Source organism: Allorhizobium pseudoryzae (genome assembly GCF_011046245.1).
Lineage (GTDB): Bacteria > Pseudomonadota > Alphaproteobacteria > Rhizobiales > Rhizobiaceae > Neorhizobium > Neorhizobium pseudoryzae.
On record NZ_CP049244.1, the window covers coordinates 460,779 to 922,151 of the forward strand.

Annotated in this window: 404 protein-coding genes, 3 tRNA genes, 3 rRNA genes, 7 pseudogenes and 2 riboswitches (2 of these 419 running past the window's edge); of the genes and pseudogenes, 209 read left to right on the plus strand and 208 right to left on the minus strand. The window is 62.1% G+C overall.

Going from position 1 to position 461,373, the window contains the following annotated elements; all coding sequences use genetic code 11:
- Positions 1 to 827, plus strand: partial view of an NAD-dependent succinate-semialdehyde dehydrogenase gene (locus tag G6N78_RS21060; RefSeq protein WP_165223488.1) — the 3' portion only. The gene continues 631 nt to the left of window position 1, outside the view; the window shows 827 of its 1,458 coding nt (coding positions 632-1,458); its start codon lies off the left edge, out of view; the stop codon is at positions 825 to 827.
- Between the two features lie 112 nt (positions 828 to 939).
- Here G6N78_RS21060 and G6N78_RS21065 read toward each other — a convergent pair whose 3' ends face one another.
- Positions 940 to 2,214 (minus strand): NAD(P)/FAD-dependent oxidoreductase, encoded by a 1,275-nt coding sequence (locus G6N78_RS21065; RefSeq protein ID WP_165225336.1) that lies wholly within the window; start codon positions 2,212 to 2,214, stop codon positions 940 to 942.
- 15 nt (positions 2,215 to 2,229) lie between these two features.
- Positions 2,230 to 2,898, minus strand: a complete 669-nt coding sequence (locus tag G6N78_RS21070; protein ID WP_165223491.1) for a haloacid dehalogenase type II — start codon at positions 2,896 to 2,898, stop codon at positions 2,230 to 2,232.
- 306 nt (positions 2,899 to 3,204) lie between these two features.
- Here G6N78_RS21070 and G6N78_RS21075 point away from each other — a divergent pair, with 306 nt between their 5' ends.
- From G6N78_RS21075 to G6N78_RS21100, 6 genes are all read left to right on the plus strand, one after another.
- Entirely contained in the window at positions 3,205 to 4,041 is an 837-nt protein-coding gene (locus tag G6N78_RS21075) for a GNAT family N-acetyltransferase (RefSeq protein ID WP_165223495.1), read from the plus strand.
- 20 nt (positions 4,042 to 4,061) lie between these two features.
- On the plus strand, positions 4,062 to 5,435 hold the full coding sequence (locus G6N78_RS21080) for an aspartate aminotransferase family protein (protein WP_165223498.1): 1,374 nt from the start codon (positions 4,062 to 4,064) through the stop codon (positions 5,433 to 5,435).
- Positions 5,436 to 5,753: 318 nt separating this feature from the next.
- Entirely contained in the window at positions 5,754 to 7,355 is a 1,602-nt protein-coding gene (locus G6N78_RS21085; protein WP_165223501.1) for an ABC transporter substrate-binding protein, read from the plus strand.
- A 231-nt stretch (positions 7,356 to 7,586) separates the two neighbouring features.
- Positions 7,587 to 8,537, plus strand: a complete 951-nt coding sequence (locus G6N78_RS21090; RefSeq protein ID WP_165223504.1) for an ABC transporter permease — start codon at positions 7,587 to 7,589, stop codon at positions 8,535 to 8,537.
- Positions 8,537 to 9,388 (plus strand): ABC transporter permease, encoded by an 852-nt coding sequence (locus G6N78_RS21095; RefSeq protein ID WP_165223507.1) that lies wholly within the window; start codon positions 8,537 to 8,539, stop codon positions 9,386 to 9,388. The genes G6N78_RS21090 and G6N78_RS21095 overlap by 1 nt, the downstream gene beginning before the upstream one ends.
- A 1-nt stretch (position 9,389) precedes the next feature.
- Entirely contained in the window at positions 9,390 to 11,045 is a 1,656-nt protein-coding gene (locus G6N78_RS21100) for an ABC transporter ATP-binding protein (protein WP_165223510.1), read from the plus strand.
- An 8-nt stretch (positions 11,046 to 11,053) separates the two neighbouring features.
- Here G6N78_RS21100 and G6N78_RS21105 read toward each other — a convergent pair.
- Positions 11,054 to 11,531, minus strand: a pseudogene (locus tag G6N78_RS21105) (Lrp/AsnC family transcriptional regulator).
- 328 nt (positions 11,532 to 11,859) lie between these two features.
- Between G6N78_RS21105 and G6N78_RS21110 the strand changes: the two are divergent.
- Positions 11,860 to 13,182, plus strand: coding sequence for an NAD(P)/FAD-dependent oxidoreductase (locus G6N78_RS21110; RefSeq protein WP_165223513.1), 1,323 nt, complete (start codon positions 11,860 to 11,862; stop codon positions 13,180 to 13,182).
- 25 nt (positions 13,183 to 13,207) lie between these two features.
- Here the strand turns inward: G6N78_RS21110 and G6N78_RS21115 are convergent, their stop codons facing one another.
- The 5 genes from G6N78_RS21115 to G6N78_RS21135 all read right to left on the minus strand — a co-directional run bounded on the left by G6N78_RS21115 (position 13,208) and on the right by G6N78_RS21135 (position 20,929).
- Complete coding sequence (locus tag G6N78_RS21115; protein WP_165223516.1) at positions 13,208 to 14,542, minus strand: sigma-54-dependent transcriptional regulator; 1,335 nt, start codon at positions 14,540 to 14,542, stop codon at positions 13,208 to 13,210.
- On the minus strand, positions 14,539 to 16,347 hold the full coding sequence (locus G6N78_RS21120; RefSeq protein ID WP_234906087.1) for a sensor histidine kinase: 1,809 nt from the start codon (positions 16,345 to 16,347) through the stop codon (positions 14,539 to 14,541). Before G6N78_RS21120 ends, G6N78_RS21115 begins: the two co-directional genes overlap by 4 nt.
- 209 nt (positions 16,348 to 16,556) lie before the next feature.
- Positions 16,557 to 18,710, minus strand: coding sequence for a TRAP transporter permease (locus tag G6N78_RS21125; protein ID WP_165223524.1), 2,154 nt, complete (start codon positions 18,708 to 18,710; stop codon positions 16,557 to 16,559).
- Between the two features lie 63 nt (positions 18,711 to 18,773).
- Complete coding sequence (locus G6N78_RS21130) at positions 18,774 to 19,700, minus strand: TAXI family TRAP transporter solute-binding subunit (protein ID WP_234906088.1); 927 nt, start codon at positions 19,698 to 19,700, stop codon at positions 18,774 to 18,776.
- 293 nt (positions 19,701 to 19,993) lie between these two features.
- On the minus strand, positions 19,994 to 20,929 hold the full coding sequence (locus G6N78_RS21135; RefSeq protein ID WP_165225339.1) for a LysR family transcriptional regulator: 936 nt from the start codon (positions 20,927 to 20,929) through the stop codon (positions 19,994 to 19,996).
- 159 nt (positions 20,930 to 21,088) lie between these two features.
- Here G6N78_RS21135 and gbd point away from each other — a divergent pair, with 159 nt between their 5' ends.
- The 6 genes from gbd (at position 21,089) to dld (ending at position 28,349) form a co-directional block, all read left to right on the plus strand.
- The gene (gbd, locus tag G6N78_RS21140) at positions 21,089 to 22,225 is read left to right on the plus strand and encodes a 4-hydroxybutyrate dehydrogenase (protein WP_165223532.1); all 1,137 of its coding nucleotides are present in this window, start codon (positions 21,089 to 21,091) and stop codon (positions 22,223 to 22,225) included.
- 26 nt (positions 22,226 to 22,251) lie between these two features.
- A complete protein-coding gene (locus G6N78_RS21145) occupies positions 22,252 to 23,766 on the plus strand; it encodes an aldehyde dehydrogenase (NADP(+)) (protein WP_165223535.1) in 1,515 nt (504 codons plus the stop codon).
- A gap of 55 nt (positions 23,767 to 23,821) precedes the next feature.
- A complete protein-coding gene (gene dctP, locus G6N78_RS21150; protein ID WP_165223538.1) occupies positions 23,822 to 24,802 on the plus strand; it encodes a TRAP transporter substrate-binding protein DctP in 981 nt (326 codons plus the stop codon).
- A complete protein-coding gene (locus G6N78_RS21155; protein WP_165223541.1) occupies positions 24,799 to 25,290 on the plus strand; it encodes a TRAP transporter small permease in 492 nt (163 codons plus the stop codon). The genes dctP and G6N78_RS21155 overlap by 4 nt, the downstream gene beginning before the upstream one ends.
- Positions 25,287 to 26,564 carry a TRAP transporter large permease gene (locus tag G6N78_RS21160; protein WP_165223544.1) on the plus strand — a complete coding sequence of 426 codons (1,278 nt, stop codon included), beginning with the start codon at positions 25,287 to 25,289 and terminating at the stop codon, positions 26,562 to 26,564. Before G6N78_RS21155 ends, G6N78_RS21160 begins: the two co-directional genes overlap by 4 nt.
- Positions 26,565 to 26,636: 72 nt before the next feature.
- Positions 26,637 to 28,349, plus strand: coding sequence for a D-lactate dehydrogenase (gene dld, locus G6N78_RS21165; RefSeq protein WP_165223547.1), 1,713 nt, complete (start codon positions 26,637 to 26,639; stop codon positions 28,347 to 28,349).
- A gap of 225 nt (positions 28,350 to 28,574) precedes the next feature.
- Here the strand turns inward: dld and G6N78_RS21170 are convergent, their stop codons facing one another.
- The gene (locus G6N78_RS21170) at positions 28,575 to 29,543 is read right to left on the minus strand and encodes a sensor domain-containing diguanylate cyclase (RefSeq protein WP_165223550.1); all 969 of its coding nucleotides are present in this window, start codon (positions 29,541 to 29,543) and stop codon (positions 28,575 to 28,577) included.
- 213 nt (positions 29,544 to 29,756) lie between these two features.
- Here G6N78_RS21170 and G6N78_RS21175 point away from each other — a divergent pair.
- A pseudogene (locus G6N78_RS21175) lies at positions 29,757 to 29,949 on the plus strand (IS481 family transposase); the annotation flags it as partial.
- Between the two features lie 281 nt (positions 29,950 to 30,230).
- Here G6N78_RS21175 and G6N78_RS21180 read toward each other — a convergent pair.
- Both G6N78_RS21180 and G6N78_RS21185 read right to left on the minus strand, forming a co-directional pair.
- Complete coding sequence (locus tag G6N78_RS21180; RefSeq protein WP_165223553.1) at positions 30,231 to 31,115, minus strand: SphA family protein; 885 nt, start codon at positions 31,113 to 31,115, stop codon at positions 30,231 to 30,233.
- A gap of 272 nt (positions 31,116 to 31,387) precedes the next feature.
- Positions 31,388 to 32,332 carry a LysR substrate-binding domain-containing protein gene (locus tag G6N78_RS21185; protein ID WP_165223556.1) on the minus strand — a complete coding sequence of 315 codons (945 nt, stop codon included), beginning with the start codon at positions 32,330 to 32,332 and terminating at the stop codon, positions 31,388 to 31,390.
- Between the two features lie 180 nt (positions 32,333 to 32,512).
- Here G6N78_RS21185 and G6N78_RS21190 point away from each other — a divergent pair, with 180 nt between their 5' ends.
- The 10 genes from G6N78_RS21190 (at position 32,513) to G6N78_RS21235 (ending at position 41,297) form a co-directional block, all read left to right on the plus strand.
- Positions 32,513 to 33,685 (plus strand): alpha/beta hydrolase family protein, encoded by a 1,173-nt coding sequence (locus G6N78_RS21190; RefSeq protein ID WP_165223560.1) that lies wholly within the window; start codon positions 32,513 to 32,515, stop codon positions 33,683 to 33,685.
- Entirely contained in the window at positions 33,682 to 34,347 is a 666-nt protein-coding gene (locus tag G6N78_RS21195) for an EthD domain-containing protein (protein WP_165223563.1), read from the plus strand. The genes G6N78_RS21190 and G6N78_RS21195 overlap by 4 nt, the downstream gene beginning before the upstream one ends.
- 25 nt (positions 34,348 to 34,372) lie before the next feature.
- Positions 34,373 to 35,317 carry a VOC family protein gene (locus tag G6N78_RS21200; RefSeq protein ID WP_165223566.1) on the plus strand — a complete coding sequence of 315 codons (945 nt, stop codon included), beginning with the start codon at positions 34,373 to 34,375 and terminating at the stop codon, positions 35,315 to 35,317.
- A gap of 4 nt (positions 35,318 to 35,321) precedes the next feature.
- Positions 35,322 to 35,699: a Rieske (2Fe-2S) protein gene (locus G6N78_RS21205; protein ID WP_165223570.1), complete on the plus strand. Its 378-nt coding sequence runs from the start codon at positions 35,322 to 35,324 to the stop codon at positions 35,697 to 35,699.
- Positions 35,696 to 36,826, plus strand: a complete 1,131-nt coding sequence (locus tag G6N78_RS21210) for an FAD-dependent oxidoreductase (RefSeq protein WP_165223573.1) — start codon at positions 35,696 to 35,698, stop codon at positions 36,824 to 36,826. The genes G6N78_RS21205 and G6N78_RS21210 overlap by 4 nt, the downstream gene beginning before the upstream one ends.
- 72 nt (positions 36,827 to 36,898) lie before the next feature.
- Entirely contained in the window at positions 36,899 to 38,017 is a 1,119-nt protein-coding gene (locus G6N78_RS21215; RefSeq protein WP_165223576.1) for an MFS transporter, read from the plus strand.
- A complete protein-coding gene (locus G6N78_RS21220; protein WP_165223580.1) occupies positions 38,014 to 38,595 on the plus strand; it encodes a cupin domain-containing protein in 582 nt (193 codons plus the stop codon). The genes G6N78_RS21215 and G6N78_RS21220 overlap by 4 nt, the downstream gene beginning before the upstream one ends.
- 25 nt (positions 38,596 to 38,620) lie before the next feature.
- The gene (locus G6N78_RS21225) at positions 38,621 to 39,598 is read left to right on the plus strand and encodes a fumarylacetoacetate hydrolase family protein (protein WP_165223582.1); all 978 of its coding nucleotides are present in this window, start codon (positions 38,621 to 38,623) and stop codon (positions 39,596 to 39,598) included.
- Complete coding sequence (locus G6N78_RS21230) at positions 39,598 to 40,521, plus strand: NAD-dependent epimerase/dehydratase family protein (protein WP_165223584.1); 924 nt, start codon at positions 39,598 to 39,600, stop codon at positions 40,519 to 40,521. The genes G6N78_RS21225 and G6N78_RS21230 overlap by 1 nt, the downstream gene beginning before the upstream one ends.
- A complete protein-coding gene (locus G6N78_RS21235; protein ID WP_165223586.1) occupies positions 40,518 to 41,297 on the plus strand; it encodes a cyclase family protein in 780 nt (259 codons plus the stop codon). Before G6N78_RS21230 ends, G6N78_RS21235 begins: the two co-directional genes overlap by 4 nt.
- Positions 41,298 to 41,518: 221 nt before the next feature.
- Here G6N78_RS21235 and G6N78_RS21240 read toward each other — a convergent pair whose 3' ends face one another.
- A complete protein-coding gene (locus tag G6N78_RS21240; RefSeq protein WP_234906074.1) occupies positions 41,519 to 42,286 on the minus strand; it encodes a substrate-binding domain-containing protein in 768 nt (255 codons plus the stop codon).
- Positions 42,287 to 42,445: 159 nt separating this feature from the next.
- Positions 42,446 to 42,547, minus strand: a pseudogene (locus G6N78_RS26080) (LacI family DNA-binding transcriptional regulator); the annotation flags it as partial.
- A 170-nt stretch (positions 42,548 to 42,717) separates the two neighbouring features.
- Between G6N78_RS26080 and G6N78_RS21245 the strand changes: the two are divergent.
- Entirely contained in the window at positions 42,718 to 43,848 is a 1,131-nt protein-coding gene (locus G6N78_RS21245; protein WP_165223588.1) for an aryl-sulfate sulfotransferase, read from the plus strand.
- Here G6N78_RS21245 and G6N78_RS25855 read toward each other — a convergent pair.
- Positions 43,845 to 44,024, minus strand: coding sequence for a hypothetical protein (locus tag G6N78_RS25855; protein ID WP_234906075.1), 180 nt, complete (start codon positions 44,022 to 44,024; stop codon positions 43,845 to 43,847). The genes G6N78_RS21245 and G6N78_RS25855 overlap by 4 nt on opposite strands.
- On the opposite strand from G6N78_RS25855, the gene G6N78_RS21250 reads away from it, so the two are divergent.
- From G6N78_RS21250 to G6N78_RS21270, 5 genes are all read left to right on the plus strand, one after another.
- Complete coding sequence (locus tag G6N78_RS21250; protein WP_234906076.1) at positions 44,023 to 44,733, plus strand: ABC transporter permease; 711 nt, start codon at positions 44,023 to 44,025, stop codon at positions 44,731 to 44,733. The two genes, G6N78_RS25855 and G6N78_RS21250, sit on opposite strands and share 2 nt — an antisense overlap.
- An 18-nt stretch (positions 44,734 to 44,751) precedes the next feature.
- Entirely contained in the window at positions 44,752 to 45,558 is an 807-nt protein-coding gene (locus G6N78_RS21255; RefSeq protein WP_234906077.1) for an ABC transporter ATP-binding protein, read from the plus strand.
- 48 nt (positions 45,559 to 45,606) lie between these two features.
- Complete coding sequence (locus tag G6N78_RS21260; RefSeq protein WP_234906078.1) at positions 45,607 to 46,587, plus strand: ABC transporter substrate-binding protein; 981 nt, start codon at positions 45,607 to 45,609, stop codon at positions 46,585 to 46,587.
- Between the two features lie 350 nt (positions 46,588 to 46,937).
- Positions 46,938 to 47,855: a LysR family transcriptional regulator gene (locus G6N78_RS21265; RefSeq protein ID WP_165223591.1), complete on the plus strand. Its 918-nt coding sequence runs from the start codon at positions 46,938 to 46,940 to the stop codon at positions 47,853 to 47,855.
- A gap of 68 nt (positions 47,856 to 47,923) precedes the next feature.
- The gene (locus tag G6N78_RS21270; protein WP_165223592.1) at positions 47,924 to 49,384 is read left to right on the plus strand and encodes an amidohydrolase family protein; all 1,461 of its coding nucleotides are present in this window, start codon (positions 47,924 to 47,926) and stop codon (positions 49,382 to 49,384) included.
- Positions 49,385 to 49,604: 220 nt separating this feature from the next.
- Here G6N78_RS21270 and G6N78_RS21275 read toward each other — a convergent pair whose 3' ends face one another.
- Together G6N78_RS21275 and G6N78_RS21280 are read right to left on the minus strand one after the other, a co-directional pair.
- Positions 49,605 to 50,213 (minus strand): NAD(P)H-dependent oxidoreductase, encoded by a 609-nt coding sequence (locus G6N78_RS21275; protein ID WP_165223594.1) that lies wholly within the window; start codon positions 50,211 to 50,213, stop codon positions 49,605 to 49,607.
- Between the two features lie 42 nt (positions 50,214 to 50,255).
- Positions 50,256 to 50,654, minus strand: coding sequence for a RidA family protein (locus G6N78_RS21280; protein WP_165223596.1), 399 nt, complete (start codon positions 50,652 to 50,654; stop codon positions 50,256 to 50,258).
- A gap of 134 nt (positions 50,655 to 50,788) precedes the next feature.
- On the opposite strand from G6N78_RS21280, the gene G6N78_RS21285 reads away from it, so the two are divergent.
- Positions 50,789 to 51,382: a TetR/AcrR family transcriptional regulator gene (locus tag G6N78_RS21285; RefSeq protein ID WP_165223598.1), complete on the plus strand. Its 594-nt coding sequence runs from the start codon at positions 50,789 to 50,791 to the stop codon at positions 51,380 to 51,382.
- Between the two features lie 282 nt (positions 51,383 to 51,664).
- On the opposite strand, the gene G6N78_RS21290 is transcribed toward G6N78_RS21285, so the two are convergent.
- Positions 51,665 to 52,609 (minus strand): alpha/beta hydrolase family protein, encoded by a 945-nt coding sequence (locus G6N78_RS21290; protein WP_165223600.1) that lies wholly within the window; start codon positions 52,607 to 52,609, stop codon positions 51,665 to 51,667.
- A 90-nt stretch (positions 52,610 to 52,699) separates the two neighbouring features.
- Here G6N78_RS21290 and G6N78_RS21295 point away from each other — a divergent pair, with 90 nt between their 5' ends.
- A complete protein-coding gene (locus G6N78_RS21295; RefSeq protein ID WP_165223602.1) occupies positions 52,700 to 53,602 on the plus strand; it encodes a helix-turn-helix transcriptional regulator in 903 nt (300 codons plus the stop codon).
- 142 nt (positions 53,603 to 53,744) lie between these two features.
- On the opposite strand, the gene G6N78_RS21300 is transcribed toward G6N78_RS21295, so the two are convergent.
- The 13 genes and pseudogenes from G6N78_RS21300 to G6N78_RS21360 form a co-directional block, all read right to left on the minus strand.
- Positions 53,745 to 55,004: an MFS transporter gene (locus G6N78_RS21300; protein ID WP_165223604.1), complete on the minus strand. Its 1,260-nt coding sequence runs from the start codon at positions 55,002 to 55,004 to the stop codon at positions 53,745 to 53,747.
- Positions 55,005 to 55,073: 69 nt separating this feature from the next.
- The gene (locus tag G6N78_RS21305) at positions 55,074 to 55,874 is read right to left on the minus strand and encodes an FAD binding domain-containing protein (RefSeq protein ID WP_165223606.1); all 801 of its coding nucleotides are present in this window, start codon (positions 55,872 to 55,874) and stop codon (positions 55,074 to 55,076) included.
- Positions 55,875 to 55,890: 16 nt separating this feature from the next.
- A complete protein-coding gene (locus tag G6N78_RS21310) occupies positions 55,891 to 56,379 on the minus strand; it encodes a (2Fe-2S)-binding protein (RefSeq protein WP_165223609.1) in 489 nt (162 codons plus the stop codon).
- Positions 56,380 to 56,403: 24 nt separating this feature from the next.
- Positions 56,404 to 56,844 (minus strand): SRPBCC family protein, encoded by a 441-nt coding sequence (locus G6N78_RS21315; protein WP_165223611.1) that lies wholly within the window; start codon positions 56,842 to 56,844, stop codon positions 56,404 to 56,406.
- Positions 56,841 to 59,192, minus strand: coding sequence for a xanthine dehydrogenase family protein molybdopterin-binding subunit (locus G6N78_RS21320; protein WP_165223614.1), 2,352 nt, complete (start codon positions 59,190 to 59,192; stop codon positions 56,841 to 56,843). The genes G6N78_RS21315 and G6N78_RS21320 overlap by 4 nt, the downstream gene beginning before the upstream one ends.
- Positions 59,193 to 59,236: 44 nt before the next feature.
- Positions 59,237 to 60,013 (minus strand): alpha/beta fold hydrolase, encoded by a 777-nt coding sequence (locus G6N78_RS21325; RefSeq protein ID WP_165223617.1) that lies wholly within the window; start codon positions 60,011 to 60,013, stop codon positions 59,237 to 59,239.
- Between the two features lie 2 nt (positions 60,014 to 60,015).
- Positions 60,016 to 61,140, minus strand: coding sequence for an FAD-dependent monooxygenase (locus tag G6N78_RS21330; protein WP_165223619.1), 1,125 nt, complete (start codon positions 61,138 to 61,140; stop codon positions 60,016 to 60,018).
- Positions 61,133 to 61,987, minus strand: coding sequence for a DODA-type extradiol aromatic ring-opening family dioxygenase (locus G6N78_RS21335; protein ID WP_165223621.1), 855 nt, complete (start codon positions 61,985 to 61,987; stop codon positions 61,133 to 61,135). The genes G6N78_RS21330 and G6N78_RS21335 overlap by 8 nt, the downstream gene beginning before the upstream one ends.
- Positions 61,975 to 62,286, minus strand: a complete 312-nt coding sequence (locus tag G6N78_RS21340) for a subunit of meta cleavage enzyme (protein WP_146936022.1) — start codon at positions 62,284 to 62,286, stop codon at positions 61,975 to 61,977. Before G6N78_RS21340 ends, G6N78_RS21335 begins: the two co-directional genes overlap by 13 nt.
- Positions 62,287 to 62,300: 14 nt before the next feature.
- On the minus strand, positions 62,301 to 63,434 hold the full coding sequence (locus tag G6N78_RS21345; protein ID WP_165223623.1) for an alpha/beta hydrolase family protein: 1,134 nt from the start codon (positions 63,432 to 63,434) through the stop codon (positions 62,301 to 62,303).
- Positions 63,435 to 63,468: 34 nt separating this feature from the next.
- Positions 63,469 to 64,317 carry a beta-keto acid cleavage family enzyme gene (locus G6N78_RS21350; protein WP_165223625.1) on the minus strand — a complete coding sequence of 283 codons (849 nt, stop codon included), beginning with the start codon at positions 64,315 to 64,317 and terminating at the stop codon, positions 63,469 to 63,471.
- 174 nt (positions 64,318 to 64,491) lie between these two features.
- Positions 64,492 to 65,307 carry a TetR/AcrR family transcriptional regulator gene (locus tag G6N78_RS21355; protein WP_234906079.1) on the minus strand — a complete coding sequence of 272 codons (816 nt, stop codon included), beginning with the start codon at positions 65,305 to 65,307 and terminating at the stop codon, positions 64,492 to 64,494.
- Positions 65,308 to 65,526: 219 nt separating this feature from the next.
- Positions 65,527 to 65,727, minus strand: a pseudogene (locus tag G6N78_RS21360) (ATP-binding protein); the annotation flags it as partial.
- 59 nt (positions 65,728 to 65,786) lie between these two features.
- Between G6N78_RS21360 and G6N78_RS21365 the strand changes: the two are divergent.
- Positions 65,787 to 66,050: pseudogene (locus tag G6N78_RS21365) on the plus strand (transposase); the annotation flags it as partial.
- A 238-nt stretch (positions 66,051 to 66,288) separates the two neighbouring features.
- Here the strand turns inward: G6N78_RS21365 and G6N78_RS21370 are convergent.
- A pseudogene (locus tag G6N78_RS21370) lies at positions 66,289 to 67,059 on the minus strand (IS110 family RNA-guided transposase); the annotation flags it as partial.
- Here G6N78_RS21370 and G6N78_RS21375 point away from each other — a divergent pair.
- Positions 67,058 to 67,987, plus strand: a pseudogene (locus G6N78_RS21375) (IS3 family transposase); the annotation flags it as partial. The pseudogenes G6N78_RS21370 and G6N78_RS21375 overlap by 2 nt on opposite strands.
- Positions 67,988 to 68,019: 32 nt before the next feature.
- On the opposite strand, the gene G6N78_RS21380 reads toward G6N78_RS21375, so the two are convergent.
- The 9 genes from G6N78_RS21380 to G6N78_RS21420 form a co-directional block, all read right to left on the minus strand.
- Positions 68,020 to 68,096, minus strand: a tRNA-Met gene (locus G6N78_RS21380).
- 96 nt (positions 68,097 to 68,192) lie between these two features.
- A 5S ribosomal RNA gene (rrf, locus tag G6N78_RS21385) occupies positions 68,193 to 68,307 on the minus strand.
- Positions 68,308 to 68,534: 227 nt separating this feature from the next.
- Positions 68,535 to 71,420: ribosomal RNA gene (locus G6N78_RS21390) — 23S ribosomal RNA — on the minus strand.
- Between the two features lie 552 nt (positions 71,421 to 71,972).
- A tRNA-Ala gene (locus G6N78_RS21395) sits at positions 71,973 to 72,048 on the minus strand.
- Positions 72,049 to 72,156: 108 nt separating this feature from the next.
- Positions 72,157 to 72,233, minus strand: a tRNA-Ile gene (locus tag G6N78_RS21400).
- A gap of 214 nt (positions 72,234 to 72,447) precedes the next feature.
- Positions 72,448 to 73,930 (minus strand): 16S ribosomal RNA (locus G6N78_RS21405).
- Together the 16S, 23S and 5S rRNA genes with 3 tRNA genes alongside form the textbook arrangement of a ribosomal RNA operon.
- A 266-nt stretch (positions 73,931 to 74,196) precedes the next feature.
- A complete protein-coding gene (locus tag G6N78_RS21410; protein ID WP_165223627.1) occupies positions 74,197 to 74,427 on the minus strand; it encodes a hypothetical protein in 231 nt (76 codons plus the stop codon).
- A 118-nt stretch (positions 74,428 to 74,545) separates the two neighbouring features.
- A complete protein-coding gene (locus tag G6N78_RS21415) occupies positions 74,546 to 75,364 on the minus strand; it encodes a DUF6030 family protein (RefSeq protein WP_165223629.1) in 819 nt (272 codons plus the stop codon).
- 54 nt (positions 75,365 to 75,418) lie between these two features.
- Positions 75,419 to 77,011 carry an AMP-binding protein gene (locus G6N78_RS21420; protein ID WP_234906080.1) on the minus strand — a complete coding sequence of 531 codons (1,593 nt, stop codon included), beginning with the start codon at positions 77,009 to 77,011 and terminating at the stop codon, positions 75,419 to 75,421.
- A 208-nt stretch (positions 77,012 to 77,219) separates the two neighbouring features.
- On the opposite strand from G6N78_RS21420, the gene G6N78_RS21425 reads away from it, so the two are divergent.
- From G6N78_RS21425 to G6N78_RS21445, 5 genes are all read left to right on the plus strand, one after another.
- Entirely contained in the window at positions 77,220 to 77,705 is a 486-nt protein-coding gene (locus G6N78_RS21425) for a MarR family winged helix-turn-helix transcriptional regulator (protein ID WP_165223631.1), read from the plus strand.
- Between the two features lie 83 nt (positions 77,706 to 77,788).
- Positions 77,789 to 78,733, plus strand: coding sequence for a 2-hydroxyacid dehydrogenase (locus G6N78_RS21430; protein ID WP_165223633.1), 945 nt, complete (start codon positions 77,789 to 77,791; stop codon positions 78,731 to 78,733).
- Positions 78,734 to 78,841: 108 nt separating this feature from the next.
- The gene (locus G6N78_RS21435; protein ID WP_165223635.1) at positions 78,842 to 81,076 is read left to right on the plus strand and encodes a mechanosensitive ion channel family protein; all 2,235 of its coding nucleotides are present in this window, start codon (positions 78,842 to 78,844) and stop codon (positions 81,074 to 81,076) included.
- 100 nt (positions 81,077 to 81,176) lie between these two features.
- Entirely contained in the window at positions 81,177 to 82,358 is a 1,182-nt protein-coding gene (locus tag G6N78_RS21440; RefSeq protein WP_165223638.1) for a M20 aminoacylase family protein, read from the plus strand.
- Between the two features lie 92 nt (positions 82,359 to 82,450).
- The gene (locus G6N78_RS21445) at positions 82,451 to 84,730 is read left to right on the plus strand and encodes an FdhF/YdeP family oxidoreductase (RefSeq protein ID WP_165223641.1); all 2,280 of its coding nucleotides are present in this window, start codon (positions 82,451 to 82,453) and stop codon (positions 84,728 to 84,730) included.
- Here G6N78_RS21445 and G6N78_RS21450 read toward each other — a convergent pair.
- Positions 84,723 to 85,202 carry a DUF421 domain-containing protein gene (locus tag G6N78_RS21450; protein ID WP_165223644.1) on the minus strand — a complete coding sequence of 160 codons (480 nt, stop codon included), beginning with the start codon at positions 85,200 to 85,202 and terminating at the stop codon, positions 84,723 to 84,725. The genes G6N78_RS21445 and G6N78_RS21450 overlap by 8 nt on opposite strands.
- 84 nt (positions 85,203 to 85,286) lie before the next feature.
- Between G6N78_RS21450 and G6N78_RS21455 the strand changes: the two genes are divergently transcribed.
- Positions 85,287 to 86,534 (plus strand): cation:proton antiporter, encoded by a 1,248-nt coding sequence (locus G6N78_RS21455; protein WP_165223647.1) that lies wholly within the window; start codon positions 85,287 to 85,289, stop codon positions 86,532 to 86,534.
- Between the two features lies 1 nt (position 86,535).
- Here G6N78_RS21455 and G6N78_RS21460 read toward each other — a convergent pair whose 3' ends face one another.
- The 5 genes from G6N78_RS21460 to G6N78_RS21480 form a co-directional block, all read right to left on the minus strand.
- The gene (locus tag G6N78_RS21460) at positions 86,536 to 87,579 is read right to left on the minus strand and encodes an AI-2E family transporter (RefSeq protein WP_165223650.1); all 1,044 of its coding nucleotides are present in this window, start codon (positions 87,577 to 87,579) and stop codon (positions 86,536 to 86,538) included.
- Positions 87,580 to 87,646: 67 nt separating this feature from the next.
- Positions 87,647 to 88,282, minus strand: a complete 636-nt coding sequence (locus G6N78_RS21465) for an NrsF family protein (RefSeq protein WP_165223653.1) — start codon at positions 88,280 to 88,282, stop codon at positions 87,647 to 87,649.
- Complete coding sequence (locus G6N78_RS21470) at positions 88,269 to 88,835, minus strand: sigma-70 family RNA polymerase sigma factor (RefSeq protein WP_165223656.1); 567 nt, start codon at positions 88,833 to 88,835, stop codon at positions 88,269 to 88,271. The genes G6N78_RS21465 and G6N78_RS21470 overlap by 14 nt, the downstream gene beginning before the upstream one ends.
- 140 nt (positions 88,836 to 88,975) lie before the next feature.
- Positions 88,976 to 89,695 (minus strand): histidine utilization transcriptional repressor HutC, encoded by a 720-nt coding sequence (hutC, locus tag G6N78_RS21475; protein ID WP_165223659.1) that lies wholly within the window; start codon positions 89,693 to 89,695, stop codon positions 88,976 to 88,978.
- Entirely contained in the window at positions 89,692 to 91,041 is a 1,350-nt protein-coding gene (locus G6N78_RS21480) for a formimidoylglutamate deiminase (RefSeq protein WP_165223662.1), read from the minus strand. Before G6N78_RS21480 ends, hutC begins: the two co-directional genes overlap by 4 nt.
- Before the next feature lie 93 nt (positions 91,042 to 91,134).
- Here G6N78_RS21480 and hutI point away from each other — a divergent pair, with 93 nt between their 5' ends.
- The 5 genes from hutI to G6N78_RS21505 all read left to right on the plus strand — a co-directional run bounded on the left by hutI (position 91,135) and on the right by G6N78_RS21505 (position 97,101).
- Complete coding sequence (hutI, locus tag G6N78_RS21485; protein ID WP_234906081.1) at positions 91,135 to 92,394, plus strand: imidazolonepropionase; 1,260 nt, start codon at positions 91,135 to 91,137, stop codon at positions 92,392 to 92,394.
- On the plus strand, positions 92,391 to 93,926 hold the full coding sequence (gene hutH / locus G6N78_RS21490) for a histidine ammonia-lyase (protein ID WP_165223667.1): 1,536 nt from the start codon (positions 92,391 to 92,393) through the stop codon (positions 93,924 to 93,926). The genes hutI and hutH overlap by 4 nt, the downstream gene beginning before the upstream one ends.
- Before the next feature lie 2 nt (positions 93,927 to 93,928).
- Complete coding sequence (gene hutG / locus G6N78_RS21495; protein ID WP_165223670.1) at positions 93,929 to 94,732, plus strand: N-formylglutamate deformylase; 804 nt, start codon at positions 93,929 to 93,931, stop codon at positions 94,730 to 94,732.
- 113 nt (positions 94,733 to 94,845) lie between these two features.
- Positions 94,846 to 96,519, plus strand: a complete 1,674-nt coding sequence (gene hutU / locus G6N78_RS21500; RefSeq protein ID WP_165223673.1) for a urocanate hydratase — start codon at positions 94,846 to 94,848, stop codon at positions 96,517 to 96,519.
- Positions 96,520 to 96,522: 3 nt separating this feature from the next.
- A complete protein-coding gene (locus tag G6N78_RS21505) occupies positions 96,523 to 97,101 on the plus strand; it encodes a HutD/Ves family protein (protein WP_165223676.1) in 579 nt (192 codons plus the stop codon).
- Between the two features lie 17 nt (positions 97,102 to 97,118).
- Here the strand turns inward: G6N78_RS21505 and G6N78_RS21510 are convergent, their stop codons facing one another.
- A complete protein-coding gene (locus tag G6N78_RS21510) occupies positions 97,119 to 98,171 on the minus strand; it encodes a LacI family DNA-binding transcriptional regulator (protein ID WP_234906082.1) in 1,053 nt (350 codons plus the stop codon).
- A gap of 245 nt (positions 98,172 to 98,416) precedes the next feature.
- Here G6N78_RS21510 and G6N78_RS21515 point away from each other — a divergent pair, with 245 nt between their 5' ends.
- The 12 genes from G6N78_RS21515 (at position 98,417) to G6N78_RS21570 (ending at position 112,367) form a co-directional block, all read left to right on the plus strand.
- Entirely contained in the window at positions 98,417 to 99,493 is a 1,077-nt protein-coding gene (locus tag G6N78_RS21515; RefSeq protein WP_165223679.1) for an ABC transporter ATP-binding protein, read from the plus strand.
- 62 nt (positions 99,494 to 99,555) lie between these two features.
- Complete coding sequence (locus G6N78_RS21520) at positions 99,556 to 100,791, plus strand: ABC transporter substrate-binding protein (RefSeq protein WP_165223682.1); 1,236 nt, start codon at positions 99,556 to 99,558, stop codon at positions 100,789 to 100,791.
- A 152-nt stretch (positions 100,792 to 100,943) separates the two neighbouring features.
- A complete protein-coding gene (locus G6N78_RS21525; protein WP_165225354.1) occupies positions 100,944 to 101,843 on the plus strand; it encodes a carbohydrate ABC transporter permease in 900 nt (299 codons plus the stop codon).
- A 4-nt stretch (positions 101,844 to 101,847) separates the two neighbouring features.
- Complete coding sequence (locus G6N78_RS21530) at positions 101,848 to 102,702, plus strand: carbohydrate ABC transporter permease (protein WP_165223685.1); 855 nt, start codon at positions 101,848 to 101,850, stop codon at positions 102,700 to 102,702.
- A gap of 5 nt (positions 102,703 to 102,707) precedes the next feature.
- Positions 102,708 to 104,444: an L-arabinonate dehydratase gene (araD, locus tag G6N78_RS21535; protein ID WP_370691542.1), complete on the plus strand. Its 1,737-nt coding sequence runs from the start codon at positions 102,708 to 102,710 to the stop codon at positions 104,442 to 104,444.
- A gap of 13 nt (positions 104,445 to 104,457) precedes the next feature.
- Complete coding sequence (locus G6N78_RS21540; protein ID WP_165223688.1) at positions 104,458 to 105,261, plus strand: HpcH/HpaI aldolase family protein; 804 nt, start codon at positions 104,458 to 104,460, stop codon at positions 105,259 to 105,261.
- 10 nt (positions 105,262 to 105,271) lie between these two features.
- Positions 105,272 to 106,153: an SMP-30/gluconolactonase/LRE family protein gene (locus tag G6N78_RS21545; protein WP_370691543.1), complete on the plus strand. Its 882-nt coding sequence runs from the start codon at positions 105,272 to 105,274 to the stop codon at positions 106,151 to 106,153.
- Positions 106,154 to 106,163: 10 nt separating this feature from the next.
- Entirely contained in the window at positions 106,164 to 106,928 is a 765-nt protein-coding gene (locus G6N78_RS21550; protein ID WP_165223694.1) for an SDR family NAD(P)-dependent oxidoreductase, read from the plus strand.
- An 11-nt stretch (positions 106,929 to 106,939) separates the two neighbouring features.
- A complete protein-coding gene (locus tag G6N78_RS21555) occupies positions 106,940 to 108,931 on the plus strand; it encodes an alpha-glucosidase (protein WP_165223697.1) in 1,992 nt (663 codons plus the stop codon).
- A 2-nt stretch (positions 108,932 to 108,933) separates the two neighbouring features.
- Positions 108,934 to 109,704 carry a TSUP family transporter gene (locus tag G6N78_RS21560; RefSeq protein WP_165223700.1) on the plus strand — a complete coding sequence of 257 codons (771 nt, stop codon included), beginning with the start codon at positions 108,934 to 108,936 and terminating at the stop codon, positions 109,702 to 109,704.
- A gap of 257 nt (positions 109,705 to 109,961) precedes the next feature.
- Positions 109,962 to 111,455: a glycerol kinase GlpK gene (glpK, locus tag G6N78_RS21565; RefSeq protein WP_165223703.1), complete on the plus strand. Its 1,494-nt coding sequence runs from the start codon at positions 109,962 to 109,964 to the stop codon at positions 111,453 to 111,455.
- A gap of 90 nt (positions 111,456 to 111,545) precedes the next feature.
- The gene (locus G6N78_RS21570) at positions 111,546 to 112,367 is read left to right on the plus strand and encodes an HpcH/HpaI aldolase family protein (RefSeq protein WP_165223706.1); all 822 of its coding nucleotides are present in this window, start codon (positions 111,546 to 111,548) and stop codon (positions 112,365 to 112,367) included.
- 27 nt (positions 112,368 to 112,394) lie between these two features.
- On the opposite strand, the gene rocF is transcribed toward G6N78_RS21570, so the two are convergent.
- The 5 genes from rocF to G6N78_RS21595 form a co-directional block, all read right to left on the minus strand.
- Positions 112,395 to 113,315, minus strand: coding sequence for an arginase (gene rocF, locus G6N78_RS21575; protein ID WP_165223709.1), 921 nt, complete (start codon positions 113,313 to 113,315; stop codon positions 112,395 to 112,397).
- Between the two features lie 255 nt (positions 113,316 to 113,570).
- The gene (locus G6N78_RS21580; RefSeq protein ID WP_165223712.1) at positions 113,571 to 115,286 is read right to left on the minus strand and encodes a methyl-accepting chemotaxis protein; all 1,716 of its coding nucleotides are present in this window, start codon (positions 115,284 to 115,286) and stop codon (positions 113,571 to 113,573) included.
- A gap of 375 nt (positions 115,287 to 115,661) precedes the next feature.
- The gene (locus G6N78_RS21585; protein WP_165223715.1) at positions 115,662 to 116,588 is read right to left on the minus strand and encodes a MerR family transcriptional regulator; all 927 of its coding nucleotides are present in this window, start codon (positions 116,586 to 116,588) and stop codon (positions 115,662 to 115,664) included.
- A 122-nt stretch (positions 116,589 to 116,710) separates the two neighbouring features.
- Positions 116,711 to 117,103 (minus strand): diacylglycerol kinase, encoded by a 393-nt coding sequence (locus G6N78_RS21590; RefSeq protein ID WP_165223718.1) that lies wholly within the window; start codon positions 117,101 to 117,103, stop codon positions 116,711 to 116,713.
- 162 nt (positions 117,104 to 117,265) lie between these two features.
- On the minus strand, positions 117,266 to 118,093 hold the full coding sequence (locus tag G6N78_RS21595; RefSeq protein WP_165223721.1) for a p-hydroxycinnamoyl CoA hydratase/lyase: 828 nt from the start codon (positions 118,091 to 118,093) through the stop codon (positions 117,266 to 117,268).
- A 286-nt stretch (positions 118,094 to 118,379) separates the two neighbouring features.
- On the opposite strand from G6N78_RS21595, the gene G6N78_RS21600 reads away from it, so the two are divergent.
- A complete protein-coding gene (locus G6N78_RS21600; RefSeq protein ID WP_165223724.1) occupies positions 118,380 to 118,865 on the plus strand; it encodes a MarR family winged helix-turn-helix transcriptional regulator in 486 nt (161 codons plus the stop codon).
- Positions 118,866 to 118,880: 15 nt separating this feature from the next.
- On the opposite strand, the gene G6N78_RS21605 is transcribed toward G6N78_RS21600, so the two are convergent.
- The 7 genes from G6N78_RS21605 to G6N78_RS21635 all read right to left on the minus strand — a co-directional run bounded on the left by G6N78_RS21605 (position 118,881) and on the right by G6N78_RS21635 (position 128,419).
- Positions 118,881 to 119,807, minus strand: coding sequence for a lysylphosphatidylglycerol synthase transmembrane domain-containing protein (locus tag G6N78_RS21605; RefSeq protein WP_165225360.1), 927 nt, complete (start codon positions 119,805 to 119,807; stop codon positions 118,881 to 118,883).
- Between the two features lie 408 nt (positions 119,808 to 120,215).
- On the minus strand, positions 120,216 to 122,150 hold the full coding sequence (locus G6N78_RS21610) for a beta-galactosidase (RefSeq protein WP_165223727.1): 1,935 nt from the start codon (positions 122,148 to 122,150) through the stop codon (positions 120,216 to 120,218).
- A complete protein-coding gene (locus G6N78_RS21615) occupies positions 122,150 to 123,244 on the minus strand; it encodes an ABC transporter ATP-binding protein (RefSeq protein ID WP_165223730.1) in 1,095 nt (364 codons plus the stop codon). Before G6N78_RS21615 ends, G6N78_RS21610 begins: the two co-directional genes overlap by 1 nt.
- Entirely contained in the window at positions 123,237 to 125,342 is a 2,106-nt protein-coding gene (locus G6N78_RS21620; RefSeq protein WP_165223733.1) for an alpha-galactosidase, read from the minus strand. Before G6N78_RS21620 ends, G6N78_RS21615 begins: the two co-directional genes overlap by 8 nt.
- On the minus strand, positions 125,339 to 126,190 hold the full coding sequence (locus G6N78_RS21625) for a carbohydrate ABC transporter permease (RefSeq protein WP_165223736.1): 852 nt from the start codon (positions 126,188 to 126,190) through the stop codon (positions 125,339 to 125,341). The genes G6N78_RS21620 and G6N78_RS21625 overlap by 4 nt, the downstream gene beginning before the upstream one ends.
- A complete protein-coding gene (locus G6N78_RS21630) occupies positions 126,190 to 127,143 on the minus strand; it encodes a carbohydrate ABC transporter permease (RefSeq protein WP_370691544.1) in 954 nt (317 codons plus the stop codon). The genes G6N78_RS21625 and G6N78_RS21630 overlap by 1 nt, the downstream gene beginning before the upstream one ends.
- A gap of 43 nt (positions 127,144 to 127,186) precedes the next feature.
- Positions 127,187 to 128,419, minus strand: coding sequence for an ABC transporter substrate-binding protein (locus G6N78_RS21635; protein ID WP_165223742.1), 1,233 nt, complete (start codon positions 128,417 to 128,419; stop codon positions 127,187 to 127,189).
- A 288-nt stretch (positions 128,420 to 128,707) separates the two neighbouring features.
- Between G6N78_RS21635 and G6N78_RS21640 the strand changes: the two genes are divergently transcribed.
- From G6N78_RS21640 to minE, 4 genes are all read left to right on the plus strand, one after another.
- Positions 128,708 to 129,499 carry a helix-turn-helix domain-containing protein gene (locus G6N78_RS21640; protein WP_234906083.1) on the plus strand — a complete coding sequence of 264 codons (792 nt, stop codon included), beginning with the start codon at positions 128,708 to 128,710 and terminating at the stop codon, positions 129,497 to 129,499.
- Between the two features lie 147 nt (positions 129,500 to 129,646).
- A complete protein-coding gene (gene minC / locus G6N78_RS21645; RefSeq protein WP_165223746.1) occupies positions 129,647 to 130,408 on the plus strand; it encodes a septum site-determining protein MinC in 762 nt (253 codons plus the stop codon).
- A 31-nt stretch (positions 130,409 to 130,439) separates the two neighbouring features.
- The gene (gene minD / locus G6N78_RS21650) at positions 130,440 to 131,252 is read left to right on the plus strand and encodes a septum site-determining protein MinD (RefSeq protein WP_165223749.1); all 813 of its coding nucleotides are present in this window, start codon (positions 130,440 to 130,442) and stop codon (positions 131,250 to 131,252) included.
- Positions 131,249 to 131,509, plus strand: coding sequence for a cell division topological specificity factor MinE (gene minE, locus G6N78_RS21655; RefSeq protein WP_165223752.1), 261 nt, complete (start codon positions 131,249 to 131,251; stop codon positions 131,507 to 131,509). The genes minD and minE overlap by 4 nt, the downstream gene beginning before the upstream one ends.
- Before the next feature lie 82 nt (positions 131,510 to 131,591).
- Here the strand turns inward: minE and G6N78_RS21660 are convergent, their stop codons facing one another.
- The 21 genes from G6N78_RS21660 to G6N78_RS21760 form a co-directional block, all read right to left on the minus strand.
- Positions 131,592 to 132,182 carry an SCO family protein gene (locus G6N78_RS21660; protein ID WP_234906084.1) on the minus strand — a complete coding sequence of 197 codons (591 nt, stop codon included), beginning with the start codon at positions 132,180 to 132,182 and terminating at the stop codon, positions 131,592 to 131,594.
- Positions 132,179 to 132,673: a copper chaperone PCu(A)C gene (locus G6N78_RS21665; protein WP_165223755.1), complete on the minus strand. Its 495-nt coding sequence runs from the start codon at positions 132,671 to 132,673 to the stop codon at positions 132,179 to 132,181. The genes G6N78_RS21660 and G6N78_RS21665 overlap by 4 nt, the downstream gene beginning before the upstream one ends.
- A gap of 747 nt (positions 132,674 to 133,420) precedes the next feature.
- Entirely contained in the window at positions 133,421 to 135,145 is a 1,725-nt protein-coding gene (locus G6N78_RS21670; RefSeq protein WP_165223758.1) for an ABC transporter substrate-binding protein, read from the minus strand.
- Between the two features lie 84 nt (positions 135,146 to 135,229).
- Positions 135,230 to 135,511: a DUF2160 domain-containing protein gene (locus G6N78_RS21675; RefSeq protein ID WP_165223760.1), complete on the minus strand. Its 282-nt coding sequence runs from the start codon at positions 135,509 to 135,511 to the stop codon at positions 135,230 to 135,232.
- 12 nt (positions 135,512 to 135,523) lie between these two features.
- Positions 135,524 to 136,336 (minus strand): carbohydrate ABC transporter permease, encoded by an 813-nt coding sequence (locus G6N78_RS21680; protein WP_165223763.1) that lies wholly within the window; start codon positions 136,334 to 136,336, stop codon positions 135,524 to 135,526.
- 11 nt (positions 136,337 to 136,347) lie between these two features.
- Positions 136,348 to 137,220 (minus strand): carbohydrate ABC transporter permease, encoded by an 873-nt coding sequence (locus G6N78_RS21685; RefSeq protein WP_165223766.1) that lies wholly within the window; start codon positions 137,218 to 137,220, stop codon positions 136,348 to 136,350.
- Positions 137,221 to 137,223: 3 nt separating this feature from the next.
- Positions 137,224 to 138,294, minus strand: a complete 1,071-nt coding sequence (locus G6N78_RS21690; protein WP_165223769.1) for an ABC transporter ATP-binding protein — start codon at positions 138,292 to 138,294, stop codon at positions 137,224 to 137,226.
- Between the two features lie 11 nt (positions 138,295 to 138,305).
- Complete coding sequence (locus G6N78_RS21695; RefSeq protein WP_165223771.1) at positions 138,306 to 139,388, minus strand: ABC transporter ATP-binding protein; 1,083 nt, start codon at positions 139,386 to 139,388, stop codon at positions 138,306 to 138,308.
- Between the two features lie 55 nt (positions 139,389 to 139,443).
- Positions 139,444 to 140,958, minus strand: coding sequence for a glycerol-3-phosphate dehydrogenase (gene glpD / locus G6N78_RS21700; protein WP_165223773.1), 1,515 nt, complete (start codon positions 140,956 to 140,958; stop codon positions 139,444 to 139,446).
- An 87-nt stretch (positions 140,959 to 141,045) separates the two neighbouring features.
- On the minus strand, positions 141,046 to 141,837 hold the full coding sequence (locus G6N78_RS21705) for a DeoR/GlpR family DNA-binding transcription regulator (RefSeq protein ID WP_165223775.1): 792 nt from the start codon (positions 141,835 to 141,837) through the stop codon (positions 141,046 to 141,048).
- A gap of 140 nt (positions 141,838 to 141,977) precedes the next feature.
- Entirely contained in the window at positions 141,978 to 142,604 is a 627-nt protein-coding gene (locus G6N78_RS21710; RefSeq protein ID WP_165223777.1) for a 3-oxoacid CoA-transferase subunit B, read from the minus strand.
- Positions 142,605 to 142,607: 3 nt separating this feature from the next.
- A complete protein-coding gene (locus G6N78_RS21715; protein WP_165223779.1) occupies positions 142,608 to 143,309 on the minus strand; it encodes a CoA transferase subunit A in 702 nt (233 codons plus the stop codon).
- A 159-nt stretch (positions 143,310 to 143,468) separates the two neighbouring features.
- Entirely contained in the window at positions 143,469 to 148,127 is a 4,659-nt protein-coding gene (locus G6N78_RS21720) for a beta strand repeat-containing protein (protein ID WP_165223781.1), read from the minus strand.
- A gap of 177 nt (positions 148,128 to 148,304) precedes the next feature.
- The gene (recX, locus tag G6N78_RS21725) at positions 148,305 to 148,856 is read right to left on the minus strand and encodes a recombination regulator RecX (protein WP_165223783.1); all 552 of its coding nucleotides are present in this window, start codon (positions 148,854 to 148,856) and stop codon (positions 148,305 to 148,307) included.
- A gap of 68 nt (positions 148,857 to 148,924) precedes the next feature.
- Complete coding sequence (locus tag G6N78_RS21730) at positions 148,925 to 149,914, minus strand: TRAP transporter substrate-binding protein (RefSeq protein WP_165223786.1); 990 nt, start codon at positions 149,912 to 149,914, stop codon at positions 148,925 to 148,927.
- A 9-nt stretch (positions 149,915 to 149,923) separates the two neighbouring features.
- Positions 149,924 to 151,702, minus strand: coding sequence for a TRAP transporter large permease (locus G6N78_RS21735; RefSeq protein WP_165223789.1), 1,779 nt, complete (start codon positions 151,700 to 151,702; stop codon positions 149,924 to 149,926).
- 13 nt (positions 151,703 to 151,715) lie between these two features.
- The gene (gene thiD, locus G6N78_RS21740; protein WP_165223792.1) at positions 151,716 to 152,516 is read right to left on the minus strand and encodes a bifunctional hydroxymethylpyrimidine kinase/phosphomethylpyrimidine kinase; all 801 of its coding nucleotides are present in this window, start codon (positions 152,514 to 152,516) and stop codon (positions 151,716 to 151,718) included.
- A complete protein-coding gene (gene thiE, locus G6N78_RS21745) occupies positions 152,513 to 153,175 on the minus strand; it encodes a thiamine phosphate synthase (protein ID WP_165223795.1) in 663 nt (220 codons plus the stop codon). Before thiE ends, thiD begins: the two co-directional genes overlap by 4 nt.
- The gene (locus tag G6N78_RS21750; protein WP_234906085.1) at positions 153,162 to 153,908 is read right to left on the minus strand and encodes a hydroxyethylthiazole kinase; all 747 of its coding nucleotides are present in this window, start codon (positions 153,906 to 153,908) and stop codon (positions 153,162 to 153,164) included. The genes thiE and G6N78_RS21750 overlap by 14 nt, the downstream gene beginning before the upstream one ends.
- Positions 153,905 to 154,849: an ABC transporter substrate-binding protein gene (locus tag G6N78_RS21755; RefSeq protein WP_165223798.1), complete on the minus strand. Its 945-nt coding sequence runs from the start codon at positions 154,847 to 154,849 to the stop codon at positions 153,905 to 153,907. The genes G6N78_RS21750 and G6N78_RS21755 overlap by 4 nt, the downstream gene beginning before the upstream one ends.
- Positions 154,846 to 155,634, minus strand: a complete 789-nt coding sequence (locus tag G6N78_RS21760; RefSeq protein ID WP_165223801.1) for an ABC transporter permease — start codon at positions 155,632 to 155,634, stop codon at positions 154,846 to 154,848. The genes G6N78_RS21755 and G6N78_RS21760 overlap by 4 nt, the downstream gene beginning before the upstream one ends.
- A gap of 152 nt (positions 155,635 to 155,786) precedes the next feature.
- Positions 155,787 to 155,890: riboswitch (TPP riboswitch) on the minus strand.
- Between the two features lie 102 nt (positions 155,891 to 155,992).
- On the opposite strand from G6N78_RS21760, the gene G6N78_RS21765 reads away from it, so the two are divergent.
- Together G6N78_RS21765 and G6N78_RS21770 are read left to right on the plus strand one after the other, a co-directional pair.
- Entirely contained in the window at positions 155,993 to 157,264 is a 1,272-nt protein-coding gene (locus G6N78_RS21765; protein WP_165223804.1) for a metallophosphoesterase family protein, read from the plus strand.
- Complete coding sequence (locus G6N78_RS21770; RefSeq protein ID WP_165223807.1) at positions 157,264 to 160,728, plus strand: ATP-binding protein; 3,465 nt, start codon at positions 157,264 to 157,266, stop codon at positions 160,726 to 160,728. Before G6N78_RS21765 ends, G6N78_RS21770 begins: the two co-directional genes overlap by 1 nt.
- Positions 160,729 to 160,795: 67 nt before the next feature.
- Here G6N78_RS21770 and G6N78_RS21775 read toward each other — a convergent pair whose 3' ends face one another.
- The 6 genes from G6N78_RS21775 to G6N78_RS21800 all read right to left on the minus strand — a co-directional run bounded on the left by G6N78_RS21775 (position 160,796) and on the right by G6N78_RS21800 (position 167,692).
- On the minus strand, positions 160,796 to 161,920 hold the full coding sequence (locus G6N78_RS21775; protein ID WP_165223810.1) for a glycoside hydrolase family 88/105 protein: 1,125 nt from the start codon (positions 161,918 to 161,920) through the stop codon (positions 160,796 to 160,798).
- The gene (pglA, locus tag G6N78_RS21780) at positions 161,917 to 163,428 is read right to left on the minus strand and encodes a polygalacturonase PglA (protein WP_234906086.1); all 1,512 of its coding nucleotides are present in this window, start codon (positions 163,426 to 163,428) and stop codon (positions 161,917 to 161,919) included. Before pglA ends, G6N78_RS21775 begins: the two co-directional genes overlap by 4 nt.
- Before the next feature lie 67 nt (positions 163,429 to 163,495).
- The gene (locus G6N78_RS21785; protein WP_165223815.1) at positions 163,496 to 164,755 is read right to left on the minus strand and encodes an ABC transporter substrate-binding protein; all 1,260 of its coding nucleotides are present in this window, start codon (positions 164,753 to 164,755) and stop codon (positions 163,496 to 163,498) included.
- Between the two features lie 20 nt (positions 164,756 to 164,775).
- Positions 164,776 to 165,891 (minus strand): ABC transporter ATP-binding protein, encoded by a 1,116-nt coding sequence (locus G6N78_RS21790; RefSeq protein WP_165223818.1) that lies wholly within the window; start codon positions 165,889 to 165,891, stop codon positions 164,776 to 164,778.
- A gap of 3 nt (positions 165,892 to 165,894) precedes the next feature.
- Positions 165,895 to 166,803: a carbohydrate ABC transporter permease gene (locus G6N78_RS21795; RefSeq protein WP_165223821.1), complete on the minus strand. Its 909-nt coding sequence runs from the start codon at positions 166,801 to 166,803 to the stop codon at positions 165,895 to 165,897.
- Between the two features lie 4 nt (positions 166,804 to 166,807).
- Entirely contained in the window at positions 166,808 to 167,692 is an 885-nt protein-coding gene (locus G6N78_RS21800; protein WP_165223824.1) for a carbohydrate ABC transporter permease, read from the minus strand.
- Positions 167,693 to 168,050: 358 nt separating this feature from the next.
- Between G6N78_RS21800 and G6N78_RS21805 the strand changes: the two genes are divergently transcribed.
- Positions 168,051 to 168,989, plus strand: coding sequence for a helix-turn-helix domain-containing protein (locus G6N78_RS21805; RefSeq protein ID WP_165223827.1), 939 nt, complete (start codon positions 168,051 to 168,053; stop codon positions 168,987 to 168,989).
- Positions 168,990 to 169,004: 15 nt separating this feature from the next.
- Here G6N78_RS21805 and G6N78_RS21810 read toward each other — a convergent pair whose 3' ends face one another.
- The 6 genes from G6N78_RS21810 to G6N78_RS21835 all read right to left on the minus strand — a co-directional run bounded on the left by G6N78_RS21810 (position 169,005) and on the right by G6N78_RS21835 (position 176,820).
- Positions 169,005 to 169,805, minus strand: coding sequence for a phosphodiesterase (locus tag G6N78_RS21810; protein ID WP_165223830.1), 801 nt, complete (start codon positions 169,803 to 169,805; stop codon positions 169,005 to 169,007).
- Between the two features lie 74 nt (positions 169,806 to 169,879).
- Positions 169,880 to 171,172, minus strand: coding sequence for an ABC transporter substrate-binding protein (locus tag G6N78_RS21815; protein WP_165223833.1), 1,293 nt, complete (start codon positions 171,170 to 171,172; stop codon positions 169,880 to 169,882).
- 38 nt (positions 171,173 to 171,210) lie between these two features.
- A complete protein-coding gene (locus G6N78_RS21820) occupies positions 171,211 to 172,032 on the minus strand; it encodes a carbohydrate ABC transporter permease (protein ID WP_165223836.1) in 822 nt (273 codons plus the stop codon).
- Positions 172,032 to 172,958, minus strand: coding sequence for a carbohydrate ABC transporter permease (locus tag G6N78_RS21825; protein WP_165223839.1), 927 nt, complete (start codon positions 172,956 to 172,958; stop codon positions 172,032 to 172,034). Before G6N78_RS21825 ends, G6N78_RS21820 begins: the two co-directional genes overlap by 1 nt.
- Complete coding sequence (locus G6N78_RS21830; RefSeq protein WP_165223842.1) at positions 172,955 to 174,100, minus strand: ABC transporter ATP-binding protein; 1,146 nt, start codon at positions 174,098 to 174,100, stop codon at positions 172,955 to 172,957. The genes G6N78_RS21825 and G6N78_RS21830 overlap by 4 nt, the downstream gene beginning before the upstream one ends.
- A gap of 89 nt (positions 174,101 to 174,189) precedes the next feature.
- A complete protein-coding gene (locus tag G6N78_RS21835) occupies positions 174,190 to 176,820 on the minus strand; it encodes an HAD-IC family P-type ATPase (RefSeq protein ID WP_165223846.1) in 2,631 nt (876 codons plus the stop codon).
- A 376-nt stretch (positions 176,821 to 177,196) separates the two neighbouring features.
- Between G6N78_RS21835 and G6N78_RS21840 the strand changes: the two genes are divergently transcribed.
- The gene (locus G6N78_RS21840) at positions 177,197 to 179,161 is read left to right on the plus strand and encodes a S8 family peptidase (RefSeq protein ID WP_165223849.1); all 1,965 of its coding nucleotides are present in this window, start codon (positions 177,197 to 177,199) and stop codon (positions 179,159 to 179,161) included.
- 31 nt (positions 179,162 to 179,192) lie between these two features.
- On the opposite strand, the gene phnF is transcribed toward G6N78_RS21840, so the two are convergent.
- Positions 179,193 to 179,930 carry a phosphonate metabolism transcriptional regulator PhnF gene (gene phnF / locus G6N78_RS21845; protein ID WP_165223852.1) on the minus strand — a complete coding sequence of 246 codons (738 nt, stop codon included), beginning with the start codon at positions 179,928 to 179,930 and terminating at the stop codon, positions 179,193 to 179,195.
- Positions 179,931 to 180,011: 81 nt separating this feature from the next.
- Between phnF and phnG the strand changes: the two genes are divergently transcribed.
- The 3 genes from phnG to G6N78_RS21860 are packed head-to-tail and all read left to right on the plus strand — an operon-like array spanning position 180,012 to position 182,188.
- The gene (gene phnG / locus G6N78_RS21850; RefSeq protein WP_165223855.1) at positions 180,012 to 180,476 is read left to right on the plus strand and encodes a phosphonate C-P lyase system protein PhnG; all 465 of its coding nucleotides are present in this window, start codon (positions 180,012 to 180,014) and stop codon (positions 180,474 to 180,476) included.
- On the plus strand, positions 180,476 to 181,084 hold the full coding sequence (gene phnH, locus G6N78_RS21855) for a phosphonate C-P lyase system protein PhnH (protein WP_165223858.1): 609 nt from the start codon (positions 180,476 to 180,478) through the stop codon (positions 181,082 to 181,084). Before phnG ends, phnH begins: the two co-directional genes overlap by 1 nt.
- Before the next feature lie 3 nt (positions 181,085 to 181,087).
- Positions 181,088 to 182,188 carry a carbon-phosphorus lyase complex subunit gene (locus G6N78_RS21860; protein ID WP_165223861.1) on the plus strand — a complete coding sequence of 367 codons (1,101 nt, stop codon included), beginning with the start codon at positions 181,088 to 181,090 and terminating at the stop codon, positions 182,186 to 182,188.
- A 4-nt stretch (positions 182,189 to 182,192) separates the two neighbouring features.
- Here the strand turns inward: G6N78_RS21860 and G6N78_RS21865 are convergent, their stop codons facing one another.
- On the minus strand, positions 182,193 to 182,360 hold the full coding sequence (locus G6N78_RS21865; protein WP_165223864.1) for a hypothetical protein: 168 nt from the start codon (positions 182,358 to 182,360) through the stop codon (positions 182,193 to 182,195).
- 43 nt (positions 182,361 to 182,403) lie between these two features.
- On the opposite strand from G6N78_RS21865, the gene G6N78_RS21870 reads away from it, so the two are divergent.
- The 4 genes from G6N78_RS21870 to G6N78_RS21885 are packed head-to-tail and all read left to right on the plus strand — an operon-like array spanning position 182,404 to position 185,390.
- The gene (locus tag G6N78_RS21870; protein WP_165223867.1) at positions 182,404 to 183,285 is read left to right on the plus strand and encodes an alpha-D-ribose 1-methylphosphonate 5-phosphate C-P-lyase PhnJ; all 882 of its coding nucleotides are present in this window, start codon (positions 182,404 to 182,406) and stop codon (positions 183,283 to 183,285) included.
- A complete protein-coding gene (gene phnK / locus G6N78_RS21875; RefSeq protein WP_165223870.1) occupies positions 183,282 to 184,058 on the plus strand; it encodes a phosphonate C-P lyase system protein PhnK in 777 nt (258 codons plus the stop codon). Before G6N78_RS21870 ends, phnK begins: the two co-directional genes overlap by 4 nt.
- Before the next feature lie 10 nt (positions 184,059 to 184,068).
- Entirely contained in the window at positions 184,069 to 184,776 is a 708-nt protein-coding gene (gene phnL / locus G6N78_RS21880; protein WP_165223873.1) for a phosphonate C-P lyase system protein PhnL, read from the plus strand.
- On the plus strand, positions 184,773 to 185,390 hold the full coding sequence (locus G6N78_RS21885) for a DapH/DapD/GlmU-related protein (RefSeq protein ID WP_165223876.1): 618 nt from the start codon (positions 184,773 to 184,775) through the stop codon (positions 185,388 to 185,390). The genes phnL and G6N78_RS21885 overlap by 4 nt, the downstream gene beginning before the upstream one ends.
- An 11-nt stretch (positions 185,391 to 185,401) precedes the next feature.
- Here G6N78_RS21885 and G6N78_RS21890 read toward each other — a convergent pair whose 3' ends face one another.
- Positions 185,402 to 186,103, minus strand: a complete 702-nt coding sequence (locus G6N78_RS21890; RefSeq protein ID WP_234906008.1) for a pirin family protein — start codon at positions 186,101 to 186,103, stop codon at positions 185,402 to 185,404.
- Positions 186,104 to 186,384: 281 nt separating this feature from the next.
- Here G6N78_RS21890 and G6N78_RS21895 point away from each other — a divergent pair, with 281 nt between their 5' ends.
- The 5 genes from G6N78_RS21895 to G6N78_RS21915 all read left to right on the plus strand — a co-directional run bounded on the left by G6N78_RS21895 (position 186,385) and on the right by G6N78_RS21915 (position 193,156).
- On the plus strand, positions 186,385 to 188,583 hold the full coding sequence (locus tag G6N78_RS21895) for a putative bifunctional diguanylate cyclase/phosphodiesterase (RefSeq protein WP_165223882.1): 2,199 nt from the start codon (positions 186,385 to 186,387) through the stop codon (positions 188,581 to 188,583).
- 12 nt (positions 188,584 to 188,595) lie between these two features.
- Positions 188,596 to 189,549, plus strand: coding sequence for an amino acid ABC transporter substrate-binding protein (locus tag G6N78_RS21900; RefSeq protein ID WP_234906009.1), 954 nt, complete (start codon positions 188,596 to 188,598; stop codon positions 189,547 to 189,549).
- A 6-nt stretch (positions 189,550 to 189,555) separates the two neighbouring features.
- Entirely contained in the window at positions 189,556 to 190,455 is a 900-nt protein-coding gene (locus tag G6N78_RS21905) for an amino acid ABC transporter substrate-binding protein (RefSeq protein WP_234906010.1), read from the plus strand.
- A 107-nt stretch (positions 190,456 to 190,562) separates the two neighbouring features.
- Entirely contained in the window at positions 190,563 to 191,240 is a 678-nt protein-coding gene (locus tag G6N78_RS21910; RefSeq protein ID WP_206531668.1) for a response regulator, read from the plus strand.
- Between the two features lie 41 nt (positions 191,241 to 191,281).
- The gene (locus G6N78_RS21915; RefSeq protein WP_165223885.1) at positions 191,282 to 193,156 is read left to right on the plus strand and encodes a sensor histidine kinase; all 1,875 of its coding nucleotides are present in this window, start codon (positions 191,282 to 191,284) and stop codon (positions 193,154 to 193,156) included.
- A 37-nt stretch (positions 193,157 to 193,193) separates the two neighbouring features.
- Here G6N78_RS21915 and G6N78_RS21920 read toward each other — a convergent pair whose 3' ends face one another.
- Complete coding sequence (locus tag G6N78_RS21920) at positions 193,194 to 193,601, minus strand: hypothetical protein (RefSeq protein ID WP_370691536.1); 408 nt, start codon at positions 193,599 to 193,601, stop codon at positions 193,194 to 193,196.
- Between the two features lie 179 nt (positions 193,602 to 193,780).
- Between G6N78_RS21920 and G6N78_RS21925 the strand changes: the two genes are divergently transcribed.
- The 16 genes from G6N78_RS21925 (at position 193,781) to G6N78_RS22000 (ending at position 213,510) form a co-directional block, all read left to right on the plus strand.
- Positions 193,781 to 195,673 (plus strand): mechanosensitive ion channel family protein, encoded by a 1,893-nt coding sequence (locus tag G6N78_RS21925; protein ID WP_165223889.1) that lies wholly within the window; start codon positions 193,781 to 193,783, stop codon positions 195,671 to 195,673.
- Between the two features lie 92 nt (positions 195,674 to 195,765).
- Complete coding sequence (locus tag G6N78_RS21930) at positions 195,766 to 196,905, plus strand: alpha/beta hydrolase (RefSeq protein WP_165223892.1); 1,140 nt, start codon at positions 195,766 to 195,768, stop codon at positions 196,903 to 196,905.
- A 36-nt stretch (positions 196,906 to 196,941) separates the two neighbouring features.
- On the plus strand, positions 196,942 to 197,220 hold the full coding sequence (locus G6N78_RS21935) for an EF-hand domain-containing protein (RefSeq protein ID WP_165225383.1): 279 nt from the start codon (positions 196,942 to 196,944) through the stop codon (positions 197,218 to 197,220).
- A gap of 27 nt (positions 197,221 to 197,247) precedes the next feature.
- Positions 197,248 to 198,357: an efflux RND transporter periplasmic adaptor subunit gene (locus G6N78_RS21940; protein ID WP_165223895.1), complete on the plus strand. Its 1,110-nt coding sequence runs from the start codon at positions 197,248 to 197,250 to the stop codon at positions 198,355 to 198,357.
- Between the two features lie 34 nt (positions 198,358 to 198,391).
- Positions 198,392 to 201,523 (plus strand): efflux RND transporter permease subunit, encoded by a 3,132-nt coding sequence (locus G6N78_RS21945; protein WP_165223898.1) that lies wholly within the window; start codon positions 198,392 to 198,394, stop codon positions 201,521 to 201,523.
- 201 nt (positions 201,524 to 201,724) lie between these two features.
- Entirely contained in the window at positions 201,725 to 201,811 is an 87-nt protein-coding gene (gene kdpF / locus G6N78_RS26085) for a K(+)-transporting ATPase subunit F (RefSeq protein ID WP_165225385.1), read from the plus strand.
- Between the two features lie 18 nt (positions 201,812 to 201,829).
- Entirely contained in the window at positions 201,830 to 203,539 is a 1,710-nt protein-coding gene (gene kdpA / locus G6N78_RS21955; protein WP_165223901.1) for a potassium-transporting ATPase subunit KdpA, read from the plus strand.
- Positions 203,540 to 203,550: 11 nt separating this feature from the next.
- On the plus strand, positions 203,551 to 205,587 hold the full coding sequence (gene kdpB / locus G6N78_RS21960) for a potassium-transporting ATPase subunit KdpB (protein ID WP_165223904.1): 2,037 nt from the start codon (positions 203,551 to 203,553) through the stop codon (positions 205,585 to 205,587).
- A 2-nt stretch (positions 205,588 to 205,589) separates the two neighbouring features.
- Entirely contained in the window at positions 205,590 to 206,159 is a 570-nt protein-coding gene (gene kdpC / locus G6N78_RS21965; protein ID WP_165223907.1) for a potassium-transporting ATPase subunit KdpC, read from the plus strand.
- A 7-nt stretch (positions 206,160 to 206,166) separates the two neighbouring features.
- Positions 206,167 to 208,884 (plus strand): ATP-binding protein, encoded by a 2,718-nt coding sequence (locus G6N78_RS21970; protein WP_165223910.1) that lies wholly within the window; start codon positions 206,167 to 206,169, stop codon positions 208,882 to 208,884.
- A complete protein-coding gene (locus G6N78_RS21975; protein WP_165223913.1) occupies positions 208,856 to 209,542 on the plus strand; it encodes a response regulator in 687 nt (228 codons plus the stop codon). Before G6N78_RS21970 ends, G6N78_RS21975 begins: the two co-directional genes overlap by 29 nt.
- On the plus strand, positions 209,539 to 209,811 hold the full coding sequence (locus G6N78_RS21980) for an acylphosphatase (protein ID WP_234906011.1): 273 nt from the start codon (positions 209,539 to 209,541) through the stop codon (positions 209,809 to 209,811). Before G6N78_RS21975 ends, G6N78_RS21980 begins: the two co-directional genes overlap by 4 nt.
- A gap of 94 nt (positions 209,812 to 209,905) precedes the next feature.
- Positions 209,906 to 210,562 (plus strand): Rieske (2Fe-2S) protein, encoded by a 657-nt coding sequence (locus G6N78_RS21985; protein ID WP_165223915.1) that lies wholly within the window; start codon positions 209,906 to 209,908, stop codon positions 210,560 to 210,562.
- The gene (locus tag G6N78_RS21990; protein WP_165223917.1) at positions 210,559 to 211,401 is read left to right on the plus strand and encodes an aromatic ring-hydroxylating oxygenase subunit alpha; all 843 of its coding nucleotides are present in this window, start codon (positions 210,559 to 210,561) and stop codon (positions 211,399 to 211,401) included. Before G6N78_RS21985 ends, G6N78_RS21990 begins: the two co-directional genes overlap by 4 nt.
- The gene (locus tag G6N78_RS21995; RefSeq protein ID WP_165223919.1) at positions 211,398 to 212,072 is read left to right on the plus strand and encodes a glutathione S-transferase family protein; all 675 of its coding nucleotides are present in this window, start codon (positions 211,398 to 211,400) and stop codon (positions 212,070 to 212,072) included. The genes G6N78_RS21990 and G6N78_RS21995 overlap by 4 nt, the downstream gene beginning before the upstream one ends.
- Positions 212,073 to 212,193: 121 nt before the next feature.
- Complete coding sequence (locus G6N78_RS22000; RefSeq protein WP_234906012.1) at positions 212,194 to 213,510, plus strand: GGDEF domain-containing response regulator; 1,317 nt, start codon at positions 212,194 to 212,196, stop codon at positions 213,508 to 213,510.
- 21 nt (positions 213,511 to 213,531) lie between these two features.
- On the opposite strand, the gene G6N78_RS22005 is transcribed toward G6N78_RS22000, so the two are convergent.
- Both G6N78_RS22005 and G6N78_RS22010 read right to left on the minus strand, forming a co-directional pair.
- The gene (locus G6N78_RS22005; protein ID WP_165223921.1) at positions 213,532 to 214,896 is read right to left on the minus strand and encodes an amidase; all 1,365 of its coding nucleotides are present in this window, start codon (positions 214,894 to 214,896) and stop codon (positions 213,532 to 213,534) included.
- A 116-nt stretch (positions 214,897 to 215,012) separates the two neighbouring features.
- Positions 215,013 to 215,768: an IclR family transcriptional regulator gene (locus G6N78_RS22010; RefSeq protein ID WP_165223923.1), complete on the minus strand. Its 756-nt coding sequence runs from the start codon at positions 215,766 to 215,768 to the stop codon at positions 215,013 to 215,015.
- Between the two features lie 126 nt (positions 215,769 to 215,894).
- On the opposite strand from G6N78_RS22010, the gene G6N78_RS22015 reads away from it, so the two are divergent.
- The 3 genes from G6N78_RS22015 to pcaF are packed head-to-tail and all read left to right on the plus strand — an operon-like array spanning position 215,895 to position 218,504.
- Positions 215,895 to 216,602, plus strand: a complete 708-nt coding sequence (locus G6N78_RS22015) for a 3-oxoacid CoA-transferase subunit A (RefSeq protein WP_165223925.1) — start codon at positions 215,895 to 215,897, stop codon at positions 216,600 to 216,602.
- Entirely contained in the window at positions 216,599 to 217,288 is a 690-nt protein-coding gene (locus G6N78_RS22020; RefSeq protein WP_165223927.1) for a 3-oxoacid CoA-transferase subunit B, read from the plus strand. The genes G6N78_RS22015 and G6N78_RS22020 overlap by 4 nt, the downstream gene beginning before the upstream one ends.
- Positions 217,289 to 217,298: 10 nt before the next feature.
- On the plus strand, positions 217,299 to 218,504 hold the full coding sequence (gene pcaF / locus G6N78_RS22025) for a 3-oxoadipyl-CoA thiolase (RefSeq protein WP_165223930.1): 1,206 nt from the start codon (positions 217,299 to 217,301) through the stop codon (positions 218,502 to 218,504).
- A gap of 60 nt (positions 218,505 to 218,564) precedes the next feature.
- Here pcaF and G6N78_RS22030 read toward each other — a convergent pair whose 3' ends face one another.
- The 13 genes from G6N78_RS22030 to G6N78_RS22090 form a co-directional block, all read right to left on the minus strand.
- Positions 218,565 to 219,440, minus strand: a complete 876-nt coding sequence (locus G6N78_RS22030; RefSeq protein WP_165223933.1) for a PCC domain-containing protein — start codon at positions 219,438 to 219,440, stop codon at positions 218,565 to 218,567.
- Complete coding sequence (locus G6N78_RS22035; protein ID WP_165223936.1) at positions 219,440 to 220,192, minus strand: SDR family NAD(P)-dependent oxidoreductase; 753 nt, start codon at positions 220,190 to 220,192, stop codon at positions 219,440 to 219,442. Before G6N78_RS22035 ends, G6N78_RS22030 begins: the two co-directional genes overlap by 1 nt.
- 30 nt (positions 220,193 to 220,222) lie before the next feature.
- Positions 220,223 to 221,860 carry an acyl-CoA synthetase gene (locus G6N78_RS22040; RefSeq protein WP_165223939.1) on the minus strand — a complete coding sequence of 546 codons (1,638 nt, stop codon included), beginning with the start codon at positions 221,858 to 221,860 and terminating at the stop codon, positions 220,223 to 220,225.
- Positions 221,857 to 223,026 (minus strand): acetyl-CoA acetyltransferase, encoded by a 1,170-nt coding sequence (locus tag G6N78_RS22045; RefSeq protein ID WP_165223942.1) that lies wholly within the window; start codon positions 223,024 to 223,026, stop codon positions 221,857 to 221,859. The genes G6N78_RS22040 and G6N78_RS22045 overlap by 4 nt, the downstream gene beginning before the upstream one ends.
- On the minus strand, positions 223,023 to 223,880 hold the full coding sequence (locus G6N78_RS22050; protein WP_165223945.1) for an IclR family transcriptional regulator: 858 nt from the start codon (positions 223,878 to 223,880) through the stop codon (positions 223,023 to 223,025). Before G6N78_RS22050 ends, G6N78_RS22045 begins: the two co-directional genes overlap by 4 nt.
- Position 223,881: 1 nt before the next feature.
- Positions 223,882 to 224,685 carry an SDR family NAD(P)-dependent oxidoreductase gene (locus G6N78_RS22055; RefSeq protein WP_165223948.1) on the minus strand — a complete coding sequence of 268 codons (804 nt, stop codon included), beginning with the start codon at positions 224,683 to 224,685 and terminating at the stop codon, positions 223,882 to 223,884.
- A 74-nt stretch (positions 224,686 to 224,759) separates the two neighbouring features.
- Positions 224,760 to 225,770 (minus strand): TRAP transporter substrate-binding protein, encoded by a 1,011-nt coding sequence (locus G6N78_RS22060; protein ID WP_165223951.1) that lies wholly within the window; start codon positions 225,768 to 225,770, stop codon positions 224,760 to 224,762.
- Between the two features lie 59 nt (positions 225,771 to 225,829).
- Positions 225,830 to 227,695, minus strand: coding sequence for a TRAP transporter large permease (locus tag G6N78_RS22065; RefSeq protein WP_165223954.1), 1,866 nt, complete (start codon positions 227,693 to 227,695; stop codon positions 225,830 to 225,832).
- Between the two features lie 316 nt (positions 227,696 to 228,011).
- Positions 228,012 to 228,932 (minus strand): SMP-30/gluconolactonase/LRE family protein, encoded by a 921-nt coding sequence (locus G6N78_RS22070; RefSeq protein ID WP_165223957.1) that lies wholly within the window; start codon positions 228,930 to 228,932, stop codon positions 228,012 to 228,014.
- 38 nt (positions 228,933 to 228,970) lie between these two features.
- Positions 228,971 to 229,921: an ABC transporter permease gene (locus G6N78_RS22075; RefSeq protein ID WP_165223959.1), complete on the minus strand. Its 951-nt coding sequence runs from the start codon at positions 229,919 to 229,921 to the stop codon at positions 228,971 to 228,973.
- Positions 229,918 to 230,862 (minus strand): ABC transporter permease, encoded by a 945-nt coding sequence (locus tag G6N78_RS22080; protein WP_165223962.1) that lies wholly within the window; start codon positions 230,860 to 230,862, stop codon positions 229,918 to 229,920. Before G6N78_RS22080 ends, G6N78_RS22075 begins: the two co-directional genes overlap by 4 nt.
- Positions 230,859 to 232,316 (minus strand): sugar ABC transporter ATP-binding protein, encoded by a 1,458-nt coding sequence (locus G6N78_RS22085; protein ID WP_165223965.1) that lies wholly within the window; start codon positions 232,314 to 232,316, stop codon positions 230,859 to 230,861. The genes G6N78_RS22080 and G6N78_RS22085 overlap by 4 nt, the downstream gene beginning before the upstream one ends.
- Before the next feature lie 133 nt (positions 232,317 to 232,449).
- A complete protein-coding gene (locus G6N78_RS22090; RefSeq protein ID WP_370691548.1) occupies positions 232,450 to 233,460 on the minus strand; it encodes an ABC transporter substrate-binding protein in 1,011 nt (336 codons plus the stop codon).
- A gap of 275 nt (positions 233,461 to 233,735) precedes the next feature.
- On the opposite strand from G6N78_RS22090, the gene G6N78_RS22095 reads away from it, so the two are divergent.
- Entirely contained in the window at positions 233,736 to 234,959 is a 1,224-nt protein-coding gene (locus tag G6N78_RS22095; protein ID WP_165223971.1) for a GAF domain-containing sensor histidine kinase, read from the plus strand.
- Complete coding sequence (locus G6N78_RS22100) at positions 234,956 to 235,714, plus strand: response regulator transcription factor (protein ID WP_165223974.1); 759 nt, start codon at positions 234,956 to 234,958, stop codon at positions 235,712 to 235,714. The genes G6N78_RS22095 and G6N78_RS22100 overlap by 4 nt, the downstream gene beginning before the upstream one ends.
- A 23-nt stretch (positions 235,715 to 235,737) precedes the next feature.
- On the opposite strand, the gene G6N78_RS22105 is transcribed toward G6N78_RS22100, so the two are convergent.
- The 6 genes from G6N78_RS22105 to G6N78_RS22130 form a co-directional block, all read right to left on the minus strand.
- Positions 235,738 to 237,624 carry a bifunctional sugar phosphate isomerase/epimerase/4-hydroxyphenylpyruvate dioxygenase family protein gene (locus tag G6N78_RS22105; protein ID WP_165223977.1) on the minus strand — a complete coding sequence of 629 codons (1,887 nt, stop codon included), beginning with the start codon at positions 237,622 to 237,624 and terminating at the stop codon, positions 235,738 to 235,740.
- Complete coding sequence (locus tag G6N78_RS22110) at positions 237,624 to 238,478, minus strand: shikimate dehydrogenase family protein (protein ID WP_165223980.1); 855 nt, start codon at positions 238,476 to 238,478, stop codon at positions 237,624 to 237,626. Before G6N78_RS22110 ends, G6N78_RS22105 begins: the two co-directional genes overlap by 1 nt.
- A 16-nt stretch (positions 238,479 to 238,494) precedes the next feature.
- Positions 238,495 to 240,015: a tripartite tricarboxylate transporter permease gene (locus G6N78_RS22115; protein ID WP_165223983.1), complete on the minus strand. Its 1,521-nt coding sequence runs from the start codon at positions 240,013 to 240,015 to the stop codon at positions 238,495 to 238,497.
- 4 nt (positions 240,016 to 240,019) lie between these two features.
- A complete protein-coding gene (locus tag G6N78_RS22120; RefSeq protein ID WP_165223986.1) occupies positions 240,020 to 240,541 on the minus strand; it encodes a tripartite tricarboxylate transporter TctB family protein in 522 nt (173 codons plus the stop codon).
- Between the two features lie 124 nt (positions 240,542 to 240,665).
- A complete protein-coding gene (locus G6N78_RS22125) occupies positions 240,666 to 241,658 on the minus strand; it encodes a Bug family tripartite tricarboxylate transporter substrate binding protein (protein ID WP_165223989.1) in 993 nt (330 codons plus the stop codon).
- Between the two features lie 141 nt (positions 241,659 to 241,799).
- Entirely contained in the window at positions 241,800 to 242,723 is a 924-nt protein-coding gene (locus tag G6N78_RS22130) for a LysR family transcriptional regulator (RefSeq protein ID WP_206531669.1), read from the minus strand.
- 302 nt (positions 242,724 to 243,025) lie between these two features.
- On the opposite strand from G6N78_RS22130, the gene G6N78_RS22135 reads away from it, so the two are divergent.
- On the plus strand, positions 243,026 to 243,916 hold the full coding sequence (locus G6N78_RS22135; RefSeq protein WP_206531670.1) for a helix-turn-helix domain-containing protein: 891 nt from the start codon (positions 243,026 to 243,028) through the stop codon (positions 243,914 to 243,916).
- Between the two features lie 19 nt (positions 243,917 to 243,935).
- Here the strand turns inward: G6N78_RS22135 and G6N78_RS22140 are convergent, their stop codons facing one another.
- Positions 243,936 to 246,056 carry a TonB-dependent siderophore receptor gene (locus G6N78_RS22140; RefSeq protein ID WP_370691549.1) on the minus strand — a complete coding sequence of 707 codons (2,121 nt, stop codon included), beginning with the start codon at positions 246,054 to 246,056 and terminating at the stop codon, positions 243,936 to 243,938.
- Between the two features lie 315 nt (positions 246,057 to 246,371).
- Here G6N78_RS22140 and G6N78_RS22145 point away from each other — a divergent pair, with 315 nt between their 5' ends.
- The 5 genes from G6N78_RS22145 to G6N78_RS22165 are packed head-to-tail and all read left to right on the plus strand — an operon-like array spanning position 246,372 to position 251,356.
- Complete coding sequence (locus G6N78_RS22145) at positions 246,372 to 247,370, plus strand: iron-siderophore ABC transporter substrate-binding protein (RefSeq protein ID WP_165223998.1); 999 nt, start codon at positions 246,372 to 246,374, stop codon at positions 247,368 to 247,370.
- Positions 247,367 to 248,410 (plus strand): FecCD family ABC transporter permease, encoded by a 1,044-nt coding sequence (locus tag G6N78_RS22150; protein WP_165224001.1) that lies wholly within the window; start codon positions 247,367 to 247,369, stop codon positions 248,408 to 248,410. Before G6N78_RS22145 ends, G6N78_RS22150 begins: the two co-directional genes overlap by 4 nt.
- Positions 248,407 to 249,447 (plus strand): FecCD family ABC transporter permease, encoded by a 1,041-nt coding sequence (locus tag G6N78_RS22155; RefSeq protein WP_165224004.1) that lies wholly within the window; start codon positions 248,407 to 248,409, stop codon positions 249,445 to 249,447. Before G6N78_RS22150 ends, G6N78_RS22155 begins: the two co-directional genes overlap by 4 nt.
- Positions 249,444 to 250,307, plus strand: coding sequence for an ABC transporter ATP-binding protein (locus G6N78_RS22160; protein ID WP_165224007.1), 864 nt, complete (start codon positions 249,444 to 249,446; stop codon positions 250,305 to 250,307). The genes G6N78_RS22155 and G6N78_RS22160 overlap by 4 nt, the downstream gene beginning before the upstream one ends.
- A complete protein-coding gene (locus G6N78_RS22165; protein ID WP_165224010.1) occupies positions 250,304 to 251,356 on the plus strand; it encodes a siderophore-interacting protein in 1,053 nt (350 codons plus the stop codon). Before G6N78_RS22160 ends, G6N78_RS22165 begins: the two co-directional genes overlap by 4 nt.
- Before the next feature lie 54 nt (positions 251,357 to 251,410).
- Here G6N78_RS22165 and kdgR read toward each other — a convergent pair whose 3' ends face one another.
- Positions 251,411 to 252,199 carry a DNA-binding transcriptional regulator KdgR gene (gene kdgR, locus G6N78_RS22170; protein WP_165224013.1) on the minus strand — a complete coding sequence of 263 codons (789 nt, stop codon included), beginning with the start codon at positions 252,197 to 252,199 and terminating at the stop codon, positions 251,411 to 251,413.
- Positions 252,200 to 252,407: 208 nt separating this feature from the next.
- Between kdgR and bglB the strand changes: the two genes are divergently transcribed.
- The 8 genes from bglB (at position 252,408) to G6N78_RS22210 (ending at position 261,350) form a co-directional block, all read left to right on the plus strand.
- Positions 252,408 to 253,526, plus strand: a complete 1,119-nt coding sequence (gene bglB / locus G6N78_RS22175; RefSeq protein ID WP_165224016.1) for a beta-galactosidase BglB — start codon at positions 252,408 to 252,410, stop codon at positions 253,524 to 253,526.
- Between the two features lie 120 nt (positions 253,527 to 253,646).
- The gene (locus G6N78_RS22180; RefSeq protein ID WP_165224019.1) at positions 253,647 to 254,930 is read left to right on the plus strand and encodes an ABC transporter substrate-binding protein; all 1,284 of its coding nucleotides are present in this window, start codon (positions 253,647 to 253,649) and stop codon (positions 254,928 to 254,930) included.
- Positions 254,931 to 255,008: 78 nt separating this feature from the next.
- On the plus strand, positions 255,009 to 255,902 hold the full coding sequence (locus tag G6N78_RS22185; protein WP_165225393.1) for a carbohydrate ABC transporter permease: 894 nt from the start codon (positions 255,009 to 255,011) through the stop codon (positions 255,900 to 255,902).
- Positions 255,903 to 256,077: 175 nt separating this feature from the next.
- The gene (locus tag G6N78_RS22190; protein WP_234906093.1) at positions 256,078 to 256,848 is read left to right on the plus strand and encodes a carbohydrate ABC transporter permease; all 771 of its coding nucleotides are present in this window, start codon (positions 256,078 to 256,080) and stop codon (positions 256,846 to 256,848) included.
- A 13-nt stretch (positions 256,849 to 256,861) separates the two neighbouring features.
- Positions 256,862 to 257,956: an ABC transporter ATP-binding protein gene (locus G6N78_RS22195; RefSeq protein WP_165224022.1), complete on the plus strand. Its 1,095-nt coding sequence runs from the start codon at positions 256,862 to 256,864 to the stop codon at positions 257,954 to 257,956.
- Positions 257,957 to 257,991: 35 nt separating this feature from the next.
- Positions 257,992 to 259,242: a Gfo/Idh/MocA family protein gene (locus tag G6N78_RS22200; protein ID WP_234906013.1), complete on the plus strand. Its 1,251-nt coding sequence runs from the start codon at positions 257,992 to 257,994 to the stop codon at positions 259,240 to 259,242.
- A 10-nt stretch (positions 259,243 to 259,252) separates the two neighbouring features.
- On the plus strand, positions 259,253 to 260,278 hold the full coding sequence (locus G6N78_RS22205; RefSeq protein WP_165224028.1) for a Gfo/Idh/MocA family protein: 1,026 nt from the start codon (positions 259,253 to 259,255) through the stop codon (positions 260,276 to 260,278).
- On the plus strand, positions 260,271 to 261,350 hold the full coding sequence (locus G6N78_RS22210) for a Gfo/Idh/MocA family protein (RefSeq protein ID WP_165224031.1): 1,080 nt from the start codon (positions 260,271 to 260,273) through the stop codon (positions 261,348 to 261,350). Before G6N78_RS22205 ends, G6N78_RS22210 begins: the two co-directional genes overlap by 8 nt.
- Before the next feature lie 5 nt (positions 261,351 to 261,355).
- On the opposite strand, the gene G6N78_RS22215 is transcribed toward G6N78_RS22210, so the two are convergent.
- The 7 genes from G6N78_RS22215 to G6N78_RS22245 form a co-directional block, all read right to left on the minus strand.
- Positions 261,356 to 262,735 (minus strand): FGGY-family carbohydrate kinase, encoded by a 1,380-nt coding sequence (locus G6N78_RS22215; RefSeq protein ID WP_165224034.1) that lies wholly within the window; start codon positions 262,733 to 262,735, stop codon positions 261,356 to 261,358.
- Complete coding sequence (rhaM, locus tag G6N78_RS22220; RefSeq protein ID WP_165224037.1) at positions 262,732 to 263,052, minus strand: L-rhamnose mutarotase; 321 nt, start codon at positions 263,050 to 263,052, stop codon at positions 262,732 to 262,734. The genes G6N78_RS22215 and rhaM overlap by 4 nt, the downstream gene beginning before the upstream one ends.
- On the minus strand, positions 263,049 to 264,059 hold the full coding sequence (locus G6N78_RS22225) for an ABC transporter permease (RefSeq protein ID WP_165224040.1): 1,011 nt from the start codon (positions 264,057 to 264,059) through the stop codon (positions 263,049 to 263,051). Before G6N78_RS22225 ends, rhaM begins: the two co-directional genes overlap by 4 nt.
- The gene (locus tag G6N78_RS22230; protein WP_165224043.1) at positions 264,056 to 265,045 is read right to left on the minus strand and encodes an ABC transporter permease; all 990 of its coding nucleotides are present in this window, start codon (positions 265,043 to 265,045) and stop codon (positions 264,056 to 264,058) included. The genes G6N78_RS22225 and G6N78_RS22230 overlap by 4 nt, the downstream gene beginning before the upstream one ends.
- Before the next feature lie 9 nt (positions 265,046 to 265,054).
- Positions 265,055 to 266,587, minus strand: a complete 1,533-nt coding sequence (locus G6N78_RS22235) for a sugar ABC transporter ATP-binding protein (RefSeq protein ID WP_165224046.1) — start codon at positions 266,585 to 266,587, stop codon at positions 265,055 to 265,057.
- 162 nt (positions 266,588 to 266,749) lie between these two features.
- Positions 266,750 to 267,754 carry a rhamnose ABC transporter substrate-binding protein gene (gene rhaS, locus G6N78_RS22240; protein ID WP_165224049.1) on the minus strand — a complete coding sequence of 335 codons (1,005 nt, stop codon included), beginning with the start codon at positions 267,752 to 267,754 and terminating at the stop codon, positions 266,750 to 266,752.
- A 55-nt stretch (positions 267,755 to 267,809) separates the two neighbouring features.
- On the minus strand, positions 267,810 to 268,622 hold the full coding sequence (locus G6N78_RS22245; RefSeq protein WP_165224052.1) for a DeoR/GlpR family DNA-binding transcription regulator: 813 nt from the start codon (positions 268,620 to 268,622) through the stop codon (positions 267,810 to 267,812).
- A gap of 202 nt (positions 268,623 to 268,824) precedes the next feature.
- Here G6N78_RS22245 and G6N78_RS22250 point away from each other — a divergent pair, with 202 nt between their 5' ends.
- A complete protein-coding gene (locus tag G6N78_RS22250) occupies positions 268,825 to 270,921 on the plus strand; it encodes a bifunctional rhamnulose-1-phosphate aldolase/short-chain dehydrogenase (protein WP_165224055.1) in 2,097 nt (698 codons plus the stop codon).
- Positions 270,922 to 271,096: 175 nt separating this feature from the next.
- Entirely contained in the window at positions 271,097 to 272,389 is a 1,293-nt protein-coding gene (gene rhaI / locus G6N78_RS22255; protein WP_165224058.1) for an L-rhamnose catabolism isomerase, read from the plus strand.
- 48 nt (positions 272,390 to 272,437) lie between these two features.
- On the opposite strand, the gene G6N78_RS22260 is transcribed toward rhaI, so the two are convergent.
- The 4 genes from G6N78_RS22260 to G6N78_RS22275 all read right to left on the minus strand — a co-directional run bounded on the left by G6N78_RS22260 (position 272,438) and on the right by G6N78_RS22275 (position 275,386).
- Positions 272,438 to 272,596, minus strand: a complete 159-nt coding sequence (locus G6N78_RS22260; protein ID WP_165224061.1) for a YqaE/Pmp3 family membrane protein — start codon at positions 272,594 to 272,596, stop codon at positions 272,438 to 272,440.
- A gap of 124 nt (positions 272,597 to 272,720) precedes the next feature.
- Positions 272,721 to 273,233, minus strand: coding sequence for a DUF1003 domain-containing protein (locus G6N78_RS22265; RefSeq protein WP_206531671.1), 513 nt, complete (start codon positions 273,231 to 273,233; stop codon positions 272,721 to 272,723).
- Positions 273,234 to 273,368: 135 nt separating this feature from the next.
- A complete protein-coding gene (locus G6N78_RS22270) occupies positions 273,369 to 274,403 on the minus strand; it encodes a Gfo/Idh/MocA family protein (protein WP_165224067.1) in 1,035 nt (344 codons plus the stop codon).
- Positions 274,400 to 275,386, minus strand: coding sequence for an MDR/zinc-dependent alcohol dehydrogenase-like family protein (locus tag G6N78_RS22275; protein ID WP_165224070.1), 987 nt, complete (start codon positions 275,384 to 275,386; stop codon positions 274,400 to 274,402). Before G6N78_RS22275 ends, G6N78_RS22270 begins: the two co-directional genes overlap by 4 nt.
- 263 nt (positions 275,387 to 275,649) lie before the next feature.
- Between G6N78_RS22275 and G6N78_RS22280 the strand changes: the two genes are divergently transcribed.
- Genes G6N78_RS22280 through G6N78_RS22325 form a run of 10 tightly spaced genes read left to right on the plus strand, consistent with a single transcriptional unit; the run spans position 275,650 to position 286,337 of the window.
- Complete coding sequence (locus tag G6N78_RS22280) at positions 275,650 to 276,759, plus strand: NAD-dependent epimerase/dehydratase family protein (RefSeq protein WP_165224073.1); 1,110 nt, start codon at positions 275,650 to 275,652, stop codon at positions 276,757 to 276,759.
- On the plus strand, positions 276,756 to 278,786 hold the full coding sequence (locus tag G6N78_RS22285; RefSeq protein ID WP_165224075.1) for an NAD-dependent epimerase/dehydratase family protein: 2,031 nt from the start codon (positions 276,756 to 276,758) through the stop codon (positions 278,784 to 278,786). Before G6N78_RS22280 ends, G6N78_RS22285 begins: the two co-directional genes overlap by 4 nt.
- The gene (locus tag G6N78_RS22290; protein ID WP_234906014.1) at positions 278,783 to 279,895 is read left to right on the plus strand and encodes a glycosyltransferase family 4 protein; all 1,113 of its coding nucleotides are present in this window, start codon (positions 278,783 to 278,785) and stop codon (positions 279,893 to 279,895) included. Before G6N78_RS22285 ends, G6N78_RS22290 begins: the two co-directional genes overlap by 4 nt.
- Positions 279,892 to 281,016 (plus strand): CgeB family protein, encoded by a 1,125-nt coding sequence (locus G6N78_RS22295; protein ID WP_165224078.1) that lies wholly within the window; start codon positions 279,892 to 279,894, stop codon positions 281,014 to 281,016. Before G6N78_RS22290 ends, G6N78_RS22295 begins: the two co-directional genes overlap by 4 nt.
- Positions 281,013 to 282,101, plus strand: coding sequence for a CgeB family protein (locus tag G6N78_RS22300; RefSeq protein ID WP_165224081.1), 1,089 nt, complete (start codon positions 281,013 to 281,015; stop codon positions 282,099 to 282,101). The genes G6N78_RS22295 and G6N78_RS22300 overlap by 4 nt, the downstream gene beginning before the upstream one ends.
- Positions 282,098 to 283,219 carry a CgeB family protein gene (locus tag G6N78_RS22305; RefSeq protein ID WP_165224084.1) on the plus strand — a complete coding sequence of 374 codons (1,122 nt, stop codon included), beginning with the start codon at positions 282,098 to 282,100 and terminating at the stop codon, positions 283,217 to 283,219. Before G6N78_RS22300 ends, G6N78_RS22305 begins: the two co-directional genes overlap by 4 nt.
- Before the next feature lie 17 nt (positions 283,220 to 283,236).
- Positions 283,237 to 284,280, plus strand: a complete 1,044-nt coding sequence (locus tag G6N78_RS22310; protein WP_165224087.1) for a UDP-glucuronic acid decarboxylase family protein — start codon at positions 283,237 to 283,239, stop codon at positions 284,278 to 284,280.
- A gap of 4 nt (positions 284,281 to 284,284) precedes the next feature.
- Positions 284,285 to 285,037, plus strand: a complete 753-nt coding sequence (locus G6N78_RS22315) for a TIGR04290 family methyltransferase (RefSeq protein ID WP_165224090.1) — start codon at positions 284,285 to 284,287, stop codon at positions 285,035 to 285,037.
- 14 nt (positions 285,038 to 285,051) lie between these two features.
- Positions 285,052 to 285,894 carry a TIGR02587 family membrane protein gene (locus G6N78_RS22320; RefSeq protein WP_234906015.1) on the plus strand — a complete coding sequence of 281 codons (843 nt, stop codon included), beginning with the start codon at positions 285,052 to 285,054 and terminating at the stop codon, positions 285,892 to 285,894.
- A 26-nt stretch (positions 285,895 to 285,920) separates the two neighbouring features.
- Positions 285,921 to 286,337, plus strand: a complete 417-nt coding sequence (locus tag G6N78_RS22325; protein WP_165224096.1) for a TIGR02588 family protein — start codon at positions 285,921 to 285,923, stop codon at positions 286,335 to 286,337.
- Here G6N78_RS22325 and G6N78_RS22330 read toward each other — a convergent pair whose 3' ends face one another.
- On the minus strand, positions 286,338 to 286,676 hold the full coding sequence (locus G6N78_RS22330) for a hypothetical protein (RefSeq protein WP_165224099.1): 339 nt from the start codon (positions 286,674 to 286,676) through the stop codon (positions 286,338 to 286,340).
- Positions 286,677 to 286,700: 24 nt separating this feature from the next.
- Positions 286,701 to 287,600, minus strand: coding sequence for a helix-turn-helix domain-containing protein (locus tag G6N78_RS22335; RefSeq protein ID WP_165224102.1), 900 nt, complete (start codon positions 287,598 to 287,600; stop codon positions 286,701 to 286,703).
- Between the two features lie 120 nt (positions 287,601 to 287,720).
- On the opposite strand from G6N78_RS22335, the gene pobA reads away from it, so the two are divergent.
- The 3 genes from pobA (at position 287,721) to G6N78_RS22350 (ending at position 291,295) form a co-directional block, all read left to right on the plus strand.
- Complete coding sequence (pobA, locus tag G6N78_RS22340; protein ID WP_165224105.1) at positions 287,721 to 288,890, plus strand: 4-hydroxybenzoate 3-monooxygenase; 1,170 nt, start codon at positions 287,721 to 287,723, stop codon at positions 288,888 to 288,890.
- Between the two features lie 150 nt (positions 288,891 to 289,040).
- Positions 289,041 to 290,090: an NAD(P)-dependent alcohol dehydrogenase gene (locus tag G6N78_RS22345; protein WP_165224108.1), complete on the plus strand. Its 1,050-nt coding sequence runs from the start codon at positions 289,041 to 289,043 to the stop codon at positions 290,088 to 290,090.
- A gap of 5 nt (positions 290,091 to 290,095) precedes the next feature.
- Positions 290,096 to 291,295 carry an MFS transporter gene (locus tag G6N78_RS22350; protein ID WP_165224111.1) on the plus strand — a complete coding sequence of 400 codons (1,200 nt, stop codon included), beginning with the start codon at positions 290,096 to 290,098 and terminating at the stop codon, positions 291,293 to 291,295.
- 10 nt (positions 291,296 to 291,305) lie between these two features.
- Here G6N78_RS22350 and pcaQ read toward each other — a convergent pair whose 3' ends face one another.
- The gene (pcaQ, locus tag G6N78_RS22355; protein WP_165224113.1) at positions 291,306 to 292,229 is read right to left on the minus strand and encodes a pca operon transcription factor PcaQ; all 924 of its coding nucleotides are present in this window, start codon (positions 292,227 to 292,229) and stop codon (positions 291,306 to 291,308) included.
- Between the two features lie 92 nt (positions 292,230 to 292,321).
- On the opposite strand from pcaQ, the gene pcaD reads away from it, so the two are divergent.
- The 6 genes from pcaD (at position 292,322) to G6N78_RS22385 (ending at position 297,210) form a co-directional block, all read left to right on the plus strand.
- Positions 292,322 to 293,119, plus strand: coding sequence for a 3-oxoadipate enol-lactonase (pcaD, locus tag G6N78_RS22360; protein ID WP_165224115.1), 798 nt, complete (start codon positions 292,322 to 292,324; stop codon positions 293,117 to 293,119).
- Between the two features lie 2 nt (positions 293,120 to 293,121).
- Positions 293,122 to 293,541: a 4-carboxymuconolactone decarboxylase gene (pcaC, locus tag G6N78_RS22365; RefSeq protein WP_165224117.1), complete on the plus strand. Its 420-nt coding sequence runs from the start codon at positions 293,122 to 293,124 to the stop codon at positions 293,539 to 293,541.
- The gene (pcaH, locus tag G6N78_RS22370) at positions 293,538 to 294,278 is read left to right on the plus strand and encodes a protocatechuate 3,4-dioxygenase subunit beta (RefSeq protein ID WP_165224119.1); all 741 of its coding nucleotides are present in this window, start codon (positions 293,538 to 293,540) and stop codon (positions 294,276 to 294,278) included. Before pcaC ends, pcaH begins: the two co-directional genes overlap by 4 nt.
- A 2-nt stretch (positions 294,279 to 294,280) precedes the next feature.
- A complete protein-coding gene (pcaG, locus tag G6N78_RS22375) occupies positions 294,281 to 294,895 on the plus strand; it encodes a protocatechuate 3,4-dioxygenase subunit alpha (RefSeq protein ID WP_165224121.1) in 615 nt (204 codons plus the stop codon).
- A 6-nt stretch (positions 294,896 to 294,901) separates the two neighbouring features.
- On the plus strand, positions 294,902 to 295,963 hold the full coding sequence (locus G6N78_RS22380; protein ID WP_165224123.1) for a 3-carboxy-cis,cis-muconate cycloisomerase: 1,062 nt from the start codon (positions 294,902 to 294,904) through the stop codon (positions 295,961 to 295,963).
- Between the two features lie 176 nt (positions 295,964 to 296,139).
- Entirely contained in the window at positions 296,140 to 297,210 is a 1,071-nt protein-coding gene (locus G6N78_RS22385; RefSeq protein WP_165224125.1) for a glycoside hydrolase family 25 protein, read from the plus strand.
- A gap of 27 nt (positions 297,211 to 297,237) precedes the next feature.
- Here G6N78_RS22385 and ocd read toward each other — a convergent pair whose 3' ends face one another.
- Positions 297,238 to 298,233: an ornithine cyclodeaminase gene (gene ocd, locus G6N78_RS22390; protein ID WP_234906095.1), complete on the minus strand. Its 996-nt coding sequence runs from the start codon at positions 298,231 to 298,233 to the stop codon at positions 297,238 to 297,240.
- A 180-nt stretch (positions 298,234 to 298,413) separates the two neighbouring features.
- On the opposite strand from ocd, the gene G6N78_RS22395 reads away from it, so the two are divergent.
- Positions 298,414 to 298,860: an Lrp/AsnC family transcriptional regulator gene (locus tag G6N78_RS22395; protein ID WP_165224129.1), complete on the plus strand. Its 447-nt coding sequence runs from the start codon at positions 298,414 to 298,416 to the stop codon at positions 298,858 to 298,860.
- On the opposite strand, the gene G6N78_RS22400 is transcribed toward G6N78_RS22395, so the two are convergent.
- The 16 genes from G6N78_RS22400 to G6N78_RS22475 form a co-directional block, all read right to left on the minus strand.
- Positions 298,857 to 299,978, minus strand: a complete 1,122-nt coding sequence (locus G6N78_RS22400; RefSeq protein ID WP_165224131.1) for an RHE_PE00001 family protein — start codon at positions 299,976 to 299,978, stop codon at positions 298,857 to 298,859. The two genes, G6N78_RS22395 and G6N78_RS22400, sit on opposite strands and share 4 nt — an antisense overlap.
- Positions 299,979 to 300,385: 407 nt before the next feature.
- The gene (repC, locus tag G6N78_RS22405; protein ID WP_165224133.1) at positions 300,386 to 301,654 is read right to left on the minus strand and encodes a plasmid replication protein RepC; all 1,269 of its coding nucleotides are present in this window, start codon (positions 301,652 to 301,654) and stop codon (positions 300,386 to 300,388) included.
- A gap of 225 nt (positions 301,655 to 301,879) precedes the next feature.
- Entirely contained in the window at positions 301,880 to 302,890 is a 1,011-nt protein-coding gene (repB, locus tag G6N78_RS22410) for a plasmid partitioning protein RepB (RefSeq protein ID WP_234906016.1), read from the minus strand.
- Positions 302,891 to 302,916: 26 nt separating this feature from the next.
- A complete protein-coding gene (gene repA / locus G6N78_RS22415; RefSeq protein ID WP_234906017.1) occupies positions 302,917 to 304,104 on the minus strand; it encodes a plasmid partitioning protein RepA in 1,188 nt (395 codons plus the stop codon).
- Positions 304,105 to 304,473: 369 nt separating this feature from the next.
- Positions 304,474 to 305,079 (minus strand): phosphonate metabolism protein/1,5-bisphosphokinase (PRPP-forming) PhnN, encoded by a 606-nt coding sequence (phnN, locus tag G6N78_RS22420; protein ID WP_234906018.1) that lies wholly within the window; start codon positions 305,077 to 305,079, stop codon positions 304,474 to 304,476.
- On the minus strand, positions 305,079 to 306,215 hold the full coding sequence (locus tag G6N78_RS22425) for an alpha-D-ribose 1-methylphosphonate 5-triphosphate diphosphatase (RefSeq protein WP_165224137.1): 1,137 nt from the start codon (positions 306,213 to 306,215) through the stop codon (positions 305,079 to 305,081). The genes phnN and G6N78_RS22425 overlap by 1 nt, the downstream gene beginning before the upstream one ends.
- An 85-nt stretch (positions 306,216 to 306,300) precedes the next feature.
- Positions 306,301 to 307,812 (minus strand): phosphonate ABC transporter, permease protein PhnE, encoded by a 1,512-nt coding sequence (gene phnE / locus G6N78_RS22430; protein ID WP_165224139.1) that lies wholly within the window; start codon positions 307,810 to 307,812, stop codon positions 306,301 to 306,303.
- 12 nt (positions 307,813 to 307,824) lie between these two features.
- Positions 307,825 to 308,745 (minus strand): phosphonate ABC transporter, permease protein PhnE, encoded by a 921-nt coding sequence (gene phnE, locus G6N78_RS22435; RefSeq protein WP_234906096.1) that lies wholly within the window; start codon positions 308,743 to 308,745, stop codon positions 307,825 to 307,827.
- Between the two features lie 170 nt (positions 308,746 to 308,915).
- Entirely contained in the window at positions 308,916 to 309,824 is a 909-nt protein-coding gene (phnD, locus tag G6N78_RS22440) for a phosphonate ABC transporter substrate-binding protein (RefSeq protein ID WP_165224143.1), read from the minus strand.
- A gap of 71 nt (positions 309,825 to 309,895) precedes the next feature.
- Positions 309,896 to 310,762 carry a phosphonate ABC transporter ATP-binding protein gene (phnC, locus tag G6N78_RS22445; protein WP_165224146.1) on the minus strand — a complete coding sequence of 289 codons (867 nt, stop codon included), beginning with the start codon at positions 310,760 to 310,762 and terminating at the stop codon, positions 309,896 to 309,898.
- A gap of 338 nt (positions 310,763 to 311,100) precedes the next feature.
- Positions 311,101 to 312,006, minus strand: coding sequence for a DMT family transporter (locus G6N78_RS22450; protein WP_165224149.1), 906 nt, complete (start codon positions 312,004 to 312,006; stop codon positions 311,101 to 311,103).
- Positions 312,007 to 312,198: 192 nt separating this feature from the next.
- Complete coding sequence (locus G6N78_RS22455) at positions 312,199 to 313,665, minus strand: aldo/keto reductase (protein WP_165224152.1); 1,467 nt, start codon at positions 313,663 to 313,665, stop codon at positions 312,199 to 312,201.
- A gap of 5 nt (positions 313,666 to 313,670) precedes the next feature.
- A complete protein-coding gene (locus G6N78_RS22460; RefSeq protein ID WP_165224155.1) occupies positions 313,671 to 314,642 on the minus strand; it encodes a branched-chain amino acid ABC transporter permease in 972 nt (323 codons plus the stop codon).
- A complete protein-coding gene (locus tag G6N78_RS22465) occupies positions 314,639 to 315,550 on the minus strand; it encodes a branched-chain amino acid ABC transporter permease (RefSeq protein WP_165224158.1) in 912 nt (303 codons plus the stop codon). Before G6N78_RS22465 ends, G6N78_RS22460 begins: the two co-directional genes overlap by 4 nt.
- Positions 315,547 to 316,290, minus strand: coding sequence for an ABC transporter ATP-binding protein (locus G6N78_RS22470; RefSeq protein WP_165224161.1), 744 nt, complete (start codon positions 316,288 to 316,290; stop codon positions 315,547 to 315,549). Before G6N78_RS22470 ends, G6N78_RS22465 begins: the two co-directional genes overlap by 4 nt.
- A complete protein-coding gene (locus tag G6N78_RS22475; RefSeq protein ID WP_165225407.1) occupies positions 316,287 to 317,087 on the minus strand; it encodes an ABC transporter ATP-binding protein in 801 nt (266 codons plus the stop codon). The genes G6N78_RS22470 and G6N78_RS22475 overlap by 4 nt, the downstream gene beginning before the upstream one ends.
- 99 nt (positions 317,088 to 317,186) lie before the next feature.
- Here G6N78_RS22475 and G6N78_RS22480 point away from each other — a divergent pair, with 99 nt between their 5' ends.
- The 18 genes from G6N78_RS22480 to G6N78_RS22565 all read left to right on the plus strand — a co-directional run bounded on the left by G6N78_RS22480 (position 317,187) and on the right by G6N78_RS22565 (position 336,365).
- Positions 317,187 to 317,900 carry a GntR family transcriptional regulator gene (locus G6N78_RS22480; RefSeq protein WP_165224164.1) on the plus strand — a complete coding sequence of 238 codons (714 nt, stop codon included), beginning with the start codon at positions 317,187 to 317,189 and terminating at the stop codon, positions 317,898 to 317,900.
- A complete protein-coding gene (locus tag G6N78_RS22485; protein ID WP_165224168.1) occupies positions 317,897 to 318,241 on the plus strand; it encodes a TIGR04076 family protein in 345 nt (114 codons plus the stop codon). Before G6N78_RS22480 ends, G6N78_RS22485 begins: the two co-directional genes overlap by 4 nt.
- Positions 318,242 to 318,245: 4 nt before the next feature.
- Positions 318,246 to 319,292 (plus strand): aldo/keto reductase, encoded by a 1,047-nt coding sequence (locus G6N78_RS22490; RefSeq protein ID WP_165224171.1) that lies wholly within the window; start codon positions 318,246 to 318,248, stop codon positions 319,290 to 319,292.
- Position 319,293: 1 nt separating this feature from the next.
- Complete coding sequence (locus G6N78_RS22495; protein WP_165224174.1) at positions 319,294 to 320,559, plus strand: ABC transporter substrate-binding protein; 1,266 nt, start codon at positions 319,294 to 319,296, stop codon at positions 320,557 to 320,559.
- A gap of 608 nt (positions 320,560 to 321,167) precedes the next feature.
- Positions 321,168 to 322,166, plus strand: coding sequence for an ABC transporter ATP-binding protein (locus G6N78_RS22500; protein WP_165224177.1), 999 nt, complete (start codon positions 321,168 to 321,170; stop codon positions 322,164 to 322,166).
- On the plus strand, positions 322,163 to 323,200 hold the full coding sequence (locus tag G6N78_RS22505; RefSeq protein ID WP_165224180.1) for an ABC transporter ATP-binding protein: 1,038 nt from the start codon (positions 322,163 to 322,165) through the stop codon (positions 323,198 to 323,200). Before G6N78_RS22500 ends, G6N78_RS22505 begins: the two co-directional genes overlap by 4 nt.
- Positions 323,197 to 324,147 carry an ABC transporter permease gene (locus G6N78_RS22510; RefSeq protein WP_165224183.1) on the plus strand — a complete coding sequence of 317 codons (951 nt, stop codon included), beginning with the start codon at positions 323,197 to 323,199 and terminating at the stop codon, positions 324,145 to 324,147. Before G6N78_RS22505 ends, G6N78_RS22510 begins: the two co-directional genes overlap by 4 nt.
- Positions 324,144 to 325,019 (plus strand): ABC transporter permease, encoded by an 876-nt coding sequence (locus G6N78_RS22515; protein ID WP_165224186.1) that lies wholly within the window; start codon positions 324,144 to 324,146, stop codon positions 325,017 to 325,019. The genes G6N78_RS22510 and G6N78_RS22515 overlap by 4 nt, the downstream gene beginning before the upstream one ends.
- 4 nt (positions 325,020 to 325,023) lie before the next feature.
- Positions 325,024 to 325,803 carry a glycerophosphodiester phosphodiesterase gene (locus G6N78_RS22520; RefSeq protein ID WP_165224189.1) on the plus strand — a complete coding sequence of 260 codons (780 nt, stop codon included), beginning with the start codon at positions 325,024 to 325,026 and terminating at the stop codon, positions 325,801 to 325,803.
- 81 nt (positions 325,804 to 325,884) lie between these two features.
- Positions 325,885 to 327,459, plus strand: a complete 1,575-nt coding sequence (locus G6N78_RS22525; RefSeq protein WP_165224192.1) for an ABC transporter substrate-binding protein — start codon at positions 325,885 to 325,887, stop codon at positions 327,457 to 327,459.
- A gap of 10 nt (positions 327,460 to 327,469) precedes the next feature.
- Entirely contained in the window at positions 327,470 to 328,351 is an 882-nt protein-coding gene (locus tag G6N78_RS22530) for a metallophosphoesterase family protein (RefSeq protein ID WP_165224195.1), read from the plus strand.
- Positions 328,352 to 328,388: 37 nt separating this feature from the next.
- Positions 328,389 to 329,687 (plus strand): alkaline phosphatase family protein, encoded by a 1,299-nt coding sequence (locus G6N78_RS22535; RefSeq protein WP_165224198.1) that lies wholly within the window; start codon positions 328,389 to 328,391, stop codon positions 329,685 to 329,687.
- A gap of 249 nt (positions 329,688 to 329,936) precedes the next feature.
- Entirely contained in the window at positions 329,937 to 330,965 is a 1,029-nt protein-coding gene (locus tag G6N78_RS22540; RefSeq protein WP_165224201.1) for a LacI family DNA-binding transcriptional regulator, read from the plus strand.
- A gap of 29 nt (positions 330,966 to 330,994) precedes the next feature.
- Positions 330,995 to 332,260 (plus strand): ABC transporter substrate-binding protein, encoded by a 1,266-nt coding sequence (locus G6N78_RS22545; protein WP_165224203.1) that lies wholly within the window; start codon positions 330,995 to 330,997, stop codon positions 332,258 to 332,260.
- Positions 332,261 to 332,377: 117 nt separating this feature from the next.
- The gene (locus G6N78_RS22550; RefSeq protein ID WP_165224205.1) at positions 332,378 to 333,220 is read left to right on the plus strand and encodes a carbohydrate ABC transporter permease; all 843 of its coding nucleotides are present in this window, start codon (positions 332,378 to 332,380) and stop codon (positions 333,218 to 333,220) included.
- The gene (locus G6N78_RS22555) at positions 333,217 to 334,047 is read left to right on the plus strand and encodes a carbohydrate ABC transporter permease (protein ID WP_165224208.1); all 831 of its coding nucleotides are present in this window, start codon (positions 333,217 to 333,219) and stop codon (positions 334,045 to 334,047) included. The genes G6N78_RS22550 and G6N78_RS22555 overlap by 4 nt, the downstream gene beginning before the upstream one ends.
- A gap of 9 nt (positions 334,048 to 334,056) precedes the next feature.
- Positions 334,057 to 335,094: an ABC transporter ATP-binding protein gene (locus G6N78_RS22560; protein ID WP_165224210.1), complete on the plus strand. Its 1,038-nt coding sequence runs from the start codon at positions 334,057 to 334,059 to the stop codon at positions 335,092 to 335,094.
- Between the two features lie 11 nt (positions 335,095 to 335,105).
- Entirely contained in the window at positions 335,106 to 336,365 is a 1,260-nt protein-coding gene (locus G6N78_RS22565) for an amylo-alpha-1,6-glucosidase (protein ID WP_165224212.1), read from the plus strand.
- 157 nt (positions 336,366 to 336,522) lie between these two features.
- Here the strand turns inward: G6N78_RS22565 and G6N78_RS22570 are convergent, their stop codons facing one another.
- The 10 genes from G6N78_RS22570 to G6N78_RS22615 all read right to left on the minus strand — a co-directional run bounded on the left by G6N78_RS22570 (position 336,523) and on the right by G6N78_RS22615 (position 347,314).
- On the minus strand, positions 336,523 to 337,311 hold the full coding sequence (locus tag G6N78_RS22570; RefSeq protein WP_165224214.1) for a putative hydro-lyase: 789 nt from the start codon (positions 337,309 to 337,311) through the stop codon (positions 336,523 to 336,525).
- Positions 337,308 to 338,675: an amidase gene (locus G6N78_RS22575; protein WP_165224216.1), complete on the minus strand. Its 1,368-nt coding sequence runs from the start codon at positions 338,673 to 338,675 to the stop codon at positions 337,308 to 337,310. The genes G6N78_RS22570 and G6N78_RS22575 overlap by 4 nt, the downstream gene beginning before the upstream one ends.
- 1 nt (position 338,676) lies before the next feature.
- Positions 338,677 to 339,363 carry a DUF2848 domain-containing protein gene (locus G6N78_RS22580; RefSeq protein ID WP_165224218.1) on the minus strand — a complete coding sequence of 229 codons (687 nt, stop codon included), beginning with the start codon at positions 339,361 to 339,363 and terminating at the stop codon, positions 338,677 to 338,679.
- Positions 339,364 to 339,395: 32 nt separating this feature from the next.
- Positions 339,396 to 340,679 (minus strand): TRAP transporter large permease, encoded by a 1,284-nt coding sequence (locus G6N78_RS22585; protein ID WP_165224221.1) that lies wholly within the window; start codon positions 340,677 to 340,679, stop codon positions 339,396 to 339,398.
- Entirely contained in the window at positions 340,676 to 341,290 is a 615-nt protein-coding gene (locus tag G6N78_RS22590; protein WP_165224224.1) for a TRAP transporter small permease subunit, read from the minus strand. Before G6N78_RS22590 ends, G6N78_RS22585 begins: the two co-directional genes overlap by 4 nt.
- A gap of 65 nt (positions 341,291 to 341,355) precedes the next feature.
- Complete coding sequence (locus G6N78_RS22595; RefSeq protein WP_165224227.1) at positions 341,356 to 342,393, minus strand: TRAP transporter substrate-binding protein; 1,038 nt, start codon at positions 342,391 to 342,393, stop codon at positions 341,356 to 341,358.
- Between the two features lie 221 nt (positions 342,394 to 342,614).
- On the minus strand, positions 342,615 to 343,544 hold the full coding sequence (locus G6N78_RS22600) for a LysR family transcriptional regulator (protein ID WP_165224229.1): 930 nt from the start codon (positions 343,542 to 343,544) through the stop codon (positions 342,615 to 342,617).
- Positions 343,545 to 343,707: 163 nt separating this feature from the next.
- Positions 343,708 to 344,961 carry an amidohydrolase family protein gene (locus tag G6N78_RS22605; RefSeq protein WP_165224231.1) on the minus strand — a complete coding sequence of 418 codons (1,254 nt, stop codon included), beginning with the start codon at positions 344,959 to 344,961 and terminating at the stop codon, positions 343,708 to 343,710.
- Positions 344,958 to 346,535, minus strand: a complete 1,578-nt coding sequence (locus G6N78_RS22610) for a gamma-glutamyltransferase family protein (protein WP_234906019.1) — start codon at positions 346,533 to 346,535, stop codon at positions 344,958 to 344,960. Before G6N78_RS22610 ends, G6N78_RS22605 begins: the two co-directional genes overlap by 4 nt.
- Positions 346,535 to 347,314, minus strand: a complete 780-nt coding sequence (locus G6N78_RS22615) for a FadR/GntR family transcriptional regulator (protein ID WP_165224233.1) — start codon at positions 347,312 to 347,314, stop codon at positions 346,535 to 346,537. Before G6N78_RS22615 ends, G6N78_RS22610 begins: the two co-directional genes overlap by 1 nt.
- A gap of 232 nt (positions 347,315 to 347,546) precedes the next feature.
- Between G6N78_RS22615 and G6N78_RS22620 the strand changes: the two genes are divergently transcribed.
- From G6N78_RS22620 to G6N78_RS22645, 6 genes are all read left to right on the plus strand, one after another.
- The gene (locus G6N78_RS22620) at positions 347,547 to 349,160 is read left to right on the plus strand and encodes an ABC transporter substrate-binding protein (RefSeq protein ID WP_165224235.1); all 1,614 of its coding nucleotides are present in this window, start codon (positions 347,547 to 347,549) and stop codon (positions 349,158 to 349,160) included.
- 132 nt (positions 349,161 to 349,292) lie between these two features.
- On the plus strand, positions 349,293 to 350,237 hold the full coding sequence (locus G6N78_RS22625; RefSeq protein WP_165224237.1) for an ABC transporter permease: 945 nt from the start codon (positions 349,293 to 349,295) through the stop codon (positions 350,235 to 350,237).
- 3 nt (positions 350,238 to 350,240) lie between these two features.
- On the plus strand, positions 350,241 to 351,128 hold the full coding sequence (locus G6N78_RS22630) for an ABC transporter permease (RefSeq protein WP_165224239.1): 888 nt from the start codon (positions 350,241 to 350,243) through the stop codon (positions 351,126 to 351,128).
- Positions 351,115 to 352,164, plus strand: coding sequence for an ABC transporter ATP-binding protein (locus tag G6N78_RS22635; protein WP_165224241.1), 1,050 nt, complete (start codon positions 351,115 to 351,117; stop codon positions 352,162 to 352,164). The genes G6N78_RS22630 and G6N78_RS22635 overlap by 14 nt, the downstream gene beginning before the upstream one ends.
- Positions 352,161 to 353,141 carry an ABC transporter ATP-binding protein gene (locus tag G6N78_RS22640; RefSeq protein WP_165224243.1) on the plus strand — a complete coding sequence of 327 codons (981 nt, stop codon included), beginning with the start codon at positions 352,161 to 352,163 and terminating at the stop codon, positions 353,139 to 353,141. The genes G6N78_RS22635 and G6N78_RS22640 overlap by 4 nt, the downstream gene beginning before the upstream one ends.
- A 9-nt stretch (positions 353,142 to 353,150) precedes the next feature.
- Positions 353,151 to 354,329 carry an amidase gene (locus G6N78_RS22645; protein ID WP_165224245.1) on the plus strand — a complete coding sequence of 393 codons (1,179 nt, stop codon included), beginning with the start codon at positions 353,151 to 353,153 and terminating at the stop codon, positions 354,327 to 354,329.
- Between the two features lie 7 nt (positions 354,330 to 354,336).
- Here the strand turns inward: G6N78_RS22645 and G6N78_RS22650 are convergent, their stop codons facing one another.
- Positions 354,337 to 355,002, minus strand: a complete 666-nt coding sequence (locus tag G6N78_RS22650; RefSeq protein WP_165224247.1) for an aspartate/glutamate racemase family protein — start codon at positions 355,000 to 355,002, stop codon at positions 354,337 to 354,339.
- Positions 355,003 to 355,052: 50 nt separating this feature from the next.
- Between G6N78_RS22650 and G6N78_RS22655 the strand changes: the two genes are divergently transcribed.
- Entirely contained in the window at positions 355,053 to 355,526 is a 474-nt protein-coding gene (locus G6N78_RS22655; RefSeq protein ID WP_165224249.1) for a RidA family protein, read from the plus strand.
- Between the two features lie 27 nt (positions 355,527 to 355,553).
- On the opposite strand, the gene G6N78_RS22660 is transcribed toward G6N78_RS22655, so the two are convergent.
- The 3 genes from G6N78_RS22660 to G6N78_RS22670 form a co-directional block, all read right to left on the minus strand.
- Positions 355,554 to 356,519 carry an SDR family oxidoreductase gene (locus tag G6N78_RS22660; protein WP_165224252.1) on the minus strand — a complete coding sequence of 322 codons (966 nt, stop codon included), beginning with the start codon at positions 356,517 to 356,519 and terminating at the stop codon, positions 355,554 to 355,556.
- A 25-nt stretch (positions 356,520 to 356,544) separates the two neighbouring features.
- Positions 356,545 to 356,685 carry a hypothetical protein gene (locus tag G6N78_RS22665; protein WP_165224255.1) on the minus strand — a complete coding sequence of 47 codons (141 nt, stop codon included), beginning with the start codon at positions 356,683 to 356,685 and terminating at the stop codon, positions 356,545 to 356,547.
- 87 nt (positions 356,686 to 356,772) lie between these two features.
- Positions 356,773 to 357,528 (minus strand): FadR/GntR family transcriptional regulator, encoded by a 756-nt coding sequence (locus G6N78_RS22670; RefSeq protein WP_165225413.1) that lies wholly within the window; start codon positions 357,526 to 357,528, stop codon positions 356,773 to 356,775.
- Positions 357,529 to 357,903: 375 nt separating this feature from the next.
- On the opposite strand from G6N78_RS22670, the gene araD1 reads away from it, so the two are divergent.
- The 6 genes from araD1 to mmsB all read left to right on the plus strand — a co-directional run bounded on the left by araD1 (position 357,904) and on the right by mmsB (position 365,728).
- A complete protein-coding gene (gene araD1 / locus G6N78_RS22675; protein ID WP_165224258.1) occupies positions 357,904 to 358,893 on the plus strand; it encodes an AraD1 family protein in 990 nt (329 codons plus the stop codon).
- A 10-nt stretch (positions 358,894 to 358,903) separates the two neighbouring features.
- Positions 358,904 to 359,830, plus strand: coding sequence for a Gfo/Idh/MocA family protein (locus G6N78_RS22680; RefSeq protein ID WP_165224261.1), 927 nt, complete (start codon positions 358,904 to 358,906; stop codon positions 359,828 to 359,830).
- A 49-nt stretch (positions 359,831 to 359,879) separates the two neighbouring features.
- Positions 359,880 to 361,700: an IlvD/Edd family dehydratase gene (locus G6N78_RS22685; protein WP_165224264.1), complete on the plus strand. Its 1,821-nt coding sequence runs from the start codon at positions 359,880 to 359,882 to the stop codon at positions 361,698 to 361,700.
- Between the two features lie 142 nt (positions 361,701 to 361,842).
- Positions 361,843 to 362,907: a multiple monosaccharide ABC transporter substrate-binding protein gene (gene chvE, locus G6N78_RS22690; protein ID WP_165224266.1), complete on the plus strand. Its 1,065-nt coding sequence runs from the start codon at positions 361,843 to 361,845 to the stop codon at positions 362,905 to 362,907.
- 71 nt (positions 362,908 to 362,978) lie between these two features.
- Entirely contained in the window at positions 362,979 to 364,541 is a 1,563-nt protein-coding gene (gene mmsA / locus G6N78_RS22695; protein WP_165224268.1) for a multiple monosaccharide ABC transporter ATP-binding protein, read from the plus strand.
- Positions 364,538 to 365,728, plus strand: coding sequence for a multiple monosaccharide ABC transporter permease (mmsB, locus tag G6N78_RS22700; protein WP_165224269.1), 1,191 nt, complete (start codon positions 364,538 to 364,540; stop codon positions 365,726 to 365,728). The genes mmsA and mmsB overlap by 4 nt, the downstream gene beginning before the upstream one ends.
- 125 nt (positions 365,729 to 365,853) lie before the next feature.
- Here the strand turns inward: mmsB and purU are convergent, their stop codons facing one another.
- Positions 365,854 to 366,738: a formyltetrahydrofolate deformylase gene (purU, locus tag G6N78_RS22705; protein ID WP_165225416.1), complete on the minus strand. Its 885-nt coding sequence runs from the start codon at positions 366,736 to 366,738 to the stop codon at positions 365,854 to 365,856.
- A 314-nt stretch (positions 366,739 to 367,052) separates the two neighbouring features.
- Between purU and scpC the strand changes: the two genes are divergently transcribed.
- From scpC to G6N78_RS22730, 5 genes are all read left to right on the plus strand, one after another.
- Positions 367,053 to 368,570 carry a succinyl-CoA:acetate CoA-transferase ScpC gene (scpC, locus tag G6N78_RS22710; RefSeq protein ID WP_165224271.1) on the plus strand — a complete coding sequence of 506 codons (1,518 nt, stop codon included), beginning with the start codon at positions 367,053 to 367,055 and terminating at the stop codon, positions 368,568 to 368,570.
- A gap of 260 nt (positions 368,571 to 368,830) precedes the next feature.
- The gene (locus G6N78_RS22715; protein WP_165224273.1) at positions 368,831 to 370,579 is read left to right on the plus strand and encodes a GGDEF domain-containing protein; all 1,749 of its coding nucleotides are present in this window, start codon (positions 368,831 to 368,833) and stop codon (positions 370,577 to 370,579) included.
- Positions 370,580 to 370,701: 122 nt separating this feature from the next.
- Positions 370,702 to 370,935: riboswitch (cobalamin riboswitch) on the plus strand.
- A gap of 181 nt (positions 370,936 to 371,116) precedes the next feature.
- Complete coding sequence (locus G6N78_RS22720) at positions 371,117 to 372,148, plus strand: ABC transporter substrate-binding protein (RefSeq protein WP_165224275.1); 1,032 nt, start codon at positions 371,117 to 371,119, stop codon at positions 372,146 to 372,148.
- A complete protein-coding gene (locus tag G6N78_RS22725; RefSeq protein ID WP_165224277.1) occupies positions 372,145 to 373,170 on the plus strand; it encodes a FecCD family ABC transporter permease in 1,026 nt (341 codons plus the stop codon). The genes G6N78_RS22720 and G6N78_RS22725 overlap by 4 nt, the downstream gene beginning before the upstream one ends.
- A complete protein-coding gene (locus G6N78_RS22730; protein ID WP_165224279.1) occupies positions 373,167 to 373,970 on the plus strand; it encodes an ABC transporter ATP-binding protein in 804 nt (267 codons plus the stop codon). The genes G6N78_RS22725 and G6N78_RS22730 overlap by 4 nt, the downstream gene beginning before the upstream one ends.
- Here G6N78_RS22730 and G6N78_RS22735 read toward each other — a convergent pair.
- From G6N78_RS22735 to leuC (G6N78_RS22795), 13 genes are all read right to left on the minus strand, one after another.
- Positions 373,965 to 374,624, minus strand: coding sequence for a peroxiredoxin (locus tag G6N78_RS22735; RefSeq protein WP_165224282.1), 660 nt, complete (start codon positions 374,622 to 374,624; stop codon positions 373,965 to 373,967). The two genes, G6N78_RS22730 and G6N78_RS22735, sit on opposite strands and share 6 nt — an antisense overlap.
- A gap of 218 nt (positions 374,625 to 374,842) precedes the next feature.
- Positions 374,843 to 375,448: a cysteine hydrolase family protein gene (locus G6N78_RS22740; protein ID WP_165224284.1), complete on the minus strand. Its 606-nt coding sequence runs from the start codon at positions 375,446 to 375,448 to the stop codon at positions 374,843 to 374,845.
- Positions 375,448 to 377,520: a hydantoinase/oxoprolinase family protein gene (locus G6N78_RS22745; protein ID WP_165224286.1), complete on the minus strand. Its 2,073-nt coding sequence runs from the start codon at positions 377,518 to 377,520 to the stop codon at positions 375,448 to 375,450. Before G6N78_RS22745 ends, G6N78_RS22740 begins: the two co-directional genes overlap by 1 nt.
- Complete coding sequence (locus G6N78_RS22750; protein WP_165224288.1) at positions 377,517 to 379,253, minus strand: hydantoinase B/oxoprolinase family protein; 1,737 nt, start codon at positions 379,251 to 379,253, stop codon at positions 377,517 to 377,519. Before G6N78_RS22750 ends, G6N78_RS22745 begins: the two co-directional genes overlap by 4 nt.
- Complete coding sequence (locus G6N78_RS22755; protein WP_165224290.1) at positions 379,250 to 380,167, minus strand: isocitrate lyase/PEP mutase family protein; 918 nt, start codon at positions 380,165 to 380,167, stop codon at positions 379,250 to 379,252. The genes G6N78_RS22750 and G6N78_RS22755 overlap by 4 nt, the downstream gene beginning before the upstream one ends.
- A 181-nt stretch (positions 380,168 to 380,348) precedes the next feature.
- Positions 380,349 to 381,047, minus strand: coding sequence for an ABC transporter ATP-binding protein (locus tag G6N78_RS22760; protein ID WP_165224292.1), 699 nt, complete (start codon positions 381,045 to 381,047; stop codon positions 380,349 to 380,351).
- Positions 381,040 to 381,786, minus strand: a complete 747-nt coding sequence (locus G6N78_RS22765) for an ABC transporter ATP-binding protein (RefSeq protein WP_165225419.1) — start codon at positions 381,784 to 381,786, stop codon at positions 381,040 to 381,042. Before G6N78_RS22765 ends, G6N78_RS22760 begins: the two co-directional genes overlap by 8 nt.
- Positions 381,786 to 382,754 carry a branched-chain amino acid ABC transporter permease gene (locus tag G6N78_RS22770; protein WP_165224294.1) on the minus strand — a complete coding sequence of 323 codons (969 nt, stop codon included), beginning with the start codon at positions 382,752 to 382,754 and terminating at the stop codon, positions 381,786 to 381,788. Before G6N78_RS22770 ends, G6N78_RS22765 begins: the two co-directional genes overlap by 1 nt.
- Positions 382,751 to 383,623, minus strand: a complete 873-nt coding sequence (locus G6N78_RS22775) for a branched-chain amino acid ABC transporter permease (protein ID WP_165224296.1) — start codon at positions 383,621 to 383,623, stop codon at positions 382,751 to 382,753. The genes G6N78_RS22770 and G6N78_RS22775 overlap by 4 nt, the downstream gene beginning before the upstream one ends.
- Positions 383,624 to 383,694: 71 nt before the next feature.
- Positions 383,695 to 384,918 carry an ABC transporter substrate-binding protein gene (locus G6N78_RS22780; protein WP_165224298.1) on the minus strand — a complete coding sequence of 408 codons (1,224 nt, stop codon included), beginning with the start codon at positions 384,916 to 384,918 and terminating at the stop codon, positions 383,695 to 383,697.
- Positions 384,887 to 385,771 (minus strand): GntR family transcriptional regulator, encoded by an 885-nt coding sequence (locus G6N78_RS22785; RefSeq protein WP_165224299.1) that lies wholly within the window; start codon positions 385,769 to 385,771, stop codon positions 384,887 to 384,889. The genes G6N78_RS22780 and G6N78_RS22785 overlap by 32 nt, the downstream gene beginning before the upstream one ends.
- An 85-nt stretch (positions 385,772 to 385,856) precedes the next feature.
- Entirely contained in the window at positions 385,857 to 386,477 is a 621-nt protein-coding gene (gene leuD / locus G6N78_RS22790) for a 3-isopropylmalate dehydratase small subunit (RefSeq protein ID WP_165224301.1), read from the minus strand.
- Positions 386,478 to 387,923, minus strand: a complete 1,446-nt coding sequence (gene leuC, locus G6N78_RS22795) for a 3-isopropylmalate dehydratase large subunit (RefSeq protein WP_165224303.1) — start codon at positions 387,921 to 387,923, stop codon at positions 386,478 to 386,480.
- 121 nt (positions 387,924 to 388,044) lie between these two features.
- On the opposite strand from leuC (G6N78_RS22795), the gene G6N78_RS22800 reads away from it, so the two are divergent.
- From G6N78_RS22800 to G6N78_RS22830, 7 genes are all read left to right on the plus strand, one after another.
- Positions 388,045 to 389,454 carry an FAD-dependent oxidoreductase gene (locus G6N78_RS22800; RefSeq protein ID WP_165224305.1) on the plus strand — a complete coding sequence of 470 codons (1,410 nt, stop codon included), beginning with the start codon at positions 388,045 to 388,047 and terminating at the stop codon, positions 389,452 to 389,454.
- A 346-nt stretch (positions 389,455 to 389,800) separates the two neighbouring features.
- Positions 389,801 to 390,826: a LacI family DNA-binding transcriptional regulator gene (locus G6N78_RS22805; RefSeq protein ID WP_165224307.1), complete on the plus strand. Its 1,026-nt coding sequence runs from the start codon at positions 389,801 to 389,803 to the stop codon at positions 390,824 to 390,826.
- 35 nt (positions 390,827 to 390,861) lie between these two features.
- Positions 390,862 to 391,815 carry an ABC transporter substrate-binding protein gene (locus G6N78_RS22810; RefSeq protein ID WP_165224309.1) on the plus strand — a complete coding sequence of 318 codons (954 nt, stop codon included), beginning with the start codon at positions 390,862 to 390,864 and terminating at the stop codon, positions 391,813 to 391,815.
- Positions 391,812 to 392,621: an ATP-binding cassette domain-containing protein gene (locus tag G6N78_RS22815; RefSeq protein ID WP_165224311.1), complete on the plus strand. Its 810-nt coding sequence runs from the start codon at positions 391,812 to 391,814 to the stop codon at positions 392,619 to 392,621. The genes G6N78_RS22810 and G6N78_RS22815 overlap by 4 nt, the downstream gene beginning before the upstream one ends.
- Positions 392,618 to 393,622: an ABC transporter permease gene (locus tag G6N78_RS22820; RefSeq protein WP_165224313.1), complete on the plus strand. Its 1,005-nt coding sequence runs from the start codon at positions 392,618 to 392,620 to the stop codon at positions 393,620 to 393,622. The genes G6N78_RS22815 and G6N78_RS22820 overlap by 4 nt, the downstream gene beginning before the upstream one ends.
- A 4-nt stretch (positions 393,623 to 393,626) precedes the next feature.
- Positions 393,627 to 394,694, plus strand: a complete 1,068-nt coding sequence (locus G6N78_RS22825) for a phosphotriesterase family protein (RefSeq protein WP_165224315.1) — start codon at positions 393,627 to 393,629, stop codon at positions 394,692 to 394,694.
- 21 nt (positions 394,695 to 394,715) lie between these two features.
- A complete protein-coding gene (locus G6N78_RS22830) occupies positions 394,716 to 395,486 on the plus strand; it encodes a glutamine amidotransferase (RefSeq protein ID WP_165224317.1) in 771 nt (256 codons plus the stop codon).
- A gap of 7 nt (positions 395,487 to 395,493) precedes the next feature.
- Here G6N78_RS22830 and G6N78_RS22835 read toward each other — a convergent pair whose 3' ends face one another.
- Positions 395,494 to 396,390, minus strand: a complete 897-nt coding sequence (locus tag G6N78_RS22835) for a ribokinase (protein WP_165224319.1) — start codon at positions 396,388 to 396,390, stop codon at positions 395,494 to 395,496.
- A gap of 26 nt (positions 396,391 to 396,416) precedes the next feature.
- Between G6N78_RS22835 and G6N78_RS22840 the strand changes: the two genes are divergently transcribed.
- Together G6N78_RS22840 and G6N78_RS22845 are read left to right on the plus strand one after the other, a co-directional pair.
- Positions 396,417 to 397,259, plus strand: coding sequence for a BtpA/SgcQ family protein (locus G6N78_RS22840; protein WP_165224322.1), 843 nt, complete (start codon positions 396,417 to 396,419; stop codon positions 397,257 to 397,259).
- Positions 397,260 to 397,265: 6 nt separating this feature from the next.
- Positions 397,266 to 398,531, plus strand: a complete 1,266-nt coding sequence (locus G6N78_RS22845; protein ID WP_165224325.1) for a Zn-dependent hydrolase — start codon at positions 397,266 to 397,268, stop codon at positions 398,529 to 398,531.
- Positions 398,532 to 398,716: 185 nt separating this feature from the next.
- Here the strand turns inward: G6N78_RS22845 and G6N78_RS22850 are convergent, their stop codons facing one another.
- The 4 genes from G6N78_RS22850 to G6N78_RS22865 are packed head-to-tail and all read right to left on the minus strand — an operon-like array spanning position 398,717 to position 401,761.
- Positions 398,717 to 399,463, minus strand: coding sequence for an SDR family NAD(P)-dependent oxidoreductase (locus tag G6N78_RS22850; RefSeq protein WP_165224328.1), 747 nt, complete (start codon positions 399,461 to 399,463; stop codon positions 398,717 to 398,719).
- Positions 399,463 to 400,104 carry an isochorismatase family protein gene (locus G6N78_RS22855; RefSeq protein ID WP_165224331.1) on the minus strand — a complete coding sequence of 214 codons (642 nt, stop codon included), beginning with the start codon at positions 400,102 to 400,104 and terminating at the stop codon, positions 399,463 to 399,465. The genes G6N78_RS22850 and G6N78_RS22855 overlap by 1 nt, the downstream gene beginning before the upstream one ends.
- A gap of 11 nt (positions 400,105 to 400,115) precedes the next feature.
- Positions 400,116 to 400,976, minus strand: a complete 861-nt coding sequence (locus G6N78_RS22860) for an isocitrate lyase/PEP mutase family protein (protein WP_165224333.1) — start codon at positions 400,974 to 400,976, stop codon at positions 400,116 to 400,118.
- Positions 400,977 to 401,014: 38 nt separating this feature from the next.
- Positions 401,015 to 401,761 carry a maleate cis-trans isomerase family protein gene (locus tag G6N78_RS22865; RefSeq protein WP_165224335.1) on the minus strand — a complete coding sequence of 249 codons (747 nt, stop codon included), beginning with the start codon at positions 401,759 to 401,761 and terminating at the stop codon, positions 401,015 to 401,017.
- Positions 401,762 to 401,940: 179 nt separating this feature from the next.
- Between G6N78_RS22865 and G6N78_RS22870 the strand changes: the two genes are divergently transcribed.
- Positions 401,941 to 402,717: a GntR family transcriptional regulator gene (locus tag G6N78_RS22870; protein ID WP_165224337.1), complete on the plus strand. Its 777-nt coding sequence runs from the start codon at positions 401,941 to 401,943 to the stop codon at positions 402,715 to 402,717.
- A 98-nt stretch (positions 402,718 to 402,815) separates the two neighbouring features.
- On the opposite strand, the gene G6N78_RS22875 is transcribed toward G6N78_RS22870, so the two are convergent.
- From G6N78_RS22875 to G6N78_RS22905, 7 genes are read right to left on the minus strand one after another with little or no spacing between them, the layout of a single operon-like run.
- On the minus strand, positions 402,816 to 403,670 hold the full coding sequence (locus G6N78_RS22875) for an MBL fold metallo-hydrolase (RefSeq protein WP_234906020.1): 855 nt from the start codon (positions 403,668 to 403,670) through the stop codon (positions 402,816 to 402,818).
- Between the two features lie 35 nt (positions 403,671 to 403,705).
- The gene (locus G6N78_RS22880; protein WP_165224341.1) at positions 403,706 to 404,542 is read right to left on the minus strand and encodes an SDR family NAD(P)-dependent oxidoreductase; all 837 of its coding nucleotides are present in this window, start codon (positions 404,540 to 404,542) and stop codon (positions 403,706 to 403,708) included.
- Between the two features lie 2 nt (positions 404,543 to 404,544).
- Positions 404,545 to 406,050 carry an aldehyde dehydrogenase gene (locus G6N78_RS22885; protein WP_234906021.1) on the minus strand — a complete coding sequence of 502 codons (1,506 nt, stop codon included), beginning with the start codon at positions 406,048 to 406,050 and terminating at the stop codon, positions 404,545 to 404,547.
- A 31-nt stretch (positions 406,051 to 406,081) separates the two neighbouring features.
- On the minus strand, positions 406,082 to 406,804 hold the full coding sequence (locus tag G6N78_RS22890) for a GntR family transcriptional regulator (protein WP_165224345.1): 723 nt from the start codon (positions 406,802 to 406,804) through the stop codon (positions 406,082 to 406,084).
- Complete coding sequence (locus tag G6N78_RS22895; protein WP_165224347.1) at positions 406,801 to 407,715, minus strand: polysaccharide deacetylase family protein; 915 nt, start codon at positions 407,713 to 407,715, stop codon at positions 406,801 to 406,803. Before G6N78_RS22895 ends, G6N78_RS22890 begins: the two co-directional genes overlap by 4 nt.
- 17 nt (positions 407,716 to 407,732) lie before the next feature.
- A complete protein-coding gene (locus G6N78_RS22900; protein WP_165224349.1) occupies positions 407,733 to 408,479 on the minus strand; it encodes a maleate cis-trans isomerase family protein in 747 nt (248 codons plus the stop codon).
- Between the two features lie 33 nt (positions 408,480 to 408,512).
- Entirely contained in the window at positions 408,513 to 409,721 is a 1,209-nt protein-coding gene (locus G6N78_RS22905) for an FAD-dependent oxidoreductase (RefSeq protein WP_165224351.1), read from the minus strand.
- Between the two features lie 385 nt (positions 409,722 to 410,106).
- Here G6N78_RS22905 and G6N78_RS22910 point away from each other — a divergent pair, with 385 nt between their 5' ends.
- From G6N78_RS22910 to G6N78_RS22940, 7 genes are all read left to right on the plus strand, one after another.
- Positions 410,107 to 411,024, plus strand: a complete 918-nt coding sequence (locus tag G6N78_RS22910) for a branched-chain amino acid ABC transporter permease (protein ID WP_165224354.1) — start codon at positions 410,107 to 410,109, stop codon at positions 411,022 to 411,024.
- A 2-nt stretch (positions 411,025 to 411,026) separates the two neighbouring features.
- Positions 411,027 to 411,956 carry a branched-chain amino acid ABC transporter permease gene (locus tag G6N78_RS22915; protein ID WP_165224357.1) on the plus strand — a complete coding sequence of 310 codons (930 nt, stop codon included), beginning with the start codon at positions 411,027 to 411,029 and terminating at the stop codon, positions 411,954 to 411,956.
- Positions 411,953 to 412,756, plus strand: coding sequence for an ABC transporter ATP-binding protein (locus tag G6N78_RS22920; protein WP_165224360.1), 804 nt, complete (start codon positions 411,953 to 411,955; stop codon positions 412,754 to 412,756). The genes G6N78_RS22915 and G6N78_RS22920 overlap by 4 nt, the downstream gene beginning before the upstream one ends.
- On the plus strand, positions 412,746 to 413,468 hold the full coding sequence (locus G6N78_RS22925) for an ABC transporter ATP-binding protein (protein WP_165224363.1): 723 nt from the start codon (positions 412,746 to 412,748) through the stop codon (positions 413,466 to 413,468). Before G6N78_RS22920 ends, G6N78_RS22925 begins: the two co-directional genes overlap by 11 nt.
- A gap of 55 nt (positions 413,469 to 413,523) precedes the next feature.
- Positions 413,524 to 414,705: an ABC transporter substrate-binding protein gene (locus G6N78_RS22930; RefSeq protein WP_165224366.1), complete on the plus strand. Its 1,182-nt coding sequence runs from the start codon at positions 413,524 to 413,526 to the stop codon at positions 414,703 to 414,705.
- Between the two features lie 109 nt (positions 414,706 to 414,814).
- Positions 414,815 to 415,771, plus strand: a complete 957-nt coding sequence (locus G6N78_RS22935; protein WP_165224369.1) for a TAXI family TRAP transporter solute-binding subunit — start codon at positions 414,815 to 414,817, stop codon at positions 415,769 to 415,771.
- Between the two features lie 10 nt (positions 415,772 to 415,781).
- Positions 415,782 to 417,719, plus strand: coding sequence for a TRAP transporter permease (locus tag G6N78_RS22940; protein ID WP_165224372.1), 1,938 nt, complete (start codon positions 415,782 to 415,784; stop codon positions 417,717 to 417,719).
- Between the two features lie 57 nt (positions 417,720 to 417,776).
- On the opposite strand, the gene G6N78_RS22945 is transcribed toward G6N78_RS22940, so the two are convergent.
- From G6N78_RS22945 to G6N78_RS22965, 5 genes are read right to left on the minus strand one after another with little or no spacing between them, the layout of a single operon-like run.
- Positions 417,777 to 418,922 (minus strand): MalY/PatB family protein, encoded by a 1,146-nt coding sequence (locus G6N78_RS22945; RefSeq protein WP_165224375.1) that lies wholly within the window; start codon positions 418,920 to 418,922, stop codon positions 417,777 to 417,779.
- A gap of 3 nt (positions 418,923 to 418,925) precedes the next feature.
- The gene (locus G6N78_RS22950) at positions 418,926 to 419,684 is read right to left on the minus strand and encodes an SDR family oxidoreductase (protein ID WP_165224378.1); all 759 of its coding nucleotides are present in this window, start codon (positions 419,682 to 419,684) and stop codon (positions 418,926 to 418,928) included.
- A complete protein-coding gene (locus G6N78_RS22955; RefSeq protein ID WP_165224381.1) occupies positions 419,684 to 420,610 on the minus strand; it encodes a dihydrodipicolinate synthase family protein in 927 nt (308 codons plus the stop codon). The genes G6N78_RS22950 and G6N78_RS22955 overlap by 1 nt, the downstream gene beginning before the upstream one ends.
- A gap of 11 nt (positions 420,611 to 420,621) precedes the next feature.
- A complete protein-coding gene (locus G6N78_RS22960; protein ID WP_165224384.1) occupies positions 420,622 to 421,986 on the minus strand; it encodes a dihydroorotase in 1,365 nt (454 codons plus the stop codon).
- 5 nt (positions 421,987 to 421,991) lie between these two features.
- Complete coding sequence (locus G6N78_RS22965; RefSeq protein WP_165224387.1) at positions 421,992 to 422,645, minus strand: aspartate/glutamate racemase family protein; 654 nt, start codon at positions 422,643 to 422,645, stop codon at positions 421,992 to 421,994.
- A 198-nt stretch (positions 422,646 to 422,843) separates the two neighbouring features.
- On the opposite strand from G6N78_RS22965, the gene G6N78_RS22970 reads away from it, so the two are divergent.
- Positions 422,844 to 423,536 carry a GntR family transcriptional regulator gene (locus G6N78_RS22970; RefSeq protein WP_165225423.1) on the plus strand — a complete coding sequence of 231 codons (693 nt, stop codon included), beginning with the start codon at positions 422,844 to 422,846 and terminating at the stop codon, positions 423,534 to 423,536.
- A gap of 30 nt (positions 423,537 to 423,566) precedes the next feature.
- Here G6N78_RS22970 and G6N78_RS22975 read toward each other — a convergent pair whose 3' ends face one another.
- The gene (locus tag G6N78_RS22975) at positions 423,567 to 425,360 is read right to left on the minus strand and encodes an ABC transporter ATP-binding protein (RefSeq protein WP_165224390.1); all 1,794 of its coding nucleotides are present in this window, start codon (positions 425,358 to 425,360) and stop codon (positions 423,567 to 423,569) included.
- Between the two features lie 138 nt (positions 425,361 to 425,498).
- On the opposite strand from G6N78_RS22975, the gene G6N78_RS22980 reads away from it, so the two are divergent.
- The 7 genes from G6N78_RS22980 to G6N78_RS23010 all read left to right on the plus strand — a co-directional run bounded on the left by G6N78_RS22980 (position 425,499) and on the right by G6N78_RS23010 (position 433,906).
- On the plus strand, positions 425,499 to 426,371 hold the full coding sequence (locus tag G6N78_RS22980) for a sulfurtransferase (RefSeq protein WP_165224393.1): 873 nt from the start codon (positions 425,499 to 425,501) through the stop codon (positions 426,369 to 426,371).
- 151 nt (positions 426,372 to 426,522) lie between these two features.
- Positions 426,523 to 428,085: an ABC transporter substrate-binding protein gene (locus tag G6N78_RS22985; protein WP_165224395.1), complete on the plus strand. Its 1,563-nt coding sequence runs from the start codon at positions 426,523 to 426,525 to the stop codon at positions 428,083 to 428,085.
- Positions 428,086 to 428,198: 113 nt separating this feature from the next.
- Positions 428,199 to 429,209: an ABC transporter permease gene (locus tag G6N78_RS22990; protein ID WP_165224398.1), complete on the plus strand. Its 1,011-nt coding sequence runs from the start codon at positions 428,199 to 428,201 to the stop codon at positions 429,207 to 429,209.
- 4 nt (positions 429,210 to 429,213) lie between these two features.
- Positions 429,214 to 430,053, plus strand: coding sequence for an ABC transporter permease (locus G6N78_RS22995; protein ID WP_165224401.1), 840 nt, complete (start codon positions 429,214 to 429,216; stop codon positions 430,051 to 430,053).
- Between the two features lie 12 nt (positions 430,054 to 430,065).
- Complete coding sequence (locus G6N78_RS23000; RefSeq protein WP_165224404.1) at positions 430,066 to 431,451, plus strand: ABC transporter substrate-binding protein; 1,386 nt, start codon at positions 430,066 to 430,068, stop codon at positions 431,449 to 431,451.
- Between the two features lie 12 nt (positions 431,452 to 431,463).
- Entirely contained in the window at positions 431,464 to 431,844 is a 381-nt protein-coding gene (locus tag G6N78_RS23005; protein WP_165224407.1) for a VOC family protein, read from the plus strand.
- Between the two features lie 13 nt (positions 431,845 to 431,857).
- On the plus strand, positions 431,858 to 433,906 hold the full coding sequence (locus G6N78_RS23010; protein ID WP_165224422.1) for an SUMF1/EgtB/PvdO family nonheme iron enzyme: 2,049 nt from the start codon (positions 431,858 to 431,860) through the stop codon (positions 433,904 to 433,906).
- 186 nt (positions 433,907 to 434,092) lie between these two features.
- On the opposite strand, the gene G6N78_RS23015 is transcribed toward G6N78_RS23010, so the two are convergent.
- The gene (locus tag G6N78_RS23015) at positions 434,093 to 435,121 is read right to left on the minus strand and encodes a LacI family DNA-binding transcriptional regulator (RefSeq protein ID WP_165224424.1); all 1,029 of its coding nucleotides are present in this window, start codon (positions 435,119 to 435,121) and stop codon (positions 434,093 to 434,095) included.
- A gap of 499 nt (positions 435,122 to 435,620) precedes the next feature.
- On the opposite strand from G6N78_RS23015, the gene leuC (G6N78_RS23020) reads away from it, so the two are divergent.
- The 4 genes from leuC (G6N78_RS23020) (at position 435,621) to G6N78_RS23035 (ending at position 440,126) form a co-directional block, all read left to right on the plus strand.
- On the plus strand, positions 435,621 to 437,036 hold the full coding sequence (gene leuC / locus G6N78_RS23020; protein ID WP_165224427.1) for a 3-isopropylmalate dehydratase large subunit: 1,416 nt from the start codon (positions 435,621 to 435,623) through the stop codon (positions 437,034 to 437,036).
- Positions 437,033 to 437,689, plus strand: a complete 657-nt coding sequence (gene leuD / locus G6N78_RS23025) for a 3-isopropylmalate dehydratase small subunit (protein WP_165224430.1) — start codon at positions 437,033 to 437,035, stop codon at positions 437,687 to 437,689. Before leuC (G6N78_RS23020) ends, leuD (G6N78_RS23025) begins: the two co-directional genes overlap by 4 nt.
- Before the next feature lie 69 nt (positions 437,690 to 437,758).
- Entirely contained in the window at positions 437,759 to 438,646 is an 888-nt protein-coding gene (locus G6N78_RS23030) for an isocitrate lyase/PEP mutase family protein (RefSeq protein WP_165224433.1), read from the plus strand.
- Positions 438,647 to 438,971: 325 nt separating this feature from the next.
- The gene (locus tag G6N78_RS23035) at positions 438,972 to 440,126 is read left to right on the plus strand and encodes an iron-containing alcohol dehydrogenase (protein ID WP_165224436.1); all 1,155 of its coding nucleotides are present in this window, start codon (positions 438,972 to 438,974) and stop codon (positions 440,124 to 440,126) included.
- Positions 440,127 to 440,262: 136 nt separating this feature from the next.
- Here the strand turns inward: G6N78_RS23035 and G6N78_RS23040 are convergent, their stop codons facing one another.
- Together G6N78_RS23040 and G6N78_RS23045 are read right to left on the minus strand one after the other, a co-directional pair.
- Complete coding sequence (locus G6N78_RS23040; protein WP_165224439.1) at positions 440,263 to 441,822, minus strand: S10 family peptidase; 1,560 nt, start codon at positions 441,820 to 441,822, stop codon at positions 440,263 to 440,265.
- 150 nt (positions 441,823 to 441,972) lie between these two features.
- Positions 441,973 to 442,191, minus strand: a complete 219-nt coding sequence (locus tag G6N78_RS23045) for a hypothetical protein (protein ID WP_165224442.1) — start codon at positions 442,189 to 442,191, stop codon at positions 441,973 to 441,975.
- 276 nt (positions 442,192 to 442,467) lie between these two features.
- Here G6N78_RS23045 and G6N78_RS23050 point away from each other — a divergent pair, with 276 nt between their 5' ends.
- Positions 442,468 to 443,496 (plus strand): four-carbon acid sugar kinase family protein, encoded by a 1,029-nt coding sequence (locus G6N78_RS23050; RefSeq protein WP_165224445.1) that lies wholly within the window; start codon positions 442,468 to 442,470, stop codon positions 443,494 to 443,496.
- A 1-nt stretch (position 443,497) separates the two neighbouring features.
- Positions 443,498 to 444,205 (plus strand): FadR/GntR family transcriptional regulator, encoded by a 708-nt coding sequence (locus tag G6N78_RS23055; protein ID WP_165224448.1) that lies wholly within the window; start codon positions 443,498 to 443,500, stop codon positions 444,203 to 444,205.
- Positions 444,206 to 444,239: 34 nt separating this feature from the next.
- Here the strand turns inward: G6N78_RS23055 and G6N78_RS23060 are convergent, their stop codons facing one another.
- From G6N78_RS23060 to G6N78_RS23070, 3 genes are read right to left on the minus strand one after another with little or no spacing between them, the layout of a single operon-like run.
- Entirely contained in the window at positions 444,240 to 445,358 is a 1,119-nt protein-coding gene (locus G6N78_RS23060) for an iron-containing alcohol dehydrogenase (protein WP_165224451.1), read from the minus strand.
- 3 nt (positions 445,359 to 445,361) lie between these two features.
- Positions 445,362 to 446,318 (minus strand): 4-hydroxythreonine-4-phosphate dehydrogenase PdxA, encoded by a 957-nt coding sequence (gene pdxA, locus G6N78_RS23065; RefSeq protein ID WP_165224453.1) that lies wholly within the window; start codon positions 446,316 to 446,318, stop codon positions 445,362 to 445,364.
- Positions 446,315 to 447,511: a sialidase family protein gene (locus tag G6N78_RS23070; RefSeq protein WP_165224456.1), complete on the minus strand. Its 1,197-nt coding sequence runs from the start codon at positions 447,509 to 447,511 to the stop codon at positions 446,315 to 446,317. The genes pdxA and G6N78_RS23070 overlap by 4 nt, the downstream gene beginning before the upstream one ends.
- A gap of 365 nt (positions 447,512 to 447,876) precedes the next feature.
- On the opposite strand from G6N78_RS23070, the gene G6N78_RS23075 reads away from it, so the two are divergent.
- The 5 genes from G6N78_RS23075 to G6N78_RS23095 all read left to right on the plus strand — a co-directional run bounded on the left by G6N78_RS23075 (position 447,877) and on the right by G6N78_RS23095 (position 453,825).
- Entirely contained in the window at positions 447,877 to 449,358 is a 1,482-nt protein-coding gene (locus tag G6N78_RS23075; protein ID WP_370691550.1) for an ABC transporter substrate-binding protein, read from the plus strand.
- A gap of 88 nt (positions 449,359 to 449,446) precedes the next feature.
- Positions 449,447 to 450,361, plus strand: coding sequence for an ABC transporter permease (locus G6N78_RS23080; protein WP_165224463.1), 915 nt, complete (start codon positions 449,447 to 449,449; stop codon positions 450,359 to 450,361).
- A 42-nt stretch (positions 450,362 to 450,403) separates the two neighbouring features.
- Entirely contained in the window at positions 450,404 to 451,303 is a 900-nt protein-coding gene (locus G6N78_RS23085) for an ABC transporter permease (protein ID WP_165225426.1), read from the plus strand.
- Positions 451,296 to 452,930 carry an ABC transporter ATP-binding protein gene (locus G6N78_RS23090; protein WP_165224466.1) on the plus strand — a complete coding sequence of 545 codons (1,635 nt, stop codon included), beginning with the start codon at positions 451,296 to 451,298 and terminating at the stop codon, positions 452,928 to 452,930. Before G6N78_RS23085 ends, G6N78_RS23090 begins: the two co-directional genes overlap by 8 nt.
- A gap of 4 nt (positions 452,931 to 452,934) precedes the next feature.
- The gene (locus G6N78_RS23095) at positions 452,935 to 453,825 is read left to right on the plus strand and encodes a dihydrodipicolinate synthase family protein (RefSeq protein WP_165224469.1); all 891 of its coding nucleotides are present in this window, start codon (positions 452,935 to 452,937) and stop codon (positions 453,823 to 453,825) included.
- A 243-nt stretch (positions 453,826 to 454,068) separates the two neighbouring features.
- Here G6N78_RS23095 and G6N78_RS23100 read toward each other — a convergent pair whose 3' ends face one another.
- From G6N78_RS23100 to G6N78_RS23120, 5 genes are all read right to left on the minus strand, one after another.
- Positions 454,069 to 455,793 carry a thiamine pyrophosphate-requiring protein gene (locus tag G6N78_RS23100; RefSeq protein WP_165224472.1) on the minus strand — a complete coding sequence of 575 codons (1,725 nt, stop codon included), beginning with the start codon at positions 455,791 to 455,793 and terminating at the stop codon, positions 454,069 to 454,071.
- Positions 455,794 to 455,817: 24 nt separating this feature from the next.
- Complete coding sequence (locus tag G6N78_RS23105) at positions 455,818 to 457,116, minus strand: TRAP transporter large permease (RefSeq protein ID WP_165224474.1); 1,299 nt, start codon at positions 457,114 to 457,116, stop codon at positions 455,818 to 455,820.
- A gap of 4 nt (positions 457,117 to 457,120) precedes the next feature.
- Positions 457,121 to 457,618 carry a TRAP transporter small permease gene (locus tag G6N78_RS23110; RefSeq protein ID WP_165225429.1) on the minus strand — a complete coding sequence of 166 codons (498 nt, stop codon included), beginning with the start codon at positions 457,616 to 457,618 and terminating at the stop codon, positions 457,121 to 457,123.
- A 134-nt stretch (positions 457,619 to 457,752) separates the two neighbouring features.
- Positions 457,753 to 458,799, minus strand: a complete 1,047-nt coding sequence (locus G6N78_RS23115; protein WP_370691537.1) for a TRAP transporter substrate-binding protein — start codon at positions 458,797 to 458,799, stop codon at positions 457,753 to 457,755.
- A 153-nt stretch (positions 458,800 to 458,952) separates the two neighbouring features.
- Entirely contained in the window at positions 458,953 to 459,444 is a 492-nt protein-coding gene (locus G6N78_RS23120; RefSeq protein ID WP_165224476.1) for a MarR family winged helix-turn-helix transcriptional regulator, read from the minus strand.
- 460 nt (positions 459,445 to 459,904) lie between these two features.
- Here G6N78_RS23120 and G6N78_RS23125 point away from each other — a divergent pair, with 460 nt between their 5' ends.
- Positions 459,905 to 460,789: a ketopantoate reductase family protein gene (locus G6N78_RS23125; RefSeq protein ID WP_234906023.1), complete on the plus strand. Its 885-nt coding sequence runs from the start codon at positions 459,905 to 459,907 to the stop codon at positions 460,787 to 460,789.
- 24 nt (positions 460,790 to 460,813) lie between these two features.
- Here the strand turns inward: G6N78_RS23125 and G6N78_RS23130 are convergent, their stop codons facing one another.
- Positions 460,814 to 461,373, minus strand: the 3' portion of a protein-coding gene (locus G6N78_RS23130) for a LysR substrate-binding domain-containing protein (RefSeq protein WP_165224480.1). Its footprint extends 325 nt past the window's final position; 560 of the gene's 885 nt are visible here — the last part of the coding sequence; its start codon lies off the right edge, out of view; the stop codon is at positions 460,814 to 460,816.

Sequence of the window (461,373 nt, forward strand, 5' to 3'; positions counted from 1 at the left end):
CCGGCATGCCGACCGAGATCGGCAACGAGCTGATGGCCAATGAGACCGTGCGCAAGATCTCCTTCACCGGCTCGACCCGCGTCGGCTCGTTGCTGATGCGCGGGGCTGCCGAGAGCGTCAAGCGGCTGAGCCTGGAGCTTGGCGGCAATGCGCCGTTCATCGTGTTCGACGACGCCGATCTCGATCTCGCCGTCGAAGGCGCGCTTGCCTCCAAGTTTCGCAATGGCGGCCAGACCTGCGTCTGCGCCAACCGCATCCTCGTGCAATCGGGCATCTACGACGCCTTCGCTGCCAAGCTCAAGGCCCGCGTCGATACCATGAAGGTCGGTCCGGGCACGCAAGCCGGCGTTTCCATCGGCCCGATGATCAACGCCACCGCCATCGACAAGATCGAACGCCATGTGGCCGATGCCCTTTCCAAGGGAGCGAAGATCATCACCGACACGCCCGTCATGCCGAAAGGCGCGCAGTATACTGCGCCGCTGGTGCTGACGGGCGCGACCATCGACATGCAGCTCGCCACGGAAGAAACCTTCGGCCCCGTCGCCCCGCTCTTCCGCTTCGAGACGGAGGAAGAGGCCATCGCGATTGCCAATGGCACGCCCTTCGGGCTCGCGTCCTATTTCTACACCGAAAACATGAAACGCGCCTGGCGCGTCGGCGAGGCGCTGGAATTCGGCATGGTGGCGCTCAACACAGGTTTAATCTCCATGGAAGTCTCCCCCTTCGGCGGCGTCAAGCAATCCGGCCTCGGCCGCGAGGGCGCGCAGATGGGGATTGAGGAATATCTGGAAACAAAGAGCTTCCACATGGGTGGGCTGGCCTGACGACCGGGAAAGGCGGCCGAAAGATCGCCCGTTTTCCTCATTGACAATCAGGAATAAAACGAAGGCGCGGATTGCTTGCAATCGGCGCCTCAAGTTTGAGCCGGGAGGAGGCTCACTGAAACCTGTCGAGCATCTTGTAATATTGCCCCACCAGCGGCAAGAACCAGGGCTTGCCAAAATGGCCAGGAACGGCGGGCCAAGGGTAGTCGCGCATGGGGTTGCGGTCGGCGCGGCCGAGGATGGCATCGGCGACCGTCATGCCCAGATAGGTGGAGAGCTGCGCGCCGTGGCCGGAATAACCCATGGCGTACCACAGACCGTCATGGAAGCCGGCGCGCGGATAGCGGTCGGCGGTCATATCAACGAGACCACCCCAGCAATAGTCGATGTCGATGCCCTTCAATTGCGGGAAGATACGCTCCATGCTGTCGCGCAGGATTTCGCCGCTCTTGGAATCGGAGCGTTGATCCGAGGTCGCCGAAAAACGGGCGCGGCCGCCGAAGATCAGGCGGTTGTCGGGCGCAAGCCGCCAGTAATTGCCGATATTCATCGTGTTGACGCAGGTTCGGTTGCCCGGCATCACGGCTTGCACTTCGCTATCCGTCAGCGGGCGCGTGGCGATGAGGAAGCTGCCCACAGCGATGATGCGGCGGCGGAACCAGCTGAAATTCTTCGTCGTGTAAGCTCCGGTCGCCATGATGACATTGGCGACCGTGACCGTCCCGCGCGAGGTTTGTAGCGTGTGCACGCCATTCGCCTCCTTATGGTCCGTGACTGTCGTACCTTCAAAAAATGTCGCGCCATGCCGCACGGCAGCTTCAGCCAGACCGACGACATAGCGACCCATATGCATCATAGCGCTCTTCTTCGACAGCATCGCCCCGTGGAAGGGCGAGCCGATCTCACGTTTCAGCTCTTCCGCCAAGAGCAGCGCCGTGTCGGGATCGCATTCCTTGTTCAGTGCTTCGAAATTGCGGGCAAGCGCTTCGAAATGCTGCGGCTTGGAGGCGAGCTTCAGCTTGCCTGAGCGGCGGAAGTTGCAGTCGATCCCCTCTTCGGCGATGAGCGCCTCGATGATGTCGATGGAAGCGTCCAGTGCATGGTAGAGCGCGATGGCGCGTTCCTTTCCAAGCTCTGACTTGGCGCCGAGATAGCTATGCGCCAACCCGTTGTTCAGATGCCCACCATTGCGGCCCGAGGCGCCGAAGCCGACGCGCTCGGCCTCCAGTACGACAACCTTCGCCCCCACCCTGGCCAGCTGCCGCGCGGCGGCGAGCCCGGTAAAGCCTGCCCCGACGACGGCCACATCGTAATGACCGTCGACCGGGCCCTGTGCAGCTCCCGCAAAGGCCGGCGCCGTGTCATGCCAATAGGAGACGAATTTCATCGTGCTCACGCTTTCTCAAAGACCCACAACGCCCGGCAGGCCAGAAATGTCGGCGATTTCCGTATAGCCGTAATAGGGGTTGGCCGGCTCATGGCCGCGATTGACCCAGACCTTGTTCGTGATGCCGAGATCATGCGCCGACATCAGGTCGTAGCGGAAGGAGGAGGAGACATGCAGGATGTCTTCGGGGGCGCAGCCAAGCATGTCAAACATGTATTCAAAAGCCTGGAAGCGCGGCTTGTAGGCCTGTGCCTGTTCGGCTGTATAGACGGCATGGAAGGGCGCGCCGAGCTTTTCGATATTCGACATGATCTGCGAGTTCATGGCATTGGACAGGATCACCAGCGGAATTTCTTTGGCCACCTTGGCAAGCCCCGCTGGCACATCGGCATGCGGACCCCAAGTCGGCACGCGTTCGTAAACCATCTGCGCGTCCTCGTCCTTGAAGGTCACGCCATTGGCCTTGCAGGTGCGCGATAGCGAATTGTGAACGACCTCTGCATAAGGCTTCCAAGCACCCATGATCTCGTCCAGGCGATAGGCGGAGAAGTTGCGGATGAACTTCTGCATGGCCTGCTCGTCGAGCCGGTCGCCGTAAAGATCGCGGGCCGCACCCGCCATATCGAAATTGATCAGCGTGCCGTAGCAGTCGAAGGACACGTATTTCGGACGAATGGCCATCAAGTTCTTCCTCTGGCGTTCTGTTTCATTGACCTGATCATAGGAGGTGTCGTGCCAAGTCGGCGGGCCGAAATCGCCCGTCCTCAAAGCACAAAGTTCTTAATCTGCGGTCCCCTTTGGCACACAATTGCAGGCCAACGCCCGTCCGGAGCCCTCGCTGCCCCTCTCAAGGACCTGCCGCATCGAGATCACAGCATAAGATGCCGCACCGGCGTTACGCTTCGGCGGAAGATAGCGCGCCAGTCGCGCCATTCAGACGATTAGCTTCTCCGTCCTGACCGAGACTTCCGGTCACGAAAGGAAATGTCCATGCAGAACCAGATCGACCTCGTCGCCTTCGGGCCTGAGCATCTTGACGACGCCGTTGTGTTGTCGCGCGCCGAAAGCTGGCCCCATCGCCGTGAAGACTGGGCGATGGTCCAGCAATTGAGCGCTGGCATTGTCGCGATCGACGGAACCGGTCGCGTTATGGGCACGACCTTTATGACCCCGCTCGGCGACGCCTATGCAACGATTAACATGGTGATGGTGGACAAATCCATGCGCGGCCTCGGTCTCGGCCGCAAGTTGATGGAACGCGCCTTCGAACTCGCGGGCGCTCGACCACTGCGCCTGATCGCCACGAAGGAAGGCCTGCCACTTTATGAAAAGCTGGGCTTCGTTGCCACGGGCACGATCCGTCAGCATCAGGGCGAGGTTCACGCAGTCCAACGTCCCGGAGGGGTCGAGGACATGCAGAATAACGATGTGGAGACCGTCAGGGCACTCGACCGCAATGCATATAGTACCGACCGCTCGGCGCTTGTCGATGTACTGCTGGAGCGCGGACAGATCGCTGTCGTGCGCAAGGGCGACGCCGTGGTGGCCTGGGCAGCGATCCGCCCGTTCGGGCGCGGCGAGGTCATCGGCCCTGTCATTGCACCGGATTCGAAGACCGCTTGCGCGCTGATCGCCTATTTCGCCTCATCGCGTGAGGGCGCCTTCCTGCGCGTCGATACGGACAGCGAAACCGGTCTTGCGTCCTGGCTTTCCGAACTGGGCCTGGCGCATGTCGGCGGCGGTGTGACAATGCGACGTCCGCTGATCGAGGACGCCGGTGAGCCCGAAACCAAAGTCTTTGCCCTTGTCAGCCAGGCTTTCGGCTGAAACAAATTCGGAGTTTGAGAATGCTCGCCAATTCCCTGATCGAACTCGATCGCGCCCACCTCATCCACCCTGTCTCCTCCTACCGCGGCCATGAACGGCAGGGCGTGCGCGTGCTGAAATCTGCCTCCGGTGCGACTGTCACCGAGGCCAACGGCCACCAGCTCGTCGATGGTTTTGCAGGTCTGTGGTGCGTCAACGCCGGCTATGGCCACGAGAGCATCATCGAAGCCGCGACGAAGCAGCTGCGCGAACTTCCCTATGCGACCGGCTATTTCGATCTCGGCTCCGAACCGGCGATCCGGCTTGCCGCAGAGCTTGCCGAACGCGCGCCGGGCGATCTCAACCGCGTCTATTTCACGCTGGGCGGTTCGGATGCGGTGGACTCCACCATCCGCTTCGTACGCTATTACTGGACTGCGAAAGGCGAACCGCAGCGCGATCAATTCATTTCGATCCAGCAGGGCTATCATGGCTCGACCTCGGTCGGTGCGGGGCTCACCGCCCTTCCCGCCTTCCATGCCGGTTTCGGCCTGCCCTTCGACTGGCAGCACAAGATCCCCTCGCCCTACCCCTACCGCAACCCGGTCGGCTCCGACGATGCGGCGATCATCACGTCCTCGCTCGCAGCGTTGAAGGCCAAGATCGAGGAGATCGGCGCAGACCGCGTGGCAGCATTTTATGCCGAACCGATTCAAGGCTCGGGCGGCGTTATCGTGCCGCCCAGAGGCTGGATCAAGGCGATGCGCGATCTCTGTAAGAGCTACGGCATCCTTTTCATTGCCGACGAAGTCATCACCGGCTTCGGCCGCACCGGGCCTCTGTTCGCCTCGACCGACGAAGGCATCGTTCCGGACATGATGACGGTCGCCAAGGGCCTGACCTCCGGCTACGTGCCGATGGGGGCAGTCTTCATGGCCGATCATGTATATGACACGATTGCCGATGGCGCGGGCGAAGCGGCGGTTGGCCACGGCTTTACCTATTCCGCACACCCGGTGAGTGCTGCCGTCGCGCTGGAAGTCCTGAAGCTCTACGAAGGCGGGCTGCTCGAAAACGGCGTCACGGCCGGTCAGCGTCTGCTGGACGGGTTGAACAGCCTTCAAGATCATCCGCTCGTCGGCGATATTCGCGGTCGCGGAATGCTCTATGGCGTCGAATTGGTGACTGACAAGGCGAAGAAGAAGCCTCTTCCGGCAGCCAGCCAGCCAGCGCGCCGCATTTTCGACCGCGCCTGGGACAACGGTCTCGTCATCCGCGCCTTCCCGCAAGGCGTGCTGGGCTATGCCCCGCCGCTCTGCTGCACGGACGCCGACATCGACGCCATTATCGAGCGCACCCGCCAGACGCTGAACCAGACTCTGGAAGATCCGGATATTCGCAGCGCACTGGCCTGAGCCGCCCAAACCGCCTGCGGCGGCACTTCGCGATATACCGCCGCAGGAAGCAAGTTCGCAATTTTATGCTGCTGTCCCAGAGTAATTCGAACGATACACCAAGGTGGACATGACAGACTGTTCGACATCAAGCCGAGGAGCGAAAGCGACCTTGGGCAACCGGCATACCCAGCGAGAGTGCAGGCGCCTGTGCCGGTAAGCCGGCGGATCATAGGGAGAGGGCGCGAAAAGAGGAATACCGCGAGCAAGAGAATTCACCGGGTCTGAAAAGTCCGCACAAGACGGACATCGCCCAATCACACGAAGAAGGGGAATGCTATGACCGATAAGATTACCAATTGGACGAAATCGGACGACGCCCGCGTCGAAGACGCCATCCGTCGCGGTGCGACCCGCCGCGATCTGCTGATGATGATGCTGGCAAGCGGCGTTGCCGTCTCCGCAGGCGGAGCCGTCTTCAGCCGCGCAGAGCAGGCTATTGCCGCGACTCCGGTCTCCGGCGGCCACATCAAGGCAGCCGGCATTTCCTCCTCCAATGCCGACACGCTTGACCCGGCCAAAGCCTCGCTCGGCACCGACTACGCGCGGTGCTGCATGGTCTACAATCGCCTGACCTTCATTGACGTCACCGGCATCCCGCAAATGGAGCTTGCAGAGAAGCTCGAGACCAAGGACGCCAAGACCTGGACTGTCACGCTTCGCAAGGGCGTCACGTACCACAATGGCAAGACCCTCACCTCCGCCGACGTCGTGTTCGCGCTGAAGCGTCACCTCGATCCGGCCGTCGGCTCGAAGGTTGCCAAGATTGCCGCCCAGATGACCGAGATCAAGGCGATCGACCCGTTGACCGTCGAAATCGTGCTGAAGGCGCCCAATGCCGACCTTCCGTACATTCTGGCGCTGCATCACTTCATGATCGTGCAGGACGGAACGACCGATTTTTCGAGGGGCATCGGCACCGGCGCCTTCGTCCTGGAGACGTTTGAGCCGGGCGTCCGCTCGATCGTCAAGAAGAACACGAATTACTGGAAGCCGAACCTGCCGCATCTCGACTCCTTCGAGTACTTCGCCATCAGCGATGCCAGCGCCCGCGTTAATGCGCTGCTGGCGGGCGATGTGCAGTTCTGCTCGGCTGTCGATCCGCGTTCCGCCAAGCTGCTGGAAGGGCAAAGCGGCTTTGCACTTTCCAGGACGAACACCGGAACCTATACGAACCTGAACATCCGCCTCGACTTGAACAAGCCCGACTTCGTGACGGGTATGAAGTATCTGGTCGATCGCGAGCAGATCGTGAGCACGGCGCTTCGCGGCTTCGGTGAAGTCGGTAACGACCAGCCGATCTCAAAGGCGAATGCCTTCCACAATCCGAACCTGAAACCAAAGGCATTCGATCCGGACAAAGCCAAGCACTATTTCCAGAAGGCCGGCGTTCTCGGCCAATCGATCCCGGTCGTGGCTTCCCAGGCAGCGGACTCCTCGGTCGACATGGCGATGATCATCCAGGCTGCGGGCGCCGATATCGGCCTGAAGCTCGATATCCAGCGTGTGCCCTCGGATGGCTATTGGGACAAATACTGGCTCAAGGCACCAATCCACTTCGGCAACATCAACCCGCGACCGACTCCGGACATCTATTTCTCGCTGCTTTACTCATCCGATGCGCCGTGGAACGAGAGCCAGTACAAGTCGCCGAAGTTCGACTCGATGATGCTGGAAGCCCGGGGCTTGCTCGACGAGGCCAAGCGCCACGAGATCTACAACGAGATGCAAACCATGATCTCGGAAGAAGCGGGCACTATCATCCCGGCCTCCACCACCAATGCCGACGGCATTTCCAGTAAGGTCAAGGGTCTTCTGCCCAACCCGCTCGGCGGCATGATGGGCTATGCCATGGCCGAATATGTCTGGCTCGAGGCCTGATCGAACAGGCCGTGTCCGGGAGGCTACCGCTCTCCCGGACGCTACCGCCGTTCGTTGCTGTTTGAGGGTGCGATATATCCTCCTGCAGGCGCTGACTTGCAGCTGATGGCTCCCTTGCCGGAGCGCGGATCAGTCATGCCAGGCAAAAAACCGCAATGTCGTTCTGCGCGGCATGTTTTAATCCGGAATGCGGTGCTGCCTTCGTCAATAGTATGCGGCTGGAGATCTCTCATGAACGCTGAAATCCCAACCATGATCGGAAGACGGCTGATCCTCAGCTTGATTACGCTGCTCATCGTTTCCTTTGCGGTTTTCTTCGCCACCAACATGCTGCCGGGGGATACTGCCGCCATTCTGCTCGGTCAGGCCGCGACACCGGAAGCGGTCGCGGGGCTTCGCCATGCCATGCATCTCGACGAGCCGGCCGTACTGCGCTTCCTGCGCTGGCTTGGCGGCGTTTTCACTGGCGATCTCGGCACGTCCTATGCCAACAATATGCCCATCGCGGCGCTGATCAGCGGCCGTTTCGTCAATACGATGGAACTTGCAGGCATCACCGCCCTCGTTGCCGTGCCGCTCGCCCTGACGCTCGGCATCACGGCCGCCGTGATGCGCGGTTCGATCTATGACCGCATCGTGACGGTGTTGACGATCGGCATCATATCGGTTCCCGAATTTGTAGTCGCCTCGACTGCGGTGCTGATCTTCGCTGTTTACCTCAAATGGCTGCCGGCGATTTCCTTTGTCAACGAGGTGCATTCGCTTTCGGACATGTTGCGCATGTATGCGATGCCCGTCGTAACACTGACCTTCGTCGTCTCCGCCCAGATCATCCGCATGACGCGTGCCGCCGTCATCGAAACACTATCGACGCCCTATGTGGAAATGGCGCTGCTGAAGGGCGCATCGCGCAGCCGCATGGTGCTGAGACACGCGCTGCCCAATTCGCTCGGCCCCATCGTCAACGCCCTGGCGCTGTCGCTTTCCTACCTGATCGGAGGCGTGATCATCATCGAGACGATCTTCAACTATCCAGGCATCGCCAAGCTTATGGTCGATGCGGTGGCCACCCGCGACCTGCCGCTGATCCAGACCTGTGCGCTGATCTTCTGTCTTGGCTACCTGATCCTCATCACAATTGCCGACATCATTGCCATCCTGTCCAATCCGAGGCTCCGCTGATGACGCAAAGCGCCCCATCGACCTCAAACTCCGGCATTTTCGGATACTCGTTCAGCCCCGTCGGTATGGTCGCCCTCCTGGTGATCCTCTTCTGGGCGACCGTGGCTATCCTCGGACCGAACATGGCACCCTATCCGATCGGCAAAATCGTCGACATGGACTATTTCGGTCCGATGAGCTCCAAGTTCTGGCTCGGTACGGACTATCTCGGTCGCGACATGCTCTCGCGCATCATTCTCGGGGCGCGCTACACGCTGGGCATCGCGCTGGCCGGTGTGCTCATCGCCTCGAGCAGCGGCGTCATCCTCGGCATGACGGCGGCGGTGATCGGCGGCTGGTTCGACACCCTGCTCAGCCGCTTCATGGATGCGATGATCTCCATCCCCAGCAAGCTTTTCGGCCTGGTGGTCGTGGCCGCAGTCGGCTCGTCGCTGCCGGCTCTCATCGTCACGCTCGCGGTCATCTACATTCCCGGGTCCTATCGCTTTGCGCGTGCGCTGGCGGTGAATGTTAACACGATGGATTTCATCACGGTTGCCCGCACGCGCGGTGAAAACACGTTCTATCTCGCGGTCTCTGAAATCCTGCCGAACATCGTCCGGCCCGTGCTGGCCGATTTCGGGCTGCGTTTCGTCTTCATCGTGCTCTTGCTGTCAGGGCTTTCCTTCCTCGGTCTTGGCGTACAGCCGCCGCTGGCCGACTGGGGCGCGCTGGTGCATGAGAATATCCAAGGGCTCTCCTTCGGTTCGGCCGCCGTCATCGCACCCTCGATTGCCATTGCGAGCCTCACGATCAGCGTCAACCTGCTGATCGACAACCTTCCCCGCAAGATCCGCGACCGGAGCGTTTGATATGAGCAAGCTTGTCGAAATCCGGAACCTCCATGTCGAGGCCACCACCGATTCAGGCCGTCGCATCGAGATCATCAAGGGCGTCGATCTCGAGATTGCCAAGGGCGAGATCGTTGCCCTGATCGGCGAAAGCGGCTCGGGTAAGACGACGATTGCGCTGACGTTGATGGGCCACGCCCGCCCCGGCTGCCGAATTTCGGACGGCTCGATACTGGTCGATGGCAAGGACATGGCGAAGCTTTCGGAGCGCGAGCGTTCGGCCATGCGAGGTACGGACGTCGCCTATGTGCCGCAAAGTGCTGCCGCCGCCTTCAACCCGTCGCAGACGATCATGGATCAGGTCATCGAAGTGACCCGCATCCATGGCCTGATGACACGCGACAAGGCACGCGAGCGGGCGATCGAACTCTTCAGAGCACTGTCGCTCCCATCGCCTGAAACCATTGGGGCGCGCTATCCGCACCAGGTCTCGGGCGGGCAGCTGCAGCGCCTTGCAGCCGCCATGGCGCTGATCGGCGACCCCAAGCTCGTCATCTTCGATGAACCGACAACGGCGCTGGATGTCACAACGCAGATTGATGTGCTCAAGGCTTTCAAGTCGGTGATGAAGGCCGGAGGCATTTCTGGCGTCTATGTCTCGCACGACCTCGCCGTCGTTGCGCAGATTGCCGATCGGATCGTCGTGCTCAAAGGCGGCGAAGTGCAGGAAGAAGGAACGACGCAAGCGATCCTTTCAACGCCAAAGCACGCCTACACACAGGAACTTCTGGCCGCCTTCGAGCCGAAAGAGACGCAATTTGCCGACAAGCCCTTCGAGAAGCCGCGACCGCTTCTTGAAATCGAGAATGTCATTGCCGGCTATGGACCAATCCAGCCGGACGGCCTGCCCTTCATCCAGGCCGTGCGCTCGGTCAGCCTGTCGGTTGAGAAAGGGCGCAACCTGGGCATTATCGGCGAATCCGGCTGCGGAAAATCGACGCTGGCGCGCTGCATTGCCGGCATCCTGCCAGCGAATGCCGGTAACATCGTCTTCGACGGCAAGGAACTCGACCATGCAGCCCGCCGGCGCTCGCGCGCGGCCTTGCGTGAAATGCAGATCGTTTTCCAATATGCTGATACGGCGCTCAACCCAGCCAAGCCTATCGACGACATTCTCGGCCGACCCTTGCGCTTCTATCACGGCCTGAGTGGCAAGGCGCGCGCAGCGCGCGTCGAGGAACTTCTCGACATGGTCCGATTGCCGAAGGCGCTACGGCACCGCTATCCGTCCGAGCTCTCCGGCGGGCAGAAGCAGCGCATCAACTTTGCCAGGGCCCTCGCCGCCAATCCGAAGCTGATCATCTGCGACGAGATCACCTCCGCGCTCGACACCGTGGTCGCCGCCGCCATTATCGAACTGCTAAAGGAATTGCAGCGCGAACTCGACCTTTCCTACATCTTCATCAGCCATGATCTCTCCGTGGTCGAGGCGATCTGCGACGAGATCGTCGTCATGTATCGCGGTGAAAAGCTCGAGCACCTGACGCGCGATGACGTGAAGACGCCGGCGCATCCCTACTCGAAACTGCTCTTCTCGTCCGTGCCGAAACTCAATCCGACCTGGCTCGACACGCTGGTGCTGGAGCCGGAACTGGTCAGGCAATATGGCGGGACGTGAGCTTCGCCTCACACCGGAAACAGGCTCGTCAGCGGCAAATGCGATTTCACGATCGGCGATTTCAGCACGACGAAGCTGAAATACTTGTCGATGCCGATCTCCATGTCGGTCAGGCGTTCCATGATCGTCTGATATTCGCCGATGCCGGCGGTCACGAATTTCACTAGGTAATCGTAGCCACCGGAGACGAGATGGCATTCGATGACCTGATCGATCTTGTCGACCACAGCGAGGAAGCGGGCGAAGTCGACCTGGCGGTGGTTCTTCAGCGTGATTTCCGTGAAGACGGTCAGCGTCTGGCCAAGCTTGCCGAGATTGATCTGTGCCGAATAGCCCTCGATATAACCTTCCGCCTGCAACCGCTTGACGCGCATCAGGCAAGGGCTTGGTGATAAATGCACGAGTTCGGCCAGCTCCACATTGGTGATGCGGCCGTTTTTTTTGCAGCTCGTAGAGGATCTTGATATCCGTCCGGTCGAGTTTCATCATGGGCCTGCCGCCTTCCGTCATTTCTTGCAGCATAAAATTCTGCTGCTTGTGCAAAAGCAAGGTTAGCATATACGGATCGCTTGTCCATCAAGCCGGAAAAGATGAAACGACGCATAAGATTTCGATGCATGACGCGGCACCGGAATTTTCTGCCGCCATGGCGTGAACTGCGGTTCCGCATGCGTTTAGCGAGCGCCTAAGGTGGGCTGAGAGCATAAGCCGACCGGAGTGACACGAGGGTCGACAAGATTATGCTTTAACAAAAACTTGGAGCGCCGATCCGATGCAATCGGAACGAACTGCGCTCTGAGACATGGAGAAGCCGATGCCCGCACCGTTGACCCTCATCGAAACCCCTTCGACCGTGCCGCAAGAGGCAGATGTCGTCGTCATCGGCGGCGGCATTGTCGGGGCCTTCACGGCCTATTTCCTGACGCAGCGCGGGTTGAGGACGGTGCTGCTTGAGAAAGGCCGCATCGGGGCAGAGCAGTCGAGCCGAAACTGGGGCTGGTGCCGTCAGCAGAACCGCGACGCGCGCGAACTCCCCATTGCCACCAAGAGCCTCGATCTGTGGGAGCGCTTCGTGGCCGAGACCGGCGAGGATATTGGTTTCCGCCGCTGCGGCCTGCTTTATCTTAGCAACAACGAAGCCGAAATCGCCGGCTGGGCGCGCTGGCGCCACTTTGCGAAAACCGTCGGCGTGACGACGCATATGTTGTCGGCTGCCGAGACTGCCGAAAAGGGCCAGGCGACCGGTCGCTCCTGGAAAGGCGGCGTCTTCTCGCCGACCGACGGCATTGCCGATCCGTCCAAGGCGGCACCGGCCGTCGCCCGCGCCATGACGAAGCTCGGCGGCACGGTCATCCAGAACTGTGCTGCGCGCGGCGTCGAGACCGAGGGCGGCCGGCTGAGCGCCGTCGTCACCGAACGCGGCACGATCCGCACGAAGATCGCAGTTCTCTCCGGCGGTGCCTGGGCGTCCTCCTTTTGCCGGCAGCTCGGCATCCGCTTTCCGCAGGCATCGATCAGGTCCTCCATCGTCGCTGTCTCAGGCGCTGCAGGCATTCCGCCGGCGCTGCACACGAAGGAAATTTCGGTCACCAGCCGCAGCAATGGCGACTTCACACTCGCCATCAGCGGCAATGCCCGGGTCGACCTCACGCCTCAGCAATTGCGCTTCCTGCCGCAATTCCTGCCCATGTTCGTCAAGCGCTGGCGGCTGCTATCGCCAGGCGGATTCGAAGGAATTCAAAGCGGGCATGAGACGTTGTCGCGCTGGCGGCTCGACCGGCCGACGCCGATGGAGCACATGCGCATCCTCGATCCAAAGCCTGACCAAGCGACGCTGCGCCTCATTCATCGGCGTGCGCTCGACCTTCTGCCGGGGCTGAAGACCACGCAGATCACCGGCACCTGGGCCGGCTATATCGATTCGACGCCCGACGGCGTGCCGGGCATCGGCGAAATCGAGAGCCTGCCGGGCTTTATCCTCGCTGCCGGCTTTTCCGGTCACGGCTTCGGTATAGGACCGGGTGCCGGCCATCTCATCGCCGACCTCGCCTCGGGAGCAGAACCCATAGTCGATCCGAAACCCTACCACCCCTCGCGCTTCGCAAAATCTGCTTGGGGCAAGGTGTCGGAGTTCTGACGACAAGAAAGAAATCTGCCATTCTTCACGTCTCGCCAGAATACCGCAGACCATATCGCTTGATCTTCTCGTTCAACGTTCGTACCGGGATGCCAAGGTCTGCCGCCGTCTGGGCCGTATTGCCGTGATTGATTCCTAAGGCCGCGAGTATGAGGCGCGCTTCGTAATGAGAAACCCGCTCCGGTAGAGGCGCTTCAATGCTGAAGGCGCTTTGCTGTGGTTGCTCCTCATCCAATCCTAACGCGAAGCGCTCGGCTCGGGCTTTCACCTCGCGCACATTGCCGCGCCACTCTTGCTGGAGAAGCCGAACGACAAGGCTTGGCGGCACTTGCGGTTCCGGCCGCCCATAACGCCGCGCCGCAAGAGAAGCGAAATGCCGGAACAACTGCTCGATATCCTCCGCTCGCTCTCGCACCGGTGGAATCCGGACATCCACAGACGCCAGTCGGTAGAACAGGTCCTCACGAAATCGCCCGGCAGCAATCTCGGCAGACAGATCGGTCTTCGCGGCTGCGACAATGCGGACATCCACCGGTCGAAGACGGTTTTCCCCCAATCGTTCGACAACTCGTTCCTGCAAAACGCGAAGGATCTTTGCCTGGAACGGCAAAGGCATGGCCTCGATTTCGTCTAGGAAAATAGTGCCGCCGGTCGCATGCTCAAACTTGCCTTGCCTCTCTGAAAGCGCGCCCGTGAATGCCCCTTTGACATGTCCGAAGACTTCGCTCTCGAAGATGCTTTCCGGCAGGGCGCTGCAGTTGATTGCCACAAAGGGCGCTGGTGCTCGGTGGCTCTGGTAGTGAAGTGCCTGAGCCACCAACTCCTTGCCGGTCCCCGTCTCACCGATAATCAGAACATCGATGTCGACCTGCGCAAGAGCAGCAATTCTTTGTCTGAGGGAGCGAATAGCGGTGCTGTCGCCGATGATTGAGCCTACTTCCTTGTCCTGCTGCACAACCAGCCTTTGCAGGCGACCAATCTCCTGGCTCATCCGCGACTTCTCGATTGCCTTGGAAAGGACGCCGACCAGTCGCTCGGCATCATAGGGTTTTTCGATGAAGTCCTCGCCGCCCCGCTTCAGCGCCTCGACAGCAAGAGAGACATCGCCATGAGCTGTCAGGAGAATGACGGGAAGTCCGGGACACTTGCGCACAACTGAACTCAGCAGCGTCATGCCGTCAACGCCCGGCATTCTCAGATCCGTCAAGACGAGGTCCGGAGGCTGATCAATGATGGCCTTGAAGGCATCGTCGGCACGATCAAAGCTGAGGACCTCGAAACCGTTCACCGTCAGCCAGTCGCTGGCCGCCCGCAGATGATCGCGATCATCATCGATCAGAATGATCCGCCCCTTCTTCACTGAGCCGCCTCCAGCGACGTTTCAGGCCGGTCAGCAACGGGTAGCGAAATGGTCGCGCGCGTGCCACCGGCATTTGCCTCGGCGAAGCGGATGGCGCCCCCGCATTCCTTGATGATGGTGGCGGCGATAGAAAGACCCAATCCAAGTCCCTCGCCGGTCAGCTTCGTGGTGAAGAAGGGTTCCAGGACCCGCTCACGAAGATCGGGGGCGATGCCGCTGCCATTGTCAACAATCGCAATTTCGACCCATTGCAGACCGTGGCGGTGCTCGATCCTAATCTCGGGATCCGGACGGTCCGCAACCGCATCGACCGCATTGAGGAGCAGGTTCAGCATGGCCTGCTCGAGCTTGACCGGCACAGCCATTACGGTGGGGGATGGCGTCTCCCCAGTAACGTCAACGCTCAACCCCAAGGAATTAACGCGTGGTGCAGCGAGCTCAACCACATTGTCGATAACAGTTTCCACACAGACCCGCTCCATGTCCGAGACGTCCTTGCGGGAGAATGTCTTCAGGTGTTTGACTGTTCTTTGCATGCGACGCACAAGTCCACGCGCTTTTTCCAATCGAAGACCGACCTCCTCTTGCGCATGCCTTGAAGCGAGTAATCCGGCTGTGGCGAGTGTCGCATCCAGCGCCGCCAGCGGTTGGCTTACTTCGTGGACGATCGCAGCCGACATTCGACCAAGGGCCGCCATCTTTTCCGAGTGCACAAGTCCTTCCTGGGTGCGGCGAAGCTCTTCTTCAGTGCGTTTGCGGATGGCAACCTCGCATGCAAGGTCACTTGTCCGCTCTGCGACCATCTGTTCAAGAAGCTCACCCTGCCTCAGTCGCATCGCAATCAACTGGCGGCGCTGGTCCATGACATAGAAGCCAGCACTGATCATCAGCCCACTGGCCAGTGTCGCAAGAGCCCAAAGTGATGCGCTGGCAGAGGCTTGGCTCGCATCCGTCGCAGCGATAACCTTCCAACCATCGGGCTGTATCGTCGAGGATAGCGTCACCAGCCTTTGCTCACCATCCAGTTGAATGGCTGCCTGCCGATCGTCATCTGGGAAAGAGCCATCCGTGGCCTTGAAGATCGGCTGGGCGTTTTCGAGGTCAATCCCATCATAGGTCCTCTCCTGAAGAAGCTGGTCGAGGGTCCCGGCATCCAGCCGATGAAGCGGGCGGTATCGCCATTGCGGATCGCCTGCCAGAAACACAAGCCCCGCTTCGTCCGCAATAGCTGTCTTGACACCTGCGGCTTTCCAAGCGGCCTCCAGCGGGGTCAGATCTGCCTTCACCACCACGACGATCGGCGGCCGGCCCTCCAAATCGATACGCGAGGACAGGAAATAGCCTGGTTTTCGGGTGGTGACGCCAATAGCGTAAAAACGGCCCTCGCCCTGCGACAGGGCGTCCAGGAAATAGGGCCTGAAGCTGTAATCATGGCCGACAAAGCTCTGGGGCGTCGCGTAATTGCTGGCGGCAAGCGTTTTTCCATCATGATCAAGAACATAGAGATCAGAGGGCCCTACCTGCTTTACGATCGTTTCAAGATAGTGGTTGGCAAGAGCGATGTTCTGGGGGCTTGTGTCATGCGAGAGCGCGCGGATACGCGCATCCTGGCCCAATATGCGCGGCAATGCACGAAAACGATCGATCTCGGTCACGATCGCCCGGTCGGTCAGGGACAGGTTCTGCTGCAACTGATCCTGCTCCGCACGAAGCAGCATATGATGCGCAATGTGATAGACGGCAACCGGTGCAACAAACGCGCAGAGCAGGATAGACAGCGTCAGGCGGTTGAAAACGGCATTCATCGTCAATCCGCGTCCTTCAAGCTTTCGGGCGGTCAAAGGGCTTGCTGTTCGAAGTGAGCCCTGCCATTACATTATCTGATTTCCGATAAGATGCATCCGCTGCATGAATGGCTTCCGGCAGCGTTCGACCCTGTGTGGGGCACTCAAGCCGCGTTCATCCTCCTCTATCATGCCACACGCCGTAATGCGCGTGGCATGATCCGAGATCATTAGATTCCGGAAGCCGGAGGGACGGAAGGGGCACCATCTGTCGATGACGGGGCATCCTTCTTTTGCCCATCCCGTCGCGAGCTGCGCCAAACAAGAACGGCGAAGATTGCGGCAAAGCCGAAGCCGATCTCATCTGTTAGAGGCAGTGCCGCAAACAAGGTAAACGCTGCTGCGGCAGCAGTCAGCCTCAGGAGTGGCGAGAGTGGAACGGCAACAAATCCTATCACGGCTGCTCCCCACAGGCCGATTGCCAGCGTCGTCTTCAAAACGATGTAGACGACGGCAGTCACATAGCCATAGTCGAGAGCAAACTGTCCGCCGTCCTGGAGCATCAGGGCCGGCGAATAGACTGCCATGAACGGGATCACAAATCCCGCGGCTGCAACCTTCACGGCCTGAAGCGAGATCTTCAGACCGCTTTCGCGTGCGATGGGTGCTGCGGCAAAACAGGCAAGCGCGACAGGCGGAGTAAGATCGGCCAGAATGCCGAAGTAGAAGACGAACATATGGCTAACAATCAGGGGCACCCCGAGTTCAAGAAGGGCCGGGCCAGCGATCGACGAAGTGATGATATAGTTTGGAATGGTTGGTATGCCCATTCCGAGCACGAGACAGGTTACCATGGTGAGCACGAGGGACAGAAACAGGCTGGTTCCGCCGACCGACACGATGAACTGGCCGAATGTATTGGCAGCGCCGGTCAGTGTCATCGTGCCGATGATGACACCCACAAGCGCACAGGCGATGGCAACCGGTAAAGCTGTCTTTGCGCCTTCGGCCAAGGCATCGCGGCAATCGGCGAGTGTCTGTCGGCCACTGGTTCTCAGCGCATTGACGATGATGAGAACCATAAGTGCGGATAGGACAACGGTCATGCCGAATTTGAAGAAGGCTGCGGCCACCCCACCAAGCCCGATCCAGAAGATCATCCGCACGACCATTGAAGGCAGTCGGATGGCAATAGAAGCGCCAAGGATGAGAAGTAGAATGAAGGAAAGCCCAACCGTTCCGGCAAAGAGCGGCGTGTAACCCGAAAAAAGCAACCACACGAGGGCCGCCAGCGGCAGGATGAGATGCCAGCCCTTCTTCAGGGCAGCCGAGGCGGACGGCAGTTCTGCGCGCGGCAGCCCCAGCAGCCCCCGCTTCCCTGCCTCCAAATGCACCATCCAGAACGCCGAGGCAAAGTACAAAATGGCAGGTATCAATGCCGCCTTGACGACCTCGTGATATTCCACACCCAAGGTTTCAGCCATGATGAAGGCAACGGCACCCATGACCGGCGGCATGATCTGCCCACCCATTGAAGCCGTGGCTTCGACGCCGCCAGCAAATGCGGGGCGATAACCGAACCGCTTCATCAGCGGAATGGTAAATTGGCCGGTGGTGACAACATTGGCCACGCCTGAGCCTGAGATTGTCCCCATCAAACCGGATGAGATGATTGCAACCTTGGCTGCACCACCGCGGCGCCCGCCGACGAGGCTCAAAGAGACATCGTTGAACAGTTGGATCATACCCGCCTTCTCCAGGAAGGCGCCGAAGAGGATGAACAGGAAGATATACGACGAGGAGACAAGCGTCGGGATGCCATAAATCCCTTCAGTCCCGTAGGCCATATGGTCGATGACCTGGCCAAAGGAATAGCCACGGTGGTTCAGCGGCGAAGGAAGGTATTCCCCGAAAAGGCAATAGAGAAGAAACACGCCTGCGATGATCGGCAGTGCTGGCCCCATCAGCACCCAGGAGGCTGCGAAGACAATTGAGAGGGCGATGACGCCGAAGACGATGTCTCGATCGAGAGGGTCTCCCGCGCGCAAAATCAAGTCTGTGTACTCGTAGCACTGATAGAACGCAACCGATGCGGCAATGGCAGAACAGGTCCAGGCGGCTACTTTAGTGTTGCGCCCCTTGTTGAGAAGGGCGGCCAGCAACGGGAAGATCAATGCCGTGACGAAGCCGACATGGATGGCGCGCACCAACTGGCTCGGCGGATCAATTAGATGGGCGGCCGTCGCAAGTTGGAAAGCGGAAAAGGCGAGCGCGATAGAGAAGATAAGCCGTCCTTCCGGTGTGCTGGGGAAGGCGGCGGAAAGAGCGTCATGCGCGCTAAGCTCGGCAGCATGACCGTCTTTGGGTGGCAGAGCGGATGTCATCAGGTCCTCCAGACAAAAGCTAGGGGCGGTGACCCTCCATCACCGCCTCGTGGTCGACATGGCTTATAGGAGGCCTTTTTCCTTGTAGTAGCGCTCAGCCCCCGGGTGCAGCGGCACGGGCATGCCGGTGAGTGCATTTTGCACCTTCAGCCCATCGGCCGCTTTGTGGGCCGCAGATAACGCTGGCAGGTTCTCGAAGAGTTGCTTGGTCATCTGGTAGGCAACGTCATCGGAGACATCCGCGTGCGTGATGAGAAAATTGCCTACAGCAACCGTCGCGACGTCAGCCTTCTGCCCTTCATAGGTTCCCGCGGGCACAGTCGCCGCGACGTAGGGGGCACCGAGTTTGCTTGCGATTTCCCCCGGTATGGCGACCAACTGTACATCGAGCGACGCCGCAAGGTCACGGAACGAAGAAACTCCGAGCCCTGCCGATTGCAACGTCGCATCCAGCTGACGGTTCTTCATGAGTTCGACGGATTCGGCAAACGGGAGGTATTCGGTTTTCCCCAATTGCTTGTAAGTCAAACCCGCAGCACCGAGAATGGCGCGTGCATTGAGCTCAGTGCCCGATTTCGGCGCGCCGACCGATAGGCTCTTGCCCTCCAGGTTTGCAAGCGTCGTAACGCCAGATTCGCGGGAGGCCATGATCTGAATGTAATTCGGATAGATTGCGGCGATGCCTCTCAGCTTTTTCAGCGGAGCCTTGAAACCTGCTTCGGCATCCCCCTCCCAAGCCAGCTTGACGGCGTCACCAAGCGCAAACGCGATTTCTCCCCTGCCTTGTTGCAGCAGGTTGAGGTTCTCGACCGAAGCCTTGGTCGCCTGAACCTGGGTTCGGGCACCCTCGATTTTCTCACCGTAAATCTTGGAGAGGGCGACACCGAGCGGATAATATACGCCGGATGTTCCGCCTGTCAGGATATTGATAAACTGATCTGCCTTTGCCGCCGTCGAAGTTGCGATGGCGCCCATCAGACCAAAGGCCATGATTGCTGATTTGCCGATGCTCAGTCTCATAAAAACTCCTCCCAGGATCACTGCGGCTATCTGTCCGCGCATCTTTGGGAGCAAAGTCTGGGCCAATTCTGAGGTTATTGTTTTCATTTAATAATCAGGAATTGAGTGATCGTAGCTGGCAGGATAATGCCAGCAGTTACGAAGAGACAGGCAGGTTTTTGCCAAGCACGCCGAAGCCGAAATCGGGACATTGAGGCGCATAGCAGAGGGTCGAAGGCCATCCTGCAGAACATGTCGTGGGTATCTCCAATAATTGCTGCTGCTCAATGGCGACCCATCGCTCCGGCCAGCAGATCGTTTATGAAAGCCTGTACATGTGTTGACTGCTCCACGGAGCGGCGAGTTATGACTTCGTAGGGCTCACTCTTGGAACGAAGATGCATGGGCAGGATGCTGGCCATGCCGAAGTTTACGAAAAATTCGGCAACGTCGCTGGAGAGCAGCGCGACTGTATTCGGTTCGGCCTGGATCAGTGAAATTGTGGTCAGCGCGGAGCGCGTCTCCATTAGTCCGGAGGGCATGTGGAGCCCGGCCTGTCGAAACTCCTGCTCCAGCAACAGCCGCATGGGCATCGCCGCAGTGTAGACAATCCAGCGGGAATCCTCGAGGTCCGTCAAGCGCACGCGTTTGCGGTCAACCAGAGGGTGAGCGCGATTGGCGACCACTGCCAACCGTTCATCGTGAAAGGCCGTGACATGGTAAAGCTGCGGAGTGGCGATCATGGAGCTGCGCCCAATGATAAGATCGAGCAGACCTCGATCTAACTGCCTGAACAGTTCGACGCTGGTATCTTCCAGAATCTCGAACGAGGTGCGGGGGAAGCGCCTGAGGAAGCTGCTGATGGTTTCCGTCAAATAGGGAACGGCACCCATGATTGTGCCGACGCGCAACCTAGCCCATCCGCTGTCAGATGCCGTGTTGATCTCCTCTTCCATCGCCTTCAATTGTGACAGCATGGTTTTTGCGTGCCGGATCATGCATTCGCCCGCAGGTGTCGGGTTGAGCCCGCGATTCGTCCGGTTAAACAGTTGCGTGCCGGTCAGCTCCTCAGCCTCCTGCAACGCCTTTGTCGCGCGCGGCTGGCTCATGCCAATCAACTCCGATGCCCGCTTGAGCGAACCGTTATCGTCAATGGCTGATATCAAAAGCAATTGCCGCATGGAGAGGCGGATCATCGGATTGGAATAGATGCGCGGCATCGGCTTCAATTTCCATTTTGTTATATCGATATTCAGCAATAGCGGATTTACAGGTGTTTTTCTGCCGTTATTTTCCACAGCCGGATGATTTTACAGTCGCTCTCGCGAGAAACTGTCCCAAGACGTTATCAAATAGGAATACCAGGTAGGGGGAGGCGCATGAGCCTGATCAATTATGTGACGCGGGTCCAATTCGGGTACGGCGAAATCGCAACGCTGAAGGGTGAACTGGAACTTGCCGGGATCACCCGCCCGGTCATCGTCACCGACAAGGGCGTGCGTGCGCTTGGTATTCTGGAACGCATCGAGACCGCCACGGGCATCACTCCAGCTGCCGTTTTTGACGAAACCCCGGGCAACCCGAACGAAGCAGCAGCCGTGAAAGCGACCGCGCTCTTCCGAGAAGCCAAAGGTGACGGTATCGTTGCCATCGGCGGTGGCTCTGCGCTGGATCTTGCCAAGGCGGTCGCCGTGATGGGCGCCCATGAGGGACCGCTGAAGACCTATGCCGTGATCGAGGGGGGCCTCGAAAAGATAACCGCGCGTACATTCCCCACCATTGCCATTCCGACCACCGCCGGTACGGGCAGTGAGGTGGGTCGCGCCGCCATCATTATTCTGGAAGATGGACGCAAGGTTGGACTGCTGTCTCCCTACCTGGTGCCGAAAGCCGCCATCGTCGATCCGGAACTGACGATGAGCCTGCCACCCATGCTGACCGCTGCCACGGGTATGGACGCCATTTCCCACTGCATCGAGACCTATCTCGCCCCCTCCTTCAACCCGCCGGCCGATGGCATCGCGCTGGAAGGCCTGCGCCGCGGCTGGGCCAACATCCGCCTTGCCGTGGAAGAGCCGGGCAACCGCGATGCACGCGCCAACATGGCGATCGTAGCAACCATGGGCGCCATGGCCTTCCAGAAGGGCCTCGGCTGCGTGCACAGCCTCAGCCACTCGCTGGGTGGCCTCAATCCGAAGCTGCATCACGGCACATTGAATGCCATCTTCATGACGCCGGTGCTCGCCTTCAACCGCAGTGCAAAGACCTCGGTTGACGAGAACAAGTATGCCCGCCTTGCCGATACCATGGGCCTTGCTGCTGATGTAGACATTGGCGCCGCCATCGAGGATATGACCCGTGCCATTGGCCTGCCCACCCGCCTCTCGCAGCTGGGTGTTACCGCTGACCTGTTTGACAAGGTGGTAAAGGGAGCGCTTGCCGACCATAGCCACCGAACCAACCCGCGTGACGCTACGGCTGACGATTACCACGCCATGCTTCAGGCAGCACTGTAAGCGAAAGCCCCCCTGGGAGTGACAAGATGACCTATACGCTGCACGGCAAACACCTGATTGCCGGCGAATGGGTGGCAACGCCTGATCGCTTTTACAATGAGCCGGTTTCCGGTGAGCCCGCCGCCTTTTCGCTGGGCACAGTCGAGATGGTCAATCGCGCCGCAGAAGCCGCCGAAGCCGCCTTCTGGTCCTATGGCTATTCGTCAGCCACTGACCGCGCTGCCCTGCTGCGGGCCATTGCGGATGAGATTGAGGCACGGGGTGCCTCCATTACCGAAATCGGCTGCCAGGAAACCGGACTGCCGACCGCCCGTCTTGAGGGCGAGCGGGGCCGCACAACGGGCCAGCTCCGGCTTTTCGCCAGCCACATCGAAAAGGGAGAGTATCTCGACCGCCGTCTTGACTCCGCCCTGCCGGACCGCCAGCCGGCGCCGCGTCCGGAGATCCGGCTGATGCAGCGCCCGATCGGACCTGTTGCGGTGTTCGGCGCCTCCAACTTCCCCCTCGCTTTCTCAACGGCCGGCGGTGATACAGCAGCAGCTCTTGCAGCCGGTTGCCCGGTTGTGGTGAAGGGTCATTCCGCCCACCCCGGCACAAGCGAGATCGTCGCGGAAGCCATCCATGCCGCCATCAGCAAGCTCGGAATCGATCCGGGCGTTTTCAGCCTGGTGCAGGGCGGCAATCGGGATGTGGGCAGCGCCCTTGTCACCCATCCCCTCATCAAGGCCGTCGGCTTCACCGGCTCGCTGGCAGGCGGCCGGGCGTTGTTCAACCTGTGTGCCAGCCGCCCAGAGCCCATCCCCTTTTTCGGGGAGCTGGGAAGCGTCAATCCGATGTTCCTTCTGCCGCAAGCCATAAAGGCACGTGCCGGCGCCCTTGGGGCAGGCTGGGCCGCCTCGCTGACGATGGGCGCCGGCCAGTTCTGTACCAATCCGGGCATTGCCGTTGTTGTGGCCGGCGCGGACGCGGACAGCTTTGTGGCCGCCGCAAAGGAAGCACTCGCGAAGACCGGCCCGCAGGTCATGCTGACAGAAGGCATTGCCCGCGCCTATCAGTCCGGCCAAGCCCGCTTGCAGAACCGCGAGACGGTGCAGCCGGTACATGAGACCGTCTCGGAAGGGCGCAGCAGCAATCCGAACCTCTATGAGACGACGGCGAACCAGTTCCTCGCCGACCATATGCTGTCGGAAGAAGTGTTTGGTCCGCTCGGTCTTATCGTTCGGGTGGAAACAGCCGAGGAGATGCGCCGCATCGCGCTGAGCTTCCAGGGTCAACTGACGGTCACCCTGCACATGGACGATGGCGACCTGCCTCTGGCCAGGACGCTGCTGCCCGTACTTGAGCGAAAGGCCGGACGTGTGCTCGTCAACGGGTTCCCGACCGGCGTGGAGGTTGTCGATTCCATGGTGCATGGCGGCCCCTACCCGGCCTCAACGAATTTCGGCGCCACAAGTGTCGGCACACTGTCAATCCGGCGTTTCCTGCGCCCCGTCAGCTACCAGAATTTCCCGGCGGCCCTGCTGCCGGAAGGCTTGCTTTAACATCACCAACGGCATGTCCCGTCGGGACATGCCTTCTATCTGGAGGAGGAAAACCATGAACCCGTCACAGTCCACGAAGACAGCCGCGCTGACCAGCTTGATACTGGCCGCAGGCATCCTCACGGCGTCGGCCCAGACAACCCTGACACTGACCCATTCCTCACCCGCGGACAGCCACTTTGGCCTTGCGGCGACAGCCTTCAAAAAGGTGGTAGAAGAGAAGTCTGGCGGCACGATCAATGTGGTGATCCAGCGCATGGACAACGAGCGCGAAGCACTGGAAAGCGTGCAGTTCGGCTCTCAGGAATGCGCCATGGGCTCAGCCGGCCCGCTCGGCAATTTCGTAGCCGAGACCCGCGTCCTCGATGTGCCGTTCCTGTTCGACAGTTACAAGCACGCGCGCGGGGTACTGGATTCGGACGTGGGCCAAGAGCTCCTGGCCCTTTTCCCGGCGCATGGTCTTTACGGCGTCGCCTGGCTGGAAAACGGCTTCCGCAATCTGACGACCGGTTCCAAGGCCGTGCATTCGCCGGATGATCTGCGCGGCATGAAAATCCGCACCATGGAAAACCAGGTGCATATGCAGGCTTGGCAGGCCGCCGGCGTCTTGCCGACGCCAATGGCCTTTTCCGAACTGCCTTCGGCCCTGCAGCAGGGCACTGTCGACGGTCAGGAGAACCCGATCCCGGTGATCCTGTCGAACAATCTCGACATGATGCAGAAACACCTCTACCTCACCCGCCACGTCTATTCGCCAGGCATCTTCGTCTGCAACCCGGACTTCATCGCCGGCCTGACGGACGAGCAAAAAGCCGCAGTGGAAGAAGGCGGCAAGGCCGCATCCGCCGCCAATCGGGCACGGGTGGAGCAGGACGAGACAGCGGGTATCGAAACACTGCGCAAGCGCGGCATCGAAGTGGTCGAGGTGACTGACCGCGACGCCTACCGCAAGGCCATGGCATCGGCCAATGCCGGATTCGAAAGCCAGTTCGGCGCCGACCTCCTGAAACGCATCCGCGACTGGAAAGCTCAATGAGTTCAGCGGCCACTCTGATCCGTCGCACGGACAGGATTATTGCACGGGGGGTGGCATTTACCGCCTCCCTTGCGCTGGCCGTCGCGGTAACGTCCAGCTTCTGGCAGGTGATGGGGCGCTTCCTGTTCCATACGCCTTCCAGCTGGTCGGAAGCACTGACCCGTCTCGCCTTGGTCTGGATGGTGCTGCTCGGGATTTCCGTTGCTCTGCGCAAAGGCGCGCTCGTTGCCATCGATCTCGCGCGAGAGGCGACCACGGGCAGGTTGCGCCGTAGCATCGAAGCCACCACGCTCGTCTCCTGCCTGATCATGTTTGTCACCCTCTTCTGGTTCGGCATCGCAACGGCCCAACGTGTCCGGATGCAGGAAATGGCAGGTCTGGAGATTTCCATGGCCTGGGGCTATGCCGCCATTCCGGTGGGATCGTTCTTCGCGGCCCTTGGGGCGATCGTGCACTTCATCCAGTCAGGAAAGGAGACAGCACAATGACCGGTGCACTCGTCTCCGCAATGCTGGTGCTCTTCGCTATTTCGGTTCCCATCGCCATCGCGATTGGGCTTGCGTCGATGATCGGGCTGTTCGGCTTCACCACCCTGCCCGCCATCGTGGTGCCCCAGCAGATCTTTATCGCCCTCGACAAGTTTCCGCTGGCCGCAATTCCCTTCTTCATTCTTGCCGGAAACCTAATGGAGGTTGGCGGCCTGTCCCGCCGTCTCGTCGAGTTTGCACGTGCTTTCGTCGGACAGATCCAGGGCGGCCTTGCGGCCACCTGCGTGCTGACGTGCATGCTGTTCTCGGCAATTTCCGGTTCAAGCGTCGCCACAACATTCGCCGTCGGCGTCGTGCTCATTCCAGCCATGCGCCAGTATGGCTATCCGGTCGGTTTCGTCGCCGCCCTTATGGCCACCTCGGCAGAGCTCGGCGTCATCATCCCGCCGTCGATCCCGATGATTCTTTACGGCGTCGCGACCCAGACCTCGATCCCGCAGCTCTTCCTCGCCGGGATTCTGCCGGGCCTGATGATCGCTGGGGCCTTGTTGATGACGGCTGTCATCTGGTGCCGGGTCAAAGGCTGGGGCAAACGCGATGGCGAAGGCAGTCTGCCACGCCTCACGGCCATAAGGCGCGCTGTCTGGGCCCTGCTGATGCCTTTGTTGATCATGGGCGGCATCTATGGTGGCGTCACGACGCCGACGGAGGCCAGCGTCATCGCAGTTGTCTATGCCATGGTGGTGGGTTTGTTCCTCCACAAGGAGATGACATGGGCGGATCTGGTCAACGCCTTCCGCAAGTCAGTTGTCACCTCCGCCGTCATCATGTTCATCATCGGGACTGCCAGCCTGATGGGTTACCTGCTCAATCGGCAGGGCGTGCCCGATGCTGCGGCGCTTTGGCTGACAAGCACCTTCGACGGTCCGGCGTCGCTGATGCTGGCAATCAATGCAATGCTATTCATCATCGGCATGTTCATCGAAACAGGGGCGAGCATCATCGTTCTTGCGCCGATCCTCCAGGATGCCGCCGCGCGTGTCGGCATCGAGCCAGTCCACTTCGGCACCGTCATGGTGGTGAATCTGGCACTTGGCATGATCACGCCGCCGCTCGGCGTCAATCTCTTCGCCGCGGCACAGATTGCTGGTTGTTCCGTAACGCAGATGCTGAAGCCGTTGATGGTCTTCGTCGGGGTCATCGTGTTGTGCCTTCTGGTGATCACCTTCGTGCCCGCGGTCAGCATGACGCTGCCCTCCTTGATGGGACGCTAATGGCCCCCTAAACATGCCTGCCCCGGCTGCGGGGCAGGTCCATTTGTCCATCTCTGGAAGAGTTGCTACCTCATGACCGGCTCCCTGATCCAACAACTGCAGGATATCGTTGGCCGCCGCTATGTTCACACCGGTCTCCGGGGCACCCGGCGCTTCCGCAGGGGCTATCGCTATGGCGATGGCGAGGTGCTGGCCGCTGTCGAGCCTGGGACGCTGGTCGAGCAGTGGAAAGTGCTCGAAACCTGCGTTGCGGCCGATGTTGCCATCATATTCCAGGCGGCAAATACAGGACTGACCGGCGGATCAACCCCGTTCGGCGATGGCTATGATCGCCCGATCGTCATCATCTCGACCCTCCGCAACACGCGCATCGATTTGCTCGACAATGGACGACAGGTGCTGTGCTTGCCGGGAGCAACGCTGGATCAGCTGGAGCGGCGATTAAAGCCGTTGGGACGAGAGCCGCATTCCGTGATTGGTTCCAGCTGCATCGGTGCATCGGTGACGGGGGGCATTTGTAACAATTCCGGCGGCTCGCTCGTACAACGCGGCCCGGCCTATACCCAGCTGTCCCTGTTTGCGCAGGTGGATGCGCAGGGCTGCCTGCATCTCGTCAATCACCTCGGCATCCGACTTGGCGGCGAACCGCTGGACATCCTGACCCGGCTTGATGCGGGCGATTACACGGATGCGGATGTGGACTTCCCGCAAGGCGTGCAGGCCTCCGACATCGAATACAAGGAGTACGTGCGCGACATTGCAGCCAGAACTCCTGCCCGTTTCAACGCCGATCCGCGCCGCCACTACGAGGCGTCAGGCTCGGCGGGCAAGATCGGCGTCTTTGCCATCCGGCTAGACACGTTCGCCGTGGCCGAGCAGGAAAAGGTCTTCTACATCGGCACGCGTGACCCGGCCGAATTGCAAACCATCCGCCGGCACATTCTGGCCAACTTCAAGACACTCCCGATCGCTGGGGAATACATGCATGCGGACGCCTTCCGCGCAGCTCAGATCTGGGGGAAGGATCTCTATTTTTTCATACGAAAGTTCGGCACCGTTAACGTGCCCCGCGCCTTTGCGGCCAAGAGTTGGTTTGACGGCCTGACGGAGCGGTTCGGCTTCGGCAAGACCATTTCCGACCACCTGCTGCAATGGGCGAGCCGTTTCCTGCCAGAACAGATTCCCGATCGGCTGATCACCTACCGCGACACCTATCCGCACCATCTGATGATCCGCGCGGGGGATACCTGCATCGCAGAAATGCGGGACTACCTGACGTCGATATTCCCCAGCGCGGCCGGCGATTTCATCGAATGCACGGAGGCCGAAGGCAAGGCGGCCTTCCTCAACCGCTTCACCGTCGGTAGCGCGGTGGTGCGCTATCGGGCGGTGCACGGGCGTACGGTGGAGGATATAGTCGCGCTTGATGTCGCACTGCCGCGTGACACGATCGAGTGGTTCGAGACACTGCCCGACGAGATTTCGCACAAGATGGCGCTGAAGATATATGTCGGCCATTTCCTGTGCCAGGTCATGCACCAGGAATATCTGGTGAAAAAGGGTGTGGACTGCGCCGCACTGGAACATCAGATCTGCGCGCTTTTGGACGCACGCGGTGCGGAATACCCGGCTGAGCACAATGTGGGCCATCTTTATGAAGCAAAGCCTGCACTGCGTGATTTCTACCGCGGTCTTGACCCCACAAACACCTTCAACCCCGGCATTGGCAAAACCTCAAAGTGCCGTCACTGGCATGAAACGCCGCATAGCAGACCGAGCCGTTGATCCCGTTGCAATTGCGACGGTTCAGCTGCAAATCAGGGGCTTCAGGGGCGAGGGAAAGATGCATGATAGATGGTTGCCCCTCGTGATCCCGACCAGTTCTGGCAGCACCCTCGGCGTTTGGGCGATCTGCACCGCCGCAAAGCCGACCATGGTGCCACCGTTTAGGGAAGGCGACTGTTCGCCATCCTCTTTTGGTGCGTTCGTCTATTGTTCTGAAAATGAAACTCAGCCCGCCGAAGGTGATGCAGGCGTGTACTGATCTTGGTCGTTGCTTCGTACGACACGGTCTCGTCCTTGGGCTTTTGCCTGATACAAAGCTTTGTCCGCTCTAAGTAAGGCGCCACTGATGTCTGCTTCTCCGGGAAGCACCGAGGCGACCCCGAAACTGGAGGTGATGCGCAGTGTGGTAGCATCGAAGGTGAAGGCGAGCCTGGCCACGGCGCGCCGCAGACGTTCCGATACCGCGACGGCCTTCTCAGCGGATCCTTGAAGCGCCACAGCAAACTCTTCACCACCTAAGCGGCCGACCAGCTCAAAGTTCCGCAGATCTGCCTTGCAGGCGACGACAAGGGCGCGCAGGACCTCATCTCCGGCGGCATGGCCAAATCGATCGTTGACAGACTTGAAGTGATCGACATCCAGCATCACAACGGAAACGTCTCGTGCATTTTGCATAGCCAAGTGACAGAGACGGCCGCATTCCGATAGAAAATGCCGTCGCGACAGGGCGCCTGTCAGCGCATCAACGTACGCAAACTCGCGCAGTTCGAACTCGCTCGACGCCATCTGCGCTAAATTTTCCATAACGCGCATCTCCTTCGCCGAGAACTCGCGTGGTTTGGTATGAATCGCACAGATCGTGCCGATGGGGCGTCCATTCGATGTTCGTAGAACCGCGCCGGCATAGAAACGGAGAGGCGTTTCTTGCGTGAGGAGACAGTGGTTGTGAAACTCGGCACTTTTGCCCGTATCGCAGATGACGACCGGCCTGCCTTCTCGCCATGTCGCCCTGCAAAAGCTATCTTCCAGCGAGATATCTGTGAGATCAAGGCCTTGGATCGAGCGAAATCGCTGCCGACCTCCCTCGATCAAGGAAATCGCGGCGACGTCTACGTCGAAGATGTCTCTCACGAGGCTCGCAATACGGTCGAAGGCTTCTTTGCCCATGCCGTCTTTACTTAGCGCTTCTAGCATAAGCGAGTCCTGTCGGAAATTCCGCGTGAAGTTCGCATCTTCCTGTCAGTATTCACGGGCTGAATCCGGTAGTCGGATATTTATGTTACCCCGACGGTAAAGCTACGCAGGAATTTGCGGAGAATTAGTTAACGCTCAATCGTCGATCATTCGCTTGCTAGATGTTGATCCCATACTTGGTGCAATTTTCTCGCGCGAGTGGAGGGACGCACTATGGGCCAGGTTCTGCACGGGAGCGCCATGACGACAGAGGCTCTCCGTCGGGCCATACAAAAATAGTCAAAAAGAGCCACACTCGACGGTGCTTCCCTAGAGCGGAAGGCAATCATTGTTGCGTTCCGCCGGCACGTTGCTATCTCTCAACATCTGCCTTTATGCGCTCCAGCCGACAATGTCGCATCTATCTCCATGCTGTCGGCTCGGACACGGGACGCTGTTCTGTGGCCCCTTTTGACCGCCGCTTCGGCTCGTCGGTAAGAGGCGTTTCGAATGCGACGTCATCAGGCTGAATCCCGTGCCTTGACCACCTAGACGAGCCTCAACGTTTATCCGCAGATCTCACAGCGAGCGCCAGCCTGTCTCGCATTGTTTCGAGACAGGCTGGCTAAGTTAGCTCTCTGATGGCCGGATCAGCCGCCTTCGCCTTGCTGCCGCGGTCGTTCAGCTGGCAAGGGAGATCAGTCAGCATTAGAATTTTGTTGCGAAATTTACCCATACGGAGTCGCCCTGAGAGCGATTTTTCGCGTAGACGTCATGTTGCCAGGAGGCGCTGACCTGTAACCCCGGGTTGAAGCTGTAGGTCAGCGAGGGGCCGATGGCAAAACCTTCGCCGCGATGGCCATCCGCCCTCGCGGTCGGACCTGCGTCATCGGTCAGTTGCTTGATGAAATAGCCGACGGCGCCGGCGCGGATCTTGCCGAAGTTCCAGCCGACCGCATAGTCAAGCACGAATTCATTGCCGGTCTTGTAGTCGGTCGTGGTGTTCTCGGTGTTGAAGATCATGCGCGCCGCGGCGGCGAACTCCAGTCCCTCCGGATCAGAATAGTGATAGCCGAGCGTCGGCTGAAACGACCAATGGTTTAGACCCGTATTGGCCAACGCGTGTTCATCATAGGAGCCCGTTGGTATGCCGACGTCGAGGCCCAGTATGAAAGTCTGGTTTCTGTCGGGATGCCAGGCCAGACCGATGGTGGTGGTGGCATCGCCGATGTTGAAGGCGTTGTCAGAGCCGAACGCGGTATCGAGATCCAGATGGATCACCGGCAGAACGAGCTGACCCCAAAGCTGCGCCTCGGCGATTTGGATATCCGACACATACATGAAGCGCATTGTCTCGACGGCGGCCTTGACGCTGAAATCGATCGGAACCTCATTACCGTTGCTGTCATTCGTGCGGTTGGCGCTGAAATAGCTTGTTTGAGACAGAAAATAGAACCCTTCATAGGGCGGAATGGCACCGCCGTAGAATTGCGACGCGCCGGGCGCGTATTGGCTGTTGCCGTTCTCGGCAGCGAAAGCGGGTGCCGCCGAACAGGCCAAAGCTGCAACCAAAATGCTCGAATGGATTTTCAATTCGTCCTCCTCATGATCCCGGGGCCAACCCAAGAGCTGGCGGTTCGTATTCACTGGGGAGATCGCAATGCCCGCCGACCGGGCTGCGTCCTGAACGAAGCAAGCTGCCAACCTGAACCAGGATGGCAGAGATGCGACAACACAGGCGTCAGAGCGCTTACAACTCGCTCACGACGCTTCAGGCCTTGATATTTTCTGATGCTCTCCCCGGCTTTTGGGTACGGCAGGCAATTGGCATTTGTAAAATTTTGATTGAGAATATTATGTATTCATCACAATAATGCCTGCCCCCGCGAGTTCTGGTCCCGAGCGGTGAGAATAGTCGCGGCGGACTTCAATCTTTCGCGCACCCAGGTCAAGGCCGGATCGCGCGAACGATAGCTGTGCCATTGTGCGGACTGCTCGAGGAGCGGCAGGTCGAGCGGCGGCGCGACCATTGTCAGCCCCCCAGTCTTGAGCATTTCGGTTGCCAAAGTTTTTTGGACTAGCGCCAGCCGATTGCTCCGGCGCACCAGCACGGACAGCGTGGAGAAGGCGTAAGTCGAAACCTCCACCCGAATAGCAAGGCCGACCTCGCGGCACGCCCGCTCGGCGAAGCTTTCCCCGCCATTCGGCGGCCGCATCACCACATGCCCTGACGTCTCGAACTGCTCCCTCGTGATTCTCTCCCCCTCTGCAAAGCGGCTTGAGGAATCCGTGACGCAACAGATCTCGTCGGCAAAGAGCACATCCGAGGGATGCTGAGTGGAGCAAAACACCGATGGCGCGATCAGCAGATCCGCCTCGCCCTTCTCTAGAAGCAGATGCGGGAAATTTTGTTGCGGTTTGAAATCGAATTGAAGCCCCGGAGCTTCGGCCGCAGCGATTGCGAGGAAAATCGGGATTAACGTGTGAAGCGAATAATCAGAAACTACCATGCCTATCACGCGCCGTGAATCCGCGGGATTGAATGACGGCGTGGAAACGACGGCGCTGTCGATCCGTACGATGATGTCGCGCAAAGGTTGCTCGAGAGAGACGGCGAGCGGAGACAGTTCCATTGTGCGTCCGACCTGGATCAGCAGCGGATCGTCGAAATATTCGCGCAGGCGGCCCAGCGCATTGCTCATCGCCGATTGCGTGATGAACATTTCCTCCGCAGCGCGGCTGACATTGCGCAGACGGATCAGCGCGTCGAGCGCAACCAGCAGATTGAGGTCGAGGTTCTTGAAACGCATGGGCTCCTCCACCTATTCATCATATCAATAGCAAGGATTGAAACAACCAATTTCATAAACGTTTTGCTTTTCGTTAAGTCTTGGTCAGGGAGGAGCCGTCGGTCGGCCGCGCAAGCGGGCCACTGTCGGTTGCCGCCTGTCGCGCCGAAGCGATCGGCGCCAGAGAGTTGAGGAGGCGTTGTGTTCAAATATTTCCCTACGAATTATGTCTGGAACCTGTCGGTCGATCTGTCGATCGAGATGGGCGCGCGTATCGGGGAGATCGAGGATATGTGCGCCCCCCTTCAGGAAGCGGCCAAGGCTCCGGACGCGGCGGGCGTCATTGCTTTTCGCCAGACCTGGGTGACCATGGGGGACAAGCTCATTGCGCTTGCCGAAGAGGACGAGGCCAGAGCCCGCACACTTTCCGCAGGCGACAAGCTCATCCGCGCCGCAAATTATCTGCTCACTGCCGAACGGCTGCAGGCGCATGGCTCCGAAGGACGCGTCGCGCTTTACCGTCGCTTTCTCGATACGTTCGAAAAGGGCCTGCGCCTGTCGGGCTCTCCATGCCGTCGCGTCGAGATCCCCTATGAGGGAACACGTCTGTCGGCGCTCTATGTGCCCGCCGAAGGCGTAAGCGGACCCCAACCGTTGCTGGTCCAGGTCAACGGCCTCGACAGCACCAAGGAAATGAAGTTTCTCGTCGGCCTGCCCCGATGGCTTGCCAAACGCGGCGTGGCCTCGCTGGTGGTCGATCAGCCGGGCACTGGTGAAGCGCTTCGGCTGCAGGGGCTTACGGCGCGCTATGACAGCGAACATTGGGCAAGCCGCGTGGTGGATTGGCTGGAGACGCGCGCAGAGGTCGATCCCAAGCGGATCGGCATGGAAGGCGTGTCGCTCGGGGGCTACTACTGCCCCCGCGCCGTGGCCCTCGAGCCGCGCTTCGCCTGCGGCGTCGTGTGGGGCGCCAATCATGATTGGCGCGATGTCCAGAAGAAGCGCCTCGCCCGCGAAGGCAATTTTCCGGTGCCGCATTATTGGGCGCATGTTCAGTGGGTCTGGGGCGCGAAGGACATGGATGACTTCATGCGGATCGCTGAAGACGTCCACCTCGACGGCGTCCTCGACCGGATCCGCGTCCCCTTCCTGGTCACCCATGGCGAAAAGGACAGCCAGATCCCGCTGCACTGGGCGCAGGCCACCTATGACCAGCTGGTCAACAGCCCCAAACGCGAACTGAAGATCTTCGACGCCCGCACCGGCGGCGTCCAGCACTCCAGCTTTGACAACTCTGCCAATGCTGGTGCTTACATTGCCGACTGGGTGGCGGAGGTCCTTGGCGGCCGCACCGCACAGGGAGACGCAGCATGACGGTCAAGCTGATGATGTTTGGGCGGCGCGCTCCGGGCCAGACCATCGCCGAAAACCGCCTTCACATGAAGGATGTGCACGGACGGCTGGTCCTCGACTATATTGCCGCCGATCCGCAGAGCGGCCCGCGCAGATACACGCAAAATCACGGCCTGGACGGCGTCTTCGCAGACGATGAGGCTGCTCCACTTGCCCTGCGCCTCGGTCTCGATTTCGTCACCCAGATCTGGTTCGAGGATCTGACGTCGCTGAAGGCCTCCCGGGAGACACCGTTCTACCACGAGCAGCTGCATCCCGACGAGTCACGCTTCGTGGATGTCGCCAATGTTATAGGACAGCCGTTTTCGGAAGAATTCACGCGGGGACCGGCTCCTGGTCCAGCCGATATCAAGCTGTTCGTCGTCAGGCCGCGCGGCGCGGACGCCATCGACCTGTTCGACAGCCTCGCTTCGGACGAGGTCGCCTTTTCCGGCTATTGCCGCAACTTGGCTGTCACGCCAGGGCCGATCGGAGTCGTCGACGAAGTCTGGGCGCGCGACGAAGATGAAGCGCGCCGTCTGCTCGATCATTGCCGCCAGGCGTTAGACGCTGAGGCGACGTACGGCAAGCATTCCGCCGCCTATCTCATAGCCCGCGAATACAGACTGTTTGCCGGCCGCTAAGGCGCCGGTTGAAGAGAGGATCATCATGAACATCATCGGACCGGACTGTCTGGTTTTCGGCGTGGACAACGTCGCCGCTGCCGCCGCCTATCTCCTCGACTTCGGCTTGCAACCCATCGATGTCGATCACGCCGGCGGCCTGTTCGCCGCGCTTGACGGCACCGGCATCATCATCAAGCATAAGTCCGACCCGTCGCTGCCCGCGCCGCTTCCCACCGCCAATCTTCTGCGCCAGCAGGTCTATGGTGTGCGTTCGACGGAAGATCTCGATGCGATCGAGGCCGAACTGTCGAAGGACCGCCGCGTCACTCGCCTCGCCGACGGCTCGATCGAAACCCGTGACGCGCACGGCTTCGAGCTCAAGTTCCAGGTCACAATCCGGCGGGTGCTCGACATGCCGGCCGAGAAGATCAATGCGCCCGGCGCCCCGGCCCAGCGCAAGCCCAACGAGATCGGTGTCTGGGAGGAAATGCCTGCCGCGCCCCGGTCGCTCAGCCATGTCGTGCTATTTGTGCCCGATATCGAGATCGCAACCGATTTTTACTGCAACCGGCTTGGTTTCGTGATCACCGACGTGCTCAAGGGCGCTGGTCCGTTCCTGAGGCCCAAAGCCAATGACGACCATCATACGCTCTTCTTCATCCGCACGCCCGAGTATATGAAGGGCTGCGAGCATCTCGCCTTCCATATGGGCGGACCGACCGAACTGATGGTCGCGGGCACCCGCTTCGTCAAAAAGGGCTATCAGAGCTTCTGGGGTCCGGGCCGCCACAAGTTCGGCTCGAACTGGTTCTGGTATTTCAACAGTCCACTCGGCTGTCACTTCGAATATGATGCCGACATGGACAAGCATGACGACAACTGGGTGGCGCGCGAGGCACCCATGAACGCCGAAAACTCGCAGATCGTGTTGTTCGAAATGCGCGAGAAATGGGCGCCGGGTGGCCCGCCTCCGGGCGCGAAGGGCTAGGTCGATGCCGGCTGCGGCCTCGCATCTGGTGGGTCTCTGCCTGGCCGGCGATATCGGCGAAGGCGAAGCCAAGGGCTTCGGTCCAGTCCGAGGATATCACCGCAAGATCATCGTTCTGCGTAAGGCAGGAAAGCTGCATGCCTGGCTGGACGCTTGCCCGCACTATCCGCAGGGCACGCCGATGGCCTGGAAGTCCAACGCCTATCTGAATGGCGACGGCACGCATGTCGCCTGCCATTCACATGGAGCGCTGTTTGACATGGAAACGGGAGAATGCGTCTTGGGTCCCTGCCTTGGGCAAGGGCTGACGCGTGTGGAGTTGACGGTCAACGAGCAGGGCGAGGTTTTCGCCGCTCTGGCCGCGGAGGAGGAAGCACTATGAATGCAGGCATCACGAAGGCCTTGATCATCGGCGGCGGCTTTGCCGGGATGACGGCGGCGGCGCGACTGGCGCGGCAGGGCGTCGAAGTCGATCTTCTGGAAATCGATCCGGGCTGGCGATCTTATGGAGCTGGCATCAGCCTGCATGGTTCGACCCTGCGGGTGCTCAAGGAGCTCGGCCTCATCGACCGCTTCATGGAGGAAGGTTTTGCATCCGATGGCGTGGAGATGCGCGGTGCCGACGACCGCATCCTCGTGACGCTGCCGACGCCGCGCGTGGCGGGACCCGATATCGCCGGCGGCGGCGGCATCATGCGGCCTGCGCTCGCCAAGATCCTGCAGGAGGCGGTCCGCGCCGCCGGCGTCAATGTCCATCTGGGGACAACCTTTTCGACCATTGAAAACCAGGAGGACGGCGTTTGGGTCGCGTTTGGCGATGGCAAGCCTCAGCGATACGATCTTGCCGTGGGCGCGGATGGTCTCTATTCCAGCGTTCGCGCCAAACTGTTTCCTGAAGCGCCCAAGCCCCGCTTCATCGGTCAGTCCGTCTGGCGCGCAGTGCTGCCGAGGCCAGCCGAGATTACCACGGTCACTATGTGGATGGGCCCCAACCTGAAGGTTGGCCTCAACGGCGTATCGCGTGATCTCGCTTACCTGTTTTTGACGGAGGACAAGGAAGTCAATGACTTCGTGGCTCCCGAGAGCTTTGTGGAGACGCTGCGGGCGCTTCTAAGGAAGTTTCCGTCTCCAATCATCCAGGCTATCGCCGATCAGTTGTCCGAGGAACATCACGTCATCTACCGGCCGCTTGAGCAGATGCTGCTGCCGCGCCCCTGGCGTGCGGGGCGCGTGGCGCTCATCGGCGACGCTGTGCATGCAACAACGCCGCATCTGGCCGCAGGCGCCTGCATCGGCATCGAGGACGCCATGGTGCTGGCCGAGGAAGTTGCGCGCGCTTCGACAGTGGACGATGCGCTTGCCGGCTTTGAGGCACGGCGCTGGGAGCGTTGCCGCATGGTGGTCGAGAATTCCGCACGCCTGGCCGACATCGAAATCCACGGCGGCAGCCGCGACGAGCACGCCGCCATCATGCGGCAATCCATGAAGACACTCGCGGAGGCGATCTGACCGCGTGGACGCATAACGAGGGAGAGCGACCGCGTCCGCTATGAGCGGCGACGGATCGGGAGGAACGAAAAAATGACAGGACAGAAATATGGCGCGGGCGGAACGGCCGCGCTGGTGGCGGCGCATTGCGCCGGCATGCTCGATCTCATCGCATTGCCGGTCTGGGTCGGCGCGCTGGTGGAGAGGTTTGGCTTCAGCCCTCAACAGGCAGGCGGCATTGTGACTCTGTTTCTTCTCGGCGCCGTGGCGGCCAGTGTCTTCGTGGCGCCGCGGGTTAACCGGATCAACCAGAAGCTGGCTGCAACAGCGGGCTATGGGGTTGCAGCCCTTGCCTTTTTTGCCGCCTCGACGCAGTCAGGGTTTGTAGAACTGGCGGGGCTTCATCTCGTCGCAGGCATGTCGGTTGGCGCAGCGCTATCGATGGTGCACGGCGCGATCGGGAAATCGGCAAATCCCCATCGCCTCTTCGCCCTGGCGGGAATCGCGATCGGGCTTCTTGGGATTGTCCTGCTCGGCGCGTTGCCGCAATTGATGATCGCCTTCGGGGGAGCAGCGCTGTTCTGCGCGTTCGGTCTCGTCATGGCTGTCGCCTGTCTGTTCTGCGCCACCCTCTTCGTCAATCCTGATCGTGGCGAAGCGCATGGATCCGCGCCGCTCGGCCGCGCCGTCTGGTTCACGGTCTTTGGTATCAGCGTCATGACCTTCAATCAGTCCATGGTCTTTTCCTTCGTGGAAGTGATCGGCAAGCTGCGCGGCTTTCCCGCCGAAGGAGTGCTGGGCGTACTGATCGCCCTCGGCGTGGTCAATTTTGTGGTTCCCTCGCCGCTCGCAGCAATCCTGCAGAAAAGGCTTGCTGCAGAACGGGTGGTCCAGATCGGCCCCGCCGTGCAGGCGGTCTTTGCCCTCATCGTGACGAGCGTAACTGTTTTCGCTCTCTGGGCGCCGGTCGCAGCCTTCTTCGTCGCCATCCAGATCTTCACCCATACCTTCGCCTTCGGCCTGCTCGCACGTCTTGACCCGACCGGGCGGGCTGTCGCAGCCACGCCAGCGATGCTGATGATCGGCGCTGCGCTTGGCCCGATCGCAGGCGGCGCTCTTGGGCAGAACCTCGGTTTCGGCGCGCTTGGGGTGGCGGCAGTGGTTGTGGCGGCTGTTTCGATTGTCTTCTTCACCAAAGCGAGGTCCGCATGAGTGAGCTTCCCGCGATCACCCGAGTGGTGACCGGCCACGATGATGATGGCTGGTCAATGGTCGCCCAGGTGGGTCCTTTGCCGACTGTCGTTGAACTCGAAGCCATACCGGGCACCGTGTTCCATGAAGTATGGGCGACCACTGGCGCGCCGGTCGTCGTCGGCAATGGCGACGATCCGACCCTCGGCCCGCTCGTGCTGCCGCCGCCAACGCGCGGAACCCGTTTTCGCTTCGTCGACATTCCACCGGACACGGAAGAGTTTCTTGCGCATGGCGCAGCAAAAATGGGCGCGGCGTTCTCGGAAATCGGCGACGAAGCCGCCTCGACCGTGACCGAAGAATCCCCCCATCCGCTGATGCATCGAACCCAATCCATCGACTACGGCGTGGTGATCGCAGGCGAAATGACGCTGGTGCTCGACAAGGGCGCGGTACTGCTGAAACCGGGTTCCGTCGTCATCCAGCGTGGCACGAACCATGCCTGGGCCAATCGCTCGGGTCAGATGTGCCGAATGTTGTTCGTGCTGATCGACGGGGTCTATGAGCCAGAGATCGCTGTGGCGCTATCTGACCGCTGATCGGAATAATCGTCGGGAGAGAATGATGAAACTTGCAACCTATAAAGATGGCAGCCGCGATGGCCAACTGTGGGTGGTCTCCAAGGATCTTGCACTGGCTGCCCCTGCAGTCGGTATCGCTTCAACCATGCTTGAAGCGGTCGAGACCTGGGACGCGGCATCCACCCGGCTGCAGGCCCTCTACCAGCGCCTCAACGCCCGCGACGAAGCCTTCGCCACGCGTTTCGAGCCGGAACGTTGCATGGCTCCCCTTCCCCGGGCGCCGCAATGGCTGGACGCATCGGCCTTTCTCAACCATGGCCGCCTGATGGACAAGGCGTTCAACAACCCGCCCAATCCCGACTTCGAAACGATCCCGCTTGTCTATCAGGGGGCAAGCGATGATCTGCGTGGCCCCGTGGATGATGTTGAGTTCACTGACGACAGCCTGTCGATCGACATGGAGGGCGAATTCGGGGTGATCGTCTCGGACGTGTCCATGGGCATCAGCGCCGAACAGGCGATCTCGCATATCCGGCTTTTGGTGCAGATAAACGACTGGTCGCTGCGCAAACTCGGGCCTCGGGAAATGCGAGCAGGCTTTGGCTGGCTCCAGGCCAAACCTTCTACGGCCTTTGCCCCGCTCGCCATCACGCCGGATGAAATTGCGCCCTTCTGGGACGAGGCGCGCGTGAAGCTGCCGCTGCATGTCGCGATCAATGGTCGCGAGGTCGGACGCGCAAACGGCGCGGAGATGCATTTTTCCTTTGGCGACATCATCGCCCACTGCGCCCGCACAAGAAGACTGTCAGCCGGCTCCATCATCGGTTCAGGAACGGTGTCGAACGCCGATCGCGCCGCGGGTTCCTCCTGCATTTCGGAAATCCGCGTGATCGAGCTTCTTGATCAGGGCGCCTCCGCCACGCCTTTCCTCACCTGGGGCGACCGGGTGCGAATGGAGGCGCGACTCCCCAACGGTTCTGCCCCCTTCGGCGTCACGGATCAGCGCGTGGTGAAGGCGTGATGCGCGTTCTCGTCACCGGCGCAAGCGGCTTTCTGGGCGCAGGCCTGGCAGGGCGACTGGCGCGAGCCATGCCGCATCTGAACAGCCTGACGCTCACCGATCGACAGTTCACCCTCTCGAACAAAGACATCGCCGGCGCTGAGATGAAAGCCGGCGACCTGACCGACGCGGATTTCTTGGACGCCCTGTTCGAACCCGGCTTCGATTTTGTGTTCCATCTCGCCAGCCTGGCCGGCGGCCAGGCCGAAGCAGAACCTGAACGTGGTCTGAGAATTAATCTGACGACGCCTCTGGATCTGGCATGGCGGACTGCGAAACGCTGCCCCGGCGCGCGCTTCGTCTTCGCCTCATCGATCGCCGTCTATGGCGAGGTTGCCGCGGACGTGATTTCAGAGGCGACGCCGGCATCGCCGGGACTGTCCTATGGCGCCCATAAACTGATGACCGAGATCTTCCTGAACGACCTTGCCCGGCGGCAGGAGTTGTCGGCAGTCAGCCTGCGCTTCCCGGGTCTAGTGGCACGTCCGCCAACCGAAAGCGGACACGGCTCCGCCTTCATGAGCCAGATGTTTCATAAAATCGTCTCCGGCGAGGATTTCGCAAGCCCGGTTCCGGCTTCGGCGCGGTGCTGGTGGATGTCGAGATCAGCGGCGGTGGATACGCTTGTGCACGCCGCCTTTCTGCCGTCGGATGCGCCACGTTTGCTATTGCCTCCAGCGCTCCGCGCCACGATGGCGGAGATGGCTGAGGCAATCGAGACCGTGACTGGCCGGAGGGGTTCTATCCATTGGGGCGAGGACGCGCGGCTAACCCGGCTGTTTGGCGCAATGCCGAAGATCGACGCGTCGCTGGCACGCAGCCTTGGCTTTGCCGGCGACAGCGATCTTGAAACCCTGGCCCGAGCGGCCCTTTCCGGAGAGTGACCATGAAAATCGTCGATCTGTCCGTCGCCATCGACAACGACACGCCAGCAGATCCGCCGGGTCTCGGTCCAAAAATCATCTATTCCGATCATCAGGTTGGCGCCGAAGAGGTGATGCGCTTCTTCCCCGGCCTCAACCAAACGGATCTTCCGGGCGCGGAAGGTTGGGCGGTGGAGCAATTGACGCTGACGGCGCATGCCGGAACCCATCTCGACGCGCCCTGGCACTTCGCCTCGACCATGAACGGTGGCGAACGGGCTTGGACGATCGACGAGGTTCCTCTGGACTGGTGTATCCGGCCTGGCGTGAAACTGGATCTCCGCCACCTGCCGGATGGGCATGTCGCCACCGCTGACGAGATCCGCGCCGCTGTGGAAGCGACAGGCGGCCAGCTTGAACCCTTTGACATCGTCCTCGTCAACACGTCGGCAGGTGCAGCCTATGGCCGGCCCGACTATATCGGCCGCGGCTGCGGCATTGGTCGGGAGGCGACCCTCTGGCTTCTTGCGCAGGGGGTGCACATCACCGGCACCGACGCCTGGTCCTGGGACGCGCCGTTCAGGATCACCGCCGAACGCTTCGCCGCCACCGGCAATGCGGGGCTGATCTGGGAAGGCCACAAGGCGGGGCGAGACGGCGTCTTCCTCCACATGGAAAAGCTGACGCGCCTCGACGATTTGCCGGCGCGAGGGTTCACGGTGTCGTGCCTGCCGGTCAAGATTCGCGGCGGCTCCGCCGGCTGGTGCCGCGCGGTTGCGATGATTGAGGACAACTGAAGTTCACGGCTGGATTTCAGGTTGCGAGTGTCTCGGCATTGCGTTGATCCCACCATCGGCGCCAAAGCCTGACCCAGTCAAGCAGAAGGAACGCCCATTGGTCTTGCTGAGATTCGAACCGTCACCCTGTCATCACCAGTCTATGACCGGCGAATTGATGGTGTGGCTTCCATGCTTACATACGACAAAGTCTCCACCATAACAGGGAAGCAAGAAGCCTTTTAGTTCTCTAAGTACGACGACTCTCTCACGATCAAGGCGGGCGCCGGAGCGGAAATTTCGGGCGGGGCGTCTGCGCCATCGATTTCCTGAAACAGACGTGTCAGTGCCAGGCGCGCGATATCGTCGAGAAACAGGTTGAAGGCGGTAAGCTTCGGCGTGCTCTCTCTGGCGCGCAATCCGTCATAGCGCGTGACAACCCGGACATCCTGCGGAATGCGCCGGCCTTTTCCCTTCAAAGCCTGAACCACGCCAGTCGCAAAAGTATCGATCGGGACAAGGATCGCATCTATCTGCGGGGTCTGTTCCAAAAGCTCGCACGCGGCCCTGTATCCAGCCGCCTCCCCTTCGATTTCACTCAAGCGACGGATAACGGGGGCCATACTGTTGCGCATGGCAAAGTCGAGATAGGCGACTTCCGCGTCGCGGTAGGATGCTCTTGCGGTCTTGCCAACGAAAAGCGCCACTTGCCGTGCCCCGGTGGAGGCAAGATGAGCAAGCGCTTGCTCCGTGATCATGGTGGCATTGAGAGCCACATGGGGAATTCTGGCTTCCTTGTGGAGCCCAACCCGGCCAATCGTCACAAGCGGCATTCCGCGCCGGACGAGATCGGCGACATGCGGGTCGTCCGACGACGGTTCTATGAACAAGACCCCGTCCGCCTCCAGATTGAGAAATCCCGGATGGTCCACGGCAACCGGCGGCACCAGAACCAGCGACATCTGCCGCTCCAGTGCTGCAATGGCTGCGGAGGCGGCAATCTCCATCATGAATCCTAACCTGGAAGGTCCGGCGGATACCGCAAACGGCATGGAGGAGAGGACCGCGACGGTGTTTGCCTTGCCTGTCCTCAGGCGCCGGGCGCCGAGGTTCGGCACATAGCCCAGTTCAGCAATCGCCTTGTCGATCCGTATTTTCGTCTCGGCATCAACATAGCGGGCGGCATTGATACAATTGGAGACTGTTGCCGGTGACACGCCGGCACGCTTTGCCACGTCGATCAAGGTCACACGCGGCTGGATTTTTTTCATTTTGCCGTCTCCTTAATCGTATTTCGCCCACCAAATAGGCATACTGCCTAAACGGGCACCAAATAGGCATTTTTCCGCGAATGGTCTTGACTCATAGGATAGTAAAACGTTTTAATGGTCACATCAAAGCTGAAATTCAATAGTAAAACGTTTTAATACGGGAGAGTGAAATGCTCGACAAACTGCAGGGTACACCAGCAAACGATCAGGTCACCATCCGCCGCCGAGCAACGGGATTAACGCTTCATGACCGCTCACGTTCTGCCGGTGGCTATACGCTGTTTGCGCCCCAGACGGCTGCCGGTGCCGTTTATCTCGTCGACATCCACGGCGACGTTGCCCATCAATGGACCATGCCTGTGAGAGCCGGGCGTGATGCCGTCATCCTTCCAAACGGCAACCTGGGCTATAACGGCAGCCATGCAACGTCGCTCGAGCTTTATCCCGCGTGGAACCTCTGGCACGGCGGCGATTTCTACGAGGCGACGCCAGACGGAGAAATCGTGTGGCGTCACGAGGACCCGCGCCATCACCATGATGCGCAATGGCTTCCAAACGGCAACCTGCTCTATACCGCAGCAGAAGCCATGCCAGCACACCTCGCCGCCCGCGTCATTGGCGGCGACGAGCGAAAGGACGGTGCGGATGGCGTGATTCAGAGCGACGTGGTGACGGAGGTCAATCGCAAGGGTGAAGTCGTCTGGGAATGGAAGGCCTGGGAACATCTCGATCCCGCGGACTTTCCGGTCCACACCATTTTCGACCGCAGGCACTGGCCGATGATCAACGGATTGTCCGTCACACGGGATGGTCTGATTCTGATGAGCCTGCGCGTGACGTCGGGTGTTATCGCAGTCGATAAGGCCACCGGCAAAGTTGTCTGGCACGTCGGCCCCGACGTCGTGGCACAGCAGCATACGCCAGTGGAGACGAGCACCGGCAACATTCTTGTTTTTGACAATGGCAACCTGCGCAAGGGAGTGACCTCCCCTCATTCCCGCGCGCTTGAATTTGAACCGGCGTCGGGCAAGCTTGTCTGGCAGTATGCAGACCCGTGCGCACCCTGCTTTTTCTCTCCTTATATGGGCGGCGCAGAGCGGCTGGAAAACGGCAATACCTTCATCTGCGAATCCGCCTTTGGTCGCCTGTTCGAAGTTACGCCGCAGGGAGAAACGGTTTGGGAGTATGTCATTCCCTTCTTCGCGCCGTATCCGAAGGACGTGGGTCCCTACATTACCGGCGAGCACAACAGCGTCTTTCGCGCACACCGCTATCCGGCCAGGGCCATTTCCTGGCTTTAGCTGAGCAGCAAGACACTGAAGGCATCACGGCTCATCTCCCCCACGACAGCGAAAGGCAAAAACATGACCGACAGGTCTTCTGGTTCAAGCTTGGCGGCGAGCAGGCTGGCGGCATGGGCGGGCTTTGGGCGTGCAGTCGCGGCGGGGAGCGTAGCGCCGTTTGCATCCTTTGCCATGGCACTTCTCGCCTGGACACTGGTGGCAGGCTCGGGGGCTTTTCCCGAAACCATCTTTCCGGATCCGGTTGCCGTCTATCAAGCCGCATTGGAGATGATCGAGAGCGGCGTGCTTTGGTCCGATATCGGCGTCTCCATGAGCCGGGCCGCAATCGGCTTCCTGATCGGCGCCTCTCTGGGGGTGGCCGTCGGCCTTCTGACCGGCCGCGTCCGCATCGTTCGAATGCTTCTCAACCCGTTCATGACGCTTCTCAGGCCCATCCCGGCCATTGCGCTGGTACCCGTTGCCATTGTCTGGTTCGGCATTGGAGAGGGGTCAAAATACTTCGTCATCTCCTACACGGTGTTTCTTGCCGTATGGTTCAACACGCATCACGGCATGGAATATGTCCCTGAGATCTACGTGAGGGCATCGCGCTCGCTCGGTGCTTCGCGGGTGCGCGAGTTCTTCCTCGTCATCATTCCCGCCGCCGCGCCGCACATCCTTGCGGGGATCCGCCTCGGTGTCGCCCTGGCCTTTCTCAGCCTCGTTGCAGCCGAACTATCCGGCGCCTCGTCCGGTCTGGGATACCGCCTGCAGGAAGCGCGCCAGTACATCCGCACGGACCGGATGTTCGCATTGCTGATCATTCTGGGCGCCATTGGAGCCCTCATTGACTCCGTTGCCCACTGGATTGGCCGAAGGCTTGTCCACTGGGAACAAAGCTAAACGGAAGGAAAGCTGTTGATGTCCATGCCAAACCACGCACCGTCAGGCGAAGGGCGGGTCGAAATCGATCACGTCAGCATTACTTTTTCATCACGCAAGGCGACATCGCTTGCGCTGGCTGAGACCAGACTGACACTTGCGCCCGGCACGTTCACCGCGTTGATCGGCCCTTCCGGTTGCGGAAAATCCACGCTTTTGAATGCCGTTGCCGGTTTCGTGGAGCCGAGCGGAGGCCAGATCCGCATCGATGGCCAGCCTATCGACGGTCCGAGCCGTCAGGTCGGCGTCGTCTTCCAGCAGTATGCGCTCTTTCCTTGGTTTACGGCTTTGGGGAACGTCAAGTTCGGGCTGGCCCGGTTCAACCTTCCAAAGGCAGACCTTCACCACCGTGCCATGGCAGCGCTGGCGGAAGTCGGTCTTGAGGGACAGGCTGACAAATATCCGGGACAACTCTCCGGCGGCATGAAGCAACGGGTAGGAATTGCGCGCACACTGGCGTTCGAGCCGCGCGTGCTGCTGATGGATGAGCCGTTTGGAGCACTGGATGCTCAGACACGGCGCGTCATGCACGAACTTCTGCTGCGCATCTGGGAAAAGCATCGCATGACGGTGCTTTTTGTGACCCACGACGTGGATGAAGCGCTGCTGTTGGCCGATGAGGTGCATGTGATGTCGCCATCACCCGGTCGCATCATTCGTTCCTACACGCTCGACATGCAGCGCCCGCGAGCGCTCTCGCGTGACAACATCGACCTTCTCGATATGCGCGAAGACATCATCGCGCTTCTGAAGCCGCAGGCCGAAGACAGCTACGCCCTCGCATGACCAGCCTCCATCCCCATACATAAAACCGAAAAGAGGAGAACGAACCAGATGATGAAACGCCTTTCCCTCAAAACCGCGCTTGCCGCCTTCACTCTTTCGATGATGGGCTTTGCTCTTCCGGCTGCTGCCGAAACCGTGACCTTTGCGTGGAGCCCCAATCCCCAGACCCCTCAGGTCGATGTTGCCCTGGCCAAGGGCTACTTCAAGCAGGCCGGGCTCGACGTGAACATCGTATCGTTTCCCAGCGGGCGCGAAGGGTTCGAAGCGCTGATCGGAAACCAGGTGGATTTCAGCTTCATGGCGGAGTTTCCTGCCGTAACCGGCGCCTTGCGCGGGCAGAAATTCGGTGTTGTCGGGGATCTGGCACGCTATGAGGGGTCGCGCATCATCGGTTCGGCAAAGTTCAAGGAACTGAAGTCCCCCGCCGATCTCGCCGGTCTGAAGATCGGCACCACGCTTGGCACCAATGTTGACTATTATCTGAGCCAGGTGCTGACGACGGCCGGCGTCAAGGCAGAAATCATCAATGCCGCCCCCTCCGACCTCATCCCGTCCCTCGTGCGCGGTGATGTCGAGGCGGCAGTGACCTTCCCGACCTTCTATGAGATGGGCAAGAAAACCCTCGGGGACAACTACCGGGAATTGCGCGTTGGCGCCTATCAGCCGCATTTCATCATCGCGGCCTCCCAATCGACCTTGGACAAGAAGCCGGCGACGACCCAGGCGTTTCTCGGCGCGCTTGCCAAGGCGGAAGCCGATGTGAAGGCTGATCCCGATGCGGCCATGGACGCGGTTCTGGCAAACCTCAAGGGGGCGACGAACAAGGACGCCCTGAAGGCAATGTGGGCCGATACCCAGTTCCGCATGACCCTGGACAAGAACCTGCTCGACCTCATGGTATCGCAAGGCAACTGGATCATCACCAAGGGCGTCGTGAAGGCCGAGGCGCCGACGTCTGCCAGCATGCGCCCGTATCTGGTCGATGGCCCGCTGAAAGCAATCGATCCTGCGCGCGTAGATCTGCCTTGAACCGGTGGTCAAGCCTTGATCAAGAAATGAAGAGGGCGCCCGTAGTGGCGGCCTTTTCCATTGAAAAGCCAGTACGGAGTTTTACGTATTCCGCGCCTGGATGGGCGTATTGACGTGTGTGGGACCGGGCCGTCATGATCAGGCGGCTTTCGGTGCAATCAGCGAGACTGATTTCCGAACCAGAGCCAGAGCTGCTCCAATCGTGACGGAAGAGACCCTAACACGTCCCGATACAGGATTGACTTTCGGGCCGATTGACAAGTCTTGCCTTCACGCCGAAACGTTGGCCTCTTCTTCCATCTCCCGAGGCCTAAACGATGCGATATAGGGGGCTTGACCTCAATCTTCTGGTGGCTCTCGACGCATTGTTGCGCACGCAGAACGTTTCGCGGGCGGCTGATGCTGTCAATATTACCCAGCCAGCGATGAGTGCGGCGCTGGCGCGGCTCAGGCAATATTTCAGCGATCCGCTGCTGATTACCCGCGGTGGTAAGTCCGTGCTTTCACCCTTGGCCCAGACACTGGCGACGCCGGTTTTCGAGATGCTGCGGACCATTGATCGCACGATCATCACCCAGCCGTCCTTCGATCCGAGCGTGGACGAAAGAGATTTCAGCCTGCTGGCCGCGGACACGCTTGTCGCGGGCCTCCTGGCAAAGCCGCTGCAACATGTGTTCCGGCAGGCCCCGAAGCTGCGTCTGGAGATCGCGACGCCCCATGGAGATCTCGGGGAGCGGCTGGAGGCAGGCCGTGTCGATCTGATCATTGCTCCGGAAATCTATTGTTCGCCGGACCATCCCAAGGAACTGCTTCTGGAGGAAGATCATCGTGTCATTGCCTGCCGCCAGACCTTCGAGGCGGACCACCTCACCCTAAGGGACTATGCTGCAGCGGATCATGTGGAGGTTTTTGTCGGGTCGCCGCAAAAGCCCTATTTGCCCGAGCCTCTGTTTTCGTCCATGGGATTCCAGCGAAGAGTCGCCGTGAAGCTGGATAACTTCTCCCTTGTCCCGTTTTTCCTTTCAGGTACGAAGCGGCTGGCAACGTTGCCGGCGAAGACGGCCGAGCTTTACATGTCCTTTGCGGACCTGAAGCTGCTGGATCCACCCTTTCCTATTCCACCCGTCCGGCTCGTCATGCAATGGCATTCGCGCGCCAATGGCGATCAGGGGCTGAACTGGCTGCGCAGCAATCTCAGGCATCATCTGGAGGCGGAGGAGCAACAGTATAAATCCCATTTATACCGCCTCGCGTTGCAAACGATTTGAACACCCGCACCGCCTGCTGCTAACTCCCGCTCCACACGTCAACATATGCATGCCGGGAGAGAGAAGCCATGTGCGAGAACTGCAAGACACCTCAATTCAATATGACGCGCCGAAATACTTTGGCGACGCTGGGTGCCGGTCTGCTGAGCCCATTTCTGGCCTCCGCACTGCCGAAACCGGCTGCAGCGGAAGACGTCAAAGGCGCTGCCAAGTCGCCCCGTGAGATCCTGATCCGCGGCGGCTATGTGCTGCCCGTCGATCCTGCCATGAAGGACCTGGTCAAGGGCGATGTGCATATCCGGGATGGTCAGATCGTTGCGGTCGCAGAGCGTATTGAGGCCTCGGGCGCGGAGGTTATTGATGCGTCCGAGATGATTGTTCTGCCGGGCTTTGTGGATACCCATTGGCACATGTGGGATGGTCTCTGGCGGGGCCTGGTCAACGATGCCACCGACTATTTCAACCGTCACGACCTGCTCCCGTATTACAGTGTCGAGGATCATCACACCGCTGTTCAGTATGCGGCGCTGGAAGCGATCAATGCCGGATATACCACCTGCCATAACTGGGCGCACGGCCTGCGAGACTATGACGACGTGGAGGCCGAGCTGTCAGCTTTGGAGGAAGCTGGCATTCGCGCGAAGCTGAGCTATAATGGCGTCATTCAAAACGTGCCGACCCCCGCCGCCGATCTTCAACGGGCGCTGGACTGGATTGCGGCCCATGGAAAGGGCCGGTTGGGTCTCGGAATGACCTTGGACAATGCCGGGGAGTATTTTAAGCCGCAGGTTGAGCTTGCCCGTAAACTGAAGCTGCGCCCCATCACCGACCATGGTGGCTTCATGGCGTATCCGGATGTCATCGGGCCTGAGTTTATCTTTACCCATGGTGCGGGCATCGCGCCCGAGGCCGTCGCCATGATCGCCGGCAAGAAGCTCGGCGTTGCCCTGTGCCCCAGCACGGACCCGATGATCGGTGCGGGGCTTCCGCCGGTCTACGCGTTGATTGAAGGCGGCGTTCCGCTCGACAATATCAGCATGAGCATCGACGTCACCTGCCAGTCGCCAGCCGATCCCTTTACCGGGATGAGAACCCTGGTCAATTCCAGCCGCATCCAGCAGGTCGAGGCCAACAAGCTGACCGGCGATCTGCTGGGAATTGCCCACAAGGGCCTGAAATGGGTTTTCAGCTATCGTGATGCCATTCGCGTCGGAACCCTCAGCGGCGCTCATGTTTTGGGCCTTTCCGATCAGATCGGTTCGCTGACGCCGGGCAAGCGCGCAGACGTGATTCTGGTGCGCACCGACCAGCCCAACATGCTGCCTGCTGCAAACACCAACCCCGCCTTCCAGGTCGTCCAGCACGCAACGCCGACGGATGTCGATACCGTGATCATTGACGGCATCATCCGCAAGCGCCAGGGCAAGTTGGTCGGCGTCGATGTCCATGCCGTTGTTGAAAAAGCGGCACGGGCTCAGGAGGCCATTCGCAAGCGCGCCAACATGCCGGTGCTCGATACGACGCTTTGATCTCCGTCTGTGGCGATGCCACCATCGCATGAGGCGCAGGACCCGGATGGCATTCATGGTCATTCGGGCAGGCGTGCTCGCAACGGACGTTATGGATGACGGATCCGACGCGCGGGACCTTGGGGTTCAGCGCCATGGCCGAATTCATCTCGAAGAGGAGCGCCCGCCCTGCTCACCATAATCCCAAGACTCGCGGATGGTGCAGGTCTTTCCCAGTGCGCTACACGCCCGCCGCTTCCTGGGTTGCGCAAGTGAGGTTTGCGCCAATCGCACGCGCCCGCTGAAGACCGGCCTGGGAAGATGCGTCGTCGAGCGGAAGCAGGAGGTCCAACCCCATTCTGCGAGCACCGGCATAGCCGAAAATGCCCTCATCGATCTGTGTGCGGAGTGCCTTAGCATACCCTCGTTTATCATAGGTGTGCTGCGTTGCCCCGCCAATCGCCACCGTCTGCACCGAAAGCCGACCGAGAAGACGGGTCGTTTCCTGCCCCTCGGCATCGATATAGGCCCAACCATTGGTGAAGACGCGGTCGATCCAGCCTTTGAGAATGGCGGGCATGGACCACCAATAAACGGGAAAGATCAGAATCAGCAGATCAGCGCGGTCGATCCTTGCCTGCTCGGCAACAACGTCGGCTGGCAAAGCTGTTCCGTCGCGAAAGGCCCGGTAATCCGCATCCGTATAGCTTGGGTCAAAACCCTCCGCTGTCAGATCGGCAATTTCGACCGTGTTCTGCGGGTCTTCCTGAAGGCCCGCGATCACCTGCTTGGCCACGGCATGGGTGTACGATCCGGCGTCGGGGTGAGCGATCACGATAAGAGAATGCATGAGAGATTTCCTTCTGAAGGCGTTTCAATCACAGGCGGTTTGCTAAACCGCCTTCGGGATGCGGGCGATAACCTTGATTTCGAAATCGAACCCGGCAAGCCAAGTGACGCCAATGGCAGTCCAGTTCGGAAAAGGCGGTGCCGGGAAGAACTCGTCCTTGATCGGCATCAGGATCTCGATTTGGTTCTGCGGGTCCGTGTGGAACGTCGTGACATCGACGATGTCGTCAAAGGTGCAGCCCGCAGCTTCCAGCGTTTCCCGCAAATTCTGGAATGCCAGCCGAACCTGCGCGCCGAAATCAGGCTCCGCCGTTCCGTCCTCACGGCTGCCGACCTGCCCCGAGACGAACAGCAGGTCGCCGGATTGAATGGCCGCAGAGTAGCCGTGCTGCTGGTAAAGCGCGTGCCGGTGGGCTGGGAAAATGGCTGTACGGGTGGTCATGGGTCTTCCTTTCAGATGGTGCCAGCAAAGTTGCTTCCAATGGCGATGCATTTCAGATACTGTCCGTATGTCAAATAATGGCATACGCTACGTATGTCAAATTAAATACGTTTCGTATGTGAAATGAGGACGGAATGGCGAAGACGCGTGCACAAACGATGGAGGAAAACCGGGCAAAACTCATTGCGGCTGCACGCAAGGCCTTTGCCGAAAAAGGATATGCCGCCGCCTCGATGGATGAGCTGACGGCAGAGGCGGGTCTTACGCGCGGCGCGCTCTATCACAATTTCGGGGACAAACGCGGGCTTTTTGCCGCTGTGGTCAATCAGATCGATTCCGAAATGGCAGCTCGCGCCAAGGCGGTTGCAGCCACCGAGCCTGACGAGTGGAAGGCGCTGCTCGCAGAGGGAATAGCCTATATTGAAATGGCGCTTGATCCGGAAGTGCAGCGCATTGTGCTGCTCGATGGGCCTGCTGTGCTGGGTGATCCGTCCAAATGGCCGAGCCAGGACAATTGCCTGCAAGTGACACGGCAAGCCGTCGAGCGGCTGATCGCGCATGGCACCATGAAACCGCTGGATGCCGAAGCCGCCGCCCGGCTGATCAGCGGCGCGTCCCTCAACGCCGCCCTCTGGGTGGCTGCGAGCGAAGATGCTGCCGCGGTGCTGGCAAAGGCTGTCGAGGCTTTTTGCGCAATCGCCAGCGGGGTTCTCGTGCAACAAAACTGATGTGCTGCGTTTTTTGGCGCAGGATGATCGCAGTTAAACCAATGCATCGTTGTGACTGCGCCGCCTCAGATTTTGCCACGTTGGCATCATAACGGCGACCGGCTCACGGCGTCGCCCGACGAAAGCCCCTCACCTTCAAAAACGCCATACCATGGAGTGAGGTTGTTGCTCCGAAGCGGAGATCAGCACGTCAGGGAGGCGGGGTACTATCTTGCCCCCCGCCTCGTTAACACGCCTCGACCTGCCGAAACCGTATTTCATGACCCGGTCTCTGGCATCCGGTTATTTTGCAACAACACTTCCAAGGCTGCTCGCCGGACCTGTCAAGGCCGCACATGCCGAAGACCAAGCGTTGGTGTCATAGCCCAGGGCAGTTCTCAACCATGCCAGCGTCATGCGCTTCGTCGCCTCAAGCGCATCCGGTGCTTCGATCTCAGTCTCTTTGGCGTCGAGCCCGGCAATACCGCCAAGGCCGTGGCCCACGCCATCAAGCGTCAGCAGCGCATGCGCACCCATCCCGTCGTGGTAGGCATCGGCGTGCCACTCCGGACCACGGGGCGTAAAATGCGGATTGTCATCTGCCCCGCAGATGACCAGGCTCGGCGTCGTCAAGTTTGAGAAGTCAAGGTCGAAGAACGGAAAGCGTGCAGCGTTTTCTTCCGTCAGGTCCTTCCCTCCTCGGCCCGGAGCCGTGAGAAGAATCCCGGCCTTGATACGTGGATCGCGAAACTTTTCTCCGTGAAGTTCCGCCCCCAGAAGCAGGCTCATGGTATGGCCACCGAAAGAATGTCCTGCCGCCGCGATGGAGTTATGGTCAAAACGGCCAGAGACGGCCGGTGCACACTCTTCAATCTCGGTTAGCCGGTCGATGATTGTCCTGATCTCCGTAACACGCTCGCGCCAGAAGAAGGGGGCTCCTTCGGCATCCGCAGGAAGACCGCCGACGCGGGAACTCGCGTGGGTGGGCTGAATAACCGCAAAGCCGCGCTCCGCCCAGAAATGTGCCATATGCGCATAGCCGTCCTTCGACGGAACATAGAAGGACGGCCCGAACCCATGCGACAGAATGACGATGGGGAGGTTATCGCCGGTTGCCGGTGCCGTCAGACGCAGTTCCAGAGGCTGCCGCCCAGCCATGTCGAGGCGGATCGGCGAGTAAGCTATGGTGAGAGCGGCATCCGGCGTCGGAATGGTGCGGGCAATGTCGATAAGATTGTTCGTGGTCATGCGTGATCTCCTTGTGCACCACCAAGATGGACGAACAAGATTGGATCATCTATATCTGAACGTCCGCATTTATTTCGTGAAAGTCCAGATATGTCCGATCCACTCGCCGAGATCGTCTCATTGCTCAAGCCTATGCCGTCGATTGCCAAGCTGGTGACCGCTGGCGGGGCCTGGTTGGTCGAGCGTCGTGAGCTTGGAAGTCCGTTCTATTGTACGATTGTGGAAGGACGTTGCCTGCTGACGATCGCTGGCCGATCGCCGATCATGCTCGAGACCGGGGATTTCATTCTCGTCCCGCAAATTCACGCATTCACCATGAGCAGCCTTCAACCGCCGCCGCCGGGCACGTTGCCGCGACGGCTGGAGACCAACCCCGGCGTCTTCCGCCTCGGCGATCCAGACGCGCCAGCCGATGTCACGGCCATGGTGGGTCACTGTTCTTTCTTGGCGAACGACAAGCAATTGCTAAGTTCGCTGCTGCCGGACATCATACATGCCCGAGGCGAGCGTCGGCTTATGGATCTCGTCGCGATGATTCACGCCGAGATGGTCGGCGGACGTGCGGCGCGGGATATGATCCTTGCCCGGTTGTTGGAGGTTCTCTTCATCGATGCGATGCGCAGTTCAGGAGCGGCAGAGACATCTCCCGGCCTGTTGCGTGGCCTTTCTGACATCCGGCTCGCGCCAGCGCTGCGGCGCATTCATCAGGACCCGAGCAAAGACGTGTCCGTCAAGACATTGGCAGAGACCGCCGCCATGTCTCGATCGGCATTTTTTGAGCGTTTTCGAAGAGAGGTGGGCGTGTCTCCGATGGAATACGTGGCGGGTTGGCGCATGGCGCTTGCAAAGGACCTGTTGATCCGGCGAGAGACGCCGCTGGTCGAGATCGCAACAAAAATTGGCTATGCCTCGGCCAGCGCGTTTAGCGTCGCTTTCACGCGCTATGTCGGCGTCACGCCGGGGGTTTTCGCCAAAACAGACGGCCCCCTGTAGTCCTTTCTCTCCGCCCCCTGCCGTTTCGTCAACGGTGTTCACGATAAGCCTTTTCGGCATGTCCGGAACATTCGCATTTCCGGGCACGCCAATATCCTTTGTTCTGTTATCGTCGATACACAATTGTCGAAGATGTCTGGCCTCAAAGGCGTTTGGTCGACCTGTCCTTCAGCAACACGAAAAGCAACCCGCTCGCCAGCAAGGTCACGGCATAGACCGCGAGGCCGGGCGCGTAGCTCTGGAAGTGCGTGCGGCTCAGCGGAAGGAGCGTTGCGCCCAAGGCTGCGCCCAACTGAAACACGGCGAAGATCGTGCCATAGATGCGCCCAAAGGCAGCAAGGCCGAAGCTGCGCTTGATGATATAGCTCAGCACGTCGAACTCGGCACCGTAAACCATGCCAATCAAGAGGGCGGACAGGAACACCAGACCCCCCACCGGAGCGGAGGCATAGATGAGACAAGCCAGGGCTCCGCCAAGGCAGACGGCACTCATCAGACGTTTTGCTGGCACATAGTCCAGAAGAACACCTGTCAGGAAGCGGCCGAGCAGCACAGCGATGCCAAAGACCGACTGTACGAAGGCAGCCTTCTGCGGCGTTAGCCCCCCATCGATCAACAGGGAAATCTGGTTCGTGACAAGGCCTGTGTTGACAAAGCCGAGCAGGAAGAAGGCGAGCGACAGCACGATAAAAGCCCGCGTTCTGACGAGCGTTTTGAAATCGCCTGTCTCCTGTGCGATTGCAGCACCTGTGCCTTGGGCGGCAGGCACCTTCTTTGCCTCGTGCAGAAAGAGGGCATTGACCGGCAGGACAATCAGGATGACGATGATGCCAAGGCTGACATAGGCCCATTGCACTGACCCGTTGAGGATTGCAAAGGTAATGACCGGCGGAAGGAGGGCCGCGCCCAGACCGATGCCGCCATTGGCAACGCCGATTGCAAGGCCAAGCCGCCGCTCGAACCAGGTGCTGACGACCCTGAGATAAGACACGGGCCACAATCCGATGCCAAGCAGCGGCAAGACCGCATACATCACGTAGAAGCCGATGATATTGCCGGAGAGGAAATACATGCTGCCCAGGCCAAGCGCAAAGGTGACGCTGGATGCCAGCACGATCGGTCGGGTGCCGAAGCGATCAATCAGATAGCCCTGGATCGGTGAAATCACCATGATCATCAGCGACACAATCGTCGCTGCAAACAGGATGGAAGGTTTCGACCAACCGAAGGTGCGCGATAAGGGCTCAACGAAAACCCCGAACAAAAAGAGCAGGAAGGTGCTTGGCCCGAAAACCAGCCCCACCGTTGCCGCTGCAGTCGCCCCTACGGCCTGGCGGCTGGTATCTTTTACTAGAGGAGCCCCTCCTCTCCCCGGCACAACTGCTATCGTATCGTTGGTCATATTGTCTCCCTCCCGATGACAATTGATGGACTGACTAATGGGCCGGCCAGTCCCGCGGCCTGTGTGGCATCAAGCCTTCAAATGGACGGCTGCTCGTCTTGCCAGCACGCGGATCAGGTTTTCCCGATAGGCGCGCGATCCATGGCGATCGTCAAAGATATCGAGATCATCGAAACGAAGTTCGGCGATGTCGGCCAGTGGCGCGCCGGTGGTCAGCAACCGTTCCAGATCGCCGCAGCGAAAGGCTCCCTCTCCAGAGGCACCGGTGATTCCTGCTCGATAGTGACTGTTCGATCTGGCGAGAAAGACGCCCGCCATCGCGTAGCCGGAGGCCGGATGCGGAAACTTCTCGTATCGCGCAATGTCCGGCGCATCGAAGGTGATTGCGGTCACGAGTTCGTGCTGGTGAAGCGCGGTCTCGAACATGCCGACCAGAAAATCCTCGACGGCAATCGTGCGAATGTCCGTCTCTATTCGAGCATCAAGCACAATCAAGGCGGCTGGATAATCGGCGCCCGGATCATTGTTGGCGACGGCGCCGCCAATGGTACCGCGGTTGCGCACATGGCGGTCACCAATCTGGCTGGCGAGATCGCACAATGCGGGGCATACGGCATTCAGGGCGGCGTTGTCCGCAATCGCGGCATGGGTAACGGCGGCACCGACACGCACGGAACGTCCCTCCACGGTGATATCCCTCATGCCAGGGAGGCCCGTCACGTCCAGAAGGTCGGAGGGCGCCACAAGGCCCAGCTTCATGGATGGCAGCAGGGTCATTCCGCCGGAGATGTACCTGGCATCATCGCATGCCTCGAGCGCTGCGAGCCGGGCTTGCTGCGAGCCGAGGCGATGAAAGGAAAACGGTTCCATCTTCATGCTCCCCTTTTCATTCCGCCGCCTGCGCAGCGACGTCGAGACGCTTCGCCGCATCGAGAATGGCGTTGATGATGTTCTGATAGCCCGTGCAGCGACAGAGATTGCCCTTCAGCGCATGCGCCACCTGATCTCGCGTCAACTGGCTGCCTTCTCGCTCGATCAGATCGATGGCCGTGATCACCAGACCGGCGGTGCAGTAACCGCACTGCAAAGCATGGTGCCGTTGAAAAGCCTCCTGAACCGCGTGAAGAGATGTGGTTTGCGAAACGCCTTCGATCGTTGCCACCGAACACCCGTGGGCCTGCACGGCCAGCATGGTGCAGGATTTGACCGTCGCGCCATCCACGGACACCACGCAGGCGCCGCACTGCGACGTGTCGCAGCCCACATGGGTTCCGGTAAGGCCCAGGTCTTCCCTGAGAAAGGACACGAGCAGCTGGTGGTCCTCGACGGAGCGTCGAACGTCTTTGCCGTTGATACGTAGTTCAATGCTGGACATTGATTTTCTCCTCCAATTCCGTTCTCACGCCGCCGTAGCAATGTGCGAAATGCGATCGAAGAATTGCTGGGAAAGCTTGCGGGACGTGGATTCGATAAGTCGTCCACCCAGTTGTGCCAGTTTGCCGCCGACACTGGCATCGACGGTGTAGTGCACCACGGTACCGTCATCCTGCTCTTCCAGCCGAACATTGGCGCCGCCTTTGGCAAAGCCCGCTATTCCGCCATTTCCTTCGCCCGTAATGCGGTAGCTTTCCGGTTCCTGCACGTCGAGAAGCTGCACGCGGCCACTGAACTTGGCCTTCACCGGACCAATCGCCACCGTCACCGTTGCAGTATACCCCTCATCGACTGCCTCGAGCGTCTGGCAGCCGGGAATGGCCTCGCGCAGAACGTCGGGATCGTTGATCAGAGCCCACACCTCGGCGCGCGAGCGCGGCACAAAGAAACGTCCCTCAATGTTCATGATTGCATTCCTTTTACTTCGCCGTGCTGGCCGGCTGCTGCATGCAGGGCGTCCCAAAGACGGCCAGCGGTCACAGGCATTTGCAGATCGGTGACACCGAGTGGGCGTACGGCATCGAGAATGGCGTTGACGATGGCTGCGGGCGTACCGATGGTGCCGGATTCGCCGATGCCCTTGACGCCCAGCACGTTCGATGTGCTGGGGATTTCGATGAGTTTCGACTGGATGAACGGCATGTGGTCGGCGCGCGGCAGGCAATAATCCATCAGCGAACCGGTGGTGAGCTGGCCCGTTTCGTCATAGACCATCTCCTCAAGGAGTGCCTGACCGATGCCCTGCGCGCAGCCACCATGGATCTGCCCTTCGCAGATCATCGGATTGAGCGCCTTTCCCACATCATCCATACACACGAAGCGGTCGATACGGATCTCACCTGTTTCTGGCGTCACTTCGACTTCGCACACCTGACAGCCGTTGGGGAAATTCGGCTGCGCACCGGGCTTGCCTGCGGATGTGCCCTCCCCGTAAAGCCCCAGCGAAAAGCGCATGACGGGACCGGCGGGCAGGTAGAAGAACCGCGCCACATCCTTCAAAGACATCGTCTGGTTGGAGGTTCGGGTGCGGAACAGACCATCGGCAAACTCGACATCGTTTTCCTCGACCTTCAGCAGGACGGCTGCCATTTTGGACGCCTTGAGGACAAGATCATCGACTGCCTTGCGCAGCGCTGTGCCGCCCAGCATGGAGCTGCGGGCCGCGAAGGTCCCACGGCCGATCAGCACCTTGTCTGTATCGCCCTGGACATATCGAATGTCCTTCATGTCGAGCGACAGCCATTCGGACACCATCTGACTGAATACGGTGGCATGTCCCTGTCCGTGCGAATGGGTGCCGGCAATGATCGTCAGCGTGCCGGAGGGATCGAAACGGATTTCCATACGCTCGTTCATCACACCCGCCACTTCGATGTAGGAAGTAATCGAGCGCCCCCGCAGACGTCCCGCCTGTTCGCTTGCCGCGCGGCGCTCGGCAAAACCATCCCAATCAGCAAGCTCAGCGCATTCACTGGCAAGACGAGGGAAATCACCGCTGTCGTAGGTCAGGCCAGCGCCGTTGGTATATGGCATCTGCTGCGGCAAAACATAGTTGCGCGCCCGGATTTCGCGGGGATCGAGCCGTAGCTTTGAGGCCGCCTCATCCATCAGCCTTTCGATCACAAAGGCCGCTTCAGGCCGGCCCGCCCCACGATAAACCGAGAGCGGCGCAATATTCGTGAAAACAGCATTGGTCTCCAGATCGACTGCTGGAATAACGTAGGTGCCCGGAAGCAGCTGCATCGAGAAGAAGAGTGGCGGTGTGGCCGTGCCCCAGAAATAAGCACCCAGATTATGATAGGCGCGCACGCGAAGCCCGAGAATGCGTCCAGAGACATCGAGCGCCATTTCGGCATGCGCCGTCTGGCCGCGCCCTTGCGTATCCGTCTGCATGGCTTCGCTGCGCGTCGCGATCCACTTGACCGGCCGCCCCACGCGCCGCGAGGCCCAGAGGACAAGCCCGTCTTCGGGGTGCATATGCGCCTTGAGGCCAAAGCCGCCACCGACATCGGGAGAAATGACGCGCAAAGCAGATTCTGGAATGTTCAGTACGACGGAGGCGAGAATACGGCGAAACCCGTGCGGATCTTGCGAGCTGGTATGGAGCGTATAGTGATCTTCGCCGGCATTGAAATCACCGATGCAGCCGCGTGGCTCCAGCGAAAACGGTGCGATACGCGGACTTGCAAAGCTTCGGCTGACAACGAGATGCGCAGCCTCGAAGGCTTCGGCCGTCTGCTGGGCATCACCGAATTTAAGCGTCACGGAGCGGTTGCCGGTGGGGCAGTCCTCCCACAGGACTGGAGCGTCGGGATCGAGCGCGGCTTTTGCATCCACCACGGCGGGTCGCGCGGCATAATCCACGATGACAGCATCGGCGGCAGCGCGTGCCTGGTCCGCCGTTTCGGCAATCACCATGGCGACGCGCTCTCCTACGAAACGAACCCGGTCCTTGATCAGCAAGGGTCGCAAGGTCGCGTAGCCCGGTGGGCCGCCCCATAGTTCCGGCATGAAAAAAGGCGGCACCTTGCCCAGCCCATCCGCTTCGACATCATGACCCGTCAACACGGCCAGAACGCCAGGCATTGTCTCAGCTTCGCTTTTATCAATCGACAGGATGTCGGCGTGGGCGTGCGGGGACAGCACCATCGCTGCATGACACTGCCGGGGCAAAGTGATGTCATCGACATAGCGTCCCTGACCGGTCAGAAAGCGCCGGTCCTCGATCCGTAAAACGGGTTTTCCGATGGTCATGGTTTCCTCCTCCCCTCTCCCTGCTGTATCGAGTTGCCGATGCGTTAGGGTTCCCGGATCGACGCTTTGAGAGTGTTGTTCACTGCTGCTGCCTGCTCAAAGAGCGGAATGTGGGCGGCTCCCGGAATGATGGAGAACCGTGCACCGGCAATGGCATCGGCCAACGCCTTGCCTGCGGCGGGCGGCGTGGCCTCGTCCAATTCTCCTACCGCAACCGACACCGGCATGGTGAGACGGGCGGCGTGCGGACGGCAATCGGCAATCGCCAGCGCATCGCAACCGGCGGCGTATCCTTCCGAAGACATGCGGGCGAGCATGGTGGCAAGCCCGCGGCCAAAGGGCGTTTCCGCGGCCTGCGGCGTGATCCACCGCGACAGAACACCGCCGGCGATGGAAGCCAGCCCATCCGCTCGGATCTTTGCGGCGCGATCCTTCCACATCTGCGGGGCGAGGCTGACGATATTGCTATCGAAGAGCGTCAATGTGCGCACGCGGTCCGGCAACGTTCCGGCAACACACTGCGCCACCAGACCGCCGATGGAGATGCCCGCAAGGTGGAAGCGTTCAACGCCAAGCTCCCACAGCAGAGCGACAATATCCTCTGCGAGTGCTTCGACCGTGACGGGCGTGCAGGAAAGATCACTGAGGCCGTGGCCGCGGAAATCAGGGCAGATCACATAATGCGTTCGGCTAAAGGCACGAACCTGCTCCTGCCAGACATCGTGCGACGTACCAAGCGAATGGAGCAAAACCAGTGCCGGATCATGCGCGCTGCCGTGAAGCGCCACATGGATATTGTGGTCGTTGACGCTGATAAACATGGTCAAAACTCCTCATTCAGCGCGGCAAGCGCCTTTTCCACAACGGCGGTTTGCGCTTGTGGGGCGGCGCGTTCACGCTCCAACCGGCTAATCTCGAGAGACGAGTCGACAACCAGCTTGCAGCGCGCATACCGTCGTTGCATGAAGCATTGCAGCGCGGTGGGAACATGTGGCTGTCGGGCGATCTCCTCGCCCAGCACAAGACCGTCCTCAATGCCCATTCCGGCACCGGATGCCAGTTGCGGCGTGGTGGCATGGGCGGCATCACCGATCAGCACTGTGTTTCCACGCAGCCAGGTCTCACCGGCCAGTACCGTTTCCAATGGGCGGCAGATGATGTTGGAACGCTCATGCAGACCGTCCGCCACCTCGCGCAGGATGCCGCCATAGCTGTGCAAGAGGTCTCGTAGCACAACATGCTGCTCTGCTTCATTGCGCCAGACCGGCTCCGGCTGAGCCTCAAGATAGAACATGTACATCTGGTCCGGTGCGACCGGATTGAGACCAACCTTGGCCGGACCGCCCAAAAAGAAGGTGCGCCGCACGATGGAAGGATGACGCTCCATCATTAATCGCCAGCACATCTGCCCCGCATAACGAGGCACAGGTGCCGTCTCGAACATCTGTTGACGCGTTCGCGAATAGATGCCATCGGCACCGACCACCAGATCGTAGGTCGTAGAAGTGCCGTTGCTGAAGCGGACAGTGGCAAGATCGCCATGCCAATCGATGGCTTCCACCGTGACGCCCAGCATGACCGTGGGGTTCAAAGCCAGGAAGCGCTCGGACATGATGCGATGAAGCGTCGGTCGCAGGATGCCGCCGGCTGTCGGAATATCGCCAAGCGCATCGTTGCGTGTATCGATGCTGAACAGCGGCTTACCGTCGGCGGAACAGATGTCGATCCCATCGGCGGTGTAGCCATGTTCAAGCACGGCATCAAGAATGCCGAGCCGGCCCATGGCCCGAAGCGTCGGGCCGGTAATCGTAATGCCTGCCCCATAGACCCGCCAATGCGGGTCCTGGTCACAGAGGTCCACGGTCAGGCCTGCCTCACGAAGGGCAATGCCCGCTGTCATGCCGGCAATGCCGCCGCCGATGATGAGCGCTTTGCGTGTTTCAGCCATGGTTGGCCGTCGCCGCTGCGAGTTCGGCCTGGCCAAAATGGCCGATGCCGATACCCGTGTACCAATCATTGACAGCACGATAATAAGCGCGGCGGAAAGGCAAGCCGCCCGCAGCCCCCATGGCCGCCATCCACATGCGGATTTCTTCGGCCCCATTCCCGGCGGTGTGCACCTGCTCCGTCGCATAGGTCACCACCGCATCCGGATCGCCCGCCTCCAGAAGCTGGAGCAGCGTTTCATCGAATTCGCGGTTGACCATGCCCATGCGCGGCGTGGCGATATCGTGGCTGATGCCGCCGGTCGCCAGAATGGCCACGCGCTCCACGCCGTCATAGCGGCGGATCGCATCACCGAGGAACTTTCCGAACTGGTAGCAGCGGCGCATCGTCGGCATGGGCGGCTGCACGCAGTTGAACAAGATCGGCACGATGGGCAGGTCGGGATCGAGACCCGCGAGCTCAAGCGGCGTCAAGGATCCATGATCGAGGACCATGTCCATGGAAAAGCTTGGGTCGAAATCGGCATTGAGGGCCTCCTGCAGGAGGTAGGCACCAAAGGCCTGATTGCCGGCAAACACCCGCCGCTTGGCCTTCAGCCAGTGTTCGATTGGGCTTTCATAGCTTTCTCCAACGCCAATGCACAGGGCCGGAAAGTTGTCGAGGAAGAAGTTGTGCAGATGGTCGTTGGAAAGCACCACCAGCGCATCGGGCTTGCCGGATTCGAACTCCCGTCCCATCGCTTCATAGGCACCAAAGATCTCGGTGCGCAGGTCCGCCGGGATCCGGTCAGGGAAGTTCAGCATGACCGGTGTATGGCTTGCGGTATAGATTCCGGTCAGTTCAGCCATTTGTCGTCTCCTTCTTTCATCAGGCTGCGCAGAGCGGCAAGCGATACGTCTTCGGGGATCCGAACGCCGATGCAGTGGGCGCGCAGAAGGTAGGGGTTCACACCCGCCTCATAGAGACCGGCGACATCGTTGCCGCTGATCTTCTCTGCCATCTCTGGGCTCAGCTTGAAACGAGCCAGATAAGCCGCCTTGTCCTGATTGTAGGCGGCCAGATCATCGGGCTTGTGGTGGAGTTCGTAGAGTACCTTATCCAGAAGATAGGCCTCCGTGGTTGGCATCATCAGCCGCCAATTGCTCATGGCAGTCTCTCCCATTACTTCAGGTGATTAGCGACCCACGACACAATCGTGGGAACTGTGTGTGGGCCAAATCCCATATGACCGCCTGGGAACAGGCGGACGGACTTCGGGCTGCCGTGCTCCAGAAGCAGATGGATATCGGCAATCGGGCACTGCTTGTCGTCCTTGCCGTTCACCAGCAGCAGCGGTGCACAGGGTTGCGAAAGAAGCCCCTGGTCCAGCAGGGAAAGAACCCGGAAACCTTCGATATATTCGGCATCGCTTTGTGCCCCGAGCATGCGGCTGCGGGTTTCAACGAGTTCCATCAGGTAACTGTCAGGGTAGCGGGATGCTTCGACCCATTCTGGTTGGAACATGTAATGCACGCCACCACCCCAATTGACCGCGCAACGCAGCTTTTCGGGCATCAGGTGGGCAAGCTTGGTGGCCCAGTGGCCGCCGAAGGAACGGCCGATCAAAGCAATGCGGCTGCCGTCGAGATCCGCCGCCTGCCTCGCCCAGTCGATCACGGGGGCGAACTGGATCTCACCATTGCGGCGCGCCTTGATCGGCGACTGACCAGTGCCAACATTGTCTAGGGCAATCGTGGCAATGCCTGCCGAGACCAGCTGGCTGGAAAGCTCGGTCATCTCTTCCTTCCAGGCATCGACACCGCCCCACATGATCACGACGGGCGGCTTTTCCACACCGACAGGCTTGCGCAGATAGAAGCGGATCTCGTGGGACAGCGCATCCGGTGCGTCGAAGGGAAGGCTTACCGGCAAGATCGGCGGATCGGCCAGTGCGCCGAACTTGGCATAGGCCTCGAGTTCAAGTCGGTAGCTCTCTTCCTTGTCCGGATGGTTCGGGCAAGGAAAGCGGCCGAGAAAATAGAAGCCATAAGCTTGATAATAGGCGTCCCGCGCCGCGCCCGCATCACTGGCGGCAATAGCCGACTCGGCCTTTTCCATGTAGCTATTGCCGGTTGCGATCCAGGCCTTTGCCCAGTGTGCGCCATCCAGCCCTTCCAGCCTGTCGATGGTGTCAGACGTTGCCTGAGGGTCGGTCAACCCGAGCGGATGGATGCGTTTGGCAAGACGATCCCGCATCCAGGCCTTGGCATCGTCAAGAGATCGTGGTCCGGTTAGTTCGCCCGTCGGTGCCGACATCAGCAGTCTCCCTGATTTGATTTTACAGTCGCGATCACCAGATCGCCTCCAGCGCAGCGCGCTGGGTCTCCGCAGTTTCGATCCGGCGTCCCAACAGACGCAGGCTTTCCCGCACAGGCGCAATCAGCGCGGCATTGTTCGCCGCCACCTTGCCATCCGGCAGGAGTAGGTTGTTTTCGAAGCCGAGCCGCACATTGCCGCCCAAAAGAGCCGCCGCGACCGCGCAAGCCGCCTCGTCCCGCCCGAAGGCGCACATGCTCCAATGAGCAAAGGAGGGCGAGGCCTGAAGAAAATGCTGAAGATCCGCCGGGCTAGATTGCTGATGTGTCGTGTAGCGTCCCAGCACGAAGAGAACGGGAATATCCTGCGCCGGGATAAGCCCGCGCTGAAGCATCTCTTGCAAACGCTCAAGATCCGCCAGGTCATAGAGAATGATCTGCGGCATGACCCGCTCACGCCGCATCCATTCAAGCAGCACTGCAAAGGCACTTTCGTAGGAGGCGTCAGGCACGATCTCACGCAGCGCCATCGAACATGCCTCCGGATGCAGCACCCGCACCAGATCCATCTGTTCAGCGGGTTTAAAAATTCCCAGCGCCTCAGTGGTGATCTGAATGATCAGGCGATCCGACACACGGCCGCGGATGGCATCGATAGCTGCACGGTAGCGCGCCACATCCAGGCAATGACGCCCGGCGTCATCCCGCACATGAATATGGACCATGCTTGCGCCTGCATCCAGGCATTCCGCCGCGCATTCCGCCAGTTCTGCAGGCGAGAGCGGCAAGGCCGGATGATCGGCCTTCAACCGACGACCACCGTTGGGCGCAACCGCAATCGCTATGCCGCGACCGTGCTCGGCCGCAGTATGCAAGCTGTTCATTCTGATCCTCCCGAAGGGACACGCTCCTCATGTCCCATGACCGAAGCGTGCCGCCTCGGCGCTGCATCAATCACCGGCGTTGAACGGAAAATTGAGCGTGATCAAAATTTGCATAACGCAAATCCAATGTCAATTTGATCATGCTCATTTTTTTATGCAGTCGGGTCGGAAGTTTTAACCAGGCAGTGCCAGCGCGGAGGCCTGAGGAGAAAGGCCGGTCAGGACGATTTCGATCTGGCGGCGCAGCCGGTCGGTGCCAGCGTCCAGATCGAGGTCATCCTCGGAAAGCCAGATTCGCAGATCGACCTGATAGATCGCGAAGACGGTCTGGGCGATCAGATCGGCACCCGCGGTCGATGTGATGATACCTTTTTCCAGTGCCTCGCTGATCAGATCGATCAGCAGGTGGCGTAGCGCGTGCCGCGTTCGGTTGAACCGCTCGGCCTGCTTACCGGATTGATAAAAGTACATCTCACGCAAGGCCGCCCGCGACAGCACCGGACTTTCTGCAAAATACTGGTAGTGCCGTCGCAGGATGATCAACAGATTCCGCAGCAGCGAATATTCCGGTTGAATCGTCGCCCGGGCTTCGCTCACACAGGCCTCCAGCCCGTCGTTGACGATCAGGAACAGAAGATCGCGTTTCGTTTCGGCATAAACAAAAACCGTTCCCATGCCGACACCGGCCTGCGCGGCGATCTCACGGGTTGTCGTATCATCGAACCCCTTGGACAAAAACAGGTCGATAGCAGCCTTCTTGATACGGAGAAGCTTATCTTCCTTGTTTTTCTCACGCAGGCTCTCGCGTTTCATGAACACCCCAAACACGTCATCGCAGGCAGAACACCTCGCCACCAGTATGCGACCGGTGATGCAATGATCAAGAGGTCGATCAAAGTGGTGGGAAATGACGACTGGCGTTGGCGGCGTTCTGGTTGGGTGCCGGTCGAGCGGTTCGGCAGCGTGCACCCATTCACCGCTTCCCGGCATGGAACATCGCAGATCCCCCGCAAGACAGGTGTATCAACTAACCAGCAGTTCAGCGAAGCAATGCTGACGGCCGACTGTCAATCGGCGTCGTAACGGGACCCCTTATCGGCTCCCACAAGGGACCCCTGCCTCTGGTTGCATCGGGTCAGCGCGCGTAGGGCCCGGAGCTCTCCATTTAGCGCAGGGACCTGCGGGCGCGGGTTGTTTGTCTTTTCGGCTTTAGCTTTGAGAGCGGTTTTTAAAGCGCCAGGATTCGTTCCCGGTTTCCACGATCTCGCAATGGTGGGTGAGCCTGTCGAGCAGAGCGGCGGTCATCTTGGCGTCGCCGAATATGGCCGGCCACTCACCGAAGGCCAGGTTTGTCGTGACGATGATCGATATCCGCTCGTAGAGCCTGCTGATGAGATGGAAGAGGTGACCTTGCCCCGCTGAACTAATCCATTTTGAAGTAAGCTCTGGCCCATTGAGAGGACCAGAGAATGAAGCGTAATCGTTTTACAGACGAACAGATCATCGGCATTCTGAAGGAGCACGAGGCTGGCACGCCGGTCTTGGAGCTTTGCCGCAAGCACGGCGTCAACGATGCGAGCATCTATAAATGGAAGGCCAAATTCGGCGGCATGGAGGTATCCGAAGCCAAGCGGCTGAAGACGCTGGAGGACGAGAACACGAAGCTGAAGCGGCTTCTGGCGGATGCCATGCTCGACAATGCCGCTTTGAAGGACCTTTTGGGAAAGAATGTATGGTCCGCCTCGTCCGTGCAAGGGTTCGCGACATCGTGAATGACGATTCCAGTTGCATAAATGTATCCGGCCTCTCGCGAGTGGGCTGCGGTTGCAGCCAGGCCATGATGAGATCCGCACACGCCGTTCCCAATAAATGATTCGGGCACGAAGCCCGCTTTTTTGCACAGGGCTTACGGCATGTTGATCCACTGTTTCGTCATCACTATTCCCGAGCCTTGCAATCGAACCAGGAGCATCAGGCGAATGCAGGATCTCTGCGTTCGTAGAGCGCTCCCGGCTTGGTCAGGACGACCCAGACGATCCGGGCCATTTTGGCGGCAAGTGCGACAACTGCTTTGTTTGGATGCATTCTGGCTTGGAGACCATCCAGCCAGCTTCCCAGTCGATCCTTTGTTCGGTCGAGGTGTCGGAAGCAGGATCGGGCACCGTGGACCAGCAGTTTACGGACATACCGGTTGCCTCGCTTGCTGATCCCGAGGAGCTTCTGCTTCCCTCCGGTCGAGTATTCTCGCGGTACAAGGCCCAACCATGCGGCCAGATCACGCGCTTTCTGGAACTGTCTGCAGTTTCCAATAGCAGCAAGCAGTGCTGTCGCACCGAGAGCTCCGATCCCGGGGATTGTCATGAGCCGACGTGCAGCATCCTCTCGATCAGCGATTGCTTCGATCTCGCGCGTGACATCAGCAATCCGCTATTCCAACTGACGCAGATCGTCAAACAGATCGCCGAGCAGTTTGCGCATTGCCAGCGAAAGATCGTTTGCTGGATCTTTGAGAGCTTTGGGCAGGTCGAGCTTGAACAGACCTGCACCCTGCCGTAGCGCCACACCATATTCGAGGCAGAACGCCCGCATCTGGTTTATCAAGCGGGTTCGTGTGCCGATCATCTGGTCACGCACCCGGTGCAAGGCTTGGAGGTCGGCCTGCTCCTCAGTCTTGAGTGCGGCAAATCGCATCGTTGGTCGCGTGGCGGCCTCAGCGATCGCCTCCGCGTCGATGATGTCACTGGTGACGCCCGCGTCCAAGCGGAAAGCTGTCGCGCATCTGATGAGCCATCATGAGATGAGCGAACGGCGGGCGTGTAAAGCCATTGGTTTTTGCCGAATGACGATCCGTTACGAGTGCAGGCGCGACGACGATCATGAGCTTCGCGAGCGAATGAAGGCGTTGGCGCATGAACGCCGCCGCTTTGGATATCGACGCATTCATGTGCTGCTGAGGCGGGAGGGTCACCTCGTGAACCACAAGAGGCTCTTCCGGCTCTATCGGGAGGAGAAACTGACGGTACGCAAGCGCGGCGGTCGCAAGCGAGCGATAGGCACGCGAGCGCCGATGCTGGTGCCGATGGTGGCCAATGACCGTTGGTCGCTAGACTTCGTGTCGGATCAGTTCACCGATGGGCGCAGGTTGCGGATTCTCACCGTCGTCGATGATTGCACGAGGGAGTGCCTGGCGCTCGTCGCCGATACATCGCTTTCCGGTCTTCGCGTCGCACGGGAGCTTGATCGGATTATCGAGGAGCGCGGCAAGCCGAGGATGATCGTCAGCGACAACGGCAGCGAGTTCACCAGCAACGCGATCCTGCAATGGGCGGACCGGACCAAGGTTGACTGGCATTACATTGCGCCTGGCAAGCCTATTCAAAACGCCTTTATCGAAAGCTTCAACGGGCGGCTGCGAGACGAGCTCTTGAATGAAACTCTGTTCTCCTCGCTTGCTCACGCCCGGTCTGCGCTTTCAAACTGGCGTAGCGATTACAACGATCAACGCCCGCATTCAGGCCTTGGCTGGCTGACACCGGCCGAATTCGCTCAGACACTCAACCCGCGACGTGATGCGGTGCTGCGCAGCCGAAATGGCTCCACACCGCAACCCGCCGCTACCGAACCAACAACAGCAACCAAAAACCGCTGGAGCGAACTCAAAACTGGATAAAACTTGGGGGCAAGGTCACTTTATTGGATGTTTGGTTGCGGGGGCAGGATTTGAACCTGCGGCCTTCAGGTTATGAGCCTGACGAGCTACCGGGCTGCTCCACCCCGCGTTATTTCGGAACGGCGTTGCCGCGTTGCGACCCATTGTGATGTTGTGTTGGGTCGGTTTGATTGTTTGTGAGAAGATTTTGTATTGCCTTTAGCAGACCTGGCAGCGACCTACTCTCCCGCGTCTTGAGACGAAGTACCATTGGCGCAGGGGCGTTTCACGGCCGTGTTCGGAATGGGAACGGGTGCAGCCGCCCCGCCATGACCACCAGGTCAGCTAAGGGCAATGTATCCGGCGCGGTTTGGCGCCGGATTGTTTGAGAAGCTGGATTTTGAGCGAATAGGGATTAGCGAATAGCGAATAGTTTTTCGCGTTTGCTTTTCTTTTATCGCTGGATTTGAACACGTCTTTGGCTTGAAGAGCGTCAGGATGTTGCGATGTCTATTCGCCACATCCTATTCGCTATTCGCTCATTTTGTGATGAGCATTGTCAATGGGAACGATGAAGTCGATCGGGCTATTAGTAAGGCTAAGCTTCATGCATTGCTGCACGTCCACACGCCTCCTATCAACGTGGTCGTCTTCCACGGCCCTGATAGGGAATACTCGTTTTCAGGTGGGTTTCCCGCTTAGATGCCTTCAGCGGTTATCCCTTCCATATATAGCTACCCTGCTATGCCGTTGGCACGACAACAGGTCCACCAGAGATATGTCCATCCCGGTCCTCTCGTACTAGGGACAGATCCTGTCAATATTCCTACACCCACGGCAGATAGGGACCGAACTGTCTCACGACGTTCTGAACCCAGCTCACGTACCGCTTTAATTGGCGAACAGCCAAACCCTTGGGACCTGCTCCAGCCCCAGGATGCGATGAGCCGACATCGAGGTGCCAAACAACCCCGTCGATATGGACTCTTGGGGGTCATCAGCCTGTTATCCCCGGCGTACCTTTTATCCGTTGAGCGATGGCCCTTCCACGCGGGACCACCGGATCACTATGACCGACTTTCGTCTCTGCTCGACTTGTCAGTCTCGCAGTCAGGCGGGCTTATGCCATTGCACTCGACGAGCGATTTCCGACCGCTCTGAGCCCACCATCGCGCGCCTCCGTTACTCTTTCGGAGGCGACCGCCCCAGTCAAACTACCCACCATACACTGTCCCGGGCCCGGATAACGGGTCGCGGTTAGACATCCATGACGATAAGGGTGGTATTTCAAGGATGGCTCCACAGAGACTGGCGTCCCTGCTTCAAAGCCTACCACCTATCCTACACATGCCGACACGAATGCCAGTGTAAAGCTATAGTAAAGGTGCACGGGGTCTTTCCGTCTGACCGCAGGAACCCCGCATCTTCACGGGGAATTCAATTTCACTGAGTCTCTGCTGGAGACAGCGGGGAAGTCGTTACGCCATTCGTGCAGGTCGGAACTTACCCGACAAGGAATTTCGCTACCTTAGGACCGTTATAGTTACGGCCGCCGTTTACTGGGGCTTCGATTCAAAGCTTGCACCTCTCCTCTTAACCTTCCAGCACCGGGCAGGCGTCAGACCCTATACGTCGTCTTACAGACTTCGCAGAGCCCTGTGTTTTTGATAAACAGTCGCTACCCCCTGGTCTGTGCCACCCCACAAAAGTTGCCTCAAGTGGGGTCACGCTTCTTCCGAAGTTACGCGTGCAATTTGCCGAGTTCCTTCAGCAGAGTTCTCTCAAGCGCCTTGGTATACTCTACCTGACCACCTGTGTCGGTTTCGGGTACGGTCTATAATGGTGGTGCTATTTCCTGGAACCATTTCCTCGCCCGTTCAATCCAATAAGAACGAACAAGTTACATGATCCGTCACATCCACCAGGCCCACGAATATTAACGTGGTTCCCATCGACTACGCGTGTCCGCCTCGTCTTAGGGGCCGGCTAACCCTGCTCAGATTAACTTTAAGCAGGAACCCTTGGTCTTTCGGCGAGGGGGTCTCTCACCCCCTTTATCGTTACTCATGTCAACATTCGCACTTCCGATACCTCCAGAGGCCCTCACGGGTCCTCCTTCACAGGCTTACGGAACGCTCCGCTACCACATGCCTTGCGGCATATCCTCAGCTTCGGTGCATGGCTTTAGCCCCGTTACATTTTCGGCGCAAAGACCCTTATTTAGACCAGTGAGCTGTTACGCTTTCTTTAAATGATGGCTGCTTCTAAGCCAACATCCTGGTTGTTTTGGGATCCTCACATCCTTTCCCACTTAGCCATGACTTGGGGACCTTAGCTGGAGGTCAGGGTTGTTGCCCTCTTCACGACGGACGTTAGCACCCGCCGTGTGTCTGCCGAGTAGTACTCCCAGGTATTCGGAGTTTGGTTAGGATCAGTAAGACGGTGAGTCCCCATAGCCCATCCAGTGCTCTACCCCCTGGGGTATTCGCTCGACGCTCTACCTAAATAGATTTCGCGGAGAACCAGCTATCTCCGAGTTTGATTGGCCTTTCACCCCTAGCCACAAGTCATCCCAATCTATTGCAACAGATGCGGGTTCGGTCCTCCAGTTGGTGTTACCCAACCTTCAACCTGCTCATGGCTAGATCACTCGGTTTCGGGTCTAATGCGTCGAACTGAACGCCCTGTTCAGACTCGCTTTCGCTGCGCCTACACCTACCGGCTTAAGCTTGCTCGACACACTAAGTCGTTGACCCATTATACAAAAGGTACGCCGTCAGGCTCACGCCCTCCGACTGCTTGTAGGCATCCGGTTTCAGGTTCTATTTCACTCCCCTCGTCGGGGTGCTTTTCACCTTTCCCTCACGGTACTTGTTCGCTATCGGTCATGCACGAGTACTTAGGCTTGGAGAGTGGTCTCCCCATGTTCAGACAGGATTTCACGTGTCCCGCCCTACTCAAGGACATTCAAGACATCTACGTCTACGGGGCTGTCACCCACTGCGGCCGACTTTTCCAAATCGTTCGACTTCTATCTTGAATGCCACTGGCCTGGTCCGCGTTCGCTCGCCACTACTTACGGAGTCTCGGTTGATGTCCTTTCCTGCAGGTACTTAGATGTTTCAGTTCCCTGCGTTCGCTTCTAACCCCTATGTATTCAAGGTTAGATACCTTATTTGCGATACTTGGAACTTCATGCGTCTTCGACGCGGCGAATAGCGAGTAGCGAGTAGCGAATAGTTGGTCAAAAACCCTATTCGCTATTCGCTAAGAACTATTCGCTCATGCGCCAACGGCGCATCAGATTCCCAAGTATCTTAAGGTGGGTTGCCCCATTCGGAGATCCATGGATCAAAGCTCATTCGCAGCTCCCCACGGCTTATCGCAGCGTATCACGTCCTTCTTCGCCTGTGCATGCCAAGGCATCCACCAAATGCCCTTACGACACTTCATCGTTCTCATTGCCAATGCTCATCCGTATTGGGAGCGAATAGGTCCTAGCGAGTAGCGAATAGAATTTTCAAAACTATTCGCTATTCGCTATTCGCTCATAACTCCCAAAACCTGGCTACCTTTTACAACCAGGCCTCTCAGATGCCATCGACGTGTTCGATCAGATCGCTTTATCTGGGGTCACGCCGAGCGACCCACTTCGCGTCTGATCATAAGACCAGCTTCTCGAGATCAAATCCGAGGATGCGCGGTCAGGCAACATCCACCAGACCGTCCGTCAGACAAAGGCCAAAGCCCTCGAACAACAAACGATCCTTGACTGGCATCGAGGTCGCCCTCGATCCGGATCAATCTTCTCTTCACAATACGGACAAAACAGGCACAAACGCGAACCGCGTCGTGCAAAACACTGACTTTCTAGGAAGACAACATCACGCTAGCTGTATCACACCCATACAGGGCGATAGCCCGCCGCCGATCGTTCGGCGCACATCCATGCCAATATGGCTGGAGCGCAGCAAACGACGTTTGCGACAGCGTGAGGACAAAATCATGGTGGAGCTGAGCGGGATCGAACCGCTGACCCCCTGCTTGCAAAGCAGGTGCTCTCCCAGCTGAGCTACAGCCCCATCCAGCGCTTCAACCGAACAGGACTACCCCAACCGGCTCCAGCAACATTCAATCCCAAAACAACCAACCGGAACACGTCGCCCCAAACCCAACCAGCAAACAAGCAATGGTGGGCCCGGGAAGACTTGAACTTCCGACCCCACGCTTATCAAGCGTGTGCTCTAACCAACTGAGCTACGGGCCCATTCCGGAGGGCCATCAAGGCCTATCCTGTCAAATTGTCTTCCAAAGAAAGAGAAACGTGGTCGGCGGATTTCGCCATACCGTGAACCTGCAAGCAGTGTTCCGGCGTATTTCATTTCGATCGTGACCTGACTGGTCCGATCTATGTTCTAAAAAGCACGGGAAGGTTCATCCTAATCAAGTTAGGCGTCTTACCAATTCCACAGCTTCCTTAGAAAGGAGGTGATCCAGCCGCAGGTTCCCCTACGGCTACCTTGTTACGACTTCACCCCAGTCGCTGACCCTACCGTGGTTAGCTGCCTCCTTGCGGTTAGCGCACTACCTTCGGGTAAAACCAACTCCCATGGTGTGACGGGCGGTGTGTACAAGGCCCGGGAACGTATTCACCGCGGCGTGCTGATCCGCGATTACTAGCGATTCCAACTTCATGCACTCGAGTTGCAGAGTGCAATCCGAACTGAGATGGCTTTTGGAGATTAGCTCACACTCGCGTGCTCGCTGCCCACTGTCACCACCATTGTAGCACGTGTGTAGCCCAGCCCGTAAGGGCCATGAGGACTTGACGTCATCCCCACCTTCCTCTCGGCTTATCACCGGCAGTCCCCTTAGAGTGCCCAACCTAATGCTGGCAACTAAGGGCGAGGGTTGCGCTCGTTGCGGGACTTAACCCAACATCTCACGACACGAGCTGACGACAGCCATGCAGCACCTGTGTCCAGGCCACCGAAGTGGAAACCACATCTCTGTGGCGGTCCTGGCATGTCAAGGGCTGGTAAGGTTCTGCGCGTTGCTTCGAATTAAACCACATGCTCCACCGCTTGTGCGGGCCCCCGTCAATTCCTTTGAGTTTTAATCTTGCGACCGTACTCCCCAGGCGGAATGTTTAATGCGTTAGCGGCGCCACCGAACAGTAAACTGCCCGACGGCTAACATTCATCGTTTACGGCGTGGACTACCAGGGTATCTAATCCTGTTTGCTCCCCACGCTTTCGCACCTCAGCGTCAGTTGTGGACCAGTCAGCCGCCTTCGCCACTGGTGTTCCTGCGAATATCTACGAATTTCACCTCTACACTCGCAATTCCACTGACCTCTTCCACACTCAAGACACCCAGTATCAAAGGCAGTTCCGAGGTTGAGCCCCGGGATTTCACCCCTGACTTAAATGTCCGCCTACGTGCGCTTTACGCCCAGTAATTCCGAACAACGCTAGCCCCCTTCGTATTACCGCGGCTGCTGGCACGAAGTTAGCCGGGGCTTCTTCTGTAGGTACCGTCATTATCTTCCCTACTGAAAGAGCTTTACAACCCTAAGGCCTTCATCACTCACGCGGCATGGCTGGATCAGGCTTGCGCCCATTGTCCAATATTCCCCACTGCTGCCTCCCGTAGGAGTTTGGGCCGTGTCTCAGTCCCAATGTGGCTGATCATCCTCTCAGACCAGCTATGGATCGTCGCCTTGGTAGGCCTTTACCCCACCAACTAGCTAATCCAACGCGGGCCGATCCTTTGCCGATAAATCTTTCCCCCGAAGGGCTCATACGGTATTAATTCCAGTTTCCCGGAGCTATTCCGTAGCAAAGGGTACGTTCCCACGCGTTACTCACCCGTCTGCCGCTCACCCCGAAGGATGCGCTCGACTTGCATGTGTTAAGCCTGCCGCCAGCGTTCGTTCTGAGCCAGGATCAAACTCTCAAGTTGAGAATTCAATCTAGACTAATCACTTGTTCTGAATCGACGAGAACTCACTTGGTCCTTTACATCAAAACCATCCACGCTTCACAGCGCCGTATGGCCCGGTTCGGGTCCCGTCATCGCAAAGCAATGGCGAAAGGCATCCGAACCCAGCAAAGAACCGGTGTTCTCATATCAAAACGTGACCGTCTCTAATCGTTTTCAATAGAGAGCTAAAAGCTCTCCGCGAAACCGCGCCGACCACGTTTCTCTTTCTTATCCATATTCAATTGTCAAAAAACAGACCACACAAAGCAGTCAAATCCAAAGTCAATCAACCACCCGAGCCAAAACCGAAATCTCGGCTCACATTCGCCATTCGCCAATGTCGTGATCAAAAACCCAGCAAAATCAACAAACCAACCAACCCGAAAGCCAACCAATCCATCAATTTCACCAGAACGAGAACCGCCGTCGCCAGCAGCGCCGCCGCCCTCGTTGGTGAAGCGGGTTATACGGATCACACCACAAACCGTCAACACCAACCGTCGTAAAAAATTCAAAAAAACGACAAGCTATTGAAAGATATCATGTATTGCGCGTTCTGGACAAAACAGTGCCCGCAGGGCGGTTGTGACCGTCTCATTCGGACGCCCGGCCGAGGGTTTGCGGCAGCCTGAATCCGGAAGGCGGTGTCGGCGGTGCCTTCGGTGGCGTGTCGGATCGGACGAAGATGTTGTACCGTCGCCCCTCGCCGCTTTCGCGTTCGATCTCAATCCGCCCGTAGCCGAGAATGAAAGGCTGATCCCGATCCTGTTCGACCGTCCGGCGCACCAGACCTTCCACATAGCGAGAATTGATCGGCGCAAAGACGTGAAGCGCTTTGGCCATGCTCTCCGCCATGGGCTTTAAGGCATTCCCATCATAGAGGTTCAGCTTGGCGCGGAAGATGCGCAATGTGTGCCCGCGTCCGGAAACCTGCAGGAAAAGAATATCGTCGCTGTTCGGGTATCGCCGTTCCGCAAGGCAGGTCCAATCGCCGGCGGCCGTCAGAAATTCCGGCTTGGCCTCGCCGGTCGTGCTGATCGCGTGGCAACGTCTTTCGGGATCGGCCTGCAAGAACCCGGCATGGCGCTCACCTGGAGGCGCCGGGTTTGCCATCAATCGTTCGACCAGAGAGATGTGAGACCGAGGCGGTGACGGGGCATTACTCAGGTGCTGGGAGGCTGGAGATCGCTGGACCGGCCGGATTTCAACAGGCGGGCGTTCGGTCTCTTCGATCGGCACACCCAGCCAGCGGCTCAGTTGCTTCAGGTTCTGTCCGTCACGCGCGAGGAGAAAAACGGCAAAGACCGGCACGACGAACAGAAGCAGAAAGCCCAGAAACGGGAGCCGCGATATCCTTCTTTGCATGATCCGCCTTCGCCGCCGACCCACCGCTTCTACGGTTTCGGCAGACAAGGCCGTTACCACGCTTTGCCGTGTTTGCGAAGCAGCCGGGCCGCCGGTCGCTCCTCACGCCTCGGCGGTCGCCGGGTTCTTCGACCAATGGTCCCGCAACACATGCTTTTGCGGCTTGCCGGCCGCATTGCGCGGAATGGCATCCGAATAGACGATGTGGGCAGGTCGTTTGTAGGCGGCGAGCGTCTGCGCGCACAGCGCCTTCAACGTCTCCTCGCTGACGCTTTCGCCGGGTCGCAGGACCACGAAGGCCACGCCCACCTCGCCCCAACGGGAATCCGGAACGCCGATCACCGCGACTTCGGCAACGGCCGGATGGCCGGCGATAACGCCTTCGATTTCGGCGGGGTACACATTCTCACCGCCACTGATGAACATGTCCTTCAGACGGTCGGCGAGGATATGGAAGCCGTCCTCGTCCCGCTTGGCCATGTCACCGGAGCGGAACCAGCCATTGGTGAAGGCGGCCTGCGTCTGGTCCGGCTTGTTCCAGTAACCGGGAGTGACGGACGGGCCCTTCAACCAGATCTCGCCGATTTCGCCGGCATCCACCTCGCGACCGTCCTGGTCGCAGATCTTCAACTCGATCAGAGGCGCGGGGAACCCGATACTGCCATGCCGTGTCGCAATGGCGTCTGCATCGAGCGGCATGTGCATCACGGTTCCGGCTTCGCTCATGCCGTAGCCGTTCACGAGCGCGACGCCGTCGGCGAGATAGGCCGCAACGAGCGGTGGGGGAAGCGGCGCGCCGCCGATGAAGATCGCCTTCAGACGCCGCATGCGATCCGGTGCATAGCCCGGCTGATCGCGCAGGATCGATGCCATCTGCGGCACGGCGAAATAATGGGTGACTCCGAGGGTCTCGTCATTGAGGCAGGCGATGGTCCGGTCCGGCATGAAGCGATCCGAGATGACGAGCGTGCCGCCCATCATCAATGTCGTGCGCGCAATCGCCACCAGCCCGATCGTATGGAAAAACGGCAGATCACAGAAGGTGACGGAACCCGGCGTAACCTCGCCGACGAAGGAAAAATTGACCGCGGAATAAAAAAGGTTCCGGCGGGTCAGAATGACGCCCTTGGGCGTGCCCGTCGTTCCGGATGTATAAAGCAGGATCGCCGGCAGATCGGCATCGCCCTTCAAGCGGACAGTCGGGCCTGCGGCTGCCAGACGCGCATCCAGCCCATCGGGCCCGCCGCCGAACGGAAACAGCATCACCCGGGGTACGTGTTCCGCAAGACCTTTAGCCACCGGCTCGAACTCCGGTTCGTAAACCACGAGCTCGGGGTCGCAATCGGCGATGATGGCCGACAGTTCGGCGGCATTCAGACGCCAGTTCAGCGGCACGAAGATGGCCCGGATACGCTGGCAGGCGAAGGCCAGCACCAGAAGATCGACGCAGTTGCGCGCCAGGCCCGCGACCCGGAACTGGTCTCCCCGCGATCCGAACAGGCCGTGAAGAAGCGATGCGCAGCGGGCGATCCGATCATCCAGCGCAGCATAGGTCAGGCTCGATCCGTCGTTCAACGTTCTGACAGCAACGATGTTCGGCGACACCTTCGCCCGGTAACCGACAGGATCCTCCGCCACCAGCGTAAAGGAATTGCCCTTGGCGAAGCTGGCCATATCCACTTCGGTCGTCTGCATCTTTTCTCCTCCGGATCGCCTCCACGATCAATTGTATGCAACACATACAATCATGCGATTTGCTTGGCAAGCATCTCGTTGCCGCATCTTACGTCTCAAACTCCGTCCGCTGCTTGCATGGCTGGCCAGAGCGGCCCTTGAAGGGCTTGCCTTCACGCCCGATTTACCGGCACCCTAGACGGTGTGGGTAGATTGGAGAAACGAGTCAATGGGTAACGGGGCCACCGGACACGACGCCAGCGGCAGTGACGAGAACGAGGGGCTCGAACGTCGCTGGCTGACGGGGCTCGTGGGTTATCACCTGCGCATGGCGCATCTGGCCCTCTACCGCGACTTTGCCGCGAACATGACGGAATTCGATCTGACGCAGAAGCAGCTTGCGGCTCTTGAATTGATTGCCACCAATCCCGGCGCATCGCAGGTGGATATCGCCAACGCCTTATCGATGGACCGAGCGACGATGATGGGCATGGTCAAACGGCTGATGGCGCGCGGTTTCATCGAGCGCCGGTCCTCGGCCGTCGACCGGCGCCGGCACGAAATGCGGCTGAGCACGTCCGGCCAGGAGGTTCTTGGCCGTGTTCACGGAATCATCGACCGGCACGAGAAGGATTTCTGTTCCGTGCTTTCGGAGGATGAGCGCCGCGACCTTATTCGCATGCTGCGCCGGCTGTACGAGCGCCCGCCCACTTGAGCCGCAGCCGCGAAGCACAAGTGGGCTTGACGGTTCGCTCGTCTGCGCGGACAAGACAGCCACATTGCAGGAGATGAACGCCGATGATCCCACCACTCGCCTTTGTCACGCGTCTTGATGTCGAGGAAGAGACGATCTGGCTGGAGATTCTTCGGCGTGCCATGCCGGATGAGCGTATCCTGCCCTTCCGGGACATGACGGAAGAAGAGCGGCGCCTGGCGGAAATCGCCATTGTCGCCAATCCGGACCCGGCCGATGTCGCAGCCCTCAGCGGCCTGTCTTGGATCCACAGCCTGTGGGCAGGCGTCGAACGGCTGGTGCTGGAACTCGGCAGCACCGCGCCGCCGATTGTGCGCCTGGTCGATCCGGAACTGTCGCGCGTGATGGGCGAGGCGGTGCTGGCCTGGACCTATTACCTGCAGCGTGACATGCCCGCCTATCGTGCAAGCCAGGCGGAAGGCCGGTGGGCGCCGCGCGAGTACCGTCATCCGTCCGAGATGTCCGTCGGCCTCCTGGGCCTTGGAGCCCTTGGCATGGAAGCCGGTCGTCGGCTGACAGAGGCGGGTTTCCGCGTCCAGGGCTGGAGCCGCAGCCCGAAGGCGCTTCCGGACATCGTCACCCTCTCGGGTGAGGAGGGCCTCGACAGCCTGCTGTCCACCAGCGATATCATTGTCTGTCTTCTGCCGCTGACGACCGACACGCGCGGCCTGCTGACTGTCGACCGCCTGATGCGGATGCCGCAAGGTGCTTCGCTGATCAACTTTGCCCGTGGCGCCATTATCGTTGCCGATGATCTGATCCGGGTACTGGACAGAGGTCATCTCGACCATGCCGTGCTGGATGTCTTCGAGAAGGAACCCCTCGATCAGGCCTCGCCGTTCTGGTCACATCCCAGGGTCACGGTGCTTCCGCACGTCTCTGCCCCGACGACGCCTTCCAGTGCCGCCCGGATCGTGGCGGGCAACATCGCGACCTGGCGCCGAACCGGGGCCTTGCCGCAGACGGTGGACCGCAGCCGCGGGTATTGACGAAGGTTCGAGGCAACCCGCCCGGGCCACCGTTGCCTTTCGCCTGGCTCCTGATGCATCATGCCAGCGGGGCAGCAATGGCTGGCGCAGGCGGGGGCATCCAACCGAATGAGTTACTTCGACAGAGCGGCGGTTGTCGCCCACTCTCTTCATACAATCCGCAGCATCGGCATGGCGGTGGCGGCGCTCCTGCTTACCCTTGCGCCCGCCTCTGCGGTGCTGGCCCAGAATGCCTCGCCGGCCCCCATCACGATCATGGTCAAACCTGGCCAGGATGTCTCGGATCTTGACGCTGCCATTCGTGCCGCCGAACAGGCTGGCCGGTCGGTCATCCTGCAGGTGGAGGCGCAACAGCCCACCAGCAGCCCGACCACCACCGCACCGGCGCCGACACAGACAGCGTCGGACCCCACGGTGGCGATGGACAGCATGTGGATGTTCAGCGACCTTGTTTTATCCTTTCAACTGGGGATGCAGAGGGCGATCGCCGGCTTCAGGGGACTGCCGGCCGCGTTCCAATCGAGCTGGCAGATCCTGTCTGCCGAGGCGGAGGGGCCGTCGCGCGCCGGTTTGGCGGCACTGGTCTCGGCACTGGCCGGGCTTGCCGCGGCCTATGTCGTCCGCATGGCCCTGACCCGCCTGTCCTTGCGGATCAAACCGAAGCACGCCTTCTCGGTCGCCGTCCTGCGGCTTGCCTTCGATGCGATCGCCATCTTGTCCTTCATTACCACCGCCTATCTGGTGCTGCACCAGATGGCCATTCCCCGCACCTTCACCCGACAAGTGGCAGGCTCGTTCCTCGCCATCCTGACCGGGGGCCTCGTTTATGCGGCTGCCGGGCGGTTCCTGTTCAAATCGAATGGCGATGACAAACCGCCGCTGCTCGATATCGCCAGGCCGTACTGGCATTTCCGCATGCTGTTGGCCTACGGCGTGCTCAACGCCTTCATTGCCAATTCGGTGCGGCTTGCCGATGTGCGCATGGTCGAGGCGACAGCGGCGGACAGCTGGCTTTTCCTGACGGTCTCGGTTCTGACCATTCTGAAACTCTGGTGGTTCATTGCCGGTCGCCAGGATATCGCCACTGCCTTTGCCGGCAGGGAGTCTGGCCATATCCGGCGCTTCGTCGGCAATGTGCTGGCCGACTTCTACATCGTCTCGGCTGTCCTGATCTGGCTGGCCGGACTTCTGGTCGCCGGCACCTCGCAAAACACGGTCTGGGCGAAGGCCGCCGGCACGACGCAGTTCCTGATGATCATGATCCCGGTGCTCGACCGGGGAATCGTGACGCTTCTCGCCACCCTGGCAAAAAAGCGGGAGGAACAGCAGGGCCGCGATTTTATCGGCATCGTGCTTAGAAGTCTCGGCACGCCCCTGGCCGGCGCTGTCTGGCTGATCGGCCTGCATATCGTCGTCCAGCTCTGGCAGCCGCTGATGATGGGCGCCTCCACCCTCGTCACCACCTGGTTGATCTGGCTGGAGCGGCTGAGTTTCGCGCTCATCGTCAGCTGGACGATCTGCAGCTTCCTGCTGCGGTATTTTGATGCCGTGGCGCCCACCAACGCTCCCATCATTCCCGGTCAGGAGGACGAGGCGAAGGTGGAGACGAGCCGCATCAGCACCATCCTGCCGGTGGTGCGCAATCTGATCCTCGGTGCGGTGGTCGCGATTGCCGGACTTGTGATCATCTCGACCGCCGGCGTCGATGTCGCACCGCTGCTCGCCGGGTTCGGCGTGCTCGGCCTTGCTCTCTCCTTCGGTTCCCAGACGCTGGTGAAGGATGTCGTCTCCGGCATCTTTTTCCTGGCTGAGGACGCCTTCCGCATCGGCGAGTACATCAACACCGGCAAGCTCGTCGGGACGGTCGAGCAGATTTCGCTGCGCTCCATCCGGCTTCGCCATCATAACGGCCCGATCCATACCATCCCGTTCGGGCAGATCAGTTCGGTGACGAACTACAGCCGCGACTGGGGGACCATCAAGTTCGAGCTGCGCTTCGACCGCGATGCGGATCTCGAAATGATCCGCAAGACCGCGAAGAAGGTCGGCATCGGCCTGCTCGATCATCCGGAATTCGGCGACTATTTCCTGGTTCCGGTCAAGATGCAGGGCATTCACGACGTGAACGAGACCTCGATGGTGATCCGCTTCAAGTTCACGGCCCGGCCAGGCAAGCCGACACTCATCAAGCGGGAGGCGATGAAACGGCTGCTGGCAGCCTTCAAGGAGGCGGGCCTGCCGCTCGCCTCGAATGCGGTCGTGGTTCGCTCGGGCAGCGGGCAGATGCTGGAATCGGGCGGCGCGGCCGCCACGGTCATTCCACTGCCGGCAAACCAGATGTAGCGCCGCTTTTCGGTTTACCTTCGTTTGCTCCGGCGTCTAAAGTCGGGCCCGCGTTTCGCTTCGCTGTGAAACAAACGATTTACGATGGATTGGATACCTCATGCTGCACGATAATGCCTTTGCCCGCCTGTCCGATTTCGAAGAAACACATGCCGAATTCACGGCCATTCGCCAACATCTGCATGCCCATCCGGAGCTCTCGCACGAGGAAGCCGAAACTGCCCGTTTCGTGGCGGAAAAGCTCGAAGCCTGGGGATATGAGGTCACGCGCGGCATTGGCGGCCATGGCGTCGTCGGACGCCTGAAAGTGGGCGAAGGTACAAAAAGCATCGGCATTCGCGCCGACATGGATGCCCTGCCAATCCAGGAAGAGACGGGGCTCGCCTATGCCAGCACCGTTGCCGGCAAGATGCACGCCTGCGGCCATGATGGACACACGACGGTGCTCCTGGCCGCCGCCGAATATCTGGCGCGCACCCGCCGCTTTTCGGGCACCCTCAATCTCATCTTCCAGCCGGCTGAGGAAGCGAGCGGCAGAAGCGGCGCACAGCGCATGATCGCCGACGGCCTGTTCCAGCGTTTCCCCTGCGATGCCGTCTTCGGTCTGCACAATCACCCCGGCGTCGCGGAAGGCCACGTCATGGTGCGGCCCGGCGCCATCATGGCGGCCTCGGATACGGCAATGATCACCATCGTGGGAAAGGGCGGCCACGCGTCGCGCCCGCATCTGGCGATCGACCCGATCTATATTGCCAGCCTGCTGGTCGTGGCCCTGCAGTCCGTCGTGTCCCGCAGCATCGACCCCACCCAGACATCGGTCGTGACCGTCGGGGCGATTCATGCCGGCGATGCGGCGAATGTGATCCCCGAAACGGCGACGATGGCGCTCAGCATCCGCTCCTTCGATGCCGCCATTCGCGACAGGCTGCAGGCGCGAATCCAGGCTCTCACGACCTCGATTGCCGAGGGACATGGCGCAACGGCCGAGGTGGATTACGTGCGTGGTACGCCTGTCGTCGTCAATTCGGAGGGCGAAACGAGCTTCGTGCGGCAGGTGGCAGAAGAGCTTCTGGGCGAAGACAAGGTCAGCCTCTGCCCGCTGATCCCCGGCAGCGAGGATTTTGCCTATATGCTGGAGGAATGCCCCGGCAGCTTCGTGCGGCTCGGCAATGGCCTTTCCTCGGCCTTCCTCCATAATCCGCGCTATAATTTTGCCGATGACAACATTCCGGTCGGCGCAGCCCTCTGGGCGCGACTGACGGAACGCTTCCTCGCGGACTGAATGCCGCAGCGCGCAGTTGCCGCAGACAGGGAACCTTCCCCGCGCTCTTCAGTTGCCGAATGGACGATCCATCCGGCAACAGGAGAAGAGCCATGTCCGATACGCCCGACCACGACACCGTGAAATACGATGGCCCCGCCGGTGGATGGGGTTCGCTGCGCGGCATCACGCGCATCTTCGGCGCCGAATGGCCGACACCCGGCGCGCTCGAAACGCTGTCACGCCAGAACAAGCCGGGTGGCTTCATGTGCGTGTCTTGCGCCTGGACGAAGCCCGCCAAGTATCACACCTTCGAATTCTGCGAAAACGGCGCCAAGGCCACGCTGTGGGAATTGACCACCCGCCGTTGTACGCCGGATTTCTTCGCGAAACACACCATCACCGAACTTCGCGAGTGGAACGATTACGACCTCGAGCAACAGGGCCGTCTGACGCATCCGATGCGGCTTGACCGCGCTGAGGACAAATATGTTCCCTGTTCCTGGGAAGAGGCGTTTTCCGCCATCGGCAGCGAGTTGAAGGCGCTCGATCCGAAGTCCGTGGTGTTCTATGCATCGGGGCGTGCGAGCCTCGAAACCTCCTATCTTTATGCCCTGTTTGCCCGGCTCTATGGCAACAACAATCTGCCGGACAGCTCGAACATGTGCCACGAGACAACGTCGGTCGGGCTCAAGAAGGTCATCGGTGCATCCGTCGGCACCTCCGTCTTCGAAGACTTCTCCACCTGCGACGCGATCTTTTTCTTCGGACAGAACACCGGTTCCAATAGCCCGCGCTTCCTGCATCCATTGCAGGAGGCTGTGAAACGCGGCTGTCGCATCGTCACCTTCAACCCGGTCAGGGAAAAGGGGCTGGTGGCCATGATCAACCCGCAAAGCCCGACGGAAATGCTCACCGGAGATGAGACGCCGATTTCCTGCCAGTATCTGCAGGTGAAAGCCGGCGGCGATATCGCGGCTATTCTCGGTCTCTGCAAACACGTGCTCGACAAGGAGGATGAGGCAAAGGCGCGCGGCGACAGCGTTCTCGACCATGATTTCATCAAGAGCCACACCCACAACTTCGACGCCTTCGTGGCCATGGTGCGGGCGACGACCTGGGACGAAATCGAAGCAAATTCCGGTCTCGCGCGGGAAGCGCTTCAGGCTGCTGGTCAGGTTTATGTGGAGGCCGACAAGGTGATCGGCATCTACGGCATGGGGCTCACCCAGCAGGTCCACGGGTTCGAGAATATCGCAATGCTGGTCAACCTTCTGCTGATGAAGGGCAATATCGGCCGTGACGGCACCGGCATTTCTCCGGTGCGCGGCCACTCCAACGTGCAGGGCCAGCGCACGGTCGGCATATCCGAGAAGCCGGAACTGGTGCCGATGGACAAACTCGCCCGGCTTTATGGGTTCGAACCGCCGATGGAGAAGGGCGTCAACACGGTCGAGGCCTGCGAAGGCATACTGGCCGGCGACGTGAAAGGGTTTGTCAGCCTTGGCGGCAACTTCATCCGCGCCATTCCGGAACGCGGGGCGATGGAAGAGGCCTGGCAGCATATGCGCCTGACGGTGCAGATCGCCACGAAGCTCAACCGCAGCCATCTCGTCAACGGCGAAGTGGCCTATCTGCTGCCGTGTCTTGGCCGTTCCGAAGAAGACATGCAGGAAACGGGTCCGCAGACGGTGACGATGGAAGACAGTTTCAGCTGCATCCATGGTTCGATCGGAAGGCGCCGGCCGGCAAGCGAACATCTTCTCTCCGAAATGGCAATCGTGGCGGGCATCGCCAAGGCGACGGTTCCCCAGAACCCGCGCGTCAAGTGGGATGAATGGGTGGGTGATTACGGCAAGGTGCGCGACCTGATCGAGGCGACCTATCCCGAGGATTTCCGCGACTTCAACAAGCGGATGTTTACGCCCGGCGGCTTCTACCGCGGCAACAGTGCGCGCGAGCGCATCTGGAAGACCGAAAGCGGAAGAGCCGAATTCACCGTGCCCAAGGAGCTTTCCGCCGCCGGTTTCGAGGACAAGCCGGGCCGTTTCCGCCTGATCACGCTGCGCAGCAACGACCAGTTCAACACGACGATCTACGGCTACAGCGACCGGCTGCGGGGTATCGAAGGCACCCGTGACGTGCTGCTGATCAATCCGCAGGAGATGGCGCGAGCCGGCCTCAAGGAAGGCCAGATCGTCGGGCTCGCGACGGATGTCGATGATGGCCGTCCGCGCGGCGTCACGGGTCTGAAGGTCCTGCCCTTCGATCTGCCGGATGGCTGCGTTGGCGGCTATTACCCGGAACTCAACTGGCTGATCCCGCTGTCACACCACGACGTGCAGTCGAAAACGCCGGCGGCGAAATCCGTGCCGGTGCGCATCCTTACCTGAGGATCACGCTGAGGGAGCCGTCACTTTCCAAGATGACGGCTTCCGCATCCTGAATGGATTGCCCGCCATTGGAGCGGACTGCGCTCAGCACCTCGTCTTCCGTCAGGCGCTGGCTTTGCAAGGCACCCCGGCAGAAAGTGCCCTGATGCGCCACGAGGCTCGGCTCCGAGCGCACGAGTTTTGCGAATCCATTCGACTGCACGGAGAGAAAGGCCACGAGATACTGCAGCCCGATCAACACGGCGAGGGCCGTCGCACCTTCGGCCAAAGCAATGCTTTCCTGCAACAGAACCGCTGAAAGCGTGGAGCCGAGAGCGACCGTGACCACCAGATCGAAGGCGTTAAGTTTTGCCAGCGTCCGTTTGCCCGAAATTCTCAGAAACAGCACGAGGCTGGCATAGGCCAGCGCGCCCACGATCACCGTGCGCACGATGCCTTGCCAGTTTTGAAAGAACATTTCGGACCAGTTCATATGTTGACCTCGTTTTTCATCTCGAGGGAACAAGGCGCCGCACCCCAATGTTCCTGAAGCCCCGATGTAAATGAGTGAGACCCCATGCTCTCCCCTCTCGAACTGATCTCCGTTCTTTTGACCCTCACCGCCATCTTCGGCTGGGTGAACGAGCGTTTCTTCAAACTGCCGGAGACGATCGGCGTTCTGATCATGGGCCTGATCGCCTCGATCCTGCTGTTGATCGTCGAACTCGTCTTTCATGACATTGCGCTCTACGAAGATCTGGCGCGGGTGGTGCGGCAGGTTGATTTTCAGCGGACCGTACTGGATGGCATGCTGGCTTTCCTTCTGTTTGCCGGGGCTCTGCATGTGGATTTCAGCGCCCTGCGCGACCGGGCCTGGGTTGTTGCTGCCATGGCAAGCCTTGGCGTTGTGTTATCGACGCTGCTGGTTGGCTCGGGGATCTGGCTGGCCAGCCAGGCGATCGGCACGCCCCTGCCCTTCATCTGGGCCCTCGTTTTTGGCGCCCTGATCAGTCCCACCGATCCGGTCGCCGTGCTGGCGACGCTGAAATCGGTGAAGGTGCCGCAATCGCTGGAAGCCGACATGAGCGGCGAGTCGCTGTTCAATGATGGCATCGGCGTCGTGGTCTTCACCATCATGCTGACGATTGCGACAGGGGAAGGCCATAGTGCCGCCGGCTTCAGCGGTGCGGCAAACCTGCTGGCGCTGGAGGCTGTCGGCGGTGCAGCGGTGGGACTTGCCGGCGGATATATTGCCTTTCTCGCCATGCAGCGGATCGACAATTATTCGATCGAAGTGCTGATCTCGCTCGCTCTGGTGGCCGGTCTTTACGCGCTCGCCTCCCGGCTCGGCATGAGCGGCCCGATTGCTGTTGTTGTGGCCGGTCTTTTTGTCGGCAATCGCGGCCCCAAACGCGCCATGAGCGACCTCACCCAGCGGTACCTCTTCGGGTTCTGGACACTGATCGACGAAATCCTGAACGCGATCCTGTTCCTGCTGATCGGGCTGGAGGTCCTGGTGCTGCGGCTTGATCCCTCGCTCAGTCTGCTGCCTCTGGCCGCAATCCCGATCGCGCTTCTGGCACGCTGGATCTCGGTCAGCCTGCCCGTGTTGGTCCTGTCGCGCGTGAAGCCCTTCGTGTCCGGCACCATCGCAACTCTCACCTGGGGCGGCCTCAAAGGCGGCATTTCCGTCGCCCTCGCCCTGTCTATCCCCGAAGGGGACTACAAATCCGTGATCCTAGCTGCCACCTATACGGTCGTCATCTTTACCATCATCGTGCAGGGGCTGACCTTGCGCCGGCTGGTGCAGAAGGTGGTGACCTAGCTCATTCGGCTGCGGATCTGCTGGCATCCGGCGGGTGCGACGCGGCACTGCGGGCGCCACGCTGCAGGTAATCCCGCACATAGATCTCCCGCACCAGAACGATGGCGAGTGCCGTCAGCGGCGTTGCGAGCGCCAGTCCCAGAATGCCGAACAGGGCGGCAAGCAGGATCTGCACCGACAGAATCAGCGCCGGCGGCAGGTGGACTTCGTGACGCTGGATGAGTGGCGTCAGCAAATAGCTTTCCAGCGTCTGGACGCTCACATAGACCACCAGAACCCACACCACCATGGCCATGCCGCTGGGCAGAGCCAGCGACAGGGCGGGCAAACAGGCGAGGATCGGGCCGATATTCGGGATGAAGGCCAGAAGGGCGGCGATGAGGCCAAGAAGAAAGGGCAAGGGCAGCCCGATGGCCCACAATCCCAGTGCCGTCAGCACGCCGACCGCCGTCATGGACAGGAACTGTGCCTTCAGCCAGTGGCGCAGTTGAGAGACGGACCGCCTCAGGACCTCTTCGCCGCGGGCGGATGTTTCCGGCGGCAGTAACGCAATCAGCCCGCGCCGATAGATGCCCGGCTCCAATGCGCCGTACAGCCCGATGAACAGAATGATGACGATGTTGCCGAGACCGCCGAAGGTCGTCGTGACAGCAGAAGTCGCCGTTGAGCGGAAACTGCCGGTCATCAGGTCTTCCACCGAAAGCCGGGCCATGATGTCCTGACCCCACTGGTAATGGTTGAGCCAGCCTTCGAGCCGCTCCAGCGCCTTTGGAATGGCGTCCGATAGCTGGTCGATCTGCTCCGCGACCGATGGCGTGAACCAGATGCCCATCACGATCAGCGCCACGGCGATAAGCAGGGTGAAGACGACCACCCCGGCCCTGTCGCTCATTTTGGTCCAGGCCGAAATCCGGCTACCGCCGGCGCTGAGAAGGATGGCAAACAGCAAACCGGCAAAGGTGAGAAGCAGCATGGACGGTGCCGCGATCATCAGCAGGACCAGCACCAGCAGCAGAACATAAACAGAGATTTTCGAGCGGGACATACGGTTCTCCGGAGAAGCCCGTCAAACGTCTGTCAGTCGGCAGGGTTCCCGTTGCCCTTCCCTTAGCTTACCAGCGAAGCAGAAAACGTCCGAGAGACGCCCCCGTCACGGTCACGACCATCACCGCCAGACCGTACCAGGTCGCGACGAACAACGGGCTGTCATCCGTGCAATGGAACGCGTAAGCCGATACGGCAATCCCGCCCGCCGCAAGTCCGGCCAGTGCACCCGCCAAAGTCGGGCTTTCCGGGGCCCCGTGCTTCAAGGCCAGCAACAGGGCGATAAGCGGCGGCAGAGCCAGAAGAGGAACGGAAATCAGGCAAAACACCGAGTTCCGGCCGATCAGGTTGGCAAGCCAGACGGAGCGAGGCAGCACCATCAGTTCCGCGGCCACGGCGAGAAGCAGCAAACCGGCAGGCAGGAACAAGAGAAGCGCCACAGAGCGGATGCCGATCCCCGGCTGGCCGATGCGTCGAACGAGCAGGATGGCAGCCAGTGCAAACAGCACCGAGATCGTGATCTTGGCAATCACGCGCATCGTTTCCATCTGGATCAAAAGATCTGCCCGCAGGCCGAACTCCGCCAGCAGCAGTGTCGTGGTGCAAAGCCCACCTGCAACGAGAGCGAGATTCATTAGCGGCAGGAGCCTTCGCCTCACCGCAGTGTCCTGCGCCAGCAGGTTGATCAGATCATCCGTCTTCACCAGTCTTACTCCGATAAATCTGCGCCAGCGACTTCAGCGCCCGATGCAGCGACACGCGCACGGCAACCTCGGTCATCTTCAAACGCGTCGCCGTTTCGCGAACACTTGCACCTTCGATAGAGATCGAGCGGACAATATCTCGCTGCGGCTCCTTCAATCGTGTCAGCACCTGTTCCGCGTCCAGCCGATCCGCCGTGCTGAACTCCGGATCGATCGCCAGGCTTTCCAGGACATCGTCCAGCGGGACGTTGATGTGGCGGCCGCGCCGACGCAGCGCGTCGATCAGCTTGTTGCGCACGATCGCCGATAGCCATGGACCGATCGGGCGCGCCGGATCCCAAGTCCCGCGCTTCAGATGCACGGCCAACAACACATCCTGGACGATATCCTCGGCCTCGCTGGGGGGCGCCCCCAAGAGGTCGCACTTTCGCCGTGCCACCATTCTCAAATGCGGGGTCACGCCCGTTAGAAAACGATGATACGACTGCGCATCGCCTGCCATGGCGGCGCGCATCCAAGTCGCCCATTGCTCTTCACGCATCGAATGTGTCACTCGACATCCTTACGTTCCCTCAAGGACGATTGTTACATTGCCTGATGCAAATTTCACCCGTTTGAGAGCGCGCATCGACACAAATCTGCGTGGGCATGGCAATCGTGCGGCAACAGCCGCCTAGATGGCGCCGCGTCGGGTCAACCGCCCGGTTGAAAGCGCGCGACCAGCGCATGGCGCTCGCCCGGATAGCTGAACCGGACGAAGGTCACCGGTCCTTCAGGCCCCCAGGTACGGCGTTCGATGACGAGACAGGCCGCGCCGCGGGCCATCTCCAGTTTCGCGGAAATATCTGGCGTCGCGGACATCGCCTGGATCCGGTGCTCGGCGGCATTCCACGGCACCCGGCTGATCAGCCATGCACCCGGCGACAGCATCTCGAACGTTTCCGTCTCTGCTTCCGGCACCGTCACCAGATTGATGAGGCGATGCTCCAGACAGAATGGGCGATTGCCGGCAAAGTGGATCGCGGAGACATCGAGAACGGGCCCGCCTTCGAGAAGTTCAAGCTGGGCACGATCCTCCCGCGTCGCCTTGCGCCGCGTCCTTGCCTCGATCTGGTACCGGTAGGGAAGATTAAGCGAGCGGACTTCCGTCTCGATGTCGTGGATTTCGAGGACCGCTGATTGCGCGACCGGCTGGGCAACGAAGCTGCCGGATTTCTTGCGCCGCTCGATGAGACCTGCCCGTGCCAATTGCGTCAGCACCTTGTTGGCGGTCATGCGCGAGCAGCCGTATTGCGCCGCGAGGTCGATTTCGAACGGCAGGCGAAAACCCGGCTGCCACTCGCCGGTGAGAATACGCTGCTCAATATCGCCGAGAATGCGGCTGTGCAGCGTTTTCTCCTTGTCCGTGCTCATGCCGTCAACAGTTCCCGCATCACCTGATCGAAGCGGCGCTTTATAACGTCGCGGTGCCGGTGGCGACCTTTTTCGACCAGCTTGTGTCCGGAAACCCAGGTGCAATCGACCGAAACGCCACCCGAAAAGATCCAGTGGTCGAGGATCTGGTCGTCGCGCAGATAGGGCGCGCCGTCGAGAGACAGCGACACCAGATCCGCGCTGTTGCCCTCGGCCAGGCCAGCCGGTGCGGCCAGAGCCTGCCCACCCCCGGCCAGCGCCTCGTCAAAAAGCCGGCGACCCGTCGAGCCATTGGCCTTCGCGACGACATTGCGCGCTCTCAAGCCAAGCCGTTGCGAATATTCGAGCTGCCGCAGTTCCTCGGAGACGGAGATCCGGACGTTGGAATCCGACCCGACGCCAAGTGCCCCGCCGGCGAGAAGGAACCGCTCACCATCGAAGATGCCATCGCCCAGATTGGCCTCCGTGATCGGGCAGAGACCAGCCACGGCACCGCTTTTGGCCATGCCGAGTGTCTCCTCGGCTGTCATATGGGTGGCGTGGATCAGACACCAGCGCGCATCGACGGGCATTTCATCGAGAAGCCACTGCACCGGACGATGGCCCGTCGCGGCCAGACAATCCTCCACCTCCTTCACCTGCTCGGCGATATGGATGTGGATCGGCCCGTCCCCCGCCAACGGCAGCAGGGTGCGGATCTCGTCCGCGGTCGCGGCCCTGAGGCTGTGCGGCGCGAGACCCAGACGGGCACCGGGAATTTTTGCCGTCATCCCCCGGCAGGCTTCCATCTGCCGCGCGAATGCATCGAGGGTATGGATGAAGCGGCGCTGCCCTTCGCTCGGTTCGGCGCCACCGAAACCGGAATGGGCATAGAAGACCGGCAGCAGGGTGAGAGAAATTCCCGTTTCCACGCTCGCCGCGGCGATCCGCTCGGCCATCTCCGCAATGTTATCGTAATGACTGCCATCCTTGTCGTGGTGCAGGTAATGGAATTCGCCGACGCGACCAAAACCGGCTTCCAGCATTTCCAGGTAAAGCTGCGCGGCAACCGCCTGCACCTGATCGGGCGTCATGGAGAGGGCAAAGCGATACATCAGCGTGCGCCAACTCCAGAAACTGTCGGCGCTTGGCCCGCGTGTTTCGGCCAAGCCGGCCATGGCGCGCTGGAATGCGTGGCTGTGCAGGTTCGGCATGACCGGAATGATCACATCATGCTGCTCGTCACCCGGATCAGGTTTCGCTTCGGATGAAATAGTGGCCAGTGTGCCGTCCACGATCTGCAGGCGCACGTTCCTGGCCCATCCCTGCGGCAGAAGTGCCGATCGTGCAAAGATTACCGTGGTCATGGCCTTCTCCCGTCGCTGAACATTCCCGAAATTCCGTCTTGCGTCCTGATTATCATGTATATACATTATCCGCAAATGGGAAGGTGGATCGAGATGCAGAAACAGCCGCCAACAGAGGCCAAAGAGGCCCCGAGGCTCTGGACCAATGCCCGCATTTTGTCGCTTGCGGATGGCGCTGCGGCGATCGAAGACGGCGCACTGCTGGTCGTGGATGGGCGGATTGCCTATGTCGGACCGAGAGCGGACCTGCCGGCGGACATGTCCGCCGCCGCCGACACCGTCGATTGCGGCGGCCGCTTCATCCTGCCTTCCTTCATCGATTGCCATACGCACCTCATTTATGGTGGCAACCGCGCCATGGAATTCGAGATGCGACTTGCCGGGGCGACCTATGAAGAGATTGCCCGCGCCGGCGGCGGCATCGTGTCTTCGGTGAAGGCCACCAATGCGCTCTCCGTCGATGAGCTGGTGATGCAGGCCCTGCCGCGAGTGGATACGCTGCTGGCCGAGGGCGTCTCGACGGTCGAGATCAAATCCGGCTATGCGCTCAGCATCCAAGGCGAACTCAACATGCTTCGCGCGGCGCGACGGCTGGAAAAGATCCGTCCCGTGCGCATCGTCACCTCCTGGCTCGCCGCCCATGCGACACCACCGGAGTACAAGGGCCGCAACGGCGATTACATCACCGACATCGTCATTCCCGGGCTGCAAGCGGCCCATGCGGAGGGGCTCGTCGATGCCGTGGATGGCTTCTGTGAAGGCATTGCCTTTTCACCGGCGGAGATGGCCCGTGTCTTCGAGGCCGCACAGGCGCTTGGGCTGCCGGTCAAGCTGCACGCCGAACAGCTGTCCGACCTGAAGGGCGCCAAGCTCGCAGCCTCCTACGGCGCGCTGTCCGCCGATCACCTCGAATATCTGGCAGACGAGGATGCCGCCGTTCTCGCCAAGGCTGGAACCGTCGCGGTGCTGCTGCCCGGCGCTTTTTACACGCTGCGGGAAAAGCAACTGCCGCCGGTCAAGGCCCTGCGTAAGGCCGGGACCCGCATCGCGCTCGCGACCGACAGCAATCCCGGCACCTCACCGCTCACCTCTCTGCTGATGACCATGAACATGGGCGCGACCCTCTTCGGGCTTACCGTCGAGGAATGCCTGGCGGGCGTGACCCGCGAAGCCGCGCGCGCGCTCGGCCTGCTGTCCAACACCGGCACGCTGGAGACCGGCAAGGCGGCCGATTTCACCGTCTGGTCGATCGAACGTCCGGCCGAACTCGTTTACCGCATCGGTTTCAACCCGCTGTTTCAGCGGGTCTGGAGCGGCCACATCACCTCTCCCGCTGCTGGAGCTTCCGCATGACCATTACCCTTCATCCCGGACACGTCGCGCTGTCCGACCTGTCACGCATCTACTGGAACAACGAAAGCGCGGTTCTGGACAGAAGCTTCGATGCGGGGATCGAGAAGGCCGCCGCCCGGATTGCGCAGATCGCCGCCGGCAACGAGCCGGTCTACGGGATCAATACGGGCTTCGGAAAGCTGGCCTCGATCAAGATCGACGCCGCCGACACGGCGACCCTGCAGCGGAACCTCATTCTCTCCCATTGCTGCGGCGTTGGCCAACCGCTGCCGGACAACATCGTGCGCCTGATCATGGCGCTGAAGCTCATTTCGCTCGGTCGTGGGGCCTCCGGCGTGCGGCTGGACCTGGTGCGGCTGATCGAAGGCATGCTGGAGAAGGGTGTCACGCCGCTGATCCCGGAAAAAGGTTCGGTTGGCGCCTCCGGCGATCTGGCGCCGCTCGCCCATATGGCCGCCGTGATGATGGGCGAAGCGGAAGCGTTCTATCAGGGCGAACGCCTGCCCGGCGGAGACGCATTGGCACGGGCCGGCCTTGCTCCCGTCGTGCTCGCCGCCAAGGAGGGCCTCGCGCTCATCAACGGCACGCAGGCATCGACCGCGCTGGCACTCGCCGGCCTCTTCCGCGCCCATCGGGCCGCACAGGCAGCCCTGATTACCGGAGCGCTCTCCACCGATGCCGCGATGGGATCGTCGGCCCCTTTTACCGCAGACATCCATACACTGCGTGGCCATAAGGGGCAGATCGATACGGCAGCGGCGCTGCGCGGCCTGCTCGACGGTTCCGTGATCCGCCAGAGCCATTTGGAAGGCGACGAGCGCGTGCAGGACCCCTATTGCATCCGCTGCCAGCCGCAGGTCGATGGCGCTTGCCTCGATCTGTTGCGCATGGCCGGCCGGACGCTGGAAATCGAAGCCAATGCGGTCACCGACAACCCGCTGGTGCTGTCCGACATGAGCGTCGTCTCGGGCGGCAATTTCCATGCGGAACCGGTGGCCTTTGCAGCCGACCAAATCGCGATCGCGGTCTGCGAAATCGGCGCGATTGCGCAGCGCCGCATCGCGCTTCTGGTCGATCCCGCCCTCTCCTATGGCCTGCCGGCCTTCCTGGCGAAGAAACCCGGTTTGAACTCCGGCCTGATGATCGCTGAGGTCACCTCCGCCGCCCTGATGAGCGAAAACAAGCAGATGGCGCATCCGGCCTCGGTGGATTCGACGCCGACCTCGGCCAACCAGGAGGATCATGTGTCGATGGCCTGCCACGGCGCCCGGCGCCTGCTGCAGATGACCGACAATCTGTTTTCGATCATCGGCATCGAGGCGTTGACGGCGGCGCAGGGCGTGGAGTTCCGCAGCCCCCTCACCACCAGTCCGGAACTGCAGAAGGCAATCGCCGCCTTGCGCGACGTCGTTCCGACCTTGGAAGAAGACCGTTACATGGCTCCCGATCTTGAGGCCGCCGGGCGGCTGGTCGCGAGCGGCGCGCTTACGCAAAGCGTATCGGCTGGTCTGCTGCCGGAATTGGGAGAGTGACGATGTCTGTTTTCGAAATCAGCCAAGGCACCTCGCCCGTCATCCTCGCCTTCCCGCATACCGGCACAGACGTTCCGCCGGCGATCTGGGAGCGTCTGAACGCAAACGGCCGGCTACTGGCTGATACCGACTGGCATATTCACGACCTCTATGCCGGTCTTCTTCCGAATGCGACCACCGTGCGCGCCACCTTCCATCGGTATGTGATCGACGCCAACCGCGATCCGGCGGGCGTCAGCCTTTATCCAGGGCAGAACACGACCGGCCTCATTCCGGAGACGGATTTTGATGGCGAGCCGATCTGGAAGGCGGGCGAGGTGCCGAACGAGGCGGATATTGCTGAACGTCTGGCGGGTTTCCACGCCCCTTATCACGCGGCGCTGGCCGCTGAGATCGAGCGGGTCAAGGCGCTGCATGGGGTCGCGGTTCTCTATGACTGCCACTCAATCCGCTCAATGATCCCCTTCCTCTTCGACGGTCGCCTTCCGGATTTCAACATCGGCACCAATTCCAGCACCACCTGCGCCCCGGCGATCGAGGCGGCGACCGCAGCCGTGGCGGCCCGTGCGGATGGCTTTGTGAGCGTCGTCAACGGTCGGTTCAAGGGCGGCTGGACCACGCGGCATTATGGCCGGCCAAGCACGGGCGTACACGCGATCCAGATGGAGCTGGCGCAGATCTCACACCTGGCGAGCGAAGCGCCGCCCTTTGCCTATGACACGGAAAAAGCCGAACGGCTGAGGGAGCATCTCAGAGCCATTCTGGAGCGGATCGAGGCGATTGCCTTGGAACTGGCTGCAGCATAGCCCCTCACCCTGGCCCTCTCCCCGCCTGCGGGGAGAAGGTGCCGGCAGGCGGATGAGGGGCAATCGCCGCACCTGCAACCCAATGAGCAAGACACAATAAAGGGAACACGACCATGACTAATCCACGCCACAATATCCGCGACGTCCGCGCGGCGACCGGCACCGAACTCTCCGCCAAGAGCTGGATGACGGAAGCGCCGCTGCGCATGCTGATGAACAATCTCGATCCGGATGTCGCCGAGCGCCCGCACGAGCTGGTCGTCTACGGTGGCATCGGCCGCGCCGCCCGCACCTGGGACGATTTCGACAGAATCGTCGAAACGCTGAAGACGCTGACGGAGGAGGAAACCCTCATCGTGCAGTCGGGCAAGCCGGTTGGGGTATTCCGCACCCACAAGGATGCGCCGCGCGTGTTGATCGCCAATTCCAACCTCGTGCCGCACTGGGCGACCTGGGACCATTTCAACGAATTGGACAGACGAGGTCTGGCCATGTACGGCCAGATGACCGCTGGCTCCTGGATCTATATCGGCACGCAGGGCATCGTGCAGGGCACCTACGAGACTTTCGTCGAAGCCGGTCGCCAGCATTATGGCGGCAACCTGAAGGGTAAGTGGATCCTGACCGGCGGCCTTGGCGGCATGGGCGGCGCACAGCCGCTCGCCGCCGTCATGGCCGGCGCCTGCTGCCTTGCCGTCGAATGCGACGAGACCCGTATCGATTTCCGCCTGCGCACGCGCTACGTCGATGCCAAGGCGCACACGCTCGACGAAGCCCTTGCCCTGATCGACCAGTGGACGAAGGCCGGAGAGGCGAAATCCGTCGGTCTGCTCGGCAATGCCGCCGATATTTTCCCGGAACTCGTTCGCCGCGGCGTGCGGCCGGACATCGTCACCGATCAGACCTCGGCGCATGACCCGATCCACGGTTACCTGCCCTCCGGTTGGACCGTTGCCGAATGGCGCGCGAAGCAGGAAAGCGATCCGAAGGCGGTGGAAGCAGCAGCCCGGGCTTCGATGAAGACCCACGTGCAGGCGATGGTCGACTTCTGGAACAAGGGCGTACCGACGCTCGATTACGGCAACAACATCCGCCAGGTCGCCAAGGAGGAAGGTTTCGAGAATGCCTTCGCCTTCCCCGGCTTCGTCCCGGCCTATATCCGCCCGCTGTTCTGCCGCGGCATCGGCCCGTTTCGCTGGGCGGCGCTATCCGGTGATCCGGAAGACATCTACAAGACCGACGCCAAGGTGAAGGAACTGCTGCCGGACAACAAGCACCTGCACAACTGGCTGGACATGGCGCGCGAGCGCATCTCCTTCCAGGGCCTGCCGGCGCGTATCTGCTGGGTGGGGTTGGGCGACCGCCACAAGCTGGGCCTGGCCTTCAATGAAATGGTGCGCAATGGCGAACTGAAGGCGCCGGTGGTGATCGGTCGCGACCATCTCGATTCCGGCTCTGTCGCCTCGCCGAACCGCGAAACCGAAGCGATGAAGGATGGTTCGGATGCTGTCTCCGACTGGCCGCTTCTGAATGCGCTCTTGAACTGCGCCTCAGGTGCCACCTGGGTCTCGCTGCATCATGGCGGCGGCGTCGGCATGGGCTTCTCCCAGCATTCGGGCATGGTGATCTGCGCGGATGGCACGGATGATGCGGCCCGCCGGCTGGAACGCGTGCTGTGGAACGATCCGGCGACCGGTGTCATGCGCCATGCGGATGCGGGCTACGACATCGCCATCGACTGCGCGAAGGACAAAGGCCTGCGCCTGCCCGGCATTCTGGGCAATTGAGCGATGAAGATCCTCAAGGCAAAGGACCACACGCGGATGCCCTGGAAAAACGGCGGTGGAGAGACGGCGGAAATCGCCGTCTATCCACCCGGCGCCGGGCTCGATAGCTTCGGGTGGCGGATCAGCATGGCGACCGTTTCCAGCGACGGACCGTTTTCCACCTTTGCCGGCGTCGATCGCACCCTGACGATCCTCTCGGGCGACGGAATGGAACTTGCGTTTGACGGACAGGCCCCGGTCAAACTCGATCCACACTCCGCTCCGCTGGCATTTCCGGCGGACGTGGCCACGGTTGCCCGGCTGACGGACGGCACGGTCATCGATCTCAACGTCATGACGCGGCGGGGGGCCTTCACCCATCGCGTCGAGCGGCTGTCGCTGCCGCATATCGGGCGCCGCAACGAGGCGACCGAATTCCTGTTCTGCGGCGCGGGCAACCTCAGTCTGGAAACGGAGGCGGGGCGCTTCGACCTGAAGACTTTCGACTGTGCCGCTATTCCCGCCGAGAGCACGGTTTTGTCGGTCAGCGGGCATGGCGTGTCACTGATGATCGAGATCCACCAGGCTGATGCAACGCCCTGACGACGTGATGAACCGGTTTAACTGCTGCGCCGATGCAGCAGCGTGAAGCGGGTATCGATCGTCGTTTGGCTGTCCGGCTCCTTGCCGGCCATGTGCTCGACGATCAGTCGTGCGGCTTCCTTGCCGATCAGGTCTCCCGAGGGCCGGATGGTGCTGAGCGGCGGGTTGCAGGCGGCGCTGAAGCTCAGATCGCCGAAGCCGATGGTGGCGAGACGCTCCGGCACCGCAATCTTCAACCGTTCGCATTCGAACAGGACGCCGAGCGCCACATGATCATTCGAGCAGGCAATGCCATCTGTCTGCGGAAAATCCTGCATCGTTTCCGATAGCAGCATGGCCCCCACTTCCGCCGAGGAGGGAGCGGGGTGCTGAACGACGTTGACCTCCAGCCCCGCTTCTTTCGCCGCTTGGACAAAGCCATCGCAGCGCAACCGCGCACGCCGGTCTTCGTGCATGCGAGCACCCAGATAGGCAAGATGCCGCCTGCCCTGCTGGATCAGATGCCGCGCGGCCGCCGCGCCCACCTGGTCATGATGAAACCCGATGGCTGCGTCGATCTGCGGTCCGCCAAGTTCCCAGATCTCGATGACCGGCACCTTGACCTTGCTCAGCATACGGCTTGTGGTCTCGCTGTGCGACAGACCGGTGAGCACGATCGCCGCCGGAGCCCAGGATAGTGCCGTGCGCACGAGGTCCTCTTCCTCCCGCTCGTCATATTCCGTATGTCCCAGGATGACCTGCAGGCGCTCCTTGCGCAACGCCGCCTGCATGGCGGCCACCGTTTCGGCAAAGAAGGCGTTGCGCACCGAAGGAACGATGATGCTGACCGCGCGCGACGAGGCGGCTGCAAGCCCGCCCGCCACCAGATTGGGCACGTAGTTGAGCTTGTCGATGGCATGCGCTATGGCGCTTCCGGCACTGGCCGACACCGCCTCCGGCCGGCGCAGATAGAGCGACACGGTGGACGGCGAGACCTTCGCATAGTCCGCCACGTCCATCATGGTGATGCTCTGCATCTTGCGGCGCTGCCGCGCCGGGCGCGCAGATCCTGGCTTGATGACTTCCGACATGTCTCCCCCCATGCAGCGCTATGACGATGAAATTAGACTTTTCTGTTGCGAGGAGCAATGCATAGTCACGCCTATTTTGTCACAAAGTTTCTATAAATCAGCAGCCTGTTAGCCAAGCATTCATCGTACAGATCCATCCTGTCAAAATCGCAAAAACAGCTCTTGCATTCAAAAATCGTAGCGCTATGATCCGGCTCCATTGGAATGCGGCTGGGACGACCGGTTCCGGCGGTCGGGAGGATGGAATGGCTTCAGTAAGCCTTCGCAAGCTCGAAAAGAGCTATGGTGCGCTGCGCATCGTCAAAGGAATTGATCTCGAAATTCAGGATGGCGAATTCGTCGTCTTCGTCGGCCCCTCGGGCTGCGGCAAATCGACGACGCTCAGAATGATCGCCGGTCTGGAAACGATCAGCGATGGCGAGATCCGCATTGGTGAGCGCGCGGTCAACAAGCTGGCACCGCGTGAGCGCGACATCGCCATGGTCTTCCAGGATTACGCGCTTTATCCGCACAAGACGGTGCGGGAAAACATGGGCTTCAGCCTGAAGGTTCGCGGCGTCGCGATGAAGGACGCCGAAACGCGCATCGCTGACGCGGCCGAAATGCTCGGCATCGGCCACCTTCTGGATCGCCGCCCGGGGCAATTGTCCGGCGGCCAGCGCCAGCGCGTCGCCATGGGCCGCGCCATCGTGCGCCGTCCTCAGGTGTTCCTTTTTGACGAGCCGTTGTCCAATCTCGACGCGAAACTGCGCGGTCAGGTCCGCACGGAAATCAAGCGGCTGCACCAGCAGATCGGCACCACCATCATCTATGTCACGCATGACCAGGTCGAGGCGATGACGCTCGCCGATCGGATCGTCATCCTGCGCGGCGGCGATATCGAACAGGTCGGCACGCCGGACGAAGTCTACAACCAGCCGCAAAGCGTGTTTGTCGGCGGCTTCGTCGGTTCGCCTGCAATGAACTTCGCCAAGGCGAAGGTTCAGGATGGTGCGCTCACCTTCGCCAATGGCGACCGTATTCCGCTGTCCGCGCTGGCTGCCGGCAAACAGGGCGTGGCGGATGGCCGCGAGGTGATCGTCGGCATCCGTCCGGAACACTTCGTAACGCTGGCAGACCCAGCCATGACGCTGACGGCGAAGGTTCAGGTCGTCGAGCCGCTGGGCTCCGATACGCTCGTGCATTTTTCGATCGGCGGTGAAACACTGACCGCGCGCATGCCGCCCGAGATGCGGCCGCAGGTCGGCGCAGATCTGCGCCTCGGCCTCGACCCGACAAAGGTCCACCTTTTCGATGCCGCAACGGAACGCGTCATCGCTTGATGCTCCGCGCGCGGGGGAGTTTCAAAGGGCCCGCGTACAGGTAGTGATATTGGGAGAATTCCATGAATAAGTCGGTTGTGGCGGGCGCTCTGCTGTCTGCCAGCATCTTCGGTCTGTCGGCTCCGGCTTTCGCCGATACCGAGCTCAAGGTCTATATTTCGAGCCAGCATCAGCCGCAGGTTTGGCGCCAGGTTCTCGACAAGTTCGAGGCTGCCAATCCGGGCACGAAGGTCACGATCGAGACCGGCGGCAACACCTCGGAAGCGCAGGCGCAGTATCTGAACACCATCATGTCGGCAAAGGATAGCTCGCTCGACGTGCTGATCCTCGACGTCATCCGCCCGGCGCAGTTTGCCGCTGCCGGCTGGACGAGCCCGTTCGAGGGCAAGGACATGTCGGTCTACCTGCCGGCCTATGCCGAAGCGAACACGGTGGACGGCAAGGTCGTGGCGCTGCCGGCCTTCGCGGACTCGATGTTCCTCTACTACCGCAAGGATCTTCTGGAGAAATACGGCATTGAGCCGCCCAAGACCTGGGACGAGCTGAAGGCTGCCGTGAAGAAGATCAATGGCGGCGAAAACAATGCCGACCTGCAGGGTCTGTCCTTCCAGGGCAAGGCAATCGAAGGCGCTGTCTGCACCTTCCTTCTGCCCTACTGGAGCCAGGGCAAGACCCTGGTCGACAACGGCAAACTGACCTTCGACAAGACGGCAGCCGTCAATTCGCTGAAGCTCTGGAAGAGCATGGTCGATGACGGCATTTCCAAGAAGAACATTGCCGAAGTCGCGACCGACGATACCCGCAAGGAATTCCAGGCCGGCAATGTCGTCTTTGCCGTCAACTGGTCCTATGCCTGGGCACAGTCGCAGGGCAAGGATTCTGCCGTTGCCGGCAAAGTCGGCGTGACGCGTCTTCCGGCTGTCGCCGGCGGCGAGCAGGCGACCTGCCTTGGCGGCTGGGAATGGGGCGTTTCCGCCTATTCGAAGAACCAGGATGCGGCAAAGAAGCTCGTCTCCTTCCTCTCCAGCCAGGAGGCTTCCAAGCACATGGCGGCCAACGGTTCGCTGCTGCCGACCTATCCGGCGCTCTACCAGGATGCCGATGTGCTAAAGGCAGCCCCCTGGTTTGCCGATGCCAAGCAGGTGGTCGAGACCGCCAAGCCGCGTCCGGTGACCCCGCGCTATAACGAAGTGAGCGAAGTCATCCGCACGACGGTCAACGCAGTCCTGGCTGGCGTCACCACGCCGGAAGATGGCGCGGCGCAGATCGAAGCCCGCCTGAAGCGCATCCTGCGCTAAACCATGATCGACCACAGGGCGGTGGACCACGCCGCCCTGACCCCGATGCTGTCCAGCAGGCGCCAAGGCCGCCACGACACATCATCGCCCTTTCTATCTTGCATGCGGGAGCTGCAAAGGTGACCACCTCCACCCTCAACATCACCGACCGGATGGAAAAGCAGCCACCTGCGTGGTCACGCCTCCTCGACCTCAGCGACAAGGCGCTTGCCGTGCTGCTGCTGGCCCCTGCCGGCCTGCTTCTGTCGCTCATCATCGTTTATCCGGTGCTGCGGCTGATCTACACCAGCTTCTTTTCGCTCTCGCTCACCTCGGGGCTTCCGGCCGAGTTCGTCGGACTGGAAAACTACCAGCTGATGATCGAGGATCCGGTTTTCTGGGAAACCACCTGGAACACCGTGCTGATCACGTTGATCACCGTTCCTGGCGCGCTCGTCGTCGGCATGGGACTGGCGCTTCTCGCCAACCTGCCGTTTCGCCGCCAGTGGCCGGTTCGCCTGTCGCTTCTGATCCCCTGGGCGCTGCCGCTCTCCTTTGCCGGCCTGATCTTCGCCTGGTTCTTCCACTCGGAATATGGCGTCGTGAATGATGTGCTCTCCCGCTTCGGCATCGAGGGCGTCATCTGGTTCAACTCGCCGAACCTCGCCTTCGCCGCGATCTGTCTCACCATCATCTGGAAGACCTCGTCCTTCATGGCGCTGATCATCCTCGCCGGGCTGCAAACCATTCCGCGCTCGCTCTACGAAGCTGCTGACGTGGACGGTGCAGGCCGCATCCGCCAGTTCTTCGAAATCACGTTGCCGCTTCTGAAGCCGGCTATCGTGGTGGCGCTGATCTTCCGCACCATCACCGCGTTGCAGACCTTCGACATTCCCTTCATGATGACCGGTGGCGGTCCCGGCACGTCGACTGCGACGCTTGCCATGTACATCCACCAGAACACCGTCTCCTTCCTCGATCTCGGTTACGGCTCCGCACTGGCTGTGGTGATGTTCGCGCTCTCGATGTGCGTCACCGTCATCTATCTGCGCATCATCCGGACCAAGGAGTAAGCCCATGAGCCAGGTTACCGCCTCCGGCCCGCAGTCCGTCCTCTCCGGCAAGCCGCTCAGGCTGATCGCCGCCGCCATCCTCCTGGTCAACGGCATGTTCCCAGCCCTCTGGATCCTCTTCACCTCGTTGAAGACCGAAGCCGAGTTGACGGTAAAACCGATCACCTGGCTGCCGCATGCGCCGACGATCGCCAATTACCTGCAGGCCTTTTCCGACCAGCCGCTGCACATCTTCCTGTTCAACAGCTTCATGGTGGCCTTGCTGTCGACCTGCATGACGCTGCTGGTCTCCGTGCTGGCGGCCTATGCGCTCGCCCGCCTCAACCTGAAATACCGGGGCCTTATCCTGTCGGCCATCATCGCGGTCTCGACCTTTCCGCTGGTCACGCTGCTGGTGCCGCTTTTCGAGATCATGCGGGCATTGAACCTGCTCAACACCTGGATTGCACTCATCCTGCCTTATACGGTGCTCTCTCTGCCGGTTTGCACGTTGATGCTCGTCTCCTTTTTCGAAGGTATTCCGCGCGATCTTGAAAACGCAGCGATGATCGATGGCTGCACGCGGCTGGGTGCCCTCTTCAAGGTCGTCGTGCCGCTTTGCGCACCCGGCGTGTTCACGGCCGGCATTCTTGCCTTCGTCAACGCCTGGGACGAGTTCCTGCTGGCGCTCTCCTTCAACTCCAATCCGGCGCTCCGCACCCTGCCGGTCGGCATCCAGCTCTATCAGGGTGAGTTCGCCTTCCCCTGGCCGGTGATTTCCGCCGCCCTCGTCGTCGGCATCGTGCCGGTCGCGATCCTTATCGTGATCTTCCAGGAGCGCGTCGTCTCCGGCCTCACCGCAGGCGGCATCAAGGGATAATGCGCATGACACGCAGAAAAGATCTCTCCGAACTGCGCAGCCAGCGCTGGTTTGCCTCGGATGACATGCGCGGCTTCGCGCACCGCCAGCGCACGCAGCAGATGGGCATGCGCCGCGAGGAGTTCATGGGCCGGCCGGTCATCGGCATCATCAACACCTGGAGCGAGATGAGCCCCTGCCACGCGCATCTGCGCGACCGCGCCGAAGCGGTCAAACGCGGCGTCTGGCAGGCGGGCGGCTATCCGGTGGAAATGCCGGCACTGTCCGTCGGCGAGGTGATGGTGAAGCCCACCACCATGCTCTACCGCAACTTCCTTGCCATGGAATGCGAGGAACTGCTGCGCTCGCACCCGATCGATGGTGCCGTGCTGCTTGGCGGTTGCGACAAGTCCACGCCCGGCCTGCTGATGGGTGCCTTCTCGATGGATATTCCGGTCATCTATTGCCCGGCGGGCCCGATGGCGAACGGCCAGTGGCGCGGCATCAAGACCGGTGCGGGAACGCACACGAAGAAATACTGGGACGAACTTCGCGCCGGCAACATCACCAAGGATGACTGGGTAGATCTCGAAAGCCGGATGACCCGATCCGCCGGCACCTGTAACACCATCGGCACCGCCTCGACCATGACCTCGATTGCCGATGCGATGGGCATGACGCTGCCCGGCGCCTCCTCCATTCCCGCCGTCGATTCCGGCCATCCGCGCATGGCCTCTGCCTGTGGCGTGCGGATTGTCGAGATGGTCTGGGAGGATCTCAAACCCTCCGATATCCTCAACAAGGCAAGCTTCGAGAACGGGCTTGTGGCCTATATGGCGATGGGCGGATCGACCAATGCCGCCGTGCATCTGATCGCCATGGCGAACCGCGCCGGCGTCACGCTGACGCTCGACGACATGTCGGCCATGGCCGCGAAGGTGCCGGTCGCCGCCAACGTCTTTCCCTCGGGCGAGTACCTGATGGAAGACTTCTATTTCGCTGGCGGCCTCAATGCGCTGCTCAAGAAATTCTCGCATCATCTCGATCTCACCCGCCCCACTGTGAACGGCAAGACGATCGGCGAAAATATTGCCGATGCGGAATGCTGGAACGACGAGATCATCCGCGACGAAAGCAATCCGGTCGTGCCGCTGTCAAAGGGCAAGACGCTGGAAGTGCTGCGCGGCAATCTGGCGCCGAACGGCGCGGTGATGAAATCCTCTGCGGCTAACCCCAAATTCCTAAAGCATGTCGGTCCGGCGATCGTCTTTGATGACCCCGCCACCATGAACAAGACGCTCGACAATCAGGATCTCGATGTGACGGAAGACACCGTCATCATCCTGCGCAATGCCGGTCCGGTCGGCGCGCCCGGCATGCCGGAATGGGGCAACCTGCCGATCCCGAAGAAGCTTCTGAAACAGGGGGTGCGCGACATGGTGCGGATTTCCGATGCGCGCATGAGCGGCACGCATTACGGCACCTGCATTCTCCACGTCGCGCCGGAAGCGGCTGTCGGTGGGCCTCTGGCGCTCGTGAAAACCGGTGACCTGATCGAACTCGATGTCGCCGCCGGTACCATCAACATGAAGGTCAGCGACGAGGAACTGGCGGCGCGCTGGGCCGAATGGAAGCCGACCGCGCGCATCTATGAACGGTCCTTCGCAGCTCTCTACCAGCAGCATGTCAGCCAGGCGGATAAAGGCTGCGATTTCGATTTCCTGAGCGGCCCGGCCAAGGTGCCGGACCCGGTCATTTTCTAAAGGATTTTTGTCTATGAGCACGCTGAACCCCTTCAAATCCTGGCTCTTTGACAAGACCCGCGCGACGCCGCTCGGCACATGGCTGATGGCGGCGGCGCCCGCCAGCGCCGAAGCGCTCGGTTACGCCGGCTTCGACTTCCTCGTGGTGGACATGGAGCATGTGCCGATCGAGGTCCCCGACCTTGCCCATATTCTCCGCGCCATCGGCTGCACGCCGGCGGATGCGGTTGTGCGACTGGCCTGGAACGACCAGGTTCTCGTCAAGCGCTGCATGGATGCCGGTGCGCGCACCGTGATGCTGCCCTTCGTGCAGACGGCGGAAGAGGCGGAAGCCGCCGCCTCTTACACGCGTTACCCCCCTCATGGTATTCGGGGCGTCGCCGCGGTTCATCGCGGCTCGAAGTTCGGCACGATCCCGAACTACCTGAAAAATGCGAATGACGATGTCTGCACCATCGTGCAGCTGGAAACGCCGGAAGCGATCGAGCGTCTGCCGGAGATCGCCGCCGTGGATGGGATCGACGCGCTGTTCGTCGGTCCGGGCGACCTGTCGGCGGCCATGGGCCATATCGGCAACATCGCCCACCCAGAGGTTCAAGCGCTGATCGAAAAGGCGGCCAAGGACGCTCATGCGGCCGGCAAGCCGATCGGCATCGTCGGCCCCAACCCGGACATGGTGAAGCGCTTCATCGGCTACGGTTACGACTACGCGGCAATCGCCTCCGATATCGCCATGATGACGGGCCGCGCCAATGAGTGGCTGGGCCAGATGAAGGGCGAGGCAAAGCCGGCCGCCACCCCCACCGCGGCCTACTGAGGTGACAGAGGTGAGCGGCTTCGAGCTTGTTCTGGATGCAAAGACCGCCCTTGGCGAATGCCCGCTGTGGTCCGTCGATGAGCAGGTCCTTTACTTCGTCGATATCAAGCAGAAGCGCATCCATCGTTTCGATCCGGCAGACGGGTCGCTGGGTACGCTGGACCTGCCGGAAGACGTCGGCTGTATCGGTCTGGCAGAAGGTGGCGGCTTCGTGGCCGGCTTGCGCTCCGGCCTCTGGCTTGTTTCTGTCGAGGGGACATTGACCCGTAAACTGGCGGACAATCCAGAAGACCAGACGATCAGCCGCTTCAATGACGGCATGGTCGATCCCGCCGGTCGTTTCATTGCCGGCACCGTGGATGAGACGCGCGAGCGCGGCATCGCCAGCCTCTATCGCTATGATGTCCGCGGCATATATAAGATCGTCGGAGAGCTCTTCACGTCGAATGGCGTGGCGTTCTCGCCCGATGGCACGCGGCTCTACCACTCCGATACGTTGCGCTACTCGCTCTATACCTACGACTATGATGTCGCGACGGGCGCTGCCACCAACCGACAGCTCTTTGCCAAGTTCGGCTCCGAGACAGACAAGGGCCGCCCCGATGGCGGCGCTGTCGATGCAGACGGCTGTTACTGGACCGCGCTTTTCGAAGGTGGCCGTGTGCAGCGTTATGCGCCGGATGGTCGGCTTCTGGCAGAATATCCGGTTCCCGCGAAGTGCCCGACGATGGTGACCTTTGGTGGGCCTGACATGAAGACACTCTACTGCACCAGCGCCAGCATTGGCCGCCCCGCGGAAGAGCTTGCCGAATACCCGCTCTCCGGCGCGCTGTTTGCCATGCGCACGGAAATCCCCGGCCTTCCGAAACCCCTCTTCAATCCCGAAATCTGAGACGAAAAGAATGTCCGCCGCTTACGATACTGTCCGTTACCAGTCCCTGACCAATCGCCACGTCCTCATCACCGGCGGCGCATCAGGCATTGGCGAGGAAATGGTGAAGGCCTACCGGGCGCAGGGGGCACGGGTCTCCTTCGTCGATATCAACGAGGACGCAGGACGCAAGACGGCAGAGGCGACGGGTGCGGTCTTCAAACCCTGTGACGTCACGGACATCGCAGCGCTGCGGGACACCGTTGCCGCGTTCGAAACGGAGAACGGCCCGATTGAGGTGCTGGTCAACAATGCCGGCAAGGACGACCGCCACGCCATGGACGAGGTCGAGCCGGACTACTGGCGCCGCGCGCTGGCGCTGAACCTCGACCACCAGTTCTTTGCCACGCAGGCGGTCGCCAAGGCGATGGCGGCGAATGGCGGCGGTTCGATCATCATGTTCAGCTCGATCTCCTGGATGCGCGGTCGCCCCGGCATGGTCGGCTACACCACCTCGAAGGCCGCCATCAACGGCTTGACGAAGACGCTCGCCCGCGAGCTTGGACCCTCGGGCATCCGCGTCAACTGCATCGTGCCGGGCGCCATCGTCACCGAACGACAGCTGAAGCTCTGGACCACACCGGAGCAGAACCAGCAGTTCATTGACCTTCAGGCGCTGAAATTCCGCCTCGATGCCAGCCACGTGGCACGCCTTGCCCTCTTCCTCGGCTCCGACGAAAGCTCCGGCTGTACCGGTGCGAATTTCGTCGTCGATGCCGGCCTCACCCAGAACTGAAAGCCTTGTCCATGCAGCTGAACCTCATCCCCGGCGGCTTTACCCTCACCCTCGCTGGCCGCGAGATCCTGCGCCACACCGAGGCCGCTCCCGCCCTCTTCGTCGGTCAGGGCGAAGAACGCATGGACATGTACCGCGGCAACTTCGACATCGAAGACTATGTTGTCGAGCGAACCGCGCTTCCCCATGTCGAGATCAATGGCAATCGTCTCGAGTTTTCGGCAGCGCGCGGGCTCCCGGCGCGTTTCGCCGTAACCCTCGAAGGTAAACACCTGCTGACTCAGTCGCTGGATGCCTCCATCAACCGCGTCTGGATCCGCGTGACCGCAGAGGCGGGCGAGCATGTCTGGGGTGGCGGCGAGCAGATGTCGTACTTCGACATGCGCGGCCGCAAGTTCCCGCTCTGGACCTCGGAACCGGGCGTGGGTCGCGACAAATCGACCGAGATCACCTTCAAGGCGGATGTGACCGGCAAGTCGGGCGGTGATTACTACAACACCAACTATCCGCAGCCGACCTATATCTCATCCCGTCGTTATGCACTGCATGTGGAAACGATGGCCTATTCGGTGTTCGATTTCCGCCGCGAGGGTTTCCACGAGATTGAAATCTGGGCGGTACCGGAACGCCTTGAACTCTTTGCCGCCCCAACCTTTGTCGAGCTCGTCGGCGCGCTCTCAACCCGCTTTGGTCGTCAGCCGGAACTTCCCGAATGGGTGTATGGCGGCGCGATCCTTGGCCTGAAGGATGGCGAGAATTCTTTTGCGCGGATGGAAAAAATGCGCGCCGCCGGCGTCAAGGTGTCCGGCCTCTGGTGTGAGGACTGGGTCGGCCTTCGCCACACCTCCTTCGGCGCGCGGCTGTTCTGGGACTGGCAGGCCAACGAGACCCGCTACCCGAACCTTCGCCAGAAGATCGCCGAACTCCAGAACGACGGCATCCGTTTCCTCGGTTATGTGAACCCGTATCTCTGCGTCGATGGGCCGCTTTACCCAGTCGCCGACGCAAAGGGCTATTTCGCCAAGGATGAAGCCGGGAAGACCGCATTGGTGGATTTCGGCGAGTTTGATTGCGGCGTCGTCGATTTTACCAATCCCGACGCTTCTGCCTGGTTTGCCGAAGAGGTGATCGGCAAGAACATGCTGGATTACGGCCTGTCCGGCTGGATGGCAGATTTCGGCGAATACCTGCCGATCGACGTGAAGCTTCAGAACGGCATCGATGCCAAGCTCATGCACAATGCCTGGCCAACGCTGTGGGCCGAGGTGAATGCGCGAGCCGTCGAAAGCCGCGGCAAGACCGGCGAGACCCTGTTCTTCATGCGCGCTGGCTTCACCGGCGTGCAAGCCCATTGCCCGCTCCTGTGGGGCGGTGACCAGTCGGTGGATTTCTCCCGCCACGATGGTCTCGTGACCGTTATCTGCGGCGCACTCTCCTCCGGCCTGCTTGGCAATGCCTACCATCATTCGGATATCGGCGGGTACACGAGCCTGTTCGGCAATGTCCGCACCGCAGAACTCATCATGCGCTGGGCGGAGATGGCAGCGTTTACGCCGGTCATGCGCAGCCACGAAGGCAACCGCCCGCGCGACAACCTGCAGATCGACCAGGACGCCGAAGTTCTCGCGCATTTCGCCCGGATGACGGCGATCTACGTGCATCTCGCACCCTATCTGAAGACGTTGTCTTCCGAAGCGGCCGCCACTGGCTTGCCGGTGCAGCGCCCGCTCTTCCTGCATCACGAAGACGATGCCCAGACCTACATCATACAGGATAGCTACCTCTATGGCCGCGACCTGCTGGTGGCCCCGGTGTGGAAGGCCGCGGAAACCACACGCGAGGTCTACCTGCCGCAAGGCGAACGCTGGGTGCATATCTGGTCAGGCACCGCGTTCGAAGGCGGTCAGACGGTTTCGGTCGATGCTCCGCTCGGAAAACCCGCCGTCTTCCGCCGCGACGGTGCTGCGATGAGCGAATTGTTCGACGGGCTGCGGACACTCTGATCATGGATGTCTCCGGATTGGCGGGCCTTCTCGCCATCGCCTTCATCGCATCCTATACCCAGACGCTGACCGGTTTTGCCCTCGGCCTCATCATGATGGGCGGCATCGGCCTGACGGGGGGTCTGCCGCTCACGGATGCCGCCGTTCTCGTCAGCATTCTCGTGGTCGTGAACGCCGCACAGGTGCTGGCCAAGGGGTGGCGGGACATCGCGTTCCGGCAACTGGCGCCCGCCCTCCTCTCAAGCTTGCTCTTCCTGGGTGTCGGGTATTGGCTACTCAACCTCTTGGCCGCAGCCTCGCTCGAATGGGTCAAGATCGTGCTGGGGCTGGTCATCATCATTTCCAGCGTGCAGTTGTCGCTGAAGCCGCAGGGGCTGGAGAGAATGTCCTCCCAGGCCTCCTTTGCCGGGTTCGGCGCCGCCGCCGGTCTGATGGGCGGCCTGTTCTCGACCGCCGGACCGCCGCTCATCTACCACTTCTACCGCCAGCCCCTGAACGCATCCACCGTTCGCGAGACGCTTGTTGCGATCTTTGCCACCAACGCGCTGATTCGGCTTGGCATCGTTGCGGGCGCCGGGCAGATGCCGACTGCCTCCTTCTGGTGGGGCCTTGTGGCCATCCCGGTCGTCATTCTGGCAACGTGGCTGGCAAAACGCTATCCGCCGCCGCTCTCGCCGTTGAGCATGCGGCGCAGCGCCTTTCTCCTGCTCTTTCTCTCGGGTGTTTCGCTGGCGCTGCCGCCTTTGTGGAAGCTGGCGCAGGCGGCCGCCTAAGCGCTTCGTTCGGACGGCGCTCGGGGACCGCGTGTGGTGCAAGACGCAAGGCACGTGAAAAATGACTTGGGCGAAGCGTCAACTATGCTACCAATTCGAAGAACCGCGGGGGAGCGGTGGGAGGCAACGCAAGCAGGGAAGCTCGGCAGCAGGTGCCGGTGCGTTCCGTTTCTTTTGCCAGCAAACCGGCTGTTTCTTTCTGGAAAGGCAGCGCTCCCGCGCCTGTCTGACGTCATGATGAACCATGGAAGCTGTACATGAAGGACTTCATTCTCGCCATCGACCAGGGTACCACATCCACCCGATCGATCGTCTTCGACCGGAGTTACAAGGCCCGCGGCGTCGGACAGCAGGAGTTCACCCAGCACTTCCCGCACTCGGGCTGGGTGGAGCATGAGGCCGAGGACCTCTGGACGACCACGGTGGAGACGGTCCGCAAGGCCATGCAGGCTGCCTCTGTCACCGCGGCAGAGATCGCCGCGATCGGTATCACCAATCAGCGTGAGACAGCCCTCGTCTGGGACCGCCGCACCGGCAAGGCGATCCACAGAGCCATCGTCTGGCAGGATCGCCGCACGGCCGAGCATTGTGCCAAGCTGCGCGAAGACGGTCATTCCGATCTGGTGGCCGAGCGCACCGGGCTTCTGATCGATCCCTATTTCTCCGCCACGAAGATCGCCTGGCTGCTGGACAATGTGTCGGGCGCTCGTGAAGCCGCCGAAGCGGGGCATCTGGCCTTCGGCACGGTCGATAGCTGGCTGATCTACAAGCTGACGGCTGGCCGCCGCCATGTCATCGACGTTACCAATGCCTCGCGCACCATGCTGTGCAACATCGGCACCGCCGAATGGGACGACGATCTGCTGAAGCTCTTCAACATTCCCCGGTCCATGCTGCCGGAGATCCTGTCGAACATCGACGATTTCGGCACCACGGAACCGGATCTGTTCGGCGGCCCCATTGCCATCAAGGGCGTTGCCGGCGACCAGCAGGCGGCCGTCATCGGCCAGGCCTGTTTTACGCCGGGCATGATGAAATCCACCTATGGCACCGGCTGCTTTGCGCTGCTGAACACCGGCACCGACCGGGTCACCTCCAAGAATCGGCTGCTGACGACGATCGCCTACCGGCTGAACGGCGAAATTCATTATGCGCTGGAGGGGTCGATCTTCATCGCCGGCGCGGCGGTGCAATGGCTGCGCGATGGCTTGAAGATGATCGGCAAGGCATCGGAGACCGCCGAACTCGCGGCAAAGGCCGATCCCGGCCAGCGCGTCTATCTCGTGCCGGCCTTCACCGGGCTTGGCGCGCCCTGGTGGGATGCCGAAGCACGCGGCGCCATGTTCGGCATGACCCGCAATACGGGGCCCGCCGAATTTGCCCGTGCGGCACTGGAATCAGTCTGCTTCCAGACGCGCGACCTGCTCGGCGCCATGCGCAAGGACTGGCCGCGGCAGGCCGATACGCTGCTGCGCGTCGATGGTGGCATGGCCGCCAATGACTGGACCATGCAGCGGCTCTCCGACATCCTCGGCGTTGCCGTCGATCGATCCGACTCGTCCGAAGTGACGGCCCTCGGGGCCGCCTGGCTCGCCGGCCATGGCGCGGGGATCTGGCCGGACCAGGCCGGATTTGCCGCAGAGTGGCATCTGGAGAGACAGTTCACGCCATCCATGGATGCAAACGAGCGAGACCTTCTGCTGAAAGGCTGGGATTGCGCCGTGCAATGCACGCTTGCCTTCGGCAAGTGATCGGTCAAAGTCCATAAGCAACAGGAAGAGTGCGGGCTTGCAACATAAGCTTCGCCTTACATCCGCCCGTATGAGCAAGGGATCGCACAGATGTTCAAGACCAATACTCTCAAGGCCCGCCTGCACGCCGGTGATGCCGTTTATGGCTGCTGGGTGGCCGGTGGCTCCCCCACCAACGCCGAAATCCTGGGTCACGCAGGCTTCGACTTCGTTCTCGCCGATCATGAGCACGGCATCGGTGATACGCGGGATGTCGTGGATGTGCTGCGTGCTCTCGAGACCACGCCAACACCGGCCGTGGTGCGGGTTGCCTGGAATGATCACGTGCTACTGAAGCGCGTCATCGATGCCGGCGTGCAATCGGTGATGATCCCTTCGGTCGATACGCCGGATCTGGCAGAGGCAGCCGTGCAGGCCTGCCTTTATCCACCGGCGGGTTTTCGTGGTTACGCGGCGTCCGTGGTCAGAGCCTCGACCTTCGGTCTGGAGCCGGACTATGTCCGCAAGGCCAATGACAACATGCTGACGATCATCCAGCTGGAATCGGCCCTGGCGGCAGAAAACGCCGCTGCGATCGCGGCTATCGACGGCGCGGACGTCATCTTCATCGGCATCAATGATCTGGCCGCATCCATGGGCCTGATCGGCCAGACCGGCCATCCGGACGTGCAGGCGCTGGCCCGCAAGGTAGAGCGCGAGGTCTTGGCCGCCGGCAAGGTTCTGGGAACGGTGCCCAATGCCGGTGCGGGTGTAAACGACCTGCTGGACCGCGGCTACCGCTTCATCCCCGGCCCTTACGATGTTGCGCTGCTGCGAGATGCCGGGATGGCCGCCATGGCACAATATCGGGAACTGCAGGCAGCCAAAGCCCGTGGCGAAACCCCTGCCGATGGCAAGGGGACATCCTACTGAACACGCCGAAAGCCGACCCAGCCGGCCTCAGTACCGGCGCGTCGGGCGGTCCATCACCTTGCGCCCCATCAGGCTGGCGGTGAGATCCACCAGCAGGGTGGCGGTGCGCCCGCGCTCGTCCAGAAACGGATTGAGTTCGACCAGATCCAGGCTCGTCACCAGTCCGCTTTCATGCAGCATCTCCATCACCAGATGCGCCTCGCGGAATGTGGCGCCGCCCGGCACCGTTGTGCCCACTGCCGGTCCGATGGAAGGATCAAGGAAATCCACATCCAGGCTCACATGCAGGCAACCCTTGGCGGCGGCAACCCGGTCCAGGAAGACGCGAAGTGGTGCTGCAATGCCCTGCTCATCGATCACGCGCATGTCGTGTACCGTCAAGGCGGTGCCGGAGATTGCAGACCGTTCCGCGGGATCGACGCTGCGGATGCCGACCATGCAGACATCGGCCGGATCGACGGGATGGGTGAGCGTCGGGAAATATCCGTCGAACCCCGGCTGGCCGGTAAAGTAGGCAACCGGCACGCCATGCAGATTGCCACTCGTCGTTGACTGAAGGCTATGAAAATCCGTATGGGCATCGAGCCACAGGACGAAGAGCGGCCTCTCTTGTTCAGCCGCACGTCGAGCGACACCGGCGACACTACCGGCCGACAAAGCATGATCGCCGCCGAGAAAAATCGGCAGCCCGTCACGGCTTTCGCGGTAGGCGGTCTCGGCGATTTCGGAGACCCAGCCGCTGATCACCGGCAGGTTCTTGAGGGCCGGATTGGGATGAACAGGTACATCGGCTGTTTGGGGTGAAAGATTGCCGAAATCCACGACCTCATGGCCAAGCTCCCGAAGCGCCCCTGCAAGGCCCGCGGTTCGAAGCGCGCTCGGCCCCATCTCGCAGCCCAACTGTGCCGCGCCATCCTGCAGAGGAACACCAATCAACTTGCACAACATTCTTCCGTCTCCATTTCAAGGCTATCAGACCACAGGCCGGTGCAGAACGGTACCTGCCGCACGGGCAGATTGGCACGATGCGCCTGTCAGATTGTCTTGAACGGATGAACAGATTGATCAGTTGCCCCACCGCATCTTCCGCACGATATCCGCTGCGGTCGCAAGACGCTCGTTGAGGTCGGTGCGCGTGTCGTTCGCTCTCTCCCATGCAGCGATCGGCAAGGTACGCGAAAGCCGAGCACCTTGCCTGCCAAGTCAAGCCGCCCGATGGAAGGACGCACCTGCGCTGCCTGTCCAGACATGGGTGGAATGGTTGCCGGATGCGCTTAACGTGAACTGACCAATCATCTCGCGCAGCTTGGCTGTTTCGGAGGCGAGCGTGCTGGCAGCGGCGCTGCTTTCCTCCACCATGGCCGCGTTCTGCTGCGTGGATTGATCCATGCTGTTGACTGCGCCATTCACCTCGCTCAGCCCGGTGGACTGTTCCTTGGCCGCCGTGGAGATGGCGACGATGTGATCGTTGATCTCGACAATCAACTGGCTGATATTGCGCAGCGCATTTCCGGTATCGCGCACCAGCTTGACCCCGCCTGCCACTTCCGAGACCGAGTGATGGATGAGGTCCTTGATCTCCTTCGCGGCCTTGGCGGACCGTTGCGCCAGTTCGCGCACCTCCTGCGCCACGACGGCGAAACCGCGCCCCGCCTCTCCGGCACGAGCGGCCTCGACACCGGCATTGAGGGCAAGAAGGTTGGTCTGGAAGGCGATCTCGTCGATCACGCCGATGATGTTGGAAATCTTGCCGGACGAATCCTCGATGCGGCTCATGGCGTCCACCGCATGCGAAACCACCTCGCCGGATTGTTCCGCGCTCGTCTTGGCGCGGGAGGCCACATCGCGGGCATCCTGAGCCCGTTGCGCGGACGAACCGACATTGGCCGTGATCTCTTCCAGCGCTGCTGCGGTTTCTTCCAGGTTCGCCGCCTGCCCTTCCGTTCTGCGCGACAGATCGGTGACGCCCTGGCTGATTTCCCGCGTGCCAGTCCCGATCAGATCGACGCTCTGGGCGATCTGGCGAAAGGTGTCGCAAAGCTGGGTGACGGATGTGTTGAGATCGAGCCGGAGGAATTCGAATTCCGGAGCAAACGGTTCGTTGAGCTGGAAGGCAAAGTCGCCGGAACAGAGGCGCTTCAAGCTGTCGCCCAGTGCATTGACGGTGTGGACGCGCTTCGTGACATCCGACGCGAACTTCACCACCTTCGTGACTTCACCGTTAATGCCCAAGATCGGGTTGTAGGATGCGGCGATGACGACTTCACGCCCGTCTTTGCGGGTCCGCTTGAATTCGGCAGCCTGGTAGCGCCCTTCGGACAGCTCCTTCCAGAACGCCTTGTAGTCTGCACTCGCTGCATATTCGGGTGACACGAACATGCTGTGGTGTTTACCCTTGATCTCGTCCACAGAGGCGTAGCCCATCGTGTCGAGAAAGTTCTTGTTCGCGCTGATGATCTGACCGGTAACGGTGAACTCGATGATGGCCTGCGAGCGGCTGATGGCGGCGATCTGGGCGGCATAATCGAGATTGAGAAGACGCTCCTTGGCATCCGCCCATTCCACCACGAATCCCGTCGTCTTGTTGCCGCTCTTCAGCGGCGTGACCAGAAGGTCGAAAATGCGCGTGCCAACGCGAATGGTTGCGCTATGCCGGTTCTTGAGCGCCGACAACATGCCGCGTTGATGTGCCGGGTTCTTGTGGAAGACGTCGATATTGCTGCCAATCAACGTGGCGACGGAAAATCGCGGCAGCTCCTTCTTCAGGTCATCTTCCGCTTCCTTGAGGAGCTCCACGACGGCCGGGTTCATATACATGATGTTTAACTTGGCGTCGGCGACCATGACATTGGCCTTCAGCGCATCCAGCGCCAGAAGCTTGTTGGTCTCCTTCGAATTCAGCAATGATGCGATTCCCATACCTCTACCTCTTGGCGCACCGATGACGGCAGTCGTCACGACGATCTGACATGATGTATTCCTGGAGACAAAATATATACAAACTTCAAACTAACCGTTAATTTCGCAATGCTTGTATATTTAAAAACACCACGTCAAAAGCGCCTGATATTTGAATTCAGGGAACGAAACCGCCAGAAAGAACAATGACAAACGGTGACTTGCTTAAATTTGTAATGAATAGTCGGATTTTTTAAGGGGCATCGATCGCGCGAATTTGTATAGGAACTATGCCCGGGACGAATGTCGTCTTCAACAAGCGTCTATCTTGCTACAGGGAGGCGACGGTGGGCGGCGGAAGACCGCTGCCTGCATCGACTGCACATCCGAGACAGACTATCTTGTCTCGTTCGATAGGCCCCGGGCCGGCAATGCTGCCGTTCCGATGTCTCGCAAGGCGGCATTGATGCTTTCGATGTTGGGGAAGATGCTCACCCCGTCGAGCGGTGCCATGTCGCTGGCTCCAGGCCCTCCGACAAACAAGGCGATGTGCGGCGGCAAGGCGCCCCGCAGCGCCACAATGGGGCCGGACGCGTTACGGCGGGAGGACACAAGGCAACTGAGGAAGACGACCCTTGCGCCGCTTCGAAGAGCAGCGTTGACAATCTGGTCGTTTGGCAGGTTGGGGCCAAGATAAAGCGTATCGATCCCGTGGCTCCGGGAGAGGAGCGTAATCACCAGGGCACCCAGTTCGTGCAACTCACCTTCCGGTGTCGTCGCGACCGCCCTGGTCGCGTCCGGCGCTACGGGAAACCGATGAAGGCAATCAGAGAGAATTCGTCGAACTTCGGCCGAAACCAGATGTTCGGCAGCGATCGACATGGTGCCGTCCTGCCATCGCTTGCCAATCTCGTCCATCAGGGGAGAAACGACCCGGCGGACAAAGTCGAGGGGGCCGAGTTCGCTTACGCGCCGCTCGAGGTCCGCGGAAAGTGCTGCCGAATCCAGTCGTTGAGCCGCGTCGAGGGTCGAGCAGAGGTCGAGACGAAGCGCGTGCTGCTCTGCGATGCGCAAGAGTTCCAGATCGGGAAGACTGATGATGTTCGCGATACGATAACCCGCATCGGTGCACAGCTTGAGGAGGCGCAGCCGTTCCACCTGCGTCTCGGTCATGAAGCGGCGTCCCGTCGCGGTACGTTCGCTCAGTTGCACGTCGTAGCGTCTTTCCCAGGCATGCAGGACGAGCTTGGAAATCCCGGCACGCTGAAGCGCATCGGCAAACTTCACGATACAGGCAGCCTCCCGCGGTTCGTCGTCCCTCATTCTTCTGCTCCCGATGGACCCGCAAACCGAATGAAAGCTTATCACATGCACGGACCGCAGCAAGCGAAGACGTTTTTAAACCTCACCTTTCCGCCAGCAGATGAAGGCGCCGCAACCGCCGATCAACTGGGCGGCAAAAGATGCCGGTAACCCACATAGGCCGTCAGGGCAGCCCAGGCGACGAGCAGGCAAAAGACGGCGAAGGAACCCAGATCCTTGGCATGGCGGCCGGTCGCCGACAGTTCCGGAGAGATCCGGTCGATGATTTCCTCAATGGCGGTGTTGATCGCCTCAACCGCACAAACGATGCAAAACAGGATGATGAGCGCCACATAGTCCTGGAGTTCGGCACCGATCAGGGCGAACAGGAGAAGCGAACCGAGGAAGGCCAGCACTTCGTGGCGGAACGCCGTCTCCCGCAGAAGACGCCGAAAACCGCTGATGGAATAGCTCTGGGCAGCCAGGAGATGCCGCCATCCCCGCACCTTGGGCGGGTTGTTCCGATGATCCATCATGCTCCTTGCGGCTTCCGCCTGACGACTGGTTGATGCGGCTTATTTCAACCATGTGGACGTCAATCGCAATTCACATTTGCCAGGTTTCTGTCAGCCAGATCGTTGGCAGGCGTCCTTCCGTTCCATCGACCGGCGCACAAGGGCGCCGGTCGATTCAATGCGTCAGCCCTTGCGGGACTTGTCGTAGGCACCAAGCCCCGGCTTGTAGCTCTTCTCGTCGATGAACTGGCGGATGCCCTCCTTGCGTCCATCGTTGTCGTAGGAGTTGGCTGCTTCCTGTGCGCGGACCAGGTAATCCTCCGCCTCGTCATAGGTCATGACGCCGACGCGGCGCACCGCATCCTTTGTGGCCTTCAGCGCGACGGGATTCTTCTCCAGGAGCACCTTTGCCACGGCGGTCACGCGTGCCTCGAGTTCGGCCAGCGGAAGGCTTTCGTTGACCAGTCCCCAGTCGGCTGCGGTTTTCCCGTCAACCGGTTCACCGAGCATGGCGTGATACATGGCCTTGCGGAAGGGCAGAAGTTCGACGGCGACCTTGGTCGCGCCGCCGCCCGGCAGGATGCCCCAGTTGATTTCGGAGAGACCGAACTTTGCCTCGTTCGCGCAGAAGGCGAGGTCACAGGCGAACAGCGGGCCATAGCCGCCGCCAAAGCACCAGCCATTGACCATGGCGATCGTCGGCTTCTGGTACCAGCGCAGACGACGCCACCAGCCGTAGCTCTCGCGTTGCGCCTTGCGAGTGCCCTTCAGGCCCTGCGACTCGGTCTCGCGGAAGTATTCCTTGAGGTCCATTCCCGCAGTCCAGGCGCTGCCTTCCCCGGTCAGTACCAGAACACCGACATCGTCGCGAAATTCCAGTTCGTCCAGCACGTCCATCATCGCCCGGTTCAGCGTCGGGCTCATCGCGTTGCGCTTATCCGGACGGTTGAAGCGAACCCAGGCGATGCGGTCCTTGACCTCGAAGACCACCGTATCAACATCATTTGCCATATCGATATCCTTGCGTGTTTGGTTGAAGCCGCCAGCGAAAGATCGATGGCGGCCCGAATGAGGGCTCAGGAAAACCTGCCGCGGCTAAAGCTTGGGGAGCAGCGTGACTGGATTCTGTTGGGAGAGAATTGATACCCGTGACTCGATGCGGCGTAGGCCATATCGTCTTGACCGATCCTCCCCCGGCAGGATCACCAACCAGACAGTGCTGCGCGCCTCCTCGCGTTGACTGCTATGATGTATAACATTATTGTCGCCCGAACGAAGCGCGTCAAGAGGGGAACTGATGAAGAAGACAAACCTCTCCGAAACACTCACCACCGTCTCTTCCGCCCACATCCGCCACGCGCTCGATCAACTTGTGGGCTATCACCTGCGTCGGGCCTCGGTGCATGATCTGAATGGCGCCGTGGCCGCGCTGGACGAGGCCGGCGCACGGCCGATCACCATGAGCGTGCTCCTGTCCATCGTTGAACAGCCGGGCAGCACCTCGGCCGATATCTGCCGGATGCTGGGCATCAAGCGCGCCAACATCGTCGCTTTGCTCCAGCAACTGGAAGCGCGGGATCTATTCTTTCGCAAGGATGATCCGTCCGATCAGCGCATCCAGCGGCTCTACCCGACAGAAACGGGCCTCACAACCGCACTGGATTGGCTGAGCCGGATCCAGCAGCATGAGGAAAAGACGCTGCGCCGTCTGTCGAAGGCCGAGCGCGAGGAACTGCGCCGTCTGCTTTCCCTGATCTGGAGCGAGGATACAGCCGCCGATTGAGATCGTCGCCGGACCTCAGCTTGCCTGCCGCAGCGATCGCTTTTCGAACACCAGGACCAAGATCAGCGAGAGCGCAAAGGGGATGAGAAGATAGAGGACGCGGAAGACGATCAGCGCCGCCAGCACGTCAGACTTGTCCATCTCCGGCAATCCATTAACGAAAACCAGTTCGAGAACACCGAGACCACCCGGAGCGGTGGAGAGCAATGCGGCTGAAAATGACATCAAAAAGATGCCGAGAACGGTGAAGAAGCCGGGATTGCCGGCACTTGGCAAGGCGAAATAGATGATGCCGGCAGCAGCAACCAATTCGATCGGACCAATGATCAACTGGAGCGCCACGGTTCTGAGATCGGGATAGGCGATCTTCACTGGCCCGATCGACCAGGGACGGAAGTTCTTCCAGCTGCCATAGACATAGGCTGCCACAAGCAGAAGAATGAGAAGACCGATCGCGCGGGCGGCGTTCTGGGACAATCCGTGGATGAACCTCTCGCCCAAAGAGGGCTCGATCAGGAGCGTGACGCCGGACAACAGGACCGTGCCGAATGCGAAGGTGAAGGAGCAGAAGGCGACCAGTTGCCCGATCTCGATGGCACTCAGCCCCTTGGACGAATAAGCACGGTAGCGAATGACCGAGCCGGAGACGACGGATGCGCCGAGATTGTGGGAAAGCGCATAGGTGGTGAAGGAGGTCAGCGTGATGAAACACCAGCTGACCCAACGGCGCAGGTATAACAAGGCGAGCGCATCATAACCTGCCAAAGCGCCATAGGCTGCGATGGAACACGCGATGGCGAGACACCAATGCGATATCGGGATGGCTGCGAGGCTGTCACCCAGTTCGTCCAGCGAAAGACCGCGCAGTTCCTTGTAGAGAAGCCAGGCCGACACAGCGACAACCAGCAGGCCCAGCACCGACCATCCATATTTCCTGAGAATGAACCCTTCTCCCGCTCATGCACATGTCATGGCCGCCATTGTGGGCGCCATTCTTTAATCGATGGATAAGCAGACCTGCCATCTTTTGACCAATGCGTAAAGACGGGCGAAAGTTCTACGCCTCGTCAAATTCCCGTGGCAAACGGGACAGAGCGCCGACGGCAATGCCAAGCCTCAAGCCGGGCGCACACCGTTGATGAGAAGCATGGGCTGGAAGAAACAGACCCTGGGCGGGCTCATCATCTGAGCATGGGCTCATTGGCACGAGTCTCTGGCACCATCCGCGCAGCCCTGCAGGCTGCCCCCCTGCAGGTTTTGAAGAACACTTGTCCCGGCGGCCATAATCATTCAATGGGCCGCCCGACAGGACGCCGCGGGCAAATGCGGCGTCCCCTAACGTCAATCCGGTCAGATCCTCTGCCAGGCGGCAACCGCCTGCGGCTTCAACACCGGCTCGCCCAGCGCTGGAACGGCTCCGTCGGGCAAAGCCCAGTCCTGCGTGCCGTAGTTGAAGGCGAAGACGAGATTGCCGCGTCGGCGAATGCGGATGAAATCCGGAACGGAGAGCGTGGAAAGGCCGGCTTTTTCGGCCGCAAGCGTCATGATGCCGGAGAGGAGCGCCTCATCCGCCCAGCAGGCCAGGTAGAGCACCCGATCCTTCTCAGTCAGCGCCGGATGGCCATCGTCGAAGCGGGCGAGAACGTTCCCCGTCGCCTCGATGTGTTCGCGCCAGCGGACGCCCGCACCCGACACCTGCCCATTCACCGGATGCGACAGCCCCGGACGCAAGGTTGCGACCTGCACCACGCGGTTACCGGTGAGAGAGGCGAGCGGCCCCGGCGGCAGGTTCTCCGGGAAACGAAAGTTGCGATCACGGGAGCCGCTGCGGGCGCCGATCAACACGGTGCCGCCTGCCTTTTCGAGTGCTGCCCGCGCGGCCTCGTCCACTTCCGTCATGCACGGAACAACCACCAGCGGATAACCTTCAAGGCGGGCGCCGGGACGGACAAAATCGACGTTCAGCCCCAGACGACGCAGCGCCTCGTACCAGCGGAAGCAAAGCTCCTCATAGCGGAAATCCCTGCCCTGCGGCTGGATCACCGTTGACCAGTAGCTCTGATAGTCGAAGACAAGAGCGACGGGAGCACGGTCGGTCTGCGGCAGATTGCCGAGCGCAGCCAGCTCCTGCGCCACCTGACGCGCCTCAAGCCCGCCCGGCGACCATTCGTCCAGACCGGCGAGGTTTAATCCGGCATGCATCATTTCCTGCGCGAACGTGGCCTGCCGCCAGCGGAAATAGCTGACAACCTCCGCACCATGCGCCAGCGCCTCCCAGGTCCACAGCCGCACCATGCCCGGCTTCGGTACCGGGTTCCAGGGCGCCCAGTTCACTGGTCCCGGCTGCTGCTCCATAACCCAGAATTTGCCTTTGCCCACCGCGCGGTAGAGGTCGTGATGGAAGGGAGCGATGTCCGGATGCGAGGTCTCCGCCCATCGATTGCGTTCGGCCTCCGAGAAGGGGAATTTTTCGACGAAACCGATCGGGTAACTGTCCCAGGAGGCGAGATCCAGATTGTCGCCGACCTTGAAGTGGTCGAAATCCAGCGTGAAGCCCATGAAATTGTGGGTGATCCAGCGGTCGGGCGAATGTTTGCGGATGATATCGCATTGCATCCTGTCATAGGCGGCGACCTGTTCGGAGTGGAAACGCCAAAAATCCAGTCGCGTCGCCGGGTTCGGCTCTGTCACGGTGAGATTCGGCAGCACGACATCCTCAAAGCCGTTCAACTCCATCGACCAGAAAACCGAGCCCCAGGCTTCGTTCAACTGATCGACGGATTGATAGCGTAGCCGCAGCCAGCGCTTGAAGCTTTTGAGATCCTCCGGCCCCCAGGAGATCGTCGTATCGTGGCAACCATATTCATTATCCGTCTGCCAGCCGGCAAGACCCGGATGGTTGCCATACCGCTTGGCAACGATGTCAACGATGCGCGCGCTCTCCTTCCACCAGGTCTCGGAGGAGAAGGTATAGTGGCGGCGCGACCCGAACCCGCGGGGCTTGCCGTCCTTGTCGTAGGGAAGGATGTCCGGGCACTCGTCGACCAGCCATTTCGGCGGCGTTGCGGTCGGGGTGCCGAGCACGATCTTCAGGCCCGCCTTGGCAAGAATGTCCATTGCCCGGTCCAGCCAGGCAAACTCGAACCGGTCCCGTAACGGCTCGATGCGCGACCAGGCGAATTCGCCGATCCGAACGAAAGAGATCCCGAGTTCGACCATGCGCCGCGCATCGGTTTCCCAGCGGCTCTCATCCCAGTGTTCCGGGTAATAACAAACGCCCAGCATTATCGTGTCAGATCCCCATTGATGACGGCGAGCCCGTTCGCGTCGAACAGATGGCAGGCCTTTGCATTGATTCCGAGCCGGATCGTGTCGCCCGGTCTTTCCCGCGCCAACCCATCGGCCTTGACGGCGAGTTCCGAGCCGTCCGATAGCGTGACAAAGAAGAGCGTTTCCGAACCGAGATATTCGGCGAGCTTCACGGTTGCCTCGATCACCACATCGCCCTTGCCGGTGGCATCGATGTGCTCCGGGCGCAGGCCAAAACTCATCTCGCCGCCACTGACGCTAGCACCGTGGGTCGGCAGGTGAAGATCTGCGCCGGGCAGGGCGATGGTCACAGAACCGCCCTCGCCAGCGGCAACCGCCACCTTGAGGACATTCATCTTCGGCGAGCCGATGAACCCGGCCACAAAGAGGTTGTTCGGTCGGTGATAGAGTTCCAACGGCGTGCCAACCTGTTCGATCCGGCCGGCCGACAGCACGACGATCTTGTCGGCCATGGTCATCGCCTCGACCTGGTCATGCGTCACGTAGATCATCGTCGCCTTCAGGTCCTGGTGCAGTGTCGACAGCTCAGTGCGCATCTGAACGCGCAAGGCCGCATCCAGGTTCGACAGCGGCTCGTCGAACAGGAAGACTTCCGGATTACGCACGATTGCGCGACCGATAGCAACGCGCTGGCGCTGGCCACCGGAAAGCTGGCCGGGCTTGCGCTTCAGAAGCGCATCGAGCTGCAGCATCTTCGCCGCACGTGCCGTGCGTTCGGCGATCAGCTCCTTCGGGTGGCCGGTCATCTTGAGGCCGAAGCCGATGTTTTCGGCCACCGTCATGTGCGGATAGAGCGCATAGGACTGGAAAACCATGGCCACGCCGCGTTCCGACGGCCCGACCTTCGTCATCTCGCGCCCGCCGATCGACAGCGCCCCCGAAGTGATCTCCTCAAGGCCGGCAATCATGCGCAGCAAGGTCGATTTTCCGCAGCCGGACGGGCCGACGAACACGCAGAACTCGCCGTCCCTCACATCGAGATCGACGCCCTTGATGACCTCGAGCGCACCGAACTGTTTTCTGACCTGGCGAAGGCTGACATCAGCCATGGATCTTGCCCCCCTTTGATGGAATGAGTTCAAGCAGCATCGCGCTTTCCGGCCTGAGCATCGGCAGCGGCAACCCGCCCATGCCGGCACTTTCGAGATTGAACGCAATGGCGCCGGAGAGAAGCCGAGTCTGCCCCTCGGACATGCGGATGACGTTGGGCTGCGCCGGCAGAACGGTCCGGATCGTCCACGCCCCGCCCAAACGGGTCACATGCTCCGGCAGCACCAGCGGTGCCGGCTGCTCGTTGACCATCTGCGGCCCCTGCGCGACGATCAGCACGATCCTTTCGGCACCGGCGGCGCCCCAGACGTAACGACCATCCACGGGCTCCATGTGGAAATTGGCGCCCGACGCGTGGAAGAGGTCACGCAGGCGCTTGTAGGTCTCGATATACACCTTGAGCTCATCACGTTCGTCCGCGCTCAACTCCAACGGGTTGAGTTCGACGCCGAGATGATAGGCAATCGCCACCAGGGCACGGAAAGACAGCGTGTGCCGGCGGCCCGTCTGGTGGTTCGGCGACGCGGAGATATGGCTGCCGAGGATTTCCGGCGGCACGAAACGGGAAGCACCCCGCTGGATCTCCAGCCGCTCCAGAGCGTCGGTGCAATCCGAGGCCCAGACCCGATGGGTCCTTGCCAGCACGCCGTAATCGATGCGACCACCGCCGGACGCGCAGCTTTCAATCTCGACACCCGGATGCGCCGCGCGGATACGGTCCATCAGAGCGTAGACCGCGCGGGTCTGCGCCGCGATCCTGGCGCGACCATCGCCACCGCCGGCATGGGTCAGGTCACGGTTCATGTCCCATTTGATGTAGGAGACCGCGTGGTTGGACAGCACCGCGTCGATCTTCGAAAACAGGTAATCGGAGACTTCGGGCCGCGTCAGGTCCAGCACCAGCTGCGTGCGCGATTGGAGGATCGGCCTGCCCTCGATCGTCAGTGCCCAGTCCGGATGCGCCTTGTAGAGCTCGGAGACGGGATTGACCATTTCCGGTTCGAACCAGATGCCGAACTGCATGCCGAGCCCGGTTACGTGATCGACCAGCGGCTTCAACCCGTCGGGATATTTGCGCGGATCGATATCCCAGTCGCCGAGGCTCGTCGTGTCGTCGTCGCGCCGGCCGAACCAGCCGTCGTCCAGCACGAAACGTTCAATGCCGAGTTCCGCCGCAGCCGTTGCCTGCGCCTTCAGCGAATCCATCCGGTGATCGAAGTAGTTGCCTTCCCAGGTGTTCAGCATCACCGGGCGCGGGCTCATCGCTCCGTGGGGCCAGGTCATCAACCCGCCGCGCACGAATGAGTGGAAGGCTGCCGTATCCGGACCGGCATAGGCAGTCGGGCTCTCGTAGCGCGCGCCCGGCACCAGGATCATCTCGCCCGGCTCGAACAGCTCTCCCAGATGGACCAGACGCCGGCCATCATCCGTGCGGTCGATGACCATCTGATGATTGCCGCTGAAACCGAGCGTCACACCGAAGCGCTGGCCGGCACCTTCAACGAAGAGCATGGGGAAACGGTCATGCGAGGTGCGGCCGCGGCGGTTTTCCTGCGCCCAGATGCCGTTGCCCAGCACCTCGCGCCGGGTCTGGAATTCTCGTCCCCACATGCCGGTAAAGCTCATGACCTCCACCGCACCGGCAGGCGCCAGGAAGGTTCCGGCCATGCATCGGTCGAGGTGGTAATCGCTGTCGCCGTCATTGATGAGCGTGGTAGCGATCGAGATGACGCCCCCGGCATGTTCCTTGAGCGTAACGGACAGCGAGAGCCTGGCCACGGTATCTGTGGCCGACAGCATGATCTGGTTTGCCGCCCGTTGGACGGTCCATCCCGCAAGCTGCACAACAAAATCACGGCCGGACCGATGACCGGCAATCGCCGGCCAGCCGAAAAAACCCATGCCGCCGGTGGGCAGCAGGACGGCAGACGGCACGGCAATGTCCATGCCGTTGATGCGGCTCGCGCGTTCGACCTCAACGAGCGGGTCGGCAATCGCGGCGGCCGATCCCAAATTCAGGATTTCCGGCATGCCGCGATCGGGCAGTCGCAGGCTCATGACAAAATTGCCGGAGCCGATATGCACAATCTCACTCATCCCTTGGTGGCTCCAAGCGTCAGGCCGGCGATGAAATGCCGCTGCATCAGGAAAAACATGGCGACCGGCGGCAGCGCCGCGACGATCGAACCGGCGGAAACCAGGTGCCAGGCGGCAACCCACTGGCCGTTCAGCGAGTAAAGCCCGGCGGTCACGGGCATGGCATGCTGGCCCTGAACCAGCACCGTCGCCCAGAAATAGTCGTTCCAGACGAAGGTGAAGACGAGCACGGAGAGCGCTGCGATGGCAGGCCGCATCAGGGGCAGCACGATGTAGCGAAAGATCCGCCATTCGGAGACGCCTTCGACGCGGGCGGATTCGATCAGCGCAAAGGGCAGGCCCTTGATGAAGTTGCGCATGAACAGCGTGCAGAAACCGGTCTGGAAGGCAACATGGAAGAGCACCAACCCAAGCGTCGTATCATAGAGCCCGGCGCGCAAGGTCATGTCGCGCACCGGCACCATCAGGATTTGGAACGGGATGAAATTGCCGGCCACGAACAGGAAGAAGAGCAGCAGATTGCCCTTGAACCGGTAGACGGCCAAAGCAAAACCCGTGAGGCAGGAGAGCGCCACGGCGCCGATGACGGTCGGGATCGTCACCTTGAAGGAATTCAGGATGTAAAGACCAATCGGCGAATCGCGGAAGACGGTCGTATAGTTCTCGACGCCTGCAAAGCCGGAGGGAATGCCGAAATAGTTGCCGGCCGCCAGGTCGCCCACCGGACGCACCGAGGTGATGGCGACACCGATGAGCGGCAGAAGCCACAGGATCAGCGCCAGCGGCAGCACAATCTTGTACGCTATCTGCGCAAAGGGGCTCGCCTTGTGGATGGGTGTCGGAAACATCAGGCGTTCCTTTCCTGCGACAGCATGCGCACGATGAAAAGCGTGATGAAGACCATCATGATGAGGAACAGCACCACGGCGATGGCCGCGCCATAGCCCATGCGGAAGCCGTATTCGGATAGCGCCTGTTCATACATGAAATACGACAGCACCTGACTGGAGCCATAGGGGCCGCCGGCCGTCATGATCGACACGAGATCGAACGAACGCAGCGAGCCGATGACGGTGACGACCATGGCGATGAAGGTGGCCGGCGCCAGTTGCGGCAGGATGACGAACCATAGAAGCTTCGCTCCCTTCGCGCCGTCCATGCGGGCGGCTTCCACCTGCTCCGGATTGATGTTGTTGAGACCGGTCAGGTAGAGGATCATGCAATAGGCCGTCTGCGGCCAGAGGCCGGCGGCGATAATGCCGTAGGTAACAAACCGTTCGTCGGCCAGGACAGCGACCTGTTCCCCCGTCAGCCATGCGATCAGCTGAGAAAAGAGCCCGAAATTCGGCGCATAGAACCAGGTGAACATGAGGCCCACGACCACCTGGCTGATCACGAACGGGAAAAAGAACAGCGACTTGTAGAGCCGAATGCCCGTGACCGTCTGATTGAGAAAGAGAGCAACCGCAAGCCCTGCCGGAATCGACAGCAGATAGAGGACCAGCCAGATGACGTTGTTCTTCAGCGACGTGTAGAAATCGTCGTCATCCAGAAGCTCGATGTAGTTGCCGAGCCCGATCCATACCTTTTCGCCCAGCCCGTCCCATTCGTGAAAGCTGATCCAGATGGATTGGACGATCGGCACCAGCACGTAGATGATGAACATCAGGAAGCCGGGCGCGAGAAACAGCCAGGGAGCAAGCTTCTGCTGGTTCTGCTTCCAGAAGCCCGGCGGGGAAGAAACGACCTCGGTCACGGCGACACCTCGCAATGTTTCACGAGAAGAAGCACCGGATGCCATCCTTCTTATGGGAGGCTTCGGCATCCGGCGCCGGGAGGATCACTTATTTGTAGACGCGCTGGCGGATCTTATCGAGGCGAGCCAGAATGGCGTCCGCCTTGTCCGGCTTGACCATGAACTCCTGGAACCCTTCCATGCCGGCCTTGGCCATTTCGGCCGGCGCATCGCGGTCGTAGAACTGTGCCAGCGCATAGGCGTTGGACAGCATTTCGAAACCCGCCCGCAGGAAAGGATCGTCAGACTTGGTCGCCTGGTTGTTGATCGGCAACTGCCCCAGGATCGCATTCATCTTCGTCTGGGTTTCGGGCAGCGCCAGATAGGCCAGGAACGTGCGGGCATCCGCCTTGTTCTTGGCGCCCGACGGGATGTGGAAGGATTCGGTCGGCGCATCCTCGGCCATCGGAATGCCGGGCGTGATGACCGGGAACTGCAGGAAGCCGATCTGGTCTTCCTTCAGCCCGCCATCCTTCATGGTGGCAACCGCAAAATTGCCCATCAGATACATGGCCGCCTTGCCCTGCACCATCAGCGGTACCGCGTCCTGCCAGTCAATGGCCGCATGGTTTTCGTTGAAATAGCCCGGCTTCACGAGTTCGGCCCATTTGTCGAACACGGCTTTGACGCGCGGGTCGGTGTAGGGGACCTTCCCGGCCGTCAGATCCATATGGAACTCGTACCCGTTGACGCGAAGGTTCAGGTAATCGAACCAGCCGCCCGTTGGCCAGAGCGCCTTGGTGCCGATGGTGAATGGCGTGATACCGGCGGCCTTCAGTTTTTCACACGCAGCCAGCAGTTCCGCCCAGGTCTTCGGCGGGGCAATGCCCTTCTCCGCAAAGATGTCCTTGCGATAGTAGATGCCCCATTGATACGTGGAATAAGGGATCCCCCACTTCTTGCCGTCGATTTCCATCGACTTGGTCGCCGACTTCAGCTGGTTGTTCAGGTCACCCTGCGCCCAGAGATCGCTCACATCCTCGAATAGTCCCGCCTTGACGAAGGGAGCCATCCGGTTGCCGGAGTACCAGGACACGACATCCGGCGGGTCCGCCGTCAGGAAGTTGCGAATGGCGGACTTGTAGCCTTCGTGGTCAAAGTTGTTCCACTTGACCTTGATATCTGGATGCGCCTTCTGGAAATCCGCGATCAGCTGCTCCATCGCCTTTTTCGGGGCCGGATCGGACTGGTCCGAATTGATCACCAGGTCGCCGGCGAAAGCGGTCGCCGCGGTCAGGGCATAGGCAAGGCTGAAGCCTGCCAAAGACTTACGTGTTATCATGTCATCCTCCCAAAGATCCCTTGCATGCCTGCCCGGAAGCGCAATGCATCGCGTCCGCCTCCCCGCAGTCGCAGGCTTGACAGTGACCGAGAAAGCCGCAACTTTCCTCCATGGTTTGGCGATAAATTTCCGGAATCCTAACATCTGGAGGACGCACCGACGATTCGTTCTGCAACAGTGAACCATCTGGGAGCCGTCCCGGCGCATCCGGAACTTGACCCGTCTCATCCGCTCGTGGTGTTTGGCGACCATCAGTTCTGCGCTGGAAACCTGATGGAGGTCCAGCGGATGGCTGGTCCCCACATGCACAGCCAGATCGAACTCAACTTCGTTCTGGATGGCCATATGACCTATTTGTTTGACGGGCGCGAACTGACCGTCGACAAGAACAGGCTTTGTCTCTTCTGGGGCATGATCCCGCATCAGGTGATAGACTGCGCGGAGAGCACGCGTTTCGTCTGCCTTTACGTTCCGATGTCGGTGCTTCTCGGCTTTCCCAATCTCAGCCGGTTTCGCGATGCGGTGTTCCGGGGCGCGGTGATCGAGGCGCTCGATATGCGTCCCTGGGACCGGGATGTCTTTCTTCGCTGGCGCGACGAGATTCTGTCGGGTGATGCGGAAGTGATGGAGATCGTCCGTTCGGAACTGATGGCGCGGGTGATGCGCATTGAGCGCGAGGGCTGGCGAGACCTGCGCGAGCAGGGCGCGGCCATTTTCTCCTCCGGTCAACGCGATGCCGATTGGGTGGTGCATGTGGAAAACATGCTGCGTTTCATCGGCGAAGGGGCGCTTGGCAATATCTCCGCCGAAGATGTGGGACGTGCGGCCGGCCTGCATCCGAACTATGCGATGACGCTGTTTCGCAAGGCGGTCGGCATGACCATCAACCAGGCGATCATCCGTCACCGGCTGGATACGGCGCAGTCGCTGTTGATCGCGACGGACCTGCCGATCACTGAGGTGGCGTATGAGTCCGGCTTCGGCTCGCTATCGACCTTCTACGATGCCTTCCAGAAACGGTTTCGCGAGAAGCCTGTCCAGTTCCGCCGCCGCATGCGACCCGCCGCGGGCGCGGCATAAATCGGCGCGACCGACGCGGCGAAGCGTCTCCGCAGCGGTGATCGGACCCTGTCCGAATTTGAGCAATTCCTTACGTCGCGAGCGGTGGCGTTAACCATTCGTTAACCAAATCAGCGCTACCCATACGTCAACGATTTGTTTACGTAGATGACCGAAGTGCTAACAGACTCTCGCTCCATCAGGATCAAAGGCCGCTCCTTTCTGGCGGTCGTTTTGTCTCCGGACCTGCCGCTGGATGACTGGCTGGTGCGGCTGGACGATCTGGCTGCCCGTTCTGCTGGTTTTTTCCTGAACCGCCCCGTGGTTCTGGATGTTGAAGGTCTCGGCATCAACCGGGCCGAGCTGACGGAATTCCTGGACAAGCTTGCCGACCGCAATGTCCGCATCATGGGCATCGAAGGGGCAAAGCCGTCGATGATCTCGCCCGGCATGCCGCCGGTGCTGAAAGGTGGCCGCCCGGCTGGCGATGTCGAGGTGCCGGAAACCGAGGTCCCGGACGACAAAACCGCCGAGGACCGCCCGGAAACCGCTGCCTCCCATGCGCCGGCACCCACCGTCGCGCAGGACAGCCGTTCTTCCCACCCGTCGCTGGTGATCAACGAACCCGTAAGGTCCGGGCAATCGATCATCTTTACGGAAGGGGATGTGACCGTTGTCGGGTCCGTCGCCTCCGGCGCGGAAGTCATCGCCGGCGGCTCCGTCCATATCTATGGCGCCCTGCGGGGGCGAGCCATGGCGGGCTCCGTCGGAAATGCGTCCGCGCGCATCTTCTGCCGGAAACTGGAGGCGGAGCTGATCGCAATCGACGGCATCTACAAAATGGCTGAGGACTTGCCGCCGGAGCTGCTGGGGAAACCCGTCCAGCTATGGCTCGAAGGCGATGCAGTCATGGCCGAGAAACTTAACTGAGCCCAATCACGCTCATTCACAGGAGATAAAGATGGGGAAGGTAATCGTCGTCACGTCAGGCAAGGGCGGAGTTGGCAAGACCACATCGACCGCTGCACTGGGTGCAGCACTCGCCCAACGCAATGAAAAGGTCGTCGTCGTGGACTTCGACGTGGGCCTGCGCAACCTCGACCTCGTGATGGGCGCCGAGCGCCGCGTGGTCTACGACCTGATCAACGTGATCCAGGGCGATGCGAAGCTCACCCAGGCGCTGATCCGCGACAAGCGGCTGGAAAACCTGTTCCTGCTGCCGGCCTCCCAGACCCGCGACAAGGACAACCTCACGCCGGAAGGTGTCGAGTGGGTGATCAACGAGCTGAAGCGCTATTTCGACTGGGTGATCTGCGACAGCCCCGCCGGTATCGAACGCGGCGCGACGCTGGCCATGCGCCATGCCGACATCGCCGTCGTGGTCACGAACCCGGAAGTCTCCTCGGTGCGCGATTCCGACCGCATCATCGGCCTGCTCGATTCGAAGACCATGAAGGCCGAGCGCGGCGAGCGGATGGAGAAGCACCTGCTTCTGACCCGTTACGACGGGGCCCGCGCCCAGCGTGGCGACATGCTGAAGGTCGATGACGTTCTGGAAATCCTGTCGATCCCGCTGCTCGGCATCATTCCGGAAAGCTCCGACGTGCTGCGCGCATCGAACCTCGGCGCACCGGTGACGCTCGCCGACGCCCGCTGCGCTCCGTCGCTTGCCTATTTCGAGGCAGCCCGTCGCCTTGCCGGCGAAGACATTCCGGTTTCCATTCCGGAAGAAAAGCGCGGCATCTTCGGCAAGATCTTCGGGAGGGCTGCATGAATATTTTCCGCCTCTTCAACAAGCAGCGTTCCGCGCCTCTTGCTCGGGAGCGGCTGCAGGTTCTCCTCGCCCATGAACGCGCGTCCTCCGGAACCGATCTCGTCGCGGTGCTGCGCGAAGAAATCCTGGCCGTCATCGCCAAGCATGTCGAACTCGATAACGACCGGGTTCACGTGAAGATGGATCGCGATGAAAACATGTCGATCCTCGAGATCGACGTGGAAATCCCGCTCAACGCGAGCCGTCAGGCCGCCTGATCCGGCACAGACCGCAAATGCCAGACATCAAAAAGGGCCGCTCATGACGGCCCTTTTTCCATGGCACCTCTGGCTTGCCCCATCAGAGCAAGGTGTCGCGGATCTTCTTCAGCGCAAGCTCGTCATCCTCGCCGTAGGGGATCATGCCTTTCAGCCGCCCGTCGGGGCCAATGAGCAACAGCGAGGTGGTGTGGCTCATGTGATAGTCGCTGTCGTCACCATAGGTGCGCGCGGCGTGGATCATCCAGCCATCGGTGACTTTCTGCATTTCCTCAGGCGTGCCGGTGATGCCGGTGATCCGATCCGTGATCGAGGTCACGTAGGCATGCATGACATCCGGCATATCGCGTGCAGGGTCAATCGTGAAGAAATAGGCCTTCAGCTTTTCACCCTCCGGCCCGAGCTTGTTCAGCCAGCCAGAAACCTCGAACAGGGTGGTCGGGCAGACCTCCGGGCAATGAGTATAGCCGAAATAGACAATTGAGGGACGTCCCTTGAACAGGGTCTGATCGACCGATGCACCCCGATCGTCCACCAGCGAGAATTTTGCGTCGAACGGGCCGGTGCGGGCCCGCGCGCTATCGGCCGAGACCCAGAACATGATGCCGACCAGTCCGGCAAAGAAGATGCCGGCGATCCCGATCGCCAGCAACGCCATGGGGTTCCGGTTCACTTCTTGTGCTCCTTGTGTGCATCGCCCGCATGCGCATCACCGCCTGCCGGGCCAACCGCAAACTCGACCTCCACCGGCCCCGCCTTTTCGAAGGTCAGAACCGCCTTGACCATCTCACCCTCCTTGAACGGTTGAGAGACGTTCATGAACATCAGATGGTATCCACCCGGTTTCAGCTCAACCGTATCGCCGGCCGGAACAACGATGCCTTGTGGCAATTCTCGCATCTTCATGATGGTTCCGTCCATGCTCATCTCGTGAATTTGAACGGAAGTTGCGCGATCCGACGAGACGGAGACCAGGCGATCGTCGGTGTTGCCGGGATTGACGATCTTGAAATATCCGCCGCCAACCTTGGCGCCCGGCAGCATGGCCCGGCTGTAGGGATGGCCGATTTCGAGTTCTCCCACCTTGAAGCCGTGCGCGCCGGCAAGGCCGGTGCCGAGAAGGAAGGCCGCAAGGAAGGCTGCGCTGTTCAAAAATTTTCTCATGATCGTGCTCGTCTGTTCAGGAATTACGTGACGGGCTGGTTCGGAAGAGACCGTTCAGACAGGTCCGTGCGCCGCACCCTTTGCCCCTATCGGGGCCGTTCCCGCAGGCAATGGCAGCCCCAGGCTCCATCCGCAGGAATCGACACCATCAGGCCGCAGCGACCGGCGGTGCGCGTGGTGCGGCATTCGGTTGGAAAGGCGGGCGTCCTGGAACATCCAACCGCGGCGGCAACGGCAGGTGAGCCGACAGGGTTGTCCGCACCGTCTCGACGTAAGAAGCAGCGGGCAGCAGAAGCGCCGCACTCAAGCGACACGCCTCGCAACCATTGGGGCCGAGGCCAGAATGACGCTGATGATCATCGTGACCGCTTGTCGCCAGGCAAAGCACCGGCACCGTTCCGTCGGGAAGCGTGTAGGCGGCCACCTCGGAGAGTGGAATACCGAAGGCTCTGGCATCAATCGGCGTATGGGCAAACGCCAGAGCGCAGAGTGCAAACGCACAGATCAGGCGAAGAGCCGCCTGCCAATTCCGTCGTCTGCCATGTCTGCGCGCCAAAGTCATAACGGGAGTGTTAGCAGAAGATTTGCACCGCACAATGCGGCAGTTTGTCGGGCGTCAGTTTGTCAGGCAACCGTCTCCGGTCCGCGCATTGTCAAGCGCTGCCCCAGTGCGGGCATGAATCATCTCCCAAAAAAACCGGCGCGTGATACGTCACGCGCCGGCCACAGGTCACTGGTCCGCCCGTCTTATTTCTTCTGCCAGCTCTTCACGAGGTCGTCGTAATTGACCGTGATCGGCTTTTCCTTCTCGTTTTCGATCTTCAGCTGCGGCGCGAGATTGCCCTTGGAAACGGCATCCTTGTTCCAGTAGGCCAGATCGTGTTCTTCCGCGAGCTTCGGGCCGATATCACCCTGCACGCCGGCACGTTCCAGGCGCTGCATCACCTTTTCCTGCTCGGCGCAGAGCGAATCCATCGCCGCCTGCGCGGTCTTGGCGCCGGAGGATGCGTCACCGATCGCCTGCCACCACAACTGGGCAAGCTTCGGATAATCCGGAACGTTGGTGCCGGTCGGCGACCACTGCAGACGCGCCGGCGAGCGATAGAACTCGACCAGACCGCCAAGCTTTGGCGCCCGTTCGGTGAACGACTTGTGATCGAGCGTGGACTGGCGGATGAAGGTCAGACCCACATGGCTCTTCTTCACATCCACCGTCTTCGACGTGACGAACTGGGCGTAGAGCCAGGCCGCCTTGGCGCGGTCTTCCGGGGTGGACTTCATCAGCGTCCAGGAGCCGGCATCCTGATAGCCGAGCTTCATGCCGTCCTTCCAGTAGACACCATGCGGGCTCGGCGCAAAGCGCCACTTCGGAGTGCCGTCCTCATTCACCACCGGCAGGCCCGGCTTCACGAAGTCCGCGGTAAAGGCGGTATAGGTGAACATCTGCTGGGCGACTTCACCCTGCGACGGCACCGGTCCGGATTCCGAGAAGGTCATGCCCTGGGCAGCCGGAGGCGCGTATTTCTTCATCCAGTCGAGATACTTCTGGATGGCGTAGACGGAGGCGGGACCGTTCGTATCACCGCCGCGCGCGACGCATGATCCGACCGGCTGGGACTTCTCGTTGACCTTGATGCCCCATTCATCGACCGGCAGGCCGTTCGGGATGCCCTTGTCGCCGTTGCCGGCCATCGACAGCCAGGCATCGGTAAAGCGCCAGCCGAGCGAGGGGTCCTTCTTGCCGTAGTCCATGTGACCATAGACCTTCTTCCCGCCAATCTCGCGGCCGGTGAAGAACTCGGCAATATCCTCATAGGCCGACCAGTTGACCGGCACGCCGAGATCATAGCCGTACTTTGCCTTGAAGTCGGCCTTGTTCTTCTCGTCGTTGAACCAGTCGTAGCGGAAGAAATAGAGGTTGGCGAATTGCTGTGTCGGAAGCTGGTAGAGCTTGCCGTCCGGTGCGGTGGTAAACGACTTGCCGATGAAGTCGTCGATGTCGAGGTTGGGGTTGGTGACCGCCTTGCCTTCGTTCGCCATCCAGTCCGTCAGGTTGCGGACCTGCTTGTAGCGCCAGTGGGTCCCGATGAGATCGCTGTCGTTGATGTAGGCGTCGTAGATGTTCTCGCCCGACTGCATCTGGGTCTGCAGCTTTTCGACGACATCACCTTCACCGATCAGGTCATGGGTGATCTTGATGCCGGTAATGGCGGTGAAGGCGGGTGCCAGCACTTTGGATTCATACTCATGCGTGGTGATGGTTTCCGAGACCACCTTGATGTCCATACCGGCAAAGGGCTTTGCCGCATCGATAAACCACTGCATTTCCTGTTCCTGGGCAGCGCGATCGAGGACGGACATGTCCTTGATCTCCTTGTCCAGGAAGGATTTTGCGGCGTTCATGTCGGCAAAGGCCGCACCGCTGGTGGCCAGCAGCATCGCTGCCGTCGTGGTCAAAAGTCGCTTTCGCATTGTCATCCTCCCGAAGTTTGCGAATGCAGTTTCCCGTCTAATCCGGACAGACGACCTCCCGCCGCCTGCACCGGCAATCCGGCCCTAGACGAAGCGGAATACGCCGACGGCGTAGACCACGGACAGGGCAAGAGCCCACCACAGGTTCGGCCCTCCCAGGCCGAGCCAGGCAAGATGAATAAAGGCCGATCCGAGGAGCGAGATGAACAGGCGGTCGCCGCGCGTCGTCTCGAAGCGCAGGATGCCCACTCTCGGGCCACCGCCCGGCCGAACATATTCCCAAACGCCCATCGCGGCGATCAGGCAGAAGATCACGATGAAGAAGAGCGCCGTTGGCAGCGTCCAGGCCATCCAGGAAAAGTCCATCGGAACCTCCTCTCACACGCGGCCGAGGGCAAAGCCCTTGGCAATGTAGTTGCGGACGAAATAGATAACGAGCGCGCCTGGAATGATGGTCAGCACGCCGGCCGCCGCCAGCACGCCCCAATCCATGCCCGAGGCGGACACCGTGCGCGTCATCGTCGCGGCAATCGGCTTGGCATCCGTCGTCGTCAGCGTGCGGGCAATCAGCAGTTCCACCCACGAGAACATGAAGCAGAAGAAGGCGGCCACCCCGATGCCGGACGCGATCAACGGCATGAAGATCTTCACGAAGAATTTCGGGAAGGAATAGCCGTCGATATAAGCCGTCTCGTCGATCTCCTTCGGCACGCCCGACATGAAACCTTCGAGGATCCAGACCGCCAGCGGCACGTTGAACAGGCAGTGGGCGATCGCCACGGCGATATGCGTATCGATCAGGCCGAAGGCGGAATAGAGCTGGAAGAAGGGCAGCGCGAAGACGGCGGGCGGTGCCATGCGGTTGGTCAAAAGCCAGAAGAACAGGTGCTTGTCGCCCAGGAACCGGTAGCGGGAAAACGCATAGGCTGCCGGCAGCGCCGCGGAGACCGAGATCACCGTGTTCAGCACCACATAGATGATCGAGTTGATGTAACCGCCATACCAGGCGGGATCGGTGAAGATCACCCGGTAGTTCTGCAATGTTGGGCTTTGTGGCCAGAGCGAGAAGTCGCCGAGGATTTCCGTGTTCGTCTTGAAGCTCATATTCGCCAGCCAGTAGATCGGCAGGATGAGGAAGACGATATAGAGCGTCGGGATCAGGAAGCCGTAGCTGCGTTTGGTGTGTGACATACCCGGCCTCCTCAATTCTGCTGCTGTTCGTCGCTCTGCGTCATGACGGTGTAGAAGACCCATGACAGGAGCAGGATGATCAGAAAGTAGATGATCGACATGGCCGCAGCCGGACCGAGGTCGAACTGGCCGACCGCCATCTTGACGAGATCGATCGACAGGAAGGTGGTGGAATTGCCGGGCCCGCCGCCGGTGACGACGAAGGGCTCGGTATAGATCATGAAACTGTCCATGAAGCGCAGCAGCACGGCGATCAAAAGCACCCGCTTCATCTTCGGCAGCTGGATGTAGCGGAACACCGACCAGCGCGAGGCGCCGTCAATCTTGGCCGCCTGGTAATACGCATCCGGAATGGAGACGAGGCCGGCATAGCAGAGCAGCACGACAAGGCTCGTCCAGTGCCAGACATCCATGACGATGACCGTCACCCAGGCATCCACCGGGTCCTGCGTATAGTTGTAATCGACGCCGATGCTGTTCAGCGTATAGCCGAGCAGGCCGATATCGACGCGTCCAAACACCTGCCAGATCGTACCGACAACGTTCCACGGGATGAGCAACGGCAGGGCCATCAGCACCAGGCAGACCGGCACGCCGAGCCCCTTCTTCGGCATGTTGAGCGCGATCAGGATACCGAGCGGCACTTCAATTGCCAGAATGATGGCCGAGAAGCTGAGATTGCGCATCAGCGCATTCCAGAAGCGGTCGGAATTGAGCATCTGGGTGAACCAGTCTGTGCCCGCCCAGAAGAACTGATTGTTGCCGAACGTATCCTGAACCGAATAGTTGACGACCGTCATCAGCGGGATGACGGCGGAAAAGGCGACCAGCACCAGCACCGGCAGCACCATGAACCAGGCCTTGTTGTTCCAGGTCTTGTTCATCGCTCAGGCCTCCATCTCTGTGCGCCAGGAATTGGCGTAGATGCCGATCGCCGTCGGATCGAAAGTGACCCGCGGATCGGCCGGGATTACCTCGTCCTCCGGCACGACGATCGCCAGCGGATGGCCTTCAAACACCGCACGCACGATCTTCTGGCGGCCGATATCCTCCACCTTCGACACATGGATCGGCATTCCCGCCCGATCCAGGCGGACGAACTCCGGCCGGATGCCCAGTTCCAAAGATGCTCCGTTTCCACTGCGCGGACGCGCCGACAAGGGGATCGCCTGGGCACCCACATGGGCAACGGCTCCCTCCAGTTTCGCCGGCATGACATTCATGCCGGGCGAACCGATGAAGTAACCGACGAAGGTGTGCATCGGTCGCTCGAAGAGATCGGCCGGCGTGCCGATCTGGACGATCTGCCCGTCATGCATCACGACGACCTTGTCGGCAAAGGTCAGCGCCTCCGTCTGGTCATGGGTGACATAGACCATGGTGAAACCCGACTGGCGGTGCAGGCGCTTCAGCTGCGAGCGCAGCACCCATTTCATGTGCGGGTCGATGACGGTCAGTGGTTCATCGAACAGGATGGCGCTCACATCGTTGCGAACCAAGCCGCGGCCGAGCGAGATCTTCTGCTTCTGGTCTGCCGTCAGGCCCTGCGCCCGACGCTTAGCCATCGGCGCGAGATCGATCATCTCAAGGATATGATCGACGCGGGTCTTCACCTCGGTCTCGGCCACACCGCGATTGCGCAAGGGGAAGGCCAGATTGTCGTAGACGGTCATCGTGTCGTAGATGACCGGGAACTGGAAGACCTGCGCGATATTGCGCTGTTCCGTCGGCAGATCCGTCACGTCGCGACCGTCGAATTCGATCCGGCCCTCATAGGGATGCAAGAGCCCTGAGATGATGTTGAGCAGGGTCGTCTTGCCGCAACCGGAAGGCCCGAGCAGGGCATAGGCCCCGCCATCCTCCCAGGCATGGTTGACCTCTTTCAAGGCGTAATCCCCGGCGGCGGCGGCCTTGGCGCTGTAGGCGTGGCGGATATGATTGAGGTTGATGCGTGCCATCGTCTTTCCCTCTAAGCCGCTTCGTGCCCGGCGCCGGCGAGCGACTGGCCGGTGCGGGGGTGGAAAGCCATCAGGTGGCGGGTGTCGAGATGCACGTCGATGGTCTGATCGGCATCGACATCGTGGATGCCGTGCGTCAGCAGAACCCATTTCTGCCCGGCAAACTCGAGATGGATGAAACTTTCGGACCCGGCAATTTCGGAGATCTGCGTGCGGGCAGACAGGCGCTCGCTCGTGGGCTTGGCATGCAGGTGCAGATGATGCGGCTGGAAGGCGATCCGAACGGGCCCTGCCGGGATGCCCGTCAGATGCATCGGCACCGGCAGGATCGGCTTTTCTCCCAGCAGGAACTGATCGCCCTGACGCGTCACGTCGAGGCTGTTGAGCGGCGGATCGGCGAAGGTTTTCGCGGTCGTGAAATCCGCAGGGTCGCGGTAGACCTGGATCGTTTCGCCGAACTGGGTCACCCGCCCTTCGCTGAGCGTCGCGGTATTGCCGCCAAGCAGCAGCGCTTCGGAAGGTTCCGTCGTGGCGTAGACGAAGATGGCACCGGAGGCGGAAAAGATCTTCGGCAGTTCCTCGCGCAGTTCCTCGCGCAGCTTGTAATCCAGGTTGGCCAGCGGCTCGTCGAGCAGAACGAGATTGGCATTCTTGACGATCGCACGCGCCAGCGCCGTGCGCTGCTGCTGGCCACCGGAAAGATTGAGCGGCGTGCGATCAAGATACGGCGTCAGCCGCAGAAGCTCGGCGGCCTTGCGCACCTCGCGGTCGATGGTGGCCGAATCCTTGCCCGCCGTGCGCATCGGCGAGGCGATGTTCTCATAGACCGTGAGCGCCGGATAATTGATGAACTGCTGGTAGACCATCGCGACATTGCGCTTCTGCACCGGCATGCCGGTGACATCCTGCCCGTCGAACAGGATCTGCCCTTCCGTCGGCCGATCGAGACCGGCCATCAGGCGCATCAGTGACGTCTTGCCGGAGAGCGTTGGCCCCAGCAGGACATTCAGCGTACCACGGTGAAGTGTCAGGCTCGTCGGGTGAATATGAATGTCACGACCGACGTGTTTCGACACGTTGCGCAATTCAAGCATTGACGCCTCGGGCCTCCCAACCCTCGGTTCAATGGCAACCCGCTTTTGCCCCTCCTCAGGCGGCGCGGCGGGTTCCTGCCATGTAGTCCTCCAACCCTGCGGCTTCAGAAGCCGTCAGGAACAATCCCTGCTTGGTGCGGCGCCAGAGAACATCCTCCGCCGTCACCGCCCATTCCTTGTCAATCAGCCAACGAACCTCGACCTCATAGAGCGAGCCGCCGAAATGGCGCCCGAGGTCGCCGTCGGACTTTGCGTGTCCCATCAGCGCAATCGCATCCGTCCCGTAACAGCGGACCAGCCGCTCGGCATGGATCTTCGAGAGGAACGGAAACAGCGAACGCAGGCGCTTCACCTGCATCTCATAGGCATCGACGCCGAAATCCGCCCCCGGCAGCTTGCTGCCCGCCGTCCAGGGCGACCCCTTCGCGCCGATGGTTTCGCCGATCTTTTCCAGCGCATGCTCGGCGAGGCGACGGTAGGTCGTCAGCTTGCCGCCGAAGACGTTGAGAAGCGGCGCATCGCTGCCCTCGCCTTCCACCTTCAGCACGTAATCGCGCGTTGCTTCCTGCGCCTTCGAGGCGCCATCGTCGAACAGCGGGCGCACGGCCGAATAGCTCCAGACGATATCGCTCGGGCGAACCGGTTCGGCAAAATATTCGCTGGCGGCGTTACAGAGGTAGTTCACCTCCTCGTCGCTGATCTTCACGTCCTTCGGATCATCCTTGTAATCGCGATCCGTGGTGCCGATGAGCGTGAATTCGCCCTCGTAGGGAATGGCGAAGAAGATGCGATTGTCCGGGTTCTGGAAGAAGTAGGCGCGCGAGTGATCGAACTTCTTGCGCACGATGATATGCGAGCCCTGCACCAGGCGCACGTTGTGGGCGTTGTTGCGGCCCATCACGCCGTTCAGCACCTGATCGACCCAGGGGCCGGCAGCGTTCACCAGCATCCGCGCCTTCAGAACCGTCGTGTCACCGGTTTCCGTGTGGCGGATCGTCACCGTCCAGACGCCGTTCTCGCGGCGGGCCGAGATAACCTTCGCGCGGCTGTAGATCGTCGCGCCACGGATCGCCGCGTCGCGGGCGTTCAGCACCACCATGCGCGCATCATCGACCCAGCCATCCGAATATTCGAAAGCGCGACCGAAGATCGGCTTCAGCGACTTGCCCGCCTCGTCGCGCCGCAGGTCGAGCGTGCGGGTCGGCGGCAAAAGCTTGCGACCGCCCAGGTGATCGTAGAAAAACAGGCCGAGGCGGATGAGCCAGGCTGGACGGATACCGCCCTTCTGATAGGGCAGCACGAAACGCAGCGGCCAGATGACATGCGGCGCCATGGCCCACAGCACCTCGCGCTCCATCAGAGCCTCGCGCACCAGACGAAATTCGTAATGTTCCAGATACCGCAACCCGCCATGGATGAGCTTGGTGGCACCCGAGGACGTGCCGGAGGCGAAATCGTTCATCTCCGCCAGCGCTACGGAATAACCGCGGCCCGCCGCATCACGGGCGATGCCGCAACCGTTGATGCCGCCACCAATCACAAACAGGTCGTAAATGCGTTCGTCTGTCATCCATCTCACCTTTCGCAGCGCAACATATTGTGCATTTGCGAAACTATATTCATGAGAAACGAAAATGAAACGAATGTCAAATGAATGTTAATCGGTGTTTGTCGATTGGCTCGAAACGCCGTTCGTTTCAAAGAGCCTCACATCCTGCTCGCGGCAGATGGATCGGATACTGCTCGATGGACACTGGTCCGTGATGAAGGTGTGGATCTGCGACAAATGCCCGATGCGGACCGGTGCCGTCCGCTCGAATTTCGAGGAATCCGAAACCAGGATAACGTGACGAGCGTTGGCGATGATCGCCTGCGCCACCTTTACCTCGCGAAAGTCGAAATCCAGAAGGGCGCCGTCCGCATCGATCGCCGAGACACCGATGACAGCAAAATCCACCTTGAATTGGCGGATGAAATCGACCGCGGCCTCGCCGACGACACCACCGTCCGAGCCGCGCACCACGCCACCGGCGATGACCACCTCGATCGAGGGGAATACGCGCAAGCGATTGGCAACATTGATATTGTTGGTGATGACCATCAGGCCCTGGTGATCCGCCAAAGCTTCGCCGACAGCTTCCGTCGTCGTCCCGATATTGATGAAGAGAGACGCATTGTCCGGAATGAGGTCGGCCGCGGCGCGACCGATCGCCTGCTTTTCCGCCGCCGCCATGGAGCGGCGGGCTTCGTATTGCATGTTCTCATTGCCGGTTGGAAACAGGGCGCCGCCATGGATGCGCGTCAGGGCGCGCGAATCACACAGATCGTTCAGGTCCTTGCGGATGGTCTGCGGAGTGACGGCAAAGCGCACCGCAAGTTCATCGACCATCACGCGGCCATGCTCCTTGGCAATCGCCATGATCTCGGTCTGGCGCGTCGACAGCAGCATGGTTTCCCCCGATTTCGTTTTTCTTCACTTTATGACAAAACGAAAAAGGGGCAACTGATGATTTGCCAAAGCCCTGGCCCACGTGCGCCGGAAAGCAAACGAAGACCGGGACGCGGGCTTCCGCGCCCCGGTCAGTGTGATCACACGATCGTTGCCTGGGTGGCGGCGCGCAGTTCGTCCTCGCTCACGCCATCGGCGAGTTCGACGATCTTCAACCCGCCTTCGACGACATCCAGCACGCCGAGATTGGTGATGATCCTGTGAACCACGGCCTTGCCGGTCAGCGGCAGGGTGCATTCGTGCAGCACCTTGGATTCACCCGTCTTGCTGGCATGGTCCATGACGACGACGACACGACCGACGCCGGCGACCAGATCCATTGCGCCGCCCATGCCCTTGACGAGCTTGCCGGGGATCATCCAGTTGGCGAGATCGCCCTTTTCGGAGACCTCCATGGCGCCGAGGATCGCCATGTTGATCTTGCCGCCGCGGATCATGCCAAACGACATGGCGCTGTCGAAATAGGCGGTGTGCGGCAATTCGGTGATCGTCTGCTTGCCGGCATTGATCAGATCCGGATCCTCCTCCCCCTCAAAGGGGAAAGGCCCCATGCCCAGCATGCCGTTTTCCGATTGCAGCGTTACATCGACGCCATCGGGAATATAGTTGGCAACGAGCGTCGGTATGCCGATGCCGAGATTGACGTACCAGCCGTCCTGCAATTCCTTGGCCGCCCGAGCGGCCATCTGGTTACGATCCCATCCCATGGCTCAAGCCTCCTTCTTGCGCACGGTGCGCTGCTCGATACGCTTTTCGTGTTCGCCCTGCACCAGACGATGCACGTAGATCCCCGGCAGGTGGATATGATCCGGGTCGAGCGAGCCGACGGGCACGATTTCCTCCACTTCGGCCACGCAGACCTTGCCGCAGGTGGCGGCCGGCAGGTTGAAGTTGCGGGCGGTCTTGCGGAAGACGAGATTGCCGGAGGTGTCGGCCTTCCAGGCTTTCACGATGGCGAGGTCGGCAAACAGGCCCTGTTCCAGAATATAGGTCTGGCCGTTGAAGTCCTTGTGCTCCTTGCCCTCGGCAATCACCGTGCCAACACCGGTGCGGGTATAAAAGCCCGGAATGCCGGCACCACCGGCGCGCATGCGCTCCGCAAGGGTGCCCTGCGGGTTGAACTCCAGTTCAAGCTCGCCGGAAAGGTACTGCCGCATGAATTCGGCATTTTCACCCACATAGGACGAGATCATCTTCTTGATCTGCCTTGTCTTCAGAAGAATACCGAGGCCGAAATCGTCGACACCGGCATTGTTCGAGGCAATCACCAGGTTCTTCGTTCCAGCATCACGGATTGCTGCAATCAGAAGTTCCGGAATACCACAAAGACCAAACCCGCCCGCGGCAATCAACATGCCGTCGGAAAGAAGGCCGTCCAGCGCCTCCTTTGCGGTAGGATAGATTTTCTGCATGCAATGACTCCCATCCAAAGGCGGGGAGTATCAGCCCCCGCTCGCAGGCTTTTTACCGTCCTGCAAATCGCACGGGGGCTATACTGATAGGCTGCCGGATCAAAGGTCAACTGCACTTGCTCATGCAGTGTGCTTTGCAACAAAATTCAATCGATCCAATCAGCCGGCGGCCTGATAGGCGGCGGCGATGGCGGCAATCTGGTCAGCATTCATCATCAGAAGCTGCTGCGAGGTGATCGCACGCAGCTGCGTTGTGTTGAGGCTGGACAGGTTTGCCGTGGTCAGGCCGGCAATGCCGGCGCTCGACAGGGCAGAAATGTCGGCCGTGGAGAAGGTCGCCAGATCATTGGCATCCAGGGCCGCCACCTGGGCAGAAGAGAGAGCCGCCACCTGGCTCGGCGTGAAGGCTTCCACCTGAGCCAGAGACAACTGGCCGATTGCCGATGTGGTGAGCCCTGTGATCGCGCCGGCGGAGATTGCGCTGATCTGCGCGGTAGAGAGCACCGACACCTTGTCGGCCCCGACGGCCGCGAGTTGCAGACCGTTGAGCGCGCTCACCTGTTCCGTCGTCAACGCGGCAATCTGGCCGGACGTCAGCGAGCGCGTCTGATAGAAGGTGAGGCTCGCCACCTGCGCCGGCTTCAGGGCAGCAAGCTGCTCGTGATCCAGCCCCGAGACCTGCTGCGTCGTCAGTCCGGCGATGGCGCCGGGGCTGATGGCTGCGAGGTCTGCGGTCGAAAGGGTACCGATCGCCGCCGTGCTGAGCGATCCGATTTGCGCCTCGGTGAGGCTCGCAATCTGATCTGTCGAAAAGGCATCCACCTGCGCGGGAGACAGGTTGGCAACCTGCGAGGTCGTCATGGCCGAAAGCGTGGCTGGTTTCACGGCCGCAATCTGCGTCGATGACAAGGCAGCGACGGCGGTGGGGTGAAGCGCGGAGATCTGCAGGCTCGACAGAGCAGCAATCTGCCCGGTCGTGAACGACGAGACCTGCGCCGCCGTCAGTCCTTCCAGCTGCGCCGTGCCAAGACCGGAGACCTGCGCCGAGGAAAGCGCGGCCAGTTGCTCGCCGGTCATCGCCGCGATCTGCAGCGCCGGGATGCCGGCAATCGCACCGGCAGAAAGGGCCGCGATGTCTCCCGTTGTGAGCGCGCCCCAGGCATCGGCGCTCAGGGCGCCCAGCTGCGTCGAGGTCAGGGCGGACAGTTGCGCGGTGGTCAGCGCATCGACCTGTGTCCTGTTGAGGGCGCCGATCTGCGCGGTGGTGAGGCCCACGAGGGCTGCCGTCTTGATCGCGCTCACCTGCTCCAGAGAGAAGCCTGCAACGCCGCTCACCGAAAGAGCCGCCACCTGTGCACTGGTCAGCGCGCCAATCTGGCCGGAGGAGAGAGCCGAGACCTGTGCCGCCGGCAATGCGCCCAGCTGTTCGGTGGTCAAGGAGGCGGTCTGTGCCGTGGTGAGAGCAGCCAGTTGCGACTGGGTGATGGAACCAAAGACGGAGGCCGACATCCCGGCCAGGGCGGATGGGCTGATCGCCGACAGCGCTTCCGCCGAAAACTGCTGCAGATTGCTGGTCGTCAGCGCCGCGACCTGGGTGGAGGTCAAAGCACCCAGTTGCGCAGTCGACAAGGTACCGACCTGATCCGCAGTCAAGGCTTTGATCTGCGTCGATGTCAGACCGGCCATCGCCCGGGTGGACAGCGCGCCGATCTGTTCGTCGGAAAGGGCGGAGAACCCGGACGCAGACAAGGCGCCCGCCTGCGCGGCGGTCAGCGCGGCCACCTGCGCAGTGGACAACTGGCCGATCTGCGATGTGGTCAGTGCCGCGATCTGCCCGGTGCTCATTCCGGCAATCTGGGAGGTCGTGAAGCTGTTGATCTTGTCGGGTGACAGTTTTGCGATGGTCTCGTCAGAGATGCCGGCAATTGCAGCGGGGCTCAGCGATGCCAGCTCGCTGGCCGACAGGCCGTCGAGCGTCGTAAACGACATCGCGCCAAGCTGGCTGGAGGTGAGTGCGCCGAACTGTGCAGCGGTGAGACTGTTCAACTGATCGACACTCAGCGATGCGATCTGCTGGGTTGTCAGCGCCGCGATTGACCCAGTGCTCAAGGCGCGGAGCTGCTCGACCGACAGAGCAGCGATACTCTCCTGAGACAGCGCAGCAACCTGGGCCGTCCCCAGACTTTTCACCTGCTCGGCGGTCATGGCCTCGACCTGGCTCGAGGACAGTGAAGCGACTTGTGAAGATTGCAGAGACGAGACCTGCGCGGTGGTGAGCGCCTCCATCTGTTCGGCAGTCAGTCCCGCAAGCTCGCCTGTCGGCATACCGGCAAGCGCCGATGGTGTGATGGCGGCCAGTTCCTCCAGCGTAAAGAGACCGAGGCTTCCCGCCGTCAGGGAGCCGAGTTGCGCACTGGTGAACGCGGCAATCTGCGCCTTTCCAAGCGATTCCACCTGTTCGCTGTTCAGACCGCTCAACTGACCGGTCGTCAATCCTGCGGCACCCTTGGCACTCAGCGCGGCGATCTGACTGTTGGACAGGGCCGTTACCTGGTCGACGCTCAACACACCCACTTGGGCCGCCGTCAGAGCTGCCACCTGCGCCGTCGACAGTGCGGTGATCTGCGACATGGTCATCGCCGCAACCTGAGCCGTTTTCAGCGCCGCGATCTGTGCGGCCGTGAGCGCACCCAACTGACTGGGGTCGAGCGACGCGAGAGTGCCGGTCGAGAGAGCCGCAAGAGCCGTGGTGCTCAGAGCTGCAATGCTGCTGCTCGACAGCTGTGTCAGCACGTCGGACCCAAGCTGTGCGGCTTGCCTCGACGTCAGCCCCCCAAGCTGGGCCGTGGTGAACGAGGCAACCGTCGCCGGCGTCAGGGTCGCAAGCTGTGCGGTCGTCAGCCCGGAGATGGCGGCAGCCGTGACGCCTGCCAACTGATCGGTGGTGAGAAGAGCCACCGCATTGGTGGAAAGGGCCGCGACTTGGGTCGCGGTCAGGGCCCTCAGCTGCTGGCTCGATAGGACCTCTACCTGAGAGGGCGACAAGGCGGACACCTGGTTTGCCCTCAAAGAGGCGATTTGCGCCGTCGTCAGCGCTGCAACCTGTTGCGTGCTCAGCGACGCCAGACGTTCGGCCGACAGCGAAGACAGGGTGCCCGTTGAAAGGGCGGCAATCTCATCCGTCGTGAAGGTCGCAAGGCCTGCCGTTCCGATGGCTTCGACCTGTCGTGCACTCATCACCTTGATCTGCGCGCTGCCAAGCGCTTCCACCTGACTTTGGTCGAGAGCCGTCACCTGCGCCGCCGTAAGCGCCACGACAGCCTTGGTGTTCAGCGTGGCAATCTGATCCGCCGACAGCGCGCCGATCTTGCCTGCCCCCCAAGCGGCGACCTGACTGCCGCTCAAGACATTGACCTGCGCCGTGGTGAGGGCCTGGATCTGCGCGCTCGTCAGCGCTCCGACCTGATCCGCCTTCAGGCCAGGGATCTGCGCCGTCTTCAAACTTGCAATCTGGCTGGAGGTCAGCGCGCCGATCTGCAGCGTCGTAAGACCGGACAGCGCCGCGGAATTCAGAGACGAAACTTCGCTGGTCGAAAATGTCGCAAGCCCTTCGGGGCTGAGTGCCGCCAACTGGGTGGCACTGAAGGCACCGACCTGGGTTGCCGTGAAGGCTTCCACCTGATCGGTCGAAAGCGCCGAGAGCTGTACGGCCTTGAACCCGGCAACAGCCGTGCGCTCCAGGGCCGCAACCTGCGCTGTTCCGAGCGCCGCAACATTGGCTGCCGGAATGGCGCCGATCTGACCCGCGCTGAAGGCCCGCATCTGCGTTGTGGTGAAGGAACTCAGCTGCGAAGTCGTCAGCGCTCCGATCTGGCGCGTCGAAAGCGCCGCCACCTGCTTGGTCGTCAGGGAAGCAACCTGCTCGGTGCCCAGGGCGGCGACAGTACTGTTGGTCAGGCCGGTCAGAGCCGCCGTGCTCAGTGACATCACCGTCGATGCAGAAAGCGCCGTGACCTTGTCTGCGGTAATCGCAGAGGCCTGACTCGCCGTCATGGCTGCGGCCTGCGAGGCGGAAAGCGCACCCAATTGATCGGAGGTGAGCGCAGCAACCTGCGCGGTCGTCATGCCGGGAACGGACTTCACATTGATCGCCCGGATCTGATCCGTGGACAACGCGGCGATGCTGGAGGTCGGCAAACCCGCGATTTGAGCGGATGTCATCGACGTGACCTGACTGGCCGACAAGCCGGCGAGCTGCTCCGGCGAGAGCGCGGCGAGCTGTGTGGGTTTGAGGGCCGCGATCTGCGCCGGCTTCAGAGCGGCGAGTTGCGAGGAAGACAGCGCGGCAAAGGTGTCGGTCGACAGGCCGGATATGGAGCCGGTGCTGATGGCGGCGATATCCGAGGGGGAGAACGTGGCCACGCCTGCAGACGTAATCGCTGCCACCTGTCGCGCGTTCAGGCCAGCGATCTGCCCGGACGTCAGCGCCTCAGCCTGACTGGTGCTGAGCGAGGCGAGCTGCGCCGTAGTGAGCGCTGCCACCTGGATGGTCGTCAGGCTGGAGATCTTGTCGGCCGAGATCGCGGCAATCTGGTCAAGGGTGAGACCCACGGTCGCTTGGGCGCTAATGGCCGTCAGCTGCGACGTCGACATGATGCCGACATTGTCGGCCTGGATCGCGGCCACCTGGGTCGCCGACATCTCCTTCAACTGCGTCGGCTTGAGCGCGGCGATGTCTTCGCTGTTCCACGCCGCAATCACCGTCGGTGAGAGCTGCTTGATCTGCGCGGCGGAAAGCGACCCAATAATCGACGTCATGAAGATGTTCTCTTGCCTAGCCTGTTCAGCCGCACGGCGCCGCCGACTGAACACCATGAAAAAACGACGAGCACAGAATCTGCCCGATCACAGACTAGAAGTTGCTGCTGGTGTGAAGCTGACCTTGGAACAAGCATCGGCGCCAAACGCCTTGCAATGCGGAGCGCACTGCGATGCTCAGGGCATTGCGAGCAGTTCTTCTGCCTCGTCACGATCCATGCGGACAATGCGGGCGCCGATCTCGAAGGAAAAACCCTGTCGGGCGAAGGCGGAAAGCTCTTTCGCCTTCTGTCTTTCGTCCATGTCTACCCGACGAAACGGGCCGAAGGCACGCCGGCGCGCATAGATGATCGCGGACTTCAGGTCATCGGTCTCCTGAACCGCCGCCTGCACGATCTCACGATCCACACCCTTCTGGACCAGCGTCTGGGCAATCGCTTTGCGGGATTTGCCGGCGCGGACGGACGACCGGGTGCGGATTTCCGCATAGGCGGCGTCATCCAACGCGCTGACGGAATGGCCGAAGGCGACAGCGGCCTCCGCCAACGCCTTCACCTGCTCATCGGTAATCCCTTCGAATTTCTGCCGCGCCTTGCGGCCGACGGCCTCTGCCAACTGGCGCTCGGTCATCATGCGCCGGGACAGCCGGTAGGCGGCAGAGTTCTTGGCCCAGGCGAGCATGCGCGGGGTCGGCGCCTCGGGGGCGGAGGGAGTGTCGTCATCAACCATCACCGCTTCGCTTTAAGCCGAAACGGGCCGGCGTACCAGAGACCGGATCGGAGGGCGCCCCGGCCCCGTCACGCGCTAATCACGCTTTCGATGCGGTCCATGCCGCCGACGACCGGCGCGAAATTCTGCCAGACCGTCTTGGCTCCGGCCTGCCAGCTTTCGATCGATTCCGGCTGCAGCACCTTGCCGCCCTCGGATGAGGCCACCTCCATGGATCGTGCCTCGTCAGTGAGGATCAGATCATTGAAATACAGCGCTCCATCCGCCGCCGCCGCCGCGAGAACGGCCTGTTCTTCGGGGTTAAGCCCCTTCCAGAAGGAGGCGGCGAAATAGACGACACCGGCGGCCCGGATATGTGCCGTTTCCGTGAGGTACGGCACGACCTCGTAGAGCTTAAAGCCGGCATAGGCGGATTTTGTCAGGTCCATGGCATCGGCGACGCCGGTGGACAGCGCATTGTAGGTTTCGGTGATCGGAATGCCGATGGGCGCTGCGCCGTAAGCGCTCCAGAGTTTCGTGTGCAGCGGGCTCTGGATCACGCGGATGCGCTTGCCCTGCAGCTGCTCCGGCCGGGTAACCGGTTTCTTCGTCAGGAGATGCCGCGCGCCGTAATCGATGAAGCCGCAGGCGACGAAATTCTGGTCGGCGAGCTGCTGCTTCAGGTCCGCCCCCACCGGGCCGGACACGACCCGGCCGAGATGGGCAGCATCCCTGAACAGGAAGGGCAGATCCAGCAGTTGGAGCTCAGGCACCCAGCCGGAGAGTGCCGAGACCGTCGAGAGGCTGGCCTGCACCGACCCGAGGCGGCTTGCTTCCGCCACCTCTTTTTCGCCGCCCAAGGCACCGTTCGTCACGACGTTGAAACGAAAGCGACCGGGCAGTTTCGCCTCCACCGTCTCGGCAATCCGCCGCCAGATGCGGGTTTCCGGCTTGTCCTCGGCCAGCAGCGAGGCAACGGTGATGACCGTTGTTCTTGCAAACGCCGGGCGGACAAGAGCAGGCGCCGACAGGGCAGCGGTGGCGGTGGCGGTGGCGAGGAAGGTGCGGCGGGACAGCATGGATGCCTCCTAGACGATCAGGATCAGAACACAGAGAATGAAGAGGGCGGCAAGAAGTGCCGCGAGATAGGGCAAGACGGCCCGAAACAGATCCGCCGCCGGCACGCGCGTGACGCCCGAGACCACATAGATCAGCATGCCGAGCGGCGGCGTCAGGCCGTGGATCATCAGGTTGACGACGAGGATCACGCCGAAATGCACCGGATCGATGCCGGCGGCCACCGCGACCGGTACCAGGATGGGCCCGATCAGCAGGATCGCCGCGCCGATATCGAGAAACAAACCGGCCACCAGGAGCACCAGATTGCAGCTCAGCAGAACAAGCCAGGGGCTGCTGCCGAGCGTGTGGACGAGACTGGCAATCAGCCCGCCGACATCATCCACCGCCAGCAGGAACGCGAAGGGACCGGCGGACCCGATCAAGAGCCCGATGGCCCCCGCCTCCACCGCCGACTGGCGAAAGGCAGCCACAACGGATCCTCCGCTGCAGCGGGCGAAGACGGCAAGCCCGAGCGCATAAAGGGCGGCAAGCGCGGCGGCTTCCGTGGGTGTCGCAACGCCGAACCGAATGCCGACGACGACGATGGCTCCAAGCCCGAAAGCGGGCAAAGCCGCCGCCGCGGCGCGCAATCTCTGGCCGCCCGTCGCCGGCCGCCCCTCGCCCGTTGTCCGGATGCTGAGGTGGATGGCAATGGCAAGGCACGCGGCCATCAGGGCCCCGGCGAAAAAGCCGCCCGTCAGGAGGGCGCCGACGGAGAGATTGGTGGCCGCCGCCAGCAGCAGGAAGGCAATCGACGGCGGAATGACATTATCGAGCACCGAGGTGGCGGCGATGATGGCACCCGCCTGCGCCGGGGGATAACCATTCTTCACCAGTTGCGGCTGGAAGGTCGCGGCCCCGAAGGCCGCATTGGCAACCGATGAGCCGGAAGCGCCGGAAAAGATGACACTGGTCAGCAGCACCGTCTGACCGAGACCTGCCCGCCGGTGCCCGACCATGGCGGCGGCAAAGCCGACCAGTCGCGTTGCCGCACCGGACGCGGTCAGAAGCGACCCGACCAGCAGGAAGAAGGGAATGGCCAGCAGCAGGAATTTCGACATGCCGTTGACCGCCGTCGAGACGAGTGCGGGTTCCGGCAGGCTGCTGCCGAAGGCGCCGACAAGCGCGGCCGAGGCAAGGAAGGCATGCGCCAGCGGTGCCGAGACGAGAAGGCCCAACCCGGCGAGCAGACCGAGGATAGCGCTCGGCGGCCAGGACGCGGAAAAATCCGCAAGCAGAATGGCAATATAGGCCCCGGTCCCGGCCAGCAGGGACAGAAGCAGCCCCACCGCCCGATTCTCTTTCAGTCGCGATAGAGCAAGGATTGCCAGCAGAAGCCCGCCACCGACCGCGACAACCGAAAACCGCAGCCATTCCGGCAGGCCAAGCGCAGGAGAGGTACCGCCGACGAGGCCGGTCACCTTCCAGGCTCCCAACAGCAGGGTCAGGCCGGCGATGACACTGAATGCATCCGCCAGCATCAAGGCCACGCCCCGAAGGGACCGCGGCAGGAATTTCAGGCCGATATCGAAGCGCATCGACAGCGGACCATTGAGGGCCAGCGGCGCGGCGAGCGAGATCAACGCCAGATGCAGCCAGATGCCGGCCTCTTCCGCACCAATGAAGCCGGTGTGAAAAACGTAGCGCAGGCCGACATTTGTGAGAACGAGGACCAGCAGGGCGCAGAGGATCAGGGCGACGACAGCGCCCAGCCCCCTCTCCAGCCCTGCCAGGAGCCGCGCCGTCATGCGGGCCGCTCCCTCACGCCGGCCACCAGGCGTGGAAATGATGCACCGGCCCCCGGCCTTGGCCGACGACGAGATTGCGCCCAGCCTCCAGTGCCGCATGGACATAGACCTTCGCCGCACGGCAGGCTTCGTCGAGCGAGAGACCACGCGCCAGCCCGGCGGTGACGGCCGCCGCCAGCGTGCATCCGGTGCCATGATCGTTGCGGGTCTCGATGCGGGGTGCCGCGAGCGGGGTGATCACCTCGTCCGTTACCAGGTAGTCGATGCTCTCCGCCGTCCGGCCATGCCCACCCTTGATCAAAACCGCCTTCGCGCCGAAACCAAGGATTGCCTGCGCCTGCGCGATCATCTGTTCGCGGCTTTCGGCCACCGGGCGCCGGGTCAGCAGTGCTGCTTCCGGCAGATTGGGCGTGACGATGGTCGCGAGCGGCAGAAGACGCGCGATCAAGGTCTCGATCGCCTCCTCCTGCAGTAGCCGATCCCCGGACGTCGCCACCATCACGGGATCGACCACGACCGGCCCCTGAAAGCCGGCAAGACCATCGGCAATCACATGGATCGTCTCGCTGCGCGACACCATGCCGACCTTGACGGCATTGACCGCAAGATCGGAAAACACCGCCTGCATCTGCGCCGCGATCATGCCGGGGGAAATATCCTCGACGGCGGTGACGCCAAGCGTATTCTGCGCGGTAACGGCGGTCAGCACGCTCGCCCCGAAGGCACCGAGCGCGGAAAAGCTCTTCAGGTCCGCCTGGATGCCGGCACCGCCGCCACTGTCGGACCCGGCAATGGTGAGGGCAATGGCGGTCATGGGCGTCTCTCCTTCAGGCATTGGTCGATGGTGGTGCGAAAGGCGCGGATGGCACCGGCCGGATCGTCGGCGCGAAACAGCGAAGAGATCGCCGCGACCCCGTCTGCCCCGGCGGCAATGACATCCGGAAGGCGGGTGAGCGTGATGCCGGCAATGGCACTGACCGGCAGGCCGGGATTGAGCGCGCGGATCTCCTCGCGCAGCGCCCGCAATCCGTCAAGACCGACCGGCGGATCGGGATTAACCTTCGACAGGGTTTCGAACACGCCGCCGATGCAGGCATAGTCGCAGGGCGCGCGACCCGCCCTCACCGCATCGGCGCCTGCCTTGACCGTCAGCCCGATGATGGCATCCGGTCCCAGCAGGCGGCGCGCGGTTTCAGCATCCATGTCATCGGCTCCGAGATGCACGCCGTCAGCGCCGCTGGCAAGCGCCACATCCACCCGGTCATTGACGACGAAGGGCACGCCGGTCCCCGCCAAAGCCTCACGGATCGCCGTGGCACGCTCGATCATCGTGCGGGTCGAAGCGGTCTTGTCGCGGTACTGGATCAGTGTCGCGCCGGCCTTCGCCGCCAGACGCGCCAGGTCGTTGAGCGGTGCCAGATCCAGAAGCGAGGCATCGACAATGGCATTCAGCCGGTCATCAAGCGGTTTCATGATCGATCCTTGCATCTTTCGAGAGGTCTTCGCCGCTAAGTTCGGCCAGCGCATCAAGGAAGGCGGGTTCGAAGGACCCCGGCCCCCGTGCCTCCACCGCCGCACGTTCGGCGGCCACACCGGTGGTGGCAAGTGCGGCTGCGGCAGCCTTCAGCGCATTCTTCTCAACCGCCAGGAAGGCGGCGATCACACCGCCGGACAGGCAGCCGGTGCCGGTGACCTTCGCCATCAGGGGGTGACCGTTGCGGACGACCACATGCACCGGCCCATCCTGCAGATGATCCACGGGCCCGGTTTCGATCCGGAGGCTTGCCTGCGTGTCACCGATCAGGGCCATCTCCGCCCTGTTGCCACGCACGACTGTCGGACCGAGCGCGATCAGCTCGCGCGCGAACGCCAGCCGCCCCGGCGAATAGTCACAGTGGACAGGATCGACGATCCAGGGTTTGCCGGCGGCATTCGCCACCTCGACCGCCAGCCGGATGACCTTACGGCGCTCCTGATCCAGCGTGCCGAGATTGATCGTCAGCGCATCGGCCTTGGTGACGAAATCGGCGATCTCCTCCAGCGAAGAAGTCATGGAGGGTATGGCGCCGACGGCGGTGATGCCGTCAGCGGTGAATTTCTGCACCACGGTGTTCATCAGCGCATGCACGCGGGGGCGTCTCTCCCGGACCCGCTGCAGCAGCACACCCGCCTCGGCGGCACTCATGCGTTCAATGATCTCGTTCATTTCAACTCCACGGCCAGGTCCTCGACCTTCGGCGCCTCTGGGATCAGCTTCGCTTCTGCCATGAACTGGCCGAAACGCTCGTAGCGCCCCCGATCGAGCGCCGCCGGACGCTTGGCAAACCGCGGCAGTGTGTCGAAGAAGGCCGTCTTGTTCAGCTCATCATCCAGATTCGGATAGGCCTTGATGAACAGTTCCCAGCCCTGCTGCGGATGGTTGGTGATGAAGATCGCCGCCTCCTCCACCGCCTTGAGGAACCGCGGCAGGCGACTGTCGCCGGCAAGATCGGTGCGGGTGACGTAGATCAGTTCGTCATAGGCCGGGACGCCATGCTCTTCCGGGTAGAAGGCCTTGCCGATATGGCCTTCGAGCCGCATCTGGGTGAGTTCGAAATTGCGGAAGCCGCCGACCGTCGCATCCACCTGTCCACCGATCAGCGACGGGGAGAGCGAAAAGTTCACGTTGACCAGCTCGGTCTTGTCGGCCGAAACCCCTTCGGAGGCGAGCATGCGCTGCAGCATGACGGTTTCGAAACCGGTGACCGAGAAGCCGATTTTCTTGCCCGCCAGGTCTTTCAGGCTCTTGATCGGTCCATCCGCCAGCACGGTGACTGTGTTGAGCGGCGTTTCGACCAGCGTGCCAAAGCGCTTGAGCGGCACGCCGGCAGCATGATCGAGATAGAGGTTCGGCTGGTAATGAATGCCGATATCGGCCTGACCGGTGGAGACGAGCCGCGGCACGGCGGAGGGATCGGCCGGCGGGATCAGCTCCACCTCCAGCCCTTCGGCCTTGAAGTAACCGAGTTCCTTCGCCACCACCATGGGGGCATGATCGGGGTTGACGAACCATTCCAGCAGAACGGAGAGCTTGTCCTCCGCATGGGCGGCAAGCGGCGCGAGTGCGGTAACGACGGCAAGGGTCGTTGCGGCAAGAAACCGTTTCATGACGGGGATATCCTTCGAGACAGAGGAATGGATCGGAATGAATGCGCCTCCTCGCGTGCCCAGGGGGCAAGACCGGCCGTCAGCCGATCGACAAGGAGACGCAGGAAAACGGACAGAAGCGCCAGCACCAGCATGGCGGCAAACAACTGGTCGGCCTGCATGCGGGCATTGGCTTGGATCATGATGAAACCAAGCCCGCCGGCGGCACCCACCCATTCGCCGACGACTGCGCCGAGAGGCGCAAGCGGCGCGGCGACCCGCAGGCCGGAGACCAGCGAGGGCAAGGCGAGCGGCAGGCGAATGCGGATCAGGATCTGCCAGTGGCTCGCCTGAGTGAGCGAAGCGGCATCGAGTATGTCGCGGTCGGTGCGGTTCAGGCCATCGGCAAAGGCGGAGGCGACGGGAAAGAAGATGATGATCACCGTCATCACCACCTTGGAGGCGAGCCCAAAGCCGAACCAGAGCACCAGAACCGGTGCCAGCACGAAGACCGGCAGCGCCTGCAGCACCAGCACGACCGGCCAGACGAACTGGCCAAACCTCGGCAGGGCGGCGACGAAGAGAGCGGTGAGAAAGCCAAGCAGGGAGCCCGCGATCAGTCCGGCCACCACTTCCGTTGCGGTGATCATCATGTGATGGGCGAGAAAGTCCGGCTGGCGCAGAAAGACCTGCAGAACGGCCTGCGGCGATGGCAGCAGATAGCGCGGCGGTTCGACGACGACCACCACCGCCTGCCAAAGCATGATCAGACCGGCCAGAGCCAGGGCCGCTTGCGGCATTCGCATGACGTCAGCCGACGCGGATCGAAGGGGGCGTCAGAATAACCAGGCTGCCAGGGGCAGCAGCAAAAGCAATGTGCATCACGATCTCCAAACCTTGCAGTGCGGAGATCCAGGCAAAAGCGGAGAAGAGAAAGTACGCGAGAGCCTTGACGGTGCCGTTTGCGCGTTTCCGTTCCTACGCCGGCATGACCCGGATCAGGTTCAAGGGTCCGGCTCACCGCCATCTCAGCATCGTCACGATGCCCCCCTCGGAATGGCGCGAATGTCGTGCAAAGCGGAACGGATGTCAACGCCTGTGGTTAAACGGGCGAGAATGGACCGGGAACATTGCCGGGTGCCGGCCGGCGGTCTAGAACGGCGCATGGCTTTCCGGTTCATTCACACTGCCGACCTCCATCTCGATTCGCCGCTCCGGTCGCTGTCGCTGCGCAATGCCGATCTGGCCGGCCTCATCGGCGACGCTACCCGTCAGGCGCTGGTCCGGATCGTTGATCTGTGCCTGGAGGAACAGGTCGATGCGCTGATCATCGCCGGCGATCTCTACGATGGTGACCAGACCTCGATGAAGACTGCCCGTTTTCTGGCAAGCCAGATGCAGCGGCTCTCCGAGGCGGGGATCGCCGTTTTCAAGATCCGCGGCAATCACGATGCGCTCTCGAAGATCACTCAGGAACTGGTGCTGCCGCCCTCGGTGAAGATCTTTTCCGGCCGGGCGGAGGCCGTGGAGTTGTCGCGTGGCGGCCAGACCGTCGCCATCCACGGGTTGAGTTTCGCCAAGCCGCAGGCGCCGGAAAGCCTGCTGCCCAAGTTCAAGACGCCGATTGCCGGTGCCGTCAACATCGGCATCATGCACACCAGCCTTGCCGGCGCACCGGGACACGATGCCTATGCGCCCTGCGCCGTTGCCGACCTGCACGCCTCCGGTTTCGACTACTGGGCGCTCGGCCATATTCACCAGCGCACCCACCACGCCGGGGAAAAAACCGTGATCATGCCCGGCATGCCGCAAGGGCGTGATATCAACGAGGCTGGCGAAAAGACGGTTTCGCTGGTGACGATCGGCGATGACGGGTCCGTTCGGGTAGAGGAACGGCTGACCAGCCTTGCCCAGTTCGCCCGCGTGACCGTGGATATCTCCGGCACCTCCGACTGGCGCGGTCTGGTCGATCAGATCGGCACCGCACTCGAGGCAGAACGGGAACGGACCCGCTCGGATCATCTGGTGGCACGGCTGCGGCTGACGGGTAGAAGTCCGCTTGCCTTTGCCATCCGCCGGGATTTCGACCTGTTGCAGACGGAGGCCGAGCAGCGGGCGGAACGCGCCGGCCAAACGTGGATCGAGAAGCTGGAACTGGAGCTTTCGGCAGCGCCGGCCATCACCCGCAATGCCGCAACCGCGGACCCCGTGCAGGAACTCGGCACCCTGATGCGCGACGATGTCACGGCATCGGATGCCTTTCGCCAGGAGGTACGCGACATGGTGCAGAGCCTGCTCGACGATCTGCCGCCGGAAAGCCGCCGCTTTGCCGGCGATAATGAGGCAGCGCTTGACGCCTTCGTGGACGAAATCATCCGCGATGGCAGCGAAGACCTGATGGCGCGGCTCTCCGCCGCTGCGGACGAGGCATCCTGATGCGGCTCAGACGGCTCGATCTCACCCGCTACGGCAAGTTCACCGACCATGCGATCGATTTCGGTCCGGCGGCGGCGGGAAGCCCGGACCTGCACATCGTCTACGGCCTGAACGAGGCGGGAAAATCCACCGCCTTCTCCGCCTATCTCGACCTGTTGTTCGGCATTCCGGAACGCAGCGCCTATAATTTCCTGCACGCCTACACGGCGATGCAGATCGGTGGCGTTCTGGAATTCGGCGGCGAGGCGCATGAGCTGGTGCGCCTGAAACAGAGGACGAACGCGCTGCTCGACGCCCGCGGCCAGCCGGTCAACGAAGCCCTGCTGGCGTCCGCGCTGGGCGGGCTGACACGCGGTAGCTATCGCACGATGTTCTCGCTGGACGAACATTCCCTGCGGGATGGCGGCGAAGCGATCGTCGAAAGCAAGGGCGATCTCGGCGAGCTCTTGTTTTCCGCCAGCGCCGGCCTTGCCGATGTCAGCGCGGTGCTGACCGCTGCCTCCGAGGAGGCGCAGCGCTTTCACCGCAAGCGGGCCCGCAACACGCAGTTGGCCGAGTTCAAGCAACAGCTGGCGACACTGAAGAGCGAACGCGACGCGATCGATACATTTGCCGCCACCTATGCGTCGCTCGTCACCACCGAAGCCCAGGCGCAGAAGGCCTATGAGGAGGCGCTGTCCGAGGGTGGGCGGGCAAAGGCCCGCCTTGCGCGGATCGATGCGCAGATGCGGGCGCTTCCGCTGCTGAAGGATCTCGAACGCCTGTCCGCCGAGCTTCTGCTCTTGGCGGATCTGCCACGACCGCCGCGGGAATGGGGAGCGCAGCTCGACGGCCTGATGCGCGACGAGACGCGGCTTTCCACCCAGATGGCAGGGCTTGTGCAACAGGCCGAGCGGTTGGACGGCGACATTGCCGGCATTGTCGTGGACGAGCGCCTGCTTGCCGCCTCCGCCGAGATCGAAGCGCTGGAGGAGGGCCGCGCCCGCTTCCGCACCGCCGAAAACGATCTGCCGAAACGGCGCCAGGCACTTGCCGAGCAGGAGGCATCCCTTGCCGAGGTCCTGAAATCGCTTGGCCAGCCGGGCCACCCGGACCCGGCCGCCCTGGTGCTGCCGGCGGCACTCACGGCGCGGCTGCGCGACCTGATCGAGGCCCGATCCGGCATCCTCACCCGTCTGCGGACAGCCGAACGCGAAGCGGAACGGGCACGGTACGCGCTGGAAGAGCTGAGCGAAACGCTGCCTGACGAGAGCGCGACACAGGCGAATGCACCGGCCCTTCGCCGGCTGGAGGCACTTCTGGCGCGCCTGCATAAAGGCGAACGTCAGGCCCTGCTGGTCATCGAACAACGGGCGGAGGCACAGCAGGCGGAGCAGGTGGCACGCGCCCTCGACATGCTGCGCCCCTGGATGGGCAGCGTCGAGGATCTGGAACGGTTGGAAATTGCCGATGCGCGGCAGATCGAACGCTGGCGAACGCAAGCTGACGAGCTGGAACGCCGCCTGTCGCGGCACACCGAGCGTCGGCGCGAAATCGAAACCCGTCTGGCGGATTTGGCCATCCGCTTGCAGGCGATCGAACAGCGCGGCGAAGTGATCGATGATGCCGCGGCCGCGAAGGCGCGGACGGCGCGGGACACGGCATGGAAGACGCATATCGACACACTCGACCGGGAGAGCGCGCAGCGCTTTGAGGAGGCTTTGCGCGTGGACGACCGGATCGGCGCAGAGCGCCTGTCACGGGCAAGCGATCTCGCCGAGCTTCGGCAATTGCAGCAGGACCAAGCACTGCAGACGGCCATGCTGGGGCGCGAGATCGACGCATCTCGCGTAACCGAGGCCGAATTGCACGCGTTGGGCGACACCATCCGGGCGGCTATCCCGTTCGTCAGTGACGAACAGCCGGATATTCATCGTCTGCTATCAACGTATGACACGTGGCTGGGGCGGCGGGCTCAGTGCCTATCGCTGGCTATGGAACTTGCGGCGCGACGGCAGCGGCGCGGCGCGCTGACGGAAGATCTGGCTTCCGAGCAGCGCGATCTGGAAGCGACGCTCGCCGATCTCGATTGGCCCGTGAAAAGCGGAACGGATCTGCCGCGCCTGGTGCAAGCGGCGTCGGACCGGCTGTCGGATGTTCTGGATCGGCAGGCCCGGCAGGAGGCACAGCAGAAGCGGCAGGCCGAGCTGAAGCGGGAGCTTAAGGCGCGCGAACGCGACCTGGAGGAGGCACACCAGGCGGACGAGCTTTGGCAAGCCGCCTGGACGGAGGCGCTTTCCGCCACCTGGTTTGCCGAAGAACGGGAGCCATTTCCGGTTCGCGCCATTCTCGATGCGCTTGCCGACCTGCCCGCCATCTTGCGCGAGCGCGACCAGATGGCGCAGCGCATCGGCCTGATGGAACGCGACATGGAGCGCTTTGCCGCCGATGTGGAACGTGTATCGGCACTGACGGGAATGGCCGCGGGCGCCTCGCCTCTGGATCTTGCCGACCAGATGGCACGGCTGAAGGCCCGCGCTGATCGCGACCGGCTCCAGCGCGAGGCGAAGGAGGCTGAGCGCACGGCCCTTCACCAGGACATCGAACTTCTGAAAGCTCGGATAGCCGAACATGCCGCACGCCGGCAGGACATGGCGCGCTTCTTTGACGTCGAGACGTTGGCCGAAGTCAGCCAGCGGATGGAGCAGGCGGCAGAGCGGGACCGGCAGGAACAGCGGGTGCGGGAGCTCTCGGCCCAGTTGCTGGCGATCGTTCCGGGAGACGATCTCGAAACGATCAAACAGGACCTTCTCCAGCTTGATCCGGATCTCGCCGCGCAGGAGGCTGCCGAACTGACAGCGCGCATCGAGGATCTCGACCAGCGCAGCCGACAGCTGTTTGCCGATCTCACCCGCGCCAGGGACAGGCTGGCAGCGGTGGGGGGCGACGATGCGGTGGCGCGCCTGGAAGCGAAGCGCACGACGATCCTGATCGAGATCGAGGATCTGGCCGTGCGTCATCTGAGGCTGAGAGCTGGCACGCTGGCCGCCGAACGGGCGCTTTCCATTTACCGTGAAAAACATCGCAGCTCGATGATGCAGCGCGCCTCGCAGGCCTTTTCGCAGATCACCCGCGGCGACTATTCCGGTCTTGCCGCCCTGCCGGACCGCGACAAGGAGATCCTGATCGGCGTCGCAAAGGATGGCGCTTCAAAACTCTCGGATGCCATGTCGACCGGCACCCGCTACCAGCTGTACCTCGCACTTCGCCTGGCTGGCTACGAGGAATTTGCCGCCGTGCGACCGGCGGTCCCCTTCGTTGCCGACGACATCATGGAAACTTTTGACGAACTGCGCTCGGAAGAGGTGTTCCGCCTGTTCGGAGACATGGCCAAGCTCGGTCAGGTGATCTACCTCACCCATCACCGGCATCTCTGCGACATTGCAAAAGAGGTGGTGCCGGGCGTGAAGATCCATAATCTGTGATGGCGGCGGTCGCCGTAGAACCCCGTCTGCCATCAAGCTGGCAGACGCCACACAGCCGGCCGGCCTGTCAGGCCACGGCTTCCCTTCGGGCGGATGTTGCGCGCTTTGCCAGCTCGCCTTCCGCATGGGCCATCATCAGCGGACCGACGCCCTTGATATCGTCATCGCGCAGCACCTCGGACAGATAATAGGCGGGCGTTCCATCGCGGTAATTGCCGTCGAAGCCGCCAAGTCCTGCGACGCAACAGATCTTCTGGAGCACCATGCGGCCCGAGGCGTCCGCTCCCATGGCGTTTTCCACAAGACTGGTCGCCGCGTCAGCGCCAACCTGTTGCATGGCCCCCTTGATGCCGAGCCGCGCAGCCTTCAGGAAGGCATAGGCGAACATCGCCGTCGCGGAGCTTTCCGCATAATTCCCTTTCAGCGACGGCTGGTCGATCACCTGCAGCCAGCGGCCATCCGTCGTGCGCAGGCCGGCAAGCACCGTCAGCAAAGCGGAGAAGCGTGCCGTCAGATCATCGCGCCCGGGCCCCGCCGGCAGCGTGACCACCATATCGACCATCGCCATGGCGAGCCAGCCGATGGAGCGTCCCCAGTGGGCCGGCGAAAGCCCGGTCTTCGGGTCTGCCCAGGCCTGCAGCCGCGCCTCGTCATACCCGTGACGATAGAGCCCGCTGGGAGGATCGAAGGTCAGGTTCAGGGCCGTCAGCATTTCAGCGAGCGCCTGCTCGCCAAGCTGCGGTTTTGCCGTGAGAGCGCCATACTCCAGCTTGAACGGCAGGGCCATATAGAGCCCGTCGAGCCACACCTGGTGGGGATACCGCAGCTTGTGCCAATGGGGACCCGCATTGATGCGTGGATGGGTCTGCAACTGCTTGGCCAGCAGATCGGCCGCCTTGCGATAGCGAAGATCGCCGGTCTTCGTGGCCAGATAGACGAGTGCGCGACCGGGCAGCACGTTGTCGATATTGTACTCGGTCATTGTATAGCCGGCGAGATTCCCGTCCGCATCCACCTGCCCGTCCACCAGCCGGGTCAGATGGCGCCACCAGCGATCTTCACCCGTCGCTTCGTGAAGCGCGATCAGGCCGCGATAGAGGCAGCCATCCTCGTAGCACCAGCTCCCGCCCTTGTAATAGCTGTAGTCCCGCGCGTAGGCGTCGAAATAATCGGTGAGGCTCGTCGTGGTCATACAGCAATACTCTGGGTGGCATGGGAAAGGTGAACGCCGGTGCGGCGGTCAAAGCCCGCGTTCTCGGCAATGATTCCGGCATGGCGCATCGGCTCGAAACCGCAGGCCATGTCCGGCACATCCGGCGGAGCATCCGGATCGAAACTGACCCGGTAGTTTTCGATGGTGATGCCGGTAATCGGCGCTTCGGGCAGGCCGTAGAAAGCGGCGGCGGCAACGCCGACATTGTTCGCCACGACGTCCCGGATCGTGATGCCGGAGATCTCAGGCGTTGCGTTGGTCACCGGCAGCGCCTGGCGCGACTGCACGTAGTCGGAGCGGCCATCGGCATCGCAGAAATAGAAGCTGTTGATGACGAGCGGCGTCGCAACGCGGTCCATGCGGCAGCCTTCCAGCAGGATGCGCTCCACCCGTCCGCCACGGCCACGGCGGGTCTTGACGCGCAGTCCGCGGTCCGTCTCGCTGAGTTCGCAGCGGCGCACCGTCACGTCGCGCACGCATCCGCTCATCTCGCTGCCGATGACGACGCCGCCATGGCCGCGCTCCATCCGGCAGTTTTCGACCGTGATCCGTTCGCAGGGCTGGTCCAGTCCGCCCTTCGGGTCCCGCTTGCCCGCCTTGATGGCGATGCAGTCATCTCCGACGGAAAAATGGATGCCGGCCAGAAGCACGTCGCGGCAACACTCGGGGTTCAAGCCATCGGTGTTGGGAGAATGGGGATCGTTCTGAATTGTCAGATCGGCGGCCAGTACATTGCTGCAGAACACCGGATGAATGGTCCAGGAGGGAGAATTACGCACCGTCAGGCCCGTCAGGGAAACGGTGTCACCATGCGAAAGGAACAGGGTGCGCGGGCGCCTTGCGTCATCGCGCGTCTCCTTGGGCCAGGTCCACCAGTCGCCGCGGTCGCCGCCACCGTCGATCGTGCCGGCACCGGTGATGGCGAGGTTGCGGCAATTAAGCGCGGTGATCAGGCTCGCAAAGCAGGATTCGGCCACGCCTTCCCAGGTGCCGAGCACCCGACCATCAACATGGCGCGCCGGCAGGATGGGATAGTGCGAGCGATCCGCATGGCCGGCCAGCTCGGCGCCTTCCTCCAGCAGCAGAACCATGTCGCTCTTCAGGAAGATCGGCCCACTGCGAAACACGCCCTGCGGGATCTTCAGCGTGCCGTGCGGCGGCAGTTGCTCGATGGCCGCCTGGATGGCCGCGGCGTTGTCGTCCGCCTCAGGCGAGGCTCCATAGTCGGTAATGTCAATCAGAACGCTTTCGGTCTTGGTCGAGAAGACGAGCCGCTCATCCCCAATGTCCAGCACATATCGCGTCTTTGGCTGCAGTCCGTGCAGGGTCATCACGACCTTGTTGGTCTCGCCATCGGCAACCACGCCACCATCCTGCGTGGAGAGCGTCCAGCCGGTCGTCTCTTTCAGGGAAAAACAGCTCTGATCCGCATCGAAACTGACGCTGGCGGTCCGGCTGGTCGCAGCCAGAAGCGCAAGGGTTGGCATTCCAAACTTCCTTGTCATGGGGCAGGACAAGCAGCCCCCGGCATGATCCGGGGGCTGCCAGTGGTCATCAGAACTTCTTCAGGACGTCGTTCACGCCATCGATGATCTGCTCGGCGGCTTCCTTGGAATCGAGCTGCTCGTAGGCATATTCCTCCAGCGTATCGAGGAAGACGGCGCGGATTTCCGGGTGCTCGTTGAGCGGTGACACCGTTGGGCCCGTGGCCTTCATGATGATGTCGTGCGCCGCCACGATCTGCGGTTCGATCTTACCGGCATCGGTCAGCATCTTCGCTGCGATCTTGCTGGCCGGCAGGCCGCGCGAGGTACCAAGTGCGGTGATGCCTTCCGGCTCGTTCAGCAGGCAGTTGACGATCTGGGCGGCGGCTTCCGGGTTTTTCGAGCGTTTGGAGATCGAGAACACCATGGACGGCTTGCGGTAGACCCCTTCCGTCTTGGCATCGGCATTCTTCAGGATGCCGACCGGCTGCAGAACCTGACCCTTCAGCGGATCGGCATATTTGGAGAAGGTCGAATCCCATTCATAGGAGCCCGAGATGCGGCCATCCGCCCATTTCGGGCTTTCGAAGAGATTGAGGTTACCCTCCGCCGCATTGTCCTTCTGCGACACGACGACGCCTTCGCTGACCATCTTGCCGTAGAAATCGATCGCCTTGGCGAGCTCTTCCTGCGTCCAGGCCACCTTTTTGGTTGCCGGATCGACCAGATCCTTGCCGGTGTTCTGCGTGGCATAGAGCGAGATCAGCAGCACCGCCGTCTCCTTGACTGCATTCATCGGATAGGCGTCAGGACCGGCCTTCGCCTTCAGCTGCTTGGCGGCGGCGAACAGTTCGTCCCAGGTTGTCGGAATGGCGACACCGGCCTTGTCCAGCGCGGTCTTGTTGAACATGAAGACGCGGCCGGTGGTGGAGACGGAAAGCCCGTTCAGCTTGCCGTTCATCGAGCCGGCCGCCAGTTCCTCCGGTGCCCACTGGCTGAGATCGATGATCTTGCTGTACTGGTTGAGATCGGCAAAACCGTCACCCTTGATCGAGAAGAGCGGCAGCCACGGCCAGTTGATCTGCATGATGTCGGCTTCGGTGCCGCCGGCGATCTGGGTCGTCACCTTTTCGAGATGGCCGTCCCAGCCGGTGAATTCGGCCGCGATCGTATGGCCGTGCTTTTCGCCGCAGGCCTTCAGCGCCGCTTGCGTTGCCTTGTGGCGGCTGTCACCACCCCACCAGGACATGCGCAGATCGGCGGCGGCCGCCGTTTGTGTGAGACTGGTCGCAGCGAGTGCCGTCGCCAGGAAAAGCTTCGTCAAAGTCATGTCATTCCTCCCGAACATGCTTAGTGGATATCGGCCAGGGAGACGTTCTCCCCGGTTTTCCGGTCGAAGAGATGCGCCGTCTCCTGGCTCGGGGCCAGGCGGACGACATCCCCGTTGATCTTGCTGCGGTCGTACTGCGTGGCAGACACCACCACGATCATCTGCTGCCCCTCGACATTGACGTAGAGGTAGACCTCATGGCCCATGAACTCGACATGCGAGACACGGCCAGCGAGAGCATTCGGCTCTTCGGCACCGACCAGGGTGAAGTGCTGCGGGCGAACACCGAAGGTGAGCGCCGACGCGATCGTCGGGCTCAATCGGTTCAATATCGCCGGTTCCAACGTCAGGCTTTGCGAGCCGATCGTCAGCGTGCTGCCGGAGAGGTTCGCATCCACGAGGTTCATTTCCGGGCTGCCGATGAAACCCGCGACAAAGGCATTGGCGGGGCGGTTGTAGAGCGTCACCGGATCGGCCACCTGCATGATGCGGCCTTCCTTCATCACGCAGATCCGGTCGCCCATGGTCATGGCTTCCGTCTGGTCGTGTGTGACGTAGACGACGGTGGACTGCAGGCCATCGGCCTTCAACTGCTTGTGCAGATCGGTGATGCGCACGCGCATCGAGGCACGCAGCTTGGCATCGAGGTTCGACAGGGGTTCGTCGAAGAGGAAGACCTGCGGCTTCTTGATCAGTGCTCGGCCGACGGCCACGCGCTGCGCCTGGCCACCGGAAAGCTGCTTCGGCAGTCGCTCAAGGTAATCGCCGATCTCCAGGATGTTGGAGACGTCGCGGGTCGCCTGCTCGATTTCGTCCGTGGGTCGGCGCTTCAGGCGAAGTCCGAAGGAGAGGTTCTTGCGCACCTTCATATGCGGATAAAGCGCATAGTTCTGGAACACCATGGCAATGCCGCGCTCGCCGGGCGCCCTGTCGTTGACGAGGTCGTCGCCGATGCGGATCTCGCCGCCGGTGACGCGTTCCAAACCGGCAATCATGCGCAGCGTCGTGGATTTTGCACATCCGGACGGGCCGACGAGCACCATGAACTCGCCATCGGCGACTTCGAGGTTGATCCCGTGCACGGCCCTGAAGCCGGCATAGTCTTTTTCGAGGTTTCTAAGCTGCAGACGAGCCATGACTTATCCTTTCACGCCACCGGCGGAGATGCCTTCGATGAAGTATTTCTGGGCTACGAAGAACACGATCAGCGCCGGCATGATGGTGAGCACCGACATGGCGAGGATCCGGTTCCACTCGAAGGCTTCGGTGGTATCGATGGAGAGTTTCAGCGCCAGCGACACGGGGAACTTGTCGACCGACGAGATGTAGATGAGCGGTCCGAGGAAGTCGTTCATGGTCCACATGAACTGGAAGAGGCAGACCGAGATGAGCGCCGGGATGAGCAGCGGCACGACGATGAAGATCAGCACCTGCCAGGTGTTGGCGCCATCGACGCGAGCCGCCTCCTCCATGTCGCGCGGGATGGCGCGCAGGAACTGTACGAGCATGAAGACGAAGAAGGCATCGCCCGCCAGGGCCGACGGCACCCAGAGCGGCAGGAACGTATCCAGCCAGCCGAGATCGCGAAACAGCAGGTATTGCGGAATGCGGGTGACCACATTCGGCAGAAGCAGGGTGGCGATCAGCGAGGCAAACAGGATCTTCTTGCCCGGAAATTCGAAGCGGGCGAACCCATAGGCCACCGCCGTGCAGGAGATTGCGGTGCCGATGATCTTCGGCACGACGATCAGGAAGGTGTTCCAGAAGAAATGTCCGAACGTGTAGGGCGTCGAGGTCTTCCAGCCGTTGACATAGCCGGAGGTGGTCGGCTCCTGCGGGATGAAGCCGGCGCCGGCGAAGATTTCCGAGTTCGGCTTGAACGAGGCACCGATCAGCCAGATCAGCGGGTAGAGCATCAGGAGGCCGACGAGCGTCAGCACGCCGTAGCGCAGGATCATGCTGACCGTATGGCGACGGCGCTGTGCCTTCAGGATGCGATCGGCCTCCTGGTCGGCGGCCAGATTTGGGGAAAGAACGTGATCGGCCATGGGATTAGCTCCTCTTGTCGCCGGCGTAATAGACCCAGTGGCGCGAGGACCAGAAGGCAATGACGGTGAGCACCATGATGATGACGAAGAGGACCCAGGCAATGGCCGAGGCATAGCCCATGTCGAAGCGCTTGAAGGCCTCCTCGTAGATGTAGAGCGGCAGGAGATAGGTGGATTTCAGCGGTCCGCCCTGGGTGATGATGTAGGGGCCGTTGAACTCCTGGAAGGCCTGGACCATCTGCATGATCAGGTTGAAGAAGATGACCGGCGTGATCAGCGGCATGGTGATGTGCCAGAAGGTCGAAAACTTGCCGGCGCCGTCGATCGAGGCCGCCTCGTAGAGCGACTTGTCGATGCTCTGCAGCGCCGCCAGGAAGATCACCATGGCCGAACCGAACTGCCACAGGCGCAAAAGCGTGATGGTGAAGAGCGCGTTGGTGGGATCGCCGAACCAGTTCACCGGTTCCAGGCCGATACCCTGCAGCGCCATGTTGACGATGCCGACATCGGCGAAGAGATAACGCCACATGACCGCGATCGCGATCGAGCCGCCGAGGATCGAGGGAACGTAGAAGGCGGTGCGGAAGAAATTGATGAACTTCAGCTTGTAGTTCAGGATGACGGCGATGAAGAGCGCAAAGGCGAGCTTCAGCGGCACGGTCGTGAACACATAGACCAGGGTGACCCACAGCGACTTGCGGAAGGTGCGGTCGCCGGTGAACAGCTTCCAGTAATTGTCGAGGCCGGTGAAGACCGGGGCGCTCATCAGGTTGTAATCGGTGAAGCTCAGGTAGAAGGACGCGGCAAACGGCAGCGCCGTGAACACCATGAGCCCGAGGATATAGGGCGACAGATAGATGAGCCCGAGGAAGCGGTTGTCTCCGCTCATGCGGCAACTCCATTGTGATCATGCAGCGGACGGGACAGAGATGCATTCATCCGGAGCATGTCATACATATTTGGGTGATGATCGGCGCCGTGCACACACGAGGGATGCGCACTTAACGACATTGACGCCGCAATCGCGGGTCGTGATCTCAGGGCCGCCGCAGCCGATTTCAGGATTTCCGATTTGTGCATCTTGGTATCGCGGCAAAGCCGGCAGGTAGACACGTTCGTGCATCGCCTCCACCCAGCTTTGCCTTGCTCCTCCCATTGAACAGGCGATGGAGCTGGTGTTTTCCATCGTTGCGGGCTACTATCTTCCGCAGTCGAGGAGAAGAGAATAGAGGCTTCCGGACAAAAAGATGGATAAAAACGAACAAGGTCCACTGGCCGCCATTCCGGTTCAGGCGCTCAATCTCACCCTCACCCGCTCCACCATCAAGATGCTGCACTCGCCGACCTGGCGAATCGACAAGACCAACTCCGTGCACGATCTTGTCATATGTCTTACAGGATCGGCCGAGTATGAGATTGCCGGCGAAAGGCTGACCATGGAGCCCGGCCACGCCCTGTTGATCGAGGCCGGGACCCGTTTTGTCGGACGCGCCACTTCCACCGACCTCTACACCGGCTTCGCCCAGCATTTCACACTGGATGTCTTCGGCCGTGTGGATCTCATCTCGCAGATGGAATTGCGCCGCGCCGTGCGCCTGCCCCGCTGGGACATGCTGCAGCAGATGGCCCGCCATTACCGGGAAAGCGTGCCTCTATCCTCCACAACGCTCGCGCAGCACCATCTCTTCATGGTTTTCCTCATCGAATACATCGAAGCCGCCTTCCTCGGTTGGCGGCAGCAGCAGGAGGCAAGCGTCGACAATCCGGATGCGCTGTCGCTCGCCGTGATGGTGGCCGCAAGCCGCATCGCCGCCGATCCGCTGGATGACGGCATCGTGCCGAAGGTGCTGGGCTCGGTGCCCTACAATCAGGATTATTTCCGCCGCGTCTTCCGCCGGCAGGTCGGCCTGACGCCGACGAAGTACCAGGAATTCAAGCGCATGGAGCGGGCGATGGGGCTGCTCGCCGGCGGGCGCTCCGTCAAGCAGACCGCCGCTGTCGTGGGCTACAGCGACAGCTATTACTTCTCCCGCATGTTCAAGCACTACATCGGGGTGAGCCCGGCAGGCTACAAGGCCGCCGAGAAACGGCATCGCGACGGCCAGTTTCCACGCGGCGAGGAGGACGGGCTGGTGGTCTACCCCGTCCTCTCGCGCAACCGCGATGCCGAGGACGATGCCGCCTGAGAGGGCAAGCCCGTCTCAGGGGCCGTCGCAGATGATCGCCCGGCCGGTGGAAATCTCGCCGACCTCCGCACCATAGGCGCGGAACCCCTGTTCATCGAGCCTGATGATCCGGTAGCACGGGTTGCCGCCGGTCCAGAGCGGATCGGGCGCATCGAGATCGGTGATGAACCGGTGGGCGCAGGCCTGGCCGGAGCTGAAGGCAATGCCCTCAACGCTGGTCCCGGCGAGCGGTACATGAATATGCCCGAAGACGATATGGCGGATGCCGCCCGGATGTACCGAAAGACGCTGCATCAGCCGCCCCTCGTCATGCATGCCGATCTTCTCAAAATGCCCGATGCCGCAGTCCATCGGCGGATGATGGATGAAGACGGTTACCGGCTCATCACCGGCCCCCGCCAGCGCACTGTCGAGCCAAACCATCCGGTCCTCGCCATAATGGCCGCCGATCACGCCCGGCTGATGGCTGTCGAGGAACAGCAGGCGGCCGAAGGGCGTGTCGAGATGCGACTGGATGAAACCGTTCTGGTCCACGGGATGATTGGGAAACGCCGCCCGGAAATTTGCCCGGTCGTCGTGGTTGCCCAGCAGCAGGCGCATCTCGAAGGGTACCGGCGCCAGGATTTCCTTCAGCAGCGCATAGGCTTCGGGATCGCCAAAATTGCAGAGATCACCGGTCATGATGCCGAGATCCGCGTCGGCATGTTTTTCGACGATATCGGCAATCGCGGCACGCAACTGCTGCTCGGGATCGACGCCGTTGACGGTGACGCCGGAGGGCATCAGGTGCGTGTCGGTGATCTGGATGATTTTCATGGTGTCACTCGTTTCGTCCAATAAGAGTGCGGGGCCGCGAGGGCCCCGCAACAACAAGCCTGGCAAGGCTTGGCTTATTTCATCAGGGCGTTGGTCTGCTCGACGATCTGCTTCAGACCGGCTTCCGGCGAAACTTCGCCGCGCATGACGGTGCCAATGATGTCGCGCTGGGTGCGCCAGATGCGAACAGAATCACCACCCGGATACCCGGCCCAGGGAAGCGAACGGTCAGCCTGCAGCGAGGCGGTCTTCACATTCGGATGCTCGACGTAGTAGGGCTCGAGATAGTTCGGGCCGGTGGCGAGCTTGTTGGTCGGCAGGTAGCCGGTGATGCGGACGATGGTGTTCTGCGCTTCCGGACCGGTGATCCACTTCAGATACTTCCAGGCAGCATCCTGCTTGGCCTTGTCCTGCGTCAGGATGACGGCGGAATTGCCGCCGGTCGGCACGCCGCCGTTTTCCTTGTCTTCCAGCGGGAAGGTTGCCGTCTTCAACGGGAAGCGGTTGCCGACGAGACCTTCGATGGTCTGCACATGGGCTGGCGTCGAGAAGATGAAGCCGGTGAGGCCGGCGCCGAATTGCTGGCGCGACTGGTCCCAATCGAGCAGGTTCTGGCCACCTTCGGTGACGAACTGGCGCGTCAGCTTCAGAGCGTTGAGGCCGATCTCGTTGTTGAAGGCAACGGTCTTGGTGGCGGGATCCACCAGCTTGCCGCCCTGCTGGAAGATCAGCGCCTGCCACAGCCAGTCATCCGGCCAGCCGTTGATGTCATAACCCATGCCGGCGATCTTCGGATCAAGGGCGTGGATCTTTTTGGCAAGCTCGATGAGGCCGCCAAAGGTCTTCGGCATGTTGTCCGGGTCACCGCCGGCCTTCTTCACCAGATCGGCATTGATATACATGATCGGCGAGGAGGCATTGACCGGCAGGCCGTACTGCTTGCCATCGATCTGACCGAGTGCGGCCATCTTCGGCGAATAGTTCTTGTCGAGGAAGGCCTTGCCGCCTTCGGCCTCGATTAACGGCGTCAGATCCGTGATCTGCTGGCGCGGTGCGAGCGTGTGCACCAGCTCTGCCGTCAGGTTGTATCCGGAGAAATAAACGTCCGGCAGACTGCCGGTGACAGCCGCGCGCAGCACCTGCTGCTGGCCTTCGTTATAACCGGCGGCGGGCGCCAGGAAGCTGATATTGATGCCCGGGTTGTTCTTCATGAATTCATCGGCGAGCGGCTGATGGAATTTGGTGAAGCCCGGCAGGTTGTAGAGCACGTTCAGCGTGATCTCGTCCGCCAGAACGGGCTTGGTTACGCCGGCAAAGGCGAGAGAGGCCATCAGGCCGCTCATCAGGGTGCGTCGGTTGAGTTTCATGGGTCATCTCCAGGGGTCTTGGGAGGGGGTGGAAAGGTTTACTTGACGCCGGTCATGGTGATGCCGGCGATGAAGTGACGACGGGCGAGCAGGAAACAGACGAGCATGGGCGCGGTGATGAGGGCGGCACCGGCCATCAGCGCGCCGTAGTTCGCGCCGGATTCGACATCTGAGAAGAACAGCATGCCGAGCGGCGGCGGCGCGAGGTTGATGTCGGTGACAACGATCATCGGCCAGTAGAGATCGTTCCAGTGGGCGACGACCGAGAAGACCGAAAAGGCGGCCAGCGAAGGCAAGGAGCCGCGCAACACCAGCCCCCAGCAGATCTCCATCTCGGAAAAGCCGTCCATGCGCGCCGCCTCGATGATCTCGTCCGGGTAGCTGCGGAAGGACTGGTGGAAGAGGAAGATGGCAAAGACCGAGAGAAAGAACGGCGCCATCATCGCAAAATAGGTGTTGAGAAGTTCAAGCTTGGCAAGCCCGACGAACAGCGGCAGCGCCAGCGCCTGGATCGGCACGCAGAGCGCGGCGATCACCAGGGTCAGCAGCAGCTTGCGGCCAGGGAATTTCAGCTTTGCCAGAGCATAGGCAGCCGGCACCGCTGTCAGCACCTGCACGATCAGGATGCCGACGCAGACGATCACGCCGTTCAGCATGAAGCGCGCCATCGGCACCTGATTGGCGGCACGGGCATAATTTTCCGCCGCATCAAAAGCCTTCGGTATCGGCCAGAGCGACACGTCGAAGATTTCCGCCGGTGAGCGGATGGAGGTCAAAAACATCCAGTAGAAGGGCAGCAGCACCACGAAGGCGCCGGCGGCCAGCACGAGGTTCGGCAGGAAAGCGCGAAAGCGAGCCATCAGTAGTGCACCTTCCGGTCAAGATGGACGGTCTGGCCGATCGACAGGATCAGGATGATGACGAGGAAGATCAGCGTGAGGGCCGCGGCATAACCGGTGTTCGAGTATTCGAAACCTTCGAGATAGAGATCGAAGAGCAGGGTTTCCGAGCCGAACCGCCCCTTGGTCAGCACCGCCACCGTCTCGAAGACCTTGAAGGCGGAGATGGAGGTGGTGACAACGACGAAGAGCGTCGTCGGCCCCAGCATTGGCCAGGTCACGGTCAGGAAGCGGTCGATCGGGTTCTTCGCGCCATCCAGGCGGGCCGCCTCGTATAGATCCTTCGGGATCGCCGTCAGGCCGGCGAGGAACAGCACCATGTTGAAACCCAGCACCTGCCACACGCCGATCATCGCCATGGTGGGGATCAGGAGGACAGGATTAGACAGGAAGGAGACCGGCTCGAAACCGAACCACTTGATGGCGGCGTTCACCGGACCGATCGACGGATGCAGCAGGAACTGCCAGACGGTCACCATCGCCACCAGCGTGGCGGTGACCGGCAGGAAATAGGCCGCCTCCCAGAAGCCACGGCTGCGCTTGCGGCCATAGACCAGAAGCGCCACGCCGAGCGCCAGGAACACGCCGAGCGGAATGACGATGACGGCATAGATCACGGTGTTCTTCAGCGAGCGCAGGAAGACCGGATCGCTGAAGGCGTGGGCAAAGTTGTCGAGGCCGATGAAGCGGATCGACAGCGCGCCCAGTTGGTAGTCGGTGACGGAAAAGACCGCCAGCACCAGGATCGGGATGATATAGATCGCCGCCAGCAGCAGGCAGGCCGGCGCGACGAAGACGAGCGCGCGCCACATCATACGCCGTTCGGTGCTGGACCGCCGGGTATGCGTAACCTCGACGGGGGCGTCCATGTCCAGGGCGACCGTCATGCCGCTGCCCTCTCTGTCAGCGAGGTGGCGATCCGTGCCTCATCTGCCCCGAAGAGATGCGCCCGGTCGCTCGCAAAGGAAACGCGGATCACGCCATCGGCATCGGCGGCAAGCTGTTCGCCCGCCGGAAGCCTGAGCGTCTGCACCTGGCGCTCATCCGCCAGAAGATGCCCGTGCACGAAGCGATCGGCCCCATGCATTTCGGTCCGGAACACCCGCAGCGGCAGGCCTTCACCGCTGATCGTCAGATCCTCGGCGCGCAGGCCAAGCGTGGCGGGACCCGCATGACGAGCCGGCACCTGCAGGCCTAGCGGCTTGCCGAGAAGGGACACGCCGCCATCAGCGCCGATCTCGACCGGCAGGAGATTGATCGAGGGCGTGCCGATGAAGCGGGCCACCGTCAGCGTCGCCGGCTGACCATACAATTCGTCCGGGGTGCCCAGCTGTTCGATCCGCCCTTCGCTCATCAGTGCGATGCGGTCCGACATCGTCATCGCCTCGACCTGATCATGCGTGACATAGATGAAGGTGGCCCCGAGGCGCCGATGCAGGGCTGCCAGTTCGTCGCGCATATGGGCGCGTAGCTTGGCATCGAGATTGGAGAGCGGCTCGTCCATCAGGAAGGCGGCAGGCGAGCGCACGAGCGCCCGGGCAAGCGCCACGCGCTGGCGTTGGCCGCCGGAAAGCTGGGCGGGCTTGCGATCCAGAAGATGGGCGATCTGCAGCGTTTCCGCCGCCTGCATCACGCTCGCCTCGATCTCCCGGAGTACCTCGGATGACGAGGCCATCCGCCCGACGAGCGCCAAGCGGGCAGCCAGCGACAGCCGGCGCATGCGAAGCGGGGTCGCGATGTTCTGGCGCACGCTCATGTGCGGATAAAGCGCGTAGGACTGGAAGACCATCGCCAGGTTCCGGTCGCTCGGATCGACATCCGTCACATCTGTGCCGCCAATCGACACCCGGCCGCGATCGGGCCGTTCCAGCCCGGCAATGATGCGCAGAAGCGTTGACTTGCCGCAGCCGGACATGCCGACGAGGGACAGAAACTCGCCCGGACGCACGGAGAGATCGATGGTTTTCAACACGTCATCCGCGCCGAAGCCTTTGCCGATACCGGTGAGATCGAGAGATTGTGGTGACATGCGGCGCTCCTTTATCGGAACGCCTCATGGGGCCGGCTCGTGACAGACAGACGACGCTTTTGAGAAACTTCGATGACAACCCGCAGCGTTCAGCCGTGAGGTCTGGCTGCCGCCTTTCGCAATCCGAGCCTGATCTGCTTTTCCAGTTCGATCACGGCAAAGAAGACCACGCCTGCGGCCAGGATCAGCAGACCATCGGCAAACGGCACCGCCTGCGTGCCGAACACGGCTTGCAAGGCGGGTACATAGGTGACCGAAAACTGTGCGATCGTGACCGTCGCGATGACGATCCACACCACCCGTGTGCCGCGGATCGCGGCAAAGGTGAGCGAGGTCGTGTGAATGTTGCGGATGAAGAACAGCTGGGCAATTTCCAGCACGACGATCGTATTCATCGCCATGGTCTGGGCAAGATCCAGCGGGTAACCGCGATCGAGCGCATACTGCAGGATACCGAAGACGGCGGCGAGGAACAGTACGCCGACGAGAAGCACATGCCAGACCAGCGTGCCCGTGAGCAGCGGTGCAGACCGTGGCCGCGGCGGGCGGCTCATCGTTTCCGCCTCGGTCGGTTCGAAGGCAAGGGCAAGACCAAGCGTCACCGCCGTAATGAGGTTGATCCACAGGATCTGGACCGCTGTCACGGGAAGTGCGAGGCCGGCGAGCAGCGCCAGAACCACGACGAAGGCTTCCCCCGCATTGGTCGGCAGTGTCCAGCTGATCACCTTCTGCAGATTGTCATAGACGGTGCGGCCCTGGCGAACGGCAGCGGCGATGCTGGCAAAATTGTCATCCGTCAGCACCAGATCCGCGGCTTCCTTGGCGGCTTCCGAGCCTTTCAGCCCCATGGCAACGCCGACATCGGCGCGCTTCAGGGCCGGCGCATCGTTGACACCGTCGCCGGTCATGGCAACCGTCAACCCCCGCGCCTGCAGCGCCGTGACCAGCCGCAGCTTGTGCTCCGGGCTGGTGCGGGCAAAAATGTCCACATCCACCACCTCGTTGGACAGCTGCGCATCGTCGAGACGGTCGAGATCGGCGCCGGTAAGGACACGCTGGGCGTTCTCGAGGCCGATCTGGGAAGCAATGGCCGCTGCCGTGCCGGCATGATCACCGGTGATCATCTTGACGCGGATGCCCGCTGCCCGGCACTCGGCCACGGCCGCGATGGCTTCGGCACGCGGAGGATCGATCAGACCGACTAGGCCGAGGAAGGAGAGGCCTGCTGTCACCGCGTCATGATCGAGCTTGTGCCCTTCTATCTGTTTTTCCGCCAGCGCCAGAACCCGAAGGCCCCGCTTTGCCATTTCGTCCGCACGACCGTGCCAGAAGACGGGATCGATGCCGGTGCACATGGCGAGCACCCGCTCCGGCGCGCCTTTCACCAAGACATGCCCCCCGTTCGAAGCACCGATCAGAACCGCCATGAACCGATGGCGCGGATCGAAAGGGATGGTGTCCAGCCGTTCTTCCGCGCCGTGTTCGCCTCCGGCTGCCTTGCTTGCGAACGCCAGAAGCGCTCCTTCCATCGGATCGCCTTCAACGCTCCAGTGGCCGTCGCGCTGAATGAGCGCCGCGTCGTTGCACAGGGCTGCCGCCCTACCGAGGGACGAAAGGTCGCCGGCGGGATGAAGAGAGCCCTGCGGCGCATAACCTTCACCCCGGATTTCGAAGCGGCCGGCGGGCGTCTCGGCGGCCGCCACCACCATCTCGTTGCGGGTGAGCGTGCCGGTCTTGTCCGTGCAGATGACGGAGACCGAACCGATCGCCTCGATCGCCGGCAGGTGCCGGACGATGGCATTGCGCCCGGCCATCGCCTGAACGCCGATCGCAAGTGTAATGGTCATCACCGCCGGCAGGCCTTCGGGAATGGCGGCGACCGCAACCCCGACGACCACCAGAAAGACCTCGTTGAAATCCCGGTGGCCGAGGAAATAGGCATAGGCAAGAAGCAGAGCCGACACGAGAAGGATGAGGAAGGACAGCCAGCGGGCGAAATGATCCATCTGCTCGACGAGCGGCGTGGTCAGCTGCTCCACCTTTGACAGCAGCCCGCCAATGCGGCCGATTTCGGTGGCGCTGCCGGTTGCCGTCACCAGCCCCTTGGCCGTCCCTTGCGTGACCAGCGTGCCCGACCAGAGCATGGAGCGACGATCTGCCAGCGGCGCATCGGCCGCCACCGGATGCACCGCCTTGCCGACCGGCACGGATTCACCCGTCAGGATCGCCTCCTGCGCGGACAGGCCATAAGACTGCAGCAGGCGAAGATCCGCCGGCACCTTGTCGCCGGCCTCCAGAAGCACGATGTCGCCGGGTACGAGGTCAGCGCCATCAATGTTCTGGCGGCGCCCCTGCCGCAACACGGCGGCCCGGGGTGCCAGCATGTTGCGGATGGCGGCCATCGCCGCTTCGGCCTTTCCCTCCTGCAGGTATCCGATGATCGCATTGACGATGACGACGGTGAGGATGACGCCGGTATCCACCCAGTGCTGGAGCAGCGCGGTCACCAGCGCCGCGCCCAAAAGGACGTAGATCAGCACATTGTGGAACTGCTTCAGGAAGCGCATCACGGCACTGGATTTTTCCGGCTCCGGCAGACGGTTCGGCCCGTGAATGCCTCTGCGGCGCGCCGCCTCTTCATGCGACAGGCCGTCCGGCGTGGCATTAAGGGCGGTGAGGCAGGCATCTGGATCGAGACCGTGCGGATGCGCGATGGTCAAGGGCTTGCTCCTCTTGGCGTGATCAGGCAGCGGTCAAAGTGACGCCTGTGACGGGCCATCGGCGGCCAACACGGCAACACGGGGACAGCCTCCTGCGGATTACCTTCAGTTCTGCCTGGCAGAGTGCCCATCGCATTGATCCGCATCAAGACGAGCACCTGCGGCTCTCCCGCCCCCCCAAATGTCGATCTGAGACGCCAGGACAAGAAGTGGCCGTTTTTGCACCGGGTGTGAGACGGCGGGAATAACGGCGATCCGGTGCTCGCTGGTAGATTTGTCTGGGGATGGGAAAGGAATGCCTGCGGTTCGCGCTGCGCGAACCGCAGGCATTTCGTCCGCCTCGCCACACCATGTCGTTACCCTTTGAAAGACCCATATGAAACCGACGCATCGCCGCATTCTTGCCAGTTCCGCCTTCAGTCTCGTGCTTTGCTCCAGCGCCCTCGCCCAGGATTTCCAACGGGAGTTCGACAACCAGTGGGGCCTCAAGATGATCGGTATCGACAAGGCGCTTGAAAAGGGCCTGGACGGAAAGAATGTCCTCGTTGGCATCACGGACAGCGGACTGCAGGTGGGAAGCGCACTGCATCCCGAACTGGTGGGACGTTACCGTGGGCTTGGCATCGATGGCACGGGCGAAGGCCTGACAGATGTGGAGGGCCATGGCACCCACGTGGCCGGCATCATCGCGGCCAATCGCGATGGCCAAGGCGTGGTGGGCGTAGCATCGGGCGCGGAGATCGTCCCCTTGCGGATCACCTTTGCCTCCGATGAAGCCTATGCCACCGCTCTTCAGAAGACGCTCCGCTATGGGCTCGATCAAGGCGTTCGCATTTTCAACGCCTCCTTCGGCTATTCCGGTCCGATCGCGGACTATGCCGGCTACATCACCGACCCTGAAACGGCGCCCGAAATCGCCCTCTACCGGCAGCTCGTCCAATCGGGCGGGGTGATGGTCTTTGCCGCGGGGAATGATGGTTTCGGCTATCCGTCGGTGCAGAGTTTCTACCCGCTCTATTTTCCGGAACTCACCCCCGGCTGGATGACGGTCGTTGCCGTCAACTCGGAAGGTCGGCTTGCCAGCTATTCACAGGCCTGCGGCGGCGGGGTGAAGGCTTATTGCGTCGCCGCACCCGGCGGGGATGACAATGCCGGCGCCGCAGGGTTTATCGAATCCACCTTCCTCGATGGAACCTATGCCGGTCTCGCCGGAACCTCCATGGCCGCACCGCATGTCACCGGTGCGCTGGCGATCGCCAGGCAGCTTTATCCCAATGCCTCATACCAGCAGCTGGCCCAGCTGGTGTTCCAGACCTCGACGGATATCGGCGCGGCCGGCCTCGACGACGTCTATGGCTGGGGCCTGCTGAATGTTGGCAACATGGTCGCCACCCAATCGCCGGAGGCAGGCGCCCTCTACGCCCAGTCCCTCTGGTCGCACGGCATGACGCTCGACCGCGTCGGTGACGCCGTGGAAGGACGCTCGACGCTCGATGCGCCTGACCGCTCCGGCTTCTGGTTCACGCCTTTGGGCTCCAAGGCCGATCTTTCGCTCGGCAGTGCGGGACTGTCCGGGCGCTACACGATGGGCGGGTTCGTCGGCGGGGTGGACTATGCGCTGGATGACCGATGGTCCCTCGGTTTGGCCTTTGGATATAGTCGTTCCACATTCAAGGGTGATAACGGCAATCGGACGGACGATTCGTCCTACCATGTCGCTCCCTCCGTTTCTTTCGAAGGCGAGGGTCTCTTCGCCGATGCAACGCTCGGAGCAAGCGTCTTCAACACGAGCATGCAGCGGAAGACCGTGCCCGGCATGGCCGGGACCGTGCTCGGCAATGCCGGCCTGAATATCACGAACGACCAGGACGACCGGGCGTTGTGGGCCATGATGCGCGCAGGCGTTACCGTCAGACACGACGGGCTCAGGGCTTCGCCCTATCTCTATGGTCGCGCCGCCCACTATCGGCTGGGCGCCATCAACGAGAGCGGAACCGGGCTCCTGGGCCTCAAGGATGGATCCGAAATCGCCAATCAGGCGGAACTGGGTGTTGGCATCAAACTGAGCATGACGGATCTCGCGGTGCAGAACATGGCACTGACGCCGTCCCTCGATGTCTCTTATGGACGACGCTTTGGTGACATCGACCGCTCCGTCGAACTCCTCGGCTCATCGATCGAGAGTACTGTCGATGCCGGTCGCAACCGCTTCCGGATCGGCGCGGAACTGCTGCTGACGCAGGAAAGTTCGCCTTTCGAAGGCACGGTGAGCTACCATGCCGATATCAGCGAGGCCGTGGTGGGTCATACCCTATCCGCACATCTGGAGTTCAGGTTCTGAGGCCGTCCTCCGGTCTCCAGCCTACCGCCGGTCAATTGCGGATCGTGAACTGCACCCGGTCCGCCGGGAAGCGGGTGATGGAATACTGGATTGGCAAGCCGTCCAGATCGGTGTTCAGCGCCCGCGTGACGAGAACGATCGCCCCCGGCGTCAGGCCGAGTTCGGTGACGTCATCCGGTTCGGCGTGGACGGCGGAAATCTCGGTCACGTCGCGCAGATAGTCCGGCACGCCGCAGGCCTGCAGCGCCAGCGTGATCGATTGCGTGCGTCCGAACGCATCTTCGATACCGGCGAAACGATCGGCCGGAAACCAGGAGGTTCCGCGCGAGAGGGCGCGGCCATCGGCGCTTCTCACCGATTCCAGGCGTCGGACGAGGCTGCCGGGGTCGATCTTCAGCCAGCGCGCCACCTCGGCTCCGGCCGGTTCGATCTCGGAAGCCAGCAGCCGGCCGGCAAGGTCGCGCGCCTGATCGCCGATGCCTTGGGTGAAGCGGGTGCGGCGGCTGATGGGAAAGTGGAATTTGTCGCGCCGCTTGATCAGCGTGCCGCGCCCCTGTTCCGCCCGGACGATACCTTCCTGGGCCAATGCGGAGAGCGCCGCCCGGACGGTGTGCCGATTGACGCAAAAAATCTCCGCCAGCTGGGTTTCTGGCGGCACCTTGCCGGTCTCGTCATACTCTCCCGCCGCAATGCTGGCCCGGATCCTGTCCGCAATCTGCCGCCACATGGCGACACCCTTCTGCCGCTGCATCATTGCCTGCCCTGTCACACCCTTGTCATGCCCTGCGATTACACATACAGTAAATTGTATGGTTGTCTACATAAATAGACATTATCGAACGGTGTTGTGATGAGCCTTGCAGAGCCCGCCCCTCCGGCAGACCCGAGAAAACGCGTGATGGACCTGCTTGCCCGCTGCAGTGCGGACGAGATGCGGGCCGCTTGGGACAAGATTGAACCAAAGCCTACATTTGCGCGGCTGCGTGAACCGGAGACGGGGCTCGTGTTGGTGCGCGGCCGGATGGGCGGCGGCGGTTCGCCGTTCAACCTTGGCGAGGCGACCGTCAGCCGCGCGACCATTCAGCTGACGGAAGGAACCGTCGGCCATGGCTACCGGCTCGGCACGGACAAAGTGGCCGCCGAATGGAGTGCCGTCTTCGCTGCGCTCTGGCAGCTTCCGGCCCAGCAGGATCGGGTCGAACGGCTGTTGCTGGTTCCGGCGGAAGAACGGCAGGCCGAAGAGGCGGCGCGTCTTGCCCATGAGACGGCAGCCACGAAGGTTGATTTTTTCACAATGGTCCGCGGAGAAGACTGATGCACAGCAAGACCCAGAACCTTGCCGGCGGCTTTCCGGATGCCGTGCTGAACAGCCAGTCGGTGTTTCGCACCCTGATGGATTGCATGGCACGCCCCGGCACCCTCGGCAGCGTCGCGCCGACCGTCGCCCCGCCTGCACCGCTCGGTATTGCCGCCGGGGCGGTGATGCTGACATTGTGCGACAACGACACCCCCGTCTGGCTGTCACCGGACCTGACGAAGTCCGGCACAACGGCCTGGCTGTCCTTCCATTGTGGTGCCCCGCTGACCCGGGAAAAGGCGGAGGCCCGATTTGCGTTTCTGGAGGCCGGCGCCGCCATGCCGCCCTTCAGCCTGTTTGCCGCCGGCAGCCAGGAATACCCGGATCGCTCCACGACGCTCGTCATCGAAGTGACCGCGCTCAGCGGCGGACGGCCCTTGAACCTGACGGGACCTGGCATTCGTGACGTTGCGACCATTGCGCCGATGGGCCTGCCGGAGCCCTTTTTGCACCAGTGGATCGGCAACCGGGCGCTCTTCCCGCGCGGCATCGATGCGGTGCTGACGGCCGGGCGCGAGCTTCTCTGCCTGCCGCGCACCACCAAGATCACCCCATTGGAGGCCTGATTTATGTATGTCGCCGTCAAGGGCGGAGAAGCCGCCATTGCCAATGCCCACCGCCTGCTGGCCGATCGCCGGCGCGGGCATCGCTCGGTGCCGAGCCTCACCATCGAACAGCTTATCCAGCAGCTCGGTCTCGCCGTCGATCGTGTCATGGCGGAAGCCTCGCTTTATGACACATCGCTCGCCGCCCTTGCCGTCAAGCAGGCGCGCGGCGACATGATCGAGGCGATCTTCCTGCTGCGCGCCTATCGCACGACACTGCCGCGCTTCGGCAGTTCGCTGCCGATCGAAACAGGGCGCATGCGGGTCGAACGACGCGTTTCCGCCACCTATAAGGACCTGCCGGGCGGACAATTGCTGGGCCCGACCTTCGACTATACCCACCGGCTGCTTGACCCCTCCCTCATCGGCGAAGCAACCGTCGAACAGCCGGCAAGCCGCGACGAGGGTCTCGACCCGGTGATGCGGGTCTCCGAAATTCTTGACGGCGAAGGCCTGATCGAGCCGGATGGCGAGATGCCCGATGATCATGTCGCCGGCGACCTGACGCGCGAGCCGATGGAATTTCCGATGCCGAGGGATCTTCGCCTGCAGGCGCTGGCACGCGGCGACGAGGGATTTCTTCTCGCGCTCGGTTACTCCACCCAGCGCGGTTATGGCCGCACGCATCCCTTCGTCGGAGAGATCCGCATGGGCCTCGTCGAAGTGGAATTCGAGGTGCCGGGTCTGGGCTTTGCCGTTTCACTCGGAGAGATCCGCGTGACGGAATGCCAGATGGTCAACCAGTTCAAGGGCTCGGCCAAGGCACCGCCGCAGTTCACCCGCGGTTATGGTCTGGTCTTCGGCCAGAGCGAACGCAAGGCCATGTCGATGTCGCTGGTCGATCGGGCGCTGCGCACGCAGGAATTCGGCGAGGACGTCGTCGCGCCGGCTCAGGATGAGGAATTCGTCATCTCCCATTGCGACAACGTCCAGGCGACCGGCTTCGTCGAGCACCTGAAGCTGCCGCATTACGTCGACTTCCAGGCCGAACTCGATCTGGTGCGCCGCATGCGCGACAAGCAGGCGGCTCGGGCACCGGGCGAACGACAGGAGGCTGCAGAGTGAGCGATCAGTCCCCGTCGCAATGGCCGTCGCCATCCCACACGCCCCCGCCATCTCCCGAGGCCTCACGTCGTCCCCCGGTCCTTCGCGTCAGGAAGACGACGAAGGCGACCGCAAGAAACACGCCGACAAACACGACCGCCTCGAAGCGGAACGACACTCCCAGCATTTCCATGTCTCGCCTCCCCGAACAGCGCCAGGGCAGAGGGTAAGCCACCATGCAACAGCTCGCCACCTACAATTTTGCCTATCTCGATGAACAGACCAAACGGATGATCCGCCGGGCGATCCTGAAGGCGATCGCCATTCCCGGCTACCAGGTGCCCTTCGCGTCGCGCGAGATGCCGATGCCCTATGGCTGGGGCACCGGCGGCGTCCAGGTTACCGCCGCCATCATCGGCCCTCAGGATGTTCTGAAGGTGATCGACCAGGGCGCCGACGACACGACAAACGCGGTCTCCATCCGCGCCTTCTTCCAGAAGGTGGCCAATGTCGCCGTCACCACGCAGACGGGCGAGGCCACCATTATCCAGACCCGTCACCGCATTCCGGAATCGAAGCTCACCGAAGGCCAGGTGCTGGTCTATCAGGTGCCGATCCCGGAACCCTTGCGCTTCCTGGAGCCGCGCGAGACCGAGACCCGCCAGATGCATGCGCTGGAGGAATACGGGCTGATGCATGTGAAGCTTTACGAAGATATTGCCCGCCATGGCCGCATCGCCACGACCTATGCCTATCCGGTGAAGGTGGCCGGCCGCTACGTCATGGACCCGTCGCCCACGCCAAAATTCGACAATCCGAAAATGCACCAGTCGGAAGCGCTGCAACTGTTCGGAGCCGGCCGCGAAAAGCGGATCTATGCCGTGCCGCCATTCACCGATGTGGTGAGCCTCGATTTCGAGGACCATCCGTTCGAGGTGCAGAGTTTCGACAAACCCTGCGCGCTCTGCGGCGCACGCCATGTTTATCTGGACGAGGTGATCCTTGATGACCGGGGCGGACGCATGTTCGTCTGCTCCGATACCGATCACTGCGAAACGCGTCGGGCCGAAGGCCATGCCGGCGAGATGTCCCCCGATCAGAAGGAAGCCGCCGAATGAGCGACACCCCTCTTCTCAAGGTCCGCAGCCTGTCGCGCTTTTACGGCAGCCGTATCGGCTGCAAGGACGTTTCCTTCGATCTGTGGCCGGGCGAAGTGCTGGCGATTGTCGGCGAAAGCGGGTCCGGCAAAACGACGCTGCTCAACTGCCTTTCCACCCGGCTGATGCCGACGACCGGCAGCGTCGAATACCGCATGCGCGACGGCGAATTCCGCAATCTCTACCAGATGTCGGAGGCCGAGCGGCGTTTCCTGATGCGCACCGACTGGGGTTTCGTCCACCAGAACCCGGCCGACGGCCTGCGCATGACCGTCTCTGCCGGCGCCAACGTCGGCGAGCGGCTAATGGCGGTGGGCGACCGTCACTACGGACGCATCCGACAGACCGCCACCGAATGGCTGGAGCGGGTGGAAATCGCCGCCGACCGGATCGATGACCAGCCGCGCGCCTTTTCCGGTGGCATGCGGCAAAGGCTGCAGATCGCCCGCAACCTCGTCACCTCGCCGCGTCTCGTCTTCATGGACGAGCCGACCGGCGGCCTCGATGTGTCCGTCCAGGCGCGACTTCTCGATCTGGTGCGCGGTCTCGTCAACGATCTCGGCCTCGCCGCCATCGTCGTGACGCATGACCTTGCCGTCGCCCGCCTGCTGTCGCACCGGATGATGGTGATGAAGGACGGTCATGTGATCGAGCACGGCCTGACCGATCGGGTGCTGGACGATCCGCGCCAGCCCTACACCCAGCTTCTCGTCTCTTCGATCCTGCAAGTGTGAGGCCCATCTCATGGCAACCCCTCTCATCGTTTCCGATGTCGCCAAGAGCTTCATCATGCACCTGCGCGGCGGGCTGATGCTGCCGGTCGTGTCGAATGTCAGCTTCTCGGTCTCCGCCGGCGAATGTGTCGTACTCGGCGGTCCGTCCGGCGTCGGCAAGAGCTCGATCCTCAAGATGCTCTACGGCAATTATGCCGTCGATAGCGGGCAGATCCTAATCGATCACGACGGGCAGATCGTCGATGTCGCCTCGGCCGATCCGCGGATCGTGCTGGAAGTACGGCGCAAGAGCCTCGGCTATGTCAGCCAGTTCCTGCGCACGGTGCCGCGCGTCTCGGCGCTCGATGTGGTGGCCGATCCGCTGTTGGCCCGTGGCGTGCCACAGACCGAGGCCCGCGAGCGGGCGAGTGAACTCCTCCACCAGTTGAACCTGCCGCAGGATCTGTGGCAGCTGCCGCCGGCCACCTTCTCCGGCGGTGAACAGCAGCGCGTCAACATCGCTCGCGGTTTCATCACCGATCACAAGGTGCTGCTGCTCGACGAACCGACCGCCTCGCTCGATGCCACCAATCGGGCTGTGGTGGTGGAGATGATCCGCCAGAAGAAGGAGGCGGGCGTCGCCATGCTCGGCATTTTCCACGACGAGGAAGTGCGCGAAGCGGTGGCCGACCGCATCCTCGACGTTACCCAGTTTTCGCCGCGAAAGGTTGCCGCATGAGCCGCAGGCTTGGCCTTGAGCCTTACATCCATGAGACTGCGCGGGTCGTGAACAGCACGCTCGGGATCTATACGGAAGTCTCCGAACGCTGCCGCCTCGACGAGGTGGAGATGGGCGACTATTCCTACATCATGCAGGATGGGGCGGTCTGGTGCGCCAGCATCGGCAAATTCGCCAATATCGCCGCCGCCGTGCGCATCAACGCCACCAATCATCCGACCTGGCGGGCGACGCTGCACCACTTCACCTACCGCGCCGCCGATTATTTTGACGGCGCAGAGAACGACCACGACTTCTTTTCCTGGCGCCGCGACCACCGCGTCACCATCGGCCATGATGTGTGGATCGGTCATGGCGCGACGCTCCTGCCGGGTGTTTCCGTCGGCAACGGCGCCGTCATCGGGGCCGGCGCCGTCGTCTCCAAGGATGTCGCGCCCTACACGATCGTCGGCGGCGTGCCCGCGAGGCTGATTCGCGAACGCTTCTCCGCCGAAACCGCTGAAGGCATGGAGCGCCTCGCCTGGTGGGACTGGAGCCACGAGCGCCTGTTCGAGGCGCTGCAGGATTTCCGAGATCTGGAGGCGGATGCCTTCGTCCAGAAATACGCCGCCTGAGGCCTCCGGCGTCAGCGCCGCATGTCGAACAGCAGGGCCTTGCCGTCGGTGATCCATTCGAGATTCGGAAGTTCGTCCGATCCCATCTGGATGCCGTCACCGCCGGCAAGACGCTCGCCATCCAGCATCGCAAGACCTTCGACGATGTGCAGGAACACCTGCCGTCCCGTCTGCCGCGGGATGGACAGCCTGTCGCCCTCCCGCGGATGCGCCATCAAAAGACGGGTATCCGACGTCAGCTCCAGCGGCGCACCGCTGCCGGCACCGGCGGCAATCAGCGTCCATTTGCGGCTCGCCTCGATATCCGGCAGGCGGACCTGCTGGTACCGCGGGGCGCCGCCGCGTTGATCCGGGATCAGCCAGATCTGCAGGAAATGCGCCGCGTCCGATGCGGAAGCGTTCATCTCCGAATGGCGCACGCCCGTGCCCGCATACATCAACTGCGCCTCACCCGGCGCGATGGTCACCACATTGCCGAGCGTGTCCTTGTGCAACAGCTTGCCGGAGAGGACCATGGTCAGGATGTCCATGTCCTGGTGTCCGTGTTCGGAAAAGCCGGAGCCGGGGGCAATACGATCCTCGTTGATCACGCGCAAAGCCGCAAAACCCATGCGGGTCGGGTCCTGAAAACCGCCGAACGAAAAGGTATGGTAGCTGTTGAGCCAGCCGGTATTGGTATGGCCGCGGGACATGCTTTCGTGGATGAGGGTCATGGTATCGCTCCCTGAACGGTTGGACGCAGCAGATGGCGCGTCCTGCTGGCGATCAAGATAAGACATCGGATCGTCAACGAAACATCCCAGTTTGACAAATGATCGTTCGCATATATCGAACAATAGATGCGGGATCGGAAAGCAAAAATAAACCCTGTTTCAACCAAAAGGAGACATGTGAGGCAACACATACATCCGTCAACGCTTTTGAAAGCAGCCTGCCGCACGGTGAGGAATAGTCACATTTTTCGCCAAACCACTCCTTGATGCTGGATGACCGGATGTTGCGCAATAGTTCGCTCGGCAATGTGAGAGGCAGAGAGGTCGCCTGGCGAAACTCGATTTTCGGGAAGGTGACGCTTTTCCTTCTCCTGGCCGTTGCGACATCCTATGTGACCGGCGCCGCGACGGGCTGGGTGATGATCGAACGCAGCCAGCGGGAGGATTGGCGGCGCCAGGCGAGTACCAACGCGCAGATTGCCAGCAGCGTCATTCGCAGCATCTACACCTTCGTGTCCGTCGATCTGACGGACAGCGCCCAGATCGAAGGCATCAAGTCCGAAACGATGATCGGTGACGATCAGTCCGTTTTGGACACCGGTTTCGTTGCGCTCGATGTGCTGGCGCTCGCGGCCATACAGACCAAGGAGAAGATCTGGCTTGCTTCCTATCACCCGGAAAATGGCCAGTTGCTGACGCTGACCGACAATAACGGCAGCTCGCAAGGATCCAGGCTCGAACTGGAACAGGATGAGAGCGGCGGGTTTTTCCACTTCAAGACGGGCTTTGCAAAAATCGGTGCCGAACGGCACTACGTCGCCATCATTCCCATCAAGACGCCCGGCGGGACGCTTCTCGGCGCGATCGTCGCCAGCGCCGGAGAGGCAAGCCGGCTTCTGGAAATGCAGGCGAGCTTCTACCGCAACTCGCTGCTTTATGGCGCCATCAGCATGATCCTGACCGCCCTCGTTGTGGTCTTCACCATGCGGCGGCTGTTTCATCCGATTCCGAAGCTGATCGAATCGCTGAAGAGGATCGCAAGAGAGGATACCGGCGATGTCACACCGTTCCAGCATCGCCGGGATGAAATCGGACGACTGGCGGCGGCCATCGAAACCCTGCGTGAAGGGGTCGTGGAGCGCGAGCAGCTGCGCAGAGCGCAGGAGGCGGCGCGGGAACTGGAGCATCTCGCGCTTCACGACCCCCTGACCGGACTGCCCAACCGAGCCTTCCTGCAGAAGACGCTATCGGCAATGCTGGGCCGGATCGTCGAAAGCGGACGCATCGTCAACGTCATGCTGCTTGATCTCGACCGCTTCAAACCGGTCAACGACACCTACGGCCATGCGATCGGCGACCAGTTGCTGATTGGCATGGCACAGCGCATCACGCCCCTGATGGGCCCGGAAGATATCCTGACCAGGCTCGGTGGCGATGAATTCGCCCTGATCCAGTCCGTCTCCGTCAACGCCCGCAAGGAAGCACGCCACCTCGGCAACCGCATCATCGAGGCGATCAACCAGCCTTTCGAGATCGCAGGTCATCCGATCGGCATCGGCATCAGCATCGGCGTGGCGACCGCACCGTTCCACGGTACGACGAACAAGGACGTCATGGCCCATGCCGATATCGCCCTTTATACGTCCAAGGGTGCCGGTCGCGGATGCCTGCGGATGTACGAACCCGGCATGACCATGGAGGGGAGCGGCCGCAGCGCAATCGAGGTCGAACTGCTCCAGGCGCTCGCCGAGAACCAGTTCCAGCTGCTCTATCAGCCGATCGTCCGGACCGCGACGGAAGACGTCGCGGGTTACGAAGCCCTCATTCGCTGGCATCACCCGAAGAAGGGACTGGTAAGCCCGGATGCCTTCATTCCGGCCGCGGAAGAGACAAACGTCATCCTCGATCTTGATCGCTGGGTTGTCCAGCAGGCATGCCGCGAGATGGCGCTGCGCCCGGATGGTCGAAGCGTGGCGGTTAACCTGTCAGCACTCAGCCTGCAGCGGCCGGATCTGCCGGATTTCCTGCGCCGGACACTGACGGAAACCGGACTGTCCCCGGAACGGCTGGAAATCGAAATCACCGAAAGCCACCGCGCCCAGGGCACGGAGGTTACGTCGAACCTGAACGACATCCGCGCCATGGGCATCGGCATCGCCGTCGATGACTTCGGAACCGGCTTCAGTTCGATGTCCTACCTGATGGATCTGCCGGTCACCCGCATCAAGCTCGATCGCCGTTTTGTCTCCGGCGTGGTGAATGACCCGCGCTGCCTCAACGTCGTGCGCTCCTCGATCGCGCTGGCACGCGGGCTGGAGATCGAGGTGACGGCCGAAGGCATCGAGGACAGGGGGCAACTGGACGTCATCCGCTCACTCGGCTGCCGATCGGCGCAAGGCTACCTCTTCGGAAAACCCGCTCTTCTACCAGAACTGGACATACCACGGATCCAGGCGCCTCCGCTGCGCGCCGCTTTATGAGGAATGGTCAGCATGATTAGGACTGCCTCTGCCCGAATGACACCTGCCCGCCGCTGCCGGGGTGTAATGGCCGCATTGCTTTCAGTGGTGGCGATGATTGTCGCAGCGCCTTTTTCTGCCGGTAAAGCGACCGCAACCGATGCCGCGCCGGACACGCTGGAGAAGATCCGCGAGACCGGTGTCATCCGGATCGGACACCGGCAGTCCGAGCCGCCCTTCTCCTACATCGTCAACGAAGAGCCGACCGGGTATTCGCTGGAGCTCTGCAGCCGCATCGTCGATCTGATGGCCGAACGGCTGAACCTGCCGAAGATCAAGATCGAATATCTTGTGGTCTCCTCGGCGACCCGCTTCGTGATGATGCGCTCCGGCAAGATCGACATGGAATGCGCGGCCACCACCAACAATGCCGAACGCCGGAAATTGGTCGCTTTCAGCTTTCCGCACTTCGTCACGGCGACACGCTTCGTGTCGCTGAAGGAGGCCAAGATCCAGAAGATCGCGGATCTTGCCGGACGAAGCGTTGCCGCCACGACCGGCACGGTCAATCTCGATCAATTGAACGCGATCAACCGGGAGAGAGGGTTGAACATCTCGATCCTTTTGAACAAGGAGAATGCCGGGGCCTTTTCCATGGTGACGAGCGGCAAGGCGTCCGCCTTCGTGATGGACGACATTCTGCTGGCCGGCCAGATTGCCGCGGCAACCAATCCGGAAGCCTATGTGCTGTCCCAGGAAACCTTCAGTCGCCCGGAACCCTACGGCATCCTGCTGCCGCTCGGCGATACGGCGTTCAAAGAGGCCGTCAACGAGAGCATCCGCACGATCTATGCGAGCGGCGAGATCTACCGCATGTACGAGAAATGGTTCGAACAGCCGATCCCGCCGAAAGGCCAGAACATGAAGCTGCCGATGTCGCCGGAGCTTCGCGCGGTCTTCGACACACCCGAAGAATATAAGGAGTGAGGTGCCATGAAGATCCTCTTCAGAACCATCATGATCCTCCTGGCACTGCTCCCGGGCCTTGCCATGGCCTCGGCTGATGCCCCCGCCGAGAGCGCGGTGCCCTCCACCATCGAGCGGCTGCGCCAGACCCAGGTCCTGCGGGTCGGTTACGGATCGGCAGAGCCCTTCTCCTTCACGACCAGCTCAGGCGATATCGTTGGCTATTCGATCGACCTGTGCAAGGCGATGGCGGTCGAGATTCGCCAGATGCTCAAGCTGCCGGCCCTCGACATCCAGTATGTCTTCCGCACCCCGGCAAACCGCCTGCAACTGCTCAACGATGGATCGATCGACATCGAGTGCAATGCCAGCACCAACACGCCCGAACGGCGCAAGGCCGCCGCCTTTTCGCCCCCGCATTTTTTCACCCAGACACGCTTCGTCTCGCTGGCCAAGAACAACATCCGCACACTTGAGGATTTGCGCGGCAAGAGCGTCAGCGTGGTGCTGGGCACCGTGAACATAGGCGAGATCCTGCAGGCCTCGCGCGAACGCAAACTCGGTCTGGTCTCCGTGCCGGTCCAGGAAGTTCGCGAAGCCTTCGATCTTGTCTCGACGGGAAAAGCCTCCGCCTTCGCGATGGACGACATCCTTCTCTACAATCTGATCGCCCGTTCGGGACGCCCGGAAGATTACCGGGTCGGCGACGATCCCCTGTCGGAGCCGGCAGCCTATGGCTTCATGACCCGAGTGAACGATACCGAATTCGCCGGTCTTGTTGCCGATGCCCTGAAGCAGGTCTATGGCAGCCCGCAAATGCGGGAGATCTACGACAAGTGGTTCATGCGCCCGATCGGCGACGGCCACTACACGCTGAACATGCCGATGAGCGCGAGGCTGAAGGGCTCGCTCGGATTGAAGGATTAGCCGCCGGACACTGCGCCGATACCGGATGTTGACCCCATGTTCTTGGCTATCCGCACCGCCGAATTTGCAGGATAATGCCCGTTGGTTGAAGCGGGCGGGAGCGCAGATTGGCAACGGCAGACGCACAGATCATCCAGCCCATCTCGGTCCTGATCGTCGAGGATGACGCCCCGACGCGCCAGCGCATCGTCGGCGCGCTCTCCGACAACCCGGATTTCGACGTCCAGCAAGCGGCGAGCTTCAGCGAAGCCTGTGCCTGCCTGGCTCAGGGCTGTCCCGACGTTCTGCTGACCGACATCCAGCTGCCGGACGGCAGCGGCATGGACCTGATCCGCCGCATGCGCCAGAAGTCCGACAAGACGGAGATCATGGTCATCTCGATCCTCGGTGACGAGACGAGCGTCATCTCCGCCATCCTGCTCGGCGCGAACGGCTATATCCTCAAGGATGCCTTCCCGGCCGACATTGCCGACACGGTACGCGATCTGCTGAAAGGGCATTCGCCGATCTCGGCCTCGATCGCCCGCTTCATCGTGCGGCGCACGCAGGCCCGCGACAGCGGTGCGCCACGCTCGGACCTCAACACCGCCAAGCTGACCGCGCGCGAGATCGACATCCTCTGGGGGATAGCCAAGGGTTTCAGCTATGCCGACATTGCCGATCACCTGGGCATTTCGCGCCAGACGGTGCCGGGCTACATCAAGAACATCTACCGCAAGCTGGAGGTGAACACCCGGGGCGAAGCCGTCTACGAGGCGTTGCAGCAGGGGCTGATCCGTCTGTGAGGCGCGCATCGTCCCTGACCGATTTCCGGAACCGCCGCCGTGTGGCACTGGCGGCGGGCTTCGTGCTGCTGCAACTGGCCGTCATCGCCCTCTGCATCGAGATCCGCCAGATCCCCTTACCGCGCCCGCCGAACAGCAACCGCATCGAACAGATGTGGCGTGAAGAAAAGAGCGGCGACTGGCAACCGGTGACGCTGCCCGATCATCGACCGACCGCGGGCCTCACGCCGACAGTCACCACCTATCGCGGTGCCTTCGAGTGGTCGCCCGGCGAAGGGGAAACACCCTGGGCGGTCTTCGTGCCGCGCTTCACCACCACCATCGAGATCGCCATCAACGGCAGCACCATCGAAGACACCGTGCGCGATCCTTCCAACCGCAGACCGGACCGCAACACGCCGGTGCTGGCGCCGATTGCCGAAAGCCTGCTGACGCCCGGCACCAACGAGGTCACCGTGCGGCTCAAGGTCTGGGGGCCGCTGGAGGGCTATCTCGACAGCCTCTACATCGGGCCCGATGCCAGCATGCGGCCCGCCTACGATCTGCGGCGAACCCTGTTTGGTACCCTGCCGCTGATCCTGGCGGCCTGGCAGGTGACATTCGCGACCCTGCTCGGCATCATCTGGCTGAACCGCCGGCATGAAACCATTTACGGCTATCTGGCCCTGGCAACCGTACTGGGGGTCGTGCAGCATTTCGCGGGCCTGCCCCACTCGGCCGTGGTCGCGGGAATGCTGGGCGCCACGGGGCCTCTCGAAGCAGCGCTGATGCTGCATTACGTGCTGCTTCTGACGGGCCGGCGGATCCGGCGCTGGCATGCCCTTGCCTTCGCTCCCGGGCTCATCATCCTATCGTCAGCCTTTCTGATGTCGCCGGATCAGTTGAGAGCCATCTTTCTTCTTTTTGGTCCCCCTTCGATGGGCGTTCTCATTGCCTGTGTCTGGGTCGTGCTTCTTGCCGCGGTGTGGCAGGCAAGGCGACACGCCATCTATCTCGCGACCATCTTCACTGCTGTGCTGAGCTGCTGGATGCTCGACATCCTGACGCTCAACAACATGATGGACGGCGAACGGATCTTCATCGGCCGCCCGTCCTATTCGCTGGTGCTGATTGCGCTCGGGATCTGGCTGATCTGGCGCTTCGTGCAGGCATTGAAGGAGGCAGACGGATTTGCGGCCGCACTGGTGCAGAAGGTGGCCGAGGCCGAGGACAAGCTGCGCGCCAATTTTGCCCGTGAAGAGGAGCGAGCCCGTTCCGAAGCGCTGCTTGCGGAGCGTACCCGCCTGATGCGGGACCTGCATGACGGATTGGGCGGCCAGCTCGTCAGCATCGTCGCGCTGTCGGAACAGCCGCAGCCATCGGGACAGGCGATCGGAGAAGCGGCACGCTCGGCCCTGAAGGACCTGCGGCTCGTCATCGACGCCATGGAGGAAATGGACGGCGACCTGATGCTGGCGCTCGCCTCCTGGCGCGAGCGTATCGACACGCAGTTGCGGGCACACCGGATGCAGCTGAACTGGAGCATTCGCGGCCCCTCGGGTCTGCCGATTTTCCAGAGCCTCAAATCCTGGCACGTGATCCAGCTCATCCGTCTGATGGATGAAGTCATCACCAACGCCGTCAAGCATTCCGGCGGCAGACAGGTCACCGTGACGATCGAGAGTGTCGAGGACGGCTTGGGACGACCGACAGGGCGCATCACGATCGAAGACGACGGCCATGGGTATGAAGCCCCGGCAGTCGATGGTCCCATCCGGTCCGGCACCGGACGTGGGCTTCTCAACATCCGGCGTCGCGCGGCGCTCTGCGATATCCGCCTCGTCACCGAAACGGGAACGACGGGCACCCGGATCGCGCTGACACTACCGGCAGAGTTTCCCTCACAGGCCGGCGACGGCAATACGGGCAAGATCTGACGGCGGACGACTTTGGCCTGATCCGTGAGGGGCCCGCTCAGCGAACGCCACGGCGATTGACAGGGCCGCCGCGGTTGGCGGGGGCGGCGCCAACGCCGGGGGCACCTACGCCCACACCCGGCGCCACACCGACGCCTGGCGCACCGACGCCCGGTGCACGGACAGCCGGTCGCGCAACGCAGCCGACGGGAAAACCGGGGCGCGAGCAATAGACGGCGGTTCGCACCGCAGGCCGTGCAACACAACCGAGGGGCACGCCCGGGGCCGTGCAGTAGATGACGGCCGCGGCTGGCGGGCGAACGACGCATCCCTTCGGCACGCCGACCGTCTTGCAATAGACGACGGCTGCGGCCGGTGCCGCGACGAAAACCGGCTCTGAAACAGCCATTCCGGACGCAAACGCCAGCGCGAGTGCTGAGCGGGCAAAGACGGCGCGAGTGGCCATGATCATGTTCTCCATCAATCTCCGGTGCAGACGCTCTGGACCGATCGACGACAACTGAATGGCGAGTATGCCGCAACCGCTGCATCCGCACAGGCCATGTTCATGGGGTAGAGCCGGCCCCTTTGCGCCGCTACAGACGAGGATCGACACGCGCAACAGCGCAGGCGACGAGGCTGGCAATGAGTGCTCCATCAGTGCAGGCGGATGCCGCGCTACAGGCTCCGGGCGTGGCAGCCATCGATGGCCCGGACCTGATCGAACAGGCCGGGCGGGTCATCGACCAGTTCGAGATGCGGTTCTTCGAAAGCCTGTTGTCGGCACCCCGTCTTGCGTCCGATCTTGCCAATGCGGCAGATCATCTTCCGCAGGTGAATGACGCGGTTCTGGCAACGATCGCGGCAGGATTTTTCCTGATCGCTCTCTACGGCGCGATCTCGGCTGTCACCCGCCCCCGGCGGCTTGCGGCCGCAAAGGCCCGCATTCCGGTCATTGCCATGCTGCGGTTGACGGCCTGGAGCCTGCTGCCGTTTCTGGCAACGGCCGTAGCGGCTCGGTTTCTTCTCGTTCATGGGCTGGACGACATGGCAGAGCAATCCGGCTTCGTGCGCGACAGCTTGCTTGCCGTCGTCGTCTGGCTGGCCTCCCTCACGTTCCTCGCTCTGGTGCTGCGCCCCGGCATTGCTCACCTCCGGCTCGTCGCGCTGAACGAGCAAGGCGCCAGACGCGCCTTTCGCTGGGGCGCCCTGCTGCTGGCCTTCGCCCAGCTGCAGGCGGCCGCGCTCGATGCCGCTGAACGGGCCGGCCTACCAAGGCCGTCGCTTGCCCTCCTTGCAGCGCTGGGGGCGGTAGCGCTCCTCATTCTCGTCTTGCGCCTTCTCGCGCAGCTGCGCCTCAGTGGCTTGAAGCCGCTCCTGCATCTCTGTCTCGTCTGGCTCGCCATCCTCGGCGTCGTCCTGTGGATCTGGGGCTGGGTGATGCAGAACATGGCGCTGTTTCAAGGCATGAAGGGATTGGTCATCGGCATCCTGATCGCGCTGGCCTTCGACCGGTCGATTGCGCTTAGCATCAGCCTCTCGCGGCGACCCGCCGTCATGCGGCTGCTGTTCGTCACCCGCGTCCTCGTCGATGCGCTCGCCATCGCCGTCATCCTGCGGGTGATTGCCGGCTACTGGCTGGTCGGCAGCCTCTCGCTGATCGATCCGGGCGACTGGCCCGACTATTCCAGGCGCCTCAACTTCGCCCTCGTGCTTCTGGTCTGCGCCTCGGGCCTCGCCGCCCTCATCCATGCGCTGATCGAAGCGCGCATCATGCCGCAGGAGGCGCTCGGCTCGCTGGACGACCAGGAACTGCAGCAGGCGCGCGTCTCCACCGTTCTGCCGATCATCCGCTTTTCGCTGCTTGCATTGATCGGCGGCGTGTTTTCGCTCGTCGCCCTGTCCGCACTCGGCATCGACACGACACCCGTCATGGCCGGCGCCGGCATCCTCGGCCTTGCCGTCAGCCTCGGCTCGCAGGCTTTGGTGAAGGACGTCATCTCCGGCGTCTTCTGGATGCTGGACGATGCGTTTCGCCTCGGCGAGGATGTCGAAATCGATGGCAAGCCGGGACGCATCGAGCGCATCCAGATCCGCAGCCTGAGGCTTCGCGGTGCCGATGGCCGGCTGCACACCATCCCCTACGGCCAGATCGACATCGTCGCCAGTCGCAGCCGCAGCCTGATAACGGCAAGGATCACCATCCGTCTGACGGACAGCCCGAGCACGGCGCAGCAGGACCGGCTGCTGCGTCTGGTGGGATCGACGCTGCGCAGCGAACCGGCCATCCAGGCGGCGATCGTCGGCAAGATCACGCTCTCCGATGTGGTGACGGGCGCTCACGCCCACGAGCTCGGCCTCACCTTCAACCTGCTGCGGGTCTCCGCAGCAGGCGTGTTGCCGCTGATCCCGCCCCTGCTGCACGAGGTCCTGCAGACGACCGATCTCGCACTCGCGCAGGACGCGGTGGAGGTTTCTCTGGTGGAAACGCCACTTGGCGGCGAGCCGACCATGCAGATCGCAGCGTCTACGCCATGATCATGGGATGGCGGGACGATGCGACCTGGACGAGTGTGCGCTGGCAATTCGCACGGCCCTGCGCTGCGAACCTGTCCATCTGGAGCAACGGAATGCCGATCGTGACGGCCCTTTCCTGCAAAGCCAAGCGCGGCCTTGGTCGCGGCCTCATCGCCGCCATGCTGGCGCTCACCGGCTGCGCCTCCGCCGACAAGGGCCTGCTGCAGCCGATCGAGGCGTCCGCAACTGAAAACCGCCAGCTGTTCATGCTCGCGGTCACCACACGCAAGCCGGACCCGGCCGAGAGAGGCTTCCTGTTCGGCCACGAGCGGGACAGCGCCGTGCATTTCGTGCGCCTTACCATGTCGATGCCGAAGGGCCGCGAAGCCGGCACGCTTCCGGTATCCGCGCGCAACCCGGACCCTGAGAAAGATATCACGCTATCGAAAGCCACTCCGCTCAGCTACGCCGAGTTCAAGGCAGAGACGGCAGCGCCGATCGGCGCGACCGGCACGTCGAAGACGCACGCCATGATCTTCACCCACGGCTTCAACACGCGCTTCGACCAGGCTGCCGTCCGCTACGCACAGATCATCGAGGATACCGGCTTTGACGGCCGTCCGATCCTGTTCAGCTGGCCCTCAGAGGGTATTCCGACCGGCTATGGCTACGACAAGGACTCCGCCAATTACAGTCGCGACGCCCTGCAGCAGCTGCTCGATGGACTGGCGAAAGAAAAGAACCTCGACCGCGTCGATATCTTCGCCCATTCAATGGGCACCTGGCTGACGATGGAGACCCTGCGCCAGATGGCACTCTCGAAGGACAAGGCGGCGTTGGACCGGATCGGCACGGTGATCCTGGCGGCGCCCGACATCGATTTCGATGTGTTCCGCACCCAAATCAGCCAGCTCGGTCCGCTGGTCGGCCGTATCAAAGTTTACGTCTCTGCCGATGACCGCGCGCTGCAGCTGTCGCGCCGCCTGTTCGGCGGCAAGATCCGCGCCGGCGAGACGACCGATCTTGCCCAGTTCCGCGCGCTCGGCATCGAGGCCTACGACATTTCGGCGGTGAAAGGCGGGTTCGGCAAGAACCATGGAAAGGCCTTTGGCGATGGGCAGACCATCGCGAGCATCGGGCGAACCCTCTCCAGCCGTCCGGGGCCGATCACGTCCAGCCTCGAGCATCTCGTCGTCGCCGTGCCGAGACTGGATGACGCCCTGCTGATTGCCACCGACCAGAGCAAACTTTGAACAACCGAGCCTGTCTCAAAACCAAGGAGAAGCCGCATGAAAACCCGTCATCTGATCGCCGCAGCCCTGTCTCTCACCCTTCTCGCGCCGCTCGCCGCCGAAGCGCAGCAGGAAGCCTTCATGGCCGCCGACAAGAACGGCGATACGAAACTCGACGCGAATGAATTCAAGACCTTCATCGACGGCCTTGCCGCCGCCGGCAATCCGATGGCCGGCAAGATCAAGGGGGCCGGACGCTATGGCCTCGCCTTTGGCCGCATCGACAAGGACAAGAACGGTCTTCTGACACCGGCGGAACTCTCCGCCCTGAAGTAAGGACCTGCTCCGCCTGGAGGCTTGATCATGTACCGTCTGCTTGCCGCGCTGGGACTTCTGTCGTCGCTGGCCCTCCTGCCCCCGTCCGCCTCAGCCGAAGAGGCGAAACGCAGGGTGGTGATCGAAACGCCCCAGCCGGCGGACATCACCCGCTATCTGCAGTCGCCCGGATCGTTCAGCGCCGTCAATGCCGTCGATCTGGTCGCCCGCGTCTCCGGCACGCTGGAAGAGGTGAGGTTCCGTGATGGAGACTTCGTCCGCAAGGGGGAGACCGTCTTCGTGATCGAGCCTGAGCCCTACCGGATCAGCCTGTTGACGGCTGAGGCGGATCTGAAGCAGCAGCAGGCGAACCTGGAACAGGCGGTGGCGAATGCCGCCCGGCAGGAAACCCTGTCGGCGCGGCAGGTCGTCTCCGAAAGCACACGCGAAAGCGCCGATACCCAGAAGCGCATCGCGGAAGCGCAGGTGACGGCGGCGGAGGCCAAGCTGCGATCCGCCGCCCTCAGCCTATCTTATACGCAGGTCAAGGCGCCGTTCGATGGCATGCTCGGCGCACGAACCCTGGATGCCGGGGCCTATGTGAACGCCGCCTCGGCACCGAAGCTCGCCGTTCTGATAGAGCCGGATCCGCTCCATCTCAGCTTCTCCGCCACCGAACAGGAGGTGATCCTGATCCGCACGGCGCTTTCCGGCCGCAAGATCACCCTTGGCGGGGACACTCCAATCCGGGTCGAGGCTGCGCTCTCGGAGGGAGACGGTTACACCTATGCCGGAACGCTGGACTACATTGCGCCGGAGATCGATCGCGACACGGGGACGCTGACGCTGCGGGCGGTCTTTCCCAATCCGGATCGGTTCCTGTCTCCCGGCATGTTTGCACGGGTGCGCATTCCCCTCGGAACGCGCCGCGCGGTGACGGTTCCCGAACGGGCCATCGGCAGCCTCCAGGGCAGCAACAGCGTGCTCGTCGTCGATGACAAGGGCGTGGTGCAACAACGCAAGGTCACGCTGGGCGACAGGACGCCCAATGGCCGGCGCGAAATCCTCTCCGGCATCGGCGAGACGGACCGCGTCGTGACGCTCGGCCTCGGCGGCTTACGCCCCGGCCAGGCGGTCGAGATCGTCGACCAGATCTGACACTTCCCCATTTCGTCCCACAGGGAGCGCTGCAATGGCCCGATTTTTCATCGATCGCCCGGTTCTGGCCAATGTCATCGCCATCCTGACGATCATTCTAGGGCTGGTGGCGATGCTGCGCCTGCCGGTCGCCCAGTATCCGAATGTCGTGCCGCCCTCGATCCAGGTAACGGCGCGTTATCCCGGTGCCAATGCGGAAACCATCGTGCAGGATGTGGCGCTTCAGATCGAAAGCCGCGTCAACGGCGTCGAGGGCATGCTCTACATGCAATCGACCGCGACGAGCGACGGTGCCTATACGCTCACCGTCACCTTCGCCATCGGCACCGATCCGGACGAGGCGCAGATCCTGGTGCAGAACCGCGTGGCCGGCGCCGTGCCGCTTCTGCCGGATGCGGTCCAGTCGCAGGGCGTGCAGACGGCAAAGCGGTCCACCTCGATCCTCGCGATCGTCGCGCTGACCTCCGACAATCCCGACCATGACAGCCTGTTCATGGCCAATTACGGAACGATCAGCCTGGTGGACGAAATCGCCCGCGTGCCGGGCATCGGCGCCGTCAACGTCTTCGGCTCGGGAAGTTATGCGGTGCGCATCTGGATGGACCCGCAGAAAATGGCGGCCCGCGGCCTCATCCCCTCCGATGTCATGACCGCCATCCGCCAGCAGAGCCGGACATCCTCTGCCGGTCAGCTGGCGCTTCCGCCGGTACCGGCCGGGCAGGAATTCCAGTACACGCTGAAACTCGCCTCGAAGCTCGAAGACGTCCGGGACTTTTCCGGCATCATCCTGAAGGTCAGCGACGGAGGCGACATTGTGCGGCTGGGCGATGTGGCACGCATCGAGCTTGGCGCACAACAATACAGCCAGCAGTTTGCGATCAACGGCAAGCCGGCGGCGGGTCTGGCGCTGTTCCTGCTGCCGGACGCCAATGCGTTGGAGACGATCGATGCCGTGAAGGCGCGGATGGCGGAGCTTTCGGCTCAGTTTCCCCAGGGTCTTTCCTATTCCGTGCCCTTCGATACGACGCTCTTCGTCTCCGCCGCCATCGGCGACGTCTATCATACGCTGATCGAAGCCGCCGTGCTGGTGCTTCTCGTCATCCTGCTCTTCCTGCAGAACTGGCGGGCGACGCTGGTGCCGGCGACGACGGTGCCGGTCACCATTATCGGCGCCTTCGCTGCACTGGCTCTGTTTGGTTTCTCGATCAACCTTTCGACGCTGTTTGCCATCATTCTCGCCATCGGCATCGTCGTGGATGATGCGATCGTGGTGGTCGAGGCGGCCACCAAACATATCGAGGCCGGGGCCGCGCCGCGCGAGGCGGCCGCACGCGCCATGGACGAGCTGTTCGGCCCGATCATCGGCATCACGCTGGTGCTGCTCGCCGTATTCCTGCCGGCCTCCTTCCTGCCGGGGCTCAGCGGCGAGATGTACCGGCAGTTTTCGCTGGTGATCGCGGCCACCGCCCTGATCAGCGCCCTCAACGCCGTGACGCTGAAGCCGACACAATGTGCGCTGTGGCTGAAGCCGCATGTCAAAGGCCGGCGCAAGAACCTGATCTATCGCGGCTTCGATGTGGTCTATGGCGGGCTGGAGCGCCTCTATATCCGCCTGATCCGCCGGATGATCGGCTTCAGCCTCGTTCTGTCGATTGTGGCGCTTGTGCTGGCCGGGCTTGCCGTGGCGCTGCTCGCGCGCGTTCCGACCGCCTTCCTGCCGGTCGAGGATCAGGGTTATTTTCTGGTCTCCGTCCAGTTGCCGGAAGGTTCCTCGCTGGAACGAACGGCGACGGCGCTGGAGGATGTGCGCCGGCGCGTCGAGGACATGGACGTTGTCGAGACCGTGGTGGCGATCAGCGGGCTTTCGGCGCTGAACGGCAATGCGAGCCTTGCCAATGCCGGCGTCGCCTACGTCATCCTCAAGGACTGGAGCCTCCGCGCCAAGGGCGAGGATCTCCTGTCGCTCTACCTCGCGCTGTGCGAGCGCCTACGCAACCTGCCGGACGGCCAGGCGCTCGTCCTGCCGCCGCCACCGATCCAGGGGATCGGCAATGCCGCAGGCTTTGCGCTGCAGATCCAGTCCCGCGACGGCAATTTCGACTACGAACGCCTGGCCGAGGTCGGCGCGAGCATTGCCCAGCGCGCGGGGAGCGATCAGACATTCCGCGAAGCTTTCAGCCCGTTCAGGGCCGATGCGCCGCAATATGCGGTGCTGATCGACCGGGTGAAGGCGCAGACCCGCAAGGTCGATGTCGGCCAGGCCTATGATACGGTCGGCCAGTATATCGGCTCGTCCTATGCCGGGCAGATCAATTTGTTCGGGCGGGTCTTCCAGGTCTATGTGCAGGCGGAGGCTGAACGGCGCATCACCGTCGCCGATCTCGAACAGCTGCAACTCAGAAGCGCCACCGGCCAGATGGTACCGCTCGGTGCGATCGCCGAGGTTGAGGCGGTCACCGGCCCTGCCCTGATCAGCCTCTACAATCTTTATCCGTCCGCACAGATCATCGGCTCCCAGGCCGCCGGCTTCTCGACCGGTCAGGCGCTCGACCGTCTGGACGAGATCACGAAGGACCTGCTACCGGACGGCTATTCCAAGGAATGGACAGCGGTCTCCTACCAGGAGCGGGTGCTCGGCGGGCAGATCTATCTCGTCTATGCGCTCAGCCTTCTCCTCGTCTACATCGTGCTCGCCGGGCAATACGAAAGCTGGTGGGCGCCGATCAGCATCATTGCCACTGTTCCGCTGGCGCTCATCGGCACCGCGCTGACGCTGCTCGCCGTCAACGCCTCCGTCAATCTCTACACGCAGATCGGCCTCGTGCTTTTGATCGCACTGTCGGCCAAGAACGCCATCCTCATCGTTGAGACAGGGCGGCACCTCCGTTTCCACGAAGGCCGCAGCATCATGGATGCGGCGCTCGAAGCGGCGGGATCGCGCTTCCGCCCGATCCTGATGACCTCGATCGCCTTCATCCTCGGCGTCGTGCCGCTGGTGCTGCAGACCGGCGCCGGCGCCAGTGCGCAGAAATCGATCGGCATTACGGTGCTGACCGGCATGCTTGGCTCCACCTGCCTGACCGTGGTGTTCGTGCCGCCCTTCTTCGTCGTCCTGCAGCGCATCGAGGAGTTTTTCCGTAAGGAGCCGGTCTCGGGCGGCCCTTGATGACGGACGGGCGCCTTTATCTTTTCCTTATACGCGCCAAACCTCTTCCCCATCGAAACCTGACGCCGATCGCGATTAGTTTTTCCTGACCCAACAGGAGAAACGGACATGTCCGACATCATCTTCCTCGCGCTTGGCAGCGGCACGCTTTTCGTGCTGGCGCTTTATGCGCGAAGCCTCGACCGGCTGTGAGGCGAGCCCATGCTTGAACCTCTTTTCGGTCTCGCCGTGGCGCTTGGCCTCGGCATTTATCTCGTGGCCACGCTTTTGCGGCCCGAGCGCTTCTGATCCTCCCGGAGAATCCCCATGACCATCATCGGGTGGCTGCAGATCAGCCTCCTCTTCTTCGCCGTGCTCCTCGCCATCAAGCCGCTGGGGCTTTACATGGCAAAGGTGTTTGCCGGCGAACGCACCCTCCTGTCCCCCGTGCTCTGGCGTGTCGAGAGCGATCTCTATCGCCTCGCCGGCATTCGCCCCGACAAGGAGCAGAGCTGGCTTGCCTATACGCTCGCCATGCTCGCCTTCTCGCTTGCCGGCTTTGTTTCGTTGTACGCGATCCTGCGCCTGCAGGCCTATCTGCCGCTCAATCCGCAGGGTTTTGCCGGCATGCCCGCGGATCTTGCCTTCAACACGGCGGTTTCCTTCGTCACGAACACCAACTGGCAGAACTATGGGGGCGAAACGACGCTCAGCCATTTCAGTCAGATGGCGGGCCTGACGGTGCAGAACTTCGTCTCGGCCGCCACCGGCATGGCGCTTGCCATCGCGTTCACCCGGGCGCTTGCGCGTTCAAAAGTTTCGACGCTCGGCAATTTCTGGGTCGATCTGACGCGTGCCACGCTTTACGTGCTGCTGCCGATCGCATTCCTGATCGCCGTCGCCTTCGTCGCCATGGGCCTTCCGCAGACCCTTGATGCATCGATCAGCGCCACCACGCTGGAAGGTGCCAACCAGGTCATATCGCTCGGTCCGGTCGCGTCACAGGAGGCGATCAAGCAGCTCGGCACGAATGGTGGCGGTTTCTTCAACGTCAATGCCGCGCATCCCTTCGAGAACCCGACCGCCTGGTCCAACTATCTCAACATCTTCGCCATGCTCTCGCTGTCGGCGGCGCTGGTCTATACCTTTGGCCAGATGATCGGGAACCGCCGCCAGGGCTGGGCGCTGATTGCCGCCATTGCCGTGCTTCTCGTCTCCGGCGTTGCCGTCACCTATTGGGCGGAAGCCGCCGGTAATCCGATCCTGACGGCTCTCGGCGTCGATCCCTCGCTCGGCAACATGGAGGGCAAGGAAGTGCGCTTCGGTGAGGCCATGACGGCGCTCTATGCGACGGTCACGACCGGTCTCTCGGATGGCGGCGTCAACGGCATGCATGGGTCCTTCACCGGGCTTGGCGGCCTGGTGCCGATGTTCCTGATCCAGCTTGGCGAAGTACTGCCGGGAGGGGTCGGCTCCGGCCTCTACGGCCTCCTGGTCTTTGCGCTTCTGTCGGTCTTCGTGGCCGGCCTGATGGTGGGCCGCACGCCGGAATTCCTCGGCAAGAAGATCGAAGGCCGCGAGATGAAGTTCGCCATGCTCGCCGTGCTCATCCTGCCGCTGGTCATCCTTGGCTTCACCGCCATTTCCGCAGTTCTTCCCTTCGCGGTGGCGAGCGTCGGCACGGCCGGCCCGCACGGGCTGTCGGAAATTCTGTATGCCTTCACCTCGGCAGCCGGCAATAACGGTTCGGCCTTCGGCGGGCTCACCGGCAACACGGTCTGGTACAACACGACCCTCGGCATTGCCATGCTGCTCGGCCGCTTTGCCTATGTGGTGCCGGTCATGGCGATTGCCGGTTCGCTGGCCGCCAAGGTCAAGGCACCGGCTTCCGCCGGTACATTCCCAACGGACGGGCCGCTCTTCGTCGGGCTGCTGGTCGGCATCATTCTCATTCTCGGCGGCCTGCAGTTTCTCCCGGCCCTCGTGCTTGGCCCCATCGTCGATCATCTTTCCATGCTCGCCGGCCAAACCTTCTGAAGGAACTTCCCATGTCCAAGGAACATCAGGCGTCCAGCCTCCTTGATCCCCAAATCCTTATGCCGGCGGCCCGCAATGCGGTGTCGAAGCTCGATCCGCGCCAGCTTGTCCGCAATCCGGTGATCTTCGTCACCGAAGCCGTGGCGGCAGTCGTCAGCATTCTCTTTGTCCGCGACCTGGTCACCTCACCCGCCGAGGCCGGCTTTTCGGGCCAGATTGCCGCCTGGCTCTGGTTCACCGTGCTGTTTGCGACCTTTGCGGAAGCCGTCGCCGAAGGTCGCGGCCGTGCCCAGGCCGACAGCCTGAAGAAAACCAAGTCGGACCTTGTCGCCCGCAGGCTCGCCAGCAACGGCAAGACGGAAACGATCCCGGCCTCCAGCCTCAAGGTGGGCGATCTCGTGCTGGTTGCGGCCGGCGAACTGATCCCCGGCGACGGCGAGGTCATCGAAGGTGTCGCCTCGGTCAACGAAAGCGCCATTACCGGCGAATCCGCGCCTGTGATCCGCGAGTCCGGTGGCGACCGGTCGGCGGTCACCGGCGGCACCCAAGTGCTTTCCGACGAAATCAAAGTGAGGATTACAGTGCAACCCGGCTCCTCCTTCGTCGATCGCATGATTGCCCTGATCGAAGGGGCAAAGCGCCAGAAGACGCCGAACGAGATTGCACTGTCCATCCTGCTCTCGGGGCTCACGCTGATCTTCCTTTTCGTCTGCGTGGCGATCTGGGGGCTTGCCGGTTATTCCGGCACGGTTCTCTCCGTCACGGTGCTGGCAGCGCTGCTGGTCACGCTGATCCCGACGACGATCGGCGGGCTGCTGTCGGCGATCGGGATTGCCGGCATGGACCGGCTGGTGCGCTTCAACGTCATCGCCACCTCCGGCCGGGCGGTCGAGGCGGCGGGCGACGTGGACACGCTGCTGCTCGACAAGACCGGCACGATCACCTTCGGCAACCGCATGGCGAGCGATTTCCTGGCAGCACCAGGCGTGACCGCCGGTGAGCTTGCCGAAGCAGCACTGCTTTCCAGCCTTGCTGACGAGACGCCGGAGGGCCGATCCATCGTGGCCCTCGCCACCGGGGAGTTCTGTGTTGCCATGCCGCAGTCAGAGTTCGACGCGGTCATCGGATTTACCGCCGAAACCCGGCTTTCGGGTGTGGATATCGGGCCGCGCCGCCTGCGCAAGGGTGCGGTCGATGCGGTGCTGAAATTCGCGGGTCTCACCGAACAGGACTCACCGGCGGACTTTCGTCGCGCTGTCGATCAGGTCGCCCGCACCGGCGGCACGCCGCTTGCTGTCGCCGATGGCCAGCGCCTCCTCGGGGCAATCCACCTCAAGGACGTCGTCAAACCCGGCATCAAGGAGCGTTTCGCCTCCTTGCGCGCCATGGGCATCCGCACGGTCATGGTCACCGGCGACAACCCGGTCACGGCAGCCGCCATCGCGTCCGAAGCCGGCGTCGATGATTACCTCGCCCAGGCCACGCCGGAGGACAAGCTCGCCTATATCCGGCGGGAGCAACAGGGCGGCCGGCTGATCGCCATGTGCGGTGACGGCACCAATGATGCGCCGGCCCTTGCCCAGGCCGATGTTGGCGTCGCCATGCAGACCGGCACCCAGGCCGCGCGCGAGGCGGCCAACATGGTGGACCTCGATTCAAGCCCGACCAAGCTGATCGAAATCGTCCAGATCGGCAAACAGCTGCTGATGACACGCGGATCCCTTACGACTTTTTCGATTGCCAACGACGTCGCCAAATATTTCGCCATCATCCCGGCCCTGTTCGTTGCCACCTATCCGTCCCTGGATGCGCTCAACATCATGGGGCTTGCCTCTCCGCAGTCGGCCATCCTATCGGCCGTCATCTTCAACGCGCTGATCATCGTGGCGCTTATCCCGCTGGCGCTGAAAGGTGTTGCGTATCGTCCTTCGGGGGCTGCTGCACTGCTGCGCCGCAACCTGCTTGTGTACGGCCTTGGTGGGCTCGTTCTGCCCTTCGCGGGCATCAAGGTCATAGACCTCGCCGTCAGCACACTTCACCTGGTGTAATCATGCTCAACAATCTCAGACCCGCAGTCACCCTCTTTGTCGCCTTTACCGCCATCACCGGACTGGCCTATCCTTTGGCCGTCACCGGCATTGCGCAGGCGGTGATGCCCGAAGCGGCCAATGGCAGCCAGATCATCCGCAACGGCAAGGTTGTCGGCTCCTCCCTCATCGGCCAGGCCTTCACCTCGGAGCGCAACTTCTGGCCGCGTCCCTCCGCCACCAGCCCGGCCCCGTACAATGCTGCAGCGTCATCCGGTTCGAACCTCGGCACCACCTCGAGCCAGCTTCGCGACCGCGTCGCAGGCGATGTCGAGAGATTGAAGGCCGCCGGTTTGGCCGCACCGCTGCCCGCCGATGCCGTCACCACCTCCGGCTCGGGTCTCGATCCGCATATCTCGCCGGCCTTTGCCAAGGCTCAGGTGGCGCGGGTCGCGGATGCTAGAGGATTGCAGCCTGCTGTCGTCGCCGCACTCGTTGAGCAGGCGGTCGAAAAACCCGTCTTCGGCGTTATCGGCGAAACAAGAGTGAATGTGCTAGAGCTCAACATGGCGCTCGATGCCCTGAAGATGTGAGACCTGGATGGCGGATGATGACCGCAGGGACGAGCGGCGTCCCGACCCCGATGCTTTGCTTGCCTTGGCGGAGAAGGACCGCCGGGGCAAGCTCACCGTTTTTCTGGGTGCGGCCCCCGGCGTGGGCAAGACCTACGCCATGCTGTCGCGGGCGAAACGCCTGAAGGCCGATGGCGTGGATGTCGTCGTCGGGCTGGTCGAGACCCATGGGCGCAGCGAGACGGCCGCATTGCTGGACGGCCTGGAGATCCTGCCCCGGCGCAGGGTCGCCCATAGCGGTCGCATGCTGGAGGAGTTCGACCTCGATGGCGCGCTCGAACGGCGTCCGCGCATCGTCATCGTCGATGAACTGGCTCATTCCAATCCGGAAAACGGTCGGCATCCGAAACGGTACCAGGACATCGAGGAGCTCATCAGCGCCGGAATCGACGTCTGGACGGCCCTCAACATCCAGCATCTCGAAAGCCTCGCCGATCTTGTCGCGCAGATTACCGGTGTGACCGTCCGCGAGCGGGTGCCCGACATCGTGCTGAAACGTGCCGACGAGGTTCTGCTCGTTGACCTTGCCCCATCCGAACTGATCGAGCGGCTGAAGGACGGCAAGGTCTATCTTCCGGAAAGCGCCAGCCGGGCGGTGGACCGTTTCTTCCGGCTCGGCAATCTGACGGCACTGCGCGAACTGGCGCTCAGGCGCACCGCCGACCGGGTCGATGACCAGATGGTGGATTACCTGAAGCAGAACGCCATCGACGGCCCCTGGGCGACCGGGGAGCGCCTGCTCGTCTGCGTCGGCTCCGACGATCTGTCGGAAAAGGTGGTGCGGGTGGCCGCGCGCCTGGCCTCCGGCCTCAATGCGCCGTGGATCGTCGTCTCGATCGAGCGCGCCGACCGCGAGGTGGAGACGCCAGAGCGACTGCAGGGGATCGAGGCGATCTTTCGTCTGGCCGAACAGCTGGGCGCCGATAGCCGCCGCGTGATCGGCCAGGATTTTGTCGACGAGATCCTGAAGCTTGCTCGCCGGGAGCATGCGACCCAGATCGTCATCGGCACCCGCCAGCGTCCTCCACTCGCCCGTCTCTTTGCCCGATCGCTGCCGGATGCGCTGGCCGCCCAGGCATCCGGTCTCGGCATTCACTTCGTGACGCCCGACAAGGCGGAGGCGAAACGGCGCTCTTCCAGACGGGCATCCATACCGATGCCGCGCCTCATTCGTGCGGCCCTCATCGGTCTCGGTTTTGTGACGGTCACGACGCTGGCGGGCAAGATGATCGACACGATCATGCCCTTGCCGAACATCTCGCTGGTTTTCCTGCTGGGCGTTCTGGGGTCGGCGGCACTCGGAGGCTATGTCTCGGCGCTGCTGGCGGCCCTTCTTTCGACACTCGCCTACAATTTCTTCTTCATCGATCCGCTCTACACCTTCACGATTGCCGCGCCGCATGAGGTTTTTGCGCTCTTCGTCTTTCTGGCGGTGGCCATCGTCTCAGGCGGGTTCGCGTCACGCATTCGCGAACAGGCGACAATTGCCGGGACCCGCGCCACCGCCCTGCAATCTCTTTACGATTTCTCCCGCAAGCTCGCCGGCACGGCAAAGCGTGACGACGCGATCTGGCTGACGGTGTCGCAGCTGCAGATCACCCTGAAACGGCCCGTGGTCTTGCTTTTGCCGCGCCAGGGCGATCTGCAGATGGTCGCGGCCTGGCCGCCCGATACGGAACTGAACGTGACCGACATGACCGCGGCCCGCTGGACGCAGGAGAAGCGCGAACCGGCAGGCCACGGAACGGGAACGCTGCCGAACAGCCGGTTTGAATTCCGCCCGCTGCTCGGACCCCACGGAATCGTTGGCGTCTGCGGTATAGAGCACTCGGGCGGGAGGCTGGACCTCGCCGCCGAACGTTCGCTGACGGCCATTCTCGACCAGACGGCGATCGCGCTGGACCGGGCACGGCTTGCCGACGAAACCCTGGAGCAGGCCGCGCGGCTGGAGGGTGAGCGGTATCGCGATGCGCTCCTTTCCTCCATCTCGCATGACCTGAGGACGCCGCTCTCCACCATCACCGGCGCGGTCACCAGCCTGCGCGAATTCGGCGAGCGCATGGAGCCGGAAAGCCGGCAGGATCTTCTCCAATCGATCGAGGAGGAAAGCGGCCGCATGAGCCGTTTCGTCGCCAACCTGCTCGACATGACGCGCATCGAGGCCGGTACGCTGAAACCCAAGCAGGACTGGGTCGATGTCGCCGACGTTGTGCAATCGGCCGTCGAGCGCACCCGCCGGCATGCGCCGGCACGCCTGATCGAGACCGGCATTGCGCCGGACCTGCCGCTGATCCGGGGCGACAGCGTGCTGATCGGCCAGGTGCTGTTCAACCTGCTCGACAACGCGGTGAAATATGGCGGCGAGGAAGCGATCAGGGTGTTTGCCCGCATGGATGGTCCGGCGGTCATCATCTCGGTGACCGACATGGGGCGCGGCATTCCGCCGGAGGATCTGGACCGCGTCTTTGAAAAATTCTATCGCAGGGGAAAACCGGACGGTCGTGCACCTGGAACCGGGCTCGGCCTCTCCATCGCCCGCGGTTTCGTCGAGGCCATGGGCGGCACGATCCATGCGGAAAGCCCAGCCTTGAAGAAGAAGGGGACGCGCATCACGATGCGCTTTCCCGCAAGCGGCACTGTAACGAACGGGACCCCGGATGAACCTATCGCGTATCCTGGTCGTTGATGACGAACCGCAGATCCAGCGTTTCCTCAAACCGGCGCTGATGGCCGCCGGCTACGATGTCATCGAAGCGGGAACCGGAGCCGAAGCGTTGAGGGCGGTCGCCACCCGGGCGCCGGATCTCGTCATTCTCGACCTCGGCCTGCCGGACATGGACGGCAAGGAGGTGATCGCGAACCTGCGCGGCTGGAGCGACCTGCCGGTCATCATCCTGTCCGCCCGCGACCGCGAGACCGAAAAGATCGCGGCCCTCGACCTCGGTGCCGACGACTATGTGGAAAAGCCCTTCGGCATCGGGGAACTGACGGCCCGCATCCGCACCGCGCTTCGCCACCGCAACAAGGCGGATGCCATTCCGACGCTCATCGAAACCGATGGACTGACCATCGATCCTGTGCACCGGCTGGTCAGCCGCAACGGCGAGACCCTGCATCTGACCCCGAAGGAATACGATCTGCTGCTGCTGCTCGCCCGGCACGCCGGCCGGGTGGTGACGCACCGGACGCTTCTGACGTCCGTCTGGGGGCCGGCGCATGCGGATGACCTGCAGTATCTGCGCGTCTTCATTGGCCAGCTGCGCCAGAAGATCGAGAAGAACCCGACCGATCCGCGCATAGTGCGCACGGAACCGGGTGTCGGTTACCGTATGGTGATGGAATGACGTCCTTGTTGGCGCAGCGCGAGATCATGGAGATCCATGGCCGGTTCGATCCCGCTTCTTTCCTTGCCTGGATCGCACGCCACGCCACAAAGCTCGGCCTGCGCAATGAAGTGGCTCATGCCTCGCAGGAGCGGATCGAGCTGCGGACGGAGGGGCCGGAAGACCTGCTTTCAGCGCTGGAAATGGCCTGCCTGCTCGGCCCGATCGAGGTTTGGGTGGACACGATCGAGCGGCGAGCCGTTCCACTGGAAGCCGATCCTAGCCACTGACCCCACCGGAGCGCCTAAAATTGCATCACGATTGAGTTTGCCGCAATTCAATGCATAGTGGCGACCGCGATCTGATAGTGAAAAGACCCCGTTCATGCGACCTCACTCTTCGGCCGAATGGCTTCCGCTGATGCTCTCCGCCGACCTGCCCCCCATGACTGCCGTGCCCGCGCTGATGCCTGAGGGGACGCTGGCGCTGTGGCGCGCCGAAAGCGGGACGCTCGCCCTGCAGGCAGACCGCTGTCCGCACCGGGGCATGCGGCTCTCGCACGGTTTCGTGCGCGGCGAGGCGCTGTCCTGCATCTATCACGGCTGGCGTTATGGCCAGACCGGCCGCTGCCTGAAGATCCCGGCGCATCCGCGACTGGAACCGCCGGAGGCGATCCGGGTCGAGACCCATGCCGTCACCGAAAGCGGCGGCCTGATCTGGGGTTGCCTGGAGACGCCGGCAGGCAGACCGCCGACCTTCGACGGCCTTCTGCCACTGCGCATGATCTCCCTGTCGGTGTCACCCGAGAGGCTGGCGACGTCGGACCTGCTCGACCGGCGTGAAGATGGACGCATGACGATCAAGCTTGCCGGTCAAGACTGTCTGCTGCTTTGCCTTGCCCAGCCGGATGACAGCACGCTTCTGTTCTGTCTGATCGCGGAGAGCGCATCAAAGGATGAGCGGATTGCCGCATCGCGGGCGCTGGAAGTGTTCCGCATCCGGCTGGAGGCCGGCGAGACGGGGAAGGAGATCAGCCGATGATCGGTCCGATGATGGATGCCTGGTATCCGGTGGCGCTGGAGAGCCAACTCGGGCCGGAAGGTCGGGCAACGCAACTGATGGGCATGCCCCTTCAGGTGGCACGGCATACCGATGGCAGCATCGGGATCCGGACCTCGGATGACCGGCTGCTGCCGGTTCGCCTCCGCTACGGCCATGTCTGGACCTCGATCGGGACACCGAAGGCAGACCTGTTCGACATTCCCGAGGCCGACCAGCCGGGGCGCCGGCTGGTGGAGGTGGGCGTCGTTCGCGTGCGCTGCTCGCCGCTCAGGGCCGTCGAGAATTTTCTCGATATCGCTCATTTTCCGTTCGTCCACACCGACATCCTGGGGGCCGAACCGCACACGGAAGTCGAGAAATACGAGGTCGAAATCCGCGAGAACGAAGACGAGGTCTGGGCAACAAAGGTGAAGTTCTACCAGCCCCAGGCCGCGAAATCTGCGTCAACCGGCATCACCACCGATTACATGTACCGGGTACCGGCGCCCACCTGCTCGGTGCTCTACAAGACCTGTCCTGCGCGACCGGGCGAGTGGGACGTCATCACGCTGTTCGTCCAGCCACTCTCCGAGGATCTTTGCGATGTCTGGCCGTGGATGGCGCTGTTCGATGACGAGAGCCCGATGACCGATCTCATCCATTTCCAGCAGATGATCTTCCTGCAGGACCGGTCGATCCTCGAAAACCAGATCCCCCGCCTGCTGCCGCTCGATCCGGGTAAGGAGATCCCGACGCGCGCAGACCTGACCTCCGTCGCCTACCGCCGCTGGCTGAAACGGCACAACTATACCTATGGGGCACAGCTGGTGGCGCAATGAAGCTTTACGACTACATCCTCTCGCCGGACTGCTACACGATCCGCCTGATGGCTGCGCTCATCGGCATGCCGCTGACGCTGCGTCCGGTCGATATGCACCCGGGCCGGGAGCACCTCGCCCCTCATCTTCTAGCATTGAACCCGGCCGGTTCGCTGCCCATTCTAAAGGACGGCGACCTTCTGCTGACGGAGGTGAGCGCCATGCTGGTGCACCTCGCCACCCAAGCCGGGCTGGACTGGCTGGCGGGGGACATGCCGCATGCGGCGGCAGAGCAGCAGCAATGGCTGTCCTTCTCATCGCGGCTGACCGCAAGCCTGGGGCAGGCAAGGCTCTGCGCCATGTTCGAGGCGCCGGGCGATCTTGCGGCCTTGCAACAGAACGGCACCATCGCGCTTCGAACCCTGGAGGCAGCGCTTTTTGAAAAGCGCCTGCGGCAGCAGACCTTTCTCGTGTCGAACCATCCGACGATTTCCGACGTCGCCTGCTTTGCGCATGTGGTGCTCGCGCCGGACGGCGGCGTATCGCTCGATCCCTACCCGTCGATCCGGCTGTGGCAGCGGGCCATCCGCGCCCTCCCAGGGTTTATCGAGATGCCGGGCATTTACCGTCGTCACGACTTGAACGTGGAACCCGATACCAGCGCCGGCGGCGCGGCTCAGCAACAGATGTAATTCCTGCAGGAACGGCACCTGCCGCCCCCATTGATATCCTCTTCGGTCTTTACGAGTTGCAGATGTTCTCAGGATATCTTTGCGGCACATCAAGTAAACTCAAGAGCCGCAGAGACTGAATGTGATTGAACCCGCTGATCCGCGATCCCGACCGCTCACAGCGGAGGCAAAGGCGCCGAAAGTCCTTGTTGTCGAGGGCGCTCAGACGCTCTCACAGGTTCTCCAGCACACGATCGAGCGTGAGATCGGCGCGGAAGTCACTGTCTGTCACTCGCTTGCCGAGACGCGCGTGGCGCTCGCCAGAACCGATATCGACGTGGCTCTCACCGGCCACGAGATGCCGGACGCACCGGACGGGGGCATTCTGGCCCTTCTCGCCGAATATCAGGTCCCGACGATCCTGCTCAGCGGCAGTGTCAGTGAGGAGCTGCGCCTGAACTACGCCAAATACAGGCTGGCCGACTATATCCAGAAGGAGGGGCCCGCAGCCCTACCCGCCGCGGTTTCCGCCGTGGAGCGCATCCTGTCCAACCGCTCCGTCTCCATTCTGGTCGTGGACGACGCACGGGCAGCGCGCGCCGACCTCGTCAACTTCCTGAGACTGCAGAACTTCCGGGTGATCGAAGCCACCACGGGACGCCAGGCTCTGGATTATCTGGCGCGCGATCCCTCCATCGAAGTGGTGATTACCGACTACTACATGCCGGACATGAACGGCTACGACCTGACAAAGAGCATCCGACTTCAGCATGGCTCCGACCGCTTGCGCATCATCGGTGTCTCCGCATCCCGTGATCGATCCCTGTCGGCCCAATTCCTCAAGGCAGGCGCGTCGGATTTCCTGTACCGGCCCTTCGTGCCGGAGGAACTGCAGTGCCGCATCAACAACACGGTCGAGACGCTGCTGCAGCTGAAGCGCCTGCGGCATCTGGCCGAACACGACCCTTTGACCAAGCTCTACAACCGGCGCGCCTTCTTCGAACGCGGGGCACGCCTGCTCGCACGGCTGGATGGCGGCCATGGCCAGGGCGCCATCGCCATTCTCGATATCGATCATTTCAAGCGGATCAACGACAGTTTCGGCCACGAGCGGGGCGATGTCGTTCTGAAGGCCATTGCGGATATTCTGCTGGAGGCCTGCCATGAGAAGGGCCTGATTGCTGCAAGACTGGGCGGCGAGGAATTCGCGCTTCTCCTGCCGGATACGACGATTGCAAACGCCGAAGCCGTTTGCGAGGATGTGCTTCGTCGGGTCCGCCAGTGCCAGGTGGGTGTGGGCGATACGCTTCTTCCGGTGACCGCCTCCATCGGTCTGTCGAGCCTTCATCCGGGTGAACCTCTGGACAACCAGCTCAACGCCGCCGACCAGATGCTCTACCTTGCAAAGAGCGCCGGGCGCGACCAGCTCTTCAGCGAAAGCGGTATCCGCAACAACTGACCGGTCTGCACCGCCGCCCCATCAGGCGCGCCGGGCTACCGGCAGCGCCGTTTCAATCGCCAGGCCGGCCGCCAGGATTTTCCGGTCCTGCATCGCGGCACCCGCCACCATCAGGCCGACCGGCGCTTCGTCCGGCTGGTGGCACGGGATGGAGAGGGCGCAGCCGTCCAGGAAGTTGATCATCGTCGGATTGCGCAGCACGAGGCCGTTGGCCCTAAAGAAGGCCTCGTCATCGCCGAGCAATGGGGCAATCTCCGGCGCGATGATCGGAACGGTCGGCATGATGAGCGCGTCATACGGCTTGATCTGCTGCTCGACGCGGGCGATCCACTGGCGCCGGGTCTGCAGCGTTTCGATGTAATCCGCCGCCGAAAGCTCGCGCCCGCGCAGGATGCGAAAACGGACGCGCGGATCATAGCTGTCTCCCAGTTCCTCGATCAGGCTGCGGTGCCAGCTCCAGGCTTCGGCAGAGACCAGGCCGCCGCGCGCATAGATCCCGGCCACTTCGGCAAATTCCGGCAGATCGATTTCCACCACCGTGGCTCCGGCGGCAGAGAGGGCCGAAAGCGCCCGCGAAAAGGCGGTGGATACGGTCTTGTCCATGTCCGACAGCACGATGGTGCGCGGAACGGCAAGCCGCAGCCCCTTGATCGGCAGGAGTTCCGGCGCCACCGGGGCGCCCTCCCCCGACAGAACCGCGTCGATGATGGCACAGCACGTCACCGAAGCGGCAATCGGCCCGATCGAATCGAGCGAGGTGGAGAGAGGAATGACCCCTTCGGCGGAGACGCGCCGCGCGGTGGGCTTGAAGCCGGTCAGGCCGCAGAGCGCGGCCGGGATGCGGATCGAGCCGCCGGTATCCGTGCCGATCGCGGCGACCGCCATGCCATCGGTGACAGAGACTGCTGCACCCGAAGACGAGCCGCCGGGCACCCGGCCCGTCGCGCGGTCATAGGCGTTCTTCGGCGTGCCGTAATGCGGGTTGATGCCGATGCCGGAAAAGGCGAACTCGCTCATATTGGTGGTGCCGGTGATCACCGCACCGGCGGCGATCAGGCGGCGCACGACCGGCGAATCCTGGCTCGCCGGCCGGGCATGCTTCAGCGCGATGGATCCGGCAAAGGTCGTTTCACCCTCGACATCGAAGAGATCCTTCACGGAAATCGGCACACCATCGAGCGGCGAGCGGGGATGGCCCGCGGCCCGTGTGGCATCCGACGCGGCGGCGAGCTTCAGGCTGCGCTGCGCATTGACGCGGATGAAGGCGCGCGCCCCCTCGCCCTGCGGGTCGTTGATCTTTTCGAGCGCCTTGCGGGTCAGCGCATCCGATGTCGTCAGGGCGGCATCGAGTTCAGCGGCAACGGATCGGATGGTGGGGAGAGACATGATGGGAGGCACCTGCGTCGAATCGGATGGGCCTGCATCTTCCGGCGGCAGACGCCTGAAGGCAATCGATAAAGCCGGCATTTTGGCAGTGCGGTTATGCCCCGGGGTGCCGTTTTCTACTGAAGCAGCGGGCGAAGCTCTGCCGCCACGCCCTGCATCTTGGCCAGATAGCGTTCGGCCATCTCGGCGGCCGGCACATGGGCGGCCGGAGCGCCGATATTGAGCGCCGCGACAACCCTTCCCTTCACGCCGAAAAGCGGAAGGGCGATCGAACAGAGGCCCAGTTCCAGTTCCTGATCGATGACCGCATGGCCCTCCGTTCGAACCCGCTCCAGCTCCATCATCAGGTCGGCGGTCTCGGTCTTCGTTCTCGGCGTGTAGGCCTGGCGGGGCGACGCTTCGATGAGCGCCCTTGCCTCCGCCTCCGGCAGTGCCGCCAGAAGCACCCGCCCCATGGAGGCGCAATAGGCCGGCAGACGGCTCCCCGGCATCAGGTTGATCGACATCACCCGCCGCTGCGAGGCGCGCGCCACGTAGACGATGTCCGCACCGTCGAGCACGCTGACCGACGCGCTCTGCCCCACCTCCTCCGAAAGCCGGTCGAGGAAAGGCTGCACAATGTGCGGCAGCGGCGTCGCAGACAGGTAGGCATAGCCGAGGCGCAGGATGCGCGGCGTCAGCGAGAAATACTTTCCGTCGTATTCGGCATAGCCAAGGTGCGCCAGCGTCAGCAGGCAGCGGCGCGCCGTAGCGCGATCAAGTCCCGTCTGCTTCGCCGCCTCGGCAATTGACAGGCGTGGCTGGGCCTCGCCGAACGCCTCGATGATCTTCAGTCCCTTGGCGAAGCCGCCGATCAGATCTGTATCCCGCATGACCACCTCCGTGCAGCTCACTTTGTGCGTTATGCGAACAAAAGTCAAATAACGCACAAAGTGATTGACGACAGCCGTCCCCCGGCGCTTAGTGAGACATCTGGAAGACCATGGGAGAGAGACATCATGGACAAGACCATTGCGACCACGGCGGATGCCGTGGCGCGCATCCATGACGGCGCGACCGTCATGATCGGCGGCTTCGGCGGCTCCGGCGCGCCGATCGAACTCATTCATGCGCTGATCGACAAGGGACCGAAGAACCTCACGGTCATCAACAACAATGCCGGCAATGGCCGTATTGGCATTGCCGCGATGATCGACGCGGGTCTGGTGAAGAAGATGATCTGCTCCTTCCCGCGCTCGTCGGATCCGCGGGCCTTCACCGACCGGTACCTGGCCGGCGAGATCGAACTGGAACTGGTGCCGCAGGGGACGCTCGCCGAGCGCATCCGCGCCGGCGGTGCCGGCATCCCGGCCTTCTATACGCCGACCGGCTACGGCACCGAACTGGCCGAGGGCAAGGTGATCGCCGAGTTCGACGGTCGCCACTATGTGCAGGAGCGCTGGCTGAAGGCGGATTTCGCCATCGTGAAGGCCCAGCTCGGCGACACCTACGGCAACCTGACCTACAACAAGGCCGGCCGTAACTTCAATCCGCTGATGTGCATGGCAGCGACGACGACGATTGCCCAGGTCTCGAAGATCGTGCCTGCCGGCGAGATCGACCCGGAACAGGTCGTGACGCCCGGCATCTTCGTCGATGGCGTCGTGGAAGTCGCAAACCCGCAACAGGAAGAAGCGCTCATCCGAGCCGGAGTGGCCTACGTATGACCCTCAACACCCGCGAAGACATCAAGCTCTCCAACGCCCAGATCGCCTGGCGTGCCGCGCAGGACATCGAAGACGGTGCTTACGTCAACCTCGGCATCGGTTTTCCGGAAATGGTCGCGCGCTTCCAGCCGCCCGGCCGCCAGGCCATCTTCCACACGGAAAACGGCATCCTCAACTTCGGTGAAGCCCCGCCCGCCGGCGAGGAAGACTGGGACCTGATCAATGCCGGCAAGAAGGCCGTGACGCTGAAGCCGGGTGCTGCCTTCTTCCACCATGCCGACAGCTTTGCCATGGTGCGCGGCGGTCATCTGGATGTGGCGATCCTCGGCGCCTATCAGGTGGCGGAAAACGGCGATCTCGCCAACTGGCGGGTCGGTTCCAAGGGCGTGCCCGCCGTCGGCGGCGCGATGGACCTGGTGCACGGTGCCAAGCAGGTCTTCGTCATCACCGAACATGTGACGAAGGACGGCAAGCCGAAACTTGTCGATAAATGCACCTTCCCGCTGACGGGTGTCGGCTGCATCACGCGCGTCTATACCAGCCACGCCGTCATTGATATCAAGGACGGACATTTCGTGGTGCGGGAAATGCTGAGCGCCATGACGATGGACGAGTTGCAGGCGATGACCGGCGCCCCTCTTCACACCGATGGTCCGGTGGCCGATCTCGTCGTGCCGGAAGTTTGAGGAATTGACCATGACAGACGCTTTTATCTGCGATTACATCCGCACGCCCATCGGCCGCTTCGGCGGATCGCTCTCTTCCGTACGCGCCGACGATCTCGGCGCCGTGCCGCTCAAGGCGCTGATGGAGCGCAACACCTCCGTCGATTGGGAAGCCGTTGAGGACGTGATCTTCGGCTGCGCTAACCAAGCCGGCGAAGACAACCGCAACGTCGCCCGCATGTCGTCGCTGCTGGCCGGCCTGCCGGTCTCCGTCACCGGCACCACCATCAACCGCCTGTGTGGTTCGGGCATGGATGCCGTCATCACCGCGGCCCGCGCGATCAAGGCCGGCGAAGCCGAACTGATGATTGCCGGTGGCGTGGAAAGCATGAGCCGCGCGCCCTTCGTCATGCCGAAGGCGGAAACCGCCTTCTCCCGCAATGCCGAGATTTACGACACCACGATCGGCTGGCGCTTCGTCAACCCGCTGATGAGGAAGCAGTACGGCGTCGATTCCATGCCTGAAACCGGCGACAACGTGGCGATCGATTTCAAGATCAGCCGCGAGGACCAGGATGCCTTTGCCGTGCGCAGCCAGGCGAAGGCCGCTGAAGCCCAGGCGAACGGCCGGCTGGCGAAGGAAATCACCGCCGTGACCGTACCTCAGCGCAAGGGCGATCCGGTGATCGTCGATCGCGACGAGCATCCGCGCGCCACCTCCGTCGAGGCGCTTGCCAAGCTGAAGCCGGTCAACCGAATGGAGGGCGCCACCGTCACCGCTGGCAATGCGTCTGGCGTCAACGACGGGGCCGCAGCTCTCATCATCGCTTCGGAAGCGGCAGCCAGGAGGTATGGCCTCACCCCCATCGCCCGCGTGCTGGGCGGTGCGACGGCGGGCGTTCCGCCGCGCATCATGGGCATTGGCCCGGCGCCGGCCTCGAAGGCGCTGCTTGCCCGTCTTGGCATGACTGAGGAGCAGTTCGACGTCATCGAGCTGAACGAAGCCTTCGCCTCCCAGGGCATTGCGACGCTGCGCGACCTTGGCATTGCCGATGACGATGCCCGCGTCAACCGCAACGGCGGCGCGATCGCGCTTGGCCATCCGCTCGGCATGTCGGGAGCCCGCATCGCCGGCACGGCAGCGCTCGAGCTCCAGATCAGCGGTGGCCGCTATTCGCTCTCGACCATGTGCATCGGCGTCGGCCAGGGCATCGCGATCGCGCTGGAACGCGTCTGATCACCCGTTGTTCGGCGCGGCATCTGTCGCGCCGACTTCCCCTTCAGGCACGACCTTCAATCAGGTCTGTTCAACGATGAGCAGTTCCGCCGTGACGCAGACCGGATTCAGTCCGCGCTTCAACAGGCCATGGCTGTGCCGACCGGTCAGGTCGATCATGGCGATATCGATCGCCGCGTAAGGCTGGCCTGCCTCTTCAACGATGCGGCCCTCCTGGATGTAGAGCTCGCTCGCATGCGCCGTCAGCGTCGTGCCATCGTCGTAATCGGCGCCCACCAGGCTACCGATACCCTCGACACGGGCACGGCGAAGGGAATGAGTGCGGCAGATCTCCTCCACCGCGTAACAAAGATCCGTGTTTGGGCGAACGGTGGCCAGCACCGCGCGCTGAAACTCACCTTTTGACTTGGCGGATCGGGCTTCCGGGTTGAACAGCGGAAAATTCGTCTCTGCATCCGGCCGGGTGACGAGCAGCGCACCGACCAGCGCAATCGCGTCTATCGTCGTCTCTTCGAGGAGTTCCGCCTCGAAGGGAAGAAGATGGCCCATGCCGATCCTCCCCTCTCCGTCCCGCCAGGTCCCGTGGCAGTGGAGGAAGGGCTTGCCGTCGCGTTCCCCGGCATGCAGACCGGCATCGAGGATCACCGCATTCTGCATCACATGCGTTTCGCTGTACCAGGCCGCATGGCTGTCATCCGGCGCTGCCGCCGGCATGACGTAGTGCAGCTTGCGCATGGCGACATTCTTGAGCCGTACATAACCGCCTTCGAAACCATGCTCGGCAAAACCGCGGGCGATGGCCGTGTTGATGTCGCAGCCGGTTTGAAGCCTCAGCCTGACCGGCTGGACTTCGCAGGCGACGGCGCGCATCCGGTCCGGCGTCACGGGTCCCGGATGTACAATCTGGCGCGGCAGAGCGTTGGAAACCGCCGGCATCAAACGGCAAGACCTGCGGTGACGAAGCCGCCATCGACGGCGAGAATCTGGCCGTTCACGTAGCTCGCGTCCTCCGAAATCAGGAAGGCGATGGCGCCCGCCACCTCTTCCGATGTGCCGTAGCGCTCCATCGGCACCCGCTGAAACCACTGGTTCCGGACGTTCTCCGTGTGCACCACACGCGTCAGCGGCGTATCGACCGGACCGGGTGCCACGGCATTGACGCGGATACCGGAATGGCCGAGTTCATTGGCCATTACCAGCGTCATCAGATTGACGCCGCCCTTGGAGGCGCCGTAGGCGGTTCTGCCGCGATTGCCGCAAAGCCCGGACACCGACGAGATGTTGACGATGGCGCCCTTCGTTCCGGTTTCCAGCCAATGCCGGGCTGCGGCACGGGCCACGGCAAAACTGCCGATCAGGTTGATGTCGAGAATACGCCTGAATTCTGCAATGGTGGTTTCGACCGCGAGCTTGTCGGCACCGGTGCCGGCGCAATTGACGATGGCGGCAAGCCCCGGCTCTGCTTCGAGGATCTGGCCCATGGCCTGTTCGACAGACGCCTCATCCGCCACGTCGCAGACAAGACCGAATGAGACGGGAAGATCAAGAGTGCGGCAGGCCGTTTCCAGCGCATCGGCCTTCAGATCGAGAAGCCAGACTTGCCAGCCGCGCTCGATCAGCAGCTTTGCCGTGGCATAGCCTATGCCCGATGCTCCGCCCGTGATTGCCACCGCGCGTTTCATGTCCATCCTTGTCTCTCCCTTGCACCGCCACGACCGTCAGGCCGGCTCTGTCTCGCCAAACACCGGCAACTCGCCACGCCGTGCCAGTTCCTCGCGGATCATCTTCTTGGTGATCTTGCCGTAGGCCGATTTGGGCATTGCATCCCAGAAGATGACGGCCTTCGGCAGCTTGTAGCGGGCGATCTTGTCTTCGAGGAAGGCTCTGAGATTGATGCTCTCAGGCACCACGCCCGGCCTTGCGACGCAAACCGCGATGCCGACCTCGCCCCATACGGGATCCGGAACGCCGAGCACCGCCGTTTCGCTGATATCCGGATGGGAGAGGATCTTCTCCTCGATCTCGCGCGGATAGATGTTGGAGCCGCCCGAGATATACATGTCGGAGGCGCGCCCGGTGATGTAGATGAAGCCGTTTTCGTCGCGGTGGCCGAGATCACCGGTACGGAACCAGCCCTCGCGAAACGCCTTCGCATTGGCCTCCGGATTGTTGTAATAGCCGGCAAAGACCGCCGGGCCGATGACGCAAATTTCACCGGTCACGCCGGCGTCCACCTCGCGGCCGGCCTCGTCCTGGATCTGCACCTCCATGCCGGTGCGGTCATAGCCGCAGGTCCCGAGCCGCGCTTGCGGACCGTCTTCCCCGCTATGCAGCTCCGGCGGCAAGACGGTGATGTTGCCGGTCACCTCTCCCAGGCCGAAATATTGCACCAGAACCGGGCCGAGTTTTGCCAGCGCCCGTTTCTGGTCGGCGCGATACATCGGCGCGCCGGCATAGATCACATACCGCAGCGAGGAATGATCGAACCGATCGACAGCCGGGTCCTCCACCAGCATCTTCAGGATCGTCGGCACCGTGAAGAGATTGGAGACCTTCCAGCGCTCGATCAGCTGCCAGATGGCGGCAACGTCCAGCTTCTCCGCTGCCGGCAGGATGGTTTTGACCCCATGCGCCACCTGCACCAGCTGGTGCACGCCGGCCCCATGCGAGAGCGGTGCAACCACGATCGAAGCATCCGCGGGCCCCGTGCCCGGCATGAGATCGCACAGGTGATTGGTGATGACAAAGGCCATCTGGCCATGCGTCAGGACGGCCGCCTTCGGCCGCCCGGTCGTGCCGGAGGTGAAGAAGAACCAGCAGGGATCATCCCGGAAAATCGGCGGAGTGACCGCTTTTTTCCCCAGGTGAGCCTCCACGATGGTGTCATAGTCGGGACCGAAATCGGCTGCCCCGATGGCGATCACGAAATCAAGGTCCGCCGCACGACGGCAGGCATCGGCATGGCCGGCAAAACCATGGTGGCAGATCATGCCGCGCGCGCCGCTCGCCTCCGCCTGATAGGCCACCTCATCCGGCGACTGGCGGAAATTCGTCGGCACCCAGACGGCACCCACCCGGAAGCAGGCGAACATGGATTCGAACATCTGATTGTTGTTCGAGGATTGCACCAGAATGCGATCGCCTTTTTTGACGCCAAAGCGGGAGACCAGCGCATCCGCCATGGCATCGACGCGCGCCTCCATCTCGGTCCATGTCCACTGCCGGTCGCCCCAGACAAAGCCGATCTCGTGCGGCAGACGCCGGGCGGCCTGGGTCAGGAAATGCGACAGGTTCATCACCCGCGTCGTTGCAGGCGAAACGCCGCCGCGCGGACCGGCGGCCTCACTGGTGCTCATCGGATGCGCTCCATGATCGATACGTAATTGGCAACCGCGGTTCCGCCCATGTTGAAGACGCCGGCAAGCTCCGCCTTTGGCACCTGCATGTCGCCGGCCTCACCGGCAAGCTGCATGGCCGCCATCACATGCATCGAGACGCCCGTTGCGCCGATCGGGTGACCCTTGGCTTTCAGCCCGCCCGACGGATTGACCGGCAGAGAGCCCGATTTCGTCGTCACGCCGTCGCGCACCACATGCCGGGCCTCGCCCGGCTTTGCGAGCCCCATCGCTTCGTATTCGATGAGTTCGGCAATCGTGAAGCAGTCGTGGGTCTCGACAAAGGAGAGATCGCCCAAACTCGCGCCGGCAAGATCGAGAGCACCTGCCCAGGCGCGTCGTGCGCCTTCGAAGGCGAGCGGATCGCGCCGGCTGAGCGCCAGGATGTCGTTGACGTGCTTTCGTCCGCGAAAGCCGATGGCACGCGACAGTGACGCCGCCGTCTCTTCATCCGCCAGCACCAGGGCGGCGGCCCCATCGGAGATCAGCGAACAATCGGTGCGCCTCAGCGGTGCTGCAACATAGGGGTTCTTATCGGAGACCGTGTTGCAGAAATCGAAGCCGAAATCCTTGCGCATATGGGCATAAGGATTGGCGACGCCATTTTCATGATTCTTCGCCGCAATCATTGCGAGCTCTTCCGAGCAATCGCCGTAACGCTGGAAATAGGCCTGCGCGATGCGGCCGAACTGTCCGGCAAACCCGCCGGGAATATCGCCTTCTTCGGCGCGGTAGCAGGCCGACAGCAGGATGTCGCCGACCTCGGCGGTCGGAAGCGCCGTCATCTTCTCCGCACCGACGACCAGCGCGATGCGACCGCGGCCCGCCTCAATGAAGTCCATCGCGCTATAGAGGGCGGCCGAGCCGGTGGCGCAGGCATTTTCGAAGCGAACGGCCGGTGTATAGGTCAGCCGCTCATCGCCCATGGCCACCAGTGCGGCCTGGAAATCCTGCTTCGAGAAACCGTTGTTCATCACGCCGACGAAGATGCCGTCGATCTCCGCGGCACCGATGCCGGCATGCTCGAGCGCCGGCGCCACGACGGAGGCCATCAGCTGCTCGGTATTGTCCAGCGCGGATTTTCCGAAGGGCGAATGCGCCCATCCCACGATCTGTGCCTTGCTCATCGGCTTGCTCTCCTCAAGGGTTTGCGTTGGTCCGGCTCGGCACGGGAGGGCGAGCGGCTCGCCATCATCTCGCCGATCCGTGCTTCGATGCGATCCACTTCTTCGCGCAGGACCGCGGCCAGTTCCGGCTGCCGTTCCGGCCGCATCCGGCTGTCGATGGCCGCGATACTGAGCGCACCGGCAACACTGCCGTCCGGATTGCGGATGGCGACACCGACGCCCCAGGAATTGGCAAGGATGAGGCCCGGATTGAGGGAAAAGCCTTTGGCTCTCGTCTCCGCCACGCCGTGTTGCAGGTCCGCTTCGGTGATCATCGGATATTTGGCGGCAATGACATCGGCATTCGCCACCAGCACCTGTTCGATCTCCTGGTCCGGCAGGGCCGCAAGCATGGCGAGAGACCCCGCGCCGATGCCGAGCGGATGCTCGAACCCTGCCTGCAGCGCATGGGTGCGGACCGGCCAAGTGCCTTCTTCCCGGTAGAGGCATAGCGAAAACGTATCGCGGCGAACGGAGAGAAAACTCGAATCCTCGGTGCGTCGGGAAATCCGCCTCAGGCCATCCTGTGCCATCTGCAGCAGGCTGAAACGGCGGGACGACAGCGTGCCGAGCACATAGGCTTCCTCACCGAGATAATAGCGCCGCGTCCGTTCGTCCTGGTCAACGAGGCCTGCCCGCATCAGGGCCAGCAACAGGCGCCGCACCGTCGGTTTGTTCGAGCCGCTCTGGACGACGAGATCGGTGAGGCCCACCCCGCGCTCCGCATGCCGGCCAACCATCGACAGCAGGGACAGTGCGCGATCCACCGCCCGCGCACCCTTCAGCTCTGCATCCTCCTTGCCGGGCCCCGTCATCTCAGGCGAAGCCTCCCATCGCGCAGCTCTGGCCGCCATCGACCGGCAGGCAGACGCCGGTGATGAACTTCGCTTCGTCGGAGGCGAGGAAAACCGCGGCGCGGGCAATATCGAAGGCATCTCCCATGCGCCCGACGGGGACCGAGCGGCTCCGCGCCGCCACCATCTCCTCGGTCGATGCATATTGTGCGCTGATCTGCTTGTAGATCAGAGGGGTGTCGATAAGGCCGGGCAGGATGCAGTTGGCGCGAATGCCGCGCCTGGCATATTGCATGGCAATCGCGACCGTCGACTGGTTCACCGCGGCCTTCATGGCGTAATAGGCGAAATAGGGATAGCCGGTCCAACGGATGGCCGCGAGCGAAGAGATATTGACGATCGCACCGGCCTGTTGCTGTTCCATCACCGGCAGCACGGCCTTGGTCGTCCGGTAGACGGAGCCGATATTGAGATCCACCGAGGCCTGAAAGCTCTCTTCCGACAGCTCCACCGGCCCGCCCATATGGGTCACGCCGACATTGTTGTGCAGGATGTCGATCCCACCGAAGGTCTCGACCACCTGCCGCACGGCCTCATCGACGGAGGGCTGGCGGGTCACATCCGCGGCGATGGCGATGGAGGCAAAACCCTCCTGCGCGATGATGTGATGGGTTTCCTCGGCGGCGGCAAGCGAGAGATCGATGCAGGCAACCTGAGCACCCTCGCGCGCATATTCGATCGCTGCCGCCTTGCCGTTCCCGTAACCGGGACCGGATGAGCCGGCGCCAAAGACGATCGCGCGTTTTCCTGCAAGCCTGCCTGCCACTGTGGGCTCCGAATGTATTGAAAGAACGGGGGGAAGCGGGGGGCAGGGCGAAACCCTGCCCCCAGTTCAGGGGCTCAGCCGAGGCTGGAGCCGACGGCCTTTTCCAGAATGGCCCAGGCTTCATCGCCATACTTGGCCTTCCATTCGGCGTAGAAGCCGGCTTCCTTCAGCGCGGCGCGGAAGAGGCTGGCGTCTGTATCGTTGAAGGTCATGCCCTTCCCGACCAGATCCTCCTTCACCGAAGCGTTCAGCTTGGCGACGTCGTCGCGCTCCTTCTTGCCGGCCTCGTTGAGGTTCTTGGCGACGATGACGCGCAGATCCTCCGGCAGGCGCTCCCAGGCGCGCTTGTTGGCCAGGAACCAGAAACCATCCCACATGTGGTTGGTGACCGAGCAGAACTTCTGCACTTCGAAGAGCTTGGCAGTCGAGATGATGGCGAGCGGGTTCTCCTGGCCATCCACGACGCCGGTCTGCAGGGCAGTATACACTTCTGCAAAGTTGATGCTGGCGGGAGCCGACTTGAACGCCTTGAACATCGAGGTCCAGAGCGGGCTGACCGGCACGCGGATTTTGAAGTTCTCGAGATCCGCCGGCGTCTTGATCGGCTTTGTGGCGCTGGTGATCTGTCGGAAACCGTTGTCCCAGATCGTATCCATGGCGACCAGGTTCTGCTTGGCAATTTCGCCGCGCACATATTTGCCGAGTTCGCCATCCATCGCCTTCCACACGGCATCATAGTTCGGGAAGGCAAAGCCGATCCCGCTGATCGATGCATTCGGCACGAGTGTCGACAGGATCAGCGGCGAGAGCGTGAAGAACTCGACACCGCCGGAACGGACCTGGTTGAGCATGTCGGTATCGGCCCCGAGCTGGCTGCTCGGGAAGATGTTGATCGCAACCCGGCCATTGGTCTCCTTGGCGATCAGGTCTGCCGCTTCCTTCGCCCGAACGTTCATCGGGTGTGCGGCCGGCAGGTTGTTGGCGTATTTGTAATTGAACTCCGCGGCCTGTGCCCTTGAAATGAAGGCGGTGGTGAGCACAGCCGATCCGGCACCGGCCAGAACGTGACGTCGAGTGATTGGCATTGTCGTTTCTCCTCCCAAAGAAAACATGGATTTGGTGAACTCAGGCGGGTGTTTGCCCCTCAGAGCAGGATGGTCGAGAGACCGGGTATGAACGCGATAATCAGCAGGCCGATCACCATGGCGGCGAGATAAGGCCAGATGGCGCCCATCGCCTCATCCGGCGAGACATTGCCGATCTTGCAGGCGATGTAGAAACCGACCCCGATCGGCGGCGCCATTAGGCCGATGTTCATGGCGACGACGACCACCATGGCATAATGCACGTCGTTGATGCCGACCGCCTTAGCGATCGGGAACATGATCGGCGCCAGAAGCACGATCGCCGGCAGACCTTCCAGCACGCAGCCAAGCAGCATGAAGATCACGATCGACACGGCCATGTAGGTCATCCAGCCACCGGGCAGGTCGGCGATCATGCTGCTGAGCTGGAAGGCGAAACCGGTCTGGGTCAGGCTCCAGGCCATGGCGGAGGCGGTGCCGAGAATGATCAGGATCGATCCGGACAATGCCGCCGTTTCGACCAGCATGGTGTAGAGTTTCTTCAGCGAGATGCCGCCGTAGAGCACGGCACCGATGACCATGGCGTAGAGCACCGCGATGGTCGAGACTTCGGTGGCCGTCGCCACACCGCCGCCGACGAGGCTGCGGATCAGGAAGGGAAGCACCAGCGCCGGGGCCGCGACCAACGCCGCCTTGCCGGCCATCGACCAGGAGGCCTTGATCGTGCCTTCCATGCTTTCATGCCGCGCCTTGATCCAGGCGAGAACGGCCAGCACGAGAAGCAGCACCGTGGCAATCAGGAAGCCGGAGGTGAAGAGAGCGGCGATCGAAACACCTGCGGCCGATCCGAGAACGATGAGAACGATGGAGGGCGGCACGGTATCGGCCATGGCGGCGCCGGTGGCGAGCAGCGCGATCATCTCCTTCGGCTTGTGGCCGCGCCGTTTCATTTCCGGGAAGAGTGCCGGGGCGACCGTCGCCATGTCCGACACCTTGGAGCCGGAGATACCGGAGACCAGGAACAGCGAGCCCAGGAGGACCCAGGACATGCCGGCGCGGACATGGCCGAACATGGTGGACAGGAGATCGACGATCGCCTTGCCCATGCCCGTCGCATCCAGCACGCAGCCGAGCAGGACGAAGATCGGCACCGACAGCAGAATGATGCCCGACATACCTTCATCCACACGACCAACCATGACGATCAGCGGCACCCAGGTGGTGAAGACGAGGAAGGACAGGGCCGCAAGGCCGAAGCAGAAGGCGATCGGAACGCCGAGGCCCAGGAACAGCGCGGCAAAACCACACAGAAAGATCGCGATATTGATATTGCCGAGCTGCTCGAGCACCGGAAAGAGCAGCCAGAGGGCACCGCCAATGGCGGCCACCGTCAGCACGGCCAGCGCGATATGGCGAAGGTTCGACGTGCGGAAGAGATTGGTCACCACGAGAAGCAGCATCAGGACGATGCCGAACGGCAGAGCGGAGGCGCGGAAACTCATCGGCAGGTTGAGGGCCGCCGAAGTCACCGCCCACTCCTCCATCATGTATTCGACGGAGGGGGCGAGCATGGCGCCGAGGAAAGTGGCGACCAGCACGAGCGCCAGCGCGTTGACGTATCCCGTCAGGCGGTCCGGCAGCATGTGCAGGAAAAGCGTCAGGCGGAGATGCTCGTTTCGATCGATCGCAATCGCCGAGCCCAGCATCGCAAACCAGAGAAAACAGAAGGACGCGGCCTCGTCGATCCAGACGATCGGCAGATGCAGCGCATAGCGCGAGGTGACACCCAAAAGAAGCAGTCCGATCATCACTGCAAGCAGGATGGCCGCGACAAATTCTACTGGCTTCATGAACGGGGACCCGGTGGGCGCATCTGCATGCAGCAACTCACCGTCCAGAACAAGGACCTCATTGGTGGACGTCATTGTCGACGGGCCTCCCCTCCCATTCGCAACGCTGGCTAGCGCATGTAGCGATCCGCTGGACTACTCAAACGGCAGCGCTCCTCAACGCTGCCAAGTGATCCGCATGATGGATCGGTTTTTTCTAACCATGATCCTGATAGCAACTGAGAGAGCGCCATACAACATAATTCTGGAGGTATAGTTGGATTTTCCGCTATATCTGAAGATCCACAATATGGATCTCAATACTCAGCCGACCGACTGGACGTCCAAAACAATTGCGGCCGCCAGGCATTGCCCTGACGGCCGCAACACAGGAAATCAACTGTGAGGATCTTTACGGCTGCTGGGCACCGGTCGTTGCGAGATAGACGGCATAGAGCGAGGTCGTTGCCGTAATGAATAGCCGGTTGCGCCGCGGGCCGCCGAAGGTGAGGTTGGCAACGGTCTGCGGCACGAGGATCTTTCCGAGCAGCGTGCCATCCGGCGCAAAACAATGGACGCCATCTCCGGCACTCGTCCAGACATTGCCGGAAAGATCGACACGGAAGCCATCGGGCAGACCCTTGTCGATCGCGGCAAAGACGCGGCCATTGGCAAGCCTCCTGCCATCCACCACGTCGAAGACGCGGATATGGCTCGGCCAGCTTTCGTCATGGCTCGAGGCGGAATCCGCGACGTAGAGCCGCTGTTCGTCGGGTGAGAAGGCAAGCCCGTTCGGCTGGCCGAAGTCATCCACGACGATGCTCATCTCGCCGCTCTCGGGATCGAGGCGGAACACGTTGCGGGTCGCAAGCTCCGGTTCGGCTTTGTAACCCTCGTAGTCCGACAGGATCCCGTAGGTCGGGTCGGTGAACCAGATGCTGCCGTCAGACATCACCACCACGTCGTTCGGGGAATTCAGCCGCTTGCCCTCAAATCGGTCGGCGAGAACCGTGATCCGTCCATCGACCTCCGTGCGGGTGACGCGGCGCGTTCCGTGTTCGCAGGTCACGAGCCGTCCGTCTCGGTCGCGGGTGTTGCCGTTCGCAAACTGTGAGGGCGCACGAAACACCGAAACGCCACCGCCCGGCACGAAGCGCAGCAGCCGCTCATTCGGGATATCGCTGAAGATCAGGCAATCGAGATCGGCAAACCACACCGGCCCCTCGGCCCATCGGCAACCGCTATAGAGTTCGTCCAGCCCGGCACTGGCAACGATCAGGTGGCGGAAGCGGGGATCGTGGATTTCGTAAATCCCGGTGCGGGCAGGCGTCATGGTGGCATCCGATTGGCTAGAAATGTCTTCGTCCGGGTTTAGCGGGTCGATCCTGAGGGGCGGCTTGCCGCCACGATGACCGAGATGATGATGAGGCCGGTCATGATGAGCCGCACGCCGGCGCCAAATCCATAGGTATTCAGCATCGAGACCACCAGGAACATAAACAGCGATGCGCCCCAGATGCCCGGCACGTTGGAATTGCCGCCGGCGACCGCCGAACCGCCGATCACGACGACCGCGATCGACATCAGGAGGTATTCGGCGCCCATATTAAGCGCCGCGCCGCCGGAAAAGCTTGCGAGCAGATAACCGCAGATGGCGGCGAGCACCGCGCAGAGCACGTAGGTGGCAAGACGGCAGCCATCGACCGCTATGCCGGCCATGCGCGCGGCAAAGGCGTTCTGGCCGATGGCGGAAATCCACCGTCCGAAGAGGGAGCGGTCAAGCAGCCACCAGACGCCAAGCGAGAGCATGAGGGCAATGATCGCCGTATTGGGCAGGCCGAAGGTCGATGCGGTGCTGAAACTCGCCAGCGCCTCCGGCGGCTTCACGCGCAGACCGCGATTGTACCAGATGGCCGAAGACTGGACGAGGAAGCTCATCGAAAGCGTAGCAATGATCGGTGGAATGCGCAGGAACTTGATGAGCGCATAGTTCAGAACGCCGATGACAAGCCCGATCGCGATGGACACGAGCAGTCCGACCAGGATCATGCTGTCCTGCCCGTCCATCAACTTCAGCGCGACCGTGCCGGAGAGCGTGATGGTGGCCGGCACCGAAAGATCGACATTGCCGGGCCCGAGCGTGATGACCAGCATCTGGCCGAGCCCGACGATGATCGAAAAGGCGGCGAAGGTCAGCGTCGCCTGCGACAGGCTGGCCGTGCTGGCACCGCCGGTGAACAGGATCGTCACCAGCCAGATGGCAGCCGCTGCCACGAAGGACCAGATCCAGGGCTTGCGCGAGAGCACGGTCAACCGGTTCATGATGCCTTCTCCTGCTGGCTGTTGCGGTTGATGACAAGCCGGAGGGCCAGAACAATAATGAGAATGGCGCCCTGCGCGCCGATCTGCCAATCCGGTGAAATGCGCAGGAAGGACAGGAACGAACCGGCGAGCGTCAGTGTCAGCGCGCCGATCACCGCGCCGATGGGCGACACGCGTCCGCCGACGAACTCACCGCCCCCCAAGATGACACCGGCGATCGACAGCAGCGTGTAACGCAGCGCGATATTGGCATCCGCCGAGGTGGTGAGGCCGACCAGCGCCATCCCGGCCAGAACCGCAAAGAGGGCGGCGAGCGCATAGGCGCCGCCCTTGAGGGCCAGTACCGACCAGCCGGCGCGTGCCACCGAACGGCTGTTGCCGCCCAGCCCGCGCACCAGCACGCCGAAGGTGCTGCGCATGATGATGAGATGCGCGACAAGTGCGATCACCACGCTGGCCACGATCGCCATCGGCACGAAGGGCGGTTTGGCGATCATCAGGGCGCGCAGCCACTCCGGCGCCTGGCCACCGGGGGCCGGCAGGATGAGCACCGCAAGCCCGCCCCAGACGAAGCTCATGCCGAGCGTCACCACGATGGAGGGCAGGTCGCGCAGCGTGATGATGATGCCGAGCGCCGCATAGACGGCAATCGCCGCCAGCAGGATGGCGCAGGCGACCAGCGGCTGCTGCGGCATGTAGACCGCAGTCACGCAGGCGGCGAAGCTGACGAAAGTGCCAATCGACAGGTCGAGATCGTTGACCGCCATGATGATCATCTGGGCGATCGTGGCAAGCGCGATGGGAACCGCCAGATTGAAGAGCAGGTTGAGGCCGGTATAGCTCATGGCCCGTGGCTGCATGTAGAAGACGGCTGCCAGCAGCACGACGAGCGAAAGCGCAGGAATGAGGATCGGCAGGAGGCCGGAGACGGTCTTTCTCATGCGGCTTCTCCCGAGAAGGAGGCCGCCAGGATGTTATCCTCGGTGATCGCATCACCCTCCAGTTCGGCGACGATCATGCCGTCGCGAAACACGTAGACGCGGTCGCACAAGCGGACCTCGTCCATTTCCGTCGAGTACCAGATGAAGGTCCGACCTTCGGACGCCTCGCGCCGCAGGGTCGCGTAAACTTCCTGTTTGGTGCCGATGTCGACGCCCCGCATCGGATCGTCCATCAGAACGATGCGCGCCTCTCCCGCCAGCGCTCTGGCAAACAGCACCTTCTGCTGGTTGCCGCCCGAAAGCGACAGGATGGGATTGGCCATGTCGGGCGTGCGGATGCCCATTTTCGCCTTCCAGTCTTCTCCATGCGCGGCTTCGCGGTCCCGATCGACGGAGGCGCGGCGGGCAAAGGCGGGAAGATTGCCGATCGACAGGTTGCGCAGGATGCTCCACAACGGAAACGTGCCGTTCAATGCGCGATCGCCGGCGACGAAGGCCATCTGTTTGTGCGCCGATGGCAGCCAGCGACTGCTCGCTTCGGCATAGAGGTGCAGCAGCGTCGTCGTCTGGCCATGCCCGCCGAGACCGGCAAGCCCGACGATCTCCCCCTTGCGGGCGCAGAAGGGAATGGTCGATCCTCTGACAGCGGGAAGGTCGATGACCTTCTCGGCGGTGATCACGGTGGAACGCACCGCGCGGGCGGTTTCCTTCACCACGCTTCCCATGGCCTCGACGAGGCTTCGGACCGAAAACTCGGCCGCCGGCCGCGAGGTCACCACGCGCCCGTCCTTCATCACAACGATGCGGCTGGAGGTGGAGAGGATTTCGCCGAGAATATGCGAGATCAGCAGAACGCTGCCGCCACCGGCCACGAAGCGACGCACATGCGCCATCAACTGTTCGGCAAGCCCCGCATCCAGCGACGAGGTCGGCTCATCGAGGATGACGAGTTTCGGCGGTTCGCTGACGCCGAGGAAGTTGATGGCGATCTCCACCATCTGGCGTTCGGCGATGGACAACGAACCCACCACGGAAAAACAGTCGATGCCGTGACCCGGAAAGATCTCATCGAGACTGCCTCGAATGAGGGTGGCCGCGCGGTTACGCCACCCAAAACCGGAGAGGCCGGAATGCATCAGACGGGTGTTTTCCACCACGGTCAGGTTAGGGCAGAGCGACAGTTCCTGGAACACGCAGCGTACGCCATGCGCGCGCGCCATGGCGATGCCGCTGCCGGTCAGGCCCTCGTAGAGGATCTCGCCCTGGTGCGGCGAAAGCCCGCCATTGATCACGTTGACGATGGTGGACTTGCCAGCGCCGTTATGGCCGACGAGGCCGACGGCTTCGCCCGCGCCGATCTCGAAATCGACGCCATCCAGTGCCTTCACCGCGCCGAATTCGACACGCACCTGGCGGATGGATACGACCGCTTCGGTCTCCAACACTTCACTCATTCCACGCTTGCCGTTTTCTGTTCAGGATTATCAGTATGGCGCTGCCCCACCCGGCACACCGGACGCCGGATGGGACTGCGGGAGGAGCGCTTAAGATCGCGCGATCACCCTGTTGCGGACGGGAAGACCCGGCTTATTGTGCCGAAGCGATGACCTTCTTGGCATCGTCCAGAGAATATTCGACGTTGGCCACGCCGCCCTTCTGGGTCGTCTTCAGGTTCTCTTCGAGGTTGGCCTGGTCGATGCGCAGGAAGGGTACGGTCAGGTCCTTCTTGACTTGCTGGCCGTCGAGGATCTGCTGGGCAACCCAGAAGGCAAGCGTCGAGACACCGGGGGCGATGGAGACCGACATGGTCTCATAGCCGTTGGCATCCTTCTGCTTCTTCCACCACTGCAATTCGTCTTCGCGATTGCCCATGACGATGGTCGGCATCGGGCGCTTTGCCGCCTCGAAGGCCTGGGCCGCACCATAACCGTCGCCGCCCTGCGTCACAACGGCCGCAATCTCCGGCAGGCTCGGCAGAAGGCCGGCCACCGCGCGCTGGGCCACATCCTGCGCCCAGTCGCCATGCACGGAGCCGACGATCTTGAACTGCGGGAACTGCTTCACGCCCTCGTGGATACCGGCGGAAATCTCGTCATCGACGAAGACGCCGGCAAGGCCGCGGATTTCCAGGAGGTTGCCGCCCTTCGGCATCTTCTTCGACAGATATTCAACCTGGCTGCGGCCCATTTCCTTGAAGTTGACGGCAATGCGCCAGGCGCAGGGTTCGGTCACGATGCCGTCAAACGACACGACGGTGATGCCGGCATTGCAGGCTTCCTTGACAGCACCGTTCAAGGCCGTCGGCGATGCGGCGTTGATGACGATCGCGTCATAACCCTGCAGGATCATGTTCTGGATCTGGGCGGCCTGCTCGGTCGCCTGGTTTTCAGCCGTAGTGAACGGATCGGCCGCGGCGACGATCCCGGCCTTGACGGCCTCTTTCGTCACCTTGTCCCAGCTTGTCAGCATCGCCTGTCGCCAGGAATTGCCGGCATAGTTGTTGGACAGCGCAATCTTCTTCGACGACGTCTCGGCATGCGCCGAAAACGCGACGGTGCTCAGCATCGCGGCCGTGGCTGCCGCAAGGATCAATTTCATGGTCATGTCTCTCTCCCTCGGTGCCGGTCTTGCCGGCCGCCTCCGGTGCCGCTCCTCAACGGCATGATCCGGACGCTTTTCTCCCCTGGAGCCATTCTCCAGTAGCTGGATGATGATGGAATTCTGAAATACTGTACAGGCAGATTGGTGCAATCTGGTTGCGGTTTCCCGCAGATCGATTGCGGTTTCCCGCAGGACAGAGACCTGTCATACACTCTCTAATAGACAATCAGCCAGGCGATCCGGGAGGGGTATCGGCCGGCCGGGAGGACACCATGCTGGAGGATGCCTCAGGCTCCCTGTTCCGTCAGTATCTGACGATTGCGCGATTGCTGGCCGGTCAGCTGGATTTCCAGTCGGCGATCCGCGCGGTCGCCAAGGAAATCGCACTGATCATTCCGCATGACCACATGGATGTCTGCATCATCACGCCCGGAAGCACATTCCATACGGCGTATGAAAGCGGACTGGAGACCGACTGGAGCAAGCGGCCGCCGGCTCTCATCGAGCATAGCCCGATCCGTGGGCTGCTGGTTGGCGAGACGGATCATTATCTGACCCCGGATGCATCGGAGGATCCGCGATTCCACTTCAAGGGCGCGTTTTCCGATCCCATCCGCGAGCACAATCTGAAGGCCCGGTTGCATGTGGCGCTGAAGGTGCATGGCGAAACGATCGGCGCCCTTTCATTTTCCAGCCTCGCTCCCGATGACTATGACGCCCGCGATCTCGAGCACGCACGCTCGATCGCGGACCTGCTCGCCCCCTATTTCTTCGCCATCCGCGCGGCCGAACAGGCCAAGCAGTCCGCGATCGTCGAGGCGGCGGCGCGGGTGCGTGAGGAGGCGCTGCGCCAGGGCGCGGCACGGCTGACGGAGGTTCTGGAGACCGAACGCCAGCGGATCGGCATGGACCTTCACGATCAGACGCTAGGAGACCTGACGCGCTTTGCCAAACGACTGGAGCGGCTGAGCCTGATGGGCAGCGTCTCCGGCGAAGAACTGGAGCCGCTGTTTCGCAGTCTGCAACAATCGATGCATGACCTGCGACAGATCATCGAGCAGGCAAGGCCCTCCGTGCTGCAGCTCTTCGGCCTGGTGGATGCGATCGAAAACCATCTCGATCGGTCGATCCGCGACAGCGGGCTGCAGCTCACCTGGACATTGGCGGACAAAACGGGCGGCGACAGCGGCCATCTCTCTCCCAATGTCGCCATTACGCTCTTTCGCATTGCACAGGAAGCGATCAACAATGCCGTGCGTCATTCGCAGGCCTCCCACATCGCCATCACTTTTGACCGTGATGGCGAGGCCCTGACGCTTGAAATTACCGATGACGGCATCGGCATGGGCAAGGGCGCCAAAAACGGCGGAAGCGGTATCGACAATATGCGCATCCGTGCCCGGCTGATCGGCGCCCGCTTTTCCTGTGGCAGCCGCGCGGGCAAGACCTTCGTCCGGGTGAAGCTGCCGCTGACCTTGCAGGAGACAGACCGATGAAGGTTCTGATCGTCGAGGACGACCCCTTGCACCGTTCCTATCTCACCGAAACGGTCAAGACGGCACTGCCGGAATGCGAGTTAGTGCTGGAGGCCGCAGACGGCAGCATGGGCGAGAGGCTTGCCCGCGAGCACCGGTTCGAGCGGATCGTGATGGATCTGCAGATGAGCCCGCGCAATGGCATCGAGGCGGCGCGCACCATCTGGCGCGAGCGGCCGGAAACGCGGATTCTCTTCTGGTCGAATTACGCGGACGAGGCCAATGTGCGCGGCATTTCCCGCATCGTGCCGGACGGTGCCGCCTATGGCTACGTGCTGAAATCGGCCTCCGACGAACGGCTTCGGCTGGCGTTGCGCTCGATCTTCATCGAGGCGCAATGCGTGATCGACCGCGAGGTGCGCGGCATGCAGCAGAAGAGCCTCGGCCATCTGCAGGGGTTCAGCGAGAGCGAATACGAGGTGCTGGTCGATATTGCGCTCGGCCTGACGGATCGGGTGATTGCCAGCCGGCGCAATCTCTCGCTGCGCAGCGTTCAGAACCGCCTGCAGCAGATCTACGAGAAACTCGGCGTCTACGAACGGTCGGAAACAGGGGCCGAGGCGAAATACAATTTCCGCTCCCGTGCGGTCACCGAGGCCCTGCTGCGCAAGCTGTTGAACCAGGCCACGCTGGAACGGGCCGAACAGGACCTGCAGGACTGGCTGCACCGCCACGCCCGGCTGCTCGGCACGTCAAACGGTCGGGACGGCCATTAGCCATCCGCGTCGCCGCGAGACCGTCAGGCGCGTGGCATGCCGGTCGGCTTTGCCAGCCGGCGCTGTGCCGCGATGCGGAAGATCGCATTGGCGGCGCCATACCCGTTGTAACCATGGCGGCGCTCGAGGATCTCGAAGAAGAACCCTTCGCCGAAGGTACGGCTGTAGAACTGGAAATACTCGCCATCATTGTCGCGGTCGTAGAGAATGCTGAGATCGCGCAGCCGGTCGACAAAATCCGGCATCAGGCCGAAGCGGGCCTCCAGATCGTCGTAATAGTTCTGCGAAATCGGCAACGGCTCCAGGCCACACGTCTTCAGCGCAGTGGCCGTCGCGAAGATATCACCTGTCTGGAAGGCTATATGCTGCACGCCCGCGCCAAAACCTTCCGTCAGGAAGTGGCCGGCAAAGGTCTTGCGGCTTTCCGCGCCGTTGATCGTCACGCGGAACCGGCCATCGGCGGCATGGATCGCCTGGCTGCGCACCAATCCGCCCGGATCGGCGACATCCACCATGCCGGACCGGCTGACATCGAAGATCGCCGTGTAGAACAGGAGCAGGCTCAGCATCTCGTCATACCGCGTCGTCTGCGCCAGATGATCGATACGCGTCAGGCCGGCGCCCGTGGTGGAGGTGGTTACAAGGTCGAACTCCTTCGACCAGATCTCTCCCAGCGCATCGCTGCCATCGATGAAATAGATGATCTCGCCACCGCTGGCGGTGACCGCGGGCACCGCCGCCTCGCCCGGACGGCGGGGCTCAGAAAAGGCTTCGGCTCCCATCGCAATCGCCCGTTCGACCGCCCGCCTGGCATCTGCCACCCGCAGACCGAAGGCATAGACGTTGACGCCGTGCACGGAATAGGAGGAACTGGCGATACTGTCCGGATCGGTGTTGATGACGATGCGGATCTCGCCCTGCTGGTAAAGATCGACCTTGCGGTTCTTGTGCTGTCCTGCCTTGACGAAACCGAGCGTCGTCAGGAGCGCGACCAGGTCTTCGGCGTCCTCCGGCGAGGCTGCGAACTCGACGAACTCGACGGCTTCCACCGCGGTGCGCGGCGGCGCCTCATCGGTCGTCACCTTGAGATCGGGTGCCACCCGCTTCACATCATCCATCAGGTTGAGAAGCGAGCGATGCCCGTCCTCGGCAATCAGTCGGGCCGAACCGCTGCGGAACTGGTCGTTGAAGATTTCCAGCGACAGCGGCCCGTCATACCCCGTGGCGGCAATCGCCGCCATGAAGGGCACGAGCGGCAGATCGCCTTCGCCCGGCATGTTGCGGAAGTGGCGGCTCCAGTAGAGCAGATCCATATCGATCTGCGGCGCATCGGCCAGCTGGACGAAGAAGATCTTGTCGCCGGGGATCGAGCGGATGCTTTCCGGATCGATCTTGCGCGACAGTGTGTGGAAACTGTCGAGGATGAGGCCGATGTTCGGATGATCGGCGCGGCGGACGATCTCCCAGGCATCGCGATGGTCGTTGATATGGCGCCCCCAGGCGAGCGCCTCGTAGCCGATGCGCAGGCCGCGTTTGGCGGCCCGTTCGCCGAGCTCGCGGAAATCGGCCGCCGCCCGGTCGATGCCGCCGAGCGAGACGGGAGAGACATTCGAGCAGACCAGCATCAGGTCCGTGCCCAGCTGCTCCATGATGTCGAATTTGCGCTCCGCCCGGTCGAAGCAGCGGCTGCGATAGGGCTCGGGCATGCCTTCGAAATCGCGGAACGGCTGGAAGAGCGAGATCTCCAGCCCGTGATCGCTGACCATGCGCCGGACGTCTGCCGGCGAGGCGTCATGGATCAACAGATCGTTTTCGAAGATCTCCACCCCGCTGAAGCCCGCCTTGGCGATGGCGTTCAGTTTCTCCGGAAGGTCGCCGCTGATCGAGACGGTCGCGATCGAGGTTTTCATCACACGCTCACTCCCTCACCCTGTTTCAAAGCCAGCCGCAAGGCAGCCTGATCCACATCCTGTCCGGTAAACAGGCGGAACGCATCGACGCCCTGGAAGAAAAACAGCTCGTATCCGCTCATGATCGAGAGACCTGCCGCCTTGGCCGCCAGCAGGAACTCCGTATCCACCGGCGTATAAACGGCATCGAATGCCCAGCGCGCCCGCGTCAGGCCACTCGCCGGTACGGCGGACCCGGCATAACCGACCATGCCGAGCGGCGTGCAGTTGATCAGCCCATCGGCGCCTTCCACGGCGTCTTCCGCGGAGGATGCCACCTCGACGACCAGATCGGGTGCCGCCTGGCGCACGGCCACGGCAAGCCCCTCGGCCCGCGCCTGATCGCGATCAAAAAGGGTGAGATGACGACAACCGAGCTCAACCAGCCCGAAGGCGACCGCCTTGCCCACCCCGCCGGCGCCGATCATGGCCACACGACCGGGCACGGCATCATGGCCGAAGGCTGTGCGGAACCCAAGGACGAAGCCGGTGAAATCCGTGTTGAAGCCCTGCGGCGTGCCGGTCCCGAAGAGAACGGTATTGCAGGCTGCGATCTGCCGGATGGCGGGGTCCGCCACATCCAGCATGGAAACGACGCGTTCCTTGTAAGGATAGGTGACGTTGATGCCGGTAAAGCCTTCGGCGCCGCAGAAGGCAAAAACCTCTTCAAAGGTCTGGTTCCGCTGCGGCGGAACCAGACGCTCATAGGTGACGTCGAGGCCGCAGAGACGACCGGCGATTTCATGCAGGCGGGGCGACTGCGATGCGGCGATGTTATCGCCAATCAGGCCCAGCCGAATTGTCTTTGCGGTCATCCTGGCAATCCCCGGCTCAGTTGGACTTGTTGGCGTCGACGGATGTCGCAGCCGCTCCGAAGCGCCCCTTCCACCAGCGGGTCTGCGTCAAAAGAACGAAGACGATGATGGCAAGAAGCGTGGCCGACAGCGGGCTGGTGACGATGCCGAGAGCAAAATCCGGCAGGCTGTCACGTTCGGAAATGATGGCGCGGCGCCAGTTGTCGTCCATCAGGCGGCTGAGGATGATGCCGAGGATGACCGGAGCCACCTGGTATCCGTAGAGCTTCATGAAGTAACCGAACACGCCGAAGCCGAGCATCCACCAGACATCTGCGACCGAGTTGTTGATCGAGTAGGCGCCGACGACGCTGAGCAGCAGGATCAGCGGGAAGAGCACGGCCTTGGGGCACTCGATGATCTTCGTGAAGATGCGGATGCCGGTCAGGCCGAAGATCAGCATGAAGATATCGGCGAGAACGAGGTTGCCGACGGTGAACCAGAACATGTCCGGCTTTTCCAGAAGCAGCAGCGGTCCCGGGTTGAGGCCGTGGATGAACAGCGCGCCGATGATGACGGCGGTGACCGCATCGCCCGGAATGCCCAGCGTCAGCATGGGAATATAGGCCCCGCCGACGGCGGCATTGTTGGCGCTTTCCGGCGCGATCAGGCCTTCCTTCGCACCCTGGCCGAAGGGCACTTCTGGGTTCTTGGTGATGCGCTTGGCGTGGTCATAGGCCATCAGCGCGGCGATATCCCCGCCGGTGCCGGGCAGTGCGCCGATGATGACGCCGATGCCGGAGGACTGCAGCGTGAGCGACAGGTGGCGCTTGATGTCACCCCAGAGCGGCACGATACGATCGATCTTCTGCTTCACCGCCTGGGCGTTCAGATGATGGATCTGCAGCAGGGCCTCGGAGACGCCGAACATGCCGATCATCAGCGCGATGGAGGAAATGCCGTTCATCAGCGAGACGGAGCCGAAGGTGAACCGCTGCTCGGCGGTCATGGGGTCAAGGCCGACGGTGCCGAGCAGGATGCCGAAGGCACCGGCAAAAACGCCCTTGGCCAGGCTTTCTCCGGAGAGCGCACCGACGAGCAGGATGCCCATCACGGCGATCAGCATGTAGTCGCGCGGCTGGAACTTGATGGCGAATTCGCTGATCGTCGGGGCGGCGATGGCCAGCACGGCGATACCGACAAGGCCACCGATGAAGGACATCACGGTGGAGAGGCCGATCGCCTGCCCGGCCTCGCCCTTCTTCGCCATCGGGTACCCGTCGAGACTGGTGGCGATGGCCGCGGGTGCACCGGGAATATTAAGGAGAATGGCAGTTCTGGAACCACCATAGACGCCGCCCATGAAGATGCCGTTCATCAGCGCCAGCGCCGGGTTCACCTCCCAGCTGAAGGTGAAGGAGATCAGGATCGACACCGCCATGGTGACGGACAGGCCGGGAATGGCGCCGATATAGATACCGGCAAAGGCCCCGAGAGCGGTCAGAAACAGGAGGTCCGGCTGGATCCAGGACGAAACAAGGTAGGTCAAAGCGTCCATGACGTCAGGTCCCCGTCGCAAAGAATGACTGGATCCAGGCAATGATGGCGCGCTCCGGGATCAAGCCTTCGGGCAGCACCACCTGGAACACCAGGCGAAACACCACATACACGCAGATGATGGAAAGCAGCGACAGACCGAGTGCGCGCTTGAACCGACCGCCCTGAAGAAACGTGATTGCGGTCAAAAGGAAGAGGAAGGATGCCGGGATGAAGCCGAGCCAGTCGAGGATCAGACTGTAGACCAGGATCAGGCCGCAGAACACCACCACCGTTGCCGGCAGGATTTCTGCACGGAGCCGTTCCAGGACGGCTGCGGGAGCGGGCTTTCGCAAGGTCTTGACAAGGATGATGGCGAGCGAGACGACCATGATTGCAGACATGGCCATCGGAAAGGCTCCCGCCGAGCTCAGGGCGCTGAAGCCCGAGATCCCATAGGCCTGCCACAGAAGGACAAGGCTGCCGACAAGCAGGAAGATCGTGAAGACCACCTCGCCCGGCCGGCGTGTGGTTTGCTGTTCATGCATGAGATGCTCCCCCGGTCACGGGGCAGAAATCCATCGTGCCCGGAACCGTCAAATCAACGGGTTGATGCAGAATGAGAGGCGGCAACGGCCGGCATTCAAACCGGCCGTTGCGCTCAAAACCTCATCAGGGCTTCGGAATGCCGAACTCTTCCGGCGACTTCTTGCCCATGCCGGCGTCGTAGACGATCCAGGAGGTCGTCGACTGCCACTTCTTGAGGAAGCTGTTGGCTTCATCGCCGGACACGTTCATCGACACGTAACCGCGGTCGGAAAGCAGCTTCTGGAAGGCTTCGTAGTTGGCGCCCTTCTTGAAGGCATCCACCAGCTTCGCCTTCACGTCGTCCGGGGTTTCGGACTTGACGAAGACGCCGAAGAAGGGGCCCCACGGCAGAAGGTTTTCGAACTGCGGATAGTCGGCCGTGATCGGGCGGGCTTCCGGCAGGACCGGGCTTGCCTGCTTGTCAAAGATGGCGAGCACCTTGATGCGACCGGCCTTCACGTGTTCGACGGCAGCGCCGAGCACAGCGGGCATGAACTCGACCGCGCCGCCCTGCATGGCGGTGAGCGCGGGGCCGTCACCATCGAAGGGAACCGCAGTAACCTTGAAGTCCAGCTTGCTGGAGAGCATGGCGCCGACGACCGACGGCAGACCACCGGGGCCGGTCGACCCCATGCGCACCTTGCCGGGGTTCTTCTGAACATACTCCACCAGTTCCTTGAAGGTGTTGAAAGGAGCATCCTTGTTCGCGACGATGACCGGTACGCCGCGCGCCAGCACGTTGACCGGATAGAAGTTCGAATAGTCGAGGTTGGAAAGACCCATGACCTTGTAGAGCTGCGGGTTTTCCGCGCTCATCAGCAGGGTGTAGCCATCTGCCGGCTGCGTCGAGACGAACTGCGTGGCGATGACGCCGACGCCGCCGGTCTTGTTGGTCATCACGATCGACCGGCCGAGTTCCTTCTCGACATGCGGTGCGACCGAACGCATCACCAGATCGGTGCTGCCGCCGGCGCCCCACTGGATGACGCCCTGCAGATCCTGTTTCGGAAAGTCGTCCGCCATGGCGAAAGATGCGGCCAGGCTGAGGGCAACAGCCCCCACGAGTGTCTTCAGCATATTGTTCTCCTCCCGTACCCCCGGGCTGTGGTGTTTGAGGTGGCTGCGGATCCTCCTCCGCATGCCACAGATCCTGCTTGTGCAGGTATGGTTATCTTTTTCCATTCCTTGACATAACGCAAATACCATTTTGAGCATGGATCATGCCGAAATGTTATGAATGATCTGTCTGTTCATGTGATCCTCCATCAGACCTCTCAAGAGCTTCACAAACCGCTCCGCATAACTCGAAAGCGCTGCATCTGCACGGTAGGCGACGTATGTCTGGAAGGTCGTTTCTTCTTCGATGGGAATGATTGCAAGGCTGCCGGAGCCGATTTCGGCGACCGTAAAGGCGTCCAGCACCGCAATCCCCAGATTATGTTCCACCAGCCGACAGACGGTCGTGCCGAATCGGGCGCGGATCGCGATGTCGTAAGCCAGGTTCTGCCGGGCAAAGATGTCCGCCATGATCGCACCGTACGGATCTTTCGGATCGATGCCGATCAGGGGATATTGGATGATGTCGCGGGCCGAGATGCTCTTGAGCGCCGCAATCGGGTGGTTGGCCGCCGCGATACAGACGAGCCGCCCGCGTGCCAGCGGTTCGAACACGATGGAGGGATGGTCGAGGCGATAGCTCATCACCACGACCTCGCCCTTGTTGAGAAGCAGGTAATCGATGGCCTCTTCGATCTTCAGGATCTCGAAGTTCAGCTTGATCTGCGGATAGTGATTGAACAGCTTGGCGACGGCGCGCGGCACCATGACATTGGCAATGCTGGGGACCGATCCGAGCGACAGTTCCACGTCGCGACCCCGTTCCAGCTGCGCAATCGAAAACTGCAGCTGATCGATCTTGCGGTGGACTTCCTCGATCTGCACGAAGACATCGCGGGCTTCCGCGGTAGGCACGTAGCGGCCGCCCTTCTTCACGAAGAGCTTGATCCCGAGCGATCCCTCGATGTGCTTGACGGTGCGGCTGACCCCCGGCTGCGCCACGTTCATCAGCCTCGCCGCGCCGGCAATCGTGCCGGCCACCATGATCGCCCGGATCACCTCAATCTGTCGCAAGGTCAGTGACACGCTCTCTCTCCTCCCGAAACGACGCATCCCCTCTCCGCGCCATCAGCGCCGGTTTACAGGAGTGTGGCGGGATTGAACAGAAACATGCCTGGCAGCAGACCCCTCTGATAGCGGTTGGAGAACCATCCCGAAGAGCTTTCCGTCCCAACCCGCGATCGAGGTCTCGACATCGAGCCGCGTGACCGCATGCCGCGTCTGGTTGTCCTAAACATGAATTTCATGGTATTGATTTAATCTGCTCCGCCAAACATCGAGAGGCTCCGGTCCTGCGGACGTTTCTCGACACCCGGGACCCGCCTGCCTTGACCTACCTGCATTCGATGATCTGCCACACCGAAGGTATCCGTGCCGTGCGGCCGCCGATATGGCGGGGACTGGACGGCGCCGTTGGCGTTTACTGGGAAGCGACGGGCCATACGGGTGCGCAGGGTTATTACCTTTCGCCGGATCCCCGCATCATGATTTTCTTCAACGAGGTGTCCGAGCAGATCCGCCTCACGAATGAGGAAAGCGCGCCAGCCCCTCGGTACCGGCCGATGACACGCGCGCTCTACGTGCCAGCGGGCGTCCCGATGTGGACCAGTTTCACCGCCATGCACCGGTTTTCGCATCTAGACCTGCATATGCACTCGGAAAAGCTGGTGCGGCTGCTTTCACCTTCGATCGGACGCTCGACGGTGCTTTCGGCCCTGCGCCATCCGGTGGAAGTCGAAGCGTCACGCTCCACGCAAATGCTGGCGACACTTCTGGTGGAGGAACTGGAACAACCCGCGCGACATCCCGCCCATGCCGAACATCTGGTCGCCAGCATCGCCACGGGGCTGCTCGACTTCAAAGGCAGCCAGGAAAGAGCCTCCGGGCGCCTCACTCAGGCACAGATGAACCGGCTCAACGCACTTGTCGCGTCGCGCGCCGATTGCCGCGTCAGCCTTCCTGACATGGCGGCCTGCGTTGGCCTGTCGGAGAGCTGGTTTGCCTTCGCCTTCAAGCAGACGACAGGCAAGACGCCGCTGCAATGGCAGATGGCTCGTCGTCTCGAACTCTGCCAGGACCTGCTGCGCTCGACAAACCTCAGCATTGCCCAGATTGCCGCGCAGATGGGCTTTTCGGATCAGGCCCATTTCACCAAATCCTTCCGGCAGGTGGTTGGCCAGACACCCGCCGCCTGGCGGCGGATGTCTGCTGCGCCTTGATGGGGGCAACGCAGATGTTCTACCAGGTCTGGCGCAGGGTCAGGCTGAAGGTTCGGCCGGGATTGTAGAAGTTCGCGCCGAAGCCGCCATAATCCAGGTGCTTTTCATCGAACAGGTTGGCGACATTGAACTCGAGCGACGTGTTCTGTGCCAGCTTGTAGGTGGCCGCCGCATCAAAGACGACGTGGCCGCCCGTGGACAGCGTATTGGCGTCATCGAAATAATAGGATGAGGAATAGCGCCCGCCGAGGCTGAAGGTCATGTCGCCGCGCTTTCCATCGCCGGGAAGCGAGTACGTCGCCCAAAGAGACGCAATGTGGTGCGGAACGAAGGCGAGTTCATTGCCTTCATTGCCCTGCGTGCCGTTCTCGACAATCTTGGACGAGAGATAGGAGTAGGCCGCGGTGAGGCTCCAGTTCTCGTTGATTTCTGCCTTGGCTTCCAGATCGACCCCGCGGACACGCACTTCGCCGATGGCCGATTGCAGGTTGGTCACCGGATCGGTGCGCGTGATATTGGTCTTTGTCAGGTCGTAGACGGCCGCACTGAACAGCGCCGGAAACTCCAGGGGTTGGTACTTGACGCCCACCTCGTACTGCTGCCCGCGCTCCGGCTCGACGTTGATCGAGGAGGGCACGGCAGATTCCGAGTAGCTGGCATAGGTGGCGAATTCCTCCGTCCAGCGGTAGGTGAGACCAAGCCGGCTGGTGAGTTCGCTGACATCGCCCTGGGTGCGCACGCCAGACAGCATGTTGGTCTGCTCGGTGTCCAGCCAGTCGTTGCGCAGGCTCCCCGACAGGATCAGTTTGTCGGCGAAGGTGAGATCCTGCTGGACGTAGACGGCCTTCGTATCCTGGTCGGTCTTCAGGCTCTGGTAGAGCGGCACCGCGGCCGGACGGCCCGTATAGACGGGGCGGAGCCAGTCGATGCCGGGTGCCGCGCCGAAATAGCTCTTGTTGTCGGTTTTCGTCCGGTAATAGGTAAAGCCGACGAGGCTGCGGCTGTCGACCGTATCGAAGCTCGTATCATATTGCAGATGCGTATCGACCGCGACGTTTTCGACCGACTGGTCATTGCCGAAATAGGACCGGCTGGCCGTGGTCGAGCCGTTGGTCGGGGTCGAGGAGATGTAGGCGTAGCCGAAATCGCTGTTGGTCTTGCTGTAACGCGCGTTTGCCCCCAGCGTCAGTCCGGAGCCGAAATCGTGGTCGAGCATGACGCTGACGGAATTGCGATTCGTGCCGCGGTAGTTGTAATCCGGTTCGCCGAAGAAGCGGCTGCGATCGAAATTGGTGCCGAGCGGATGCCCGCCGCTACCTGGCACGCCATCCTTGTTCAGGTGATCATAGACGATGCTGAGACTGGTCATGTCGGTCGGGCGCCAGGTGAGGCCACCCATGAGGAATTTCTCGTCGTCGCGGGAATAGTCGTACTCCGCATCCGATTTCCGGGCCTTGGCCGTCAATCGGTAGGACAGCGTGTCGTCTTCGGTGATGTTGTCGCCGAAATCGACGCCGGTTTCGGCGCGATTGTAGGAACCGCCGCTGACAAATGCCTCGCCGAACCGCTCACTCTTCGGCGTCTTCGTCACAAAGTTGACGGACCCTCCGGGATCGGAAACACCGAAGGTGGTCGAGCTTGCCCCCTTCAGCACTTCCACGCGCTCATAAGCATAGGCCTCCTCACGGATGCCGCCGAAGGGGTCGCCGATCATCAGCCCGTCGCGATAGACATAGGCATCGAAGCCGCGGATCTTGAAATAGTCGAACCGGTCATCGGAGCCGTAAAAATCGGTGGAGACACCGGCGGTATAACGCAGGACTTCCTCGACGGACGAAGCATTGCGCTGCTGCATTTCCTTGGCGGTGATGACGGAGACGGAGGCCGGCGTATCGAGGATCGCCGTCGGGATCTTGCTTGCGCCTGTGGTCGTGGTCGCGACGATCGAGCGGGAATCGTTGTCGGTTCCGCCTTGCGCGCCCTGGACCGTGATGCGCTCCAGCACGGTGCCTTCGCCCGTCCCGTCATCCTGCGCAAAGGCCGTGAGAGGTTGGAGGGCGACAAGAGCCGTACATCCCAGCAGCAATGCAGCGCGGCCCCTGCCCCATGGGCTGGTCTTGTCCAAACGTTCGATGTGCATCATTCAGATTCCGGAATTTGAGCCGCCTTCCCTGCAGACGACTGTGCAAAGATGTCAGGAATGGCAGGAGCCAAATACGCGTCAGACCGCCGCAAACCCGCTCGTCCCACGCTTGCCGATGATGGATCGCCGGCCCCCGATATCCCTGGTTCTCGGTTAACTTGATATCAGCGCTCCAGTATTGTAGGAATTCCTGGTTTTGAAAGAAACCACGGAAACTTCATGATCCCTCGCTCCGCCCAAGCGGTTTGGCGTTGACGCGCCAACGTGAACCTGAAAGTTCAAGTCAACTTAAATTGCTGAGAGGATCTGCCCATGCAGCGCCTTGCCTGCCTATTCGCTGGCGCCATCGCATTCTTCCTGTCCTTCGGCCTTGTGCCCGTTGTGCTGGCGCAGGATGCGGTGACTTACCCGATCGCCATCCAGCACGCCTTCGGCACCACGGTCATCGAGAAGAAGCCGGTCCGTGTCGCAACGGTCGCCTGGGCCAATCATGAGGTGCCTCTGGCGCTCGGCATCGTTCCTGTCGGCTTCGCCGCCGCCAATTTCGGCGATGATAACGGCGACGGGCTTTTGCCTTGGACAGAAGCGCGGTTGAAGGAACTCGGCGCTGCGACACCCGTGCTCTTCGATGAAGGCGACGGGATCGATTTCGAAGCCGTCGCCGCGGTGAAACCGGACGTCATCCTGGCCGCCTATTCCGGCCTCAGCCAGAACGACTATGACACCTTGAGCCAGATCGCACCGGTGGTCGCCTATCCGAAGGCGCCCTGGGCAACGGATTGGCGCAGCATGATCCGCATCAACAGTCTCGGGCTCGGCATGCCGCGGGAAGGCGAAGCGCTGATCGGCAGGATCGAGGCCGAGATCCAGACTGAAAAGGCGAAGTATCCGGCACTTGCCGGCACATCGGCCATGTTCGTCACGCATCTGGACGCAACCAATCTCAGCATCGTCAATTTTTACACCGCCAATGACAGCCGCGTGCAGTTCTTCCGCGATCTCGGACTTGCCATGCCGAAAAGCGTGGTGGAAGCCTCAGGATCCGGCCGGTTCTCCGGCTCGATCAGTGCCGAACGGATCGACACCTTCGCCGACGTTGATATCCTGGTGACCTATGGCGACGAGCGTCTCATTGAAGCGATGAAGGCCAACCCGCTGCTGTCGCGCATGCCGGCCGTTGAACACGGGGCGATCGTGATGCTGGGGCGCAATCCACTGGGCACGGCGGCCAACCCGACCCCGCTGTCGATTTCCTGGGTTCTCGACGATTACATGAAGCTGCTGAACGCGGCCGCCCTGAAGGCAAAATGACCTCCCCTCGGACCATAACGACGGCTTTGCCGGCCGCTCGTCACGCCACAGGACGACGGAAACTGGCCCTGGCTGCCGCATTGTCTGCGGTTCTTCTGGCGGTCTCCATCCTCTCGATCTGCATCGGCACGCGCGATGTTGGCTGGGGCGACATCGTCTCGGCGCTTGCAGGCCGGATCGACAGTATTGGTGAGGCTTCCGTTGCGGTGCGCATTCCGCGCACCGTGCTGGCTGTCCTCGCCGGTGCGGCACTCGGCGTCGCCGGTGCCATCATGCAGGGCATGACACGCAATCCGCTCGCCGATCCCGGACTGCTTGGGGTCAATACCGGAGCAGCCCTTGCCGTGGTGATGGGCGTCGCCTGGTTCAATATCAGCTCCTCACAGGCCTATATCTGGGCAGCGATCCTGGGCGCCGCGGGAACCTCGGCCTTTGTTTTTACCATCGGTTCGCTTGGCCGCGGCGGCCCGACGCCGCTCAAGCTGTCGCTGGCGGGCGCTGCCACCTCCATCGCCTTTGCTTCGCTGGTCATTGCCATCGTCTTGCCGAGGAACGATATTGCCGGCGGCATACGCTCCTGGCAGATCGGCGGCGTGGGCGGCGCCACGTTCGAGCGCATGTCTCATGTGCTACCCTTCCTTGCCCTCGGCTTCCTCATCAGTCTCGTGACAGCCCGCAAGCTCAACTCGCTGGCCCTCGGGGACGAACTCGCGACGGGTCTTGGCGAGCGTGTTGCGAGCGCCAGGGCGTTCTCTGCGCTGGCGGCCATCCTGCTATGCGGCGCGACAACCGCGATCTGCGGGCCGATCGGCTTCATCGGACTGGTGGTTCCGCATGCCTGCCGGCTCATCGTCGGCATCGATCATCGATGGCTGTTGCCGTTTTCAGCCGTTTCCGGCGCGATCCTGCTGACTGCCGCCGATATTGCCGGCCGCATTGTCGCGCGTCCCGGCGAAATCGACGTCGGCATCATCACCGCCTTTATCGGCGCGCCGGTCTTCATCTGGATCGTGCGGCGCCAGAAGGTGAGGGAATTGTGAGCAGCCTTTCCGCCACGGCGACCCTGGTCGCCGCCAGCCGGCAGCAGCGCCGCAGCCGACATCGCCGGGTGACACTCGGGCTTCTGGCACTCGTCATCGTCCTCTTCCTGCTGACCCTCATGGTCGGCCAGTCGGTTACACCACCCGGCGATCTGATAGGCTGGGCGCTTGGAAAAGACGTGGCCGGCCTCTCCTTCACCGTGGGTCAGTTGCGCCTGCCGCGCGCCATTCTCTGCACCCTCTCGGGTCTCTGCTTCGGCCTGGGTGGCGTCGCCTTCCAGATCATGCTGCGCAATCCGCTCGCAAGCCCGGACATTATCGGCATCAGTTCGGCCGCCAGCGCCGCCGCGGTTTTCGCCATCGTCTTTCTGTCGTGGTCCGGGCTGTTGGTCTCGATGTTTGCCGTGCTTGCCGGCTTGCTGATCGCGCTGACGATCTATGGACTGGCGTTCCGCGATGGCGTGGCCGGCGCTCGGCTGATCCTGATCGGCATCGGCATGTCGGCGATGCTGGAGAGCTTCATCGCTTACGTGCTGACGACGGCGGATGCCTGGACGCTGCAGGAATCGATGCGCTGGCTGACCGGAAGCGTCAACGGCGCGCGTCTCAGCCAGGGCCTGCCGCTGTTCATTGCCCTCTTCGGCTTCGGCAGCCTGCTGCTTGGCCTGCGCAAGAACCTCGAGGTTCTGAGCCTAGGCGACGATACAGCCGCTGCCCTCGGCGTTTCTCTGGCGAGCACGCGCGTCGCGGTCATCATTGCTGCCGTCGGGTTGATTGCATTTGCTACGGCAGTCACGGGGCCGATCGCCTTCGTCGCCTTCCTGTCCGGCCCCATTGCGGTGCGGCTGGTTGCAAACAGCGGCTCGGCCATCATTCCCGCCGCCCTCACCGGCGCCGTTCTCGTGCTCAGCGGAGATTACGTGGGGCAGTTCCTCCTGCCCGGCCGTTACCCGGTCGGTGTCGTGACCGGCGCGCTGGGCGCCCCTTATCTGATCTATCTCATCATTCGCGCACATCGGACGGGAGGTGCCGCATGACGTTCTCCAGCCTCATCGCAGACGAGGTCGCCGCCGGTTATGGCGAGAGCCTGATCCTGAGCGACTTGAGCCTGCAGTTCCCCACCGGCAGGATCACGGTGATAGTCGGCGCCAATGCCTGCGGTAAGTCCACCCTGCTGCGCAGCCTGTCTCGGCTCCTCACACCGCAATCGGGACAGGTTCTGCTGGATGGCAAGTCTGTTCACCGCACACCGCCGAAAGACCTCGCCCGGAGGCTGGGTCTCCTGCCGCAGTCTCCCGCGGCTCCCGAGGGGATCACTGTTGCCGATCTGGTCAGCCGCGGGCGCCATCCGCACCAGACGCTCTTCTCGCGCTGGTCGCGCGAAGATGAAGAGGCCGTCGCCGAAGCGCTGGACCTGATGCACATCGCCGATCTCGCCGAACGGCCCGTCGATGAGCTTTCGGGCGGCCAGCGGCAACGCGTCTGGATTGCCATGGCGCTCGCACAGAAGACCAGCTTCCTGCTCCTCGACGAGCCGACGACATTTCTCGACATCAGCCATCAGGTGGAAGTCCTCGATCTGCTCTGCGACCTCAACCAGTCGCGCGGAACAACCATCGTGATGGTGCTGCACGATCTGAATCTTGCCGCACGTTACGCGGACTTTCTCGTCGCCATGGTGAAGGGAAAGATCCACGTGTCCGGTGACCCTTCGGATGTGCTGACAGAGGCGATGGTCACATCCGTCTTCGGCCAGAAGAGCCGGATCATGACCGACCCCACATCCGGCCGCCCGATGATGGTCCCGATCGGCCGTCACCGGATGCGGGCCATCAGAACTGCCCCGCCTTCGACCAATCCAACGACCGACCGCCTGCCCGAGGAGGCAAACCGATGACGATCTCCGCGCCCTTTACGCTTTCCGGAACCGCCATTCCCAACGATGCACGGCAGATGCTGGACCAGATCTGCGAGCACTTCATAGAACACGCGAATGTCTCGCGGGTGGACGATGTCGTGGTGATGAAAAACGACGAGGCGACAACGGAGATCCGCCTCTTTGGTGATCAACTGCTGATCGATCTCGCATGCCCCTCGGACCAGGCGCTGCAGACGGCGCGGATCATCCTGGCGGAGCACATGTTCTATTTCGCCGGCGAGGATCCGCTCGACCTCACATGGTCGGCGCCGGCCCCGCTCGGGCCGCTCGGCAACCTCCACCACGTGACGGTGACGGGCGCGCAAGACATCACGCCGCATATGCGCCGCGTGACGTTTGCCTGCGCGGATGTGACCCCTTTCCTCAGCGGCGACATGCATGTGCGCGTGCTGATCCCGCCTGCAGACAGGACACCGGTCTGGCCTGGGGTTCGCGACGACGGGCGGATTGCCTGGCCGGAGGGTGAGGACGAACTCGTCGCTCGGGCCTACACGATCCGCAAAGTCGATCCGGCGACAGGCGAACTCTGGATCGATTTCTTCCAGCATCCGATGCCGGGCATTTCGACACCCGGTGCGGATTTCGCCCGCGATGCGCGACCGGGCGATCGGATCGCGCTTATGGGGCCCGGCGGCGGCGGACGGCCGGACGCGTCATCGCTGCTTTTGATCGGTGACGAGACTGCACTTCCCGCCATTCTGCGCATTCTGGAAGATCTGCCGGAGGGAAGCACTGCCGAAGCCATCATCGAAGTGATGGACGCGGATGAAGAGCAACCGGTGTCCTCTAAGGCCGACGTCTGCGTCCGATGGATTCACCGGGAAACGACAGACGGGCAAAACGCGCTTCGCAACGCGGCAGAGGCGGCGATCGCCGCCGCCCCCGCCGACCGGTACATCTGGATTGCCTGCGAGAAGGAGGACATCCGCGCGCTTCGCCCCTTGGTAAAGTCCAAGGGACGGGCCAAAGGCACCAGCTATCTGGCCTGGTACTGGCAAAGGGACTGATGCGAGACCAGTTGCGTTCTCAAGCTGAACCAGCCGGAGGATGGACGGGCTGTTTCAGGCCGGATGGTAACCGAGCGCAGTGGATGTCGTCAGCCCCGCCGTCGTCAGGAGGTCCACATAATCCTGACGACGGGCTTCATCGAAGCGGAAAAGCGGAAACGAGATCGAGATGGCGGCGACGGGTTTGCCGAGGTGATTGAAGATCGGCGTTGCCATGCAGCGCACACCCGCTTCGCTTTCTTCGATCTCTTCGGCAAAGCCGCGGCTGCGGGCAAGCTTCAAATCCGCCATCAGAGCCTCTGCATCCGTCAGCGTGCGCGGCGCCCGTTTGGCAAAATCCATCCGCTTCATGCGGTCGCGGATCTCGTCTTCGTCACGCCAGGCCAGCAGCGCCTTGCCGAGCGAGGTGCTGTGCAGCGGATTGCGCAAGCCAAGCGTCGATTTCATGGAGAGGCTGAAGGCGGAATCGTATTTGTGGATGTAGACGACCTTCTCGTCGCGCTCGTCGAGAATGCCGAGATTGACGGATTCGCCGGTCGCCCGGGAGAGCTTTCCCATGGCCTGATCCGCCACCCGCAGAAGATCCGCCTGATCGTTCAGCGAGCGGGCGCCCAGGCTGAACAGCTTCAGTGTCAGCCCGTATTTTTCGGTGTCGGCGTCCTGCTCCACATAACCGAGCTCGATCATCGTCTGCAGCAGGCGGTGCGCAGTGGTCTTCGACGTCATGGCGCGCTGGGCAAGATCGGCCAGACTGACGCGCTTCTCCTCCACCAGGGCCTCAAGGACGGCAAAGACCTTGAGAACTGCAGCGACGTTATCGGTCTTGACGTGTGGGTCGGCCATGGATGCGTTCTACATTTTTCGAAATCGAATTCTGGATTTTTGTCTAAGCTCTGTCAAGCAGCCAGCACTGCCGATATCCGTATGCTGGTGTCGCCTTACACCAACACAACCTACCGCAAAATTAGCCATTGAAAAGCCATCCGGAGTGTGATTTCTTGATTTTTGAAACGTCGTTCCGAAAATATTTTCAGTGGAAGGGGATCGGGACATGCATCCGCTGCTGAGGCAGAAACAGCATTTCATCCAGCGCGCGGACGTTTGCGATCTGATCGAGCGACTGACGGACAATCTGGTCCATATCGAGGACAAGACCGGCGAGTTCCTGCTTCGCCTCGAGGACGGTCGGGTGATCGACACCAAGGGCTGGGCCGGATGGGAATGGACGCACGGCATCGCCCTTTACGGCCTGCTGAAATACTGGCAGCTGACCGGCAGCGAGGCAGCGCTGAAGACCATCACCGGCTGGTTCGACGAGCGGCTGGCCGAAGGTACGCCGACAAAGAACATCAACACGGTCGCCCCCTTCCTGACGCTCGCGCATCTCTACGAAATGACCCGCGAGGCGCGCTTTCTGCCCTATCTCGACACCTGGGCCGAATGGGTGATGCACGAGATGCCGCGCACCCGGGAGGGCGGCCTGCAGCACATCGTCTACAACAGCGTCAACGATCAGCAGATGTGGGACGACACGCTGATGATGAGCGTGCTGCCGCTCGCCAAGATCGGCCTTGTTCTCAACCGCCCGGATTATGTCGAGGAGGCGAAATACCAGTTCCTGGTCCACGCCCAGTATCTTCTCGATACGGAAACGGGCCTCTGGTTCCACGGCTGGACCTTTGACGGCAACCACAATTTCGCCCGCGCCCGCTGGGCCCGCGGCAACAGCTGGATCACCATAGCAATCCCGGAGTTCATCGAACTGCTGGATCTGAAGGAGGGCGATTTCCTGCGCCGTCATCTGCTCTCGCTGCTGGGCCGCCAGGCCGCGAGCCTCAAGCAGCACCAGCATGCATCCGGACTTTGGCATACGCTGATCGATGATCCGGACAGCTATCTCGAAGCCTCGGCGACCGCGGGTTTTGCCTATGGCCTGATGAAGAGCGTGCGCAAGCGCTATCTCGGCCCGGAGTACCGCGAGACGGCCGAACGGGCGATGCGCGGCGTGGTGGAAAGGATCTCGCCGGAAGGGGAGCTGACCCAGGTCTCCTTCGGCACCGCGATGGGCCATGACCTCGATTTTTACCGGCAGATCAAGCTGACCTCGATGCCTTACGGGCAGGCGATGGCCATGCTCTGCCTGACGGAACTGCTGCGCAGCCACATCTGAGGCACCGCGCAGATCCGGGACATGCAGGAGGACCGTCCAGGAGGAGTGGAGGGCCCGACAGACGCATTCGGAAGGGCGAAAGAGCCGCCTTGTCCGGCAACCTTTGGAGGAGGAAAAGACATGACCAAGCTTACCCGACGGGGGCTTCTCGGCACCGCCGCCGCAGGCCTCGCGGCTTCGACGCTGACTGCCCTTCCGGCTTTCGCGCAGGACAAGACCATCCGCCATTACTGGTGGGGTAATCCGGAGCGTGACAAGCGCACCTTTGCCGTCATCGACGTGTTCCAGAACGCCAACCCGACGATCAAGGTCTCCGGCGAGACGATCGGCTGGGGCGATTACTGGACGAAGATGGCCACCCAGACCGCGGGCCGCAACATGGCGGACCTCGTACAGATGGACTACCGTTATCTGTTCGAATATGTGCGCCGCGGAGCGCTGAAGCCGCTCGACGACTATGTCGGCAAGAGCCTGATGATCCAGGATTTCGACAAGGGTCCGATTTCCGGCGGCATGGTCGATGGCAAGCTTTACGCGCTCAACATCGGCTCCAACAGCCAGGTGATCGTGCACAATACACGCGTCTTCAAGGAAGCGGGTATCGATGCCGACCTGATCAACTGGACCTGGGACGATTTTGCCAAGGCGAGCGAGCAGATCACCCAGAAGACCGGCGGCAAGGTGAAGGGGTCTGACGATCTGTCGCTGATGATCGAGGTCTTCGAATCCTGGACGCGCCAGAACGGTCATGAATTCTACGACAAGGACGGCAATGTCGCGGCAACCGTCGACGATGTGGCAAGCTACTGGCAGTTCTGGGATGACCTGCGCAAAAAGGACGTCGTGCGCGCGAAGGAAAAGACGGTGATCCTCGACATCCCGATCGTCGAATCCGGCGTTGCCGTCGGCGATACCGCCATGTCGCATTTCTGGTCGAACCAGCTTGTTGGCATCCAGGCGGCGGCCAAGGACAAGATCGGCGCCGCCATGGTGCCGCACAAGAAGGGCGGCAAGCCCGGCCAGTTCATCAAGCCGTCGATGTTCATGTCGTTATCGCGTGACGCCAAGGATACCGACTCGGCGATCGCCTACATGAATGCTTGGGTCACCGATCCGGAGATCACCAAGATCCTCGGCCTCGAACGCGGCATTCCCGCCTCGCCGAAGGTGCGTGCCGCCCTGCAGCCGGGCTTGAACGACGTGGAAAAGCTCTCCGTCGCCTATTTCGACGCCATCCAGAGCAAAGTCGGCGACCTGCCGCTTCCCGCGCCGAAGGGTGCCGGCGAAGTGCGTGATGCCTTCATGCGCATCGGAACCGATGTCGTGCTGGGGCGCGCCAAGGCGAAGGATGCGGCCACGCAGTTCGTCGATGATGCCCAGGCCATCGTCGAACGGGCCCGCTGAGCCGGCGCGTGCCTTGAATGCCAGCCGGGCCGCGCGAAGCGGCCCGGACGTCTCCGCCACCGGAAGGTCCGACCGTTGATCAAACGCTTCATCGCGCGCAATGCGCCGGGTTACATCTTTCTTTCGCCCTGGCTGCTGGGGTTCTTCCTGCTGGCGCTCGGGCCTATCCTCGCCTCACTCTACCTGTCGTTCACCAAATACGACATGGTGAGCGATCCGCGCTGGGTCGGGTTCGACAACTACGTCTACATGTTCACCCGCGACCGCCGCTTCTGGAAGGCGCTGGATGTCACCTTCACCTATGTGGCGCTGGCGGTGCCGGCGCGCCTCATCATGGCGCTCGGCGTTGCCATGCTGCTCGACAAGGGCCTGCGCACGATCGGTCTCTACCGCGCGATCTTCTATCTTCCCTCGCTGCTTGGCGCCTCGATTGCGATTGCCATTCTCTGGCGGCAGTTGTTCGAACAGAACGGCGTGGTCAACCAGGTGCTTGCCGTCTTCGGCATCGAGGGTCTCGCCTGGATCACCAATCCGGATACCTCGCTCTACACGCTGGTGATTTTGGCCATGTGGCAGTTCGGCTCGCCGATGCTGATCTTTCTTGCCGGCCTGCGCGGCATCCCGCGGGACCTCTACGAAGCAGCCGAGATCGACGGCACGCCGAAATGGCGGCAGTTCACCCGCATCACGCTGCCGCTTTTGGCACCGGTCATCTTCTTCAATCTCGTGCTGCAGACAATCGAGGCCTTCAAGACCTTCTCGAGCGCCTTCATCATCTCGAACGGCACGGGGGCACCGGCCGACAGCCTGCTGTTCTACACCGTCTATCTGTTCAACGAGGCCTTCAAGTTCTTCCGCATGGGCTATGCCTCGGCGCTTGCCTGGGTGCTGCTCCTCATCATCGGCGCCTTTACCGCGATCGCCTTCCTGACCTCGAAATACTGGGTGCATTATGAAAACGAGCGCGATTGAGCTTTCCCCGCAGTTGGACGGAAAAATCGCGCCGGCGATGGCGACCGGTGCGGCGCTCGACGCGCAAATGGAAGAAGCGGCACGCCACGCCCATGTTCTGCGTCTCCAGCGGGACAAGCGCGAGCGCAACGGGCGCATCCTCAAACACGTCTTCCTAATCGGCGTTTCCGCCGTGATGCTCTATCCGCTGTTCTGGCTGCTCGCCTCGTCCTTCAAGCCGGAGAACGAGATCTTCGGCAGCCTGACGCTCTGGCCGTCGAGCCTCCAGTTCGAGAACTATACGAAGGGCTGGACGGCGCTGCCGATCTCCTTCACCACCTTCTACATCAACTCGGCAATCGTCACGGTGCTGTCGGTGATCGGCAATCTTGTCTCCTGCTCCTTCGCGGCCTATGCCTTTTCAAGACTGCAGTTCACCGGCCGCAGCTTCTTCTTTGCCCTGATGATGATGACGCTGATGATCCCCTATCATGTCGTCCTCATTCCCCAATATGTTCAGTTCCTGAAGCTCGGCTGGGTGGACACATATCTGCCGCTCGTCGTGCCGCGCTTCCTGGCGTCCGAAGCTTTCTTCATCTTCCTGATGGTGCAGTTCTTCCGGCAATTGCCGCGCGAACTCGACGAGGCGGCGATGATCGACGGCTGCTCGCCCTTCAAGATCTACTGGGCGATCATCCTGCCGCTGTCGCTGCCGGCCATGGGCACGGCGGCGATCTTTTCGCTGATCTGGACCTGGGAAGATTTCCTCGCTCCGCTCATCTACCTCAACGACATCAAGAACTACACCGTGCCGCTCGCGCTTCGCCTCTTCCTCGATCAGGAAGGCCAGTCCGCCTACGGTCAGATGTTCGCCATGTCCGTTCTCTCCCTGGTGCCGGTCGTGATCTTCTTCGTCCTGTTCCAGAAACTGATCGTGCGTGGCATCGCCACCTCCGGAATGAAGTAAGGATCTCTCTCACATGGCTGGCTTGACGCTCAGAAACGTTGGCAAACGCTACGGCGCACTATCGATCATAAAGGGCCTCAACCTCGACATCCACGACGGCGAGTTCCTCGTCCTCGTCGGGCCGTCCGGCTGCGGAAAATCGACGCTGCTGCGGATGATCGCCGGACTGGAGGATATCACCGACGGCACGGTCGCCATCGGCAACCGGATCGTCAACGACCTGCCCGCCTCCAAGCGGGAACTGTCGATGGTCTTCCAGTCCTATGCGCTCTATCCGCATATGTCGGTGGCCAAGAACCTCGCGTTCGGCCTGCAGAACTTCAAGATGCCGAAGGCGGAAATGGAACGGCGCGTGGCGGAAGCCGCCCGCATTCTGCAGATCGAGAAACTCATGGACCGCAAGCCGCGGCAGCTCTCGGGTGGTCAGAAGCAGCGCGTCGCGATCGGTCGCGCCATCGTGCGCGAACCGCAGCTTTTCCTGTTCGACGAGCCGCTGTCCAACCTCGATGCAGAGCTGCGCGTCCAGATGCGCGCAGAACTCGCTTCGCTCTACGCACGGCTCGGCACCACCATGATCTACGTAACGCATGACCAGGTGGAAGCCATGACCATGGCGAGCCGCATTGTCGTGCTGCGCGCCGGGAAAATCGAGCAGGTGGGCACGCCGCAAGAGCTTTACACCCGGCCACAGAACCTCTTCGTCGCCGGCTTCATTGGTTCGCCGAAGATCAACATGCTGCAGGCGAAGGTGGAGCGCACGCGTGGCACTGCCATGGCCTCGGTACCCGGCCTGCCATCCTTCGCCCTTCCCGCCCTACCGAGTGCCGACGACAGCCTGACGCTCTGCGTACGCCCCGGTGCCGTCCGCATCGGGAGTGGCGAGGTGGTGACGGACGGGACCATTCGCCTGGTGGAATATCTCGGCAACGAAAGCCTCCTCCACATTGCGCTCGCTTCCGGCCAGGTGCTTCTGGTCAGCGACAATGGAAAGACGAGCTATCGATCGGGCCAGACCGTCTCCATCGGCTTCGACCGAAACGACCTCCATTATTTCGACGCCGCCGGACAACGCGTCGAACCCATCCAGAATGAAAGCAGACTCCAGTGAAAATTGCGATTGTAGGATGCGGCTCGCGGCACAAGATGTTCCGCGATTCCGTGCTCGACGATTATGCCGATCGCCACGAGATCGTGGCGCTGTGCGACGTCAATCCGCACCGCCTCAGCGAAAGCGCCAAGGCCGCCTCCCAGCCCGGCACCAATGGTGTCGCCACCTATCTTGCCGATGATTTTGACCGGCTGATTGCCGAACAGAAGCCGGATACCGTGGTTGTCGCCACGCCCGACTTTCTGCATGCCGATTACATCGTGCGCGCCTTCGAGGCGGGCTGTGACGTCATCTGCGAAAAGCCGCTGACGATCGATCTCTCGCGACTGAAGATGATCATTGATGCGCAGGCACGCACAGGCCGTCAGGTCAAGGTGACCTTCAACTACCGCTATTCCCCGGCCCGCACGCAGATCCGCGAACTGATCGCCTCCGGCACGATCGGCACCGTGACGGCGGTGGATTTCCGCTGGCATCTGGACCGGGTGCACGGCGCCGACTATTTCCGCCGCTGGCACCGCCAGAAGGAAAATTCGGGCGGCCTGCTCGTACACAAGTCCACGCACCATTTCGATTTGCTGAACTGGTGGCTCGGCTCGCAGCCGACGCAGGTTTTGGCTTCCGGGCGGCGCGCCTTTTACCGGCCGGAAACGGCGGTTGCGCTGGGCCTTGCCGATCGCGGCGCCCGCTGTGCGAACTGTCCCGTGGCCGCAAAATGCGATTTCGAACTGGATATGTCGAAGGATGCGGCGCTGCGCGAACTGTATCTCGAGGCGGAACACGAGGACGGCTATTTCCGCGACCTCTGCGTCTTCGACGAGGAGATCGGCATCGAGGATACGATGCAGGCGCATATCCGCTACGCCTCCGGGGTGACAGCAAACTACACACTGACCGCCTATTCTCCATGGGAAGGGCTGGAGATCAAGTTCCAGGGCACCAAGGGCGACATTACCCACCGCCACGTGGAAGTGCACGGCGTCTTCGGCGGCGAGCGGGCGCATGCGGATGAAGACGCGATCACGACCGAACTGCATCTGGCGGGCGAACCACCGCGTCTGCTCGATGTGCCGAAGGCGAAAGGACATCACGGCGGCGCCGATCCGGTGATGCTGGGCTATATCTTTGCGCCGGACACGATGGAGCCGGACCGCTACAACCGCGCCTCCGACCATGTCGCAGGCGCCTGGTCGATCCTCACCGGCATTGCCGCCAATGCCTCGATCGAAACGGGCTCAGTGGTCGATATCCCATCGATGCTGAAGGCCCGCGGCATCAAGATCTAAAGAGGACGACATGGCCTTCCCCCTGCGCTTCGGCATCATCGGCATCGATCACAACCACATCCTCGGCATGGCCCGCGGCATGCGGGAGGCGGGTGCGGAACTTGTCGGCTGGACGACGAGTGCGGCCACGCCGCTGAAGATGCTGCAGGATTTCGGCGAGGCCTTTCCCGAGGCGCCGATGCTGGAAGAGGCGGCGCTGCTGGAAGACGAGAGCATCCAGCTGATCCTGACCGCGGCCATCAACAGCGAGCGGGCGGATATCGCCCTGAAGGCCATGCGGCACGGCAAGGATGTGCTTGTCGACAAGCCCGGCTGCACGACGCATCGGCAGCTGGAGGACCTGCGCACCTGCGCGCACGAGACCGGTCGGCGCTGGATTGTCTCCTTCTCCGAACGGGTCTCGGTCGAGAGCGCGACGCTTGCCGACCGGCTGATTGCGGAGGGACGGATCGGCACGGTGGTGCAGACCGTGGGGCTCGGCCCGCACCGGCTGAATGCGCCGCTACGGCCCGCCTGGTTCTGGGACAGGGACAAGACCGGCGGCATCCTCACCGATATCTGCGCCCACCAGTTCGACCAGTTCCTGCATTTTACCGGCTCGACCGAAGCCCGCATCCTCTCCGCCCGCATCGACAATGTCGCCAATCCAGACCGGCCGGATTTTCAGGATTTCGGCGAGGTGCTGCTGGAGGGAAATAGAGGCCGCGGGTATGCCCGCGTCGACTGGCTGACGCCCGACGGCCTGCCGACCTGGGGCGATGGCCGCATGACCATTCTCGGAACGGACGGTTACCTCGAACTGCGCAAATACATCGATCTCGCAGGGGAGCCCGGCAAGGATCATGTCTTCCTCGCCGACAGGGCCGGTGTCCAGCGGTTCCAGGCCAGCGGCGAAGGCACGCCGTTCTTCAACCGGCTCGCCGCCGATATCGAGAACCACACGGAGACCGCGATGACGCAGGCGCATGCCTTCCTCGCCACGAAGCTCGCGCTTGATGCGCAAGTGCTTGCGGAAGAGGCCGAGATCCATGGCTGAGCGCGTTCGGGTCGCCGTGATCGGCGCCGGCATCGGTCGTGCGCATGTCATCGGCTACAATCAGTTGCCGGAGGCCTTCCAGGTGGCCGCCGTCTGCGACCTCAATGCGGAGCGCGCTGCCGCCGCAGCAGCCCTTGCTCCCGGCGCCCGGGTGGTGACCGATCTACAGGAAATCTTCGCCGATCCGAGCATCCCGCTCATCGATATCTGCCTGCCGCCCAGGCTGCATGCGCCCGTCACACTGGCGGCACTCAAGGCCGGCAAGCATGTGATCTGCGAAAAGCCGCTCGCCGGTTCGCTGGCGGAGGTCGATGAGATCATCGCCACGGCGCAGGCGCAGGATCGCCGCGTGTTTCCGGTGTTCCAGTATCGCTATGGCACGAGCTACCGCGCCGCCGATGCCCTGAAGCGTGCAGGATTGCTCGGCAGACCGTTGGTTCTGTCGATCGAGACGCACTGGCAGCGTGGCGCCGATTATTATGCCGAAGCCTGGCGCGGCACCTGGGCCGGCGAACTCGGCGGCGTCATCGTCAGCCATGCCAGCCATCTGCACAATCTGGCGACGCATCTGGTTGGCGATGTGGTGGAGGTCGCCGCCTTCCTCGACACCCGCGTCAACCCCATCGAGACGGAGGATTGCGCGGCGATCAATATGCGAACCGCGGAAGGTGCCCTCGTCACCTCCTCGCTGACGCTGGGTTCCGCCGGAAATCTCTCGCGCTTCCGTGCCTGCTTCGAAGGCGCGACGATCGCCTCCAGCGACGAACCTTACGAGGTGTGTTCCGCCCCTTGGCGTTTCACCGCGGCTGATCCGGCCCGTCAAGCGGAGATCGACGCGGTGGTGGCCGACACGCCACCCGTTCCACCCCGTTTTCCCGGCTTCTTCGCCGATGTGCATCGGGCTTGGTGCGGCGAACCGGATCTCTACCTCCCGACGCTGGCAGAGGCACGCCACTCAGCCGAACTCATCACCGCCTGCTATGCCTCCGCCCGCACGGGCCGGATCATTCGCCTGCCGCTTGGGCAAGATAATGCGCTTTACGACGGCTGGAGACCGGTGGCACCGGCCTGAGGCTCTTAGCGCGATGCCAGAACCTTTTTCCAGCGCTGGGCATAGGCCTGAATTGCTTCTCTGTCCGGATAGTCGGAGATCGTACGGGACGGGCTTGAGAGAGAGACCCCGGCCAACAGCCCGGCGCCCTGGCTGGTGCCGGTGGAACCGCTGACCGCCATCACGGGCCGGCCCAACAGACCCTGCAGCACCTCCAGATAAACCTCATTGGACGCGAAGGGGCCTTCGACAAGAACCGGGCCCTTCGCGCCGATCAGGTCAAGGCATGTCTGCGTCATCAGCGCCAGATAGAGGCAGGCGGCCGCCCACCGTTCCGCAACGCTGGCCGTTTCCGCGTCGAACCACGCGCTTTTCAGGCCCGGATAGGGGCCGGAACCGCTAGCAAGATTGGGTGTGAGCATGATGAAGCGGGTAAGCACCGCCGGCAGTGCGGCGCGTGCCGCCTCCTGATCCAGCCCCCCGATCTCCGCCGTCAGCAGCTCGAATTCGCGCCCGCCCATGAACCGGGACGAGGGCACCGCACGGCCATAGGCATCGACATTGGCCAGCGTGTCCCGCGCCGGATCGAGATGGTCGAGGTCACCGCCGACGGCAAAGTTGATCACCCAGGTGCCGGTGGAGACCACGGCAAACGGCGCTTCGCGCCCCACCAGATGCGGCAGCAGCGACGCGTTGGAATCGTGGATTCCGCAAGAGACGGGAACCGGTGTGTTCAGACCCAGCTCGGTCGCCAGATCCGGCCGGACTGGTCCCAGCACATCGAAGGCGGAGCGGACGGGCGCCATCTTCTCACGGATGCCGAGCCTGTCCACCAGTGACGAGAACACCCCCTCCCCCGGCAGCCAGAGATCCGTATGGCAGCCGAGCGAGGTGGCCTCGTTGGCCGCAATGCCCGTCAGCCGGTAGGCCCAGTATTGCGGATAGGTGAGGATAGTGTGCACCCGCGCGAACGCAGCCGCAAACGCGGTCTTCTGGAAATGGATCTGGGCGCCGAGATTGAGGCCCCCGGACAAGGCAGGCGAAAACGTCTCGGCAAAGGCAGGCCGCAGCCCCGCATAGGCGGCGTGGATCTCCGCCGGGTATTCATGTTCATAATCCAAAACCGGCAACGCCAGATCACCCGCTTCATCCAGCAGCACGCCGGAGGCACCGTGGGTGGTGATGGAGATGGCATCGAAGCCGGGCGCAGTATTAAGCTCGCGCAGGGCAGTGCACAGAAAATCCCACAACCCGTCGATGTCATAATGCGGATAGGGATCACCGGCGATCACGGTGTTCGGGCGGCGGCGCACATCGAGCTCTTCGCCGGTGGCGCAATCGAGCACCAGCACCTTGGCATTGGTCTTGCCGATATCGAGAACGGCAATGCGCTTTGCCATGCTCATGGCAGATAGAAGACCGGCACGAGATCGACCGCGACCGGCGAGTTGTCGGGGTTCGTTTCCATGATATCCGCCATATGCGCCCACCAGCGCTTCATCACCGGATGTTCGGGCAGGCTTGCCATGCCGTGGTCCCTCGGTCGTGTCAGCACGCCGAACAGGATGTTCGTTTCCGGGTCGAGGTGGATCGAATAATCGCTGATGCCGGCCTGAGCGAGCAGCTCCACCAGGTCCGGCCAGATCTCGTCGTGCCGCTTTTTGTATTCGGCCTGCATGCCGGGGTTCAGCTTCATCTTGAAGGCGTATTTTTCGAGCGTCATGACTTGGAAGCCTGCTTGATGCGGCGCGCCAGAATGGGCAGCGCAATGGTAATGATGAGAAGAAGCCCGACGAAGATCGACATGACGATGCCCGGCACGTTCAACAGACCCAGCCCGAAGGTGACGAGGCCCATGACGAAGGCGGCGATGACGACGCCGGCAATCGTGCCCGCCCCGCCAAGGATCGAGACGCCGCCCAGCACCACCATGGTGACCACTTCCAGTTCCCAGCCTTGTGCAATGGAGGGCCGCGTGGAGCCGAGCCGCGAGGTGAGGCAGACGGCCGCGATGCCGCTCATCAGGCCCGTCAGCAGGAACAGGATGAACTTCACCCGCTCCACCGGCACGCCGGAAAAGCGCGCGGCAAACTCATTGTTGCCGATCACATAGACCTGGCGGCCGAAATTCGTGGCGTGCAGCAGCACGGCGAAAACCGCAGCACAGAGCAGGAAGAGACCGAACTCGAAGGAAAAGACCCAGAAAAGATAGCCCTGGCCGAAATAGGCGAAGCTTTCCGGGTAAGATCCATAGGCCTTGTCGCCCAGCACCAGATAGGAAATGCCGCGAAACAGGCTCATCGTACCGATGGTGACAACGATGGACGGCAGTTTCAGCACCGAGACCAGGGCGCCGTTGAACGCACCGCACAGCAGGCCGACACCAAGCCCGATGGCAACCAGCCCGGGAGTGTCGACTCCGGCCTGCGCCGCGGCGCCCATGGCAGTGGAAGCGAGTGCGATGATCGCGGCCACCGAGAGGTCGATCTCGCCGGCGATGATCAGAAGCGCCATGGCAAAGGCGATCATCGCTTTTTCTGTAAAGTTGAACGTCGCGTCCGACAGGTTCCACGCGTCGAGGAAATAGGGCGAGGCAAAGGAATTGGCGATGAAGATCAGTACCGCCACAGCAAACAGCAGCACTTCCCAGCTGGACAGGATCCGGCTGACAGGCGTGCCGAGCCGGTCGGGGATCACACGGCGGCTGGAGGATGGGTTCACGTCGCTCATGCCGGCACCTCAGCGTTTGCCCGATCGCGCAGGATGATACGGCCTTTCTTCGCCTCCGCGCGGGCGTTGAAGACGACGGCGAGAATGATGACGACACCGGAGATCGCCATCTGCGCAAAGGGCGAAATGCCGATCACCGGCAATGCGTTCTTGATGACGCCGAGGAACAGTGAGCCCAGCACGGCACCGGCCACGGAGCCGATGCCACCGGCAATCGAAATGCCGCCGATCACGCAGGCCGCGACACTGTCCAGCTCGAAACCGGCGGCGATATCCACATAGGCGACCGCATAACGTGACACCCAGAGATAGCTGCAGAGCCCCGCCATGGCCCCGGACAGCACGAAGGCGAAAAAGCGGGTGCGGCCGATATCGATGCCGGCATAGACGGCTGCCGTCGGATTGCCGCCTGAGGCATAGGCCGAACGACCGAAGGGCGTACGGGTGAGCAGAAAGCCCATGGAGAGTACAACGAGAATGGCGACCCAGGAGAGGATGGGCAGGCCGAGAACCACCGTGCGCGGCACGTTCAGGAAGGTCGGTGTCATCTGGTGCGCATTCACCCAACCGCCGCCGGACAACACGAAAGCCATGCCGCGATAGATGGTGAGCGTGCCGAGCGTCACGACGATCGGCGGGATCTGCAGGATCCAGACGAGAAAGCCGTTGATGGCCCCGAGAGTGGCCCCGATGCCGAGCGCCATGACGATGAGGACGACAAGCGGAAGATCCGGAAAGGCCGCATTGGTCATGGCGACCGCCATGCCGGTGAAGGCAAGATTGGCGGCCACTGAAAGGTCGATGGATTTCGTCAGGATGACCGTCATCTGCGCCAGCGCCAGGATGATGAGGATCGACGTATCGTTGAAGATGTTGACGAGGTTGCCGGGTTCGGCAAAGCCGTCTGCGCGCGTTGCAAAGCCGGCGATCATCAGAATGATGATGCCGGACAACAGCAGTTCGCGGCTTTTGAGAAGTTTCGTCATCACGCACCCTCACGCATTGCCGGTCGCGGCGCGCACCAGCACTTCCGCCGTGGCCTGTGACCGATCGTAAAGGCCTGCCATCAGCCCCTCGCGCATCACCATGATCCGGTCCGACATGCCGAGCACTTCCGGCAGTTCGGACGAGACCATGATGATCGACAGGCCCTGGGAGGCAAGTTCGGAAATGAAGCCGTGCACTGCAGCCTTCGAGCCGATGTCGATGCCCTTGGTCGGCTCGTCGAGGATGATCACCTTCGGCTGGGTGGCGAGCCACTTGCCGATCACCACCTTCTGCTGGTTGCCACCGGAGAGCGTGCCGACCGGCACGGACAAGGCGGCGGCGCGCAGATCCAGCCGCTCGGCATATTGCCGCGCCAGCTTCAGCTCGTTCGCCGCCTTCAGGAAACCGGAACGCGAGGTTTTTGCGAGCGATGGCAGCGACATGTTCTGGTAGATCGGCATGGGCAGCGCCAGCCCGTGGCGCCCTCGCTCCTCCGGCACATAGACGATGCCGGCCGCAATCGCATCCTGCGCCGAGCGGATCTCAACCGTTTTGCCTTCCAGCGTGAGGCGCCCCGAGGACGGGCGCGTGATGCCGAACAGAGACTGGCAAAGCTCGGAGCGACCGGCACCGATCAGCCCGTAGACGCCGAGGATTTCGCCGCGTTTCAGGTCGAACGAGATATCGCGGAATTCGGTGGGGTGGCTGTAGCCCATGACAGACAGGACCGTGTCACCGATTTCGACCGAGATCTTCGGAAACACATCATGCACGTCGCGACCGACCATCATGCGGACGATCTCGCCTTGAGGCGTTTCCTTCAGGCGACCATGCCCCACCGCCTTGCCATCACGGAAGACGGCGAAGTTTTCGGCGATTTCATAGAGTTCGTCGAACTTGTGGCTGATGAAGAGGATCGCCTTGTCCTGCCGCTTCAGCCCTTCGACGATGCGGAAGAGATCGTCGATCTCCTTGCGAGACAGCGCCGCCGTCGGCTCGTCCATGATGACGATACGGGCCTCCACCGACAGCGCCCGGGCGATCGCCACCAGATGCCGCTGGGCAATCGACAGGTCCTTCAGCCGGATCGTCGGGTCGATTTCGCTTTCCAACTGATGGAGCAGTTCACGCGAACGCGTGTTGATGGTGCGCCAGTCGATGGTGCCGATCCGCGTCTTTGGCGCATGGCCGAGGAAGATGTTTTCCCCCACCGTCAGCTCGTCAAACAGCACGGTTTCCTGGTGGATGGCCGTCACGCCGGCATCGATGGCGGCCTGGGCACTGGTAAAGTGGACCGGCGTTCCGTCGAGCAGGATCTCGCCTTCACTCGGGCGGTAGATGCCGGTGAGGATCTTGACCAGCGTCGACTTGCCCGCACCATTCTCACCGATGAGCGCCGTCACCTGCCCCGGATAGAGGCTGATGGACACCTGATCCAGCGCCTTCACACCCGGAAAAATCTGGCTAATGCCGCGCATCTCCAGGATCGGAGCCTCGGCGGCCAGCGGTCGGGTATGGGTCATCGGCGCGACAGCATTCATTGTTGATTTCACCCAAAGACCCCTCCCCAACCCCTCCCCACAAGGGGGAGGGGCTCACCTGCCTCACCCTCGCGGCATCACACTGAGCGATGCCACAAGAGGTCTCCCCCCTTGTGGGGGAGATGGCCGGCAGGCCAGAGGGGGAATTTCACAACGTACGGATCAGAAGATCTTCGAGAACTGGTCGATGTTCGACGCGTTGTAGACGAAGGGATCGGCCATCGCGGCTTCGCCATTCTCGCCGATCTTGATCGAGCCCATGCGGCCGGCCTTCACCTCGGTGCCGGGCTTGCCCGTCGCATCACCCTTGACGAGGTGATAGGCGATCTGCGTGGCCGAATAGCCGAGGTCGATCGGGTTCCATATGGCGAATTCCTTCGTCGCGCCCGACTTGATCGCGCCCGCCATTTCAGACGGAAGGCCGAGGCCCGTGACATACACCTGACCGATCTTGCCGGCATCCTTCACCGCCTGGGATGCAGCCAGAACGCCAACCGTTGTCGGGGCCACGATGACCTTCACATTCGGCTGCGATTTCAGAAGGCCCTGCGCTTCGCGGTAGCTTTTGTCGGCCAGATCGTCACCATAGACGGTCGTGGCGAGGTTGAGGCCGGGGAAATCCTTCAGCTGCTTCTTCATTTCCGCGATCCAGGTGTTCTGGTTCGTGGAGGTGGTGGTGGCAGACAGGATCGCGAAGTCTCCCTTGCCGTCCGGCAGATGGTTCTTGGCGAGCGTCAGGCACATCTTGCCGATCAACTCATTGGAAGACGGGTTGAGGTGCATGATGCGGCCGGCGGGCGCCACGCCGGAATCCCAGGAAATTACCTTGATGCCGCGCTGCGCGGCCTTCTTCAGGGCCGGCACGACCGCATCCGGATCGTTGGCGGAGATGGCGATGGCGTCCACCCCTTGCGCGATCAGCGAATTGATCACCTCGATCTGGCCTTCCGCCGTGGTGGTGGTCGGGCCGGTATAGATGATCTGCACGCCGCCAAGGTCCTTGGCCGCCTCTTCGGCGCCCTTGTTGGCGGCTTCGAAGAAGCCGTTGCCGAGCGATTTCACCACCAGCGCGATCTTCATATCCGCGGCGGATGCCAGGCCGGCCATCGAGACCGATGCGGCCAGCGCCAGCGCTGCTGCACCCAAATGACGTCTTGTCAGTTTCATGTTTCACTCCTCCCAAAGTAAAAGACTGTTTTCTCCTTCCCCGGCCGCGTCTCTTTCACGCGACGGAGGAAGCCTCCTCCTTGACCGGTGCCGCCATCGGCTTCACCGTCAGAACCTTCACGCCCGCCCCCTCCAGCATGGCGACCGCCTCCTCCGAGACGCCATCATCGGTGATGATGGTCGAGACATTGTCGAGCGGGCAGAGGATCATGCTTGAGCGGCGATTGAACTTGCTCGAATCGACCATCACGATCAGTTCGTCCGCCTGGCGCATGAGGCGCTGCTCGCTCTGGATGACCAGCGCATCCGGCTCCATCACGCCATGGGACGAAATGCCCTGCGCGCCGATGAACATGCGCCGCGCATAGAAATTGCGGATCGCATCATTTTCGAAGGGCGACAGGATCAGGCTCTGATCGCGATAGATCGCGCCACCCGGCACCGAGACCGTGCATTTCGACTGCTTCACCAGATGCTCGGCAATGGCGAAGGAATTCGTCATCACCTGCAGCCGGCGCGCCGACATGAAATGCACCATCTGGAACGTCGTCGTGCCGCCATTGATGATGACGGAATCGCCTTCCTCGCAGAGTTCCACCGCGGCGCGCGCAATTGCGCGCTTCTTGTCGATATTGACTGATTCCGACACCCGGAACGGGCGCGCCGCCAGATGGCCCTGCTGCGGTGGATGCACGGCTTCCGCCCCACCGCGCACGCGGCGCAGCTTTCCCTGCACATGAAGAGCGGCAATATCCCGCCGGATCGTCGCCTCGGATGCCTCGGTCAACTCGGCAATATCCTGCACCGTCACCACAGGCTTTTCCTGGATGGCGCTCAAGATGATGCGATGTCGCTCACGTTCGTGCATGGGGTCCTCCTGACGTTGATTTATTCTTAAGGTTTTGATCCTGTCAATCAAAAACGATCAGAAAAGATTATACTGCAGCGCACAATGGACGTTATTGATCGTTTATGATTGACAAGCGGCATCGGCATGCGCGATATCCTGCTTCCAGAGGAAATGCTTCACGCTGAACGTGAAGCGCACATATACCTGGGAGGACTGTTCCATGTCGGGTCAACCCCGCCTTCTCAAAAACCGTTGGGATGACGCCTATGCCGAAAAGCTCGATGAGCCCGGCAAGCTGCTTTATCGCTCCAATTTGCTGGGCGCCGACAAGCGCATTACCAATTACGGCGGCGGCAACACCTCTGCGAAGGTTATGGAAACCGACCCCCTGACCGGCCAGAAGGTTCAGGTGCTCTGGGTCAAGGGCTCCGGCGGCGATGTCGGGACCATCAAGCTGGATGGTTTCGCCACGCTTTACCAGGACAAGCTGGAAGCTCTGAAAGGCATCTATCAGGGTGTCCACGATGAAGACCGCATGGTCGGTTTCCTGCCGCATTGTACATTCAACCTCAACCCCCGCGCCGCCTCCATCGATACGCCGCTGCATGGTTTCGTGCCCTTCACGCATGTCGATCACATGCACCCGGACGCGATCATTGCGATTGCCGCCTCGAAGAATTCGAAGGAACTCACGCAACAGATCTTCGGCTCCGAAATCGGCTGGCTGCCCTGGCGCCGCCCAGGCTTTCAGCTCGGTCTCGATCTCGAAGCCTTCGTCAAGGCCAACCCGACGGCCAAGGGCGTGGTGCTGGAAAGCCACGGCCTGTTCACCTGGGCCAATGACGCCAAGGACTGCTACGAACTGACGCTTGCCATCATCAACAAGGCGATCGAGTGGTTCGCCAAGGAGACAGAAGGCAAGACAGTTTTCGGCGGTGCAGCGACTGAGAGCCTGCCTTCCGACCAGCGTCGGGCCATTGCAGCCAAACTGATGCCGGAAATCCGTGGCCGTATCGGCAAGGCAGAGCGCAAGCTGGGTGATTTCGACGATCAGGATGCCGTGCTCGACTTCGTCAATTCGAAGAACCTGAAGCCGCTCGGCGCGCTCGGCACCTCCTGCCCGGACCATTTCCTGCGCACCAAGATCCGTCCACTGATCCTCGATTTCGATCCGGCCAAGCCGGACGTGGATGCGGCGATCGCGGGGCTCGACAAGGCGCTCGAAGACTATCGCACGGACTACACCCGCTACTACGAGACCTGTAAACACGACAATTCACCGAAAATGCGCGATCCGAACCCGGTCATCTTCCTGGTGCCGGGTGTCGGCATGTTTTCCTTTGCCAAGGACAAGGCCACGGCCCGCATCGCAGGCGAATTCTACGTCAACGCCATCAACGTGATGCGCGGCGCCTCGACGGTTTCCGAGTATCAAGGCCTTCCCGAACAGGAAGCCTTCGATATCGAATACTGGCTGCTGGAAGAGGCAAAGCTGCAGCGCATGCCGAAGCCGAAGAGCCTCGCCGGCCGCGTCGCCTTCGTCACCGGCGGCGCCGGCGGCATTGGTCGGGCGACAGCCGAACGGTTGATGGCGGAAGGTGCCTGCGTGGTGCTGGCGGATATCGATGCGGACGCGCTGGACGCGGTGAAGAGCGATTTCGTCAAGCGTTACACCAGCGATGCTGTCCGCGCCGTGCCACTGGATGTGACGAAGGAAGATGCGGTGAACTCCGCCTTTGCAGAGGCTTGCGTGGAATTCGGCGGCGTGGACATTCTCGTGTCGAACGCCGGCATCGCCTCTTCCGCACCGGTGGAAGAGACAACGCTTGCCATGTGGGACAAGAACATCAGCATTCTCGCCACCGGCTATTTCCTCGTGTCACGCGAAGCCTTCCGGCTGTTCCGCCGCCAGAACCTTGGCGGCAACGTGGTCTTCGTGGCATCCAAGAACGGACTTGCTTCGTCTCCCAATGCCTCCGCCTACTGCACCGCGAAGGCTGCCGAAATCCATCTCGCCCGCTGCCTGGCGCTGGAAGGTGCAGACGCCGGTATCCGCGTCAACACGGTGAACCCGGATGCGGTGCTGCGCGGTTCGAAAATCTGGAATGGCGAGTGGCGCGAACAACGGGCCGCTTCTTCGAAGATCGAAGTGACCGATCTGGAAGAGCATTATCGCAAGCGTTCGATGCTGAAGCTGAACGTCTTCCCAGAAGATATCGCCGAAGCCATCTACTTCCTCGCCTCGGATCTTTCGGCAAAGTCGACGGGCAATATCATTAACGTGGATGCCGGCAACGCTCAGAGTTTTACGCGGTAAAACCGTTGCTGGGGCAGCTTGCCCCTCACCCTAGCCCTCTCCCCGCGCGCGGGGAGAGGGGACGACTCACGCAACGCTGGAATGCGCCGGAAGCGGTGCGGCATATCCCTTCTCCCCGTAAGCGGGGAGAAGGTGGCGGCAGCCGGATGAGGGGCTGCATCCTCGGGAGGAACCAATGACAGACTTGAAGATCGCAAGCGATGTAATCGCCGCCGAGAATGAGAAGCGCGCAGCCGCCCAGCGGGCAGACTATGCAGCGCTCGGCGAAAAGCTCGCCCGCAGCCACATCAATATCGATGCCATTGCGCAGAAGGTGGCGGAGTTCTTCGTCGCCGTGCCCTCCTGGGGTGTCGGCACCGGCGGAACCCGCTTTGCCCGCTTTCCAGGGCTTGGCGAACCCCGCCACATCTTCGACAAGCTGGAGGATTGCAGCGTCATCCACCAGTTGACGCGGGCCACCCCCACCGTTTCGCTGCATATTCCGTGGGACAAGGCGGACCCGAAGGAGTTGAAGGCAAAGGGTGATTCGCTCGGCTTACGCTTCGATGCGATGAACTCCAACACCTTTTCGGACACGACCGATCAGGCACATTCCTACAAATACGGATCGCTCTCCCATGTGGACGCTGCCACCCGTGCCCAGGCCGTGGAGCACAATCTCGAATGCATCGAGATCGGCAAAGCAATCGGCTCCAAGGCGCTGACGGTCTGGATCGGCGACGGCTCCAACTTCCCCGGCCAGTCGAATTTCACCCGGCAGTTCGAGCGGTATCTTGAGTCCATGCGCGCCATCTACACTGCGTTGCCGGATGACTGGCGGCTGTTCTCCGAGCACAAGATGTATGAGCCGGCCTTCTATTCGACGGTCGTGCAGGACTGGGGCACGAACTATCTGATCGCACAGACGCTCGGCGACAAGGCCTTCTGCCTCGTCGATCTCGGCCACCATGCGCCGAACACGAACATCGAGATGATCGTCGCCCGGCTCATCCAGTTCGGCAAGCTCGGCGGCTTCCACTTCAACGATTCGAAATACGGCGATGACGACCTGGATGCCGGCTCGGTCGAACCCTACCGGCTGTTCCTTGTCTTCAACGAGTTGGTGGATGCCGAGCATCGCGGCGTAAAAGGCTTCCATCCGGCCCACATGATCGACCAGAGCCACAATGTGACGGACCCGATCGAGAGCCTGATGTCGTCCGCCAACGAAATCCGCCGCGCCTATGCCCAGGCGCTTCTGGTAGACCGCGCGGCCCTGGAAGGCTTCCAGAACGACAATGACGCGCTGATGGCGACCGAGACGCTGAAGCGCGCCTATCGCACCGATGTGGAGACCATTCTGGCGGAAGCCCGCCTGAAGGCTGGCGGCGCGATCGATCCCGTCGCGACCTACCGCGCCAGCGGCTACCGGGCGCAGGTGGCAGCCGAGCGTCCGGCCGTCAAGGGCGGCTCCGGCGGCATCGTGTAGGTGTCATGCCTCCGGCCATGAGAAACATGGCCGGAGGCATCGCGCGCACTACTTCTTCACGATCACCCAGATCGCGTGGATGATGCCGGGGATATAGCCAAACAGCGTTAGCAGGATGTTCAGCCAGAAATGCAGGCCGATGCCGACCTGGAGAAACACACCGACCGGCGGCAGCAGAATGGCAAACAGAATGCGGATAACGTCCACGACAAACCTCTCTTGAGTGACCAATGTCGCCGCAACAACGCTGGCGAACCCGACTTGGTTCAACGGAGAGGCCAAGTGGAGAGGCAATTGTGGCAAAACAAGCCACTGGCGCGGCCGATCCCGCTCAGTTTTCGGATTGTAGAAGGCTTTCCCCGCGCTCTTCGATGCGCTCCATCACGCGCTCCGGCTGCACATCGCGCTTCAGCTCCTCAATTTCATCGTCCACCTGCGTGCGTACATCGAGTTTGTGCGCGAGTTCCGAGACCAGTGCAATGAGGCGCGTGGTCTCGTGTTCGTGCAAGAGCGAGATCTGCAGGTTGAGGTCCGCCCGTTTATCATCCGCCGCCGCCATCCGATTCTGGCTAATGAGGACGAAGGTGGAGAGGAAGATCGCTTCGACCGAGGCAATCATCGCCAGCACCACGAGCGATGGGTCGAAGGGCCGCAGGATCGGCAAAATCCCCGTATTGACGGCAATCCAGGCCCCGAAGAAGACGAGATGCAGGTAGACGAAGACCATGCTGCCGGCAAAGCGGGTGATGGCATCCGCTACGCGCTCTTGCAGGCCGGATTTTGCCAGGTCGTGCTTGGTGCGATCGACCAGCGCATCGATATTGCGGTCAAGCGTGCGGGTCATCGCGTCACCGCCCGCGGTCTGCGGGCGGTGTGAAAGGTCGGGGTGAACGCGGGGGGATTTCGGTGTGGTCAAGGGTTGGACTCTGTTCTTCTGCATCCAAACCGCCACCAGGCCCTCCGGTTCCGCAAGATCCGCTTATGTCCGATGCCGACCATAGATCCGGTCGAGAATGCTGGCGACATCGACCAGCCGGTCCGCCTCGGGGTCATACCCTGCGCCTTCCGACAGCCTGCGTGCCCAGTCCGCGGCGGCGCGCCCGCCCCAGTCGTCCGGCGGCCCCACAAGATGCTCACGGCTTGTGCCTTTCAGCCATTCGGCCTCGAAGTCGTAGAAGGAGCCGTTGACATTGGAGAGCCGTGCACCGCCTTCCGTTCCATAAAAGGCCGCGGAGATGACGGCCTCCTGGCCCGCCGGCAGGCGCCAGGAACAGGCAAGGCGTATGTTGGTGCCGTTTTCGAGATCGATGGTCGCAATCGCATAGTCCTCGATGCGATCGCTGTCGCCGGAGATCGGACGACCGCCGCTCATCAGCCGGCTCGCCACGTTGGAGACCGCCGGAAACCCGAGCGACCAGAGCGCCGCATCGACCAGATGCACGCCGAGATCGATCACGCAGCCACCGCCGGACAGCGCCTTGTCGTAGAACCACGGCTTGTCCGGCCCATAGGCGTTATGAAAGACCAGATCAGCGGCAAACACGGTTCCGAGAGAGCCGGAGCGGATCAAGTCGCGGATCTGGCGCATGCCCTCGGTGAACCGGTAGGACAGATCGATCGATAGCAGGCGATCCACTTTACGCGCAGCGTCCACCACCGCCTGTACCTCCTGCTCGGTCCGCCCGAGCGGCTTCTGGCAGAAGACGGCGCGTCCGCTCGACAGGACCCGGATGGATTCCTCCGCATGCTGGGCGCTCGGCGTGGCAATCACCACCCCATCGAGGTCCTCGCGCAGCAGCGCGTCCAGGCCATCCACCGCCCGCGCGTCGGGAGAAAGCTCCAACGCGGCGGCCAGCATGTCCGGGTTCGGATCGGCAACCGCGACCGCCTGCGCCACGCCCGTTTCCAGCACCGCCTTCATGCGATGCCTGCCAATCCAGCCGACACCGAGAAACCCGAGGCGAACGGGGCGGGTGGACTGTGAAAGATCATCGGTTGTCAGCATCTGGTTCATCGGGAAACCACCATGGCCTTGAGGAAACCGTCGGGGCGGTCTCGCGTTGCGTTCAGTGCCTCGTCCAGTTTCTCCAGCGGATAGCTGTGCGTGTAGAGGCTTGACGGATCGAGGCGACCGTCGGCGACGGCCGCCACCGCCTGCCGCATCCCTTCCATGTAAATGTCCGGATCGCGTTCATGGGCGTTGATCACATCAATGCCGCGCCAGTTCCAGAGCTGCATATTGATCTGCCGCGGCCCATCCTGGTGATAGCCGGCGACGATCAGGCGGCCGCGCTCACGCGTCAGTTCCGCCGCAAGGTCAAGCGGCCACTGTTTGCCGACGGCTTCTATCACCCGATCACAGAAACGCCCCTCCGTCAGCGACTTCACCTGTTCGATGATCCTCCAGTGATCGTCCATTTCGATGACGTGTTCTGCCCCCATGCGGGCTGCGACGTCCAAAGAAAAGGGCCGGCGCGAGATGGCAATCACACGGGCGCCGGCTTTCGCGGCAAGCTGCGTGAGCAGCGCTCCCAGAAAACCAATGCCGATAATGGCAACCGTCTGGCCAGCGTGGATGTCGGCACGGCGGAAAATGTTCATCGCGCAGCCGAGCGGCTCTCCGGGAAAGGGCTGCCCGTTCAGCGCGTCCGGCAGTTTGACGACGGCTGAGGCATCCGCAATGTCATGGCTGGCATAGGCATGGTAGCTGAGTGCCGCCACCCGGTCGCCGATGTCGAGCCCGCTGACACCCTCGCCAATGCCATCGATGAAGCCCCAGCCTTCATGGCCAAGACCGCCCGGCTCCGTCGGGAACTCCATCCAGTCGGGGCCGGACCAGGGCGTGAGGTTGGAGGCGCAGACGCCGCAGCCTTCCAGTCTTAGTCTCACCTGCCCCGGTCCGGGCTCGGGGCGGGGAACCGCACGCATCTCGATCTTGCCGGCGCCGACCACGACTGCCGCGCGCATGGTTGCTGTTGTCTGAGAAAGCCTGTCCATCCCTGTCTCTTCGTCTCCATTTTCCGGTCCCCGACCCTGCCGCGAGCTGACGGCACGCGGGTTTGCGGGATGGCTAACAGAGAAGGAGCGGCAGAGTTCCTGAAGAAGATGACACTGTTGATGTCATTGCCGGAGAAGGGCGAGGCCCGTCGGCCCTACCCCTTTCGTACATCACGCGAAATTCCGGCTGGAACTATTGCTGCTGCTGCTTGTTCGCCGACCGAACGCTTCATCATCAACCCTCTCATGGTCAGGCAGAACTCGTGTCTCAGAAGGTACTCATTACAGGCGGTTGCGGTTTCATCGGCCGCTACGTTACGCAAGAACTCCTCTCCTGCGGCTATCAGGTCCGCATCCTCGACGCGCTGATCGATCAGGTGCATGGCGATGCCGGCCCAACGATCCCGGACGGTGTCGAGTTCATCCAGGGCGATGTCTGCGACAAGGCAAAGGTAGGGGAGGCCCTGAAGGGTGTCGAATCCGTGCTGCATCTTGCCGCCGAAGTGGGTGTCGGCCAGTCGATGTATGAAATCGCCCGGTATGTTGGAGGAAACGATCTCGGCACGGCCGTTCTCTTGGAAGCGATGATCGGCCTGCCGATCAAGCGCATCGTCGTTGCCTCTTCCATGAGCGTCTACGGCGAAGGGCTTTATACTGGCGCGGATGGCCGTCGTTTTGGCCAGGTACGGCGCAAGGCCGCCCAGATCAAGGCCGGCGAATGGGAGGCGAAAGGCCCGAGCGGCGAAACGCTGACGCCCGCACCGACTGACGAGGAAAAGCCGGTCGATCTCGCCTCCATCTACGCCCTGACCAAGTACATGCAGGAGCGCGCCGTCCTCATTTACGGCGAGGCCTATGGCGTCGATGCGGTAGCCCTTCGCCTGTTCAACGTCTTTGGACCGGGGCAAGCCTTGTCCAATCCCTACACCGGGGTGCTCGCCAATTTTGCCTCCCGCATTGCCAATGGCCAGTCGCCGATGATCTTCGAAGATGGTCAGCAGCGGCGCGACTTCGTGCATGTGCGTGATGTGGCGCGCGCCTTCCGGCTGGCTCTCGAAAAGCCGCGCGTCAACGGTCATGTCGTCAATATCGGCAGCGGCCAGTCCTATTCCGTGGCCGAGGTTGCGAGCCTTCTCGCCGAGGCGATGGATGCGCCGCATTTGCAGCCGGAGATCCTGCACAAGGCACGATCCGGCGACATCCGCAACTGCTTCTCCGACATTTCGAAGGCGCGTGAACTTTTAGGCTTCGAACCGGAACACCGGCTGGAACAGACGCTGGGCGAGTTGGCCGCCTGGGTGCGCACCGCCGGCGCGATCGATCGCGGCGCCGAAATGAAACGCCAGTTGGAAGAGCGGGGATTGGTATCATGAACCCATCCGCAACGTCCCTTGCCGGGCGGCCGTTCGGGTTTGTGGAATGGTTCCGCCCCGGCGAATACGAGCGCACCGAACGTCTTCTGCCGGGTATCCTGAAAAGTGGCGCAAGCTCGCTGCGCACGCATCTGTCCTGGGCAGAATATCTGGCACCGGGCGGAGAGGCCTGGTTCGACTGGCTGATCCCGAAGCTGGGCGCCGAGATCGACCTCCTGCCCTGCATCCATTACACGCCCCCCTCCCTGTCGCGTACGGGACGCGCCAATGGCGCGCCGCAGGTTCTGAAGGATTATGCGGATTTCGTCGATCACGTGCTGACCCGCTACGGCCGGCATTTCCGCCATATCGAATTGTGGAACGAACCCAACAACCTGCTCGACTGGGATTGGCGCGAGGACGCGGATTTCCAGCTGTTCTGCGAGATGGTCGGCGGGGCCGCCTACTGGGCGAAACAGCGCGGCTGGAACCCGGTTCTCGGCGGCCCCTGCCCTTTCGATCCGATGTGGCTCGACCTGATGGGCGAACGCGGTGTGCTCAGCGTCGTTGATGCCGTCGGCTTTCACGGCTTTCCCGGCACCTGGGATAGCGAGGAGGGAAGCTGGGGCGGCTGGGACATGCATCTGGGCGAAATGCGCCAGATCCTCAACCGCCACAACCCGGATGCCGAAATCTGGATCACCGAGACCGGCTACTCCACCTGGCGCAATGATGAGATGGAGCAGGCGCGCCGTTTCATGAAGGCGCTGCAGGTGCCGGCGGACCGCCTCTACTGGTACTCCTTCGCCGACGTGCCGCCGGATGTCGCCGTGCAGGAAGGGCTCTGGTTTGATCCGCGCCATTACCATCTCGGCGCCGTTACTCACGAAAACCAGCCGAAGCTGCTGGCCCGGCTTCTGATGGAAGGCGGCATCGAGCGGCTGCGCGACGTGACAAGGCTCGCCGCACCGCATGTCGGCACCGGCGCCGCCCCGATCGTGATTACCGGCGGCAGCGGCTTCATCGGCTCCAATCTGGCGGAGAGTTTTCTGAGCCAGGGCGAGGATGTCATCGTCCTCGACAATCTCGGCCGGCCGGGCGTCGATCAGAACCTCGCATGGCTGACGGAAAGGCATGGAGACCGCGTCCATCCCGTGCTGGCCGATGTGCGCGACCTGCGCGGCATCGAGGCGGCGTTCAGCGATGCTAAGGCCGTCTTTCATCTGGCGGCCCAGACCGCTGTCACCACCAGCCTGGTTTCACCGCTTGATGATTTCGAGGCCAATGCGCGCGGCACGATCAACGTGCTGGAGTCCGTCCGCAAGGCGGGCCGCAAGGCGCCGGTGATCTTTGCCAGCACCAACAAGGTCTATGGCGCCTTGGAAGACCTGGAGATGCTGCCGATGGACGATCGCTACGTGCCGGCAGATCCGGCAGTGCGCGATTTCGGCATCGGCGAAGACCGGCCGCTCGATTTCTGCACGCCCTATGGCTGCTCCAAGGGTGTGGCCGACCAGTATGTGCTGGATTACGCCAAATCCTTCGATATCCCGACCGCCGTGCTGCGCATGAGCTGCATCTACGGGCCGCGCCAGTTCGGCACGGAGGATCAGGGCTGGGTGGCGCATTTCCTCATCCGCGCCCTGTCCGGCCAGCCGATCTCCATCTACGGCGACGGCAAGCAGGTGCGCGACATCCTGCATGTGGATGATGCAGTCGCTGCCTATCGCGCCGTGCATGCCGGCATCGGGCAGGTGCGCGGCGAGGTGTTCAACCTTGGCGGCGGGCCCCAGAATTCCGTCAGCATCCTTCTGGTGCTGCGCGAAATCGAACGGTTGACCGGGCGCCCGCTGGACATCGAGTTCGGCGACTGGCGGGCGGGCGACCAGTTCTTCTTCGTGGCGGATACCCGCAGGCTCGAGAACCGTCTGGGTTGGCAGGCCCGTGTGCGCTGGAAGAGCGGCCTTTCCCACCTGGCAGACTGGCTGGCCGAACACCGGTTCCGGGGCGCTCATCCGATGCGCGACAGGCTGAGGGTCACCGCATGACACGGCTGCCTGTGCCACGACGAATCCTGATGACGGTCGATGCGGTGGGCGGAGTCTGGCGGTACGCCATGGATCTTGCCCGCGGTCTCTCGGCCGCCGGTATCACCACGGTCTTTGCCGGGTTCGGCCCCGAACCCGACGACGCCAAACGGCGGGAGGCCGAGGCACTCGGCAAACTCGTCTGGCTGACGGCACCGCTGGACTGGATGGCGCAGAGTGAACGGGATCTGTGCGAGGTCGGTCCCCAGATCGCGGCCCTTGCAGCGCGCGAAGGCGTCGATCTGCTGCATCTCAACCTTCCCTCGCAAGCCGTCGATCTTGTCGTGGAAAGGCCCGTCGTCACCGTTTCGCATTCCTGCGTCGTCACCTGGTTTTCCGCCGTCCGCGGCCATTCCGTGCCGGAGCCCTGGGCATGGCAGGAACGCGTCAACGCCGAAGGTTTGAGGCGTTCAGATGCCGTGGTCGTTCCGAGCGGCTCGCACGCCGACATGATCACCCGGTCCTATGACGTCATGCTGCAGCTTTCGGTGGTCTACAACGCAACGCGCCTGCCGGCGGAGACCCCGCGCAAGGAACCCTTCGTGTTTGCCGCCGGGCGCTGGTGGGATGACGGCAAGAATGGCCGGGCGCTAGACGAGGCGGCGGAACATACCCATTGGCCCATTCTGATGGCAGGACCGACGCGGGGCCCGAGCGGGCAGCAGGTTGCGCTGCTGGCGGCGAAAAGCAAAGGCGAGCTGAGCCACAGCGATACGATGAACCATCTGGTCAAGGCGGCCATTTTCGTGTCGCCGTCGATCTACGAACCCTTCGGCCTTGCGGCCCTGGAAGCCGCGCGGCTGGGCGCGGCACTGGTGCTCTCCGACATTCCGACCTACCGCGAGCTCTGGCAGGACGCTGCACTGTTTGTCGATCCGCATGACCCTAGGGCCATTGCCGATGCCATCAACCGGCTCAGCCACGACAGTGCCTTGCGCCTTGCACTGTCGACCCGGTCGCAGGCTGTCTCCAGCGCCTTCACCCTGGAACGGCAAGTGAATGACATGACGCGCATCTATCAGCGCGCCCTCGCCCGCCAGTCTCTTCACGCAGTTGCGGAGTCCTCATGAAGTTTGTGTTCTATACCCATTCCCTGGTCTCCGACTGGAACCACGGCAATGCCCATTTTCTGCGCGGCGTGATGCGGGATCTGATCCGCCGCGGCCACGAGGCTGTGGCCCTGGAACCGGTGGATGCCTGGTCGCGGCAGAACCTGGTCAAGGACCAGGGCGAGGCCCCGATCGAGGCCTTCCGCCAGACATTCCCCGATCTCTCCTCCCGCACCTATGGCGAGGAGTTCGACCACGAACAGGCGCTATCCGATGCGGATGTGGTGATCGTCCACGAATGGACCGATCCCGCTCTCGTGGAGACGATCGGCACGATCCGCCGGCGCCTTGGCTTCACGCTCGTCTTTCACGATACCCACCACCGGGCGGTTTCCTCGGAAGAGGATATCGCCGGACTGACCCTCAAGGACTACGACCTGATCCTCGCTTTTGGCGAAACGCTGCGGCAGCGCTACCTCAAGGCCGGCTGGGGATCCCAGGTCTTTACCTGGCACGAGGCGGCGGACGATACGATCTTCCGGCCTTTCCCGGAGGTGGAGAAGGATCGCGATCTCATCTGGATCGGCAATTGGGGCGACGGCGAACGATCCGCCGAACTCGCAGAATTCCTGATCGAACCGGTGAAGGAACTTCAGCTGCAGGCAACCGTTAGAGGCGTCCGTTACCCTGAGGACGCTCTCGCCCAGTTGAAGGAGGCCGGCATCGAATACGCAGGCTGGATTGCCAATGCAGCCGCGCCCTTGGCTTTTGCCCGTCATCGCCTGACGGTGCATGTGCCGCGCCGCCCCTACGTGGAGACCCTGCCCGGCATCCCGACCATCCGCATGTTCGAAGCGCTCGCCTGCGGTATCCCCTTAATCTCCGCCCCTTGGGAAGATGTCGAACAACTATTCCGGCCGGAAGATTTCCTTTTCGTCCGCAATGGCCAGGAGATGCGGGAGGCAATGCGGGCGGTGCTCCACGACCCGGACCTTTCCAACGCGCTGACCGGCGCCGGGCTCGAAACCATCATGGCCCGCCACACCTGCCGGCACCGGGTGGACGAGCTTCTCGACATCCTCGGCAAACACGGTACCGCCCCAGTCAAACGCCAGATCACCTTTCCGGAGGCCGCAGAATGAAGATCGCCTTTTATGGTTCCAGCCTTGTCTCCGCCTACTGGAACGGCGCAGCCACCTATTATCGCGGCTTGCTGCGGGCGCTGGCGGCGAAGGGCTACGACATCACCTTCTACGAACCCGACGTCTACGACCGGCAGAAGAACCGCGACATCGACCCGCCGGACTGGGCTAAGGTCGTCGTCTACGACGGCACGGTGGAGGCGCTGAGGACGGTGACCCGCCAGGCTGCGGACGCCGATATCGTCGTCAAGGCGAGCGGCGTCGGCTTCGAGGACGACCTGCTGCTGACGGAGGTGCTGCGCCACGCTCGCCCGGGTGCCATGCGGATCTTCTGGGATGTCGATGCACCCGCCACGCTGGCCGAAATCCGCCGCGCACCGAGCCATGCTTTGCGCCGCGCGCTCGGCACGCTCGACATGGTGCTGACCTATGGCGGCGGCACCCCCGTCGTCTCGGCCTATAGAGCGCTCGGCGCCAAGGACTGCGTGCCGATCTACAACGCGCTCGATCCTGAGACGCATTTCCCGGTGCCGCCAGACCCGCGTTTTGTTGCCGATCTCGGTTTCCTCGGCAACCGCCTGCCGGACCGGGAAGCCCGTGTGGAGCATTTTTTCCTGGAGCCCGCAGCCGGCGTGCCGGACCAGCGTTTTCTGCTCGGTGGCTCCGGCTGGCAGGGCAAGTCGATGTCCGGCAACGTCCGCAGCATCGGCCACGTGCCGACGCGGGATCACAATGCTTTCAATGTGACGCCGAAGGCGGTCCTCAACATCTCGCGCGAAAGCATGGCCTCGAACGGCTTTTCGCCCGCCACGCGGGTGTTCGAAGCCGCCGGTGCCGGCGCCTGCCTGATTACCGACCATTGGGAGGGGATCGATCTTTTCCTGAAGCCGGACGAGGAAATCCTCGTTGCCCGAGACGGGCAGGACGTCGTGGAGATCATGGCCGGCCTGACACAGGCCCGCGCCGCCGAGATCGGTCGCCGGGCGCTTGCCCGCGTCACCTCCGAGCACACCTACACCCAACGCGCCGAGGATGCAGACCGCATCTTCAAACGCCACTTCGAAAGCCTTGAGGCTGCAGAATGACGAACAATCCGCTCAACATCGTGATCATCGGCCTGTCTCTGTCCTCCTCCTGGGGCAATGGCCACGCCACCACCTACCGGGCGCTCGTCCGCGGTCTATTTGCAGAAGGGCACGAGGTCCTGTTCCTGGAGCGGGATGTGCCCTGGTATGCCGCGAACCGCGACCTGGCAGAGCCGGATTTCTGCACGCTGGCCTATTATGACCGGATCGACGACCTGATCGGCACCTATGGCGATGCGATCCGTTACGCGGATGCCGTGATCATCGGTTCCTACGTTCCGGAAGGGGCCAAGGTGATCGACTCGGTGGCAGCATTGAACCCCAGCCGTTTCTGCTTCTACGACATCGATACACCTGTAACACTGGCAGCGCTCGCCCGCGGCGAGGACGAGTTTCTCAAGGCCAGCCAGATCGCCAGCTTCGACGCCTATTTCTCCTTCACCGGCGGCCCGATACTCACCCGTCTGGAGGAAGCCTACGGCGTGCCGCGGGCCTTGCCGCTCTATTGCGCCGTCGATGCCGACCGCTACAAACCGACCGGCGAGGCGCCCGTCTGGGATCTCGGTTATCTCGGCACCTATAGCCCGGACCGCCAGCCGACGCTGGAGCGCTTTCTCATCGAACCGGCGAGGCGGCTGCCGGATATGCGTTTCGTCGTCGCCGGCCCGCAATATCCAGAGACCATCGACTGGCCGGACAATGTGGAACGGATCGACCACCTGCCGCCGACCGAACACGCCTCGTTCTACAGCCGTCAGCGATTCACGCTGAATGTCACACGCGCCGACATGATCGCCGCCGGGTGGTCTCCCAGCGTGCGGCTGTTCGAGGCGGCCGCCTGCGGCAGCCCGATCATCAGCGACGAATGGCCGGGCCTCTCGGATCTCCTGCCGGATGGCGAGGCCATTCTGATTGCGCGGGATACGGAGGACGTCATCGCGGCGCTGACGGATCTCGACGAGGGCCGGCGCCTTGCAATCGCCGAGGCGGCCCGCACCCGTATTCTGGAGAGCCACACCGGAGAGGCGCGTGCCAGGCAACTGGTCAGTGATCTGCAGAGCCTGGCACCGCACGGCAACGCTGCGGGCGGACGGCTGCGTCAACGAGTTTCGGCATGAGGAGAGAGGATTTACCGATGCTGCAAAGAACCGATCGCGGGAAAAAGAAGACTATCCTCGTTGCCGGCGGCGCCGGTTTCGTCGGCTCGCATCTGTGCGACGCGCTGCTGTCACGCGGGCACCGCGTGCTGTGCGTCGATTCCTACCTGACCGGTTCGAAGGCCAATGTTCTGCCGCTGCAGAACCACCCGCGGTTTCGAATGATCGAAGCCGATATCTGCGAGCTGCACGACATCGACGAACCGGTGGACGAGATCTACAACCTCGCCTGCGCCGCGTCGCCGCCGCAGTACCAGGCCGATCCCGTGCACACGATGATGACCTGCGTTCTCGGCACCGGCAATCTGCTGTTCCTCGCCGAACGCCACTCTGCCGCCTTCCTGCAGGCCTCGACCAGCGAGGTCTACGGCGACCCGGAGGAGCATCCGCAGCGTGAGGATTACCGCGGCAATGTCAGTTGCACCGGTCCCCGCGCCTGTTACGACGAAGGAAAGCGCGCCGCCGAAGCGCTCTGCTTCGACATGCTGAGAACGTCGCGTGTCGATGTGCGCGTGGTACGCATCTTCAACACCTATGGCCCCCGCATGGCACCCGATGACGGGCGCATCGTCTCCAACCTCATCGTGCAGGCGCTGTCCGGCGAACCGCTGACCATCTACGGCACCGGCGAGCAGACGCGTTCGTTCTGCTTCGTCAGCGATCTGGTCGCCGGCCTGATCCGGCTGATGGAGGTCGATCCGAATCCGGGCCATCCGGTGAATATCGGCAACCCGGGCGAGTTCACCATCAACCAGCTGGCGGAAATGGTGCTGTCGATGGTGCCGACGGCGTCCCGCATCGTCTACCATCCGCTGCCGAAGGACGATCCGCAACGCCGGCGTCCGGATATCGACAAGGCCAAGGAACTTTTGGGCTGGGAACCGCGTGTGCCGCTGTCCGAAGGCCTGCGCCAGACGGTCGATTATTTCATGTCCGTCGTGCCGGGCGAGCGCCCGCCCCGGCACACCGCCACGGCTCCGGCCAAGGAGCCGCAGACCAGCCCTCTGCCGATGGGAGCCTGACCTCATGGATGCATCCAGAATGCCGCCGGCCGAACTGCGCCGACGGATCGAAGAACTCGGACCCTGGTTCCAGAACATGCGCATCGGCGGGGTGGAAACCGCGCCGGAGCATTTCCTGGGCGATTATCCTGCCTTCAAGTGGAAAGGGTTTCAGCATGTGATTCCCGAGGATCTCGAAGGACGCAGCGTGCTGGATGTCGGCTGCAATGCCGGCTTCTATTCGCTGGAAATGAAACGCCGCAATGCCGGCCGCGTCGTGGGGATCGATACCGATCCCCGCTACCTCGCGCAGGCGCGCTTTGCCGCCGAGCAGAACGGCCTTGAGATCGAGTTCCGGCAGATGTCGGTCTATCAGGTACCGCAGCTCAAGGAGCGCTTCGACCTCGTCCTGTTCATGGGCGTCCTCTACCACCTGCGTCATCCACTCCTGGCGCTCGATCTGCTCTGGGATCATTCGGTTGGCCAGGACATGCTGTTCCAGTGCCTGCAGCGCGGCGACGAACGCATTCCGGATCTTTCCGAGAACTACGACTTCTCCGAATGGGCGATGTTCGACCAGCCGGATTATCCAAAGCTCTTCTTCGTGGAGGAGCGATACGCGTCCGATCCGACGAACTGGTTCATTCCCAACACCGCCGCCATGGAAGCCATGCTGCGCTCCTCCGGCTTCGAAATCACCGCGCATCCGGAGCGGGAAGTCTACCTGCTGAAACGCGGCATGCGGCACTATGCGGTGGAACCCGCTCCCTGCGGCTGATGCAGGAGGCGGCGATGACGGCCACAGCCAAGGCAGACCACCGGCAATTCGCCATCGGTCTGCTGCGCGGCGCGGGTGGCGCGCTGATCTTCGGCATTCCGATGCTGATGACGATGGAGCTGTGGTTCATCGGCTTTTACATGCCGCGCGAACGGCTGTTCCTGCTGCTTCTGGTGAATATTCCGCTTCTGGTGGCGCTTGCACGCCGCATCGGCTTCGAGAACACCTTCAGCTGGCGGGAGGCGGTGCGCGACGCGATGATCGCCTATGCGCTGGCCATCCTGACCTCCGGTCTGGTCCTCGTGCTGTTCGGCGTGCTGACAATTGACCTGCCGTTCCGCGAATGGGTGGGAAAGATCGCGCTGCAATCGGTTCCCGCCAGCATCGGTGCCATGCTCGGGCGCAGCCAGTTGGCTGAGACGGATGAGGACGAGAATGACGGGGAAAAGGACGGTCCCATGGCCACCGGTTATGCCGGAGAACTGTTCATGATGGCGGTCGGATCTCTTTTTCTTTGCCTCAACGTGGCGCCGACGGAGGAGATCATCCTGATTTCGTTCAAGATGTCGCCGTGGCACAGCCTTGTCGCGGTCGCTGCCTCGATCATGATCATGCACGGCTTCGTCTATGCCGTTTCCTTCCGCGGGACCCACCAGCTGAACGAGCATACGCCAAGCTGGCACGCGCTCGTACGCTTCACCTTTCCGGGCTACATCGTCGCCAGCCTGATCAGCCTTTATGTGCTGTGGACCTTCGGGCGACTGGATGACACGTCCTGGACACAGGTGCTGATGTCGATGGTGGTGCTGAACGTGCCCGGTTCGCTGGGCGCTGCCGCCGCCCGCCTGATCCTGTGACAAAACCGGCGTCTGAGGATGTTGCCATGACCATCACCAACAGCACTTCAAAACGGCAGATGGAGCCAGAACAGGGCCACTGGATCGAATGGACGACCGGTGTCGTCTCGATCCTTCTCGTGCTGGCGCTGGTCGGTTTTATCGGCTGGGAGGCCCTGACGAAGAACGACGAGACACCGGAGCTCACTGTCCACGTCGCCGACATCGCCCAAAAGGGCGAGGTGTACGTCGTGCGGCTTGAGTTGGACAACCGGTCACCCGCGACCGCGGCAGCCGTGCGGGTGACCGGGTCCGTCACAGCCGCCGACGGAACGGCGGAGGTTTCGGAGACGACCTTCGACTATGCGCCAGCGGAATCAACGACCAAAGGCGGGCTTCTCTTCAGGCAGAATCCGCTCGCCGGTCGCCTGGAGGTTCGGGCAACCGGTTATACGGAACCCTGATCAGCCGGGGACGCGGCCAAGCTCCGGAAACTTCTGCCGTGCCACGTCGATGGACGGGCAGATGATGTCGCTGGCGCCGAGCGTCACGGAGATATTGTCGCTGACGTCCAGCTCTCCATCGAAGGTGACCGGCAGTCGCTCGCCGCCCTGGCGGATCAAGGTTCCGTCGTGGGTGAAACCCTGGGCCAGCAGCCAGTCACGCGGGGCCATCACGCTGATCTTGATGCGCACCGCATCGTCATGTTCGCGCATGGCTACCAGCTTGTAGCCGACATCCGACTGGCCGCCCGCCACTTCCAGCTTTCCATGGCTTGCGGCTTCCTGCAGGTGTTCGCTCATCGGGATACTCCGGTTGAAGACGTGTTACCCGTTAACCGATCCCTCGCCCTCTTTGTTCCGCAGCTTGGCCCGCTCGCCCTCCCGATAGCTGCGGGGCGTCATGCCGGTTCGCTTGCGAAAGCAGCGGGAGAAATAGGCCGCGTCGGAAAATCCAAGGTTCTCCGCGATGTGCTGGATACTGTAATCGGTGAAGACGAGCGCACGGCGAGCCTCGTCCATCGATCGCTCCATGATGAGATCATGCGTGCTCATGCCGGTGACCTGGCGGGTGCTGCGGTTGAGATGCGTGGCCGAAAGCCCCAGCAGGCGGGCATAGGTCTCCACGGTCAGTTGTTCCCGGTGATGTCGCGCAATCAGGTCCTTCAACTGGCGAACGCGCTTTAGATGCAGGTCCGGCAGTTGCGCTTCCGGGCCGGGCGCGATTTCGCGGCCCAGCATCAGGATGACCGTTGCGATATGCGCCTCCAGCATCTCCTCGCGCGCCGGCCGTTCACCGTCATATTCCTCGGCAATGCGCAGAAACGTCTCCTGCAGATAATCTGCCGCCTTGCCCATCTGTCCCAGCGACACGACGACCGGATTGGGAAACCACGGAGCATCGCCGGAAAGTCCCCGCCCCGCCCCCAGCTCGGGAACCAGCGTGATGACAAATCCGTCGATGTCCGGAGAAAAGCGGAAGCCGTGCACCGGGCCCGGCGGAATGACGATCACGCAGGGCGGTTTCAGCACCACCGTGGCCGCGGGCAGCAGCGCGTCGCCGGAGCCGTCGCGAATGTACAGGAACTGCAGAAAGCTCTCATGCCGGTGCAGGCCGATTTCCCAACGATATCCGCTGCTGCGTGCCGCAATGGTTTCACAATGCACCCAGAATTCCCGCTGAAGACCGGTTTCCTCGCCGTAAAGGTTATATGTCGGAACGTTCACGTCATTCGCCTCCTCCGGCACGCATGTTCGATTTGTCCTAGATCTGGATGGAAAAGTCCATTGTTCCGGCGCCTCGGATCGGCGAGCTTCCTGACAAAGTGCAATTCCTGGGAGGATCTCATGCGCACCCAAGTTCTGATTATCGGCTCCGGCCCGTCCGGTCTCCTGCTCGGCCAGTTGCTGACCAAGGCCGGCATCGACAACATCATCCTCGATCGTGTGTCGAAGGATTATATCCTCGGCCGCGTCCGCGCCGGCGTTCTGGAATGGGGAACCGTCGGTCTGCTCGAAGAGGCCGGCGCCGGCGCCCGCATGCATGCCGAAGGCCTGCCGCATGACGGCTATTCGCTTGCCTTCGACGGGCGCGACCACCGCATCGATCTCCATCAACTGACCGGCAAGCGCGTCATGGTCTATGGCCAGACGGAGGTGACCAGCGACCTGATGGACGTGCGCGAGGCCTCCGGGGCCCGGACGATCTACGAGGCCGGCAATGTCACCCCGCATGATTTCGACGGCGCTCAGCCTTACGTCGCCTACGAGAAGGACGGCGTCACACATCGCATCGATTGCGATTTCATCGCCGGCTGCGACGGCTTCCATGGGGCAAGCCGCAAATCCGTGCCGGAACAGTCGATCAAGACCTTCGAGAAGATCTACCCCTTCGGCTGGCTCGGCGTGCTTGCGGATATCCCGCCCGTCAACCACGAACTGATCTATGCCAATCATCCGCGCGGCTTTGCGCTCTGCTCCATGCGCTCGGAAACCCGCAGCCGTTACTATGTGCAGTGCTCGCTGGAGGACAAGGTCGAGGACTGGTCGGACGAGCGCTTCTTTGACGAGCTTCGCCGGCGCCTGCCGCAGCACCATGCGGAGGCCATGGTGGTTGGCCCGTCCTTCGAAAAATCGATCGCGCCGTTGCGTTCCTTTGTTGCCGAGCCCATGCGTTTCGGCTCACTGTTCCTGGTCGGGGATGCGGCCCACATCGTGCCGCCGACCGGTGCCAAGGGTCTCAATCTGGCAGCTAGCGACGTCTTCTACCTCTTCGAAGGCCTGCGCGAACATTACGCGGACAAGTCGATGGCCGGCATTGATGCCTATTCGGAACGGGCGCTGAAGCGCGTGTGGAAATCGGTGCGCTTCTCCTGGTCGATGACGACGCTGATGCACCGGTTCCCCGATACGGGCGATTTCGGCCAGAAGATCCAGGAAGCGGAGCTCGATTATCTGACCCATTCGACGGCCGCCTCCACCGCCATGGCGGAAAACTACGTCGGTCTGCCCTACTGATCGGCCGCCTGCAAAGACCCGCCGGAGGATCGTGCAAGAAATCCGGCGGATCGAACAAACCGATCCTGTGCCCGATGCGTTATGGAAGGTGCTGCTCCCCTTCGTTGGAGCAGCACTCCATTTTCTTCAAACGATCGGAAGGTCATCACCATGGCTATTGCACGAGGCTATGCGGCGACGGATGCGTCGAAACCGCTTGAGTTCTTTACCTTCGAGCGCCGTGAGCCGCGCGAGGACGATGTCGTCATCGCCATCGAATATTGCGGCGTCTGCCACTCCGACATCCACCAGGCCCGCAACGAGTGGGGCAATTCCCGGTTCCCGATGGTTCCGGGCCACGAGATTGCCGGCACCGTGACGGCCGTCGGCTCCAACGTCTCCACGTTCAAGGTCGGCGACCGCGTCGGCGTCGGCTGCTTCGTCGATTCCTGCGTCCATTGCCAGACACGCGACGTCGACAACGAACAGTATATGCCGGGTCTGGTGCAGACCTACAACGACGTGGAAGCCGACGGCGAGACCCCGACCTATGGCGGCTATTCGGACTCCATCGTCGTCAAGGAAGGATACGTCCTCTCCATCCCGGACAACCTGCCGCTCGACAAGGCAGCCCCGCTGCTCTGCGCCGGCATCACGCTCTATTCGCCGCTCGCACACTGGAAGGCCGGTCCCGGCAAGAAGGTGGCGATCGTCGGCATGGGTGGCCTTGGCCACATGGGCGTGCAGATCGGTTCGGCGATGGGCGCGGATGTCACCGTTCTCAGCCAGTCATTGTCCAAGAAGGACGACGGTCTGAAGTTCGGCGCGAAGGATTATTTCGCCACCTCGGACGCGGAAACCTTCAAGACCCTGGCCGGCACCTTCGACCTCATCATCTGCACCGTCAGCGCCGGCATCGACTGGAACGCCTATCTCGGCCTCCTGAAGGTGGATGGCACCATGGTCCTGGTGGGTGCGCCGGAAAATCCGGTTCCGGTCCATGCCTTCTCCCTGATCCCCGGCCGCCGCAGCCTCGCCGGCTCGATGATCGGCTCGATCAAGGAAACCCAGGAGATGCTCGATTTCTGCGGCAAGCACAACATCACCGCCGAAATCGAAGTCATCGACATCAAGGACATCAACGCGGCCTATGAGCGTGTCATCAAGAGCGATGTGCGCTATCGCTTCGTGATCGACATGAAGACATTGCCGAAGGCCTGAAGACGATGACAGATCAACGCCGGGAGGCGACCGAAATTTTGTCCGAAGGTCCCTCCACGGCCTTGATCACCACCATCGCGTTGGCGGCGGGAGCGCTCGTCGCCAACATTTATTATGCCCAGCCGCTGGTGGCCGAAATCGCGGCGGAACTCGGCATCAACGCCGACCTCGCCGGCGCGCTGACCAGCACGACGCAGATCGGCTACGGCATCGGCCTGTTCTTCCTCGTTTCACTGGCAGACCGGGTGGAAAACAAGCGGCTGGTGCTTGTCACGCTGACGATCACCATGCTCGGTCTTCTCGGCATGGCGTCTGCAACCGCCGTTGTTCCGTTTGTCATCGCCTCCTTTCTGATCGGCGTCTGTTCCACCGGCGCGCAGGTGTTGATCCCGCTCGTCGCGCATCTGGTGCCGCTTCATCGCCGCGGTCGGGTGGTGGGCAATGTAATGGGTGCCGTGCTGACCGGCATCATGCTGGCAAGACCGGTCTCCCTTTTCGTCGCGGCAAGCTTCGGCTGGCGGAGTGTGTTCGTCCTTTCGGCAGGATTGATGGCGATGATCGGTGTTTCGCTCGCCGTCATGCTGCCGCGCCAGATGCCGCAGACGACGATGACCTATCCGCAGATCCTGTCCTCAATGAAGGATCTGATCCGCGACACCCCTGTGCTGCGCTGGCGATCCATCTACCAGGCGATCATCTTCTGCGCCTTCAACTTGTTCTGGACGGCCATTCCCTTTGCGCTGTCGGAGCATTTCGGGCTGAACCAACACCAGATCGGGCTTTTCGCCCTGGCGGGCGCCGGCGGCGCCTTGGCGGCACCGGTGGTCGGACGGCTGGCAGACCGCGGGCTTGGAACACTGCTGTCCGCCATCGCCATGGTCGGGCTTGCCTTCTTTTTCGCCGTCAGCGGCTATGCGGTCATGGCCGGCGCGCTGGTTCTCGCGGTCCTGTGCGCGGTGCTCATTGATGCGGCGGTGCAGGCGAACCAGATCGTCAGCCAGCGGATCATCTTTGCGATTGCGCCCGAAAAACGTGGACGGCTCAACGCCATCTACATGACCTCCGCCTTTATCGGAGGGGCGATCGGCTCGACACTCGGCACGCTCACCTATCATCTCGGCGGCTGGAGCGGGACCGCTGCGGCCGGGTCGGCATTGGGGCTTCTGGGCCTTGCTTTGTTCGCCATCGAACACCGCAACCGCTGACGTTTGGACCTCAGCCGGCGGCCGTCACTTCCGAGGCCGCCTGGCGGATCGTCTGCATCAGGATCGACAGCGGCAGCGAGGGCGGCGCATCGGTGCGCAAGGTCAGCCCCACCGGGCCCTTCGTTTCACCGGTATCGATCGGCAGGCTGGCCAACAGGCCATCGGCGATGTCACCGGCCACGACGCCACTCGAAATGATCCAGATCGCATCGCTTGACCGGACGAAGGCCCGCCCGAAGGAATCGGAGACCGTTTCCACCTGTGTCGGCAGGGTGGCAACGCCATTGGCGATCAGGAACTGTTCGACGAAGGGCCGGATGATCGAACCGCGCGTTGGCATCAGGACCGGGTAATCGCCCAGTCCGTTGAACACCGAGCCGCCGGCGAGCAGCGGATGGCCGGCGCGCACGACGAACAGCACCTTTTCCGAATAGAGATGTTCGAAGGAGAAGCCGGTCATCTTTTCCGGCGCCGCGAGCCGCCCGACGACGAGATCGAGATCTCCCATCCGCAACTGTTCCAGCAGAACGGCGTTTTCGCCCGTCACGATCTTGATGCGGCTGCGTGTCTCCTCTTCTAGAAACAGAGCCATGGCGCGCGGCATGATGCGGGTCGAAACCGTTGGCAGCGCGCCGATCCGCACCGGCGGGACATTGTCCAGGAGTTCCTGCGAGACGGAATCGATACCCTGGCGCAGCGCCGTCAGCGAGGCCGCGGCGTGACGGAGGAACACATCGCCAGGGCGGGTAATGCGAATGCCGCGTCCTTCCCGCTCAAAGAGCAGAACGCCGAGAACCTCTTCCAACTCGCGGATCGTTTTCGTCACGGCCGGTTGGCTGATATTCAGGCGATCGGCGGCCTTGACCACGCTGCCCTGTCTCGCCACTTCGACAAAGGTTTGCAAGTGTCGATATTTTACCCGGGAGCCGATCAAGATTCATAACCCATAAGTTAATACAACACGTTCTAAATGTCATTTTACCTAACCATTTTTGAGATGCAATAAGTGTCGCGGAGGAGTTCATCATGAGATTTGCACACGTCGGCGATGTGGTGCTGAGCCATGACATCTATGGTCAAGGCTCCGGCAAGCCCGCCATCGTCCTCATCAATTCACTCGGCACGGATCGACGGATCTGGGATCAGGTCGTCGCCGATCTGGAACAGGACTTCACCGTCCTCACCTTCGATAAGCGGGGCCACGGCCTCTCCGATCTCGGCACCCCGCCCTACCGGATCGAGGACTTTTCCGGCGATCTAGCCGGGCTGATCGATCATTACGGACTGAAGAACGTCATCATCTGCGGCCTTTCGGTCGGCGGCCTGATCGCGCTCAGCCTCTACGAGAAGCGCCCGGATCTGGTGCGCGCCATCATCTTCTCAGACACTGCCCACAAGATCGGCACGCCCGATTTCTGGAAGGCGCGGATCGATGCGGTGATGGAGGGCGGTATCGAGAGCATTCTCGAGCCGATCATGTCGCGCTGGTTCACCCCACCCTATCGCTCGGCCGACAATGCCGATTACCGTGGCTACTGCACCATGCTGGTGCGCCAGCCAAAGCTTGGCTATGCCGGCACCTGCGCCGCCATCCGTGACGCGGACTTCACCCATGTCGCGCAAAACCTCGACGTGCCGGCGCTGTGCATCGTCGGCGACCAGGACGGTTCCACCCCGCCGGAGCTTGTGAAGTCGCTTGCCGATCTCATCCCCGGGAGCCAGTTCCAGGTGATCGAGGGCGCTGCCCACATCCCCTGCGTCGAGACGCCTGCAGCGTTTCTGACCCATCTTCGCACCTTCATTGACACCCTGCCTGGAGAATGACCATGGCTGATCAAACCGTCTCCTCTGAACGTTTTCGTCAGGGCATGGAGACCCGTCGCTCGGTGCTGGGCGACGCGCATGTCAACCGAGCCGTTGCCAATGAGAGCCCGTTCGACCGGCCCTTCCAGGAACTGATCACGGAAGGCGCCTGGGGCACCGTCTGGTCCAGACCCCATTTTACGAAGCGCGAGCGGTCCATCGTGACCATCGCCCTTCTTGCCGCCCTCGGCCAGGACGAGGAGGTGGCGATGCATATTCGTGCCACGGCGAATACCGGCGCGACGAAGGACGACATCTGCGAAGCCCTTCTTCACGTCGCCATCTATGCCGGAGTTCCGGCAGCCAACCATGCGTTCAAGATCGCAAAATCAGTCTATGCCGGGATGGAGACATCATCGGTTACTGAGGAGGACACGAAATGAAGAACACACTGCCTGAAACAGGCGGCTTCTTTGCCCGTGATCGGGCCATGCATCCGCCAGCCTATACCCCCGGCTACAAGACTTCGGTGCTGCGCTCGCCCCAGCGCGCCCTGATCTCGCTGGAAGGCACGAAGAGCGAAATCACCGGCCCGGTCTTTGGGCACAACATCATCAACGAATTCGACAACGATCTGATCGTCAATTACGCAAAGCCTGGCGAAATGGCGATCGGTCAGCGTATCCTCGTTCACGGTCGGATCCTGGATGAACGCGGCCAAGGCGTTGCCGGTGCGCTGGTCGAGTTCTGGCAGGCCAATGCCGGCGGGCGCTACCGCCACAAGAAGGAAACCTATCTCGCGCCGCTCGACCCGAACTTCGGCGGTTTCGGCCGCTGCGTCACGGATGAGAATGGCTATTACTGGTTCCGCACCATCAAGCCCGGTCCCTATCCCTGGCCGAACGGCGTGAATGACTGGCGTCCGGCGCATATCCATTTTTCCGTCTTCGGCCATGGTTTCGCCCAGCGCCTGATCACCCAGATGTATTTCGAGGGCGATCCGCTGATCTGGATTTGTCCCATCGTCAAGACCATTCCGGATGAAGAGGCCATCAAGCGGCTGATCGCGCCGCTCGACATGAACAATACGATCCCGATGGACATGCGCGCCTACAAGTTCGACATTGTGCTGCGCGGTCGCCGCTCGACCCTGTTCGAGAACCGCAAGGAGGGCAACTGATCATGGTTCGGCCATTGAACTACCTGAAGGAATCGCCCTCCCAAACGGCAGGTCCTTACGTGCATATCGGTTGCACACCGAACTTTACCGGCATCCACGGCGTCTACGAGACGGATCTCGGGTCCGGCCCGCTCTGCAATGATAAGACGCGAGGAGAGAGAATTACCATCAAAGGTACAGTTATCGACGGGTCCGGCACACCGCTGAGAGACGCGATGGTGGAGATCTGGCAGGCGGATGCCGACGGGTTCTACAACAGTCCCTCGGAAACCCGCGGGACCGCCGACCCGAACTTCTTCGGGTGGGGACGCTGCCCGGCCGACATGGTGACCGGCGAATTCGTTTTCGAAACCATCAAGCCCGGGCGTGTCCCGCATCGGGGCCAGTGGATGGCGCCGCATGTGACGCTCTGGATCGTCGCGCGCGGCATCAATATCGGTCTGCAGACGCGCATGTACTTCTCCGATGAAGAGGCGGCCAATGCGGAAGATCCCATCCTGAAACGGATCGAACATCGCGTGCGCGTTCCCACCCTGATCGGCAAGCGCGAAGGTGATGTCGTGACCTTCGACATCCACCTGCAGGGTGAAAACGAAACCGTCTTTTTCGATATCTGAGCTGGCATGACCATATCCGCCTTCGAACATCCCTACCTGTCCGGTCTGCTTGGCGACGAGGAGACCGGGGCGCTGTTTGCCGCGCAGGCGGATATTCGTGCCATGCTCTCCTTCGAACGGGCGCTTGCGCTTGCCGAAGCGGAAGAAGGCGTCATTCCCTCGGCTGCGGCCAACCGCATAGCCGAGGTCTGCCACAGTTTCAGGCCGGACATCCCTGGCCTGAGACAAGGCGTTGCCAAGGATGGCATTGTGGCAGCCGAACTGGTGAAGCAGTTGCGTGCGGCCGTCGGCGGCGAAGAAGCCCAGTTCGTCCATTATGGCGCCACCAGCCAGGACGTGATCGACACCAGCCTGATGCTGCGGATGAAAGGCGTCCTTGCGCTCTTCCTCGCACGACTGAGCGAATTGCAGTCCGAGTTCGACCGTCTGCAGCAGACGTTCGGCCCGCGTGTTCTGATGGGACATACACGGATGCAGGCGGCCATTTCGATCACGGTGGCCGACCGGCTTTCGTCCTGGTCCGCCCCGCTTGAGCGCGATCAACAGCGACTGAAGGCGCTGACGGACGACGGACTTCCCGTCCAGTTCGGCGGAGCTGCCGGAACTCTCGACAAATTGCCGGAAAAAGGCGCTGCGGTGCGCGCGCGTCTTGCCGCCCATCTGGGTCTTGCAGATGCCGTCCAATGGCACAGCCAGCGCGACCGGATCGTTGCGATTGCCGATGTCCTGTCGATGATCAGCGGTTCACTCGGCAAGATCGGCCAGGATGTCGCTCTGCTGGCGCAGATGGGCGGTGAGATCCGCCTGTCGGGTGGCGGTGGATCCTCGGCCATGGCGCACAAACAAAATCCGGTCGTTGCCGAAGCCCTTGTGTCTCTCGCCCGCTTCAATGCCGTACAGGTCTCCGGCATGCATCAGTCGCTGGTGCATGAACAGGAAAGGTCTGGCGCCGCCTGGACGCTGGAATGGATGCTTCTGCCCGGGATCACGATGGCAACCGGTGCCTCGCTGCGGCTTTCGCATGATCTCCTGTCGAAGATCCAGTCGCTTGGGCGCGATCCCGAATAGGCGGGCAGGGACTGAACCGTACACCCACAGCGCGGAAATTTCAGATACTGCTAAAAAGACGAGGCATCGCGCTACGCGGTAAAGCTTGCATTTAGAATTTTCCGGTAATGCTCTGTTAGCAATGTCGCAAGGTGGCGGTTCGCCATCCAAGTCCCGCTGACTGAGTACCGGTGTTCATGCGTAACAAACTTCTCCTCCCTATCGTCCTTGGCTGCCTGGTGATGGCGGGTTGCCGATCGAGCGGCCCGGAAGAAGCCCTGAACATTGCCCCCTCTCAGGAAATCACCAGCGCCGTTTCGCCGATGACACCGCCGGCTGCCATCGCGCAGGTCATGCCGCAGGCAGCCCCGCAGGTGCAAGCGCAAGAGACGGTTCCAACGCCGCAGGCACATGAACTGGCCTGGGCAGGCTCTGCACCGGCTCCCCAGTCCTTCGCGACGAACACGACGCAGAACGGCATGCCGCTTCCAAGCGTCCGGCCGGTTGCCATGATGGTGCCGAGCCAGCCGGAAGCCTTCAATCCCAACATCAAGCGCGGACGGGTGTTCAGCCAACGTTTTCGCGACGCGAAACCGATGAACTTCGGCCGCGTCACGCCGCAGCATCATCCGGTGCATGGGGTGGATGTCTCGCGCTGGCAGGGTGAGATCGACTGGCCAAAACTGCGCACGCAGGGCGCCAACTTTGCCTACATTAAATCGACGGACGGCGGCGACCATATCGACCCGATGTTCCAGACCAATTGGCGCCGCGCCAAGGAAGCCGGCGTGAAGCGGGGCGCCTATCACTTCTTCTACTGGTGCCGCGTGGCAAGCGAGCAGGCTGCCTGGTTCATCCGCAACGTTCCGAATGATCCGGATGCGCTGCCGCCGGTGATCGATGTCGAGTACAATCATCTTTCGGATTGCAAGCGCCGCCTCTCGCCGGAAAAGATCCGCGAGAAGATGCAGGTCTTCATGGACATTCTGGAGAAGCATTACGGCAAGCGTCCGGTGATCTACACCGCTCCGGATTTCTACAAGGACAATCTGCAGGGCGCCTTCCTCGATTATCCCTTCTGGCTACGCTCCGTCGCCGCCCATCCCTCCAAGATCTATCCCGGCCGCCGCTGGCTGTTCTGGCAGTATTCCGGGTCCGGCTTGTCGCAGGGCGTCGATGAAAAGATCGACCTCAACGTCTTCGCGGGCACCGAGGAACAGTGGCACCGCTGGTCGGAATCGAACGCATCGCGCGTCGCCAGCCGCTAAGCTGGCGCGTCCGGCGGCTGGCCGGGCTCAGGGCTTTGCCCGGAGCAGCATGCCAAAGAGATCGCGCGAATCGTCCGGATCGGCAATGATATCCAGCCACTGGAAGAGATCCGTGCCGGCAACGCGCGCCCGCACGTAACGCAGAGCGGAAAAATCCTCGATCGCGAAACCGACGCTGTCGAACAGCGTGATCTGCCGTTCGTCCCTGCGCCCTTCGGCGGTACCGGTCACCACCTTCCAAAGTTCCGTGATCGGATAGGTCTTCGGCATCTGCTGGATCTCGCCCTCGACCCAGGTCTGCGGCGGATATTCGACAAAGGTGTCGGCACGCTCCAGGATGCCCGGATGCAATTCCGTCTTGCCGGGGCAATCCCCGCCGATCGCGTTGATGTGCACGCCGGCACCGATCATGTTGTCGGTCAGGATCGTCGCGTACTGTTTGTCGGCGGTGGAGGTCGTGATGATGTCCGCACCCTCGATTGCGCTTTCAGCCGAGCGGCAGGGCGTGAGGTGCAGACCTGAGCCCGTAAGGTTGCGGCAGGCTTTCTCCGTCGCGCGGCTGTCGATGTCGTAAAGCCGGATATGCGTGATACCGAGAACGGCCTTCATGGCCAGTGCCTGGAATTCCGATTGTGCACCGTTGCCGATGATCGCCATGGTGCGCGCGCCCTTCGGCGCCAGATGCCGCGCCGCCATCGCCGAGGTTGCGGCCGTGCGAAGCGCCGTCAGAAGCGTCATTTCCGTCAGCAGCACGGGGTAGCCGGTCGCGACATCCGCCAGCAACCCGAATGCGGTCACCGTCTGAAGGCCCTTCGTCAGATTTTTCGGATGACCGTTGACGTATTTGAAACTGTAGACCTCGCCATCGGAGGTCGGCATCAGTTCGATGACCCCATCGCGGGAATGGGAGCCGACCCGCGGCGTCTTGTCAAAAATCTCCCAGCGGCGAAAATCGGCTTCGATTTCGTCGGCCAGTTCCACCAGCATGCGCTCCACGCCGATGTGATGGACGAGCCGCATCATGTTTTCGACACTGACAAACGGGACAAGCGCCTTGGATGACGGGGGGTGCAGCACGGGGATCTCCTCATTCCTGGAACGACGAGCCTAACCGTCCTGCCGCATGCTATGAAGCCCCGATTCTGTGTTGTTTCCGCCGGGAACTTGGGCAGAATGTACAACGGGATTGGGCGGATTGACGACATGACAGTGACCGAAAGCAGCCTCTACAGACCGGACGACCTGGACAGACGCATCATCGCGCATCTGCGCATCGATGGGCGTGCCTCGCTCTCCAAGCTGTCAGATGTCCTCGGCGTGGCGCGTGGCACCGTTCAGAACCGTCTGGACCGGCTGATGGACACCGGCATCCTGATCGGCTTTACCGTGCGCGTGCGAGCGGATCTCGACGAGGACAGCGTCAGTGCGATCACGATGATCGAGGTGGTCGGCAAATCGACCGATCGCGTTATTCGCAAACTGCGTGGCATGCCGGAAATTCACACGCTGCACACAACCAACGGCAACTGGGATCTGATTGCCCATATCCGTACCGATAGTCTCGGCGAGTTCGACCGGGTGCTGCGCGATATCCGGATGATCGAAGGCGTGTCCAATAGCGAGACCAGCCTTCTGCTGAGCAGCGTCTAGAGAACGCCCCAGGCGCGGTAACGCCCCCTGCCCGTCAACTCCCGCAACCCAAGTTCCTCGACGATCCGCAAAGCGGCCCGCGGCGTCACGTTCAGCGTTTCCGCCACCATGCCCGTGGACACAAGCGGCCGTGCCATCACTAGATCGACGAGTTCCGGCAAACGCGATGTGGTGCGCCTCCCGACAAGCCGCCGCTCCATCAACTCCCGCGCCAGCAGCAGACGGTCGTGATCCTTCAGGCCCTGCTCGCCGGTCAGGATCAGTCCCTGCAGCATGGCCATCAGGCGGACATCGCGCTGCCGATGCCTGCGTCGTTCCACGGCCACCGCCTTCAGGCCCAGATTGAACGTGGTCAGATGGCTGCCGGTGGTGACCCCACATTGGCGAAGACAGGCACCGAACAACAGACGCCCCAGCCAGGGCGCATGCTGAAGGACGCCGATCTCGTTCCAGGCATCGAGCAGAAGGATAGCCTGGAGAACCGGCGGGTAATCTTCGACGCCATTGACGACCGCCAGCCATTCGTCCATCCGCTGCTCTTCGTCCCACTCGGGATCGTAAACCAGCGACGCTTTCTCCTCGTCATACCGACGGCCATGCTGACGCGCCGCGGCCATCACCGTTTCCGACCGGGCAAGCAGGGCGTCCATCGCGGCCAGCTCTTTTGCGAGCGGATCATCCTGTAGGTCGTCCGGCTCCTCCCGGGCTTCGACGAATTCTCGGGGCGCTTCGCTCAATCCCTTTGTTTCCAGCGATGGGTCCTCGGCACGTCCCTCTCCGCCCTTGAGCGTCCGCAGGCCTGCCGGTGTCAATGCCCAGTCAGGCGGATGCGAGGCGATGCGTCGGCGGGTGCGCAGCACTTCGCGGGCAATGGTCAGTTCATGCGAAGGAGCCCGGATATCGTGTCCTGCATCGTGCAGAACGAGATCCTCCAGATGTGCCAGATCTCCGTCCACCCAGAGCGAGGCGCAGGCGTCCGAAAAATGACTTCTCTGGAGAAAGCCCTCTCCCACCGGGGAATTGGCCAGCCGCTCATCGAGCCGAATAATCGCTGCCTCTGCCCGCGAGAGCGGTGAGAGGAGTGTCTGCAGGGGAAGACGATCGAGATTGTAAGTCATTGGTGAATCAATAGCTGATTCATGATAAGGACACTAGCGGCGCATTAGCGTCCGCCACATGGTATGAATGTTTTACAAGGCTTGGGGAAGTTTTTTGCCGGCTTTCGAGGCCTGTCTCGAGATGGAGCGACGGCAGTCAGCCGGCCCGTTCACAGAGCCTATTCTATAGCACAATCCAGCGATGCCGTCATCGGCTATTATGGTCTGATGACACTCAGAGGGCATTTTCCTTCACCCTTTCCCGGCATTTCTTCCCGGATTTCCAGTACTTGCCAACAACACGATTGCGTCCGCCAGCCTTTGAATGGCGCCCCGCGGCAATAGCCTTCGTGCTCGGAGTTACAGTTGTAACTTCGCCAGCAATAGATCCGTTCCGAAATGGTCGCGTGTGTCGCGTCGCGAGAGGGTTACAGTTGTAACGCCCTCGCCGGCTGACGGCCCGAGGCAGACGCCAGACCATGAAGACTACGATCGAGATGCAGTCGGCCTTCGACAGCACGGTCCAGCATCGCCAGGAAATACGCCTCGGGTTTCAGAATATCATCGGGATCGCGCGCTGCTTTCTCAACGACGGTCGCCAGGATCGCGGCAGCGGCGTGCGGTCCGACCTTTTGTCGTCCACGTTCCAGTGATCTGTCGGAAATTGCCACCATCCGGCACAGCAGTGTCTCCTGCCGTCGCAGTTCCGACCAGGATGACAGGGGCGTGCCGATGAGGGACTGCACCTCCCGGCATGCCCGGTGGACCAGATCGATGGATACTGGCGAGAGCACATCGATGTGGACCGGATCGCCATGCCCCGTCGCCAACGATGTCTTGACGGGCGCTATGGCTTGATCAAACGCGCGTCGCTCGCCTTGCGGCAGGTCTCTTGCCCCTTCATCAGCCCGTGCAACATCCGCCGACGCCGGATCGAGGTAATCGCTACTCTCTAAAATGATTTTATGATTTGTATCAGTATATGGCGTGACAGCAATGTCACCCTCGCCCGTCATTGAGCCATATAAAGTCGGCTGAACGGTTTCGATCGCAGCGCCATAAAGCGCGCGGAGGTCTTCCGCCTTTTCCACAACATCACGCGTTTCCTGGCTGTCCTGGAGCTTTTCCTGCCATTCCTTAGCGTGAGCCGGAAAAGCAAGGCAGAGGTCGGTAAGCGCCCGCGACAAACGGGAAATTTCGCGGCGCGCTGCAAGCTCGGCGGCGAGACGCTCCTGATACTGCTGCACACGGGCCTTGAGCTCCGCGAGGCGGGCACGGGCGGGCGTGAAATCGATACCGTAACCGACAGTGATCATGCCTTCGCGATCCCGCTGAACGAAGCGGCGGCCTGATGCGCTGTCCCTGTAGGCGGCGATCCCCACTTCGACGAGCTTGCGGATGCAACGCATGACGGTCCGCTCGGAACGCTGCGTATATTCAGCAAGCTTCGCATTGGAAATGGCGACCACCGGACGGCTGTCACCGGCCCAGTCCTCGACGCGGGAGAGACCCAGCAGGATATCCATCACATGATAGGCCGTGCCATGAATACCAAGCGACGGTGCGGCCTTCTTCAGGAGAAGCGCCACTTCGCCCTTGGTCGTGTCGGGCAGGTCGTCGGAGAGGGCCAATCTGGCGCTCGCAACAATAGCCGGTGTGATCCGTCGAAACGACGACACCGTGGTTTGAAAGGTCATAGGACAGCGACGCGGTCGTCAAGACCACGTTCCCAATCGCATTATTTTGGGGAAGCCAGCAGATGGGCACAAAAAAGCGCTCTCCGAAGAATCAGAGACTTGATTGTGAACCCCGACCGTCCTAGAATCAGATTGCTACAAATGACGTTGACGGTTCGTTCCGTTGACAATGGATCAGGGTCTGTCGATTGCCGTCGGCAGACCCTTTTTCATATGCGTGTTAGCTCATCGATCAGCCCCATGTGTCTGGCGGCGGTATTCCGCTGCAAGTTCCGGTAGACGCGCTACAAGCCATTCGGAGAGACCCGGAATGGCGGATTCTGGAATGGTGACCTTCGTGGCCCGGGCAGAGAACTGCACCGTTGCCACGGCACCGTGGCCCAATGCGACTTCGGTCGCCTCGGTCTTGGGCGCATCCGGTGTCTGCAGGGCCTTGAGGACGAGATCAAAACGCTGGTCGCTATTGGCGTTCTGCCAGGCCGAAGCGGATTTCACACCATTGATGCGGTCGAGCTGTGCCTTGTTCAGCCGCCGGTCGGAAATCAATAGACCGAGCTTTTCCCATTTGGGTCGCCCAACCGCCGGGGCAGGGCCGATCGCACGCACCAGATCCTCCGGCACCGCCGAGGCGACGTTTGTCAGGTGCGAAATATAGGCGATGCCCTTCTTCTCCTTGCGCCCCAGGGCTTCGGAAATCGTTTCCCGCGAATAGCCCTGATCCTTCAGGGTCAGCGCAAAAAAGGCCTGTTCGATGAAGCTGAGGTTCAATCGCTCGGCATTCTCGATGCCTTGCGAGATGACGAGTTCTTCATCCGTCAGTTCGCGAACCAGCGCCTTGACCGGTCGCTTCAGGATCTGGCAGGCGCGCAGACGGCGATGACCGTAGGCAACCTGATAGTGGCCCGGGCGGTGGGGGAGGGGACGCACAAGAATGGGCAGACGCTGCCCGTTTTCGCGGATGCCTTCCACGAAGGCCGCGAAGTTCTCGTTTTCCTCGATCTCCAGGCGGTCGCGCACGAAGGATGGCTCGATCTTCTCCGGATCGAGTTCAACGATCGCTTCCGCTCCGACCAGTTGCTCATGCAGCCGCTTGTTCTCTTCTTCGATAGAGACGAAGGCGCGGTCCATGGATTTGACGGCAACCGAGCCGACACGGCGCTTTTCAAGGTCGCTTGGAAGGGGGGCAGCCTGCTTCGCCAGATCGTCGGGATTGACGTTGGCAAACAGGCTTCTCATGCGTTGATTTCTGTCGCGCGGATTGGTCATTTGCGACCCCAGCAGTGTTTCACCAATTGCAGAATGTCGTTGTTGACGGAATCAACCGATTCCAGTGCCCGGTTGAGCGTGTCGCGACCGACGCTGCCGCGTGTCATCTCATAGAGGCTTTTCTTTTCGAGGCCTGCGCTCGCGATTGCGGTGGTCTCGACGACGGCGGGCGCCAGCACATCGTCCTTAAACAGCGAGCGCAGCAGCGTCACCACATTCACCTGCGGTCCGTCATTGGGATTGTGGCGGGTGATCACGTAGCGGATGAAATCGTGCTGCAGAACACCACCGCGTTCCTCGATGACGTGCATCAGATCGCTCATCATGGCGAGGAACTGGTTCATGCTGGCAACATCGATCATTGCCGGGTGGATGGTGATCAGCAGCCCGGTTGCCGCACAAAGGGCGCCAAGCGTAAGATAACCGAGCTGCGGCGGGGCATCGATCAGCACGACATCGTAATCGGCCTCGACCTCATTGATCACCGACGCCAGGCGGCGGAAGAAGATCTCGTCACCGCGACCATAACCCTCGGCAATCGCCTGCGGGGTTTCGTGCTCATATTCCATCAGCTCAAGATTGGCCGGAATCAGGTCGATGCCGGCGAAATAGGTTTTCCGGATCACTTCCCGAATGGGGCGGCGACGGTCGTCATACCGGATCGCTGCGTAAACGGTCTCGTTCTCGTCCACGTCAAATTCCGGCTGGTACCCGAACATCGCCGAAAGAGACGCCTGCGGATCGAGATCGAGCGCCAGAACGCGCAGCCCCGAAATGGCAAGATAATGCGCCAGATGAATGGTGGTCGTGGTCTTGGCGGAGCCGCCCTTGAAGTTGGCAACCGCAATGACCTGAAGCTTGTCGCCTTCACGGCGACGCGGCAGGAAATCCAGCGCTTCCGCCGGACGCTTTTTTGCCAGATGGTGGCGGATCTCGTTGATCTGGTCGAGCGTATAGATACGCCGCCCGTTATCCTGACGGTCCGGAATAACCCCTTCGCCATCCAGCGACATTTGCCGCAGGGTGGACTCGGCGATGCCGAGAAGCCCGGCAGCCTCGCGCGATGTGAAGGTCTTCAGCGTCTTGCGCGCGTCCGGTTCGTAGAGCCGCTCGCGCAGAGACTGGAGCTGGGCAGACAGCAACTGAGATTGCCTGCCAATCTTGGCAGCGGAAGATTCGCTCATCGGTTTTGGCCGCATGTTCATCGGGTTTCTCTCGCGACGGTTTTTCGGAGATGATTGTCAAATTACCGTCGGCGCAAAATTACCCGATTCCATTGTGCCGTCAAATGCTTGTTGGTTAATCAATGGTTAACGCAAAACCGGTTCAGGCCGACCGATTCGGGCTATTCCGCTTCCTTTTCAGAGCCTTGAGGACCGAAAAGAAGGCCCAGAATAGACGCGAGCCCCTTGTGAATCCTGCTTGCGGTGGACGCGATCGGATAACGGGACGAGCGAAAGCCTGTCTCTTCACCCAATTCCCCGCCCGAATCGCGGTAAACAGGACGCTGCCGATTCTCTGCGACGTGCGGCATACTGCCATCGGATCCGGCGTTAGCTTGCCGCCTCCTCCTTGCGGGACAAACCCGTCAGCACCGAGAGAAGCGCATCACCGGCGTCCGTGAGGTCGCCACTGTTGTCGATCGTCACGCAGGCATAGCTCGATGGAATGGTGAACTCCTCGCTACGGCGCAGGCGGGCTGCAATGTCCGTTTCGGTTTCCCGGCCTCTGGCCTTCAGCCGCTCCGCCAGGACATCCGGTGTCGCCACGATGTTGACAACCAGCAGCTTCGGGAAGGCGGCCGCGAAATGCGGCAGCGCCGAGCGGGAGCCATTGGCAATCGCCAGACCGCCGCGCTGCAGCACATCACAGACGGCGGTTGGAATTCCGTACAGTAACCCATGTGCTGGCCAATCGACGCAGAAGTGACCGGCGGAGCGCAGAGCCAGAAACTCCGCCTCCGTGGCCGGAACATGGTCCTCGCCACCGGCTTCCGCCGGTCGTGTGATCGTCCGCTGGACAAAATGCACATCCGTCCGGTCGCTGAGAGCCCTGCGGATATAGTCGATCAGCGTATCCTTGCCGGCACCGCTTGGGCCGACGACAACGACCATCGTGCCGATTGGAGTCAGGGCCGGTCTGGATGTCGAATCCGCCATCACGCCACCCTGCGCCCCTGGCGCCAGACCGACCGCACCACCGGCACACCCTCAACCCGGCGCACGCGCACCAGATCGGCCCGCAAGCCTTCGGCGATACGACCACGATCATCCAGGCTGACCGTGCGGGCCGGGGTCGATGTTACCATGGCCAGCGCCTGCGGCAACGACATGCCCTCGATCTCGTCGGCGAGCACGAAGGGCGCGTGCAGCAGGCTGAGCGGCACGTAGTCCGAGGAGAGGACATCGAGTACGCCGCGCTCCGCGAGATCACGGGCGGCGATATTGCCCGAGTGGGATTTGCCGCGCACCACGTTCGGCGCGCCCATCAGAACGCTCATGCCGGCCTTGTGCGAGGCGTCTGCCGCATCAAGGCTGGTCGGAAATTCGGCAAGGCGGATGCCGTAACCGATCGCCTCGTCCACGTGCTCGAGCGTCGCATCGTCGTGGCTGGCGATGGTGATGCCGCGTGCATGACAGACGCGCGCCAGCGCATCGCGGTGCGGTGCGGCGTACAGCGCGGAGGCCTCCCGCCGGCGGGCGACGAAATGGGCGAAAGCTTCCTCGGACAGGCCGCGCTTGGTCTTGTAGTAGAGTGTATATTGATCCATTGTCTGAAACTGACGCTGGCCGGGCGCGTGGTCCATCAGGGAAACCAGCCGCACACGCGGATCGGTCTCGAAATCGGAGAAATGCTCCAGCACGTCGGCGGACGAGACTTCGCAGCGCAGGTGCAGCAGGTGTTCGGCGCGCAGGCGGTCCTCATTCTGGGCGGTCTCGATGGCATCGGCCATCGCCCGCATCTCCCCCTTCTGGAAGCCGCCATCCTCGTCCGATCCCATGCGCAGGCAGTCGAACACGGTGGTGATGCCGGAGGTCGCCACCTGGGCGTCGTGCGCCTGAATGGCGGAGATCGTGTGCCAACGCACGCCGGGACGCGGCGAATAGTGGGTCTCCAGGTGGTCGGTGTGCAGTTCCACGAGACCCGCAATCAGGTAGTCACCCTCCACATCCTCGCCGATGCGGCTGCCGCCCTCGCTGATATCGGCAATCAGCCCGTTTTCGATTTTGACGCTGCCGTGGATGATCTCGTCCTGCAGGACGATCCGGGCATTGGAGAGAGTGATGTCAGGCATATTGATTGAACCGCTTGCAGGGCCCCAAAGCACCGGGCCGAAAATCGAAAGGATCCCTGACGGATCGATCCGTCAGGGACAGATGTCAATGCTGCCGCTGGCCGATCAGACGGCTGCGTAGCGCGTTGGAGATAGCGTCGAAGACAAACACGACGAGAAGGATGAGAATGACCATATAGGCGACGTTTTCCCAGTTCGAATTTGTGCGCATCGCCTCCCACAGCTTGAGCCCGATGCCGCCGGCACCGACGGCACCGATGATGGTGGCGGAGCGGGTGTTCGATTCCCAGAAATACAGCGCCTGCGAAGCAAAGACAGGCAGAACCTGCGGCAGCACGCCGAAGCGCTGCACCGCGATTGGTGCCGCGCCGACGGATTTCACGCCCTCGCGCTGCTTGTCATCGATGTTCTCCAGGGCTTCGGCATAGAGCTTCCCGAGCGTGCCCGTGTCGGTGAAGAAGATGGCGGAAATGCCGGCGAGCGGCCCAGGTCCGAAGGCGCGGGTGAAGAACAGCGCCCAGATCAGCATATCGACGGAGCGCTGGAAGTCGAAGAATCGCTTGACGATCTGGTTGACCGGGCGGTTGCGGGTGATGTTGCGGGCCGCCAGGAAAGACAGCGGGAACGAGACGACCATGGCAAACAGCGTGCCGACGAAAGCCATGACGATCGTCTGCAGCAGCTTCGTCCAGACATCCAGATGCTGCCAGGAGGGATTGTAGAGGAAATCGTTCCAGGCAAGGGACAGGTTGCTCATCGACGGATCGATGCGCTCACCCGAGGTGATCGTGTTCATCACCTGGCCGGCGGACATGCCGAAGAAGGCCGAGTTGGTGTCGAAGATGAAGTTGGCCCAGCCGAAGAAGCGGTTGCGGATGCGCACGCGATCGGAACTGATATCCACCCAGCCAGCCCAGCCGAAATAGGCAATCACGCGACCGCCTTCGGTGCGTTGTTCCACCCAGTCGGGCTTGCTGCCGTCGATCGTCACGGTCTCGCGCGACCGATCGAGATGGAGTGTCACCGTTTCACTGTTGCGGACCAGAAGGACGCGGTCGGGGCGCACGTCGAGACTTGCGGCGCGGCCAAGGGTGACCTTTGCATCGACAATCACCTCTTCGGTCGCGGTTCTGGGGCCTGTCGGTTCGGTAGGTGCGTCTGTTCCCGCCTGCGGTGCCGGCTGCACCATGAAGCTGAAACTCGAGGCAGGTTTGGCGGCCGGCGTCTCAGCCGGTGCCGTCGCCTGCGGTACCGTCCGCGTGATCGTCTCGCGCTTGGCATCGATCCAGTCCGGATGCGGATTGGGGCCGATCGGGTCGAAGCGCGAATAGGTGATCTGCATTGCGCCATCCTTGGCAATGTCGATGTCCGGCCGGATCTCGTAGGAAACCCAGTCTGCAAGATAATTGCCGGCAATGCCCCAATTGGCCGAGGACATCACATGGCCGACGGCAAAGAACCACCAGCAGAAGATCATGTAGAGGATGGTGCATGCGCCAATCAGCGGGATCCGGAAGCGGCTCCAGAACGATGGCACGAGCAGGGACGGGTGGCGGGCGGCGATAGCGTCGAGGTCTGCGGCGGTCAGGGTGTGCATGGACTTGCCTCCTCAGATGACGGCCTGGAAGGCCTGTTCGCCCACCAGTTTGCGCCTCAACCAGGCCGACAGCTGATCGACCGCAATGATGGTGATGAATAGAAGCAACACGATCGCCAGCGTCTTTGCTTCGTGCCCGCGGCTGATCGACAGACGCAGCTGCTCGCCGATGCCGCCGCCGCCGACGGCACCGATGATCGTCGAGGCACGGACGTTGATCTCCAGGCGCAGCAGGAAATAGCTGATGAAGTTCGGCATCACCTGCGGCACCATGGCGAACCAGACGCGCTCGATCCAACTGGCGCCGACGGCCCGCAGGCCTTCGTCGGGGCGCATGTCGGCATTCTCGATCACCTCGAAGAAGAGTTTGCCAAGCGCACCGATGGTGTGGATCGTCACCGCGATGATAGCCGGAATCGGGCCGAGCGACAGGATCGCCAGGAAAAAACCAGCCAGCACGATTTCCGGAAAGGCCCGCAGCACTTCCATGAACCGCCGCACGGGGCCGCGCAGCCAGGGGCTTTTCACCATGTTACGGGCGGCAAAAAACGACAGGATTGCCCCGAACAGGAAGCCGATGATGGTGGAGACGACCGCGATGTTCAGCGTCTCGACCATCTTGTAGAAATATTCGGGAATGTAGAGGCTGTCGGTGATGTAGTAGCGGCCCTCGGGATAATCGTATTTCAGGCTACCGTCGAAATAGGGGGAGGGGAGGTCGAAGAGCGCCCGCCAGATCTCCGTTGCATCACGCGGCAACAGGTCCTCGATGAAATCGAACAGATGCGGCAGGCGATCAAAGAACTTGCCGGAATTGCTGTCATTGGCGAACCACAGCGACCCGGCAAGGGCGAGAAGCAGCACGACGAGGCCGATGGCCGTATAGAAGCGTCGCTGTGTTGCAAGCTCCTGCCAGTGCCGCTCGATCGCCATGCCGCGGTCGCCGAGTTTTGTGCCAAGGCTGATGCCATTTGCGGTGGGGTTCTGTGTGGAGGCCATTGCCGGACAGTCCTCGAAGGGAGAGGGCTCGTTCATGAGCCGACTGAAACGAGGATCGCCGGTCCGCGAGGGCCGGCGATCCAAGGGTCAAGACACAGCGCGGATCAGCCGCCGATGGTTGCCTTGCGGGCGTCGATGATCGGCTTGTAGAAATCGACGTTGACTTCGGCATATCCCTTGAAGTCGCCGCCCTGGATGGCGGAGAAGCACTTGGCGTCCGTCTTCGGCAGGCCCATCATGAAGGTCTTGAACTTGGTCTTCATGGCATCGTTCATCGTGGTACGCACGACGATCGGCCCGTTCGGGATCAGCGGCGACTTCCACAGCTCGACGAGGTCGTCCATGTTGAGGATGCCCTTGTCGACCATCTTCTTCAGATTGCCGGAGGTGTAGCCGTCCTTGAAGTTGCCAACGCCCGAACCCCAGGTCGTGCCGGCATCGAAATTGCCCTTCAGCACTTCGAGCACGAGGTTTTCGTGGCCGCCGCCGAAGCCGGTCGAGCCGAAATATTCCTTGATCGAGGCGCCGCCGATGGCTTCCGGCAGGGTGACCGTCGGGATCAGGTAACCGGAGGTCGAATCCGGGTCGGCAAAGCCGAGCTTCTTGCCCTTCATGTCGGCGAGCGACTTGATGCCGGAATCCTTGCGGGCCACCATGACCGAATGATAACCCATCGAACCGTCGGTCTGTACGGTGGTCAGGATCGGCTCGACGGCCTTCGGGTTGGCGAGGTAGATCTTGGCGTAACCGGACGCACCAAGCTCGGCGTAGTCGAGCGTGCCCCCGAGCAGGCCCTGGATGACGCCGTCATAATCGGCAGCCGGGAAAAGCGAGACCTTTTCCACGCCGAGTTCGGTCTTCAGATGCTCCTGAAGGCAGGCGAAGTTGCGCAGGCGGTCAGCCTCGTTCTCGCCGCCGAGAATGCCGATGCGGAATTCCTTGAGATCCTGGGCATGAGCAATGCCGGCGAGCGAGACAAGCGCTACGGCGGCAAGAAGGGTCTTCTTCAACATGAGTTCGTCTCCTGTCAGAGCCAATGGTCGTGAACGTCCTGCCTTTGACGCGGGCTGGCGATCGATGCGGTCTACGCTTCAGCGACGCTGAGGGGGCGTAAGGGCGCGGATGTCTGGGCACTGGCCTGGCCGTTTGCCTGGGCGGTGCCGGAAAGGGTGATGCTGGTCGATGTCATCGTCTCGTCTATGCCGGCGCCATCGCGGTCGGAGCCATAGATTTCCTGGACCGCATCGGCCGTCAGGTCGCTCGGCTTGCCGTCGAACACGACGCGGCCCTTGGCCATGCCGATGATGCGTTCGCAGTAGTTGCGGGCGGTATCCAGCGTGTGGAGATTGGTGACGACGGTAATTCCGTCGTTCTCGTTGATGCTGCGCAGGGCATCCATGACGATCTTGGCGTTCAGCGGATCGAGCGAGGCGATCGGCTCGTCGGCCAGCACCATCTTCGGAGACTGCATGAGCGCACGGGCGATTGCCACGCGCTGCTGCTGGCCGCCAGAGAGCGTGCCGGCCGCCTGCAGCGCCGTCTGTTCGATGCCGAGCCGCTCCAGTGCGGCGATCGCCATCAGGCGCTCTTCGCGGCTGAAGATGTTGATGATGCTCATCACCGTCGAACGGTGGTTGAGACGGCCAAGCAGCACATTGGTCAAAACGTCGAGGCGCGGCACCAGGTTGAACTGCTGGAAGATCATCGCGCAGTCGCGCTGCCAATTGCGCAAGGCCTGACCACGCAGGGACGATACTTCCGCCTCGCCAAACCGGATGCTGCCCGACGTCGGGTCTGCCAGCCGGTTGATCATCCGCAGCAGAGTGGATTTGCCGGCACCGGACCGGCCGATGACGCCGACCATCTGGCCGGCGGGAATATCGATCGTTACGGAATCGACGGCGGTATTGCTGCCGAACTGGCGTGTGAGTTTATCAAGCCTCAGATGCATGGCCGTCCCTTCGTCTCAACATCGACGTCGGGATTTAGCCCTAGATCTCCAGTGTTAAGCCTGGATGTCGGTTTCGTGTCAGAAATATAAAGGCACTTATCCTGTTGTTCTTCCTGGCAAGATCGGCATTCATGACAGTTTTGTGGAGGGCGTTCCGGCCGTCTTTCTGCGCTCTGACGGTCTTTCTGTCACAACCGTGCTCCAGTCGAAGCGCGAGTGCATCGATTTTGTAGCCGGGCCAACCGCGGCGATGGGGCCGAGCGTCGGTCAGGTCTGACGAGTTCCGCCGTCTCGGCCGCGCGGATTATGCCCGTTTCCCGCGACTGGTGCAGGATCGGTCACGCCTGCGCAGGCACTCTGTTTTTCCGCCGTCCATCCATCGCGGCGAGAGCGGCCCCTCCGAGGACCAGCGGCAGAGCCGACAGGAAGGCGAGCGAAAGCGGCGCATGGAAGAGCAGAACGTCGGCGAGAACCGGCCAGAGGATGGCCAGATATTCGAAGGGGGCGAGCAGGGAGGCTTCGGCATGCCGGAAGGCAAGCGTCATCGTGATTTGCGCAAACCCTCCGAACAGACCTGCGAGGGAAAGGATCGCGAGCATTGTCATGTCGAGCCCGACCCATCCGAACGGGATCGTCAGAAGACTGCCGAGCATCGAGGTGATGATGAAATAGAATGCGATCGCTCCCGGATTTTCCGTGCGGCTCAGCTTACGCACCATGATCAGGGCGAAGGCTGTCAGGATGCCCATCAGAAGGCCGAAGACATATCCCCAGAGCCGCGGGCCCTGCATGTCGAGGTGTCCAAGCTCCGGCCAGACCAGCGTCGTCACGCCTGCCAAACCCAGCACGACGCCGCCGATCCGCCAGATTGTCGCGCGCTCGGAAAGCAGGACGATACTGGCGAGGCTCGTGAATGTCGGCGACAGATAGGTCAGCAGGGTGGCTTCTGCGAGCGGCAGCCGCGCGATCGAAGCAAAGGAGGCAAACATCGCAGCCGCACCGAGGCTCGACCTCAACAGGTGGCCGAGCGGTCTTCGGGTCGCCAGACCTGCGGGAAACTCGCCTCTGAACCAGAGGAAGGCCATCAGGGGAAGGAGTGCGAAGGCTGACCGGAAGAAGACGAGTTGGCCCAGCGGAACCTGATCCGCAACGGCCTTGATGCAAATCGCCATCGCTCCGAAGAGCAGGCCGGACAAGATGCGCAAGGCGATCCCGATGGCGGGAATCTCGTTGGGTGTGGTCACGGCATATCCTGGATCATGCTGTCCGCCGACGGTGTCGACGCGTGTGGGCGAAACGACGCCCGACGCCTGTGCATCGGTTACTAGGAGATCGGAGGATCCGGAGCAAGGTTTCGCAGACAACCGTCCACCGCCTTCGATCTTGATAATGGGGCGGTGTCGCCGCTTGCAGAAGCGTCCAGGCTTTCCAGGCCCTCAATCCTCCACGATTGCTTCCGCCTCGATCTCCACCTCATAGTCGCCGATCAGGTTGCCGGCCTCGATCAGCGTATTGGCAGGCAGGATCTCTCCGAAGACGCGGCCATGCGCGCGCGAAACCGGCTCCCAATTTGCCGCATCCTTCAGGTAGATCCGCGTGCGGACCACATCCTCCATCTTCGCTCCGAGAGGACTCAAGCTGGCGGCGATCTTGTCGAGGATATAGGTCGCCTGGGCGCCGGCGTTGCCGGGCGCCACACAGCGATCGGTGCCGTGGGTCGCCGTGGTGCCGGACACGAGCACGCGATTGCCGATGCGGACCGCGCGGCTGTAGCCGGCGAGCGGTTCCCAGATGCTGCCGGAGGAGACGCGCAGCCGGCCCGGGCGTCCAGGCATTGGTTCTGCCGTGTAAACCGACGGGATGGCATCGAGGTGGTGGCTGAGATCGCCGGACGCGGTCAGGAAGGGTGGCTTGCGATATTCGTCGCCGCAGTCTCCGGGAATGGGCTGCGTGCTGGCAAAGGCATCGTCCAGCTGGGCATGGTCCTCGGCATCCAGTTGAAAACGGAAGACGTTCAGGTTGTCGTCGCGGTGTTCGCTTTCGCCCAGCCGCGCGCCGATGATGGTGGCGGCCACCGCCTGATGCTCCAGCACCCAGCGGCTGGCAACATTCGACAGCGAAACGCCATGCTTCTTCGCAATACGCGAGGCAGCGTGCAGAATGGCCTGATAAGGCTCCCAGCCGCCCGCCGTATCGATGAAGCGTTTGTATTTGGAGCGGCTCCAGTCCGGAATGGCGGCGGGCTCCGGCTGTCCCAGCCACTTCTCCGACAGGAAGCCGCCGCAGAGCGTGCCGTAAGCGAGCAGTTTCACGCCGCTGCGGGCGCAAAGATCGGACAAGGCTCCGGCGGCGCGACGGTCGATCAGCGAGAAGCACACCTGGTTGCTGGCAATCTCGATGCCATCGGAAAGCGCGAGCGCCAAGTGCGCCGCATCGACATTGGTGAAGCCGAGCGCGCCGATCAGCCCTTCCTCTTTCATCGCCTGCATCTCATGCAGGGCATCCAGCCACGCCGGATGTTCGAAGGTCCACCAGTGGAACTGCAGGAGGTCGATCCTGTCGACCCCCAGGCGCGTCAGCCGCTCTTCCACGCCCCTACGAACCACGTCCCGCGTCATCGGTCCCGGCTCCGGGCACCATTTGGTGAAGGCGCGGGGCTTCACGCCACCATTCGGAAAACGCTTCAGCAGATGGCCGGTGATGATTTCCGCGGACCCGTAATGGTCTGCCATGTCAAAGGTGTCGAAACCGGCGCGGACATAGGCCTCCAAGGCATCGGCGCCCTGTTCGGGATCGATGGTCGTGCCATCCTTCTCGATATCTGCCACCTGCCAGAGACCGCAGACGAGGCGGCTGATGTCGAGGCCTGGAGCAAGAAGGATGCGTTCGGGACGGGCTTGCATGAGGGTCATTCCTTGGATGGGGCGTTGCGAAGGGCCTTCAGGCGGGTCAGCGGACTGACTTCGCCGAATAGGCCGCGCGGGCGCCAGAGAAGCATGAGGCAGAGGCCGATACCGATGGCGACGATCTGCAGGGCGGCGGCCCGTGCCTGCTGGTCTGCCGGGACGAAGCTGGAGACGGCGGCGGCAGAGAGCGCCCAGAGCCCCCAGACGAGGATGGCGCCGGCAATCGCGCCGCGATTGTTGCCCGAGCCGCCGACGATCAGCATGGCCCAGACCTGAAACGTGAGGATCGGCATGTAATTATCGGGCGCGATGAAGCCGATGAAATGCGCCTGGGCGGCGCCCGCAAGCCCCATGATCGCACCACCCAGCGCAAAGGCCTGCAGGCGAAAGCGGATCGGCCGTTTTCCGAGCGCCTGCGCCGCCATCTCGTCCTCGCGGATGGCGCGCAGCACGCGTCCCCAAGGGCTTTTCGCCAGATGCTCCAGCGCATAATAGAGGGCGAGAACCACCACGGCCATCACCGCGAAATTGGCGAGGCTGAAGGCAAGCGCATCGCTTTGCAGGTCGGCAAAGGGACGCGGGATGAAGCCGATGCCGAAGGCGCCGCCGGTGATCGGCTGCAGGTTCAGCATGCAGAGCTGCACGGTGACCGCAATCCCGAAGGTGGCGATGGCCAGATAATCGGCCCGCAGGCGGATGGTCAGCGCACCGACCGCCCAGGAGAGCAGGCCGGACATGATCGCGGCGCCAAGCCAACCCACCGCGATCGGCAGGTCGAAGCCGCCGAAACGGTCCGGGCTCGGCGGGGTTGTCAGCAGCGCGGAAGTATAGGAACCGACGGCAACAAAGGCGGCGATGCCGACATTGAACAGGCCGGTCATGCCCCATTGCACATTCAAACCGAGGCAGATGATCGCATAGGTCAGCGCCATGGTGAGAAAGAAGGCGGCGTAAGCGAGGATATCGAGGGTCATGACGCTTTCCCGAACAGGCCGCGCGGACGCACGAGGAGGACGGCGATGAGGATGACGAAGGAGACGGCGGCGCGCCATTCCGCCCCCACCGCCTGCACGGCGAGCGCCTCGCAAAGGCCGATGATGAGACCGGCCAGCATGGCGCCGGGCACGCTGCCGATACCGCCAAGGATCGCTGCGGCAAACAGCGGCAGGAGCAGGTCATGGCCGAGATAGGGCCTGATCTGGATCAGGAGACCGCTCATGATGCCCGCCACACAGGCCAGTGCTGCGCCGAGGAACCACACGGTGCGGATCACACGGCGCACATCGATGCCGGCAATGCTGGCGAGTGCCGGATTTTCGCTGACCGCCCGCATGGCGCGGCCGATATCGGTGCGCGTCATCAACAGGTGAACGCAGATGACTGCGAACAGCGCCACGCCCAGCATCAGCAGCTGGTCCGGTGTCGCTCGCAGGCCACCACCCAGTTTCATGGCGATCTGCAGCGCCTTGGTGAAATAGGCGGGCCGCGAGGTGAACAGGAATTCCAAGAGGCTGCGTAGCGCCAGCGACGCGCCGAAGCTCGCCATGACCATGATGATGATCGCGCTGCCGCGCCGGCGGAAGCTGGAGAAAAGCAGCGCATCCACCGCCAGCGCCAGAAGTCCGGTCAAGCCGATGGCCACCACTGCCGAGATCGGCAGCGCCCAGCCGAAGGAAAACGGTGCGATCGGCTTCGTGAGGCCGGCCGCGAGATAGCCGAGCGCACCAGCAACGGCGAGCGCCAGATAGGCACCCCAGGACAGAAGTTCGCCGTGCGCGAAATTCGAAAAGCGCAGGATGGAATAGGTCAGCGTTACGCCGACCGCGCCGAGACCAATGATCGCGCCGCTGATCAGCCCGTCCATGATGAATTGCGGGTTCATGCAGGCGCTCCCTGATGGGAATGAGCGGTGCCGAGATAGATCTTGCCGACCAGCGGATCGCTTGCCAGCTCCTGCGGCAGGCCCTCGTGGGCAATGCGGCCTTCGGCGAGGATGACGGCGCGGCTGGCGATCGCGAGTGCGGCCTTCACGTTCTGCTCCACCAGCAGCACGGTCACGCCGCTTGCATTGATCCCCTGCAGCATCTCGAAGACCTCGTTGACGATTTTCGGTGAAAGGCCGGCCGAGGGTTCGTCGAGGATGATCACCGGCGGATCGAGGGCCAGTGCCCGCGCGACCGCCAGCATCTGCCGCTGGCCGCCGGAGAGCGCACCGGCCAGACGCGAAGGCCGGGCCGCGAGATCCGGGAAGCGCGTGAACAGGGCCTCGATCGCCGCACCGCGCTTGGCCTTCGGCAGGTGAGCGACGGCGATCTGCAGGTTTTCCAGGATGGTCATGGTGGCAAAGACGTTTTCCGTCTGCGGCACGAAGGCCAGTCCCTCCGCCACCTTGCGATGCGGCGCGACATGCGTGATGTCGCGTCCGTTCAGCGTCATCGTGCCGGCATGGATCGGCACCAGCCCGGCAATTGCCTTGACGAAGGTGGATTTACCGGCGCCATTCGGCCCGAGCAGCACCACAAGCTCGCCCTGCGCCACGGAAAAATCGATGCCGCGCACGATCGGCAGGTCCGGCTCGTAACCGGCCATCAATCCACTGGTCGAGAGGATGGCGTTCGTCATGCACCGCCTCCGAGATAGGCCTCGATCACGGCCGGGTTGGAGGCGACCTCGGAGGGCGTGCCTTCCGCCAACAGTTTACCAAGCGCCATGGCAACGACGCGCGTGCAGAGCCGCGAGACCATATCCATGTTGTGTTCGATCAGAAGGATCGATTTCCCTTGCCTGTTCAGGGCAAAGACGCGCTCGATGATGACTTCGAGCAGGGCAGGGTTCACCCCCGCTGCCGGCTCGTCGAGCAGGATCACGTCCGGATCGGCCATCAGCACGCGTGCAAGTTCCAGAAGCTTGCGCTGACCGCCAGACAGGACCCGCGCCGGCTGGTGTTCGAGATGGGAAAGCGTGACGAAATCCAGAAGCCCGCGCGCCTTCTCGATCAGCGCCTTTTCTTCGGCACGCACGGTCGCTGGCTTCAGGAAGTTGGCAAGCAGGCCTTCGCCCTGTTGGTGCTGGCCGCCGACCAGCAGGTTTTCCAGCACGCTCATCTCTCCGAACGGTTTCGGGATCTGGAAGGTGCGGGCAAGGCCGTGGCCGATGCGCTTTTCCGGCGCCTCGCGGGAGACCTCGCGCCCGGAAATCCACAATTCGCCCTCGGTCGGCTGCAGGCTTCCGGCGATCAGGCTGAACATGGTGGTCTTGCCGGCACCGTTCGGTCCGATGAGGCCCACCATCTCCTGGCGCCCGACCGTCAACGACATGCCATCGACCGCCGAGACACCGAAAAACCGCTTCGTCAGCCGCCTGGCCTCGATGATCGGGGGAGGGTGTGCCGTCAGGTCTCGATTGGCGCTTGCGGTCATCATGAAATTGGGTCTTGATTTGATGAATGATGTTTGATCAAACTTTAAGCCTAAACGAAAATCAACCGGAAATTTCCACGGTTGGTGAATGAGGCAGGGATGACGGAACCAAGCACCAACAGTGTTGAGGCGCTGACGCCGGTCGGGCGGGAAACGGTTCAGGACCGGGTTTACGCGCAGTTGCGGCAGACGCTGATCAGTGGCGGCTTTGCAGCCGGTGATCCGTTGCGGATCGTGGAGTTGGCCGAACGGCTGCAGACCAGCACCATGCCGGTGCGCGAAGCCTTGGGGCGGCTTGTCTCGGAGCAGGCGCTGGAGGCGATGCCCAACCGGACCGTCCGCGTGCCGCTGATCACCCGCCAGCGGCTGGACGATCTGGAGCGGGCTCGCGTGCTGATCGAGGGACGTCTTGCCGAGATGGCGATACCCAATCTCACGCCGGAGGATATCGAGGTCCTGAAGCAGGTGAACCAGGAATGCGACCAGGCCTTTGAGGAACACGGCCAGGATATCGGGCCGGTCACATCGCAGTTCAACCAGAGTTTCCATTTCCACATCTACCGTGCGGCTGGATCGCATGTGCTGATCCCGATCGTGGAAAGCCTGTGGCTGCAGTCCGGGCCGGTGGTGCGCGCCGCTGCCCAGATCCATGACGAACAGGGCGGTCTTGCCGCCACCGACCATCACTGGGCGATGATCGACGCGATCGAGAAGGGTAATGCGGACGCCGCCAAGCAGGCGCTTGCCAACGATATTGGCCGCTCTTTCGATCTGGTCCGCGCGCGTCTGTCGGCTGGCGAGGAGGCGGCATGAGCCAGGACGACAGCTTCGAGCTCTTCGACCTGCATGTCGAGGTGGTGGTTCCGGAAGACGGCCCGGTCTATTGCGGGGCAAAGCCCGGCGACTATTTCGAACTGAAGGGCGAGATGTTGCATCTGCCGCCGGGGCAGGGCATCTCGATTTATTCGCTCGCTTCCGTTTTGCCCCTGCTTGCCGCTAAGCAGCGCCCCACGCACCCGCATGACTGGATGACGACGGACGCGGATATTGCCTGTCCGGATCCCAACTGCGCCACGCGCCTGCGCATTCGCCGCACCGGGCTTCGCCGCTTCAGCCATGCCGAAACCACAGCCGTTCCCCTGAAAGAAGACTGATCCCATGCAACGCATCACCCTCGCGCCCGGCTATGAAATCTCCCGCGTCATCCGCGGCGGCTGGCAGTTGGCCGGCGGGCACGGCGCCGTCGATCCGGCAGCCGCCATCGATGATATGGTGGCCTTCGCCGATGCCGGCATCACCACCTTCGACTGTGCGGACATCTATACCGGCGTCGAGGAGCTGATCGGCCAGTTCCGACTGCGCTACCGCGATCTGCGCGGCGCCGACGCGTTGAGCCGGATTCGCGTGCATACCAAGTTCGTGCCGGATCTCACGGTGCTGCCGACCATCAGCAAAGCCTATGTCGAAAGCGTCATCGACACCTCGCTGAAGCGCCTGAACCTCGAACGGCTCGACCTCGTGCAGTTCCACTGGTGGGCCTATGACATCGATGGCTGGCTCAAGACGGCGGGATGGCTGAAGGAGTTGCAAGCCGCCGGCAAGATCAACAAGGTGAGCGGCACCAATTTCGACAGCGACCATGTGGAAGCGCTTGTCGGCGCCGGTATTCCGCTTGCATCGCTGCAACTGCAATATTCGTTGCTCGACCGCCGGCCGGAAAAACGCATGGTGGCGCTCTCCGCCCGAAACAACTTCGCGCTGTTCTGTTACGGAACGGTGGCTGGCGGCTTCCTCAGCGACAAATGGCTGGGCGTCGCCGAGCCCGAACATCCGCTCGAAAACCGCTCGCTCACCAAATACAAGCTGATCATCGATGACATCGGCGGCTGGGATCTCTTTCAGGCGATGCTTGCCACCCTGCGGCGCATCGCCGACCGGCACCAGACCGATATCGCCACCATTGCCAGTGCCGCCATGCTGCGGCGCCCGGGCGTTGCGGCGGTCATCGTCGGGGCGCGCAACCGCGATCATCTCGCATCGAACCTTGCCATCGCCGACATCACGTTGTCGGCCGGGGATCTCTCCGACATCGAGGCCGTAATGGCCGAGGCGAAGGAGCTGGAGGGTGACGTCTACACGCTCGAACGCGACCGCAACGGACGTCACGGGAGCATCATGAAATACAATCTCAACAAAGGGGAATGACATGAAAAAACTGGTTCTCGCATCCACCATGCTGGCTGGGCTTGCCATCTCGGCCCTTCCGGCTCTCTCCGCCGATTGCGACATCACGGTCGGCGTCGTCATGGAACTCACCGGCCCTGCCGGTGAATATGGCAAGGCGGGTGCAAAATCCGTCGAAATGGCCTTCAAGGATTTCAACGATGCCGGCGGCGTCGGCGGCTGCAAGTTGGTGATGGACACCCGTGACAGCCAGAGCCAGGGCACGGTGGCCGTCGATCAGGCAACCCAGCTCGTCAACATCAAGAAGGTGCCGGTCATCATCGGCGGCATCATCTCGTCTGTATCGATCCCGATCCTGAGCTCGGTCACGGCCGCAGCCGGCGTGGTGCAGGTCTCGCCCGCCTCGTCCTCGCCGACGCTGACGGCGCTTGGCCGTGACGGCAAGACGAACGGCGTCTTCTTCCGCACCATCACGTCGGATGCGCTGCAGGGAACGGCGGCGGCGCAATACGCGCTCGACCAGGGTCTGAAGAAGATCGCCATCATTCACGTCAACAACGATTTCGGCGTGAACCTGGTGAAGGAATTCACCGCCGCCTATGCCAAACTCGGCGGCACGATCACCTCGACGACGCCCTACAACGAAAAGCAGGCGAGCTACTCTTCGGAAGCGAGTGCCGCGATGAAGGGCGATCCGGACGCGCTCTATCTCGTCAGCACGCCCGTGGATGGCGCAACGATCGCGCGCGCGTGGCTCTCCGGCGGCGGTGCGGCGAAGTTCCTGCTGAATGATGGCATGAACTCAAAGGACTTCATCGAAAGCGTCGGCGCCCAGTACCTGAACGATGCCTATGGCACGTCGTCCGGCACCCGTCCGACGAAATCGACGGAATATTTCAACGGCGCCTACGAGAAGTTCTCGGGCGGCATTTCGCCGTCCGCACCGGCGGCCGACCGCTCCTACGATGCCGGTGCCATCGTGGCACTCGCCATCGCCAAGGCCGGCAAGGCCGACAAGGCCGCGATCAAGGCCGCGATCCCCGAAGTGGTGGCCCCCGGCGGCGAACCGATCTACGCCGGCAAGGCGGAGTTCGAAAAGGCGCTGAAGCTGATCAAGGACGGAAAGCCGATCAAGTATGAAGGCGTCATCGGCCCGGTCTCCTTCGACAAGTATGGAGACATCACCGGTCCGTTCCGCCTGTGGAAAATCACGGACGGTCAGGTGACGACGATCGGCCAGATGGAAGCGGATACGGTGTCCAAGCTGAAAGCATCGCTCGCGCCCTGAGTGCCAGCACGCATGATTTGGCGCCTTGCCGGAATGAGACGGCAGGGCGCCATTTTGGTGTACCATCTCTTGGCGGCTGGCCGTCTTCTGAAGACGAAGCGTCCGGAGGGCCATCCACCGCAGGGATCGCGTTCATTTCAGCGCGACTGTCGTATCCAACGACGAAGGTGCCCCTCGACGTCCTCCGAAGGACCGGCCGACCGAAAGGTGCCACGGAAGCGTCATAAATCCTTAAAAATAAATTCATTCGAATGATATCGCGATGTCATAGACCGGGCCCAACCTCGGCCCCATGGAAAACGACCTCTCTCAAAACGATCTCACCCAGGGCTGCTTAAGCAGAAGCCATCCCCGGCGCGCGGGACCAAGGTCCGCCATCTGTCTGGCGGGGGCCCCTATCGTCAGCTGTTCCCGCACAAGACGGACGTCGTCAACGGTTCGGAACGCTGACCAGCGCGTGCTGCTCCCTGAGCTGAGCCGCAGGGGCGGGCCGCATGTCGTCCTCGGTCACGCGTTGCGTGGCATCCATGGGCTGTCATCCAATACCGTCATCAAGAACTGCCGGCCGACCAGGTCCGCACCAGTGAGAACGCTGGAGGCTGCGGTCAATGAGTAACTATGTGACACTGGACGATCTGACCGTCGCCTTCAATGGGGTGACCGTTCTCCATGCCGTGAACCTTGCCATCGGTCGCGGCGAAACGCTTGGCCTGGTCGGGGAATCCGGCTCAGGCAAATCGGTGACTTGGCTTGCAGCCCTCGGCCTGCTGCCGGCAACGGCGAAAGTCACCGGCCGTGCCACGCTCGATGGCCAGAACCTCGTCGGCATGGCCCCCTCTGCACTGCGGCGGATCCGCGGCGGGCGCATCGCCATGATCTTCCAGGATCCTGCCAGCGCCTTGAACCCGATGTTGACCATCGGCAGCCAGATCGGCGAAGCCCTCCTGCTGCATCGCGGGATGACCGGTCGCTCGGCGAAGACAGAGGCGCGTCGCCTGCTGGATCTCGTCGGCATTCCGGATGCCGGGCGGCGACTTTCTTCCTATCCGCACGAGCTGTCGGGCGGCCAGAACCAGCGCGTCATGATCGCCATGGCGCTGGCCGGCGAGCCGGATCTTCTGATTGCCGACGAGCCGACCACCGCGCTTGACGTGACAATCCAGGCGCAGATCCTCGATCTGCTGGCCCTCGTGCAGCGGGAATCCGGCACCGGCCTCGTGCTGATCAGTCATGACCTCGGCGTCGTTGCCCAGACCTGCGATCGCGTCGCAGTGATGTATGCCGGACGCATTGTCGAAGAGGCGAGTGCTCGACAGCTCTTCGACAGTCCGGCCCATCCCTACAGCCGAGGTCTGATCGACAGCCTGCCGCGCCTTGACGGCCCGCGCCGCCGGCTGGTGTCCATCGCAGGTCAGGTCCCGGATCCTCGCGCGCTTCCACAGGGCTGTTCCTTCGCACCCCGATGCAGCCGTGCGATTGCCGCCTGTGCAACCTCTGTGCCGACGCTGTCCGGCATGGGTGGTGGTCGAAATCTCGCCTGCTTCAACGCCCTCCATCTCGACCGTGCCGATCAGGACGGCGCTCTGATGGAGCCCGTCCTGTCATGACCACTCCTCTTCTGGAAGCCAGATCGATTGCCAAGGTCTACGACATGCACCGTGGCCTGTTTGCCAAGGCCACCGGCATCAGGGCTGTCGATGACGTCTCGCTGAGGCTCGAGCGGGGCGACACCCTCGGCATCGTCGGCGAAAGCGGTTCCGGCAAGTCGACGACCGGGCGCGTCGTCCTCGGGCTGGAGCCGGCGAGCAGCGGCGAGGTCCTCTTCGAAGGCAAGACCATGGCGCCGTCCGCAAGCCCGGATTGGCGGCGGCTTAGGATGCGGATGCAGATGATCTATCAAGACCCGCTCGGCGCACTGGACCGCCGACTACCGGTCGCGGCCCAGGTGCGCGAACCGCTCGACATCCATGGCCTCGGGACGATCGCGGAGCGCGATGCGCGCGTCAGCGAATTGCTGCAGGCCGTCGGTCTCTCCGCCGGCGTGACGAAACGCTTTCCGCACGAACTGTCCGGTGGCCAGCGTCAGCGGGTGGTTCTCGCCCGCGCACTGGTATCGAAGCCGGATCTTCTGGTCTGCGACGAGCCCGTCTCCGCGCTCGACGTGTCGATCCAGGCGCAGGTGGTCAATCTGCTGAGCGACCTGCAGGCCGAACTTGGCCTGACCATGGTGTTCATCAGCCATGACCTGCGGGTGGTCCGCCAGATCAGCCGCCGCATCGCCGTCATGTATCTGGGTCGGATCGTCGAGGAGGGTGACGCTGACGATCTCTTCGTGCGGCCGGAACATCCCTATACCCGCGCGCTGGTGTCCGCCGCACCGATCCCCGGTCGTCGCATGGCCGACCGGGACATGCTGCAGGGCGAGCCGCCGAACCCGGCACAGCGGCCATCCGGCTGTTCGTTTCATCCACGCTGCCCCTTGGCCATCGCTCGGTGCCGCACGGATGTCCCGTCTCTTCTTTCGCTCGGAGGCAACCGGCTGGTCGCCTGCCATGTCGCTGCCGGATCATCGCCTGCCCGGTCTGGCGCATCCGCCAGCGGCACCGCACCCGCCCATGCCGTGGAAGGCCTATCCCCATGACATTCCAGAGCCTCGTTGCCATCCTTTACCGGATACTGCGTTCGGTGATCACGTTGCTCCTGTGCGTATCACTGGTCTTCATTGTCCTGCGCACTGCTGGCGACCCGGTCGATCAGCTGCTGCCGGCCGAGACGCCTCCATCGGTCATGGAGGAGTACCGGGTGGCATGGGGGCTGGATCAGCCGCTTTACGTGCAGTATTTCGCCTTCCTCGGCAGGGCTGTTCGCGGCGATCTGGGCGTTTCCTTCACCAATGACCTGCCCGTGGTCAACGTCATTGCTGAGACACTGCCGCGGACCCTGCTGCTTGGCCTGTCGGCCCTGCTTCTGGCCTCCATCCTCGGGCTCACCTTCGGCATCATCGGAGCCGTGCGGCGTGGCGGTGCGATCGACCGCGGGGTCATGGCCTTTGCCGTTCTCGGCTATTCCATGCCGATCTTCTTCCTCGGCATCATGATGATCCTGCTTTTTGCCTTGCAACTGCGAATCCTGCCGTCCTCCGGCGCAAAGACCTGGATGCATCTGATCATGCCGACGGTCACGCTCGCGCTGCCGCTGGCCGGGCGCATCGCCCGCTTTGCACGAACGGCGACGCTGGAAGTGATGGGCAAGCAGTTCATCCGCACGGCACATGCCAAGGGCGCGGGAGAGACCAGGGTGATCCTGCGCCACGCGCTACCCAATGCCATGGTGCCGCTCTTGATGTTCTACGGCATCGAAATCGGTCTCGTGCTGTCAGGAGCCGTGGTCACCGAAACCATTTTTGCCTGGCCGGGTCTTGGCCGGCTGCTGGTGTCGTCTGTCTACATGCGTGACCTGCCGGTGGTTCAGGGTGTCATCCTGACGGTCACCCTCATCATCGTCATGTCCAACCTGCTGGTCGATATCCTCCACGCGGTGATCGACCCCAAGGTCAGCCTTGCCCGCACGCTTGGAGGTGCAAAATGACCGCCATCGACAGCAGTTCGTTTTCCCCGCGCCGTTTGTTCGGCGGCTTGCCGATCTCGATCGCCCTCAGCCTGGCATGGCTCGTTCTCGTGGTCGTCGTCGCGATCTGTGCCGATCTCGTGGCACCTGCCCACTACACGACGCAGGATCTCCTCGCCCGGTTCCGGCCGCCGGTGTTCATGGGAGGCTCCTGGGACCATAGTCTCGGCACCGATCATCTGGGGCGCGATGTCCTCAGCCGCATCATCTATGCGCTGCGGACCTCGATCCTCATCGCCGTCCTGGGCACCCTCATCGGCGCGGTCGGCGGCACCCTCATGGGACTGGCCGCCGGTCGCCTGCGCGGTCTTGCGGATCTCTTCGTGATGATGCTCGCCGATATTCAGACCGCGATGCCGTCGCTTTTCATCGCGATCGCCTTTCTCGCCTTCTTCGGCAACAGCATCCCTCTGTTCATCGTGCTCGTCAGCCTGGAGGGCTGGGAGCGCTACGCCCGCCTTGCGCGCGGTCAGGTGATCTCGGAGCAATCGGCCGACTACGTGAAAGCGGTTGAAGCGCTCGGTGCCGGACCCGGTCGCGTCGTCTTCCGCCATCTGCTGCCCAATATCGCCGCCGCTCTCGTCGTGCAGGCGACGCTCAACTTCCCCGGCACGATCCTGCTCGAAACCTCGCTGTCCTTCCTGGGGCTCGGCATCCAGCCGCCTGGTACTTCGCTGGGACTGATGCTGGGCGAGGGCCGCAACTACCTGCTGAACGCCTGGTGGATCGCCGTTTTGCCGGGGATCGTAATCTTCCTGACGACGCTGGCCATGAGCCTCTTTGGAGACTGGCTCCGCGACCGGCTCGACCCGACGGTCGAGAAGGAAGGATGACGCGATGACTTACGCTTCCATTTGGACGAGACCAAGACGTGCGGGCGAGCCGGCCTTTATCGGCGGCCATCGCGGCGCAAGCGCGGAGGCTGGCGAGAATTCGAGGGACGCCTTCGAACAGGCCATCGCTGCCGGCGCCGATTTCATCGAATTCGACTGGCGACTGACCCGCGATGGCATCCCGGTCGTCTTCCATGACGACACGCTCATCCGACTGCATGGCGATGCAAGAGCAATCCGCGAGATCGACCACGATGATCTTCACCGTATTCATCCCGGCCTGCTGACGGTCCCCGAGGCTTCAGAGATTGTCGGCGGGCGCATTTCCATCCTGCTGGATACGAAGATCACCGAACCGGAGGCGCTGCGGGCCGGACTGGAGCTGATCGCACCACATCTCGGCGATGATGCGCCGGTCGCCTTCGGTACCCGCTCGCTTGCCGCGAGCGAGGTGGTTCGGCAGCACCTGCCGGACAGTCCGATCCTCGGCCTGTTTCGAGACTATGGCGACTATCCGGATCTGTCCGCCATGGGCGGTGCTTGGGCCCGGCTTTGGGAAAAAGATGCGTCGGCGGCCGCAGTCGAGCGGCTGCAGTCCATCGGTCTCAAGGTGATCGTCATGGCCGGCACCCCAACCCATGACGGCGTCGGGGTCATCTCGAACGAGGCGATGGCGGACGTTCTCGCCGCGCAACCCGATGCCGTGATGCTGAACGATGTCCGAGCGGGCCTCGCCGTGCGCGACATGCGGCAATCCCGCCAACTGAATTCCCCGGGAGGCTGAAGAGAGGCCTTCCCGCAACAAGGCCGCGGCCACGAAGCCCGGCCATGCCCAATCCCGTCGTCTCAACCAACGGAGCCCATGATGCCCAACATCAACCGTCGCCTGCTGCTGCAGGGTGCCGCCCTGACGCCTTTCATCTTTGATTTCGTGCCATCGGCCTTTGCCGCGGCCGGCGCAACCCGTCCGGATTTCACCGTTGCCGTCGCCGCGCTGCCGGCGACGCTGGAGCCGGCCCGCGAACTCTCCAACGTCGGCACGCGCGTCACCTATTCCATCTTCGACACTCTGATCCGGCGCGACTTTCTTGCCACGCCGGATGGCGGCGGCTCGGCTCTGAAGCCGCATCTGGCAACCTCCTGGGAGCGTGTCAGCCCCTCCGAACTGATCGTCCATCTGCGCCAGGGCGTCAAATTCCACAATGGCGACGAGCTGACCGCGGAGGATGTCGCCTATACCTTCCGTGATGGCCGCCTGCGTGGAGAAAAGGCCCAGATCCCGAGCGGCAAGCCCTATTTCGGCGTCCTGAAGGATGTCATTGCCATCGATCGCTATACCGTCCGCTTCACCACCAAGGTTGACGATGTTCTTCTCGAGCAGCGTCTCGCCTCCTGGTGTGCCTGGATCGTCAACAAGCGCGCCTATGAGGAGATGGGCTTCGACGCCTATTCGCGCGCGCCGGTCGCAACCGGTCCTTACAAGGTCGTCTCGCACAGCCAGAACGATGCGACGGCGCTCGAAGCTTTCGATGACTACTTCCTCGGCAAGCCGACTGCCAGGAAGGTGACCTTCCGCGCCGTGCCGGAACTGGCTGCCCGTGTCGCGGGTCTGGTCTCCGGCGAATTCGATCTGATCACGAATGTTCCCCCGGACCAGGTTGGGATCATCGGCGGTTATGACGATATCGAAGTCCGATCGGTCGTGCTTGCCAATGTGCATGTCCTGGTGTTCGACAATCACGACAAGGTTCTCGCCGACAAGCGCGTGCGCCAGGCGCTCGCCAATGCCATCGACCGCCAGAAACTCGTCGATACGCTCTGGCTCGGCAAGGCAGAGGTGCCCGGCAGCCACAACTATCCGGAATATGGCCAGATGTTCGTGGAAGGCCGCAAGCTGCCTTACGACCCGCAGAAAGCCAAGGCCCTGCTTGCCGAGGCTGGCTACAAGGGCGAAAAGATTGTCTACAGGACGCAGGCCTCCTACTATACCAATGCGCTTGAAGCCGCACAGGTTCTGGTCGAAATGTGGAAGGCCGTCGGCATCAATGCCGAGCTGCAGGTGGTCGAGACCTCCGACCAGATGCGAAGCGAAGGTGCCCAGATCTACAACTGGTCGAACTCGACGCGTCTGCCAGATCCGCTCGGCGCGCTCTGGGTCGCCTGGGGTCCGGGTGGTGAGATCCAGGCGAAGGATGTGTGGTCCATCGACTCCCGCAAGGCCTTCAACGATTATGGCAAGGCGCTGGAAGCCGAAACCGATCCGGCCAAGCGCAAGGCCCTGTTTGTGAAGATGCTGGACACCTGGGAAGACGAAGCCCCCGGCACGATCCTCTACCAGCCCTTCGAAGCCTACGCGATCAAGAAGTCGATCCAGTGGCGTCCGACCACCTTCTATTTCATGGACCTTCGCCCCGACAACCTGCGCTTCCCGCAGGCTTGAGGAGACATTAATGGCCAAGAGGCTGACCATCGTTCAGGTATCCGATACGCATCTGTCGCGTAGCCATGCCTGGTTCACGGCCAACTGGCCTGTCTTCGTTGCGGAAATGCACGCCCTGTCGCCCGATTTCATCGTCAATTCGGGCGACATCTCGTTCAACGGGCCGGAGCGGCCCGATGATCTCGCCTTTGCGGTTGCCTGCCACCGGGAGCTTCCTTCTCCGTGGCGGGCCATTGCCGGCAATCACGACGTCGGCGAAGCGTCCATCGCCTCACGCCTCAACCAACCCGTCAATGACATGCGCCTTGAGGCCTGGCGGACGCATGTGGGTCCCTCCTGGTGGGTCGAGGATCTGGAAAAGGGTGACCTTCGTCTTCGGCTGGTCGGGCTGGACAGCGCCTTGATGGGCAGCGGCCACGAACAGGAAGCCGTACAGGCCGCCTTTTTCGAGACCGCGCTTGCAGAACGCGACTGTCGCACGACCATGGTCTTTACGCACATGCCGCCGTTCGGCAAGGATCCCGACGATGCGGCGATCACGACCCATTGCATCCTGCTGGAGCCGCGCCGCTGGCTGCTTGACCGGTGCCTTGCCCATGGTGTGACGGTGCTGGCCTCGGGGCACATTCACAGGCACACCCAGTGCGACCATCAAGGCCTTCGCATCGTTACAGCGCCCGCCACGTCCTTCGTCAACATGCCGGCTAATCCGCCGGCCGATATCAGTCCCATGCGTACCGGCTATCTGGTCTGGCATCTCGATGCGGACGGTCTTCGTCATCAGGTGGTGCGACCGCGCCTTTTCCTCAGCATCGACGCGAGCAATTGGACCGAAGAAGCCAAAACCACGACTTCGCTGCCGGAGCGACCCTTACCGGCCAATTTCGGCTGATCTCCAAAATTACACACACTCCGATCAAGGACATCCCATGGCCCATAGAATTGCAGTCACAGTTATGTGCGATGGCAATCGCCCGGACTTCGTCACTGACGAAACGACACCCGTGATGGCATCGCTCAAGCGCGCCGGCACCTGGTTTGCCAATCAGCGCGGGATCTTTCCGTCCGCCACGCGGGCGTCCTCCGCGTCCATCGCCACGGGATGCCATTCGCTGTCCCATGGCCTTCGCGGCAATTGCATGGGCCTGCCGATCGACGGCGGCTTCGAATTCCATGATGCCGGCAAACCCGAATTTTTTGAAACCTATCGTCGTCATTATGGCCGCATGCTGGCCCGTCCGGCCGTGTCGGAGCGGGTCTCGGGTCTCTATGGTTCGATCATCGCCAGCAATGCCTCGCCAGGTGCTGCCTTCTTCCATGACAGCTACAGCCATGCCCATATGTATCACCGCGAACTCTGCTACGCGCCAGGTCGTATCCCGACGGGAGAAACTCTGACGACCGCAGCCGGGCACGAGGGCGATGCGATCGTTACGCGTCGCTTCATCGAGGCTCTGTTGGAGCGCCGCCCCTCCGCCGCGACACTCTGGCTGTCTGAACCCGACAAGTCCATGCATGCCGCGCCGCTGGGCTCCGAGGTTCACCTCGCAGCGCTTGCCGGCGCCGACCGGCTGGTCGGTCAGGTGGCGGAGGCGGTGGAGCGACTGCGCGACGAGGGTCATGAGGTGCTGTTCATCATTGGCTCCGACCATGGCCACGAATCCGTCACCGAGGCCATTCCGGTCGAACGCCGTTTGTTCGAAGCCGGTTTCAAATCGTCGCTTGAGGGGCCTGAAATCGTCGTTGCACCCCAGGGCTGCGCCGCCTTCATCCATTTCGGCGGCGAGGCTTCGAGCCGCCGCCGTGAGGCAGCCGATTGGCTGCGCCAGCAGCCCTGGGTGGACAATGTGTTCATGGGTGAAGATCTCGCGGCGCTCGGCCAGATCCCGGGCGACGATCTGATTGCCATCGACATGGCAAAAACCGAAGGCGCCAACATCAACGGCGTTCCGGGACTGTCCGCCATGGCCGTGCGCTTCGACGAGGAGATCGGCGAGATCCGCCGCGACTGCGGCATGCATGGCGGTCGCGGAGCCTATGAGACCAACCCCGTGCTCATGATGATCGGCGACGGCTTCGAGGCCGGACGGCTCGTCGCGACGCAAAGCTCCATCACCGACATCGCCCCCAGCATCCTGCACCATCTCGGCCTTCCGGCAACGGAGATGGACGGCAGCGCGCTGCAGAATGTTCGGCAGGACGTCACTTCCATGATCGCAACTCGCTGATCGTCCTGCCGGGAGCGGGGCAAAAGGCGTCGTGTGATTGAGGAGGGCCAGAGACAGCGGCCCTCCGAACACGATCTCTGCCGGCTGCCCGGTGGCCACGAGGTCGAGACTGTCTGAACAGAGGGTGCTGCAACGCCTGTGCCGCGCCGTGGCCCCACTCGTCCGCGCACTTGTTTGCGCAAACGTTTGCTCAACACGAATCTTTGTGTTACCGTTCCTTCACTGACGTGCGGAAACGGGAGGCTTTGCATGGCTGCGGCGACAATCAAGGACATTGCGAAGGCGCTTGGCCTGTCTGTGTCCACCGTGTCCCGCGCCTTGAGCGGCTCGGGGCGCATTCCGGAAGCAACCTGTGCGCGCGTGCGGGAGGCTGCGGAGAGCCTGGGTTACATGCCGAACCGCGCGGCGCAGATCCTCGTCGGCAAGCGCAACAGTGGCTTTGCCGGCCTCGTTCTGACGGATCCGGGCTATGGTCGCGAAGACAGCTATCTCGGCAGTTACATTTCCGGCTTGGGCAAGGGGCTGTCCGAAAGCGGCATAGACCTTTTTCTCTCGGCGGTGGCTGAAGGGCAGTCCGAGCTTTCGGTCATCCGCAACATTGTTGAAACGCGCCGTGCCGATGGTCTTATCCTCGGCCGAACCTCCGAGGTGGATCCGCGCGTTGCCTATCTTCTATCGGTGGGGTTTCCGTTCGTCACCCATGGCCGGGTGATGGATGACGACCTTGCCCATGATTGGATCGATACGGATGGCGCAACGGCGTTCGGCGAAGCCTTCGATCTGCTTTACGCCCTCGGCCACCGATCCTTTGCGCTGCTGACGATCGAGGAGCCGATGACGTTCCGTCTGCACCGGACCGACGGGTTGCTGGCGGCGATCGAGCGGTGCAACGATCCTGCCGTCTCGCTGACCATTGCGACGTCTCCCCGCTATGACAGCGGACGTCGCCAGGTGGTCATCCGCGAGCTTCTGTCCGGCCCTCAGCGGCCCACGGCGATCATCGCCCTCTTTGATGGCCTGGCGCTCGCTGTTCTGCAGGAGGCCGAGCAGTTGGGTCTTCAGGTGCCGCACGATCTCAGCGTGATCGGCTTCGATAACATCGGCTCCGCCGCACTTTCCCGGCCGGGACTGACGACCTTCGACAGCGATACCTTCGAGGCAGCCCGGCACTCCGCGCAGATGCTGGTCGCGCGCATAGCCGATCCCGATGCTCCGCCCATGACGCGATTGATCCGCCCGAAGCTGATCCTTCGCGACAGTCATGGACCGGCACGATGACGATTTCGTTTTAACAAGGGAGGAAGAGCATGAAAAATCAAACGAAACTGCTAAGTGGTCTCGCCGCTGCAATGATTGCCCTCATGGCAGGGCCTGCACTTGCCGAACCACTGTTCTGGTCGACGCAGGCTAAACCCGTCGAGGAAAGCCAGAAAATGCGCGCCGACGTCCTGTCGAAATTTTCCGGCGGTGTCGATTATCAGGCCTCCGACGAAGGGCCCTGGCGCACCCGTATCGATGCCGAACTAAAGGCCGGCAAGGGCACGATCACGGTACTCGGGGGACTGCATGGGGAGCTGTCGGGTCTCGAAAACAATCTGGTCGATCTGTCCGCCATTGATCATGTGTCGATCGGGGATGGCCTGATGCAGCTCGGCAAGCTCGGCACGTCCGAGCAGAAATACATACCCTGGATGCAGGCGACCTACCTGATGGCCGCCGACAAGAAGGCGCTGCAGTACCTGCCGCAGGGCGCCGATCTCAACAGCCTGACCTATGATCAGCTGATAGCCTGGGCCAAGGCCACAGCAGAGGCAACCGGCGGACCGAAGTTCGGCTTTCCGGCCGGGCCGAAAGGTCTGAAGCACAGGTTTTTCCAGGGGTTCCTGCTGCCGTCCTACACGCATTCGATGGTCAGCAACTTCCGGTCGGCTGAAGCGGAAACGGCGTGGAACAAGTTCAAGGAATTGTGGCAGTACACGAACCCCGCCTCGACCAACTACTCCTTCATGCAGGAACCGCTTCTGACAGGCGAAGTGCTCATTGCCTTCGATCACGTCGCCCGGCTTGCCGATGCCTTCAACAAGCGCCCGGATGACTTTGTGGCATTCCCTGCGCCTGCGGGTCCCAAGGGTCGGGCCTTCATGTCTGTCATCGCCGGGGTCGCCATCCCCAAGACAGCGCCGGACATGGAACAAGCAAAGGCTCTGGTCAGCTATATGCTGAAACCCGAGACACAGGTGGCAACCCTGCGCGCCACCAACTTCTTCCCGGTTGTGAAGACGGATCTGCCGGCCGACCTGCCACCGTCCGTGAAGGTGTCCGGTCCCGCCATCACTGCCATGACGGAAGCGAAGGACGCTCTGCCGACGCTGCTTCCCATGGGGCTTGGCGATAAGGGTGGCCAGTTCAATCAGGTGTATGTCGACACCTTCGAGCGGATCATTCTTGCGGGACAGGACGTCAAGCAGGTCCTGAACGATCAGGCCGAGGTCCTCCGTTCCCTGATGAAGGACACGAAGGCCCCCTGCTGGGCGCCTGATGCCGCCTCGGATGGTCCTTGCCCGGTCAACTGACCGGACGGTTCGCCACCGGTTCATTCACCCGGTCTCTTGCCGGGTGAATGAATGGAAACGCGAACGGACTTCCGTTCGCCCGCTTGAACGACGCCCGCCGGTCTGAAAGGTCCAGCCATGTCCCGCATGCTGCCCTACATGCTCTTGCTGCCTGCAACAGCATTCCTCTGCCTGTTCTTTCTCTACCCGTTCTCACTCGTCGCCATCGACAGCGTGACGCGTGATGGCGTCTATAGCCTGGAGAACTTCCAGCGCATGGCCGGGCATTGGAAGTTCGGGTCCGCCTTCTGGAATACGATGCTGCTGGCAGCCGCGGTCGTTCCCGTTCAGCTTGTGCTGGCGCTCACCATGGCAAGCATCGTCAGCAAACTTCAGACCGGACGTTCGACGATCCTTTACATTTTCGCCATTCCGCTTGGCATCTCAGACCTCGCGGCGGGCCTGATCTGGCTGTCGATCTTCGAGCAGTCCGGCTTCCTGAACAGCTTTCTCGTGGGTCTTGGAATTCTGGACAAGCCGATGCTCCTGCTCGGCTACCAGACCCACTGGATCATCTTCCTCGCCATCGTGCTGGCAGAGGTGTGGCGCGCCACCGCGATCATGATGGTCATCCTGGTCGCCGGCATGGGCCTCATCCCGAAGGAATATGGTGAGGCGGCGCAAGTGTTCGGCGCAACCCGCTGGCAACGTTTCTACAAAGTCACGCTTCCCATGCTGAAGCCCAGCCTGCAGACGGCCCTCATTCTGCGCGTCATTCTGGCGTTCGAGGTCTTTGCCGTCGTCGTTGCGCTGGGGGGCACGCAGGTTCCGGTGCTGATGTCGGAAACCTACCAATGGCAATTCGCCCTTCAGGATCGTGGCGTCGCCGCAGCATTGGCCATGGTCATCCTCGGCGTCTCGGTGGCTTTCACCCTTTTGATCCTGCGTTTGCTTCACGTTCCCAAGGAGGCACGTCCATGACCCAATCCGCCGTCGACCCCAAGATCCGGCGCTCGGGCAGGTGGGTGTTTGTCACCGGTGTCGCTCTCCTGGTCATCTGGGTCCTGCTGCCGATCTGGCTGCTTTTCGTCAATGCCTTGTCGACGCCCGAAGAAGTCGCCGCCTTTCCGAAATCACTGTGGCCTTCTTTCGATCTCGCGTCGCTCAGCTTCTTTTTCGGCTTCTCCGGTGTGGCGGATGCGCTGCTGAACTCCGTGCTCGTTGCCTGCGCCACGATGATCCTGTCGATCGGCATTGGCGCTCCGGCCGGTTATGCGATGTCTCGTTTCGACTTCGCGGGAAAGGAACTGTTTCGTTTCCTCGTCGTCATGACGCGCGCCTTTCCGCTGCCGCTGCTTGCCCTGCCTCTGGCGGTGATGTTCATCCGCACGGGGCTCGACGACACGATCCTCGGTCTTGCCCTGGTGCACACGACGCTGGCGCTGCCGTTTGCGGTCCTCATCACCTTTTCCCTGTTTTCCGGAATTCCGCTTGAACTGGAGGAAGCCGCCTGGACGCTCGGCTGTACACGGCTTCAGGCCTTCATCAAGGTGATCCTGCCGCTCGCAGCGCCCGGCATTGCCGCAAGCGCCGTCTTTGCCTTCGTCATCAGCTGGAATGAAGTGTTCGCGGCGGCGGTTCTGACCATCGAGAACCGCACCCTGACAGCCTTCCTGCTGCAGTCGCTCGACGTGTCACCCCTGCCGCTCAAGTTCGCCGGCGGCGCGGCGCTCGTCATGCCTGCACTCATCTTCATATTCGCCGTTCGCAAATACCTGTTTGCGATGTGGGGCATCGCAAACCGATAGGGAGAACCCATGGCTATCATCGAAATCAAGGATGTCGCCAAGAGCTTTGGCAGCTTCAAGGCCCTGCATTCCGTGGATCTCACCATCTCCGATCAGGAGTTCATGGTGCTGCTGGGCGCATCCGGCTGTGGCAAGACGACATTGCTGCGCATCATTGCGGGGCTCGAGACGCCTTCCACCGGCGAGGTGTGGATCGGCGGTCGGCGGGTGGATCACTTGCCGCCGCGCGAGCGGGGCATCGCGATGGTGTTCCAGAACTATGCGGTTTTCCCGCATCTTACAGTGTTCGAGAACATCGCCTTCGGGCTGAGAATGAAGAAGCTTCCGCAGGCAGATGTTCAGCGGCGCGTGAACCGCTGCGCGGAACTGATGCACATCGAGCAATTGCTGCAGCGCTATTCCGGCCAGTTGTCGGGCGGTCAGCGTCAGCGTGTGGCCGTCGCGCGTGCGCTTGCCATGGAACCGGATGTGATCCTGATGGACGAACCGCTCTCCAATCTGGATGCGCTGCTGAGGCTCGAAATGCGCGCCGAGCTGAAGGGTGTGCTGGCCGAAAGCAAGACGACGACGATCTATGTGACGCACGATCAGGTCGAAGCGATGAGTCTTGCCGATCGCATCAGCGTGATGAACGGCGGCATGATCGTGCAGGCTGCAAAGCCGGTCGAGGTCTATCGCAATCCGGCCGCGCGCTTCGTCGGCAGCTTTATCGGCAATCCGCCGATGAACTTCCTTCCGGCCAGACCGGCAGGCGAGGGGCAGTGGCAGGTCGCAGGGCAGACCCTGCCCGGTCCGCGGGTGAAGGCTGCCGAATTTGCGGTGAGACCCGAAGACGTTCAGCCCGCCAGTTCCGGGTTCGCCTTGGAGGTGCGCGTTGTTGAGCCGCTCGGCCCCCATACTCTGGTGACCGGAACGCTGGAGGGTCATTCCTTCCGCGCCGTTCTTGACAGCAACCTCGTTCCGCGCCCGGGCGATACGCTTCATCTTGCTCCGGTTCCGGATCGCATTCGGTGGTTCGACCCCGAAACCCAGACAGCCCTCATCTGAAAGTTCATCCCATGAGCACTCTTGCCGACACTGCCATCGAGATCCTGCGTGAAAACGATCGCGGCACCTATACGGTGCCGACCAAAGGGCTCTATCCGTTTCAATGGAATTGGGATTCCTGCCTCACGGCCCTCGGCCAGCATCATTTCGACGAAGATCGCGCCTGGCGGGAAATCGAAACGCTGTTTGACAATCAGTGGCCCTGCGGCATGGTTCCGCACATCGTGTTTCATCAGATGGATGATGGCTATTTCCCCGGTCCGCAGGTCTGGGCGACCGGTCGCCCGGTGCCGACCTCCGGCATCACCCAACCTCCCGTGGCCGGCTTTTCGCTGAAGCGGCTGTTCGACCGCGCCAAAGATACGGCCCTCGCGGAGGCGCGCGTGAAAGCCCTTCTGCCGAAGGTCGCGAAATGGCATCGCTGGTTTTACGAAACGCGTGATCCGCGCGGGGAGGGGCTTGTTGCCATCATTCATCCCTGGGAGGCGGGGCGAGACAATTCCATCGACTGGGATGAACCGTTTGAGAGGGTGCCGACCGAGGGCATCACGCCCTATGTTCGTCGCGACACCCAGCATGCCAACCCGGCGCATCGCCCGACCATGGAACAGTATGACCGTTACCTCTGGCTGGTCGAACATTTCCGCGGACTGGGCTGGGACACGTCGAAACTGCATGATGCCTCCCCTTTCCAGGTTGTCGATCCCGGCTTCAACGCCATCCTCATCCGCAGTTGCGCTGATCTGGCCGATCTGGCGGATCACCTGGGAGAGGCGGAGCTGGCGCGGGAGAACCGGCAATTCGCCGAGAAGGGCATTGCCGCCATGGAAACGCTGTGGTCCGAGCCCCACGGGCAATACTTGTGCCGTGATCGGACGCGGGGCACATTGGTGGACAGCGCTTCGGTCGGCGGATTGCTGGCCGCTTTCTGCGCCATTCCTACCGATCGGGCCGCTGCGATCGCGCGAACCATCGACAATCACGGCACGCGGTTTCGCGTTGCCAGCCATCCGCCGCAGGATAGCCGTTTCGACGCGAAGCGTTACTGGCGGGGACCGGTCTGGCTGGTGATCAATTACATGATCGCCGATGGCTTGAGACGTGCAGGAGAAGTGGATGCCGCGGCCAAGATCACGGCCTCTAGCCTGGACCTGATCCGGGAAAGCGGCTTTGCGGAATATTATGACCCGATGACGGGGGAGCCCCTGGGCGGCGGACGCTTCACCTGGACGGCAGCCATGGTGCTCGAATTCCTCTCCATGGAGCAGTGATCTGCCGATCCTGGCGGTCAATGCTCATTAAAAAACCCCCCACCCCTGCGGTGGGAGGCTTTGCACCTTACGCGAACCTGTGTGTACGGCACGCGTGCTGCACATGACAGCGACTGCTTCGCGCACGGAAGCAGCGCGATCGGGTGACGGACCCGCCTCAGAGGGAAAGATCGGCGTTCGCCAGGTCCGTCACGAGCATGTAACCGGGAGCGTGGGTGATCGAAAATGGGGGGGCGGCTCGGGCGATGGCTGCCTGGGGGGTGACACCGCAGGCCCAGAAAACCGGAATTTCATCGGCCTCGATGCGGACAGCATCGCCATAGTCGGGAGCCGAGATATCCTTGATGCCGATGTCCGACGGATCGCCGATATGAACCGGTGCGCCATGAACAGAGGGAAAACGGCTGGTGATCTGTATCGCCTTGATCGCATCCTGCGGCTTCATCGGGCGCATGGAAACGACGAGCGGGCCCGAAAAGACGCCGGCCGGCACCGTTTCGATCGATGTCCTGTACATCGGCACATTCGTCCCGTCCTCGATGTGACGGACGGGGATGTTCGAGGCAAGAAGCGCCTCCTCGAACGAAAACGAACATCCGATCGCAAAACTTACGAGATCGTCGCGCCAGATGTCCCGGATATCGTGCGGTTCGGCGACGAGCTTGCCGTTTTCCCAGACGCGGTAGCGCGGAACGTCGGTGCGGATGTCCAGATCGTGGCCAAGCGTTTCGATCATCGGCACGCCAACGTCCGACACGCCGATCAGCGGACAGGGTTTCGGGTTGCGCTGGCAGAACAGCAGGAAATCATAGGCGATCTCGCGCGGCAAGATTGCCAGATTGGCCTGTACGAAGCCGGGAGCCTGATTGGCGGTCGGGCTGGAGAGCGCACGCGTGCGCACCTTCTGCCGGACCTGATGGGCAGCGGAGCCTGCAGCAAAGGTCATTGTTCGGTCGTCCTCACAGTGAGGGCTTGTTCAATGGCGAGACCGACCGACAGGATTTTCGCATCCGTCATCGGGCCGCCGGCGATCATCAGGCCGACAGGAGCGGAGCCGGCCTCATGACACGGCACGGAGAGCGCGCATCCATCGAGGAAGTTGATCATCGTCGGATTGCGGAGCATCAGACCGTTGGTCGCGAAAAAGACCTGATCATCGGCGTCCAACTCGGCGGCTGCGGGTGCGATCATCGGTACGGTCGGCATCAGGACGGCATCGAACCCGACAAGTTTGTCATTCACGCCCTTCTGCCAGGCGGTGCGTGCCTGCAGCACATCAAGATAATCCGCAGCGCTGATATCCCGGCCGCGCAGGATGCGTCCACGCACCCGCTGGTCATAGGTATCGCCCCGGCTTTCCAGCAGACTGCGGTGCCAATGCCATGCCTCGGCGGCGATCAATCCGCCCTTCGAGTTGATGGCCGCAAGCTGAGCAAATTCCGGTACATCGATCTCGATTATCTGTGCGCCCTCCTGCGAGAGGAGGCTGAGGCTCGCGGCAAAGGTGGCCGAAACATGATCGTCCATGTCGTTGAGGACAACGGTCTGTGGCACCGCGAGCCTCAGGCCAGCCAAAGGCATGGCCCGGATGCCGCGGTCCGTTTCGCCGGAAATGATGCCGTCGATCACGGCGCAGCAGGCAACACTTGCCGCAATCGGCCCGATGGAATCGAGCGAGGTCGAAAGCGGCAGAACGGCGTCGCGGCTGACGCGACGGGCGGTCGGTTTGAAGCCGGTCAGCCCACAGAGCGCGGCCGGAATGCGGATCGAGCCGCCGGTATCGGTGCCGATGGCCGCAACCGCCATGCCGTCCGTCACCGAGACGGCGGCGCCGGAGGACGAGCCGCCCGGAATGCGGCCGGTTACCCGATCGTAAGCGTTGAGCGGCGTGCCGTAGTGCGGGTTGAGGCCGAGACCGGAAAAGGCGAATTCGCTCATGTTGGTCGTGCCGGTAATGACCGCGCCGGCACGGGCAAGTGCCTGCACGACGGGCGCATCCGCGGCTGCCGGTGCTGCATCCCGGTTGGCGATGCTGCCCGCCGTCGTCACTTCGCCGGCAAGGTCGAAGAGATCCTTGACGGAGATGGCAACACCTTCCAGCGGCGACCGCACCTGGCCGACGCTGCGCATCAAGTCGGAGGCATCCGCCATGGCGCGTGCGCGCGCATGATTGCGACGGATAAAGGTTTTCGCACCCTGGCCGGCCGGATCGCTGATCGCCGAAAGGGCGGCGTCGACGAGAGCACGGCTTGTTGCCTCTCCTGAGCCAAGCGATGCAGATACGTCAGCAAGCGTCTTGTAGCGCGCCATCTCAACGGACCTCGGGCAGGGTTTCGATCGTGTAGCTGTGGCGGATACGGCGGTTCAACACCGGATCGGACAGCTCCATCGTGAAGCGGCCGGAGGGACGAATGCCGCCGATGGCGCCAACCGTACCGCAGATCATGCCGGTCTTCTCCGGAAGAGAGGCTTCGCCGCCGGTCAGGCCGAGGATCAGGTCCTGGGGCGTGCGCAGGCTGGACAGCGGACCTTCCTGATAGAGCGTCTCGGCGCCGTTCTCGTCGATCCAGGAGCGCATGATCAGCTGATCCCAGTGATCGGCGACTTCGGCAAAAGGCCATGCGGTGCTGGCGATCGGCTTGGCGCAGATCTGCTTTGACAGGGCAACACTATGGGATTCGAGCTTGCGGTCCGTATGATCGGAGGCAAGCGAAACGTAGAGCGCTTCCCCGGAGCGGAAGATAAACGTTTCCACCTCGCCGGAGCTTTCGGTGCCGACCGACTGGATGACGTCCGCCTGAACGGCGGTGTTGTCGGACACGCGGTAAAAGAGCGGCACGGCGCTTGGGCGCGGAACGCCGATCGCGGCCAGTTCTTCGATATGATGATCGATCGCCGCCCGGTCACGGCCGGCCCAGCCCGCAACGACGAGTTGGTCGATCTCGACGGCGAGTTCAGAGCGGGAGGATACGGATTCGATCGTGAAATGCAGTTTCATGGGATATTCCGGATTCTGTGTCTGGCGAAGGATTAGTTGGCGAGGCGCGGAAGATAGAGGGCGATCGAGGGGAAGATCGACAACAGCACGATCAAGAGAGCCATGGCGCCGACGAAAGGCAGCGACCCGATGATCACCGGCGTCATCGAGCCGCTCTTCCTGAGGCTGTGGACGACGAAGAGGTTCAGGCCGACAGGCGGCGTAATGAGAGCGGCCTCGACCAACACGATGATCAGGATACCCGTCCAGATCGGATCGAAGCCAAGCGCCATCATGATCGGAGCGACGATCGGGATCGTGGTGATCATCATCGACAGCGATTCCATGAAGCAGCCGAGAATGAGGTAGAAGATGACCACGACCAGGATCATGGCGACGGGTGATAGGCCAAGTCCCGAGATCGAACTGGTGATCACATCGGTGATGCCGGTGGCCGACATGACGAAATTGAGAAAACCGGACGCGATGATGATCAGAAGGATCATCGCCGACGATTTCATCGTGCCTTCGATCGATTCCGCCAGCATGGTGAAGGTCAGGCGACCGAAGCAGGCGGCGAGCACCATGGCGCCACTCACACCCAGTGCCGCGGCTTCCGTCGGTGTTGCGAGACCGGCGTAGATCGATCCGACGACCAGGAGGAAGATGCTGAGCGGCGGCGCGAGGTGGATCAGGCTGGCGAAGCGCTTGCGCCAGGTGCCGTTGACCCTTTCGCCGCGCCAGGCGGGCACCAGCATGCAGCCGCCGATGATCGTCGCCATGAACAGCGCCGTCAGCAGCAGGCCGGGGATGATGCCGGCGAGATAGAGTTTCGGCACCGAGGTGTTGGTCAGCACGCCGTAGAGGACCATGTTGATCGACGGCGGGATGAGGATGCCCAGCGTGCCGCCGGCGGCAAGGCTGCCGAGGAAGAGCGGCTCGTTGTAGCCGTGTTTCTTGATCTGCGGGATGGCGACCGTGCCGACGGTCGCGGCGGTTGCGACGCTGGAGCCGGAAGTCGCGGCAAACAGCGCGGACGCGCCGATATTGGCATGCATCAGCCCGCCCGGAAGCCACGAAAGCCAGAGGCTCATGGCGCTGTACATGCGCTCGGCAAAGCCGGCGCGCAGCAGGATTTCTCCCAGCAGAATGAACAGGGGAATGGCAACGAGCAGGAACTCGTTGTTGGTGCTCCAGGCCAACTCGCCGATGGCGCGGGTGAGCGGCAGCATGGAATAAGCCGGGTCGAGCACGAGGCCGAGAACACCGAGAGCCGCTGCGACAGGGATGGACAGGCCGATCAGAACCAGAAGGAGGATGAGTGTGGTGGCGATCATGTCCGTTCTCCTTCGATCAGACGCTCGCCGGCCGCAGCTTCCTCTTCGGCCTCCTCCTTCGTGGAGCGAACGCCGGTGATGGCCTTGACGGTCTCGATGTCACCGGTGACCAGTGCGACGGAGGCGCGGATCAGCATCATTGCGAGGATTAGACACATGAAGACCAGACCGGCGAACCACAGGCCCTGGGGAATGGCGAGCGGTGTGCCGAGCGGCGTATTGGCCTGTGAATTGTTGCTGATCGATTCCGCCACGACGCCGTAACCGTAATAGGTGACGAAGCCGATGAAGACGCCGAGACAGACCAGAGACAGCCAGTCCAGCACTGCGGAAATGCGAACCGGCAGATATTGATAGATGACATCGACGCGGACATTCGCACGCTGCAACGTCGCATAGGCGAGCGACCATGTGGTGCTGATCGCGAAGGCATAACCAGACAGCTCATCGGATCCTCCCACGGTCCATCCGATGAACTTGCGCAGCAGGACATCGACGGTGATCAGGAGAACGCTGGCGATCGTCAACGTGCCGCTGGCGAGGACCGCGATACGGGTCATCTTTTCGGCATAGCCAAACAAGGATGTTAAGAGCGGGTTGGGGCCTGTCATGAGCGTTCGTCCGGCTGGTTGGAAGGCGGAGCACGGCTGCCGGGGAGGCAGCCGTGCCGATAGGCTTACTTGGTGACGGTAAGGCCGAGTTCCTTGCCGATCGTATCATTGAAGCCCTTGACGCAATCCGCCGAGCAGCGGGCAGCCCAGGTTGGCAGGATCTTGGTCTTGAGCGTTTCGTTGAGCAGTGCCTTGTCCGCATCCGTCGGGACGACCAGCGTCATCTTGCCTTTGACAGGCTGAGTGCAGGCGGCAGCGCCCGTGTTGCAGTCATAGCCTTCCTGGGTCTGGGCAGCCGCGGCCTTCCAGATGTCGTCCACCAGTGTATCGATATTCTCTTGCAGGAACGCCTGCACCTTCGGATCAAGCTTGTCCCAGACGCCCTGGTTGACGGCATGGATCTGCTGGTTCCAGTTGATCGGCAGGGCCAGAAGGTGGGTCGAGACCTCGTACCACTTGGCCGAGTAACCCGAGAGCGAACCGGTGATGGCGCAGTCAACGACACCGTTCTGCAGAGCCGGAACCACCTCGCCAAAGGCCATGGTCACGCTGGCGCCTCCGAAGGCTTCAACGAATTCGGCCTGCGTACGGCTGGATGTGCGGACCTTCTTGCCTTTCAGGTCGCTGAGGCTCTTGATGTCGGCATTGCAGAAGATGACCTGCGCCGGATAGGTTGAAATGCCGAGAAGTTTGACCTTGGAGCCTTCGCCGTAGAACTTTTCGTAGACGGGCTGGAAAGCCTCCGTAACCTTGCGGGCGGTGCCGACGTCCGGCGCGAGGCCCGGCAGGTCGATGGCTTCGTTGATCGGGTTGTCGCTGGCGAAATAGGACAGCGTGGCCGTGCCGAAGGGAACGACACCCTGTGACATGAGCCGCATCAGTTCCGGGCCCTTGAGGCCCATTTCGTTAAAGCCCTTGATGGTTGCCGTGACCTGTCCACCGGATTTTTCCGGAATGGTCTTGGCCCAGAACGGCTGCTCGAACTGCTGGTAGGCCGTCAGGTTGCTGAGGCCGCCGACGATCTGCAGCTGGGTTTTGGGAAGGTCCTGGGCAGCGGCTGCGCCGGCGACGAGGAATGCGGTGGCTAAGGACAGTAGTTTCATGTCGTTCCCTTTTCTTCGGTTCGATCCGTCAGGACACGAGAAAAGGCGGACGAAAGCCCGAGACGAGCAACTGCGACGAGACGACGTCCCGACAGCCTCTGACCTGATGATATCAGCCTGTTCCCATGCGTGCGATTTATATCGCTTGTGTTTCCAGGAATTAAATGCCGGGAGGCCTGGCTTGTCCAATCGTATGTTTGGAAGCAAGACATAAGAGAAGTTTATATCTCTTCGAGACTCGGCCCCGTGACGAGCACATTGCCCGCACTGTTGCGCGCGATCTGTTGTGCCATGTGGGTGATCACGCGGGCGGCATGGCTATCGGGACCATCGATCCAGCTGGAGGTGAAATGCAGGTCGTTGAGCGGCTCCGCATCCACGCTCAGAATTTCCAATTCACCCCGCTCGATTTCGGCGCCGAGAAAAACGGGGGTAATGACGGCAGTGCCGATACCGTCCAGGGCCATTTTGGCAATCATCGACAAGGAGGCGCTGCCATACATGCGCGGCGCTGGAAAGCGGTAACGCTGCAGGATGTCGCGCACCTGCCGGTAAGGTGCACTGTTGGAGCCATAGGTAATGACGGGAAGAGCGGAGATGGTTTCCAGCGAGACATTTTTGCCCGGCGCATATTGGCCCGGCTTCGCGATCCAGGCCAAGGGATATGTGCAGAGCGGCCGGTTGACGACACGCGGTTCCAGGACCGGACCCATCAGGAATGCGAGATCGATCCTGCGGCTCATCAGGTAGGATTGCAGCATTTCACTGGTATCGACCTCGATTTCGAGCGTCAGGTCCGGATAGGCCGCATGGATCTCGGCAATGAGCTTGGGCAGCCACGTCTGGACGATCGTCTCGGCAACGCCCAGATTGAGGCGCCCGCTCATGGCAGTGCTGTCGCGCGCCGCTTCGATCAGTCCGTTGCGGGCCTGTATCAACTGCTCCGCGTGCGCCAGCAGTTCCTGCCCCTTTGCGGTCAACCGCACGCCACGGGGGGCGCGGTCGAACAGCTTAACGCCGAGCGAGAGTTCGAGCGCGGCAATGCGCTGCGAGACGGCGGGCTGGGTCGTTCCGAGCTTCTCCGCTGCAGCCCGTAGGCTTCCCAGCGCGGCGGCCCAGAAGAAGGTTTCAATATTGCGCAGATCGATCATGGGTGCAGCCAACCGGAAAAGACGCTTTCCGTCTATCTGACGCTGTGACGAATGTGAAATGAAGATCGTCGCATTCGGCGTGTGCCGATCGATCCCGCATCCAGGCAAGCCCTGTCCGCCAGACTGCGTGTTCGCCGATCATGGTTGTCGTGACCCGCACCGGTCACGTGACCGTGCTGGTCGGCCTCATCAACCGTGGCCGGCCGTTGTCGAAACTCTTGCGGCCGTTCTTCCAGCCGGCCACCACCCTGGCAACCTCGCGCACCGCCGCATCCGGACCATCCGCCTCAAGCAGAACGATCGTCGCCGGGGCGCCGACGGCAAGGCCGTAGGGAGCGCGAACCTGACGCGCGGCCATTGAGCCCACCATGTCGAAGACGAGACCGATATCGTCTGTGCGCGAGAGTTGCGCCACATTGGCGTAGAGATTGGCCATGCGGATCAGGGAGGCGTCGCCGTAGGGCGTGAACGGGTTCAGCACATTGTTGGTGGCAATCGAGGTGACGACGCCGTGTCGTGCCAGAAGATGGGCCGGTGCCACGCCCCGCGGCACAAGGCGATCGAAGCCGCGACCGTTGAGAAACAGGTCGGTGGCCGGTAGCACCGTCAGCGCAATGCCGGCCTCTGCCAGTCGTCCGGCCACGGCGGCGACCTCTTCTTCCGGAAGAGCCGAAAGATTGGTCACGTGACCGATCGCGACCCGGCCCTGCCAGCCGCGGTTTTGTGTGGCCGCGATGACAGCCGGCAGGTTCGTGGCTGCCGGATCCAGGCTGAAATCCAGGTGGAAATCGACATCCACGCCGTGTTTCACGGCGAGGTCGAAAATAAGCTCGATATGGTCGGTCGGGTTTGGGTCGGTATAGGGGCATCCCCCGACAAGGTCGGCACCGTTGATCAGCGCCTGATCCAGCATGTCCCAGGTTTCGGGTTCATGGGTCAGGCCCTCCTGTGCAAAGGCGCAGATCTCGATGTCGATCGCAAAGGCATAGTCTTCCCGAAGGCGCTTGATGGCGGCGAACGACCGGAAGCCGGCGCGCGGGTCGATCTCGACAAAGGTCCGCATTCGCACCGTCCCGTGCGAGATGGCCTTTTCGACCACACTTGCGGCTCTTTCATACACATCGTCTTCTTGGAAGCTGGCCTTGGCCTCCGCTGTTTCGCGGACCGCCTCGGCGAGCGTTCCCTCGCAGATCCGGCAGCGGTCGAGAATGCAGGCCTTGTCGAGATGGATATGGGTATCGACGAAGCCCGGAAAGGCGAAGGCGCCGTGGCCGTCCACCTCCTCGATCGCTTCGCAGCGGATGGTGGGGCCGATCTCGGCAATCCGGCCTTGAGTGATGGCGATATCGACAGCCGTGCCGTGCTCCTGCGTACGGACATTGCGGATGACGAGATCGTAACGCGTGTCCATGCTCATAGGCCGATTGCTCCGCCGTCGCTGCGCGGATCGTGCGCCGCGTCGATGATGCCGCCTTCACCGATCCGGATGACGCCGGCCTGGCCGCCGAGCGGGCTCAGCGCACCGATGGGGACGGCTTCATGTCCAAGGCGCGTCAGGCCGGCAATCGTTTCGGCGCCGATATTCTCTTCGATCTTCACGTTGTCGCGGCTGTCGGAAAAGGTGCGGCCCAGCAGGAACCGCGGCCTGGTCAGCGCCGCGATTGGATCAAGCCGGTGGTCGATCAGCAGGCTCAGCAACAGGGACAGAGTTTGCGGCTGGCCATCGGCCCCTTGCGTGCCATAGACCAGATGCGGACGGCCGTCCTTCAGCGCCATGCCCGGATTGAGCGTGTAGAACGGCCGCTTGCCCGGTTGGTAACAGTTGGGACTTGCCGGATCGGTGCTGAAGGCAGCGCCGCGATTCTGCCAGAGAATGCCGGTCTCTGGGCTGACGACGCCGCTTCCCCAGTCGAAATAGATGCTCTGCAGCACGCAGGCTGCGCGGCCTTGCGAATCCACGGCCGCAAGCAGGGCTGTATCGCCTGGTTGATACGGCTGTGGCCAGGCAAGCGCGCGAGACGGATCGATCGCCGCCGCCTTGCCTGCCAGCCGGTCGGGATCGAGAAGCCAGGCAGAGGCGTTGTCCGCGAAAGCAGGATCGGCGATCAGGTGCCGGTCGAGAAAGGCCTGTTTCACCGCCTCGATCAGCGCGTGGTAGTATTCGGCGCTGTCGGGTGGGATCTTGGCCGGGGAGAGGCCGTTCAGCACACCCATGATGCCGAGTGTCGTCACCCCTTGTGTCGGCGGCGGCGGGGCGAGCAACAACGTGTCGCCGTAGGGGAGGCGGAGAGGCTCGGCGATCTGTGTCCGCGTGGCGGCGAGATCGGCGATGGTCAGGCTCGAACCGGCCTGCTGCAGATCGCCGATCATCCGGCGGGCGAGGTCTCCCTCGTAGAACTCGCGTGCGCCGTTTCGCGCAATGGCGCGAAGCGTGGCGGCAAGCGCTGGCTGATGCTGGATCCCATCCCGCCGGAAGAGATCTCGAAAACCAGGCCAGGCCTCGCTTTCCGCGGCTCGGAAATCGAACCAGAAGGTCTGCGACGGGCTGACGGGAAAACCCTGCTCGGCAACCGTAATGGCATCGGCGAGCAAAGGCGCCAGGGGCTCCGATCCGCCCCATGTCTTTGCGGAATAGGTGAGGAGGGTCTCCCAGCTATCGACAAGGCAGGCGGTGGTGAGGGTCGATCCGGCGCCGCGCACCGCAATGTCGGTCTCCGGCATCGCATTGCCGGCCGCCTGGCCGATGCCGAGAAAGGTCTTTGCATTGCCTGCGTCGTCCGAGACCATCCAGACGGCATCGCCGCCGAGGCCGCAGAAGTGCGGGTAAACCACGGCGAGGACCGAGCCCGCGGCAATGAGCGCCTCGATGGCATTGCCGCCGCGCTCCAGCACGCGCGCTCCCGCCTCGCTTGCCATCCAATGCGGCGACGTCACCATCGCTCGGGTGGAGCGGGCATTGGTGTTCGCCGTCTGTCTGCAAAAGTTCTGCATCACTTATCTGCCCCGTCATTGTCAGCGGTAGGAGCGTGCACCCCTGGCGTCACCGTGACGGGCTGCCCAGGCGGCCAGGAGCCAAGTTCGGCAATGCCGCAACGGTAGGCGGCGCGTTCGATGTGATGCACCAGCGCGCTGCAGGCAGCCTCGATCCTGCCCGCTTCCAGAGCCAGGACCACCTGCATGTGCTCGTGCGCCGTATCGGTCATCATTTCCACGATCACCATCGGCACCCACTGACTGCCCTGGATGGCCGCTTCCAGACGGTCATGCATTTCCTGTAGCAAGCGGTTGCCGCACTGATCGTAGATCATCGAATGGAAGATCGTGTCCTGTTCAGCCGCCTTGACGGAGTTGCGTTCACGTGCCGCATCCGCGAGCGCCTCGGCCGATTGGCGCAAGGCCGCCACATCGGGGGGTGAGAATCGTCGGGCGGCCATCGAGAGCGCGACCGGTTCCACGGCGCGGCGGTATTCGTAGATCTCTTTCAGCGAATAATCCGCATGAAAACGCCATCGGTCCTGCGGCGCAAAGGTCGCAGGCTCGGCAACGAAAGCGCCTCGTCCGACCTCGACCTGCAGGAGGCCCAGCGTCTCCAGCATGGAAACGGCTTCTCGCACGGATGTGCGCGAGGCGCTCAACGTGGCGGCAAGCGTCCGTTCGGAGGGGATCTTATCGCCCGGCTTCAGGCCATTCTCCACGATAACCTTCTGGATCGCTTCGGCGACGCGGACGGGAACGGAGGGCCTGATGTATCTTTCGGAAGCAACCTGCATGTATTGAAGCACCTATTCCCGCTAATTGCCTATTTTATAAACTTGCTCATTTTAAAAGCAATCCGTAAACTGGTCGGACCGGTCAGACCTACGTTTCCATCTAGGCAGCAGGCCTGTCAATGAGGGGAGAAGCGGGATTTCCGGGAAGGATTTCGACAAGGCGTCAGCTGCAAGAACGCCTCGGGGAACTGCAACGCAATTGGCGTGCCGAACAAAAAGGGGAATTGCTGAAATGTTGAAGAAAGCGCTCCGACAGGCAAGTTTTGCCGTCGCATTACCGTTCGCGCTCATGCTCGGCGCGTCGGGACACGCCTATGCAGGCGGAACGTTGCGGATCGGCATGACGGCTGCGGACATTCCACTCACCACCGGCCAGACCGATCAGGGCGGTGAAGGCCAGCGCATCATGGGCTATACCGTCTATGACTCGCTGGTGGAGTGGGATCTCGCCAGTGCCGACAAGCCCTCCGGCCTGGTGCCGGGACTGGCGACGGAATGGAAGGTGGATGAGGCCGACAAGACAAAATGGACGTTCAAGCTGCGCGAGGGCGTGACCTTCCATGACGGCGCGAAGTTCACGGCGGAGGACGTGGTCTGGAACCTCGACAAACTGCTGAAGACGGATGCGCCGCAATATGACCAGCGGCAGTCGGCGCAGGGCAAGTCGCGCATTCCGGCGGTTGCCTCCTACAAGGTCATCGACGACTACACCGTGGAAATTATCACCAAGGCTCCGGATGCGACGCTGCCCTACCAGCTGTCGTGGATCCTCATGTCGTCGCGCGCGAACTGGGAAGCCAAGGGCAAGAGCTGGGATGAGGTGGCTAAAGCGCCCTCCGGCACCGGCCCGTGGAAGCTCACGGCCTTCGTTCCGCGCGAACGCGCCGAAATGGTGCCGAACGTGGACTACTGGGACAAGGCCCGCGTGCCGAAGCTCGACAAGATGGTTCTGATCCCGCTGCCGGAGCCGAATGCGCGCTCCGCGGCTCTCATGTCCGGCCAGGTCGACTGGATCGAGGCCCCGGCGCCGGACACCATTCCCGCCATCAAGGGCGCTGGTTACACGATCGTGTCCAATGCCTATCCGCACAACTGGACCTGGCATCTGTCGCGTCTGCCCGACAGCCCCTGGAACGATATCCGCGTGCGCAAGGCGGCCAACCTCGCGATCGACCGCGAGGGGATGAAAGAACTGCTGGGCGGCCTGATGATCCCGGCCAAGGGTTTCTTCCCGCCGTCCAGCCAGTGGTTCGGCAAGCCGACCTTTGAGGTCAAGTACGATCTCGACGCGGCCAAGGCTCTGATGAAGGAAGCCGGTTACGGTCCGGACAAGCACATGAAGGTGAAAGCCCTGATCTCGCCGTCGGGTTCTGGCCAGATGCTGCCGCTGCCGATGAACGAATACATCCAGCAGAGCCTTGCCGAAATCTGGATCGACGTCGATTTCGTCGTCGTGGAGTGGAACCAGATGATCAATCTGTGGCGTGCCGGTGCAACCGATCCCGGTGTGCAGGGTGCCATGTCGATCAACTTCACCTACTTCATCCAGGATCCCTTCACCGGCCTCATTCGCCACCTTGCCAGCGAACTGAAGGCGCCGAACGGCACCAACTGGGGCCATTACAGCGATCCGGAGATGGACAAGCTGTTTTCCGAGATCAAGAACACCTTCGATCCGGAAAAGCAGGACGAAGTCATGCGCCGCACCCACGAGAAGTTCGTCAACGATGCGCTTTTCCTGATGGTCACGCATGATGTTGCGCCGCGTGCCATGAGCACCAAGGTGAAGGGCTATGTCCAGGCGCAGAACTGGTTCCAGAACTTCTCCAGCATCACCATGGAATGATGTTTCGGCGGGGCCGCTCCGTGCGGGCGGCCCCTCTCCGGCAGAAAGGCGCCGCGTTGCCTTTTTCTCCACCGGCCACCCACGACGGCTTTGCGCTGACGTGAATTGTCACCCGTTTCCATAGGCGCGCCGATGCTGATCTATTTTCTCCGTCGTTTGCTGTATGTCTGTCCCGTTGCGCTCGGGGTCAGCATCATCTGTTTTCTGCTGGTGCACATCGCCCCTGGCGATCCGCTGACCGCCGTCATGGCGGTGGATGCCACGGCACAGGAACAGGCGGCCATGCGGGCAGCCTATGGCCTCGACAAGCCGCTTCCCACACAATACGTCATCTGGCTCGGCAAGGCCGTTCAGGGCGATCTCGGCAAATCGATTGCAAGCGGCCGCCCGGTTGCCGACGAAGTGGTCAGGGCCGTGCAGAACTCCCTGCTCCTCGCCTTTGCCGCGAGTCTGCTTGCCTTTCCCATCGGCACGGCCCTCGGTTTCCTCGCCGGCTACTTTCGCGACAGCTGGATCGACCGCCTGGTGATGAGCGTCGCGATCGCCGGCGTCTCGCTTCCCAATTACTGGCTCGGCATCGTGCTGGTCATCATCTTTTCCGTCACGCTCGGCTGGCTTCCGGCCATGGGCGCCGGCGCGGGCGACTGGGCCTGGGACCTCGAACACCTGAGCCACCTGGTGCTGCCGGCAATCACGCTGGCTGTCGTACCGATCGGCATTGTTGCACGCACCATGCGCGCGCTGGTCGGCGAGATTTATTCGATGGATTTCGTTCAGGCGCTCTATGCCAAGGGTCTAGAGCCGCTCGACGTGCTCCGCCATGTCATTCGCAATGTGGCACCCACGGGTCTCTCCGTCATGGGGATCCAGCTCGGTTACCTGCTGGGCGGCTCGATCCTCATCGAGACGGTCTTCAACTGGCCGGGCACCGGCTTTCTGCTGTCCAACGCAATCTTCCAGCGGGACCTGCCACTGCTGCAAGGCACTATTCTCGTTCTGGCGCTGTTCTTCGTCACCCTGAACCTCGCCGTCGATGTGGCGCAGGCCGCGATCGACCCGCGCATCAAGAGGAGCTGACCCATGGCGATGATTTCGATCCCGGCCGCGGTTGCGGCCCCTGCCGAACGGCGCCGGGGATACTGGAGCAGCGTCGTGCGACGCTTCCTGCGCGATCCCGTGGCGGTCGTGTGTGCGGTTGTCATCCTGTTGCTGATCCTGGCGGCGATCTTTGCGCCCTATCTCGATCTGGCCGACCCTTACAAGGGCAGCATGATCAAGCGGCTAAGGCCGATCGGCACGGAAGGTTTTCCGCTCGGCACCGACGAGCAGGGCCGCGACATGCTGGCCCGTCTGATCTATGGCGGGCGGCTGACGCTCTATGTCGGGCTGGTGCCGGTGGTGCTCGCCTTCTTCATCGGCACGGCGCTGGGTGTCACGGCAGGCTATGCCGGCGGCTTCGTCAACACGCTGATCATGCGCGTCGTCGATATCTTCTTTGCCTTTCCCTCGGTGCTGCTGGCCATTGCGATTTCCGGTGCGCTCGGAGCCGGGATCGTCAACTCGCTCGTCTCGCTCACCATCGTCTTCATCCCGCCCATCACCCGCGTGGCCGAAAGCGTCACCTCCAGCGTGCGCGCGCTGGATTATGTGGACGCGGCGCGCGCCTCCGGGGCAGGGGCGTTCACCATCGTGCGCGTGCATGTCTTAGGCAATGTGCTGGGGCCTGTCTTTGTCTATGCCACGAGCCTCACCAGCGTCTGTATGATTCTCGCCGCCGGCCTGTCCTTCCTCGGCATCGGCGTCAAGCCGCCCGAGCCCGAATGGGGGCTGATGCTCAACACGCTGCGCACGGCCATCTACGTCAACCCGGTGATCGCCGCCTTGCCGGGGATCATGATTTTCATCACCTCGCTCTGTTTGAACCTGCTGAGCGACGGCCTGAGGAGTGCCATGAATGTCAAGGATTGACCCACACCATGACAATCGCGACCGTGGCGGCCCCGCACAGCCGCTCATCCTGGCGCAGGGCCTGAAAAAGCACTTCCCCATCCGCTCCGGTCTGCTGAACCGCAAGACTGCGACGGTTCATGCGGTCGATGGCGTTTCCTTCGAGGTGCGCAAGGGCGAGACGCTGGGGATCGTCGGAGAATCCGGCTGCGGCAAATCCACCACCGCGCGCTTGCTGATCGGGCTGATCGAACTGGATGACGGCACGATCGTCTTCGACGGGGACGCGCTGGGGTCCGACCTGTCGCTGAAGGAGATGCGCAAGTCGGTCCAGATGGTGTTTCAGGACAGCTACGCCTCGCTCAACCCACGGCTCACCATCGAGGAATCGGTCGCCTTCGGTCCAAAGGTCCAGGGCCTGTCGGACCCGGTGAAGCGGGCGCGGGATCTTCTGGCGCGCGTCGGGCTGGAGCCGGGACGATTTGCCCAGCGCTATCCGCACGAACTGTCGGGTGGGCAGCGCCAGCGCGTCAACATTGCCCGGGCGCTGGCCATGTCGCCGCGCCTCGTCATTCTGGACGAGGCGGTTTCGGCGCTCGACAAATCGGTCGAGGCACAGGTGCTCAATCTTCTTGCCGACCTCAAGGAAGAGTTCGGCCTCACCTATGTCTTCATCTCGCACGATCTCAACGTCGTCCGCTTCGTCTCCGACCGGGTGATGGTGATGTATCTGGGCGAGGTGGTGGAGGTCGGCCCCGTTGAGGCGATCTATGCGCGCCAGGCGCATCCCTATACCGCCTCGTTGTTCTCCGCCATGCCCTCTATGGATCCGGACAACCGAACGCTGGAGCCGCCGCTTGCGGGCGACCCGCCGAACCCGGTCAACCCACCCTCCGGCTGCCGTTTCCACACGCGTTGCCGGTTTGCCGAAGCCATCTGCTCGGAGAACAAGCCGCGCCTCGATGTCTTCAGCCCTGATCGCGACCATCTGGCAGCGTGCCACATGCGCGTTCCCCATTCCGGTCACAGCCTTGCGGATGCGGAGGTGATGGCATGACACCGTCTCCACTTTTGAAGATCAAGGATCTGAACGTCCGTTTCCATGGCGAGCGCACCGTGCATGCGATCAACGGGCTGAACCTCACACTGGGCCATGGCGAGATGCTGGGCCTGCTCGGCGAGTCCGGCTCCGGCAAGAGCGTCACCCTGAAGACGCTCCTCAGGCTTCTGCCGCCCAAGAGAACCAGGATCGACGGTTCCATCGAGGTGAACGGAACCGACATCATGACCCTGAGCGGCAAACAGTTGTCGCGCTATCGCGGCGGGGATGTCTCCATGGTGTTCCAGGAGCCGGCGCTTGCACTTGATCCGGTCTACACCGTTGGTGACCAGATTGCCGAGACGGTCATGCGGCACCGGGGGATCGGCCGGCGTGAGGCGATGGACGTTGCGCTGGATATGTTGATGAAGGTGCGCATCCCTTCGCCTGAGCGGCGGCTGAAGAATTACCCGCACGAGATGTCGGGCGGCATGCGGCAGCGCGCCATGATCGCGCTCGCGCTTTCCTGCCGGCCGAAACTCCTCCTGGCGGATGAGCCGACGACGGCGCTCGATGCCACGGTCCAGATCCAGATCCTGCTCCTGCTGCGCGAACTCCAAAAGGAATTCGGCATGAGCATCATCTTCGTCACGCACGACATCGGCGTTGCAGTGGAGATCGCCGACCGGGTTGCTGTGATGTACGCAGGCAATATTGTCGAGGAGGGGTCGATCCACGACATTATCCGCGATCCCCGCCATCCCTATACGCGCGGGCTCCTGTCGGCCAATCTGCATGATGTGGCACGGGGCACGCGGCTCGAAGCCATTCCCGGGGCGCCGCCGGCGCTGGATGTCAAGCCGGCCTCCTGCCAGTTCGCACCGCGCTGTGCCCATGTCATGCCCGCCTGCACCAGCGCCTTGCCGCCCTTCGTTACACCCGGAGCGGGACGGCGTGTCGCCTGTCTCCTGGAACGCCAACAAGAACTGGCCTGAGGTTCTGGAATGCTGCTTGACGATGATCCCGTGCGCGCCTTCATGCCGCATCCGCCGGTGGCGGTGAGCCATGCGGAGGAGGGGCCGCTGTCCGGACTGACGCTTGCCGTCAAGGACCTGTTCGATGTCGCCGGCTACCGGACGGGCTGCGGCTGTCCGATGAAGCTAGCCGCAAGCGACGTGCGCACAACCCATGCACAGGCCGTCGAGCGCCTCCTGTCAGCCGGCGCACGGTTTGTGGGCAAGACCCATACGGATGAGCTTGCCTGGTCGATGTTCGGGATGAACGCCCATTTCGGCACGCCGATCAACCCGGCGGCTCCCGATCGCATTCCCGGTGGCTCCTCGTCCGGATCAGCGGCTGCCGTGGCGGCGGGACTTGCCGATATCGCGCTCGGCACCGATACCGGCGGTTCGGTGCGGGCGCCGGCCAGCTTCTGCGGCATCTGGGGGCTTCGCCCGACCCATGGACGAATCTCACTTGACGGCTGCATGGAGCTTTGCGCCAGCTTCGACACCTGCGGCTTCTTCGCCCGTGACGGTAGAACCTTGTTGCGGGTGGCTGAGGTTTTGATGGCGGAGGATCAGGCGCCACTTGCACAGCAGATCCGCTTGCTGAGACCTCTCGATATGATCGAGCGGTTGGGCACGGAACAGCAGGCCGTTTATGAACGGGCTTTTGCGGGCATTGCGACCCAATCCGCGTCGATCTATCCGGATACCGGGGCAGACACGCTGTACCAGACCTATCGGGTCCTGCAGGGACGGGACGCGCAGCGGTCCGTCGTGCCGTTCATCGCCGCAAGCGGCATGCCGTTGGCGACCGGCATTGACGGCCGTTACGAGCATGCACGGTCGCTGACGCAGGCCGATCAGGTGCCCGCAGAGGCGGTCCGGACCGCTTTCCGCGACAAGATTGAGGGGCTGCTGGCTGGAGATGGCGTGCTTCTGGCCCCCGTGGTTCCCGATGTGCCGTTCAAACTCGATCTGCCGACCGAGGCCCAGGATGCCTACCGACACGAAGCGATGCGGCTTCTGTGCGTCGCGGGCCTTGCCGGCCTGCCGCAGGTGGTCATGCCCGCGGGCCGCGTCGATGGAGCTCCCTTCGGCGTGTCCCTGATCGGACCGCGCGGCTCCGACCTGTCTTTGATCGCGCTTGCGCGCCGGCTGACGGAGCCGAGGGGATGAGGTCTTCTCAGGCGCCTCTCGCAATGCGTCTCGCCATCAGTCGGGCCGCCGCCGGCACAGGCTCAATGATGACAAGGTCCTGTTTGCCGACAAGCTTCGAGGCCGCTTTCGCCAAGGGTCCGCCGCCAATGATGACCGCTTCGGCTCCGGCCGTCTTCGCCTCCAGCACCGCCTCTGCCAGGAGTTCGACAAGCCAGGCCGGATTGCGGACGGCTGCGAAGGGGTCGGCTTTGGTGAAGAAGCTGCCAAGGAAATTCGCGCTCATCCCGGAGGCGTCAACCGCGGAGCGAATGGCGCCTTCGAGCGCGGGGGTCGTCGTGGCAACTGCAAAACGCCGCCCCTCCGCCCCCGCTTCGATAAAGCTCGCCTCACCGATGCCGCAGACGGAAATGCCTTTGTCTCGGAGGATCGCTTTGGCCCGCACTTGGGCGAGCCCCGGATCACCGAAGGCGGCGATGATGATCCCTTGGATCGGGGCGCCAGCGTCCAACAGTTCGTCGAGCATTGCAACGACGGCATCCGCGCTCTGCGCGAGGGATGACGGCTCGACGATCATCGGCACGCCGAAGGGCGCTGTCCTGCCTGTCACGCGAAGACCTTCGGCCGAAGCCAGCTCGGCCATGGCTTTGGTCGTGTCGGGATTGGTATTCGGATTGAAGAGATAGATCGACATGCGCTGCGCGCCCCGCGCGATCTGATGGTAAAAACAGGAGTTTCGCTACCATGACCCCATCAGCCATTCAAGTTGAAGAGAGGTTGGCAAGCCTCGGACTTGAGCTGCCGCAATCCTCCCCGTCGCGCGCCAATTTCCTTCCCTACAAGCGAAGCGGCAATCTGCTGTTTCTGGCGGGTCAGATCTGCGAATGGAATGGCAGGCCGCAGTATTTCGGGCCGGTGCCGGACGGGTTCGATCTGGAGGAGGCCAAGGCCGCGGCGCGGATGTGCGCGCTCAATCTGCTTTTCAACATCAAGGCAGCAACGGGCTCGCTGGATAATGTCACGAGTATCCTCCGCCTCGGCGCCTTCGTGTCGGCACCGGCCGGGTTCGCCGATGGTCCGAAAATCGCCGATGGCGCGTCCGAACTGTTCATCGCCCTTTACGGCGAGGCGGGCCGGCATGCCCGCACCGCCGTCTGCGTCTCCAGCCTTCCCGCGAACGCGCTGGTGGAGGTGGATGCGATCGTTGAACTGGCGTAGCGCCGACGTTCACGGTTGCCATCGCCGTTACCGGCGACGGGCCATGGCATAGGCGACTGTCGCACCGGCAGCGAGCGCTGCAAGAAATGTGACCGCCGCAGTCCTTTGCTGCGGAGAGCGAAGTCCTCCATCGATACCGCCGGGGTCGGTGGAAGGGGCAAACAGGTTGCCGTTGCTGATCGCCACGGGATCTGCCCGGCGGAAATAGCTGCGCATCACCATCGCCATCAGGCTTGCAGTTAGATTGGGCGCTGCCAGGTGGCTGAGGCGCAAAAGGTTGGTGACGGCACCAATCGTCACCGTGTCGCGCGGTCTCTCCGCCGTGGCAACGATGGCTTCAGCGACGCGTCGCGCATCATAAACGGGCGGCGGCGCGCTGACCTTGCGACCGGTAAAGTTGGCGCCATGCCTGAGACCGGGCGTATCCAGAAAGGCTGGATAGATGTCACAGATGTGAATGCGCGGCTGGTCGGAAAGCTCGGCCCGCAGGGCTTCCGTAAAACCTTTCAGGCCGAACTTGCTCGCGCTGTAGGCCGCGGCGAAGGGTGCCGCTGCGAAGCCGCCAAGGGAGATCATGTTGATGAATGTGCCGCGTTTCTGGCGCAGGAAAATCGGCAGGACGGCATGCGCGTCGTTCATGTGTCCGATCAGGTTGGTGCGCACCACCTGTTCATGCGCGCTCATAGGTGTTTCCGTGAAGCTGCCGACAGCACCGACGCCGACGTTGGAGACCCAGACATCGATGCCGCCGAGCGCAAAGGCCTGGGAGGCCACGTGCCGGACCGCGTCGATATCCGTCACGTCTGCGCTTGCGACATGAGCTTCGGCGCCCAGGTCGCGACAGGCGGCTGCCACGTGCTCCAAGGCGTCACGGTTGCGGGCTGAGAGGACGAGGCGGGCTTTGCGACGGGCAAAGGCATAGGCAGTCGCCTCGCCGACCCCGCTCGACGCGCCGGTGATGACCACCACGCGTCCGGTCAAATCCAGGGTCATGTGGAATGTCCTTCGCTACGGGTGGTTATTCTTTCGGTGCGGTGTCCTTCTTCGAGGACGCATCATCCCTTGATGTGCGGTTGTCCTCGGCCAGTTTTTTGTCCTGGCGCTGAAGCTCCCGTTCGACGGTGCCCCGATCGCCTTCGGCCTGTTCCATCTCCGACATGTGGTTCTTCGGTTCCATCGTCTTGCTCCCTGATGATGTCAAACAGCGAACAGACTGTGGTTCCGATTGTTCCGAGACGGGTCTGCGTCAGGGCGCAGCCTGGTCCGCTTGGCCGGGGGCCAGCGATTTCTGGATACGGCTGCGGCCGACATCGATCACGTGGCGCATCGCGGCAACCGCCTTGTCCGGGTCACGGGAGGCAATCGCATGGGCGATCCTGAGGTGATTGCCGGCGATTTCCTCGATCATGTCGGGCGAGGATGCTGGAGACGAGAGCTGGAAGGCGATGGAGAGCGCCGCTTCGATCAGCGCGCTTGCCGAATGCATGAACGGATTGCCGGACATTCTGGCGATGGCGAGATGGAATTCCAGGTCCACCTTGGCGATGGTCTCCGGCGTGTGCGACGGGTCGTCGAATTTTGCAGCGATGGCATACAGAGAGACGATGTCGTCGGCTGTCGCCCTGCGGGCAGCGGCAGCGGCGGCGGCCGGTTCAAGGGCGGTGCGCATTTCCGCCAGATGCTCGATGAAGGTCAAATCGATCCCGGTGTCGCAGCGCCATCCAAGGACATCCGGATCGAAGAAATTCCAGTTGGCACTCGGCAGCACGCGGGTGCCGACCTTGGCCTTCGGTTCGATCAGCCGCTTGGCGGCAAGTGTCTTCATCGCCTCGCGCAGCACCGTGCGAGACACTGCGAATCGCTGCGACAATTCCGCATCGCCTGGCAGGATGGAGCCTTCCGGGATTGCTCCGGAGACAATGGCGTGGCCGAGTTCCGCCACCACATGGGCGTGGCTGCTGCCGCGCTTCTTCCCCGTTATCGCCGTTTCTAGAAGCCCCACCAGTCTTTCTCCCGCATTATCCTGTGCGCCATCCACGCCAATCCGCACCTGCGCCACTTGGAATTCCTCATCCCTTTCGCGCAAACTGCACAGATCGCCTCTCCCGCGCTAGACATATAATAATATTAATCGCCCCTCAAAGCCCTTTTCAGAAATTGCGCATCTGGAAATACTATTCATTATTCAAACGATTGAATGCCCAAGGTTTAGGCACGCATTCCACGCTGTGGAACAAAACCGGCAGCATGCGAATATGAAATTGGCAGCTTGACAACGAGGCCCCAGGTTAAATAGTCATATTAATAAAGGTGCACAGCGCCTGGAGGAGTCTGCGGTGACGCCGCAGTGATGAGATTCAAGGGCAGGCTTTAGAACATGTTGAGACTTCTGCAGGTGGCCGTCGACGGGCAGGTGCGCGTTGTTGCGTGGGATGGCGAGAATGACGCCCATGTCGTTGAGGGTGTGTCATCGACCTACGATCTGGCGATGAAGGCGATCGCCGAGAAGAAGAGCTTCGCAGACTTCATCGAAACCCAGGCCAAGGGTCCGGTGGTCGATCTTAAGGCCGCGCAGAACGAAGGCCGTCTCGGTCTCCCGGTCGCGCATCCGGATCCGGCCCACTTCATCGTCGCCGGTACGGGGCTCACCCACCTTGGTTCGGCCGATGGTCGCGACAAGATGCACAAGGCCGCGCAGTCCACCGAAAAGCCGACCGATTCCATGCGCATGTTCCTCATGGGCGTCGAAGGCGGCAAGCCGAAGGCTGGCGAGGCCGGCGTGCAGCCGGAATGGTTCTACAAGGGCGACGGCTCGCAGCTGAAGGCCACCGGTGAAGATCTCGAGTCGCCGGCGTTTGCGCTGGACGGCGGCGAAGAGCCGGAGCTGGCCGCGATCTACATGATCGGCCCGGACAGCATGCCGTATCGCCTCGGTTTCTGTCTCGCCAACGAGTTCTCCGATCACGTGACGGAGAAGGGCAACTATCTCTGGCTGGCCCACTCGAAACTGCGCCAGGCATCGCTTGGGGCGGAACTTCTGGTCGGCGAACTGCCGCAGCATGTGGAAGGCACGTCGCTGATCCGGCGCGGCGATCAGGTGATCTTCGAGAAGCCCTTCCTCTCCGGCGAAGCGAACATGTCGCACACCATCGCCAATCTTGAACATCATAATTTCAAGTATGATCTCTTCCGCCGCCCGGGCGACCTGCATGTGCATTTCTTCGGCACGGCGACCTTGTCCTTCTCGGAAGGCATCAAGACCGAGGCCGGCGACCAGTTCGAAATCTCCGCAGCGCCCTTCAAGTTGACGCTCGTCAACCGCCTGGCCATCGCCGACGAGGCGCCGGTCACGATCCGCGCGCTGTAAGGAGACGTCGATGTCCTCCATCCGTCTCGCCATCGTCGGTCTCGGCAAGATTGCCCGGGACCAGCATCTCCAGGCGATCGAAGCCACTGACGGCATCGATCTGGTGGCGGTCGCCAGCCGCAACGCCAAGCTGGACGGTGTTCACTGTTTTCCCGACATTGACGCGCTGCTCGCAGCCGACGTGGAGGTGGATGCGGTCTCGTTGTGCACGCCGCCGCAGGGTCGTTTCGAGCAGGCGCGTGCAGCCCTTCTCGCCGGCAAGCATGTGATGCTGGAAAAGCCGCCGGGCGCCACCATTGCCGAAGTCTTCGCGCTGGATCAGCTTGCACGGCAGCAGGGTGTTTCGCTGTTTGCGACCTGGCATTCGCGAGAGGCGGCGGCCGTTGAGCCGGCCCGCCAGATGCTGGCCGACCGCACGGTCCGTTCGCTGCATGTGGAATGGAAGGAAGACGTGCGCCATTGGCATCCCGGCCAGGACTGGATCTGGGAGCCGGGCGGCCTCGGCGTGTTCGATCCGGGCATCAATGCCCTCTCCATCGTCACCCGCATCATGCCGGAAAGCTTCCATCTGGTGGCGTCGAACCTGTCCTTCCCGGCCAATCGGGCAGCCCCGATTGCCGCCGATCTGGAATTCATGACCGCCAGCGGCGTGAAGCTGACCGCTGCTTTCGACTGGCGCCAGACGGGTCCGCAGACCTGGGATATCCGGGTCGAGACCGACCGCGGCTCGATCGTGCTGACCCATGGCGGCAGCCGCCTGTTCGTGGATGGCGAGGCGCAGATCGTCGAGGAGGATCGCGAATACCGTAATCTTTACCGGCATTTCGTTTCCCTGGTCACGTCCGGCCAGTCGGATACGGATTTCTCGCCCCTGGTGCACGTCGCCGATGCCTTCATGCTCGGTCGCCGTCATGAGGTCGAGGCGTTCGAGGATTGACGCGAAAGCGGCTTCGCCGTTCACGCATAGCGCAGAAGAAGACAGGCTCATGAGCAAAGACACACTGCCCACCACGACCACAGGACCGAACGGCAAGCTGCGTTCGCGCGCCTGGTTCGACAATCCGGCGAACGCCGACATGACCGCGCTCTACCTCGAGCGTTACATGAACTTCGGCCTCAGCCAGGCGGAACTGCAGTCGGATCGCCCGATCATCGGCATTGCCCAGACGGGCTCCGACCTGTCGCCGTGCAACCGTCACCACCTCGAGCTGGCCAACCGCCTGCGCGAAGGCATTCGTGAAGCCGGCGGCATCGCCATCGAATTCCCGGTTCACCCGATCCAGGAAACCGGCAAGCGCCCGACGGCCGGCCTCGACCGCAACCTAGCCTATCTTGGCCTCGTGGAAGTGCTTTACGGCTATCCGCTGGATGGCGTCATCCTGACCATCGGCTGCGACAAGACGACCCCGGCCTGTCTGATGGCCGCGGCCACGGTCAACATCCCGTCGATCGCCTTTTCGGTCGGTCCGATGCTGAACGGCTGGTTCCGCGGCGAGCGCACGGGCTCCGGCACCATCGTCTGGAAGGCGCGTGAACTTCTGGCAAAGGGCGAGATCGATTACGCCGGCTTCGTCAAGCTTGTGGCCTCCTCGGCTCCGTCCACCGGTTATTGCAACACCATGGGCACGGCCACCACGATGAATTCGCTGGCCGAAGCGCTCGGCATGCAGCTTCCGGGTTCGGCCGCTATTCCGGCGCCTTATCGTGACCGCCAGGAAATGGCCTATCTCACCGGTCTTCGCATCGTCGAGATGGTCAAGGAAGACCTGAAGCCGTCTGACATCATGACGAAGGACGCCTTCATCAACGCCATTCGGGTCAACTCGGCCATCGGCGGCTCCACCAATGCACCGATCCACCTGAACGGCCTTGCCCGCCACCTCGGCGTCGAGCTGACGATTGATGACTGGCAGACCTACGGCGAAGAGATCCCGCTGCTCGTCAACCTGCAGCCGGCCGGCGAATATCTCGGCGAAGACTATTATCACGCCGGTGGTGTTCCGGCTGTCGTCAACCAGCTGATGACCCAGGGCCTCATCAAGGAAGACGCGATGACGGTCAATGGCAAGACCATCGGCGAGAACTGCCGTGGCGCCGTGATCGAGGACGAAAAGGTTATCCGTCCCTACGACCAGCCGCTCAAGGAGCGCGCCGGTTTCCGCGTGCTGCGCGGCAATCTCTTCTCGTCGGCGATCATGAAGACGAGCGTGATCTCCAAGGAGTTCCGCGACCGTTACCTGTCCAACCCGAACGATCCGGAAGCCTTCGAAGGCAAGGCCGTCGTGTTCGATGGACCGGAAGATTATCACCACCGCATCGACGATCCGTCGCTCGGCATTGACGCGAACACCGTTCTCTTCATGCGTGGCGCAGGCCCGATCGGATATCCGGGTGCCGCGGAAGTCGTCAACATGCGCGCGCCGGACTATCTGCTGAAGCAGGGCGTCACCTCGCTCCCGTGCATCGGCGACGGTCGCCAGTCCGGCACGTCCGGCAGCCCGTCGATCCTCAACGCCTCGCCGGAAGCGGCAGCGGGCGGTGGCCTTGCCATCCTCAAGACCGGTGACCGTGTTCGCATCGACGTCGGTAGCGGCAAGGCAGATATCCTCATTTCCGCCGAAGAGCTTGCCGCGCGCTACGCCGAGCTGGAAGCGAAGGGCGGTTACCAGTATCCGAAGCACCAGACGCCATGGCAGGAAATCCAGCGCGGCATCGTCGGGCAGATGGAGACCGGTGCGGTTCTCGAACCGGCCGTGAAATACCAGCGGATCGCGCAGACGGAAGGTATTCCGCGCGATAACCACTGACGGGAGCATCAGGGCGCGGAACGTCTGTGCCGCGCTTTCGGAGGAACCCGAAACGACAATTGTGGGCGACGGTCTCGCCGCCCACGGGGGATGAATTTTCGGTCGGGCTCGAAGGGAGCCTCGACAATCAGGAGGAGTATCCATGAAACTTTTCAAGTATCTCACCACGGCTGCGATGTTTGCAGCAATGACGATTGCTGCCCCGGCCGGCGCTGCCGACAAGGGTCTCGTCGGCGTTGCCATGCCGACCAAGTCGTCTGCCCGCTGGATCGCGGACGGCGACAACATGGTCAAGGTGCTCAAGGAGCGCGGTTACGACGTTGACCTGCAGTACGCAGAAGACGACATCCCGAACCAGCTCTCGCAGATCGAAAACATGGTCACCAAGGGCGCCAAGGTGCTCGTGATCGCGTCGATCGACGGCACCACCCTGTCGGACGTTCTGCAGCAGGCTGCCGACCAGAAGATCAAGGTCATCGCCTATGACCGCCTGATCCGCGATACGCCGAATGTCGATTACTACGCCACGTTCGACAACTTCCAGGTTGGCGTTCTGCAGGCAACGACCCTCGTGAAGGCTCTGAAGGCCGACACCGAAAAGGGCCCGTTCTACATCGAACTCTTCGGCGGTTCGCCGGACGACAACAATGCCTTCTTCTTCTACAACGGCGCGATGAGCGTTCTCCAGCCGCTCATCGACAAGGGCGTTCTGAAGGTTGGTTCCGGCCAGGTTGGCATGGACAAGGTTTCGACGCTGCGTTGGGACGGTGCAACCGCCCAGGCTCGTATGGACGCCATCCTGTCGGCTTTCTATGCCGACAAGAAGGTGAACGCTGTTCTGTCGCCCTATGATGGCATCTCGATCGGTATCCTGTCGTCGCTGAAGGGCGTCGGTTACGGTTCCGGCGGCGTTCCGATGCCGTACGTGTCCGGCCAGGACGCTGAAGTGCCGTCCGTCAAGTCGATCATCGCTGGTGAACAGTACTCCACCATCTTCAAGGACACCCGCGAACTCGCGAAGGTGACCGTGGACATGGTTGACGCCGTCATGAGCGGCAAGGAGCCGACCGTCAACGACACCAAGACCTACGACAACGGCAAGAAGGTCGTTCCGTCCTACCTCTTGAAGCCGGTTGCCGTCGACAAGACCAACTGGAAGGAAGTTCTGGTGGGTTCCGGTTACTACAAAGAAGACCAGCTGAAGTAATATCCTGATCGGACGTGGCGGCGCGTCACTGCGCCGCCACGTCCATTTTTGTCCCCATCGGAGATGATGGCATGCTTGCTCCCGTGATTGCGGCTGAACGCCCGCCGATTCTGGAAATGCGCGGCATTTCCAAGTCATTTGGTGCTGTGAAAGCCCTGTCCGACGTCAGCTTCACCGTGCGCGAAGGCGAAATCCATGCGCTGGTGGGTGAGAACGGCGCCGGAAAATCCACACTGATGAAGGTCCTGTCCGGCGTTTATCCGCACGGCAGTTACGAAGGCTCGATCCTGTTTGCGGGAGAAGAGCGGCAGTTTCGTGATATCAACGATACCGAAGCGCTCGGCATCATCATCATTCACCAGGAACTCGCGCTGATTCCGCTGATGTCCATTGCCGAGAACATTTTCCTCGCCAATGCACCGTCGCGTTTCGGCGTGATCGACCGCTCCGTCGTGCACGAGCGCACCAAGGCATTGCTAGCGAAGGTTGGCCTGAGCGAGCAGCCGGATACGCTGATCACCAATCTCGGCGTCGGCAAGCAGCAGCTCGTCGAAATCGCCAAGGCCCTGTCGAAGGACGTGCGGCTGCTGATCCTCGACGAGCCGACGGCCTCGCTCAACGAAAAGGACAGCGCAGCACTGCTGGAACTCCTGAAGGAATTCCGCAACCAGGGCATAACCTCGATCCTCATCAGCCACAAGCTGAACGAGATTTCCGAAGTGGCCGACCGCATCACCGTTCTGCGCGACGGCCGCTCTGTCGATACCATGGATTGCCATGCCGGCGTCGTGCCGGAAGACGAGATCATCCGCAAGATGGTCGACCGCGACATGGAAAGCCGCTACCCGAAGCGCACGCCGAACATAGGCGAAATGATCTTCGAGGTGGACGACTGGTCCGTCTATCATCCGCAGCATACGCATCGCCAGGTCGTGAAGAACCTGTCGCTGAAGGTCCGCGCCGGCGAGGTGGTCGGCATTTCGGGCCTCATGGGTGCCGGCCGCACCGAATTTGCCATGAGCGTGTTCGGGCGCTCCTGGGGCCGCAACATCACCGGTACGGTAAAGATGCACGGCAAGCCGGTCGATGTATCGACAGTCACCAAGGCGATCGATGCGGGTCTTGCCTATGTGACGGAAGACCGCAAGCATCTCGGCTTGATCCTGTCGGAAGACATCCGCAAGAACATCTCGCTTGCGAACCTGCCGGGCGTCTCGCGCAGCAGCGTGATCGATGACATTTCGGAAATGAAGGTGGCGCAGGAATTCCGCGCGCGCATGCGCATCCGCAGCCACAACGTCTACCAGGAAACCGGCAAGCTTTCCGGCGGCAACCAGCAGAAGGTGGTGCTGTCGAAGTGGCTGTTCACCAATCCGGACCTCTTGATCCTCGATGAACCGACCCGCGGTATCGATGTCGGCGCAAAATACGAAATCTATTCCATTATCAACGAACTCGCGGATGCCGGAAAGGCAGTCGTGGTGATCTCCTCGGAAATGCCGGAGCTGATCGGGATCTGCGATCGCATCCTGGTCATGCATGAGGGCGAATTCGTCGGCGAAGTGGCCGGCGCGGAAGCCACCCAGGAGAACATCATGCGCGCCATCATGCGCCGCAAGGGGAGAGACGAATGAGCACGCCTGAAACCACAGCACCGGCACCGCAGAGCGCGGCCGGTTTCCTCAAGGACAACCTGCGCGAATACGGGATGCTGATGTCGCTCGTCGTCATCGTCATCTTCTTCCAGTTCGCCACGGGCGGCATTCTCTTAAAGCCGCTCAACCTGACGAACATCATCCTGCAGAACAGCTACATCGTCATCATGGCGCTCGGCATGCTGATGATCATCGTCACCGGTCACATCGACCTGTCGGTCGGCTCTGTGGCGGGTTTCATCGGCGCCGTCGCGGCCATGATGATGGTGCAGTACAACTTCGACTTCGTCACGGCCGGCATCATCTGCCTGTTTCTCGGCGGCCTGATCGGTGCGGTGCAAGGCTATTTCGTCGCCTATTTCAAGATACCGTCCTTCATCGTGACGCTGGCCGGCATGCTGGTCTTCCGCGGGTTCATGATTGCAGTCCTCAGCGGCCGTTCGATCGGTCCGTTCGACGCGACGTTCCAGAAACTGTCCTCCGGCTTCATTCCGGAATTCCTGTCCTCTGAGGGCGGACTCTATCTGACCTCGTTGATCCTCGGCATTGCCGTGGCGGCTTTCCTCGTCTGGCAGAATGTCCGTGGCCGGGCGCGGCGCCTGTCGCACGGCGTCGAGACGGAGCCCTTCGGTTTCTTCGTCGGCAAGAACATCGTGCTCCTGGCCGCCGTCAGCTACATCGCCTATCTCATTGCCTCGCATCGCGGCCTGCCGAACGTGCTGATCATCATGGCGCTGCTGATTGCGGCCTATGGGTTCTTCACCAACCGCACGATCATCGGCCGGCAGATCTACGCCGTCGGCGGCAATGCCCGCGCGGCCGAACTCTCCGGCATCAAGACGCAGCGCCTGGTGTTCTGGACCTTCGCCAACATGGGTGTGCTGGCAGCGCTTGGCGGTCTTGTGGTTGCGGCACGCCTCAACAGTGCCACCCCGAAGGCCGGCGCCGGTTTCGAACTTGATGTCATTGCCGCCTGCTTCATCGGTGGTGCCTCCGCCTATGGTGGCGTCGGCAAGGTGACGGGTGCCGTCATCGGCGCGTTCCTGATGGGGGTCATGAACAACGGCATGTCCATCCTCGGCATCGGCATCGACTATCAGCAGGTCATCAAGGGCCTGGTCCTGCTCGGCGCCGTTTGCGTGGACGTCTACAACCAGCGTCGTTGAGCATCCTCCCAAGCGTTCCGACCTGAAAAAGGCCGCCAGTCCCAACGGACTGGCGGCCTTTTGATGTTGTCTCGAAGCACCTTGGAAATGATCCGGCGCTTTCGGCGCCGAATCCGGTGAAAGCCTCAGCCCATCCGTTCGGAGGCGTAGGAACCGGGGCTCGGCGGGAAGACAATAGTGCGATTGCCGTTGATGAAGGTGCGGTGGTGGATGTGCGCATGAATGGCACGTGCCAACACCTGAGCTTCGACGTCGCGGCCAAGCGACACATAGTCATCCGGCGACTGGGCGTGGGTCACGCGCACCGTGTCCTGTTCGATGATCGGGCCCTCGTCGAGATCCGCCGTCACGTAATGGGCGGTGGCGCCGATCAGCTTCACCCCGCGCTGGTAGGCCTGCTTGTAAGGGTTTGCACCCTTGAAGCTCGGCAGGAAGGAATGGTGGATGTTGATGATTTTGCCGGACATTCTCTGGCAGAGTTCATCGGAGAGAACCTGCATGTAGCGGGCCAGCACAACAAGTTCGGTACCCGTCTGCTCGACGAGATCCAGAAGCTGCGCCTCGGCCTGCGGCTTGTTGTCCTTGGTCACCTTGATGTGGTGGAACGGGATGTCGTGATTGACCACCACCTTCTGGTAATCAAAGTGATTGGAGACGACACCGACGATATCGATCGGCAACGCGCCGATCTTCCAACGATACAGCAGGTCATTCAGGCAGTGGCCGAAGCGCGAGACCATCAGCAGAACCTTCATCCGCTCGGCGGCATCAAAAATGTCGGCCTGCATGGAAAACTTGGCGGCAATCGGCGCAAGCCCGTCGATCAACGTGGCGCGATCGACGCCCTCCTCGGAGATGAAGGAGATCCGCATGAAGAACTTCTGCGTGTCGAAATCGTCGAACTGCGAGGAATCGACGATGTTGCATCCTTTCTCCGCCAGATAACCGGACAGGGCGGCCACGATGCCGCGGGCGGTCGGGCAGGTCACGGTCAGCACATAGCTTTTCATCGTCATTCTTCTCCAAGGGGCGCGCGACCTAGCCCCGGACTGATGGTGGTTTTGCCGGCGGGATGCCGGTTGTGGGTTGTCACCGCAATAACCAAGATTGGCCAGAGTTCAAGTCTTCTGTCCGCACGGCGCGCTGCGTTCAGCTGGAGGAGGATGACGGTGCAAGCGCGGCTGGGCCGTTCCGCAAGCGTCGTTCAGCCGCTTATCACCGCCGTTTCCGGCCGGTGCCCTTGATTTCGGTCAAGGTGCAGCCATCAACGCGATCTAATCTCGGTTTCCGGGAGGACGTAGCCGTGAACCGCCAGGATAGATCCATGCTTGAAGACCGCATCAGACGCCCATCCCTCCTCGACAAGATCGTCACGCCGAAGGAGGCGGCCAGCCTGATTGCAGATGGCATGGTCATCGGAATGAGTGGCTTCACCCGCGCGGGTGACGCAAAGGCCGTGCCCGTTGCCATGGCCGAGCGTGCCAAGAGCGATCCCTTCAAGATCACCCTCCTCACCGGTGCCTCGCTCGGTCACGATATCGACCGGATGCTGACGGAAGCGCACGTGCTGGCCCGCCGAATGCCCTTCCAGACGGACGCGACGCTGCGCGCCGCCATCAACCGCGGCGAGGTGATGTTCGTCGACCAGCACCTGTCCGAGACCGTCGAGCACCTGCGCTCGAACCAACTCGGTCCCATCGACTATGCGATCATCGAGGCCGCTGCGATCCGGCCGGATGGTGGCATCATCCCCTCGACCTCGATCGGCAATTCGGCAAGCTTCGCCATCCTCGCCAAGAAGATCATCATCGAGATCAACCTCTCCCAGACCCTCGACCTCGAGGGGCTGCACGACATCTATATCCCGACCAAGCGCCCGACCCGCGAGGCGATCCCCGTCGTCGCCTGCGATACACGGGCCGGCGTGCCGTATATCCCGATCGATCCTGACAAGATTGCCGCGATCGTCATCACGCAGGAGCAGGACAGCTTTTCGACCGTCGAGCCAGCTGATGCGGATACCCGGGCCATTGCCGATCACCTGATCCGCTTCTTCGAGGAGGAGGTGCGCCTCGGACGGCTGGACCTCACCCTCAATCCTCTACAGGCCGGTATCGGCACGATCGCCAATTCGGTTCTGTCCGGACTTGCCAATGGTCCCTTCCATCACCTGCGGATGTATAGCGAGGTCCTGCAGGACAGCACGTTCGACCTGTTTGACGCGGGAAAGCTGAGCTTTGCCTCCGGATCCTCGATCACACTGTCCTCGGCCTGCGCGGCCCGCGTCTATGCCGACTTCCGTCGCTACCGGGACAGGCTGGTCCTGAGGCCGCAGGAAATCAGCAACCATCCCGAGGTCATCCGCCGCCTGGGCGTCATCGGCATCAACACGGCGCTGGAGGTGGATATCTACGGCAACGTCAATTCCACGCATGTGAACGGCACGCACATGATGAACGGCATTGGCGGCTCGGGCGATTTTGCCCGCAATGCCTACCTGTCGATCTTCGTGACGAAATCGCTCGCCAAGGGGGGACGGATCTCCTCCGTCGTGCCGATGGTGCCGCATGTGGACCATACCGAGCACGACGTCGATATCATCGTGACGGAAAACGGTCTTGCGGACCTGCGCGAACTTGCGCCCCGCGAGCGGGCAGAGCGCGTCATCCGCAATTGCGCGCATCCGACATATCGCGATGAACTTCTCGATTATTTCCAGCGCGCGGTCGCCCGTGGCGGACATACGCCGCATCTCCTGGAGGAGGCGTTGTCCTGGCATCAGCGTAGTCGCGAGACCGGCTCCATGCTGAAGGCAAAGGAGGTTCGTGCCGCGGCGGAGTGAATTGTACGGCATTAACGGTCTCACAGACTCCTGAACTCCTGATTTTGAAAGTCTTCGGCGGCTGGCGAAATATGAGAGCGAATATTTCTCACTTTATTAGCATTTTCTTCAGGTGCGTGCCGCCAAATGGTCGAACCGGTCCGCGGCTGGGCGTCATGCGCGTTCAACGGCTGGATCAGATGCTGGTGACGGGAGAGCGCACAAGGCTGCCTCTTTCCTGAGGCCGGCCAAACGGGCTAGTCGGGGGCGATGAGGCTAACGTGAAACCGGCACTACAGGGCGTGCAGCGGCGTCATCGCGGCATCAATCCGAGCATCCTGGCGCTCGCTGCGCTTGCGGTCGTGTGCACCCTGTTATTGGCCGTTTCTGCCATCTCCAACAGCTTTTCTCGCGTGCAGGCGGCACGCGGGACTGCTCAATGGATCGAGAAATTCGCCATCGTGTTTGATGCGGCGACATGGATTTCCGCCGAACGCGGGCCGGCGAACAGCTATATGGCGGCATCCGCGCAACAGGCTGTATCGGCGCGGCAGGCGTGGCAGAGCGCCAAAGCCCAGACCGATGCCGCCCTGGCCGCCGTCGAGACCCTGGGTGTCCCGGCGCGCGCAATCGAGGATGTGCGCCACCAGTTGATGGCGGGGCGGGTTCTGGTGGAACTGAACGCCATGAAACCCCTGGAGCGACGGACCCCGGGAGAGGTCCAGCAGGCAATCGAGACGATGTTTAAGGCATGGGATCGGTATCGTTCCGGTGTCATGACCCGCTGGGGAGCGGCTGCCATCGAGCAGGAACGGTTACTTGCCGATGTGGTGATGAAGGGCGCTGCCTTCAGTGATCTCCGCGAATATGCGGGGCGGATCGGCTCCTACCTGATCGGGCCGATGACGGCGCGCGTGGCGATTCCGGAGAAGAACCTCCTGGCCATCACCAGTTTGCGCAATCAGATCGAACAGACCTGGCAACTCTTGGCACCAGCGCGTCTGGTGGAGCGCGTGGGATCGGAGTTTCACGACAAGGCGCTTGATGTACAGCGGATTTATCTGACGTCCGGCCTGCAGCTGATCGACGAAGAAATCGAGAATGGGCGCACGAAAGGGCAATTCAAACGGGACGCCGCGACCTTCACCCAGGAATACGTCCAGTTGATGCAGCCGCTGACCGATCTGCGCAACGGATACTTGGAGAGCCTGAAGCGGACGCATGAGAACCAGACTCGGTCCTCGACGATTGATCTTTTTGTCGATGGCGCTCTCGCCATCGTCCTGCTTGCGCTGGTGCCGCTGTTCCTGGCCATCATCCGCATCCGTATCTTGCGGCCGCTTCTGCGCGGGGTGGCGGATGTGATCGCGCTCGCCGAAGGTCGCAAGCCCGGGACACGCCCGAAGGATCATCCGATTGCGGAGATCGCGTCGCTGTTTGCGGCCATCCGCATCCTCGAGGGCCGGTTGACCGAGCGGGCCCGTCTGACGCGAGAATTCGAAAAGCTGTCGCAGACGGATAGTCTCACGGGGCTTCTGAACCGGCGTGGCTTCGAAAGGGAGGCGCATGCCCTGGCGGAGCACGGTCCCGCCGCGCTCATCATTGGTGATATCGATCACTTCAAGGAGGTCAACGACCGCCATGGTCATCCGGTGGGTGACCGTGTTCTGGCAGGTGTTGCATCCATACTACGCCAGACAACGGGTGCCTCCTGCCGGATCGGTCGTATCGGTGGCGAGGAGTTCGCCGTGCTGTGTCCTGGTGTGAACGTTGAAGAGGCAACACGTCTCGCCGAAGACATCCGCCGATCGGTGGCAAACCATTCCTTCCCGTTGACCGAAACGACGTCGCTGACCGTCAGCCTCAGTCTCGGTGTGGCGCCGAGCACCTATGCCGGCAGTTGGACGGAACAGGTGCGCCAGGCCGATGCCGCTCTGTATTGCGCAAAATCCGACGGACGGAACTGCGTCCGGGTCGTGGTTGCCGGCAACGCGCCGACATCGCCGCGCGACATTTCCACCGCTGCCTGATCTCGCCCGTTTCGGGCTGGACAGATGGATCGGATGTCATTATGTAACGTTATTACATAACCAACGTCGTATCCGAGTGCGCCGCCCATGTTCCAGAAACTCTTGACCCAACGCTCACCAGACCGTTATCTGGCGTGGATGGTTCCTCTTCTCCGGACGGAAACGAGGATTAATAGGGAACACGGTACGACGACCTTGCAATCGTTCAGTCCGTGGCTGCCCCCGCAACTGTAGGCGGATGCCACTCGTCCTTGTGACGCTTCACCAGCGTCATGTCACTGCGCCATGCGGCGCGGGAAGGCAGGCGAAAGGCGACAACCGTGAGCCAGGAGACCTGCCATCAGCACATATGTCCAACGTCACGGGCGGGGATGCCCGGAACAGGAGCCACCAATGATGACGCTGCCGATGCGGCAACAGCACTTGCCGACCAGTTTTTTCCCCGGACGCCAGGGCCCGCATTGCCGAACAGCGGACTGACCGCTCTTGGCGTTTCATCGACACGTGCCATCTCTGGCCAATCTGGGATCTACCATCATGACGACCACGACACGCCTGATGCGTGCCGCCGCCGGTGCTCTTGCGCTCGGGGCTAGCCTCTTTTCCGTCCCGGCCTTCGCCGCCGCGACGACCTATCCCGTGACAATCAAGAATTGCGGTCGGGACCTCACCTTTGCCAGGGCGCCGCAGCGCGCGGTGTCTCTCGGACAGAGCACGACGGAGATCCTCTACCTGCTCGGCCTTGCGGACAGAACCGTCGGTACCGCCGTCTGGCTCGGCCCGGTTCTGAAGGGCTACGAGGAGGCCAATGCGAAGGTGCCTCGCCTTGCCGATAACGATCCGAGCTTCGAGAGCGTGATTTCCCGCAAGCCGGATATCGTGACTGTCCAGTTCCAGTGGCATGTCGGCCCGAAGGGGACGGTCGGAACGATCGAGCAGTTCGCCGATCTGAAGATCCCCGTCTACACGTCGCCCTCCGATTGCATCGGCAAGGACAATTCCTCCGGTGGCGACGGCGTTCGGGTCGATGCCTTCTCCATGGACCTGATCTACCGGGAAATCCGCGATCTCGCGCAGATCTTCGATGTGCAGGACAAGGGTGAGACCGTCATTGCCGACCTGAAGGCGCGAGAGGAGGCCGCCCGCCAGAAGGTGGCCTCCGCCAATGGCAAGCTCTCGGCAGTATTCTGGTTTTCGAGCGCTAATCCCGCCGCAGACCCTTACGTCGCGGGCAGGAACGGCGCACCCGGCTACGTCATGAAGGCGCTTGGCATTCGCAACATCATCGAAAGCGACGAGGAGTGGCCGACCATCGGCTGGGAAACCATTGCCAAGGCCGACCCCGCCATCATCGTTGCCGCCCGCATGGAGCGCCGCCGCTATCCGGCCGACGATATTGCCGTCAAGCACCAGTTCCTCAAGACCGATCCGGTGACCAGTCTGATGACGGCAGTGAAGGAGAACCGTGTCGTGGATCTTGATGCACAGACCATGAACCCGACGATCCGCACCATCGATGGCATCGAAGCACTGGCCGACGCCATTGCCGAACTGAGCCTTCCCCGGTGACCGCGACCGGGTTGCCGCTCAAGCTGGGGGCTGCCACGGCAGCCCTCCTTCTGTTGACGCTCTCCCTGTGGCTGGGGGCGGCGATCGGCGAAACCTCGATCCCGCTGGAGATCGTCGCGAAAACCTTTGCCAACCGGGTCTGGCAGGCCGGATATCCGATCGACCCGATCGATGAGGGGATCATCTGGAGTTACCGGTTGAGCCGTGTCGTGGTCGCGGCCTGCTGCGGTTCTGCGCTGGCTCTGTCGGGGGGCGTTCTGCAGTCGCTGTTGCGCAATCCGCTGGCAGATCCCTATGTGCTCGGCATTTCGGCGGGCGCCTCCACGGGCGCCGTAACGGTCGCGATCCTCGGTGTCGGAGGCGGGTTGATCGGGCTGCCGCTCGGCGCCTTTGCCGGCGCGCTGATTGCATTCCTGGCGGTGAGCCTGCTGGCGTTGCGGGCCGGGCGTGGCTCTGCCGCCATCATTCTTGCCGGCGTCGCCGGTTCCCAACTCTTCCACGCCCTGACCTCCTTCATCGTTACCAAGGCGGCCAATGCCGAACAGGCCCGCGGGATCATGTTCTGGCTGCTGGGCAACCTCTCCGGTGTCCGTTGGCCGGATGCCGGCCTGGCCTTTCCCATTGCGCTTATCGGACTGTTGGTCTGCCTGGCGCAGGCGCGTTCGCTGGATGCCTTCGCTTTCGGCAAGGAATCGGCCGCCTCGCTAGGTATCCCGGTACGACGGGTCTACGCGCTGCTGATTGCAGTGACGGCCATGATGACGGCGGTCATGGTGTCGCTCGTCGGTTCGATCGGGTTCGTCGGCCTTGTCATTCCGCACGCCACCCGCATGCTGGTCGGCGTCCGTCACGGCACCCTGCTTCCGGCAGCGGCCGTCATTGGTGCGATTTTCATGGTGCTCGCCGATATCCTGTCCCGCATCCTGATCGCCGGTCAGGTGCTGCCTATCGGCGTTGTCACTGCCCTGTTCGGCGCGCCCGCGTTCGCGCTGATCATGAGCCAAAGGAGGGCGAGCCTGTGAGACTCGACGCAACAGATCTGTCCTGGTCTACCGGCGGGCACACGATTGTGGGTAGCGTGTCGCTGCGCGTGGAGGCCGGCGAGTTTTTCGGCATTGTCGGGCCGAACGGATCGGGCAAGAGCAGCCTGATTTCGATGCTGGCGGGCCTGCGCAGTCCGAAGACGGGCGCAGTGACGCTCGGTGACACACCCCTCGCGGCTCTGCCGCGCCGGCAACTGGCGCAGCGTCTGGCCCTTGTCGAGCAGCAGGCGGACACGTCCGAGCGGATGACGGCACGCCAGGCGGTGGAGCTTGGCCGCACGCCTTATCTCGGCCTTGCATCGCCCTGGTCTGCAGAGGATGAGGCGGTCGTGGACCAGGCGCTTGATGCCGTCGGCATGGCGCACCTGGCCCATCGGGTCTGGCACACGCTTTCGGGCGGGGAACGCCAGAGGCTGCATATCGCCCGGGCGCTGGCCCAGCAGCCGCGGCTGCTCATTCTGGATGAACCGACGAACCATCTCGATATTGGCCATCAGATCGGCCTTCTCGATCTCGTGCGCCGGCTGGATCTGACGGTGATTGCCGCGCTGCACGATCTCAATCACGCGGCCATGTTCTGCGATCGGATTGCGGTGATGAAGAGCGGCTCCATCGTCGCGACCGGCCGACCGGACTCGGTGCTGACCGAGGATCTCATCCGCGACGTGTTCAACGTGCATGCGACCGTCGAACGGGCGGCGGATGGGTGCACGATCCGTTTCCGCCCAGAAGACCGGGGTGTGTCGGGCGAGCGCCCCACACCCCGTCTCGTGTCATGACTGCGGCTGCTTCGTCTTGCGCAGGTAAGGCAGCACCGTATCGAACGAACCGAAGCGGGCGATTGCGTCCTCGTTGGAGACGGCGGCGGTGATGATGACGTCCTCGCCCTGCTGCCAGTTGGCCGGCGTCGCGACCTGGTGGCGGGCCGTCAGCTGGATCGAATCGATTGCGCGCAGGATCTCGTTGAAGTTGCGGCCTGTCGTCATCGGGTAGGTGAGGATCAGCTTGATCTTCTTGTCCGGGCCGATGACGTAGACCGAACGCACGGTGGCGTTGTCCGCCGGGGTGCGGCCTTCCGAACTGTCGCCGGCACCGGCGGGCAGCATGTCGTAGAGCTTTGCTACCTTCAGGTCCTTGTCGCCGATCAGCGGGTAATCCACATCAAAGCCGGTGGCGGTGCGGATATCCGCCTTCCACTTGGCATGGCTTTCCACCGGATCGACCGAGATGCCGATGATCTTGACGCCGCGCTTGCGGAACTCGCCCTCGAGGCCCGCCATTGCGCCCAGTTCTGTCGTGCAGACCGGTGTAAAGTTCTTCGGATGCGAGAAGAGAACCGCCCAGCCTTCGCCGATCCAGTCGTGGAAACTCAGGGAACCTGCCGTGGTTTCAGCGGTAAAATCCGGGGCTATGTCATTGATGCGCAGGGACACGTATGTTTTCCTCCTGGGATGTTTGATGGCGCCCAGCATATGCCGGCGAGCCATCAATGCCAGACAGAGGTTTTCACAAAGGTCGCCGCGTCCGGAAAATCTGTTCGCATGCCTTCTCATGACAGCGTTGCCCGCGTCGCCGCCATCACGCGTCTCTTAATACCTGCGCCTGTGCGCAGGCTAATTGGCTGTAGCAGGGACATTGAGCCGAACGGTCGTCAGACGATCTCCGTCGTCACCTCGGCAATGGTCGCCACGCGGCAGACGGGCTTCAATGCCGCGATGGCCGTTTCGTGCACGTCCGGCGAAAAGGCAGCGCAGCCATCCGAGAGAACCGTCACGTCGAAATCGCGCACATGCGCATCGCGCACCGTGGAGGCGACGCCGCCATTGGTGACGATGCCGCAGACGAGGAGCTTGCGGATATCGCATTTGCGCAGCACCCATTCCAGCCGCGTCATGTAGAAGGCGGAATAGGCGACCTTTTCGATGCTGATATCGGCCGGGGCGAGCTTGTCCACGAGACGGTGACCCCACGAGCCCGGGGCGAAATCGCCCTTCGCCAGAAAGGGCCGCAGCGTCTTCAGATGCGGCGAGATGAGCGGCTCGCCGCCCTTCAGGGGCACCAGCGTGAACTGGGTGGAGATGATCCAGCCGCCGGCCGTGCGGATCTGGTCGGCAAGCGGCACCAACCGGTCGGATAGCGCCGCAATATCGGAGGACGTCTGGCCCGCCCGGCCATAGGCCCCCTGCGGATCAAGAAAGTCGTTCTGCAGATCAACGATCAGGAGGCCCGTCTGGGCCGCGGATATGGGGTTGTGCATCAGCGCCTCTCAATGATGACATTGCCGAGCTCATCGACCCGTGCCGCCAGGTCCGGATCGACCAGCACCGTGGCATCCGGCTGTTCGAGGATCGCCGGCCCCTCGATCTCGGCTCCGACCGGCAGTTCCAAGCGGGCATAGATGGCGGTGTCGTGCCAGGCTCCATCGAACCAGACAGGACGACTGCCGCGCGCGGCCTTTTCCAGCGAGCATCCGGCATCCGGCGCAAGCGCCTTCAGGCTGAAATGCGGGCGACGGCCGATCGCGGCGGTGCGCAGGTTGACGATCTTCGCCTTCAGCCCCGGCAGCAGGCGGCTGAAGGAGGCGCGGTAGGCAGCATCGAAGGCGTCCTGCACGATCTGGCGGGTCACACCCGTAGAGCCATTGGCAATCGTTACCGGCAGCGGCACGGAGACCGTGTGCGTCTGGCCGACATAATGCATGTCGAGCTCGAACAGGATATCGACCCGCTCCATCTGAAGACCAGCCTCATGGACGATACGACCTGCGGCCTCGGCCTCCGCCACCATGCGGGCGTCAAGGACCGCCTCATCCAGCGCATCGACCGTCAGGTTCACCGTCTGCACCTGATCGTGGCGGATGTCCGCAATCACGCAGCCGAGGGCCGAGGTGACGCCCGGATACCGCGGCACGAGTGCAGCCTGAAGACCAACGTCCTTGATGAGCGCACCGGCATGCAGCGCGCCGCCACCGCCAAAGGGTACAGCGACGAATTTTGCCGGGTCGTGTCCGCGTTCGATGGAGACGAGGCGGATGGCGCCGGCCATGCGACCGTCCGCCACGCGGACAATCGCTTCCGCCGCTTCCATGACGCCAAGGCCGCACGGGCCTGCGACATGTTCGGCAATGGCGGCCTTGGCTGCTTCCACGTCGAGACGCGATAGTTTGCCGCCGATCGGACGCTCCGCATTGATGCGGCCGAGAACGATATTGGCGTCCGTCAAGGTCGGGCGGGTGTTGCCCTGGCCGTAGGCGACCGGGCCGGGGCGTGAACCGGCGCTTTCCGGACCGACCTGCAGCAACCCGCCGGCATCGACATGAGCAATCGATCCGCCGCCGGCGCCGATCGTGGTAATCTCGATCATCGGCGTTCGCACGACAAGACCGAAATCGATCGTCGTCTGGGCGGCGAGCGAGGTCTGCCCATCGACGACCAGGGAAACGTCAAAGGAGGTGCCGCCAAGATCGCCGGTAATGATATTGGGATAGCCGGCCGCCTTGGAGATGGCAGCCGCCGCGATGACGCCGGCCGCGGGGCCGGACAGGGCGGTGCGCACCGGCAGCCGGCTGGCGGTTTCGGTCGACATGACCCCACCATTCGACTGGACGATATGGAACGGACCGGTAAAGGCCTCACCCTTCAGGGCATCCTGCAGTTTGCCGAGATAGCCGCCGACCACCGGCTGGAGATAGGCATTCAGCGCCGTGGTCGAGGTGCGCTCGAACTCGCGGATTTCCGGCAGGATCTGCGCGGACGAGGCGAGGTTGCCATTCGGCCAGACGGAGCGCGCCGCTTCCAGCGCCGCCAATTCGTTCGCCGGATTGGCATAGGCATTGATGAAGCAGATGGCGAGTGCTTCGGCCCCTGCCGCGAGTGCCTTCAAGGCGGCGGCGCGGACTTCCTCTGGATCAAGCGCTTCGCGCACCGTTCCGTCCGCCAGCACGCGCTCGTTCACCTCAAAACGCATGTCGCGTTCAATGACAGGGATAAAATCACCCCACAGGCCCCAGGTGTTCAATCGGTCGCGGCGGCGCATTTCCAGCACGTCGCGAAACCCTTTCGTGGTGATCAGCGCGGTGCGCGCGCCCTTGCGCTCCAGAAGCGCATTGGTGCCGACGGTGGTGCCGTGCACGATCGAGCCGAGATCGGCAATGGCGCCGAAGGATTTCAATCCTTCGATAAAGCCGACGGCCTCATCGCCGCGATTGGAGGAGACCTTTGCGGTGCGGAACTTTCCGGTCGCTTCTTCATAATAGAAGAGGTCGGTAAACGTGCCGCCGACATCGACGCCCACGACCGCGCCGTTCAGGCTCTTGATATGGCTGTTCATGCGGCTTTTCCTTCACGCAATCTGTCGGTCGCCTGCACATCGACCTGTCCGTCCTTGGTCACCTCGACGCCGTACAACGTGCGCGCGTTTTTCCGGCTGACGAAGCCGAGACGGACGTCCCGCGCGACTTTGTCCGGCGACCGGGTCCACGGGTTGCCGTAACCGCCGCCGCCGGGCGATTCGATACGTATCTTCTGGCCGGCGCGCACCCTGACATCCGTGACCTTGGAGGCGAGCGGCGGCGAGCGCTCGCCATCATCGCTCTCCCAGGTGAAGCGGTTGAGCCCGCCTTCCAGGCCGCCGGCGACACCCGGTGGTGCATAGACGCCGCGTTCGCCAAGCAGGAAAACATCCGCGTCGGTCAGCGTCTCGACTTCATATATGGAGCCGACGCCACCCCGATGATGGCCGGCACCGGCAGAATCCGGCCTAAGGGCCCATTGGGTGAAGACGACGGGGTAGGAGGCTTCCAGGATTTCCGCCGGCGGAATGGTGGCCATAGAGATCGGGTTGTTGGCGTGGTTCAGACCGTCGCTTTCCGGGTTGCCGCCCAGCCCGCCGCCGAAGAAGGAGAACATCACATAGCGGGAGCCATCGCCACGATAGCCCGCAATCGACAGCGCATTGATAGTGCCGAACGGAGCGGCCGTCGCGCGCGAGGGATCGGCCTGTGCCAAGGCGCCGAACACGACGCCGATGACGCGCAGGATCGTTTCGGTGTACCCGCCGACCGGCTTCGGCGGCTTGACGCCGAGCAGCGTCGTTTCCGGGATGATGAAGGAGATCGGCCGCAGGCATCCGGCATTGGCCGGCACCGCGGTGAAGACGTGCTTCAGCGCCACATAGCAGCAGGCGGCAGCCGTCGAATAGGCGATGTTGAGCGGCCCCGCACAGGGCGCCGAGGAGCGCGAAAAATCCAGCACCATCTCGTCGCCTTTGATGGTGAGGTCGAGTGCGATGGTAAGGCGCTCCGGCGTGATGCCGTCATTGTCGAGGTAGTCCTCGAAACTGTAGACTCCGTCCGGCAGCGCCCGGATCGCGTCGCGCATCATGGCATCGGCCCGATCCGAGAAGACATCGAAGGCCTGGGCGACCGTGCTGTCGCCATAAGCATCCAGCAGTTCCGCCAGCCGCCGTTCGCCGAGATCCAGCGCGTTCAGCTGACCGTTCAGATCGCCGTAGTTGGAGGTCGGCACACGGGAATTGGCCGCCAGAATGTCGAGGAGGTCGCGATTCATCACGCCCTTCGACACCAGCTTGACCGGCGGAATGCGGACCCCTTCCTGAAAGCTCTCGGTGGCCTTGGCATTGAATCCGCCCGGCACGTTGCCGCCGATATCCAGCCAATGCCCAACGGAGGCGATCCAGCAATAGAGCTTACCGCCGCGAAAGACCGGGCGCACCAGGCGGAAATCGTTGAGATGCGTGCCGCCGGCATAAGGATCGTTGAAGAGATAGGTATCGCCGGGGTTCAGATCCCCGTCCGTCGCTACCTTGTCGATGACCGCCTTCACGGCAAACGCCATGGCGCCGACGAAGATCGGCAGACCGCGGGTGCCCTGCACCAACGTGGCGCCCGTCTCTGCGTGATAGAGGCCGTGGCAGGCATCGCGGGCCTCGGCAATGATCGGATTGAAGGCGGAACGATAAAGCGTCGCGTCCATCTCGTCGGCGATCTGCTCCAGACGACCGTTCAGAATGGCGAGCGTGACGGGATCAAGAGCGCTTTTCATGCGGCGTCGTCCTTCGTGTTGCCCTTGGCGGATGGGGAGTGGTGGGCGGCGTCGAATTCCTCGTAACGACGGCCGAGGTCGAGCATTTGCGGCGTGCCGATCAACTCGTTCAGCGCGCCGAAATCGAACATGCGATCGGCAAACGGCGTATTGGTGCCGTGCTGATGCAGGGATGCGTAATAGTCCTGCGCGGTCCGTGCCAGAGCCCGGACGATGCCGCCCGGGAAGATCACGATGCTGTAGCCCATCCGGCCAAGCTCCGCCGCGGAGAACATCGGCGTGTTGCCGCCTTCCACCATGTTGGCGAGCAGCGGTCGACGGCCACCCAAGGCTGTGCTGACGGCACCCAGTTGTTCGGCCGAGCGCGGCGCCTCGACGAACAGGATATCGGCGCCGGCTTCAGCATAAAGGGCAGCGCGATCGATCGCGGCTTCCAACCCCTCGATCGCGACGGCGTCGGTGCGGGCGATGATCAGCGTCTCTTCGGACGCGCGTGCATCGACGGCTGCTTTCACCTTGCCGGCCATTTCCTGCGCTGAAACAATGCTCTTGTCCTGCAGGTGGCCGCAGCGCTTCGGCAGCGTCTGGTCTTCCAGCTGGATGGCGCTGGCACCCGCCCGCTCGAAGGTTTTCACGGTTCGCTGCACGTTGAGCGCATTGCCGTACCCGTTGTCGGCATCGACGATCAGCGGGGTTTCCACCCGCTGGCGGACCAGGCTGATGACATCGGCGACTTCCGTCATGGAGACAAGACCGATATCCGGCCGCCCGAGCCGGGTATAGGCGATGGCGGCGCCCGAGAGATACAGGGCGGAAAAGCCGGCATCCGTGGCGATCGAGGCGGTCAGCGCATCGAAGACGCCGGGCGCGACGACCGTCTTGCCGTCGGAGATATGGTGTTTGAGGCTGGTCATGTCTTGTCCTTCATCGCGGGAGCGACCCTTGAACGGGCGTGGTCCGGCGGATTGGCAGCGGCCGCGGGGGCCGCAACGGCAGGCGATGGGGGTATCCGGCGGCCGACGCTGCGGCCTGACGCGGCGGAGCGATCCCGATGGCGGAGCGGCGGATGGGGTGCGTGCATCATCATCTTGCTCCTCAAAGCCCAAGATAGGCGCGCTTGAGGTCCGGATCGGCCGCGATCTCGGCGGCAGAGCCGGACATGGTCACGAGCCCGTTCTCGATGATGTAGGCGCGGTGGGCGATCTCGAGCGACTGCACGACGTTCTGTTCGACCAGCATGATCGGCAGGCCGTCGGCGTTCAGCCGTTTCACGAGGTCGAACATTTCCTCGACCAGCAGCGGTGAAAGTCCGAGCGAGGGTTCGTCGAGGATCAGAAGCTTCGGTTCAGCCATCATGCCGCGGCCGATCGCCAGCATCTGCTGCTCGCCGCCGGAGAGCGTGCCGGCCATCTGCGTCATGCGCTGACGAAGCTTCGGGAACGTGTCGTAGACCCGCTCGATGTTGCGGCTGCGTCCGGCACGTCCGCGGCGATAGCTGCCAAGCTCGAGATTTTCCTCTACGCTCATGTTGGGGAAGATCTTGCGGCCTTCCGGCACATGGATGAGCCCGGCTTCGACGGCGGCGATCGGTGAGCCGCCAAGCGCCCTGCCGTCGAAGGTGATCGAGCCGGAGGCGAGGGGAAGCAGACCGGAGAGCGCCTTGTTGAGGGTCGTCTTGCCGACGCCGTTGGCTCCCAGCACCGCGACGATCTCACCGCTGGCGACGGAAAGGTCGATGCCGCGCAGCACTTCCACGCCACCATATCCGGTGCGAATGTCTTTCACCTCAAGCATGGGCGCCTCCGAGGTTGGCGATGCGCGCGGCGGCGCCCTTGCCGAGATAGGCCTCGATGACGGCCGGATCGTTGCAGACGGAGGCGGGCGTTCCTTCCGCGATCATCTGGCCCTGTGCCAGCACATAGACCTCTTCGCAGAGGTTCATGACGGCCTGCATCACATGCTCGATCATGAAGATGGTCACCCCGTCGTCGCGGATCGCCCGGATCACCGGAATGATGTCGCGGATTTCCGACGGGTTGAGACCGGCCAGCACCTCATCGAGCAGCAGCAGCTTGGGTTCGGTCGCCAGGGCACGGGCAAGCTCCAGCCGCTTGCGCCCGGCAACCGTGAGGCTCGAGGCTTGCTGTTCCAACTCCCCGCCAAGTCCCACGCGTTCCGCAACGGCCCGAGCCTTTGCGATGGCGTCCTCCGTTTTCGGGTGGCGCAGATAGCTGCCGACGGTGATGTTCTCCAGCACGTTCAGCCCCTGGAAGGGTTGGACGATCTGGAACGTGCGGGCAATGCCCATCTGCGCCCGCTGATGCGGCTTGAGACGGGTCATATCGCTGCCCTGCCAGAGGACCTGCCCAGCCGTTGGCTGCAGGAAACCGGCAATCACGGCAAAGAGGGTGGTCTTGCCCGCCCCGTTTGGGCCGATCAGCCCCGTAATCGATCCTTCCCGAACCGAGAGGGAGGCCTGGTGGACGGCAGTCAGACCGCCAAAGCGCATGGTGATGGTGTCGGTGCGCAAGATCATATCGCGATCCTCCGGGCAAGCCGCGGCGCAAAGCGGCGCACGAGGCCGAGCACCCCGCCTGAGGCGAAGGCAACGACGCCAATCAGCACGACGGCAAACACCATCAGGTCGATGCCGGGGATGCGGCCGGCGAAACTCTTGGTCAGTTCGCCAAGCCCATGCAGCGTGAAGGTGCCGATCAACGGTCCGAGCACGAGTCCGCGTCCGCCGACCAGCGGTGCCAGCAGGGCTTCGACCGAAATCCAGACGCCGAAGCCGATATTGGCGTCGATATAGAGAAAGTTCTGAACGTAGAGCACACCGGCCGCCGCCGTCATCGCGCCCGACAGGCTGATCGCCTTCAGCTTGACAGACAGGACATCGACGCCGAGCGCACGGGCGGCATCCTCGTTTTCGCGCACGGCGACCAGATGGGCGCCGAAACGCGAACCGGCAATGGCCCGGCTGATGACGAGGCCGACGAAGACGAAGGCGAGTGCCAGCCAGAGGAAGGAGGCGCGGCTTTCGAACTGCATGTTGGCAAAGCCGGGATCGAGCTTCAGCAGAAGGCCGGCGGCTCCGCCCGTCCATTCGGATGCATTGGCAAGAATCCGCATCAGTTCGGCGAAGGCAAGCGTGATCAGAGCGAAATAGGAACCACGTAGGCCGGCCCGGAAACTCAGGAAACCGAGAATGAAACCGGCAGCGGCACCGGCAAGCAGTGCCAGCAGGAAGGCGACCCAGGCATTGAGGCCGACATGGACCTGCAGGATCGATGCCGTGTAGCAGCCGACGCCGAAGAACAGCGCATGGCCGAAGGAGGTCTGCCCAGCGACGCCGCCGAGAATGTTCCACCCCTGGGCCGCCAAGGTTATGATCAGCGACATCACCATGAAGTTGAAGAGAGTATTGGATGAGGAGATGAACGGCACGACCGCAAGCGCGGCCGTTACCACAGCAATGGGAATATAACCGCTGAGCTTCATGCCTTTGCTCCGAACAGGCCGGTCGGCTTCAGGAGCAGGACCAGGATGAAGATGATGAAGATGCCGATCTGGCCCAGGCTTTCCCCCAGGAGCAGTCCGCTCAGGCTTTCCACGAGACCAATGAGAAGACCGCCGATCATGGCGCCTGGGATCGAGCCCATGCCGCCGAGAACGACGATCGTAAAGGCAATGTTGACGAATGCGCCACCGACGCGCGGATTGACATAGAAGGTCGGCATCAGCAGACCGGCCGCAACGGCAAGGGCCGCGCAGCCGAGGCCGAAGGTCAGCGCGTAGACATGGCCGACATCGATCCCCATCAGACTGGCGCCGAGTTTCTCCTTGGCAACAGCGCGGATCGCCTTGCCGGCATCCGTGCGGCTCATGATGAACCAGAGGAGGGCGGTGACGACGAGCGAGCCGGCAAAACCGACGAGGCGAGGGGACGAAATCAGGAAGGGACCTGCTTCAACGACCGAGAAGGAGAAATCCGAGCTGATCGACCGCGTATCGGAGCCAAAACCGGCCAGCAGCGCATTTTCGATGAAGATCGAGAGCCCCAGCGTGATCAGCAGGATATTGCCGTCATCGTCTTTGGCTGCCGGTCCGATGATCAGGCGCTGGACGCCATAACCGAGAGCGAAAAAGACCGGTGCAAGAAAAAGGATCGACAGATAGGGGTCGATCCCGCCCAGCACGTTCAGGCCCCAGACGGCGAACATGGCGCTGGCGAGGATGGCTCCATGGGCAAAGTTGATGATGTGCAGCACGCCGTAGACGAGCGTCAGCCCAAGCGCGATCAGCGCGTAGATCGCGCCGGTCAGCAGCCCGTTGATCATCGCCTCGATGAGAATGGTTGGGGAATACATCGTCCAGTCCGCAAGGTTGCGTTACAGGAGGCAGATCCCGCCGGAACGGGACCTGCCACGGATCGGCAACCTCAGCCGTTGGCCGGGAACATCGGCTTTGCGTCGGCAAAGTCGCTCGGATAGACGACCTTGATCTGGCCCTTCTGAACCTGCGTCGAAACCGGTGCGGCACCCATGTTCTGGCCGTTGACGAATTTCGTCTCGCCATAGGGCATCAAATGGTCCTTGAAGGTCGAGGTGTTGAGCGCCTCGATGACCTTGCCGCGTTCGGCAGCTCCCGCCCGTTCCAAAGCATCCGCCAGCAGGCCAACGGAGGAGTAGTTCAGCGGGATGTTGTAGTTGTACGGCTTGCCGGCGGCTTCGACACGGGCCTGCACCGCCTGGGATTTCGCGTTGCGCGGATCGTACCAGTGATTGCAGTCCATCACGCCTTCGGCCGCTTCCGGGAATTCGGCGACGAAACGGCGGTTGGAGGCCGCACCGTTGAGGACGGCGTAGACGGCCTTCGGGCGGACGCGCTGCTGCTGCATGGTGCGGGCCAGCAGAACGGTTTCGCCGTAATAGGTGCTCGGGATGATGAGGTCCGGATTGAGGCTGCGCAGACGCAGCGTCACGTTGGAGAGGTCGCGCGAAGGTGTCGGCACCGCGATCTGATCGAGGATCTCGAAACCGTATTTCGGCAGTTCGGTCGCCATCAGCTTGGCAAGGCCAGAGCCGAACAGGCCGTCTTCGTGCACCAGCGCCACGGTCTTTGCCGGCTTGCCGGCGGCCTCGTTGATGCGCACGAGGTTCTGGATCGCGGCGGCGGTGCAGATTGAAAAGCCGGGGGCAAAACGGAAGGTGTTCTTCAGACCGCGTCCGGTGATCTGGTCGGACACGCCGACATCCACCAGATAGGGCAGGTCGTAGCGCGAGGCAGCCTGCGAGGCGGCAAGGCAGATGGGGCTTGCAAAGCCGCCGACGATCCCGATGACGCCCTCTTCCTGCATGCGCTCGACTTCCTGCGTGCCGGCCTCCGGGTTGGAGCGGGCATCGCCGAACACCATCTGCAGCTTGGCGCCGCCCAGCGACTTGATGCCGCCGGCCTTGTTGATGTCTTCAATGGCAAGCTCCGCGCCCAAGCGGCCATACTCGCCGTCCTGGGCCAGCGCCCCGGTCACCGGCTGCAGAATGCCGACCTTGATCGGCGCGGGTTCGGCGGCGCGCAGCACCGCGGGTGCCGAGAGCGTGGCAAGGGCTGCGGCGCCGCCCTTGAGGATGGTTCTACGTTTCAGATGGGTCTCGACCAGTGTCATGTGTTGTTCTCCTCTTGAGGGGTGGCCGCTTCTCGCGGGCATTCTTCTTGTCGTTATTTTCATTGGCCTCGGTCAGGCCGCGGCTGTCGGCCGCCGTCCAGCGGCGCGCGCCGCGGTCGCCTGTGCGGGCAAGTTCCATGTGGAAGGAATAGCGGTCGGGACGGTAGAGCGCCTGCAGGTGCTCGATACCGCGTCCGGAGGCCTCGTAGACCACGCGGGTCATGGAGAGGAGCGCCGCACCGATCTCGACATCGAGGGCAGCCGCGACGTCCGGGCTCGCCAGCGTCGCCCCGATGATCTGCTGGGCCTTGTCGGCGACCAGACCGGAGCGCTCCAGAAGTTCGAGCAGCGGCGTCGAGGCCAGGTCAGCCTCGGAATAGGAAATGCCGATGCGCTCCGGAACATGGGTCACGAGATAGGAAAACGGCTGCCCGTCGATCAGGCGCACGCGAATGGAGCGCTGCAGCCGCTCGCCAGGCTCGAGTTTCAACTCCTCGGCCAGAGCCGGCGTGGCGTTGACATACGAGAAGGCAATCAAACGCACGCCGGTTTTGCGGCCCATCTCCACCAGATGGGTCAGCGCATTGGCAAGATCGGCCACCACCGGCATGCGCGCATGCCCGCCGCTGACGAAGGTACCGGAGCCGGGACGGCGTTCGATCATGCCGTCGCTTGCGAGCTTGTCCAGCGCCCGCCGGACCGTGACCCGCGAAACCCGGTGCTCCTGCGCCAGTTGCGGCTCGCTCGGAAGCTTCGCCGAATCCGGCACCTCGCCGCTCAGGATCTGTTCCCGGAGCAGAAGATAGAGCCGGTGGGCCTTCATGGGCTCTGCCGTCGCGGCGGTTCGTGTCATTGTCTGTCTTTCCTGGAAGACATTTAGTTGTTCTATAAAAGATACAGATTTCTGTCTTGTCAATTGGTTTTCCGTGGGCGGAGCGTCACGGTCCGTGCACAGTGGGCACAAGCCAGGGGCGGGTAAGGGAGTCCTGCGCCTGAAAGGCCTCGATAGCTGACGAATGGCTCATGGTCAGGTCGATATCGTCCCAGCCGTTCAGCAGCTTCGTGCGCCAGACGCGATCGATGCGGAACGGGATGACGAGGTTTGCCGCCCAAATCTCGCAGGTTTCGAGATCGACGCGGGCGGTGCCATCGCCGCTTTCCAGGCCGGCCAGCAGCGCCTCGCCATCTTCCTCCGTTACCGTGGCCGGCAGCACGCCGTTGTTGACGGCATTGCTGGCGAAGATATCGCCGAAGGACGGGGCGATGACGCAGGCAAAACCATAATCGGCGAGCGCATAGACCGCCGCTTCCCGCGACGAGCCGCTGCCGAAATTGCGCCGCGTCACCAGGATTTTCGCACCCTGCCAGCGTGGCATGTTCAGAGGGCAATCCGGTCTCGGCTGACCGCTTTCGTCAAAGCGCAGGTCGTGCAGCAGGTAGTCACCGTAACCATCGGCACGGGAGCGCTTCATGAAACGGGCCGGGATCAGCTGATCGGTGTCGATGCCGGAAAGCGGCAGCGGACAGGCAATTGCATCGAGACTTTTGAAGGCGTCCATTCAGTGCTCTCCCGTCAGGCCTGTCTCGCGACCCGCCAGAAGCGGGCGCATGTCGGTCAGGTGTCCGGTCACGGCGGCGGCGGCGGCCATGGCCGGCGACATCAGGTGCGTACGGCTCCCCGGCCCCTGGCGCCCCCGGAAGTTCCGATTGGTGGTGGAGGCGCAGCGTTCGCCGGGCGGCACGAGATCGCCGTTCATGCCGACGCACATCGAACAGCCCGCATCGACCCATTCGAGCCCGGCCTCCGTGAAAATCCGGTCGAGACCTTCCTCTTCCGCCTGCCGCTTGACGACCGCCGAGCCCGGCGACACCAGTCCCGGTATGCGGGCGCGCCGCCCGGCAAGAACGGCGGCGGCGGCGCGCAGGTCCTCGATGCGGCTGTTGGTGCAGGAGCCGATGAAGACGCGATCCACGGCGATCTCCGTCAGCGGCTGGCCCGGTTGGATGCCCATATAATCTAGGGCTTCGCGCACATGGGCGGCGCGGGCCGGATCGTTCATCCGGTCGGGGTCCGGTGCGCTGGCGGTGATCGGGGCAGCATCCTCGGGGCTGATGCCCCAGGTCACGATGGGTGCGATCTCGCCCGCATCAAGCACGATCTCCCGATCGAACGGGGCGTCTTCATCGCCCAAGAGCGCTGTCCAGCTTTCGACGGCTCGATCGAACATCTGGCCCGCCGGGGCGTAGGGCCGGTCCTTCAGATAGGCGAAGGTGGTCTCGTCCGGCGCAATCATGCCGCAGCGTCCGCCGGCTTCGATGGAGAGGTTGCAGAGCGTCAGCCGGCCTTCCATGGTGAGCGCACGAACGGCGCTGCCGGCATATTCGATTGCGTGGCCGGCGGCCCCATCGGCGCCGATGGTAGCGATCATCGATAGCGCCATGTCCTTGGCGAATACGCCTGGAGGAAGCTTGCCCTCCACACGAATGCGCATGCGTTTCGGCTTCTTCTGCCAGAGCGTCTGGGTCATCAGCACATGCGCCACTTCGGAGGCGCCGATACCGAAGGCGATGGCCCCAAAGGCGCCGTGCGTTGCGGTGTGGCTGTCGCCACAAACCATCGTCAGTCCCGGCAGCGTCAGGCCCTGTTCGGGGCCGAGCACATGGACGATCCCCTGGGCCGGATCGGAAAGGCCGAACAGCCGAAGACCATGCCGAGCGCTATTGTCGCGCAACTGGCGGATCATGTTCGCGATCGCCGGATCAATGGCCGTCAGGTCCCGTGTCCGGGTGGGAACGTAATGATCTTCGATGCCGAAGGTGAGATCCGGTCGGGCGACCTTGGCGTCGCGTGACCGGAGCTTGTCGAAGGCGTGAAACGAGCCTTCGTGCAAGAGATGCCGATCGATGAAAAGAAGACATTGCCCGTCTTCCCGCGCTGTCACGACATGCTGATCGAACACCTTGTCGAACAGGGTCCTCGGACCCGCTTCGGCTCTGATACCCATTCCCGTCTTCCTCGCTCGGTGCCGGAATTTAGGCATGAGCGCGACTGGAAATCAAATGTTGTTTTAAAAATAATACAGCTTAATGTTTCTTCAAAGCGGCAGATAACTGTCTGGTAGGGGAATGGAGCCGATCGTGTCCCAATGTGTTCGTGTTGCAGAACAAGCCTTCGATTACCGGGTGCCGCTCGTTGTCATCGGGGCGGGGGCAGCGGGCCTTGTGGCAGCCCTGTCTGCCCATGAGGCGGGCGAGGAGGTGCTCGTTCTGGAGCGCGATCCCCTGCCGCGTGGCTCGACCGCCCTGTCGGCAGGTCTTGTTCCAGCCGCCGCCACACGCTGGCAAAGGGCCGCCAGCATCGTCGATACACCGGAACTCTTTGCGAGCGATATTCTCCGGAAGGCGCATGGGGAACCCGACGCGCAGATCGTCGATCACGTCACCCGCCTTGCCGGACCGGTGCTCGAATGGCTGGCAGACCGCCACGATCTCAAATTTTCGGTTATCGAGGATTTCAGCTATCCAGGCCATTCGGCACGCCGCATGCACGGACTTGTCTCGCGCTCCGGTGAAGAACTGATCGATGCCCTGCGGGCGGCTGCCGAAGCCTGCGAGATTCCGGTGATTTGCGATGCGCATGTGACGACGCTCTTCGCCGATGAAACCGATCGTGTTCTCGGGCTGGCCTTTGCGCGGCCCGACGGAAGCGTGGAGGAGATCGGCTGCGATCGGCTGATTCTTGCCTGCAACGGCTATGGTGGCAATCGGGCGCTGGTAGCCGAGCACATTCCGTCGCTCGCGGATGCCACCTATTTCGGCCATGCCGGCAATCAGGGGGACGCGTTGTCGTGGGGGCAGGCGCTCGGTGCCGCCACCCGTCATCTGAATGGCCACCAGGGGCATGGTTCGGTTGCCCATCCCGCCGGCATCCTGATTTCCTGGGCGACGATCACCGAAGGCGGCTTCCAGGTCAACAGTCAGGGCGAACGCTTTTCCAACGAGGCAAAGGGCTATTCCGAACAGGCTGCAGAAGTGCTCAAGCAGCCGGATGGCGTGGCCTGGACCGTCTTCGATGCGCGTATCGCGGCGATCACCCGGCAGTTCGAGGATTTCCGTCGTGCCGAAGCGATGGGGGCGGTGCTTTCTGCCGACAGCCTGCCGCAACTGGCCGTGCGCATGGGCCTGCCCGAAGAGGCGCTGCGGCGCACTGCCGAAGCGGTCGATGCCTGCAAACAGGCGGGTGCGGAGGATGGCTTCGGCCGCGATTTCGCCGGATCACAACCCTTGTCCGCGCCCTATTGCGCCGTCCGCGTCACCGGTGCTCTTTTCCACACCCAGGGTGGGCTGGTCATCGATACGCAGGCCCGTGTTCTGCGTCCCGATGGTACGCCCCTTCCCAATCTTTATGCGGCCGGCGGCGCGGCATGCGGTGTCTCCGGCAACGACGCCTCCGGCTACCTCTCCGGCAATGGTCTGCTGACGGCCGTGACCCTGGGACGGACGGCTGGGGCGACCGTTGCGGCAGGACGCGGTTAGACGACGGCGCCGTCACCGCCGCACGATGTGCGGATGTTGCAAGCCTCCAGTCGATCCATTGCCGTTGTCAATCGAAGTGCGGTGGGAAGGCATTATGTTCGTCGTGGCCTGCGTGCGTGCAGGTCCACCCGTTTGCGTCACGCCCTAAAGGTTGTGGACGGCCTTGGCGCTGCAGCCTTGCTATCTCCCTCTGCCCCCGCGTCACAAAAATCCTCAAGAGGCGCTCACAAGCGCGCTTGACAAGGCGGATCTAAAATGGATTCAGTAAAGCGCTTTACTAAAGCGGTTTACAAGATTGCCTTGAGAGACTTTAAAGTCCGGTGGCAGGGGAACGGGAGCATGTTGAATGGCGCCCATGCGCGCAACCAGCCTAAAGGACGTGGCCCAGGCGGCCGGCGTATCGGTTGCCACCGTGTCGCGCCTGTTGAACGGCTCGCTGGAATTGCCTGCCGAAACCAAGGCACGCATCGATACGGCGATCCGCGAGCTCAACTACGTCCCCAATCCGCATGCGAGGCGCCTCAGCCGCGGTCGGTCCGACACGATCGGACTGGTGGTCCCGGATATCGCCAACCCGTTTTTCGGCGTGCTTGTGGCTGCGGTTGAAGAGGCGGCAGACCAGCAGGGTCTCGCGGTATCGCTGTTTGCGACGTTGAACCGTACCGGCCGCGAGCTGTCCTATCTGCGGCTGCTGGCCCGCAATCACGTCGATGGCCTCGTCTTCATCACCAACCATCCTGAAACCGACGAACTGGCCGAGCTGATCAATGCGACCGGCAAGGTGGTTGTCGTGGACGAAGACGTGCAGGGCGCGCTCGTTCCGAAACTGTTCTGCGATAATGAGCAGGGAGGGCGCCTGGCCGGCGCGCATCTGGCCGACCATGGCCATCGGCGGGTTCTCTATGTCGGAGGCGCCGACGACATGCTGAGCGCACAGCGCCGCTATCAGGGCTGTCTGGCCGCCCTCTCCGCGCGCTTCGGCAGCGATGCCGCGCTTCACCGGTATTGCGGCGACTATACCGTTGAATTCGGTCGTCACGCCGCTCGGCAGTTCCTGGCGGAAGGCCGCCCCGCCAGCGCGATTTTCGCGAGTTCCGACGAAATCGCTATCGGCATGATGGAGGTTCTGCGGGCCGAGGGAATTCGCATTCCGGACGACGTGTCGATGATCGGCTTCGACGATGTCGCGCCGCTGCATCTCTTCGCGCCGGCTCTGACAGCGATCCGCCAGCCGGTCCGGGCCATCGGTCAGCGCGCGCTGTCGCTGCTTCTGGAAACCAATTGGGACAAGCGATCTGCCTCCGCCACGGAGGAATTGCTGCCCGTCGAAATCGTCGTGCGGAACTCCGTTGCGCCGCCGTCGACCACATAAAAGCAACGCACAATAATCAACAGAGGACGAACACAATGACATTCATGAAACGCAGATATGTTTCCGCAGCACTCGCGGCCACGGTGCTGGCGGGCGTGAGCCTCTCGGCAGGCCTGGCCTCGGCCGCGGAAAAGACGATTGCCCTGGTTCAGATCAACCAGCAGGCGCTCTTCTTCAACCAGATGAACGAAGGTGCTGAGAAGGCCGCCAAGGACGCCGGCGTCAAGCTGGTGATCTTCAACGCCAACAACGATCCGGCCGCACAGAACAGCGCCATCGAGACCTACATCCAGCAGAAGGTGGATGGAATTGCCGTGGTTGCCATCGACGTGAACGGCATCATGCCGGCCGTCAAGCAGGCGGCGGCTGCCAACATTCCGGTCGTCGCCATCGACGCCATCCTGCCGGATGGCCCGCAGAAGGCGCAGATCGGCGTGGACAACGCCAAGGCCGGCGCCGACATGGGCAAGTTCTTCCTCGATTACGTCAAGTCCGACATGGGCGGCAAGGCGAAGATCGGCGTCGTCGGTGCGCTGAACTCCTTCATCCAGAACGTTCGCCAGAAGGGCTTTGAGGATACGCTGAAGGATCAGGCGGGCATTACCAAGGCCGGCGTCGTTGATGGCCAGAACGTGCAGGATACGGCGCTTTCGGCGGCCGAAAACCTCATCACCGGCAACCCGGATATGACCGCGATCTACGCCACTGGCGAGCCGGCTCTGCTCGGCGCCGTCGCCGCTGTCGAAAGCCAGGGCAAGCAGAAGGCCATCAAGGTTTTCGGCTGGGATCTGACCAAGCAGGCGATCGCCGGTATCGATGCAGGCTATGTCGCCGGCGTCATCCAGCAGGATCCGGCCGCCATGGGGGCCGCCGCCGTGAAGGCCCTGAAGACGGTGTCCGACGGAGGCACCGTCGAGAAGACCATCGCCGTGCCGGTCACCATCGTGACCAAGGCCAATGTCGAGCCCTACCGCGCGGTCTTCAAATGATTGCCGACGGACAGCACTCAGCCGCTGTCTCCGGCGCCGGGGGAGTGCCCATCCCCCGGCAACCCGGTTCGACGGCTCCGGCGCCGCGGATTTCCCTGCAGGGCATTCGCAAGACCTTCGGCTCGCACCAGGCACTTCGCGGTGTCGATCTCGATATCTACCCCGGCGAATGCCTCGGCCTTGTTGGGGATAATGCTGCCGGTAAGTCAACCCTCACCAAGGTGATTTCCGGCACCTATATCCCGGATGGCGGCACGATCACCATGGATGGCGAAGAGGTCCGCTTTTCCGGTCCGGCGGAGGCGCGCAACCGCAACATCGAAATGGTCTTCCAGGATCTGAGCCTGTGTGACCATATCGACGTGGTCGGCAATCTTTTCCTCGGTCGCGAAATCACCAAGGGGCCTTTCCTGGATCGTCCGACCATGCTGACGGAAGCCCGCAAGATGCTGGATGCGCTGGAAATTCGCATCCCGCGGCTGACGGCCAAGGTGGAGAAGCTTTCCGGCGGACAGAGGCAGGCCATCGCGATTGCGCGTGCCGCCTCCTTCAACCCGAAGGTTCTGATCATGGACGAGCCGACCTCGGCGCTCGCCGTGGCGGAGGTGGAAGCGGTGCTTTCGCTGATCAACCGGGTGAAGGCGAAAGGCGTTTCCGTCATCCTGATCACCCACCGTCTGCAGGACCTCTTCCGGGTCTGTGATCGCATTGCCGTCCTGTACGAGGGCACGAAGGTGGCGGAGCGGCAGATCGGCGAGACCAGCCTGGAAGATCTCGTCAAACTCATCGTGGGAGATCGACATTGACCGTCTACACTGAACGGGCCAAGGGATCGCCGGTGGCGGATTTCGTCGCCGAGAACGCGCAGGTTCTCTCGATCGCGGTTTTCTTTTTCGCCTGCATGGCCTTCTTCACCGTCACCACCGATACCTTCCTCACGGCGGGCAACCTGTTGAACGTCGTGCGGCAGGCAGCGCCGATCCTGATCGTGTCCGTGGCGATGACGTTTGTCATCATCACCGGCGGGATCGATCTCTCCGTCGGCTCGATGGTGGCCCTGATCAATGCGGTGGGTGCCATCCTGCTCGCGGCGGGCTATCCCTGGCCACTGGTCCTGGTCGCCATGCTGATGCTGGGCGGGGTGCTGGGCCTCTTGCAGGGCTGGTTCATCGCCTATCAGGGCATTCCGGCCTTCATCGTGACGCTGGCCGGTCTTTCCATCCTGCGCGGCGTGGCGCTCTACATCACGCAAGGCTATTCGGTGCCGATCCCGGATGCGCCGGGCTTCTTCTACCTCGGTCGCGGGGACCTGTTCGGCATGCCCGTTCCGGCCCTGATCGGGATTGTGGTCACCGTCATCGGTTATGTCGTGCTCTCCTCGACACGTTACGGTCGCCGGGTGGTTGCCGTCGGGTCAAACCTCGAGGCGGCGCGCCGGGTCGGCATGCCGGCCAAGTGGATCCTCGCCTCGGTCTATCTGGTGGCGGGCGTGGCGTCCGCCATCGCAGGCCTGCTGATTGCAGCGCGTCTGGGGTCGGGCTCCTCGAATGCGGCGGTCGGTTTCGAACTGCAGGTGGTGGCCGCCGTCGTGCTTGGCGGCACCTCGCTGATGGGCGGGCGCGGCACGATCCTCGGCACGGTGCTCGGCACCATGACGATTGCCGTCATCGGCAATGGCCTCATCCTTCTGCACATTTCGCCTTTCTTCACGCAGATCGTCACCGGAGCGATCATCCTTGCCGCCATCTGGCTGAACACCCGGATCTTTACCACCAACTTCCGCTTCGGCGGAAAGAAGAAGGGGTGAGGCCATGGTCAGTGAACTGTCGGAAGGTCATGTGGGCTCCGGTCATGTCATGACCGTGTGCGGTCCGGTGCCGGTGGAGAGGCTCGGCGTCACGCTGATGCACGAGCATATCCTCAACGATTGCCGCTGCTGGTGGCATGCGCCGAAGACGCCGGAGCGGCAATATCTGGCCGAAGGCTTCGTCTGCATGGAAATCCTCGGCGAACTTCGCCAGGATCCCTTCGTCAACAAGCACAACATCACGCTGGATGACGAACCGCTGGCGATTGCCGAACTCAAGGATTTCGCCACTGCTGGCGGGCACACGGTGGTGGAGCCGACCTGTCAGGGCATCGGGCGCAATCCGCTGGCGCTGAAGAGGATCGCTGAAGCGACGGGCCTCAACATCGTGATGGGGGCGGGCTATTACCTGGCTTCCTCCCATCCGCAGAAGGTGGCGACACTCAGCATCGATCAGATCGCCGACGAGATTGTCGGCGAGGCGATCCATGGTGTCGATGGAACGGGCGTCAGGATCGGCCTGATCGGCGAAATCGGCGTCTCGGCGGAATTCACCGCGGAGGAAGAGAAATCGCTGCGCGGCGCGGCGCGGGCGCAGGTTCGCACCGGCCTGCCCCTGATGGTGCATCTGCCGGGTTGGTACCGGCCGGGTCACAGGGTTCTCGATGTTGTGGAAGAGGAAGGTGCTGATCTTCGCCACACCCTTCTCTGCCACATGAACCCCTCGCATGAGGATATCGACTATCAGGGCGAACTGGCAAGCCGCGGCGCCTTCATCGAATACGACATGATCGGCATGGATTTCTTCTATGCCGACCAGCAGGTGCAATGCCCGAGCGACGAAGAGGCGGCCCGCGCCATCGTTACGCTGATTGAACGAGGGCATCTCGATCGTATCCTGCTCTCCCACGACGTCTTCCTGAAGATGATGCTGACGCGGTATGGCGGCAACGGTTATGCCTATATCCTCAAGCATTTCCTGCCCCGCCTGAAGCGGCACGGGCTGGACGACGTTACCCTTGACACTCTCATGCGGGCCAACCCGCGCTCGGTTTTCGAAGCGCAGGCCTGATCAACGACGGAAATGAAAGTCATGACGAAAAAGGTTCTTCTCGTTGGCGAAAGCTGGGTCAGCTCCGCCACCCATTACAAAGGTTTCGACCAGTTCGGCAGCGTGACCTTCCACCTCGGGGCAGAGCCGCTGGTGAAGGCGCTCGAAGGCAGCGACTACGACCTGACCTACATGACCGCCCATGATGCGGTAGAAAAATTCCCTTTCGATATGGCGGGTCTCGACCTTTACGACGTGATCATCCTCTCCGACATCGGCGCCAATTCGCTGCTGCTTCCGCCGGCCGTCTGGCTGCATTCGAAGACGGTGCCGAACCGGCTGAAGCTGATCAAGGCCTGGGTGGAAAAGGGCGGTGGCCTGCTGATGGTTGGCGGCTACTTCTCCTTCCAGGGCATCGACGGCAAGGCCCGCTGGCGCCGCACGCCGGTGGAAGACACCCTGCCGGTCACCTGCCTTCCCTGGGATGACCGTGTCGAAATTCCGGAAGGGTCCAGCGCCCACATCGTGAAACCCGATCACCCGACGGTGGCAGGACTTTCCGGTGAATGGCCGCTGCTGCTCGGCGTCAACGAGGTGGAGGTGCGCGAGCGCGCCGATGTCGAGGTCGTCGCCCGTCTGCCGGAAGATCAGGGCAGTCACCCGCTGCTCGTCACCGGTTCGTTCGGCAAGGGCCGCACGGCCGCCTGGACGTCCGATATCGGCCCTCACTGGCTTTCGCCCGCCTTCTGCGAGTGGGAAGGGTATGGCAAGTTGTGGAAGAACATTCTCGGCTGGCTCGCAGAACCGCGCTGATGTGACGTCAGGCGGAGAGGATCTCCTTCATCTCCTCTGCCGTCGGAAAAGCCAGGCGCGTTCCCCGGCGGCTGACGGTGATAGCGGAGGCCCGAGCGGCCTCTCGCAGCGCCTGTTCGTCGATGGCGCAACTGCGCCGCAGGGCAGAGGCAAGCGCGGTGCCCATGAAACAATCTCCGGCGCCGGTGGTATCCACGGCCGGGGCCGGCGTTGCGGGCACGTGGCAGGCCGTGTCCGCCGTGACCAGCATCGAGCCCTCTCCCCCAAGGGTGAGGACGACGGTGGAAACGCCTTGCTGCAGAAGAAACCGACCGGCTGCGTGATCCGTCCGGTTCGTCAGTGCAGCGGCTTCGCTCTGGTTGAGGAAGGCGATGTCTATCAGGGGCCAGAGCGTCGGAAACCACGGCTGAAGGGGGGAGGGATTGAAGGCGGTGCACATGGAGATCTGCCGGGCCAGTTTAAGAGCCGTGAACGTCGCAGCTTCGGTGAGGTTGCCCTGCAGGGCGAGAAGATCTCCAGCCTTTGCCGCTCTGAGGCTGTGGGCGATATGGTCCGGTGTGAAGGCGGCGGCGGCTGCCTGCGTGGTGATGACCGAGTTTTCGCCATCCGGCGTGGTGAGGATGATGGAGAGGTCGCTCGCCACCCCCGCGACGCTGATCAGTTCTGCCGTCACCGGCTCCTCTGCCAGCGTCTCTCGAATGGTTGTCGCGCGGTCGTCCTCTCCGATGACGGCGGTGAAGGTCGTCGGCACGCCGCAACGGGCCATCACGATCGCCTGGTTGCAGCCCTTGCCGCCGAGATCGCGGGAAGCCTGGGTACCAAAGATCGAAACGCCTGGCTCCGGCAGGGCAGAAATGGAATAGGTTTCATCGAGTGCGACATTGCCGATGATAAAGGCACGCATGCTAAACTTTCGGAAGGACAAGAACCGTGCAGACCATATCCGACAATGCCGCCAATGCCATTCAGGAAATCTTCGGCCGACCGAAGGCGCTGATCGGCATGGTGCACTGCCCGGCTTTTCCGGGTGCCCCGCGCTATCGCGGCGCGGCGATGGAAACCATCTACGATGCCTGCATGCGGGATGCAGAAGCGCTCATCGAAGGCGGCATGCACGGCATCATCATCGAGAACCACGGCGATATTCCCTTCTCGAAGCCGGAGGATATCGGACCGGAAACCACGGGCTTCATGAGCGTGGTGACCGATCGTATCGCCCGTGCCATCGGCGTGCCGCTCGGCATCAACGTGCTGGCAAATGCACCCATCCCGGCTTTTGCCATTGCGATGGCGGGCGGCGCGAAATTCATCCGCGTCAACCAGTGGGCGAACGCCTATGTGGCCAATGAAGGTTTCATGGAAGGCCGCGCGGCGGAAGCCATGCGCTATCGCTCCCTCCTGCGCGCCGAGCACATCAAGGTTTTTGCCGACAGCCACGTGAAGCATGGGGCCCATGCGATTACCGCCGACCGCACCATCGACGAACTGACCCGTGATCTCGCCTTCTTCGATGCCGATGGCGTGATTGCCACCGGACAGCGCACCGGCAACAGCGCGACCCTGGAAGAGATCGAGGAGATCGGCAGGGCGACGCATCTGCCGCTTCTGGTGGGATCCGGTGTGAGCGAAGCCAATATCATCGACATCCTGAAGCGCACCCAGGGCGTCATCGTCGCCTCGTCGCTGAAGCAGGGCGGCGTCTGGTGGAACCCCGTGGAACTGAGCCGAGTCCGTTCCTTCGTTAGCGCGGCGCAACCCGGTCTGGAAGGATAGGGCGGCATGATGAACGGTGCCGCAATCAACGGCGAAAGGCTTCTTGCCAATCTACAACGGTTTGCCGACATTGGCGCAACCCCCAAGGGCGGCGTCAACCGGCAGGCGCTGACCGCGCTCGATCGGGAGGCGCGCAAGCTTTTGGCGGAGATGGCCCTGCGACGCGGCTTTACGGTGTTCCAGGATCAGATCGCCAACCTCTTCATCCGCCGCGAAGGCCGCAATCCGGATCTGCCGCCGCTTCTGATCGGCAGCCATCTGGACAGCCAGCCGTCCGGCGGCAAATTTGATGGCGCGCTCGGCACGCTTTCGGCCTTCGAAGTCCTGGAAACGCTGGAGGATCAAGGCATCGAAACGGAGCGTGCGGTGGAGGTCGTCGCCTTTACCAACGAAGAAGGCTGCCGGTTTGCGCCCGGCTGCATGGGATCGATGGCGTTTTCGGCGGGAGAGATACCGGCAATCTGGCAGGATCTTCGGGCCGTCGATGGTGCCCCGTTCGCTGGCGAGCTTGCCGCGACGCTCGCAGGTCTGCCCGAAGCGACCATGCGTCCGCTCGGATTTCCGCTGTACGGCTATCTGGAGGTGCATATCGAACAGGGGCGGCTTCTGGAAAGCGAGGACCTCCCGATCGGCCTCGTCACCGGCATCCAGGGCACGCGGTGGCTGGATGTCGAGATGACGGGCCAGACGGCCCATGCCGGAACGACCCTGCTCAAGTTTCGCCGAGATCCGATGCGAGCGGTAACGCAGGCGCTGGCGGATCTCTATCAGCGGATCATGCCCGGCGACGACCAGGCGCGCTTTACCGTCGGGCGGATGTCCCTGCAGCCGGGAGCGGTCAACGCCATCCCGGACAATGTGCGCCTGACCGTAGACATCCGCCATCCGGATACGTCCGCGCTCGACGCGATGGAGCAGGTGATCGCCGACATGTTCGCCCGGCACGCCACGGCTCTGGATTGCGAGGCCTCCGTGACCCGCATCTTCGACATGCCGCCCGCGGCGTTTCCACCGTCGATGGTCGAGAGACTGGCGGCCTGCGCGGACCATCTGCAACTCCCGTCGCGACGAATGCTGTCAGGCGCATTCCATGATGCGCTCTTCATGAACCGGATCGCGCCGTCTGCGATGATTTTCGTTCCCTGCCGGGAGGGTCTCAGCCACAACGAACTGGAACATGTGGAACCGCATCATTCGGTCGCCGGCTGTGAACTTCTGGCCGCTGCGGTTCTGGATCTCGTCAGTGTCTCGCAAGACATGCCCGCGCATTGAACGAAGCCCGACAAAGGAGCGAAGTCACGACCGGAGACTCAATCAGCTTCGCGGTGCGCCCATTCCACGCGGTTACGCGCTTGTCGTGGTCCGAGGCCGACCGGGTTGAGCGGTGGCGGGATTGTTGTTCGACCTATGGCAGAGTGGAGAGAGGTGTGCCTTCAGACGACGATGGCCGGCGATCCTCAGGGCATGTATCCGCCGCCATTCACCCACAGGACTTGTCCTGTCATAAATCCACTTGCCGCAGAAAGCAGGAAATCGATAGGGCCGACAATGTCCTCGGGCAGCGCCAGCCGTTTCATCGGCGTCATGGCGCGATAGGCGTCCAGTGGAACGATGGATTCCCGATCCTCCGCGGAGCGACCCGTACCGCCGCGCAAAAAGGCGGTATCCACGAGACCGGGCGCAACGGCATTGAAGCGAACACGAGGTGCGTTTTCCACCGCAAATGTCTTGGTCAGCGCAATCAGCCCAGCCTTGGAGGCCGAGTAGGCGCCGTAGCCGGGGCGGACATGCGCGGCCAGACCCGATGCCACGTGCACGACCGCGCCACCCTCTGCCATGAGCGGCAGTACGGCCTTCGCGGCCAGGAATGCCCCGCGCAGATTGCCGCCGGTGATCTCGTCGAAATAGTCCGTTTCCGTCTCGCCGATGGGAGTGAGCGCGCTGTTGTAACCGGCAAGATTGACGAAGCCGTCCATGCTTGGCCATTGATCCGCGAGTGCCGCGAACGCCGTCTTGGCTGACAGTTCGTCGCGCACATCAATGGCAAGTCCGCTCGTTGCCAGCGCATGCCGGTTCAACGATTCGGCAAGGTCAAGGATGATGACCTCGTCGCCCTTGGCCAGCAGATGGGCGACAAGCGCGCGGCCAATCCCGCCGGCACCTCCCAAAACCGCGATGCGGCGGCTTTTCGACGTATCGAGCATCAGGCAGCCTTCTCTGTGCCGAGCGAGCGGAAGAAGGCGGTAATATCCGCTTCCGACACCACGTCGGCATACTTGGCATTCATGTCGAACAGGTTTGCCTCATGCGGTGCCGGATGCCGGTCGCCACAGGCATCTCGTACGACGGTGGTGATGAACCCGTGTGACATGGAATCGACGCAGGAGGCGCGCACGCAACCGCTTGTCGTGAGACCGGTCAGGACCACGTTATCGATGCCCATTGCCGTGAGTGTGGAGGCGAGCGATGTGCCGAAGAATGCGGAAGGGTACTGCTTGGAGACCACGATCTCGTCGTCCCGCGGCACGAGGCCCTTGGCAAATTCCGCCGTCTTCTGTCCCTTGACGAAGGACGCCAGGGGCTTTGCTTTTTCGAAGAAGCGGCCCCCGTTGAGGCCACCCCTCTGATAGGTGACTTCCGTGAGTATCACCGGGACGCCCATCTGGTGCGCCACCTCTCGGATCCGCAGAGCGGACTGAAGAGCGGCATCGACACCGGCATAAAGGACGCAGTCGGGATCGAAGTAGGCCTCCGCAAAATCGATCAGCACCAAAGCCGGACGACGGCCGAAGCCTGCCCGGTTGGAATAGGCTGCCTTGTAGTTGTCATCGAGATCCTGACTCATGACGTGCCCTTTCAGATTTCCGCAAAGCGGCGTTCGAAATCCCAGACGTCCTCGAAACCCAGCAACTTGTTGAACTCTGCGAAGGAGTAAAGGTCGATATCCGGCGAGGTTTCACCCTTCGCCTTCAGATCCTTGAACGCCTTGTCCAAGGCCGCGCCAACGCTGAGGAAGCCGAGGGCAGGGTGGATCGCGATGGCATAACCCAGTTCCTTGAGGCGTGCTGCGGAGAGAAGGGGTGTGCGCCCGCCGTTGACCATGTTGGCAAAGAGCGGCGCCTTGATGCGCTCGGCCACCGTCTTCATTTCCTCCTCGCTTTCCGGCGATTCCACGAAGACGACGTCGGCTCCCGCTTCCCGATAGGCATCCGCGCGACGAATTGCTTCGTCGAGCCCGAGACCCGTGCGGGAATCGGTGCGGGCGATGATCAGGAAATCACGGCTGGAGCGGGCGTCGCTTGCCACCTTCACCTTGCGCACCATGTCTTCGAGCGGGATCACCCGGCGGTTTGGCGTATGGCCGCACTTCTTCGGAAACTCCTGGTCCTCGATCTGGATTGCCGTCACGCCGGCCTCCTCGTATCCGCGAACGGTGTGGCGCACGTTGAGCAAGCCGCCGTAACCGGTATCGGCATCTGCGATCACGGGCGTCCTGGTCATCTTGACGATCTGGCTGATCCGCTCGACCATGTCGCGATAGGTTGCGAGGCCGGCATCCGGCAGACCGAGATAGGAGGCGACGGTGCCGTAGCCGGTCACGTAAAGCGCCTTGAAGTCCTGGCGGTCGGCAATCAGCGCAGAGATCAGGTCGAAGACGCCAGGTGCCAGAATGAAGTCCTTGGCCTCGAGGGCCTGCCGAAGACGGGGATCCGCCATGATGTTTCCTTCCTGTCGGTCTTGTATTTGAGGTGAGGTTAGTGGGCTGCCAGCAGACGGCCGAAATTGGGAAAGCGGTCGTCTATGCCGCTTGCACGCAGCATCGCCCAGAAGGTGGCCTGGTTGGAGGTGACGACCGGCACGCCATAACGCGCTTCAAGGCGCGCGATGAGCGGCAGCGTCGGAAAATCCGTGCAGGTGATGAGGATGGCATCGCTGCCGGGCACAAAACATTCGGCCACCAGCGTCTCAATCCGCTCAAGCGGGGTCTCGGCGATGCGCACATATTCGGAGGGCCCGCCGGCACCGATGCCCAATCCGATGAGCTTCGCCACCTGAAAGCCGTTCTCTTCGAGGAAGCCAGTCTCGTGGTGGTTCAGTTGGTCGTGGTAGGGCGTTACCACCGACAGACGCCTGCAACTGAGGGCATTCAAAGCCCCGATGATCGCTGCGGATGTGGTCACGGCGGTGACGCCTGTGGTGTGGGTCAGGTGTTCAGGCAGGCTTTCCACCGGGTTGATCATGGACCCGGCGGTACAGGCATAGGCAATCGCATCCACGCGCGCCTGTTTGAGCATGCCGAAGACCGCTTCCAGATCTCGCATCAGATGGGCCTTGCCCTCGACACTGGTCGTGTCCGGATGCAGGGCCATGCGATGTGTATGAAAGGTCACGCCTTCCGGCATCATGCGTTGCCATTCAGCTTCGTTCACCGTGTTGGTGGGCGGAGTGATCAGCCCGAGTTTTGTCCGGTAGGAATAGACCGATTTATGACGCGATGGCATCAGCTTCTCCAAATGTAGAGACATTATAGGTGATAAATCCGGTATATGTCGATATCTTTGTGGGCAAAGAGCACGTTGTCTTCATCCGGTTAGGTGCTGATGGTGTTGCGCGCCGCAAAAATGATGTAGTGCAAATCCGATGAAGGTCGGACGCCACGCGCGTAAAACGAAAGTGCGGAATGACGACGTACGAGGACAATACCCCCCTTGATAAGGCTGGCGACGGCTTGCCGCGATACGCGCAGATCCAGAAGATCCTGGAGGATCGGTTGATCGAAGGGGTCTATCCGATCGGCAGCCTGATGCCTCCTGAGCTTGAACTTGCGGTCGAGTTCAACAGCAGCCGAACGACAATTCGCGAAGCGTTGCGGTACCTGCGCGATCGCGGCTATGTCGAGCGGCGCCAGGGGATCGGCACCCGCGTGATCGCGGATACATCGCGTGCCACCTTCTACCAGTCGTTCGGCTCTCTCGAGGAACTGTTCCAGGTTGCCGTCGAGACCTACTACGTCGTGATGGACATCAAGACCGTGGTGCTCGACCAGGATGTGGCGGGCCTTGTCGGTGGCATGGCCGGGGAGGAGTGGATCCTGATCAACGGGGTGCGCTGGACCGAACCGGGCGGCAAACCGATCTGTTATATCCAGAGCTACGTGCCGAAGCGCTTCGAACACGTGGTGGCTGAGTTCCACGATCATCAGGGCCCATTTTTTGCCCTTCTGGAGCGTCACGCCGATGGGCCGATCGAAGAGGCGGTGCAGGAAATCCGCGCCCTGCCGATGCCGGCGGAGTTCATCCGGCAGTTGGGATTGAAGCCGGGCTCGTGGTCTCTGCAACTGCTGCGCCGTTACGTGACGCAGACGGGCGTGTTGATCGCGTCCTTCAACTGGCATCCGGCCGACCAGATGGCGTACAGAATGCACATCTATCGCAGCAAGGAAGCCGGCTCCGAGTAACGTGCGGAAACCGGATGCCTTGGCTGGAAGAATCGCGGGGCAGACGGGAGGTCGTCCCTGTTCGGGAGGCGTCGGGGTGGGCATCCTGACCGCTACTCTCATGGCACGAACTCCGGACGGTAGATCCCATCCACATCCAGCAGGATCCGCATGGCCGAAAAGTGCCGCAGATGTGCGGGGATCAGCAGCGCACCGGTCTCCACCGCACGTGCGAGCAGACCACGACGCGTGGCGATCGCCGCCTGCGGATCGGTGCAGAACCGGGTCGCCCAGTCCGGGTGAAACACCTGCACGGGTGAGTGAATAGCGTCGGCACAGAAGAAGGCCTGCTGTTGCTGGTGGCAGAGGCAAAGACCGAGTTGGCCGCCGGTATGGCCGGGAAGCGCGATGAGGTTGACGCCTTGGCACAGTTCATATCCGTCCTCGACGAGATCGACACAGCCCGCCTCGATGAGGGGCATGACACTGTCTGAAAACGAACCGTGATTGTGGCTGCCGGGTGCCTTCTCCTCCTCGGTGCGCCAGTGGTCGAATTCGCTCCGGCCGATCAGATATCGTGCCTTGCCGAAGGTCGGAACCCAGCGGCCATCGACCAACCTGGTGTTCCAGCCGATATGGTCCGCATGAAGATGCGTGCACATGACGATATCGATGTCGTCCGGCGAGAGGCCAACCGCAGCGAGCCTGTCGAGATAACCGGAGGCGACACGGGCATTCCAGTCGGCGCGGAGCGGGCGCGGTTTGTGTTCGCCGATGCAGGTGTCGATCAGAATGGTGAGCGTGCCGATCTGGAGGAGATGGCTCTGGACGCCGAGCAGGATCCGGCCCGTGTCAAAGTCCACGTGATGGGGTGCGAGTTCGGCTTCATGCGGTCGCAAGGTCTCGATGCTGCGGCCCGGAAACAGCAGATCAATCGGAAGCGCGAAGGGATCGAGATCGCCTATGGCAGACATGCGGGCAGGGCCGAAACTGAGCATCTGAGCCAGCCCTACATGATCGCCGGTTTATCGACCGACGGGCTGCGCGCGCGAGAGGCTGCCTCAAAGGCGGGAAGCGTCTCGTCCCACAGCCGGGCAACGAAGCGGGCGCCTGTGGTGCCGTTGGAGTCGTCGGCACACAGCCAGCCGATCATCCGCCGCATGATCGAGGCGGGCAGAAGATTGCCGTCCGCGCCCTTTTTGTCCGGGCTCGGCGGCAAAAGGTCCGTGTCGGCAGCGCCCCCGGGGAGGTAGACGTTTACGTCGACGCCGGTTCCTGCCAGATCCTGGGCCCAGACTCGCGATGCGGCTTCCAGACCGGCTTTGCTGGGGCCATAGGGTGAATAGCCACGGCGCACCATGGTCTGGTCGCTGGTGGAGATGTTGATCAGTTTGCCGAAGCCCTGTGCAACCATGTGCGGGACTGCGGCTCGCGCCATGTTGAAGGCGCCATTGAGGTTGATCTCGATGATGTCCCGCCAGGCCTCAGGGTCCGTCTCCCAAAAGCGCGTCGGTTGGATGTTGAAGGTTTCGGAGACGCGACGCATCCCCAGGCCGGCATTGTTAATCAACACATCGACCCGCCCGAAGGCTGCAATCGTCGATGCGACGGCCGCCTCGCATTGGGTATAATCCGTGACGTCGGCCACGAGGCCGATGGCGTTCCCACGCCCGCGGCGCCGTGCCTCGGCAACCGTTTCGTCAAGGGTCGAGCTCGCACGCGAGCCGATAACGGCTACCGAGGCACCCGCCGCCGCCAGAGCCAATGCCATTTCACGGCCGAGGCCGCGTGATCCGCCCGTGACAATGGCCGGGCGGCCGGTGAGGGAGGGGTAGGAGCCTGCCATGATCATGCTCCTGCGCCCATGCGCGGAAGGGTGCGCGGCGCGCGCGCAATGATCGTGGTCTTCATCTCGGTGAACATCGCCTGCGATCCCTTGGCGCCCTCACGGCCAAGGCCGGACTGCTTATAGCCGCCGAACCCCGTGCGCAGGTCGCGTATGATCGGTGTGTTGACCAGGACCGTGCCGGTGCGCAGCGCAGAGGCCGCCCGCATCGAACGCTGCAGATCCTGTGTCCAGACATAGCCCACGAGACCGAAGTCGCTCTCGTTGGCCTTGGCAATCACCTCATCCTCTTCGTCGAAAACCTGAATGGCGGCGAAGGGGCCAAAGATTTCTTCGCGGCAGATGGCGACCTCGTTCGACGGCGCCAGCATGGCTGTCGGTTCGAAATAGTAGCCGGTGGCAAGGCCACTGAACCGATGTCCTCCGCAAAGGAGAGTAGCGCCCTCGGAAAGACCGCTTTCAGCATACCGGGCCATCCGCTCGCGTTGTGCGGCATTGATCATCGGGCCGATTTCCGTTCCTTCCTGGATCGGATCGCCGATCTTCAGCGCCGGGACCCGGCGGGAGAAGGCTTCAATGAACCGGTCCGCAATCTTGCGTTCGATGAAGATCCGGCTGCCGGCCAGGCACATCTGACCGTTGTTCATGAAGGAACTCATCAAAGCGGCATCCAGCGCCTGGTCGAAATCGGCATCGGCAAACACGATGTTGGCCGATTTGCCGCCAAGCTCCATGGCGGAGCCCTTGATGCCCTTGGCCAGGGAGGCGAGGATCGCAGAACCGGTGACCGTGCCACCGGTGAAGGACACCATGTCGATGCCGGGATGGGAGACGAGTGCGGTGCCGGTGACCGGACCGCGGCCGTTAACCAGGTTCATCACCCCTTCCGGCAGGATGCCCTCGATGATCTCGAACAGGCGCGTCACGGTGAGAGGCGTGAGTTCCGACGGCTTCACGACGCAAGCGTTTCCGAACGCCAGCGCGCCTGCAATTTTCATCGCGGTCAGGCCAAGAGGCATATTCCACGGGCCGATCAGCGCACATACGCCGATCGGTTCATAGGTCACGAGGCTCATCAGGCCCGGTTCCTGGGTGAAAACCTCGCCGCCGGCCTGATTGATGTATTCGGCGAAAAACCGGAAATTGTAGGCGGCACGGGGAATGTGGACATTGCGCGTCTGACTGAGCGGAATGCCCGTGTTGATCGTCTCCAGGAATGCGAGCTCCTCGGCATGTGCGAGAATGGCATCGTGGATGGCGAGCAGAGCCTTCTGCCGTTCGGCCACGGTCGCGCGTCCCCACGGCCCCCTGTCGAAGGCCGTGCGGGCGGCGATTACGGCACGATCGACTTCCTCGGCGGAAGACTCGTAAAGCGTTGCCACCCGTTGTTCCGTGGCGGGGTCGATGACGGCAATCTCTTCGGTCGGGGAGGCGTCGGTAAAACGGCCGCCGACATATCCGCGGATAACAAGAGGGTGTCTGCTGATTTCGTTGCGTCGCGTCTGCACGGGCATTTCCTCGAATTGTTTTTGCTAAGCGCTACTGCCGTTTGCCGCCGCGGCTTGCGTCCCTAAGCGTTGGCTTGGTCGAAAGGATGTGGCCGGACATGGCTGCTGCCGCCCACTCGCTGTTGCGGGCGCTCAAGGCGGCATGAATGTCGCGGTGCTGCCCATTGGAGCGGACGACATCGACACGCTGGTCCATGACGAATTGTTTGACCAGGATGAGCGGCAGGGCAGCCGCCGGTGCCGTCAGGCGTTTCAACTGCGCCGAGCGCGTTGCATCCACAATCACGGTGTGGAACTCGGTGTTGAGGGTGAGAAACCGCTCCGCCACGGCATTGCTGGTGTCGCTTTCGATCTCTGCCATGGCGTCGATCAGATGCTTGAGGCGGGAAAGTTCGGCCGGCGTGATCTTCTGCGCGGCAATCGACGCGGCATAAGCTTCGTGCTGCGCGCGAAGATCGAAGATGATCGACACCTCTTCCGGTGAGAAGTGGGTCACGAAACGGTGGCGGTTGCTGACCGTCGCAAGTCCTTCGGTGGCAAGGCGCCGCAGCGCCTCGCGCACCGGTGTGCGGCTGGTGCCGGTCATGGCAGCCAGCATCTCTTCCGGCAGATGATCGCCGGGCTTCAGTTCACCGCGGAGGATGGCCTGGCGAATTCCCTGATAGGCTTTTTCGACCGGCCGTTGATGGTCCGTATCCCCCGCGTCTGCTCCACTTTGGCCCATGTCGAGATCATCGTGCCAGTCTTCGGTCATCGCGTCTTTGCCTCGATGTGGTGGGCGTGATTGTCCATGTACCAGGTCGCGATCTCCTCGCGGGTCGTGAACCAGACATCGTCGAACTGCTTGGCGTAACGGATGAAATCCCGCAGGGCCCGGATGCGATACGGCTGGCCGATGACATGCGGGTGCAGGCCGATGTTCATGAACTTGCCCGTCGCGGCACTTTCCGCATACAGCCAGTCGAACTGTTCCTTGAACATTTCCAGGCCGCCCTCTGCGCCAAGGCCCTGGCGCAGGAAGCTGAAGTCGTTGACTTCGGACGTGTAGGAGACCGAGACCATCGGCTTGCCGCTGCGGGTTTCAACCATGTAAGGCTGGTCGTCGTTCAGCAGGTCGCAGATATAGATGAGACCCTCTTCGGCAAGGATGTCGATGGTGTTGAGCGTTGAGCGCAGGGAACTCGAGAGCCATCCCTTCGCCTTGAAGCCGCAGAACTCCTCGTACACCTTCAAGGTCGCGCGAATGACCTCGCGCTCCTTGTCTTCATCGAACATGTTGTCGGTGAGGAGTTCGCTCTGCACGTAATTATGCGCAACGAGCTCCCAACTGCGGTCGAGCGCTGCCTGAACCACCTGAGGGCGCTCCAGCGCCATCTTGGCATTCATGGTGCAACTGGACGGAACACCTTCGGCATCAAAGACGTCGAACATACGCCAGACGCCCACGCGCTGGCCGTATTCACGCCAAGTGTAGTTGGCATTGTCGTAGACATTGCCGGGCAGGTCGCCGCCAACAATGCTCGGTCCGCCCGGATAATAGGGTTTGGCCGTCTCGCGGACGGGATCCCAGTACTCGAAGTTTGTCGTCAGGATGATGGCGAGGCGCTTGCCGTTCGGCCACCGGAGCGGCTTGCGTTCGCTGATCGGGATGAAGTCATACCGCATGATGCTGCCTGCTCCGCTCAGTGCTCGGACAGGAGCGAGCCCCAGCCCTGCACCTTGTCCTCAATGCCGTTCTGGCGCAGCGCATACCAATAGGTTGCAGTGTTGATGGCAATCACCGGTTTGTCCAGCCAGAATTCGGCAATGCCCGCGACACGGGCCATGGCGAGGTTGGTTCCGACCTGAACGATGGCTTCGACGCTCGAATCGTTCACCTCGTTGATGCTGTCGCGCAGTTCCTTCTCGCTCACATGCGCAATCAGCATCGGGCTCTGGCACTGCAGGCCCTTCAGGTGCACCACCTCATAACCGCAGTCGGAGAAGAACTTGATCACCTGCTTGTCGCCCACCGGCATATAGGGTGTCACCACGCCGATCCGCTTGATGTCACCATACTTGGCCAAGGCCGCCTGGCAGGCATCCGATCCCATCGTGACTTTCACGCCGGCACGTTCCTCGACGCGTTTTTGCAATTGCACCGAGCCATCCAGGCCGTCCCAGAAGGTTTCGGCCGACATGCCCATCACCAGATGGTCCGGTCTGCAGGTCATCACGGAATCGATCGATTGCATGATGGCCGCGCGAATATTGTCGATGAGCTTTAGAAAGTCCTCGTCACTGTGGACCGGATCATCCGGGATCGTGATGCGCGAAAAATGATTGGTGACGCCGACCGGACTCATCCGATCGAATTCCGGCTGCACGGAGGTGTTGGTGGAGGGGGCGATGACGCCAAATTTCTTGCGGTAACCCAGGCTGTCTACCATGATGAAATCCTTGCTGAATGTTGAGAACGGCGGTCAGGCGACGTCTTCCAGGTCGCGCAGCGACTGGATCATTGAGGACCGCATCAGATAGTTTTTGTGTTTGGCCGCATCATCGACGATACGGCGCAACTCGTCATGATAGGCGGCACGCGCGGCGGGATCGTTTTCCGCCATCATCTTGCGATTGCGCAGCGACTGCTCCTGAACCGTCTCGATGGCAACCTTCCGGCGCTGTCGGTTGTAACGCTCGGTAATCTCGAGAGGCGCCTTGCCGTTCCACACATCGATCAGCTTGTCGCACAGATTGACCGCGTCGTGGATGCCGCCATTCATGCCCATGCCGCCCAGCGGATTGTTGAGGTGAGCGGCGTCGCCGGCGAGGAAAACACGGCCCGCGACATAGGTCGCAGCCACCCGCTGGTGGACGCGGTACGCGGTTGCATGGACAATGTCGTAGGACCCGTCTTTTGGGCAGAGCGCCTGCAATCGGCGCTCCATTTCCGCCGGCGCCTTGATCTGCTCTTCCGTCTGGTTGGGGTCCGTCGGCAGCAGAACCCGCCAAAGGGACGGTGTGCGCAAAAGCACCGCCCACTCGCTAGGATCCGTGAGGTAGGCGATGGGCGCCAGATCCTCGATCGCTTCGTCGAACCGGAACGAGGTCGACATCGATAGGAAGATCTCCGGAATGGTCAGCCCGTCGAAAGCGATTCCCAGGGATTTGCGGATGGCGCTTCGTGCTCCGTCGCAGGCAATGAGGTATTGTCCGGACAAGTCGCGATGGGAGCCGTCTTCCACCTGTTCGATCGTCAGCGTCACGCCCGCATCATCCTGGGACACGGCAACGGCCTTCGCGCCATAGATGATTTCCACCTGACTGTCGCTTTCGATCACGGAACGCAGTTCTTCGGAAAGCTTCCATTGCTCGCATTGCAGCCGGTAGGGATGGTTCGTCTCACCCTTGAGGACGGCGAGATCGAAGGTGGCAATCACGCCTTCCTGGCGGTCGCGAAATTGCCATTTCGGGCAAACCAGGCCCCTCTCGACCAGCTTTTCACTGATTTGGAAGCGATCCAGCATGTCGAGCGTCGGTGGATGGAATGTGGAGGCCCGAAGATCTTTGGGAAGATCCGGACTGATTTCGATGATGGTCACGGGAATGCCTGCCTGCGAGAGGCAGCATGCGGAAACCAGCCCCACGGGCCCGGCTCCGACGATCAGCACGCGATTATTGTTCGCCCTCATTAACATTGGTTCTCCGTCAATGTTTTCCTTGACATGGGTCAAGTGCTAAACCATTGTGTACAACATGTCACGACATTTAAAGAGGCAATTTTGAAAATGTCGCGATTTTATGAAGGCGAGGCGAATTGCTGGGCGCCGCTGCACAGTGGCGTTTTAGAGCCCGGCGTATCTCAGCAGGTGCATTATCAATAAAACGAAGCGTCCAAAGGCGCTCGAACCTGGGAACGAAAGTTTTGTACATGACCTATACAGGGAGAATACCGCTTTTCTCATAAGTTGAATGTCGCGTGCGACGGTTCGGCGACCGTATATCAATTCCTGATCGGATGTTGTTAATGGTCGCTGTCTCGCTTCGTTTGTATACAAAGACCGAAGGGAAAAGCCTGTGTTGTTGTTGCAGCAGTTGTCGAACGGCGTGATGCTGGGGAGCGTCTACGTGACGGTCGCCGTCGCGTTCACTCTGACGATCGGCGTCTTGAACTTTCTGAATTTTACGATCCCGACATTGTTCATGCTCTCGGGTATGGCGGCATGGGCTCTGACGAAATGGGGCCTTCCGTTCGGACTGTCTGCACCGCTGCCGTGGCCAGTGGCGCTGTTGATAGCAATTGTTGTGACAATTGCCGCCTCCCTTCTCGTGGAGCGTTTCACCTTCCGCTACATGAAGACGAAGTATGGTGACGCCACCGAACATGCCATCCCGCTCGTCAGCTCCCTCGGCTTTCTGCTGATCACCGAAAACATGATCCGCATCGGTTACGGCACGGATCCCCAGCGCATGGCCGCCGTCAGCTGGGATACGACCATCGATCTCGGTGGCATTCTGCTGCGCGTACCGCAACTGACCAGTCTTGTCGTCGCCTTTGTCATCGTCGCCGGGCTGAACTGGGTCCTCAAGCAAAGCCGTGTCGGGCGCGGCCTGCGCGCCATTGCGGAAAACCCGGATGCTGCCAACATCCTCGGCGTCGATTCAAAGCGGTTGGTGCCCGTCATTTTCATGCTGACCGGCCTTCTCTGCGGCCTTGCCGGCATCCTGTTTGCCTTGAACTACGGCGAAGTGTCGCCCGGCATGGGAGAAGAGATCGGCTCGAAGGCGATCGCCGGCATGGTGATCGGCGGGCTCGGATCGATCTGGGGCGCTGTGCTCGGCGGTCTCCTCATCGGCATCGCGGAAATGCTGACCATCCATTTCTTCGGCGCGGACACGGTTCAGGTCGTCGTCTGGGGCCTGCTCCTGCTCGCCCTCTTCGTGCGGCCTCAGGGGCTGCTCGGCCATCACTCGATTGGCAAAGGAAAGCTTTGATTATGAGTGGCTACTGGACCGGGATTCTGACGATCCTCGCGATCAACATCATCATGGCCTATGCCATCTTCCTGCCGGTTGCGACCGGTCAGCTCAATCTGGGCGGCGCGGGCTTTCAGGCACTTGGCGCCTATACCGCGGCCTATCTGTCCGCCAACTACGGACTGACGGTGTGGACGACGATTCCCGCCTCGATCTTGGTCGGGGGCGCCGTCGGCGTCGCCATTGCCTTGCCGCTCTTGCGTACCAAGGGCGTTTATCTTGTGCTTGCAACCTTTGCGCTTGCGGAAGTCATTGGCGGCGCGATCCTCAACACCGAAGCTCTGGGGGGAGCCATGGGCATGTCGGTGCCGGATTACGTCGATTATCCCGTGCCGATGTGGTCTGCGCTGATCGTGACCCTGCTGTGCTTTTATCTGATGACCACCCGTTTCGGCCTCGCCATGCGCGCGGCGCATGACGATGACGTCGTGACCGATCTTCTGGGGGTCAGCGTGCGCGGCGTCCGTGTATCGGCCTTTGCCATCGGCGCGGCGCTGGCCGGGCTTGCGGGTGCCCTTTATGCCCACAGCTACAGCTTTGTCGAGAGCCAGAGCTTCAATGCGACGTTGTCCATCTATGTGCTGCTCTATGTGCTGCTCGGTGGCACGCAGACGCCCCTTGGTCCTCTGGTGGGCGCGGTCTTTTTTACCCTGTTACCGGAGGTTCTTCGCTCCGTCCTGCCCGAATTCAAAGGGTGGATCGCGACTGCCTTTGGTGAGAGCGGCAGCATCTCCCCGCCGGATGAAAGCTGGCGTTTCGTGATCCTCGGCGTACTCACCGTGCTCATGATGATGTTCCGGCCGGAGGGTCTCATCACGCGAACGATGGTCGCGCGGGTTCATAGCCGCTTTGCACGTCGCAGGCGCCTGGTTCGCGAGGTGACGGCATGAGCACCTCGACCGATATCATCCTGAGTCTTTCCAGCGTCTCGAAGAAGTTCGGCGGTCTGACGGTCACCTCCGATGTCAGCTTCGATGTGCCGCGCGGCGCCCGCATGGCCCTGATCGGCCCGAACGGCGCGGGCAAGACGACCATCTTCAACCTGATCTCCGGGTTCTACCGGCCGGATGCGGGTAAGATCGAGGTCGATGGGCAGTCGATCCTCGACTATCCCTCGCGCAAGCGCATAGGCCTCGGCATCGCCCGCAGCTTCCAGAACATCCGGCTGATGCCGCATCTGTCGGTGGTGGAAAACGTCATGCTGGGGCAACAGGCGCATGCCGGTTCCCTCATCGACATGCTGAAACCGCTGTCGTTCTTCGGCCGCTCGCATTGGCGAACAGAGGCAGAGGACCTGCTGGAGAAGATGGGTCTTGAGACCTATCCGGGGGAGGTTGTCGCGACGCTGCCCTATGGCGTCAGAAAGAAGATCGAGGTTGTGCGCGCGCTTGCCGCCAAGCCGAAGATCCTGCTGCTGGACGAACCCGCGGCGGGCCTCAATGGCAGCGAAACGAAGAGCCTCACCGAGTTTCTGAAGGGCATCAGCCGCTCGGGTGTCACGCTCTTGGTCGTGGAACACGACATGGGCCTGGTGCGCGAGCTATGCGATACGGCGGTCGTCCTGAACTTCGGCAAGAAGATCTACGAGGGGCCGACCGCACAGGTGCAGGACGATCCGCTGGTGCTCGAGGCCTATCTCGGTCCCAACCATGCCAAGGCTGCAAAATCGGGAGCGTCCCATGTTGCTTGAAGTGCGGGATCTGGATGTGCGGTATGGCCGCAACCATGCAGTCAAATCGCTCGATCTTGATGTGGCAGAGGGCGAGATCGTCACCGTTCTCGGCGCCAACGGGGCAGGCAAGACATCGCTGTTGCGGGCGCTGCAGGGGGCCGTCAAGACCACATCCGGCTCCATCCGGTTTGCCGGTCGCGAACTTGCTCAGTCGGTCCCGGCCGAACGGGTGCGCCACGGCATGGCGCTCGTCCCCGAAGGCCGGCAGATCTTCGTCAGCATGACGGTGCATGAGAACCTGCTGATGGGTGCGTATCTGCGTCGAGACAGCGACTGGGGCCGCGACCTCAAACAGGTGTATGACCGCTTTCCCAATCTCGCCGAACGGCGCGACATGAAGGCCAGCGTTCTCTCCGGCGGAGAGCAGCAGATGCTGGCGATCGGTCGCGCTCTGGTGAGCCGGCCGCGGCTCATCATGCTGGACGAGCCGTCCCTCGGGCTCTCGCCGCTGTTCGTCGCCAATCTCTTCGATCTGATCGTGGAACTCAACCGGTCCGGCATCAGCATCCTGCTGGTCGAGCAGAACACCGGCATGGCGCTCGACATCGCCGGTCGCGGCTATGTGCTGGAACTCGGTTCCGTGGTGCTGGCCGACGAAGCCCAGGCGCTCGCAGGCAACAGTGCTCTTACCCAAGCCTATCTCGGCGGCGGCCACGCCGCGGCAAACTGACATCGATCCTAGACCCATCGGCTTCAACGCCATCTTAAAGAACAAGGAGAGTGCCATGAAATCAGGTTTCCGTTTCCTCGCATCCGTTGCGCTGACCGTCTTTGTCAGCGGACCCGCACTCGCCGAAGACACGATCAAGATCGGCAATATTGTGACAACCGCCGGCGTGTTGAAGAGCATTGCTGAACCCGCCGTTGTTGCGGCCGATATCGCCGTCGACGAGATCAACGCTGCCGGTGGCATCAACGGCAAGAAAGTGGAGCTTGTCCGTTTCGAAGCCTCCTCGGATCCGAAACAGGCGTCGGTCGGCGCGCGCAAGCTTGCGCAGGATGATGGTGTTCTTGCCATCCTCGGTCCGTTTTCCTCGGCCGAATTTTCCGTGGCGCTCAACGATGCGGAACGGCTGAAGGTGCTGATGATGCCGAACTCGGCTTCGACGCCGGGGCTGACCGATGGCAAGACCTACAGCTACCGTCTGTCGGAAGATGAATCCAAGCAGTTCAGCCGTCTGCTGAAATCGATCAAAGCGAAGGGTGTGAAGGCGGATACCGCGGAGATCGTCTACATCTCCGACGAGGTGGTCTCCAATGCCGCCGGCACGAAACTCTATCCCGCCCTCCTGGAGGCGGCCGGCATCAAGCACGGGTCCCCGATCGCGGTCCAGTACAAGAGCTTCGACATGTCGGCCCAGGCGGCCCAGATCATGCAGTCCAATCCGGACATCGTTGCCATTGCCGGCACCCCGCCCTCCGCATCGAAGGTCATCAAGGAACTCCGTCGCCAGGGCTATAAGGGCCGCATCATCGGCTCGCAGATCTTTGCCGATCCCAACGTGCTCGAACTGTTCGGACCCGAAGGCGACGGGACGCTGCTCGTTGCCGGCTTCTGGAAGGGTTTTAACGCACGGTCCCAGGCGTTCAACGACAAGTTTGTCGCCGAAGCCGAAAAGCGCGGCATCCACAAGCTCGGCGCCCACCATTCCGACGCGCAGACCTATGACACGCTGTTCCTGATGAAGCAGGTGATGGAGAAGGCGGGCGTGACGGGCGATCCGTCGAAGCTTGCCGATGAGCGCGAGAAAGTCGTTGCCGCCATGCAGGGCGTGAACTTCTCCGGCATCCTCGGCGATAACATCTGCTTTGCCGGTCATGATGCCGAGCTTCCTGGCTATGTCATCGAGATCAAGGACGGCCAGTGGACCAAGTTCGACCAGGCCCCGGCTGATCCGTGCAAGTAATCGCTCGGCAGCGTCATTGCGACAGTGCACCACACTGATCTCCAGTGTGGTCAAACGCCCGGCCAGGATGTGCCAGGACCATGCTCAAAAAGAACAGAGGGAACAGGAAATGTTGAAACGCTTGATGATGAAGGTCGCAGTGGCGGGGACATTGTCTGCCGCCGTCGCCACGGGGGTCTGCGCCCAAACCGTCGGACTGGCAACGACCAAGGGAGGCGCAACGGAGCAGATCGCGACGGCCCTTGCCAAGACGATCACGGAAAAGGCTGGCGTCATGGTGCGTCCGCAGGTGATGGCCAACACGTCGCAATACCTGCCGCTGGTCGATGCCGGGCGGGTCGAATTCGGGATCGCCAACTTCCCGCAGACCGCCTATGCCATTTCCGGAACCGGCATGTCTGAGGGACAGCCCAGCCCGAACCTGCGCATGGTGGCCTCGCTGATTCCGTTCAATGCCGGTCTTATGGCAACCGAGAAGTCCGGCATGAAAACCATGGCGGATCTGAAGGGCAAGAAGGTGCCGCGCTTTCCGGCAAATTCGTTGGGCGACTTCATCATTCGGGCCTCGCTGCAGACCGCAGGTCTGACCTATGACGATGTCACATCGGTTCCCATCGCCAACTTCCCGGCCATGTTTCAAGCGCTGAAGGATGGCCAGACCGATGTGACCATCGCAACGGCCGGATCACAGTCGGTGCTCGATATCGAGGCGTCCGTGGGTGGCGTTACCTTCCTGACCTACAAGGACGGTGACGAAGCGGTGCTGGATACGCTGCTTCCGGGGACGGCGCTGAAGAAGGGCACCCAGCTGCCCAAGTCGCCCGGCATTTCCGCCGACACGAACATCTTCTTTTATGACTACACGCTGTTTGCCAGCGCCAGCGTTCCGGACGAGACGGTCGCCAAGGTGGCAAAGGCGCTTTACGAAGGCAAGGAAAGCCTGCAGGCGGCCGGGCCGATCTGGAGCGAGTTCGACCCCGCCAAGCTCGCCCATGTGACGAAGCTCGAGTATCACCCGGGTGCCGTGGCGTTCTACAAGAGCGTCGGCATCTGGTCCGGCAAGTGAGGACCGAATGATGGAAACGACGGCCGTCAAGGATGAGACCGCGAATGTGCGGCTGGACGAGATGGGGCTTGTCTCACGCTTCCTCTCCCTTCTGGTCCCGGTGCTCGCCCTCGTATGGGTCGTGGCTCTGCCCCAGCGCCTGGGCCTTCTGATCTATCCGGAACAGATCGTCGCACTGATGTTCGGGGCTTCGCTGGCCGTGGTTTATCTGCGCCGCAAGGCAGGCGATGCGCTGGTTCTGCGCATCGCCAACTGGGGAGCCGGCTGCCTCTCCATCGCGCTCGGGATCTATGTGTCCTGGCGCTTTCCCGTCCTGTCGGAGGCGACCCATCGTTACCCGACCGAGGCGCTGCTTCTCGGCATACTGGTCACGGCACTGAGCATGGAGGCGCTGCGCCGGGTCGTCGGGTGGACGCTGATCATCATCTTCGCGCTGCTGTTTGCCTATGCAGTCTTCGGTGACTGGGTGCCGGGCTCGCTTCAGGGACGGCCCATGGCCGCAGCCGATGTGTTGCGCTTTCTCGGCACGGATTCGTCCGCCGTCTGGGGGCAGACGCTGCAGATCGCGGCCTTTGTCGTCGTGGTGTTCGTTTTGTTCGGGGGGCTGCTGATTGCCTGTGGCGGTGGTGATTTCTTCACCCAGCTTGCCATGCGGGTGGCCGGACGCGGACCGGGAAACTCGGCCAAGGTGGCGGTGACGGCGTCGGCATTGTTCGGCACGGTGTCCGGCAGCGCCGTCTCCAACGTGATGTCGACCGGCATCATGACCATTCCCTTGATGAAACGCGCCGGGTTCACGCCGGCACAGGCCGGTGGCATCGAGGCTGTTGCCTCCACGGGTGGCCAACTCATGCCTCCGGTCATGGGAGCTGCCGCCTTCCTGATGGCCGAACTTCTGATGGTGCCCTATAAGGCGGTGGCGCTTGCCGCGATGTTGCCTGCCATCCTCTATTACTTGTCGGTCTACGTTCAGATCGATTTTATCGCGCGTCGCGACAATATTCCCTCTCTCTCCGGACTGGACCGGCGCGGCATCGTTTCCGTCGTCAGAGACGGCTGGCTTGCCGTTCTTGGCTTCGCCGTCCTGCTGTTCTGCATCTTCCATTGGAACATGCGAGCGGAAGTCGCCGCGGTCTGGGCATTTGCAGCGCTGGCTGTGACGGGTCTTGCGGCTGGTTTTGCCCGTTCGAGCAAACAGGGCATGAACTGGCGGCAGATGTTGAACGTGGTTATCGATACCGGTCGCACGACATGCGACGTTCTTCTCATCACTGCGGTTTCAGGCATGATCATCGGCCTCTTGTCCACCACGGGGCTGGGTTTTGCGCTGTCGATGTATCTGCTCGAATTCGGCGGCACGAGCCTGTTTGGCCTCCTGCTCGTCACGGCCTTGATCGGCATCGTTCTTGGTCTCGGCCTTCCCACCACCGGCGTTTACCTGCTGATGGCGGCGCTGGCCGCACCGACGCTCGTTCAACTCGGTGTCGAGCCGATGGCGGCGCACATGTTCGTTTTGTACTACGGTATTCTGTCGATGATCACGCCCCCGATCGCCCTGGCCAGTTTCGCCGCATCGAGCCTTGCCGGCGCGTCCAAGGGACAGACGGAAATCGAGGCATTCCGCTTCGGCTGGATCGCCTATTTCCTGCCGTTCCTGTTCATCTACAAGCCGGGGCTGCTGCTCATCGGCTCGTGGGCCCATATCGGCTATGTGTTTGCCAGTTCCGTGTTGGCGCTGGTTCTGGTCACGGGCGGCCTGGTCGGCCATAGCCTGAAGCCGCTGGGGCCGGCCTTGCGCTGTGCCTGGCTCAGCATCGGGCTCCTGGTTATTGCCCCTCTCGCCGAAATCGGTGGCGATTGGCTCGAATACGGCGTCAGCCTGATCGGCCTCGTGCTGCTGGTGTCGAGCCTGGTGCCGACACGGCGGGAGGCAAGCGTCAGAACCTGAGCAAACGATCATCACGCAGCGTCTTCGACGCTGCGTGATGCAAAAGTGGCCCTATCTCTAAATGTGAGAAAGAGCCGCCGCCATCCGGTGAAGCCCCTCTTCCAAGATCGCGCGGGGGCATCCAAAGTTGAGGCGGACGTACTGGTCGTAGGCCGTCCCGAACTCGGAACCTGCGCTGAAGGCGACCTTGCCATGGTCCAGGAAGAACGATTGCGCGTTGGGTGCCAGCTTCAAATCGCTGCAGTCCAGCCAGGCGAGGAAGGTTCCTTCCGGCGCGATACAGCGAATGCCCGGAAAACGATTTGCCAGTTCGCCCATCAGGAAGTCCCGGTTGGACTGCAGATAGGCCAGGAGGTCCGTCTTCCACGCGCCGGCACTGCGGAAGGCCGCCAGTGTCGCTTCGAGCCCCAGAATGTTGACGCTGTCGACCATGCCCAGCCGCGAGGCTGCGAACCGCTCGCGGATATCCGGATTCTGGATGATGGCAAATGCCGTCTTCAGGCCTGCGATATTGTAGGTCTTGCTGGCCGCCATCAGCGTGATCGTGCGGTCGGCGGCGTCTGCGGACGTGGTCGCGATCGGGATATGCTGGCGGACGTCAAGAAGCAGGTCGCAATGGATCTCATCGGAGATGATCAGCGCATCCCGGCTCTGGCAATGCGAAGCGATGCGCTCAAGTTCTGCCTGCGTGAACACCTTGCCTGTCGGATTATGCGGATTGCAAAACAGCAGAGCCTTGGACTGCGCAAGTTTTTCGCCAAACGACGCTTCATCCATCACCCAGCCGGAGGACGAGGGCGTAAGCGCGGCGTCCTGGCGAACGAGCCCCCAATGTCCAGGCGCATTCAAGATCGGCCGGTACATCGGCGTCTGGACGGTGACGGAATCTCCGGGCGCCAGCATCGCCTTCAGCGCCATGTTGAAGCCGGGTTCGACGCCCGGGAGGAAGACAATATCTTCCCGGGTGATCGCCCATCCGTATTTTTCCGCCATGTCGGCGACGATCTGGTCACGCAGTTCGGTCCGGGCGATACCGTAACCAAGCACCGGATGTTGCAGCCTCTCGTTGAGCGCGGCAATGATCTCCGGCGCGGCCGGAAAGTCCATGTCGGCAACCCACATGGGCAGCACGTTATCAGGATAGCGGCTCCACTTGGAGCTTCCGGTACCGTGCCGGTTCAAAACGGTATCGAAGTCGGTCATCGTTCACAGTCCCCGGATCATGCCGCCATCGACGCGGATGGAGGAACCGTTGATATAGCTTGCCGGTTCGCTGACGAGGAAGGCGGCGACAGCGGCAAATTCCTCCGGACGCCCATAACGCCCGATCGGGATCTCGTTGCGCGAGGCCGCCTGTACCGCGTCCACGCTGCTGCCGGTCTTGTCCGCCTTGATGGTGTCGAGTTCGCGGACCCGGTCGGTATCGATGCGGCCGGGCAGGATCATGTTGACGGTTACGCCGTGGCGGGCAACCTCGCTTGCGAGCGTCTTCGACCAGCCGGCGATCGCGGCCCGCACGCCGTTCGACAGCGCCAGATTGGCGATGGGTTGGACAACGCCGGAGGATCCGATGGTGAGGATGCGTCCCCAACGCTTCTCGATCATCATGGGCAACAGCGCGTCGGTGATGGCGAAGATCGAGGTCGCCATCATCTGGAACGCCGACTGCCAGGCGTCGCGCGTCTGCCCCATCGCCGGGCCCGCCTTCGGGCCACCCGTGTTGTTGATCAGGATATCGACGCCGCCCTCCTGCTGGAGCTTTGCGATCAGGTCACTGACCGATTGTTCGTCGGCGAGATCCACCTGTACGGGGCGGAGGTTCGGTACGGCAGCCATCGCGTCGATAGTGCGGGCGGCGGCGTAAACAAGCACCCCTTCGGCGGCAAGCGCGTGGGCGATGGCCGCGCCGAGGCCGCGGCTGGCGCCAAGCACCAGCGCCTTCTTTCCGGAAATCTTGAGATCCATTATTTCAAAGCCTCCAGCTTGCGGGTCTGCCGTGCAATCAGAGCGTCGACTTCGGCAATCGCTGCGGCATTCAGCGATGCGCCGGGACGGCGTTGGGCGGCGCTGGCGATCGCGCCACGCTTGGCAAGGATGTATTTGCGCACAGCAAGGCCGATGCCCGGCTGCTGTTCGTAGCGAACCAGCGGCAGGTAGGCGTCGAAGACATCCTGCGCCGTCTCGTGGCGTCCTTCGTTGCTGAGGCGCACGACATCAGCCATCATTTCCGGATAGGCAAAGCCCGTCATGGCGCCGTCTGCGCCGCGCTGCATTTCCTCCGGCAGGAAAACCCCGGCATTGCCGCAGAGGATCGAGACACGGCGCCGGCCGTTGGCTTCCGCCTGGCGCAGGTCGGAGATCTTCTGCAGCCCCGGCCAGTCCTCGTGCTTGAGCATGACGATGCTCGGATGCGCTTCAAAGATGATGCCGAGCGTTTTCGTGGAAATCTGCACCCCGGTGGACAGCGGAAAATCCTGCAGCACGACCGGCACCTCGGTCCCAACAGTTTCCACCACGTTGCGGTAATAGGTGATGATCTGGTCGTCGGTGCGCAGCGAGGAGGGCGGTGCCACCATGACCCCGGCGGCACCGAGATCCATCACGGCCTTGGTCAGTTCGCCGATGGCGGCAAGGCCCGGTGCGGAAACGCCGACCACCACGGGCTTTTCTCCCGCTCGGGCGAGCGTCCGCTTCGTCACCTCGATCGATTCGGCCTGGGTGAGCTTCGGCGCTTCGCCCATCATGCCGAGAATGGTGAGGCCGTCGGCGCCTTTCTCGTCGTAGAAATCCACCATCCGGTCGATGCTGTCATGATCGAGAGCACCCGTTTCCGTGAAGGGCGTCACGGCAATGACAAAGACGCCCCTGGAGCCCGATGTAATAAGAGCCATGAAAAATCTTCCTATTCGAACCAATGGGATTGGCCGCGGCGCACGTAACGTCCGTCGCCGGGCTGGTTGAGAACGGCCTTGCCATCGAAGGCGAGTTGCCCCGACAGATAGGTCCGGCTGACGGTGATATTGAAGCGGCGCCCGTCGAAGGGGCTCCAGCGCAACTCGTCATGCGCCGTCTGGGCGTTCCAGGTCTGGGGCGTCCGGCTGACGACGGCGAGATCGGCATCCGCTCCGATCCGGATCGCGCCCTTTTGCGGCCAGAGACCAAAGAACTTCGCGGGCCGTTCGCACAGCTGTTCGGCGGCCAGGCTTGCGGCATCGAGACCACGTTCGTCGGCGGCGGTGTAGAAGGCCGGCAGCAGCGTCTCCAGCCCCGGCACGCCGGCGCCGGCATCGAAGATCGAATCGGTGAACTTGTTGTCGATCGGCCAACTGGAATGGTCGGAGCTGACAAATGCGACACGGCCGGAAAGAATTTCCTCCCACAAGGCGTCGATCTGGCCGGGGCGGATCGGCGGGTTCACCTTCATACGGGCGCCGAGCTCATGCCCATCCCGATCCGGATCGAACCACAGGTAGTGGACGCAGAGCTCGCCGGTGGCGCGGAACCCGTCCGCTAGGTAGTTGTCGACGAGCTGGAAACCGCGGGCGGTCGTCAGATGCACGATATGGGCGTGCGCACCGGCGGATGCGCCGAGTTCCAGAAACTGGGCCGTTGCCGCAAGTTCTGCGGCCGGCGGGCGGCTGGCCGAATGCGCCTCGATGCCGTTGTGACCGGCGGCCTTGGCGGCTGCGATATAGGCGCGAACGATTTCCTGATCTTCGTTATGTACGCCGAGCGGCAGGGGGGTCTCGGCAAGCGCATTGAAGATGCCGAAGATCTGGTCGGATGCGATGCGCGGAAACCGTGTGGGGCTGCTTTCGAAGGTCGAGATCTTGAAAGCCACCACGCCACCGTCGATCAGCGGTGCAACCTCTTCCGGGGACTGCCCCGGCAGGATGGTTCCGTAGAGCGCGACATGCGCATGGGCGTGCTGCTGGATGGCGGTGACCTTGTCCGTCAGGCGCGCGATGTCGTTGAGCGGCGCGGGATTGTCGTAGGGCATGTCGACAATGGTGGTGACACCGCCGGCAATGGCCGAACGCGTGGTGGAGCGGATGCCGGGAAGTCCGCCATAGCTGCAGGCATGGGTCTGGCCATCAATGATGCCGGGGAAGATGAGATCCTCGCCGCAGTCGTGGACCGCGGCGGCGGCCGGCGCATCGCCTGTGCCGATGGCCGCAATCTTGCCGGCGGTAATGCCGATCCAGGTATTCTCCACCGGGCCATCCGGCAGGACAGCGGTGCCGCGAAGGATGAGATCGTAGGACATGGGTGTTACCTCGCGTAGGACATGTCAAGATGATGGGCAGCGAGCGCGACGCCCGCCTGCACGGGATCGATCACCGGCAGGCCAAGCGTGTCCTGCAGTGCCGCCCGATAGGAACCAAGGCCGGCGCAACCGAGAATGATCACATCGGCCTTGTCGTCGTCACGAAGGAGGCGGGCGGTGCGCGCCACGGTCTCGACGACATCGGTCGCCATCAGCTGCACGACGGTCATATCGATGGATCGGTCGCCGGCAAGCCTGTGGTGCAGCTCGAGCGCCTGCAGGTAGCGCAGGTGCCGGGCGATGGAGGAGGGGCCGAGCGAAATGATGCCGAAGCGCCGACCGAGCGACAGGGCGCCGAGATAGGCTGATTCCGCTATTCCGGTCACCGGCTTTGTCGTTGCTGCCCGGACCCGATCGATTCCGGGATCGGAAAAACAGCCGAGCACGAACGCGTCGGCATCGGCGGTTGCGACGGTCTCCAGAATGTTGGGGATGACCTGAGCGACATGATCGTCGGTTTCGATGCCGGGCGGGGACTTTGGCAGTTCGGTACACACGATCTCATGGCGGGTCGCCGCCCTGACCGGTGAAAGGCACGCTTCCATCGATTGCGTAACGGAGACGGAACTGTTGGGATTGATGACGAGGATCTTCGACACGCTTCACTCCGGCGGCTTGTCGCCACATCTGACTGGATTAGATATACTACGTGGTATATTACAAGGTTTCATGTGTCAAAGCGCCTGAGGCAGGCCTGCCGGTCCAAAAGGACGGAAACGCTTTGACATCGCGCCGATTGGCCGCAAAAAGAACAGGAACGCCCGGTGCCGGGCCGGAGGAGACGGAACGTGAGAGCCATGGATCAAGCCTACCCGACGGCTGAGAAGCGCACGAAATCGCTGACGGAACAGGCCTATGCCATCCTGCGCGAGCGAATCATCACAGGCGATCTGGCGCCAGGGGCCGAAGTGTCGGAGCCGGAACTGGCGGAGCGGTTGCAGATGAGCAAGACGCCGGTGCGCGAAGCGCTGGGGCGGCTGTGCGTGGAAGGGTTCATGGAAGCCTATCCGCGGCGCGGTTACCGCGTGACGCCGGTGACCATCAAGGACATGAACGACCTGTTTTCGGTACGCGGTGTGCTCGAAGGGACCGCGGCGGCGCTGGCGGCCGAGAATCTGACGACCGAAGAGATGGACCAGCTCGATGAGCTGGCCGATTCCAGTTATGTGATGGGCGAAGAGGTGAGCACGCGCACCTTCGTCTCCCGCAATGAGCAGTTTCATTCCCTGATCGCGCAAGGATCCCGCAACCAACGCCTGTTTACGCTGGTGATGAGCCATTTGGAGGAGTGCGCCCGACTGTTCCACATGGGCACCCGCGTGCGCGACATCAATCCGGAAACCACCGAAGATCATCATCGTATCCTGGCGCATCTGCGGGCCCGCGATGCGGAAAAGGCGCGGCAAGCCGTCATGGAGCACAACGAAAACACCCGGAAGGGCCTTGTGGCCGCGCTGATTGCCAACGGCCGCGCCGGCCTCACGCTCTGAAAACAGTCCGAGAGCGTCATACCGTCTTCCTCAGTTCTCTTTCACCAGATGACCGGGGGCGTGCTCGCGATAGACGGCCTTGACCGGCACGAAATCCGCCGGCCGCACGGCGCTGCCGAGTTCGAATTCGGCCTGCGCACGGCGATGATTGCGTCGCTTCGGATCGGCGATCGGCACCGCATCGAGAAGCCGCCGCGTGTAGGGATGCTGCGGATCGCTGAAGATCTGTGCCCGGGAGCCGATTTCCACGATTTCACCAAGATACATCACGGCCACGCGGTGACTGACGCGCTCCACCACGGCCATGTCATGGCTGATGAAGAGGTAGGCGATCCCAAGGGTCTCCTGCAGTTCGAGCATGAGGTTGACGACCTGCGCCTTGATCGAGACGTCCAGCGCTGACACGGCTTCGTCGGCCACGATCAGGCTCGGATTGAGGGTCAGTGCCCGGGCAATGCTGATGCGCTGCCGCTGGCCACCGGAAAATTCATGTGGGAATCGACGCGCCATGTCGGCCTTAAGCCCGACCTTCTCCAGCAGTGCGACTGCTGCCGCCATCGCGTTCTGCTTGTCGGCCAGCTGGTGGACGATCATCGGTTCGGCGATGGCCTCGCCGACGCGCATGCGGGGATTGAGGCTGGAGAACGGATCCTGAAAGATCATCTGCATGCGCTTGCGCCGCTGCGTCAGTTCCTGTTCCGACAAGGCACCGATGTCCTCGCCATTGATTCGGATCGTCCCACTGGTCGGATTGACGAGCCGAAGCACCGAGCGACCGGTGGTCGATTTCCCACAGCCGGATTCGCCGACGAGAGACAGCGTCTCACCCTCCCGCAGGTCGAAGGAAACGTCTTCGACGGCATGCACGCGGCTCGTCACGCGACCCAGAAGACCGGTCTTCACATCGAACCGGGTCACGAGGTTGCGCACTTCCAGAACGGGCCTGCTTCCCGCCTGCTGCATCGCCCGTTCCGGCGTGACAGCAGCCGTATCGGTATCCAGAAGCGCGAAGGTCGCGGGAGCGGCACGGTCCTGCATCGAGCCAAGCCGGGGCACGGCGGACAGAAGCGCCCGGGTGTAGGTATGCTGCGGGCTCTCGAAAATCTGCTCCGTTGGTCCCGTCTCCAGCGCGCGGCTGCGGAACATCACAACGGTCCGATCGGCGATTTCGGCCACCACACCCATGTCATGGGTGATGAACAGGACGCCCATCTGTTCTTCATCCTGGAGGGATTTGATCAGTTGCAGAATTTCCGCCTGCACGGTCACGTCCAGCGCAGTGGTCGGTTCATCGGCAATCAGCAGACGCGGTCGGCAGGCCAGCGCCATCGCGATCATCACCCGCTGCAATGTTCCGCCCGAAAGTTGATGTGGATATTCATCGAAGCGTTTGGCCGAAGCCGGAATGCGGACGCGGTCGAAGAGCGCGATCGTCTCGCGCCGCGCCTCATCCGCGCTCATCTGACGATGTCTGCGGATCGCTTCCGCAATCTGCCGCCCCACCGTCATCACCGGATTGAGGGACGTCATCGGCTCCTGGAAAATCATAGCGATCCGATTGCCCCGGACGTCCTGCATCTCATGTTCGCTGAGCGAGAGGAGGTTGCTTCCCTCCAGTCGGATTTCTCCGGTAACGCGCGAGGTCCGCTCCGGCAGCAGGCGCATGATGGACATGGCGGTCACGCTTTTGCCGGAACCGGATTCCCCCACGATCGCAACGGTTTCACCGGCATGGACCTCCAGGCTGACGTCATTGACAACCGCGTTCCAGGCGCCGTTGCGGCGGAAGGACGTGGTGAGATTGCTGACGGAGAGGATGGTCATGGCAACAGGTTCCGGGACTGGCGACCGGCGCGCCGGTCAAGGCAAAATTTTCTAATATATTACGTAATATATTTTAACTTGCCAAGCGCCTTGTCGTGCCTGAAAGTAGGATGACCACCGTGCATCAATGGGGGAAACATGACGCCGGAACAGATCCGAAGCAGCGTACTCTTGACGCCGCAACACCTGTACGAACGCCAGCAGGCCGGGGAGGAGATGACGATCCTCGCCGTCCAATCGATCAATCCCTATACGGGGCGTCCGTCCTTTACCGGAGAGCGGATTCCCGGGGCGATCGACACGCAGGCCTATGAGGATTTTCAGTCTCCCCCCTCTCCCGCGGGAGGACAGCGCCCTCTGCCGGCGATCGATGTTTTGCAAGACAAAGCCCGTGCCTGGGGCCTTCGCCGGGATCGCATGATCGTCGTCTATGACGCCGACCGCAGCATGACGGCGGCGCGTGCCTGGTGGGTTCTGAAGTGGGCCGGTCTTTGTGATGTTCGGGTGCTGGATGGTGGTTTGCCGGCATGGGTCGCCGCTGGGCTGCCAACAGCGGTCGACGCGACCGTTCCAGCGGCCAGCGACATCGTCCTGAGCGCCGGGCACATGCCGGAATTCGGGGCAGACGATGCCATCCGTCTGGCTGAGGAGGGCGTATTGCTCGATGCGCGCATCCGGCCGAACTACATCGGTGGCCCCGTCGATCCGAGCCAGCCTCCGCGCGGGCATATTCCAGGTGCCTTGAGTGCGCCGGCGCCCGACAACGTGACGGACTACGGGAATTTTACCGATTCAGCCACCCTTGCCGAAATGTATGCCGCGCTTGGCGTCGATGGACAGAAACCGGTCGGCGTCTATTGCGGTGCCGGCATGTCGGCGGCTCATACGGTGCTGGCGCTTGCTTCGATCGGCGTCGCGGCATCCATGTATCCGGGCTCCTGGTCGGCTTGGGTTCATGACCCTGCCCGGCCGGTGGTTGTGGGCGCGCGTCCGCATGGAAAATCAGCATAAATTCTAGGCAGCAGGAGGGCGTGTTCAAATCCACGCCAGACGGGCTTTACAGGGTCATTCGCTATGATATATTTCGTAGTATATTACGGAGATCCGACAGCCTCTCGCCCGTCCGAGCGCCTGTTTATCGATGACAACAAGGGGTGAACCAATGAAGATCTGGAATGGGATTGTGATGGCCGCGGTGGCCTTGCCGCTGCTTACATCGGCGGCCTTCGCACAGGAAGACGCAAAATTGAAAACGCTGGTGGTGGCGGTGCCGTCCGACCCCGTCGCGCTTGAGCCCGGCACCAACAAGGCCGAGCCGATCGGCAGTGAAATCATACTCAACGTCTTCGATACGCTCGTTGCCTGGACCGCGCCGGACTTCAAGGCGCTCGAGGGCCGCCTCGCCAGCAGCTGGACGGTATCCGATGATGGCAAGGTCTTCGACTTCAAGCTGCGCGAAGGCGTGAAATTCCAGGATGGAACCGCCTTTGATGCGGCGGCCGTCAAGTTCTCGCTGGAGCGGACGAAGGCTACCAACCCTTACGTCAAGGCGACGTTCGACCTCATCAAGGAAATCACGGTCGTCTCGCCGACGGAACTCAAGATCACTCTTTCTGCCGCCTATCCGGCCTTCCTGTCCATCCTCGCCCAACCGCAGGCCGGCATCGTAAGCCCGGCGGCTGTCGAAAAATACGGCGACAAGTTCGCATCGCATCCGGTCGGAACCGGCCCCTTTGCCTTCAAGAGCGCACAGGCCGACACCAATGTCGTGCTCGAGGCGAATCCCGCCTATTTCCGCGGCGCGCCAAAGCTGTCGCAGATCATCTATCGGGTCATTCCGGATGCCTCTACCCGTCGTCTCGAGTTGGAAAACGGCGGCGTTGACATCGTTCAGCAGCAGGGCCAGCTGTCGGCCATCGCCGCCCAGGATATCGAGGCGCTGAAGGCGAACAAGGACGTCAAGGTCCTCGAAACCTCCAGCCAGATCATTCGCCAGCTTGAATTCAACAACAGCAAGACGGACGGCCCCTTCTCCAACGTGAAGGCTCGCGAGGCCATTGCCCATGCCATTGATTATGATGGTCTTCTGCAGGGCGTCTTCGGCGGTACGGCAGAGCGCGTCTACGGTCCGCTGACCACCAACAGCTGGGCCTTCAACCCGAAGATGAAGGAGCTGGCGCCTAAATACGATCCCGAGCTTGCCAAGAAGCTGCTGGCAGAGGCCGGCATCAATCCGTCATCGCTGAACCTGAAGCTCTACAGCTTCCAGGGCCCGCTCTGGGGTGCGGTCGCCACCTTCGTCCAGGCCAATCTGGCCGATATCGGCATCAATGCCACCATCGAGCAGACCGAGTTCCCGGCGCTGCGCACGCTCCAGACCTCCGGCCAGTTCGATGTCGCGCTGGATGGCCGTCAGCCGTGGTACAACGATCCGGACGCCCACATTACGATCGGTTATCTCTCTTCTCTTGCCAATACGGCGATGACGTTCCGCATGCCGCAGGACAAGGCGCTGGATGACATGATCCTCAAGGCGCAGCAGACACCGGATATGGAGGCGCGCAAGCAGCTCTACTTCACCATCCAGGAAGAGATCGCCAAGCGCGTGCCCGGCGCCTACCTGTTCAGCCCGAAGCTGATCGTCTTTGCCCGTTCAAACGTCGAGGGACTGGTCGTCAACAGCGCCCCGCCGCTCAACGAATACTGGTCCGTGTCGAAGAAATAAGATGATGTGCAGCACCGGCGGCAGGTGAGCCGCCGGTGCAACGCCCTCAAGGCGTCCAAGTGATCACCGTGCCGATGGCGGCCCGGCCTGCAGGAAGAGAGTGAGCACCAGACATGGCGAGTTTTATTCTACGCCGCCTGATCGCCTTGATACCGGTCATGTGTATCGTCCTCGTCATCGTGTTTTCGCTGGTGCGGATCATCCCCGGTGACCCGGCAACAACCCTTCTTGGGCCTGGCGCGACACAGGATCAGATCGAGGCATTGCGGGCCCAGTTGAACCTCGATCAACCGGTGATCCTGCAGTTCTACCATTATGTGGTCGGGCTTTTTGTCGGCGATTTCGGCTATTCGTTGAAAAGCGGCCAGCCGGTTGCAGCGGAAATCCTGCAGCGCCTGCCGGCCACCATCGAGCTTTCGGTTCTCGCCGTGATCGTCGCGGTGATCGTCGGCATCCCGATCGGCGTCCTGTCGGCGACCCGCCCGAACTCCATGTTCGATCACGTCACGCGCCTGGTCTCGCTGGTGGGTGTTTCGATGCCGGCCTTTCTGCTGGCACTCGTTTTGCAACTGGTGTTTGCCACTACGCTTGGCTGGCTGCCGGTCTCCGGTCGTGTCAGCCCCTATCTGCCGGTCGAGCCGGTGACAGGTTTTGCCGTCCTCGATGGTCTGCTGACGGGCAATCTCGCCGGTGCGCTCAGTGCCGTCCAGCACCTCATCCTGCCGACGGCCGTTCTCGCAGCCTTCCTGGCGGCAACGCTTGGCCGTTTCGTGCGCAACACCATGCTCGACGTGATGGGCGAGGATTTCATCCGCACCGCCAAGGCCAAGGGGCTGCGCCGCCGCGATGTTGTTCTCAACCACGGTCTTCGCAATTCCTTGCTGCCGGCCGTTACCATCATCGGTCTCAAATTCGCGGAGATGCTTGGCGGTGCGATCCTCACCGAGACGATCTTTGCCTGGCCCGGGATCGGCCGATACATGTTCGAGGCGATCAAGAACCGGGATTATCCGGTCATCCAGGGCACGACGCTCGTGTTCGCGCTGCTCTTCGTGCTGACCTCCATCATCGTCGATGTGCTCTACGGCATTCTCGACCCGCGCGTCCGTCGGAAAATGGGTTGAGATCATGAAGGACCTCCTGCTTTTCCTGCGTCGCAACACGCTTGCCCTCGTCGGCCTTGTCATCCTCGTGGCTCTGCTCGGCCTCATCACGATCGGTCCCTGGGTCACCAGCTATTCACCGACGAAGCTCGATATCCTCCATAAGCTCGCCGCACCCAGCCTCGAACACTGGCTGGGCACGGATGCCTTTGGACGCGATGTCTTGACGCGCATCATGTATGGCGGTCGTGCCACGCTGGCGATCGGCGTGGGCGTCGTGGCGATCGCCTTTGCCGTCGGTGTGTTCTTCGGCATGCTCGCCGGTTTTGCCGGCGGCTGGCTGGACAGCGTGATCATGCGCATCGTGGATGCCATCCTTGCCTTCCCGGCCCTGGTGCTCGCCATTGCGCTCTCAGCCGCCTTCGGCCCCAGCCTGCAGAATGCGATGCTGGCCGTCGCCATTACGCTTGCCCCGCAGTTTGCCCGTGTTGCACGCAGCCAGGCGCTCAGCATTTCGGTCAAGCCTTACGTCGAGGCCGCCATTTCGCTCGGGCTTCCCGGTCACCGCATCCTGCTGCGGTACGTCTTTGTCAACGGGCTTGGGCCGCTTCTGGTGCAATCGACGCTGGCACTCGGCAGCGCCATCCTGCAGACCGCGAGCCTCGGTTTTCTCGGGCTCGGTGCCCAGCCGCCGATGGCGGAATGGGGAGCGGACGTCTCGGCCAATCTGCAATATGTCCGCGGCGCGGCCTGGGTTGCGCTTTCGCCCGGCATGGCGATCCTACTCGCCGTCCTCTCCTTCAACCTGATCGGCGATTCCCTCGCTGACTGGTTCAACCCGCGCCGACGCAGCGAGCTCGATTAGGACACATCACCCGTGAACAGCCTGCACATCACGCTCGAAAAGATCGACTTCCTGCCGCCGGACCGCGTGACGGACGATACCAGCGTGCTGACCCTCAAAAACCTCGTCTTCGAACCGCTTCTGCGTTGGGATGACGGTCTCGTCCGGCCAGCGCTGTTTCAAAGCTGGACTCACTCGCCGGACGGGCGCCACTGGCAGTTCAGGATTCGCGACGGCGCAACCTTCCACGACGGAAAGCCTTGCATCGCGGACGACATCTTGGCGTTCATCGAGGGTATCCTGGAGGCGGTCGATACCTTTGGCATGAAGTGGTCCTATGCGCGTTATCTGAAGGATGCCGCCATCAGCGCGCTGTCGTCCAGCGTCATCGAGGTCCGCAATCCGCATCCCATTGCCGATATCCTGGACATCTTTTCCGAATTCTACATCTGCCGGCGCGATGTCGATGGCCGCCCTCTTCTCGGGACGGGTCGCTACCGTGTCGCGGAATTCTATGCCGGCCAGAACGCGGTTCTGGAACGCATGCCCGCGGCGCATGGCCCGGATCGCATCCGCGTCACGGCGTGCAAGAGCGCGGACGTTCGGCTCGATCTTCTGGCGGCAGGCAGGGTCGATGCCGCCCTCAATCTGGAAAGGGTGGAGCATCGGCTTGCCATCGATCCACGCTTCCAATGGGGCAAGGCGGTCAACACGCTCTCCGTCATGTACTATCTCAATTGCCAGCAGGGCATCTTTCGCGCGCCGGCGGCGCGTCTCGCAGTCAATCACGCTGTCGATTCGCGCGCGATCGCCGAGGACATCTTTCACGGGCTTGCCGTGCCCTCCGCAACGATCGTCAGCCCGTACCATCTCGGCGCCGCAAAGGCCGGCTTGCAGCCGATCGCCTACGATCCGGACAAGGCCCGCCGGCTGCTCGATACGGTGGACACCGGCAGCGTGGTGCGCCTGCGAACACCCACCTTCATGCCCGAACGGGCTCCCGAGATCAGTCGTTTTGTTGCCGCCTCGCTCGAAGCCGTGGGTCTCACGGTCGAGGTGGAAACGGAAACGGATAGACCGGAATATGCCCGCCAGATCGGCCGCAAGGAGATGGGCGATCTGGCGATCTTTGATTCCTCGCCGCACAGCACCTACCGCATCCTCAACGACAAGATTTCAAGCGGGCCACGGGCGGTATGGTGGCAGGGCTATGATGACCTCGAGACCGAGCAGTTGATCGCCGCCGCCAATGATGCGGTGGATGACGCTACTCGCGAGGTTACCTATGCGCGGTGCCTCAAGCGCCTGCACGACAACCCGCCCTGGCTCTACATCGTCCACCCGATCGACGTTTTCGCGGCAAAGCCAAACATCGAAGGCCTTGCGATCGATCATAAGGGCACGCTCAACATTCTCTAGGGAGCTTCCATCATGGAAAAAGACTACTCGATCACCTTCTTCTATTACGACGATATCCATGCGGTTGTCCCCTTCTACGAGAATGTTCTCGGCTTCGAACTGGTTCTCGACCAGGGTCTTGCCCGGATCTATCGTATTGCCGGCCAATGCTATTTCGGCATCGTGGATGGCAATCGCGGCCACCTGAAGCATCAGGAGAAGAGTGCTGTTCTGCTGACCATCGTCGCACAGGATGTCGAGGGCTGGCATGCGAAGCTGAAGGCGGCCGGTGTGACGGGCCTGTCCGACCTGCTGCGCGGCCGCTTCTGCGAACACTTCTTCTTCGAGGATCCGGCCGGTTACGCCATCGAGATCCAGCGTTTCCATAACCCCGACGTCGCCAAGCTGTTCTGAAGAGGCGAATGGAATGAGCATCTCCCTTGACGGATTGCGCAAGACCCTCATCCAGCAGGCCGTTGCCTTCGGTCAGCGCCCCTTGATGGCGCGCTCGGATGGAGACTCGGCGAACCTGGATGAAGGCTACATCCCGCTTCTCGTCAATTTCACGGTTGAGGATAAGGCGGCGAAGGGACTGCGCAAACTGAAGGACCAGGCTGAACCGGAGCCGCCGGTTTACTTCTCGGCGCTGGAGATGACACGCGACCATGCCGCACTGTTGCTCACGGGCGAAACCGGCAGCGGCAAGACGACGTATGCCCGCTATCTGAGTTTCCGTTTGGCAAGCGAAGATGGTCGAGCACGGTCGGTCGCGCGCAACGACCTCGGCATGCGCCAGGAAGAAGCCTGGAATACAGAGGCGTTTTTGCCCCTCTACCTTGAGGTGTCGCCGGGCCACAGCGTGCGGTCGCTGATGGAGGCCGCGGTGCCGGGGCTCGAGCGCCTCCTGGCGTCCAAGGCCTGGGCGGGTTCATCCGACACGCTTCTGATCATTCTCGATACGCTGGAAAATGTCGGCGCCGAAGCGGTCCACCTTCTGGCGGACGCGGCTCACGTGCAGCAAGCCTATCCCCGCGTGCGCCTGCTGGCGCTTGCCGAGCAGGAGGCCGCCATGGGCTTGGTGCCGCCGGCACCCTTTGCGCGTTTTGCGCTTCTGCCGCTGCTGAAGGCACAACGGATCGATGGCGCCCGCGCCCTGGCCGGCCCGGATCTCGAGGCGACCGGCATCGGCCTTGGCGCTGCAGCCGCCAATCCGGCCCACTTTGCCATGGCCCTGGCCGCGAAGACAAAAGGTGAGGTGCCGGAGGAGATCGTGGATGCCTGGCTGGCGCATGTGGCGGGTGACCCTCAGGCACAGACCTTCCTGTGCGGACTCGCCTACGACCGGTTGACCGGAACACTGGATGAGCCCGAATTGCTCCCCGTCACCCGCGTCCGGCAGTTGCTGGCAGCCCGCCACCTGGTCGATCTGGCGCCCAAGGTGGCGGCCGCGGCATTCCGCACCAATCCGCCGCTCTGGGCTCCGGTGATCCGCAGCCTGGCCGCACGGCTTTCCGAAGCGTCCGGCGTCGCCACGCTTGTCGACGGCCTGATCGATGGTGATGGAGAGGCCGCACTGCGTGGCGCGCTGCTCGCTTCAGAGCTTTCGATCGACACTGCATTGCGCCAGCGGTTGAGTGAAAGCCTGCTGCACATCATTCAGGCCGGCGCGCTGACCCCGAGCGAACGCGAGCAGGCAGGCCGGCTGCTCTCTGCCTGGGGTGATCCGCGTGATCTGGAGGCACTGGCCACGGTGCCGGGTGGATCCTTCACCTTCGGCTCCGACACGCATCCGAATTCCGCACCCCCGCATACGGTCAGCGTTGCACCCTTCCGCATTGGTCTCTATCCCGTGACCAACGGTCGTTATGGTGAATTCGTGCGCGCCACGAAAAGGGCCTGGCAGAGCCCGGACGGATTGTCGCCAGAGCGCAGCAGCGCACCGGCGACGGATCTCACCTGGCGCGACGCCGTTGCGTTCTGCGCGTGGCTCACGGACAAGTGGCGGCAGGAGGGGCGTCTTTCCGAGGAAGAAATCGTGCGTCTTCCGACCGAACCCGAATGGGAACGCGCCGCCCGCGGCGATCAGCCGGACGAAGGACAAGCCATCCTTTATCCATGGGGCAAGGTCTGGCAGGATGATGCCTCCAATTCGGACGAAGCCGGCTTCAACACCACCTGCACGGTCGGTCTCTTCCCGAAGGGACGGTCGCCGTATGGCTGCTACGACATGGCGGGGCAGGTTTGGGAATGGTGCACGACGCTTTGGGGCGAGGACATGGCAACGCCGAGCTTCCGCTATCCCTATCGTGACGATGGTCGCGAGGAGAAGGATGCCGGTCCCGCCGTTCGGCGGGTGTTGCGCGGCGGGTGTTTCAGCAGCGGTCAGCAGAAGGCCTGCTGCACCTATCGCGGCAGCCTGGAACCCGACGGTTTCTGGCGCGGCAACGGTTTTCGCATCGTCGTCGCACCTGCGTAATTGCTTTCGAGCGCACCTGCCGGCTGGCGCCGGGATTGGCCACCGATGGTGTCCCGCCGGCATCGCTCATCTCGGTTGTCACGTGACTGCCAAAACGACGCAGGTCACGCTCCCGTCGAGCTCGGCCCAGCGCCGCCTCGCAAGCGACATGGGCCGTCTGACCGTCTGATTTGCGGTCCGGTTTTGTCAGGAGGCCGCCTTCGGGACGGTGGAACGCCAGACGATCTGACCGGCCAGAGGCAGGTCTTGGCCAAGGTCGAGTGGCCCACGTGGTTCATCGAGATGCAGAAGTCTCAAGGTTTCCTGCACCATTTCGGCCAGTGGCTGCTGCACCGTGGTCAGCTTGTAGGGTTCGCGACCCGCTTCCGGAATGCCGTCAAAGCCTGCGACCATGACATCTTCCGGCACGCGAAGGCCGTGATGGCCGCGCAGCGCATCAATGGCACCCATCGCCATGATGTCGGCGATGCCGAACACGGCCTCGGGCATGGGTTTTCCGGATGCCATGTGGGCGTCGATGGCCGCCATCCCGCCTTCGTAGCTGGAGCCGCCGGGGCATTCGATAATGGAGTCGCGCCGGATGCCTGCTTCGAGCAATCGCTCCAGGAAGCCACGCACGCGGTCCTGACTGGTTGACCCGTTCGGGTCGCCTGTCACCATCATGAACGACTTGGCACCCGCATCGAGCAAGACCTCTGCGATCATCCGTCCGCCGGCGACATTATCACAGCGCACGCCATAGACGCCGCTATTCGGAACGTAGCGGTTGAACAGCACAACGGGAATACCGCGGTCATGACACAGGTTGATCATGCGCGTCGATAGCTGCGCGGACGTCAGAATCACCGCCTCGACCTGATACTGTAGAACCCGCATGATCGCTTCATCGGTCTGCATGTCTTCCGAGAGCGTGAAGGTCAGCGTCTGGCGCCCGCGCTTCTGGAGTTCCTGGCTGAACGTATGGAGCGTGCGCACATAGAAGGGGTTCGCCAGCGTGCCCAGAATGACCGCGACCATCTTCGAACGGTTTTTCGTCAGGCTGCTGGCAATGGAGTTGGGGACGTAATTCAGCTTGCGTGCGGCCTCGATGATCTTCAGTCGGGTGCTTTCGCGGATGCTGGATCCAGGGGTGAAGGCACGAGAAACTGCCGACTGGGAAACGCCAGCGAGTGCTGCGACATCAAAGGATGTGACCCGGATCGCCTCGTCCGCCATTCCGTTTCGTCTCCGAATTCGTATTCAGATGTGTGCGTGCTTCTGCGTTCAACGTCGTAGGTACCCTACTAACGGCACGACTGCAATTTTCACGCTGACATTCCGTCATAGCCGCATTTCATTGCGCCCGCATGCGCAGGTCTCCGTGCCATCCACTTCCGATCATCCTTGGCGCATGTGTATGCAAAAATTGCTGAACCTGTGAGCCAAAGTCTTCATTCTTGCCCGGACAACGCGCGAGCGTCGGAGAAACTATGTGCGACAAATACGGCCCAATTGGCCCAATTTGCTGCCATAAGGCGCGTTCATTGCTGCGAATCCGATCCCGGAGGGATTCTAAAAATTATGTCTCCAGGCATTACACCCCGGATTGAATGCGTATGCAAAATGAGTATAGTCGGCAACCGGATCGGGCCACGCCGAATGGGGGTGGACCGAAGAAATTGGTGAGAGGGGCGCGCGGCGTTCCGGGGGGTGTGTTGTGAGCGCAATACAATCGATGCCCAAGACGCTTTACGAAAAAGTCTGGGCAGAACATGTCGTGAAATCCTACGAGGACGGGACCAGTCTCCTTTATGTCGATCGGCATCTGGTTCAGGAAGTCTCCAGTCCTCAAGCCTTTGCCGGCCTCGAAGCCGCCGGGCGCACGATCCGCCGACCGGATGCACATGTCTCCGTCGCGGATCATGCCGTTCCGACGAAGGACCGCGCCGCATCTCTGCGCGATGGGCTTGCGGCGCGGCAGGTGGAGCGGTTGGTCCAAAATACTCTGAAATTCGGCATTCCCTATATTCCGATGCGCGACCGGCGCCACGGCATCGTGCACGTGATCGGGCCGGAGCTTGGTTTCACGCTGCCGGGGGCGGTGCTCGTCTGCGGCGACAGCCACACCTGCACCCACGGCGCGTTCGGTGCGATTGCATTTGGAATCGGGGCGAGCGAATGCGAAACTGTGTTCGCAACGCAGACGCTGCGCCAGCGCAAGCAGAAAACGATGCGCATCCTGCTGGAGGGACAGCGTCCCAAGGGTGTCGAGGTCAAGGATTTTATCCTGGCGGTCATCAGCCGCATCGGCGTCGGCGGCGGTGTGGGCTATGCGCTCGAATATGCAGGCTCCGCCGTGCGCGCGTTGTCCATGGAAGAGCGCATGACGCTCTGCAACATGAGCATCGAGGCTGGCAGCCGCATCGGCATGGTGGCGCCCGATGAAAAGACCTTCGACTATCTCCGGGGACGCCCGCTGGCTCCCGCCGGTCAGGAGTGGGATGCAGCCGTCGAGGTCTGGCGCGGCCTTGCAAGCGAACCCGATGCGGTTTTTGATCGCGAGGTCGTCATCGACGTGAGCACGCTCGCGCCGTTCGTTTCGTGGGGAACCACGCCTGAGGAATGCTCGCCGGTCACCGGCCGGGTCCCGGATCCATCTCAGGAGCCGGATGACGGCCGGCGACGCCGGCTGCAGCGGAGCCTAGATTACATGGCGTTGACGCCAGGCACGCTGCTGACCGACATCCGGATCGATCGGGTCTTCATCGGTTCCTGCACCAACGGGCGCATCGAGGACCTGCGTCGCGCGGCCGCGGTCGTCGATGGGCATCGCGTCGCCGATCATGTCTCGGCCATCGTCGTCCCGGGATCGGCGGCCGTGCGCGAGCAGGCCGAGGAGGAGGGGCTGGATCGCATCTTCCTCAAGGCCGGTTTCGAATGGCGTTCCTCCGGCTGTTCCATGTGCGTGGCGATGAATGACGATCGCCTGTCGGAAGGCGAACGTTGCGCGTCAACGTCCAACCGCAACTTCGAGGGGCGGCAGGGCAAGGGTGGGCGCACCCATCTCATGAGCCCTCCCATGGCGGCGGCCGCTGCGATTTGCGGTCGGCTCGCCGATGTTCGAGAGCTAAGCGTCGAGGCCGTATCATGAAGCCCTTCACCACGATCGAAAGCGTCGCGGCCTATATTGACGAGGACGCCATCGATACGGATATCATTTTCCCGGCCCGCTTCCTGCTGTTGCTGGACAAGGCGGGGCTCGCCCAGCACGCGTTCCATGAGCGCCGCCATGGGCCTGATCTTAAGCAGCCCTTCATTTTGGACCGCGCTCCGTTCTCGAAAGCGCAAATCCTTGTGGCGCGAAAGGATTTCGGTACAGGCTCCAGCCGCGAGCAGGCCGTCTGGTGCCTCGCCGATTTTGGCATCCGCTGCATCATCGCCGAAAGTTTTGGCGAGATCTTCTTCGCCAACTGCTTCAAGAACGGCGTCTTGCCGATCTTGAAAGCTGGCGACGAGTTGACGGCCATCCGAGAGGCGGCCGGCGAGGAGCAGACGATTGCGATCGATCTTGTCGGTCGCACGATCCGCTTCCAAGACGGACGCTTGATGCCCTTCGATGTGGACGATTATCGTCGTGATGCGCTGCTGAACGGGCTGGACGAGATTGGCTCGATCCTCCGGGACGATGGTGACGATATTGTTCGCTTCGAAGAGCGCCAGCGCCGCCGGTCGCCATGGCTGCATCTGGATCGGCATAAGCTTTCGACCTTCGCCGATCTCGGCACGGAGAAGCTTCTTGACTGACCGCCGCTCGCATAGTCGCGCACACCCTCATCAACACCGAGTTCTGACGTCAATCGAAAGGCATCGCTGATGGCGAAACCTATCCTCAAGCATGCGCTGGCGTCCGGTCAGTTCGTCGTTGCGCCCGGCATTCACGATATGATCGCTGCTGCCGTCTTCAACAAGAGCGGGCTCGAGTTTGCCTATGCCTCCGGCTATTGGATGGGCGCATCCGCCTACGGCCTGCCGGATGCCGGCATTACCACCTACACCCAGATGGTCGATCGGGTGAGGACGCTCTGCAATACCGTCAATGCCGGCGTGATTGCCGATGCCGACACCGGTTACGGCGGGCTGCTCAACGTGCATCATACCGTGATCGGCTATGAAGACGCGGGCGTGACGGCAATCCAGATCGAGGATCAGGAATTTCCGAAAAAATGCGGGCATACACCGTTCAAGCGCATCGTTCCGACCATCGACATGGTGGAAAAGATCAAGGTCGCCTGTGATGCCCGCAGAAACGCCGACACGCTTATCATTGCGCGCACCGATGCCCGCCAGTCGGAGGGTTTCGAAGGTGCGATGAAGCGGATCGAGGCCTATGGAGCCGCTGGCGCGGATATCCTGTTCGTCGAAGCTCTGACGAGCGACGACGAAATGCGCGAGGCCTGCCGCAGGCTGAACAAGCCGACCATGGCGAACATGGCCGATGGCGGCCTCACACCGATCCGCAGCGCGGGAGAGTTGCAGGACATCGGTTATAGCATGGCCATCTATCCCGCGGCCACCGGCTTGGCAGCTGCGCAGGCGGCGGAGAACGTCTTCACGGCGCTGAAGACACTCGGGACGTCGCAGTCGCCGGATGTGTCGCTCTTCTCGTTCCGCGAGTTCAATGCACTGATCGGGTTCGAGGATGTCTGGGAATTCGAGCGCAAATGGGCCCGCGATCCGGTCAAGACAGAGAGTGCCGCATGACGATGGCAGGTGAGCGTGCCAACAGAGCGAAGGCGCCTGTCGCCTCCAGCGCTGTTGGTCACTGATTGCAACCGGTGGTGAGATTGTCCCTGCAAACGGTATCCGACTATGCTGGACGAGAACAGGAGGGGAGGGTGAAAATGGACACTATCGAGGTTGAGGGCGGTATCTCCGCTCGGCACAGGATTGGCAGGCGCCGTCTCACACCGGCGCTCGTTGCCACGGCGATTCAGTCCGTCAGAACACAACCGCTAGCTTTGCGGATCTGCGTGAACCGGAGCGCGGGCGCGCTTGGCGGGACCTCGGCCAAGATGGAGTTGGCTGTATGACCGGCTTCCAGTTCAACACCACGAAATCATTGATCTGCAGACTTGGCGCGGCGACCGACCTGGCGGCCAGCGCCGGCGCCATCCTGGGCCAGCGCGTGCTGATCATCACCGATCCCGGCATCAGGGCGCTGGGGCTGATCGATGGGGCCGTGGAATCGTTTGTTGCGGCCGGGCGGGAGGTTTCCGTGTTCGACCAGGTGGAAGCGGACCCCTCACGGTCAACGCTGATGGCGGCAGCCTCCGCCGGTCGATCCTTCGGTGCAACCGGCGTGGTGGGTTTCGGTGGCGGTTCGTCGCTCGATGTTGCGAAACTCGCAGCCCTTTTGCTGGGGTCTGATCAGCCTCTGGACGAGGCCTGGGGGGTCGGCAATGCGAAGGGTCCCCGCCTGCCGCTGGTCCTGGTGCCGACCACGGCCGGGACCGGTTCAGAGGTGACGCCCGTTTCCATCATCACGGTCGAAAACGACGAGAAGCGCGGCGTTTCCAGCGCCGTCATCCTTCCGGATCTTGCGGTGCTCGATGCCGGTCTCACTCTGGGGCTGCCGCCTGCAATCACGGCTGCCACGGGGATGGATGCCATGGTTCATGCCATCGAGGCCTTTGCATCGAAAAGCCCCAACAACAATCCCTTGTCACGCATGCTGGCACGGGAGGCGCTACGGCTGCTGGGTGCTAATATCGAAACGGTCTGCCAGGATGGGTCGAACCGCCAGGCGCGGGAGGCGATGCTGCTTGGTTCCATGTTTGCAGGTCAGGCTTTCGCCAATTCGCCCGTCGCGGCCGTCCATGCCTTGGCCTATCCGATCGGGGGCATTTTCCATGTGCCGCATGGACTGTCCAACGCGCTGGTCCTTCCGCACGTGTTGCGCTTCAATGCAGAGGCGCAGCCGAAGCTCTACGATGAGATTGCAGCGGACGCTTTCCCGTCTCTTGCGGATGTGGAGCAGGGGCGGACATCGGCGTTCATCGATGCGCTGGTGTCGCTCGCGGCCCGCTTGAAGCTGCCGCCGCGGCTTCGGGATGTCGGCATTCCCGAAGAGGCCTTGCCACGCATGGCGGCAGACGCCATGAAGCAGCAGCGCCTGCTGGTGAACAATCCTCGTGTGGTGACGGAGATCGATGCGCTGGCGATCTATCGCTCGGCCTGGTGATCCGGCGGACCGATCTTCGCCGGAATACAGTGCGCCTCCCTGACCTCATCATGCGGGGGCGGCATTATCCGCGATCGGCATCGGCCAACTTTCTCGATCACAGAAGGCTCGCAAGCCGTCATGCGCGATGCGGAATTCAGGGGGTGCGAGCCGGATCTCCATCGTGCGGGGAGGAGAGGGGCGCTTCGTCAATATAAAACGCCTTTGCGTCTGCAAACATCTGCTTGCGGTCCTCGTCGCGTGTATAGAACATGTGACCGCCGCGGTAGAGCTTGAGGCTTGTGCGCCCCTCCGCCAGACTGGTCGGTAGATGATCCAGCACATAGCGGCTCATGCCGTACGGGGTCAGGATGTCGCTGTAGCCATGCGCCACCATGATCCGGAAGGAGGGAATGGTGGAGAGGAGGTCGCGCAGATCGGTCGCCACGCTCGCCGTCGCCCGGCTGTCGCCGCCGCGTCCGCCGTTCCATTCCCAGCGGCGATTGACCTCCTCGTTGAGCAATGAATAGGTCATCTCGGTGCGAAAGCCGAGACTGTCGCGGGCATAGGCGGCAAAGGCCGAACCGTAGGCGCGGGTGTAACCCTCCAACACCGGGTCATCGTTGCGGCTGTAGGGCGCTTCCGGATAGGCGTCCGCAACCGTGGTTCCGGCGTCGTATGGGCTGACGATCCTCGAGGCGCCCCCCGCCTGCTTGGCATAGACATCGCCGACGAAGCCGCGCGTGCGCGCCACCAAGGTCTGGGGCAACCCCGTCCACGCCGCGACGCGCTGGTCAAAATCATTCGACGCTGTTCCGTTCGGCCACGCTCCGGCAAGAGCGACGAGATAATCCGTCATGGCAAACTGCTCCGCCTCCCTCACCTGTTCCACATCGAAGCGGTTCTGCCGCTCGAGTTCGGCGGCCGCCAGCGAGGGGAATTGCAGCGCCGCGGCCAGCGGATCATTCTCCGCGCCGAACAGGAAACGCCCCTCCATGAGCGGCGAGACCATGATGATGCCGGCGGGAATCATGCTCTGGCTGTTCTTCATCGCCTGCGCGACCTTGGCGGCGCGAAAGCCACCATAACTCTCGCCGAGCAGAAATTTCGGCGCCGGAAGCCGGTCATTTGCCTGCACATAAAGGGCAATCACCTTGGCGAGGCTCTCGGCATCCTGCCGAACGGAAAAATACCGCCGCGCCTCATCCTCGCCCGTCGCGCGGCTCCAGCCAGTGCCGACAGGATCGATCAGGACGAGATCCGTGAAGGCAAGCCAGCTTTGCGGGTTGTCTTGCAGCACCGGCTGACTGCCATCGGCGTTCTCCCCGGAGAAGGGCAGGATCTTTGGCCCGACCAGTCCGAGATGCAGGTAGGCGGAGGCTGCGCCCGGTCCACCGTTGAAGGCAAAGGTAAGCGGCCGATCCTTTCGTCCGTCCTTCAGCCGGTAAGAGGTGTAGAAGACCTTGGCGGAGACCTGGCCATCCTGGTCGCGCAGATCGACCGTCCCGGCAGTTGCCACATAGCGGAGCGTGCCGTCCGGCGTTTGAAGGACATGCTCCGTGACGGAATCGGCCGGCAGCAGGCCAAAGAGGCCGCGCCCCGCAGACGAGGAGGAGGCCTGTCGACCGGCCTCGTTTGCCGCATCGTGGGAAAAGCCCGGCTGGGCAAACAGGGCCAGGAGCAGCAAAGTCAGGATCGGTATGGTACGCATGGTCATCCTCCTCGAACAGACATCGCAGATGTAGTGCAATCGCCACGAACGCCCATTCAATTCAACTTGATGGCGTCTGCTGTGAGCGAAGGAAAAGACTGTCACGATGAGGGAAGAGCCGGGCGATGCGGACACGGGCGTCCTTGTGATCTGCGGTTAGTCCAGCCCCGCAAACCAGATCGCTGAGGCAAGCGATCCCACCCCGAACGAGGAACCGGCGGCAAAGAGTGCCAACGCAAGCCCCAGGGGGCTATCCTGAAGCAGCATCGCAGCAACCGATGACGGCTGGACGATGAGGGCGCCGAGCAGGGTCAGCATCCCAAGCAGGAAGCCGTTGACATAGCTGGAAACAATCAAATGGATCAAAGTCGGCATTGTTGGGGCCTCCGATGGCTCAACACCGGTCCGACCTGCTTGTTCCAGCCACTCCCTGCATCGCTACTGCCGTGTTCCAAGGCCTGCAATTTGTTTGCATTGGCACCAAGAAAGCGCCCGGACTTTTCCCGCATCTGCTTAGGGTTTGGCGTCTTTTGTCGCTCCTATGGCCAAGCATTGGCATGGCTCGTAAATTTGCTCATCCGTCAAAATATCAAATTGAAAAGTATAGAGTTTCGCACTAGAAATAGATAACAACAATGTCGAGGAACAAGCGTGCTGTGCATCCTTGCCGATGATCTGACCGGTGCGCTGGATTCCGCGGCCCCATTCGCTGGCCGCGGACTGCATACCGAAGTGGCGTTGACGCCTGAGGGGATCGAGCCGGCGCTCGCCGAGCATCCTGACGTTCTGTCCATCGATCTGGCCTGCCGTGAAAAGACGGAGCAGGAGACGCGTCGCCTTGCAGCGGACGCCGTTCGGCGGCTACCAGCGGGCGCGAAGGTCTTCATCAAGATCGATTCCCGTCTCAAGGGAAATGTGGCTGCGATGCTGGATGCCATTGCCTTTGGCCAGGCGCTGGTTGCTCCCGCCATTCCGGAGTTCAATCGCGTCGTCAGCAACGGCGCCGTCAGAGGCTTCGGTGTCGAGACGCCGATTGACATCGCCGCGTCGCTTGGTCGTCACGCCGCCCGGTCGCGTGTTCCCGATACGGCATCGCAGGCGGACATGGATGCCGCGCTGGCCGAGGCGGAACGGGCGGACGTCGATCTCTGGGTTGGCGCACGCGGCCTGGCCGAAGCCTTGGCGAAGGCGTGGAATGGCAACCGCCAGCCGGTTGCTGCCGCAATCCCTGCGGGGCGAGCGCTCTTCGTCATCGGCTCGCGCGATCCTATCACACTGCAACAGATCGACCGGCTGAACCAGTCGGCGGACATTGATGACCGTCCAGCCGAAAATGGCCATCTGGAGAAGAACGACGTCATCGGTCGGGATGTGACTCTGGTGCGCGCGGTCGAGGGGCCGGTCATCTGCCCGGCGGTCGATGTTTCGCAGCATCTTGCCGAGGGGGTTGTCCCCCGGCTGACGGACCAGGTGGAGACCTTGCTTCTGTGCGGCGGCGCCACGGCCGAAGCGGTTCTGCACCGGATGGGCATTCATCGGCTGCGCCTGCTTGGCGAGTGCCTGCCCGGCCTGGGGCTTGCGCAGAGTGGCCGACACTGCATCATTGCCAAATCGGGTGGTTTCGGGCAACCGGATACGCTGAAGGACATCGCAACGACGATTCTCGGGAAGACGGGCTGAGATGGGGCTGACAGACGGAGCGGCGCGCAAGGCACTGCCGGACATCGTGTTTGAACGGATGCACCGGGCGATCAAGTCCGGGGCCTACAAGCCCGACGAACGCCTGCCCACCGAACATGATCTGGCTGCCGAATTCGAAGTCTCGCGTCCGGTCATCCGTGAGGCGCTGCGGCGCCTGCGCGATCAGGGGCTGATCTATTCGCGCCGCGGTGCGGGCAGTTTCGTGCGGGCGCTTGGCCTCAGAGAGCCGCTCGGGTTCGGCCAGTTGGAGAACGTTGCCGATCTGCTGAACTGTTATGAATTCCGCCTGACGCTGGAGCCGGCCGCCGCAGCCTCGGCTGCCCTTCGCCACGACGATACGAACCTGGTCGCAATCCGCCATGCGCTGGAGCTGTTGCGCGATGCAACGAACCGCCAGTCACATCGCGAAGATGCCGACTATCAGTTCCATCTGGCGATCGCCCGTGCGGCTCAGAACAACTACTTTTATACGGCCATGGAAGCGCTCAAGGACCACATCGCCGTGGGCATGAAGTTCCATGGTGCCTCGGTCAAACGGGAAGCTTCCGGTTTGTCGCGCGTGTTTGCCGAGCACGAAGCGATTGCCGCGGCCATTGCGGCGCGCGACCCCGAAAGGGCGCGGCAATTGATGCACGACCACTTGACAGGATCGCGCGAACGCCTTTTCCAGTCGCCGCGGCGGGACTGATCCCACACCGCGACGCCCCCTGCGTCAATCGCCCTCAGAATGCCGCCTGGTAGATAGCCGCCACATCCTCAACCGTCATGTCGATCGGGTTGTTGTCCATCAGCCGGCGAATGGCATGGGCATCGGCGGCAAAACGGGGCAGATCGCTGGCCTTGGCTCCGTGGCTGGACAATGCCATCGCGAGGCCGAGACCCGTGCAATAGTCATGGGCGGCGTCCCGAAGCGTATCCTGGTCCAGGTTGTCGCCGAAGCCGAGCGCTTCTGCGATCTCTGCCGTCTTGCCCGGCACGGCCGGCTGGTTGAAGGCCAGGACATGCGGAAAAACGATGGCATTCGCCAGGCCGTGCGGAAGATGCAAAAGGGTGCCCAGCGGATAGGCGATGGCATGGCCCGCCGCGGTGTTGACCGGGCCGAGACAGATGCCGCCGTAGTAGGAGGCCAGCATCATGCCTTCGCGTGCTTCCGTATCGCCGCCGTCACGGACCGCCCGGGCAAGATAGCGCCCGACCAGTTGAATGCCCATGCGGGCAAAGCCGTCAATCATCGGATGCGCGCGGCGATTGGTGAAGGCTTCCACGCAATGCGCCATGGCATCGACACCCGTGGCAGCCGTCACGGCAGGCGGAACCGAATAGGTCAGCTCGGGGTCGAGGACCGCCAGATCCGCGATCAGGTGAGGGCTCTCCACCGCGATCTTGCTGCCTTTGGCAGGATCGGTGATCAGCGAGCGGATGCCGGCTTCCGATCCGGTGCCGGCCGTCGTTGCCACCTGCGCCAGGCGTATGGTGCGACCCGCCACGCGGTTCGGGCCGGCCACATCGATGAGTGTCTGATCGCAATCCCAAAGCGCGGCAACGAGTTTCGCGACGTCCATGACGGAGCCGCCGCCGAGGCCGACAACGAGATCCGGTCGCACCTCGCGCGCGGCCGCAAGCGCTGCTTCCAGCGTTGCCATATCCGGCTCGCCCGGAATGGCGTCGAAGACACGGATACGGCCAGACAGTTGCAGCCGATCGACGAAGGCCGCCGTGATCGGCGTGGCAATCACCAGTGTCGAGCCGATGTCTCCCGCCCAGGGGCCGACAGTCGCGACGGTGCCGGCGCCGACGGCGAGGCGACGAGGCTGATGAATGGTAATGGGAACGATGGCCATCGACTACTCCTTGCCGTCGCGTCCGGCGACCAGCCTGCGTGCGTAGGCGATCGCCGACAGCATGTTGCCGTGGTTGGCAACGCCCTTGCCGGCAATGTCGAAGGCGGTGCCGTGATCCACGGAGGTCCGGTCGATCGGCAGGTCCACCGAGACGTTGACGGCCGTATCGAAGGCCACCAGCTTGATCGGGATATGGCCCTGGTCATGATACTGCGCGACGACCAGGTCAAAGGCACCGGAATAGGCCCGGTGAAACACGGTATCGGCGGAGATCGGGCCGTAGGCTTCGATGCCTTCGGCGCGGGCGGCCGCGACCGCCGGAGCGATCTGGTCGTCGTCCTCGGTGCCGAAGAGGCCGTTCTCGCCGCAATGCGGGTTGATGCCGGCAACGGCGATGCGCGGGCGCTTATAGCCGATGCGCTTCAGATGCCGGTCACCGGCGCGGATGGTGGCAAGCACGCGCTCGGTGGTCGCACGCCGGATCGCCTCTTGAAGCGAGACGTGTGTCGAGACGTGGATCACCTTCAGCCGCTCCGAGGCGAGCAACATGTAGGCGGCCGACGAGCCGGTCAGGCTGCGCAGCATGCCGGTGTGCCCGTCGTAATGATGGCCGGCCAGATTCAGCGCCTCCTTGTTGATCGGGGCGGTGACGATACAGCCGATATGGCCGGCCTCGGCATCCCGCACGGCCTTCTCGATGAACCGGAAGGCGGCATCGCCCGCCACCGGAGACAACGTTCCCCACGCAAGCGGCGCGCCCTCGATGGGAAGATCCACCACGTAAGGGGCAAGATCGATCGAGGAGCCAAGCGCCGCACGGGCCGCCTCCAGCGTCTGGCGATTGCCATAGATGCGGGTCAGCGCGCGCTCATCGTCCGACATGTCGGAAAGAGCCCGCACGGTGATCTCCGGTCCGACGCCACACGGATCGCCCATGGTGATGCCGATGATCCTGCTCATGCTTGTCTCCCCTGTGCACTGCCTGCCCAGCCGGGGGCAAGATGGACGTATTTGATCGCTCGTCGGTGGTAGGTATAGCTGATGTGAAGGCCGCCATCGGCATCTTCGATCAGCCAGGGATAGGACATTTCCTGATTTCGTCCATCCGTTGAATCATTCGACAGGCAGGTTCCGGGCCCGTCTTCGATCAGGATGCGCAACGGAAAGGTTTCTCCGCCGTCTTCGGACAGGCAGACGGTAACCGGTGCCCGCGGCACGCCCCAAATCGGCGTGCAGCCGCCCGTTGGATCTGCATCCGGACGATCGTCTTCCACGCCCAGCTCGTCGTAGAGCGAGGCGCGCCTGTCGGTCGAGGTTGCCGCACTGACCGGATTGCAGATCATCGCGATCCGCCCATCCGTCAACCGGATGGCGGCAATCGAGGAATTGTTGTTGGGAACATCTGTCGGCCGCGGCGGCGACCAGGTGCGCCCGCCATCATTGCTCTCCGTGCGGTAGACGAAATCGGCCTGGCGACGCCGGAAGAACGCTGCCTGCCGGTCGCCATCAAGGTTGATAGGGCTCATGTGGACGCAACCGACCGAGTGTTGCAGCTCGCTCAGTTCCCAGCTTTGGCCGCTGTCCATCGAAACGCCCAGCGCTGCGATGTCATGACTGCCGTTCCATTTCTGGCCGGGACGCTGTACGCAGCGGAAAATCGGCAGGAGCCAGGCACCGTCATCCCGCAGCACCAGCGGTGCGCGGATGAAGCAGCCGCGCGGCAGGTCGAGGTAACGGCCGGTGTCGGCGGACAGCCGGGTCGCGTCGCTGGCGTCCCGACGGATTTCCGCCATGCGGATGCGGCACTCGTCCTGGTTGCCCGAGGGCTGGGAGGTGTGAAACAGCAGCAGCCGGCCATCCGGCGCGTAAAACAGGACCGGGTTCTGTTCCGAATGCGCCGCATCGAAGCTCAGCTGCTGAGGCGGGCCCCAGGTAGTGGAGCCAGGGTTCAGCACGCTCGCATAGATCGAGATATCGGACTTTCCCTCGAGCGAGCCACCGAACCAGGCGCAGATCAGGCTGCCGTCGGTCGTTGCGTGCAGGAAACTGGCATGGTTCTGAATCATGGGAGATGGCAGGAGCGCTTCTCGACGGCTTGCCGTCGCTCCATCAAGGGCCCCCGTCATGCGCCGGGCTATTTCGTCGGGTGTCATACGCGTCTCCTCTCGGCGGCCAGAATTGCCATATTTGCAAAGTTGTCAAGTTTTTATGGTCGCTTCATCGGCGAAATATCTCATTGATTCACAATCTAAAATATTGAAACTAAAAAGTTTTATTATGATTGAAAAATTTCCTATCAGATTGCTTGCGGAAATAAATTGACAAACTTGGTGAGACCGATGATGGTTGCGACATGAACCGCAGCGCCGGCCATTATGGAGTCACGGCCGGGGCATTGTCTCAAGCGGTCCGTGCGGCGTAGCCCCTCAACAGAAGGTGGTTCGCCGGCAGAAGATGGCGATACGTCTCAACCTGGGAGGAGTATGACGTGACAAAATCCTTGATTTCCGGCGCCCTGATGGTGGGTGCCGCATTGTTGACGAGCCTGTCGCCCGCGCTTGCGGGCTCCGGTCCGATCAAAATCGTGCTTCCCGAAGAGGCGGATCTGCTGGAGCCGTGCATGGCGACCCGGTCCAATATCGGGCGTATCATCATGGAGAATGTCAGCGAGACGCTGACGGAGCTGGATGTCCGGGGCAAGCAGGGTGTCATGCCGCGCCTTGCGGAAAAGTGGGAACAAAATGCGGATGGCAGCTGGCGCTTTCATCTGCGCAAGGGCGTCAAGTTCTCCGACGGCAGTGCGTTTGATGCGAAGGATGTCAAGCACAGCATCGACCGCGTGATGAGCGACAAGATGACCTGCGAGGCAAAGCGCTATTTCGGCGGCATGACAATCGATGCCGCAGTCGTCGATGACGCCACCATCGACATCAAGGTGAGCCCGGTTCAGCCGATCATGCCGCTTCTCATGTCGCTGGTCACGATCGTGCCGGAAAACACGCCCATGCAGTTCGTGCGCGAACCGATCGGCACGGGTCCGTACAAGCTGACGAACTGGACGCCGGGACAGCAGATCGTCCTGGAAAACCGCGCCGATTATTGGGGCAAGCAGCCGAGCGTCACGAAAGCCACCTATCTGTTCCGCGCCGATCCTTCTGTGCGCGCGGCGATGGTGCAGACGGGCGAGGCAGATCTGTCTCCCTCCATCTCGCAGTTGGACGCGACAAACCCGAAGACGGACTTCTCCTATCTCGACAGCGAAACGGTCTATCTTCGCATTGACCACAATATCGCGCCGCTGAATGACGTGCGGGTTCGCAAGGCGCTAAATCTGGCCATCGATCGCAAGGCCTTCCTGGGAACGCTGGTGCCGGAAGGTGCCGTTCTCGCGACGGCGATCGTGCCGCCGACGACGCTCGGCTGGAACCCGGACGTGAAGCAGTTCCCCTTTGATCCCGAGGCGGCCAAGAAGCTGCTGGCGGAGGCGAAGGCGGCAGGTGTGCCGGTTGACAAGCCGATCACCGTCATTGCGCGGAGCGCCAACTTCCCGAACGTCACGGAAATCATGGAAGCCATCCAGGCTCAGTTGCAGGATGTCGGTTTCAACGTCGATCTGAAGTTCGTCGAGGTGGCCGAGCACGAGACCTATTACTCGAAGCCCTTCAAGGAAGGTCGCGGACCGCAACTGGTTGCCGCGATGCACGATAACTCCAAGGGTGATCCGTCCTTCTCGATGTTCTTCAAATATGCGTCGAAGGGAACCCAGTCCGGGTTTTCCGATCCGAAGGTGGACGATCTCATCCAGCGGGCCTCCGCAGCCGTGGGTGACGAGCGAGCCAAGCTCTGGTCGCAGTTGATCGCCTATCTGCATGATGATGTGGTGGCAGACGTCCTGCTCTTCCACATGGTGGGCTATGCACGCGTCTCCGAGCGGCTGGATTTCAAGCCAACGATTGCCACAAACTCCATGCTGCAACTCTCCGAGATCGGTATCAAGTAAGGCGGCGGACCGCTGGACGCCCAAACGGGGGTCTGGTGCCGAGCGGCGGCGGGGTCAACCCGCCGCCGGTATTCATGGGAGGTCGATCATGCTCAGTTTTATCCGCAAGCGATCCGTCGCCAGCCTCTTCTCGCTGGTCGGGCTGATCGTGATGGTGTTCTTTCTCTCGCGCATGACCGGCGACCCTGCCTCGCTCTTCCTGCCGGTTGAGGCATCGGCCGAAATGAAGCAGCAGTTCCGTGAACTGCATGGCCTCAATGACCCCATGCTGGTTCAGTTCGGCCGATACGTCGGCGATGTCCTGACGGGGGATCTGGGCGAGTCCTATCGCAAGGCGCGTCCCGCCCTGGATGTGGTTCTGGAGGCCTTCGTCTGGACCCTGTGGCTCGCCGTCATCACAATGAGCCTCGTCACCTGTGCTGCCATTGTCGTCGGTTCGCTGGCGGCGTTCCGTGCGGGCGGATTTTTCGACCGCACGGCCTCCATGCTGTCGCTGATCGGCGCCTCCGTTCCGGATTTCTGGCTGGCCATCGTGGCGATCGTCATCTTCTCGGTCAATCTCACCCTGCTGCCCACCTCCGGGACCGGCTCGTTTGCCCATTGGATCCTGCCGATCGCGGTTCTGTTCGTGCGCCCCTTCGGCATCATCGTCCAGGTCGTGCGCGGATCGATGATCAATGCGCTGTCGTCGGCCTATGTAAAGACCGCGCGCGCGAAAGGCGTGCGCTCCGGGCCGATCATCTTCATTCACGCGCTGCGCAATGCCATGCTGCCCGTCATTACCGTCATCGGCGACCAGGCGGCCAGCCTGCTGAACGGTGCCGTGGTGGTGGAGACCATCTTCGGTTTTCCAGGTGTGGGAAAATTGATGATCGATTCCATTCTGCAGAGGGACTTCAACGTGGTTCTCGCCGCCATCCTGGTCACGGCGCTTGCCATCTTTTTCATGAATGTGCTGATCGACCTTGCCTATGCTCTGCTCGATCCACGCATCCGCCACTGAGGAGGGAAGACAGTGACTGTTTCTTCCACCGCACCCGATGCCATGGCTGGCGAGGAACCCGCGTTCATCCGTCGCCTCGGCCGTATGCTCCTTGCCGACAGGTTCGCCCTGGTGGCCGCGCTCTTTCTGGTGCTGATGCTGGTGCTCGCGCTGGTCGGACCGGCCTGGCTGAATGACGAGGCCATCAAGCAGAACCTGCGCGGGCGCAATCTCGCGCCCTTCGACTGGTCGCGCGACTGGCTGTGGTGGCTGGGTGCCGATGCGCTCGGCCGTCCCCTGCTTGCCCGCATCATCGTCGCAGCGCAGAACACGCTGATGGTGGCCGCCGGTGCGGTCCTCATTTCGGCGGTGGTCGGCACGTTTCTGGGCTTGCTGGCCGGATTTTCCTCTCCCCGCGTCAGCCAGGCAATCATGCGTCTGGCAGACGTGATCATGTCCTTCCCTTCGCTGCTGATCGCCGTGATCGTCCTTTATCTGCTGGGATCGTCGATCCTCAACCTGATGCTGGTCCTGTCGATCACCCGCATTCCGGTTTATCTGCGCACGACGCGCGCGGAGGTTCTGGAAGTCCGCGAGCGCATGTTCGTCCAGGCGGCCCGCGTGATGGGCGCCTCCAGCCGGCGCATTCTGTTTCGGCACATCCTGCCGATCGTCTTCCCGACGCTGACGACGCTTGCAACGCTCGACTTCGCCTATGTCATGCTGGCGGAAAGCGCGCTCTCCTTCCTGGGCATCGGCATCCAGCCGCCGGATATCACCTGGGGCTTGATGATCTCGCAGGGGCGCCAGTATCTCACCAATGCCTGGTGGCTGTCCTTCTGGCCGGGCCTCGCCATCATTCTCACCACGCTGTCGCTCAATCTCCTGTCGAACTGGCTGCGCATTGCGCTCGACCCGACGCAGCGCTGGCGGCTCGAAATGAAGGGGGGAACCCGTGGCTGAGCACCTGCTTGAGGTCCGCAACCTGTCGGTCGAATTTCACACCGTTGCCGGCGTGGTGAAGGCCGTCCGCCAGATCTCCTACCATCTGGATCGCGGCGAAACGCTTGCCATCCTCGGCGAAAGCGGCTCGGGGAAGTCGGTGTCGTCCGCGGCGATCATGAACCTCATTGATACGCCACCCGGCCGGATCACCTCGGGCGAGATCTTTCTCGATGGTGTGGATCTCCTCACCATGAAGCCGGACGCGCGCCGGGAGGTGAATGGCAAGCGCATTGCCATGATCTTCCAGGATCCGCTCAGCCATCTCAATCCGGTCTATACTGTCGGCTGGCAGATCCGCGAGGCGATGACCACCCATGGTCTCGACACGGAGGCGGCCGAAGCCGAGGCGCTGCGATTGCTGACCCGCGTCGGCATTCCCGATCCGCAGGCGGCGCTCAAAAAATATCCGCACCAGTTCTCCGGTGGTCAGCGCCAGCGCGTGATGATCGCCATGGCGCTTGCCCTCCGCCCGGATCTCCTCATTGCCGACGAACCGACGACTGCGCTCGACGTGACCGTGCAGGCGGAGGTGCTGTCGCTCCTGAAGGAGTTGCAGCGGGAGATCGGCATGGGCGTGCTGATCATCACGCACGATCTCGGCGTCGTTGCCGAGATCGCGGACAGGGTGGTGGTCATGGAAAAGGGCGCGCTTGTTGAAAGCGGCACGGTGCGCGATGTCTACAAGAACCCAACGCACCCCTATACGCAAAAGCTGATTGGCGCGGCTCCCGGCCGGGGCGCGATGCACGAGGACGAGCAGAAGGGCGAGGTTCTGCTCCAGGTGCGCGACGTTCGCAAAAGCTATGGCGCATTCGAGGCGCTGAAGGGTGTTTCCTTCGACCTCATGGCCGGCCAGACGCTGGCGATCGTCGGCGAAAGCGGCTCCGGCAAATCCACGCTCGCCCGCGTGCTGCTGCGCCTCGATGAGCCGGACGCCGGCTCCGCGCTTTGGCAGGGCAGGGATCTATTCCGCCTGTCGCCCAAGGAACTCTACCGTCTTCGGCGCGACCTGCAGATGGTCTTTCAGGACCCCACCCAATCGCTCAACCCACGCATGACGGTCTTCCAACTGATTTCCGAAGCCTGGGTGATCCATCCGGATATCCTGCCGCGGGCCAGATGGCGGGAGCGCGTTGCCCAACTCCTGCAGCAGGTGGGGCTTTCGCCGGACCATATGCGGCGTTATCCGCATCAGTTTTCCGGCGGCCAGCGTCAGCGCATTGCCATTGCCCGCGCGCTCGCGCTCGAGCCGCGTCTGATCATCTGTGACGAAGCGGTTTCCGCACTGGACGTTTCCGTCCAGGCGCAGGTGATCGACCTTCTCGACAGGCTTCGCCAGGAAACCGGCATCTCCTTCATCTTCATTGCCCATGATCTGCCGGTGGTGCGCGATTTCGCCGACCAGGTGATGGTGATGCAGAAGGGCCGCATCGTCGAACTGGGCGGTGTCCGCCAGATCTTCGAAGCCCCGTGCGAGGCCTATACGCAAGCCCTGCTCGCCGCCAGCCTCGATCCCGATCCGGATGTCCAGGCGTCGCATCGTGCTCGCCGCGACGGATCGCCATCTCACCTGTCCATGGAGTAAACTCATGTCCGCAAAGGCCTTCGTGGCGCTCGTCACGTGTTTCAACGAAGACGAGACCATCAATTTCGACGCGACGCGGGCACAGGTGCGCCGCCAGGTCGCCGCCGGCAACAACATCATGTGCGCCGGAACCAACGGCGATTTCACCGCACTGACCTTCGAGGAAAAGGTCCGGCTGACGGAAGAAGTGGTGGATGAGGTCAACGGCAAGGCGCAGGTCATCGTCAACGCCGGCATGCCGGCCACCTTCGAGACGCTGAAGCTGGCCCGGGAATTCGACCGGATCGGTGTCGATGGGATCGCAGTAATCACGCCCTTCTTCATCGCCTGCACGCAGGATGGCCTGATCCGCCATTTCTCGACCGTTGCCGATGCCGTCGAAACGCCCGTCTATCTCTACGACATCCCGGCGCGCACGCAGAACCATATCGAACCGGAAACGGCCCGCCAGCTGGCCGGCCACGGGAATATCGCCGGCATCAAGGATTCCGGTGGTGCGCAGCAGACGCTCGAGGCCTATCTGCAGGTGGCGCGCGATGTGCCGGGCTTCGAAGTCTATTCCGGTCCGGACCATCTTGTCCTCTGGTCCCTGCAAAATGGCGCCGCTGGCTGCATTTCGGGCCTCGGCAACGCGCTGCCGCAGGTGCTCGCCGGCATTCTGGGCGGGTTTAACCGCGGTGATATCGCCGAAGCCGAACGGCAGCAGGCGATCTATACCGCCTTCCGCACGGACCTTTATGCGCTGGGTTTCGCGCCCGCCATGGTCAAGCGCGCCCTTTACCTGCAGGACGCCTCGGTCGGTGCCAGCCGCCAGCCGGCACTTCTGCCGGATCCGGTACAGGATGAGAAGATCCGCGACATCCTCGACCGCTATGGGATCGGGCAGCGGGCATAAGCACCCGCGGTCCGAAACGCGCGGCCAGGGCTATCCCCAGGCCGCGGCCGTTCAGGACGGAAGGATCACCCTCACGGGTGGACATGTGTCCTCAATCCTTTCATCAGAAAGGCGATCGCTCAGCCCGGCGCAGGTGCCGGGCCGCTCCTGTGACTTGATGAGCTGGCAAAGCCTGTCAACGAAACCACGTCGGGCCTGCGATGGCCTCGCGGCCGCCGATGGTCTCCATATTCCGCAGGGCCGTCAGGGGGCGATCCTAATTTCGACCAGTGCCTGGGTCTTCTCCGTCGTGACATGCGCGATGGCGGCTTCCAGCACGCCCAGGAGATCATCGGCCCGTTCCACCTTTGCCGTCCAGGCCCGGCTCGCCGCCGCTACCTTGGTGAAGTCGGGGGAGGGCGTCAGCGACACGAGCGGCATGGCGTTCGACTTGGCTGCATAGCCCTCCGGATAAACGCCGAGCACAGACTGGCGCACCGCGCCCCATTCGAGGTTGTTCAGCACCAGAACCAGAAGTGGGATTTCCAGCGCCTCGGCGATCTGGTGGCAGGCAACGGGATTGGCGAACATGTAGGACCCGTCGCCCATCGTGGCGATCACCAGCCGGTCGGGATCGGCAAGCTTCATGCCGAGACCTGCCGGGAATGACCAGCCAAGCCCGCCCGAATGCGGTTCCTGATACCAGGATCCATGTGCACCAAGCGTCATCGGCTCGAGGGGGGCGCCGAGTTCGGAGAGGACCGATGCCTTCCTGCCGGCAATCGCCTTCGACAGCATCAGGCTGACAAATGCCTTGGTCATCAGTTCGCCATTGCCGGTTTCTGCCTGGCGGATCACCGTCGCACGGTGTGCGGTCGCAGCCTTTTCGACTTCGGCGCGGCGTGCCTCCCGGATTGAGTGGGTGGCTTCGAGATAGGCCGAAGCAGCCTCCGCAAGCGCCACAACGATGTCCGCCGTGTCTCCGGTCAGAGCCAGGTCGCAGGGGAAATTGCGCACCGGGAAGCGGGAATAGAGCGGATCCTGGCCGATATGGATGACCTTGCAGCCCTCGGCGAGCCGATGGACGTCCGGCGACCAGGGTGCAAGGCAATCGATGACCAGCACGAGATCCGCGTCGGCGAGCCATTTGGCCGGATCCATGCCGACCGCCATCGGGTGATCGGTCGGGACGCCCAACTGGATCGCCCAGTATTGGTTGACGGCAATGCCCCAATCGAGCGCGAGTTTGCCGAGTGCTGCAAAACCCTCCTCGCTGCCGGCACCCCGCTGGCAGATGATCAGCGGACGCTTCGCTTCGCTCAGCATCTTTGCCGCAGTCTGAAGATCATCGCCGCGTGGACCGGATGTCGCCGGGGCGATCCGTTGCGGCAGGTCCAACTCGCCCGATGGGCAGGGCTCGCAGAGAACCTCGCGCGGCAGGCTGAGATAGACCGGACCGCGGGGCGTTGAATTGGCGATGGCCGCGGCGCGATCGATGATATCGACCGCCTGTTCGGGGAATTTCAACTCGTAGTCCCACTTCACCGCTTCCCGGATCATCGCCGCCTGGTCGCGCATCTCCTGGCCCCAGCCGATGGGCACGGTCCGGGCGCCGAGCCGGCCCTGCTCCACCACCGGTGTTCGGCCGGAAAAGATCAGCATGGGCACATGTTCGGTCGCGGCATTGATGGCCCCGATGGCGCAGTTGGCCAGACCAACATTGGTATGTGCCATCACGGCCTGCGGCCGGCCGGTGGCGAGGTAATAACCGTAGGCCATGCCCATGGCCGCGTTTTCATGGGGAATGACAACGGCCTGCGGCAGCGGGATCTTCTTGGCAGCGGCCTCGGCCAGGCCCTCGATGATCGGCGGGAAGTCGGTGCCGGAATTGGCGAAGATGTAATCGACGCCGACCGCCTTCAGGCGCGCCAGAATGGCGCCGCCTGCGGTGATCGTGTCAGCCCCGGATGTGGCCTTTGCATGGGTCATGGGTAGTCTCTCTTGCAGATAGGGTCAAAGGTGGCTGGGCAACCAGGTCACGATCACCGGGAAGGCGATCAGCAGCGCAAGCCGCAGGACATCGGTGATGATAAAGGGAGTGACACCCTGGAATATGCGGGCAAAACTCAGTTCCGGCACGACGCTCTTGATGACGAAGACATTCATCCCGACGGGCGGAGAGATAAGTCCGAGCTCCACGGTCATCACGACGATCACGGCAAACCAGATCGGGTCGAACCCAAGCGCCAGGATCACCGGATAGACGATCGGGACAGTGAGGATGATCATCGCCATGGCGTCCATGATGCAGCCGAGCACGAGATACATCAGGATGATCAGCAGCAGGATGCCGTAGGATCCGATGCCGAGCCCGCCGAGAAAAGTCGTCACCTTTTGCGGTGTGCCGGTGATCGTCAGGAAGTAACCGAACAGCAGCGCGCCGATGAGGATGGTGAAGACGGCCGCCGCTGTCCGGGTCGCCTGCAGAAGCGAGGTGAGGATCTTCTGCCTGTCCAGCTTGCCGCGCAACAATCCAATGATGAAGGCCCCGCCCGCTCCGACGCCGCCGGCCTCCGTCGGCGTGAACAGGCCGCCGTAGAGGCCACCGATGACGAAGAAGAACAGGAGCAGCGGTGCCCAGACATCCTTCAGCGCATGCAGGCGTTCGTTCCAGCTGCTGTTTGGGCCGGCGCTCAGCATGTCGGGGCGCAGGCGCCCGATAATGAGGATCGTCATCATGTACATCAAAACCGCCAGAATGCCGGGCACGATGCCGGCCATGAACAGGCGGCTGATGTCCTGTTCGGTCAGGATGCCATAGACGACAAGGACGGTGGAGGGCGGGAACATCGCACCCAGCGTGCCGCCGGCTGCGATGGTGCCTGCCGCGAACGACTGCGGGTAGTTGAAGCGGCGCATTTCCGGATAGGCGACGGTCGAAAAGGTGGCGGCGGTGGCAACCGACGACCCGGAGATCGCGGCAAAGCCGGCGCAAGCCACGATGGTGGCAAGCCCGAGGCCGCCGCGCAGATGGCCGATGAATGTATTGGCCGCGCGAAAAAGCTCGCGGCTCATGCCGGAATTGGTGACGAAGGCGCCCATCAGCAGGAACATCGGGATGACCCCGAAGGTGTAGTCGGTGACCGTGCGCATCGAGGTCTGGCCGATCAGCTTCAGCGCCGGACCGAAGCCGGCCAGCAGACCGAAACCGGTCACGCCGACGAGACCCATGGCCATGCCCACCGGCACGCGCAGCAGCATCAGGGCAAACAGCAGGACGAACCCGGAAACGGCAACGAAATTCTGTGTCATGGGATCATTCCACCGGATCTGTGGTGTGTTCTTCGTTCACACGCTGGGGATTGAAGACGAGGCGGAAGGTGCGAACCGCGATCAGGATCACCGCGGCAACATCGCCAAGCCATGCCACGAGAAAAAAAGGCCAGGTCGGCAGTTGCAGGTCATAGGTCAGGACATTCTGCACCTTGGTCTGCACGACCTTGTCGAACAGCATGATCGTCTGGACGGTAACGACGAGCAGCAGGACCAGCGTGGCGAAGACGTCGATGTAGCGCTTGTATTTCGGTCCGACACTTTCCCAGACGAGATCCACCGTGATGTGAGCGCCGCGGTAGCTCGTGGCTGCAATCCCCCAGAAGATAAGGATGCCAAGGAACAGGCGACCGAAGTCGTAGCCGTCTGGAATGGCATAGGAAAAGAAATAGCGGAGCATGACCGAGATGAAGATGTCGGCGGCCACCAGTCCGACGAAGCCGGCGGCGATCCATTCGATCCCCTCGATAAAGCGGTCCATCCCGTTTTTCTTCGGCTGCGGCGACTGCGGGGGTGCGGCCGCCTCTGCTGTTTCGGGTGTCATGGGGTCCCTCCTGTTGTCCGTGAGGAAGCCGGCCGATGCCTCCAACCCGCATCGGCCGGCCGCCGCTTTCGTCAGAACGCCGCCTTGTTGTCGGCAAGCGCCTTCTTCAGGTCGCCCAGAACCTCAGCCGGATCATAGCCCTTGGCGGCGACCTGCTTTTCCCAGCTTGCCTGAAGCGGCGCGACCGCCTTGCGCCATTCGTCGACCTGATCGGGCGTCAGCTCGACGACCTCATGGCCGGGGGCCTTCTTCATCTTCTCGCGGCCGGCATGTTCGAACTCGGTCCAGGCGGACGAGAGCTTCACTGCCCATTCGGAGGTGCAATGGTCGTCCAGAACCTTCTTCTGGGCGGACGATGCCCCGTCGTACACGTCCTTGTTCATCGTCCAGGTATAGGCGGTGGTGTAGAGCGGCACGTCGAGCGTGTACTTCGTTACCTTGTCGATGCCGAAGAGGAAGATCGAGTTCCAGGGGAAGGTGATGGCGTCGGCAATGCCGCGTTCCAGCGCATCGCGGGATTCGGGCGCCGAGGCCTGAACATTGGTGCCGCCCAGTGTCGTCACCAGTTCACCCATGGTCTGCTGGGCGGGGCGGACCTTCAGTCCCTTGACGTCGGAAGGCAGAGTGATCTTCTTCCGCGTCGAATGCAGTGCGCCCGGATCATGCACGAAGGCCATGCAGAAATGCGTGTCTGCCATCTCCTTCGGAGCGTATTTCCGGTACCAGCTGTCGACGGCGGCTGCACCGCCCGTGGCGTTCGAGACGGTGAAGGGAAGCTGGGCGGCATTGATAACCGGGAAGCGGCCCGGCTGGTAGCCGGGGCTGACGTAACCGACATCGGCGATCCCGTCGCGCACCATGTCGTAGTGGTCGAACGCCTTGCCGAGTTGCTCGGCCGGGAAGACGGTGGCGGTGATCGTGCCGCCCGACGCCTTGGCGATGCTGTCCGCCCATTCCTGGGTCGATTTCACCAGGGGATGCACCGGCGGCACCCACAGCGAGATCTTCAGGTTGATGGTCTTGTCCTGCGCGGATGCCGGCAGGGCGCACGATGCCAGCATGGCAGCGACACCGACCGTCGTCGCCATCAGGCGTTTCATCATAGGACTGCTAGACATGGTTTCTCCTCCGTTTGGGCTGCGGCAGACAAGCCGCCTTCGTTTTCGGTTTCCCTCCTCGGAAACCGAACTCCGCGGGATGAACCCCGCTGATCTGTGATGTTCTGGAATGGCTGTCGCGCGGCACACTAGCCTTTGCGCGGCGGGCCCTCTTCAGCCGGTGGCGAGCGCATTGACGATGCGGGCTAGCACGGCCAGCACGACGTCCTTGTCCTCGCCGACGATCTCGTCCAGCCGCTGGTCATGCTGGTGTGCGATCGCGTGCAGACGGCGCTGCATCTTGAGCCCTTCCGCAGTCAGCCGAACACTGTAGCTGCGCTGGTCGTCCGGGTTCTGATGCCGTTCGATCAAGCCGCGGATGGAAAGCCCCTTCAGCGTCGCCGTCAGCGTCGAGCGATCACGACCGCAGACACGGCTGAGGTCCGAGGGTGTCAGTTCCTCATATTCCGCCAGGATGGTCAGGATGGAGTACCAGCCGGGCTTCAGATCCGCCTTGTCGACAGCCATGCTGAATGCCTGGAAGGAGGCTTCCTGTGCCACTCGGAGATGGTAACCGAGCACGTTGCGGAAGGCTTCGGGGATCAGGACGTCACTGTCTTCCCCTTTGACCAGTTCCAGTTTCGGTTTTGCCAACGTCTTTGCCATTTGTATCCTGCGCTTCGCCTGGGAGCGGATGATGCCTGCTGCTGTTGATCCTCATGGGGATCTGCTTCTGCTCGGTCAAGCCGGTTGCCGCCGGGCGTTCATTGATCGGGCTGCGGCATCCGGGGCGCAAGGGTCATCATGATTGATCAGAACATCACGGTTATCCATCAGATCCTCCTCCCATGACGCGCTGTCCCTCCCACCGACATTGGTCGGACGGTGGGCCACCCAGCGCCTCGACAACCGAGCTCCCTCCCGGCTGTCCGCTGACCGGAACTTAGACCGATCACGGGGCAAACCGCAAGATAGTTTGATAACAAATATTTTGGCGCCAAACTATCTTGCGCCACGCGCAAATCCGGCCATGATGCGCCTTGCTGGAGGAGCGGTCGGAACGGCGTGATTGCCATCACACCGGATGGGAGGAAAAATGAGGATCGGGATTATTGGTGCAGGTGCCATGGGAAGCTTGTTTGCCGGTCGCCTCGCGGCCGCCGGAGAGGATGTTTCCCTGGTCGAGGTCAATTCCGCGCAGATTGACGCGGTGCGAGAACGGGGCTTGCTGCTGACGATCGACGGGAAAGATGAGAGCCACGTGGTGCCCATCGGCCCGGCGGAGATCTATTCCGGTTTCTTCGACCTGGTGATCGTCTTCACCAAGGGCATGCACACCGAGGCGGCGGTCAAGGCGGCGTCGCACCTGATCGGGCCGGATACCCTGGCGCTGACGGTGCAGAACGGACTTGGCAATGTCGAGATGATTGAAACTGTCGTTCCCCGCGAACGGATCATCAAGGGCATGACCAACTGGCCGGCCACGGTTCTTGGTATGGGTCATGTGACGATACCCGGCTCGGGCGAGGTTCATCTCTGGCCAGCCGCCGGGGGAAGCTCGCCTCAGTTCGAGGCGGTGTGCCACGCGCTCGACAAGGCCGGTCTCAACTGCTCTGCGGATCGGTCGGTTGATACCTCCATCTGGGAAAAGGTGTCCTTCAATGCCGCGCTGAACTCCGTTGCCGCGGTGACCGGCATGACGGTGGGTGAGATGGGCGACAGCGTGGAGGCACGCGAGGTCGTCTTCTCGATCCTGCGGGAAGCGCTTGCCACGGCGTCTGCCCTTGGCATCGCGGTCGATGGCGAGCGGACACGAGCGTCTGTCGAATACGCCCTGGCAAACCATCGCCATCACAAGCCGTCGATGCTGCAGGACAGACTTTCGGGCCGCCCCATGGAAATCGACACCATTACCGGCTCTGTCGCGGCGGAAGCCGAGCGTCACGGCGTGCCGGCGCCGGTAACCGCGACCATGGCAAGACTATTGCGCCTGATCGACATGGGACCGTGAAACATGTCCGGTGATTGGCGTGCCTCAAGAATGACCGAGATCACGCATGTGCTCAGATAGCCAGGCCCGGAATTTTTGGATGGCGGGACGGGCAAAACGGCTGCGCGTATAGGCAATGTGAAAGTGATGTTCGGAGCCGACGACGATTGGCGACACCGGGCGAAGCCTGCCTTGAGCGATCGCTTCGGCAACGAATTCCATTTCCGCCATCACGATGCCCAGGCCATGCTCGGCGGCCGCATAGGACATGCTGGAACTTTCGAAGGACCAGCCGTGATCGAGAGGAACGGGAGGAATTCCCGCCGCATCGCACCAGACTTTCCAGTCATTATAGCGTCGCAGCGTATGGATGATCGGATAGCTCGATAATCGTTCGATATCGACGGGCCCGAAATCGGGCGAGGCGACGGGGCAGAGCGCGGTGACGAACAGCGGCTCGACGATGAAATCCGAGAGCTCGCTTTGCCGCGTGCTGGAGAGGACGACGGCGTCACTGATATTGGCATCCAGAGTGTCGCCCGGATTGAGATAGAGCGATGTCACCGAAATATCGGGATGACGGCGCGCCAGTTCCGGCATGCGCG

Bases quoted from the DNA above. Each gene is read 5' to 3' on its own strand.
- G6N78_RS21920 (WP_370691536.1), bottom strand. From the start codon at position 193,601: ATGGCCACTCGCGCCGTCTTTGCCCGCTCAGCACTCGCGCTGGCGTTT.
- G6N78_RS21995 (WP_165223919.1), top strand. From the start codon at position 211,398: ATGAAGCTTTACGACTACATCCTCTCGCCGGACTGCTACACGATCCGC.
- G6N78_RS22480 (WP_165224164.1), top strand. From the start codon at position 317,187: ATGACGGAACCAAGCACCAACAGTGTTGAGGCGCTGACGCCGGTCGGG.
- G6N78_RS22490 (WP_165224171.1), top strand. From the start codon at position 318,246: ATGCAACGCATCACCCTCGCGCCCGGCTATGAAATCTCCCGCGTCATC.
- G6N78_RS21680 (WP_165223763.1), bottom strand. From the start codon at position 136,336: ATGTCACACACCAAACGCAGCTACGGCTTCCTGATCCCGACGCTCTAT.
- G6N78_RS22505 (WP_165224180.1), top strand. From the start codon at position 322,163: ATGACCACTCCTCTTCTGGAAGCCAGATCGATTGCCAAGGTCTACGAC.
- G6N78_RS22980 (WP_165224393.1), top strand. From the start codon at position 425,499: ATGACGCCGGAACAGATCCGAAGCAGCGTACTCTTGACGCCGCAACAC.
- G6N78_RS22545 (WP_165224203.1), top strand. From the start codon at position 330,995: ATGAAAAATCAAACGAAACTGCTAAGTGGTCTCGCCGCTGCAATGATT.
- pcaG (WP_165224121.1), top strand. From the start codon at position 294,281: ATGGTTCGGCCATTGAACTACCTGAAGGAATCGCCCTCCCAAACGGCA.
- dctP (WP_165223538.1), top strand. From the start codon at position 23,822: ATGAACCCGTCACAGTCCACGAAGACAGCCGCGCTGACCAGCTTGATA.
- phnL (WP_165223873.1), top strand. From the start codon at position 184,069: ATGGCAACCCCTCTCATCGTTTCCGATGTCGCCAAGAGCTTCATCATG.
- G6N78_RS21255 (WP_234906077.1), top strand. From the start codon at position 44,752: ATGTCCATGCCAAACCACGCACCGTCAGGCGAAGGGCGGGTCGAAATC.
- G6N78_RS22190 (WP_234906093.1), top strand. From the start codon at position 256,078: ATGCTCTATCCGCTGTTCTGGCTGCTCGCCTCGTCCTTCAAGCCGGAG.
- G6N78_RS21980 (WP_234906011.1), top strand. From the start codon at position 209,539: ATGACGTCCTTGTTGGCGCAGCGCGAGATCATGGAGATCCATGGCCGG.
- G6N78_RS21435 (WP_165223635.1), top strand. From the start codon at position 78,842: ATGAGTTACTTCGACAGAGCGGCGGTTGTCGCCCACTCTCTTCATACA.
- G6N78_RS21800 (WP_165223824.1), bottom strand. From the start codon at position 167,692: ATGAGCGGAGACAACCGCTTCCTCGGGCTCATCTATCTGTCGCCCTAT.
- G6N78_RS23055 (WP_165224448.1), top strand. From the start codon at position 443,498: ATGGGGCTGACAGACGGAGCGGCGCGCAAGGCACTGCCGGACATCGTG.
- G6N78_RS21280 (WP_165223596.1), bottom strand. From the start codon at position 50,654: ATGACCACCCGTACAGCCATTTTCCCAGCCCACCGGCACGCGCTTTAC.
- G6N78_RS21240 (WP_234906074.1), bottom strand. From the start codon at position 42,286: ATGATGGAGATTGCCGCCTCCGCAGCCATTGCAGCACTGGAGCGGCAG.
- G6N78_RS22970 (WP_165225423.1), top strand. From the start codon at position 422,844: ATGGATCAAGCCTACCCGACGGCTGAGAAGCGCACGAAATCGCTGACG.
- G6N78_RS22030 (WP_165223933.1), bottom strand. From the start codon at position 219,440: ATGCCGGCGGTTTCCAACGCTCTGCCGCGCCAGATTGTACATCCGGGA.
- G6N78_RS21765 (WP_165223804.1), top strand. From the start codon at position 155,993: ATGGCTTTCCGGTTCATTCACACTGCCGACCTCCATCTCGATTCGCCG.
- G6N78_RS21195 (WP_165223563.1), top strand. From the start codon at position 33,682: ATGACGGTCAAGCTGATGATGTTTGGGCGGCGCGCTCCGGGCCAGACC.
- G6N78_RS22740 (WP_165224284.1), bottom strand. From the start codon at position 375,448: ATGCACAACCCCATATCCGCGGCCCAGACGGGCCTCCTGATCGTTGAT.
- G6N78_RS21695 (WP_165223771.1), bottom strand. From the start codon at position 139,388: ATGCTTGAATTGCGCAACGTGTCGAAACACGTCGGTCGTGACATTCAT.
- G6N78_RS22305 (WP_165224084.1), top strand. From the start codon at position 282,098: ATGACGAACAATCCGCTCAACATCGTGATCATCGGCCTGTCTCTGTCC.
- G6N78_RS22065 (WP_165223954.1), bottom strand. From the start codon at position 227,695: ATGACGTCCACCAATGAGGTCCTTGTTCTGGACGGTGAGTTGCTGCAT.
- phnC (WP_165224146.1), bottom strand. From the start codon at position 310,762: ATGCATCTGAGGCTTGATAAACTCACACGCCAGTTCGGCAGCAATACC.
- G6N78_RS22665 (WP_165224255.1), bottom strand. From the start codon at position 356,685: ATGTCGGAGATGGAACAGGCCGAAGGCGATCGGGGCACCGTCGAACGG.
- G6N78_RS22520 (WP_165224189.1), top strand. From the start codon at position 325,024: ATGACTTACGCTTCCATTTGGACGAGACCAAGACGTGCGGGCGAGCCG.
- leuC (WP_165224303.1), bottom strand. From the start codon at position 387,923: ATGGGTATCAGAGCCGAAGCGGGTCCGAGGACCCTGTTCGACAAGGTG.
- G6N78_RS22625 (WP_165224237.1), top strand. From the start codon at position 349,293: ATGCTGATCTATTTTCTCCGTCGTTTGCTGTATGTCTGTCCCGTTGCG.
- G6N78_RS22895 (WP_165224347.1), bottom strand. From the start codon at position 407,715: ATGCGGTATGACTTCATCCCGATCAGCGAACGCAAGCCGCTCCGGTGG.
- G6N78_RS21640 (WP_234906083.1), top strand. From the start codon at position 128,708: ATGGCTGGTCCCCACATGCACAGCCAGATCGAACTCAACTTCGTTCTG.
- G6N78_RS22615 (WP_165224233.1), bottom strand. From the start codon at position 347,314: ATGCAGGTTGCTTCCGAAAGATACATCAGGCCCTCCGTTCCCGTCCGC.
- G6N78_RS21755 (WP_165223798.1), bottom strand. From the start codon at position 154,849: ATGAAACGGTTTCTTGCCGCAACGACCCTTGCCGTCGTTACCGCACTC.
- G6N78_RS22310 (WP_165224087.1), top strand. From the start codon at position 283,237: ATGCTGCAAAGAACCGATCGCGGGAAAAAGAAGACTATCCTCGTTGCC.
- G6N78_RS22685 (WP_165224264.1), top strand. From the start codon at position 359,880: ATGAGCAAAGACACACTGCCCACCACGACCACAGGACCGAACGGCAAG.
- G6N78_RS22120 (WP_165223986.1), bottom strand. From the start codon at position 240,541: ATGCATGAACAGCAAACCACACGCCGGCCGGGCGAGGTGGTCTTCACG.
- G6N78_RS22865 (WP_165224335.1), bottom strand. From the start codon at position 401,761: ATGCCATCGCGTCATAAATCGGTCTATTCCTACCGGACAAAACTCGGG.
- G6N78_RS22915 (WP_165224357.1), top strand. From the start codon at position 411,027: ATGAGTGGCTACTGGACCGGGATTCTGACGATCCTCGCGATCAACATC.
- G6N78_RS21210 (WP_165223573.1), top strand. From the start codon at position 35,696: ATGAATGCAGGCATCACGAAGGCCTTGATCATCGGCGGCGGCTTTGCC.
- araD1 (WP_165224258.1), top strand. From the start codon at position 357,904: ATGTTGAGACTTCTGCAGGTGGCCGTCGACGGGCAGGTGCGCGTTGTT.
- G6N78_RS21100 (WP_165223510.1), top strand. From the start codon at position 9,390: ATGAGCAAGCTTGTCGAAATCCGGAACCTCCATGTCGAGGCCACCACC.
- G6N78_RS22070 (WP_165223957.1), bottom strand. From the start codon at position 228,932: ATGACGCCTGCCCGCACCGGGATTTACGAAATCCACGATCCCCGCTTC.
- G6N78_RS21455 (WP_165223647.1), top strand. From the start codon at position 85,287: ATGCTCTCCCCTCTCGAACTGATCTCCGTTCTTTTGACCCTCACCGCC.
- G6N78_RS22010 (WP_165223923.1), bottom strand. From the start codon at position 215,768: ATGCGGGATACAGATCTGATCGGCGGCTTCGCCAAGGGACTGAAGATC.
- G6N78_RS21130 (WP_234906088.1), bottom strand. From the start codon at position 19,700: ATGGCCTTTGGTCTGATGGGCGCCATCGCAACTTCGACGGCGGCAAAG.
- G6N78_RS21290 (WP_165223600.1), bottom strand. From the start codon at position 52,609: ATGACCACGAACAATCTTATCGACATTGCCCGCACCATTCCGACGCCG.
- phnD (WP_165224143.1), bottom strand. From the start codon at position 309,824: ATGTTGAAGAAGACCCTTCTTGCCGCCGTAGCGCTTGTCTCGCTCGCC.
- recX (WP_165223783.1), bottom strand. From the start codon at position 148,856: ATGGTTGATGACGACACTCCCTCCGCCCCCGAGGCGCCGACCCCGCGC.
- G6N78_RS23105 (WP_165224474.1), bottom strand. From the start codon at position 457,116: ATGACACAGAATTTCGTTGCCGTTTCCGGGTTCGTCCTGCTGTTTGCC.
- ocd (WP_234906095.1), bottom strand. From the start codon at position 298,233: ATGATGCGGCTCGTCCATCACATCGGCGTGGAGCGCATGCTGGTGGAA.
- G6N78_RS21440 (WP_165223638.1), top strand. From the start codon at position 81,177: ATGCTGCACGATAATGCCTTTGCCCGCCTGTCCGATTTCGAAGAAACA.
- G6N78_RS22470 (WP_165224161.1), bottom strand. From the start codon at position 316,290: ATGACGAACGCCATCCTCTCGACCAGTGGATTGATGGCCGGTTACGAG.
- G6N78_RS21355 (WP_234906079.1), bottom strand. From the start codon at position 65,307: ATGCCGGGAAGCGGTGAATGGGTGCACGCTGCCGAACCGCTCGACCGG.
- G6N78_RS21580 (WP_165223712.1), bottom strand. From the start codon at position 115,286: ATGGGAATCGCATCATTGCTGAATTCGAAGGAGACCAACAAGCTTCTG.
- G6N78_RS22020 (WP_165223927.1), top strand. From the start codon at position 216,599: ATGACCCTCAACACCCGCGAAGACATCAAGCTCTCCAACGCCCAGATC.
- G6N78_RS23045 (WP_165224442.1), bottom strand. From the start codon at position 442,191: ATGCCGACTTTGATCCATTTGATTGTTTCCAGCTATGTCAACGGCTTC.
- G6N78_RS21815 (WP_165223833.1), bottom strand. From the start codon at position 171,172: ATGAAACTCAACCGACGCACCCTGATGAGCGGCCTGATGGCCTCTCTC.
- G6N78_RS22475 (WP_165225407.1), bottom strand. From the start codon at position 317,087: ATGACCGCAAGCGCCAATCGAGACCTGACGGCACACCCTCCCCCGATC.
- G6N78_RS22455 (WP_165224152.1), bottom strand. From the start codon at position 313,665: ATGCAAGCCCGTCCCGAACGCATCCTTCTTGCTCCAGGCCTCGACATC.
- G6N78_RS22290 (WP_234906014.1), top strand. From the start codon at position 278,783: ATGACACGGCTGCCTGTGCCACGACGAATCCTGATGACGGTCGATGCG.
- G6N78_RS23095 (WP_165224469.1), top strand. From the start codon at position 452,935: ATGTCCGCAAAGGCCTTCGTGGCGCTCGTCACGTGTTTCAACGAAGAC.
- G6N78_RS23115 (WP_370691537.1), bottom strand. From the start codon at position 458,799: ATGTCTAGCAGTCCTATGATGAAACGCCTGATGGCGACGACGGTCGGT.
- G6N78_RS22845 (WP_165224325.1), top strand. From the start codon at position 397,266: ATGATGAACGGTGCCGCAATCAACGGCGAAAGGCTTCTTGCCAATCTA.
- gbd (WP_165223532.1), top strand. From the start codon at position 21,089: ATGAGCCTGATCAATTATGTGACGCGGGTCCAATTCGGGTACGGCGAA.
- rhaI (WP_165224058.1), top strand. From the start codon at position 271,097: ATGACAGACTTGAAGATCGCAAGCGATGTAATCGCCGCCGAGAATGAG.
- G6N78_RS21420 (WP_234906080.1), bottom strand. From the start codon at position 77,011: ATGCAGACGACCGAAGTGGATATGGCCAGCTTCGCCAAGGGCAATTCC.
- phnH (WP_165223858.1), top strand. From the start codon at position 180,476: ATGCACAGCAAGACCCAGAACCTTGCCGGCGGCTTTCCGGATGCCGTG.
- G6N78_RS22775 (WP_165224296.1), bottom strand. From the start codon at position 383,623: ATGTATTCCCCAACCATTCTCATCGAGGCGATGATCAACGGGCTGCTG.
- G6N78_RS21075 (WP_165223495.1), top strand. From the start codon at position 3,205: ATGCAGAACCAGATCGACCTCGTCGCCTTCGGGCCTGAGCATCTTGAC.
- G6N78_RS21200 (WP_165223566.1), top strand. From the start codon at position 34,373: ATGAACATCATCGGACCGGACTGTCTGGTTTTCGGCGTGGACAACGTC.
- G6N78_RS22325 (WP_165224096.1), top strand. From the start codon at position 285,921: ATGACCATCACCAACAGCACTTCAAAACGGCAGATGGAGCCAGAACAG.
- repA (WP_234906017.1), bottom strand. From the start codon at position 304,104: ATGAGCGAATCTTCCGCTGCCAAGATTGGCAGGCAATCTCAGTTGCTG.
- G6N78_RS21585 (WP_165223715.1), bottom strand. From the start codon at position 116,588: ATGAGGGACGACGAACCGCGGGAGGCTGCCTGTATCGTGAAGTTTGCC.
- mmsA (WP_165224268.1), top strand. From the start codon at position 362,979: ATGCTTGCTCCCGTGATTGCGGCTGAACGCCCGCCGATTCTGGAAATG.
- G6N78_RS21825 (WP_165223839.1), bottom strand. From the start codon at position 172,958: ATGACGGTCGCCCTGGACATGGACGCCCCCGTCGAGGTTACGCATACC.
- G6N78_RS21945 (WP_165223898.1), top strand. From the start codon at position 198,392: ATGGCCCGATTTTTCATCGATCGCCCGGTTCTGGCCAATGTCATCGCC.
- G6N78_RS22645 (WP_165224245.1), top strand. From the start codon at position 353,151: ATGCTGCTTGACGATGATCCCGTGCGCGCCTTCATGCCGCATCCGCCG.
- G6N78_RS22760 (WP_165224292.1), bottom strand. From the start codon at position 381,047: ATGCTTGAGGTGAAAGACATTCGCACCGGATATGGTGGCGTGGAAGTG.
- phnK (WP_165223870.1), top strand. From the start codon at position 183,282: ATGAGCGACACCCCTCTTCTCAAGGTCCGCAGCCTGTCGCGCTTTTAC.
- G6N78_RS22400 (WP_165224131.1), bottom strand. From the start codon at position 299,978: ATGACTTACAATCTCGATCGTCTTCCCCTGCAGACACTCCTCTCACCG.
- phnG (WP_165223855.1), top strand. From the start codon at position 180,012: ATGAGCCTTGCAGAGCCCGCCCCTCCGGCAGACCCGAGAAAACGCGTG.
- G6N78_RS21250 (WP_234906076.1), top strand. From the start codon at position 44,023: ATGGCACTTCTCGCCTGGACACTGGTGGCAGGCTCGGGGGCTTTTCCC.
- G6N78_RS22485 (WP_165224168.1), top strand. From the start codon at position 317,897: ATGAGCCAGGACGACAGCTTCGAGCTCTTCGACCTGCATGTCGAGGTG.
- G6N78_RS21295 (WP_165223602.1), top strand. From the start codon at position 52,700: ATGTCCGATCCACTCGCCGAGATCGTCTCATTGCTCAAGCCTATGCCG.
- G6N78_RS22680 (WP_165224261.1), top strand. From the start codon at position 358,904: ATGTCCTCCATCCGTCTCGCCATCGTCGGTCTCGGCAAGATTGCCCGG.
- G6N78_RS21570 (WP_165223706.1), top strand. From the start codon at position 111,546: ATGTTCAAGACCAATACTCTCAAGGCCCGCCTGCACGCCGGTGATGCC.
- G6N78_RS22610 (WP_234906019.1), bottom strand. From the start codon at position 346,535: ATGCAGAACTTTTGCAGACAGACGGCGAACACCAATGCCCGCTCCACC.
- G6N78_RS21935 (WP_165225383.1), top strand. From the start codon at position 196,942: ATGAAAACCCGTCATCTGATCGCCGCAGCCCTGTCTCTCACCCTTCTC.
- G6N78_RS22560 (WP_165224210.1), top strand. From the start codon at position 334,057: ATGGCTATCATCGAAATCAAGGATGTCGCCAAGAGCTTTGGCAGCTTC.
- G6N78_RS21270 (WP_165223592.1), top strand. From the start codon at position 47,924: ATGTGCGAGAACTGCAAGACACCTCAATTCAATATGACGCGCCGAAAT.
- G6N78_RS22295 (WP_165224078.1), top strand. From the start codon at position 279,892: ATGAAGTTTGTGTTCTATACCCATTCCCTGGTCTCCGACTGGAACCAC.
- bglB (WP_165224016.1), top strand. From the start codon at position 252,408: ATGCATCCGCTGCTGAGGCAGAAACAGCATTTCATCCAGCGCGCGGAC.
- thiD (WP_165223792.1), bottom strand. From the start codon at position 152,516: ATGACCGCCATTGCCCTCACCATTGCCGGGTCCGACAGTGGCGGCGGT.
- pglA (WP_234906086.1), bottom strand. From the start codon at position 163,428: ATGCCAACCCTTGCGCTTCTGGCTGCGACCAGCCGGACCGCCAGCGTC.
- G6N78_RS21230 (WP_165223584.1), top strand. From the start codon at position 39,598: ATGCGCGTTCTCGTCACCGGCGCAAGCGGCTTTCTGGGCGCAGGCCTG.
- G6N78_RS21595 (WP_165223721.1), bottom strand. From the start codon at position 118,093: ATGGCAAATGATGTTGATACGGTGGTCTTCGAGGTCAAGGACCGCATC.
- G6N78_RS22275 (WP_165224070.1), bottom strand. From the start codon at position 275,386: ATGGACAGGCTTTCTCAGACAACAGCAACCATGCGCGCGGCAGTCGTG.
- rhaM (WP_165224037.1), bottom strand. From the start codon at position 263,052: ATGACGCTCGAAAAATACGCCTTCAAGATGAAGCTGAACCCCGGCATG.
- G6N78_RS22395 (WP_165224129.1), top strand. From the start codon at position 298,414: ATGACAGTGACCGAAAGCAGCCTCTACAGACCGGACGACCTGGACAGA.
- G6N78_RS21285 (WP_165223598.1), top strand. From the start codon at position 50,789: ATGGCGAAGACGCGTGCACAAACGATGGAGGAAAACCGGGCAAAACTC.
- G6N78_RS22995 (WP_165224401.1), top strand. From the start codon at position 429,214: ATGAAGGACCTCCTGCTTTTCCTGCGTCGCAACACGCTTGCCCTCGTC.
- G6N78_RS21550 (WP_165223694.1), top strand. From the start codon at position 106,164: ATGTCCGCCGCTTACGATACTGTCCGTTACCAGTCCCTGACCAATCGC.
- G6N78_RS22720 (WP_165224275.1), top strand. From the start codon at position 371,117: ATGACGACCACGACACGCCTGATGCGTGCCGCCGCCGGTGCTCTTGCG.
- purU (WP_165225416.1), bottom strand. From the start codon at position 366,738: ATGAAAAGCTATGTGCTGACCGTGACCTGCCCGACCGCCCGCGGCATC.
- G6N78_RS21985 (WP_165223915.1), top strand. From the start codon at position 209,906: ATGCGACCTCACTCTTCGGCCGAATGGCTTCCGCTGATGCTCTCCGCC.
- G6N78_RS21125 (WP_165223524.1), bottom strand. From the start codon at position 18,710: ATGACATCCGCTCTGCCACCCAAAGACGGTCATGCTGCCGAGCTTAGC.
- G6N78_RS22200 (WP_234906013.1), top strand. From the start codon at position 257,992: ATGTTCCGCGATTCCGTGCTCGACGATTATGCCGATCGCCACGAGATC.
- G6N78_RS22345 (WP_165224108.1), top strand. From the start codon at position 289,041: ATGGCTATTGCACGAGGCTATGCGGCGACGGATGCGTCGAAACCGCTT.
- G6N78_RS22900 (WP_165224349.1), bottom strand. From the start codon at position 408,479: ATGGTAGACAGCCTGGGTTACCGCAAGAAATTTGGCGTCATCGCCCCC.
- G6N78_RS22350 (WP_165224111.1), top strand. From the start codon at position 290,096: ATGACAGATCAACGCCGGGAGGCGACCGAAATTTTGTCCGAAGGTCCC.
- G6N78_RS23060 (WP_165224451.1), bottom strand. From the start codon at position 445,358: ATGGCCATCGTTCCCATTACCATTCATCAGCCTCGTCGCCTCGCCGTC.
- pobA (WP_165224105.1), top strand. From the start codon at position 287,721: ATGCGCACCCAAGTTCTGATTATCGGCTCCGGCCCGTCCGGTCTCCTG.
- G6N78_RS22835 (WP_165224319.1), bottom strand. From the start codon at position 396,390: ATGCGTGCCTTTATCATCGGCAATGTCGCACTCGATGAAACCTATTCC.
- G6N78_RS21480 (WP_165223662.1), bottom strand. From the start codon at position 91,041: ATGACCACGGTAATCTTTGCACGATCGGCACTTCTGCCGCAGGGATGG.
- G6N78_RS21110 (WP_165223513.1), top strand. From the start codon at position 11,860: ATGCCCGCACCGTTGACCCTCATCGAAACCCCTTCGACCGTGCCGCAA.
- G6N78_RS22535 (WP_165224198.1), top strand. From the start codon at position 328,389: ATGGCCCATAGAATTGCAGTCACAGTTATGTGCGATGGCAATCGCCCG.
- G6N78_RS21885 (WP_165223876.1), top strand. From the start codon at position 184,773: ATGAGCCGCAGGCTTGGCCTTGAGCCTTACATCCATGAGACTGCGCGG.
- G6N78_RS21610 (WP_165223727.1), bottom strand. From the start codon at position 122,150: ATGCTGGGCGTTTGTTATTACCCGGAACACTGGGATGAGAGCCGCTGG.
- G6N78_RS21715 (WP_165223779.1), bottom strand. From the start codon at position 143,309: ATGCAGAAAATCTATCCTACCGCAAAGGAGGCGCTGGACGGCCTTCTT.
- pcaH (WP_165224119.1), top strand. From the start codon at position 293,538: ATGAAGAACACACTGCCTGAAACAGGCGGCTTCTTTGCCCGTGATCGG.
- G6N78_RS22090 (WP_370691548.1), bottom strand. From the start codon at position 233,460: ATGAAATTGATCCTTGCGGCAGCCACGGCCGCGATGCTGAGCACCGTC.
- araD (WP_370691542.1), top strand. From the start codon at position 102,708: ATGACACGCAGAAAAGATCTCTCCGAACTGCGCAGCCAGCGCTGGTTT.
- G6N78_RS21820 (WP_165223836.1), bottom strand. From the start codon at position 172,032: ATGGCTCGCTTTCGCGCTTTCCTGCCGAACCTCGTGCTGGCCGCCGGC.
- pcaD (WP_165224115.1), top strand. From the start codon at position 292,322: ATGAGATTTGCACACGTCGGCGATGTGGTGCTGAGCCATGACATCTAT.
- G6N78_RS22750 (WP_165224288.1), bottom strand. From the start codon at position 379,253: ATGAAAAGCGCTCTTGATCCCGTCACGCTCGCCATTCTGAACGGTCGT.
- G6N78_RS22265 (WP_206531671.1), bottom strand. From the start codon at position 273,233: ATGACCCGCACGCTTGACCGCAATATCGATGCGCTGGTCGATCGCACC.
- G6N78_RS21505 (WP_165223676.1), top strand. From the start codon at position 96,523: ATGAAGATCCTCAAGGCAAAGGACCACACGCGGATGCCCTGGAAAAAC.
- kdpF (WP_165225385.1), top strand. From the start codon at position 201,725: ATGCTTGAACCTCTTTTCGGTCTCGCCGTGGCGCTTGGCCTCGGCATT.
- glpD (WP_165223773.1), bottom strand. From the start codon at position 140,958: ATGACAGACGAACGCATTTACGACCTGTTTGTGATTGGTGGCGGCATC.
- rhaS (WP_165224049.1), bottom strand. From the start codon at position 267,754: ATGAAACTGACAAGACGTCATTTGGGTGCAGCAGCGCTGGCGCTGGCC.
- mmsB (WP_165224269.1), top strand. From the start codon at position 364,538: ATGAGCACGCCTGAAACCACAGCACCGGCACCGCAGAGCGCGGCCGGT.
- G6N78_RS22040 (WP_165223939.1), bottom strand. From the start codon at position 221,860: ATGAGCACCAGTGAGGCCGCCGGTCCGCGCGGCGGCGTTTCGCCTGCA.
- phnE (WP_234906096.1), bottom strand. From the start codon at position 308,745: ATGGCGATCGAGCGGCACTGGCAGGAGCTTGCAACACAGCGACGCTTC.
- G6N78_RS22875 (WP_234906020.1), bottom strand. From the start codon at position 403,670: ATGTCTGCCATAGGCGATCTCGATCCCTTCGCGCTTCCGATTGATCTG.
- G6N78_RS22045 (WP_165223942.1), bottom strand. From the start codon at position 223,026: ATGAGCAAGGCACAGATCGTGGGATGGGCGCATTCGCCCTTCGGAAAA.
- G6N78_RS21620 (WP_165223733.1), bottom strand. From the start codon at position 125,342: ATGAGTGAGATTGTGCATATCGGCTCCGGCAATTTTGTCATGAGCCTG.
- phnE (WP_165224139.1), bottom strand. From the start codon at position 307,812: ATGCACACCCTGACCGCCGCAGACCTCGACGCTATCGCCGCCCGCCAC.
- G6N78_RS22330 (WP_165224099.1), bottom strand. From the start codon at position 286,676: ATGAGCGAACACCTGCAGGAAGCCGCAAGCCATGGAAAGCTGGAAGTG.
- G6N78_RS21710 (WP_165223777.1), bottom strand. From the start codon at position 142,604: ATGGGATGGGATCGTAACCAGATGGCCGCTCGGGCGGCCAAGGAATTG.
- G6N78_RS22960 (WP_165224384.1), bottom strand. From the start codon at position 421,986: ATGTCCTACGATCTCATCCTTCGCGGCACCGCTGTCCTGCCGGATGGC.
- G6N78_RS21340 (WP_146936022.1), bottom strand. From the start codon at position 62,286: ATGAGCAATTGGCGGCTGATGATGCCAACCACGGAGGCCTATCTTCTG.
- G6N78_RS22075 (WP_165223959.1), bottom strand. From the start codon at position 229,921: ATGAACCGGTTGACCGTGCTCTCGCGCAAGCCCTGGATCTGGTCCTTC.
- G6N78_RS21170 (WP_165223550.1), bottom strand. From the start codon at position 29,543: ATGCTAGAAGCGCTAAGTAAAGACGGCATGGGCAAAGAAGCCTTCGAC.
- hutH (WP_165223667.1), top strand. From the start codon at position 92,391: ATGACCATTACCCTTCATCCCGGACACGTCGCGCTGTCCGACCTGTCA.
- G6N78_RS22745 (WP_165224286.1), bottom strand. From the start codon at position 377,520: ATGAACAGCCATATCAAGAGCCTGAACGGCGCGGTCGTGGGCGTCGAT.
- G6N78_RS22855 (WP_165224331.1), bottom strand. From the start codon at position 400,104: ATGAGTCAGGATCTCGATGACAACTACAAGGCAGCCTATTCCAACCGG.
- minD (WP_165223749.1), top strand. From the start codon at position 130,440: ATGGGGAAGGTAATCGTCGTCACGTCAGGCAAGGGCGGAGTTGGCAAG.
- G6N78_RS21730 (WP_165223786.1), bottom strand. From the start codon at position 149,914: ATGCTGTCCCGCCGCACCTTCCTCGCCACCGCCACCGCCACCGCTGCC.
- G6N78_RS23085 (WP_165225426.1), top strand. From the start codon at position 450,404: ATGGCTGGCGAGGAACCCGCGTTCATCCGTCGCCTCGGCCGTATGCTC.
- kdpC (WP_165223907.1), top strand. From the start codon at position 205,590: ATGCTCAACAATCTCAGACCCGCAGTCACCCTCTTTGTCGCCTTTACC.
- G6N78_RS22300 (WP_165224081.1), top strand. From the start codon at position 281,013: ATGAAGATCGCCTTTTATGGTTCCAGCCTTGTCTCCGCCTACTGGAAC.
- G6N78_RS21795 (WP_165223821.1), bottom strand. From the start codon at position 166,803: ATGGCCGATCACGTTCTTTCCCCAAATCTGGCCGCCGACCAGGAGGCC.
- G6N78_RS21205 (WP_165223570.1), top strand. From the start codon at position 35,322: ATGCCGGCTGCGGCCTCGCATCTGGTGGGTCTCTGCCTGGCCGGCGAT.
- leuD (WP_165224301.1), bottom strand. From the start codon at position 386,477: ATGGACGCCTTCAAAAGTCTCGATGCAATTGCCTGTCCGCTGCCGCTT.
- G6N78_RS22235 (WP_165224046.1), bottom strand. From the start codon at position 266,587: ATGAATGCTGTCGCGCCGATGACCCATACCCGACCGCTGGCCGCCGAG.
- pdxA (WP_165224453.1), bottom strand. From the start codon at position 446,318: ATGAGCAGGATCATCGGCATCACCATGGGCGATCCGTGTGGCGTCGGA.
- G6N78_RS21160 (WP_165223544.1), top strand. From the start codon at position 25,287: ATGACCGGTGCACTCGTCTCCGCAATGCTGGTGCTCTTCGCTATTTCG.
- chvE (WP_165224266.1), top strand. From the start codon at position 361,843: ATGAAACTTTTCAAGTATCTCACCACGGCTGCGATGTTTGCAGCAATG.
- G6N78_RS21775 (WP_165223810.1), bottom strand. From the start codon at position 161,920: ATGACCACGACGAGCCTCACCGATTATTTCGACGCCTACGCGCGGGAC.
- G6N78_RS21840 (WP_165223849.1), top strand. From the start codon at position 177,197: ATGAAACCGACGCATCGCCGCATTCTTGCCAGTTCCGCCTTCAGTCTC.
- G6N78_RS21865 (WP_165223864.1), bottom strand. From the start codon at position 182,360: ATGGAAATGCTGGGAGTGTCGTTCCGCTTCGAGGCGGTCGTGTTTGTC.
- G6N78_RS22510 (WP_165224183.1), top strand. From the start codon at position 323,197: ATGACATTCCAGAGCCTCGTTGCCATCCTTTACCGGATACTGCGTTCG.
- G6N78_RS22195 (WP_165224022.1), top strand. From the start codon at position 256,862: ATGGCTGGCTTGACGCTCAGAAACGTTGGCAAACGCTACGGCGCACTA.
- G6N78_RS21300 (WP_165223604.1), bottom strand. From the start codon at position 55,004: ATGACCAACGATACGATAGCAGTTGTGCCGGGGAGAGGAGGGGCTCCT.
- G6N78_RS21450 (WP_165223644.1), bottom strand. From the start codon at position 85,202: ATGAACTGGTCCGAAATGTTCTTTCAAAACTGGCAAGGCATCGTGCGC.
- G6N78_RS21760 (WP_165223801.1), bottom strand. From the start codon at position 155,634: ATGCGAATGCCGCAAGCGGCCCTGGCTCTGGCCGGTCTGATCATGCTT.
- G6N78_RS22805 (WP_165224307.1), top strand. From the start codon at position 389,801: ATGGCGCCCATGCGCGCAACCAGCCTAAAGGACGTGGCCCAGGCGGCC.
- G6N78_RS21245 (WP_165223588.1), top strand. From the start codon at position 42,718: ATGCTCGACAAACTGCAGGGTACACCAGCAAACGATCAGGTCACCATC.
- G6N78_RS21445 (WP_165223641.1), top strand. From the start codon at position 82,451: ATGTCCGATACGCCCGACCACGACACCGTGAAATACGATGGCCCCGCC.
- G6N78_RS23110 (WP_165225429.1), bottom strand. From the start codon at position 457,618: ATGGACCGCTTTATCGAGGGGATCGAATGGATCGCCGCCGGCTTCGTC.
- G6N78_RS21675 (WP_165223760.1), bottom strand. From the start codon at position 135,511: ATGGACTTTTCCTGGATGGCCTGGACGCTGCCAACGGCGCTCTTCTTC.
- G6N78_RS23030 (WP_165224433.1), top strand. From the start codon at position 437,759: ATGGCGAAACCTATCCTCAAGCATGCGCTGGCGTCCGGTCAGTTCGTC.
- G6N78_RS21260 (WP_234906078.1), top strand. From the start codon at position 45,607: ATGATGAAACGCCTTTCCCTCAAAACCGCGCTTGCCGCCTTCACTCTT.
- phnN (WP_234906018.1), bottom strand. From the start codon at position 305,079: ATGGCGGATTCGACATCCAGACCGGCCCTGACTCCAATCGGCACGATG.
- G6N78_RS22635 (WP_165224241.1), top strand. From the start codon at position 351,115: ATGTCAAGGATTGACCCACACCATGACAATCGCGACCGTGGCGGCCCC.
- G6N78_RS22095 (WP_165223971.1), top strand. From the start codon at position 233,736: ATGCTGGAGGATGCCTCAGGCTCCCTGTTCCGTCAGTATCTGACGATT.
- G6N78_RS22515 (WP_165224186.1), top strand. From the start codon at position 324,144: ATGACCGCCATCGACAGCAGTTCGTTTTCCCCGCGCCGTTTGTTCGGC.
- G6N78_RS21350 (WP_165223625.1), bottom strand. From the start codon at position 64,317: ATGAACAGCTTGCATACTGCGGCCGAGCACGGTCGCGGCATAGCGATT.
- G6N78_RS22540 (WP_165224201.1), top strand. From the start codon at position 329,937: ATGGCTGCGGCGACAATCAAGGACATTGCGAAGGCGCTTGGCCTGTCT.
- G6N78_RS21635 (WP_165223742.1), bottom strand. From the start codon at position 128,419: ATGATAACACGTAAGTCTTTGGCAGGCTTCAGCCTTGCCTATGCCCTG.
- G6N78_RS22990 (WP_165224398.1), top strand. From the start codon at position 428,199: ATGGCGAGTTTTATTCTACGCCGCCTGATCGCCTTGATACCGGTCATG.
- G6N78_RS21320 (WP_165223614.1), bottom strand. From the start codon at position 59,192: ATGACCATCGGAAAACCCGTTTTACGGATCGAGGACCGGCGCTTTCTG.
- G6N78_RS22860 (WP_165224333.1), bottom strand. From the start codon at position 400,976: ATGGCGGATCCCCGTCTTCGGCAGGCCCTCGAGGCCAAGGACTTCATT.
- G6N78_RS22050 (WP_165223945.1), bottom strand. From the start codon at position 223,880: ATGACGGGGCCCGGCAAGGAGGATGCAGAGCTGAAGGGTGCGCGGGCG.
- G6N78_RS21940 (WP_165223895.1), top strand. From the start codon at position 197,248: ATGTACCGTCTGCTTGCCGCGCTGGGACTTCTGTCGTCGCTGGCCCTC.
- G6N78_RS22605 (WP_165224231.1), bottom strand. From the start codon at position 344,961: ATGAGCATGGACACGCGTTACGATCTCGTCATCCGCAATGTCCGTACG.
- G6N78_RS22565 (WP_165224212.1), top strand. From the start codon at position 335,106: ATGAGCACTCTTGCCGACACTGCCATCGAGATCCTGCGTGAAAACGAT.
- G6N78_RS22920 (WP_165224360.1), top strand. From the start codon at position 411,953: ATGAGCACCTCGACCGATATCATCCTGAGTCTTTCCAGCGTCTCGAAG.
- G6N78_RS21790 (WP_165223818.1), bottom strand. From the start codon at position 165,891: ATGGCTCGTCTGCAGCTTAGAAACCTCGAAAAAGACTATGCCGGCTTC.
- G6N78_RS22850 (WP_165224328.1), bottom strand. From the start codon at position 399,463: ATGCTCGATACGTCGAAAAGCCGCCGCATCGCGGTTTTGGGAGGTGCC.
- G6N78_RS22245 (WP_165224052.1), bottom strand. From the start codon at position 268,622: ATGCACGAACGTGAGCGACATCGCATCATCTTGAGCGCCATCCAGGAA.
- G6N78_RS22815 (WP_165224311.1), top strand. From the start codon at position 391,812: ATGATTGCCGACGGACAGCACTCAGCCGCTGTCTCCGGCGCCGGGGGA.
- G6N78_RS21770 (WP_165223807.1), top strand. From the start codon at position 157,264: ATGCGGCTCAGACGGCTCGATCTCACCCGCTACGGCAAGTTCACCGAC.
- G6N78_RS22930 (WP_165224366.1), top strand. From the start codon at position 413,524: ATGAAATCAGGTTTCCGTTTCCTCGCATCCGTTGCGCTGACCGTCTTT.
- G6N78_RS21685 (WP_165223766.1), bottom strand. From the start codon at position 137,220: ATGAACAAGACCTGGAACAACAAGGCCTGGTTCATGGTGCTGCCGGTG.
- G6N78_RS22525 (WP_165224192.1), top strand. From the start codon at position 325,885: ATGCCCAACATCAACCGTCGCCTGCTGCTGCAGGGTGCCGCCCTGACG.
- G6N78_RS22385 (WP_165224125.1), top strand. From the start codon at position 296,140: ATGCGTAACAAACTTCTCCTCCCTATCGTCCTTGGCTGCCTGGTGATG.
- G6N78_RS22110 (WP_165223980.1), bottom strand. From the start codon at position 238,478: ATGACCGCAAAGACAATTCGGCTGGGCCTGATTGGCGATAACATCGCC.
- G6N78_RS22825 (WP_165224315.1), top strand. From the start codon at position 393,627: ATGGTCAGTGAACTGTCGGAAGGTCATGTGGGCTCCGGTCATGTCATG.
- G6N78_RS22285 (WP_165224075.1), top strand. From the start codon at position 276,756: ATGAACCCATCCGCAACGTCCCTTGCCGGGCGGCCGTTCGGGTTTGTG.
- G6N78_RS22210 (WP_165224031.1), top strand. From the start codon at position 260,271: ATGGCTGAGCGCGTTCGGGTCGCCGTGATCGGCGCCGGCATCGGTCGT.
- G6N78_RS21860 (WP_165223861.1), top strand. From the start codon at position 181,088: ATGTATGTCGCCGTCAAGGGCGGAGAAGCCGCCATTGCCAATGCCCAC.
- hutG (WP_165223670.1), top strand. From the start codon at position 93,929: ATGTCTGTTTTCGAAATCAGCCAAGGCACCTCGCCCGTCATCCTCGCC.
- G6N78_RS22125 (WP_165223989.1), bottom strand. From the start codon at position 241,658: ATGCTGAAGACACTCGTGGGGGCTGTTGCCCTCAGCCTGGCCGCATCT.
- G6N78_RS23080 (WP_165224463.1), top strand. From the start codon at position 449,447: ATGCTCAGTTTTATCCGCAAGCGATCCGTCGCCAGCCTCTTCTCGCTG.
- G6N78_RS21905 (WP_234906010.1), top strand. From the start codon at position 189,556: ATGAAGATCCTCTTCAGAACCATCATGATCCTCCTGGCACTGCTCCCG.
- G6N78_RS22230 (WP_165224043.1), bottom strand. From the start codon at position 265,045: ATGACGAAACTTCTCAAAAGCCGCGAACTGCTGTTGTCCGGCATCATC.
- G6N78_RS21315 (WP_165223611.1), bottom strand. From the start codon at position 56,844: ATGAACATTGAGGGACGTTTCTTTGTGCCGCGCTCGCGCGCCGAGGTG.
- G6N78_RS21510 (WP_234906082.1), bottom strand. From the start codon at position 98,171: ATGTCGGAAGTCATCAAGCCAGGATCTGCGCGCCCGGCGCGGCAGCGC.
- rocF (WP_165223709.1), bottom strand. From the start codon at position 113,315: ATGTTGTGCAAGTTGATTGGTGTTCCTCTGCAGGATGGCGCGGCACAG.
- G6N78_RS22140 (WP_370691549.1), bottom strand. From the start codon at position 246,056: ATGCACATCGAACGTTTGGACAAGACCAGCCCATGGGGCAGGGGCCGC.
- leuC (WP_165224427.1), top strand. From the start codon at position 435,621: ATGCCCAAGACGCTTTACGAAAAAGTCTGGGCAGAACATGTCGTGAAA.
- G6N78_RS21720 (WP_165223781.1), bottom strand. From the start codon at position 148,127: ATGACGTCGATTATTGGGTCGCTTTCCGCCGCGCAGATCAAGCAGCTC.
- G6N78_RS22810 (WP_165224309.1), top strand. From the start codon at position 390,862: ATGACATTCATGAAACGCAGATATGTTTCCGCAGCACTCGCGGCCACG.
- G6N78_RS22115 (WP_165223983.1), bottom strand. From the start codon at position 240,015: ATGGACGCTTTGACCTACCTTGTTTCGTCCTGGATCCAGCCGGACCTC.
- G6N78_RS22950 (WP_165224378.1), bottom strand. From the start codon at position 419,684: ATGGATCTCAAGATTTCCGGAAAGAAGGCGCTGGTGCTTGGCGCCAGC.
- G6N78_RS22975 (WP_165224390.1), bottom strand. From the start codon at position 425,360: ATGACCATCCTCTCCGTCAGCAATCTCACCACGTCCTTCCGCCGCAAC.
- G6N78_RS22600 (WP_165224229.1), bottom strand. From the start codon at position 343,544: ATGATCGATCTGCGCAATATTGAAACCTTCTTCTGGGCCGCCGCGCTG.
- G6N78_RS21925 (WP_165223889.1), top strand. From the start codon at position 193,781: ATGAGTGCTCCATCAGTGCAGGCGGATGCCGCGCTACAGGCTCCGGGC.
- G6N78_RS23070 (WP_165224456.1), bottom strand. From the start codon at position 447,511: ATGACACCCGACGAAATAGCCCGGCGCATGACGGGGGCCCTTGATGGA.
- G6N78_RS22250 (WP_165224055.1), top strand. From the start codon at position 268,825: ATGTCGGGTCAACCCCGCCTTCTCAAAAACCGTTGGGATGACGCCTAT.
- glpK (WP_165223703.1), top strand. From the start codon at position 109,962: ATGAAGGACTTCATTCTCGCCATCGACCAGGGTACCACATCCACCCGA.
- G6N78_RS22225 (WP_165224040.1), bottom strand. From the start codon at position 264,059: ATGAGCGACGTGAACCCATCCTCCAGCCGCCGTGTGATCCCCGACCGG.
- G6N78_RS21930 (WP_165223892.1), top strand. From the start codon at position 195,766: ATGCCGATCGTGACGGCCCTTTCCTGCAAAGCCAAGCGCGGCCTTGGT.
- G6N78_RS21900 (WP_234906009.1), top strand. From the start codon at position 188,596: ATGATTAGGACTGCCTCTGCCCGAATGACACCTGCCCGCCGCTGCCGG.
- G6N78_RS22180 (WP_165224019.1), top strand. From the start codon at position 253,647: ATGACCAAGCTTACCCGACGGGGGCTTCTCGGCACCGCCGCCGCAGGC.
- G6N78_RS23125 (WP_234906023.1), top strand. From the start codon at position 459,905: ATGGGAAGCTTGTTTGCCGGTCGCCTCGCGGCCGCCGGAGAGGATGTT.
- G6N78_RS21615 (WP_165223730.1), bottom strand. From the start codon at position 123,244: ATGGCTGATGTCAGCCTTCGCCAGGTCAGAAAACAGTTCGGTGCGCTC.
- G6N78_RS22655 (WP_165224249.1), top strand. From the start codon at position 355,053: ATGACCCCATCAGCCATTCAAGTTGAAGAGAGGTTGGCAAGCCTCGGA.
- G6N78_RS21830 (WP_165223842.1), bottom strand. From the start codon at position 174,100: ATGTCACCACAATCTCTCGATCTCACCGGTATCGGCAAAGGCTTCGGC.
- G6N78_RS22060 (WP_165223951.1), bottom strand. From the start codon at position 225,770: ATGCCAATCACTCGACGTCACGTTCTGGCCGGTGCCGGATCGGCTGTG.
- G6N78_RS21895 (WP_165223882.1), top strand. From the start codon at position 186,385: ATGTTGCGCAATAGTTCGCTCGGCAATGTGAGAGGCAGAGAGGTCGCC.
- G6N78_RS23010 (WP_165224422.1), top strand. From the start codon at position 431,858: ATGAGCATCTCCCTTGACGGATTGCGCAAGACCCTCATCCAGCAGGCC.
- G6N78_RS22380 (WP_165224123.1), top strand. From the start codon at position 294,902: ATGACCATATCCGCCTTCGAACATCCCTACCTGTCCGGTCTGCTTGGC.
- G6N78_RS21525 (WP_165225354.1), top strand. From the start codon at position 100,944: ATGGAAAAGCAGCCACCTGCGTGGTCACGCCTCCTCGACCTCAGCGAC.
- G6N78_RS21220 (WP_165223580.1), top strand. From the start codon at position 38,014: ATGAGTGAGCTTCCCGCGATCACCCGAGTGGTGACCGGCCACGATGAT.
- G6N78_RS21590 (WP_165223718.1), bottom strand. From the start codon at position 117,103: ATGATGGATCATCGGAACAACCCGCCCAAGGTGCGGGGATGGCGGCAT.
- G6N78_RS22270 (WP_165224067.1), bottom strand. From the start codon at position 274,403: ATGAACCAGATGCTGACAACCGATGATCTTTCACAGTCCACCCGCCCC.
- G6N78_RS21690 (WP_165223769.1), bottom strand. From the start codon at position 138,294: ATGGCACGCATCAACCTCAATCATATCCGCCACGCCTACAGCGCCAAG.
- kdpB (WP_165223904.1), top strand. From the start codon at position 203,551: ATGTCCAAGGAACATCAGGCGTCCAGCCTCCTTGATCCCCAAATCCTT.
- G6N78_RS22315 (WP_165224090.1), top strand. From the start codon at position 284,285: ATGGATGCATCCAGAATGCCGCCGGCCGAACTGCGCCGACGGATCGAA.
- G6N78_RS23015 (WP_165224424.1), bottom strand. From the start codon at position 435,121: ATGGCGGACGAGGCGATCCGGGTCACATCCTTTGATGTCGCAGCACTC.
- G6N78_RS22650 (WP_165224247.1), bottom strand. From the start codon at position 355,002: ATGTCGATCTATCTCTTCAATCCGAATACCAATCCCGACACGACCAAA.
- G6N78_RS23075 (WP_370691550.1), top strand. From the start codon at position 447,877: ATGGTGGGTGCCGCATTGTTGACGAGCCTGTCGCCCGCGCTTGCGGGC.
- G6N78_RS21090 (WP_165223504.1), top strand. From the start codon at position 7,587: ATGAACGCTGAAATCCCAACCATGATCGGAAGACGGCTGATCCTCAGC.
- G6N78_RS21425 (WP_165223631.1), top strand. From the start codon at position 77,220: ATGGGTAACGGGGCCACCGGACACGACGCCAGCGGCAGTGACGAGAAC.
- G6N78_RS22585 (WP_165224221.1), bottom strand. From the start codon at position 340,679: ATGATCGCCACCACACTCATCCTCCTTCTGGTTCTGATCGGCCTGTCC.
- G6N78_RS22925 (WP_165224363.1), top strand. From the start codon at position 412,746: ATGTTGCTTGAAGTGCGGGATCTGGATGTGCGGTATGGCCGCAACCAT.
- G6N78_RS21430 (WP_165223633.1), top strand. From the start codon at position 77,789: ATGATCCCACCACTCGCCTTTGTCACGCGTCTTGATGTCGAGGAAGAG.
- G6N78_RS22780 (WP_165224298.1), bottom strand. From the start codon at position 384,918: ATGACACTGGTCGAGACCCATCTGAAACGTAGAACCATCCTCAAGGGC.
- G6N78_RS23005 (WP_165224407.1), top strand. From the start codon at position 431,464: ATGGAAAAAGACTACTCGATCACCTTCTTCTATTACGACGATATCCAT.
- G6N78_RS22870 (WP_165224337.1), top strand. From the start codon at position 401,941: ATGACGACGTACGAGGACAATACCCCCCTTGATAAGGCTGGCGACGGC.
- hutI (WP_234906081.1), top strand. From the start codon at position 91,135: ATGCAGAAACAGCCGCCAACAGAGGCCAAAGAGGCCCCGAGGCTCTGG.
- G6N78_RS21630 (WP_370691544.1), bottom strand. From the start codon at position 127,143: ATGGCATCCGGTGCTTCTTCTCGTGAAACATTGCGAGGTGTCGCCGTG.
- G6N78_RS21520 (WP_165223682.1), top strand. From the start codon at position 99,556: ATGAATAAGTCGGTTGTGGCGGGCGCTCTGCTGTCTGCCAGCATCTTC.
- G6N78_RS21665 (WP_165223755.1), bottom strand. From the start codon at position 132,673: ATGAGAAAATTTTTGAACAGCGCAGCCTTCCTTGCGGCCTTCCTTCTC.
- G6N78_RS21155 (WP_165223541.1), top strand. From the start codon at position 24,799: ATGAGTTCAGCGGCCACTCTGATCCGTCGCACGGACAGGATTATTGCA.
- G6N78_RS21135 (WP_165225339.1), bottom strand. From the start codon at position 20,929: ATGCCGCGCATCTATTCCAATCCGATGATCCGCCTCTCCATGCGGCAA.
- G6N78_RS22945 (WP_165224375.1), bottom strand. From the start codon at position 418,922: ATGACCGACTTCGATACCGTTTTGAACCGGCACGGTACCGGAAGCTCC.
- G6N78_RS21080 (WP_165223498.1), top strand. From the start codon at position 4,062: ATGCTCGCCAATTCCCTGATCGAACTCGATCGCGCCCACCTCATCCAC.
- thiE (WP_165223795.1), bottom strand. From the start codon at position 153,175: ATGAAACCGCTTGATGACCGGCTGAATGCCATTGTCGATGCCTCGCTT.
- G6N78_RS21810 (WP_165223830.1), bottom strand. From the start codon at position 169,805: ATGAAAATCATCCAGATCACCGACACGCACCTGATGCCCTCCGGCGTC.
- G6N78_RS22770 (WP_165224294.1), bottom strand. From the start codon at position 382,754: ATGAAGCTCAGCGGTTATATTCCCATTGCTGTGGTAACGGCCGCGCTT.
- G6N78_RS22160 (WP_165224007.1), top strand. From the start codon at position 249,444: ATGACGTTCTCCAGCCTCATCGCAGACGAGGTCGCCGCCGGTTATGGC.
- G6N78_RS21095 (WP_165223507.1), top strand. From the start codon at position 8,537: ATGACGCAAAGCGCCCCATCGACCTCAAACTCCGGCATTTTCGGATAC.
- G6N78_RS21185 (WP_165223556.1), bottom strand. From the start codon at position 32,332: ATGCGTTTCAAGAACCTCGACCTCAATCTGCTGGTTGCGCTCGACGCG.
- G6N78_RS21870 (WP_165223867.1), top strand. From the start codon at position 182,404: ATGCAACAGCTCGCCACCTACAATTTTGCCTATCTCGATGAACAGACC.
- G6N78_RS22500 (WP_165224177.1), top strand. From the start codon at position 321,168: ATGAGTAACTATGTGACACTGGACGATCTGACCGTCGCCTTCAATGGG.
- G6N78_RS21225 (WP_165223582.1), top strand. From the start codon at position 38,621: ATGAAACTTGCAACCTATAAAGATGGCAGCCGCGATGGCCAACTGTGG.
- G6N78_RS21215 (WP_165223576.1), top strand. From the start codon at position 36,899: ATGACAGGACAGAAATATGGCGCGGGCGGAACGGCCGCGCTGGTGGCG.
- G6N78_RS22015 (WP_165223925.1), top strand. From the start codon at position 215,895: ATGGACAAGACCATTGCGACCACGGCGGATGCCGTGGCGCGCATCCAT.
- G6N78_RS22530 (WP_165224195.1), top strand. From the start codon at position 327,470: ATGGCCAAGAGGCTGACCATCGTTCAGGTATCCGATACGCATCTGTCG.
- G6N78_RS21275 (WP_165223594.1), bottom strand. From the start codon at position 50,213: ATGCATTCTCTTATCGTGATCGCTCACCCCGACGCCGGATCGTACACC.
- G6N78_RS21330 (WP_165223619.1), bottom strand. From the start codon at position 61,140: ATGGCTGAAACACGCAAAGCGCTCATCATCGGCGGCGGCATTGCCGGC.
- G6N78_RS21325 (WP_165223617.1), bottom strand. From the start codon at position 60,013: ATGTTTATCAGCGTCAACGACCACAATATCCATGTGGCGCTTCACGGC.
- G6N78_RS23035 (WP_165224436.1), top strand. From the start codon at position 438,972: ATGACCGGCTTCCAGTTCAACACCACGAAATCATTGATCTGCAGACTT.
- G6N78_RS22165 (WP_165224010.1), top strand. From the start codon at position 250,304: ATGACGATCTCCGCGCCCTTTACGCTTTCCGGAACCGCCATTCCCAAC.
- G6N78_RS22940 (WP_165224372.1), top strand. From the start codon at position 415,782: ATGGAAACGACGGCCGTCAAGGATGAGACCGCGAATGTGCGGCTGGAC.
- G6N78_RS22880 (WP_165224341.1), bottom strand. From the start codon at position 404,542: ATGGCAGGCTCCTACCCCTCCCTCACCGGCCGCCCGGCCATTGTCACG.
- G6N78_RS22080 (WP_165223962.1), bottom strand. From the start codon at position 230,862: ATGAGAAAGACCGTCTCCGGCCTCCTGCCGATCCTCATTCCTGCGCTT.
- G6N78_RS22595 (WP_165224227.1), bottom strand. From the start codon at position 342,393: ATGAAACTACTGTCCTTAGCCACCGCATTCCTCGTCGCCGGCGCAGCC.
- leuD (WP_165224430.1), top strand. From the start codon at position 437,033: ATGAAGCCCTTCACCACGATCGAAAGCGTCGCGGCCTATATTGACGAG.
- G6N78_RS21785 (WP_165223815.1), bottom strand. From the start codon at position 164,755: ATGACTTTGACGAAGCTTTTCCTGGCGACGGCACTCGCTGCGACCAGT.
- G6N78_RS21085 (WP_165223501.1), top strand. From the start codon at position 5,754: ATGACCGATAAGATTACCAATTGGACGAAATCGGACGACGCCCGCGTC.
- G6N78_RS22890 (WP_165224345.1), bottom strand. From the start codon at position 406,804: ATGACCGAAGACTGGCACGATGATCTCGACATGGGCCAAAGTGGAGCA.
- G6N78_RS21705 (WP_165223775.1), bottom strand. From the start codon at position 141,837: ATGCTGCTGTCGACGCGCCAGACCGAGATCATGGCGATTGCCAAGGAG.
- G6N78_RS21310 (WP_165223609.1), bottom strand. From the start codon at position 56,379: ATGTCCAGCATTGAACTACGTATCAACGGCAAAGACGTTCGACGCTCC.
- repB (WP_234906016.1), bottom strand. From the start codon at position 302,890: ATGAGAAGCCTGTTTGCCAACGTCAATCCCGACGATCTGGCGAAGCAG.
- G6N78_RS21065 (WP_165225336.1), bottom strand. From the start codon at position 2,214: ATGAAATTCGTCTCCTATTGGCATGACACGGCGCCGGCCTTTGCGGGA.
- G6N78_RS21145 (WP_165223535.1), top strand. From the start codon at position 22,252: ATGACCTATACGCTGCACGGCAAACACCTGATTGCCGGCGAATGGGTG.
- G6N78_RS22085 (WP_165223965.1), bottom strand. From the start codon at position 232,316: ATGAGTGAAGTGTTGGAGACCGAAGCGGTCGTATCCATCCGCCAGGTG.
- G6N78_RS22935 (WP_165224369.1), top strand. From the start codon at position 414,815: ATGTTGAAACGCTTGATGATGAAGGTCGCAGTGGCGGGGACATTGTCT.
- G6N78_RS21335 (WP_165223621.1), bottom strand. From the start codon at position 61,987: ATGGCTGAACTGACCGGAATCTATACCGCAAGCCATACACCGGTCATG.
- G6N78_RS21670 (WP_165223758.1), bottom strand. From the start codon at position 135,145: ATGCGAAAGCGACTTTTGACCACGACGGCAGCGATGCTGCTGGCCACC.
- minE (WP_165223752.1), top strand. From the start codon at position 131,249: ATGAATATTTTCCGCCTCTTCAACAAGCAGCGTTCCGCGCCTCTTGCT.
- G6N78_RS21555 (WP_165223697.1), top strand. From the start codon at position 106,940: ATGCAGCTGAACCTCATCCCCGGCGGCTTTACCCTCACCCTCGCTGGC.
- G6N78_RS22955 (WP_165224381.1), bottom strand. From the start codon at position 420,610: ATGGCTCTTATTACATCGGGCTCCAGGGGCGTCTTTGTCATTGCCGTG.
- G6N78_RS22425 (WP_165224137.1), bottom strand. From the start codon at position 306,215: ATGCCTGACATCACTCTCTCCAATGCCCGGATCGTCCTGCAGGACGAG.
- G6N78_RS21305 (WP_165223606.1), bottom strand. From the start codon at position 55,874: ATGGAACCGTTTTCCTTTCATCGCCTCGGCTCGCAGCAAGCCCGGCTC.
- G6N78_RS22215 (WP_165224034.1), bottom strand. From the start codon at position 262,735: ATGAGCATGGCAAAGCGCATTGCCGTTCTCGATATCGGCAAGACCAAT.
- hutU (WP_165223673.1), top strand. From the start codon at position 94,846: ATGACTAATCCACGCCACAATATCCGCGACGTCCGCGCGGCGACCGGC.
- G6N78_RS25855 (WP_234906075.1), bottom strand. From the start codon at position 44,024: ATGGCAAAGGATGCAAACGGCGCTACGCTCCCCGCCGCGACTGCACGC.
- minC (WP_165223746.1), top strand. From the start codon at position 129,647: ATGACCGAAGTGCTAACAGACTCTCGCTCCATCAGGATCAAAGGCCGC.
- G6N78_RS22005 (WP_165223921.1), bottom strand. From the start codon at position 214,896: ATGTCTCTCCCCACCATCCGATCCGTTGCCGCTGAACTCGATGCCGCC.
- G6N78_RS22590 (WP_165224224.1), bottom strand. From the start codon at position 341,290: ATGACAGGCCCCAACCCGCTCTTAACATCCTTGTTTGGCTATGCCGAA.
- G6N78_RS21530 (WP_165223685.1), top strand. From the start codon at position 101,848: ATGAGCCAGGTTACCGCCTCCGGCCCGCAGTCCGTCCTCTCCGGCAAG.
- G6N78_RS22100 (WP_165223974.1), top strand. From the start codon at position 234,956: ATGAAGGTTCTGATCGTCGAGGACGACCCCTTGCACCGTTCCTATCTC.
- G6N78_RS23120 (WP_165224476.1), bottom strand. From the start codon at position 459,444: ATGGCAAAGACGTTGGCAAAACCGAAACTGGAACTGGTCAAAGGGGAA.
- G6N78_RS21600 (WP_165223724.1), top strand. From the start codon at position 118,380: ATGAAGAAGACAAACCTCTCCGAAACACTCACCACCGTCTCTTCCGCC.
- G6N78_RS22580 (WP_165224218.1), bottom strand. From the start codon at position 339,363: ATGAAACTGCATTTCACGATCGAATCCGTATCCTCCCGCTCTGAACTC.
- G6N78_RS22145 (WP_165223998.1), top strand. From the start codon at position 246,372: ATGCAGCGCCTTGCCTGCCTATTCGCTGGCGCCATCGCATTCTTCCTG.
- G6N78_RS22630 (WP_165224239.1), top strand. From the start codon at position 350,241: ATGGCGATGATTTCGATCCCGGCCGCGGTTGCGGCCCCTGCCGAACGG.
- G6N78_RS22205 (WP_165224028.1), top strand. From the start codon at position 259,253: ATGGCCTTCCCCCTGCGCTTCGGCATCATCGGCATCGATCACAACCAC.
- G6N78_RS22660 (WP_165224252.1), bottom strand. From the start codon at position 356,519: ATGACCCTGGATTTGACCGGACGCGTGGTGGTCATCACCGGCGCGTCG.
- G6N78_RS21990 (WP_165223917.1), top strand. From the start codon at position 210,559: ATGATCGGTCCGATGATGGATGCCTGGTATCCGGTGGCGCTGGAGAGC.
- scpC (WP_165224271.1), top strand. From the start codon at position 367,053: ATGCTTGAAGACCGCATCAGACGCCCATCCCTCCTCGACAAGATCGTC.
- G6N78_RS22465 (WP_165224158.1), bottom strand. From the start codon at position 315,550: ATGAACCCGCAATTCATCATGGACGGGCTGATCAGCGGCGCGATCATT.
- G6N78_RS22550 (WP_165224205.1), top strand. From the start codon at position 332,378: ATGTCCCGCATGCTGCCCTACATGCTCTTGCTGCCTGCAACAGCATTC.
- G6N78_RS21345 (WP_165223623.1), bottom strand. From the start codon at position 63,434: ATGTCGGCACCGACGGGCGAACTAACCGGACCACGATCTCTTGACGAT.
- G6N78_RS21750 (WP_234906085.1), bottom strand. From the start codon at position 153,908: ATGAACGAGATCATTGAACGCATGAGTGCCGCCGAGGCGGGTGTGCTG.
- G6N78_RS22105 (WP_165223977.1), bottom strand. From the start codon at position 237,624: ATGAAAACCTCGATCGCGACCGTCTCGATCAGCGGCGACCTTCCGGAG.
- pcaC (WP_165224117.1), top strand. From the start codon at position 293,122: ATGGCTGATCAAACCGTCTCCTCTGAACGTTTTCGTCAGGGCATGGAG.
- hutC (WP_165223659.1), bottom strand. From the start codon at position 89,695: ATGAGCACGGACAAGGAGAAAACGCTGCACAGCCGCATTCTCGGCGAT.
- repC (WP_165224133.1), bottom strand. From the start codon at position 301,654: ATGACCTTTCAAACCACGGTGTCGTCGTTTCGACGGATCACACCGGCT.
- G6N78_RS21975 (WP_165223913.1), top strand. From the start codon at position 208,856: ATGAACCTATCGCGTATCCTGGTCGTTGATGACGAACCGCAGATCCAG.
- G6N78_RS22755 (WP_165224290.1), bottom strand. From the start codon at position 380,167: ATGACCAGCCTCAAACACCATATCTCCGACGGCAAGACGGTCGTCGCG.
- G6N78_RS22620 (WP_165224235.1), top strand. From the start codon at position 347,547: ATGTTGAAGAAAGCGCTCCGACAGGCAAGTTTTGCCGTCGCATTACCG.
- G6N78_RS22640 (WP_165224243.1), top strand. From the start codon at position 352,161: ATGACACCGTCTCCACTTTTGAAGATCAAGGATCTGAACGTCCGTTTC.
- pcaF (WP_165223930.1), top strand. From the start codon at position 217,299: ATGACAGACGCTTTTATCTGCGATTACATCCGCACGCCCATCGGCCGC.
- G6N78_RS22830 (WP_165224317.1), top strand. From the start codon at position 394,716: ATGACGAAAAAGGTTCTTCTCGTTGGCGAAAGCTGGGTCAGCTCCGCC.
- kdgR (WP_165224013.1), bottom strand. From the start codon at position 252,199: ATGGCCGACCCACACGTCAAGACCGATAACGTCGCTGCAGTTCTCAAG.
- G6N78_RS21515 (WP_165223679.1), top strand. From the start codon at position 98,417: ATGGCTTCAGTAAGCCTTCGCAAGCTCGAAAAGAGCTATGGTGCGCTG.
- G6N78_RS22905 (WP_165224351.1), bottom strand. From the start codon at position 409,721: ATGAGGGCGAACAATAATCGCGTGCTGATCGTCGGAGCCGGGCCCGTG.
- G6N78_RS22785 (WP_165224299.1), bottom strand. From the start codon at position 385,771: ATGACACGAACCGCCGCGACGGCAGAGCCCATGAAGGCCCACCGGCTC.
- G6N78_RS22495 (WP_165224174.1), top strand. From the start codon at position 319,294: ATGAAAAAACTGGTTCTCGCATCCACCATGCTGGCTGGGCTTGCCATC.
- G6N78_RS21540 (WP_165223688.1), top strand. From the start codon at position 104,458: ATGAGCACGCTGAACCCCTTCAAATCCTGGCTCTTTGACAAGACCCGC.
- G6N78_RS23040 (WP_165224439.1), bottom strand. From the start codon at position 441,822: ATGACCATGCGTACCATACCGATCCTGACTTTGCTGCTCCTGGCCCTG.
- G6N78_RS22555 (WP_165224208.1), top strand. From the start codon at position 333,217: ATGACCCAATCCGCCGTCGACCCCAAGATCCGGCGCTCGGGCAGGTGG.
- G6N78_RS22985 (WP_165224395.1), top strand. From the start codon at position 426,523: ATGAAGATCTGGAATGGGATTGTGATGGCCGCGGTGGCCTTGCCGCTG.
- G6N78_RS22570 (WP_165224214.1), bottom strand. From the start codon at position 337,311: ATGACCTTTGCTGCAGGCTCCGCTGCCCATCAGGTCCGGCAGAAGGTG.
- kdpA (WP_165223901.1), top strand. From the start codon at position 201,830: ATGACCATCATCGGGTGGCTGCAGATCAGCCTCCTCTTCTTCGCCGTG.
- G6N78_RS21560 (WP_165223700.1), top strand. From the start codon at position 108,934: ATGGATGTCTCCGGATTGGCGGGCCTTCTCGCCATCGCCTTCATCGCA.
- G6N78_RS22460 (WP_165224155.1), bottom strand. From the start codon at position 314,642: ATGACCCTCGATATCCTCGCTTACGCCGCCTTCTTTCTCACCATGGCG.
- G6N78_RS22035 (WP_165223936.1), bottom strand. From the start codon at position 220,192: ATGGACATGAAACGCGCGGTGGCAATCACGGGCGGAGCATCGGGCATA.
- G6N78_RS22575 (WP_165224216.1), bottom strand. From the start codon at position 338,675: ATGGCGCGCTACAAGACGCTTGCTGACGTATCTGCATCGCTTGGCTCA.
- G6N78_RS21625 (WP_165223736.1), bottom strand. From the start codon at position 126,190: ATGTTTCCGACACCCATCCACAAGGCGAGCCCCTTTGCGCAGATAGCG.
- G6N78_RS23100 (WP_165224472.1), bottom strand. From the start codon at position 455,793: ATGACCCATGCAAAGGCCACATCCGGGGCTGACACGATCACCGCAGGC.
- G6N78_RS21890 (WP_234906008.1), bottom strand. From the start codon at position 186,103: ATGACCCTCATCCACGAAAGCATGTCCCGCGGCCATACCAATACCGGC.
- dld (WP_165223547.1), top strand. From the start codon at position 26,637: ATGACCGGCTCCCTGATCCAACAACTGCAGGATATCGTTGGCCGCCGC.
- G6N78_RS22320 (WP_234906015.1), top strand. From the start codon at position 285,052: ATGACGGCCACAGCCAAGGCAGACCACCGGCAATTCGCCATCGGTCTG.
- G6N78_RS21460 (WP_165223650.1), bottom strand. From the start codon at position 87,579: ATGTCCCGCTCGAAAATCTCTGTTTATGTTCTGCTGCTGGTGCTGGTC.
- G6N78_RS21805 (WP_165223827.1), top strand. From the start codon at position 168,051: ATGGATAAAAACGAACAAGGTCCACTGGCCGCCATTCCGGTTCAGGCG.
- G6N78_RS22150 (WP_165224001.1), top strand. From the start codon at position 247,367: ATGACCTCCCCTCGGACCATAACGACGGCTTTGCCGGCCGCTCGTCAC.
- G6N78_RS22800 (WP_165224305.1), top strand. From the start codon at position 388,045: ATGGAGCCGATCGTGTCCCAATGTGTTCGTGTTGCAGAACAAGCCTTC.
- G6N78_RS21735 (WP_165223789.1), bottom strand. From the start codon at position 151,702: ATGACGGCGCGGCTCCTGGCAGGGCTGGAGAGGGGGCTGGGCGCTGTC.
- G6N78_RS21120 (WP_234906087.1), bottom strand. From the start codon at position 16,347: ATGAATGCCGTTTTCAACCGCCTGACGCTGTCTATCCTGCTCTGCGCG.
- G6N78_RS21970 (WP_165223910.1), top strand. From the start codon at position 206,167: ATGGCGGATGATGACCGCAGGGACGAGCGGCGTCCCGACCCCGATGCT.